407 protein-coding genes, 1 tRNA gene, 6 rRNA genes, 1 pseudogene and 3 riboswitches (1 of these 418 cut by a window edge) are annotated in these 455,144 nt (G+C 63.8%); of the genes and pseudogenes, 213 read left to right on the top strand and 202 right to left on the bottom strand.

The genetic code is table 11. The annotated features are described in order from the left end of the window. The first annotated feature begins 261 nt into the window (after window positions 1-261). The 5 genes from ACPFL9_RS19815 (at window position 262) to ACPFL9_RS19795 (ending at window position 3,744) form a co-directional block, all read left to right on the top strand. Window positions 262-555 carry a hypothetical protein gene (locus ACPFL9_RS19815; RefSeq protein WP_426004735.1) on the top strand — a complete coding sequence of 98 codons (294 nt, stop codon included), beginning with the start codon at window positions 262-264 and terminating at the stop codon, window positions 553-555. A 284-nt stretch (window positions 556-839) separates the two neighbouring features. Continuing rightward, window positions 840-1,034: a hypothetical protein gene (locus ACPFL9_RS19810; RefSeq protein WP_426004733.1), complete on the top strand. Its 195-nt coding sequence runs from the start codon at window positions 840-842 to the stop codon at window positions 1,032-1,034. A 190-nt stretch (window positions 1,035-1,224) separates the two neighbouring features. After that, window positions 1,225-2,028 (top strand): DUF1206 domain-containing protein, encoded by an 804-nt coding sequence (locus ACPFL9_RS19805; RefSeq protein WP_426007618.1) that lies wholly within the window; start codon window positions 1,225-1,227, stop codon window positions 2,026-2,028. Window positions 2,029-2,158: 130 nt separating this feature from the next. Next, window positions 2,159-3,121 carry an SDR family oxidoreductase gene (locus tag ACPFL9_RS19800; protein ID WP_426004732.1) on the top strand — a complete coding sequence of 321 codons (963 nt, stop codon included), beginning with the start codon at window positions 2,159-2,161 and terminating at the stop codon, window positions 3,119-3,121. 50 nt (window positions 3,122-3,171) lie between these two features. Continuing rightward, complete coding sequence (locus tag ACPFL9_RS19795; protein ID WP_426004731.1) at window positions 3,172-3,744, top strand: cysteine hydrolase family protein; 573 nt, start codon at window positions 3,172-3,174, stop codon at window positions 3,742-3,744. Window positions 3,745-4,023: 279 nt separating this feature from the next. Here ACPFL9_RS19795 and ACPFL9_RS19790 read toward each other — a convergent pair whose 3' ends face one another. The 3 genes from ACPFL9_RS19790 to ACPFL9_RS19780 all read right to left on the bottom strand — a co-directional run bounded on the left by ACPFL9_RS19790 (window position 4,024) and on the right by ACPFL9_RS19780 (window position 5,045). Further along, window positions 4,024-4,284, bottom strand: a complete 261-nt coding sequence (locus ACPFL9_RS19790; protein ID WP_426004730.1) for a hypothetical protein — start codon at window positions 4,282-4,284, stop codon at window positions 4,024-4,026. Then, entirely contained in the window at window positions 4,277-4,549 is a 273-nt protein-coding gene (locus ACPFL9_RS19785; protein ID WP_426004729.1) for a GlsB/YeaQ/YmgE family stress response membrane protein, read from the bottom strand. Before ACPFL9_RS19785 ends, ACPFL9_RS19790 begins: the two co-directional genes overlap by 8 nt. A 307-nt stretch (window positions 4,550-4,856) precedes the next feature. Then, window positions 4,857-5,045 carry a CsbD family protein gene (locus ACPFL9_RS19780; RefSeq protein ID WP_426004728.1) on the bottom strand — a complete coding sequence of 63 codons (189 nt, stop codon included), beginning with the start codon at window positions 5,043-5,045 and terminating at the stop codon, window positions 4,857-4,859. Between the two features lie 186 nt (window positions 5,046-5,231). On the opposite strand from ACPFL9_RS19780, the gene ACPFL9_RS19775 reads away from it, so the two are divergent. Further along, window positions 5,232-5,654: a hypothetical protein gene (locus tag ACPFL9_RS19775; protein ID WP_426004727.1), complete on the top strand. Its 423-nt coding sequence runs from the start codon at window positions 5,232-5,234 to the stop codon at window positions 5,652-5,654. A gap of 115 nt (window positions 5,655-5,769) precedes the next feature. On the opposite strand, the gene ACPFL9_RS19770 is transcribed toward ACPFL9_RS19775, so the two are convergent. Beyond that, window positions 5,770-6,474: an alpha/beta fold hydrolase gene (locus ACPFL9_RS19770; RefSeq protein ID WP_426004726.1), complete on the bottom strand. Its 705-nt coding sequence runs from the start codon at window positions 6,472-6,474 to the stop codon at window positions 5,770-5,772. Window positions 6,475-6,667: 193 nt separating this feature from the next. Here ACPFL9_RS19770 and ACPFL9_RS19765 point away from each other — a divergent pair, with 193 nt between their 5' ends. The 7 genes from ACPFL9_RS19765 (at window position 6,668) to ACPFL9_RS19735 (ending at window position 14,055) form a co-directional block, all read left to right on the top strand. Beyond that, window positions 6,668-8,164: a fumarylacetoacetate hydrolase family protein gene (locus tag ACPFL9_RS19765; RefSeq protein WP_426004725.1), complete on the top strand. Its 1,497-nt coding sequence runs from the start codon at window positions 6,668-6,670 to the stop codon at window positions 8,162-8,164. Beyond that, a complete protein-coding gene (locus ACPFL9_RS19760) occupies window positions 8,157-8,819 on the top strand; it encodes a GntR family transcriptional regulator (protein WP_426004724.1) in 663 nt (220 codons plus the stop codon). Before ACPFL9_RS19765 ends, ACPFL9_RS19760 begins: the two co-directional genes overlap by 8 nt. 28 nt (window positions 8,820-8,847) lie before the next feature. Next, window positions 8,848-10,359: a 5-carboxymethyl-2-hydroxymuconate semialdehyde dehydrogenase gene (hpaE, locus tag ACPFL9_RS19755; RefSeq protein WP_426004723.1), complete on the top strand. Its 1,512-nt coding sequence runs from the start codon at window positions 8,848-8,850 to the stop codon at window positions 10,357-10,359. 104 nt (window positions 10,360-10,463) lie between these two features. Beyond that, on the top strand, window positions 10,464-11,552 hold the full coding sequence (gene hpaD, locus ACPFL9_RS19750; RefSeq protein WP_426004722.1) for a 3,4-dihydroxyphenylacetate 2,3-dioxygenase: 1,089 nt from the start codon (window positions 10,464-10,466) through the stop codon (window positions 11,550-11,552). Between the two features lie 3 nt (window positions 11,553-11,555). Continuing rightward, window positions 11,556-12,341, top strand: coding sequence for a 2-oxo-hept-4-ene-1,7-dioate hydratase (gene hpaH / locus ACPFL9_RS19745; protein WP_426004721.1), 786 nt, complete (start codon window positions 11,556-11,558; stop codon window positions 12,339-12,341). Further along, on the top strand, window positions 12,326-13,129 hold the full coding sequence (locus ACPFL9_RS19740; protein ID WP_426004719.1) for an HpcH/HpaI aldolase family protein: 804 nt from the start codon (window positions 12,326-12,328) through the stop codon (window positions 13,127-13,129). Before hpaH ends, ACPFL9_RS19740 begins: the two co-directional genes overlap by 16 nt. 86 nt (window positions 13,130-13,215) lie before the next feature. Beyond that, window positions 13,216-14,055 (top strand): HpcH/HpaI aldolase family protein, encoded by an 840-nt coding sequence (locus ACPFL9_RS19735; RefSeq protein ID WP_426004717.1) that lies wholly within the window; start codon window positions 13,216-13,218, stop codon window positions 14,053-14,055. 95 nt (window positions 14,056-14,150) lie between these two features. On the opposite strand, the gene ACPFL9_RS19730 is transcribed toward ACPFL9_RS19735, so the two are convergent. Continuing rightward, window positions 14,151-14,528, bottom strand: a complete 378-nt coding sequence (locus tag ACPFL9_RS19730) for a nuclear transport factor 2 family protein (protein ID WP_426004715.1) — start codon at window positions 14,526-14,528, stop codon at window positions 14,151-14,153. Between the two features lie 41 nt (window positions 14,529-14,569). After that, window positions 14,570-15,190: a hypothetical protein gene (locus ACPFL9_RS19725; RefSeq protein WP_426004714.1), complete on the bottom strand. Its 621-nt coding sequence runs from the start codon at window positions 15,188-15,190 to the stop codon at window positions 14,570-14,572. Between the two features lie 259 nt (window positions 15,191-15,449). Here ACPFL9_RS19725 and ACPFL9_RS19720 point away from each other — a divergent pair, with 259 nt between their 5' ends. Together ACPFL9_RS19720 and ACPFL9_RS19715 are read left to right on the top strand one after the other, a co-directional pair. Continuing rightward, the gene (locus ACPFL9_RS19720) at window positions 15,450-16,658 is read left to right on the top strand and encodes an aspartate transaminase (RefSeq protein WP_426004713.1); all 1,209 of its coding nucleotides are present in this window, start codon (window positions 15,450-15,452) and stop codon (window positions 16,656-16,658) included. Between the two features lie 13 nt (window positions 16,659-16,671). Beyond that, the gene (locus ACPFL9_RS19715) at window positions 16,672-17,346 is read left to right on the top strand and encodes a 4-carboxy-4-hydroxy-2-oxoadipate aldolase/oxaloacetate decarboxylase (protein WP_426004712.1); all 675 of its coding nucleotides are present in this window, start codon (window positions 16,672-16,674) and stop codon (window positions 17,344-17,346) included. A gap of 524 nt (window positions 17,347-17,870) precedes the next feature. On the opposite strand, the gene ACPFL9_RS19710 is transcribed toward ACPFL9_RS19715, so the two are convergent. After that, entirely contained in the window at window positions 17,871-18,824 is a 954-nt protein-coding gene (locus ACPFL9_RS19710; RefSeq protein WP_426004711.1) for a LysR substrate-binding domain-containing protein, read from the bottom strand. A gap of 279 nt (window positions 18,825-19,103) precedes the next feature. On the opposite strand from ACPFL9_RS19710, the gene ACPFL9_RS19705 reads away from it, so the two are divergent. From ACPFL9_RS19705 to ACPFL9_RS19685, 5 genes are all read left to right on the top strand, one after another. Beyond that, entirely contained in the window at window positions 19,104-19,892 is a 789-nt protein-coding gene (locus ACPFL9_RS19705) for a LamB/YcsF family protein (RefSeq protein ID WP_426004710.1), read from the top strand. Between the two features lies 1 nt (window position 19,893). Beyond that, window positions 19,894-20,622, top strand: a complete 729-nt coding sequence (locus tag ACPFL9_RS19700) for a 5-oxoprolinase subunit B family protein (RefSeq protein WP_426004708.1) — start codon at window positions 19,894-19,896, stop codon at window positions 20,620-20,622. Continuing rightward, window positions 20,619-21,632, top strand: coding sequence for a biotin-dependent carboxyltransferase family protein (locus ACPFL9_RS19695; protein WP_426004707.1), 1,014 nt, complete (start codon window positions 20,619-20,621; stop codon window positions 21,630-21,632). The genes ACPFL9_RS19700 and ACPFL9_RS19695 overlap by 4 nt, the downstream gene beginning before the upstream one ends. Window positions 21,633-21,689: 57 nt before the next feature. Continuing rightward, the gene (locus tag ACPFL9_RS19690) at window positions 21,690-23,030 is read left to right on the top strand and encodes an MFS transporter (RefSeq protein WP_426004705.1); all 1,341 of its coding nucleotides are present in this window, start codon (window positions 21,690-21,692) and stop codon (window positions 23,028-23,030) included. Between the two features lie 62 nt (window positions 23,031-23,092). Further along, a complete protein-coding gene (locus tag ACPFL9_RS19685; RefSeq protein WP_426004704.1) occupies window positions 23,093-23,842 on the top strand; it encodes an SDR family oxidoreductase in 750 nt (249 codons plus the stop codon). A gap of 154 nt (window positions 23,843-23,996) precedes the next feature. Here ACPFL9_RS19685 and ACPFL9_RS19680 read toward each other — a convergent pair whose 3' ends face one another. The 4 genes from ACPFL9_RS19680 to purB form a co-directional block, all read right to left on the bottom strand. Next, a complete protein-coding gene (locus ACPFL9_RS19680) occupies window positions 23,997-24,431 on the bottom strand; it encodes an acyl-CoA thioesterase (protein ID WP_426004703.1) in 435 nt (144 codons plus the stop codon). 33 nt (window positions 24,432-24,464) lie between these two features. Beyond that, window positions 24,465-24,968, bottom strand: coding sequence for a GNAT family N-acetyltransferase (locus tag ACPFL9_RS19675; RefSeq protein ID WP_426004701.1), 504 nt, complete (start codon window positions 24,966-24,968; stop codon window positions 24,465-24,467). Between the two features lie 154 nt (window positions 24,969-25,122). Continuing rightward, window positions 25,123-25,779 (bottom strand): histidine phosphatase family protein, encoded by a 657-nt coding sequence (locus ACPFL9_RS19670; RefSeq protein WP_426004699.1) that lies wholly within the window; start codon window positions 25,777-25,779, stop codon window positions 25,123-25,125. 506 nt (window positions 25,780-26,285) lie between these two features. After that, window positions 26,286-27,692, bottom strand: a complete 1,407-nt coding sequence (gene purB / locus ACPFL9_RS19665) for an adenylosuccinate lyase (RefSeq protein WP_426004697.1) — start codon at window positions 27,690-27,692, stop codon at window positions 26,286-26,288. Window positions 27,693-27,859: 167 nt separating this feature from the next. Between purB and ACPFL9_RS19660 the strand changes: the two genes are divergently transcribed. Beyond that, entirely contained in the window at window positions 27,860-28,177 is a 318-nt protein-coding gene (locus ACPFL9_RS19660) for a hypothetical protein (protein WP_426004696.1), read from the top strand. Continuing rightward, window positions 28,170-29,510, top strand: coding sequence for a hypothetical protein (locus ACPFL9_RS19655; protein WP_426004694.1), 1,341 nt, complete (start codon window positions 28,170-28,172; stop codon window positions 29,508-29,510). Before ACPFL9_RS19660 ends, ACPFL9_RS19655 begins: the two co-directional genes overlap by 8 nt. Before the next feature lie 140 nt (window positions 29,511-29,650). On the opposite strand, the gene ACPFL9_RS19650 is transcribed toward ACPFL9_RS19655, so the two are convergent. Further along, complete coding sequence (locus ACPFL9_RS19650; protein WP_426004692.1) at window positions 29,651-30,079, bottom strand: phage holin family protein; 429 nt, start codon at window positions 30,077-30,079, stop codon at window positions 29,651-29,653. A gap of 72 nt (window positions 30,080-30,151) precedes the next feature. Between ACPFL9_RS19650 and ACPFL9_RS19645 the strand changes: the two genes are divergently transcribed. The 5 genes from ACPFL9_RS19645 (at window position 30,152) to ACPFL9_RS19625 (ending at window position 35,957) form a co-directional block, all read left to right on the top strand. Further along, window positions 30,152-31,270 (top strand): histidinol-phosphate transaminase, encoded by a 1,119-nt coding sequence (locus ACPFL9_RS19645; RefSeq protein ID WP_426004690.1) that lies wholly within the window; start codon window positions 30,152-30,154, stop codon window positions 31,268-31,270. A 150-nt stretch (window positions 31,271-31,420) separates the two neighbouring features. Further along, window positions 31,421-32,608, top strand: a complete 1,188-nt coding sequence (gene pdhA, locus ACPFL9_RS19640; RefSeq protein WP_426004689.1) for a pyruvate dehydrogenase (acetyl-transferring) E1 component subunit alpha — start codon at window positions 31,421-31,423, stop codon at window positions 32,606-32,608. Then, window positions 32,608-33,588, top strand: a complete 981-nt coding sequence (locus ACPFL9_RS19635; protein ID WP_426004687.1) for an alpha-ketoacid dehydrogenase subunit beta — start codon at window positions 32,608-32,610, stop codon at window positions 33,586-33,588. The genes pdhA and ACPFL9_RS19635 overlap by 1 nt, the downstream gene beginning before the upstream one ends. A gap of 52 nt (window positions 33,589-33,640) precedes the next feature. Continuing rightward, on the top strand, window positions 33,641-35,320 hold the full coding sequence (locus ACPFL9_RS19630) for a 2-oxo acid dehydrogenase subunit E2 (protein ID WP_426004686.1): 1,680 nt from the start codon (window positions 33,641-33,643) through the stop codon (window positions 35,318-35,320). Between the two features lie 22 nt (window positions 35,321-35,342). Continuing rightward, window positions 35,343-35,957, top strand: coding sequence for a phosphatase PAP2 family protein (locus tag ACPFL9_RS19625; RefSeq protein ID WP_426007617.1), 615 nt, complete (start codon window positions 35,343-35,345; stop codon window positions 35,955-35,957). A gap of 43 nt (window positions 35,958-36,000) precedes the next feature. On the opposite strand, the gene ACPFL9_RS19620 is transcribed toward ACPFL9_RS19625, so the two are convergent. From ACPFL9_RS19620 to ACPFL9_RS19610, 3 genes are all read right to left on the bottom strand, one after another. Next, window positions 36,001-36,339: a hypothetical protein gene (locus ACPFL9_RS19620; RefSeq protein WP_426004685.1), complete on the bottom strand. Its 339-nt coding sequence runs from the start codon at window positions 36,337-36,339 to the stop codon at window positions 36,001-36,003. 147 nt (window positions 36,340-36,486) lie between these two features. Continuing rightward, window positions 36,487-36,915 carry a universal stress protein gene (locus ACPFL9_RS19615; RefSeq protein WP_426004684.1) on the bottom strand — a complete coding sequence of 143 codons (429 nt, stop codon included), beginning with the start codon at window positions 36,913-36,915 and terminating at the stop codon, window positions 36,487-36,489. Next, the gene (locus tag ACPFL9_RS19610; RefSeq protein ID WP_426004683.1) at window positions 36,912-38,219 is read right to left on the bottom strand and encodes a PLP-dependent aminotransferase family protein; all 1,308 of its coding nucleotides are present in this window, start codon (window positions 38,217-38,219) and stop codon (window positions 36,912-36,914) included. The genes ACPFL9_RS19615 and ACPFL9_RS19610 overlap by 4 nt, the downstream gene beginning before the upstream one ends. A 96-nt stretch (window positions 38,220-38,315) precedes the next feature. On the opposite strand from ACPFL9_RS19610, the gene ACPFL9_RS19605 reads away from it, so the two are divergent. The 3 genes from ACPFL9_RS19605 to ACPFL9_RS19595 all read left to right on the top strand — a co-directional run bounded on the left by ACPFL9_RS19605 (window position 38,316) and on the right by ACPFL9_RS19595 (window position 40,921). Next, on the top strand, window positions 38,316-39,164 hold the full coding sequence (locus ACPFL9_RS19605; RefSeq protein ID WP_426004681.1) for an isocitrate lyase/PEP mutase family protein: 849 nt from the start codon (window positions 38,316-38,318) through the stop codon (window positions 39,162-39,164). 145 nt (window positions 39,165-39,309) lie between these two features. Further along, complete coding sequence (locus ACPFL9_RS19600; protein WP_426004680.1) at window positions 39,310-40,401, top strand: hypothetical protein; 1,092 nt, start codon at window positions 39,310-39,312, stop codon at window positions 40,399-40,401. Further along, window positions 40,382-40,921 (top strand): hypothetical protein, encoded by a 540-nt coding sequence (locus ACPFL9_RS19595; protein WP_426004678.1) that lies wholly within the window; start codon window positions 40,382-40,384, stop codon window positions 40,919-40,921. The genes ACPFL9_RS19600 and ACPFL9_RS19595 overlap by 20 nt, the downstream gene beginning before the upstream one ends. 17 nt (window positions 40,922-40,938) lie before the next feature. Here the strand turns inward: ACPFL9_RS19595 and ACPFL9_RS19590 are convergent, their stop codons facing one another. After that, entirely contained in the window at window positions 40,939-41,841 is a 903-nt protein-coding gene (locus ACPFL9_RS19590) for a GerMN domain-containing protein (RefSeq protein WP_426004677.1), read from the bottom strand. A 179-nt stretch (window positions 41,842-42,020) separates the two neighbouring features. Next, entirely contained in the window at window positions 42,021-42,584 is a 564-nt protein-coding gene (locus ACPFL9_RS19585; RefSeq protein WP_426004675.1) for an NAD(P)H-dependent oxidoreductase, read from the bottom strand. An 84-nt stretch (window positions 42,585-42,668) separates the two neighbouring features. Between ACPFL9_RS19585 and ACPFL9_RS19580 the strand changes: the two genes are divergently transcribed. The 6 genes from ACPFL9_RS19580 (at window position 42,669) to ACPFL9_RS19555 (ending at window position 50,867) form a co-directional block, all read left to right on the top strand. Then, window positions 42,669-43,277, top strand: a complete 609-nt coding sequence (locus tag ACPFL9_RS19580) for a TetR/AcrR family transcriptional regulator (RefSeq protein ID WP_426004674.1) — start codon at window positions 42,669-42,671, stop codon at window positions 43,275-43,277. A 303-nt stretch (window positions 43,278-43,580) separates the two neighbouring features. Beyond that, on the top strand, window positions 43,581-44,564 hold the full coding sequence (locus ACPFL9_RS19575; RefSeq protein ID WP_426004673.1) for an ABC transporter permease: 984 nt from the start codon (window positions 43,581-43,583) through the stop codon (window positions 44,562-44,564). After that, entirely contained in the window at window positions 44,564-45,526 is a 963-nt protein-coding gene (locus ACPFL9_RS19570) for an ABC transporter permease (protein ID WP_426004672.1), read from the top strand. Before ACPFL9_RS19575 ends, ACPFL9_RS19570 begins: the two co-directional genes overlap by 1 nt. Then, window positions 45,523-47,706, top strand: coding sequence for a dipeptide ABC transporter ATP-binding protein (locus ACPFL9_RS19565; protein ID WP_426004670.1), 2,184 nt, complete (start codon window positions 45,523-45,525; stop codon window positions 47,704-47,706). The genes ACPFL9_RS19570 and ACPFL9_RS19565 overlap by 4 nt, the downstream gene beginning before the upstream one ends. A 69-nt stretch (window positions 47,707-47,775) precedes the next feature. Beyond that, on the top strand, window positions 47,776-49,503 hold the full coding sequence (locus ACPFL9_RS19560) for an ABC transporter substrate-binding protein (protein WP_426004668.1): 1,728 nt from the start codon (window positions 47,776-47,778) through the stop codon (window positions 49,501-49,503). Window positions 49,504-49,808: 305 nt separating this feature from the next. Continuing rightward, window positions 49,809-50,867 carry a Gfo/Idh/MocA family protein gene (locus ACPFL9_RS19555; RefSeq protein ID WP_426004667.1) on the top strand — a complete coding sequence of 353 codons (1,059 nt, stop codon included), beginning with the start codon at window positions 49,809-49,811 and terminating at the stop codon, window positions 50,865-50,867. On the opposite strand, the gene ACPFL9_RS19550 is transcribed toward ACPFL9_RS19555, so the two are convergent. Further along, on the bottom strand, window positions 50,856-51,371 hold the full coding sequence (locus ACPFL9_RS19550; protein ID WP_426004666.1) for a hypothetical protein: 516 nt from the start codon (window positions 51,369-51,371) through the stop codon (window positions 50,856-50,858). The two genes, ACPFL9_RS19555 and ACPFL9_RS19550, sit on opposite strands and share 12 nt — an antisense overlap. A 44-nt stretch (window positions 51,372-51,415) precedes the next feature. Then, the gene (locus tag ACPFL9_RS19545) at window positions 51,416-52,603 is read right to left on the bottom strand and encodes a hypothetical protein (protein ID WP_426004665.1); all 1,188 of its coding nucleotides are present in this window, start codon (window positions 52,601-52,603) and stop codon (window positions 51,416-51,418) included. Window positions 52,604-52,872: 269 nt separating this feature from the next. Between ACPFL9_RS19545 and ACPFL9_RS19540 the strand changes: the two genes are divergently transcribed. The 3 genes from ACPFL9_RS19540 to ACPFL9_RS19530 all read left to right on the top strand — a co-directional run bounded on the left by ACPFL9_RS19540 (window position 52,873) and on the right by ACPFL9_RS19530 (window position 54,998). Next, window positions 52,873-53,511 carry a hypothetical protein gene (locus ACPFL9_RS19540; protein WP_426004664.1) on the top strand — a complete coding sequence of 213 codons (639 nt, stop codon included), beginning with the start codon at window positions 52,873-52,875 and terminating at the stop codon, window positions 53,509-53,511. 144 nt (window positions 53,512-53,655) lie between these two features. Further along, entirely contained in the window at window positions 53,656-54,198 is a 543-nt protein-coding gene (locus ACPFL9_RS19535; RefSeq protein ID WP_426004663.1) for an RNA polymerase sigma factor, read from the top strand. Beyond that, window positions 54,195-54,998 (top strand): hypothetical protein, encoded by an 804-nt coding sequence (locus ACPFL9_RS19530; RefSeq protein WP_426004662.1) that lies wholly within the window; start codon window positions 54,195-54,197, stop codon window positions 54,996-54,998. Before ACPFL9_RS19535 ends, ACPFL9_RS19530 begins: the two co-directional genes overlap by 4 nt. Window positions 54,999-55,122: 124 nt before the next feature. Here ACPFL9_RS19530 and ACPFL9_RS19525 read toward each other — a convergent pair whose 3' ends face one another. Together ACPFL9_RS19525 and ald are read right to left on the bottom strand one after the other, a co-directional pair. After that, window positions 55,123-56,100 carry an IS481 family transposase gene (locus tag ACPFL9_RS19525; protein WP_426004661.1) on the bottom strand — a complete coding sequence of 326 codons (978 nt, stop codon included), beginning with the start codon at window positions 56,098-56,100 and terminating at the stop codon, window positions 55,123-55,125. A 106-nt stretch (window positions 56,101-56,206) separates the two neighbouring features. Beyond that, the gene (gene ald, locus ACPFL9_RS19520; RefSeq protein ID WP_426004659.1) at window positions 56,207-57,325 is read right to left on the bottom strand and encodes an alanine dehydrogenase; all 1,119 of its coding nucleotides are present in this window, start codon (window positions 57,323-57,325) and stop codon (window positions 56,207-56,209) included. 208 nt (window positions 57,326-57,533) lie between these two features. Between ald and ACPFL9_RS19515 the strand changes: the two genes are divergently transcribed. After that, complete coding sequence (locus ACPFL9_RS19515; protein WP_426004658.1) at window positions 57,534-58,748, top strand: PucR family transcriptional regulator; 1,215 nt, start codon at window positions 57,534-57,536, stop codon at window positions 58,746-58,748. Here the strand turns inward: ACPFL9_RS19515 and ACPFL9_RS19510 are convergent. From ACPFL9_RS19510 to ACPFL9_RS19495, 4 genes are read right to left on the bottom strand one after another with little or no spacing between them, the layout of a single operon-like run. Beyond that, window positions 58,745-59,149 carry a universal stress protein gene (locus ACPFL9_RS19510; protein WP_426004657.1) on the bottom strand — a complete coding sequence of 135 codons (405 nt, stop codon included), beginning with the start codon at window positions 59,147-59,149 and terminating at the stop codon, window positions 58,745-58,747. The genes ACPFL9_RS19515 and ACPFL9_RS19510 overlap by 4 nt on opposite strands. Continuing rightward, a complete protein-coding gene (locus ACPFL9_RS19505) occupies window positions 59,146-60,699 on the bottom strand; it encodes a tripartite tricarboxylate transporter permease (RefSeq protein WP_426004656.1) in 1,554 nt (517 codons plus the stop codon). Before ACPFL9_RS19505 ends, ACPFL9_RS19510 begins: the two co-directional genes overlap by 4 nt. 9 nt (window positions 60,700-60,708) lie before the next feature. After that, window positions 60,709-61,269 (bottom strand): tripartite tricarboxylate transporter TctB family protein, encoded by a 561-nt coding sequence (locus ACPFL9_RS19500; RefSeq protein ID WP_426004655.1) that lies wholly within the window; start codon window positions 61,267-61,269, stop codon window positions 60,709-60,711. A 5-nt stretch (window positions 61,270-61,274) separates the two neighbouring features. Further along, window positions 61,275-62,279 carry a tripartite tricarboxylate transporter substrate binding protein gene (locus ACPFL9_RS19495; protein ID WP_426004653.1) on the bottom strand — a complete coding sequence of 335 codons (1,005 nt, stop codon included), beginning with the start codon at window positions 62,277-62,279 and terminating at the stop codon, window positions 61,275-61,277. Window positions 62,280-62,431: 152 nt separating this feature from the next. Between ACPFL9_RS19495 and ACPFL9_RS19490 the strand changes: the two genes are divergently transcribed. The 6 genes from ACPFL9_RS19490 (at window position 62,432) to ACPFL9_RS19465 (ending at window position 69,896) form a co-directional block, all read left to right on the top strand. Beyond that, window positions 62,432-63,316, top strand: coding sequence for a LysR family transcriptional regulator (locus ACPFL9_RS19490; RefSeq protein WP_426004652.1), 885 nt, complete (start codon window positions 62,432-62,434; stop codon window positions 63,314-63,316). 144 nt (window positions 63,317-63,460) lie between these two features. Next, entirely contained in the window at window positions 63,461-64,375 is a 915-nt protein-coding gene (gene kdgD / locus ACPFL9_RS19485; protein WP_426004650.1) for a 5-dehydro-4-deoxyglucarate dehydratase, read from the top strand. Window positions 64,376-64,405: 30 nt separating this feature from the next. Then, the gene (locus tag ACPFL9_RS19480) at window positions 64,406-66,019 is read left to right on the top strand and encodes an aldehyde dehydrogenase (NADP(+)) (protein ID WP_426004649.1); all 1,614 of its coding nucleotides are present in this window, start codon (window positions 64,406-64,408) and stop codon (window positions 66,017-66,019) included. Continuing rightward, a complete protein-coding gene (locus tag ACPFL9_RS19475) occupies window positions 66,016-67,344 on the top strand; it encodes an enolase C-terminal domain-like protein (protein ID WP_426004648.1) in 1,329 nt (442 codons plus the stop codon). Before ACPFL9_RS19480 ends, ACPFL9_RS19475 begins: the two co-directional genes overlap by 4 nt. 79 nt (window positions 67,345-67,423) lie before the next feature. Then, window positions 67,424-68,344: an AEC family transporter gene (locus ACPFL9_RS19470; protein WP_426004647.1), complete on the top strand. Its 921-nt coding sequence runs from the start codon at window positions 67,424-67,426 to the stop codon at window positions 68,342-68,344. 190 nt (window positions 68,345-68,534) lie between these two features. Continuing rightward, window positions 68,535-69,896, top strand: coding sequence for an MFS transporter (locus ACPFL9_RS19465; protein WP_426004645.1), 1,362 nt, complete (start codon window positions 68,535-68,537; stop codon window positions 69,894-69,896). A 192-nt stretch (window positions 69,897-70,088) separates the two neighbouring features. Here the strand turns inward: ACPFL9_RS19465 and ACPFL9_RS19460 are convergent, their stop codons facing one another. Next, window positions 70,089-71,534 carry a hypothetical protein gene (locus tag ACPFL9_RS19460; protein WP_426004643.1) on the bottom strand — a complete coding sequence of 482 codons (1,446 nt, stop codon included), beginning with the start codon at window positions 71,532-71,534 and terminating at the stop codon, window positions 70,089-70,091. A gap of 2 nt (window positions 71,535-71,536) precedes the next feature. Further along, a riboswitch (cyclic di-AMP (ydaO/yuaA leader) is annotated at window positions 71,537-71,686 on the bottom strand. 229 nt (window positions 71,687-71,915) lie between these two features. Here ACPFL9_RS19460 and ACPFL9_RS19455 point away from each other — a divergent pair. After that, the gene (locus tag ACPFL9_RS19455; RefSeq protein WP_426004642.1) at window positions 71,916-72,983 is read left to right on the top strand and encodes an ATP-dependent DNA ligase; all 1,068 of its coding nucleotides are present in this window, start codon (window positions 71,916-71,918) and stop codon (window positions 72,981-72,983) included. 2 nt (window positions 72,984-72,985) lie between these two features. Here the strand turns inward: ACPFL9_RS19455 and ACPFL9_RS19450 are convergent, their stop codons facing one another. The 5 genes from ACPFL9_RS19450 to ACPFL9_RS19430 form a co-directional block, all read right to left on the bottom strand. Further along, window positions 72,986-73,228, bottom strand: coding sequence for a DUF6480 family protein (locus tag ACPFL9_RS19450; RefSeq protein ID WP_426004641.1), 243 nt, complete (start codon window positions 73,226-73,228; stop codon window positions 72,986-72,988). A gap of 113 nt (window positions 73,229-73,341) precedes the next feature. Further along, window positions 73,342-74,142, bottom strand: coding sequence for an alpha/beta fold hydrolase (locus ACPFL9_RS19445; RefSeq protein WP_426007616.1), 801 nt, complete (start codon window positions 74,140-74,142; stop codon window positions 73,342-73,344). A 61-nt stretch (window positions 74,143-74,203) separates the two neighbouring features. After that, entirely contained in the window at window positions 74,204-74,842 is a 639-nt protein-coding gene (locus tag ACPFL9_RS19440; protein WP_426004639.1) for a maleylpyruvate isomerase family mycothiol-dependent enzyme, read from the bottom strand. A gap of 35 nt (window positions 74,843-74,877) precedes the next feature. Continuing rightward, window positions 74,878-75,096 (bottom strand): hypothetical protein, encoded by a 219-nt coding sequence (locus ACPFL9_RS19435; RefSeq protein WP_426007615.1) that lies wholly within the window; start codon window positions 75,094-75,096, stop codon window positions 74,878-74,880. A gap of 122 nt (window positions 75,097-75,218) precedes the next feature. Further along, window positions 75,219-75,641 carry a helix-turn-helix domain-containing protein gene (locus ACPFL9_RS19430; protein WP_426004637.1) on the bottom strand — a complete coding sequence of 141 codons (423 nt, stop codon included), beginning with the start codon at window positions 75,639-75,641 and terminating at the stop codon, window positions 75,219-75,221. A 197-nt stretch (window positions 75,642-75,838) separates the two neighbouring features. On the opposite strand from ACPFL9_RS19430, the gene ACPFL9_RS19425 reads away from it, so the two are divergent. From ACPFL9_RS19425 to ACPFL9_RS19390, 8 genes are all read left to right on the top strand, one after another. Continuing rightward, a complete protein-coding gene (locus ACPFL9_RS19425; RefSeq protein ID WP_426004635.1) occupies window positions 75,839-76,912 on the top strand; it encodes a LacI family DNA-binding transcriptional regulator in 1,074 nt (357 codons plus the stop codon). A gap of 80 nt (window positions 76,913-76,992) precedes the next feature. Further along, entirely contained in the window at window positions 76,993-78,663 is a 1,671-nt protein-coding gene (locus tag ACPFL9_RS19420) for an ABC transporter substrate-binding protein (RefSeq protein WP_426004633.1), read from the top strand. A gap of 103 nt (window positions 78,664-78,766) precedes the next feature. Next, window positions 78,767-79,744 carry an ABC transporter permease gene (locus ACPFL9_RS19415; protein WP_426004632.1) on the top strand — a complete coding sequence of 326 codons (978 nt, stop codon included), beginning with the start codon at window positions 78,767-78,769 and terminating at the stop codon, window positions 79,742-79,744. 11 nt (window positions 79,745-79,755) lie between these two features. Further along, window positions 79,756-80,712, top strand: coding sequence for an ABC transporter permease (locus tag ACPFL9_RS19410; protein ID WP_426004631.1), 957 nt, complete (start codon window positions 79,756-79,758; stop codon window positions 80,710-80,712). After that, window positions 80,709-81,671, top strand: coding sequence for an ABC transporter ATP-binding protein (locus ACPFL9_RS19405; RefSeq protein ID WP_426004630.1), 963 nt, complete (start codon window positions 80,709-80,711; stop codon window positions 81,669-81,671). Before ACPFL9_RS19410 ends, ACPFL9_RS19405 begins: the two co-directional genes overlap by 4 nt. Further along, entirely contained in the window at window positions 81,668-82,798 is a 1,131-nt protein-coding gene (locus ACPFL9_RS19400) for an ATP-binding cassette domain-containing protein (protein ID WP_426004629.1), read from the top strand. The genes ACPFL9_RS19405 and ACPFL9_RS19400 overlap by 4 nt, the downstream gene beginning before the upstream one ends. Next, a complete protein-coding gene (locus ACPFL9_RS19395) occupies window positions 82,795-84,417 on the top strand; it encodes a glycoside hydrolase family 32 protein (protein WP_426004627.1) in 1,623 nt (540 codons plus the stop codon). The genes ACPFL9_RS19400 and ACPFL9_RS19395 overlap by 4 nt, the downstream gene beginning before the upstream one ends. Before the next feature lie 104 nt (window positions 84,418-84,521). Then, a complete protein-coding gene (locus ACPFL9_RS19390; RefSeq protein WP_426004626.1) occupies window positions 84,522-88,184 on the top strand; it encodes a GH32 C-terminal domain-containing protein in 3,663 nt (1,220 codons plus the stop codon). A 27-nt stretch (window positions 88,185-88,211) separates the two neighbouring features. Here ACPFL9_RS19390 and ACPFL9_RS19385 read toward each other — a convergent pair whose 3' ends face one another. Both ACPFL9_RS19385 and ptsP read right to left on the bottom strand, forming a co-directional pair. After that, complete coding sequence (locus ACPFL9_RS19385; protein WP_426004625.1) at window positions 88,212-88,490, bottom strand: HPr family phosphocarrier protein; 279 nt, start codon at window positions 88,488-88,490, stop codon at window positions 88,212-88,214. 45 nt (window positions 88,491-88,535) lie between these two features. Continuing rightward, on the bottom strand, window positions 88,536-90,236 hold the full coding sequence (gene ptsP / locus ACPFL9_RS19380; protein ID WP_426004624.1) for a phosphoenolpyruvate--protein phosphotransferase: 1,701 nt from the start codon (window positions 90,234-90,236) through the stop codon (window positions 88,536-88,538). A gap of 130 nt (window positions 90,237-90,366) precedes the next feature. Between ptsP and ACPFL9_RS19375 the strand changes: the two genes are divergently transcribed. From ACPFL9_RS19375 to ACPFL9_RS19345, 7 genes are all read left to right on the top strand, one after another. Next, window positions 90,367-91,089, top strand: a complete 723-nt coding sequence (locus tag ACPFL9_RS19375; protein WP_426004623.1) for a TetR/AcrR family transcriptional regulator — start codon at window positions 90,367-90,369, stop codon at window positions 91,087-91,089. A 64-nt stretch (window positions 91,090-91,153) separates the two neighbouring features. Beyond that, on the top strand, window positions 91,154-93,214 hold the full coding sequence (locus ACPFL9_RS19370; RefSeq protein ID WP_426004622.1) for a PTS mannitol transporter subunit IICBA: 2,061 nt from the start codon (window positions 91,154-91,156) through the stop codon (window positions 93,212-93,214). After that, window positions 93,214-94,362: a mannitol-1-phosphate 5-dehydrogenase gene (locus tag ACPFL9_RS19365; protein ID WP_426004621.1), complete on the top strand. Its 1,149-nt coding sequence runs from the start codon at window positions 93,214-93,216 to the stop codon at window positions 94,360-94,362. Before ACPFL9_RS19370 ends, ACPFL9_RS19365 begins: the two co-directional genes overlap by 1 nt. Before the next feature lie 421 nt (window positions 94,363-94,783). Beyond that, the gene (locus tag ACPFL9_RS19360; RefSeq protein ID WP_426004620.1) at window positions 94,784-95,734 is read left to right on the top strand and encodes a siderophore ABC transporter substrate-binding protein; all 951 of its coding nucleotides are present in this window, start codon (window positions 94,784-94,786) and stop codon (window positions 95,732-95,734) included. 11 nt (window positions 95,735-95,745) lie between these two features. Continuing rightward, window positions 95,746-96,753 carry an ABC transporter permease gene (locus ACPFL9_RS19355; protein ID WP_426004618.1) on the top strand — a complete coding sequence of 336 codons (1,008 nt, stop codon included), beginning with the start codon at window positions 95,746-95,748 and terminating at the stop codon, window positions 96,751-96,753. Further along, window positions 96,746-97,774: an iron chelate uptake ABC transporter family permease subunit gene (locus ACPFL9_RS19350; RefSeq protein WP_426004617.1), complete on the top strand. Its 1,029-nt coding sequence runs from the start codon at window positions 96,746-96,748 to the stop codon at window positions 97,772-97,774. The genes ACPFL9_RS19355 and ACPFL9_RS19350 overlap by 8 nt, the downstream gene beginning before the upstream one ends. A 13-nt stretch (window positions 97,775-97,787) precedes the next feature. Then, a complete protein-coding gene (locus ACPFL9_RS19345; RefSeq protein WP_426004616.1) occupies window positions 97,788-98,546 on the top strand; it encodes an ABC transporter ATP-binding protein in 759 nt (252 codons plus the stop codon). 184 nt (window positions 98,547-98,730) lie between these two features. On the opposite strand, the gene cycA is transcribed toward ACPFL9_RS19345, so the two are convergent. The 5 genes from cycA to ACPFL9_RS19320 form a co-directional block, all read right to left on the bottom strand. Then, a complete protein-coding gene (gene cycA / locus ACPFL9_RS19340) occupies window positions 98,731-100,191 on the bottom strand; it encodes a D-serine/D-alanine/glycine transporter (protein WP_426004615.1) in 1,461 nt (486 codons plus the stop codon). Window positions 100,192-100,340: 149 nt separating this feature from the next. Further along, complete coding sequence (locus ACPFL9_RS19335) at window positions 100,341-101,102, bottom strand: ABC transporter permease (protein ID WP_426004614.1); 762 nt, start codon at window positions 101,100-101,102, stop codon at window positions 100,341-100,343. Next, the gene (locus ACPFL9_RS19330) at window positions 101,099-101,872 is read right to left on the bottom strand and encodes an ABC transporter ATP-binding protein (protein ID WP_426004612.1); all 774 of its coding nucleotides are present in this window, start codon (window positions 101,870-101,872) and stop codon (window positions 101,099-101,101) included. Before ACPFL9_RS19330 ends, ACPFL9_RS19335 begins: the two co-directional genes overlap by 4 nt. Next, window positions 101,869-102,240, bottom strand: a complete 372-nt coding sequence (locus tag ACPFL9_RS19325; RefSeq protein ID WP_426004611.1) for a DUF1048 domain-containing protein — start codon at window positions 102,238-102,240, stop codon at window positions 101,869-101,871. The genes ACPFL9_RS19330 and ACPFL9_RS19325 overlap by 4 nt, the downstream gene beginning before the upstream one ends. A gap of 2 nt (window positions 102,241-102,242) precedes the next feature. Further along, window positions 102,243-102,572 (bottom strand): PadR family transcriptional regulator, encoded by a 330-nt coding sequence (locus tag ACPFL9_RS19320; RefSeq protein ID WP_426004609.1) that lies wholly within the window; start codon window positions 102,570-102,572, stop codon window positions 102,243-102,245. A 105-nt stretch (window positions 102,573-102,677) separates the two neighbouring features. Between ACPFL9_RS19320 and ACPFL9_RS19315 the strand changes: the two genes are divergently transcribed. Then, window positions 102,678-103,181, top strand: coding sequence for a GNAT family N-acetyltransferase (locus ACPFL9_RS19315; RefSeq protein ID WP_426004608.1), 504 nt, complete (start codon window positions 102,678-102,680; stop codon window positions 103,179-103,181). Between the two features lie 36 nt (window positions 103,182-103,217). Here the strand turns inward: ACPFL9_RS19315 and ACPFL9_RS19310 are convergent, their stop codons facing one another. After that, window positions 103,218-104,456, bottom strand: a complete 1,239-nt coding sequence (locus ACPFL9_RS19310) for an IS110 family transposase (protein WP_426004607.1) — start codon at window positions 104,454-104,456, stop codon at window positions 103,218-103,220. A 387-nt stretch (window positions 104,457-104,843) separates the two neighbouring features. Here ACPFL9_RS19310 and ACPFL9_RS19305 point away from each other — a divergent pair, with 387 nt between their 5' ends. Further along, the gene (locus ACPFL9_RS19305; protein ID WP_426004606.1) at window positions 104,844-105,284 is read left to right on the top strand and encodes a MarR family winged helix-turn-helix transcriptional regulator; all 441 of its coding nucleotides are present in this window, start codon (window positions 104,844-104,846) and stop codon (window positions 105,282-105,284) included. A gap of 23 nt (window positions 105,285-105,307) precedes the next feature. Next, entirely contained in the window at window positions 105,308-106,534 is a 1,227-nt protein-coding gene (locus ACPFL9_RS19300; RefSeq protein ID WP_426004604.1) for an MFS transporter, read from the top strand. Between the two features lie 58 nt (window positions 106,535-106,592). Here the strand turns inward: ACPFL9_RS19300 and ACPFL9_RS19295 are convergent, their stop codons facing one another. The 3 genes from ACPFL9_RS19295 to rraA form a co-directional block, all read right to left on the bottom strand. After that, entirely contained in the window at window positions 106,593-108,062 is a 1,470-nt protein-coding gene (locus ACPFL9_RS19295) for a sugar porter family MFS transporter (RefSeq protein WP_426004603.1), read from the bottom strand. A 358-nt stretch (window positions 108,063-108,420) separates the two neighbouring features. Beyond that, entirely contained in the window at window positions 108,421-110,073 is a 1,653-nt protein-coding gene (locus tag ACPFL9_RS19290) for an MDR family MFS transporter (RefSeq protein WP_426004602.1), read from the bottom strand. Window positions 110,074-110,193: 120 nt separating this feature from the next. After that, window positions 110,194-110,667 carry a ribonuclease E activity regulator RraA gene (rraA, locus tag ACPFL9_RS19285; protein ID WP_426004601.1) on the bottom strand — a complete coding sequence of 158 codons (474 nt, stop codon included), beginning with the start codon at window positions 110,665-110,667 and terminating at the stop codon, window positions 110,194-110,196. A gap of 155 nt (window positions 110,668-110,822) precedes the next feature. Between rraA and ACPFL9_RS19280 the strand changes: the two genes are divergently transcribed. Further along, window positions 110,823-112,127 carry an MFS transporter gene (locus ACPFL9_RS19280; protein ID WP_426004600.1) on the top strand — a complete coding sequence of 435 codons (1,305 nt, stop codon included), beginning with the start codon at window positions 110,823-110,825 and terminating at the stop codon, window positions 112,125-112,127. Window positions 112,128-112,132: 5 nt separating this feature from the next. Here ACPFL9_RS19280 and ACPFL9_RS19275 read toward each other — a convergent pair whose 3' ends face one another. From ACPFL9_RS19275 to ACPFL9_RS19250, 6 genes are all read right to left on the bottom strand, one after another. Further along, complete coding sequence (locus ACPFL9_RS19275; RefSeq protein ID WP_426004599.1) at window positions 112,133-113,977, bottom strand: FG-GAP repeat domain-containing protein; 1,845 nt, start codon at window positions 113,975-113,977, stop codon at window positions 112,133-112,135. Between the two features lie 41 nt (window positions 113,978-114,018). Further along, a complete protein-coding gene (locus ACPFL9_RS19270) occupies window positions 114,019-115,254 on the bottom strand; it encodes an FG-GAP-like repeat-containing protein (RefSeq protein WP_426004598.1) in 1,236 nt (411 codons plus the stop codon). Between the two features lie 53 nt (window positions 115,255-115,307). Further along, the gene (locus ACPFL9_RS19265; protein ID WP_426004597.1) at window positions 115,308-116,591 is read right to left on the bottom strand and encodes an FG-GAP repeat domain-containing protein; all 1,284 of its coding nucleotides are present in this window, start codon (window positions 116,589-116,591) and stop codon (window positions 115,308-115,310) included. A gap of 142 nt (window positions 116,592-116,733) precedes the next feature. After that, entirely contained in the window at window positions 116,734-118,494 is a 1,761-nt protein-coding gene (locus tag ACPFL9_RS19260; protein ID WP_426004596.1) for an FG-GAP-like repeat-containing protein, read from the bottom strand. A gap of 86 nt (window positions 118,495-118,580) precedes the next feature. Further along, window positions 118,581-119,723, bottom strand: a complete 1,143-nt coding sequence (locus ACPFL9_RS19255; RefSeq protein ID WP_426004595.1) for an FG-GAP repeat domain-containing protein — start codon at window positions 119,721-119,723, stop codon at window positions 118,581-118,583. 49 nt (window positions 119,724-119,772) lie between these two features. After that, window positions 119,773-120,900, bottom strand: a complete 1,128-nt coding sequence (locus ACPFL9_RS19250; RefSeq protein WP_426004593.1) for an FG-GAP repeat domain-containing protein — start codon at window positions 120,898-120,900, stop codon at window positions 119,773-119,775. 231 nt (window positions 120,901-121,131) lie between these two features. On the opposite strand from ACPFL9_RS19250, the gene ACPFL9_RS19245 reads away from it, so the two are divergent. The 3 genes from ACPFL9_RS19245 (at window position 121,132) to ACPFL9_RS19235 (ending at window position 123,818) form a co-directional block, all read left to right on the top strand. After that, entirely contained in the window at window positions 121,132-121,740 is a 609-nt protein-coding gene (locus ACPFL9_RS19245; RefSeq protein WP_426004591.1) for a TetR/AcrR family transcriptional regulator, read from the top strand. Window positions 121,741-122,009: 269 nt separating this feature from the next. Next, the gene (locus ACPFL9_RS19240) at window positions 122,010-123,203 is read left to right on the top strand and encodes an NAD(P)-dependent malic enzyme (RefSeq protein ID WP_426004589.1); all 1,194 of its coding nucleotides are present in this window, start codon (window positions 122,010-122,012) and stop codon (window positions 123,201-123,203) included. Window positions 123,204-123,314: 111 nt separating this feature from the next. Beyond that, window positions 123,315-123,818 (top strand): DUF456 domain-containing protein, encoded by a 504-nt coding sequence (locus tag ACPFL9_RS19235; protein ID WP_426004588.1) that lies wholly within the window; start codon window positions 123,315-123,317, stop codon window positions 123,816-123,818. A 106-nt stretch (window positions 123,819-123,924) separates the two neighbouring features. On the opposite strand, the gene purU is transcribed toward ACPFL9_RS19235, so the two are convergent. The 7 genes from purU to glyA are packed head-to-tail and all read right to left on the bottom strand — an operon-like array spanning window position 123,925 to window position 132,744. Beyond that, window positions 123,925-124,824: a formyltetrahydrofolate deformylase gene (gene purU, locus ACPFL9_RS19230; RefSeq protein ID WP_426004586.1), complete on the bottom strand. Its 900-nt coding sequence runs from the start codon at window positions 124,822-124,824 to the stop codon at window positions 123,925-123,927. Window positions 124,825-124,826: 2 nt separating this feature from the next. After that, on the bottom strand, window positions 124,827-126,206 hold the full coding sequence (locus ACPFL9_RS19225) for an L-serine ammonia-lyase (RefSeq protein WP_426004585.1): 1,380 nt from the start codon (window positions 126,204-126,206) through the stop codon (window positions 124,827-124,829). After that, window positions 126,206-126,850 (bottom strand): sarcosine oxidase subunit gamma, encoded by a 645-nt coding sequence (locus ACPFL9_RS19220; protein WP_426004584.1) that lies wholly within the window; start codon window positions 126,848-126,850, stop codon window positions 126,206-126,208. Before ACPFL9_RS19220 ends, ACPFL9_RS19225 begins: the two co-directional genes overlap by 1 nt. Continuing rightward, window positions 126,843-129,788, bottom strand: a complete 2,946-nt coding sequence (locus ACPFL9_RS19215; protein ID WP_426004583.1) for a 2Fe-2S iron-sulfur cluster-binding protein — start codon at window positions 129,786-129,788, stop codon at window positions 126,843-126,845. Before ACPFL9_RS19215 ends, ACPFL9_RS19220 begins: the two co-directional genes overlap by 8 nt. Beyond that, window positions 129,785-130,156 carry a sarcosine oxidase subunit delta gene (locus ACPFL9_RS19210; RefSeq protein ID WP_426004582.1) on the bottom strand — a complete coding sequence of 124 codons (372 nt, stop codon included), beginning with the start codon at window positions 130,154-130,156 and terminating at the stop codon, window positions 129,785-129,787. Before ACPFL9_RS19210 ends, ACPFL9_RS19215 begins: the two co-directional genes overlap by 4 nt. A gap of 21 nt (window positions 130,157-130,177) precedes the next feature. Continuing rightward, window positions 130,178-131,398 carry a sarcosine oxidase subunit beta family protein gene (locus ACPFL9_RS19205; protein ID WP_426004580.1) on the bottom strand — a complete coding sequence of 407 codons (1,221 nt, stop codon included), beginning with the start codon at window positions 131,396-131,398 and terminating at the stop codon, window positions 130,178-130,180. Next, window positions 131,395-132,744, bottom strand: a complete 1,350-nt coding sequence (gene glyA, locus ACPFL9_RS19200; RefSeq protein ID WP_426004579.1) for a serine hydroxymethyltransferase — start codon at window positions 132,742-132,744, stop codon at window positions 131,395-131,397. The genes ACPFL9_RS19205 and glyA overlap by 4 nt, the downstream gene beginning before the upstream one ends. A 150-nt stretch (window positions 132,745-132,894) precedes the next feature. On the opposite strand from glyA, the gene ACPFL9_RS19195 reads away from it, so the two are divergent. The 5 genes from ACPFL9_RS19195 (at window position 132,895) to ACPFL9_RS19175 (ending at window position 139,938) form a co-directional block, all read left to right on the top strand. Then, on the top strand, window positions 132,895-133,566 hold the full coding sequence (locus ACPFL9_RS19195; RefSeq protein ID WP_426004578.1) for a GntR family transcriptional regulator: 672 nt from the start codon (window positions 132,895-132,897) through the stop codon (window positions 133,564-133,566). Between the two features lie 593 nt (window positions 133,567-134,159). Beyond that, window positions 134,160-135,488 (top strand): MFS transporter, encoded by a 1,329-nt coding sequence (locus tag ACPFL9_RS19190; protein WP_426004576.1) that lies wholly within the window; start codon window positions 134,160-134,162, stop codon window positions 135,486-135,488. Window positions 135,489-135,519: 31 nt separating this feature from the next. Next, window positions 135,520-136,776 (top strand): aminopeptidase P family protein, encoded by a 1,257-nt coding sequence (locus ACPFL9_RS19185; RefSeq protein WP_426004575.1) that lies wholly within the window; start codon window positions 135,520-135,522, stop codon window positions 136,774-136,776. 115 nt (window positions 136,777-136,891) lie between these two features. Then, on the top strand, window positions 136,892-137,695 hold the full coding sequence (locus tag ACPFL9_RS19180) for an IclR family transcriptional regulator (protein ID WP_426004574.1): 804 nt from the start codon (window positions 136,892-136,894) through the stop codon (window positions 137,693-137,695). A 206-nt stretch (window positions 137,696-137,901) separates the two neighbouring features. Then, complete coding sequence (locus ACPFL9_RS19175) at window positions 137,902-139,938, top strand: glycosyl hydrolase family 28 protein (protein WP_426004572.1); 2,037 nt, start codon at window positions 137,902-137,904, stop codon at window positions 139,936-139,938. 136 nt (window positions 139,939-140,074) lie between these two features. Here ACPFL9_RS19175 and ACPFL9_RS19170 read toward each other — a convergent pair whose 3' ends face one another. After that, window positions 140,075-140,551 (bottom strand): DUF4383 domain-containing protein, encoded by a 477-nt coding sequence (locus ACPFL9_RS19170; protein WP_426004570.1) that lies wholly within the window; start codon window positions 140,549-140,551, stop codon window positions 140,075-140,077. A 143-nt stretch (window positions 140,552-140,694) separates the two neighbouring features. Here ACPFL9_RS19170 and ACPFL9_RS19165 point away from each other — a divergent pair, with 143 nt between their 5' ends. Then, the gene (locus ACPFL9_RS19165) at window positions 140,695-141,666 is read left to right on the top strand and encodes a tetratricopeptide repeat protein (protein ID WP_426004568.1); all 972 of its coding nucleotides are present in this window, start codon (window positions 140,695-140,697) and stop codon (window positions 141,664-141,666) included. A gap of 2 nt (window positions 141,667-141,668) precedes the next feature. On the opposite strand, the gene ACPFL9_RS19160 is transcribed toward ACPFL9_RS19165, so the two are convergent. Further along, entirely contained in the window at window positions 141,669-142,304 is a 636-nt protein-coding gene (locus tag ACPFL9_RS19160; protein WP_426004567.1) for a LysE family translocator, read from the bottom strand. Between the two features lie 103 nt (window positions 142,305-142,407). On the opposite strand from ACPFL9_RS19160, the gene ACPFL9_RS19155 reads away from it, so the two are divergent. Continuing rightward, entirely contained in the window at window positions 142,408-142,863 is a 456-nt protein-coding gene (locus ACPFL9_RS19155; protein ID WP_426004565.1) for an Lrp/AsnC family transcriptional regulator, read from the top strand. On the opposite strand, the gene ACPFL9_RS19150 is transcribed toward ACPFL9_RS19155, so the two are convergent. Continuing rightward, window positions 142,860-143,324: an Lrp/AsnC family transcriptional regulator gene (locus tag ACPFL9_RS19150; protein ID WP_426007614.1), complete on the bottom strand. Its 465-nt coding sequence runs from the start codon at window positions 143,322-143,324 to the stop codon at window positions 142,860-142,862. The two genes, ACPFL9_RS19155 and ACPFL9_RS19150, sit on opposite strands and share 4 nt — an antisense overlap. A 335-nt stretch (window positions 143,325-143,659) precedes the next feature. Between ACPFL9_RS19150 and gluQRS the strand changes: the two genes are divergently transcribed. Next, window positions 143,660-144,550 carry a tRNA glutamyl-Q(34) synthetase GluQRS gene (gluQRS, locus tag ACPFL9_RS19145; RefSeq protein WP_426004564.1) on the top strand — a complete coding sequence of 297 codons (891 nt, stop codon included), beginning with the start codon at window positions 143,660-143,662 and terminating at the stop codon, window positions 144,548-144,550. Between the two features lie 42 nt (window positions 144,551-144,592). Here the strand turns inward: gluQRS and ACPFL9_RS19140 are convergent, their stop codons facing one another. Both ACPFL9_RS19140 and ACPFL9_RS19135 read right to left on the bottom strand, forming a co-directional pair. Further along, window positions 144,593-145,798, bottom strand: coding sequence for a type II toxin-antitoxin system HipA family toxin (locus ACPFL9_RS19140; protein ID WP_426004562.1), 1,206 nt, complete (start codon window positions 145,796-145,798; stop codon window positions 144,593-144,595). Beyond that, a complete protein-coding gene (locus ACPFL9_RS19135; RefSeq protein WP_426004561.1) occupies window positions 145,795-146,034 on the bottom strand; it encodes a type II toxin-antitoxin system Y4mF family antitoxin in 240 nt (79 codons plus the stop codon). Before ACPFL9_RS19135 ends, ACPFL9_RS19140 begins: the two co-directional genes overlap by 4 nt. A gap of 184 nt (window positions 146,035-146,218) precedes the next feature. Here ACPFL9_RS19135 and ACPFL9_RS19130 point away from each other — a divergent pair, with 184 nt between their 5' ends. Next, window positions 146,219-146,896 (top strand): hypothetical protein, encoded by a 678-nt coding sequence (locus ACPFL9_RS19130; protein WP_426004560.1) that lies wholly within the window; start codon window positions 146,219-146,221, stop codon window positions 146,894-146,896. Between the two features lie 683 nt (window positions 146,897-147,579). Here the strand turns inward: ACPFL9_RS19130 and ACPFL9_RS19125 are convergent. The 5 genes from ACPFL9_RS19125 to ACPFL9_RS19105 form a co-directional block, all read right to left on the bottom strand. Continuing rightward, the gene (locus tag ACPFL9_RS19125; protein WP_426004559.1) at window positions 147,580-148,080 is read right to left on the bottom strand and encodes an Imm26 family immunity protein; all 501 of its coding nucleotides are present in this window, start codon (window positions 148,078-148,080) and stop codon (window positions 147,580-147,582) included. Window positions 148,081-148,384: 304 nt separating this feature from the next. Then, window positions 148,385-148,615: a hypothetical protein gene (locus ACPFL9_RS19120; protein ID WP_426004558.1), complete on the bottom strand. Its 231-nt coding sequence runs from the start codon at window positions 148,613-148,615 to the stop codon at window positions 148,385-148,387. Between the two features lie 123 nt (window positions 148,616-148,738). After that, window positions 148,739-154,981, bottom strand: coding sequence for a hypothetical protein (locus ACPFL9_RS19115; protein WP_426004557.1), 6,243 nt, complete (start codon window positions 154,979-154,981; stop codon window positions 148,739-148,741). After that, window positions 154,978-157,959 carry a LamG-like jellyroll fold domain-containing protein gene (locus tag ACPFL9_RS19110; protein ID WP_426004555.1) on the bottom strand — a complete coding sequence of 994 codons (2,982 nt, stop codon included), beginning with the start codon at window positions 157,957-157,959 and terminating at the stop codon, window positions 154,978-154,980. The genes ACPFL9_RS19115 and ACPFL9_RS19110 overlap by 4 nt, the downstream gene beginning before the upstream one ends. Window positions 157,960-158,397: 438 nt before the next feature. Beyond that, the gene (locus ACPFL9_RS19105) at window positions 158,398-159,159 is read right to left on the bottom strand and encodes a hypothetical protein (RefSeq protein ID WP_426004554.1); all 762 of its coding nucleotides are present in this window, start codon (window positions 159,157-159,159) and stop codon (window positions 158,398-158,400) included. Between the two features lie 191 nt (window positions 159,160-159,350). On the opposite strand from ACPFL9_RS19105, the gene ACPFL9_RS19100 reads away from it, so the two are divergent. Beyond that, entirely contained in the window at window positions 159,351-159,884 is a 534-nt protein-coding gene (locus ACPFL9_RS19100; RefSeq protein WP_426004553.1) for a hypothetical protein, read from the top strand. A 115-nt stretch (window positions 159,885-159,999) separates the two neighbouring features. On the opposite strand, the gene ACPFL9_RS19095 is transcribed toward ACPFL9_RS19100, so the two are convergent. Next, complete coding sequence (locus tag ACPFL9_RS19095; RefSeq protein WP_426004551.1) at window positions 160,000-160,554, bottom strand: hypothetical protein; 555 nt, start codon at window positions 160,552-160,554, stop codon at window positions 160,000-160,002. A gap of 319 nt (window positions 160,555-160,873) precedes the next feature. Here ACPFL9_RS19095 and ACPFL9_RS19090 point away from each other — a divergent pair, with 319 nt between their 5' ends. Continuing rightward, window positions 160,874-161,176, top strand: coding sequence for a hypothetical protein (locus ACPFL9_RS19090; RefSeq protein WP_426004550.1), 303 nt, complete (start codon window positions 160,874-160,876; stop codon window positions 161,174-161,176). A 111-nt stretch (window positions 161,177-161,287) separates the two neighbouring features. Further along, on the top strand, window positions 161,288-161,695 hold the full coding sequence (locus ACPFL9_RS19085) for a hypothetical protein (RefSeq protein WP_426004549.1): 408 nt from the start codon (window positions 161,288-161,290) through the stop codon (window positions 161,693-161,695). 24 nt (window positions 161,696-161,719) lie between these two features. On the opposite strand, the gene ACPFL9_RS19080 is transcribed toward ACPFL9_RS19085, so the two are convergent. Next, on the bottom strand, window positions 161,720-162,175 hold the full coding sequence (locus ACPFL9_RS19080) for a GNAT family N-acetyltransferase (RefSeq protein WP_426004548.1): 456 nt from the start codon (window positions 162,173-162,175) through the stop codon (window positions 161,720-161,722). 186 nt (window positions 162,176-162,361) lie between these two features. On the opposite strand from ACPFL9_RS19080, the gene ACPFL9_RS19075 reads away from it, so the two are divergent. Further along, window positions 162,362-162,946 (top strand): recombinase family protein, encoded by a 585-nt coding sequence (locus ACPFL9_RS19075; RefSeq protein WP_426004547.1) that lies wholly within the window; start codon window positions 162,362-162,364, stop codon window positions 162,944-162,946. 424 nt (window positions 162,947-163,370) lie between these two features. On the opposite strand, the gene ACPFL9_RS19070 is transcribed toward ACPFL9_RS19075, so the two are convergent. The 4 genes from ACPFL9_RS19070 to ACPFL9_RS19055 all read right to left on the bottom strand — a co-directional run bounded on the left by ACPFL9_RS19070 (window position 163,371) and on the right by ACPFL9_RS19055 (window position 167,848). Next, entirely contained in the window at window positions 163,371-164,615 is a 1,245-nt protein-coding gene (locus tag ACPFL9_RS19070; protein WP_426004545.1) for a low temperature requirement protein A, read from the bottom strand. Between the two features lie 127 nt (window positions 164,616-164,742). Beyond that, window positions 164,743-166,062 carry an ATP-binding protein gene (locus ACPFL9_RS19065; RefSeq protein ID WP_426004543.1) on the bottom strand — a complete coding sequence of 440 codons (1,320 nt, stop codon included), beginning with the start codon at window positions 166,060-166,062 and terminating at the stop codon, window positions 164,743-164,745. Window positions 166,063-166,171: 109 nt separating this feature from the next. After that, window positions 166,172-166,933 (bottom strand): SDR family NAD(P)-dependent oxidoreductase, encoded by a 762-nt coding sequence (locus tag ACPFL9_RS19060; protein ID WP_426004542.1) that lies wholly within the window; start codon window positions 166,931-166,933, stop codon window positions 166,172-166,174. Window positions 166,934-166,936: 3 nt separating this feature from the next. Then, window positions 166,937-167,848, bottom strand: coding sequence for a fumarylacetoacetate hydrolase family protein (locus tag ACPFL9_RS19055; protein ID WP_426004540.1), 912 nt, complete (start codon window positions 167,846-167,848; stop codon window positions 166,937-166,939). Between the two features lie 146 nt (window positions 167,849-167,994). Here ACPFL9_RS19055 and ACPFL9_RS19050 point away from each other — a divergent pair, with 146 nt between their 5' ends. From ACPFL9_RS19050 to ACPFL9_RS19030, 5 genes are read left to right on the top strand one after another with little or no spacing between them, the layout of a single operon-like run. Beyond that, window positions 167,995-169,299 (top strand): L-fuconate dehydratase, encoded by a 1,305-nt coding sequence (locus tag ACPFL9_RS19050; protein ID WP_426004539.1) that lies wholly within the window; start codon window positions 167,995-167,997, stop codon window positions 169,297-169,299. Continuing rightward, window positions 169,296-170,582: an alpha-L-fucosidase gene (locus ACPFL9_RS19045; protein WP_426004538.1), complete on the top strand. Its 1,287-nt coding sequence runs from the start codon at window positions 169,296-169,298 to the stop codon at window positions 170,580-170,582. Before ACPFL9_RS19050 ends, ACPFL9_RS19045 begins: the two co-directional genes overlap by 4 nt. Beyond that, on the top strand, window positions 170,575-170,889 hold the full coding sequence (locus tag ACPFL9_RS19040; protein ID WP_426004536.1) for an L-rhamnose mutarotase: 315 nt from the start codon (window positions 170,575-170,577) through the stop codon (window positions 170,887-170,889). Before ACPFL9_RS19045 ends, ACPFL9_RS19040 begins: the two co-directional genes overlap by 8 nt. Beyond that, on the top strand, window positions 170,886-171,851 hold the full coding sequence (locus ACPFL9_RS19035; RefSeq protein ID WP_426004535.1) for an aldo/keto reductase: 966 nt from the start codon (window positions 170,886-170,888) through the stop codon (window positions 171,849-171,851). The genes ACPFL9_RS19040 and ACPFL9_RS19035 overlap by 4 nt, the downstream gene beginning before the upstream one ends. Then, window positions 171,844-172,701, top strand: coding sequence for an amidohydrolase family protein (locus tag ACPFL9_RS19030; RefSeq protein ID WP_426004534.1), 858 nt, complete (start codon window positions 171,844-171,846; stop codon window positions 172,699-172,701). Before ACPFL9_RS19035 ends, ACPFL9_RS19030 begins: the two co-directional genes overlap by 8 nt. On the opposite strand, the gene ACPFL9_RS19025 is transcribed toward ACPFL9_RS19030, so the two are convergent. The 6 genes from ACPFL9_RS19025 to ACPFL9_RS19000 form a co-directional block, all read right to left on the bottom strand. Beyond that, on the bottom strand, window positions 172,698-173,369 hold the full coding sequence (locus tag ACPFL9_RS19025; RefSeq protein ID WP_426004533.1) for a FadR/GntR family transcriptional regulator: 672 nt from the start codon (window positions 173,367-173,369) through the stop codon (window positions 172,698-172,700). The two genes, ACPFL9_RS19030 and ACPFL9_RS19025, sit on opposite strands and share 4 nt — an antisense overlap. Window positions 173,370-173,565: 196 nt before the next feature. Then, the gene (locus ACPFL9_RS19020) at window positions 173,566-175,077 is read right to left on the bottom strand and encodes an amino acid permease (protein WP_426004532.1); all 1,512 of its coding nucleotides are present in this window, start codon (window positions 175,075-175,077) and stop codon (window positions 173,566-173,568) included. Window positions 175,078-175,219: 142 nt separating this feature from the next. Then, window positions 175,220-176,635, bottom strand: coding sequence for an aspartate ammonia-lyase (aspA, locus tag ACPFL9_RS19015; protein ID WP_426004531.1), 1,416 nt, complete (start codon window positions 176,633-176,635; stop codon window positions 175,220-175,222). Window positions 176,636-176,644: 9 nt separating this feature from the next. After that, window positions 176,645-177,673, bottom strand: a complete 1,029-nt coding sequence (locus ACPFL9_RS19010) for an asparaginase (protein ID WP_426004529.1) — start codon at window positions 177,671-177,673, stop codon at window positions 176,645-176,647. Between the two features lie 17 nt (window positions 177,674-177,690). Then, the gene (locus tag ACPFL9_RS19005; protein WP_426004527.1) at window positions 177,691-178,419 is read right to left on the bottom strand and encodes a FadR/GntR family transcriptional regulator; all 729 of its coding nucleotides are present in this window, start codon (window positions 178,417-178,419) and stop codon (window positions 177,691-177,693) included. A gap of 123 nt (window positions 178,420-178,542) precedes the next feature. Next, window positions 178,543-178,767, bottom strand: coding sequence for a helix-turn-helix domain-containing protein (locus tag ACPFL9_RS19000; protein WP_426004526.1), 225 nt, complete (start codon window positions 178,765-178,767; stop codon window positions 178,543-178,545). Window positions 178,768-178,914: 147 nt separating this feature from the next. On the opposite strand from ACPFL9_RS19000, the gene ACPFL9_RS18995 reads away from it, so the two are divergent. Continuing rightward, on the top strand, window positions 178,915-179,523 hold the full coding sequence (locus ACPFL9_RS18995) for a hypothetical protein (protein WP_426004525.1): 609 nt from the start codon (window positions 178,915-178,917) through the stop codon (window positions 179,521-179,523). Window positions 179,524-179,584: 61 nt separating this feature from the next. Next, window positions 179,585-180,046: a DUF3817 domain-containing protein gene (locus ACPFL9_RS18990; protein WP_426007613.1), complete on the top strand. Its 462-nt coding sequence runs from the start codon at window positions 179,585-179,587 to the stop codon at window positions 180,044-180,046. Window positions 180,047-180,315: 269 nt separating this feature from the next. Here the strand turns inward: ACPFL9_RS18990 and ACPFL9_RS18985 are convergent, their stop codons facing one another. From ACPFL9_RS18985 to ACPFL9_RS18965, 5 genes are all read right to left on the bottom strand, one after another. Further along, a complete protein-coding gene (locus ACPFL9_RS18985) occupies window positions 180,316-181,209 on the bottom strand; it encodes a hypothetical protein (RefSeq protein WP_426004523.1) in 894 nt (297 codons plus the stop codon). A 49-nt stretch (window positions 181,210-181,258) separates the two neighbouring features. Next, window positions 181,259-181,915 (bottom strand): DUF6318 family protein, encoded by a 657-nt coding sequence (locus tag ACPFL9_RS18980; RefSeq protein ID WP_426004522.1) that lies wholly within the window; start codon window positions 181,913-181,915, stop codon window positions 181,259-181,261. Window positions 181,916-182,016: 101 nt separating this feature from the next. After that, the gene (locus ACPFL9_RS18975) at window positions 182,017-182,382 is read right to left on the bottom strand and encodes an RNA-binding S4 domain-containing protein (RefSeq protein WP_426004520.1); all 366 of its coding nucleotides are present in this window, start codon (window positions 182,380-182,382) and stop codon (window positions 182,017-182,019) included. 26 nt (window positions 182,383-182,408) lie between these two features. Beyond that, window positions 182,409-183,512, bottom strand: coding sequence for a sulfite oxidase (locus ACPFL9_RS18970; RefSeq protein ID WP_426004519.1), 1,104 nt, complete (start codon window positions 183,510-183,512; stop codon window positions 182,409-182,411). 108 nt (window positions 183,513-183,620) lie between these two features. Beyond that, the gene (locus ACPFL9_RS18965) at window positions 183,621-184,655 is read right to left on the bottom strand and encodes an aldo/keto reductase (protein WP_426004517.1); all 1,035 of its coding nucleotides are present in this window, start codon (window positions 184,653-184,655) and stop codon (window positions 183,621-183,623) included. Between the two features lie 243 nt (window positions 184,656-184,898). Between ACPFL9_RS18965 and ACPFL9_RS18960 the strand changes: the two genes are divergently transcribed. Next, on the top strand, window positions 184,899-185,390 hold the full coding sequence (locus ACPFL9_RS18960; protein WP_426004515.1) for a flavin reductase family protein: 492 nt from the start codon (window positions 184,899-184,901) through the stop codon (window positions 185,388-185,390). 20 nt (window positions 185,391-185,410) lie between these two features. Here the strand turns inward: ACPFL9_RS18960 and ACPFL9_RS18955 are convergent, their stop codons facing one another. Next, entirely contained in the window at window positions 185,411-186,502 is a 1,092-nt protein-coding gene (locus tag ACPFL9_RS18955; RefSeq protein ID WP_426004514.1) for a hypothetical protein, read from the bottom strand. Between the two features lie 186 nt (window positions 186,503-186,688). Between ACPFL9_RS18955 and ACPFL9_RS18950 the strand changes: the two genes are divergently transcribed. Beyond that, window positions 186,689-187,093 (top strand): YchJ family protein, encoded by a 405-nt coding sequence (locus ACPFL9_RS18950; RefSeq protein ID WP_426004513.1) that lies wholly within the window; start codon window positions 186,689-186,691, stop codon window positions 187,091-187,093. Between the two features lie 17 nt (window positions 187,094-187,110). Here ACPFL9_RS18950 and ACPFL9_RS18945 read toward each other — a convergent pair whose 3' ends face one another. Both ACPFL9_RS18945 and ACPFL9_RS18940 read right to left on the bottom strand, forming a co-directional pair. Then, a complete protein-coding gene (locus ACPFL9_RS18945) occupies window positions 187,111-189,075 on the bottom strand; it encodes an acyl-CoA dehydrogenase family protein (protein ID WP_426004512.1) in 1,965 nt (654 codons plus the stop codon). Window positions 189,076-189,136: 61 nt separating this feature from the next. Continuing rightward, on the bottom strand, window positions 189,137-189,439 hold the full coding sequence (locus ACPFL9_RS18940; protein WP_426004510.1) for a hypothetical protein: 303 nt from the start codon (window positions 189,437-189,439) through the stop codon (window positions 189,137-189,139). A 335-nt stretch (window positions 189,440-189,774) separates the two neighbouring features. Between ACPFL9_RS18940 and ACPFL9_RS18935 the strand changes: the two genes are divergently transcribed. The 3 genes from ACPFL9_RS18935 to ACPFL9_RS18925 are packed head-to-tail and all read left to right on the top strand — an operon-like array spanning window position 189,775 to window position 195,504. Beyond that, a complete protein-coding gene (locus ACPFL9_RS18935; RefSeq protein ID WP_426004509.1) occupies window positions 189,775-191,232 on the top strand; it encodes a DUF3375 family protein in 1,458 nt (485 codons plus the stop codon). After that, on the top strand, window positions 191,225-192,061 hold the full coding sequence (locus ACPFL9_RS18930) for a DUF4194 domain-containing protein (RefSeq protein ID WP_426004508.1): 837 nt from the start codon (window positions 191,225-191,227) through the stop codon (window positions 192,059-192,061). The genes ACPFL9_RS18935 and ACPFL9_RS18930 overlap by 8 nt, the downstream gene beginning before the upstream one ends. Beyond that, complete coding sequence (locus ACPFL9_RS18925) at window positions 192,058-195,504, top strand: ATP-binding protein (RefSeq protein ID WP_426004507.1); 3,447 nt, start codon at window positions 192,058-192,060, stop codon at window positions 195,502-195,504. Before ACPFL9_RS18930 ends, ACPFL9_RS18925 begins: the two co-directional genes overlap by 4 nt. Before the next feature lie 79 nt (window positions 195,505-195,583). On the opposite strand, the gene ACPFL9_RS18920 is transcribed toward ACPFL9_RS18925, so the two are convergent. Continuing rightward, entirely contained in the window at window positions 195,584-196,087 is a 504-nt protein-coding gene (locus ACPFL9_RS18920; protein WP_426004505.1) for an FBP domain-containing protein, read from the bottom strand. 482 nt (window positions 196,088-196,569) lie between these two features. Here ACPFL9_RS18920 and ACPFL9_RS18915 point away from each other — a divergent pair, with 482 nt between their 5' ends. From ACPFL9_RS18915 to ACPFL9_RS18885, 7 genes are all read left to right on the top strand, one after another. Further along, window positions 196,570-197,643, top strand: coding sequence for an iron-siderophore ABC transporter substrate-binding protein (locus ACPFL9_RS18915; RefSeq protein ID WP_426004504.1), 1,074 nt, complete (start codon window positions 196,570-196,572; stop codon window positions 197,641-197,643). A 5-nt stretch (window positions 197,644-197,648) separates the two neighbouring features. Next, complete coding sequence (locus ACPFL9_RS18910) at window positions 197,649-198,764, top strand: FecCD family ABC transporter permease (protein ID WP_426004503.1); 1,116 nt, start codon at window positions 197,649-197,651, stop codon at window positions 198,762-198,764. Between the two features lie 65 nt (window positions 198,765-198,829). Next, window positions 198,830-199,870, top strand: coding sequence for a FecCD family ABC transporter permease (locus ACPFL9_RS18905; RefSeq protein ID WP_426004502.1), 1,041 nt, complete (start codon window positions 198,830-198,832; stop codon window positions 199,868-199,870). Between the two features lies 1 nt (window position 199,871). Next, window positions 199,872-200,720: an ABC transporter ATP-binding protein gene (locus ACPFL9_RS18900; RefSeq protein ID WP_426004501.1), complete on the top strand. Its 849-nt coding sequence runs from the start codon at window positions 199,872-199,874 to the stop codon at window positions 200,718-200,720. Beyond that, a complete protein-coding gene (locus ACPFL9_RS18895; protein WP_426004500.1) occupies window positions 200,717-201,772 on the top strand; it encodes a siderophore-interacting protein in 1,056 nt (351 codons plus the stop codon). The genes ACPFL9_RS18900 and ACPFL9_RS18895 overlap by 4 nt, the downstream gene beginning before the upstream one ends. A 169-nt stretch (window positions 201,773-201,941) precedes the next feature. Next, window positions 201,942-202,772 (top strand): SGNH/GDSL hydrolase family protein, encoded by an 831-nt coding sequence (locus tag ACPFL9_RS18890; protein WP_426004499.1) that lies wholly within the window; start codon window positions 201,942-201,944, stop codon window positions 202,770-202,772. Then, window positions 202,769-203,593: an SGNH/GDSL hydrolase family protein gene (locus ACPFL9_RS18885; protein WP_426004498.1), complete on the top strand. Its 825-nt coding sequence runs from the start codon at window positions 202,769-202,771 to the stop codon at window positions 203,591-203,593. The genes ACPFL9_RS18890 and ACPFL9_RS18885 overlap by 4 nt, the downstream gene beginning before the upstream one ends. On the opposite strand, the gene ACPFL9_RS18880 is transcribed toward ACPFL9_RS18885, so the two are convergent. Beyond that, window positions 203,569-203,856 (bottom strand): YciI family protein, encoded by a 288-nt coding sequence (locus tag ACPFL9_RS18880; protein WP_426004497.1) that lies wholly within the window; start codon window positions 203,854-203,856, stop codon window positions 203,569-203,571. The genes ACPFL9_RS18885 and ACPFL9_RS18880 overlap by 25 nt on opposite strands. Window positions 203,857-203,929: 73 nt before the next feature. On the opposite strand from ACPFL9_RS18880, the gene ACPFL9_RS18875 reads away from it, so the two are divergent. The 8 genes from ACPFL9_RS18875 to rrf (ACPFL9_RS18840) all read left to right on the top strand — a co-directional run bounded on the left by ACPFL9_RS18875 (window position 203,930) and on the right by rrf (ACPFL9_RS18840) (window position 212,446). Then, complete coding sequence (locus tag ACPFL9_RS18875) at window positions 203,930-204,409, top strand: MarR family winged helix-turn-helix transcriptional regulator (protein ID WP_426004496.1); 480 nt, start codon at window positions 203,930-203,932, stop codon at window positions 204,407-204,409. Window positions 204,410-204,460: 51 nt separating this feature from the next. Continuing rightward, complete coding sequence (locus ACPFL9_RS18870) at window positions 204,461-205,225, top strand: SGNH/GDSL hydrolase family protein (protein WP_426004495.1); 765 nt, start codon at window positions 204,461-204,463, stop codon at window positions 205,223-205,225. A 365-nt stretch (window positions 205,226-205,590) separates the two neighbouring features. Beyond that, window positions 205,591-205,827 carry a 50S ribosomal protein L28 gene (gene rpmB / locus ACPFL9_RS18865; RefSeq protein ID WP_021474712.1) on the top strand — a complete coding sequence of 79 codons (237 nt, stop codon included), beginning with the start codon at window positions 205,591-205,593 and terminating at the stop codon, window positions 205,825-205,827. Next, window positions 205,827-205,994, top strand: coding sequence for a 50S ribosomal protein L33 (gene rpmG, locus ACPFL9_RS18860; RefSeq protein WP_003798558.1), 168 nt, complete (start codon window positions 205,827-205,829; stop codon window positions 205,992-205,994). The genes rpmB and rpmG overlap by 1 nt, the downstream gene beginning before the upstream one ends. Before the next feature lie 4 nt (window positions 205,995-205,998). Next, a complete protein-coding gene (gene rpsN / locus ACPFL9_RS18855; RefSeq protein WP_021474711.1) occupies window positions 205,999-206,304 on the top strand; it encodes a 30S ribosomal protein S14 in 306 nt (101 codons plus the stop codon). A 625-nt stretch (window positions 206,305-206,929) separates the two neighbouring features. Beyond that, window positions 206,930-208,455: ribosomal RNA gene (locus tag ACPFL9_RS18850) — 16S ribosomal RNA — on the top strand. A 586-nt stretch (window positions 208,456-209,041) separates the two neighbouring features. Next, window positions 209,042-212,190 (top strand): 23S ribosomal RNA (locus tag ACPFL9_RS18845). Between the two features lie 139 nt (window positions 212,191-212,329). Beyond that, a 5S ribosomal RNA gene (gene rrf, locus ACPFL9_RS18840) occupies window positions 212,330-212,446 on the top strand. The 16S, 23S and 5S rRNA genes sit together here, the layout of an rRNA operon. 544 nt (window positions 212,447-212,990) lie before the next feature. Here rrf (ACPFL9_RS18840) and istB read toward each other — a convergent pair. Then, on the bottom strand, window positions 212,991-213,779 hold the full coding sequence (gene istB / locus ACPFL9_RS18835; protein ID WP_426004494.1) for an IS21-like element helper ATPase IstB: 789 nt from the start codon (window positions 213,777-213,779) through the stop codon (window positions 212,991-212,993). Next, a complete protein-coding gene (gene istA / locus ACPFL9_RS18830) occupies window positions 213,776-215,305 on the bottom strand; it encodes an IS21 family transposase (protein ID WP_426004493.1) in 1,530 nt (509 codons plus the stop codon). The genes istB and istA overlap by 4 nt, the downstream gene beginning before the upstream one ends. 1,617 nt (window positions 215,306-216,922) lie before the next feature. Between istA and ACPFL9_RS18825 the strand changes: the two genes are divergently transcribed. From ACPFL9_RS18825 to ACPFL9_RS18795, 7 genes are all read left to right on the top strand, one after another. Further along, a 16S ribosomal RNA gene (locus tag ACPFL9_RS18825) occupies window positions 216,923-218,448 on the top strand. Window positions 218,449-219,036: 588 nt separating this feature from the next. Further along, window positions 219,037-222,185, top strand: a 23S ribosomal RNA gene (locus tag ACPFL9_RS18820). A 139-nt stretch (window positions 222,186-222,324) separates the two neighbouring features. After that, a 5S ribosomal RNA gene (gene rrf / locus ACPFL9_RS18815) occupies window positions 222,325-222,441 on the top strand. A 137-nt stretch (window positions 222,442-222,578) separates the two neighbouring features. Continuing rightward, window positions 222,579-223,082, top strand: a complete 504-nt coding sequence (locus tag ACPFL9_RS18810) for a GNAT family N-acetyltransferase (protein WP_426004492.1) — start codon at window positions 222,579-222,581, stop codon at window positions 223,080-223,082. Window positions 223,083-223,288: 206 nt separating this feature from the next. Then, window positions 223,289-223,576, top strand: coding sequence for an HU family DNA-binding protein (locus tag ACPFL9_RS18805; RefSeq protein ID WP_011776355.1), 288 nt, complete (start codon window positions 223,289-223,291; stop codon window positions 223,574-223,576). A gap of 227 nt (window positions 223,577-223,803) precedes the next feature. Next, complete coding sequence (locus ACPFL9_RS18800; protein ID WP_426004491.1) at window positions 223,804-226,038, top strand: cytochrome c oxidase assembly protein; 2,235 nt, start codon at window positions 223,804-223,806, stop codon at window positions 226,036-226,038. After that, the gene (locus ACPFL9_RS18795) at window positions 226,038-228,011 is read left to right on the top strand and encodes an NHL domain-containing thioredoxin family protein (RefSeq protein ID WP_426004490.1); all 1,974 of its coding nucleotides are present in this window, start codon (window positions 226,038-226,040) and stop codon (window positions 228,009-228,011) included. The genes ACPFL9_RS18800 and ACPFL9_RS18795 overlap by 1 nt, the downstream gene beginning before the upstream one ends. A gap of 110 nt (window positions 228,012-228,121) precedes the next feature. Here ACPFL9_RS18795 and ACPFL9_RS18790 read toward each other — a convergent pair whose 3' ends face one another. The 4 genes from ACPFL9_RS18790 to ACPFL9_RS18775 all read right to left on the bottom strand — a co-directional run bounded on the left by ACPFL9_RS18790 (window position 228,122) and on the right by ACPFL9_RS18775 (window position 233,523). Then, window positions 228,122-229,120: a hypothetical protein gene (locus ACPFL9_RS18790; RefSeq protein ID WP_426004489.1), complete on the bottom strand. Its 999-nt coding sequence runs from the start codon at window positions 229,118-229,120 to the stop codon at window positions 228,122-228,124. Window positions 229,121-229,303: 183 nt separating this feature from the next. Next, window positions 229,304-230,992: a helicase HerA-like domain-containing protein gene (locus ACPFL9_RS18785; protein ID WP_426004488.1), complete on the bottom strand. Its 1,689-nt coding sequence runs from the start codon at window positions 230,990-230,992 to the stop codon at window positions 229,304-229,306. Window positions 230,993-231,001: 9 nt separating this feature from the next. Further along, window positions 231,002-231,520 (bottom strand): GNAT family N-acetyltransferase, encoded by a 519-nt coding sequence (locus tag ACPFL9_RS18780; RefSeq protein ID WP_426004487.1) that lies wholly within the window; start codon window positions 231,518-231,520, stop codon window positions 231,002-231,004. A gap of 80 nt (window positions 231,521-231,600) precedes the next feature. Next, the gene (locus tag ACPFL9_RS18775) at window positions 231,601-233,523 is read right to left on the bottom strand and encodes an FAD/NAD(P)-binding protein (RefSeq protein ID WP_426004486.1); all 1,923 of its coding nucleotides are present in this window, start codon (window positions 233,521-233,523) and stop codon (window positions 231,601-231,603) included. Between the two features lie 291 nt (window positions 233,524-233,814). Between ACPFL9_RS18775 and ACPFL9_RS18770 the strand changes: the two genes are divergently transcribed. The 7 genes from ACPFL9_RS18770 to ACPFL9_RS18740 are packed head-to-tail and all read left to right on the top strand — an operon-like array spanning window position 233,815 to window position 241,117. Then, window positions 233,815-234,780: an amino acid ABC transporter permease gene (locus ACPFL9_RS18770; protein ID WP_426004485.1), complete on the top strand. Its 966-nt coding sequence runs from the start codon at window positions 233,815-233,817 to the stop codon at window positions 234,778-234,780. Then, entirely contained in the window at window positions 234,777-235,718 is a 942-nt protein-coding gene (locus ACPFL9_RS18765; RefSeq protein WP_426004484.1) for an amino acid ABC transporter ATP-binding protein, read from the top strand. The genes ACPFL9_RS18770 and ACPFL9_RS18765 overlap by 4 nt, the downstream gene beginning before the upstream one ends. 11 nt (window positions 235,719-235,729) lie before the next feature. After that, window positions 235,730-236,749, top strand: a complete 1,020-nt coding sequence (locus ACPFL9_RS18760) for an ABC transporter substrate-binding protein (protein WP_426004482.1) — start codon at window positions 235,730-235,732, stop codon at window positions 236,747-236,749. Then, window positions 236,746-237,912, top strand: a complete 1,167-nt coding sequence (locus tag ACPFL9_RS18755; protein WP_426004480.1) for an LLM class flavin-dependent oxidoreductase — start codon at window positions 236,746-236,748, stop codon at window positions 237,910-237,912. The genes ACPFL9_RS18760 and ACPFL9_RS18755 overlap by 4 nt, the downstream gene beginning before the upstream one ends. Beyond that, complete coding sequence (locus tag ACPFL9_RS18750; protein ID WP_426004479.1) at window positions 237,896-238,717, top strand: DUF1684 domain-containing protein; 822 nt, start codon at window positions 237,896-237,898, stop codon at window positions 238,715-238,717. Before ACPFL9_RS18755 ends, ACPFL9_RS18750 begins: the two co-directional genes overlap by 17 nt. After that, window positions 238,714-239,763: an LLM class flavin-dependent oxidoreductase gene (locus ACPFL9_RS18745; protein ID WP_426004477.1), complete on the top strand. Its 1,050-nt coding sequence runs from the start codon at window positions 238,714-238,716 to the stop codon at window positions 239,761-239,763. Before ACPFL9_RS18750 ends, ACPFL9_RS18745 begins: the two co-directional genes overlap by 4 nt. Before the next feature lie 10 nt (window positions 239,764-239,773). Beyond that, the gene (locus ACPFL9_RS18740; protein ID WP_426004475.1) at window positions 239,774-241,117 is read left to right on the top strand and encodes an NtaA/DmoA family FMN-dependent monooxygenase; all 1,344 of its coding nucleotides are present in this window, start codon (window positions 239,774-239,776) and stop codon (window positions 241,115-241,117) included. Between the two features lie 143 nt (window positions 241,118-241,260). On the opposite strand, the gene ACPFL9_RS18735 is transcribed toward ACPFL9_RS18740, so the two are convergent. Both ACPFL9_RS18735 and ACPFL9_RS18730 read right to left on the bottom strand, forming a co-directional pair. Beyond that, the gene (locus tag ACPFL9_RS18735) at window positions 241,261-242,463 is read right to left on the bottom strand and encodes an FG-GAP repeat domain-containing protein (RefSeq protein ID WP_426004474.1); all 1,203 of its coding nucleotides are present in this window, start codon (window positions 242,461-242,463) and stop codon (window positions 241,261-241,263) included. A gap of 106 nt (window positions 242,464-242,569) precedes the next feature. Further along, a complete protein-coding gene (locus tag ACPFL9_RS18730; protein ID WP_426004473.1) occupies window positions 242,570-243,472 on the bottom strand; it encodes a helix-turn-helix transcriptional regulator in 903 nt (300 codons plus the stop codon). A gap of 87 nt (window positions 243,473-243,559) precedes the next feature. Here ACPFL9_RS18730 and ACPFL9_RS18725 point away from each other — a divergent pair, with 87 nt between their 5' ends. Both ACPFL9_RS18725 and ACPFL9_RS18720 read left to right on the top strand, forming a co-directional pair. Continuing rightward, on the top strand, window positions 243,560-244,447 hold the full coding sequence (locus tag ACPFL9_RS18725) for an aldo/keto reductase (protein ID WP_426004471.1): 888 nt from the start codon (window positions 243,560-243,562) through the stop codon (window positions 244,445-244,447). A 100-nt stretch (window positions 244,448-244,547) separates the two neighbouring features. Beyond that, a complete protein-coding gene (locus ACPFL9_RS18720; RefSeq protein ID WP_426004470.1) occupies window positions 244,548-245,477 on the top strand; it encodes a threonine/serine dehydratase in 930 nt (309 codons plus the stop codon). Window positions 245,478-245,647: 170 nt separating this feature from the next. Here the strand turns inward: ACPFL9_RS18720 and ACPFL9_RS18715 are convergent, their stop codons facing one another. Further along, a complete protein-coding gene (locus tag ACPFL9_RS18715) occupies window positions 245,648-246,643 on the bottom strand; it encodes an ABC transporter substrate-binding protein (RefSeq protein WP_426004469.1) in 996 nt (331 codons plus the stop codon). Between the two features lie 274 nt (window positions 246,644-246,917). Between ACPFL9_RS18715 and ACPFL9_RS18710 the strand changes: the two genes are divergently transcribed. Together ACPFL9_RS18710 and ACPFL9_RS18705 are read left to right on the top strand one after the other, a co-directional pair. Beyond that, the gene (locus tag ACPFL9_RS18710; protein ID WP_426004468.1) at window positions 246,918-247,907 is read left to right on the top strand and encodes an LLM class flavin-dependent oxidoreductase; all 990 of its coding nucleotides are present in this window, start codon (window positions 246,918-246,920) and stop codon (window positions 247,905-247,907) included. Window positions 247,908-248,048: 141 nt separating this feature from the next. Beyond that, window positions 248,049-250,685: a trehalase-like domain-containing protein gene (locus ACPFL9_RS18705; protein ID WP_426004467.1), complete on the top strand. Its 2,637-nt coding sequence runs from the start codon at window positions 248,049-248,051 to the stop codon at window positions 250,683-250,685. Between the two features lie 79 nt (window positions 250,686-250,764). Here ACPFL9_RS18705 and ACPFL9_RS18700 read toward each other — a convergent pair whose 3' ends face one another. Continuing rightward, entirely contained in the window at window positions 250,765-251,691 is a 927-nt protein-coding gene (locus ACPFL9_RS18700; protein ID WP_426004466.1) for an AEC family transporter, read from the bottom strand. 164 nt (window positions 251,692-251,855) lie between these two features. Continuing rightward, window positions 251,856-252,287 (bottom strand): aspartate 1-decarboxylase, encoded by a 432-nt coding sequence (gene panD / locus ACPFL9_RS18695; RefSeq protein WP_426004465.1) that lies wholly within the window; start codon window positions 252,285-252,287, stop codon window positions 251,856-251,858. Window positions 252,288-252,413: 126 nt separating this feature from the next. Here panD and ACPFL9_RS18690 point away from each other — a divergent pair, with 126 nt between their 5' ends. Together ACPFL9_RS18690 and ACPFL9_RS18685 are read left to right on the top strand one after the other, a co-directional pair. Continuing rightward, complete coding sequence (locus tag ACPFL9_RS18690) at window positions 252,414-253,337, top strand: AEC family transporter (RefSeq protein WP_426004464.1); 924 nt, start codon at window positions 252,414-252,416, stop codon at window positions 253,335-253,337. A gap of 102 nt (window positions 253,338-253,439) precedes the next feature. Next, window positions 253,440-253,718, top strand: coding sequence for a putative quinol monooxygenase (locus ACPFL9_RS18685; protein ID WP_426004463.1), 279 nt, complete (start codon window positions 253,440-253,442; stop codon window positions 253,716-253,718). On the opposite strand, the gene ACPFL9_RS18680 is transcribed toward ACPFL9_RS18685, so the two are convergent. From ACPFL9_RS18680 to ACPFL9_RS18665, 4 genes are read right to left on the bottom strand one after another with little or no spacing between them, the layout of a single operon-like run. Beyond that, entirely contained in the window at window positions 253,697-255,202 is a 1,506-nt protein-coding gene (locus tag ACPFL9_RS18680; RefSeq protein ID WP_426004461.1) for a rhamnulokinase, read from the bottom strand. The two genes, ACPFL9_RS18685 and ACPFL9_RS18680, sit on opposite strands and share 22 nt — an antisense overlap. An 8-nt stretch (window positions 255,203-255,210) precedes the next feature. Next, on the bottom strand, window positions 255,211-257,247 hold the full coding sequence (locus tag ACPFL9_RS18675; RefSeq protein ID WP_426004459.1) for a bifunctional aldolase/short-chain dehydrogenase: 2,037 nt from the start codon (window positions 257,245-257,247) through the stop codon (window positions 255,211-255,213). A 4-nt stretch (window positions 257,248-257,251) separates the two neighbouring features. Then, window positions 257,252-258,418 carry an L-rhamnose isomerase gene (gene rhaI, locus ACPFL9_RS18670; protein WP_426004458.1) on the bottom strand — a complete coding sequence of 389 codons (1,167 nt, stop codon included), beginning with the start codon at window positions 258,416-258,418 and terminating at the stop codon, window positions 257,252-257,254. Beyond that, entirely contained in the window at window positions 258,415-258,789 is a 375-nt protein-coding gene (locus ACPFL9_RS18665) for an L-rhamnose mutarotase (protein ID WP_426004457.1), read from the bottom strand. The genes rhaI and ACPFL9_RS18665 overlap by 4 nt, the downstream gene beginning before the upstream one ends. 127 nt (window positions 258,790-258,916) lie before the next feature. On the opposite strand from ACPFL9_RS18665, the gene ACPFL9_RS18660 reads away from it, so the two are divergent. After that, entirely contained in the window at window positions 258,917-259,933 is a 1,017-nt protein-coding gene (locus ACPFL9_RS18660) for a LacI family DNA-binding transcriptional regulator (RefSeq protein WP_426004456.1), read from the top strand. Window positions 259,934-259,995: 62 nt separating this feature from the next. Here the strand turns inward: ACPFL9_RS18660 and ACPFL9_RS18655 are convergent, their stop codons facing one another. Both ACPFL9_RS18655 and ACPFL9_RS18650 read right to left on the bottom strand, forming a co-directional pair. After that, the gene (locus ACPFL9_RS18655) at window positions 259,996-260,961 is read right to left on the bottom strand and encodes a LysR family transcriptional regulator (RefSeq protein ID WP_426004455.1); all 966 of its coding nucleotides are present in this window, start codon (window positions 260,959-260,961) and stop codon (window positions 259,996-259,998) included. Window positions 260,962-260,986: 25 nt separating this feature from the next. Next, window positions 260,987-262,267: an amidohydrolase gene (locus tag ACPFL9_RS18650; RefSeq protein WP_426004454.1), complete on the bottom strand. Its 1,281-nt coding sequence runs from the start codon at window positions 262,265-262,267 to the stop codon at window positions 260,987-260,989. Between the two features lie 130 nt (window positions 262,268-262,397). Here ACPFL9_RS18650 and ACPFL9_RS18645 point away from each other — a divergent pair, with 130 nt between their 5' ends. The 7 genes from ACPFL9_RS18645 (at window position 262,398) to ACPFL9_RS18615 (ending at window position 267,691) form a co-directional block, all read left to right on the top strand. Then, window positions 262,398-263,315, top strand: coding sequence for a LysR family transcriptional regulator (locus ACPFL9_RS18645; protein ID WP_426004453.1), 918 nt, complete (start codon window positions 262,398-262,400; stop codon window positions 263,313-263,315). 150 nt (window positions 263,316-263,465) lie between these two features. Further along, window positions 263,466-263,960 (top strand): RidA family protein, encoded by a 495-nt coding sequence (locus tag ACPFL9_RS18640; RefSeq protein ID WP_426004452.1) that lies wholly within the window; start codon window positions 263,466-263,468, stop codon window positions 263,958-263,960. Continuing rightward, on the top strand, window positions 263,953-264,738 hold the full coding sequence (locus ACPFL9_RS18635; protein WP_426004451.1) for a hypothetical protein: 786 nt from the start codon (window positions 263,953-263,955) through the stop codon (window positions 264,736-264,738). The genes ACPFL9_RS18640 and ACPFL9_RS18635 overlap by 8 nt, the downstream gene beginning before the upstream one ends. A 23-nt stretch (window positions 264,739-264,761) precedes the next feature. Beyond that, on the top strand, window positions 264,762-265,532 hold the full coding sequence (locus tag ACPFL9_RS18630; RefSeq protein WP_426004450.1) for an amino acid ABC transporter ATP-binding protein: 771 nt from the start codon (window positions 264,762-264,764) through the stop codon (window positions 265,530-265,532). A 1-nt stretch (window position 265,533) separates the two neighbouring features. After that, window positions 265,534-266,172, top strand: coding sequence for an amino acid ABC transporter permease (locus ACPFL9_RS18625; protein ID WP_426004449.1), 639 nt, complete (start codon window positions 265,534-265,536; stop codon window positions 266,170-266,172). Then, complete coding sequence (locus ACPFL9_RS18620) at window positions 266,169-266,822, top strand: amino acid ABC transporter permease (protein WP_426004448.1); 654 nt, start codon at window positions 266,169-266,171, stop codon at window positions 266,820-266,822. Before ACPFL9_RS18625 ends, ACPFL9_RS18620 begins: the two co-directional genes overlap by 4 nt. A gap of 26 nt (window positions 266,823-266,848) precedes the next feature. Further along, window positions 266,849-267,691 (top strand): substrate-binding periplasmic protein, encoded by an 843-nt coding sequence (locus ACPFL9_RS18615; protein WP_426004446.1) that lies wholly within the window; start codon window positions 266,849-266,851, stop codon window positions 267,689-267,691. A 72-nt stretch (window positions 267,692-267,763) separates the two neighbouring features. Here ACPFL9_RS18615 and ACPFL9_RS18610 read toward each other — a convergent pair whose 3' ends face one another. The 7 genes from ACPFL9_RS18610 to xylA form a co-directional block, all read right to left on the bottom strand. Continuing rightward, window positions 267,764-268,660 carry an aldose 1-epimerase family protein gene (locus tag ACPFL9_RS18610; protein WP_426004445.1) on the bottom strand — a complete coding sequence of 299 codons (897 nt, stop codon included), beginning with the start codon at window positions 268,658-268,660 and terminating at the stop codon, window positions 267,764-267,766. Then, window positions 268,657-270,186: an L-arabinose isomerase gene (gene araA, locus ACPFL9_RS18605; RefSeq protein ID WP_426004444.1), complete on the bottom strand. Its 1,530-nt coding sequence runs from the start codon at window positions 270,184-270,186 to the stop codon at window positions 268,657-268,659. Before araA ends, ACPFL9_RS18610 begins: the two co-directional genes overlap by 4 nt. Window positions 270,187-270,261: 75 nt before the next feature. After that, complete coding sequence (locus ACPFL9_RS18600; RefSeq protein ID WP_426004442.1) at window positions 270,262-270,969, bottom strand: L-ribulose-5-phosphate 4-epimerase; 708 nt, start codon at window positions 270,967-270,969, stop codon at window positions 270,262-270,264. Next, window positions 270,966-272,744, bottom strand: a complete 1,779-nt coding sequence (araB, locus tag ACPFL9_RS18595; protein ID WP_426004441.1) for a ribulokinase — start codon at window positions 272,742-272,744, stop codon at window positions 270,966-270,968. The genes ACPFL9_RS18600 and araB overlap by 4 nt, the downstream gene beginning before the upstream one ends. 198 nt (window positions 272,745-272,942) lie before the next feature. Then, window positions 272,943-273,926 carry a LacI family DNA-binding transcriptional regulator gene (locus tag ACPFL9_RS18590; RefSeq protein WP_426007612.1) on the bottom strand — a complete coding sequence of 328 codons (984 nt, stop codon included), beginning with the start codon at window positions 273,924-273,926 and terminating at the stop codon, window positions 272,943-272,945. Window positions 273,927-273,995: 69 nt separating this feature from the next. Further along, window positions 273,996-275,426 carry a xylulokinase gene (xylB, locus tag ACPFL9_RS18585; protein ID WP_426004440.1) on the bottom strand — a complete coding sequence of 477 codons (1,431 nt, stop codon included), beginning with the start codon at window positions 275,424-275,426 and terminating at the stop codon, window positions 273,996-273,998. A 72-nt stretch (window positions 275,427-275,498) separates the two neighbouring features. After that, entirely contained in the window at window positions 275,499-276,686 is a 1,188-nt protein-coding gene (gene xylA, locus ACPFL9_RS18580) for a xylose isomerase (protein ID WP_426004438.1), read from the bottom strand. A 135-nt stretch (window positions 276,687-276,821) separates the two neighbouring features. Here xylA and ACPFL9_RS18575 point away from each other — a divergent pair, with 135 nt between their 5' ends. Both ACPFL9_RS18575 and ACPFL9_RS18570 read left to right on the top strand, forming a co-directional pair. Beyond that, window positions 276,822-278,027: an ROK family transcriptional regulator gene (locus ACPFL9_RS18575; RefSeq protein ID WP_426004437.1), complete on the top strand. Its 1,206-nt coding sequence runs from the start codon at window positions 276,822-276,824 to the stop codon at window positions 278,025-278,027. Window positions 278,028-278,161: 134 nt separating this feature from the next. After that, window positions 278,162-279,244, top strand: coding sequence for a YihY/virulence factor BrkB family protein (locus ACPFL9_RS18570; RefSeq protein ID WP_426004436.1), 1,083 nt, complete (start codon window positions 278,162-278,164; stop codon window positions 279,242-279,244). Between the two features lie 101 nt (window positions 279,245-279,345). On the opposite strand, the gene ACPFL9_RS18565 is transcribed toward ACPFL9_RS18570, so the two are convergent. From ACPFL9_RS18565 to ACPFL9_RS18555, 3 genes are read right to left on the bottom strand one after another with little or no spacing between them, the layout of a single operon-like run. Further along, window positions 279,346-280,185, bottom strand: a complete 840-nt coding sequence (locus tag ACPFL9_RS18565) for a sugar phosphate isomerase/epimerase family protein (protein ID WP_426004435.1) — start codon at window positions 280,183-280,185, stop codon at window positions 279,346-279,348. Beyond that, complete coding sequence (locus ACPFL9_RS18560) at window positions 280,182-281,396, bottom strand: dihydrodipicolinate synthase family protein (protein ID WP_426004434.1); 1,215 nt, start codon at window positions 281,394-281,396, stop codon at window positions 280,182-280,184. The genes ACPFL9_RS18565 and ACPFL9_RS18560 overlap by 4 nt, the downstream gene beginning before the upstream one ends. Then, window positions 281,396-282,565, bottom strand: a complete 1,170-nt coding sequence (locus tag ACPFL9_RS18555) for a Gfo/Idh/MocA family protein (protein ID WP_426004432.1) — start codon at window positions 282,563-282,565, stop codon at window positions 281,396-281,398. Before ACPFL9_RS18555 ends, ACPFL9_RS18560 begins: the two co-directional genes overlap by 1 nt. Window positions 282,566-282,762: 197 nt before the next feature. On the opposite strand from ACPFL9_RS18555, the gene ACPFL9_RS18550 reads away from it, so the two are divergent. Beyond that, on the top strand, window positions 282,763-283,800 hold the full coding sequence (locus ACPFL9_RS18550; protein WP_426004431.1) for a LacI family DNA-binding transcriptional regulator: 1,038 nt from the start codon (window positions 282,763-282,765) through the stop codon (window positions 283,798-283,800). Between the two features lie 192 nt (window positions 283,801-283,992). Here the strand turns inward: ACPFL9_RS18550 and ACPFL9_RS18545 are convergent, their stop codons facing one another. From ACPFL9_RS18545 to ACPFL9_RS18530, 4 genes are all read right to left on the bottom strand, one after another. After that, window positions 283,993-284,313, bottom strand: a complete 321-nt coding sequence (locus tag ACPFL9_RS18545) for a hypothetical protein (protein ID WP_426004430.1) — start codon at window positions 284,311-284,313, stop codon at window positions 283,993-283,995. 87 nt (window positions 284,314-284,400) lie between these two features. Then, complete coding sequence (locus ACPFL9_RS18540) at window positions 284,401-285,204, bottom strand: cyclase family protein (RefSeq protein WP_426004429.1); 804 nt, start codon at window positions 285,202-285,204, stop codon at window positions 284,401-284,403. 51 nt (window positions 285,205-285,255) lie between these two features. Continuing rightward, window positions 285,256-286,902 (bottom strand): thiamine pyrophosphate-binding protein, encoded by a 1,647-nt coding sequence (locus ACPFL9_RS18535; RefSeq protein ID WP_426004428.1) that lies wholly within the window; start codon window positions 286,900-286,902, stop codon window positions 285,256-285,258. Between the two features lie 132 nt (window positions 286,903-287,034). Next, complete coding sequence (locus ACPFL9_RS18530) at window positions 287,035-287,976, bottom strand: LysR substrate-binding domain-containing protein (protein WP_426004426.1); 942 nt, start codon at window positions 287,974-287,976, stop codon at window positions 287,035-287,037. 121 nt (window positions 287,977-288,097) lie between these two features. Here ACPFL9_RS18530 and ACPFL9_RS18525 point away from each other — a divergent pair, with 121 nt between their 5' ends. The 13 genes from ACPFL9_RS18525 to ACPFL9_RS18465 all read left to right on the top strand — a co-directional run bounded on the left by ACPFL9_RS18525 (window position 288,098) and on the right by ACPFL9_RS18465 (window position 300,008). Next, on the top strand, window positions 288,098-289,576 hold the full coding sequence (locus ACPFL9_RS18525) for a 2-hydroxymuconic semialdehyde dehydrogenase (RefSeq protein ID WP_426004424.1): 1,479 nt from the start codon (window positions 288,098-288,100) through the stop codon (window positions 289,574-289,576). Next, the gene (locus ACPFL9_RS18520; protein ID WP_426004423.1) at window positions 289,573-290,361 is read left to right on the top strand and encodes a 2-keto-4-pentenoate hydratase; all 789 of its coding nucleotides are present in this window, start codon (window positions 289,573-289,575) and stop codon (window positions 290,359-290,361) included. The genes ACPFL9_RS18525 and ACPFL9_RS18520 overlap by 4 nt, the downstream gene beginning before the upstream one ends. Further along, the gene (locus ACPFL9_RS18515) at window positions 290,358-290,819 is read left to right on the top strand and encodes a RidA family protein (RefSeq protein ID WP_426004422.1); all 462 of its coding nucleotides are present in this window, start codon (window positions 290,358-290,360) and stop codon (window positions 290,817-290,819) included. Before ACPFL9_RS18520 ends, ACPFL9_RS18515 begins: the two co-directional genes overlap by 4 nt. Further along, entirely contained in the window at window positions 290,816-291,361 is a 546-nt protein-coding gene (locus tag ACPFL9_RS18510; protein ID WP_426004421.1) for a 3-hydroxyanthranilate 3,4-dioxygenase, read from the top strand. The genes ACPFL9_RS18515 and ACPFL9_RS18510 overlap by 4 nt, the downstream gene beginning before the upstream one ends. Before the next feature lie 39 nt (window positions 291,362-291,400). Continuing rightward, a complete protein-coding gene (locus tag ACPFL9_RS18505; protein WP_426004420.1) occupies window positions 291,401-292,456 on the top strand; it encodes an amidohydrolase family protein in 1,056 nt (351 codons plus the stop codon). A 73-nt stretch (window positions 292,457-292,529) separates the two neighbouring features. Next, window positions 292,530-293,879, top strand: a complete 1,350-nt coding sequence (locus ACPFL9_RS18500) for an MFS transporter (protein ID WP_426004419.1) — start codon at window positions 292,530-292,532, stop codon at window positions 293,877-293,879. A gap of 48 nt (window positions 293,880-293,927) precedes the next feature. Continuing rightward, window positions 293,928-295,070: a thiolase family protein gene (locus ACPFL9_RS18495; RefSeq protein ID WP_426004418.1), complete on the top strand. Its 1,143-nt coding sequence runs from the start codon at window positions 293,928-293,930 to the stop codon at window positions 295,068-295,070. Then, the gene (locus ACPFL9_RS18490; protein WP_426004417.1) at window positions 295,067-295,372 is read left to right on the top strand and encodes a hypothetical protein; all 306 of its coding nucleotides are present in this window, start codon (window positions 295,067-295,069) and stop codon (window positions 295,370-295,372) included. Before ACPFL9_RS18495 ends, ACPFL9_RS18490 begins: the two co-directional genes overlap by 4 nt. Before the next feature lie 7 nt (window positions 295,373-295,379). Further along, window positions 295,380-296,996 (top strand): ATP-dependent acyl-CoA ligase, encoded by a 1,617-nt coding sequence (locus tag ACPFL9_RS18485; RefSeq protein WP_426004416.1) that lies wholly within the window; start codon window positions 295,380-295,382, stop codon window positions 296,994-296,996. A gap of 33 nt (window positions 296,997-297,029) precedes the next feature. Continuing rightward, complete coding sequence (locus tag ACPFL9_RS18480) at window positions 297,030-297,836, top strand: 2-keto-4-pentenoate hydratase (protein WP_426004415.1); 807 nt, start codon at window positions 297,030-297,032, stop codon at window positions 297,834-297,836. A gap of 39 nt (window positions 297,837-297,875) precedes the next feature. Then, the gene (locus tag ACPFL9_RS18475; RefSeq protein WP_426004413.1) at window positions 297,876-298,832 is read left to right on the top strand and encodes an acetaldehyde dehydrogenase (acetylating); all 957 of its coding nucleotides are present in this window, start codon (window positions 297,876-297,878) and stop codon (window positions 298,830-298,832) included. Beyond that, window positions 298,829-299,863, top strand: coding sequence for a 4-hydroxy-2-oxovalerate aldolase (gene dmpG / locus ACPFL9_RS18470; RefSeq protein WP_426004412.1), 1,035 nt, complete (start codon window positions 298,829-298,831; stop codon window positions 299,861-299,863). Before ACPFL9_RS18475 ends, dmpG begins: the two co-directional genes overlap by 4 nt. 19 nt (window positions 299,864-299,882) lie before the next feature. Further along, complete coding sequence (locus tag ACPFL9_RS18465; protein WP_426004411.1) at window positions 299,883-300,008, top strand: hypothetical protein; 126 nt, start codon at window positions 299,883-299,885, stop codon at window positions 300,006-300,008. Here the strand turns inward: ACPFL9_RS18465 and ACPFL9_RS18460 are convergent. Both ACPFL9_RS18460 and ACPFL9_RS18455 read right to left on the bottom strand, forming a co-directional pair. Continuing rightward, on the bottom strand, window positions 300,005-300,778 hold the full coding sequence (locus ACPFL9_RS18460; protein WP_426004409.1) for a sugar phosphate isomerase/epimerase family protein: 774 nt from the start codon (window positions 300,776-300,778) through the stop codon (window positions 300,005-300,007). The genes ACPFL9_RS18465 and ACPFL9_RS18460 overlap by 4 nt on opposite strands. Window positions 300,779-300,848: 70 nt before the next feature. Further along, window positions 300,849-301,703, bottom strand: a complete 855-nt coding sequence (locus ACPFL9_RS18455; RefSeq protein ID WP_426004408.1) for a LysR substrate-binding domain-containing protein — start codon at window positions 301,701-301,703, stop codon at window positions 300,849-300,851. Window positions 301,704-301,873: 170 nt separating this feature from the next. On the opposite strand from ACPFL9_RS18455, the gene ACPFL9_RS18450 reads away from it, so the two are divergent. Further along, complete coding sequence (locus tag ACPFL9_RS18450; protein WP_426004407.1) at window positions 301,874-303,295, top strand: MFS transporter; 1,422 nt, start codon at window positions 301,874-301,876, stop codon at window positions 303,293-303,295. Window positions 303,296-303,373: 78 nt separating this feature from the next. Here the strand turns inward: ACPFL9_RS18450 and ACPFL9_RS18445 are convergent. Together ACPFL9_RS18445 and ACPFL9_RS18440 are read right to left on the bottom strand one after the other, a co-directional pair. Further along, window positions 303,374-303,444 (bottom strand) — tRNA-Gly (locus ACPFL9_RS18445). 70 nt (window positions 303,445-303,514) lie between these two features. Beyond that, window positions 303,515-305,014: a M15 family metallopeptidase gene (locus ACPFL9_RS18440; protein WP_426004406.1), complete on the bottom strand. Its 1,500-nt coding sequence runs from the start codon at window positions 305,012-305,014 to the stop codon at window positions 303,515-303,517. Window positions 305,015-305,232: 218 nt separating this feature from the next. On the opposite strand from ACPFL9_RS18440, the gene ACPFL9_RS18435 reads away from it, so the two are divergent. Beyond that, window positions 305,233-305,676 carry an SRPBCC family protein gene (locus ACPFL9_RS18435; RefSeq protein ID WP_426004405.1) on the top strand — a complete coding sequence of 148 codons (444 nt, stop codon included), beginning with the start codon at window positions 305,233-305,235 and terminating at the stop codon, window positions 305,674-305,676. Window positions 305,677-305,769: 93 nt separating this feature from the next. Here ACPFL9_RS18435 and ACPFL9_RS18430 read toward each other — a convergent pair whose 3' ends face one another. After that, window positions 305,770-307,797: a CAP domain-containing protein gene (locus tag ACPFL9_RS18430; RefSeq protein WP_426004404.1), complete on the bottom strand. Its 2,028-nt coding sequence runs from the start codon at window positions 307,795-307,797 to the stop codon at window positions 305,770-305,772. Between the two features lie 110 nt (window positions 307,798-307,907). Here ACPFL9_RS18430 and dcd point away from each other — a divergent pair, with 110 nt between their 5' ends. Next, complete coding sequence (dcd, locus tag ACPFL9_RS18425; RefSeq protein ID WP_426004403.1) at window positions 307,908-308,483, top strand: dCTP deaminase; 576 nt, start codon at window positions 307,908-307,910, stop codon at window positions 308,481-308,483. 141 nt (window positions 308,484-308,624) lie between these two features. Here the strand turns inward: dcd and ACPFL9_RS18420 are convergent, their stop codons facing one another. The 3 genes from ACPFL9_RS18420 to ACPFL9_RS18410 form a co-directional block, all read right to left on the bottom strand. Further along, a complete protein-coding gene (locus ACPFL9_RS18420) occupies window positions 308,625-309,824 on the bottom strand; it encodes a cation:proton antiporter (RefSeq protein WP_426004402.1) in 1,200 nt (399 codons plus the stop codon). A gap of 8 nt (window positions 309,825-309,832) precedes the next feature. Next, window positions 309,833-310,315: a cation:proton antiporter regulatory subunit gene (locus ACPFL9_RS18415; protein WP_426004401.1), complete on the bottom strand. Its 483-nt coding sequence runs from the start codon at window positions 310,313-310,315 to the stop codon at window positions 309,833-309,835. A 122-nt stretch (window positions 310,316-310,437) separates the two neighbouring features. Beyond that, window positions 310,438-311,841, bottom strand: coding sequence for an MFS transporter (locus ACPFL9_RS18410; RefSeq protein ID WP_426004400.1), 1,404 nt, complete (start codon window positions 311,839-311,841; stop codon window positions 310,438-310,440). A gap of 196 nt (window positions 311,842-312,037) precedes the next feature. Here ACPFL9_RS18410 and ACPFL9_RS18405 point away from each other — a divergent pair, with 196 nt between their 5' ends. Genes ACPFL9_RS18405 through mnhG form a run of 6 tightly spaced genes read left to right on the top strand, consistent with a single transcriptional unit; the run spans window position 312,038 to window position 318,331 of the window. Continuing rightward, window positions 312,038-315,040, top strand: a complete 3,003-nt coding sequence (locus ACPFL9_RS18405) for a Na+/H+ antiporter subunit A (RefSeq protein ID WP_426004399.1) — start codon at window positions 312,038-312,040, stop codon at window positions 315,038-315,040. After that, window positions 315,037-315,537 (top strand): Na(+)/H(+) antiporter subunit C, encoded by a 501-nt coding sequence (locus ACPFL9_RS18400; protein WP_426004398.1) that lies wholly within the window; start codon window positions 315,037-315,039, stop codon window positions 315,535-315,537. Before ACPFL9_RS18405 ends, ACPFL9_RS18400 begins: the two co-directional genes overlap by 4 nt. Further along, entirely contained in the window at window positions 315,534-317,099 is a 1,566-nt protein-coding gene (locus ACPFL9_RS18395; protein ID WP_426004396.1) for a Na+/H+ antiporter subunit D, read from the top strand. The genes ACPFL9_RS18400 and ACPFL9_RS18395 overlap by 4 nt, the downstream gene beginning before the upstream one ends. Then, the gene (locus ACPFL9_RS18390; protein WP_426004394.1) at window positions 317,096-317,662 is read left to right on the top strand and encodes a Na+/H+ antiporter subunit E; all 567 of its coding nucleotides are present in this window, start codon (window positions 317,096-317,098) and stop codon (window positions 317,660-317,662) included. Before ACPFL9_RS18395 ends, ACPFL9_RS18390 begins: the two co-directional genes overlap by 4 nt. After that, a complete protein-coding gene (locus tag ACPFL9_RS18385) occupies window positions 317,659-317,937 on the top strand; it encodes a monovalent cation/H+ antiporter complex subunit F (protein ID WP_426004393.1) in 279 nt (92 codons plus the stop codon). Before ACPFL9_RS18390 ends, ACPFL9_RS18385 begins: the two co-directional genes overlap by 4 nt. After that, on the top strand, window positions 317,927-318,331 hold the full coding sequence (gene mnhG, locus ACPFL9_RS18380; protein WP_426004392.1) for a monovalent cation/H(+) antiporter subunit G: 405 nt from the start codon (window positions 317,927-317,929) through the stop codon (window positions 318,329-318,331). The genes ACPFL9_RS18385 and mnhG overlap by 11 nt, the downstream gene beginning before the upstream one ends. An 87-nt stretch (window positions 318,332-318,418) precedes the next feature. On the opposite strand, the gene ACPFL9_RS18375 is transcribed toward mnhG, so the two are convergent. Both ACPFL9_RS18375 and ACPFL9_RS18370 read right to left on the bottom strand, forming a co-directional pair. After that, on the bottom strand, window positions 318,419-318,679 hold the full coding sequence (locus tag ACPFL9_RS18375; RefSeq protein ID WP_426004391.1) for a DUF4235 domain-containing protein: 261 nt from the start codon (window positions 318,677-318,679) through the stop codon (window positions 318,419-318,421). Window positions 318,680-318,741: 62 nt separating this feature from the next. After that, complete coding sequence (locus ACPFL9_RS18370; protein WP_426004389.1) at window positions 318,742-319,419, bottom strand: NUDIX hydrolase; 678 nt, start codon at window positions 319,417-319,419, stop codon at window positions 318,742-318,744. 135 nt (window positions 319,420-319,554) lie between these two features. Then, a riboswitch (TPP riboswitch) is annotated at window positions 319,555-319,691 on the top strand. Between the two features lie 78 nt (window positions 319,692-319,769). Here ACPFL9_RS18370 and ACPFL9_RS18365 point away from each other — a divergent pair. Genes ACPFL9_RS18365 through ACPFL9_RS18355 form a run of 3 tightly spaced genes read left to right on the top strand, consistent with a single transcriptional unit; the run spans window position 319,770 to window position 322,725 of the window. Continuing rightward, complete coding sequence (locus ACPFL9_RS18365; RefSeq protein WP_426004387.1) at window positions 319,770-320,390, top strand: ECF transporter S component; 621 nt, start codon at window positions 319,770-319,772, stop codon at window positions 320,388-320,390. After that, window positions 320,390-321,934: an ABC transporter ATP-binding protein gene (locus ACPFL9_RS18360; RefSeq protein ID WP_426004386.1), complete on the top strand. Its 1,545-nt coding sequence runs from the start codon at window positions 320,390-320,392 to the stop codon at window positions 321,932-321,934. Before ACPFL9_RS18365 ends, ACPFL9_RS18360 begins: the two co-directional genes overlap by 1 nt. Further along, a complete protein-coding gene (locus ACPFL9_RS18355) occupies window positions 321,931-322,725 on the top strand; it encodes an energy-coupling factor transporter transmembrane component T family protein (protein WP_426004384.1) in 795 nt (264 codons plus the stop codon). Before ACPFL9_RS18360 ends, ACPFL9_RS18355 begins: the two co-directional genes overlap by 4 nt. Before the next feature lie 18 nt (window positions 322,726-322,743). Here ACPFL9_RS18355 and ACPFL9_RS18350 read toward each other — a convergent pair whose 3' ends face one another. Both ACPFL9_RS18350 and ACPFL9_RS18345 read right to left on the bottom strand, forming a co-directional pair. Then, on the bottom strand, window positions 322,744-323,346 hold the full coding sequence (locus ACPFL9_RS18350) for a GNAT family N-acetyltransferase (RefSeq protein WP_426004383.1): 603 nt from the start codon (window positions 323,344-323,346) through the stop codon (window positions 322,744-322,746). A 38-nt stretch (window positions 323,347-323,384) separates the two neighbouring features. Next, window positions 323,385-325,502, bottom strand: a complete 2,118-nt coding sequence (locus tag ACPFL9_RS18345; RefSeq protein ID WP_426004382.1) for a penicillin acylase family protein — start codon at window positions 325,500-325,502, stop codon at window positions 323,385-323,387. Window positions 325,503-325,604: 102 nt separating this feature from the next. On the opposite strand from ACPFL9_RS18345, the gene ACPFL9_RS18340 reads away from it, so the two are divergent. Further along, complete coding sequence (locus tag ACPFL9_RS18340) at window positions 325,605-326,339, top strand: siderophore-interacting protein (protein ID WP_426004381.1); 735 nt, start codon at window positions 325,605-325,607, stop codon at window positions 326,337-326,339. On the opposite strand, the gene ACPFL9_RS18335 is transcribed toward ACPFL9_RS18340, so the two are convergent. Continuing rightward, window positions 326,340-326,825: a hypothetical protein gene (locus ACPFL9_RS18335; RefSeq protein ID WP_426004380.1), complete on the bottom strand. Its 486-nt coding sequence runs from the start codon at window positions 326,823-326,825 to the stop codon at window positions 326,340-326,342. Then, entirely contained in the window at window positions 326,822-327,769 is a 948-nt protein-coding gene (locus ACPFL9_RS18330; protein ID WP_426004379.1) for a DUF6973 domain-containing protein, read from the bottom strand. Before ACPFL9_RS18330 ends, ACPFL9_RS18335 begins: the two co-directional genes overlap by 4 nt. 224 nt (window positions 327,770-327,993) lie before the next feature. Between ACPFL9_RS18330 and ACPFL9_RS18325 the strand changes: the two genes are divergently transcribed. Together ACPFL9_RS18325 and ACPFL9_RS18320 are read left to right on the top strand one after the other, a co-directional pair. Then, entirely contained in the window at window positions 327,994-329,517 is a 1,524-nt protein-coding gene (locus tag ACPFL9_RS18325) for a UDP-N-acetylglucosamine 1-carboxyvinyltransferase (RefSeq protein ID WP_426004378.1), read from the top strand. Window positions 329,518-329,651: 134 nt separating this feature from the next. Beyond that, window positions 329,652-330,845: a glutamate--cysteine ligase 2 gene (locus ACPFL9_RS18320; RefSeq protein ID WP_426004377.1), complete on the top strand. Its 1,194-nt coding sequence runs from the start codon at window positions 329,652-329,654 to the stop codon at window positions 330,843-330,845. Between the two features lie 31 nt (window positions 330,846-330,876). On the opposite strand, the gene ACPFL9_RS18315 is transcribed toward ACPFL9_RS18320, so the two are convergent. From ACPFL9_RS18315 to ACPFL9_RS18295, 5 genes are all read right to left on the bottom strand, one after another. Beyond that, window positions 330,877-331,059 (bottom strand): hypothetical protein, encoded by a 183-nt coding sequence (locus tag ACPFL9_RS18315; RefSeq protein WP_426004376.1) that lies wholly within the window; start codon window positions 331,057-331,059, stop codon window positions 330,877-330,879. Window positions 331,060-331,069: 10 nt separating this feature from the next. Further along, window positions 331,070-332,278 carry an O-succinylhomoserine sulfhydrylase gene (locus tag ACPFL9_RS18310; protein WP_426004375.1) on the bottom strand — a complete coding sequence of 403 codons (1,209 nt, stop codon included), beginning with the start codon at window positions 332,276-332,278 and terminating at the stop codon, window positions 331,070-331,072. Between the two features lie 2 nt (window positions 332,279-332,280). Further along, window positions 332,281-332,691, bottom strand: coding sequence for a rhodanese-like domain-containing protein (locus tag ACPFL9_RS18305; protein WP_426004374.1), 411 nt, complete (start codon window positions 332,689-332,691; stop codon window positions 332,281-332,283). Further along, on the bottom strand, window positions 332,688-332,954 hold the full coding sequence (locus ACPFL9_RS18300) for a DUF1737 domain-containing protein (RefSeq protein WP_426004373.1): 267 nt from the start codon (window positions 332,952-332,954) through the stop codon (window positions 332,688-332,690). Before ACPFL9_RS18300 ends, ACPFL9_RS18305 begins: the two co-directional genes overlap by 4 nt. A 13-nt stretch (window positions 332,955-332,967) precedes the next feature. Then, window positions 332,968-333,080, bottom strand: a riboswitch (SAM riboswitch). A 78-nt stretch (window positions 333,081-333,158) separates the two neighbouring features. Next, window positions 333,159-334,862, bottom strand: a complete 1,704-nt coding sequence (locus ACPFL9_RS18295) for a SulP family inorganic anion transporter (RefSeq protein WP_426004371.1) — start codon at window positions 334,860-334,862, stop codon at window positions 333,159-333,161. Between the two features lie 129 nt (window positions 334,863-334,991). On the opposite strand from ACPFL9_RS18295, the gene ACPFL9_RS18290 reads away from it, so the two are divergent. The 4 genes from ACPFL9_RS18290 to ACPFL9_RS18275 all read left to right on the top strand — a co-directional run bounded on the left by ACPFL9_RS18290 (window position 334,992) and on the right by ACPFL9_RS18275 (window position 339,454). Continuing rightward, window positions 334,992-336,320 carry an NtaA/DmoA family FMN-dependent monooxygenase gene (locus ACPFL9_RS18290; RefSeq protein WP_426004370.1) on the top strand — a complete coding sequence of 443 codons (1,329 nt, stop codon included), beginning with the start codon at window positions 334,992-334,994 and terminating at the stop codon, window positions 336,318-336,320. A 2-nt stretch (window positions 336,321-336,322) separates the two neighbouring features. Next, window positions 336,323-337,864: an aromatic amino acid ammonia-lyase gene (locus tag ACPFL9_RS18285; protein ID WP_426004369.1), complete on the top strand. Its 1,542-nt coding sequence runs from the start codon at window positions 336,323-336,325 to the stop codon at window positions 337,862-337,864. Continuing rightward, window positions 337,861-338,904 carry a PLP-dependent cysteine synthase family protein gene (locus ACPFL9_RS18280; protein WP_426004368.1) on the top strand — a complete coding sequence of 348 codons (1,044 nt, stop codon included), beginning with the start codon at window positions 337,861-337,863 and terminating at the stop codon, window positions 338,902-338,904. The genes ACPFL9_RS18285 and ACPFL9_RS18280 overlap by 4 nt, the downstream gene beginning before the upstream one ends. Before the next feature lie 67 nt (window positions 338,905-338,971). Then, entirely contained in the window at window positions 338,972-339,454 is a 483-nt protein-coding gene (locus ACPFL9_RS18275; RefSeq protein ID WP_426004367.1) for a carboxymuconolactone decarboxylase family protein, read from the top strand. Between the two features lie 121 nt (window positions 339,455-339,575). On the opposite strand, the gene ACPFL9_RS18270 is transcribed toward ACPFL9_RS18275, so the two are convergent. Both ACPFL9_RS18270 and ACPFL9_RS18265 read right to left on the bottom strand, forming a co-directional pair. After that, on the bottom strand, window positions 339,576-341,039 hold the full coding sequence (locus ACPFL9_RS18270; protein WP_426004366.1) for an amino acid permease: 1,464 nt from the start codon (window positions 341,037-341,039) through the stop codon (window positions 339,576-339,578). 235 nt (window positions 341,040-341,274) lie between these two features. Further along, window positions 341,275-342,216, bottom strand: coding sequence for an aminodeoxychorismate lyase (locus ACPFL9_RS18265; protein WP_426004364.1), 942 nt, complete (start codon window positions 342,214-342,216; stop codon window positions 341,275-341,277). Window positions 342,217-342,301: 85 nt separating this feature from the next. Between ACPFL9_RS18265 and cls the strand changes: the two genes are divergently transcribed. Continuing rightward, window positions 342,302-343,774, top strand: a complete 1,473-nt coding sequence (cls, locus tag ACPFL9_RS18260) for a cardiolipin synthase (RefSeq protein ID WP_426004363.1) — start codon at window positions 342,302-342,304, stop codon at window positions 343,772-343,774. 3 nt (window positions 343,775-343,777) lie between these two features. Here the strand turns inward: cls and ACPFL9_RS18255 are convergent, their stop codons facing one another. The 3 genes from ACPFL9_RS18255 to ACPFL9_RS18245 form a co-directional block, all read right to left on the bottom strand. Next, on the bottom strand, window positions 343,778-345,883 hold the full coding sequence (locus ACPFL9_RS18255; protein WP_426004362.1) for a chorismate-binding protein: 2,106 nt from the start codon (window positions 345,881-345,883) through the stop codon (window positions 343,778-343,780). Then, on the bottom strand, window positions 345,880-346,428 hold the full coding sequence (locus ACPFL9_RS18250; protein WP_426004361.1) for a low molecular weight protein-tyrosine-phosphatase: 549 nt from the start codon (window positions 346,426-346,428) through the stop codon (window positions 345,880-345,882). The genes ACPFL9_RS18255 and ACPFL9_RS18250 overlap by 4 nt, the downstream gene beginning before the upstream one ends. A gap of 98 nt (window positions 346,429-346,526) precedes the next feature. Further along, on the bottom strand, window positions 346,527-347,165 hold the full coding sequence (locus ACPFL9_RS18245) for a TetR/AcrR family transcriptional regulator (protein WP_426004360.1): 639 nt from the start codon (window positions 347,163-347,165) through the stop codon (window positions 346,527-346,529). A gap of 99 nt (window positions 347,166-347,264) precedes the next feature. On the opposite strand from ACPFL9_RS18245, the gene ACPFL9_RS18240 reads away from it, so the two are divergent. Continuing rightward, window positions 347,265-347,594 (top strand): hypothetical protein, encoded by a 330-nt coding sequence (locus ACPFL9_RS18240; protein ID WP_426004359.1) that lies wholly within the window; start codon window positions 347,265-347,267, stop codon window positions 347,592-347,594. A gap of 78 nt (window positions 347,595-347,672) precedes the next feature. Here the strand turns inward: ACPFL9_RS18240 and ACPFL9_RS18235 are convergent, their stop codons facing one another. From ACPFL9_RS18235 to ACPFL9_RS18225, 3 genes are read right to left on the bottom strand one after another with little or no spacing between them, the layout of a single operon-like run. After that, complete coding sequence (locus tag ACPFL9_RS18235) at window positions 347,673-348,614, bottom strand: ribokinase (RefSeq protein WP_426004358.1); 942 nt, start codon at window positions 348,612-348,614, stop codon at window positions 347,673-347,675. Further along, a complete protein-coding gene (locus tag ACPFL9_RS18230) occupies window positions 348,611-350,044 on the bottom strand; it encodes an MFS transporter (protein WP_426004356.1) in 1,434 nt (477 codons plus the stop codon). Before ACPFL9_RS18230 ends, ACPFL9_RS18235 begins: the two co-directional genes overlap by 4 nt. Continuing rightward, on the bottom strand, window positions 350,044-351,069 hold the full coding sequence (locus ACPFL9_RS18225) for a nucleoside hydrolase (protein ID WP_426007610.1): 1,026 nt from the start codon (window positions 351,067-351,069) through the stop codon (window positions 350,044-350,046). The genes ACPFL9_RS18230 and ACPFL9_RS18225 overlap by 1 nt, the downstream gene beginning before the upstream one ends. A gap of 235 nt (window positions 351,070-351,304) precedes the next feature. Between ACPFL9_RS18225 and ACPFL9_RS18220 the strand changes: the two genes are divergently transcribed. Further along, window positions 351,305-352,288: a LacI family DNA-binding transcriptional regulator gene (locus ACPFL9_RS18220; protein ID WP_426007609.1), complete on the top strand. Its 984-nt coding sequence runs from the start codon at window positions 351,305-351,307 to the stop codon at window positions 352,286-352,288. 6 nt (window positions 352,289-352,294) lie between these two features. Here ACPFL9_RS18220 and ACPFL9_RS18215 read toward each other — a convergent pair whose 3' ends face one another. The 3 genes from ACPFL9_RS18215 to ACPFL9_RS18205 form a co-directional block, all read right to left on the bottom strand. Continuing rightward, the gene (locus tag ACPFL9_RS18215; protein WP_426004355.1) at window positions 352,295-352,921 is read right to left on the bottom strand and encodes a LysE family transporter; all 627 of its coding nucleotides are present in this window, start codon (window positions 352,919-352,921) and stop codon (window positions 352,295-352,297) included. A 236-nt stretch (window positions 352,922-353,157) separates the two neighbouring features. Further along, window positions 353,158-354,981 carry a hypothetical protein gene (locus tag ACPFL9_RS18210; RefSeq protein ID WP_426004354.1) on the bottom strand — a complete coding sequence of 608 codons (1,824 nt, stop codon included), beginning with the start codon at window positions 354,979-354,981 and terminating at the stop codon, window positions 353,158-353,160. A gap of 589 nt (window positions 354,982-355,570) precedes the next feature. Then, complete coding sequence (locus ACPFL9_RS18205) at window positions 355,571-355,714, bottom strand: hypothetical protein (RefSeq protein WP_426004352.1); 144 nt, start codon at window positions 355,712-355,714, stop codon at window positions 355,571-355,573. A gap of 232 nt (window positions 355,715-355,946) precedes the next feature. Between ACPFL9_RS18205 and ACPFL9_RS18200 the strand changes: the two genes are divergently transcribed. Further along, the gene (locus ACPFL9_RS18200; RefSeq protein ID WP_426004350.1) at window positions 355,947-357,020 is read left to right on the top strand and encodes a DNA polymerase IV; all 1,074 of its coding nucleotides are present in this window, start codon (window positions 355,947-355,949) and stop codon (window positions 357,018-357,020) included. A 51-nt stretch (window positions 357,021-357,071) separates the two neighbouring features. Here ACPFL9_RS18200 and ACPFL9_RS18195 read toward each other — a convergent pair whose 3' ends face one another. The 3 genes from ACPFL9_RS18195 to ACPFL9_RS18185 form a co-directional block, all read right to left on the bottom strand. Next, window positions 357,072-358,055 (bottom strand): aldo/keto reductase, encoded by a 984-nt coding sequence (locus ACPFL9_RS18195; protein WP_426004349.1) that lies wholly within the window; start codon window positions 358,053-358,055, stop codon window positions 357,072-357,074. A 68-nt stretch (window positions 358,056-358,123) separates the two neighbouring features. Next, window positions 358,124-358,939 (bottom strand): methyltransferase domain-containing protein, encoded by an 816-nt coding sequence (locus tag ACPFL9_RS18190; RefSeq protein WP_426004347.1) that lies wholly within the window; start codon window positions 358,937-358,939, stop codon window positions 358,124-358,126. Window positions 358,940-359,008: 69 nt separating this feature from the next. Continuing rightward, entirely contained in the window at window positions 359,009-359,545 is a 537-nt protein-coding gene (locus tag ACPFL9_RS18185) for a MarR family winged helix-turn-helix transcriptional regulator (protein WP_426004346.1), read from the bottom strand. 157 nt (window positions 359,546-359,702) lie between these two features. Here ACPFL9_RS18185 and ACPFL9_RS18180 point away from each other — a divergent pair, with 157 nt between their 5' ends. After that, window positions 359,703-361,868 (top strand): MMPL family transporter, encoded by a 2,166-nt coding sequence (locus ACPFL9_RS18180; protein WP_426004344.1) that lies wholly within the window; start codon window positions 359,703-359,705, stop codon window positions 361,866-361,868. 64 nt (window positions 361,869-361,932) lie between these two features. Beyond that, window positions 361,933-362,910, top strand: a complete 978-nt coding sequence (gene trxB / locus ACPFL9_RS18175) for a thioredoxin-disulfide reductase (RefSeq protein WP_426004343.1) — start codon at window positions 361,933-361,935, stop codon at window positions 362,908-362,910. Window positions 362,911-362,933: 23 nt separating this feature from the next. On the opposite strand, the gene ACPFL9_RS18170 is transcribed toward trxB, so the two are convergent. Together ACPFL9_RS18170 and ACPFL9_RS18165 are read right to left on the bottom strand one after the other, a co-directional pair. Further along, window positions 362,934-363,881 carry a prephenate dehydratase gene (locus tag ACPFL9_RS18170; RefSeq protein ID WP_426007608.1) on the bottom strand — a complete coding sequence of 316 codons (948 nt, stop codon included), beginning with the start codon at window positions 363,879-363,881 and terminating at the stop codon, window positions 362,934-362,936. Window positions 363,882-364,025: 144 nt separating this feature from the next. Further along, window positions 364,026-365,438, bottom strand: coding sequence for an aldehyde dehydrogenase family protein (locus ACPFL9_RS18165; RefSeq protein WP_426004342.1), 1,413 nt, complete (start codon window positions 365,436-365,438; stop codon window positions 364,026-364,028). A 178-nt stretch (window positions 365,439-365,616) separates the two neighbouring features. On the opposite strand from ACPFL9_RS18165, the gene ACPFL9_RS18160 reads away from it, so the two are divergent. Then, a complete protein-coding gene (locus tag ACPFL9_RS18160; protein ID WP_426004341.1) occupies window positions 365,617-366,258 on the top strand; it encodes a LysE family translocator in 642 nt (213 codons plus the stop codon). Between the two features lie 3 nt (window positions 366,259-366,261). On the opposite strand, the gene ACPFL9_RS18155 is transcribed toward ACPFL9_RS18160, so the two are convergent. The 3 genes from ACPFL9_RS18155 to ACPFL9_RS18145 all read right to left on the bottom strand — a co-directional run bounded on the left by ACPFL9_RS18155 (window position 366,262) and on the right by ACPFL9_RS18145 (window position 368,355). Continuing rightward, window positions 366,262-366,600 carry a hypothetical protein gene (locus ACPFL9_RS18155; RefSeq protein WP_426004339.1) on the bottom strand — a complete coding sequence of 113 codons (339 nt, stop codon included), beginning with the start codon at window positions 366,598-366,600 and terminating at the stop codon, window positions 366,262-366,264. Window positions 366,601-366,965: 365 nt separating this feature from the next. Then, the gene (locus ACPFL9_RS18150) at window positions 366,966-367,652 is read right to left on the bottom strand and encodes a helix-turn-helix domain-containing protein (protein ID WP_426004338.1); all 687 of its coding nucleotides are present in this window, start codon (window positions 367,650-367,652) and stop codon (window positions 366,966-366,968) included. A 112-nt stretch (window positions 367,653-367,764) separates the two neighbouring features. Continuing rightward, window positions 367,765-368,355 (bottom strand): TetR/AcrR family transcriptional regulator, encoded by a 591-nt coding sequence (locus ACPFL9_RS18145; RefSeq protein ID WP_426004336.1) that lies wholly within the window; start codon window positions 368,353-368,355, stop codon window positions 367,765-367,767. A gap of 121 nt (window positions 368,356-368,476) precedes the next feature. Between ACPFL9_RS18145 and ACPFL9_RS18140 the strand changes: the two genes are divergently transcribed. The 4 genes from ACPFL9_RS18140 to ACPFL9_RS18125 all read left to right on the top strand — a co-directional run bounded on the left by ACPFL9_RS18140 (window position 368,477) and on the right by ACPFL9_RS18125 (window position 373,119). After that, window positions 368,477-370,423, top strand: coding sequence for a primary-amine oxidase (locus ACPFL9_RS18140; protein WP_426004335.1), 1,947 nt, complete (start codon window positions 368,477-368,479; stop codon window positions 370,421-370,423). Between the two features lie 2 nt (window positions 370,424-370,425). Beyond that, entirely contained in the window at window positions 370,426-370,863 is a 438-nt protein-coding gene (locus tag ACPFL9_RS18135) for a hypothetical protein (RefSeq protein ID WP_426004334.1), read from the top strand. Between the two features lie 173 nt (window positions 370,864-371,036). Continuing rightward, window positions 371,037-372,332, top strand: a complete 1,296-nt coding sequence (locus ACPFL9_RS18130; protein ID WP_426004333.1) for an APC family permease — start codon at window positions 371,037-371,039, stop codon at window positions 372,330-372,332. Beyond that, complete coding sequence (locus ACPFL9_RS18125; RefSeq protein ID WP_426004332.1) at window positions 372,307-373,119, top strand: hypothetical protein; 813 nt, start codon at window positions 372,307-372,309, stop codon at window positions 373,117-373,119. Before ACPFL9_RS18130 ends, ACPFL9_RS18125 begins: the two co-directional genes overlap by 26 nt. A gap of 97 nt (window positions 373,120-373,216) precedes the next feature. On the opposite strand, the gene ACPFL9_RS18120 is transcribed toward ACPFL9_RS18125, so the two are convergent. The 5 genes from ACPFL9_RS18120 to ACPFL9_RS18100 all read right to left on the bottom strand — a co-directional run bounded on the left by ACPFL9_RS18120 (window position 373,217) and on the right by ACPFL9_RS18100 (window position 377,761). After that, window positions 373,217-374,101 (bottom strand): sigma-70 family RNA polymerase sigma factor, encoded by an 885-nt coding sequence (locus tag ACPFL9_RS18120; protein WP_426004331.1) that lies wholly within the window; start codon window positions 374,099-374,101, stop codon window positions 373,217-373,219. A gap of 17 nt (window positions 374,102-374,118) precedes the next feature. Then, entirely contained in the window at window positions 374,119-374,577 is a 459-nt protein-coding gene (locus tag ACPFL9_RS18115; RefSeq protein WP_426004329.1) for a carboxymuconolactone decarboxylase family protein, read from the bottom strand. A gap of 125 nt (window positions 374,578-374,702) precedes the next feature. After that, a complete protein-coding gene (locus ACPFL9_RS18110; protein ID WP_426004328.1) occupies window positions 374,703-375,938 on the bottom strand; it encodes a pyridoxal phosphate-dependent aminotransferase in 1,236 nt (411 codons plus the stop codon). A 67-nt stretch (window positions 375,939-376,005) separates the two neighbouring features. Beyond that, window positions 376,006-376,668, bottom strand: coding sequence for a hypothetical protein (locus ACPFL9_RS18105; RefSeq protein ID WP_426004327.1), 663 nt, complete (start codon window positions 376,666-376,668; stop codon window positions 376,006-376,008). 115 nt (window positions 376,669-376,783) lie between these two features. Beyond that, entirely contained in the window at window positions 376,784-377,761 is a 978-nt protein-coding gene (locus ACPFL9_RS18100) for a helix-turn-helix domain-containing protein (protein ID WP_426004326.1), read from the bottom strand. A 198-nt stretch (window positions 377,762-377,959) separates the two neighbouring features. On the opposite strand from ACPFL9_RS18100, the gene ACPFL9_RS18095 reads away from it, so the two are divergent. Then, the gene (locus tag ACPFL9_RS18095) at window positions 377,960-379,480 is read left to right on the top strand and encodes a GMC family oxidoreductase (RefSeq protein ID WP_426004324.1); all 1,521 of its coding nucleotides are present in this window, start codon (window positions 377,960-377,962) and stop codon (window positions 379,478-379,480) included. 4 nt (window positions 379,481-379,484) lie between these two features. On the opposite strand, the gene ACPFL9_RS18090 is transcribed toward ACPFL9_RS18095, so the two are convergent. Then, window positions 379,485-381,065 (bottom strand): alkaline phosphatase D family protein, encoded by a 1,581-nt coding sequence (locus tag ACPFL9_RS18090; protein WP_426004322.1) that lies wholly within the window; start codon window positions 381,063-381,065, stop codon window positions 379,485-379,487. A gap of 232 nt (window positions 381,066-381,297) precedes the next feature. Here ACPFL9_RS18090 and ACPFL9_RS18085 point away from each other — a divergent pair, with 232 nt between their 5' ends. Beyond that, the gene (locus ACPFL9_RS18085; RefSeq protein ID WP_426004321.1) at window positions 381,298-382,311 is read left to right on the top strand and encodes an Abi family protein; all 1,014 of its coding nucleotides are present in this window, start codon (window positions 381,298-381,300) and stop codon (window positions 382,309-382,311) included. 30 nt (window positions 382,312-382,341) lie between these two features. Here ACPFL9_RS18085 and ACPFL9_RS18080 read toward each other — a convergent pair whose 3' ends face one another. Continuing rightward, on the bottom strand, window positions 382,342-383,274 hold the full coding sequence (locus tag ACPFL9_RS18080) for an NAD-dependent epimerase/dehydratase family protein (protein WP_426004320.1): 933 nt from the start codon (window positions 383,272-383,274) through the stop codon (window positions 382,342-382,344). 136 nt (window positions 383,275-383,410) lie between these two features. Between ACPFL9_RS18080 and ACPFL9_RS18075 the strand changes: the two genes are divergently transcribed. The 3 genes from ACPFL9_RS18075 to ACPFL9_RS18065 are packed head-to-tail and all read left to right on the top strand — an operon-like array spanning window position 383,411 to window position 385,857. Further along, complete coding sequence (locus tag ACPFL9_RS18075; protein ID WP_426004319.1) at window positions 383,411-384,124, top strand: TetR/AcrR family transcriptional regulator; 714 nt, start codon at window positions 383,411-383,413, stop codon at window positions 384,122-384,124. Window positions 384,125-384,146: 22 nt separating this feature from the next. Then, complete coding sequence (locus ACPFL9_RS18070; RefSeq protein ID WP_426004318.1) at window positions 384,147-384,953, top strand: oxygenase MpaB family protein; 807 nt, start codon at window positions 384,147-384,149, stop codon at window positions 384,951-384,953. Continuing rightward, on the top strand, window positions 384,946-385,857 hold the full coding sequence (locus tag ACPFL9_RS18065) for a DUF817 domain-containing protein (protein ID WP_426004316.1): 912 nt from the start codon (window positions 384,946-384,948) through the stop codon (window positions 385,855-385,857). Before ACPFL9_RS18070 ends, ACPFL9_RS18065 begins: the two co-directional genes overlap by 8 nt. Window positions 385,858-386,214: 357 nt before the next feature. Here the strand turns inward: ACPFL9_RS18065 and ACPFL9_RS18060 are convergent, their stop codons facing one another. Continuing rightward, window positions 386,215-386,778 (bottom strand): hypothetical protein, encoded by a 564-nt coding sequence (locus tag ACPFL9_RS18060; protein ID WP_426004315.1) that lies wholly within the window; start codon window positions 386,776-386,778, stop codon window positions 386,215-386,217. A gap of 257 nt (window positions 386,779-387,035) precedes the next feature. Here ACPFL9_RS18060 and dnaK point away from each other — a divergent pair, with 257 nt between their 5' ends. The 5 genes from dnaK (at window position 387,036) to ACPFL9_RS18035 (ending at window position 391,774) form a co-directional block, all read left to right on the top strand. Beyond that, window positions 387,036-388,904 carry a molecular chaperone DnaK gene (gene dnaK, locus ACPFL9_RS18055; RefSeq protein WP_426004314.1) on the top strand — a complete coding sequence of 623 codons (1,869 nt, stop codon included), beginning with the start codon at window positions 387,036-387,038 and terminating at the stop codon, window positions 388,902-388,904. A gap of 2 nt (window positions 388,905-388,906) precedes the next feature. Beyond that, complete coding sequence (locus tag ACPFL9_RS18050) at window positions 388,907-389,566, top strand: nucleotide exchange factor GrpE (RefSeq protein WP_426004313.1); 660 nt, start codon at window positions 388,907-388,909, stop codon at window positions 389,564-389,566. A gap of 87 nt (window positions 389,567-389,653) precedes the next feature. Then, window positions 389,654-390,625 carry a DnaJ C-terminal domain-containing protein gene (locus ACPFL9_RS18045; RefSeq protein WP_426004312.1) on the top strand — a complete coding sequence of 324 codons (972 nt, stop codon included), beginning with the start codon at window positions 389,654-389,656 and terminating at the stop codon, window positions 390,623-390,625. A gap of 10 nt (window positions 390,626-390,635) precedes the next feature. Further along, window positions 390,636-391,067, top strand: a complete 432-nt coding sequence (locus ACPFL9_RS18040) for a heat shock protein transcriptional repressor HspR (protein WP_426004311.1) — start codon at window positions 390,636-390,638, stop codon at window positions 391,065-391,067. A gap of 14 nt (window positions 391,068-391,081) precedes the next feature. Then, window positions 391,082-391,774 carry an HAD family hydrolase gene (locus ACPFL9_RS18035; protein WP_426004310.1) on the top strand — a complete coding sequence of 231 codons (693 nt, stop codon included), beginning with the start codon at window positions 391,082-391,084 and terminating at the stop codon, window positions 391,772-391,774. Between the two features lie 12 nt (window positions 391,775-391,786). Here the strand turns inward: ACPFL9_RS18035 and ACPFL9_RS18030 are convergent, their stop codons facing one another. The 13 genes from ACPFL9_RS18030 to ACPFL9_RS17970 are packed head-to-tail and all read right to left on the bottom strand — an operon-like array spanning window position 391,787 to window position 404,358. After that, window positions 391,787-392,692, bottom strand: coding sequence for a MurR/RpiR family transcriptional regulator (locus ACPFL9_RS18030; RefSeq protein ID WP_426004309.1), 906 nt, complete (start codon window positions 392,690-392,692; stop codon window positions 391,787-391,789). 15 nt (window positions 392,693-392,707) lie between these two features. Continuing rightward, window positions 392,708-393,664 (bottom strand): phosphoglycerate dehydrogenase, encoded by a 957-nt coding sequence (locus ACPFL9_RS18025; protein WP_426004307.1) that lies wholly within the window; start codon window positions 393,662-393,664, stop codon window positions 392,708-392,710. A 5-nt stretch (window positions 393,665-393,669) separates the two neighbouring features. Continuing rightward, entirely contained in the window at window positions 393,670-394,278 is a 609-nt protein-coding gene (locus ACPFL9_RS18020; RefSeq protein ID WP_426004306.1) for a glucose-6-phosphate isomerase, read from the bottom strand. Further along, on the bottom strand, window positions 394,275-395,234 hold the full coding sequence (locus ACPFL9_RS18015; RefSeq protein WP_426004304.1) for a shikimate dehydrogenase family protein: 960 nt from the start codon (window positions 395,232-395,234) through the stop codon (window positions 394,275-394,277). Before ACPFL9_RS18015 ends, ACPFL9_RS18020 begins: the two co-directional genes overlap by 4 nt. A 35-nt stretch (window positions 395,235-395,269) precedes the next feature. Next, window positions 395,270-396,769, bottom strand: a complete 1,500-nt coding sequence (gene glpK, locus ACPFL9_RS18010; RefSeq protein WP_426004303.1) for a glycerol kinase GlpK — start codon at window positions 396,767-396,769, stop codon at window positions 395,270-395,272. 43 nt (window positions 396,770-396,812) lie between these two features. After that, window positions 396,813-397,862: a zinc-dependent dehydrogenase gene (locus ACPFL9_RS18005; protein ID WP_426004302.1), complete on the bottom strand. Its 1,050-nt coding sequence runs from the start codon at window positions 397,860-397,862 to the stop codon at window positions 396,813-396,815. After that, a complete protein-coding gene (locus tag ACPFL9_RS18000; RefSeq protein WP_426004301.1) occupies window positions 397,859-398,926 on the bottom strand; it encodes a galactitol-1-phosphate 5-dehydrogenase in 1,068 nt (355 codons plus the stop codon). The genes ACPFL9_RS18005 and ACPFL9_RS18000 overlap by 4 nt, the downstream gene beginning before the upstream one ends. A 6-nt stretch (window positions 398,927-398,932) precedes the next feature. Continuing rightward, complete coding sequence (locus ACPFL9_RS17995; RefSeq protein WP_426004300.1) at window positions 398,933-399,772, bottom strand: SDR family oxidoreductase; 840 nt, start codon at window positions 399,770-399,772, stop codon at window positions 398,933-398,935. A gap of 45 nt (window positions 399,773-399,817) precedes the next feature. After that, a complete protein-coding gene (gene eda, locus ACPFL9_RS17990) occupies window positions 399,818-400,459 on the bottom strand; it encodes a bifunctional 4-hydroxy-2-oxoglutarate aldolase/2-dehydro-3-deoxy-phosphogluconate aldolase (protein ID WP_426004299.1) in 642 nt (213 codons plus the stop codon). Between the two features lies 1 nt (window position 400,460). Further along, entirely contained in the window at window positions 400,461-401,357 is an 897-nt protein-coding gene (locus ACPFL9_RS17985; RefSeq protein ID WP_426004297.1) for an MBL fold metallo-hydrolase, read from the bottom strand. Continuing rightward, complete coding sequence (locus tag ACPFL9_RS17980) at window positions 401,354-402,181, bottom strand: ATP-binding cassette domain-containing protein (RefSeq protein WP_426004296.1); 828 nt, start codon at window positions 402,179-402,181, stop codon at window positions 401,354-401,356. The genes ACPFL9_RS17985 and ACPFL9_RS17980 overlap by 4 nt, the downstream gene beginning before the upstream one ends. Continuing rightward, the gene (locus ACPFL9_RS17975) at window positions 402,178-403,257 is read right to left on the bottom strand and encodes an ABC transporter permease (protein WP_281449793.1); all 1,080 of its coding nucleotides are present in this window, start codon (window positions 403,255-403,257) and stop codon (window positions 402,178-402,180) included. Before ACPFL9_RS17975 ends, ACPFL9_RS17980 begins: the two co-directional genes overlap by 4 nt. A 48-nt stretch (window positions 403,258-403,305) precedes the next feature. Continuing rightward, window positions 403,306-404,358 (bottom strand): substrate-binding domain-containing protein, encoded by a 1,053-nt coding sequence (locus tag ACPFL9_RS17970; RefSeq protein ID WP_426004295.1) that lies wholly within the window; start codon window positions 404,356-404,358, stop codon window positions 403,306-403,308. A 134-nt stretch (window positions 404,359-404,492) separates the two neighbouring features. Between ACPFL9_RS17970 and glmS the strand changes: the two genes are divergently transcribed. After that, window positions 404,493-406,403: a glutamine--fructose-6-phosphate transaminase (isomerizing) gene (gene glmS / locus ACPFL9_RS17965; protein ID WP_426004294.1), complete on the top strand. Its 1,911-nt coding sequence runs from the start codon at window positions 404,493-404,495 to the stop codon at window positions 406,401-406,403. Window positions 406,404-406,440: 37 nt separating this feature from the next. Here the strand turns inward: glmS and ACPFL9_RS17960 are convergent, their stop codons facing one another. Continuing rightward, window positions 406,441-407,217, bottom strand: a complete 777-nt coding sequence (locus ACPFL9_RS17960) for an SDR family oxidoreductase (protein WP_426004293.1) — start codon at window positions 407,215-407,217, stop codon at window positions 406,441-406,443. Between the two features lie 249 nt (window positions 407,218-407,466). On the opposite strand from ACPFL9_RS17960, the gene ACPFL9_RS17955 reads away from it, so the two are divergent. Both ACPFL9_RS17955 and ACPFL9_RS17950 read left to right on the top strand, forming a co-directional pair. Further along, window positions 407,467-408,423 (top strand): MFS transporter, encoded by a 957-nt coding sequence (locus ACPFL9_RS17955; RefSeq protein WP_426004292.1) that lies wholly within the window; start codon window positions 407,467-407,469, stop codon window positions 408,421-408,423. Next, window positions 408,420-409,424 carry an alcohol dehydrogenase catalytic domain-containing protein gene (locus ACPFL9_RS17950; RefSeq protein ID WP_426004291.1) on the top strand — a complete coding sequence of 335 codons (1,005 nt, stop codon included), beginning with the start codon at window positions 408,420-408,422 and terminating at the stop codon, window positions 409,422-409,424. The genes ACPFL9_RS17955 and ACPFL9_RS17950 overlap by 4 nt, the downstream gene beginning before the upstream one ends. An 80-nt stretch (window positions 409,425-409,504) precedes the next feature. On the opposite strand, the gene ACPFL9_RS17945 is transcribed toward ACPFL9_RS17950, so the two are convergent. The 5 genes from ACPFL9_RS17945 to ACPFL9_RS17925 form a co-directional block, all read right to left on the bottom strand. After that, on the bottom strand, window positions 409,505-410,269 hold the full coding sequence (locus ACPFL9_RS17945; protein ID WP_426004290.1) for an SDR family NAD(P)-dependent oxidoreductase: 765 nt from the start codon (window positions 410,267-410,269) through the stop codon (window positions 409,505-409,507). A gap of 30 nt (window positions 410,270-410,299) precedes the next feature. Further along, window positions 410,300-411,388, bottom strand: a complete 1,089-nt coding sequence (locus tag ACPFL9_RS17940; protein WP_426004288.1) for a 1-phosphofructokinase family hexose kinase — start codon at window positions 411,386-411,388, stop codon at window positions 410,300-410,302. A gap of 17 nt (window positions 411,389-411,405) precedes the next feature. Beyond that, window positions 411,406-412,338, bottom strand: a complete 933-nt coding sequence (locus tag ACPFL9_RS17935) for a transketolase family protein (RefSeq protein WP_426004287.1) — start codon at window positions 412,336-412,338, stop codon at window positions 411,406-411,408. Then, the gene (locus tag ACPFL9_RS17930) at window positions 412,335-413,228 is read right to left on the bottom strand and encodes a transketolase (RefSeq protein WP_426004286.1); all 894 of its coding nucleotides are present in this window, start codon (window positions 413,226-413,228) and stop codon (window positions 412,335-412,337) included. The genes ACPFL9_RS17935 and ACPFL9_RS17930 overlap by 4 nt, the downstream gene beginning before the upstream one ends. An 82-nt stretch (window positions 413,229-413,310) precedes the next feature. Continuing rightward, the gene (locus ACPFL9_RS17925) at window positions 413,311-414,342 is read right to left on the bottom strand and encodes a zinc-dependent alcohol dehydrogenase (protein ID WP_426004285.1); all 1,032 of its coding nucleotides are present in this window, start codon (window positions 414,340-414,342) and stop codon (window positions 413,311-413,313) included. 169 nt (window positions 414,343-414,511) lie between these two features. Here ACPFL9_RS17925 and ACPFL9_RS17920 point away from each other — a divergent pair, with 169 nt between their 5' ends. Together ACPFL9_RS17920 and ACPFL9_RS17915 are read left to right on the top strand one after the other, a co-directional pair. Next, the gene (locus ACPFL9_RS17920; protein ID WP_426004284.1) at window positions 414,512-415,321 is read left to right on the top strand and encodes an IclR family transcriptional regulator; all 810 of its coding nucleotides are present in this window, start codon (window positions 414,512-414,514) and stop codon (window positions 415,319-415,321) included. Between the two features lie 23 nt (window positions 415,322-415,344). Continuing rightward, on the top strand, window positions 415,345-416,061 hold the full coding sequence (locus ACPFL9_RS17915; RefSeq protein ID WP_426004282.1) for an IclR family transcriptional regulator: 717 nt from the start codon (window positions 415,345-415,347) through the stop codon (window positions 416,059-416,061). Here ACPFL9_RS17915 and ACPFL9_RS17910 read toward each other — a convergent pair. Next, a complete protein-coding gene (locus ACPFL9_RS17910; RefSeq protein WP_426004281.1) occupies window positions 416,058-416,516 on the bottom strand; it encodes a hypothetical protein in 459 nt (152 codons plus the stop codon). The genes ACPFL9_RS17915 and ACPFL9_RS17910 overlap by 4 nt on opposite strands. Window positions 416,517-416,752: 236 nt before the next feature. Here ACPFL9_RS17910 and ACPFL9_RS17905 point away from each other — a divergent pair, with 236 nt between their 5' ends. Beyond that, window positions 416,753-417,082 carry a DUF3040 domain-containing protein gene (locus tag ACPFL9_RS17905; RefSeq protein ID WP_426004280.1) on the top strand — a complete coding sequence of 110 codons (330 nt, stop codon included), beginning with the start codon at window positions 416,753-416,755 and terminating at the stop codon, window positions 417,080-417,082. A gap of 6 nt (window positions 417,083-417,088) precedes the next feature. Here ACPFL9_RS17905 and ACPFL9_RS17900 read toward each other — a convergent pair whose 3' ends face one another. Both ACPFL9_RS17900 and ACPFL9_RS17895 read right to left on the bottom strand, forming a co-directional pair. Then, entirely contained in the window at window positions 417,089-417,562 is a 474-nt protein-coding gene (locus ACPFL9_RS17900; protein ID WP_426004279.1) for a hypothetical protein, read from the bottom strand. A gap of 75 nt (window positions 417,563-417,637) precedes the next feature. After that, window positions 417,638-418,294, bottom strand: a complete 657-nt coding sequence (locus ACPFL9_RS17895) for a CG0192-related protein (RefSeq protein WP_426004278.1) — start codon at window positions 418,292-418,294, stop codon at window positions 417,638-417,640. A gap of 104 nt (window positions 418,295-418,398) precedes the next feature. Here ACPFL9_RS17895 and ACPFL9_RS17890 point away from each other — a divergent pair, with 104 nt between their 5' ends. Beyond that, a complete protein-coding gene (locus ACPFL9_RS17890) occupies window positions 418,399-418,743 on the top strand; it encodes a hypothetical protein (protein ID WP_426004276.1) in 345 nt (114 codons plus the stop codon). A gap of 103 nt (window positions 418,744-418,846) precedes the next feature. Here the strand turns inward: ACPFL9_RS17890 and ACPFL9_RS17885 are convergent, their stop codons facing one another. From ACPFL9_RS17885 to ACPFL9_RS17860, 6 genes are all read right to left on the bottom strand, one after another. Then, window positions 418,847-420,580, bottom strand: a complete 1,734-nt coding sequence (locus tag ACPFL9_RS17885) for a glycoside hydrolase family 35 protein (RefSeq protein ID WP_426004275.1) — start codon at window positions 420,578-420,580, stop codon at window positions 418,847-418,849. Window positions 420,581-420,596: 16 nt separating this feature from the next. Then, the gene (locus ACPFL9_RS17880; protein WP_426004274.1) at window positions 420,597-421,295 is read right to left on the bottom strand and encodes a DUF624 domain-containing protein; all 699 of its coding nucleotides are present in this window, start codon (window positions 421,293-421,295) and stop codon (window positions 420,597-420,599) included. Beyond that, complete coding sequence (locus ACPFL9_RS17875) at window positions 421,292-422,227, bottom strand: carbohydrate ABC transporter permease (RefSeq protein WP_426004273.1); 936 nt, start codon at window positions 422,225-422,227, stop codon at window positions 421,292-421,294. The genes ACPFL9_RS17880 and ACPFL9_RS17875 overlap by 4 nt, the downstream gene beginning before the upstream one ends. Further along, entirely contained in the window at window positions 422,227-423,156 is a 930-nt protein-coding gene (locus ACPFL9_RS17870) for a carbohydrate ABC transporter permease (RefSeq protein WP_426004272.1), read from the bottom strand. Before ACPFL9_RS17870 ends, ACPFL9_RS17875 begins: the two co-directional genes overlap by 1 nt. Before the next feature lie 8 nt (window positions 423,157-423,164). Beyond that, entirely contained in the window at window positions 423,165-424,448 is a 1,284-nt protein-coding gene (locus ACPFL9_RS17865) for an ABC transporter substrate-binding protein (RefSeq protein WP_426004271.1), read from the bottom strand. A 63-nt stretch (window positions 424,449-424,511) separates the two neighbouring features. Continuing rightward, window positions 424,512-425,525: a hydroxyacid dehydrogenase gene (locus ACPFL9_RS17860; protein WP_426004270.1), complete on the bottom strand. Its 1,014-nt coding sequence runs from the start codon at window positions 425,523-425,525 to the stop codon at window positions 424,512-424,514. 163 nt (window positions 425,526-425,688) lie between these two features. On the opposite strand from ACPFL9_RS17860, the gene ACPFL9_RS17855 reads away from it, so the two are divergent. From ACPFL9_RS17855 to ACPFL9_RS17845, 3 genes are read left to right on the top strand one after another with little or no spacing between them, the layout of a single operon-like run. Continuing rightward, window positions 425,689-427,647: a heparinase gene (locus ACPFL9_RS17855; RefSeq protein ID WP_426004269.1), complete on the top strand. Its 1,959-nt coding sequence runs from the start codon at window positions 425,689-425,691 to the stop codon at window positions 427,645-427,647. Continuing rightward, the gene (locus ACPFL9_RS17850) at window positions 427,637-428,773 is read left to right on the top strand and encodes a LacI family DNA-binding transcriptional regulator (RefSeq protein WP_426004268.1); all 1,137 of its coding nucleotides are present in this window, start codon (window positions 427,637-427,639) and stop codon (window positions 428,771-428,773) included. Before ACPFL9_RS17855 ends, ACPFL9_RS17850 begins: the two co-directional genes overlap by 11 nt. After that, window positions 428,773-430,668, top strand: a complete 1,896-nt coding sequence (locus tag ACPFL9_RS17845) for a DUF2264 domain-containing protein (RefSeq protein ID WP_426004267.1) — start codon at window positions 428,773-428,775, stop codon at window positions 430,666-430,668. The genes ACPFL9_RS17850 and ACPFL9_RS17845 overlap by 1 nt, the downstream gene beginning before the upstream one ends. Before the next feature lie 300 nt (window positions 430,669-430,968). Here ACPFL9_RS17845 and ACPFL9_RS17840 read toward each other — a convergent pair whose 3' ends face one another. Next, a complete protein-coding gene (locus ACPFL9_RS17840; protein ID WP_426004265.1) occupies window positions 430,969-434,475 on the bottom strand; it encodes a discoidin domain-containing protein in 3,507 nt (1,168 codons plus the stop codon). A gap of 268 nt (window positions 434,476-434,743) precedes the next feature. Between ACPFL9_RS17840 and ACPFL9_RS17835 the strand changes: the two genes are divergently transcribed. Next, window positions 434,744-435,409, top strand: coding sequence for a GntR family transcriptional regulator (locus ACPFL9_RS17835; protein WP_426004264.1), 666 nt, complete (start codon window positions 434,744-434,746; stop codon window positions 435,407-435,409). Further along, window positions 435,406-436,584, top strand: a complete 1,179-nt coding sequence (locus tag ACPFL9_RS17830; protein WP_426004263.1) for an MFS transporter — start codon at window positions 435,406-435,408, stop codon at window positions 436,582-436,584. The genes ACPFL9_RS17835 and ACPFL9_RS17830 overlap by 4 nt, the downstream gene beginning before the upstream one ends. 74 nt (window positions 436,585-436,658) lie before the next feature. Here ACPFL9_RS17830 and ACPFL9_RS17825 read toward each other — a convergent pair whose 3' ends face one another. Next, on the bottom strand, window positions 436,659-440,072 hold the full coding sequence (locus tag ACPFL9_RS17825) for an SNF2-related protein (RefSeq protein ID WP_426004261.1): 3,414 nt from the start codon (window positions 440,070-440,072) through the stop codon (window positions 436,659-436,661). A 165-nt stretch (window positions 440,073-440,237) separates the two neighbouring features. On the opposite strand from ACPFL9_RS17825, the gene ACPFL9_RS17820 reads away from it, so the two are divergent. Further along, window positions 440,238-441,086, top strand: coding sequence for a DMP19 family protein (locus ACPFL9_RS17820; RefSeq protein WP_426004260.1), 849 nt, complete (start codon window positions 440,238-440,240; stop codon window positions 441,084-441,086). A 261-nt stretch (window positions 441,087-441,347) separates the two neighbouring features. Beyond that, window positions 441,348-442,293, top strand: a pseudogene (locus ACPFL9_RS17815) (type IV toxin-antitoxin system AbiEi family antitoxin domain-containing protein). A 129-nt stretch (window positions 442,294-442,422) separates the two neighbouring features. On the opposite strand, the gene ACPFL9_RS17810 reads toward ACPFL9_RS17815, so the two are convergent. After that, a complete protein-coding gene (locus ACPFL9_RS17810) occupies window positions 442,423-442,929 on the bottom strand; it encodes a COG4315 family predicted lipoprotein (protein WP_426004259.1) in 507 nt (168 codons plus the stop codon). Between the two features lie 139 nt (window positions 442,930-443,068). On the opposite strand from ACPFL9_RS17810, the gene ACPFL9_RS17805 reads away from it, so the two are divergent. Both ACPFL9_RS17805 and ACPFL9_RS17800 read left to right on the top strand, forming a co-directional pair. After that, the gene (locus tag ACPFL9_RS17805) at window positions 443,069-443,566 is read left to right on the top strand and encodes a sigma-70 family RNA polymerase sigma factor (protein WP_426004258.1); all 498 of its coding nucleotides are present in this window, start codon (window positions 443,069-443,071) and stop codon (window positions 443,564-443,566) included. Further along, the gene (locus ACPFL9_RS17800) at window positions 443,563-444,231 is read left to right on the top strand and encodes a zf-HC2 domain-containing protein (RefSeq protein WP_426004257.1); all 669 of its coding nucleotides are present in this window, start codon (window positions 443,563-443,565) and stop codon (window positions 444,229-444,231) included. Before ACPFL9_RS17805 ends, ACPFL9_RS17800 begins: the two co-directional genes overlap by 4 nt. Here ACPFL9_RS17800 and ACPFL9_RS17795 read toward each other — a convergent pair. Genes ACPFL9_RS17795 through trmB form a run of 3 tightly spaced genes read right to left on the bottom strand, consistent with a single transcriptional unit; the run spans window position 444,220 to window position 446,023 of the window. Continuing rightward, window positions 444,220-444,702, bottom strand: coding sequence for an SRPBCC family protein (locus ACPFL9_RS17795; RefSeq protein WP_426004256.1), 483 nt, complete (start codon window positions 444,700-444,702; stop codon window positions 444,220-444,222). The two genes, ACPFL9_RS17800 and ACPFL9_RS17795, sit on opposite strands and share 12 nt — an antisense overlap. A 1-nt stretch (window position 444,703) precedes the next feature. Further along, on the bottom strand, window positions 444,704-445,096 hold the full coding sequence (locus tag ACPFL9_RS17790; RefSeq protein ID WP_426004255.1) for a hypothetical protein: 393 nt from the start codon (window positions 445,094-445,096) through the stop codon (window positions 444,704-444,706). A 21-nt stretch (window positions 445,097-445,117) separates the two neighbouring features. Then, window positions 445,118-446,023 (bottom strand): tRNA (guanosine(46)-N7)-methyltransferase TrmB, encoded by a 906-nt coding sequence (gene trmB / locus ACPFL9_RS17785; RefSeq protein ID WP_426004253.1) that lies wholly within the window; start codon window positions 446,021-446,023, stop codon window positions 445,118-445,120. A 98-nt stretch (window positions 446,024-446,121) separates the two neighbouring features. On the opposite strand from trmB, the gene ACPFL9_RS17780 reads away from it, so the two are divergent. After that, window positions 446,122-447,423, top strand: a complete 1,302-nt coding sequence (locus ACPFL9_RS17780; RefSeq protein ID WP_426004252.1) for a CynX/NimT family MFS transporter — start codon at window positions 446,122-446,124, stop codon at window positions 447,421-447,423. A gap of 80 nt (window positions 447,424-447,503) precedes the next feature. On the opposite strand, the gene ACPFL9_RS17775 is transcribed toward ACPFL9_RS17780, so the two are convergent. Both ACPFL9_RS17775 and ACPFL9_RS17770 read right to left on the bottom strand, forming a co-directional pair. Beyond that, on the bottom strand, window positions 447,504-448,796 hold the full coding sequence (locus ACPFL9_RS17775) for an MFS transporter (RefSeq protein ID WP_426004250.1): 1,293 nt from the start codon (window positions 448,794-448,796) through the stop codon (window positions 447,504-447,506). 30 nt (window positions 448,797-448,826) lie between these two features. Then, window positions 448,827-450,047: a M20 metallopeptidase family protein gene (locus tag ACPFL9_RS17770; protein WP_426004249.1), complete on the bottom strand. Its 1,221-nt coding sequence runs from the start codon at window positions 450,045-450,047 to the stop codon at window positions 448,827-448,829. Between the two features lie 139 nt (window positions 450,048-450,186). On the opposite strand from ACPFL9_RS17770, the gene ACPFL9_RS17765 reads away from it, so the two are divergent. After that, window positions 450,187-451,224: an Lrp/AsnC family transcriptional regulator gene (locus ACPFL9_RS17765; protein WP_426004248.1), complete on the top strand. Its 1,038-nt coding sequence runs from the start codon at window positions 450,187-450,189 to the stop codon at window positions 451,222-451,224. Window positions 451,225-451,280: 56 nt separating this feature from the next. Here the strand turns inward: ACPFL9_RS17765 and ACPFL9_RS17760 are convergent, their stop codons facing one another. Then, window positions 451,281-452,009, bottom strand: a complete 729-nt coding sequence (locus tag ACPFL9_RS17760; protein WP_426004247.1) for an SAM-dependent methyltransferase — start codon at window positions 452,007-452,009, stop codon at window positions 451,281-451,283. Window positions 452,010-452,124: 115 nt separating this feature from the next. After that, on the bottom strand, window positions 452,125-452,655 hold the full coding sequence (soxR, locus tag ACPFL9_RS17755) for a redox-sensitive transcriptional activator SoxR (protein ID WP_426004246.1): 531 nt from the start codon (window positions 452,653-452,655) through the stop codon (window positions 452,125-452,127). Here soxR and ACPFL9_RS17750 point away from each other — a divergent pair. Continuing rightward, on the top strand, window positions 452,654-454,066 hold the full coding sequence (locus ACPFL9_RS17750; protein ID WP_426004244.1) for an MFS transporter: 1,413 nt from the start codon (window positions 452,654-452,656) through the stop codon (window positions 454,064-454,066). The two genes, soxR and ACPFL9_RS17750, sit on opposite strands and share 2 nt — an antisense overlap. 327 nt (window positions 454,067-454,393) lie before the next feature. Further along, on the top strand, window positions 454,394-455,144 hold the start of the coding sequence (locus tag ACPFL9_RS17745; RefSeq protein ID WP_426007607.1) for a DEAD/DEAH box helicase. The gene runs 983 nt beyond the window's last position; 751 of the gene's 1,734 nt are visible here — the first part of the coding sequence; the start codon lies at window positions 454,394-454,396; its stop codon lies off the right edge, out of view.

The raw sequence follows: 455,144 nt of genomic DNA, 5'->3' as shown, positions 1-455,144 counted from the left end.
CCCGCCTTCCGGTCCACTGTCGGTCCCCGCTGCGGAGATGTCGACGGCGGTGCGCGGGGCCGAGGTGCCGACGCGGTGCGCGGGGGTGGGGATGCGTCGCTACCGCTGGGGGATGCACGGCTGCCGCTGCGGGCATCCCGACGGCGGTGCGCGCGGCGCGAATCCGGGGCCGCATCCTTCTCCATGGCTTTCTCGGGAATTTTAGTTAGAATTCCGTATAACTAGCTAAACAAGCTAGATGTCACCATAAGAGGAGTGATCATGACAGCAGTACTGAGTGGAGAAGCGCTACAGCAGTCAGAAACCGGCTCCTTGGTTGAAACCCGGACCCCGGACCACCGGCCCGTGGTGCTTCCGGGACTGGGAAGATCCGAACTGCTGGGCGCGGTCTGGACCGCATCGGCCCGGCTCGAGAGCCTTCAATGGGAGGTCGATGCAGCACAGAACGACATGAACCAGGCGCTTACTGCAGCAGCAGCCGCGGGGGCTCAACTGCCGGACCTCGCTGTCGCCTCAGGGATGAGTTTCGCGGACATCGAGCAACTGCTGGCCTGAACCAAACCCCTGCCGGTCATTGGGCCCCAGGCGCGACCCCCGGACAGTCCAGAAGCGTGGCTGTGGGCCGGGGCGCCTTCAACGAGGAACACGGGACCGGCATTACCTGGCGCGCATGCTGCACCAGGCCTCCCCTTCAACCTTCCCGAAGCGCACTACGATCAGGCGGGGCTGGAATCTTGAGCCAATCTTGAGATGACCCGGCGTGCTTCTTGAGGACCCCCACCCATGGTTGAACTAACAGCCAACCGTGCTGATGGGAAGCTCCGGGAAGGACCGCCGAAATGCCCGACCAGATCACTGACATGTCCGCCACGGGCGCAGCCCGCATGGCTCCCGAATCGTTCGGTGCCGACAAGGCCCTCAGGGCCGGCGAGCCGTCTGCCCAGTCGCGCCCCGGGACGTCCATCCGCGAGCAGTTCAACCCGCTGGGCGGTGGACTCGGCAGCATCTGGCCCCAGTCGGTCTGCGGGTACTAGTCCGCGGACATTAGTTCGCGGGGTAGTTGCCCGTAGGTACAGACCCGTCGGTACTGACCCGTCGGTACTGACCCGTCGGCAGCGCCGACCGCCGCACCTTTTGCAACACCCTGCGTGGCCTTCCCCTGTTCCAAAGTGGCACCATGGATCGCAGCCACAAACTGTCAGGAGGCTTGCCATTAAGGAAGAGATCAAGAAGGCCGCCGATGTGGCCGAAGAAGCCTCAAACTCGAAGATCCTGGAGATCGCGGCGCGCGCCGGCTATGCCGTCAGCGGCATCCTTCACGCGTTGATTGGCGGCATTGCCCTTCAACTGGCCTTCGGGAACAGCGGAGAAGCCGATGTCAGCGGAGCTGTCGCCCAACTCGCCCTGCAGCCTCTGGGTCCCTTGTTGCTGTGGGCCTGCTTCGGAGCCTGTGCTGCGTTGGCCCTCTGGCAACTGGGGAACGCCGTCCTAGGCCACCGCAGGGAATCCGACAACAAACCCGGGAAGCGATTTTCCGCGGCCGGGCAGGGGGTCCTCTTCGCGGCGCTCGCAGCCACCATCATGTCCTTCGTCGTCGGGCAGGGAAGCAGCAGCCGTGAGTCGACCAGTGACTTTACGCTGGCGCTCATCAAGAACCCCTTCGGAGTGGCACTCCTCCTTGGCATCGGTGTCGGAGTCATGGTGACAGGTGTGGTTTTCGCCGTCCGCGGTTTCAGGCGGACTTTCACCAAGGATCTCGTCTTGTCCTCCCACAAACCTGTTAGAAAGTTCCAGGTGGTGGTAGGGGTCGTGGGATACGTGGCCAAAGGCTTGGCGCTGCTCTTGGTGGGCTTGTTGGTTTTCGTCGCCACGATCCGCGCCGAGCCTGAGCAATCCACAGGCCTGGACGGAAGCCTGCGTGCCCTCAAGGACCAGCCGTATGGGCCCTACCTCCTTGCCGCAGTGGCCGTGGGACTGATCGCCTACGGTTTGTTCCTCATGGTGAAGGCGAAAACGCTCCGGACCTAGCGGGAACGGGTTTGGGAGGAACCCCCGCGGGGTACAGCTTGTGACGAGACGACCTTGCACGCCGTTGCGGCTGTGCGCGGCAGTAAGTGGGCAGGGTCGCGGCAACCAGACTTCCGGGAAGGGCAGAACCGTGAATCAAGCCAAGCCAAACAAGCCTGGGCAGCAGACCAATCCTGGCCGGCACTCCGGTGCCGAACAGTCCGGCCAGCGCCTTGATGCCCCACCTGCGGATCCCCGCACCGGGTACCATTCGGATGAATTCCCCCAACAGGAACAGGAACAGCCCGGCCTGACCAAGCCCCTCGAACCCCAGCCGGACCACGGCGAAGCCAGCTACGTGGGCCATGGGCGGCTTCAAGGCAAGACGGCACTTATCACCGGCGGTGACTCCGGGATTGGTGCCGCCGTGGCTATCGCCTACGCCCGTGAAGGCGCCAACGTGGCCATCAGCTATCTTCCGGAAGAGGAAGAAGATGCACAATCGACGGCGGAGTGGGTCCGCGAGTGCGGCGCCCAGGCTCTGTTGCTTCCCGGTGATGCCAGGGATCAAGGTTTCGCTGCCGACATCGTGGAACGAACGGTCCGGGAGCTCGGCGGGCTGAACATCGTGGTCCTGAACGCGGCCTACCAAAAGAACCGCGAAGGCCTGGAAACCATCCCCACGGACGAGTTCGACCGGGTCTTCAAAACCAATCTCTATTCCCTCATCTGGACGGCCCAGGCGGCCATACCCCATCTCCGCCCGGGTGCCTCGATCATCGTCACCGCCTCCATCCAGGCCTTCAATCCCTCGCCGCAGCTCGTGGATTACGCGATGACCAAGGCCGCCCAGGTCGCCTTCACCAAGGCCATGGCCCAGGAACTGGGGCCGAAGGGAATCCGGGTGAACGCAGTGGCCCCGGGACCTGTTTGGACCCCGCTCATTCCCGCTACCGAATGGCCGGACAAGCTCCCCACCTTCGGGCAGGACACGCCCTTGGGCCGTGCAGGCCAGCCCGCCGAGCTGGCTCCCGCCTACGTGCTCCTGGCATCCGATGAAAGCTCGTACATTTCCGGAGCCGTCCTTCCCGTCACGGGCGGTAAGGGCCTCTAGGGCCTCCTTCACCAGAATCCGACGCCGAACCCAAGGAAGTTGCCCAGCTTATGATCGCGGTACTCGTCATCGACATGCAGAATGCCTTCTTCGAGGAGCCGGTGCTGCAGCGGCGCCAGGAAGAAGTGGTAGCGGCCTGCAATTCCCTTACCAGCGCAGCCCGGGAGGCCGGGGCGAAGGTCCTGCTGGTGGGAACTGAGCATGAGCGCGACAAATCCACGTGGAGCCTGAACATGCTGGACGATGACCAGGGGTTCATCTTCCGGGGGAGCGATCAGGCCAGGTTCGTCCCGGGCTTGGTGACAGCCGACATACCCCAGATGGTCAAGACCAGGGACAGCGCGTTCATGGGCACCGACCTGGGGATGCGGTTGCGGAACTGGGAGGTGGAAACCGTCATCCTGGCGGGCGTCTCGGCGCACAACTGCATTGCCCAGACTGCGGCGGACGCCTTCGCCCATAACCTCCGCGTCATCTACGCTGCAGAGGCCATCGCGACGGAGAACCCGGAGGCTGCCGAGGCTGTCCTCCGGGTTCTGACCCGCGAGTACCGGCAACGGGTTTTGCCGCTGGACGAGATCAAGGCACTGTTCGGCTCCGGCCCTGCCGGCGCGGGCGCGTAAGCCCGCCAGCGGTCAGCGCCTGAGCCTGCGGCGGTCAGCGCCTGAGCCTGCGGCGGTCAGCGCCTGAGCCTGCGGCGGTCAGCGCCTGAGCCTGCGGCGGTCAGCGCCTAAGCCTTCCGGCGCCAGTACAACCCCGGGCGTCAGCCCTGACAAAAAGTCCTGCGCCTTGTGCCCAATAAGGAGCCGGGGCCGGACGCCGGAAACCCGGAGCTGCAATGTGCGGCTCCGGGTTCCTGGTTTTTCACTTGTTCGAAGGTCCTGGTTCAGGACTCCCGCATCTCACGGGCCGCTTGAACCGGATGCCTCCTCATCGGGCTCGGACGAGAAGGGCCTGTCCTCCGGGGTATCTTCGGTGTTGCGCTCATCGAGTTCTGCGTCCGCTGAGGGGACCGTCTTCTCGGCGTAGTCGCCTGCCGTGTAATCCCCGCCGGCGTCGTCCTTCAGCGCTTCAGGTGACACACCCGCGTCTCCGTAATCGCCGTTGTCGTACTGGCCTTCGCGTTCGCTCTTCGTGGGGTCGGGAACTCCGTGGTCAGCCATGGTGTGTCCGGCGGCGACCGGTGACCATGCCCCAGATCAGCAGCACGAGGATGGAGCCGCCGATTGCGAGGAGCCACGTCCTGATGGCAAAGAACTCGGTCAAACCTTCACCAAAGATGAGACCGCCGATCCAACCACCCAGCAAGGCGCCGACGACGCCGAGAAGGAGGGTGACCAGCCAACCGCCACCCTGGCGGCCGGGAAGAATAAGCTTTGCGATGGCTCCAGCCAAAAGGCCGAGCAGAAGAAAACCAAAGAAACCCATTTTTGCTCCTACTTTCTTGTTGATGGAAATTCCATGAACTCGGTGAAGCGGTTCAGCTCATCGGGTGTCCGCTACATGGGTAGGGTCACTCACGCCGGGCCGAATTCGGCTCGGCTGCACAATTGGGGATTTAGAACGGATAAACAATCCCGATGAATTTTTCATTAATGCAGCGAAGCATTGCTGCCGGCCTGTTCCGACCGCAGTGCTACATCAGTAACGCTAGCCGGTCCCCGGGCCAACAGCAAGTAACCTGACTATTTTTTGGTCACAGGCGTGCCGACCCGTTCCCGGGCGCTCCGCTCCGCTACTTGTTGCCGAAGACATCCTTTGCGGCGTCTTTGACCTTCTCGCCGGCCTGCTTGGTGTTTGCCGAGGCCTGATCGCCTACGCCCTCTGCCTGGAGATCCCTGTCTCCGGTAGCCTCGCCGGTCTTTTCCTTCGCCTTGCCGCCAAGGTTTTCAGCGGCATTCTTGATCTTGTCATCCAGTCCCATGGTTTTCACTCCTCGGGTAGCGATGTAGTTGTTGCCTGCGGGTTTCCGCTGGTTGGCAATAAAGTTTAGTCCAATATTTCAATTGAGCAAATTCAGATTAACCGGATGCTCATTACGGACAGCGTGACACCGTGTTCCAGCGGGACTAGTGTCGTAGGTAAATACACCTCGAAAGGAGTTGGTCCTGTGAAAGGGAAAGCATTCTTCGCTGTTGGCGTCGCTGTGGGATACGTATGGGGTTCCAAGTCCTGGCCGCAGGTGTACAGGCGGATCCGCGGAGGCGCGGAGAAGGTCTGGAAGACCCCTGAGGTCCAGGAAAACGTGCACCAGGCGGCGGGGACCGTGCAGGAGTCCGTGCCGGACATCCTGGACAACCTTTACGCTGCCGGCAAGAAGCTGCTGGAAAAGGTCGAGACCGCCCTGCCGGGCGTCCTTGATTCCAAGAGCGGGCAGAAGGCCGAGTCGGGGGACAAGCGGCCTACGGTGTCGACGGTCAAGGGTGATGTGGTGTCTGATCCAGCTCTTGACGTCACCACGGGAAGCGACTGGACGGACGAAGGCGGTGCTGCGCCCGAGGGGCCGGCCACCAATACCAAGCCACGGCCCTGAGCTTGTCCGGCCCCGGACTCGGGGCGTTACTTCCCCGATGGTGGTTGGACCAGCACGACGCCGGGTGGCCCGCGGAACCGGGCCACCCGGCGTCGTACTTTTACCGGTTATCCACTCAGGCTTGTTGGTCCACTGCGGCGAGCAGCGCCTGGCCCAATTCGGCGGGCTTGGTGAACTGCGGCCAGTGTCCGGTGGGCAGGTCCACGAGTTCGACATTGCGGATCCTGGCCAACTCCTCGGTGAAGGGGTGGCCGGCGTCCATCATCTGGTTGAGCATGGACGTTGGGAACTCGCAGGCGATGATTGTGGCCGGAACGTCGTAGCGCCGGACGTCGTGGAGGTGCTGTTGCTCGTAGGCAACACCCTTGGGCTGGGGAATCGCCCGGGCGCGGAACTTTTCCCGCAGCTCCTCCGTCAGGTCCACGAGGTCCGCCTCCTCGAAACCGTCCCAAGGTGGCAGGGGGATGTCATCGCCTTCGTGCGGCAGCTCGTCGTTAATGACACCGCCTTCGCCCAGCGGTCCACTGTCCACGTAGATCGCGCGGGCAATCCGGTCGGGCCGGGCGTCTGCGACGCCGTGGATGATGGCACCGCCGCCCGAGTGTCCTACCAGGACCACCTTGCCCTCCAGTGAGTCCACCTTGTTGATCACGGCGTCGATGTGCGTCCGCAGGCCGATGCCGGCGCGGGGCGTGTCTGCTGATTCCAGTCCCGGCAAGGTCAGCGGATGAACCGTGTGCCCGGCCGCCACGAGCGCCGGTGTTACCTCCTCCCAGGATGAAGCGTCCAACCAGAATCCAGGTACCAGGATGATGTCCATGCCCCGACCCTACGGGAGCCCCCTGACAAGATGTAAGGCCCAACTGGCTGGTCCGGGCGCACATAACAACCGCTACTGACAGTGAGTTGGAAAAGGGGGTTGACGCAGGCCACATTCTGGATCATAGTTTTCGTATACGATTTCGTACTTGATAGCTGAGTCGATCAGATAACCAATGCAGGAGGAAGCGGTCGTGACAGTGGAGTTCCGGACGCAGGACTTGGGCCAGGATGTGCTGGACCGGACGCGCAAGGTGATTGCGGTCCACATCAATTACCCCAGCCGCGCTGCCCAACGTGGGCGTACTCCGGCCCAGCCGTCGTACTTCCTGAAGCCCTCGTCCTCGTTGGCGCTGGGTTCCGCGGATGCCCCGGGCACGGTGGAGCGTCCGGCCGGTTGCGAGCTGCTCGGGTACGAGGGCGAGATCGCTTTGGTCATTGGCAAGGCTGCCCGCCGGGTTGGTTTGGAGGATGCGTGGAGCCACGTTGAATGGGTCACCGCGTCCAATGATCTTGGTGTGTACGACCTCCGTTACGCGGACAAGGGCTCGAACGTCCGGTCCAAGGGCGGCGACGGATTCACCCCGGTGGGCCCGGCACTGATCCCGGCCGACGCCGTCGACCCCGCCGCCTTGCGGATCCGGACCTGGCACAACGGCGAACTCGTCCAGGACGACACCACCGAGGACCTGCTCTTCCCGTTCGCGCAGCTCGTCGCGGACCTCTCCCAGCTCCTGACGCTGGAGGAGGGCGACATCATCCTGACCGGCACCCCGGCCGGCGCCTCGGTCGCGAAGCCCGGTGACGTCGTCGAAATCGAGGTCACCGGCGGTGATTTCAGCACCGGCCGCCTCACCACCAAAGTGACGGAAGGTACGACGCCGTTCGCGGACTTTGGTGCCTTGCCCAAGACTGATGACACGCAGCGGGAAGAGGCGTACGGTTCACGGGAAGCTGCCGGTCTGGCGCCGGTTTCGGCGGGATTGTCGCCGGAGCTGAAGGCCAAGCTTGAATCCGTCGCGACCGCTACCCTTTCATCGCAACTGCGCAAGCGCGGGTTGAACAACGTCAGCATCGACGGCTTGCAGGCCACCCGTCCGGACCGCAAGGTGGTGGGCCTGGCCCGGACCCTGCGCTACGTTCCCAACCGTGAGGACCTCTTCAAGGCCCACGGCGGCGGCTTCAACGCCCAAAAACGAGCCATCGATTCGGTCAACGAAGGCGAAATCCTGGTCATGGAAGCCCGCGGCGAGAAGGGCACCGGCACAGTGGGGGACATCCTGGCCCTCCGCGCCCAAGTGCGCGGTGCCGCGGCGATCATCACCGACGGCGGCGTCCGGGACTTCTCGGCCGTGGCGGATCTGGAAATGCCCACGTACTTCGCCAACCCGCACCCGGCAGTGCTCGGCCGCCGGCACATCCCGTGGGACACGGACATCACCATCGCCTGCGGCGGAGCGACCGTGCAACCGGGAGACATCATCGTGGCCGACTCCGACGGCATCCTGGTGATCCCGCCGGCCATCGCCGAGGAACTCGTGGACGACTGCATCACCCAGGAAAAGGAAGAGATGTTCATCTTCCAGATGGTCCAGGAAGGCAACAGCGTTGACGGTCTCTACCCGATGAACACCGAATGGCAGGCCCGCTACAAGAAATGGGAAGCCACGGAAGGAGCCCACGGTGACTGAAACCGCCGTCGGAAGCAAGTCCCAGCAAGCCTATGACGCCGTCAAGGCGAGGATTGTCGAGGGCACCTACACGCCGGGATACCGGCTGGTGCTCGCGAAGATCGCCGAGGACCTGGGCTTCAGCGTGGTCCCCGTCCGGGAGGCGATCCGCCGCCTCGAGGCCGAGGGCCTGGTGAAGTTCGAACGCAACGTCGGTGCCACGGTTTCCGGGATCGACCCCACCGAGTACCTGTACACCATGCAGACCCTGAGCATCGTGGAGGGGGCGGCAACCGCGTTGTCCGCCCCGCTGATTGATGCCCGTGCCATAGAACGCGCGCGTGCAGTCAACGCAGAGATGCGCGAATGCCTGGAACACTTCGATCCCGTACGTTTCACCGCGTTGAACCAGGACTTCCACAGCGTCCTGTTTGAACACTGCCCCAACCCGCACATCCTTGACCTCGTCCATCGCGGCTGGAACCGGCTGGCGTCCCTGCGTTCGTCCACGTTCCGCTTCGTTCCCGGCCGCGCCCAGGAATCCGTGCGCGAACACGAAGCCCTGCTCCAGCTCATCGAGTCTGGAGCAGACGCCGACACCATCGAAAAAGCAGCCCGCCAACACCGCGCCGCCACCCTGGACGCCTACCTCGCCACAGCCAACAACCAGGCCTAAAGCCGCCTCACCAGTTAGGACTTCAACGATGACGACCTCCGTAGAAACCGCCAAGCATTACGTCCCCGAGGATCTGCCCACGCACATCCAGCACTACATCAACGGCGAGTTCGTTGACTCGGTTTCGGGCAAGACGTTCGACGTCCTGGACCCGGTCTCCAACCAGAACTACGCCACCGCCGCCGCCGGGCAGAAGGAAGACATCGACCTCGCTGTCGCTGCAGCACGCGAAGCGTTCGTGAACGGTCCTTGGCCGAAGATGAAGCCCCGCGAGCGTGCCCGGGTGCTGAACAAGATCGCCGACGCCGTCGAGGCGCAGGAAGCCCGCCTGGCCGAACTCGAGACGTTCGATACCGGCCTGCCGATCACCCAGGCCAAGGGCCAGGCCCTCCGCGCTGCCGAGAACTTCCGCTTCTTCGCGGACCTGATCGTCGCCCAGTTCGACGACGCCATGAAGGTCCCGGGCTCGCAGATCAACTACGTCAACCGGAAGCCGATCGGCGTCGCAGGGTTGATTACCCCGTGGAACACCCCGTTCATGCTCGAGTCCTGGAAGCTGGCCCCGGCCCTGGCCACCGGTAACACCGTGGTCCTTAAGCCGGCCGAGTTCACGCCGCTCTCCGCTTCGCTCTGGGCCACGATCTTCAAGGACGCAGGGCTGCCCGATGGCGTGTTCAACCTGGTCAACGGCTTGGGCGAAGAGGCCGGCGATGCGCTGGTGAAGCACCCTGATGTTCCGCTGATTTCCTTTACCGGCGAGACCACCACGGGCCAGACGATTTTCCGCAACGCAGCCGCCAACCTCAAGGGCCTCTCCATGGAGCTCGGAGGCAAGTCCCCGTGCGTCGTGTTCGCCGACGCCGACCTGGACGCCGCCGTGGATTCGGCCCTGTTCGGTGTCTTCTCCCTCAATGGCGAACGCTGCACGGCAGGTTCCCGCATCCTCGTGGAACGCGCGATCTACGACGAATTCTGCGAAAAGTACGCCGCCCGGGCAAAGAACATCGTGGTGGGCGACCCCCACGATCCCAAGACCCAGGTTGGGGCACTGGTCCATCCCGAGCACTACGCCAAAGTCGCTTCCTACGTGGAGATCGGCAAGTCCGAAGGCAAGCTCCTGGCCGGCGGTGGCCGACCCGACCACCTCCCCGAAGGCAACTACATCGCACCCACGGTGTTTGCCGACGTCGCACCTGACGCGCGGATCTTCCAGGAGGAAATCTTCGGTCCCGTCGTGGCCATCACCCCGTTCGAGAACGACGACGAAGCCCTCGCCTTGGCGAACAACACCAAGTACGGCCTGGCGGCCTACATCTGGACGCAGAACCTGACCCGGGCCCACAACTTCTCCCAGAACGTCGAGGCCGGGATGGTGTGGCTCAACAGCCACAACGTCCGCGACCTCCGCACCCCGTTCGGTGGTGTCAAGGCTTCCGGGCTGGGTCACGAGGGCGGCTACCGCTCCATCGACTTCTACACCGACCAGCAGGCCGTCCACATCACCCTCGGCTCAGTCCACACCCCCAAATTCGGCGCCTAGCACCCAACTAGGTCGCATTAGTGCGCGTTTTGAGCCCTCAAAACGGCATCAGCTGCGACCCAGTTGGGTTCCCACAAGAACCCTTTCAACGAAGAGAGACCATCATGAGTAACTTCACCGGCCCTATCCCGACCCCGTCTGTTCCTGCTCCGGACATTGTCCGTTGTGCGTACATGGACATCGTGGTCACCGACTTGGCCAAGTCCCGCGAGTTCTACGTCGATGTCCTCGGGCTGCACGTCACCGAAGAGGACGAGAACGCGATCTACCTGCGCTCCCTGGAGGAGTTCATCCACCACAACCTCGTCCTGCGCAAGGGCCCGGTAGCCGCCGTCGCCGCGTTCGCGTACCGGGTGAAGTCCCCGGCCGAGGTGGACGCCGCCGAGGCCTACTACCGTGAACTCGGTTGCCGGGTGGAGCGCCGCAAGGAAGGCTTCACCAAGGGCGTGGGCGATTCCGTCAGGGTAGAGGACCCGCTGGGCTTCCCGTACGAGTTCTTCTACGATGTGGAGCACGTCGAACGCTTCACCCAGCGCTATGACCTCTACTCCGCCGGTGAACTGGTCCGCCTGGACCACTTCAACCAGGTCACCCCGGACGTCCCGCGCGGCCGGAAGTACCTGGAGGACCTCGGCTTCCGCGTCTCCGAGGACATCAAGGACTCCGACGGCGTCACGTACGCGGCGTGGATGCACCGTAAGCAGACCGTGCACGACACCGCCCTGACCGGCGGCAACGGACCCCGCATGCACCACGTCGCGTTCGCCACGCACGAGAAGCACAACATCATCCAGATCTGCGACAAGATGGGCGCCCTGCGCATCAGCGACAGGATCGAACGCGGACCCGGACGCCACGGTGTGTCCAACGCGTTCTACCTCTACATCCTGGACCCGGACGGGCACCGCATCGAGATCTACACCCAGGACTACTACACCGGTGACCCGGACAACCCCACCATCACCTGGGACGTGCACGACAACCAGCGCCGCGACTGGTGGGGCAACCCCGTGGTCCCGTCCTGGTACACCGAGGCCTCCCTCGTCCTGGACCTGGACGGCAACCCCCAGCCGGTGATCGAACGGGAAGAGAAGTCCGAAATGGCCGTCACCATCGGCGCAGACGGCTTCTCCTACACCAAGCCGACCGAAGACACGGCCGCTGAAGGATTCAAGCTGGGAGCGCAGGTCTAAGCCATGCTGGACGCGAAGACGATCGAAGCCATTGCCGACGAGCTCGTTGAGGCCGGCCGAAACCGCAAGCCGGTGCCGCGCCTGACTGCCCGCTACCCGGAGATGACGGTGGAGGACTCCTACGCCGTGCAGCAGTTGTGGCGGCAACGCAACGAGGAAGCCGGGCGCACGCTGGTGGGGCGGAAGATCGGACTCACGTCCAAGGCCATGCAGGCCGCCACGGGCATCACCGAGCCGGACTACGGGGCCATCTTCGATGACATGGTCTTCGAAACCGGCTGCTCCGTCGATTGGGACAAGTACACCCACCCGCGGGTCGAGGTGGAGCTGGCCTTCGTCCTGAAGGAAGGACTGAAGGGCCCTGGCTGCACCATTTTCGATGTCCTCAACGCCACCGACTACGTGGTTCCGGCCCTCGAGATCCTGGACTCCAGGATCGAAATGGAGGGCCGGACCATCGTGGACACCATCTCGGACAACGCCGCGATGGGTGCCATGGTGATCGGAGGCCGGCCCGTGAAACCCGACGCCGTGGACCTCCGCTGGGTCTCGGCCATCCTGTACAAGAACCAGACCGTCGAGGAAACCGGAGTCGCCGCAGGGGTCCTGGACCACCCCGCCAACGGCGTGCACTGGCTGGCCAACAAAATCGCCGCGCACGGGGACTCGATGAAAGCCGGCGACATCATCCTGGCAGGCTCTTTCACCCGGCCCCTCTGGGTCTACAAGGGCGATACCGTCCACGCCGACTACGGATCGTTGGGAGTCGTGACATGCCACTTCAACTAGGCCCCACGTTCTACCAGTCACTGGACCAAACGGGCAGGCCTCTGGCCGGCATGTGGGTGTGTTCCGGCAGCCCCCTCGTGGCAGAAATCTGCGCCGGGGCTGGCCTCGACTGGATCCTGGTCGACGCCGAACACAGCCCCAATGGCCTCGAATCGATCCTCGCCCAACTCCAGGCCATCCACGGCTACCCCGTCCAGGTCATGGTCCGGCCCCCGGTCAACGACACCGTGGTCATCAAGCAATACCTCGATCTCGGAGTGCAGAACCTGCTCATCCCCATGGTCAACTCAGGCACCGAAGCGGCCGCGGCTGTGGCTGCCGTGAGGTATCCGCCCCACGGCGTGCGCGGGGTCGGGTCCGCGCTGGCCCGCGCCTCGCGCTGGAACCGGGTACCGGACTACCTCGCCGAAGCAACCGGCACCGTGAGCGTCACCGTCCAGATCGAATCCACCGCAGCAGTGGACGCCGTCGAGGAGATCCTGGCCGTCGACGGCGTGGACGGCATCTTCCTCGGCCCCTCCGACCTCGCCGCATCCATGGGCCTGCTGGGACAGCAGGAACACCCGCAAGTGCGTGACGCCGTCGGACACTGCATCAAGGCCGCCACCGCGGCAGGCAAGCCAGCCGGCGTCAACGCCTTCAACCCCGACACCGCCCGCGCATACCTCGACGCCGGAACCTCCTTCGTGCTCGTCGGCGCCGATGTGGCGATGCTCGCGCGGGGGTCTGAAGCCCTTGCATCGCAGTTCGTCCGGCCGTCGGAAGGTGCGGTAAAAGCCAGCTACTGATCTGCGAAAAAGGGACTGTTTTGTCCGCCGCCAAAGGGGTACAACAGTGGTATCAACCTGCGGATTCGGACCCTTTGGGAGCTGTGATGTCGATCCGTCCAGTGCCTCACCCCACGTTTTATGCCGTGCTGGAAAACGAGGCCCGACCCCTGGTGGGCATGTGGGTTTGTTCAGGAAGTCCGCTGGTGGCGGAAATCTGTGCCGGGTCAGGGCTGGACTGGTTGCTGATCGACGCCGAGCACAGTCCCAACGGCATTGAGTCCATCCTGGGGCAGTTGCACAGCGTCAGCGGCTACCCCGTGCAGGTCATGGTCCGGCCGCCGGTCAACGATCCCGTGGTCATCAAGCAGTACCTGGACCTTGGCGTGCAGAACCTGCTGGTGCCCATGGTGAACTCGGCACTGGAGGCAGAAGAAGCGGTGGCCGCCGTCCGGTACCCGCCGCTGGGAATCAGGGGGGTGGGTTCGGCCTTGGCCCGGGCGTCGCGCTGGAACCGCATCCCGGACTACCTTGCCCAGGCCGGTGACACCGTCAGCGTCACGGTCCAGGTGGAGTCCGAGGCCTCGGCAGCCGTGGTGGAGGACATCCTGGCAGTGGATGGCGTGGACGGCATCTTCCTGGGTCCGTCGGACCTGGCCGCTTCCATGGGTCTGCTGGGACAGCAGGAACACGCTTTGGTGCGTGCCGTCGTCGAGCATTGCCTGGCCGCCGCCCAGATGGCCGGCAAGCCTGCCGGCGTGAACGCCTTCAACGAGGACATCGCGCGGGCCTATCTCGACGCCGGTGCCTCCTTTGCGCTGGTGGGTGCGGACGTTGCGGTGCTGGCCAGGGCCTCGGACGCGTTTGCCGAGCGGTACATCCACTCCAAGCGACCTGTGCGTTCGGCCGACGAACCGGTGGCCGAAACCCTGGACCGCGCCGGCTGACCTGGCCCGCGCCGGCTGACCTGGACCGCGCCGGCGCCCCCAACTAGGTCGCAGTTGTGCGCGTTTTCACGGCTCTAAACGTGCACAAATGCGACCTAGTTGGGTGTTGCGGGAGTGTCCTTCCGGGCCATGTACCACTCCGTGAATTCGCGGGCACGGCCGTCCTCGGCGAACCGGATGACCCACAGATTGTCATAGGTGGGCTGGCCATTGAGGTAGGTGGTGAGTCCCTGCACGAAAGCGGTGTCCCCGTCCCGGCCCAGGAGCGTCCATTCAAACGTCCAGTCCCCGGATGCGTCCGAGGAATCGCCGGACCACTCCTTCACGATTGCCTCGTGTCCGTGCCAGGCCTCCTGGTCATGGGGCCGGGTGTTGTAGACGGCGTCCTCGGTGAAGAGGGCCTTGATGTCGCCGGGCTGGTTTGAGTTCCACGCCCGCACGTACTGGTTCATCCACGAATTCACATCGCTCATCACTCTGTTCTACCGGTGAACCCGCCAGGGGACAACGGTTGTCAGGCGGATCGGGTCAACCCCCGGATGGAGCGGCGGATGTGGTCCGGGGTCAGGCCGGTGAGGGACGCGAGTTCCAGATCGTCGCAGGTTTGTGCCCTCGCCGCCGCAACGATCAGCGCCTCCCGGCGTTCCGTTACCTGCCCGCGGTGACTTTCGGCGGCCTTCAACTCATCGCTCTTGGCCTTCAGCGCTTCCAGCAGGGCCTGGCGGGGGAGGCCACTGACCTGCAGGTCGTCATAAGCCAAAGCGATGGTCCGGACGGTGCGGAGGTTCTCGCCGGTCACGGCTGCGATGGTGGCCACGGTGAGCCCGTCTTCCACGGCTTGGGCGATCAAGTCATTTCTGGCAGCCGTCAAGGTCCTGATGGAGCTGGCTGCGTGGGAGAGGAGTTGCCGGTGCACACCCAAGGCGTGGGCCAGTTTCGCGTGCTCGGCGTCCGCGGTCGAGGAAGTGCGCGCAGGAGCGCCGGCGCGGTAGGTGTAGCGCCCAGTGGCGGACCGGCCTTGGGCGGTAGCTGGAGCCAAAGCTGGCATGAAATCCCTTTCGAACGCTCGACGGCGGTGGGCCGGGACAGCCGTCAACGTCGCCGCCGCGGCGCTGTAGTCAGCTGTTCCAACCACTCGAATCTAGGCAGCGTTCACCCGCCCGTGGAAATACCAATACCGCGTGAACCCATAAGCAAAGTGCATGGATACGGCCTGATTCAGGCGCAGAGCTCCGTGTCTAAGCATGAAGCGCTCCGAAAGCAACCGGCGTCATAAGCGTCCCTTATGAATCCACGCACATTAGGTCTTATCCAGAGCCCTCCGCCAGTACCTAGTCTCGAACAAAGGGATCCGCGAATCCGCGCGTCCCGAGTTCCACATCCCTGGAGGAGACATGTCCGAGTTCCTGCCGGCGTCGAGGGTTACCCGCATCAAGGCCTCAGCCAGCGTCGCCGCGGCCGCCCGCGTGCGCGAACTGAAAGCCGAAGGCATTCCGATCATCGACCTGACTGTCGGCGAGCCGGACTTCGACACCCCGGACCACATCAAAGAAGCAGCATTCGCTGCGATCAGAGACGGTGAGACCAAGTACACCTCGGTCACCGGAACTCCTGAACTGCAAAGCGCGATCCTCAACAAGGTCGAGCGGGACACCGGACACGGTTACGGAGCCAACCAGCTGACCATCGGCGGCGGCGCCAAGCAGGTCCTGTATGTGGCGCTCATGGCCTCGCTCAACGAAGGCGACGAAGTGATTGTCCCGGCGCCCTACTGGGTGTCCTACCCGGACATGGTCCTGGCCAACGACGGCACCCCGGTGATCGTCCCCTGCGGTGAGGAAACCGGCTTCAAGCTCACTCCTGAGGCCCTCAAGCAAGCCATCACCCCCAAAACCAAGTGGCTGATCCTCAACGCGCCGTCCAACCCGACCGGTGCCGTGTACTCCCGCGAGGAACTTCAGGCCCTCGGCGAGGTGCTGGAGGAAAACCCGCACGTCTTCGTCCTCACCGATGAGATTTACGACGAGGTGTACTTCGGCGAAGGCCGCGTCACCAGCCTGGTCACCGCCGCCCCGGCGTTGAAGGACCGGATCCTGCTGGTCAACGGTGTCTCCAAGGCCTACGCCATGACCGGTTGGCGCCTCGGATACGGCGTCGGACCGGCTCCGTTGATCGCAGCCATGAACAAGCTGCAGTCGCAGACCTCGTCCTGCCCATCGTCGATCAGCCAGGCTGCCGCGGCAGCCGCACTGAACGGTGACCAGTCCTTCGTCCGCGACAGCGTGGAGGTGTACCGCAAGCGCCGCGATGCCGCCGTCGAGGGTTTGAATGCCATCAGCGGCCTGTCCGTCGCGCCCGCAGAGGGCGCGTTCTACGCCTACGTGAACTGCTCCGGCGTGATCGGCAAGACCGCGCCGGACGGCCGGGTGATCGAGAACGACCAGGACTTCACCCTTTACCTCCTCGACGCCGCGCGCGTCGCTGTCATCCAGGGTTCGGCCTACGGCCTGGGCCCCTACTTCCGGATCTCCTTCGCCACCTCGCTGGAGACCATCAACGCCGGCGTGGACGCTGTCCGCGATGCCGTCAACGCACTCAACTAGAAGGAACCCGAAAATGATCCATGTCAAGACCAAATTCGAGCGCCCGGACGCCGACGTCGTCGCACGCCTCGCCAAGTTCTCCTCGGCCACGATCCACGAAGCACAAGGCCGCCGCGGCGCTCTGAGCTCCAAAATCAAGCCGATCGACCGCTCCATGTCCTTCTGTGGTCCGGCTGTCACCGTGGCTTGCGCTCCGCAGGACAACCTCATGCTCCAGGTCGCCATCCACTATGCACAGGCCGGCGACGTGGTCCTGGTCGGTGCGCAGGAAATGGCCGAGGCCGGAACGTTCGGCGACGTCCTGGGCAACGCCATGAAGGCCAAGGGCATCGCGGCCATGGTCACCGATTCCGGCGTCCGCGACACCCAGGACCTGATCGAACTCGGGCTGCCCGTCTTCTCCGGCAGCGTCAGCATCAAGGGCACGGTCAAGGAAACGCTCGGCCCGATCAACCATCCGATCGTTTTCGGCGACGAGATCATCTACCCGGGCGACATCCTGCGCGGCGACGCTGACGGCGTCGTAGTGGTCCGCCGCGAAGAAGCCGAGGAAGTCATCGCGCTCTCCCAGGCCCGCGACGACCACGAGCGCGAGCTCATCAAGCTCTACCACGACGGCGGCAACACCATCGAGCTGTGCGGCCTCACGGAGAAGCTCAAGCAGAAGGGCCTCCTTGTGGAGGACTAGTCTTTCCGCTGAGGGGCCGGCCACTGTTGTGGCCGGCCCTTTGGCGTGGGTCTCAGGGAGTCCGGGGCACAAGAAAGGCGCCGTGCCCGAGTCTTGGGGGCAGGGCGCCTTCAGCGCGGTGCAGCTGTGGTTGGCGTACGACGGCGGGTGGCTGGCGTCTGTGCCTGGCGTACTGGTCAGTCGAGGCCGGAATGGCCGGGCCGGGTGTCCACCAGGTGCCATTCGATGCTGTTCCCGGCGTGAGCCGGCATGAGGCTTCCTTCAAAGACGAACAACGGCTCGCCGATACCGCCAATGGGCCGCCAGAACCCATTCTTTGGGCAGTGAAATCCGGTTCGTGCTGTGACAGTTCCGCGGGTTGGATTCGAAACCCATCCGGAGGTGCTGATCTTTTTCACCGTTTTGTCCTTTGAACAGGCCCGCAGTCTTCCGTGGGCTGTATTTCGAATTTCTTCTTAATTCGATAATAGGAAACTAAAACGGCTTTGAATAAGACCAAAGCTGTCTGTCCGGATAAGACTTTGTTATGGATGTGCGGGCAGCTGCACGGGGTCTGTTCCGTACTTGGAGATCAGCTGCTGGTGGAGCATCTCCTTGACCACCAGAAGGACGGCGGAGGCTGCCTCGGACAGGGGCTCGTGGTCCGGTGTGCAGAGGGCGATCTTGCTTTGCAGGGCAGGCTCCACGATCCGCAGTACCTTGAATTCCTGGTCCGGGAAGAGGGCGTCCGCTGCCGACTTGGGCAGTACCGTCCCGCCAAGGTTCGCCCGGATCAGCCTGGTCAGGGAGGGGACAGATTCCACTTCACCCACGAGCTTGAGCGGCAGGTCCTGGTCGTCCAAGCCCTTCTCGATCAGTTGCCGGAGTGTGTGGTTCTTCTCCGGGAGGAACAGGCCCACGGTGCTCGCTTCGGCCAAGGTAATGGTGTCCCTGCCGGGGCTGAGGCGGGCCACCTCAGCTTCCGGGTGAACCACCAGGTGCAGATCTTCGACGATCATGGTGGTGAACTGCACGCCCCGGATTTTGCCGGGTTCATAGATCAATGCCATGTCCAGGCGCCCATTCTTGATGGCTTCGCTGAGGACACCGCCGAAAATCTCGGTCAGATGGACCACGATGTCCGGGTAGCGCCTGCCCACTTCGCTGATGATCCTGGGGGTCAGGCTGGAAGCCATGCTGTAAGGGGCGATCGCGATGGATACCCGTCCTGACGGTGCAGCCCCGGAGGTTGCCACGTCCTGCCGGGCCTGTTCAACCAGGCGGAGGATCGACTGGGCGTGGCGGTACAGCGTGTGTCCGGCTGCGGTGGGTTCAACCCCCTGCTTGCTGCGGATCAGCAACCGCTGCTTGAGGTCGTTTTCCAGGGCGGACACCTGCTGGCTCAGGGCCGGCTGTGCAACGTGAAGGGCTGCAGCGGCCTTGGTGATGCTTCCTGAGTCGACGATTTGGACGAAGTAGGAGAGCTTTCGTGTGTCCATGGATCTACCTTTCTGGTTGTTCAAATATAGACGCACCCGCACTCGCTGGGAGCCGCGCCACAGCACCGGGTGGCGCAGGTCATAACGGAGAGCTATCACGGGATAGCGATTAGGTCTTTGTGCAAGGCAGTTGGCGGGTGCGAGACTTCTGGAAGAACCTTAGGCGAAGTTTTGAAGCATCAGGACAGCAGCCACTTTCCGGGAATTCCCATCATCAACCCTGATGGTCTGCGGCATTTTTCGGAATTTCATAAGAATTACCCACGGAAAGAGAACCACGTGAACCCGATGATTGATCTTGTAGCGGATCTCGGAGAGGGATTTGGCGCCTACACCATTGGTGACGATTCCGAACTCCTGGAGATCGTCTCAAGCGCCAATATCGCGTGCGGGTTCCACGCCGGTGACCCGGACATCATGGCAAACACTGTTGCTGAATGCGCCCGCCGCGGTGTGGGCATTGGAGCCCACCCAAGTTTCCCGGACCTCCGTGGCTTCGGACGCAGGGACATGGGTTTGAGCGCCGGCGAAGTCCAGAACGATGTCCTCTACCAGTTGGGCGCCTTGAACAGCTTCGCTGCCTTCCACGGCACCAAGGTCACGCACCTCGCACCCCATGGCCGGCTCGGTAACCTCGTGGCCGTTCGCGCCGACTACGCCAAGGCTGTGGCCGAGGCGGCAGCCCGCGTGGACAACGAACTCATCGTGGTGGCCCAGGAAGGCGAACTGGCTGCGGCCGCACGCACCGCAGGGCTGGACGTGGCCATCGTGGGGATTGTGGACCGCGCCTACCAGGAAGACGGCACGCTGGTTCCCCGCAGCCAGCCCGGCGCTGTCCTGCACGATCCTGCCGAGATCGTCGAGCGGACCCTTCGCATGGTGGTCGAGGGCAAGCTTCGCTGCGCCAACGGCGTGGACATTGTTATCGACGTTGACACGGTCCTCCTGCACGGAGACAACCCGGGCGCTGTCGAACTGGCCCGCCTGATCCGGTCCGAGCTGATCGCAGCCGGTGTCCGCATTGCACCCCTGGCCGAGGTCATGGACGCCAAGAGGAAGGCGGCCTGACATGACCGTCCTGACAGTGGCTCCCACCGAGATCTACGAATCGGGTGATTCGGCGCTCCGGGTGGTCGCAATCTCGGAAACCAGCGAAGACAACTGGCTGACCGTCCACCGCCTGGCCGGCTGGCTCGAAGAGTGCGGTGCCGAGGGCCTCCACGCCGCGGTTCCCACTTACGATTCCGTGCTCGTGGAGTTCGACCCCGTGATGGTTACCGCGGGCCAGATGCGCGCGTTCGTGAAACTTGGCTTGGGCGAGCTCGGCCGTTCGGCCGGAAGCAGCTCAGCACCCCGTGAGTTCGACGTTCCCGTGGTCTACGGGGGCGAGTATGGGCCGGACCTGGAAAAGGTTGCCGCATTCCAGGGAATCTCCATGGAGGATGTGATCCGCCTCCACACGGAGAAGACCTACACCATCCGTTGCCTTGGCGCACCCGCGGGTTCCCCCATGATGGACGGTCCTGCATTTCCCAAGCCTGTACCGCGGTTGAAGGACCCCCGGCTGAGCGTACCGGCAGGTGCGGTATCCGTAGCTGGCCGCCAGGCTGTCATCGCTCCGGCCAAGGCTCCCGGTGGTTGGTGCGTCATCGGCCAGACTCCTCTGTCCGTCCTCAACATCCGCCGCGAACCGCTGGTCCCCTATCAGCCTGGAGATATCGTGCGCTTCCGGCAGATCGGCGCCGCCGACTTCCACACGTTGGCTGGACTGGAACTGGAAGCGCAGGCGCAGTCATGAACGGCCGGATCCTGATCCATCAGCCGGGAAACTCTGTCGTCACCGACCTGGGGCGCTTCCGGGGACCCCGGTTCGGGCTCCCCGTGAACGGCGCCCTGGACCAATACTCAGCCAGGGCAGCCAACATCCTTGCCGGAAACCTGGACAACGAACCCCTGATCGAAATCACTGCCCTGGACTTCCGCATGACGGCTACCCAGGACATCCTGATCGCGGTGACGGGCGCTCCCTTGACCCTCACGGTCGGTGGACGAACCGTCAGCCAATGGGAACCGGTATCGGTCCGGGCCGGCGAATCCGTTTCCCTCCGGGGCATCCACCGCGGACTGCGGGCCTACCTCGCCATCCACGGATCCGTGGAGGCGGATACGCTCCTGGACAGCGTTGCTCCGGACACCGTGGTCGGATTCGGACTGCAGCTCAAGGAAGGAACCACGCTCACCACCCGTCGCAGCGTGGGTCCCGTGCGGCAGCCGTACTTCGACCTTCCACTTTTCCGGCTGGGCCTCGAACGCCCCAGCATGGGTTCAGACCTGTCGGTCGACGTGACCGACGGACCGGACGTCGCTGAGTTTGGCGCATCCGGTGAATTGCTCTTCACCTCGGAGTACACCGTCAGCGGCCGCAGCAACCACATTGGCCTGCGGCTCGGCGGTGAACTTCCGGAAAGAACCTCAAGCAGTGAGGTCCTTTCCCGCGGAGTACCAGTGGGCGCCGTCGAGGTTCCCTCCAGGGAAGAGTTGCTGGTACTGCACCGGGGACGCGGCGTCACCGCCGGGTATCCCGTGCTGGCAGTGGTCACCAGCACCGGACTGGATGTCCTGGCCCAGGCGCGGCCAGGGGACAAAGTCCGTTTTCGGAAAACCACAGTGGCAGAAGCAACTGCCGCCCACCGGCGCTCGCGGGCCCAACTTGAAACACTCCGCGAATCCGTCAACACCGTCTTCGGACTCCTCGGCATCGGATGCCGTCCCCAGTGGCAGGACCTACCAGTTGCGGCATGCAGCTAAAAAACCTGTCGTCATACCTAGTAGGCGTTGCTACGCTCATTTCAGTAAGGAAAAGTCATGACCGCAAGCACCAATGCTGCCCCGGAGCAGCATGAGCGGCTCACGAGCCGCCAAACCCGCAAGGTTGTCACCGCAGGTTGTGTTGGCATCTTCGTGGAGCTGTACGACAACGGCATCTTCGCCTTCATGGCGGGAACACTGGCCCTCGTCTTCCTGGCCCCCGGCAACCCGGACAACGCGCTCCTCTTTGTGTTCGCCGGTTACGCGGTCTCGTTCTTTGTCCGTCCCCTCGGCGCGATCGTCTGCGGTTACCTCGGCGATAAGATAGGCAGGCAAAAGCTACTGGTCTTCGTGATCATGCTGATCAGCGTCGCCACCGCCGGTATCGGCCTGCTTCCTCCATATGCGGCCATTGGCATCGCCGCGCCGATCCTGCTGGTGCTCCTCCGCCTGGTCCAGGGCTTCTCCGTGGGCGGCGAAGCTGCCGGCGCCATGACCTTCTTGGCCGAACACGCCCCTGAGGGCAAGCGTGGCGTCATCACCTCTTTCGCGCAGATCGCGTCCTTCGCCGCACTCCTCACCGGTACCCTGGTTGCCTTCGCAATGTCGCCATGGCTCACCCAGGCTGCCATCGACGGCGGCGGTTTCGGTTCCTTCGCCTGGCGCATCCCGTTCCTCGTGGCCATCCCCATGGGCATCATCGGCTGGTACATCCGCAAAGCCATCAGCGACACCCCCAATTTCGAAAAGCTCAAGGAAGAGGGCGGACTCTCCAAGAACCCGCTCAAGGAAGCCCTCGCCAGCCCGGTCCACCGCCGCGCCATGCTGCTGGCCCTCTTCATCCCGCTGATGAACGGCTCCGGCTACTACGTCCTCTTCTCCTACATGCCCACGTTCCTCAAGGGCAAGCAGCTGAACTTCACCATCGGCGAGGCACTGCTGGTCACCGCCTGCAGCCTGGTGGTCATCTGCATCGCCATCCCATTCATGGGTGCACTCTCCGACCGCCTGGGCCGCAAGAAGGTGATCGCCGGATCAGCAATCGGAATGGCCGTCCTGGGCATCCCGTCCTACGCACTGATCGCTACCGGTGACATGGGCCTGGCCATCCTGGGTGCCTGCATCATGGCCGTGATCTTCGCCGGACACACCGCCGTCATCCACATCCTGCTCGTGGAACTGTTCCCCACCCGGGTCCGCTACTCCGCCTACGGCGTCGGCTACAACATCTCCTCGGCACTGTTTGGCGGCACCGCCCCGCTGCTCATGACCTGGCTCATCAGCAGCACCGGCAACATCTACATGCCGGCGTTCTACGCAGTCGTCACGGCCTTGGGCACCCTCATCGCCGTCAGCACCGTCAAGGACCGCGCCCACGAACCACTGCGCGACGCCTAGCAATAACCATCCGGCGGGCGCCGTCATCGATGGCGCCCGCCCCTCCCACTTTTGGAGAACCAATGTCCTTTTCTGACTACACCACCGCCCTGGTCACCGGAGCTTCCACCGGTATGGGAGCGGCAATCGCCGAACGCCTCGCCAAGCGCGGGTTGACCGTTCACGCTGTGGCCCGCAACGGCGAGCGCCTGGCCGAACTGGCCGACCGCACCGGAGCAGTCCCGCACGTGGTGGACCTGACCGACACGGCCGCACTGGCCGGCGTCGTGGGTGACCTCAAGGTGGACGTCCTGGTGAACTGTGCCGGTGTCTCGCGGCCAGGCAACATCCTGGACTCTTCGGAGCAGGACATCGACGAACTGGTGGACGTGAACCTCCGCGGCCTGCTGCAGCTGACGCGTCTGGTGCTGCCCGGCATGGTGGAACGCGACCTCGGGCACGTCATCAACATCAGTTCGATCGCCGGCGTGTACAACTTCTACGGGCACACGGTTTACCACGCCACCAAGGCCGCCGTGCACCAGATCTCCCGCCAGTTGCGCAACGACACCGTGGGCAAGCGGATCCGCGTTACCGAAATCTGCCCCGGCCGCGTGGAGACTGAGATCTTCGGCCGTAACATGGGCGGCACGCCGGAAGCCATGGAAGAAGCGTGGAAGACCTACTACGAAGGCTACGAGTCCCTCACCACTGATGACATCGTCAACGCCCTCGATTACGCCATTGAAACCCCGCGCCACGTCAACGTGGGCATGCTCGAACTGATGCCGACCTTCCAGGTTCCCGGCGGACTGACGTTCGACCGGCGCTGACGCCCTTCCGGTTCAGCGCCCCACAGGTTCCGGCGGCACTCACTCCCGCTGCCGGAAAACATAGGCCGGCGGCCGCGGTTTCCGCGGCCGCCGGCACCCGTTTAAGCATGATTGCAAGTGCTGCAGTTGCCGGAAACCCACGACGGCGGGTGGTTTAGTCGTCGTCGCGGGTTTTGGTCAGGTGGTGGGTGGGGATGCGGTCCCGGTCATACGTGATTTCTGTGTAGCCGTGGGGCTGCGGGCGCCCGTCGGGGCCCAGGTTCACGAACACGATCTCCTCAATCGTGAGGATGCTTTGGCGTGTGATCATGTTGCGGACTTCGGCCCGCATGGTCAGCGATGTGCGCCCGAACTTCTTGGCGGTCAGGCCCATCTCGATCAAGTCGCCTTGCACAGCCGAGCTCACAAAGTTGATTTCGGAGATGTACTTGGTCACGGCGCGGCCATTGCCCAACTGCAGGATGGCGTAGATCGCGGCTTCCTCGTCAATCCACTTCAGCAGGCTGCCACCGAAGAGCGTGCCGTTGGCGTTGAGGTCTTCGGGCCGCACCCATTTGCGGGTGCGGAAGGTGATGTCTGCTTTTTCCATGATCCGAGATTATCGAACCGTCCCCCGTGCCGCCTAAGCCATGGCGGTATGCGAAGCACTGTGCGAGTCGATGCGCTTGGAGTAGCAGTACGAGCCGCTGGCGCCAACGTAAGGGCCAAAGTTGGGAATCTCGGAGAACCCGGCGCTGACGTAGAAACTCCGGCCGTCGGACTGGGCCGACCCGGCTTCTGCCGCAATCACGCTGAATCCCCGTGAATGAGCCTGCGCCTCGAGTGCAGCCAGGATGGAGCTGGCCACTCCCGACCCGCGGGCGTAGGGGACCACATAGAGGCGCTTGACCTCTGCGGTGTTCTCGTCGAGCATCCTCAGTCCACCGCACCCCAGAGGTTGTCCCGAGCACTTTTCGTAGGCCACGACGAACACTGCCGTGTCCGCTTCAGACGGCGGCGGACCGGCTTCGTGGTCGGTGGTGCCGAAACGCGAGTCCAGTTCCGCCTGCTGTGCGGCCCGAAGATCTGCGCCAACCGGGTTCGCCCAGGTGACCTGCCGGATATTGAGCCGTGGGTTGGTCTGCATCAATGCCTCGTTTCGCTTCCGTACCGCTGAGGTGTTTATGCCTCTTAAGCCTAGGAAACGGCGGTTACCGTGGTGTTTCCTGCTCGTAAGCGTCCGGAGAAATGCTGGCTACTGCCGTGTCTGCTGCATGTCTGCAGGGCTTGATGGCCCACACCTACAGGGCGTCGCCGGTCGGGTCCTCGGCCGTGCGGTCTGCAAGGGCCGGGCCACCCACGGGAACCTGGTCCCAGTGCACTACGTGCCAGCCGAAGGCAGGATCGCCTTCCAGGGCAACAACGCCCGTGTTGGGCAGCATGTGTGATTCCGCGAAACCGGTGCCGATGTCCGTTGCGCGCAGCCCGGCCCAGCACCGGATAGCGGCACCATGGCTCACTATTGCCGCAGTTGCATGTCCGGCGGCGGCTACCTTTTCCACAGAGGCATCGAACCGGGCAAAGAAGTCATGCCCGGTGAACCCGCCCGGCATCCGGGCTTCAAGGTCGCCTGCGGTCCAGGAGAACACGGTGTGCATGTAGCGGAGGTGTGATTCGTGGTCGGTCTTCTTCTCAAGAGTTCCGGCTTCGATCTCGTGGACACCATCCAGGATGACCGGTTCCAGCCCGGTGGCCTTTGCCAGCGGCAGGGCCGTGCGCTGGGTCCGCACCAGCGTGGACGCGTACAGCGCCTCGATGGTTTCTCCGGCCAACGCGCGGGGGAGGGCGTCAGCCTGGCGCTCACCGAGCTCCGTCAGTCCGGGGCCGGGGAATGCCGTATCCAGTTGGCCTGCGACGTTGCCCGGTGTTTGTCCATGCCTGATCAACAGGAGCCTCATAAACGCTCCGCTCCTTCTCTGGTAGCTGACGTGTTTCCAGAAACCGCGCCTGGCCTTAGGGCGGTTCCTTGGTTCTTTGGTTCCTTGGTCCAGCCTAGACGCAGCGACTGGGAATCTTCGCCAGAGCGCAGCCCTGGGCAGCAATGACGCGGTGGAGACGGGCGGGTGTTGGCTCCGGGGCGCGGGGCTGTGGCGCGGCTGTGTGGTGCGGCTGTGTGGTGCGGATGGCTAGCGCGGCTTGGTGGCGCGGCTGGGTAGCGCGGCTTGGTGGCGCGGCTGGATTGACAGACAACGACGGCGGGCCGTGTGGCGCGGCTGTGTGGCGCGGCTGGATTGATAGACAACGACGGCGGGCCGTGTGGCGGGGCTGTGTGGCGCGGCTGGATTGACAGACAACGACGGCGGGCCGTGTGGCGGGGCTGTGGCGCGGCTCCGTGGTCGGACAACGACGGCGGGCTGGGTTTGCCCCGCCCGCCGCCGTGTGCGTTTGTGCTGCAGCTCTGGAATTACTGAAGGTGGTCTACGAGCTTTTCCGCAATGCCCGTGTACTTCCCGGGGGTGAGTGCCAGGAGGCGTGCTTCAGCTTCGGGGGACAGACCCAGGCCTTGGACGAATTCCTGCATACGCGCGGCGTCTACGCGCTGTCCGCGGGTGAGGTCCTTCAGGCGTTCGTAGGGGTTCTCCATGCCTTCCACTCCGGCAATGGCCTCTGCCCGCATCACCATTTGGATGGCTTCACCCAGAACCTCCCAGTTTGTGTCCAGGTCGCCGGCCAGGACGTCCTCGGCAACGTCCAGAGCCTTCAGGCCCTTGGCGACGTTGGAGATGGCCAGCAGGGAGTGCCCGAAAGCCACGCCGATGTTGCGCTGCGATGAAGAGTCCGTGAGGTCGCGCTGCCAACGGGAAGTAACCAGAGTGGCGGCGAGCGTGTCCAGTAGGCCGTTGGAGATTTCGAGGTTGGCTTCGGCGTTCTCGAAGCGGATGGGGTTGACCTTGTGAGGCATGGTGGACGAACCGGTAGCGCCGGCCACAGGGATCTGCCGGAAGTAGCCAATCGAGATGTAGCTCCAGATGTCCGTGCAGACGTTGTGCAGGATGCGGTTGAAACGGGCGATGTCCGCGTAGAGCTCCGCCTGCCAGTCGTGGCTTTCGATCTGGGTGGTGAGCGGGTTCCAGGTAAGTCCGAGTCCCTCCACGAAGGACTTGGCCACGGACTCCCAATCCGCGCCGGGTACCGCTGCCACGTGGGCGGCGTAGGTTCCGGTGGCGCCGTTGATCTTGCCGAGGTACTCGGTCTTGGCGATGCGGACCAGCTGGCGGTTCAGGCGGTGCGCGATGACCGCCAGTTCCTTGCCGAGCGTGGTGGGCGTAGCGGGCTGGCCGTGGGTGCGGGACAGCATGGGGACGGAACGGTTGGCCTCGGCCATCGCCTGGATCTGCTGGACCAATGCGGTGGCATTGGGAAGCCACACGTCCTCCACCGCGCCCTTGATGCCGACTGCGTAGGAAAGGTTGTTGATGTCCTCGGACGTGCAACCGAAGTGGACCATGGCCGTCAGGTTTTCGATGCCGATGGCCGGCAGTCGACGCCCGATGTAGTACTCCACGGCCTTGACGTCGTGGACGGTGACGGCCTCGATCTCGGCGAGCTCATTGACGGAAGCGGCGTCGAAGCCTGTGACGATGGCGCGCAGTTTGGCGACTTGGTCGTCGGTGAGGGGACCGGCGCCCGGAAGCACTGAGTGGCTGGTCAGGTGGATCAGCCACTCGACCTCGACATGAACACGATCGCGGTTAAGGGCAGCCTCGGACAAGTAGTCGACGAGGGGCGCGACGGCGGCACGGTAGCGGCCGTCGAGGGCGCCAAGGGCGAGAGGTTCAGAAGCGAGGGAAACGCGGGGGGATTCAGCCATGGTGCCTATTCTTTCATGTTCCAAGCGAGGCCCTGAGTCGGTGACAAGCCGTATGTGGAAACCCCTCCGCGTTTTCCACATAGGCGACGCGCTCGCTTCCACCCCGCTCCGCGGCTCCGTACCGTCGAACTCACCGATCCGAATAACAAACCACGGAGTACACAGACATGAGCGTCGGCTTGATGCCCGCAGCCAACCCGCCCACCTTCGACCCCCTTGAGTGCGCGTCCCGCAGCCACGAAGTCCAACGACTGGCCTGGCGCATCAAGCGCTGCGTGGATCAGACGGACCAAGTGCTTGCAACCCTGCGGCGGACGCAATTGGAAAGTTGGCAGTCCCCGGCCGGGCGCGCGTACCGGACCACCATTGCATTGCACGCTTCGGCGGTGATGCGCACCCGGGAGTCCTTGGACACGGCTGCAGGATTGATCCTCCGGCACTCGCACAATGTAGCTGTCTCGGGGCAAAAGGTGAGTAATGGCTGATTCGGCACCGGTGGGGGCCGGCTCCCCGCCCCTTCCCTCTCCGCCCCTTCCAGATGGTTCCTTGACGATCCGCGGAGGGCTCGGCGGGATTTCCTTCCAGTTCGAGGAACTGTTGCGTGGCGTAGCCCAGCTGGATGACCTGGTCCAGCAACTCAAAGGCGTAGAGGACGAAGCTCGTCGCGTCCAGGACGAACTGGCCGGGTCCCTTTATGAGTCTTATGCAACGGGGTGTGACGCTATCAATGCGGTAGCCGAAAGCGGAAAGGAAGCCGGCCGCGTCCGCAGGGAACTGGAAGCTGTAGCCGAGGGTGTAAGGCAGGGACACCGCGACTACGAGCGTGCCGAGGCCCGCAACGCAGCCCTGGGGGATTTCGGCCCGGAACAGTTCGGGCTGTCCGTGACGGCCCGGACCCTGAGCCGGGACATGACGGAGAACGTCATAGGAAGTGCTCTTCCGTCCGGCATGGGTGCCGGGGATATCTTGCGGAGTCTCGTGGGTTCGCCGTTCATGAAGGGAGTCCAACCGCGCCCAGTGCACGCTGAAAGCTTGGGCGAATCGGTGGAGCCGGTGGACCCGTCCATGGCTGCGAGCATGCGCCGGCTTCAATCCCTGCACGCCCGGGGTGACGGCGAAATCGAGGTCATTCAGTTCGATAACAATGGAACTGCAGCCTGGATGGTCCTCATTCCAGGCACGCAGCCCGATTCACCCAGCAGCAACCCGTTCGATATTGCCGGCATTGGAGAAGCTCTCGGTTACGACTCCGAGCAGGTAGTTCCCGCTGTTGCCCAGGCCCTGCGGCAGGCAGGGGCTGAAGCCGGTGATCCAGTGGTGGCAGTGGGCCATAGCCAGGGTGGAGCACATGCGATGAACCTCAGCCAGAACAAGGCCTTCCTCAGCGAGTTCGACCTCAAGTATGTACTGACTGCGGGAGCCCCGACAGGAGGCATCACACCGGGGCAAGGAATCAGCAGCATGCACCTGGAGCATGTCCAGGACTGGGTGCCAGGCAGCGATGGGCGTATCCCCGCGGATACCAAGGACAGGGTGACGGTCACGCTGACGAATCCTGTGCAGACACCCAAGGGGGAGGACCCGGGGTTGGGGCCAGGTCATGACCTTGAAAACTATGCTGAAGGCGCCGAATTGATCGCTGCCAGCCACGACCCATCGCTCGCGGCGTCCAGCGCTGCCTTCACTGCCGCTGTCGGATCCGGGGGTACCGCCAAGGTGACCCGCTTCAAGCTGGAGCGGGAACCATTGCGGGATCCCCGGGCGGCGCTGCGCGATCCGCACCTGCCGGATTCCAAGCCGGCCATCGGTGAACGATGAACCAGGTGAGTCCCTGCTCGGCAGCGGTCGTTCCCCCGGCGCGGGATTCCTTTCTTGCCCTCGGGAGTTTGCCTGTGTTGATATCGCGCGGGCTCGGCATCCACTCCACCCACGGACCCTACCCCCGGGCGAGCAGGTTATCAGCGTTTGCGGGCACCCGGGATCAGTCCGGCCACCAAGCTGATGATGCTGATGATGATCGAGGCAAGAATGGCAGTCCAGAAGAACGAGTCGATAGTCAGATGCACCGGGGTGAAACTGCTCAACCATGCCGTCAGGTACAGCATTCCGGCATTGATGACGATCGTGAAAAGACCCAGTGTCAGAATCGTCACGGGAAGGGACAGGAACTTCACCAATGGGCGGACGAAAGCGTTGACCACACCAAAAATCAAGCCGATGAAGAGGTATGCCAGCACAATGCCTGCGGTGTCAGCGCTTTCCGTCAGGCCGGCATTGGCAGCTACCTGCTCCGTGGCGGACGTTGTGATCTCCAGTCCATCCAGCAGCCAACTGGCAACCCACAGGGCCAGACCGTTGATGAGGACGCGAATGATGAATGAACCCATGGGCCAATGCTGTCATATGGACCTGTTAAACAGCCCGGGAACAACCCGATGCGGGCAAGTAGTCTTGAACCCATGACTACTACTGACAACGCACCGGAGGGCGTACTCCCTCGGCCGGTCGTGGACAGGCTCCCCAAGTATGCTGCCGGCAAACCTCCGGCAGCAATTGAGGGCCTCACCAGCTACAAACTGTCGTCGAATGAAAACCCCCTGCCGCCGATTCCTGCAGTGTTGCAGGCCATCGCCGACCAGTCGGACGTCAACCGCTACCCCGACCCCCTGGCTACCAAGCTGCGCACTGCTCTGGCAGAATTCCTGGATGTTCCCGCTGACGATGTCGTCACCGGTGCCGGAAGCCTGGGCGCGCTTAACCAAATCCTCGCAACATTCGCCGGGCAGAATGACGACGGCAAGCAGGACGAGGTGATTTATGCCTGGCGTTCCTTCGAGGCCTATCCGATCTGCGTCGGACTTGCAGGGGCCGCGAGTGTGCAGGTCCCACTGCTCCCGGACGGGCGCCATGACCTGGAGGCCATGGCCGCTTCAGTGACGGCGCGTACCAAGGTCATCCTCCTGTGCACGCCGAACAACCCCACCGGCCCCATCCTCACTGCAGAGGAAACAGAACGTTTCATCCAGTCGGTGCCGCCCAATGTCGTGGTGGTGATCGACGAGGCCTACCAGGAATTCGTTCGTGACCAAGCTGCCGTGGACGGCATCAAGCTTTACCGCAAATACCCCAACGTGGTGGTGCTCAGGACCTTCTCCAAGGCCCACGGTTTGGCCGGACTCCGGGTCGGCTACAGTGTTTCGGGCCCGTTGCTCACCCAGCACCTTCGGGTAACCGCCACGCCTTTTGCTGTTTCCCAAATCGCGGAACGCGCCGCAATTACGTCTCTGGAGAATTTCGATCAAGTTGTCGAAAGGGTACAAAGCCTGGTTGACGAGCGGGACCGTGTGACTGCGGGCCTGCGAGGCCTCGGATGGTTCGTGCCGGAGGCGCAAGGGAACTTCGTCTGGTTGAATCTGGGCGAGAACAGTGGCGAATTCGCGGCCCTCGCGGCGGAACAGGCCTTGTCAGTCAGGGCCTTCGGGAATGAGGGTGTCCGGGTCAGCATCGGCGAGGTCGAAGCCAACACCCGGTTCCTCAAGTTATGTGCGGGTTATACAAAGGCACCCGCGGGTTCCTAGCGGTTAACAAATGCGCCTACGGTACTTACTACGGATAAAGTAAGGACCGAAAGCCAATGTATATGCCCATTCAGGAATGCATTCCTGAATGGGCATATATCCCAGCGACAGACATTGCACGGCATCCGCCGCGGCAAGCAAGGAGACGGAATGGGCTCGACACAACTGCCCCCTGGGGCCTATGACACTCTGGCGGCTACCTCAGCAGCGGTAGCTGCGTCCGGGGAATCCGTGGAGATGGTCCAGTTGCTCGGCCCCGACGGGACGCTGGGCAGCGACCCCGTGTTCTCCGACTACGCCAAGCGGATCGACCCTGAGAAGCTGCGGACCTTCTACGCTGACATGGCGCGGATCCGTCGCTTCGACCAGGAAGCCACTGCCCTGCAGCGGCAGGGTGAGCTGGCGCTCTGGGTACCCCTGACCGGCCAGGAAGCCGCACAGATTGGTTCCGGGCACGCGAGCCAGGCGCAGGACTACATCTTCCCCACCTACCGAGAGCACGGCGTCGCGTTGGTACGGAACGTGGACCTCGCGGAACTGCTGCGCCAGTTCCGGGGCATCTCCAACGGCGGATGGGATCCCCGCCAGAACAACTTCCACCTGTACACGCTGGTGCTTGCGGCCCAGACACTCCACGCGGTCGGGTACGCCATGGGGATCCAGCGTGACCAGAAAATGGCCCGGGACTCCACCGATCCCAAGGCGGCTGTCATCGCCTACTTCGGTGACGGCGCCAGTTCGGAGGGCGATGTCCATGAGTCCATGGTCTTCGCAGCCTCCTACGACGCCCCGGTGGTGTTCTTCTGCCAGAACAACCACTGGGCCATCTCTGTGCCCACTGAAGTACAGACGAAGGTGCCGCTGGCCAATCGTGCCAAAGGCTACGGTTTCCCCGGAATCCGGGTGGACGGCAACGATGTCATCGCCGTCCACGGCGTTACCGAGTGGGCGCTGGAGCATGCCCGCGAGGGTCGGGGCCCGGTCCTCATCGAGGCTTACACTTACCGGCTCGGGGCGCATACCACCGCCGACGACCCCACCAAGTACCGCGAATCGGCCGAGGAAGCCGCATGGCGTGCAAAGGACCCCCTGGATCGCCTTGAGAAGTACCTCCGGTCCGAGGGCCTCGCGGACGAGGCGTTCTTCGAGCAGGTCAAGGTGGACGGCGACGAGCTCGCGAAGTACGTCCGCGAAACCACGCATGGCCTCGAAGTGCCGGACATCCGGGACGCATTTGCCAATGTCTACGCCGAGCAGCACCCCCTGATCGCCGAAGAACTAGCGTGGTTCGAGGAATATTCCGCAGGATTTGAAGGCGAAGAGGAGGCATCCAACTGATGGCAACCATGACCATAGCCAAGGCCATCAACGAGGGCCTTCGCGCGTCACTGAAGAACAACCCCAAGTCGCTGCTCATGGGTGAGGACATCGGCCACCTTGGAGGTGTTTACCGGGTTACTGACGGCCTCATCAAGGAGTTCGGCGAAGACCGCGTGGTGGACAGCCCCCTGGCTGAGTCCGGCATTGTCGGTACCGCCATTGGCCTGGCCTTGCGGGGCTACTCGCCCGTCTGCGAGATCCAGTTCGACGGATTCGTGTTCCCGTCGTTCAACCAAATCACCACACAGCTCGCCAAGATCCATGCCCGCAGCCACGGCCAACTGACGGTACCCGTGGTCATCCGTATCCCGTACGGCGGCGGCATCGGTTCCGTGGAGCACCACTCGGAGTCGCCGGAAGCATTGTTCGCCCACACGGCCGGCCTCCGTATCATTTCGCCTTCCAATGCCCACGATGCCTACTGGATGATCCAGAAAGCCGTCGAGTGCACGGACCCGGTGATCTTCTTCGAACCCAAGCGCAGGTACTGGCTCAAGGGTGAGGTGGATGTGGAGAACGCGGGACTCTCCGAAGATCCTTTCAAGGCCCACGTGATCCGTCAGGGGACAGATGCAACCATCGTGGCCTACGGCCCGCTGGTTCCCGTCGCACTGGCTGCGGCCAACGCCGCCGCTGAAGACGGACGAAGCATCGAGGTCATTGACCTCCGTTCGATTTCGCCGCTGGACTTCGACACCGTGGAAGCCTCCGTCAAAAAGACCGGACGGCTGATCGTCGCCCATGAGGCTCCCACGTTCGGTGGTATCGGCGGCGAGATCGCTGCCCGTATCGGTGAGAGGGCCTTCCTGCACCTGGAAGCCCCGGTGATCCGCGTCGGTGGCTTCCATATGCCATACCCCGTGGCGAAGGTCGAGGAAGATTACTTGCCGGACATCGACAAGATCCTCGAAGCCCTCGACCGCTCCCTGGCCTACTAACCCGCCCTGATCCAGCCCGCTACTGCAGGGCGCACGGAAACCGAGGACCACTGTGACTGTAAAGAAATTCAACCTTCCGGACGTTGGCGAAGGCCTGACCGAAGCCGAGGTCGTGGCTTGGAAGGTCAAGCCCGGCGACACGGTCGCGATCAATGATGTCCTGTGCGAGATTGAGACGGCCAAGTCCCTCGTCGAGCTGCCTTCTCCGTTTGCGGGCACGGTAACCGAGTTGCTGGTTGAAGAAGGCATCACTGTGGAAGTGGGCACGCCCATCGTGGCGGTCTCCGATAACCAGCCAGGTGACTCCCCGGCGGTCGCCCCGGACAACACGGCCCAGCAGGCGCCAGCTGCCGACGCCGAGGAAAGCTTCACGCCGATCCACGGCACTTTGTCCGCTGACGACTCCGCGGCGCCGACCTACGGCAAGCTTCCCGCCGACTCAGGGGATGCCCTCGCCGGCGGACCCTTGGTGGGCTCCGGTCCAAAGGCCGACGCCGTGAAGCGCCGCCCGCGCAAACGTCCGGTTGCGTCGCCGGTCGCCCCGGTTCATGTCGACGAAAACGCTGAAGGGACAGTCCAGGACAACCAGGCTGTCCTCGAAGCCGAAGCAGCCCGGACGCCGGCGCCTCACCGACCGCACGGAACTCCCGCCGTCGTCCGTCCTGCGGCCCCGGCCGCTGCGACCCCCGCCGGTGCGACGGCCCCGGAAGGTGCGGCCACGGGGACAGCCCCGGCCAGGGTGACGGCCCCGGAAGGTGCCGCCACGGTAACCGCTCCCGTTCCCCCCGCCTCCAGGGGCGCTGCCATCAGCGGCACCATCAGCGGGCTGGTCAACAAGGTCCTGGCCAAGCCCCCGGTACGCAAGTTTGCCCGGGACCTGGGAATCGACCTGGCAGACGTCGTGGCTACCGGTGAACGTGGGGAAGTGACCCGCGAGGACCTGGTCAGCTACCAGGCGCAGCGCGACGCCGAACTGGACAAGGCAGACACCTTCTGGGGAGCTTCCAAGAAGCCGCAGGAGCAACGGATCGAGCGTGTGCCGGTCAAGGGCGTGCGGAAGGCGACGGCCAAAGCCATGGTCGATTCGGCGTTCACTGCACCGCACGTGAGCATCTTCGTGGACGTCGATGCCAGCCGCACCATGGAGTTCGTCAAGCGCCTCAAGGCCTCCCGTGATTTCGAAGGCATCAAGGTCTCCCCGCTGCTCATTCTGGCCAAAGCCGTGATTTGGGCGGCCGCCCGCAACCCCAGCGTCAACGCAACCTGGGTAGAGGACGCGGACGGCAAGGGTGGCGCAGAGATCCAGATCAAGCACTTCATGAACCTTGGGATAGCGGCCGCTACCCCGCGCGGGCTCATGGTTCCCAACATCAAGGACGCGCAGGACCTCTCGCTCAAAGAGCTGGCACTTGCCCTGAATGAGCTGGCTACCAAGGCCAGGGCCGGCAAAACCCAGCCGGCGGAGATGCAGGGCGGGAGCCTGACCATCACCAACATCGGTGCCCTGGGCATCGATACCGGGACGCCGATCATCAACCCGGGCGAGGTGGCCATCATTGCGTTTGGCACCATCAAGCAGAAGCCCTGGGTCCTGGACGGAGAGGTCATTCCGCGGTGGATCACCACGCTGGGCGGCTCCTTTGACCACCGGGTAGTGGACGGGGACCTGTCAGCCCGCTTCATGGCGGATGTCGCCGCGATTCTCGAAGAACCGGCGCTGTTGCTTGATTGATCCGCAGACGGCACCCCGGCCCCTGGCCGCACCACAGCTTCTCACCGGGCCGTGGCGCACCTTCGCCCGCGGGCTGACGGAGGTTTTCCAGCCTCCGGTGGTGGTGACGCTGCTGCTGCTGATCAGCCCCGCCATCGAGCCGGGTTTCCCGGGAACCGCCTGGTTCGGGGCGTTGGCTGCCTTCTTTACCTGCGTGCTGCCCTTGGGTTATGTGCTGGTGCTGGTCAAGCTGGGTCGGATTACTGACCACCATGTCAGCGACAGGCGCCAACGGACGCCGTTGCTCCTCTTGTCCCTGGTCTCTGTTCTGGCCGGACTGGCCGTGCTCCAGTGGCTGCACGGACCCGCCAGTGTATCGGTCATGATCATTGCCTTGATCGGCGGAATAGCGGTCCTGGCAGTCGTCAGCGCCTTTTGGAAGATGAGCGGCCACGGGTCTGCCATCTCCGCCGCTGCCGTCATTGTGGTCCTGATGTTCGGACCGGCGTGGAGTCCGGTGCTGCTGCTCATCCCGGCCGTTGGCTGGTCCCGCGTGGTGTTGCGGGCCCATACCCTGGGGCAGGTCATCGCGGGATCGCTGTTCGGTGGGGGCGTCATCGCCGGGCTGTGGTGGCTGCTGCGCGGCTGGATGGTGTGATCGTGCGGGCTACTGGAAAGCCAGGCTGCGGCTGCCAGCCCGCCTAGAAGGCCGGGTAGTTGACCAGCAGCGCCTGGAGTTCCGACGTGGACATGTGGTTGGCCATCTCCACGCTGATGCCCATGGCCACGGCAGCCACGGTGAGCATGCCCACCAAGGCTACGGAGAGGAAACGCCAGTCCTTGCGGAAGATGCTGCCCATGGTTTCGGGCATTTCCAGGCTGGGGGAGATCGTGTTGGGGGCGCTGTCCCAGGAGCCGTCATCCAGCAATGCGATCACACGGTCGTTGCCGCGATCCAAACGCATGGTGCTGATGTTGTTGCCGTGGCGGGCAAGCAGGATGTCGTGTCCGACGCGCTGGCGCGGCTGCAGAGTAAGCAAGAAAGATCCCCTGGAAGTTGAGGTGGGTGGAGGTGGCTCACGCCGTTGGGGGCATCTCAATTTTATAACGGTTCAGTTTCTCCACTTGCTCTGAAGACGCAAAAAGCCGGGTGAGTCTCCCCACCCGGCTGCGTGATTCAGCTCGCTTTACGGCTGATCGGTCTTGGCGATGTACACGTCGCAAGGAGCAGTATGGGCCACGGTATTGGCGACGCTGCCAAGGACCCTGCCCAGACCCTGCATGCGGCGGTTTCCCACCACAATGAGTTTCGCGTCCAGCATCTCCGCTTCCTTGACCAACGCCTCACCGGGCTTTCCGCGTGCGGCAGAGAAGGTGACGTTCAGGCGCTCGTCGGTCAGTTGTTCGGCGACAGCCTTTGCCACGGCCTCAGCCTCCGCGGCATCGGAGACGATCCATTTGTCCGTGCCGATTTCCACGACTTCGGTCCGGTTGCTGTCGAAGGCGCTGACCACGCGCAAGGTGGCGCCAAGTCCGATGGCCAGTTGCTGGGCTGCCCTCGCAGCCCTGAGTGCCGTTTCGCTGCCGTCTACTCCTACGATCACGACGTCGGTCATGATGCTGCTCCTTTGGTGGTGGCTTGGATGGCCTCTGCCAAAACAGGGGCCAGGCGGCGGACGCCTTCGGCAATCGTATCCGGAGGCACGGCGCTGAAGGCCAGCCTGAGCTTGTTGGACGGGCCGTCCGCGGGCGTGAACGCCGCCCCGGGGATGAAGACCACGCCGTCGTCGATGGCTTTGCCCAGCAACGGGTACGTATCCACCCCCTGCGGAAGGGTGACCCACACGAAGAAGCCCCCGTCGGGCCGGGTCCAGGTGACCCCGTCGGGCATGTATTCGTCGAGGGCCTTCAGCAACGCCCGGCACCGTTCTGCGTACAGTCCGCGGTAGGTTTCGATCTGGCCTTGCCAGTCGTAATCGCGGAGGTATGCCGAGATGAGCATCTGGTTCAGTGGCGGCGGACACAGCGTCACCGATTCGGAGGCCAGGTAGAACCGGCGCTGCAGATGTGCGGGAACCAGCGCCCAACCAATCCTCAGGCCCGGTGCGAAAATCTTGGAGAAGGAGCCAAGGTAGATGACGTCGTCAGGGTTGGCAGCGCGCATGGGGGCGATGGGATGGCCGTCGAACCTCAAGAGCCCGTAGGGATTGTCTTCGAGGACCAGAATATTCGCAGTGCGGCATATATCGACGATCTGCTGACGGCGTTCCTGCGCCAGCGTGATGCCTGACGGGTTGTTGAAATTGGGGATCGTGTAAAGGAACTTGATGCTTTTGCCTGCTGCCTGGAGCGCCGCGATCCTGGCCTCAAGGACCTCAGGTACCAGACCGTCGTCGTCCATATCGATTGGCTCCACCTCCACCTGGTAGGCCTCGAACGTGTTCAAGGCACCCACGTAAGTGGGGTTTTCCACCAGGACGACGTCCCCCGGGTTGCAGAAGACTTTGGTGGCGACATCCTGTGCTGACTGCGAACCGGCCGTGACCACGATGTTCTCCGGCGTCGCGTCGTTGATGCCTTCGGCGGCCATGATCCGGCAGATCTGCCGGCGCAACTCCTCGGTGCCCTGTCCGCCGCCGTACTGAAGCGCGGTCATGCCTTCTTCGGAGATGATCCGGGCGGCAGTCTGTCCCAGTTTCTCCAGAGGCAGGGACTGCAGGTAGGGATTTCCGCCGGCAAGGGACACGAGTCCGGGCTGCATGGAGATGTCAAAGACATCGCGTACCGCGGATTGTTTGATGTTCGCGGCCCGCGCTGAAAACAGTTCTTCATGCGGGTGCGCGGCTGTGGCGGCACGTTCGATGGCGTCGATGGCTTCAGCGGGCAGCGTGGTGCCGGCATCCAGTGCTTCGTGGGTCACAGTGACAGGATACCCCCGCTGGTTGCCAATAAGGCAACATCTGTTTCCAGACATTGGTGACTTTACGCCGATTGCGCCACGGGCTGGAATGTACCTATGACACCGCACAGAGCATTAGCAGCCAAAGCCGAACTGTTCACCAAGCTCCACGACGCGGGGCCCACGCCGCTGGTGCTCGTGAATGTTTGGGACGCGGCCTCCGCGCGAGTGGTCCAGGAGGCGGGGGCGACGGCGATCGCGACCTCAAGCTCGGCGGTTTCCTGGAGCCTGGGCTTCCGGGACGGAGACCATGTTCCCTGGGGTTTGGCCATGGCTGCGTTGGGCCGGATCGTCGGTGCCACCAAGCTCCCGGTTACCGCGGACATCGAGACCGGTTACGGCCGTACCGACGACGAACTGCGGGCTACGGTCCATGCGGTCCTGGACGCAGGGGCCGTGGGAATCAACATTGAGGACTCCGCCGAGGAGCCACTGACGGACGTGGCCGAACAATCACGCCGCATCGCCCTGATCCGGGCCGCGGCCGACGAACGCGGCGTCCCACTCTTCATCAATGCCAGGACGGACACATACCTCTCCGGCCACTACCCCGAAACAGCCTACGAGGAGACGCTGCTCCGCGCAGGGTCGTACCTCACCGCTGGTGCCAGCGGCATTTTCGTCCCCGGCGTCGTGGACCTGCACGTCCTCCACGAGCTGTGCAGCCACATCCAGGCTCCCGTGAACGCCCTGGCGGGAGTGGGGGCGCCGTCGCCCCTGGAACTGCACGACGCCGGAGTCCGCAGGGTCAGTATCGGTGGCAACACGGCGAAGGCTGCTTACGCCAAGGTCGCGAAGGTGGCCCACGAGATTCTGGGGGACGGCAACTGGTCCGGCCTTGCCGGAACACGCAGCCACGACGAGATGGACGCCTTGTTCGCGCACGGTCCCAAGTACTCGCTGTAACTGCCGCCACGCAAAGTACGACGGCGGCACCTGGCTTTATTGTCGGACCCCGCCGATAGCTTGGGATCAATCAGGCAGAAGGCCCGCAGGCCGGAGTCCCGCAGGCGCGGGAAGGCGACGGAACAGGGCAAGGAAGGGTGGCAGTATGGCCAGGCGCAGCGTCCAGTTCTGGCGCATCGACCAGCTCAACGGCTTCCCCCTCACCCGGCCGTTTCCTGCCCGCCGTGTGGCAGAGGTCCTGGCGAACGCCCGGCAGGCCGGAACGGACAGGCACTTCACCTGCGCTGACGGAACGGTCCTGCTGGCCCAGACTGCAGCCATGTCTCCGGCTCCGGTGCTTGTGCTGGACCGGGTCCGGTATTCCAACCTGCCCAGCGTCGGTGATGCCCTGGGCAGGCGGAAACCCTTGCCATTGGCGCCGGGGGACCACCTGCTGGAAACCACGTACTTCGCCTTCCTGAAGCGCAATGTCATGGCGGTGCTGACCAGCGGCAACGGCCCCAGGCCACCGCGGCTCGCTGAATACCTGGACGGAATGCTGGGACTGGACTTCGGCTTGCTTCCGGTGGTCAGGGAGGATGTGGAGGAGATCCTGGCCCGGCTCGAGGTGAGCCGCTTCGAGTTCGCCCTGCCCGCCGAGCGGCTGACGGGGAAGCTGATGGAGGGTGAGTGGGCCGATGTCCTCGACAGCGCATCACGCCTAATGACGGAAGGGACCTTCCGGCTTTCCCTCAGTGTGGGCCGCTCAGGCACCACGGAGGACAAGCAACGCATCCGGGAACGGATCCAGCGGCTGATCGACCTGTTCCGCAGGTCCGGCTCCGTGGAGCACTTCGATTACGTGGTTGCCGAGGGCAGGGACTCCGTCAATGGAGACCGTGAAATCGTTGATCTCCTCAAGGAGCGGTTTGTCTCGCACGTGGAGGTCGAGTCCGATGTCCTCAACGATCCCGCCAAGTCCACTGCCCAGGCCATCGCCATCCTCAATCGTCAGGCCAAGGACAACGAGGCCTTCTTGGCCAGGACGCTCCCGGAGGTCAGGGGCTCGGCGGAACCGGGGCTCGTCCCGGACCTGGTAGCCGGCGGAATGGCCGCTGCCCGGGAGCTGGCGGCGCGGGAGGAACAGGCGGCGCGGGAGGTGGCCGCGCGGGAGGAGCAGCCCGGAACGCCGGTCTCCGTCGGAGCTGATTCTGCGGGAACACAAGGTGGTGCGGGTCATGAGCTTGTACGAGGTTGATATCCAACGCAGCGGCCGCCGCCGAACACTCTGGCGGTGGTTCCTGTTGCATCCCAAAGCGGACTATGTCTGGGCGCTTCTGCTGGTCCTGGTGTGGTTGGGCCTGGCGGTGCTTGCACAGCGTCCTTTGATGCTGGAGAACGTCGGTACGGACGCCCGGCGCACCCTCTTCCAGACGCTCGCCACGCTGGCAGGTGCTACTGCGGGCCTGACCCTCACGAGCGTGTCCATGCTGATCAACGTTCTGGGCAAGAAAGCCGCTCCCGGACAGCAGGAACTTCCGCTGGAAAGGCTGACCGCCACGCATCGCCGGCAGATAGGCGAGGTCTTTCTGTTCGCCATTCCCGGGTTGGGGCTTCTTCTGGTTGCCGCCCTCACCACCGTGGTTCTGGAAGGTGACCACGCCACCGGCCTGTGGATTCCGGAAGCAGTGGTTTTCGTCATGGCTTTCGCGTCTGCTTTTGCTGTCCTTCGTATCGCCTGGGCATTGCGCCGTGTTCTGGCCATCGCCACTGCCTGATCACGGGGAGGCGGACCTCACCCCACACCAAGCACATCCGCCAGCGTCCGGCCGTTGATGTAGATCTCTGCCCTGGACGCGCCGCTCGCCGACACCACGGTGTGCGTCAGTTGGGCTTCGATCCGCGGAATGTCGCACACACCGCCGGGTTGCAGCGAGCCGCCAAGATTGACCACTACCGTTGACCCGCTGACGTAGCCGGAGAGGAAACGCAGCGACGATCCGGCCAGGGAGTCGTAGAGTCCGGCATCGCTGTCCACGGGCATGCCGGCGTCCAGCAGGCGGCTGAGGGCTACGGTCAGGGGGTCGCCGGGGATCGCCGCGCCGCGCACAGGCACGAGGCTGTCATTGCAACCGAACCGGACGCCCCGGGCGCCGCCGTCGTCCACCGCCACGTAGTAGACAGCCGGTCCCAGGTCGATCGCGTCGGGTGGCAGGGCCGCAGCCCTGGCGGCTGCTGCAGCATCGGACGGCGAAAGTGCTGTGGCGGTTGGCTTCGGTGAAGGCACGACGCCGGTACCTGGCGCCGGCGGGCTGGCCGCCCCGGGCGGGCTGGCCGACCCGGGCGGACTTGTGGGTTCGGACGAACCCGCGGAACCGGATGATCCGGCAGAACCTGAAGAGCCTGAACCCGTCGCAGGTGTATCAGTGGACGGGCTTCCGGGCGCCGGGGGCGCGGTGGTGGGAGATCCACCGGCAGCAGTGGGAGGCAACACCGGACCGTCATCAACGGAAGTGTCGCTGGATGGGGCTGCGCCCGACGCGCCGGGTGGCGTAGCCACTGCTGCGGAGGCCGGAGTGCCGGAAGCGGCCGGGCTCATCGAACCTTCGGGGGCCGTGCAGCCAGCCACCCACAAAGCCACCATGAGGCAGGCAGCCGCGATCGCCGTCGTACTTTCCGATCCCCGCCCGGCACGCATGACAGCCCCACGCTCCTGTCCGTCCACCCGTAGTTCAACGTTAGGCCGATGCCGGCGGCAGGAACATGCCGCTTCGGTGACGGTTAGGACAAGACTTGGTCACGCCGCGAGCGGACACGGCAGCGCCCCCGATCCGCAAGGGGCAAGCAAGCAGAACGGGGGCGCTGGGGGTGCAACGGCTAGGCTGCGGCTTCTTCCTGAACGGCCGTCAGGGGCTCGAAGATGCCCTTGATCTGCTCAACGACCTCTGCGTCGTCCTTCGGGTGCAGTTCAGCGAAGCGGACCATGGAACCGGGAACGGCCAGCTTGACGTCCTCCAGGACCTTGGCGCCGGCAATGCCAACGGCCTTGCGGGCTTCGTCCTGCGCCCAGACTCCGCCGTACTGGCCAAAGGCGGTTCCGACGACGGCGGTCGGCTTGCCTGCCAGGGCGCCGGCGCCGAAGGGGCGGGACAGCCAGTCGATGGCGTTCTTCAGGGAGGCGGGCACGGTGCCGTTGTGCTCGGGGGTGACCAGGAGGATGGTGTCTGCCTTGGAAGCGGCGTCGCGGAGGGCTGCGGCCTCGGCGGGGATCTGGCCCTCCACGTCGATGTCCTCGTTGTAGAACGGGATGTTGCCCAGGGACTCGTGGATCTGGACTTCGACGCCTTCAGGGGCGTTGAGCTGGATGGCTTCAGCCAGCTTCTTGTTGTGGGAATCGGCGCGGAGGCTGCCGACGAGGGTGAGGACGGTGCTGCTGGACATGATGTCTCCTTTGGAAGTTGGGGCCTTCACCGATACTAAACGGACTGCGGTCCGCTTTCTATTCCCGGGTCTAGAATATTTCTTGTGAGCTCGATCCCACTCCAGCCGGAAGTGCCCTTCGGGCCGCCGCACGAGCGCAGTGATGCTGCCCGGAACCGTGAGCGGCTGCTATGTGCTGCCCGGGAGCTGGTGGAGGAGTTCGGCGCAGAAGCACTCACCATGGATGCGCTGGCCTGCAAGGCCAAGGTGGGCAAGGGGACCGTGTTCCGGCGTTTCGGCAGCCGTGCGGGGCTGATGATGACACTGCTGAGCGACTCCGAATCCGAGTTCCAGCGTGGCTTCATGTTTGGGCCGCCGCCCCTGGGCCCCGGTGCGCCTCCGGCGGACCGGTTGGTGGCCTTCGGGGAAGGCCGGATCTACTTCGTCCTGGAGTACGGCGACCTGTGGAAGGCGGCGGGCGCTTCTACGCGGAACCGTTTTGAGGTGCCGGCCACGCTTCTGGCGCATCGACATATCGAGGTCCTGCTGCGCGAAGCCGGCATCGCGGATCCTTGGGTGATGGCGATGACGCTGATTTCCGCACTGGACCCCGAACGGATCGTGAACGACGTCCGGGTGCACGGCGTCTCACCCACGCGGCTTACTGATTCCTGGCGCGACCTCGTCAGCAGGCTGTTGGGCAGCGTCCGCTAGCTTGCCCGGTTGTTGCGGCGGTGACCTGCGCGCCTAAGTAGCTCCGACGTCGTAAATATGACGCAGTCTGCACATAACAATCTGGCTGCAGGCGTGAAACTGGACTCGTTGAAGCAAAACGTGAAGCAGTTATTGTGGTAGTTTCCTCTTGAATGTGACCCATGCCATACCAGGCCGGTGATCACTGAAGGGGTTTGGGGGTACAAGTTCCCCTGCGCCAATTCGTTGCTGACACCGGCCACAGCCGGGAACCGCGGAAGGACGACCATTGAGCTTTGCCAAGATCGAGGGCAGCCGCCCGACATGCTGAAATACCTTGCAAAGCGATCGGGCATCTACCTGATCATGATCTTCCTGACCACCAGTGCGGGCTACTTCCTGGCCGTAACTTCCCTCAAGCCGGCATTGCTGGAGCAGGAAAAGATTCCCCGGCCAACACCGGAACAGGTGGCAGCGTCCTTCCGGGGACTCGGACTGGACCCTGAAAAGAATGCCTGGGAGCGGTACGTCGAATGGCTCGGCGGCATCATCACCCGCTGGGACTGGGGCCGCAGCCCCAACGGCGCGTACGTCAACGCCGAATTCGCCGACCGCGTGATGGTCTCAACGCGGCTGTTCATAGCCTCGATCATCCTGACCCTGATCATCGGCGTGGCCTTGGGCGTGTACTCAGCTGCGCGCCAGTACAAGTACCAGGACCGTGTCATCACGTCCTACAGCTACCTGGTCCACATCCTTCCCGCCCCCATCGCCTACTTCCTGGTTCAGTTGGGCGCCATCAGCATCAATGAGACGGTCGGCGAACGGATCTTCTTCGTCACCGGAATTTCGACGCCGGGAATCGACCCGGGCTGGCCGGCTTTCGTCGACCTTGTGGCCCACTACGCCGTGCCCACCTTCGCGATGACCATCTTCGGTTGGGCGGGCTACCAGATCGCCCAACGGCAATACCTCCTGGACAACGTGAACGCGGACTTCGTCCGCACAGCCCGCGCCAAGGGCCTGACGCGCAACCAGGCCATCCGGCGCCACGCACTCAGGGTCTCCTTCATCCCCGTTGCGCAGAGCATAGCCTTCACCATTCCAGCGATCTTCACGGGCGGCTTCTTCGCCGAAGCGATTTTCGCCTGGCCCGGCATCGGGCTGTGGAGCATCCAGGCAATCGGGCTCCAGGACGTCAACGTCGCCACAGCCACGCTGGCCTATGGTTCGGTGATCTTCGCCATCGGTGCCATCCTGGCCGACTTCGCCACCACGCTGGTTGATCCGCGAGTGAGGGTCCAGTAATGACCAACATCATCGATCCCATCGCCGAAATCGACGAGTCACGCGTCTCGGACCAGGACGTCGTGATCGGGAAGTCCCGCATCATCTTCCGGCGCTTCATGCGCAACAAGACCGCCGTCGCCGGACTCATCATCTTCCTGGCGCTGTTTCTCTTCTCCCTCTTCGGCGGCTTCCTGACGCCGTGGGACAAAGACACCATCGACCCCCTCAACATCGGCATGGGACCGTCCCTCGAGCATTTCTTTGGCACCACGCAGGCCGGGATCGACCTCTTCTCGCTGATCGTCGAGGGCACCCGCATTTCGATCTTCATCGGCCTGATCGTGGGTGGCATTTCGGTCCTCATCTCCGCCGTGTACGGCTGCACCATGGCGTTCTTCGGCGGCAAGGTGGATGCCACCATGCTGTTCATCCTCGAGGCCCTCATCATGATGCCGGCCATCCTGGTGGTGGCCGTGGCAACCAGCGGCGGCGGGGGACTCAAGGACCTGCCCAGCTGGCTTCTGCTGATCATCGTGCTGCTGTTCTTCAGCTGGATGGGCACGGCCCGCCTGGTGCGCTCGCTGTCCATGTCCCTCATGCAGCGCGACTACGTCAAAGCCGCAAAGTACATGGGCGTCCCGTCCCGCAGGATCGTGTGGCGGCACCTCGTACCGAACATCGGTTCCTTGCTGGTCCTCGACTTCACGCGCGGCATCACCGGCGCGGTCCTGGCCGAGGTGGCATTCTCCTTCATCGGCATAGGCATCAAGCTCCCCGACGTGAGCCTGGGTGTCCTGATCGGCCAGGCCACCGGCCAGGTGTCCTCGTTCCCGTGGATGTTCTGGGTTCCGCTGATTGTCATGTTCCTCCTGACCGGCTCACTGGCCATGATGAACGACGGCCTCCGTGACGCCTTCGACCCCAGCTCCAGTTCCATTGGCCGCGCAAAGTCAAAGACCGCAAAGAAGACCAGCAAATGAGTACCAACATCTCCCAGTCGGCCAGCTCCCCGGCACCAGCCGAGCGACTCCGCGACGCCGGGCTCTACGCCCCGGGCGACGCCGTCCTGAGCGTCCGCGACCTCAACGTCCGTTTCAACTCCGAAAACGGCGTGGTCCACGCTGTCCGCGGCGTCAATTTCGACCTCATGCCCGGAAAAACCCTGGGCATCGTCGGTGAATCCGGTTCCGGCAAGTCCGTCACGTCCATGGCCATCATGGGCCTGCTCCCGGAAACCGCAGACATCACCGGCTCGGTGCGCTTCAAAGGCAAGGAACTCCTGGGCCTCAGTGACAAAGCCATGTGCAAGCACCGCGGCAACGATATCGCGATGGTGTTCCAGGACCCGCTGTCCTCCCTGACCCCCGTGTACACCATCGGGAACCAGATCACGGAGGCGCTCACGGTGCACAACCCCACCATGAGCAAACAAGCCAAAGAAGCCCGCGCCGTCGAACTTTTGCGGATGGTTGGCATCCCGAGCCCGAAGGACCGGCTCAAGGCCTTCCCGCACGAATTTTCCGGCGGCATGCGCCAGCGCGTCATGATCGCCATTGCGATCGCCAACGATCCGCGGGTGCTGATCGCCGATGAACCCACGACGGCGTTGGACGTCACCATCCAGGCGCAGGTGCTGGAAGTCCTGCACACGGCGCAGGAGGAAACCGGTGCTGCGGTAGTCATGATTACGCACGACCTCGGCGTCGTGGCGGGCATGGCCGACGACATCATGGTCATGTACGCGGGCAAGCCTGTGGAAACCGGGACTGTGGAGGACATCTATTACAGCCCCCGCATGCCGTACACGCTGGGACTGTTGGGAGCGGTTCCCCGGGTGGATACGTCCACCAAGCAGTCGCTGGTTCCGATCGAGGGAACGCCGCCCAACCTCACCCTGCCGGTGACCGGCTGCTCCTTTGCGCCGCGGTGTCCGTTGGCCAGCCAGGAGTGCCTCGATGGTGAGCCCACACTGTGGCCGGTTACCGCTCCGGACGGCTCCGCCGTCGCCGGTCATCACGCCGCATGCATTAAGTCGGACAAACTGTCCGGCGACGCTGACGCGCACGAGATCTTCCACGCGCCGCCCCAGCCGGTGTCAAAGTTCGACGGCGTCACCCGCCTCGAGCGCCGGAAGGTCCTGGAGCTCAAGGACGTCAAGAAGCACTTCCCGCTCCTCAAGGGGGCCCTCATCAAGCGGCGGATCGGCACGGTCAAGGCCGTGGACGGGCTGAGCTTCGACATCCGCGAGGGCGAGTGCCTGTCGATCGTGGGCGAGTCCGGTTGCGGCAAGACCACCACCCTGCTGGAAATCATGGAGTTCCACCCGGACCAGGTGGGTGAAGTGGTGATCGGCGGGGTCAGCAACAAAGCTGCCACGGACAACAAGACAAAGCTGGCCATGCGCAAGGAAATGCAGATGGTCTTCCAGGACCCAACGGGTGCCCTGGACCCGCGGTTCACGGTGTACGAGGTCCTTGCCGAGCCGCTGGAGAACCTGGGCATGCCCAAGGCGGCCATCCGGAAGCGCATCATGGAGCTTATGCGGCTGGTGGGCCTTCAGCCTGACCACGTCAACCGCTTCCCCAACCAGTTCTCCGGCGGCCAGCGGCAACGCATCGGCATCGCCCGGGCGCTTGCCGTCAACCCCAAGCTCGTAGTGCTGGACGAACCCGTTTCCGCCTTGGACGTCTCCGTCCAGGCAGGAGTCATCAACCTCCTGGACCAGCTCCGCGCCGAACTCGGGCTGAGCTACCTGATGGTGGCCCACGACCTCTCCGTGGTCCGTCATATTTCCGACCGTGTAGCGGTCATGTACCTGGGCAAGATCGTGGAAACCGGACATGTCGACGACGTGTTCGATAACCCCCGCCACCCCTACACCAGGGCGCTGCTGTCCGCGATCCCCGTGCCGGATCCCCGCCTTGAGCGAACGCGGGAACGCATCATCCTTCAGGGAGACCTTCCGAGCCCGTTGGATGCTCCCAAAGGCTGTAACTTCGCGACTCGTTGCCCTGTCTTCGCCGCGCTTCCCCCTGCCAAGCAGGAGAAGTGCCTTAATCTGGAGCCGCCCCTGGCTTCGGAAGCGGATCAGCGTCAGGAATTTGCATGCTTCTTCCCTGACGGAGAGATTGATGCCGACATGCTGGTGGTGCATGCCTGACGACACATGACTCAACTGAACCCTGTATTCAACTCGCAAAATCCTGTCGTAAAAAATGAAGGGTAAACCATGAAGAAGTACACGACGATTGGCGGCGTAGCAGTTGCAGCTGCACTGATGCTGACCGCTTGCGGCGGGGGAACGCCGTCGGGTCCTGCCTCCCAGAAGGCAGAAGAAAGTGGCGGCGACATCAGCAAGCTGATCAGCGTCAACGCCAAGGAAGCAAAAGACTTGGAGCAGGGCGGCACTGTCACCCTGGCTGTGGGCAGCATCGGCCCGGACTTCAATGGTTTCTCCAATGTGGGCAACAGCGCCGACACCTCGGCCCTGATGACCCCGGTAAACGTCGCCTCCATCAACAGTGGCGGAATCGGCGGCTGCTGGAAGCTCGACTTCGACGGCAAGGCCGAGCCGAACAAGGACTTCTGCGAAGAGGTCAAGAGCGAAGTCAAGGATGGCAAGCAGACCATCACCATCAAGGTGAACGACAAGGCGACCTGGAACGACGGAACGCCGATCGACGTCAAGACGTTCGAGAACACCTGGAACATGCTCAAGGGCGAGGATACGTCCATCGATATCGTTTCCGCGGGTGCTTACGCGTTCGTTGATTCGGTCAAGGCCGGCGCCAATGACAAGGAAGTCATCGTCACCACCACCCAGCCGGTCTTCCCGCTGGAAGGCCTGTTCTTTGGCCTGATCCACCCCGCAGTGAACACCCCGGATATCTTCAACAAGGGCTTCGCGGGTGACATGCACCCCGAATGGATGGCTGGTCCGTTCAAGATCGACAACTACGACACCACCGCCAAGACGGTCACCATGGTTCCCAACGACAAGTGGTGGGGCCAGAAGCCGGTTCTGGAAAAGATCGTGTGGCGGCAGATGGAGCCCAGCGCAACGATCGCCGCGTTCAAGAACGGCGAAATTGATGCAGCCAACGGCCGCACCCTGGGCCGCTACAAGCAGCTCGAAGGCACCAAGGACGCCGACATCCGGCGTGGCCAGCGCCTGTTCGCCGGTGGCCTGAACCTGAACGCCAAGCGCCCGGCCCTGACCGACGTCGCCGTGCGCAAGGCGATCTTCACCGCCGTCGACCGCAAAGCCATCCGCGATGTCCGCTTCAACGGTCTGAACTGGTCCGAAGAGAGCTCGGGCTCGATGATGCTCATGCCGTTCTCCGAGTACTACCAGGACAACTACCCCGTCAAGGAATCGGGCGCCGAGGCAGCCAAGAAGGTCCTGACCGACGCCGGCTACACCGCCAATGACAAGGGCATCATGGCCAAGGACGGCGTTCCGGTTGCCTTCAAGATCACCAACTTCGGTGACGATCCCACCACGGCTGCCACCTCCCAGACCCTGCAGAAGCAGCTCCAGGCCGCCGGCATGGACGTGTCCATCGACCAGCGCGGTGACGCCGACTTCGGCAAGGTTGTTGGTACCCGCGACTTCGATGTGACCATTTCCGGCTACACCGTGGGTCCGGACGCCACGGACGCGGTCAAGCAGTACTACGACTCCGCAACCAACGAGAACGGCCTGGGTGACGCTGAGCTCGACGCCGAAATCAAGCGCCTGGCGACCATCGCCGATGACGCCGAGCGCAACAAGGCCGCCATGGAGGTCGAGAAGAAGCACATGGAGAAGTACTTCTCCATGGGTACCGTCCTGAACGGTCCGGAAATCCAGTTCGTCCGGACCGGCCTGGCCAACTACGGGCCGTCGCTGTTCAAGAGCCTGTCCAACGTTCCTGACTGGACCACCATCGGTTGGGAAAAGGGCGCCAAGAAGTAACGCCCGCAGCCTGATTCAAAGAAGGCCGGGACTCCCCGCGACCCATGGTTGATGCCAAGGTCCGCGGAAGGAGCCCCGGCCTTCCCCTTCCCGATCCTCTCTCACCAAAACATCCCTTTCGCCCGATCCTCTATCACCAAAACATCCCTTTCGCCCGATCCTCTATCACCAAAACATCCCTTTCGCCCGATCCTCTATCGCTTTCTTCAGGGGAGTGAGAGAGCATCGGTGTATTCCGGGGGATAGGTGAGAGAGCATCGGGGCAGAAGGGGCGTTAGGTGAGAGAGCATCGGTAGCCTAGGCACATGACTTCATCGAGGATCCGTACTGCCGTTGCGGGCTTTGGTCTGTCCGGCAGCGTCTTCCATGCGCCGTTCATCGCCGTCAACCCTGCCTATGACCTGCCCATCATCGCCACGTCGGACCCCGACCGGCAGGCCAAGGCCGCGGCCACCTACCCCCAGGCAACGATCGTCAACACCCCGCAGGACATCCTGGCCCACGCGGACCAGCTTGACCTGGTGGTCCTTGGCACACCGCCCGCAACCCACTACCCGCTTGCGAAAGCGGCGCTGGAAGCCGGGCTCGACGTCGTCGTCGATAAGCCTTTCGTGGTCCACAGCGCGGACGGCGGGGAACTGATCGAACTCGCCGCGCGGCTTGGCCGCGTGCTCACCGTGTACCAAAACCGCCGCTGGGACGGTGACGCCCTCACCGTGAAGAAATTGCTCGACGCCGGGGCACTGGGTACCGTGACCCGGTTCGAGTCCGGCATGGAACGGTGGGCGCCGGACATCGCCAAAGCATGGAAAGCCGGTGCCGCGGTGGACGACGGCGGTGGCGTCCTTTTCGATCTGGGCTCGCATGTGCTGGACCTTGCCCTCCGGTTCTTCGGGCCGGCGCAGGTCACGTACGCAGAGATCACTGCCCGCCGACCCCAGGAGCGCGCTGATGACGATGTCTTCATCGCCCTCAGCCATGACTCCGGCGTGGTGAGCCACGTGCGCCTGAACCTCACCAGCCATCTCCACGGACCCCGGTTCCGGGTGCTGGGCACCCACGGCGGCTTCGTGAAGTACGGTGTGGACCCGCAGGAGCCGTTTGTCCTGGGAGGTGGGCTGCCCACGGATCCGCAGTACGGCGTCGAGCCTTCCGAAAACCATGGCACTCTGGAAGCCGACGGGCGCCGCAGAACTGTTCCCACAGAACGCGGCGCCTACCCGGAGTTCTACCGTCTCCTCGCGGAAAAAATCAACGACGGCGGTACAGCCTCCGCGCTTCCGGCACCGGTGGATCCGGCGGACTCAGTGGCGGTGCTCCGGCTCATCGAGGAGGCAAGGGCCAAGGCTTCGTCAGCGGGCTGAGGGCCTGTGCCCCACCGCTGTTTGCGAGGGTGCGGCGCTAACCTCTGCGCTGGCCACCAACGAATAGATGGCCTTTTTGTGGTCGTCTTCCTGGAGGCGGCAGCTACCCGTGAGTTGAACGACGTCGGCGGCAACGCCTTGGTCCACCACTGTGACCGCTGTGAACTGCGTCAGGGATCCGGCCTCCGGATGTGTGTACCGGGCTTCCCGCACATGCCACTGACGGCCATTGATCACGGCTGGTTCAGTACCGAGCAGAACAGCATCCGGCAAGGTGGCCATGAAGGCATCCACGGAGGCAGCAATGTCCTGCAGCTGATAGCCGGGGGTGCGCCGGGACACGGAGATCACCACGTTCGCCGTGTATTCGCCGTCGATGACCGGGCCCTTCAGCGCACCGAGGGCATCCGGGACCACATCCGGCGTCCACTCTGCAGGGGGAGTGAGAGAGATGGCGGGGTAGGCAGGGAACGTAGCGGACGGAAACACTTGCTGCGAGGTCATGGGGCCCTTTCGGCAGATTTTCGTGGAATGTGTGGCCGGTATGTCTACTTGGTGATGAAGTCCGCGAAGCCGCTCACGGATTCCATGAATCCCGAGGGGCTGATGGTGATTTCGGCGCCGGCGCCCAGGCCGATTTCAGCCGTGATCTTGGCCCCGACTCCGAGGGTGAAACCGTCCTCGTCCAAGGATGCAGTGAAGTTGTAGCCCTCACCCGCGCCCACAGCCGCAGTGGCAGACGTGGCGAGGCGCTGGCCCAGGACTTCAACATACTGGGATTGCGTCAGCTCGGCTCCGGCCCCCGCACTGGATGCTCCGCCCGTGACCTTGTCCGACTTGTCCACGCTCAGTTCGCCTTGTCCGGCACTGGCCCACGCGCCGCCGCGGAGCTCGGTGCCCTGGCCGGTGGTGAACAGGCCGCCGGCGAACTCGGTCTCTTGGGTGAGCGTGACCTTCTGGCCCGCGAAGGCCTCGCCGCCGGGGGAGAAGAGGAAGCCGCTGCCCACAGCGTGTGCTTCTGCCTCGGCACCGGTCATGAAACGGGCGGTGCTGGTGCTGTTGACCCAGCCATCGAAGAACTCGCTCTTGGCCGTGGTGATGTTCTCGACGCCGACAAAGGCTTCGCCAGTGGCTTGGAACTCCGGCAAACCAAATCCGAAGGGGACGCTGGCATCTAGTCCGCCGTCGGCCCGTGCACCAATGAAGGTCTCGTTGGTGATGGACGAGCTGACCGGACCGTTTTCGCTGGTTGCGGTGAAGACTGCCCGCCCCCCGGCTGACACCTCGCCCGTCGCCTCAACGTCTATGCCATGCGGACCCACGGAGCCGTTGACCTGCCCGGTGCCTTCCACGCCCACCGAGCCGTAACCCTCCACCGTGACCGGCCCGTAGGTCCGGGGGCCGATGGTGAATCCGGGGAGCTCGCCGGAGCCGGACCCGCCCGCGCCGCCAGGACCCGCAGATCCCACCGATGCCTGCTCCTGCTGGTCAGCATTGAGCCGCAGAGTACGGGCATTCGTCTTCAGACACAGCGCGGCAGCCGCGAGGCGCGCGTGGAGGTCGCTGCGCCAGAGGCTGCGGAAGCGCTCGGCGTCGTTGCCCTTCCAATAGTGTCCGTTGTCGATCAGCGAGCCCAGTTGGCGCTGGAGCGTGGTGATCTTCTCCGCCTCGGAGTCCATCAGCTTGGACAACCGCCGCAGATCCGCGACGTCGGCGCCGACCAATCCCTGCCCCATGACGCATCCCCCTGCGCTAGTCGTGTCATGCCTGGCCGCAAGATGCTGCCTGGCTAAAAGTATGACCTGAGCTTAGCCGTCGGCGCGGCACAGCGGCGATGGGCAGAACTTCCCTTGTGGATGCAGGCGCGGAAAAAGTTTCAGCCCATGCGTAACCTCTGCACGGAAAGAAACGATGTAAGGGGAGTACGGGCCACGTCCGCACACTGATCATCCGGCAGCTGCACCATGGTTGCCGGGGCAATCCCCAATGTTTGACGGAGGAATCCATGTCCTTGTTCACTGTCCTTGCCACCAGCAAAGTCGCCGCGGGCGTCCTGGCCGCCGGAGCTGTTGCGGCCGGCGGAACCGGCGTAGCCGCCTTCAACGGCGCCCTCCCCGCTGGACTTCAGCAGGCAGCCCACGATGCCGTTGGCGCCCCGGCTCCCGTGGCAGAGCAGGCAAACACTACAGCAGCCGAAGCCGTGGCGGCGGGCGGGGACAAGGCCGCTGACGCCGTCGGGACCGCCGCTGACGCCGTTGAAGACGCCACGTCCCCCGAGGCGTTCGGCCTGTGCACCGCGCTGCTGGGCGGCGGGCTCGCCGCGGACGCCAAAGTGCCCGGTTACGAGTCCCTGGTGATCGAAGCCGGCGGCGACGCCAACGTTGAAGCCCACTGCGCCGCAGTGGTCGAAGCCGGCAAGGCAGCCGGCCTGAAGGCCGACGGTGCAGCAGGAGCAAAGGTCGACGGCGGTGCCTCCGTCGCGGCGACGGTACCTGCTGTTCCGGCCACCCCGGCTGTCCCCGGTGCCCCTGACGCGCCGGCCGTGCCCGCGACCCCCGCTGTTCCGGCTGCTCCGGAACTGCCCACGCAGGTTCCCACCGACATTCCTTCGGCTCCCGGCGCGCCGCTGGATTCTGTCCGCTAAACCACCAGCGGCTACGGTTAACAGCGGGGCTCCCCGAAATCGATCTGATGTCGATCACCGGGAGCCCCGCTACGTAACGGACGGCAGCGCAGTGGTTTACACGCCCGGGACGTCGCTGCGCTGCGTGGATGGAGGCATCCGCGGGTGCTTGGGCCTTTAACTGACGAATATCTGCAGACGGACAATGATGATCCCGCTCTGCTCTTCACGGCTGCCTACAACAACTTCGCCGGGCAGGTGTGCGGGTACCTGCGTGCCCGCGGTGTGGACGATCCCGAGGCCGTCACCCAGGACGTCTTCCTTGCCTTCCATCCGAAGCTCCAGGGCCTGCACGGAGGACTCCAGGGAGCCCGCACCCTGCTGTTCACCATCGCCCATGCGCGCATGGTGGACCATTACCGCAGGAAGGAGCGGATGCCGGAGGCAGCCCCCTACCAGCCCGAGCTGGATGGCCGGCGGGCGCCATCGGCTGAAGAGCAGGCGGTAGGAGCCCTGGGCGTGACCGGGCTCCTGGAGGAATTGGCCACCGAGCATCGTGAGGTCCTCGCGTTGCGGGTGGTGGCAGACCTTTCCGTGGAAGAAACAGCGGCCATCATGGGCAAGTCCCAAGGTGCCGTGAAGCAGTTGCAACGCAGGGCGCTGGGTGCACTGAGGAAGCGTGTACTGAAAAGGAACGGCACATCATGAGCGAACAGACCAAGGCACGCGCAGTCGAACAGCTGCTGGCCGACGCCGGAATCGATGCTGCCCGTGACGGCTCCGGCGTCCGCGACGAACTGCTCCGCCTGCGCTCGCTGGCTGACACGGCGCCGTTGCCGTCGGAGGCCGTGCGCGCCTTGATGGCAGGGCAGGCGGGCGACGCCGCCACTGCGTTGGTGCCTGTCGTTGAGGAAAACCCGACGGCGGTCCTTCCGTCCGTTGGCGGGTCCACCGCCCAGCCTCCGTGCCACGACGAACTCGCGGCCCGCCGTCGTAAGCGCCGGGCAGCCATTGCCGGATTGGCCCTGGCAGCCACACTGGCAGGTGGTGCCTCGGCGGCGGCCGCGCAGGAAGGCGGGATCCCGGGGACGTTCCAGCATCTCGGCGCGGCCATCGGCTCCGTGGTGTCGCAGCTTGCCCCGGGACCGGCGAAGGCTCCGCAGCCGGAGCGGCCGGCCGGGCCCGCTGAAGAACTCCCCACAAACGGCGTCCACCCGGCACCGACCGCCCCCAATCCAACGGACAGTGCCGGCGGAGCCACAGGATCCGGGCCTTCGACGGGCACGGACCACGGCAACTCCGCCAAGCACCAAGGCGGCGGAGTGTCCCAGGCACCCAAGGCCCCGGGGAACGCGGGCAATGTGCCCACTCCCGAACCCGGGATCACGCCGCCGTCCATCGGAACACCGGATCTTCCACCGAGCCTGGGTCCGTCCACCCTGCCGGTTCCTGTTCCCACGCAGGTGATCCCGGAGGTTCCCAAGGCCCCAGGCAACCCCGCGAAGTGACACTTAATGCCAATGTTTGCCGCGAACATTGGCATTAAGTGCCATCTCGGCGGGCAAGAGACAAACGACGGCGGGGTGCGGCCTCCGTGGAAGCCGCACCCCGCCGTCGTGCTCGCCTGGAAGCCTAGGTGTAATTCCCACTGAGGTTGTGAACGCGGCTGATGGGGGTTTTGCCTCCGATGCCGGTATGGGTTCGGTGATGATTGTAATGGTGGAGCCATGCCGGGTAGGTGGCGGCGCGCTCGGTTTCTGAGGTGTAGGGCCGGGCGTAGGCCCATTCGGTGGCGAGGGTGCGGTTGAAGCGTTCCACCTTGCCGTTGGTTTGGGGTCGGTAGGGGCGGGTGCGCCGGTGTTTGAGGTGCGGTCCCAGGGCTGCTGCGAAGGTCCGGGAGCGGTAGCAGGACCCGTTGTCCGTGAGCACCGCTTTGACGGTGATGCCGTGGGCGGCGAAGAATGCGGCGGCTCGCAGCCAGAAGGCGGCGGCCGTTTCCTTCTTTTCGTCGTTGAGGATTTCGGAGTACGCGAGCCGGGTGTGGTCATCGACGGCATGATGCAGGTGGGCATAACCGGTCCCGGCACGGCGGTTCCGCTGCCCCTTGGCGCGTCCGAGGGCGCGGTGTCCGCCGCCGTCGGGGATGCGCCCAAGCTTCTTGATGTCCACGTGGATCAGGTCTCCGGGGTTCTCGTGCTCGTAGCGCTGCGGTGCAGGTGTGCGAACGGGCAGACCGGTGCCCTGATCCAGGCAGGCCAGCCGGGGCATCCGGTACCGGGTCAGGACCTTGCCGACGGTGGAGCGGGCCAAGCCCAGGTGGGCCGCTATCCGGTGCGGTCCCCACCGCCGATTGAACCTCAACCCCACAATGCGGCGTTCGGTGCGTACGGGGGTGCGTTTCGGGCTCCGCCGCGGGCGGGAGGACGCGTCAGCCATGCCGTCCTCACCACGGACCCTGTAGCGGTCCACCCACTTCTTGGCCGTCGCTGGTGAGCATTGAAAACGTTCCGCGGCCCGGCGCAACGTCCAGCCCTCCTCAACGACCAAACGGGCCAGCTTCGCCCTGGCCTTAGGTGTCAGATCGGCGTTGGCATGGGTAACGTAGGACAACGAGAGCCTCCTGGCGTCGAGATGAGTGTGGTAACCCAAATCGATACCGGAGGCTTTCGCCTTTTACATCACGCCACGCTGTTCACAACCTCCATGGGAACTACACCTAGGCAGTGACCAGGCTGTGCCAGTCCTCAACCAGGGGCAGGTTGTGCGCCTCGGAGACGGAGTGGTGTGCCACCTGGCCGCCGGCGATGTTGAGGCCGGCTGCCAGTGCCGGATCGCGGTCGAAGGCGGCCTTGACGCCGAGGTTGGCCAGGGCGACGGCGTAGCGCAGGGTGACGTTGGTCAGTGCGTACGTGGAGGTGTTCGGAACAGCGCCGGGCATGTTGGCAACGCAGTAGAAGATCGAGTTGTGGACCTTGTACGTCGGTTCCTGGTGGGTGGTGGGGTGCGTGTCCTCGAAGCAGCCGCCCTGGTCCACGGCGATGTCCACCAGCACCGAGCCCGGCTTCATCCGGGACACGAGTTCGTTGGTGACCAGCTTCGGGGCCTTGGCGCCCGGGATCAGGACGGAACCGATCACGAGATCTGCGTCGACAACTGACTTCTCGATCTCGTAGGCGTTGGAGGCGACGGTCTTCAGGCGGCCCTGGTAAAGGGCATCGAGTTCGCGCAGCCGGTTGATGTTGATGTCCATGATGGTGACATCAGCACCGAGGCCCAGCGCCATGGCAGCGGCGTTGGTTCCCGCAACGCCGGCTCCGAGGACAACAACTTTGGCCGGGCGCACGCCCGGAACGCCGCCCAGCAGGATGCCCTTGCCGCCGGCGGGTGCCATGAGGGAGGACGCGCCGACCACCACGGAGAGCCGGCCCGCGACCTCGGACATGGGGGCGAGCAGCGGGAGGGCGCGGCCTTCCTGCACGGTTTCGTAGGCGATGGCCGTGACGCCGGAGTTGATGAGCTCGGTGGTGAGCTCGGGCTCGGCGGCCAGGTGCAGGTAGGTGAAGAGGATCAGGCCCTTGCGGAAGCGGTGGTATTCGGCCTTGATGGGTTCCTTGACCTTCATGACCATGTCGGCACGGGCCCAGACGTCGTCGGCTTCGTTGACGATTTCGGCGCCCGCGATCGAGTATTCCTCGTCGGTGATACCCGAGCCGAGGCCGGCACCGCGTTCAACGAGGACAGTGTGTCCGTGGGTGCGGAACTCGTGCACGCCGGCGGCCGTGATGGCTACGCGGAACTCGTTGTTCTTGATTTCCTTGGGGACACCGATGATCATCTGGGGCTCCATCGTTTGCGGCTTTTTTCGGCCGGATTTTGCTGCGGGCTGTGGTTCCAGAATAGATCCGGCTGTGAGGCAGGCGACACGATTACCTCAGCGCTTGAGGGGGAAGAACCGCGGAAAATCAGGGTTTTTGGAATATCTAGCTCGACATTTGTCGAGCCTTGGAACGTCAGGTGTCGCCTGATGTTGGTACGCTGTCCCCGTGCAGCAGGACGTCGAACAGATTGTTGAGAGGGTCGCTTCGAAACTCGGGCGGGGCCTGTCTTTGGAAGACCTCGACGGTGTCCTCCTGGCCTACAGCTCCAACCAGTCCCATGCGGACCGCGTGCGCGTGAATTTCCTCCTGAGCAAGAAGGTCCCCGGCGACGTCAGCGCGTGGCAGCTTTCGCATGGAATTTCGACGGCGGTCCGTCCCGTTGTGGTGCCCGCCAACGATGATCTGGGCATGCTTGGCCGGGTCTGCGTGCCGTTGCTGGTGCGCGGTTTCCGGGTGGGATACCTCTGGGTGCAACAGGATCTTGAGGAGCAGACCGCGACGGCGATCCTCGCCCAGTTGCCCGGCGTGCGGGACGAACTGGATCTGTTGGCAGGGGTGTTGCTGGATTCCAATACTGCCGAGTCGGAGTTCCGGAGGCGGCGGGAGCAGGAATTCATGGCTGCCTGCGGAGGCGAGTCGAATGCTGTGTCGGCTGTTGCCGGGTGGAAGGAAATCCAAGGCCGCGGACCATGGCAGGTGGTGACGGTGCTGGACGCCGGTGGTGCGGGATCCGCCGTCGATCCCATTGCCGCGACGCTGACGCACCGTTCCGCCGCACTGCAGTCCACCATTGGGGTGGACGCTGCCCTGTTCAGTGCCGGAACGGAAACCCATGCGGTGATGCTGTTCCGGGCTTCCGGCGGCCGGGCGGAGCATGCCCAGGTGCTGGTGCACTACCAGCTGGAACTGGCCAAGCGGGCCGGGCGGACCGTGGACCGCGTGATCCTGGGTATCAGCGAGCCCTTCCAGGTGATCCGCCAGTTGGCAGCGGCCTACCGGGAATCCAGGGTTGCCGCCCAGGCGGCTGCGGTGGACCCGCCGCTGGGAGAGTTGGTGGACGGACGCGCCGTGGGGATTTACCAGTTGTTCGACCGTCTGCAGGCCCCCGGGGGTTGGGACGACGCGGGGTCGGTCCACTTCAGGGCGCTGGAAGGCCACGACCGCAACGGCGAGCTGCTGCCGGTGCTGGAGTTGCTGTACGACAACGACGGATCGGTCCAGGATGTTGCCCGGAAGCTCCACCTGCACCGCAGCAGTATCTACAACCGGCTCGGCCGGATCCGCCAACTCATCGGAGCTGATCCGCTGAGCGGCGCGATCCGGCTCGAACTGCATGCGGCGCTGAAGGCCCGTCGTTGGGCGGGGAGGCCCAGGATTTAGAAAGCCGACGTTCCGGCCTTAACGGCCAGCACTGGGCGGTCGGCCTGCATGAGGATCCGTTGCGCGTGGCTGCCCATAATGAACTTGCCCACCTGGGTCCGGTGGCGGAGCCCGATGACGATCAGCGAAGCATCGATGTCCCGCGCGACGTCGAGGAATTCGTCGGCGAGGTCGTCCTTGTAGGGCGGCTGGATGACAGTGGCGTTCACGCCGGCTTCCGTTGCCCGCCGGAGCGCTTCTTCAAGGACGGAGGCTGGAGCGACCGACTTGTCCACTAGCGCGCCTTCCCGGGCGGAGTTCACAATCACCAGGTCCTGCCGGCGAAGTTGTGCCTCCGAGATCCCCGCGGCCAGGGCCGCTTCTCCTGCCGGGGTGGGAACGAAGCCGACGATGATTTTCATACCTTTTCCTTGATGTCGTTGGTGCCCTGGATAGTTGAACCGGAGTTGCGTGCCGCCTGGGAAGACCTGGACCGCCGGGCCAGGAGCGTGCGGAGCGCGGGCAGCAAGGCCACGAGCACGAAGACCAGAAGCAGGGTGGCCGAGATGGGCTGCGAGAAGAAGCCCATGGGATCGCCGCCGAACACCAGCAGTGAGCGGCGGAGGGAGCTTTCCAGGAGCGATCCCAGGACGAAGGCAAGCACCAGCGGGCCGGGCTCGAAGCCAAACTTCTTCATCAGGTAACCCACCACGCCGAAGACCACCACCAGCGTCACATCGAACATGCTGTTGTTGATGGTGTAGGCGCCCAGGAGGGTAATGAGTGCGGTGATCGGCGCCAGGATGGCGGCGCGTACGCGCAGGATCTTCACAAAGATTCCCACCAGCGGCAGGCTCATGATCAGCAGCAGGATGTTGCCGATGTACATCGAGTTCACCACGCCCCAGAACAGCTCCGGATCCTGGTCCACCAGCTGCGGGCCGGGGGTGACGCCCTGAATCAGCAACGCTCCGAACATGAGAGCCATGGTGGCGTTGGCAGGGATGCCGAGCGTGAGGAGCGGGATGAAGGAGGACGTGGCTGCGGCGTTGTTGGCTGTCTCGGGTCCGGCCACACCTTCCGGTGCGCCTTTGCCGAACCGCTCGGGCTGCTTGGCCCGCTTCTTTTCCATGGCATAGGACGCCATGGAGGCGATCGTGGCACCACCACCGGGCAAAATGCCCAGGAAGAATCCCAGGATGGAGCCGCGGCCGATTGCGCCCGACGCCTGCTTCAGGTCCTTCCGGGATGGCCAGACATTCGCGACGGCGGATGGTGCCTTCGCGGCGCGGTGGCGCTCCTCGAGGTTGTACAGGATTTCGCCGAGTCCGAAGATGCCCATGGCGATGGGGACGAAGTCGATGCCGTCTGCGAGTTCGAGGCTGCCAAAGGTGAATCGGTTCTCACCGGTGAAGACGTCCCGGCCTACGGTGGCCAGCAAAAGTCCAATGGCGGCGGCGATGAGCGCCTTGGCCTGCGCTCCGCTGCTGATGGTTGCCACCAGAAGGATGCCCAGGAGGGCCAATGCGGAGTATTCGGCGGGACCGAAGTCCAGTGCAAAGCTGGCCACCAGGGGTGCCAGGAAAGTCAGGCCGATGATGGCCGCCGTCCCGCCGGTGAACGAGCCAATGGCAGCGAGACCGAGGGCTGTTCCGGCTTTCCCTTGCTTGGCCAGTTGGTAACCGTCGAAGACCGTGACCACTGACGATGCTTCGCCGGGCAACCGGAGCAGCACGGAGGTGATGGTTCCACCGTACTGGGCACCGTAGAAGATTCCGGCCAGCATGATGATGGCCGTGACCGGTTCCACGCTGTAGGTCAGCGGGAGCAGGATCGCGATGGTCGCCGCCGGCCCCAATCCGGGCAGCACACCGATCAGCATGCCGATGAGGACACCGATCAGGCAGTAGAGCAGGTTCATGGGTTCCAGGACGACGCCGAAACCGTCGATCACGGGATTCAGGAAATCCACGGGTGTCTCCTAGAAAAGGTGGGGGATGGACGTATTGAGCGCCAGAACGAAGATGCCGTAGAAGGCGACGATCACCAACGCGCTGACCAGCAGCGTGGACCGCCAGGTTTCACTGCCCAGGAACTTCATCCAGATGATGCAGAGCACCAGCCCGGGAATTTCGAATCCGATCAGGGGCATGAGCGCCACCATGGCGGCCAGGGAGACGAACCCGGTCACGGGTGCCAGGGAGAGCCGGGTGAATTTTTCCGCATCCAGGTTCCTCCGGCCGATGATCAGCTGGAAGAGGCCAAGGGCCACCATGACGCAGCTGATCATGAACGGCCACAGACCGGGTTCGGGTGCCGCCAGAGTCCCCAAGCCCATGGCCACGGACAGCGCAACGGCACCCGCTCCAACCCCGATCACCACCAGCGATGACGCCACGTTGGCCAGCGGGCCGGCGGCAGGGGGCTTTTCTTCCTCCCACTGGGCGGCCAGTTGTTCAGGGGTCAGTTCGTCGGGGCTCCCGACGGCGGCAGCTGCGTTTGCGCTGCTGCCTCCGCCGGGTGCCGGGTTGCCGGTGCTCACGGGAATCACTTGGTTCCGCTGAGGCTGATGTCGTACTTCTCTACCAGGGACTTGTATTTGGCTGCGTAGTCCTTCCATTCCTTGACTACTTCTTCGCCGGAGATCTCCTTGGGTGTGAGCATGTTTTTCTTATTGAACTCTTTGTAGGCGTCCGTCTTGAAGGTCTCCTGAAGCGCGGAGTAGAGCTTGTCCTTCACATCCTGCGGGGTCCCCTTGGGTGCGGCAAGTGCGCGGTACTGTGCCACGGGAACGTCGTAGCCGGCCTCCTTCGCGGACGGGACGTCCGGCAGGAAGGAGTTGCGCTCATTGGAGAACACCAGCAGCGGTGTCACTTTGCCGGCCTCGATTTGGGGCATGGCTTCGCCGAGCTGGATGGTGGCGAGTTCAACCTGGTTGCCCAGGACCGCCGTCAAGGCCGGTTTGCCGCTGTCGAAGGGGACATCGGTTCCCTGGACTCCGGCCTGCTTGAAGAGGACGGTTTGGGCGAGCTGGCTGCCGGTGCCCACGCCGGTGGTTCCAAAGGTGACGTTGCGCTTGGCGTCCGTGACGTCTTTGAAAGAGGAAAAGCCGGACTGCTTGCTGGCAACCAGCACGTAGTCGTCCTGGGAGAGTCCTGCGATGATGTCGAGATCGTCGATGTTCATGGCCTCGTCGGCGGATACTGCCAACGGGGTGATAGTGATGAGGGACGCCGTGAGGAGCACCAGGTTCTGGCCATCCGCGGGCTTGCCGGCCACTTCCTTGGTGGCCAAGGCGCCGTTGGCTCCGGGCTTGTTAACAACCGGCATGGGCGAGCCGAGGGTTTTGCCTGCGCCCTCGGCCACGGCCCTGGCGATGAGGTCGGTGCTGCCGCCTGCTGCCTGTCCTACGGTGAGGTTGACGGGCCCGTTCGGGTATTTGGCGTTGGTAGAGGAACTGCCTCCGGCGACGTTGCCGCAAGCTGTGAGGGCCAAAAGGGTGAGTGCTGAAGCCGCTCCGAGGACAGCGCGGCGGTTGGGGAAGTGCGTCATTGGGACTCCTGGTTGGCACGGGTGGTTCATGCGGAGGGTGAGTCCTCCAGCATGTGAACCGGGTCACGCCCGGTGCGCTCTGTCGAGTGTAGGGACCCGTTATGATGCATGTCTAAGCCCAAAAATGCATCATTTGATACCGGGAAGGCATCATGTTTACTTTCGATCAGTTGGCCGGATTTATAGCCGTTGCCGAGGAGCTCCACTTCGGCAGGGCTGCGGAGCGGCTGAACATGACCCAGCCGCCGCTGAGCCGCCAGATCCAGCGGCTGGAAAAGATCGTGGGTGCGGAACTGCTGGAGCGGGACAATCGCAAGGTGGAACTGACGCACGCCGGGCAGGCGTTCCTTGAGGAGGCCCGCCGGCTGATGGCACTGGCCGAACGCGCACCCGTGGCGGCCCGGCGCATCGCTTCAGGGCGCTCCGGCCTGCTGCGCATCGGCTTCACGGCGGCCAGCGGCTTTAGTATCCTCGGGCCGTTGCTGGAGGAAGTGGCCGGCATCATTCCGGACGTGGATGTTGACCTCCAAGAGTTGGTGACCGGCGAGCAGATCAACGGGCTGCTCACAGGCCAGTTGGACCTGGGTTTGGCCCGCCCGCCGTTCGACAAGGAGGCGTTCGATTCCCACCTCTTGTACAGGGAGTCCATCCTGCTTGCCGTTCCCGCGGGGCATCGGCTGGGCGGCCTCGGCAGGGACGTCACCCACCAGGATCTTATTGACGAGCCCCTGATCATGCACTCAGCCTCGGATGCCCGGTATTTCTATGACTTGGTGGTCCGCCTGATACCCATCCGCCATGAAAACGTGGTCCATACGGTCAGCCAGATTCTCACCATGGTTTCCCTGGTGGCTGCCAAGCGCGGGGTTGCTTTCGTGCCACACTCGGCCAAGGTGCTGGGTCTGCAGGGAGTGGAGTTCCTCAACCTGGCCGGCGGCGAGGCCGAGCCCGTGGAACTTCACGCAATCTGGCGCCGCAAGGTTGAGAACCCTGCCCTGCGACGCCTGTTGAAGGAACTGTCTTTCGGGCTTGAGTAGCCCCTGCCCAGACTCCATGATTGATGCAGCGAGGGTATCAATGAATACAAAAGAACACTTAGACAGGCATTAGTACCCCACCTAGTCTGGAAAGGAACCAACACACCCGCGCCAACGATGCGCATGCTTCCCGTAAGGACCACCGTGGCAACGTACTCACCCCAGGAACTGGCAAACGTCCTCAAGGACGGGCTCCTTTCCTTCCCCGTCACCTCTTTCGATGCCCAGCTTCAGTTCGATGAGGAGAACTACCGCAAGCACCTCGCCTGGCAGGCCAGCTTCCCGGTTGCCGGACTTTTCGCCGCGGGAGGCACAGGTGAAGGCTTCTCCCTCACTCCCGCGGAATCCGAGCGCGTGGTGCGTACCGCCGTCGAGGAAGTCGGATCCACTGTTCCGGTGCTCGCCTCCGCCGGCGGTTCCACCGCACAGGCTGTCGAGAACGCAAAGGCAGCTGAGGCGGCGGGCGCCGAAGGCCTCCTTCTCCTGCCGCCCTACCTCACCGAAGCGGACCAGGGTGGTCTGATCGAACACGTTAGCGCCGTGTGCAGCGCCACCAACCTGGGCGTCATCATCTACAACCGTGCCAACGCCATCTACAAGGACTCCACCGTGGCAACCCTGGCCGACCGCCACGCCAACCTGATCGGGTTCAAGGACGGTGTTGGCGACCTGGAGCACGATGCCCGGGTCTACGCCAAGCTCGGCGACCGGCTCTTCTACCTTGGCGGCCTGCCCACCGCCGAGACGTTCGCACTTCCGCTCCTGCAACTCGGCATGAGCACCTACTCCAGCGCCATGTACAACTTCGTTCCCCAATTCGCCCTGGACTTCTACGCGGATGTCCGTAACAACGACCGTGAGGCTGTGAACAAGAAGCTCAACGATTTCGTGATCCCGTACCTGGACATCCGCGACCGCGTGAAGGGCTACGCCGTGTCCATCGTCAAGGGCGGACTGGACGCGATCGGCCGCTCCGCAGGCGGCGTGCGCCCCCCGCTGCAGAACCTTGCAGAGCAGGACCTGGCAGACCTCAAAGCACTGATCGCCCGCGTTTCCTGACCGACTCTCTCCCCAGACCCAGGAGGAACCATGACCCTCACCGGACATTCCCTCATTGCCGGACAGGCCGTTGTTGGTGGCGGCAAGACCACCTGCGGCTTCAATCCCGCAACCAATGAAGCCCTGGAACCGGCCTACTCGCTGCTCACGGAAGAGCAGCTGAAGGCCGCTACCGCTGCCGCGAAGGAGGCCTATGCTTCCTTCAGCACGCTGGACCCCGAAACCCACGCTGCGTTCCTGGACGCCATTGCGGACAACATTGAGGCCATTGGCGACGAACTCATTGTCCGCGCCGGTCAGGAAACGGGACTCCCGGCTGCCCGGCTGCAGGGGGAACGCGCCCGCACCACCGGACAACTGCGCTTGTTCGCAAACGTTGTCCGCCAGGGCGACTTCCGCGGCGTGCGGATCGATCCCGCGATTCCGGACCGCGCACCCCTGCCGCGTGCGGACATCCGCCAGCGCCAGATCCCGCTTGGGCCCGTGGCCGTCTTTGGTGCCAGCAACTTCCCGCTGGCCTTCTCGACGGCGGGTGGAGACACCGCTTCAGCACTGGCCGCGGGTTGCCCAGTGGTTTTCAAGGCCCACAACGCCCACCCCGGCACCAGTGAACTGGTGGGGCAGGCAATCGCCAAGGCTGTCAAGGACACCGGACTCCACCCGGGCGTGTTTTCGCTCATTTACGGTCCCGGAGCCAGCATCGGCCAGGCCCTCGTGTCCGATCCCGCGATCAAGGCAGTGGGTTTCACCGGTTCCCAGAGTGCCGGTGTTGCTTTGATGCGTACCGCCGCAGCCCGCAGGGAACCCATCCCCGTCTACGCCGAAATGTCCTCCCTGAACCCGGTGTTCGTTTTCGAGGGCGCCCTCGCCGGCGACGCCGGTGAGATCGATGCGTTGGCCCGGCAGTACGTCGCGTCGGTGACGGGCAGTTCCGGGCAGCTGTGCACCTCACCCGGTCTGCTGTTTGCTCCGGAATGTGAGGCAGGAGACCGGCTGGCTGCCGCCGTCGGACGCGCTGTTGCCGCTTGCAGCGGACAGACGATGCTGACCGAAGGCATTGCCGGTTCCTGGAATGCCGGTACGGAGGCACTCGGCAGGGCCGACGGTGTTGAGGTGATCGGCCAGGGCACTAAAGGTGCCACGGAGAACGCCCCGGCACCCACCATTTTCGGGACCGGTGTCCAGCAGTTCGTGGAAAACCACGTCCTCCACGAGGAAATCTTCGGCGCAGCATCCCTGGTGATCCGTTACTCCTCTGTGGATGACCTCCTCCAAGCCGCCTCGCGGATCGAAGGGCAACTCACCGCATCGCTGCAGCTCACCGAAGGGGACTACCCGACGGCGGCACGCCTCCTGCCGGTACTGGAGCAGAAAGTGGGCCGCATCATCGTCAACGGCTGGCCTACCGGGGTGGAAGTCGGCCATGCCATGGTTCACGGTGGACCGTTCCCCGCCACCTCGGACACGCGCACCACTTCCGTGGGCACCCTGGCCATCAACCGTTTCCTCCGCCCGGTGGCCTACCAGAACCTGCCCCAGGAACTCCTCCCGGCATCATTGCAGGACGCCAACCCATGGCACCTTAACCGTCGTATCGACGGAGAGATGGTGCCTGCGAACGAGAAAGCAGAGGTCGGCGCATGAGCACCCAACCCACCATTTCCCGGGTAGAGGTTGTGCCCGTTGCCGGCTACGACAGCATGCTGATGAACCTCAGCGGTGCCCACGGGCCGTTCTTCACACGCAACGTGGTGATCATTACGGACTCCGAAGGCCGCACAGGCTTGGGTGAGGTCCCCGGTGGCGAGAAGATCAAGAGCACCATTGAGGAAGCCGGCGCCCTGATCAACGGAAAGCCTGTGGCCCGCTACCGTTCGCTCCTGCGCGAAGTTGCTGCAGCGTTTGCGGACCGTGATGCCGGGGGACGCGGCCCGCAGACCTTCGATCTCCGCACTACCGTCCACGCCGTCACTGCCATCGAGTCAGCCCTGCTGGACCTGCACGGCCAGTTCCTGGGCGTCCCCGTGGCCGAGTTGCTAGGCGATGGCCAGCAGCGCACCTCCGTCCCCATGCTCGGGTACCTGTTCTTCGTGGGCGACCACAAGCGCACGGATCTTCCATACCTGGTGGAAGAGTCGCCGTCGGACCGCTGGGAAGAACTGCGCCGCCAGGAAGCCATGACCCCGGAAGCCGTGGTCGCACTGGCCGAAGCTGCGCAGGAGCGCTACGGCTTCAGCGACTTCAAGCTCAAGGGCGGCGTGCTGTCCGGCGACGCGGAAGTAAACGTTGTCACCGCACTGGCCAAGCGCTTCCCGGAAGCCCGCGTCACCCTGGACCCCAACGGCGGCTGGCTCCTGGAAGAAGCCATCCGCCTGGGCAAGCGCATGCAAGGAGCAGTGGCCTACGCAGAGGACCCCTGTGGCGCCGAGGGACGTTTCTCCGGCCGGGAAGTCATGGCCGAATTCCGCCGGGCCACAGGGCTGAAGACGGCTACCAACATGATTGCCACGGACTGGCGGGAGATGTCCCATGCCGTGCGCAGCAACGCTGTGGACATTCCTCTGGCAGACCCGCATTTCTGGACGATGCACGGTTCCGTCCGCGTCGCCCAGCTCTGCCACGAGTTCGGACTCACGTGGGGCTCGCACTCCAACAACCACTTTGATATCTCGCTGGCCATGTTCACGCACACCGGAGCAGCAGCCCCGGGTGAGATCACTGCACTGGACACACATTGGATCTGGCAGGACGGCCAAGGCCTGACCAAGGCACCGCTGCAGATCAAGGGCGGCGCAATCGAGGTTCCTGATGCGCCGGGCCTGGGCATCGACCTTGACCGGGACGCCCTGGACAAGGCGCACCAGCTGTACCTGGAGCACGGTCTGGATGCCCGTGATGACAGCATCGGCATGCAGTACTACATCGATGGCTGGCAGTTTGATCCCAAGCGCCCCTGCCTGGTCAGGTAGGCACTGACTTCCGCACGGCCGCTGCAGTCCTCGCAACAGGAAGCGGCCGTGCGGACACCAACTTCATGAAGGGAGCAGGGTGGGCGGCGTCGTTTCCGGCATCCTCATCATCAGCGCGGTCATCGCCGTGGGTTTCTGCGCGTCCAGGTTCAAACTCCTGGCTCCCGACGTCCAGGGTGCACTGACCAGGACTGCCTTCTACATCACCAATCCTGCACTCTTGTTCACCGTGGTTGCCTCAAGCGACATCCGGGCGGCCCTCGGCGTCGATGCCCCGCTTGCCCTGCTCTCGGCAGCGGCTGTGGGGCTGCTCTATTGCCTGCTCAGCGTCCTGTTCTTCCGGCGGCCCGTTGCCGAGACGGCCGTGGGTGCCATGGCCAGCAGCTACGCCAACGCCAACAACATCGGCATCCCGGTTTCCCTCTATGCCGTGGGAACCGCCCAGCACGTTGCGCCGGTGCTCCTGGTCCAACTGCTGGTCCTTGCCCCGTTCTATGTCACCGTCTTGGGGCTGGCCGGTGGTGCCAAAGTTTCGTGGAAGCGGGTGCTTCTCCAGCCGTTGGCCAACCCGATGATCATCGCTTCGGGCTTGGGCGTGCTGATGGCGCTGACCGGGTGGAAGGCGCCCGAACTGGTACAGAAACCCATCGACATGCTGGCCGGGGCCGCCGTTCCCATGGTGCTCCTGGCCTTTGGCATGTCCCTGTCAGGCAAGGCACCCCTGCAGAAGGGCGATGGCCGCGTTGAAACCGTGGTGGCAACCCTCCTCAAGGTTGCCGCAATGCCGGTGATCGTCTGGGCGCTGGGCAGGTTCGTCTTCGGGCTTGAAGGCCAGCACCTTCTGGCGAGCGTCATCATGGCAGCCCTTCCCACAGCCCAGAACGTGTTTCTTTTCGCCTCCCCATATGACCGGGGGACCGTGGTTGCCCGTGACGTCATTCTTTGCACCACTGTTTTGTGCGTCGGGGCGCTGCTGGTGGTCGCTGCCTTGCTCGGCTGACCGGCTGTAATGCTTTGAAGGTATTCATTGATGCAATTTCTGTGTTGGACGCGCATCACACCGAACCTCTAAAGTTGATGCAGGTCATATGACAGGCGCCACAAGTGCCATGCCCCAGCAGTGATCCAGGCCCGGTCCCAGTGCGCCTGCGGTCGCGAAAAGCTTTACCTAGTCAAAGAGGATTTACCCCATGCAATCTGTTGACGCTGCCGTCACGGATGTCGCCCACGCCACCAAGAAGTTTTTCAAGCGTGTGCTGCCCATCATGCTGGTCATGCTCGTCTGCAACCAGCTCAACCGGTCCAATATCGGCTATGCCCACGAACACCTTGAAGCCGACGTAGGAATCGGCGCCGCCGCCTACGGGTTCGGTGCCGGGCTGTTCTTTGTTGCCTACGCGATCTTCGAGCTTCCCAGCAACGTACTGATGGAAAAGTACGGCGCCAAGGTGTGGCTGACCCGCATCATGATCAGCTGGGGCCTGGTGTCCTTCCTCATGGCCTTCGTCCAGAACGAAATGATGTTCTACGTGCTGCGCTTCCTTCTGGGCGCCGCCGAGGCAGGCTTCTTCCCCGCCGTGATCTTCTACTTCGCCCGCTGGGTGCCCGCTGGACAACGCGGCAAAGCCACTGCAATCTTCATTGCCGGGTCCTCCGTCGCAGCAGCCCTCTCCGGCCCCATCGCGGGCCTGCTCCTCAGCCTCCACGATCTTCTGGGGATCCGCGGCTGGCAGTGGCTCTTCGGCTTTGAGGGCTTGCTCTCCGTGGCCGTTGGCTGCATTGTGTTCTTCCTGCTGGATGCCAAAATCGAGGATGCCAAATGGCTGACTCCCTCGGAAAAGTCGGCACTGACACAGGCAATCGCCGATGAAGACGCCCATCACACCAAGGGTTCCAAGGGCAAGGTCAATCGCTGGAAGATGCTCCTCAACCCGCAGATCCTCCTGCTCTGTGCCATCTATTTCTCCGTGCAGTTGTCCATCTACGCCAACACGTTCTGGCTGCCCACCATCGTCAAGCAGATTCCCGGCACCACCGACCTCAGCGTCGGATTCCTCTCCGCCATTCCGTGGGTCTGCGCAGTCTTCGCCATGTACTTCGCCGCCAAGCTGCAGGACAAAGCCAAGTCCAAGCGGCCGCTGCTGGTGGTCGCCCTGCTGGTTGCCGCCGTCGGGACCTTTGCGGCAGCCGTGGCCACACCCGTCCTGGCGCTGGTCTTCCTGGCTGTTGCTGCCATGGGCTTCAAGAGCGCGTCGCCGCTCTTCTGGACCATCCCGCAATCCGGGCTGCACCCGGCAGTCCTTGCCCCGGCCATCGCCATCATCAACTCGCTGGGAAACCTCGGCGGTTTCGTTGCGCCGTTCGGTTTCGGCATCATCAAGGAGCAGACAGGCAGCGTGGTTCCGGGCCTCTACGCCCTCGCCGCAGCGTCACTGCTCGCCGCGGGGCTGGTCTACTTCCTGCGCGAACGCAAGAAGGACATCACACCTCGCCCGGAATCCGGCACGGCCGAGAAGGTTAGGTCGGCTGACACGCTGCATACGGCAGTCTGATTTCATCAAAGAAGACAGAGGGCAGGCACCCGCAACGGGAGCCTGCCCTCTGTCTTTAGCGAAGCTATCTTGATCGCCGGAGCCGCTGGCAGCTCCAGCGGCCCATCCGCCGCCGGAACGTTGCCGTACGGCTGCTGCTGCAGTAACGGCCGTGCCAGCCGATGTGCGTGGTGGTCCGGGGCATGCGGGTGCTCACTTAAGCGCCTCCTTGGCGAGGTCCAGCAGCCCGTCCACGCTCAGGGACGGGTCATTGGTGGCCGGGGCGCTGCCCGCTTTTGGGTCGTTGCTGGGCCTCGGCTTCTGGGTCTGGGTCGGCGTGGGCGTTGGCGTCTGCGTGGGAGTAGGCGTGACGGTGGGTGCCGGCGTCTGTGTGGGGGTGGGGGTCGGCGCAGTGACCGCATCCGACGGCGGCGCGGGCTGGCCCGGAGCCGGAGTGGTCACTCCTGGCACCGGCACCACGGCCGACGGGGTTGTGGACGGTACCCATTTCGGCGCCGCCAGTGATACCGACGGAACGGGAACGGACGACGGCGACACTGCGGCAGGTGCCTCCGGTGCCGACTGCGTGGGGTCGGCCGGCGCCTGATCCGCGGCGGTTGCCGTCTGGGATGCTGCCGACGCCGTGGAGTACGACGGGCTCGGCGCGGGGGAAGCGGTGCCGGTATGGCGTCCATTGCCGTTGCCGGATGCAGTACCGTCAGCCTCCTGCGCGGGTGTTTCCTGACCGATCAGCGGCAGCTCCCAGGCCTGGCTCACCGTGCCGACCGTCAGCACAAGCCCCAGGGCACCGGCAACCACCGCCATGCGCTGGCCCATGGTTTTCACGGAGGCGGCCTTGGTCAGGGCGTTGTGGGGCTCCCGGGTGAATGGTGACGCGCCCAGGGATCCAAAGGCGGATGCGCCGGCCGAGTGGGTGCTTTCGCTTCGAGCTTGTGCGTGGCCTGCCGCTTCGGCGCGGGCAGCGCTGCGGCTGGACAGGCCGGCCGCGGCCGTAGCTGCTGCTGCGGCTGTTTTTGCCGTGCCTACTGTTTTTGCCGTGCCTGCCGCTTTGGGCTGGGCGGGGACAGGTTCGACACCGGGCTCGGCGCCGGGTGCGGCAATGACCGGGATCGCCGCGGTAGCGGGTTCGGGGACAGGTTCGACGCCGGGCTCGGCGCCGGGTGCGGCAATGACCGGGATCGCCGCGGTAGCGGGTTCGGGGGCAGGTCCCGGCTCGACGGGTGCGGCAATGACCGGGATCGCCGCGGTAGCGGGTTCGGGGGCAGGTCCCGGCTCGACGGGTGCGGCGATGACCGGGATCGCCGATGTTGGCGGTCCGGGTGTGGTGGATTCGGCGCGGGTGGGCACAGGGACGGCAGGGATGGCGGCAGTCCGGGGCTCTGCTTCCGCAGCAGCGGGACCGCTGGCGGGGGCGCCGGCAGTTTCCGCAGCCAGAACCGCCTGTGCTGCGCGCTCGGCCGCGCGGGCCGCCGCGCGCGTCATGGGCGCCTGGGTAGGAGTGGCCGCGGTGGCGGGTGCCGCCGTCGTGGTTTCTTCACCGGTGACCTGTCCGCTGGGTTGGGCCCGACGGCGTCCGGTTGGCTTGGTGCGCTCGGCGGCCCCTGGGGCACGGCGCGGCTGATCCATGGTTGGGGACATGGTGTTTGCCTCTCAACGCCTGCGAGGTTAGCTGTCGGGTTCGGACGAGGCCGTCCGGCCGCGCATGGCGGCTTCACCCCAAGGGCCTGCGGAGAACAGGCCCGGGAACTCTGGGTCCCCCGTCTCTGCCGCGGATCTGGCGGATTCCGGGATGCGGCAGAGCTCGGCGTCAGCCCGGAAGCGGCCCAGCGGAGATTCGGGTCGCCCTTCGAAGGTACAGGAGCACGGAAGTAAAGTCACATTAATGTAACGGACGGAACGCCTAAGGGTGGTACGGGTCCGCGGCGCCTACCCTTCGGGGTCCGCCCGGGAGTGCCCTGTTTATGCACATAGGGGATTGCACCCTAGCTTTGGGCAGGTGCGGGCCGGTAGACATGAGCTATGGATCTTCCCGTGATGCCGCCCATTTCGCCCATGCTCGCCAAGTCCGTCCCGAACATCCCGGATGTCGGGCACTATGAACCCAAATGGGACGGGTTCCGGACCATCGTGTTCAAGGACGGGGATGACATCATCCTGGGCAGCCGCAACGAGAAACCCATGACCCGCTACTTCCCTGAACTCGTGGAGGCGCTGAAGAAAAACCTGCCGGAGAAGTGCGTGGTGGATGGCGAGATCATTCTCATCTCCGGCAACCGGCTGGACTTTGAGGGCCTGCAGCAGCGCATCCACCCAGCCGACAGCCGGGTCCGGATGCTCGCAGAGAAAACGCCGTCCTCCTTCGTGGGGTTCGACCTCCTTGCCCTCGGTGACGAAGACTTCACCGGCAAACCGTTCAGTGAGCGCCGCTCGGCGTTGGAAGACGCGCTTGCCGCGGCCGAACCGCCGGTCTATGTGACGCCTGCGGTCACCGACTTGGAGCGGGCTCAGGAATGGTTCGTGCAGCTTGAGGGAGCAGGGCTCGACGGCGTGTTGTCCAAGCCGCTCCACGGCACCTACCAGCCGAACAAGCGGGTGATGTTCAAGACCAAGCATGAACGGACAGCGGACTGCGTGGTGGCCGGGTTCCGGTGGCACAAAACGGCGGACGTTGTCGGGTCCATGCTGTTGGGCCTCCATGACGATTCCGGCAAGCTCCATCATGTGGGAGTGGTGGCGTCCTTCCCCATGGCAAAACGGAAGGCGCTCGTGGAGGAGTTGGAGCCTTACAAAGTGGACATCGGCGACCACCCGTGGGGCGAGTGGGCCAGCCAGGAAGCGGGGGCCGCGGTCAATTCGAGGATGCCGGGCGCCCAAAGCCGGTGGAGTGCGGGCAAGGACTTCTCGTTCGTACCGCTGCGGCCCGAGCTCGTGATCGAAGTGGCCTACGACTACATGGAGGGCGACCGGTTCCGGCACACCACCCAGTTCCGCAGGTGGCGGCCGGACCGGACGCCTGCCAGCTGTACGTACTCACAGCTGGAAGAGCCCGCAGATTATGACCTCGGGGAGATCCTGCGGTTGTCTTAGCGCTACTCCTCGTGCCCCTGGTCCATGCTCATGCTGTCCTCGGCCGGTGGGGTTTCTCCGGGAGGAACTCCGCCGCCCGGCTCAAGGCCGGTCACGTTACCGTTCTCCGGGTCAGGGTTGGCTGAGGCTGCGGGATCGCTGTCTTCGTCCTGGCGCAGGTCCGGGTCTTCGTGGATGCTGTCGGGTTCGGCTGCTCCACTTGCGCCGAAGGTCTGAGGGTCGTCTTCCGGGTCATAGCTGGTCATCGTCAAGCCTTCCTAAGCAACCTTATGATCATGCTTGCACCGCCAGCCTAGCCGGGTGGTCCGGCAGGCAACAAGGGGCGCCGCTGCCGCCTGCCGTCGTCGTACTCCCGATCCTAGGTGTGCGGAGATGTTGCCGACACGAAGCTGCGGATGGCGTCCGCAACCGCCTTCGGGCGCATGTGCTGGGCCACGTGTCCCACCCCCGGAATCTCCACCAGCCGCCCGTGCGGGACCGCCCGCGAGAGGCGCAGCGACCATTCAGGTCCGGCCACGTGGTCGCGGCTTCCACGAAGAACCAGCACCGGCACATTGACGTGCGACAGGCGCTGTTCAGTGGGGTAGTCCATCATGACCGGCAGTTCGGTGAGGTACCAGCGCGGACCGCAGCGGAGGTAGTCGGACACCACGATCCAGTTGGACGTCGGGCTTTCCCTGAGGAGGCCGTCCAGGAAGAGCGCCAGCGATTGGCGTCGCAGGTTCTTATGCCGGGAATCGACCACGGGCCCCATGAGGATCAGGTGGCGGATGCGGTCGGGCTCGTACAGGGCGGCCTCGATGGCGAACTGCACGCCCATCGAGTGCCCCACCAGGACGTAGGACTCGATTCCGCTGGATTTGAGGGCCTCGGCGATGTACCGCCCATAGTCCTCCACGGAGAGTTGGTGGTCGGGCTTGGGGGTGCCGGCGAATCCGGGCAGGTCCAGCGAGTACGTGGTGGCACCCTCGGCCAGGACCGCGTGGAGCCGGGCGAGGTAGCGGTGGGAGACTCCAATGCCGTGGATCAAAATGTACGCAGGCCCGGCTGGCCGCGGCGCTCCAGGTGCCATGGCAGGGGGCGGTTGGGTTCCCTCCGTCCAGAGGATACGGCCGGTCAGCCCGGAAACTTCGACGTCGGCAGACAGCAATGTTGTCAGCTTCCCCTTGCGCCCGGCCTGGCTTGCCAATCGATCATCCTCGCTGTCTGTGGTGGTGTGTTCAGGACCGTTGCAGGAACACTGCGGCTCCGGGTCCGCTGAGTTCATTGTCCGCTACCGGCCGTCCTGAGACGGCCAGAAGCAGGGAGATGGCAGGCCCCTGCACTTCAGGACCGTGCCCGTGCCTGAAATCGGTATCCGTGGCCACCAGCGTCCATCCGGTGGCGAACTCCTTGCCGCCTCCCATTGCGGTGGTCGTCCGCGCCTGGTATCCGAGGGCGGTGGCTACCGGCGCAGGCGGGTAGCTGCGGGACAAACCCAGCGGACGACGGATGTCCTCGCCGTGGACGAATGCTTCCACCAGCCGCGTTTGCGGCGCTGCCGGCGGTCCGGACGTCCGGCTGGCTGCAGCGCCAAAGGCCCGCAGCGTGCCCTGCGGGTCGTGGGTGCGCTCGCGGGCAACACCCTCGGCATTGTCCCGATCGAAGTCGAAGCGCGCGGTGATCATGCGGCGGATGAAGCCCCAGCGGGTGGTCTTCGCCGTATCCACGAGGTGGGCCACGACATCGTGGACATCCCAGCCTGGACACAATGATGGTGTCCTCCAGAGGTGGTCGGGCAGCGACTGGAGGTCGTCAATAAGGGCGCGGCGTTCCTGGTGCACTGTGGGCCAGATGCTGGAGCGGGGACTCAACGCCATACAGCCATTGAACCCCATCCTGTGACGCGGGGTGGTTACTCCCGTGCCGCGTCGTCCGATTCCGCGGCATCGTTGGCGTTGTGCGGCCGTGTTCCCGGCGCCTGCGGTGCGTTTGCAGCGTCAGCAGCGTCCCGGCGTCGGGCGATCTTTGATTCGGTCCACATGGCCACCGCGACGAAGACCACGCACGCGAACATGAAGGTGGCCACGAAGTTCAATCCCAAGGCCGATCCCAGGGGTGCGGCAAGGGCCATGGCGGCCAAGCCGGCCACTATATGCCACCCTTTGAAATTGCCCACCAAACAAGCGTAACCCCGGCCTTTATGGGTGCTGGCCCGTTGGCTGGGATCGTTGCTTGATCCTTATCACTCCGACGTCATCCCGACGCCTGTTGCGTGCCGTCCGACGGGGTCTTGGAACCGGCCTCTTCCTGCTTCCGTTTCTGGGTTTCCAGCCAGGTCATGATCGCGGCCTGGCGGATGCGGCGGTGCGTGCCGCGATATTCCACGGGGATCTCGCCCCGATCGGTCATATTGCGCAGGTAGGTGTGCGAGATTCCCGCCAGCTCCGCTGCCTGGGACGTCGTGAGCATTTCTTCCACGCTGCCCACGGTGACCGCTTCGCCCCGGCTGAGGCGTGCGAGAAGATCCACGACGGCGTCCCTCGCCTGGTCGGGGAGGCGATGGACCGTGCCGTCCACAAACACAGTGATGTCGTTGCTGTCCTGCAGGGAGCGCGCGAGTTTCCGGGCGTCCTCGGCCGGGAGCCCGGGCGTGACGCGGGGAGCTATCAATGCCATGGCAGAAGCCTAGCGCGCCACTTTGCCCGCCATGACGCCGTTCCGCTGCAAGCACTGGCCGTGCGCAGTGCAGGGTATCCGGCCGCGCCATGAAAACGTGTCAGGAGGACCCGTTGACAGTCAGGAGGTAACGCGCGTAACCTGAATCACACGTTCGAAGTAACGCGCGTTACCTCATCAGGATCCCGGAGCATTCAATGGCGAAAAGCACCACACCCAAGCAAGCTGCTGCCGTGCGGCAAAAGGGCGTCACCATGAATGACGTCGCCAAGCACGCAGGCGTCTCCAGGACCGCAGTCTCGTTCGTGCTGAGCAACCGCGAGAATGCCAGCATCTCCGAGGAAACGCGCACCCGCATCAACCAGGCCGTGCAGGATCTGGGCTACCGCCCCAATGCCGGAGCCCGGGCGCTGGCATCCCAACGCAGCGACTGGTACGGGATCGTCACCGAGATCGTCACGGCACCGTTCGCCGTGGACATCATCAAGGGAGCCCAGGACCAGGCGTGGCTTGACCGGCGGTTTCTGCTGATCGCGCCCTCCGACCAGGCCGACGCAGCAGGACCCAACCAGGGCATGGAAGATGCAGCCATCGAAAAGCTGCTGGAACAACGAGTGGAAGGACTCCTTTACGCGGCCACGTATCATCGTGGCGTTCACGTCCCGCAGAGCGCCAGCGAGGTACCCACCGTACTGATCAACTGCTTCGACGCCGACGGAAAGCTGCCCTCGATCGTCCCCGACGAACGCGCCGGGGGACGGGTCGCCGTCGAGCGTTTGCTCCAAGCCGGCCACCGCAGGATCGGCGTTATCAACCTGGACCCGGACATCCCCGCAGCAGTGGGCCGGCTGGAGGGTGCCCGCGAAGCACTCGCCAACGCCGGGCTGGAGCTGGACCCTGACCTGGTGGTTTCCGGGAACGCGACCGCGGACGGCGGCTATGAGGCAGCCGGCCGCATCCTGGACCACTATCCGGTGGGTGCAGGCAGGCCGACCGCCCTGTTCTGCCTCAACGACCGCATGGCGATGGGCGCCTACGACGCCATCAAGGAACGGGGCCTGACCATCCCCGGAGATATCGCCGTGATCGGCTTCGACAACCAGGAACTGATCGCGGCCTACCTCAGGCCAAAACTGACCACGGTTGCGTTGCCGTTCGAACAAATGGGCGCCCTGGGAGTCAGGACGCTCGCCGCTCTCACAGCAGGACAGCCGATCACTGCCGACCAGCAATTGGTCGACTGTCCGCTGCTAGAACGCTCCTCGGTCTGACCGCGAAATCACTTCCGAAGAGCAAACCCCTCACCCATTCCTTCACCTCGGACGATGAAGACAGGAAAGAGATACCCATCATGACACAACCCCGATTCCTCAGGGCTGCCCGGATCACGGCGGCCGGCCTGGCGGTGGGCGCCATGCTGCTGACCGGCTGCGCCGCCACGGGCGGAAACAAGAACAACGACGCCGGAGCGAACGCGAGCGCGCTCCTCACCATTCCGCGCGAGGACATGGGCACGTTCGTCCAGAACTTCAACCCGTTCGCTCCCACGGTGAACCCGATGGTCCAGCAGTCCATCTACGAATCCCTGCTGATCTTCAACCCGGCCAAGGGCGACACAGTGCCGTGGCTGGCAACGGAGTGGAAGGCGGCCGAGGACGGCAAGTCCATCACCTTCACCCTGCGCGATGGTGTGAAGTGGTCGGACGGCCAGCCGCTGACAGGCGATGACGTGGCCTACACCTTTGAACTCCAGAAGAAGCTCAAGGGCGGTTTCGAATACCTGGACACCGTGACGGCAGAAGGCAACAAGGTCACTTTCGCCTTCAACAAGCCGTGGTCTCCGGCCTTGTACGACGTCGGCCAGCTCACCATCCTGCCCAAGCACATCTGGTCAGCCCTGGCGGACCCGGAAAAGGACCCGAACGCCAAGCCTGTGGGCACCGGACCCTACACGGAGGTGGACAGCTTCCAGGCCCAGTCCTTCGTTCTGAAGAAGAACCCCAACTACTGGCAGCCGGAAAAGCAAAAGATCGCCGGCATCAAGATGCTCGCCTTCGCGGGCAACGACGGCGCCAACCTCGCCGCTGCGAACGGCGACGTGGACTGGGCCCCGCAGTACATCCCGAACATCGAAAAGACGTTCGTTTCCAAGGACAAGGAACACCGTCAGTACTGGTTCCCTCCCACGGGCGCCATGATCAACTGGCAGCTCAACACCACCAAGGCGCCGTTCAACGACGTTGATGTCCGCAAGGCGCTCAGCATGGCCGTGGACCGCGACCAGGTGACCAAGATCGGCATGAGCGGTTACGCCAAGCCGGCAGACTGCACGGGCCTCTCCGGCAACTACGAGACCTGGAAAAACAGCAAGGTCAAGGACAACTGCACCTGGACCAACCACGATGTCCAGAAAGCCAACGAACTCCTGGACAAAGCCGGCTACTCGAAGGGCGCGGACGGCAAGCGCACGCTGAAGGACGGCACGCCGTTCGAGTTCAAGATCTCCGTGGGCGCTTCCTCCTCCGACTGGCTGTCCGTGGCCAACGTGATCGCTCAAAACCTCGCTGAAATCGGCGTGACCGCCAAGGTCGATTCCCCGGACTGGGCTGCCGTGGTGGCCGGGTACGAGACCGGCGACTTCGATTCCGGCATCGTGTGGTCCGCGAACGATCCCAGCCCGTACAAGTACTTCAACACCTCCATGGGTTCGGCGACCGTGAAGCCGGTGGGCACCAAGACCTTCGACAACTACCACCGCTTCGGCGACCCCAAGGCTGATGCCCTGCTGGCCGAGTTCGCTGCAGAGTCCGATGAGCCCAGGCAGAAGGACATCGCCAACAAGCTCCAGGAAGAGTACAACGACGTGGCACCCCTGGTGCCGCTCTTCTCCGGCCCCGAGTGGGGCGCGTTCAACGACACCCGCTTCACCGGCTGGCCCACCCAGGACAACCCGTACGCCACCCTGTCCGTCCGGGCTCCCACCACGGTGCTCGTCCTGACCACGCTGGAACCGCGCAAGTAGCGTAGCCGGCTATCCACCGCACGCCCGGCGGCCTCGTCGCCGAAGGACAGCCCGCCGGGCGTGCCCCCAAACGTCTCCGCAATTCCCGAATTGGAGGGAAACCGTGCGCTTCATCCTGCGCCGACTGGGTTTCTACCTGATCGCCTTCTGGGCATCCATCACCTTGAATTTCCTGCTCCCGCGCTTCATGCCCGGCGACCCCGTGTCCCGCATGTTTGCCCGCTCCCAGGACAGAATGCAGCCCGAACAGATCGAGGCCCTGCGCAAACTGCTGGGCGTTGACGACCGCCCCATCTGGGAGCAGTACGTCGACTACCTGCACAACGTCTTCACCGGCCGGATGGGCGTCTCCATTTCCCGGTTCCCCACCCCGGTGACGGAGGTCATCTCCTCCCAGATCGGCTGGACCCTCCTGCTGGGCGGGACCGCGCTGGTGATTGCCGCCGTCGTGGGCAACCTGCTGGGGATCGTGGCAGCCTGGCGGCGCGGCGGGGCGATCGACTCCGCACTCCCGCCGGTGCTGGTGTTCATCGGTTCCTTTCCGTACTTCTGGCTGGCCATGGGGGCGCTGTACCTGTTCGGCGTGGTGCTGGGCTGGTTCCCGATCCGCCACGCGTTCTCCGACGGTTTGGAGCCCGGGTTTACGTGGGAGTTCATCGGCGACGTCGGTGCGCACCTGGTGCTGCCCGCGTTGACGATCGTGCTGGTCTCGATCGGCGGCTGGATGTTGGGGATGCGCAACACCATGATCGCCACGAACTCCGAGGACTACATCCTGATGGCCGAGGCCAAGGGGCTTCGCCCGGGACGCATCATGCTCCGCTACGCCGCCCGCAACGCCATGCTGCCGTCGGTGACGAGCTTTGGGATGGGCCTGGGGTTTGTGGTGGGAGGTGCGCTCCTCACCGAGGTGGTGTTCGCCTACCCCGGCGTCGGCTACCAGCTCCTCAACGCCGTGCAGGGCCTGGACTATCCGCTCATGCAAGGGCTGTTCCTGACCATCACCGCCGCCGTGCTGCTGGCCAACTTCCTGGTGGACATCCTCTACGTCCGCCTCGACCCCCGCGTGCGCAGCAACTAGGAGGACACATCATGGCAACCGCAATCCTGCAGCAGCCCACCAAGGCCGCTGCCAAACCCAAAACCAACCGCAGTTTCCTCCGCGGGCTGCTCGGCAACAAGAAGGCCTTGTCCGGCATGGCCGTGATGGTCGTGTTCATTGTGCTGGCGCTCCTTGCCCCCGTCCTGTTCCCGGGCGATCCTTCCCGGATCACCGCGATGGCTTCCATGGAGCCCGACGCCGAACACCTGCTGGGCACCACCGCCAAAGGACAGGACGTGCTGGCCCTGACCATCCACGGAGCCCGCAGCTCCCTGCTGGTGGGACTGACGGTCGGCTTCGCTTCCACCTTCATCGGGATACTCGTAGGGCTGGCCTCGGCGTACTTCGGCAAGTTCATCGACGATGCCCTGTCGCTGGTAACCAACGTCTTCCTCCTGCTCCCCGGCCTGCCGCTGCTGGTCATCCTGGCAGCATTCCTCCCACCGGGGCTTGGCACCGTGATCCTGGTGCTGATCGTCACCGGGTGGGCCGGCTCCGCCCGGGTGTTGCGCTCGCAGGCCCTGTCCATCCGCTCCAAGGACTTCGTGGCAGCCGCCGTGGTCTCCGGGGAACGGGCAGGCCGCATCATGTTCCGCGAAATCCTGCCGAACATGGCATCGATCGTCATGGGCACGCTCCTGGCCTGCGTCATCTACGGAATCGGTGCCCAGGCGGGCCTGGAGTTCCTGGGCCTGGGCGATGTCAGCACGGTCTCCTGGGGCAACAACCTGTTCTGGGCCGGCAACGAGGGCGCACTGCTCACAGGAAGCTGGTGGGTCTTCGTGCCATCCGGGGTGTGCATCGCGCTCGTCGCTTTCGCCCTGGCCCTCATCAACTACGCCGTGGACGAGATCACCAACCCCCGTCTCCGCAAGATCCGGAAGCCAACCGCCGTGGCCACGACCCGCGGAGCCCACGCCACCGCAGAAAGGAGCGCGGCACTGTGACTGTTTCACAGGTTTCCTTCGGCTCCCACGAGCCCGTCCTCGAGGTCAGGAACCTCACTGTCCAGTACGTCGGCGACACCCGCTCCACCACCGCCGTGGACCGCGTCTCCTTCAGTATCGGCACGGGCGAGGTGTTCGGTCTGGCGGGTGAGTCCGGGTGTGGAAAGTCAACCATCGCCAACTCGATCATGCGCCTGCTCAAGGACCCGGCAAAGATCGCAGGCGGCAGCATCTCCTTCGGCGGGAAGGATGTCCTGGCCATGGGCCCGGAGGAACTGCGGAGGTTCCGGTGGCAGGACGTCGCCATGGTCTTCCAGTCCGCCATGAACTCCCTCAACCCGGTCCTGACCATCGGTGAACAGATCGTGGACATCTTCACCACCCATGCCGGCTACTCGCGCAAGGAGTCGCTGCGACGGGCCGGCGAACTGCTGGAACTGGTCCGGATCGACCGCTCCCGCCTCAAGTCCTACCCGCACCAGCTCTCCGGCGGCATGCGCCAACGGGCCGTGATCGCCATGGCCGTGGCCCTCAAGCCCTCCCTGCTGATTCTCGACGAACCCACCACCGCCCTGGATGTGGTGGTGCAGCAGGAGATCATGGCCCAAATTAAGGACCTGCAGCGCGAACTGGGCTTCTCCGTCCTCTTTATCACCCACGACATGTCCCTCATGGTGGAACTGTCCCACCGCATGGCCGTGATGTACGGCGGGCGCATCGTGGAAACCGCCAAAGCGCAGGACGTCTACAGGGACCCCCGCCACCCCTACACGCAGGCCCTCATGGGAGCGTTCCCGCCCCTCACCGGTCCCCGGCTTCCGTTGGCGGGATTGCCCGACGGCGTGAAGTTCCGGAACATCCCCGACCTCGCCGAAGCAGCACCCGGCCATTTCGTGGCCCCCTTCAATGCCGACGTCACCACTTCCGATCCGCTCTCCCTGGAAGGAGCTGTCCGATGAGCCACGCGGCCGTCCAGGCAAGCACACCCACGGCACCTGCCGGCCAGGCGCCAGCCCTTGAAGTCCGCGGACTGGGCAAGTCGTTCCCTGTCGGTGGCCTGTTCTCCCGCCAGTCCGTCCGTGCGCTCCACGGAGTGGACCTGTCAATCGGCCGCAGCGAGATCGTTGCCCTGGTGGGGGAGTCCGGTTCCGGCAAAAGCACCCTGGCCCGGTGCGTGGCACGGCTGGAGAAGCCGAGCGAAGGCGCCATCCTGGTGGACGGCGTGGATGTCCTCAAGCGCGACCGTTTCCAGGCCTCACGGGCGTTCCGATCCCAGCTGCAAATGGTGTTCCAGGATCCCTTCGGCTCCCTGAACCCGGCCCACAGGATCGAACATTTCCTGCGGCGCTCGCTGGCCATCCACGGCAAGGGCGGTACCGGCACAGGCGGTACCGGCACAGGAATCCAGGAGCGGCTGGAGGAGCTCATGACCACCGTGGGCCTGCAGGCGGACATGCTGAACTCCTACCCGCACGAGCTCTCCGGCGGGCAGCGGCAGCGCGTGGCCATTGCCCGCGCGCTGGCGGTGGAGCCCGCGGTGATCCTTGCCGATGAGCCCACCTCCATGCTGGATGTTTCCGTCCGGATCGGCGTGCTGAACCTGATGCGGAAGCTGCGGGACGAGCAAGGCATCTCCATGCTGTACATCACCCACGACCTCGCCTCCGCCCGATACCTGGCCGACCGCACGGCCGTGATGTTCGCCGGGGAACTGGTGGAGGAAGGGGAGTCCCTGGACCTGCTGGCCAACCCTGCCCATCCGTACACGCAGCTCCTGGTGTCAGCGGTTCCGGACCCGTCGCGCGCCGGGTCCTACGACCCCGTCCGCCGCGCCGAACTGCGGCAGGCCGTCATGGCCTCCATGCACTGCCCGTACGACGGCGACCCGGACCAGCCGTGCTCGGCCCACCAACCGGTCCGCCACCGGATCGGCGACCCTGCCGGCAGGCACTGGGTCCGCTGCCACCTCTACCGGCCCAGCTCAGGCGCGGGCGGTCACGCGCTCGCCAGTGAACCGGCAACCGGGCAGCCCGCTGGACCCGGCCACCCGGCGTCGAACCTTAACGAAAAGAAGGCTTCCGCATGACTGAACTGACCCACCCGCTCGCCACGGTTCCCCGCGACGAGCTGGTTGCCCGTGCCGAAGCCGACCCGTTGCGGCCGCGTTTCCATTTCGTTGCACCGGCCGGCTGGCTCAACGACCCCAACGGCGTCTGCCAGTGGGACGGCACCTACCACCTCTTCTACCAGTACAACCCCGAGGGCGCCTTCCACCACCGCATCCAGTGGGGCCACGCCACCAGCACCGACCTGGTCACCTGGACCGACCAGCCGGTGGCGCTGGAACCGTCGGCGGGTCCGGATGCGGACGGCTGCTGGTCCGGCGTGTTGGTGAACGACGGCGGCACGCCCACGATCGTCTACTCCGGCCGCCTCGGCGAGCGCGAACTGCCGTGCGTCGCCGTGGGGTCGCCCGATCTGGCCACGTGGACCAAGATTCCGCAGAACCCCGTCATCGCCGCCCCGCCAGCCGGCGTGGACATCACCGCCTACCGGGACCACTGCGTGTGGCGCGAGGGCACCGTGTGGCGGCAGCTGGTGGGTTCGGGCATCCGCGGGCGGGGCGGGACGGCGTTCCTCTACGAGTCCGCAGACCTCCGGACCTGGGACTACGTGGGTCCGCTGGTGATCGGGGATGCCTCGCAGGGCGACCCTGCCGGCAACCACTGGACCGGCACCATGTGGGAATGCGTGGACCTGTTCCGTGCCGGGACTGGTTCCCTGGGGTCGGTGCCGGAGGATGGCTCACCCGATGTGCTGGTCTTCTCGGCATGGAACGACGGCGACACCCGCCACCCGCTGTACTGGACCGGCAGGTACGCGGGGGACTCGTTCGAACCCGCTGCCCTGCACCGCCTGGACTACGGTGGCCGGTTCTTCTATGCGCCCCAGTCTTTCCTGGACGAATCCGGGCGCCGGATCATGTTCGGCTGGATGCAGGAAGGGCGGTCCGACGCAGCCATGGTGGAGGCCGGCTGGTCCGGTGTGATGAGCCTGCCGCGCGTGGTGTCGCTGGCGGACGACGGCACCCTCAAGTTTGCCCCGGTGCCTGGGATCACCGCGCTGCGCCAGGAGCAGGTGAGCCTGCCGGGCCGGGTGCTGGTGGGCGCCGGGACGTCCGTGGATACCGGAGTCCGCGGCAGGCAGCTTGACCTGGAACTTGAGGTGCAGCTGTCGCCGGGGGCGGTGTTCCGGTTGGCCGTGCTCACGTCCGATGACGGTGCCGAGACCACGGTGGTGGAGCTGTCGCGGCCTGTGGATCCAACGCAGCCGGACGGCGTCCTGCGCCTGGACCGCACCCGGAGCAGCCTCGCCCCGGCTGCTGGGGCGGCGGCCCCGGCACTGGATGAGGTGGATGTGGAGGAGAAGTCCGGACCCGTTCCCTTGGTCGACGGGCACGTGCGCCTGCGCGTCCTGGTGGACCGGTCCGCCGTCGAGATCTTCGCCAACGGCAAGCCGCTCACGGCCCGGGTGTATCCCACGCTCGGCGGCGGGAACGTCACCGTGTCAGCGGCGGCCGGAACCGTGCGCCTGCTCAGCTTCGACGCCTGGACGATGGCCGATATCTGGACCGCCCCCACAGCCCAAGCCGCCCAACCCCAAGCCGCCCAACCCCAAGGAGGTACCCGCACCCTCTTCCCGTAGCACCAACGCTCTATCACCTAATCGACGTTTTCCCCGGACCCTCTCTCACTAAAACGCAGGTTCCGGGGAACGCTCTCTCACTTCGAGATCAAAGGCGATCTGTTATGCACAAGAGAATAGTTGCGGGCCTCACAGCAGCGGTCCTCGGTGTCGGCTTCGCGGGGACGGGAGTCACTGCCCCGGCAGTGGCGCTCAACCCCGCGCCCGTCACCCTCAACAGCACCACCAGTCCCATCCCCGACGTCGCCGGCACCAGCGGCACGTGGACCCGGACAGCGCAGGGCGGGTACACCGCCGTCGCGCCTTCCGGGCAGAACGCGGCGGCAACCAGCGAGCAGGTGATTGCCGGCACCGCCCGCTACACAGCCTCCGTGAAGGTCGACGGCGGCAGCCCTTACGGTGTGGGGGCGCTGGTTTTCCGGGCGACTCCCGACGCCGGCGCAGGCTACGCGGCCACGATCGACCCCAACCTGGACCGGGTGAGGTTGTTCGATCTCGCGAACGGCCAGGACATTGTGGCACCCGTACCACTGCCGCTGAACACCGGGCAGTCCTACAGCGTGGATGTCCACGTGGACGGGCCGCGGATCTATGTTGCAGTGGACGGAGTCTCCCGCATTGACGCCACGGACCACCGCTATGAATCCGGCCGGGTGGGACTCCACGCGTTCAACGGGACTGTGGCCTTCGGGACACCGGGCGTCCGGACCATCGATGCGAATGTCCACGGGTGGGGCCTCACCGGGGGCGGATGGTCGGCCACGGCTACCGGCTTCCGCGGCGCCGCTCCGGCGAACACCAACATCCGCGCCATCGCCACCGGCCAGTCGCCCACGGACGTGGACTTTGCCACGGACATCCAGGTGACGTCCCAGTACGGCGTGGGCACGGTGTTGTTCCGGACCAACGCGTCGGGTACCAACGGGTATGCGGCAGAGGTCGATCCCAACGCAGGAAGGCTGCGCCTCTACCGGGTTTCCGACAACGCCACGCTGGGAACCTACACAACGGCCATCGCCCTGGACAAGGTTTACCGGCTCCGGGTCACAGCCCTGGGCAGCAACTTGGCAGTCCACTGGCAGACCGACTTCCTGGACCCCAACGGTGCCACCCCCTCGATCACGGCCACGGATTCCACGCACGCTTCCGGGCACGTGGGCGTCGGCTCCTACAACGGGACTGCGGTCTTCCAGAGCATGACATTGCGCGGGCTCGAGACCTCCTTGCAGGGGTGGCGTACTCCTGCCGGTTCGTGGGAGCCGGATGCGGCAGGGCTTCGCGCCTCTGCGGCGAGCGGCACCGCGGTGCGGTTTATCCCGGCGGTAGCGTCCGACGTCGTTGCCTCCTTGGACCTGACCGTCACCTCGCCCTCGACCGCCTCAGTGGTGGTCCGCAGCGGTGCCGACGGTGCGGGCGGGCTGGAACTCAGGGTGGACCCGGCGACGGGAACCGCCAAACTGTACAACCGGGCCAGTTCCGCGCTGCTGCTCTCCGGCGCCCTGCCGGGCCACAGCTTCAAAGCGGGGCAGCTCAACCGCGTCCACTTGACGGCCCGCGGTACGGAAGCCTCGGTACTCATCAATGGCACCCCCGTACTGAATGGCCAGGTTCCAGCCGCTGCAGGCACGGGCTTTGCGTTGCTGGCCACCGGCACGGCCTGGTTCCAGAGCGTCCGCGCGGACAACGTGGACCAGTACATGAACGGCCTCTACCAACCCGGCTACCACTACACCCAGAACTCCGGAAACAGCTCCGACCCCAACGGCCTGGTCTACCTGGACGGTGAGTACCATCTCTTCCACCAGGACCGTGGACGCTGGGCCCACGCGGTGAGCTCCGATCTCCTGCACTGGAAGCAACTGCCCATCGCGTTGCCGCACATGGCGGCGGGGGAGTCGTGGTCAGGGTCGGCCGTGGTGGACGCTTCGAACGCGAGCGGGCTGTTTCCGGGTGGGTCCGGACTTATCGCCTACTACACGAGCTTCAACCATGATGCTCCCAACGGAAACCAGTCGGTCCGTGCGGCGTACAGCACGGACAAGGGCCGCAGTTGGCAGACCGTCCAGGCCGCACCCGTGGTGGAAAACCCGGGCGGCCCCAATGGCGGCTGGGACTTCCGGGACCCCAAGGTCGCCTGGGACGCGACCTCCGGCAGGTGGGTCATGGTGGTGGCCGGCGGAGACCACATCCGCTTCTATTCCTCCACAGACCTGCTCCACTGGACGTTCAAGAGCACCTTCGGCTACGGCGACTGGGTGCGGGGCGGGGTCTGGGAGTGCCCGGACTTCTTCGAACTCCCTGTGGAGGGACAGCCCGGCGTGAAGAGGTGGGTCCTGTGGTGGAGTACAGGGGCAGTACGCGCCACCAACGGTTCAGCCGCGCAGTATGTCACCGGAAGCTGGAACGGTACGTCCTTCACCCCGGACACCCCTGCCTCGACCGTGCTGCAAGCCGACCATGGCCGGGACTACTACGCCGCCATGAGCTTCTTCGGTGCCCCTGACAACCGGCGGATCATGATCGGCTGGATGTCCAACTGGGACTACGCCTTCAGCCCGCCCACGGGCCGGTGGAACGGGCAACTGTCCGTGCCGCGCGAGGTCAAACTGGTGGACGTACCCGGTGCCGGGCTTCGGCTGACGCAGGCTCCCGTGGTGGAGGAACAGTCGCTGCGCAGTTCCACCTGGCAGGTTTCGGATGTCCCGGTAACGCCGGCCTCGGCGAACCCGTTGGCCGGAGCCTCCGGGCGTTCGTTCGAGCTGGAGGCCGAGGTCGGAATCCCATCGTCCGGCGGCGCTTCCTCCTTCGCCTTCGGGCTCCGCAAGGGGAACGGCTCCACCGGTGCGCAGGAGACCAGCGTGAAGTACGACGCCGGAGCTGCCGCCCTGACCGTGGACCGCGGAACCTCCGGGCGGGAGGACTTCACCCGGTACTTCGCCGGCTCGGCGCAGGACAATTCCACGGCGCCATGGGCTTCCACCACGGTGGGGTCTGAACGGCGGATCAAGCTGCGGGTCCTGGTGGATGCTTCCTCGGTGGAGGTCTTCGGAGGTAACGGCACGGCAGCCATCACATCGCTGATCTTCCCGGACCCGTCCTCCACAGGGCTGTCCTTCTCGGCCACCGGAGGGAATGCCCGGCTGGTGTCCGTCAAAGTACACCAGCTCAGCGACACTGCCCGCCTGACCAGTGCGCCGCCGTCGGGCATCCTGCCTCCCGCCACCGGATCAGCCCGCCACAACCTGGGCGCGTATGCGGTGGTGCCCGGCGGGACATGGGAAGCCACGGGCGCAGGGTTGGCCGGAACGTTCGACAAGGACTCCACAGCCCTGAGCCAATCCACCTATGCCAACGTGCGCGTCCAGGCCACAGTGCGGTTCGGCGGCGAGGCCTTCGCCGGTGAACTCCTGAACCGCGACCTGGCTCCGGAGAAAGGCTACGGCGGTGCGGGTTCCATGCTGCTTCGGTCCTCTGCGGACGGATCCAGTGCCTACTACGTGAACCTGGACCCCAACCTCCGCGTAGTGCGGGTGTTCAAGCTGGTCAACGGCGTGTTCACGGTCCTCGCGAGCGTGCCTTCCGCCGTGGGCCATGGGGTGGGCTACTCCGTGGATGCCGCTGTCACCGGCAGCAGGATCACGGTGTCGGTGGACGGTGCGCAACTGATCGACGTCACGGACACGGCCCTGTCCTCGGGCAGGGTGGGCGTGAACGTCTTTGACGGCCGGGCCGCCTACCAGGACGTGCTGGTGACGGCCTTGCCGTAGCCCGCGAAACGGACCTGGGCAGTACAGCTAGACGGCGTCCAGGTCCGTTTCCAGCAGCTTCACCAACGCATCCAGCGCAGCGTCGGCACCCTCACCCTCTGCCCGCAGCACCACGACGTCGCCCTTGGCAGCCCCGAGCGTCATCAGGGACAGGATGCTGGCGGCGTCCATGGCTTCGTCAGCGGGTTCGCCCTGCATGGCGATCGTGACATCCACGGGCTGCTCGCCTGCTGCCTCCGCGAAGAGGGCGGCAGGACGGGCATGGAGGCCGGAGCTGCTGGCGATGGTTGCTGTGCGTTCGGGCATGGGTTTCTCCTTGCGGTTGGTCGTGGCTGAACTGGTCGTGCGGGACTAGAGGCCGAGCTCTTCGAGCACGGGGAGCTTGGCGCGGACCCACTCGCGGGCCTCGGTGGCGCTGGGCGCTGAGAGGGCCAGCCGCGCCAGTTCCTGTGCCTGTTCCAGGGTGACCGTCTTCAGGACGGTTCCGACGGCGGCCAGCGAGCGGGCGGTCATGGACAGGGTGGAGACACCCAGTCCGGCGAGGACGACGGCGAGGGCCGGGTCCGCGGCAGCCTCACCGCAGACGCCGATCGGCTTGCTGTCCCCTTCGCGGCCGGACGCTTCCAGCGCCGAGCCTTCCACGGTGAGCTGGACCAGCCGGAGGACCGCCGGCTGCCACGGAGTGTTCAATTCCGCGAGCGGGCCGAGCTGCCGGTCCGCAGCCATGGCGTACTGGGTGAGGTCGTTGGTGCCCAGCGATGCGAATCCCACTTCCCGGAGCACGGACGCCGCAGTCAACGCTGCCGAGGGCACTTCCACCATGACGCCGGGGGTCTTGAGGCCGGCCGCGGCACACAGGGACGCGAACCGCCCTGCTTCGGCTGCCGTGGAAATCATCGGTGCCATGACCCAGACATCGGCTTCGGATTCCGAGGCAGCCTGGGCGATCGCGGAGAGTTGCCGTTCCAACACGCCCGGCGTGGTGAAGTCGGTGCGGTAGCCGCGGACACCCAGCGCAGGGTTGGGCTCGGTGGCATCCGTGAGGAAGGGCAGCGGCTTGTCGGCGCCGGCGTCCAGCGTGCGGAGGACCACTTTCTTGCCGGGGAAGGCATCGAACACGGCCTTGTAGGCCGTGGCTTGCTCATCCACGGAGGGCTCGGTGTCACGTTCCAGGAAGCAGAATTCCGTGCGGAACAGGCCAACACCCTGTGCGCCCAGGCCTGCAGCGGCCACGGCGTCCTTGGCACCTCCGACGTTGGCCAGCAGCGGCACCAGGTGGCCGTCCGCCGTCGTGCCGTTTCCGTCGAAGGAGGCAAGCGTGGCGGAGGTTTCGGCCCAGGCGGCGGCGGAAGCGCGCTGTTCCCCCGAAGGAGAGGCTGCGACAAAGCCGGCGGCGCCGTCCACATAGATTTCGGTGCCGTCGGCGATCCCGTCCACACCGTGCGCCGCCACCACGGCAGGGAGCCCCAGGGAGCGGGCGATGATGGCGGTGTGGGACTGCGGGCCGCCGCCGGAGGTAACCAGCGCCTGGACGACGTCGGGATTCAGTGTTGCGGTGTCGGCGGGAGCGAGGTCTTCAGCCACGAGGATGAACGGCGTTGTGGAGGCGGGGATGCCGGGAGCAGGGACGCCGCGGAGTTCGGCCACAATGCGGGCACGGACATCCAGGACATCGGTGGCGCGCTCGGCCATGTAGCCGCCGAGGTTGTGCAGCATTTCGGAGACGGATGCACCGGCTTCCCAGATGGCGCGCTCGGCCGAGGTCCCGCCGTTGATGAGCTTGGTGGCCGACTTCAGCAGCATGGTGTCCTTGGCCATGAGTGCGGTGGCTTCGAGGACCGCCTTGCCATCACCGGAGGCGGATTCGGCGCGGTTCTTCAGTTCGTCATGGACGGATTGCGCTGCTGCCTTCAAGCGCGCGACGGCGTCTTCCGGACTTGCGTCCGCTGCGAGCCGTTCGCCTGACGGTGGTTCGCTGACTGGCTTGGGCATCTGGCGGACCGACCCGATGATGCGGCCCGGGCTTACCCCTACTCCCTGGAAATTCTGCACTGAATCCTCTGTTCCTGCTGGTTGGTCAAGACCCCCCGGCGTCGGCACCGAGAGCCTGCGAAACTTAGCTTACAAAATTCCCTTGTGAGCTACTTCATATAGCAATGCTATAGGTGCTAGGGTAGCGGTTATGAGTTTCGATGACCAGCTTCCGCCCAAAATTCGGTTGCTTCGCGCAGCTGCCGAATTGCTGGCGGTTTCTGAAGGGTCAGCGGTCTCAACGCGCCAGATCACCAAGCTTGCCGGGGTCACGGCGCCAACGCTTTACCACCACTTCGGCGACAAAGAGGGCCTGTTCGACGCCGTTGTTTCGGCCGGTTTCGAAGAGTATGTGGCCGGAGAGCGCGATTTTGCACCGTCCGGGGAGCCCCTGGAGGATGTCCGGCGGATGTGGGACAACCACGTCCAGTTCGGCCTCACCCAGCCCCACCTGTACTTGGTGATGTTCGGCAACATCCGTCCGGAAAGCCGCCCGTCCATCGTGGCCGACGCGGAAGCCCTCCTGGAGGAAATGCTGAACAAGGCCGCCATCGCCGGTCAGCTCAACGTGCCGCCCCGCGAAGCTGCACGCAGCATCCTCGCGGCCAACGTGGGCGTCACGCTCATGCTGATCGCAGAACCGGTGGAAGAGAGGAACCTGGAGCTTTCCACCATGACCCGGGATTCCATGATTTTTGCCGTCTCCACGGACACCGCCCGTGGCGCCGCAGCGGAGGATTCCGGCAAATCCTCCGTGGTTGTTGCGGCAATCGCCCTGAATGCGGCACTGCAGGCCTCGCATTCGGACCAACTGTCCAGCTCTGAACTGAAGCTCTTCCTGGAATGGCTTCACCGCATTTCCAGCAGCTCCTAAGGCTGCTCTCTCGATCTATATCGACTGACCCCGCGCCGCCGCGGGACACACGTTAGGAATTCACATGGCAACAGAGACCGTTGCGAAGCCCCGCACCAGCCTGCGCGTTGGCGTCCAAAAGTTCGGAACCTTCCTGTCCGGCATGATCATGCCCAACATCGGCGCTTTCATCGCGTGGGGCCTGATCACAGCACTCTTCATCGAGAAGGGCTGGATCCCCGTTCCTGCCCTCGGTGGCTTCGGCACGAATGCCGAGGGAGTTCCCAACGTGGGCCTGGTTGGCCCCATGATTACCTACCTCCTTCCGCTGTTGATCGGTTACACCGGCGGCAAGATGGTCTACGACGTCCGTGGTGGCGTGGTGGGTGCCATCGGAACCATGGGTGTCATTGTCGGCGCCGGTATCCCCATGTTCATCGGCGCCATGATCATGGGCCCGCTGGGTGGCTGGACCATGAAGCAGCTCGACCGCATCTGGGACGGCAAGATCCGCCCCGGCTTCGAGATGCTGGTCAACAACTTCTCTGCCGGTATCTGGGGAGCCATCCTCGCGCTCCTCGGGTTCTACGGCATCTCCCCGGCCGTCACGGTGTTCAGCCAAGGCGCCGGAAACGTGGTGCAGTTCCTGGTCAACAACGGCCTCCTGCCGCTGACCAGCATCTTCATCGAGCCGGCCAAGGTCCTGTTCCTCAACAACGCCATCAACCACGGAGTCCTGACCCCGCTTGGCATCCAGCAGTCGCTGGAGCAGGGCAAGTCCATCCTGTTCCTGCTCGAAGCCAACCCCGGCCCGGGCCTGGGCATCCTGCTCGCGTACATGTTCTTCGGCCGCGGTGCAGCCAAGGCGTCGGCGCCGGGCGCTGCGATCATCCACTTCCTCGGCGGCATCCACGAGATCTACTTCCCGTACGTCCTGATGAAGCCGATCCTTATCCTCGCTGCCATCGGCGGCGGCATGACCGGCATCGCCACCCTGGCCATCACCAACTCCGGCCTTGTTGCTCCCGCTGCACCTGGATCCATCATCGCGGTGATTGCACAGACCTCGCGCGACAGCTACATCGGCGTGATCCTCTCGGTTGTCCTGGCCACCGCCGTCTCCTTCCTGATCGCGTCCCTGATCCTGCGCACGTCCAAGAACAAGGGCGAGGACGACCTCAGCGAGGCAACGTCCCGCATGGAAGCCATGAAGGGCAAGAAGAGCTCCGTTTCCTCCGCTTTGGTCGGTGAAGGCGCTGCGGCCACCCGCGGCGAGGGCACTGTCCTGACCCGCCCGGTCCGGAACATCGTGTTCGCTTGCGACGCCGGCATGGGTTCCAGCGCCATGGGAGCCTCGGTACTGCGCAACAAGATCAAGGCGGCCGGGTTCCCGGACGTCAAGGTCACCAACTCGGCCATCGCCAACCTGAGTGACACGTACGACGTGGTGGTGACCCATGAGGACCTCACCGAACGCGCCCAGCCGCGCACCACAAGCGCCGTGCACTACTCGGTGGACAACTTCATGAACAGCCCCAAGTACGACGACATCGTCGAGTTGGTCCGCTCCAGCAACAGCGGTGACGCAGTCACGACGGCGGAAACCACCGCCGGTGCGCCCGCCGCCGCAGCTGCGGGTACCGGAGCTGCCGGTACCGCGCCGGGGACGAGCCATGGTGCCCATGCCGCTGAGCCGGCTGCCGCCGTCGGGGGCAAGGGAGTGCTGCTCCGCGACAGTGTGGTCCTGAACGGCAAGGCCGGCGACCGCGATTCCGCGATTGACGAGGCCGGGCAGCTCCTGCTGGACCGTGGTGCCGTGGACGTGAGCTACGTGCACGCCATGCACGAGCGCGAGGAATCCGTCTCCACGTACATGGGCAGCTTCCTGGCGATCCCGCACGGCACCAATGACGCCAAGGACCACATCAAGCATTCGGCAGTGTCAATCGTCCGTTACCCGGAGGGAATCGACTGGGGCGGCAAGCAGGTCAAGTTCGTGGTCGGCGTGGCCGGCCTGAACAATGAGCACCTCCACATCCTGTCCACCATTGCCAAGATCTTCACCAACAAGGCCCAGGTGGCCCAGTTGGAGGAGGCAACCACGGCGGATGAGGTCCTGGAGCTGTTCGGAAAGGTCAACGCATAGTGAAGGCAGTCCATTTTGGGGCGGGCAACATCGGACGCGGATTCGTGGGGCTCCTGCTGCACGAGGCCGGCTATGAAGTGGTATTCGCGGATGTCGCGGATGCGCTGATCAGCCAGCTTGCATCCGCTGACAGCTACGACGTGCACGAGGTCGGCGAGAACGCCGCGGTCAAGACCGTGGACGGTTTCCGGGCGCTTAACTCGGGCACGCAGGAAGCCGCGGTTGTGGAGGAAATCTCGACGGCGGACGTGGTCACCACTGCGGTGGGGCCGCACATCCTGAAGTTCGTGGCGCCGGTGATTGCCCGGGGACTGGCCGCCAGGTCCGCTGACCTGGCGCCGCTGCAGGTGATGGCCTGCGAGAACGCCATCAACGCCACAGACCTCCTGCACCAGGAAGTCCTGGCTGCCTGGGACGAGTCGGCCGGGGACCTCGATTCCCTGGCTGTCTTCGCCAATACCGCGGTGGACCGCATTGTCCCCAACCAGGCGCCGGGCCAAGGCCTCGACGTCACCGTGGAGACCTTTTACGAGTGGGTGATCGACCGGACTCCGTTTGGCGGGAACGTCCCGGTCATTCCGGGTGCAACATTTGTGGATGAGCTGGGGCCGTACATCGAGCGCAAGCTGTTCACGGTGAATACCGGGCACGCATCGGCGGCGTATTTCGGGTACCAGGCGGGGCTGGAGAAGATCTCCGACGCCATGGCTGACCCTTCAGTGGCAGCGAAGGTCCGTGCTGTCCTGGAAGAAACCAAGGAACTCCTGGTCGGCAAGCACGGCTTCGAGGAAGCTGCGCAGGAAGCGTATGTGCAGAAGATCCTGTCGCGCTTCACCAATCCGCACTTGCCGGACACCGTTGTTCGTGTGGGCCGTGCGCCGCTGCGGAAGCTGGGCCGGCACGAGCGTTTCATCGGCCCCGCGGCTGAGCTCGCCGAGCGTGGCTCAACTCCGGTAGCCCTGCTCGAGGCCATGTCAGCGGCCCTTCGTTTCGACGATGGCTCCGATGACGAGGCCGTAGAGCTTTCCACCATGCTCGCCGAGCTTCCTGCTGCCGAACTGGTGGAGCGCGTCACGGAACTGACCCCGACGCATCCGCTGTTCCCCGCCCTGGAGAAGCTCGTGGTGGACCGCCAGGCCGAATCCTGATCCTCTCTCACCAAAGGCCCCCTTAGGGCCGATCCTCTCTCACCAAACACCCCCTTAGGGCCGACCCTCTCTCACCAAAGACCCCCTTAGGGCCGACCCTCTCTCACCAAAGACCCCCTTAGGGCGGACCCTCTCTCACCAAACACCCCCTTAGGGCCGGCCCTCTCTCACGTCCTTCCGGAACGCTGGATTCACGTGAGAGAGCATCGCCGGAAAGGGGGTGTTTGGTGAGAGAGCATCACCGGAAAGGGGGTGTTTGGTGAGAGAGCGTTTGGGTCTACGAGGGGAGAAAAAACGTGACTTTGGCCACAATCGCCCCGGGGAGAGGCTTTCGTTTTTGAAGTTAGCCTCACCTTACTAATAGAGTCACAGGAGCAATTAGGCAACGTAACTGTGACGTATTAGTGAGCGGAGTACCGGCGTGAAAAAGAGGCTGTCAAGCTACATCGGGGCAATGGCTGCAGGGGCGGCCTTGCTGGCCGTGACTGCGTGCGGAGGCGGGGCCACTGCGTCCTCGCAGGCCGGGGAAGCCACGACCATCACCATCGAGCACGCCCAGGGCTCCACCGCCAACGTTCCCGTGAACCCGCAGAAGGTGGTCACGTTCGACCTCGGCGTCCTGGACACCATGGACGCTCTCGGTGTCGACCCCACCGGTGTACCCGAGGCCAGCTACCCGGACGCCCTCAAGAAGTACTCCGACGCCAAGTACTCCAAGGTTGGCTCCCTCAAGGAACCCGACTTCGAAGCGGTCAGCTCCTCAGCCCCGGACCTGATCATCATTTCCGGCCGCACTGCCGGCGCCTACGGTGAATTGAGCAAGATCGCCCCCACCATCGACCTCTCAATCGATGCGGCCAAGCCCATGAAGAGCTTCAAGGAGCAGACCGAAAAGCTTGGCAGGATCTTCCAGAAGGAAGACGACGTGGCCGCCAAGCTCGCCGAGGTGGACAAGACCGTTGCCGACACCAAGACCAAGGCTGCTACCGTCGGCAAGGGCCTGATCGTCCTCACCTCGGGCGGCGAAGTCACCGCATATGGCGCCGGCTCGCGCTTCGGCATCATCCACGACGTCCTGGGCGTCCCCACGGCCGCCGACGTCAAGTCCGAGGGCTCCCACGGTGAGGCCGTTTCCTTCGAGTACATCAAGGAAACCAACCCGGACATCCTCTACGTGATCAACCGCGACACCGCCATTGGAACCGGCGGGTCCGCTGCCAATCCGATCCTGGACAACGAACTCGTAAAGTCCACCAACGCAGCCAAGAACAACAAAATCGTCAACCTCGATCCCGCCGGCTGGTACATCGTGGGCTACGGACTGAACAACGTCCAGGCCATGGTCACCGCAGTGGCCGACTCGGTCGCCTGACTCTTCCTGAGGTGACAACTACAGCCGTGCGCGCCACGGCACCAGCACGCCGCAACCGGACGGGCCAAACAGCCCGCCTGGTTGCGGCCGCTGCCGTTGTGCTGGTGATCGCGGTTGGCAGCATCTTCGTTGGCGTCAGCGACGTCTCGCTCCAGTCGTTGTTGGCGAACGACGCCGGAACCTGGGAAATCTTCTGGGTCTCGCGGGTGCCGCGCACCTTGGCTGTGGTCCTGGCCGGGATGGCGGTGGCTGTCGCTGGATTGATCATGCAACTCATGGCGCGGAACCGGTTCGTGGAGCCCTCCACGGTGGGGACCGTGGAATCCGCGACGCTGGGAATTTTGGTGGTGACCGTGCTTGCCCCGGAGTCTCCGATCCTTACCAAAATGATCGTCGCCAGCGTCTTCGCGATCCTTGGCACGGCCCTGTTCCTGGCGATCCTCCGCCGGCTCCCGGCCCGCAACACCCTGCTCATTCCTTTGGTGGGCATCATGCTGGGCGGCGTCATCGCGGCTGTCACCACCTTCTTTGCCTACCGCTTCGACCTCCTCCAAACGCTCAGCAACTGGATGATTGGCGACTTCTCCGGTGTGCTGCGTGGCCGTTACGAGTTGTTGTGGATTGTGGCCGTCCTGGTTTTGGTGGGCCTCTTTGCCGCGGACCGGTTCACTGTGGCCGGCATGGGCCAGGACTTCACCACCAACCTTGGCCTCAACTACGCGCGCACCATGCGGCTCGGCCTGATGATCGTGTCGCTGATCTCAGCCGTAGTTGTGACAACCGTTGGCGCCGTTCCGTTCCTGGGGCTCGTGGTCCCCAACATCGTGTCCTTGCTCTTTGGTGACAACCTGCGCCGCGCTGTTCCGTGGACCGCCTTGTTCGGTGCCGCGTTCGTGCTGGTCTGCGACATCATTGGCCGCACCATCAGGTTTCCGTACGAGGTTCCGGTGGGCATGGTCATGTCGGTGCTGGGTGCCGTGATGTTCCTTTTCCTGCTGTTGAGGAAGCGAAATGCCTGAAACCTCGCTCATGCCGCCGGTTTCCCCGGCATCACTGTCCGTACGGACCCGCCTGCGCGAGGCCGCCCGAAGCACCCCGCCGGGACTGGTGGTCACTGTGCTGGCGATTGCCGCCGTCGTGCTTGTTGCCGTTTTCCTGATGATCGACCTCAAGGGAAACGTGGCTTATGTCCTGCCGCGACGCGGGATCAAGGTGTCCGCCATGCTGCTGGTGGCCGTGGCGGTGGGTGTTTCCACGCTGCTGTTCCAGACCGTAACGGCCAACCGCATCCTGACCCCGTCCATCATGGGTTTCGATTCGCTGTACATCCTGGTGCAGACCGCCCTGGCGTTCGTGGCCGGAGCAGCGACGTTGGCAGCCGCGCCGTCCACGGCAACTTTCGGTCTGGAAATTCTGCTGATGGTGGGTTTCAGCGCATTCCTGTACCGGTGGATGTTTACGGGGGCTACGAGGTCGTTGCATCTGCTGCTGCTGGTGGGCGTGGTGTTGGGCACGCTGTTCCGGGGTATGTCCTCGCTGCTGCAGCGGCTCATGGAACCGAGCGAGTTCATCATCCTGCAGGACTTGTTCTTTGCGAGCTTCAACAATGTGGACCCGGGCCTGCTGGGCGTTTCTGCGCTGCTGGTAGCGGCCGTCTGCGCGGGAGTCTGGCGCATGCGGCACACGCTCGATGTCCTGGCATTGGGCCGCGACGTGGCGATCAATGTGGGCGTGGACCACAAACGTGTGGTGATGCGGGTGCTCCTGATGTGCTCGCTGCTCGTGGCGGTTTCCACTGCCCTGGTGGGGCCGGTGACGTTCTTCGGGTTGCTCGTGGTCAGCCTTGCCTACCAGGTTTGCCGCGGATTCCGGCATACCTGGTTGCTCCCGATCGTGGTGCTGCTCGGCGCGATCGCGCTGGTGGGCGGGCAGCTCGTCCTGGAACGGGTTTTCGGTTTTGCAACGGCGCTGAGCGTGATCATAGAATTCGCCGGCGGCATCCTTTTCCTCTACCTCCTGCTGAAAGGCTCGCTGAAATGACCGGGGTCCGCCCATGATCACCGTCCGCAACGTCACCAAGCGCTACGGTGGCCAGACCGTCCTGGACGATGTCAGCTGCGACATTCCGCGCGGGGGCATCACCTCCATCATTGGCCCGAACGGTGCCGGGAAGTCCACGCTGCTGTCGCTGATCAGCCGGCTCCAGCCGATGGACGCCGGAGGAGTCTCGGTGGCCGGCCTGGCCGTCACGGCCACGCCCAGCAAGGAATTGGCCAGGACCATGGCCATCCTGCGGCAGGAAAACCACCTGACCATGCGCCTTACCGTGCGGGACCTGGTGGCGTTCGGGCGTTTCCCGCACAGTGGCGGCAGGCCTACGGTTGAGGACCTGGCCCACGTGGACGAGGCCATCCGGCACCTGGACCTGGAGTCCATGGCGGACAAGTTCGTGGATGAACTCTCGGGCGGGCAGCGCCAGCGGGCCTACATTGCCATGGTGCTGGCGCAGGACACCGAGTATTTGCTGCTCGACGAGCCGCTGAACAACCTGGACATGAAGCACTCCGTGGAGATGATGCGCCTGTTGCGGCGGTTGGCGGACGAGCTCGGGAAGACCATCGTCCTGGTGGTCCACGACATCAACTTCGCCTCCTGCTACTCGGACACCATCCTGGCCATGAAGGACGGCCGGATGATTCACCAAGGCGCGCCTGCGGACATCATGCACCCGGGGATGCTGCAGGATGTCTACGACATCGATATCCGGATCGAGGAGATCGACGGGAACCGCATCGGCGTGTACTTCGCCTGAACAGTGACAGAGGGTTGCGCCAAAGGGGCGGTTAGGTGAGAGAGCGTCGCGCTAAAGGGGCGGTTAGGTGAGAGAGCGTCGCGCTAAAGGGGCGGTTAGGTGAGAGAGCGTCGCAAACGGGCGCAGAAAGCCCGACGCCGGCACTCAAGCTGAGTGCCGGCGTCGGGCTTTCATGGTTGGCGGCTTAGCGCGCTGCCGCGGTTTCGCGCTCGGCCATTGCCTTCCACTCCGCAACGCGGGCCTGGTGCAACGGGGACTTGCGGACCACGGCGTAGGCCACGCCGAGGACTGCAAACCAGATGGGCGTGACCAGCAGCGCAGTCAGCGTGTCCGGCTGCGTGGTCAGGGCCCACACCAGGAAGGCGAAGAAGGCGAACACCACCCAGACCATCGGGACCCCGCCGGGCATCTTGAAGGGCGACGCGGCGTGCTGCTCCGGACGACGCTTGCGGTACACAAGGTAGCTGGCCAGGATGATCGACCAGACGAACATGAAGCAGACGGCGGACACGGTGGTCACCATGTCGAACGCAGCACCAACGTCTTTGCCCGCGTACAGCAGGACGACGCCGGCCAGCAGTAGGATGCAGGACAGGAACAGGGCGTTCTGGGGTACTTTGCGGCGGGAGAGGCGGCTGAAGACCTTGGGGGCGTCGCCGTCGTTGGCCAGGCCGAACACCATGCGCGAGGTGGAGTAGATGCCCGAGTTGGCTGAGGACATGGCCGACGTGAGGACCACCAAGTTCACGACGGTCGCTGCCATGCCGAGGCCGGCCAGGGAGAACATGGCGATGAACGGGCTGTGGCCGGCCTTGAACTCGGTCCACGGGGTGACGGACATCAGGATGATGAGGGCGCCTACGTAGAAGAGCATGACGCGCAACGGGATGGCGTTGATGGCGCGGGGGAGGTTGTGCTCGGGGTTCTTGGTCTCAGCCGCGGCCGTTCCAACGAGTTCGATGCCAACAAAGGCGAAAACAGCAATCTGGAAGCCGGCTACGAAGCCCATGAATTCCTTGGGGAAGAAGCCGCCGTGGCTCCACAGGTTACTGAAGCTCGCGGTGCCGGCGTTGGACTGGAAGCCGGTGAAGATCATGACCAGGCCCACCACGATCAGCGCCACAATGGCGACGATCTTGATGAGGGCGAACCAGAACTCGGTCTCGCCGAACGCCTTGACCGTGGGGAGGTTCAGGAGCAGGAGGATGAGGATGGTGGCCAGGCCCGGGACCCACAGGGGAATGCCCGGCCAGAGCTCGTTGGCGTAGCCGGCAATCGCGATGACGTCGGCAACGCCCGTGACCACCCAGCAGAACCAGTAGGTCCAACCCGTGAAGAATCCGGCCCAGGGGCCCAGGAGGTCGCCGGCAAAGTCGCTGAATGACTTGTAGTTCAGGTTGGACAGCAGGAGCTGGCCCATGGCCCGCATGACGAAGAACAGCATGAAGCCGATGATCATGTAGACGAAGATCACGGAGGGTCCGGCCACGGAGATGGTCTTGCCCGAACCCATGAACAGGCCCGTGCCGATCGCGCCGCCGATGGCCAGGAGCTGGATGTGCCGGTTGCTGAGCGAGCGTGACAGGTGGGGCTCGCTGCCCCTGCTGGAGGCATGGAGCTGCCCCTGTGTTGTCTGGTCAGACATTGATAGAACCCTTCGGAAGGCCCGTCACAAAAGTGACGACCGTTACAAATCTGGTGTCACCAAGCTATAGGGAATGCCCTCCGGTTAGCCAATCGGCCCATATGGCGAAAGCTCCCGCCGGATGGTGGGAGCTTCGCCTGCCGGTTTTCCTACGCTGTCCGCCTCCGGTACACAGCCATGGCTCCGGCGTAGGCGACGACCAGGATCCCCACGCACCAGGCCAACGCGATCCAGATGTCACCGCCCGCCGGCCGCTGTGCGAGCAGGTCCTGGATGGTGTTGACGATGGACGTGACAGGCTGGTTTTCAGCAAACCACCGCACCGGGCCTGGCATGGTTTCCGTGGGTACGAAAGCCGAGCTGATGAAGGGCAGGAAAATCAGCGGGTAGGAGAACCCGCCGGCTCCGTCCACTGACTTGGCAGAGAGCCCGGCGATGATGGCAAGCCACGTCAGGGCCAGCGTGAAGAGCGCCAGGATTCCAGCCACCGCCAGCCACTCCAGCAGGCCTGCAGAGGTGCGGAATCCCATCAGGAGCGCCACGGCCACAATGACCATCAAGGTCAGCCCGTTTGCTGCCAGGGAGGTGAGCACATGGGCCCACAGGACGGAAGAGCGCGCGATCGGCATCGACTGGAACCGTTCAAAGATGCCGCCCTGCAGGTCGGTGAACAGCCTGACCGCCGTATAGGCGATACCGGATGCGATGGCGATCAGCATGATGCCAGGCAGGAGGTAGTTGATGTAGTTGACCGTGCCGGTACGGATCGCTCCGCCGAACACATAGACGAACAACAGCATCAGGGCGACGGGGGTGATGGCCGTGGTGATGATGGTGTCCGGGCTCCGGAAGATGTGGCGCATGGAGCGGCCGGTCAGGAGTGACGTGTCCGCCAGGAAGTGGGTGCTCATGACCTGTCCTTTGCTGGTGCTGTGCTGCCCACCAATGCCAGGAAGATTTCCTCCAGCGTGGGCTGTTTTTCCACATATTCCACGGTGGCCGGCGGCAGGAGTTGTTTCAGTTCCTGGAGCGTGCCGTTGGCAATGATGCGGCCCTCATGCAGGATGGCGATCCTGTCCGCGAGTTGCTCGGCTTCGTCCAGGTACTGCGTGGTGAGCAGGACCGTTGTTCCTTGTCCGGCCAGTTCCTTGACGACCTCCCACACTTCGAGCCGCGCCTCGGGGTCGAGGCCGGTGGTGGGTTCATCCAGGAAGATCACATGGGGATCGCCGATCAGGCTCATGGCGATGTCCAGCCTGCGGCGCATGCCACCGGAGTAGGTGTCTGCCCTGCGGCTGCCCGCTTCCGTGAGGCTGAAGCGGGACAGCAACTGGTCGGCAATTGCTCCGGGGTCCTTTTGGTGCCGGAGCCTGGCCAGAAGCACCAGGTTTTCCCGGCCGGTCAGCATTCCGTCCACGGCGGCGAACTGTCCGGTGAGGCTGATGGCTTCGCGGACCTGCTGCGGTTGGGCCGCCACATCAAAACCGTCGACGGCGGCCGCGCCGGCATCCGCTGTGAGCAGGGTGGAGAGAATCCTGACCATGGTGGTTTTTCCGGCGCCGTTGGAGCCGAGGAGGGCGAAGATGCTGCCCGGCGCCACGTCGAAGTCCACGCCGCGGAGAACCTGGAGGTCCTTGTACGACTTCTCGATCCCCCTCACTGCTATGGCTGGCGCGGTCATGACTCTGCCTCCTTGGTTTTTGCGTGGTCCACGGCTTCGATCAGGCGTGTGCGTTCCTTGTCGATCCAGCGCTTTCCGCCGTAGGCCTGGGCGAAAGTTTCGGCGAACCCGACCGGGTCGTCACCCACGATCCCGCTGACCGGCGTGCCGTCAACGGCTGCGCGTTCCCACAGGTCTGCGAGGTCGATGAACATCTGTACGATCGTGTCGCCTTCGGTAACCCCGCCGTAGTACGTGAGGTACCGGTTGTAGGCGTTGGCGACTGACCGGTAGGGCTCGGGGAGTGCGTCGAGCCGGGCCTTGGCCTGCTTGTACTGCTTCTTCTGTTCGAGTGATCCGGTGACCAGTTCGATCCATTTGGCTGCCATGGTTATTTCCCTTCTTTACGGAGCTGTTCCAGCCGTTCGGACAGGAAGCTCCAGGTGTTCCAGAATTCGTCCAGTTCCTTCTTGCCTTGGGTGTTGAGCGTGTAAACCTTGCGGGGCGGTCCCTTTTCGGAGGGGCGCTTTTCCACGTCCACCAGGCCCTTTTGCTCGATCCTGACCAGCAGCGCGTACACGGTGCCCTCGGCAATGTCGGTAAAGCCCTTGGCCCGGAGAAGCGTGGTGATTTCGTAGCCGTAAGCCGGGTTTCCCGTGAGGAGGGCCAGTACGATGCCCTCCAGCGTCCCCTTGAGCATTTCGGTCATTTGCTTGCCCATCCAGGACACCTCCTTCAGTACTCAGTATTGCTAGCTACCACTACATAGTAGAACTAGGTACCGGTACTTAGCAATACTTACTTGCGCGGAAAATGCGATGCTTTGATGATGACCGCCAAACCTGCCGTGCCCCCTCTGATGACTGCCGCCGTCGAACCTGGAACCTTTACCCTGAGGCGTGCGGCAAGAGCGGATCTGCCGCAGATTCTTCAATTACTCGCCGATGATCAACTGGGTGCGGGGCGGGAAAGTGCCGACGAGCTGGCGCCCTACGAGGCGGCTTTTGACGCGATCGACGCCGATCCGGCCCACCTTCTGGTGGTGGGTGAGTTGGGCGGCGAGGTAGTGGCGACGTGCCAGCTCAGCTTCATCCCCGACCTCTCCCGAAAGGGTTCCTGGCGTGCCCAGATTGAGGCTGTCCGTGTGTCCAGTGGGCTTCGCGGACATGGTGCAGGTGCGCTGATGATCCAGTGGGCCATTGATCAGGCTCGTGAACGTGGCTGCGCGCTGGTCCAGCTCACCACGGACAAGTCCCGCGTGGGTGCCCATCGTTTCTACGAACGACTTGGGTTCGTCGCCAGCCACGAGGGCATGAAGCTCACCCTCTAGCCCCCCATACCCAACTAGTACGAAAGTAGTGGTGGGTTAGGCTGCGGTGACCGGGGTGATGGTGACGTTGTAGCCGAGGTTGTTGAGTTGTTTGATGGCGTTGTTCTTGGCTCTGGTTGGGTTGATCCTGTTGAAGTGGTCGGCGCCGGGGTCGGTGTAGCACTCGCCGTTGCGGAGCATGTGCCAGGCCGCTGTGAGGATGGAGTGTTCGATGGCGACGAGGGCTTTGTTGGTTCCGGAGCGGGCGGTGATGCGGCGGTATCTCGCGGCGAGGTAGGTGTTTTTGGATCGGGTCGCGGACATGGCCGCGGTGCCGAGTGCTGCTTTGAGGTATTTGTTGCCGGGCATGATGTGGCTGGATTTGATCCTGCCGGCGGATTCGTTGGCGCTGGGGCAGACCCCGGCCCAGGACGCGAGCCGGCCCGGGGTTTCGAACACGCTCATGTCCGCTCCGGTTTCGGCGATGATCACTTCGGCGACTCGTTGGGATACTCCGGGGATGGTGGCCAGGGCTTCCCTGGCCTCACGAAAGGGTTCCATCGCCTCCTCAATGCGTGCGGTGAGGGTATCGATGGTGCGGGTGTGGGCGTCGATCTGGTCCAGGTGCAGTCGTGCCATGAATGCGTGGTGGGGTTTGAACCTGCCGGTGAGGGCGTCGACCAGTGCCGGGATTTTCGAGCGCAGCATTCCACGGGCCATCCCGGCCAGCACCTCGGGGTTCCGTTCGCCGTTGATGAGGGCTTCGAGCATGTCCCGGGAAGAGACCCCGGTCAGGTCTGAAACCACGGAAGAGAGTTTGATCCCGGAGCTTTCCAGGAACTTCTCCAGCCTTTGGATTTCCCGGGCCCGGTCGCGGGTGGCGATGGCGCGGGCCCGGGTGAGGTCCCGCAGTTCGCGGATGGGTTCGGGCGGCACGAATGATGCCCGCAGCAGCCCGTGCGCGGCCAGTTGGGCCAGCCACGCGGCGTCGGAGACATCGGTTTTGCGTCCCGGGATGTTCCGGGCGGCTTTGGCGTTGACCAGCATCACCGGCAGGGTTTCTTCGAACAGGTAGAAGAACGGTTTCCAGTAATCGCTGGTCGCTTCCATCACCACAACAGTGACGTGTTCGCGTTCGAGGAACTCCCGAAGTTCCAGGATCGCGTGCGTGGTCGCGCCCCAGGTTGTGACCTTTGAGGTGTAGGTCCCTGCCCGTTCTCCGGGGACCCGCACGCAGACCTTCGCGTCGCGTTTGGAAATATCCATTCCCGCGGCCCGTTCATGAACAATGTCCATTCCAGCTTCCCTTCAATACATCCAGTTACCGGCGTCGTCTCGGGGAGGACAGGGAGAATATTCAGGAATCTAGTACCCGTGCTTGAAAGCAACAATCCACGGTTCCCGTGGAAGTCCTCCACGCCACGCTGGGTCACGGACTCAAGGCACCAAGTTGGGCCAGCGTTCACCGAGACGAACAATCCCATGATCAACCCGTATGGGCAGAGCCCACCAGAGCCCAGGCGAGCCAACCGCATACTTTCCCGGATCACGGCGCGCCGAAGGCACTCACACGCTGGGTCGCACTTGTGCGCGTTTTGAGCCGGCATAACGCGCACAACTGCGACCTACTTGGGTTCCGTTCAGATTGACTATTAGGTGTCCTAACTATTAGGGTACCTAAATATGAGCGAAGACCATGACAGCCTCCTCGACCTCGCCCAGGAATTCCGTGAATCCCTCCGCCTTGGCGTGTACATGTTCCGCCGATTGGACCCGGAAGGTGAACTCACCGCCGCCCAGCTCAGCCTGCTGTCCATGATTTCCGACGGCGGGCTCCGCGTCGGTGACATCGCGCGGAACCTGGGGATCAAGGTGCCAAGCGCCACAGAGCAGATCATCAAGCTCGAACGCGCGGGCCTTGTCCGTCGCCAGGCCGACCCCGACGATTCCCGCGCCGTCCAGGTGGCTGTCACACAGGCGGGGGTGGCCGCCGTCGAATCCGCCAACCTGCGCCGGAACTCCATGGTGGCAGCCCTTCTCCAGGAGCTCAGCCGGGAGGAAAGAGAGCATCTGGCTGCTGCCCTGCCCGTCATCACCAAGCTCAACAACGCCTTCCAGAACTGAACCGCACCGTAAGGAGCCATTGAATGTCACGCCAGCTGGCTGACGCTTCAGCAAGCGCCGAAACAACACTCGAAGCCGAAAAAACCTCACTGCTCAAGCAACCCAAGGCTGTGTGGGCAACGGCCCTGGCCGCCGTCTTCGCTTTCATGGGAATCGGGCTGGTGGACCCCATCCTCCCCGCGATTGCCAAGAATCTGGAAGCCTCCACCAGCGAAGTGTCCCTGCTCTTCACCAGCTACTTCCTGGTGACCGCGGTGGCGATGCTGATCAGCGGATTCGTGTCTTCGCGCATAGGCGGCAAGCGGACCCTGCTGATCGGGCTTGCCGTCATTGTGGTGTTTGCATCCCTGTCCGGCCTGTCCGGAAGCGTTGAACAACTGGTGGGCTTCCGTGCAGGCTGGGGTCTGGGCAACGCCTTGTTCGTGGCCACCGCGCTGGCGGTGATCGTTGGCGTGGCCAGCGGAGGAACCGGAACCGCGATCATCCTCTACGAAGCCGCCCTTGGCCTGGGAATCTCACTGGGGCCGCTCCTGGGTGCGTTGCTGGGTGGTTGGCAATGGCGAGCACCGTTCTTCGGCACCGCGGTGCTCATGGCTGCGGCATTCCTGGCGCTGTTGGCCCTCCTGCCCAAGACCCCGGCGCCGGCAAAGAAATCGCGGTTCCGGGATCCCCTGCTCGCCCTGGGGCACCGGGGCCTGAGCACCACCGCCGCCAGCGCGCTCTTCTACAACTACGGCTTCTTCACCATCCTCGCCTTCACCCCGTTCATCCTGGGCATGGACGCCTACGGGATCGGGGGAGTGTTCTTCGGCTGGGGTGTTGCGGTGGCTGTGTTCTCGGTCTTCGTGGCACCGGTCCTGCAGAACCGCTTCGGTGCCGTAAAGGTCCTGGGCGGCACGCTCTTTTTGCTCCTGCTCGACTTGGTCGGGCTGGGACTGGCGGCCGGGCACTCGGTGATTGCCGTCGTCGTGCTTGTCATCGTGGCGGGGGCGCTGCTGGGAGTCAACAACACGATCTATACCGAGCTGGCCATGGGTGTTTCAGACTCGCCGCGGCCGGTGGCGTCGGCCGGCTACAACTTTGTCCGTTGGATGGGCGGTGCGCTTGCACCGTTCGCCGCGGCCCAGCTCGGTGAGCACTTTGGCCCGCAGGTTCCGTTCTTTGCCGGGGCTATGGCCATGGCGGTGGCGATCCTGGTGGTGTTCGGTGGGCGCAAGTACCTGACGTCGCACGAGCCCCACCTCGTATAACCCCAACTGGGTAGCAGAAGAGCGCGTTATGAGCAGTCATAACGCGCTCTTCTGCTACTTACTTGGGTTCGTTGGCCACCGGCAGCGGCGACACCGGTGCGCCCTTGGGAACGAACAGCGTTTCCGCCTGCTCCAGGGACATGCCGTTGGTTTCGGGCACCTTGAACATCACAAAGAAGAACGACGCCGCAGCGAACGTCGCGTACATGGCGTACGTCAGCGGCAGCGAACCTGCCGCCATGATGGGGAAGCTGAGCGTGATGGCAAAGTTGGCGATCCACTGGGCCGCCGCTGCCAGCCCCAAAGCGCGGGCACGGATGCGTGACGGGAAAATCTCGCCCAGCAAGACCCACACCAGCGGCCCCCAGGAGGCGCCGAAGCTGATCACGAAGACGTTGGCGGCGATCAAAGCCACAGGTCCCCAACCGCCGGGAAGGGTGATGTCGGTCCCGGTGCCCGTTGCGGACGAGAACGCCACGGCCATGACGCCCAGCGAAACGGCCATGCCGATGGAGCCGGTCAGGAGGATGGGCCGGCGTCCCACCCGGTCCACCAACGCGATGGCCACCAGCGTGACCAGGATGTTGGTGATGGACGTGGCCACGGAGATCGTGAGCGAGTCCTTCTCCTGGAAGCCCACGGCCTTCCACAGCGTGGTGGAGTAGTAGAAGATCACGTTGATGCCCACGAACTGCTGAAGCACGGACAGGATGATGCCGATCCACACCACGGCCTGCAGCCCGAAGGTGTTGCCACGCAGGGAGCCCTTTTTGCTGGAGAGCTGGTCCTGCTGGATGGAATCGCGGATGTCCCGGATGTGCCGCTCGGTGTCGTCCACCGGGATGATCGTGTGGAAGATTTTCCGGGCCTGGTCTTCCTTGCCGTTGAGCACCAGGAAATGCGGGGATTCGGGGAGGCGGAAAGCGATCCAGCCGTAGACGGCCGCGGGAACTGCGCAGGCGATGAACATCCAGCGCCACGCCTCAATGCCCAGCCAGAGCGTGTTGGCGGCGCCGCCGGCCGAGTTGGCCAGGACGGCGTCGGACAGGAGTGCCGCGAAGATGCCGGTGGTGATTGCCAGCTGTTGCAGCGATGCCAGCCGTCCGCGGACGTGGCGCGGGGAGATCTCGGAGATGTAGGCCGGCGCGATCACGGAGGCGAGCCCGATGCCGAGTCCTCCCACCAGGCGCCAGAAGACGAGGTCCCAGACGCCGAAGGCGAGTCCTGTGCCCACGGCGCTCACCAGGAACAGCAGCGCCCCGATCTTCATGGCGGGAATGCGCCCGTAGCGATCGGCCACCTTGCCGGCGAAGTAGGCACCCAGCGCACACCCCAACAGGGCAACGGCCACGGCGAAGCCGGTGATGGCCTCACTCATCATGAACTCGTCCTTCATGGCATCCACGGCGCCATTGACCACGGACGAATCGAACCCGAACAGGAACCCGCCCACAGCTCCAGCGACGGCCAGGCCGATGACTTTCCGGGAAACTGGCGGCGCGCCTTCTTTGGTGCTGGGACTGGACATGGGTCTCCCTTGGGGCAGGTGGTGTGGGATCGCGGTGCGGGACGTCGTCGGCTATCCGACGGGGACGTCGGTGCACTCGCGCTACACAGTGTGGCATGTCATATCAGCCAAGTTCCAGTCACAGTGATGGACATGACATGCATTTACCTTATGAACGCATAGACCTCTCGCTGAAGGCTGAAAGTCCGCTGGGAGGAGGCAATGAGGCGCAAATGGTGCCTGACCGGGCCTTTGGCTCAACTTTATGAACGCAAAGCACGACGGCGGCAGGTGCCGTCCGTAGCGAGGCCGGGCTGCAGGGAAATGAAAGTACGGCGGCAGTCCATGGACCGCCGCCGTACTTTTGTGGGTCGCGGCCCTAGTGCGCCGGGACGGACTCCTTGGCTGCTGCCTTGGGGTCGGTGAGCTTCTTGTTCGGCAGGGCGAAGCTGATGAGGAACGCCACCAGCATCAATCCGGCAGCGGTGAGCATGACGACGTCGATCGCTTGGGCGAAGCCCTCGGTAATGGGCCGGGTCAAGGTGCTGTTGGCGGAGTGGAGCCAGCTGGTGTCATTCAGGGAGTCGTTGTTGGCGCCATTCTTGAAGAAATCGAAGAGCTTGGCGTTGGCGGGATCGGAAGCCACCGCCGGGTCCTGCATGACAGCCTGGTAGTCCGGATTGGAAGCGGCATCCTTCATGGCGTCGGCAATCTTGTCCGCTGCCAGGCTGAAAAGCATCGAAATGAAGACCGCCGTACCCACGGCTCCGCCCATGGACCGGAAGAAGGCAGCGGTGGATGTCCCGACGCCCATGTCCTTGGGCGGCACGGATACCTGCATGGCGAGCGTCAGCGGCTGCATGCAGAAGCCCAGCCCAACTCCGAAGAAGACAGCAATGAGCCCCGGTACCCAGAGGCCCGTGTCAACGCCCAAGGACAGCCCCATTACGACTGCTGCGCCGGCAAGGACGGCGGTTCCGAGGATCGGGAAGATCCGGTAGACACCGGAGGATGAGATGGTGCGCCCTGCCGTGATGGAACCGAAGAGGATGCCGACGGTGAAGGTGATCATCATCAGGCCTGCCTCAGTGGGGGTAAGCCCCTTGACCAACTGCAGGTACATCGGGAGCATCGCGATGGCGCCGAACATGCCGATGCCGATGATGAAGTTCAAAAGTGAGGAGAGCCCGAACGTCGCGTTCCCGAACAAACGCAGCGGGATCAGGGCGTAGTCTCCCGCCCTCTTCTCAGCCAAAAGGAAGGCCACGATCCCGATGGCACCCAACGCGTAGCAGAGCAGGGAAGCGCCTGAAGCCCAGCCCCAGACCCGGCCCTGCTCCGCCACGAGCAACAGCGGGACGATGGCCAGCGTAATGGCCGCGGCGCCCCAGTAGTCGATCTTCTGCTTGACGTGCCGTGCGGGGAGATGGAGATACATGAAGACCACCACCAGTGCCGCCAGGCCGATGGGAAGGTTGATGAAGAAGACCCAGCGCCAGCCGTCGAAGCCAAGGATGTTGGACGTGCCCGCAAAGGCTCCGCCAATCACGGGACCCAGCACGGACGAGATGCCGAAGACGGACATGAAATAGCCCTGGTACTTGGCCCGGTCCTTCAACGCCACGATGTCGCCGATGGTGGTCAGGGCGAGTGCCAGCAGGCCGCCGGCGCCCAGGCCCTGCACACCACGGGCCAGCGCAAGTTCCGTCATGGAGTGCACCGAACCGGCATACAGCGAGCCGGCCAAGAAGATCACAATGGCCACGAGGTACAGCGGGCGCCGGCCGAAGATGTCGCTGAGTTTTCCGTATAACGGTGTGCTGACCGTCGACGTGATCAGGTACGCCGTGGTGGCCCATGCCTGGAGCGACAAGCCATCGAGGTCGTTGGCAATGGTGTAGATGGACGTGGACACAATGGTCTGGTCCAGCGAGGACAGGAACATGCCGAGCATGAGTCCCACCATGACGGTGAGGGTCTGACGATGGGTCAGGACCTCGCCGGCAGCCCGGACGGGCGTGGTTTTGGACATATCTTCTCCAAGGGATGGCAGATCAGGAATTAAGCAGGATAGTTGCTTTCAGTAACTATCCTAATGCCTCATTGATTCCCGGTCCGATGAAGTTTCGCTGGACAGCAGCCGCCGGATAGGTCACTTCTCCACAAGGATGCCGTCCGGGTCGCAATAGATCATGGCGCCTGGCCGGATGCGCACACCATCCAGTGTCACGTCGACGTCCGTCTCACCCGCCCCGTTTTTGGCGCTTTTCCGCGGATTGCTTCCCAGGGCTTTGATGCCCAAGGGCAACTGCGCCAGAGCCTCACGGTCCCGGATGGCGCCGTTGATCACCACGCCTGCCCAGCCGTTGGCAACCGCGCTGTCGGCAATCATGTCCCCCATCAAGGCTGTTCCCAACGAGCCGTCGCCGTCGACCACCAGCACGCAGCCATTGCCGGGTGTAGCAAGCGTGGACTTCACCAAGGCGTTGTCCTGGAAACAGCGGATGGTCCGGACGGGCCCGCTGAAATGGGTGCGTCCGCCCAGGTCCTGGAACTGCACCGAAATCGAGTTGAGTTCCTCTCCACGCTGGTCGTAGAGGTCGGCGGTGTTTACCTGATCGTTCATGGGATTCTCCTTCGGGGTTTGAGCCCACACTACGTTCGGATCGGTGGTGCGGCACGGCATGTCCACGCCTATGTGGATAACGCCGCCACAAAGGGCTCCACGCCTGTCTGCCGCGCTAGGCTGAATCCAAGCATCGAAAGTAGGGGGAACCTGCCATGAGTCTGTCCGATCTGCCGGGGCCGGTCCCGGATCCCCTCGTCGTTCGCGGCAGCACGGCCACGGCACTCGCCGAGCCGGTGGACCGGGTCCGCGGGCTTTGGGTGACCGGCGTCGTCCTGGTCAACCTGGGTATCAACGCAGCATTCTTTGGCCCACTCCAGGTTTTGCTGGGCCAACAGGCCGCCCACTTTGACGAAGGCGGAAAGGAAGCCATCCTGGCGTTGGTGACAGGGTGCGGAGCGGCCGTTTCCATGGTGGCGAACCCCTTGTTCGGTGCGCTGAGCGATCGTACGGTCTCCCGGTATGGCCGTCGCGTTCCCTGGGTGGTTATCGGTGCGATCCTCGGCGCCGTCGCCCTGGTGGCCCTGGCCGGCGCCCCCGATGTAGCGGTCATGACTCTGTTGTGGTGCGTGGTGCAGGCCGGAGCCAATGCCATGTACGCGGCAATTACGGCTGCCGTTCCCGATCGTGTTCCTGTTGTCCAGCGCGGGACCGTGGGTGGCCTCGCCGCCATGGGGCAAACAGTCGGCATCCTCCTGGGAGCGGTAATCGCCGCCGTTGTGGCCGGCGACTTCGCCGTGGGCTACTGGCTGTGCGCCGCGGCGCTGCTGGCCGGCGTCGTGCTGTACCTGGTCAAGAGCGACGACCAGCCGCTGCCCCAGGAAGCCCGGCCGCAGTTCCGGCTGCTGGAGTTCATCAAGGGCTTTTGGGTGTCGCCAAGGCGCAACCCGGACTTCGCGTGGGCCTGGCTCACCCGCCTCCTGGTGAGCACCGGCAACCATATGGTCACCCTGTATCTGCTCTACTTCCTCAGCGACGCGGTGCACCTTGAGGAAACCGAAGGCATCAAACCCGAGTTCGGTGTGCTCATCCTGACGGGCCTGTACGCGGTTACCGTGATCATCACCAGTGTGCTCGGCGGGCGGCTGAGCGACCTGATGGGCAAACGGAAGCCCCTGGTCATAGCCTCGTCCGTCATCATCGCCGTGGCGTCCCTGATCCTGGCTTTTGCGCCCACATGGATCGGCGCCCTGTTGGGTGCAATAGTGCTGGGAATCGGCTTCGGCGCCTACCTGGCCGTCGACTTTGCGCTCATTACGCAGGTCCTTCCCACAGCGCTGGACCGCGGGAAGGACCTCGGAGTCATCAACATCGCGAATTCGCTGCCCCAAGTGATCGCACCCGGAATCGCGTTCCCGTTCGTGACGTACTGGGGCGGCTATATCTCGCTGTACGTGGCTGCTGCCGTGATCGGCCTGCTGGGTGCAGTGTTCGTGGTGAAGATCAAGAGCGTGGCATAGCCGCCTTAGAAGACGGCGGTGAAGCCGCCCCAGCCCCAGCCGACCACTCCGGAACCCTTCCAGCCGCCTGCTCCGTTGCCGTAGTACATATGCATTCGGCCCGAGTAGTCGATACCGTAAACGTCCTGATGGCCATCCGCGTTAAAGTCCCCGGCGGCGCCTACCCTTGCCATAACGTTCCATCCCACGCCGATGACGTCGCGCTTGTCGATCTTGGAACCATCTACTTGATAGCTATAGAGAAGCCCGGACGGGGTCCGGCCCATAAGGTCTTCCACGCCGTCACCGTTGAAGTCCCCGGCCGGGAACACGGTGTTAAACATGTTCCACCCAGTTCCCACCGGATGTCCGGCGTAGCCCAGGCCACCGTCGTAGCCGGTTCCGTAGTACCAAAGAGTTCCATTGGCATCGCGGCCGTAGATACCGCTGTGCCCGCCTTGGTGTGCGCTCGTCATTGCGAAGATGGAGTTGAAGACATTCCATCCGGTGCCGAGCTGTTGCCGCTGCAACCAGCCGCCTTGGCCGTCACCGGGATACAAGTAGAGCCGGCCAAGGCTGTCGCGAGCCACAACGTCATTCTTAGTGTCGCGATTCAGGTCGCCGACCTTGAAGATAGAGGTCATCTCCGACCATCCTTGGCCAATCACGCGCGGAGTTTGCCACCCTCCTTGCGTCGAGGTGGGGTACATGCTGAGAACACCTGAGCGATCGCGGACAAGGACATCCGGAGTTCCGTCTCCGTTGAAGCCGCTGGACCAGTGGGAGTCCCTGATGTTTTCCCGCCATTCGCTGTCAACAACCCGAAGATTGTCCCAGCCCACTGACACGGTGACCTCTGCAGCAATGTAATTCTGGTAGTAGCCATGATGCTGGTCCTGAAGTGTAGGCCGATACGTTGGACCTGTCGGGCGCTCTACCCAGGGCGGTCCTACCCAGCGATGCTTAACCACGGCGGTGGATCCTGAAGGAAGAAGCACTTCTGACAAACTGAAGTCGGTCCGAAGGATGGAACCAACCGATGCTTCGCCCAGTACCTTTGGGTGCCGAGGCTGAACAACGGGTCCTGCCGGCTTTGATTCGGTCATCGTTGGAAGATACCCAGGAGCGTAAATCTTTGCTCTGAACGAAACGGATGCACCAAGGTCGAAGGACGTCAGGTAGTAGTCGTAGGACTTGTATTCCAGATCGACGCCGTTGCGCATCCACTGGTAGTCCACCTCAGAGACGCCGCCCTGCCAGGTGCCAACATTGGCTTTTGCCCAGATACCCGTCTCGGCTCGCCCTTCAACGTAAGCCGGGCTGATATTCACATTTGGTTGAAGAATTACCCCTGGGTTGTTGACGCTGAATACCGCCTGTGGAAAGTCATCTGTGACTGAAGAGTCTCCACTGTACTTTCTTGGGTTTATCGTCGCCAACGAGCCGTCAGCAAATTTGACCCTGGCTTGTCTTAGGGAGTATTTTCCCGTTGCATCATTGGTCTTGACGGTACGGACCGCAAAGCCGCTTTGCTGCGGCGGCACACCCGCGGGAGGTCGCCAGGACATGTAGCTCTCCGTGACTCCCGACTCGTCCTGCATCACAAAGCTGACTTCGATAGCCGGTTGCGCCACCGTGAAGTTCAGCCGTAACTCACCACCCACTGGAACACTTGCCGTGCTAGCGGCCGCGATGCTCAAGAACGCGGGATCGGGCGGCCAGACGTACGAGTCCACGCCTAACGAATCCTCATGGCTGGGTGCTGCAACAGCGCCGGGCACGAATAACGAGAGGCTGCCCAACGCTGTCGAAATGGCGAGGACCACAAGATAGCAGCAGAGCCTCGTGGTACGGGGCGTGATGAACTTCATGTCTGGCTCTCCCTGCTCGTTATTCCTGGGAATGGTATCGACTAGAAGACGGCGGTGAAGCCGCCCCAGCCCCAGCCGACGGCAGGGGAGCCTTTCCACCTGAACCCAGTGATTCCAAAGTGCCCGTAGCCGCCAGGGTCGCCGAGGTACATGGTCATGCGACCGGCGTTGTCGATTCCGTAAACATCGGGATAGCCGTCGCCGTTGAAATCACCGGCCATGCCGATGCGAGCTACCGATTCCCATCCCCATCCAATGGATCCGCCGAAGCCGCCCGGCAATCCAAATTCCTCAAACCACCCATTCCGATTGGTGGTTCGTACTTCAAGCGTTCCCCAGAACGGCCGTGTAAGTACAACCAAGTCCGGGGTGTCCAGGAAGTGGCCTGCACCCACGGCATAGTAGCCATCCCACCCTGGACCGATTCTGTAGGGGGCGAGCCAGCCACCTCGACCGTTGCCCGGGTACATGAAGAGGTTGCCAGCCGGGTCCTTCGCGAGGATGTCGTTGGTGCCATCGCCGTTGAAGTCGCCAGGTGCTACGAGGTCTTTGAAGCCTTGCCAGCCCTGACCGATCTGGAACGCCTTCTTCCAGCCTCCCGAGCCATTACCTTGGTACAGGAAGAGGCGGCCTTGGCCGTCGCGGGCAAGGACATCGACCGTGCCGTCCCCGTCGAAGTCCCCAGGAGAGAGCAACAGATTGAAGTTGTTCCAACCCCATCCAATGACTTGGGTTGGCTGCCAGTTTCCGCGTCCGTCCGTGGGGTACAACAACAGTCGGCCTGCGGAATCACGCGCAAACATGTCAAGAGTTCCGTCGCCATTGAAACCTCGGGCGCGGGGTGCCGCCGCAACGCGGAGTGGGTGGGAAGCTTGGACGGTCAGCGTCGAGTCGGCATCGTACGTAACCGTCAGATGAGCGGCCACCACCCGCCCCAAGTCAGCCGGGGTAGCACGGTAAGTGGTGCCATTGGCACCGGGGATGACCACGCCGTCCCTGGTCCAGAAGTAGGAGATGGCCGGAACGCCGCCTTCGGGTGAGACGTGCGCATAAGTCGACGAAACGTCCACCTTCAGCAGCCCACCTACCGTCGGGTCCCCGACCAGTCGGGGCGTGCTGGAGACGTAGACGTAGCGCAGCGGAGCGACAACTGTCGGTGCTGCAGCCTGGGCCGGGACGGGCAGGCCGGCAGCGAGGAGTCCGCAGGTCAGAACGGAGGCAGCCACCAGACGGGCGAGACGACGCCAACGGTGTGGTGTGACGTTATTGAGTTTCAAGAATCCTCATAAAAAGTTGCACGAAAGCGGTTGGACCCGGGTGGTGGGACCCGCTAGAAAACTGCGTTGAAGTCGCCCCAGCCCCAGCCGACTACCCCGGAACCCTTCCATCCGCCGGAGCCGTTGCCGTAGTACATGCGCATCTGGCCGGCGGTGTCGATTCCCCAGACGTCGTTGGCGCGGTCGCCGTCGAAGTCGCCGACGCCGCCCAGCTTGGTGATGGCGTTCCAGCCTTGGCCAATCACGCGGCTGGTGGTCCATCCTCCGCGCCCGTTGCCGCCGTAGAAGACCAAGTTGCCGGCGCTGTCGCGGGCCAGGACGTCGGGCTTGCGGTCACCGTCGAAATCTCCCGGGGAGAAGATCGAGGTCATGCCGTTCCAGCCCCATCCCACGGTGGACGCGGACAGGAAGCCGCCGTGCCCGTTCCCTGGATACAGGACCAGCTCTCCGTTGGTTTTGCGGGCCAGGAGGTCGTTGTTGCCGTCGCCGTTGAAGTCACCGGCGGCGAAGACGGAACTGAAGACATGCCAGCCCCACCCGATTTGCTGGCGCGGGAACCATCCACCGTGCCAGTCGGCGGGGTAGAGATAAAGGGCACCGGAACCGTCACGGGCAATGACGTCGTTCTCGCCGTCGTTGTTGAAGTCGCCGGCGGCGAGCATGAGGTTGAAGATGTTCCAGCCGGAACCGACCTCGTAGGCCTGCTTCCACGTTCCGTTTCCTCCGGTGGGGAACAGGCCGAGCCGGCCCCAGGAGTCCCGGATCAGCAGGCTCATGGTGTAGTTGTCCCAGTACGCATCGCGGTAGAACCCGCTGGTGTGGGGTCGGTCGATGCTCACGGAAGTGACGTAATTGAAGTCCAGGGCCTCCAAGGTCACCGCCGCAGTACCCGAGGCTGGAAGGTTCCCGGAATTGTGGACTATGGATCCGTCCCGCCAGTAAGCAACCACGTTGCCCACCTCGGTCCGTGCTTCGACATACTGGGCGCGGTAGGAACCCGCAGGGGTGCCTTGGCCGAAGAACACTTCAAAGGTGTAGGTAAAATCGGCCGCACTGTAGGAGCCTTGGGTCAGTTCCTTGTGGACTTCGCCCGTGGCCGTGTTCCGGAAGGCGACATACACGTCGTTCAGCGGGCCGGAAGCCTGGAACGTGATCCGCGAGGTCGCATGACCGCCGGAGGCCACGTTTACGGGCGTCGTGGAGACCGCCACGGGAACGGGTGCGAAAGTGTCATCAGCCTGCGCCGCTGGTGCCACACCAAGTCCACCGGCCACCATGATGCTGCCAACGATTGCGGCCAGCCAATTGCGCACACGGCGCCGAGGAGTGCTCCCCATGATTCCCCCAATTCGGGCCGGCCACAGACAACCGGCAGGTATAAGTGAGTTGAGAGTACATGCTGGAAACCGCAGCCTGGGAATTTGCTGGCAAAAATTCACACAGAAGACAAGTCAAGCTTCAAAAGCAACCGAAATCGGCTTAGAAAACCGCCGTGAAGCTGTCCCAGCCCCAGCCGACAGCCGCGGGACCTTTCCAGTTGCCGTTGCCCGCGCCGTAGTACATCACCAGTTGGCCGGAGGAATCGATGGCCCAGACGTCATTAAAGCCGTCGCCGTTGAAATCACCCGCGCCACCGATCCGTGACATGACGTTCCATCCGGTCCCGACGGCCCGCGCCGTGGTCCACCCTCCGCTGCCGTTGCCACCATACAGCCGCAGGTTCCCGGCGGAGTCGCGCCCCATGACGTCGGGGTGGCCGTCGCCGTCGAAGTCGCCGGGGGAGAAGACGTGGCTGAGGACTTCCCAGCCCTGGCCCACTGCGCCGGGTGCCCGGAACCCGCCGCTTCCGTTGCCCGGATACAGCACCAACGCGCCAGTGGGCGTGCGGGCCATGAGGTCGTTGTTGCCGTCGCCGGAGAAGTCGCCCACGGGGAAGACCGCGTCAAAGATGTTCCAGCCCCACCCGATTTCCTTGCGCGCCAGCCAGCCGCCAAGGCCGTTGCCCGGGTACAGGAAGAGCGTGCCGTTCCGGTCCCGGCCAATGACGTCGTTGAACCCGTCGCCGTTGAAGTCACCGGCGTTGAAGACGGTGTCGAAGACATCCCAGCCGTAACCGATGGTCCTCCGGGCCTGCCAGCGGCCGGCTCCGTCCGTGGGGTACAGCAGCAGGTTCGCGGCAGCGTTCCGGGCGAACATGTCCAAGGAGGTACCGGCGTCGAACCCTTCTGCGGGCGGCTTGTTCCGCACCACGGTGCGGCCGTACACCGTGAACGGCCTGGTCATCCCGGCAGGATCACCGGCCTGGACTACTGCCCGGAAACCCACGACGGCGCCACGGTCGGCAGCGGTCAGGGTGTAGGTACTGCTGGTCGCACCGCTGATCGGGGTTCCGTTCCGCACCCATTCATACCTGACGCTGAGGGGACCGCCGGCTGTTCCGGTGGAGACGGTGGCCTCGTTGAAGACGCCGGTGAGCTTTGATCCGACGGTCAACTTGCCCTGGAGTGTGGGAGGTGTGGCCGTCATGGGGGAAGTGGGCGTCAGGGGAAGCGACGACGCGGACACTGCGCGGTACCCGGACCGGGTTGCCGTCACGCGGACGGACAGGGTCTGGTCAAGGTCCGCCTCGACCACCCGGTAGCTGTTGACCGTCGCACCGGCGATCGGCTGCCCGTTCCGCAGCCACTGGTAGATGTAGCCGGTGGGCGGATGGGTCCAGGCGCCGTTGTCCGTGCTGAGGACCTGGTCGTAGCGCGCCGTCCCGGAGACTACCGGCGGCTTGGTGTTCGGGTTGTCCACCAGGGGGAGGGCAGGGTTGTCGACCGAGAAGTCGATCCTGTCCAGGGCGCCAGGGCGCTGGGTCGGCGCTTCCAGGCCCTGGGTGAGGAAGATGATGTTGCCATCACGTCCGTACCGCACGGCACCCTGCTCTGCGGGCAGGGTGATATTAACGCTGACCAGCCTGTAGCGGCCGGTTCGTTTGAAGGAGCTGCCCGTCACAGGAACCTTCGCCTGTGCGCTGTACGGTCCAGCGGCTGAACTGGTGGGGCCCAGGAGGGTCGCTTGTTCCAGGGTGTCCTGGTTGACGTAGGTGAATCCGACTTCCTTGGCAGGACCGTTCAGGGTGAAGGACACTGCAATGGTGTCGCCGGGCCCCGCAGTGGGCGGCGATGTCAGCGTGGCAACGGTGGGCAGCGGGACGCCCGGCCCGGCAGCGCCGGCCGGAACGGGTACGGCCATGACCAATCCTGCGACGAGGAACACCGCCAGGAGAACCCTTAAAAGAGGGCGGACGGAAAAGAACACTGCCATGACTCCCCCAGCCCTTAGAAGACGGCGTTGAAGCCGCCCCAGCCCCAGCCGATCACGCCGGAACCGTTCCAGCCGCCGTCGCCGTCACCGTAGTAGGCGATGAGGCGGCCGGACCCGTCCACGGCATGGACGTCAACGTTGCCGTTGCCGTCAATATCGCCGGCGGACGCAATGGTTGCCATGCCGCCCCAGCCCCAGCCGATGGTGGAGGACCCGCGCCAGCCGCCGCTTCCGTTGCCGGTGTACAGGCGAAGGTTTCCAGCGGTGTCCCGGGCCAGGACATCGACGTCGTTGTCCCCGTTAAAGTCACCCGGGGTGATGATCTGGTTGACCACGTTCCAGCCGGTGCCGGCTACCGACCTGCCCAGCCAGCCGCCGTTGCCGTTGCCGGGGTAGAGGAAGAGCGTGCCGGCGGAGTCCCGTGCCAGGACGTCGTTGTTGCCGTCTCCGTTGAAGTCGCCGGGGGAGACAATCGCAGTGAATCCGTTCCAGCCGCTGCCGATCTGCCGGCCGGCGAAGAAGCCGCCGTCGCCCGTGCCTGCGTAGAGGAACAAGCGGCCGGAAGAGTCGCGGGCCAGGATGTCGTTGACGCCGTCGCCGTTGAAGTCACCCGGCGAGAGGACGGAGGTGAACCCGTTCCATCCAGGTCCCACGGTACGGGGTGCTTCCCAGGCGTTGCCGGAGCGCGGATAAAGGACGAGGTTGCCGTCCGTCCGCCGGGCCAGAACCTCGAAGATGCCGCGGCCGGTGAATCCGTTGGCGCGGTGGGAAGCGGAGATCGCTGCGGTTTCCTGGCTGGATACCTCCACGGGGTCACAGCCGTTCTGGCTGGCTACCAGGTGTGCGGCGATTGTTGCTCCCCGGTCTTCCTCCGTGACGATGTAGTTCGGCCACTGTCTGGAAGAGAGGACGCCGTCGCGGGTCCAATAGATGCTGTAGTCCGGACCGGCAGCAGCTCCGCAACCGCTGAACGAACCCTGTTCGATCTCCACGGTGAGCGTCGAGCCAACGAACGGAGCGCCGTGGATGACAGGTTGGTCGGGATCCATGGTTGCCTGGGCCGGGGCCGGTGCCAGCATGAATGCCGCTGCAATTGCGGCCGCGATTCCGGCTACGGCCCGGCGCACGCCAAACACAGGGCACGGTAAAGCGTTCATTGTGTCCTCCCCAGACTTATGCGCCAATAATATCGCGGCTGGGTTTCAGCTAAAAGATTGCTGTGAACCCGCTCCAACCATTACCTGCCGGCTCGGACTTGCGCCACCCGGTCCGTCCATCGCTGTAATACATGACCAGCCGGCCCTGTTGGTCCACGCCGTAGACATCGGGAAAGCCGTCCCGGTCAAAGTCGCCCGCAGCGCCGACAGACTTGAGGGCACTCCAACCCACCCCGATCAGCCACGACCGCGTCCACCCGCCGGCGCCGTTGCCGCCATAGAAGTAGAGGTAGCCGCTGCGGTCCCGCGCCAGGACGTCGACCTTGCCGTCGCCGTTGAAGTCTCCGGGAGTCACCAGTGCGTCCATCACCTGCCAGCCCTGCCCGACGGCGGTCCTCGCCAACCAGCCTCCGGAACCGTTGCCGGGGTAGAGGTACAGGGCGCCACCTGGCTCCCTGGCCAGGATGTCGCTGTGGCCGTCACCGTTGAAGTCGCCCGGGCTGACAATCTGGTCAAAAATGTTCCAGCCCCTGCCGATCACCTGGGCAGGCTTCCAGCCGCCGGTTCCGTCGCCCGCATAGAGGTAGAGGGTTCCGGCGGCGTCCCGTGCCAGAACGTCGCCTTTGCCGTCACCGTTGAAATCCCCTGGGGCAAGCAGAGCATTGAAGCCGCTCCAGCCCCACCCCACGGCACGCGTGGTGTCCCAGGCTGTTCCCTTGCGCCCGTACAGCATAAGGGTGCCGTCGTTGGTGCGGGCCAGGAGTTCGAAGCTGCGACCGGTGAAGCCGCTGGCGCGGTTGGCCGCTGCCACGGGCCCGGTCTCGTTGCTGTGCAGCGTTTCTCCCGAACACGCGGTCTTGCTTGCTGTCAGGTGGGCGGACATCCGGGCTCCGGTGTCATCGGGCTGAAGGACGTAGGTACGGGCGGTTTCACCTGCTACGAGGAAGCCGTCACGGGTCCAGTAAACCGTGAAGTCAGGCCCCTTTCCGCCGCCGCAGCCGTAGAAGGTGTAGGGCCCGATCTCCGTGGCAAGTGTCTTGCCCACCACAGCCTCTCCCTGGACCACCGGGTCGGGCCCGCTGCCGGGGGCTGCCGACGCCGGCAGGGCGCCAAGTGCCATGACCGCCGCAGTGGCCGTTGCAAGCGCCGCTGCCATCCGGCGTCGTAATGTCCCCATGCTGTTCCTCCCGCGCCTGTGCCCCCAACCGGGTCGGAGTTGGGGGTGAAAACCTTCCTGAAGTTTAGGGTCGCGGGCAGCGGAATCCGGGGAGCGGCATGCGGCCGGCCTGATCCTGGCACTCTCAGGAAACAGTCAAGAAGCTCCCGTATCATTGATGCGATCGGCCAGCCGCGGGTCCTCGATTCCGGCCGGCCGCTGCCTTGCCAGCTTCCCAAGAGATCGCCGGAGATGTCTGCAGCAAATTCACTGGAACCGTACTCACTGGATCTGACCACGGGGTTGCCCCGCATGGCTGCCGCGCCCACCACGCCGCGGCAGTTGCTGCGCTATGCCCGGATCCTGAAGACGGCCGCCGGTTTTGCGCAGCGCCAGTTCGACACCCTGAGCCTTTCCGATGTTGCCGCCCGGGCCGATGTTCCGCTGGGAACCCTGTACCGCTACTTCCCGTCCACCGCGCATCTCATGCTCGCGGTCTACCGGCAGCAGTTGCGTGAGCTGAAGGACGGGCTGCGGCAGCGCGACGGCAAGGGCCATGTGCTCTCCGGGCTGATGATGGAGATCTTCCACCTGCGGGTCATGCAGCCGGGCGTTGAACATTGCCTGATCCGGCCTGCGGGCAAGGACACTGACACGGCGCAGCTGCTGCGGGAGATCGACGTCCTGTCCGAGGAAGTGGTGGGTTCTTTGACGGACCGCGGCAGCAAGGACCCGGCCAGGGCACGTATCCTCCTGCATCTGGTCAGCGGGCTGGTCCAGGCGGTCCGGTGCCGCCGGCTGTCCCTTTTTGAAGCGGAGAAGGACCTTAAGAGGGCCTGCAGCCTGCTCACCGGTGACTGACTGGTCTAGACCGGAGGCCTGCTGGAATGCGGTTTTTCCCGTGACGTGAGTCACATTCTTTGCTGGATAAACGTTTTACTCTTGAATCGTCTCTCTTGGTATTGAATCTTGTACCTTCCGGGCTTGCCTACGCTGGAAAGACCGAAGCGGCTAGCAGCCCATCTCTGCAGAAGCACCTTCCAGGCCAGCCACCTTTTGGCCTGAACAGCAGTTCTGTTCCTGCCCGAATCATTGCCGTGGGTCCACGGCTAGCCTGAGGAGACAACGACGTGTCCACCGAGACAATCGCTACTGAAACCACTGACAACCTGATCCTCACCGAAGAGGAAATCTTCACCGCCCACGAGGGCGGCAAGCTCACCGTCACGAGCACTGTTCCGCTGAACGACAAGCGCGACCTCTCCATCGCCTACACCCCCGGCGTCGCACAGGTCAGCCGCGCCATCCATGCCGACCCCAAGCTGGCCCGCACCCACACCTGGGCAGAGCGCCTGGTGGTAGTGGTCAGCGACGGCACCGCCGTCCTCGGCCTGGGCAACATCGGCCCCAGCGCTTCCCTCCCTGTGATGGAGGGCAAATCGGCGCTGTTCAAGACCTTCGGCGACCTCGACTCCATCCCGCTGGTCCTCAACACCACCGACGTGGACGAGATCATCGAAACCCTGGTCCGCCTCCGCCCGAGCTTCGGCGCAGTGAACCTCGAAGACATTTCGGCGCCGCGATGCTTCGAACTCGAAGAGCGGCTCATCGAGGCCCTGGATGTCCCGGTCATGCACGATGACCAGCACGGCACCGCCGTCGTGGTCCTCGCAGCGCTGACCAACGCCGCCAAGGTGACCAACCGCGCCATCGAAGGCCTTAAGGTAGTTGTCTCGGGCGCAGGAGCCGCCGGCATCGCCATCGCCGAGATCCTCCTGGCCGTGGGCATCAAGGATGTCATCCTGCTCGACTCCAAGGGTGTCATCAACGCTGACCGTGCAGACCTCGTGGCCGATTCCGGCAGCGTCAAGGCCCGCTTCGCCCAGCGCACCAACCCCCGCGGGGTCAGCGGCGGCCCGGCAGAGGCCCTGACCGGCGCCGATGTCTTTGTGGGTGTCTCCTCCTCCAAGCTGGATGAAGAACACCTCAAGCTCATGAACAACCAGTCGATCGTGTTCGCGCTGTCCAACCCGGACCCCGAGGTCCTGCCGGAGGTGGCCCGCAAGCACGCCGCTGTTGTTGCTACCGGCCGGAGCGACTTCCCGAACCAGATCAACAACGTCCTGGCCTTCCCGGGCATCTTCCGCGGGGCCCTGGACGCAGGTGCCCGCCGCATCACGTCCGAGATGAAGATCGCGGCGGCCCTCGCCATCGCTGAACTTGCCGAGGAAGACCTCTCCGCCGACTACATCGTGCCGAGCCCGCTGGATGCCCGCGTGGCACCTGCGGTCACCGCGGCAGTCGCTGCCGCAGTCACCAAGTAGCGGTCACCACCGCTTCCACAACGACGGCGACCCTCCCCACCGCGGGGAGGGTCGCCGTCGTCGTAGGCGTCAGAAGACCGGACCGAAGCTCAGCCACCTAGACTTGGGGCCATGAACGCCGAACTTATCGTGACCATCCTGTGCGGCCTGGCCATTGCGGTAGGGATAGCCGGGACCATCATTCCGGTGCTGCCCGGAAGCATCCTGATCGGCGCAAGCTTGCTGGCCTGGGCCATCTGGGGAGGAGCCGGAACGCTGGGTTGGGTGGTCTTCGGTGTGGGCCTGGTGTTCGTGATCGCGGGCATGGCGGCGAGCGCGGTCCTGACCGGGCGGAAACTCAAGGAACATGGCATCCCCAACAGGTCCGTGGTGATCGGACTCGTGCTGGGCGTCGTGGCCATGTTCCTCATACCCGTGGTGGGGCTCCTGGTGGGGTTCGCCGTCGGCCTTCTGCTCAGCGAGGTCCAGCGGACCCGCAACTTCCGCACCGCCGTCCGGTCCAGCCTGGCTGCCATCAAGGCCACGGGCATCGGCATTCTGGTGGAGTTCGGGCTGGCGTGCGCCGCCGGGAGCACGTGGATCATCGGGGTGTGGATCAACGCCGTGACCCCTTAACCACGCGCCGAGATGGCACTTGATGACAATGCTGGGCGGCAACATTGTGATCTTTTGCCATCTCGGCGGCGGCTTAGAAGCCCGCAGGCAGGCAGGAAGCAAGGCCCTACTTCAACACGATCGTCCTGTTCCCATTCAGGATGATCCGCCCTTCGCAGTGCCAACGAACGGCGTTGCTGAGGGCCTTGCATTCCGTGTCCCGACCGGCGGCTACGAGATCGTCCGGTCCGAACGTGTGGTCCACCTCCACTACCTGCTGCGAGATGATCGGTCCTTCGTCGAGTTCACCGTTGACGTAGTGCGCGGTAGCGCCCACGGTCTTGACGCCTCGTGCGTAAGCCTGGTGGTACGGCTTGGCGCCCTTGAAGCTCGGAAGGAACGAGTGGTGGATGTTGATGGCCCGGCCGTCAAGCTTCCGGGCAAGGTCGTCACTGAGGACCTGCATGTAGCGCGCCAGGACCACGAGTTCCACGTCGAGCTCGTCGATGATCTCCAGCAGGCGTGCCTCGGCAGCGGGCTTGGTTGCGGCGGTGACAGGGACGTGGAAGTACGGGATTCCGTGCCACTCGGCCAAACCCTTGTGGTCAAGGTGGTTGGACACCACTCCCACCACGTCGATGGGAAGCTCGCCGATGCGCGCCCGGAACAGGAGGTCGTTCAGGCAGTGGCCGAACTTGGACACCATGATCAACACTTTGCGCTTGTAGCCCTGGCGCTCCAGCTGCCAGTTCATCCCGTACTTTTCGCCCACAGGGGCAAAAGAAGAACGCAGCGCCTCAACCGTGGACTCGTCTCCCTCGGATGCGAAGTGCACCCGCATGAAGAAGTGACCCTCGGCGCGATCGCCGAACTGCTTGTTGTCGATGATGTCGCAGCCGTGCTCCAGCAGGAACCCGGAGACCGCGTGCACAATGCCGGGACCTTCGGGGCAGTCCAGGGTGAGCACGTGCTCCACGGTGGTCCCTTCACCGGAAGGAACGGAAGTTTCGGTTTGGATGGCAGTCATTGCTAGCACTCCACTACGTTGACGGCGAGGCCTCCACGGGAGGTCTCTTTGTACTTGGATTTCATGTCGGCGCCGGTCTCGCGCATGGTCTTGATGGCCTTGTCCAGGGAGACTTTATGGCTGCCGTCGCCGTGCAGGGCAAGGCGGGCAGCGTTGATCGCCTTGACGCTGGCAATGGCGTTCCGCTCGATGCACGGGATCTGTACCAGCCCGCCCACGGGATCGCAGGTGAGGCCAAGGTTGTGCTCGATCCCGACTTCCGCTGCATTTTCAACCTGCCTCGGAGTTCCGCCGAGCACCTCGCAGAGCCCTGCGGCCGCCATGGAGCAGGCCGAACCCACCTCGCCTTGGCAGCCGACTTCGGCGCCGGAGATCGAGGCGTTGATCTTGAACAGGATCCCGACGGCGGCCGCGGCCAGCAGGAACCGCACGACGCCGTCGTCGTTGGCTCCTGGAACAAACTTGGTGTAGTAGTGCAGCACCGCCGGCACAATGCCGGCCGCGCCGTTGGTGGGTGCCGTAACGATCCGGCCGCCGGCCGCGTTCTCCTCGTTCACCGCCAGGGCAAACAGGTTCACCCATTCCATGGCGAGCAGGGGATCGCTGCTGTTGGACGCGTCGGCTTCAGCCAGCTTCTTGAACAACGACGGCGCCCGTCGCTTGACGCTCAAGCCTCCCGGCAGGATTCCCTCGGCAGAGCAGCCGTTGTCCACGCACTCCCGCATGACGGCCCAGATGCCCAGCAGCCGTTCGCGGAGCTCCTCCTCGGAACGCCAGACGAGCTCGTTGGCCAGCATGATGTCGGAGATGGATTTGCCTTCGCGTTCGCAGATGGCCAGGAGTTCGTCGCCGGTCGTGAAAGGGTAGGGCTGGACCGTGGTGTCCGGCACCACCTTCTCCGTGCCGGTGACGTCGCCATCCACCACGAAGCCGCCGCCGATCGAGTAATAGCTGCGCTCCCGCAATACCGCGCCGGTGTGATCCAGGGCGCGGAAGGTCATCCCGTTGGGGTGGGCAGGGAGGGATTTGCGGCGGTGCAGGACCACGTCCTCTTCCCAGTTGAAGTCCACCCGGTGGGTTCCGCCCAAGCGCAGCTCTGCATCCAGCGCAGCAGCCGCCACCTGGTCATCCGCCGTGCGGGTGTCCACTGTTTCGGGGGAGTGGCCCTGCAAACCCAGGACCACGGCTTTGTCCGAGCCGTGGCCCCGGCCGGTGGCGCCCAGGGAGCCAAAAAGCTCAGCCTGGACGCGCACCGTGGCCGGGAGTTGGCCGGACGAAACAAGTCCGTCCGTGAACTGCTTTGCCGCCCGCATCGGGCCGACCGTGTGTGAAGACGACGGCCCGATGCCAACGGAAAACAGGTCGAGCACACTCAGTGCCATTACGGAACCTCAGGCGACGCGTACTCCCGCATGGAATCCAGGAGCCAACGACCCAGGTAATCGGCAAAGGAAGCGCGCGGGAAGATCTTGAACGTCTCCTCGTCGACCTTCCAGAGGACCACCGGGATGTGTCCGATTTCCGTGGACAGGGCGGTGCCTGCCTTCAGGACGCGGGGGTGGAGGTCCAGTGCGCAGCTCTTCTCCAAGACTGCGCGGGCGCGGCTGCCCGAGAGCTCGAACGTGGTGCGGTTGGCGGAGAGGTCCACCACCTGGCCGGAGTCGCTGCCCAGAGCGGCCGTCAGGTCGCCGACAAGGGAGCCGCCGAGGGAATCGTGGGATCCCTCCGGTGCCACCACCAGGAACTCGGTGGGGCCGAGCCACACGGTGCTGGCGGAATCCGAGGACACTACCTCGCCGCACGCGGCAGGCAAGCCGCCGGTGACGGACGCAACCCGGGTACCGGCGTCGGACGTCCTGTCCACCCGGACACCCACCTGGGTCTGGTAGGGGATTTCCTTGAGCGTAACCGCCCCGGGCACTGAGCCGGCGGCGAAGGCGTCGGCAAGGTGCTCGGCCGGGCTGCGGCGCGCGGCGCGAACGCGGTCAACATTCACGGTTTCTGCGGGAGTTGCTGTCTCAGCCATCTTTGCGGGTCCCTTCAGCATCAAAAAGTACGGTTTCGCCAACAACCACGTCCACCAGCTGGTCTCCCACGGAAGCCACGAGGGTTTCGCCAATGCGGTTGCGGCCGTTCTGGATCAGGGCCAAGCCAAAGGAACGGCCCAGGGCGGCGCTGTGGTAGCTCGAGGTCACGAAGCCTTCCATGGGAACGGGACCGTTGGCCGGGTTGACCGCGATGCCCTTCTCCACGAGCTGGGTGCCTTCGGGCAGCTTCAAGGAGTGGTTCACGGGCAGGACGCTCACCAGGTGCTTGCGGTCCTCGCGCTTGGAATCCTCGCGGAGGTAGGAACGCTTGCCGATGAAGTCCTTGGCCTTGGACACAATCCATTCCATGCCGGCATCCTGCGGGGTGACCGTGCCATCGGTGTCCTGGCCCACGATCGGGTAGCCCTTTTCGGCGCGGAGGACGTGCATGGTTTCGGTGCCGTACGGGGTGATGTTGAACTCGGCACCGGCTGCGGCAACGGCCTCCCAGGTGTTGAGTCCGTACCAGGACGGAACGTTGATTTCGTAGGCCAGTTCACCGGAGAAGGAGATCCGGCAGACACGGGCCTGAACGCCCGAGGCCAGCGTGGTCTCGCGGAAGGTCATGAACGGGAAGTTCTCGGCTTCCAGTCCACCGTTTTCGGCCAGCTGCGGGGCCACCTTGGCGATCACCGCACGGGACTTGGGACCGACGACGGCGATCGTGCTCCACTGTTCCGTGACGGAGGTGAAGACCACATCCAGTTCCGGCCACTCCGTCTGGTGCCACTCTTCGAGCCAGTCCAGCACCTTGGCTGCGCCGCTGGTGGTGGTGGTCATGAAGTAGGTGTCCTCGTCCAGGCGCAGGGTCACGCCGTCGTCGAAGATCATGCCGTCCAACGTGCACATAACGCCGTAGCGGGCCGAGCCGGGAGCGAGCTTCTTGAACGCGTTGGTGTACACACGGTTCAGGAACTCGCCGGAGTCCTTGCCACGGATTTCGATCTTGCCGAGGGTTGTGGCGTCCATGAAGCCCACGGAGTCGCGGACTGCGGCGCACTCGCGGAGTACCGCGGTGTCCATGTCCTCGCCGGCCTGCGGGTAGTACCAAGGACGCTTCCACTGTCCGACGTCTTCGAACAGTGCGCCCTGGGCAACGTGCCACGGGTGGATGGAGGTGACGCGGGCCGGGTCGAACAGCTCGCCGCGCTGGCGTCCGGCCAGGGCTGCGAAGGCCACCGGGGTGAACGGGGCGCGGTACGCGGTGGTGCCGATCTCGCCGATGCCCGGAACAGCGTCCGCGCCGCCGAACTTGAGCGCTGCGGCAATGACGCCGATTGCGTTGACGCCGGAGGTCTTGCCCTGGTCATTGGCGGTGCTGATGGAGGTGTACCGCTTGACGTGTTCCACGGACCGCATGCCCGCACCCGTGGAGCGGAGGACGTCGGCCACGGACTGGTCGCGCTGGAAGTCCACGAAGTGGTTGTGCCACTCACCCGGTTCACCGGTCTGGCCGGGAACCAGCCACAGCTGGCGGGTGGGTGCGCTGGCTACCGGAGCGTTGACCTCGGAAGGAGTCACTGCGGACTCGAAGCCTGCAGCGATGGATGCGGCTGCACCGGCGGAGATACCCTCTGCCAGGCAGTCCTGCAGTTCGTAGCTGCCACGGCCTGCGCCCACAACCTGCTGGTCGCGGACCACGGTGGAGGGGACGAACGCTGCGAGTTCATCGTCCCAACGCAGTTTGCCCTGGCGCTGGCTGTGGAGGTGGACCACAGGGCTCCAGCCACCGGACACGGCGAGGACATCGGCGGCGATCTGCTCGACGCCCGAGGTGAGTTCGCCGTCGTCGTTGATGCTGCGGACGGTGACGCCGCTGAGGCGGCCCTTGTCATCTGCGCTGGTATCGGCAACGGCGCTGCCGATCAGGACGCGCAGGCCGGATTCGACGGCGGCTGCGGCCTTTTCGCTGATCTGCGGACGGGCATCGACGACGGCGGCAACCGGCACGCCTGCTGCCTTCAGGTCCGCGGCGAGCAGGTAGGCGGAGTCGTTGGTGGTGCTGATGACGACGCGCGAACCGACGGCGACGGCGTAGCGGTTGAGGTAGGTGCGGACGGCCGAGGCGAGCATGATGCCCGGGCGGTCGTTGTTCTCGAAGACCAGCGGACGCTCGTGGGCGCCCGGTGCCAGGACTACCTGTGCAGCACGGATGTGCCAAATACGGGTACGGGAGACGCCGGGAGCTGCAGGAACGCTCAGGTGGTCCGTGCGGTTCTGGGCTGCAATCAGGTAGTTGGAGTCGTAGGAGCCGAAAGCCGTGGTGCGGTGCAGGACCGTGCATTCCTCGGCAGAAACGAGTTCGGCTTCAACGTCGGCAACCCACTCCAGGGCGGGCTTGCCTTCGATCTCTTCCGCGAGTCCCTCCGCGGTGGAACCGGAAAGCAGCGAACCGCCGAGTTCGGGCTGGTCGTCGATCAGGATGACGCGGGCGCCGGTGCGGACTGCTTCACGGGCAGCTGCCAGGCCGGCAACGCCGCCGCCGACCACCAGGACGTCGGTGTGGACGTACTTCTTGTCGTACTCTGCCTTGTCTTCGGCCGGGTCAAGCTTGCCCAAGCCGGACAGGAGCTCGATGCTCTGTCCGTCCACCAGCGAAACAGCCGTGGCGGGGAGCATGGACTCGGCAACGTGGCCGGGGAAGCGGGGCGCGATCTTGACCAGTGCGTTCGGCTCTTCGACCCCTGCGGCGACAATACCGCGGGGGCGGTCCTCGTAGAGGGAGTTGCCTGCGTTGATGTGGCCGTTGGCAAGGAGGGCCGAAGCGATGGTGTCACCGGGGTGGCCGACGAATTCCTGGCCATCCACGGTGAACCGCCAGGTGATGCTGCGGTCAATGCGGCCGCCGGTGGCAAGGCGGGCGTTCTGGCTGCTCACTTCTGGGCTCCTTCCGGGGAGGTGGTTGTGGTGGGGGCTGCCGGTGCGAGTCCGGGGGTGCCGGCTTGACCTGCTGCTCCCTGGTCTGTCGCTGCGAGGTCCGGCCGCGGTGAGCCCATCGCGTAGATCGAGTGGATGTCGTAGCTCACGGTGTCCCGGAGCATGTTGAACCACTGGCGGCAACCGGTGCTGTGAACCCAGCGTTCGGCGTAGGTGCCCTTGGTGTTCTCGCGGTAGAAGAGGTACTCAGCCCACTCCCGGTCCGTGAGGTCGTTCGGGTTTTCCGGGTAGGGGACGTGGGCCTGTCCGCCGTAGTGGAATTCGGTTTCGTCGCGTGGCCCGCAGTTGGGGCATGAAATGAGGAGCATGTCTTTTCCTGTCCTGTGCGGCTAGTGGGCCACGGCTGCGGCGCCGTGTTCGTCGATCAAGGCACCGGTCTCGAAGCGTTCCAGTGCGAAGGGAGCGTTTAGCTTGTGCGGTGCGCCCGTGGCGATCGTGTGGGCGAAGGTGAGGCCCGCTGCCGGGGTTCCCTTGAAGCCACCGGTTCCCCAGCCACAGTTGACGAACATGTTTTCCACCGGGGTCACGCCGACGATCGGCGAAGCGTCCAGCGTGGTGTCCACGATGCCGCCCCAGGTACGGAGCACGTGGGCCCGGGCGAAGATCGGGAAGAGTTCCACGGCTGCTGCCATCTGCTCCTCGATCACGTGGAAGGAGCCGCGCTGGCCGTAGCCGTTGTAGGAGTCGACGCCCGCACCCATGACCAGTTCACCCTTGTGCGCCTGGGAGACGTACACGTGGACGTGGTTGGACATGACCACCGTCGGGTGGACGGGCTCGTGCAGTTCGGAGACCAAAGCCTGCAGCGGGTGGGACTGGATCGGCAGGCGGAACCCGGCCATCTCGGCCAGGACCGAGCTGTGGCCGGCGGCTGCCAGGCCTACCTTCTCAGTGTGGATGGTTCCGCGCGTGGTCTTGACGCCGGTGACGCGGTTGCCGTCCTTGATGAAGCCGGTGACTTCGCAGTTCTGGATGATGTCCACGCCCAGCTCGTCGCACTTGCGGGCGAAGGCCCACGCAACGTGGTCGTGCTTGGCGATGCCAGCGCGTGGCTGGTAGGTGGCACCCATGACGGGGTAGCGGATGTTGTCGCTCGTGTTCAGGATGGGACAGAGTTCCTTGACCTGGTCCGGCTCCAGCCATTCTGCGTCCACACCGTTGAGGCGGTTGGCGCCGACGCGCCGCATGCTTTCGCGGACATCGCCCAAGGTGTGGGCGAGGTTCATGACACCGCGCTGGCTGAACAGGAAGTCGTACTCGAGTTCCTCGGGAAGGATTTCCCACAGCTTGAGGGCGTGCTCGTAGATGGCCGCGCTCTCGTCCCAGAGGTAGTTGGAGCGGATGATGGTGGTGCTGCGGGCCATGTTGCCACCGGCCAGCCAGCCCTTTTCGAGGATGGCGATGTTGGTCATGCCATGGTTCTTGGCCAGGTAGTAGGCCGTGGCCAGGCCGTGCCCGCCACCACCGACGATTACTGCGTCATAGGACTGCTTGGGTTCGGGGTTGCGCCAGAGGAAGTCAGGGTGTTCGGGGAGGTGGTCGACACTCACTGGGCTGCTCCAATCATTTCTGCTTCGAGTACGGATTCGGCACCATTGCCGTTGTTGGAAAGGTGGGGGTACAGCGGGAACTTGTCCGCCAGCACGGTCACGCGGTTGCGGAGTTCGACGGCGGTCGCGTCGTCCAGGGTGCCGGTGGCTGCCGAGGCGATCAACGCCGTCGCAATGATGTCTGCTACTTCAGTGAATTCCTCGGCGCCGAAGCCGCGGGCGGCAAGTGCCGGGGTGCCGACGCGGAGTCCGGAGGAGACCATCGGCGGGCGGGGGTCGAAGGGGACGGCGTTGCGGTTGACGGTGATGCCGATGTGGTGCAGGGCGTCCTCGCCCTGCTGGCCGTTCAGTTCGGAGTTGCGCAGGTCGACGAGTACCAGGTGAACGTCGGTGCCACCGCTGACGACGGAGATTCCGGCCTGGGCAACATCATCCTGCAGGAAGCGCTCGGCCAGAATCTTGGAGCCTTCCAGCACGCGGACCTGGCGTTCCTTGAACTCAGGCTCGGAGGCGAACTTGAAAGCCACGGCCTTGGCGGCAATGACGTGCTCCAGCGGTCCACCCTGCTGTCCGGGGAACACTGCGGAGTTGACCTTCTTGGCGATGTCGGCGTCGTTGGTCAGGATCACGCCGCCGCGCGGGCCGCCGAGGGTCTTGTGCGTGGTGCTGGTGACGATGTGGGCGTGGGGGACAGGGCTCGGGTGCAGGCCTGCTGCCACCAGTCCGGCGAAGTGTGCCATGTCCACCATGAGGTAGGCGCCCACCGAATCGGCGATCCGGCGGAATTCGGCGAAGTCCAGCTGGCGGGAGTAAGCGGACCAGCCGGCAACGATCAGCTGCGGCTTGTTCTCGACGGCGAGGCGCTCCACCTCGGCCATATCGATGGTGTGCGTGTCTTCGCGGACGCTGTACGGGACCACGTTGTAGAGCTTGCCGGAGAAGTTGATCCGCATGCCGTGGGTGAGGTGTCCGCCGTGGGCGAGGTTGAGGCCCATGATGGTGTCGCCGGGGGTGATCAGCGCGTGCATGGCAGCTGCGTTGGCCTGGGCGCCGGAGTGGGGTTGGACGTTGGCGTATTCGGCGCCGAACAGGGACTTCAGACGGTCGATGGCCAGCTGTTCGATCACATCAACGTGTTCGCAACCGCCGTAGTACCGCTTGCCCGGGTAGCCTTCAGCGTACTTGTTGGTCAGCACTGAGCCCTGGGCTTCCATGACTGCGGTGGGAGCAAAATTCTCCGAGGCAATCATCTCCAGCGTGGACTGCTGGCGGATAAGCTCCTGGGCGATCGCCTGATCAACCTCCGGGTCCGCCTGTGCGAGCGGGCGGATCAGCGGTTCAACCATGGTGTTCTCCTTTGACGTGCTTCTAGCGGCCGACTGTTAGGCAACTGATATATTAGAACTATTGCCATAGTATGTTGAACGTCACATAGTCGTCAACGGGTCGGTCAAAACTCGTCCGGCAGACCGCTTTACGGCCACGGGAAGAGAGTCATGAGCACAGCACTGGAAGCGTTGGAATCGGCACCGCAGGGCAGCTCCCTGGCGGAAAATGCCTACCTGCTGTTGCGCGACCGGCTCATCATGCTGGATATCAAGCCCGGCGACCCCATCAATGACGGTCAGATCGCGGCCGAGCTCGGCATTGGACGCACGCCTGTCCGCGAGGCCATCAAGCGGCTGGAGAGTGACCACCTCGTGGTGTCCTACCCTCGCCGCGGCACCTTCGCGACCGGGGTGGACATCACCCAGCTCGCGGAGGTCTCCGAAATTCGTGAACTGCTGGAACCCCTTGCCTCGCGTAAGGCCGCCCGAATGGCCAGCCCTGCCATGCGTTCCGAGCTTCGTGATGTTGCCGCGGCCATCCGTGAGCTTGAAGGCCAGGATGCTTCCTCCAAGGAGCTCATGCGCTATGACATCCAGGTGCACCGGCTCATCTACAAGGCCTCGGCCAACGCCCACCTTGAGGACGTCCTGATCCGCTACGACAACCTGGCCACCCGCATTTGGTGCCACATGCTGGAAAAGATGCCCTCCGTTTCCGGGCACATCTCCGAGCACGCCGAACTCCTGACGGCCATTGCCGACGGCGATGAAGAGCTGGCCGCCAAGTTGGCCACGCACCACGTAGTGAGCTTCGAAGAGACCATCCGCAAGGTCCTCTAACCCCTCTCTCACCTTTTTCCCGTTTTTTGGGGACGCTCTCTCACCTTTTTCCCGTTTCTTAGGGACGCTCTCTCACCTTTCGTGTCGTTTTTGGGGACGCTCTCTCACTGTCCGTGCGCGGGTTGGTCGGCCCATGCTCGACGGCGGCACTCGCTTGGTCGCAGCAGGTACCTCAGCTGCCGGGCTGGTGAGAGAGCGTTGCGCCGGGGTGGGGTTTTGGTGGCAGAGCGTTGCGCCGGGGTGGGGTTTTGGTGAGAGAGCGTTGCGCCGGGGTGGGGTTTTGGTGGCAGAGCGTTGCGCCGGGGTGGGGTTTTGGTGAGAGAGCGTTGCGCCGGGGTGGGGTTTTGGTGGCAGAGCGTTGCGCCCGAGTGGGGTTTTGGTGAGAGAACGTTGCGTTTCAGGCTCACATGGCGCAACAGGGTCTCACGTATGACAACTCGCCGCTCGGCTTAGCTGCTCCGGCTGTTGTGTTGCCCTAGATCGGTTTCGTCGCAATATTCTGTTCCAGGTAAACCTTGACCGTGCCGCAGGTCACACATACTCTGGTGCAACAGTGTTGCGTTGAATGCAACCCCAAAGATTTTGGTGGATCCATGACTAACGAAACATCCTCAGTGGCAACCGCTGCTTCCAATCCGAAAAGCCGAGTCAGCAGGGACACGCGACGACGCGTCGTCACCGCCAGCTTCATCGGCAACTTTGTCGAATGGTTCGACTACGCCGTCTACGGCTACCTCGCAGGCATCATCTCGACCGTCTTCTTCCCTGAGTCCGATCGGCAGACCGCACTCCTGGCAACGTTCGGCGTCTTTGCGATCTCCTTCTTTGTGCGGCCAATCGGTGGTTTCATCTGGGGCCATATCGGCGACAGGATCGGACGCAAGCAGGCGCTGAGCCTCTCCATTCTGATGATGTCGGTCGCTACGTTCTGCATCGCCCTGATCCCCGGCTACGCCACGATCGGCGTCATGGCTCCGATCCTGCTTTTGCTGGTCAGGGTGGTCCAGGGATTCTCCGCGGCAGGTGAGTATGCCGGGGCTTCCGCCTTCCTGGTGGAATACGCGCCGGCCGGTCGGCGCGGACTGTATGCCGCCGTCGTGCCTGCCAGTACCGCAGCGGGACTGCTGCTGGGATCGTTGCTTGCCGCCCTCCTCAGTTCGCTGATGACCGCTGAGCAGCTCAACGAGTGGGGTTGGCGCCTTCCGTTCCTCCTGGCCGCGCCGATGGGCCTGATCGGCCGTTACATCCGGACCAAACTGGAGGACACGCCGGCGTTCCGGGAACTGGCCGAGAAGGACCATGCGGTGAAGGCGCCCGCGTTCGCGATGTTCCGCCGCTACAAGAAGCAGTTGATCATCGCCACCGGCGCGGTGCTGCTGAATGCCGTCGGCTTCTACGTGATCCTCAGCTACATGCCGACGTACCTCTCGGAAGAACTGGGCTTCGGCGCCACGGAGTCGTTCCTGGCTACCACCATTGCCTTGGCCAGCTACATCGGCTTCATCTTCCTGACCGGCATCGCGTCGGACAAGTTTGGCCGGAAGCGGATGCTGCTCACAGCGTCCATCCTGTTCGCGCTGCTGACTGTGCCGGCGTTCATGCTCCTGGACACGCGGAACTTCCTGGTGATTGTGCTGGTGCAGATCCTCCTCGGCGGAATGCTCACCCTGAACGACGGGACGCTCCCCAGCTTCCTCGCGGAACTTTTCCCCACCAAGGTCCGCTACACCGGCTTTGCTGTCAGCTTCAACCTCTCCAACGCCTTGTTCGGCGGCACCGCCCCGTTCATGGCCACCCTCCTGATCGGCATGACCCACAACCAGTTGGCACCCGGCTGGTACCTGGTGGCTGCCTCCCTCGTTTCCCTCATCGCAGTCCTCTTCGCAGCAGAAACGTCAAAGAAGCCGCTGCAGCAGGACTGACAAACAACCACACCCATTGAAAGGAACACCCATGACCATCACCCAAGACCAGGCTGTCAACGACGTCGCCAAGCTTGAGCGCCTCAAGGTCCTCAACAACGGCGAAAAGGTCTCGCTGACGTTCTCCGATGCCGAGTTCGAGCGCCGTCTCGCCGGCCTCCGCCGCATCATGGCCGAGAAGGACCTCGACGCCGTGGTCCTCACCAGCTACCACTCCATCAAGTACTACTCCGACTTCCTCTTCACGTACTTCGGCCGTTCGTACGGGATGGTGGTCACCAAGGATGACACGGTCACCATCACGGCAAATATCGATGCCGGAATGCCTTGGCGCCGCAGCTACGGTGAGAACCTCGTGTACACGGACTGGCGGCGTGACAACTACATCCATGCCATCCAGGAAGTCCTGCGCACGCGCGGCATCATGCCGCGCCGCATCGGCGTCGAAGATGACTCGCTGCCGCTGGACAACCGCAACAAGATCCAGGCCGCGTTCGCCGACGCGACGCTCGTTGACGTGGCCCTAGCCGCGATGCGCCAGCGCATGATCAAATCGGCTGAGGAAATCGAGGTCATCAAGCACGGTGCCCGCATCGGTGACCTTGGCGGCGAGGCAATCCGCAACGCCATCAAGGCCGGAATCACCGAATACGAGGTAGCGCTGATCGGTACCGAAGCCATGGTCCACGAGATCGCGCGCACCTTCCCGAACTCGGAAATCCGTGACACATGGGTGTGGTTCCAGTCGGGCATCAACACTGACGGCGCGCACAACTGGGCAACTACGCGAAAGATCCAGGAACACGACATCCTGTCCCTGAACTGCTTCCCGATGACCAGCGGCTACTACACGGCACTTGAACGGACCCTGTTCTATGGCGAACCCGATGCCCGCTCGCTGGAACTGTGGAACATCAACGTCGAGGTACACAAACGAGGCCTGGAGCTCATCAAGCCCGGTGCCGTCTGCAAGGACATTGCCGCCGAGCTCAACGAGATCTATGTCAACCATGGTCTTCTCGCCAACCGCACCTTCGGCTACGGCCACTCGTTCGGCGTGCTCAGCCACTACTACGGCCGCGAAGCCGGACTGGAACTGCGTGAGGACATCGAGACGGTGCTGGAACCGGGCATGGTGGTGTCCATGGAACCGATGATCACTGTCCTGGATGGGCAGCCGGGTGCCGGCGGCTACCGCGAGCACGACATTCTGGTGGTTGGCGAGGACGGTGCGGAGAACATCACCAAGTTCCCGTTCGGCCCCGAGCACAACATCATCGGAGCGTAAGTGATGGGACCGGTGGTCACGGTGCACGGTGGCCACCGGCCCGATCGCGCCGCCGTCCGGTTCGTGCCCGCGAGACGGTTCCGGTGCGGGCGACCCGGCGAAATATAGTGAATCCATGACTCCCGCGGAATCCAACGATGCTCCCAGCAACGGCGAAGGCAAAGGCGCCTCAGTAATCGTCAACGCCATCGCAGTGCTGAAGAGCTTCAGTGCCGAAGAACCTCTGCTCGGGGTCACCGAAATAGCCGGCCGCATCGGCATGCACAAGAGCACGGTGTCGCGCATCCTTGCCACTTTGGAGCAAGAGGGTTTGGTAGAGCGCGACGTCGATTCGCGCAGGTTCCGCTTGGGGCTGGGAATGATCGCCATGGCTGGCCCCCTCTTGGCGGAACTTGAAGAGCGCCGCGTCGCGTATCCGGTCCTCCGGGAGTTGACCGAACGCACCGGTGAGACCAGTGCGCTCATGGTGTGGAACGGCGTCGAATCCATGTGCGTTGAGCAGATCCCCAGCCGGCATCAGGTGAAGCACCTTGCTCCACTCGGCGCGCGCTACAACGAAGCTCTCAGTTCGTCAGTGCAGGTGTTTCTCGCTGGGGAGAATCCCGATCGCGTCCGGAGCCTGCTGCGCAGCGGCTCGGTCACGTTGCCCGGACTGGATGACGACGCCGTTGAGGCGTACGTCGGGCGGTTGGCGGAAGCGTCCAAGCGCGGATGGGCCGTCAATTTCGGAGAAACGTCCATTGAGGAAGTGGGCGTGGCCTCGCCCGTCTACGACCATCGCGGCGACATCGTGGCGTCCGTGCTGATCCCCGCACCCAAATTCAGGGTCTCCGAAGACATCCTGAACAGCCTTGGCGAAGCGTGCGCCGCCGCAGCAGCAAAGGTCACCACGCGCTTGGGCGGGCGCCCTCTGGCCTAGCGGCCCTACGGATCCCCTCGAGGTGGCAGTTAATGACAATCCCGTGCCGCAGCATTGTCATTAACTGCCAGCTCGGGGTTGACCTGACTCTCCTTCCTTCCTAGGGTGTTCTGAGAAAACGTTTTCTTGCCCCTGATTGTCCGTGCCGGAGTGCCGTGGGCGCTCCAGGACTGGGTCACATCGTTGTGCCCGGGAAGGAATCATCCATGCGAACAGCCCGTACGAAACGCGCGCGCCTTGGAACGGCCGTTTTGACAGTTGGCCTTGCGTCGCTCACGGCTATTGGAACGCCGGCTGCCGCGGCACCGGCCAAAAAGCCCGGCGGGACGGACAGCCCCGTATGCTCCAGCAGCAGCGTCATGCTGACCGCAGGCACTGGCAACGCACCGCAGAACCTCTGCGTTCCTGCCCAAGCCACGGACCACAGCAGCACGCTCTTGGTGTGGAATAAGCCGGCGGACTACGCCGATGTGGTGGACTACCGCGTCTATATGAATGGGCGGCCGCTGGGAACAGCTGAGGAAAATGCCAAAATCCACTCGCCGGCCCAGGAATACATAGAAGCGTTCAGGGCCGCTGACCGGGACGGTTTCCACGTGAGGACCGTGGCGCACAACTTCACCGTGACCGGGTTGGCCCCCACAACGGCCTACCAATTCAGCGTCTCGGCGGTGAGGGAAGATGGAACGGAATCGATTGTGAGTGGCCCCATCACTGTGACCACAACCCCGAGAGCACATAGAGTCAGCATCACAGATCCGGCCTATAAAGCCGTTGGCGACGGGCAAACCCTCAACACCGCGGCAATTCAGAAAGCGATCGATACCTGCCGTACCCCCGGCTGCACCGTGGTGGTTCCTGCGGGCACCTTCACAACGGGGGCTCTGTTCCTTCATTCGGACATGACGCTGCATCTGGAAGAAGGCGCCCGGCTCCTCGGATCGGATCGGCCTGAGGACTATCCGCTGGAGAAGGGCTACTACCTCTATCCCGTCCCGGACCCCCTGCCCACCGAAACGGAGTACCGGAACTTCCGGAGGCCGCCGTCGTTGATTAACATCCTGCCGACAGACAACGGACGCTCGGCCGAAAGCCGCGAGCCGGGAGCCGTCGCGAAGAAGGTCCGCATCACCGGTAAGGGTGTGGTGGACGGTAACGGCTGGAAGCGGACCGCAGAAGGTTCCATCACGGACGAAGCCGGAAATGTGCTTCCGCAGTATGTCGCCAGCTCGGCCGGCAAGGTGCTGGATGACGGCCTCCTTGCCGCGGCCCAATTCCGCAGCGCGAAGGAGTACCCGGAGTTCCTGACGGGAGTGGTCAATAAGCCGGAAACGCTGGAGGATTCCGTGCTGTACGGCCAGTATCGCTCCAGCCTGATGACCTTCGTGGGTGTGGAAAACCTGTACCTGGAGGGAATCACAGCCGACAATCCTGCCTTCCACGGCGTCATGATCCTGGACAGTGAAAACACCACCGTGAACGGCATGCGCCACACGACATACAACACCAACAACGGTGACGGCTTGGAATTCGGGGGCACCAGCAATGGCATGGTGCTCAACAACTTCTTCGACACCGGGGACGACCAGGTCAATTTCGCTGCCGGACAGGGCAAGTACGGAGCACAAGGACGGCCGAGCGAGGATGTGTGGATCTTCAACAACTACATGCGTATGGGCCACGGCGGAGTTGCTGTAGGTTCCAATACGGCGGCGTGGGTCCAGCGCGTCCTTGCCGAGGACAACGTGATGTACAAGGTCGAAACCGGCGGACTCCGGATGAAGAGCACCTCTGATATGGCAGGCGGCGGACGGGATTTCCTGTTCCGTGATACCGCCATGGCCTGCGTGGGCAGCAGCGCGTTCATCATGACGCTCAGCTATAACCAGTCGCCGTCGGGGTATGTTGCCGCGGACTCCGCGACCTTCAAGAACGTCGCCGTCAGGAATGTTTCTGTGGATGGCAATAACTCGCCCACATGCGGCATGGCTGTCTCTGACAGCAAGCCGGTGATCGACATCCAAGCCGGCCCATCCCTGGGCGAAGGGACGGCCACCCTGGGCGCCTTCACGTTCCAGGATGTGGTGTTCCGAAATGTGAATCCCACCAACATCAAGGGGCTCACGGACTCAACTTTCGACGGCGTGACCTTTGAGAGCGTCCGGAACAACGCCAATCCCTGGCGCTTGGACGAGTACTCCACCGGAAACACCTTCACGGAGGTAAGCCCGGCGCCGCAGTAACCCCGAGATGGCAGTTAATGACAATCCGACGCGCAAACACTGCCATTAACTGCCACCTCGGCGGGTGAGACCAACAGAACGGCGGCCGTCCCGCGAAAGTGGACGGCCGCCGTCGTTGTTATCAACGTGGGAAAGGCTACCTGGCCCTTCTTGCCGTTGTTGTCTCGTCCATGGCATCCCTGCCGAGCCACGCACCCAGGCCGATCATGGCCACGCCCAAGATCAAGTGCAGCCAGTTATCAGCGGTGTTGAACGGAACAAAGTTGGCGCCGGTTTCCTGGTTGATGACCAAGCCGTAGATCCAAAGAACTACGTAAACGGCGCCGCCACCCAGGAGGAACAGGCGTGCCATGCGAGCGTTCCTAGCCATGGCCAAACCTGCTACGCCGAACAGAAGGTGGACAATGTTATGGAGTATCGACACTTGGAAAACTCCAAGCAGCATGGCGCCGGATTCATGTCCCGCGAAGGTCATGGCGCCGTAATTGGTGGTGATTCCGGGGATGAATCCCAAGATGCCTACCAGCAGAAATACAATGCCAACGCCCATGGCGGTGTTGTGGAGCGTTAAGCCCATCGCGTGGTGATGGGCGGGGTGCGAAGCGGTGGTCATAAGTCCTCCCTTTCACGCTGGTTTCCGGCTCTTCTCGTGGAGAGCCGGCCTGCGGCAAGGGTGTCGGAAAACCTTGCCGACGCCGCCATAATACTCCTGAAATGCCGCAGATAGCAGGGGAAACAGCCGGATAGCATGGGTTCATGAGCCATGGTTCAAATGGGGAATTCAGGTCGTTCTATTACGACACCCGTGATCTCACGCCGTTCCTGGAAGGGTACGTCCGCACTCCCGTCCGCGGCCTGACTGACGGTTTGGGTGACGCGTTTTCCGGCGTCCTGAACGGTCGCAATTCCGCCAAGCTGTCCGTCGCGGGTCCGGTACCGCGGCTGAAGATGCTCTCCGGCAAGCCGGCCAAGGCCATGCACGACGCCGTTTTCACCTCCACGGAGCCGGAATCGTTGCTTGCCCTGGCCCGCGCCTACCCGGGATGGGCGGGCCTTTGCCACGTCATGGCCGGACTTCTGGCGTACAAGCATGGCAGCTATCTCAGGGCGTCGGAACTGTTGCGGCGCGGCTTGTCCACCAGGATCGACGACGACGCCAGCCAGTTCTCGGCAATGTACCTGGGGCGTGTGGTCACCCGGGTTGAGGTTGCGGAGCGCATCGAGGTGCCGGTCCTGTTCAGTGAGGAATCCGTGTTCCTTGCCTTGGCCCATTGCCTTCGCGAGATGGGCCTGACCGACTCGGCGCTGCAGGCCGTGGTGGGGCTGCCGCCGTCGTTGCCTTCGGCTTTGGCGCGCTGTTCGGCAGCGCATGCACTGGGACGCCACCGCGAAGTAGTGGCCTGGACTGAGGGGCTCCTCAACACCGATGACCTGTCTGCTGCGCTGTTGCTCGTTCGCGCCAGGTCCCAGCGGGCGCGGGGTGACTATGACTCAGCGCAGCAAGCGTTGCGGGAGGTCCTCCGACGGCGGAAGACCAACCTGGCGCTGAAAAATGACGCACTGACCGACCGTGCCCTGCTTGCCCTGGACCTGGGTCGCCGTTCCCTCACGCCCCGCTCCATGAGGCCCTCCCCGGCGGCGGACCTGGAACCCGTGGAGTTCATCCGCAAAGACGAGGAAATGCGCAGGCTCTGGGAGAACGACTTCAAGAACCTCGGGGGCGAGTAGGCCTAGGCAAAAACCGGCAGGAGTTGCTCGGCCAGCAGCACCGCGCCCAGCCCCACCATGATGATCCCGCTCGCCAGGGTCACCGCCCGTGCCGCACCTGGTCGTGAAGCCAGCAGTTTCCGCGACGCCAAGGCGACGCCCGTGTAGACAAGCCCGGCCAGGGCCACGAACGTCAAGCCCAGCAGCCCTGACTGGACGGGCACGGGAAGGGTGGCGTCGGAGCTTACGAATTGCGGAACCAGCGCCACGAAGAACAGTAGGCCTTTGGGGTTGATGCCGCTGGTGCCAACGCCCTGCAGATAGGTGCGGAGGCGGCTGCCGGAAGGTACGACGGCGGCTTCCGCGCTGAAGCTCGCCCCGCGCCACGAGCGGAGGGTCACGACGCCGAGACACAGCAGGTAGGCAGCGCCCGCGACGGTCAGCCAACCCAGCAGGCCCGGAACTCCTGCCAGGAGTGCCGCCAGGCCCAGCACCATGAGCGCGGTGTGAAGCACGTACCCGCTGCAAAGCCCGGCCACGGCAGGCACGAAGCTGGTGTGGCGTAGACCGGCGGAGATGGAGTAGGCCCAGTCGACGCCGGGCGTGCAGGCCAGGGTGGCTGACACGACGAGGAAGGCCAGAAACAGCTGCGGGTCCACGGTTCTCTCCAGGGTTTGTTGGTAGGAAAACTCTAGGGAAAACGGGGCGAAAAGTGCTCTCATTTTTTACTGCCCAGACTGCGGATTGCAGTAGTATTCTTGCGTGATTGATGGAATCGACAGAAGTATTTTGCGTCACCTTCAAGAAGACGGGCGGATTACTGCTACCGCCCTCGCGTCGAAGGTGGGTCTGACGGTGGCGCCCTGCCATCGACGTCTCCGCGATCTTGAGCAGTCCGGCGTTATCCGTGGGTATCGTGCGGACATTGACCCGGCCGCCGTCGGGCTTGGATTTGAGGCGATTGTCTTCGTCACGCTGCGCCAGGCGGACAAGGCCACCATGGCCGCCTTCGAAGAGAAGGTCGCCGCGAGCACCAACATTGTGGAGGCCCAGCGGCTCTTCGGTTCGCCGGATTACCTCCTGAAGGTCATCGCGGCCGACCTGCCCGCATACCAGCGCTTTTACGACGACGAGTTGGCGGCGTTGCCCGCAGTTGAGCGGTTGAATTCAACGCTGGTGATGAAAAACCTGAAGACCAACACCGGCCCGCCGGTCTAACCCTTTTCCTGCAGGAGTCCGGTGGTCCGGTACGGGATGACTTCGCGGAGGAACATGCTGGTGGACGTGCGGACAATGCCTGGGCACAGCCGGATCTCCTCGGACACCCGGTAGAGGTCGTCGGGGCTCCTGGCCACTACCCGGATGATGAGGTCGGTATCGCCGGCGGGGGCGTGGCACTCCAGAACTTCGGGTATCTCGCGCAGTGCGGCTATGGCTTCATTGAGGTGGCTTTGGTCCAGTTCGGCGCTGACCGCAGCGGCCACGCCCCGGCCAAGCGCGGAAGGAAGGACCCGGCTGCTGTTGGCGCGCAATGCCCCCGAGGCGGTCATACGCTCCAACCGTGACTGGACGGTCCCGCGGGCCAGCTTGAGTTTCTGCGCCAGCACCATGATGGGGACACGTGGATCCTCGTCCAGTGCGGCCATGATGCGGCGGTCTGTGGCGTCGAGTTCCTGCAAAGTGACCACTTCCTGTCGATGAACCGTGCCGGGACTGGTCAGATTGACTACTCAAGCCAGTTCCTGTTGCACCTACTGTATGCCCCCTGCTGAAATAGTGGCAACGAGGCAGGGTGAAGCTACCGCTGGAATCCTGCCGGCACCAGGCAGCTGGAACACCACCCGGCGTCCTGCGACGTTTCCCGCAAGGAAACCGCCGCTGATTGACTCTTGTTCACGCATTGTCATTCTGCACTCGCCCGGAAACGGGCAGCACAGTAAGAGCCCCTGAGCCACCGAACCGTTGCGGTAGCTGAGGGGCTCTTGTGCTGCCGCCCGGCACATAGGCTGGGACCATGACTTCCGCAGGCCGTTTTGCCCCCAGTCCCTCCGGCGAACTCCACGTGGGCAACCTGCGCACTGCCATTCTCGCCTGGCTTTTTGCGCGCTCCACGGGGAGAAACTTCCTGCTGCGCGTCGAAGACCTTGACCGCGCGCGGTCCGGCGCCGAAGCCCGGCAGCTCCGCGACCTGGAGGCCGTCGGCGTCGGGTGGGATGCCGCCGTCGTACGTCAGACGGAGCGCGGTGCGTTGTATGCAGAGGCGATTGACCGCCTGGCCGGGCAAGGCCTCACTTACGAATGCTTTTGCACCCGCAAGGAGATCCAGGAGGCCCCGTCAGCGCCGCACGCACCGCAGGGTGCCTATCCGGGGACGTGCCGGAAGCTGTCGCACGCTGAACGGGAGATCCGGCGCGCTTCGCGCCCCGCCTCGATCCGCTTGAGGTCCGACGTCACGGAGTGGGCTGTTGAGGACCGGTTGCGCGGCCGCTATGTGGGCGTGGTGGATGACTTGGTGCTCCGCCGGAACGACGGTGTGACTGCCTACAACCTGGCGGTGGTTGTGGACGATGCCGCCCAGGGAATTGACCAGGTGGTGCGGGGCGACGACCTGCTCCCGTCCACACCGCGGCAGGCTTACCTCGCCTCGCTGCTGGGGCTGCCGGTCCCCGAATACGCCCATGTTCCGTTGGTGGTGAACCACGACGGCGTGCGGCTGGCAAAGCGCGACGGTGCCGTGACGCTGGGCGACCTCGCCGCCGTCGGAATCCCGGCTGACCAGGTGCGGGACCTGCTCCTGGGGTCGCTCGGGCTGCCACCCGGATCTTTGGAATCTTCTGTGTCACGGTTCCGTCCGGAGGAGCTTCCACGGGAACCGTGGGTGTGGAGCGTTCCCCGCGGCGCTTAGCTGTTGGCCTCGGCCGCCCGTCGCAGCGGGGACCAGCTGTCCTCACCCCTCAACGAGACGGCGCCGATGTTTGAGTTCCTTGATCCAATCTCTCGTTTGCATGGCGCCAAAGGGTGAGGCGCCGCCGTCGAGGTCGCCGATCAAGGGGCCGCCGGCTTTGAGTGCAGCCTCCAAGGAATGCTGCGCGGCCCGGTCCGTGAGCCCGAGCTTCACTGCCCAACCCAGGAAGTGCTTCCGGCTGATTCCGGTCTTCTTGCCTCCGATGGCCAGAGCCAGCGTCTTGTCGCCGTAAACCACTGTGGAGGGGATGTCGTAGACCGGAGCGATGGTGAACTCGCGCCGACCCTGCACGCCGGGTGTTTCGACCACCGAAACGTTCTTGGCGTGGAGATCGCCGTTGCCGGTCAGCCAGGCGAAGGCCACCTGGATCACCAGGCTCCTGAGGGCAGGCAGTGGTGCAGGGCAGTGTGCGGCCAGCGCCATGCACACGTCGCTGAAGGGAATGCTGTACTTGTCGGCCGGATAGAGGCCCAGGATTTGTGCTCCGTCCTCCACCGCTAACCGCTGCGGTGAGCCGTCGGCTGCGGTGATGCGATCGAAACGCTCCACCAAAAGCCCTGCCCGCCCGCCGACGTCGTGCACCAATTGGACATGGCTTACCGGAATCCGCAGCCGACGCGCGTAACGGAACATAAGAAACTCGTTTTCCACGACGAACGGAAACTCCGGCGCGTTGAGCTTCAGGATGTAGCGCTTCCCGGCCTGTGCCACGGGCAGGGAGATCATCCCCGCCGACAACTTGTCCTGCACACCCGCCAGAGCCACGGGGTCGATCAAACCGGAGTCGCCAAGCAGGGCGTCGAAGTCAAGCGGCAGTTTGGGATCAAGCACGACGGCGGAGCCGCCTTCTGCCGGCGGCTCGCCGTGGGGGACCGTTTGGACATCGCCCACCGCGTCTCCGCCGGCTGCCATCAGGAGCGCGAGTTCGTCGTCGGCGCTGGCCTTGACATGGCGGCGAAGTGCATTGAGGCGTCGCCCTTCCGGCAGCAGCCCTGTGAAGTAGGGAGGAACAGCGCCGCTTGGCGTGACTACCGGTTCATTGCTGACGGGCAGGGTGGTTGCGACCGCTGGGAGGTCCTTGTTCAGATAGCCAGGCAGGTAGCTGAACTTGGTGCCCCCTTGATGGCGCTCAAGACGGGCTGCGTGGATGCCTTGCTTGTAGACGTCTGCGATGCGGTGGTACGTCATGGGGTTGCCGTGCTGGCTGGACTGGCGGCGTGGACGACCGAAAGTTCCAACCCGAGGGTGGACAGGAGGGCCAAAAGTGGCTCAAGTTGAATGGTGGGCTTGCCGCTTTCCACGAAGCGCACGAAGCGTTCGGAGACTCCTGCGAGGTCGGCCACGTCCTGCTGACTGAGGCTGAGGGACGTGCGGCGGGCGCGCACTTCCGCGCCGAGGGTTGAGCTGAAACTGCTGCCTGTCATCCTGGCCTCCTGAATCGGTTGGAGCGGCACGAACGTGCCGGTCTCAACATTGTGGGCGCTTTTGTGCGTCGCTTCAAGGGGCGTGCGGGCGATTTCGGCACGTTCGTACCGGAGGTATACGTTGCGGCACCTTAGAGGACGTGGGGGACATGTCAGGATGTGAAGCACACATTTGCATAGGGCCATGGGAGGTTCCCCTAACGGCGGCAACTACACGGTACGTTCATGGGTGGTGCGGTTCATCCTTGCAATCATGATTCCGGCCGCGATCGGCAGCTTCATCATGCTTAGCGCGGCCATCGTCAGTCTGAACTGGATCGTGCTGATCTCCGGCTTGGTCTGGACCCCGCTATTCGCTTCCGCTCCATCTGTAGGCTTCAAAGCAGCCAGGGATGGGCGGGAAGCTCGGAAGGCGCGCAAGCTAAACGGTCTACCGAAACCTCAGACATCCGTGGACGACGAAGCAGCCAGGCGCTACTTCACGAAACATAAGGAAGCCGGGCTAGAGATCACCCCAGGGAACTTCCCTGACCGCCAAATGGTGAACACGTTGACCGGGAACTGTGGCGGCGGGGTGTTCCAGTTCCAAGGAAGTGGACTGGTTAACCGTGTAGCGTTTAGGGAACCTTCACCGGGCATTTTTGGGGGCGGGTCTTACGGGAATGCCGTAACACTGGAACGGCGTGGTCGTCGATTGCACGTCAGATACGGCCGGTGGGGGACCGGCTTACGGGCACGCTTTTCGATTATGAGACGCCGTGAGAGAGGGCGTCATTTTCGGGCAGAACCGACCACGTCGCGGTTCCAGACTAAAGAGGAAGAACGACCCGCTGCGCAGCTCGATACCGCACTCAATGAATAACGGAAAGATGCTCGCTCGCCTGTAGTCTGAAACCTCGCGCTCAAGCCGCTCAAGGTGTTTCTGAAAATTGAGGTTCGAAGATGGTCCATCCTGTCGCGCAAAGGACAGCAGCCAGCCTCCCCAAGGTGCTCCGAACATCAAGTTACCTCTGGCTTTCGGCCGCCATCCTAGCTTGCATTCAGCCAGTCATCTTGATGTTCACTTGGGACGCAAGCGATATTGTCACGCTCGTCGGCGGTCTATTCCTGCTTCTATTTACGGTTATTCAGGTCCGGGCAGCCTTGGGACTCCTCAGAGGTCGACGCTGGGCGAGGATAGTCCTTTCCGTCCTGGCTGTTTTGGCTCTCGGAGGCATTTTCAATCTTGTCCTTACGCCTATCACAGTAGGGGTCTTCATCTTAACCGCTGCCGGTTCTGTGCTGATGTGGATGCCTGCATCCAGCCGATATATCCGACAAGGTGCCCCCTCCGCCGACCAAGCGCCAGCTCGCGAGTCCCAGCTCTAGAACTCGTAGTAAAGCAGTGTCTTCGTTCTTCCGGTGGCCGCAATGTCCCGTAAAGGATCCTCTACCGGATATTGAAGCGTCCGCTGCCCCCAATCGAAAGCCACGCCCCGCCGGCCGCTCCACGTAAAGTTCGGTGCATGAAGCTAAGGCCGAGATGCAGGCAAGCCGCAGCGGTCTTCATAAACCGGACGGGAGGTTAGTTTGGGAAAGCTGGAATACGGTCCCGGGGCGCTTTTTGCGGTGCCCCTGAATGTTGGTGGCTGCGATGGTCTCGAAATATCCACGAGTCCAGGGCAGGCGGTTGGTCATCAAGGGAGGAAGCAACAGTTTCTTGGACCGCAGCTCCGTTCTAAGGGGCAATTCCTTGGATTGGGACCGGTAGCTGAACACGTAGATCAGCTGAGCACCTGGCCCCATCCCTGCATTCACATCGGTGCTAACGAGCCGGCCAAAGGAAAAGAGTCCGTCAGGCATCTGCAGCGTGAACACGCTACCTGCTCTGTTCTTTATACGTGAGGGGTTGAGTACCCGCATGTTTGTCTGCACCGGACTCATCATATTCCGTCGGGTCAGGCCGCCCTTTCGCCCCGGCCAGGGGCTTTTGTACGCCCGTAAGCCGATCGGCTTGCGGACGCCCTCCTCCTTCGATCCACCAGTGGCGTTGGTGTTGGCCGGCACTCCTCGCCTCCTTGGGGTGTAGGCCTCTCCATGATGCGCGAGCCCCGGGACGAGCCCTCGCCCATCACCAGAGCTTTCAACAAAATTGTCACCGAGTCTACAAGCCGAATTGCTTGAACATGCTCCTCACGACCGGACTCAGCATCTCTCCGTCCTCAAAACACGGCGATGGTCTCGCATCGAACTCTCCGCGAGACCACACCAGGCGGTTGTCATCAAAGGGGGCAGCAGTGTCTCGGACGGCAGCTGGGACCTAGGGGTAAGTACTTGGATGAAGGGCCTTTCACGGGCACATAATTGCAGGCTACCAGCCCATATTCCCCCCGATACTTTCCCGCGCTGCATCAATTTCAGCTTGGGTGACTTCCGGGACGGACGTGTCCGTCTCAATACAAGTAAGTAGATCCGCTAGAGCCTGCTTTTCCGCTGGATGAAAAGTCGGGACCGCATCCAAATCAACGTTCATCAGCCAGTCAAACAGGACAACTGCGTCGGCACGCAGGAGCTCGAGGTTTACCGTTGGTTCTGAACTCATTTCACAATTCTCCCAAAGAGCAGAGGCGACTGCCGAACAGCACTGATCTGAGCAAAGCTACACGGAAAGTGCCCCAGTCGTCTGGACCCACAACTGGAGCACTGTCCGATTGTTGTCTACTGGTCAAGGACCCATCTCAATGTGCCAAAGTGGGTCACTCTTCTTGAGAGTCTGCCCTGTGAACGGGTTCACAGTCTGTTTCCCGCTCAGATAACTTACATATCCATTCGGATAGGTGTATTTACCTTCAAGAATGGGATCCATGACACGAATGTGGGTAACTCGATCACTCAGCGCTCCGGAGGGCTGAAGAGGATAAATGTAACCCTTGTCGGATCTTGCTAGCGTGCTGCCAGCTGCACCAGCAGGAACACCCGGTAGGACTCGACCGTCCGGCAGGGTTATCTCAGCCGGTCGGGCGAGGCGGCCGGCAGCGGCCTCCATAGAGTCCGGGATGAGCTTTCCGCCAGCTGAGCACAGAAGCTTGATCTTGCATATGGGTATGAGCCCAGTCGCGAATTCTGTGCCCCCGTGGGTCACAAGTTCTTGAGCTGAATACTGTCCATCCTTGTCTATGGCCCAACCAGCAGTTGATCCTGCCGCGGCAAGCGCAGCCCCACCCACCAAACATCCAAGGCCACCGGTAAAGATGCATAGGCCCGCGCCAGCAGCGATTCCCAACCCAAGCCCCACGCCTTCGGCGGTGAGCTTGAAGCCTGTGGCTTCGGCTTGTTGGATGCTGGGGAACCCGCCGATGGCTCCCATGTCGGCGTCGTCCCAGATGCTGGAAGTGTTCCCGGGGGCCGGCGACTTTCGTCCGGTTGTCAGGTGCAGCCAGGCTGGTGCAGTTTGTCGCAGGTAGTCGTTCTGGAGTTGCTGTGCCGATCCTGGAACGGTTCCTGACGATCCGTCCGCTTCGCAGTCACAGGAGGGCCTGAGTCCTGTGGGGTCGGAGGTGTTGATGACGTTGCCAAAGGCATAGGTGTAGGGAGTGAATCCGCGGTGATCCTCGGTGCTGAGGATCGGGTCGGGTGATGTGAAGATGCCAAGGACCGCATCCAGTTCCCGCGCCCCGAGGTGGGTAAGGGAGCTGGCAGTGTCATCGAGTCCGGCGATGTAGCCGTTGACGGCACCGAAGCCTGACGCGTTGGATGCGTTGCTGCCGGTTCCGGCAGTAGTACTGGCCGCCGCCGTGAATGATGCATTGCCGGATGCTGTGCCGTTGGAGCCGCGGGCGAGGCCCATGGGATCGGTTCGTCGCACCAGCGTGGTGATGTTGGTGGTGCTTGCCGTGGTGTTGGGCAGCGTCATGGTTTGAGCGGTGTTGACGCTGTCACCGATGATGAAGGCCAGTTTCGTGGTGCCGGCGCCTGCGGTTGTGCGTTGGCCCACGACTTTCCCGGCAAAGGTGTAGGTCTTGGTGGCGGTCTTGGCGCCTGTTGCTTTGTTGTGGTGGGCGGTGATGCTGCCCAGGGTGATCGTGGTTCCGGTTCCGTCCGTGATGCCGACGAGGTTTCCGACGGCGTCGTAGTACCTGGCGCCCATGTCATCGGCGATGCTGGTTCCCGCTGTAGGGGGTGTCCCTGCGGTGGCGTTCGGATTCGGGTTGCTGGGGATCGTGCTGATGCCCGTAGTGGTGTCCAGTCGGCCGTCCAAGGTGTAGGTCAGGGTCTGTCCTGCACGATTGGTCAGGCGGCCGGCCGCATCCCACGTCAAGGACCGCGTGGTGGCGGTGCCTCCGGCGGGAGTCGAGACAACAGACTGGGGCCGGTGTGCTCCTGACGTTCCTGGTGTGGGGTAGGTGTAGTCCTCGGTCACCGACAGGGCGCCGTTGGAGGCGAAGCGCTTGACCTGGGACCGGTCGCCGGCAGCGGTGTAGGTGTAGGTCTGCGCATACGGGGCAGGCCCGCCAAGCCCTGACACTGTGGTGGCCGTTGATGCCGGCGGGGCGCCGCATGTACTGTTCGCCGGCGTCCACACGGCCTTGATGCGGTCGGCGTGGTCGTAGCTGTAGCACTGGGAATCTGCCGGTGATGAGGGCCTGGAGGTGTAGGCCTGTTCACGTTCGGTGATTCTGCCTACCGGGTCGTAGGTGTAGCGGGTGGTGCCCAGGTCCGTGTCCACGAGAGAGCCAATGAGCTTGTTGCTTGCGACCGTGTCGGAGAGGCGGCCGGTGGCGGCATCCCAGTTGTAGGTGACCTTGTTGGTGCCTGTGGTGTTGGCGCCGCTGTTGAAGTTGCTGTCGTACTGGGAGTAGGACGCAATCTGGTTCAACCGGTTGTAAGTTCCGCCGCCGACGATGTAGTTCGATCCTGAACGGACTTCGTAGGGGTTGTCGTAGGTGTTGTAGACGTTGGTGACCGATTCGGCAGGTAGCCCGGCTATGGCCGGGGTGCCTGAGACGTTCGTCTTGCCGGTCAGGGTGGTCGTGTTCGTGAAGGTGTACGAGGTCGACCCGAACCCTGTCAGCCCGGCAGGCAAAGTCGTCACAGTGGTTCCCGGCGTGTAGGCCAGGTCGAAGCCGCTGAATGCGGTGGTTACGGGCTGGTCAAACGCGGCACCGTTGTTCCTTGTCGAGCTGGCCAGCACACCCAAGGGGTTGCCTGCACCGTCATAGGTGTTGCTGATCAGGGTCTTCTCGGTGCCACCGGCAGCGGTAACGGTCTGCTTGGTGATGCGGTCAAGCACGTCATAGCTGTACTTGGTGACAGTGTTGAGCTCATCAGTCCGGGATGCTACCCGTCCTGCGGCATCGTAGGCCGTGGAACTTGTCCCGGTGTCAGGGTCTTCGCTGCTGACCAACCGGCCGGCTGGATCGTAGGCCCAGGTCCAGAGGTTGTAGCCATCCCCCATGCGTGTCAGCTGGCCCAGCGCGTCGTACACGTAGGAGCTGACGTCGGCGGTGCCCGTGGCGGTGGTCCCGTAATAGGTCTTGCGGGTCTGGAGTTTGCCGTCGGTGTTGACCAGCGTGGTGACCGGCGATTTGGTGAATCCGCTGTCGTTGGTCACAGAGGCAGTTGTGGTGTCGAGGCCAGCGTAGGTGTACTGGGTCTTCCACAGCTCGTCGTTGTCCCATGCCATGGCGCGTTCGGCTGTGACGCGGCCGTAGGCGTCGTAGTCGAAGATTGTGGATGACGGAACGGCAAGGGTTGGAGTGACCAGCACGCCGTCCGGTGTGGATGCGACGAAGTACGGGTTGCGTACCAGGTCTTTGTTGCCGGCTGAGTTGTAGGTGATGTCGGTGACGATTGAGCCGCTTCCCGGGGACTGCGATTGTGTTTGCCGGGGACGTCCCATGCCGTCGTAGATCGTGAAGCTCTTGGTTGTTTGGCCGTAGCCGTTGATGACTGTCTTCTGTACCCATGACGGGCTTGTTTGCGAAACGCTGTAGTCCGTCGTGATGGATGGCGTGGTCGCGTTGCTGCTTTGCGGGCGGCGCACGTCCCAGGATTTGATTTCACGACCGGACGGGTCGTACTTCGCGCTCGTCTCGTGGCCGTTCTGATCGACCGTCTTCAGGGTGTTGCCACGGATGGCGTCCAATGTGGTGACGGTTTGCCACTGGGCGGCATTTGTTGTCGTGACCTGGGTGACTGGCCCCGTGGCAGGCGAGTACGCGGTCTTCGTGACACGGGTGGTTCCGGTGCTGGTGTCTGTGGACTGGGTTGGCCGGCCCAGAGCGTCGTAGGCCGTTGTCGGTCCGTTCTGCCAGGCGGTCGCGGTTCCGCCGGACACGGCGGTTGCTGTATCGATGCGGGTCTTGTCGGCCTTCGTTGGAGCAACGTACCCGGAGGTGCCGGGGACAGCGGACGTGGAGGCGTCGTAAAGCGTCCTGGTGGACTTCAACAACGTGACACCCGGGGTGTTGCAAACAGATGAATAGGTAGAGGTGACAGCGGGCAGCGAAAGGATGTTCACAGCCGGGTTGTCGGCGTAGCTGGTGGTGGTGCAGTTGTCGTCAGCCAGGGTTCCAAGTTCACCGTCATCACTGACAGCAACAACCCGTCCGAGCGTGTCATAGGTGTTGGACGTTTTGGTCTTCCGCCACCCGTTTCCTTGGCCCGAGGCCATCTGGGTTTGAGTCCACGCGGTGCCCGTGAAGTACGCCTTCACCGAGCCCAAAGCAGTCGTTGACGTCGCAGTAGGCGCGGTTGAATTCCACGGATAGGAAATCGTGCCGGTCATATAGGTTCCGCCGGTTCCCCGGTAGCTGCGCTTTTCGAAAACCCTGCCAGCGAACCACGGTGAGTCGCGAACGCTGGCCGTCACACCGTCCGAGGATGTGAGCGTGACCGAACGCATGGCCCCCGATGAGTTGGCTGGTGTGCCGTCATTGCCGCGGAAGTATGTGGTCAGCGTGTAAGGGTTGTTGGTCTGGACAGGGTCGTTGCCGGTGATGGTCTTGACCTGGGACCAGCCCCCGAACACCGACCAGGTCTTTTTGGAACCGCCCGTGCTGGTGTCGATCTTCGGGCCCGCGTACTTCCACACGGGGGTGCCTTCGTAGGTGTAACGGACCATGACAGGGGTGCTGCCGTCAACGCCCATGCTCGGGGTCGTGGTCACCTGCTCGACAGGGTAGACGTTGAAGTATGACATCATCGCGGGCTGAACGATGGGCTCCGTTGGCACCCACCATTGCGGGAAGCACCTCTTGGTGTTATTCTCCGGAACGATGTCGCCGGTACCGTTTTGGTTAACGTCTTCCTCGGTGCAATCGGGCTGCTTGTATTCAACCGTGGTGGTGGCGCCGGTGCTGTTCCGGATCCAGTCCAGACGGATGCGGTTCATCGTTGCCTGGCCGGAGCGGACATCCCAGACCCGGTTCTTCTTGCCGTGGCCGTCGAATTCGGTTGGCGGGTCTGTGACCCAGGAGGTGATACCGGTTGACGTGGTGTCGGCGCCGGAGTGGGTGATCGACTTGAACCACAGCGCCGGGCGGGCACCAACCGCGTCATAAGGATCCGGCATGCTGTGCTGCAGGTACCAGTAGTCCGTGTTTCCGTAGCTGGTGCCGTTTACGAGCGTTTGCGACAACACCGTCCAGAGCCGGTAGTGCGTGTAGAACGTCGGGGCCTGCACCGTGCAGCCGGACGCGGTGGAGCAGTTGAATTCCTCGTACGGCACGTCATTGCCCGCCGAGCAGTCACTGCCCTGTTCGCAGCGACCGGTGTATCCGAAGTTCACGATCATCGGAGCTTTGGAGGTGAGCTCGGCACCTGCGCGCATGCCGTAATCCACCCGGACAAGCCTGCTGGCCCGCACATAGATATGAGTAGGACCTGTACCGGCGGCCGTGGAGTAATAGTTCATGTCCTGCGTGTAGTAAAACGCTTGGGAGTTCCCGTGCACGTCGACAACGTAGTCCAGGTTCCACGCATAGGCCTGCTGACACATCGCCGGTGCGATGTCCCAGCAGGCCTGCTGGGAGTTCGCTGCCCGGACAGGAACGTAGTCGGTGGAATTGGTGTTCTGGGTTGCGCTGCTCCACCCGGGAAGATGGTTTACACCGAAGTAGAACTGGGTTCCTTCGGGGTCGGTCAGACGCCAGTAATCTCCAGCACGTGTGCCGTTTGAGGCACCCGTAAGGTATTCCAGGCGGCTGCCGTCGTCGTTTTGCAAACGATATTTGAGCTTGGGATCGGTCTGCGTTGCGTCTTCAACGATCAGCCCAGAACGGCTGCCAAAGGAGATAGTGAACTGTCTGCCGTCTGCGTTTCCGCACAAGTCCCAGGTCTTGGTGCCGGCCGGGAGCTGGTCCCGGCAGGAACCAAACTTCTGCCGGATCGATCCCGTGCCGGACAACTGCCATCCATCACCGACGACGGAAGCCTGGGTGTTGGTCGAACTGGTCAACCCATCCAAGGTCGTCGAATCATACGAGAGCCCCAGTGATGGGGTCTTGCCGGCGGGGGCTTTGCGGATCGGGAAGGGGTAATTCCACGTGAATCCGCCCGTCTGGCCCGTCGTTCCCCACGAACCGGACCCAATCCCGGGCACGGCCGTGAAGTTTGATGTGCCGTTGCCACTCGATGGAACCGTCGCCATCATCGGAACACGCGCAGGTTGTTTGCCCTGCAGCGCCACGGTGTTGGCGGTCGGGCTCCCGCCGATGACCGTGTCGACGGGAGCAGGGGCGGCAGTTGCGTCCACGCCCGATGGGACAGGCGCCGGTGGTGGCTGTTCGGTCCACCTTTCAACAGGGACCGGGTCCACGTCCCGGGCTGCGTTCTCTGCCTTTGGTGTAGCTGTTGGCGGCAGTTCGGGCAGCACGCTGAACGCGCTGCCGCTGAGTATCAAGGCACCCGAGAGTGCCCCGGTGAGAAGTGCCTTCAGCGGCATGGGCAGGTATTTGGGGGTTCTCATTGGAGCAGGCCCTCTTTATCGTTGGTGCCGCCGGTGTTCACGAAGGCCTTTTGAATGGTGGAGAACTGGGTGTCAGTCAGGATTTCCTGGGTGAGGACCGGCCGGTAGATCTTGCCGTTGAACTGCTGGGCCCCACCGATGCTCTGGCCAACGATGACCTTCTGCGTCGAGGCCGCCGGGAGGATGTTCTGCTGGGAAGCTGCAATCACCCAGTCGGAAATCGAACCGCCCACCTGCGAGCTCAGTCGGAGCTGCCGGTTGATCTTGTCGTACACGGCTGTGACATAAGACCACTGACCAACCGGAAGAGTGCCGCTGTCTTCGTTGACGATGTGGCTCGAATTGGCCCCGGTCCACGCCTGGAGCCTCACGGATCCCCACTCACCAATCTCCAGAGCAGCGCCGGGAGTGGAGCCCGCGAGCTGAGTGATCAGGGAACGGATCGATTGAACTGTTCCCCCTCCGACACTCGTGGGGCAAACCCACGCGGCGACGCTGAAGTCCCCCGATGTGTCCACAGCCCGGGCCGCGGTTTCGGCCTTCCCGGCGCCGGGATTGAACTGCAACGCCCTGGCGTTCCTGGAAGCCAAAGGTACGGCTTCCTCCACGCAGGAGCCTTGCGGTACCCGCTGTACCGCCAGGTTGTCCCCGTCAGCGTGGATGTCAACCCACTTAGCGTTACCGGTTGGGGTCAAGCCCACGACCGTCTTGGTCAGGACAGGCTCCGAGACGGTCAGTGTCGCGGTCTTGGCGGCACCACTCTGATAGTCCTGGTCATTCGGATCGGTCCCGGCGACGTTGCCCGCTGCGTCGAAAGCCCACACCGATAGAACTGTCGTCTGGTTGACCGCACCGATATTTATCACCATGCTGTCACCGTCGGGACAGACGATCACAAATTCCTGGGTTGGTGGTGTGAGACAGTCCACATTAGTCGGGGGCGTGACAGCTGCTTCCTTGCTGACGGCATAAATAAACCCATCAGCACGAAGCACCCTGCCATCGACATAGCTATTGCTGATTTTGAACGGATACACCGCATCACCGGGGCGGTGGTTGTTGTCGCTGTAACTCGTGACGCCGGTGGTTTGATTCGTGGTCACCGTGTACGCGGCCCCGGCCACTGGTTCAATCTTGGGCGTTGTAGGGGCTGTCAGATCGACAGAGAACGGGAAATTCATCAGCGGTGATATCCCGCCCCAGTCGTCATAGCTCCTGGCCTCGAAGACGTAATCGCCCTCGGTCAATGCGGCCCAGGATCCCCAGTCCATGGTTTCCGCGTGCCACTGGGGCGATGTGTTCTCGACAACTCCGCTGAAAATGCTCCCACCGCCAGATGCCCGGCGGACGCTATAAACCACTTTGATTTCGCCGCCGTCCAGATCGATGTCACCGACCATGGCGGTCAGTTTCGGCTTCGTGACGCGGGTGACGTACTTGGACGTCGCTGCCCACGGGGTACCAGTCCATCGGCCGGACTGGATCGAATGGATCGCCGGACCTGTTGGGTTGCGGTTATAGTCGACCCGGATGGCACCGGAATTCGCGAACCGCTTCCACGCCAATCCGCTCGTATCCAGTTCATTGTCCGCGGCGAGCATGATCGTCCACTTCGAGGAATTCAGCAGAATGCTCTCGGCAGCGAGAAGATCGAACCCGACCATTCCTGCCGGGCATGCCGAGCTGTAACCCTTGGCGACATTGCCGCGGTCAGTACGCACCTTCAACTGGGGCTGGTTGTTCCACGTCGTGCCGGTACCGACTTCACCGGTAATCCAAGACGCAACACCGGTCGGGGTGCAGGACGATGACCAGGTCTCCAGGACTTCAAAACGGGCATTAATCAAGTTCGCCGTCGCGTCGAACGTTTTGCCTTCGAACTGGAAGTACGAACGTGCCAGGTGGGTGACTCCATCCGGCGCCCAGTAGTTCGGCAGATACCCCACGTTCATGGTCTGGTCCGTGAACTGGCCATTCCAGTACGAGGTGTTCGGGTAGGCGGTGTCCACAAAGACATACGAGGTCCGGGGCGTGTTCCATGGCGGATCCACATAGATCGGGTACTGCAAGTCAGGTGTGTTCAGGATCTCGTCCATCCCAAACACTTGGGTCTGCTTGCCGGCTTCCTGACCGAGGCTGAACGTGAATGGCCGGGTCAGGCCCGGCGCTCCAGGATCCAGCGCGGATGCCCCGGGTTGGGAGGAATCCCACCACTGCCCACCGCTCATATGCAGCTCCACCTGCCCCGTGTCGCTGCCCGTGGCCGTGAGCGTACCCTCCTCAGTCTCGGAAACAGTCGCGTTTCCCGCGTCCAAGTACAAACGCATCTGCACAACACGAGGATCCCTGGCAGCCTCGGCCGACTCGATCTTCAACACCTGCGACACACCGGTCTGGTGGGCGATCTGGACCAGGTCCACCCCGGGCAGTACCTGACGGTACGTCGCAACATTAGCCTCAATGACCGGCTCCGGAAGCGTACCGAACGGCCAGGACTGGGCGATCGAGTGGCCCTCGTTATCGTCGATCGTTGCCATCTCACTTGAACCACCAGCACCCAGAGTCACATCGACAGGAATCTGTTCGGGCTTAATAACGGCCTTGCCGTCTTCGACGGTCCTGACCAGATCTGTTGAGATATCCACCCAGCCCTCACTGGTCTCCATGCGCACCGGGGCCGTGTTCAAGGTCCGGGTGAACGTGCCGTCCGGATTGGCAACGGTGAGATCCGTCGGGGTCGTGGCGTCAGCAACAACGACCTTCTCCCCCGATGCCTTGGCCTCAGCCTGGGCAGCACGCTCAGAACCGGGCTCCGGGGACGTTGAAGGGGCCGGAGTCGGCTCAACTGACGGCAAGGTCTCGGCAGGCTGATTCCCGGGAACGGCAAGAACAGCGGGCGCCGAAAGGCCCGCAAGGAGCAACGAGAGCGCAAGCGCAGGTGCGCAGGCACGACGAAGGAACGCAGCAGGAGAAGCCACAGCATCACTTTCCGGAGCAAAGTCACTCGACAGAGGGATGCGTCAGTTGCCGTCGGAAACCCCCAAATTCGACTAGCGAGAGCAGACTAAACCGCCATTAAGGGTTTTACCAAAGAGAATCCAGTCAACACACAGGAAGGCCCCTTATCATTAGCGCTTCAACCCGGCCATCTCGCTCGAATGCAACCCACAAAGGTTGTCCAGCCACTAAAACGTTAATCTCGCGGCCCGCGCTCATGCGTCATATTCACGTAACAAATCCACCAGGCATATCCTCATCCAAGCGAAGAAGCACTCCACAAGACTGCCCCGCCCAGTGATGAGCCAACTTTCGTCGATCCTAAGATCTGCACGCCACGCAGTGCACGGTAAGGGATCGTCTTGCGGGCGGGTCGGCCGAGAAGAATCAGCGGCCCGGATAGACCGATTGCGAGGACATCACCATATGTCCCAGAGCACTGAGCAAAACCAGTCTGCTGTATCTGAGAGCATGTCATCATCGCCCACGGGATCAACCAGGCACAGCACAGCCCGGGCGAACTTTGTGTCCGGTTTATCCAGGTGCTCTTCGATAGGGAACTTCTTCAAGTACTCCCAACACTGGCGCTTTGCTTCCAACAAGGTTTCGGGACTACCAGTGCCCTGCGTCCAGTATCGGCCGACTGTCTCGAGGATGGCTTTTAGCTTGTCGGGTGCCGATAGGGCTTCGACGTAGTGGAGTTGGACCAGCATGAGGCCCTTCCAGGGATCAGTGCCTTCGGCTTTGGCTAGCATCCGTGCTGCGGCTTGGAGTTCAAGGCTAGGTAATGGGCCGCTGAGATCAGGCAGGTCGGGTCCCACGTGCCTGCCGAGCATCTTTGACAGCTCAGCATGGACGATGTGAGCTGCGGCAGCGTCCCCGTCGTAGTAGTCCTCCCAGAAACCAGGTCTGAGCCAGGACGCAGGTGCGAGCTGCAGTGTTCCACCATCACGGATGCGGGTTACCCATGTGTCGGGAATCGCTTCGTCTGTGGTTGAGAACGCTGATGAATCGAACAACCCAAGACTCCCAGCATCGTCTACCAGTTGCAGTTTTGTCCGTCCTTCGGGATGCGCAAGTATGGAGACGACGTGATACTCAGCTCCGATGGTTAGCCACGGACTCCTATCGAGAGTTTCCTGCCGATCGTGAGACAGCAGCTTCTGGCAAATTACCTTCATGGACTGAATCATTCCTCAGCTCAACCGCCAAGAGCGACCCATGACGGACTCGCGCCGCGCCCGGTGAGGGATCGGCTTACGGGCGTTGACTTAAGACGATGACCGTAGTTCGTCAAGAGGCGCACCTGGTTCATATTTCGTTGCTGGCCCGGCTTAGCCGTGGCGTCCTCACGTAGTGGACAATGTCGATCATGGGTGTTCTTTTTGACTACTTCTCTGCTGCATCCGATGAGGAAGCAGCCTCGGTGATCGATCGTGTCGGCGGTCCCGGATCCCAAGGGACGATCGCTCCGCCGGCCGAACCCAGGCGAGGCATCTTCGGCCGTAAACGCCCACCGGCGGCCGTGACCTACCAGGAGGCTGCCGTATTCGACACGGTATCCGGTAACGGTATTGATCCCGTTGTGCAGCTGGGAACACTGGAAGAGCTGCTCACCGGACGGTCCTTCGACGATGTCATGGACGATCCACGGAGCGGGCAAGCCCTCGCGGATCGGGATGGTGGGGAGCGTCTTGTACTGACCCTGACGGAGCCCCTTTCCACCGCGCTGTCCACCGCTTCCGACGACGCCCTCGAGCAGGTGGCGATCCCCTGGTCGGAGACTGAAGAGTTCTGGAACGCAGCTGATCCGGCGCTACTTGCCGACTTCCTAAAAGATTTGGCCGGACTAGCCCGACGATCCAAAGCTTCCGGGCAAGGGCTCTACTGCTGGGTGAGCATGTAAAAGCGCCGCCTAGCGTCCGCGTAAGGATCCCTCAGCGGACACGCAATCCAGCACGCTTTTGCTTCCAACGCCGGCCCGTGGCTCATCGCGAAGAAATGTCTGGACCGCGCCTGAATCAAACCCGAGCCTGGTCCAAGGCGCCCATAAGCCCGTCAACATCATCGACGTCAAAGAAGGTAACCGTCTGTCCCATACCAAGGCCGAAGAAGTCCATTCCGGTGTTCTGGTACATGCCCAGAAGCCCAGCTAGGCCTTGGTATCCGAAGCTGACACTTACATGCCGGCCGTCCCTTGACCTGTCCACTTTGGTGGGTGCACCGACGATGGGAGAGTCAGCAATTGACCTTTCTCCCGAGTAGACAATAGCCCGCGAGTTGGTTACCGCATAGATGGTTGCGAGCTTTCGTCTTTTCTTAAAGATGAAACGACCGAAGATAAAGTAGAGCCCTACCAGCACGAACGGTATGCCCCAGATAATGAACAATGGCTGCCTAACACTCGTAATAGCGATGGCTTCCCAAACGATCGCGAATCCGCCCCAAAGCACACTGAATGGCACGAGAAACGCATCAGCCCGGGTGAAGCGAACCCTGGGGTCGGGTTGTCCCACCCACAGCAGCCTCTCATCTCGACGCAGTATTGGAAGAAGGCGGTTTCGTGGGTCGTTCATGACCGAATTCTTGCACAGCACCTCCTGACAGAACGGGTAGCACTGCTGAACCTCCAGAAGCGAAACCATTTACGCGCCCCGGCCGTAAGCCGGCGCGCAGCGGCACCCCTTGTATTCTCAGGACATCCTTCTGGCGTGACACGATGAGAATCAGAGACCGCGCAGGGGTAAGCGATACCTAAACTGACGTACCGATTCGCACATATGGAAAGTTGAGACGGTGGCCCCTTCCGAAACCGCCCTGATAAAGGGGCCCACAGCGTTCGCTCTCTGGAGATGGCGGATCCGTTTTACCTCAATAGCAATTGGGGTGCTCACGGTGCTCTTCATACTGAACAACGGGGGAGTTCCTCAGTCGTGGTTCATCGACGTTCTGGGCATACTCATGCTGGTTTCGATCGCACCTGTAGTCGTGCTGATCGGCTGGTGCGCATCCAGAGAGCGTGCGGAACGACGGGCCGGGTACACCACTCTTCGTCTCGGTGACAGGAAGCTTGCTCAAAGGGAGCCCTACATGGGCCGCATCATCCGACTGGCCGGCACGGACTACCTCGACCGTCGACACTTCGCTGAGATCCTGGATGCAACGAGAGCCCAAGCGGGCAAGCAGAAAACCTCCTAAATCGGTGCCCTAAGCCGATCCCTCACCGGGTTACCGCATCGCCTCCGACGACTTTAGGGACATGGCACGATGAGAGCTGGGGAGTGCTTGCGCAAAGAATGGAGCTGAGACTTGGTAAAAACAGGATCCCATAGTGGTTTGATTACTGGCAGAACTGCCTTTCAAGTGACACGGTGGCGCCACCGTGTCACGGGGTTTATTGCGCTGGATGGACTGTTAGGCCTCTATCTAAACAACTCTGGTGTCCCTCAGTCTTTTTTTACCGATCTGGTGTTAGGCCTACTACTCGTTTCAGCGCTCCTTCTGATCGTCCTCATCAACTGGGCAGGCTTCAGGGAAGATGCTGAAAGGAAGGCTGGCTACACAACCATCCGCCTTGGCAACAGGAAGTTGATGCAGCGAGATCCATACATGGGGCGCATCATCCGGCTAGCTGGCGCGGACTATCTCGACCGCCAGCACTTCGCCGAGATCTTGGAAAGAACCAAAGTCGAAGCGCAGAAGCAGCAGGCCCTTTAGGACAGCGCCCCGTAAGCTGATCCCTTACCGGGAGGCCTCGAAAAGGATGAGCTCTGACTGACCGTCGTCACCGGTTACTCCTCGAATCTCCGAGAATCGGGCGACCGGCCAGAAGTTGAGCGCCTCATGCATCCTGATGGATGCCGTGTTGTGTTCGTTCGTGAAGTAGTACGCAGTCGAATCCCGGGACCAGATCCATTCCAATCTCGCCCGGGTTAGTGCAGAACCGATTCCTTGCCGGCGGAACCCCGGAGCGACTTCCACGCCGCCGAGATAGTGGCCCGCTGGAGCTTTGTCTTCGGGATTCGGGTGCAGATGTGTCTTGGCCACGCCGACTACTTCATCCCGCGTGACAGCCACGAGAACAATGCGGTCGCTCCTTGCAGCGATCATCTCGCTGGTCCAGCGTGTTCGTCCACTGGCATCACAGACCGCATTCACTTGTCCCAGGTCATCCATGGTGGCGTCACGAACCTGCATAGGCACAGCGTACCGGGAGAGTGGAACCGCTCCGTCGTTCCCGTCCGTAAGCCGGTCCCCCACCGGCCGCCAGTCCGTCCCGAACAGCGCCCACCAATTTCGCGGCATTCCCCAGAACGAGGATTGCCGTAAGACCCGCCCGCAGAACTGCCCGATAAGAGTGCACCAAACGCTACACTCAGCGTCATGCTTATTGGCTACGCCCGCGTCTCCACCAACACCCAAGATCTGACCGCCCAGCGCGATGCTCTCACGGCCGCTGGGGTGGAGCCCGAGGCGATCTACGTCGATCAAGGATTCACTGGAACCCAGCGCGAACGGCCCGGCCTTGGCAAAGCCCTGGCCGCATGCCGCAACGGAGACACTCTCGTGGTAACCAAGCTCGATCGCCTCGCCCGGTCATTGCCCGACGCCAGGGACATCGCGGACGAGCTCACGCGCAAAGGAGTTGTCCTCAATCTTGGTGGCAGCGTATACGACCCGCACGATCCAGTGGGCAAGCTGCTCTTCAACGTCTTGGGTATGGTGGCCGAATTCGAAGCCGACCTCATCCGTGCCAGAACCCGGGAAGGAATGGCAGTAGCCAGGTCGAAAGGCCGGCTCAGAGGGAAGCAACCGAAGTTATCCAAAGCCCAAGAGGCGCACCTAGCCAGTCTCCACCAAGGCGGTGAGCACACCACCACTGAGATTGCCGAATTATTCGGCGTCGCTCGCTCTACGGTCTACCGCGCCATTCAAAGAGCAACACCGACGGATTCTCAGAATCATTGACATTGGTCCTTTGACAAGGGGGAGAAGACCAAGGACCAGCGGGACGTCTTTGTAACGGCTGGCTTTTCAACGTTCATAGCAGCCATTGTCTCTACTGACGCCTGCGCCGAGTCGCACGGCGTTCGTGTGCGCGAAGCCCTGAGGTCAGTTCGCGCCGAAGTAGGCCACCCTGGGAGCGGCAGCCAGATCACTACCGGCACCTGCGTCTACGAGGATGTCAGCGGCCGTGGCGGTTATGACCATCGCGGCAATCTATGGGCTTCCAACTCCGGATCAATGTTCGGGGGCTCGCCCCACCCATCGTGGTGTCATCGTTGTTGGGGGCGTAGCTGCCAGCCAAGAAGCCAGTGGCGTGTGACCGATCCGGTGACCTACGACGACGGCACCACCCCGGCGCGGACACTGTCCTTCTGAGGGTGGTGGTTTAGCCCGCCGCGGCCTCCAGCCGCCGGAGTGCTGCCGCTCGGCCTTTGTGGCCCGACCGTTCGTCCAGGGCAATGGAGACACCCAAGGCGGCGACCATGACCAGCATGCACACCGGAACCGAGGCTCCCGAGGCAGCCAAGCCAACGCTTCCCGCGAGTACCGCCACCACCATGACGGAGCTCCAGAGCACGTGCTTGTCCGCGCCGAGCATGGCCGTGTAGATCAAGGTCAGTGAGATCTTGAAGATTGCTATGGGGGCCGCAATCCAGGCGATGGCCGTGGCCGCGCTGATGTGTGCTTCGTGGTCGATGAAGTAGGCCGCCACGTGGAGCCCTGCACCCGTGGCGGCGATCGCGGCGAAGACCATCATGTGGCCGTAACCAAAGAGGAACGAGCGGTGCCGCTGGAGATGCAGGGACTTGCCCGAGGGAAGGATGAAATAGATCCACCACATACCGAAAGCCAGGCCTGTACCGCCGATTCCCACCACGGCTGCCTCGAGGGACCAGCCGTGCAGGGCAACAATTGCACGGAGGGTTTCGATGGCCCCGATAAGGCATTCGCCGAGCGCGATGATGGCCAGCAGTCCATAGCGCTCCGCAATGTGGTGCGCGTGCCATGGCGTACGCATTTTCCGTTCCGCGAGGCTCGGCACAGACATTTCCAGGACAAACAGGGGTGCCGCCAGGAGGAAGGTGGTGAGGACGTCGGTCTCGATCACCAAAGCAGCCACCCAGCCCAGCTGCACCAGAGCAAGATATTTGGCGTACCTCAAGCAGGTCTCGCGCCGTGCGGGATCCTGTTTGGCGGCCCGGAGCCACTGGAACACCAAGGCGAGGCGCATCACGATGTACCCGATGAGGATGGCCACGTTGTTCACATGGTCGCCCTCAAGGATCGAATGGAACATTGGCTCGATGCCCATCGCGAGGATGAGCACACCCAGCATCTGGATCATGGTGACTACTCTGAACACCCAGTCGTCGGTGTCGTATGCGCTGGCAAACCACGTGAAGTTCACCCACGCCCAGATGACGGCGAACATGGCGTAACAGAAGCCAAGAAGACCTGCCCCGAAGTGCGCTTCGGCAACATTGTGGGCCAATTGGTTGGCGGCCACACTGAAGGCAATGACAAAAGTCAGGTCGAAGAACAGTTCAAGGGGCGTGGCGGTGCGATGCTTCTCATGTGGATCGCGACCGCCCATCCGTGCCAAGGCATGACGAAGGGGGTTCGTGGACATAGCTCACAGATTACCCACTGCCGCGCAGCTCCGCCGAGATCGCGGGAATGCTGCGAAATAGACGTGCTTTAGCGCACGAAATCGCAGGTTTCCCACGAAGTCGGCGCGGAGCCCGCATGGACGAGCCCTACACCCGCCCCGAGACATCGATGTCTTCGAGGAATTCCTGGTACACCTCGTCGCTGACGGTGGTACGGGTTTCTGAGATCGCATCCAGGTAGTCCTGGGTAACCGGGCCCTTCCGTCCGTTGGAGCCGTTGGCGCCGTTCGGTGCGGAGCCGGCGGCAGCACCGTCGTCGTACACGGCCTTTTCCAGGGCACGCTGTGAGGCGCTGCGCGCGGCGAACTCGATGTCTGCCGGCGAGAAGCCTTCCGTGCGGGAAACCAGCAGGGACACGTCTACGGTGTCTACCACGGTTGCCGGAATGAATCGCTGCCACATCGCTTCGCGTGCGTGGACGTCCGGCAGGCCGATGGGGATCACGTAATCAAACCGGCCGTGGCGCAGGAACGCAGTGTCCAGGGCGCGGATGAAGTTGGTGGCGCACACCAGCAGACGCCCGGGCTGTTCGCGGAAGGCCGGGATGATCTTGAGGAGTTCGTTCGTGACACCCTGCAGTGGTGAAGGCGGATCGCCAGCGCGTTGCGAGGCAATTTCCTCCACCTCGTCGATGAAGACCACAGCATGTTCCAGCTCGGCGACTTCCAGGAACGTCTCACGGAGGGCACCGGCCAAGCCCTTGGGATCGGAGGCCAGCCGGGAGGGGAAGACTTCCACGAACGGCCATTCCAGCCGGGACGCAATGGCTTTGGCGAACGTGGTCTTGCCCGTGCCGGGAGGGCCAAACAGCACCACAGCACGCGGCGGGACCACGCCATATTCGTCGGCGAGGTCGGCTTCAGCCAGGGGCAGCACGAGGCGCCGTTCCAGGAGTTCCTTCTCGCGCTTCATGCCGGCGACGTTTTCCCACAGGTCCCGGGCCAGGATGCGTCCGCCGAGCAGGCTGAGCGGTTCGAGTTCCTGGCGTTGGACGGGGATGGTCCGTTCAAAGTAGCGCAGGTTCTTCTTGACCACGAACCCGCGCCCCAGGAAGGCTTCCACCCGGGTTTCGGTTTCCGGCATGAGCGCGGAGAGTTTGTTCAGGCCGTGCGGGGCCATGCGGTTTTCGACGGCGGACAGCAGCGAGGTGCCGATCCCTCGCCCGCGGAACTCGGTCAGCGTGGCCAGGAAGACTACCCAGCCCTGATCGTGCGCGGCGCGTCCGACGGCGGCTCCGACCACTTGGTCGCCCTGGACCGCCACCACGGCGTGGTCCTTCTCGCAGGAAGCCAACACCTCGGACAGGGCGTACACCGGCTCCACGCCATCGGCCTTGAGCGACTCCCACAGGTGCAGGATGCCGTCCAGATCGGACGAGTGGAAGTCCCTGATACGCCAATTCGTCATGGCTGTGTCTCCTGGGTCTGCTAGGTGAATCGCCGTTGATGCCTTGGAGTTGAGCATAGGCGAACCCCGGCGAACAGGAGGTTGCGGGACCGTTGCGTTACGTGGGTCCCTACTGAACCGGACGCAGCCGCAGACCCTGCATGCCGCCGTCGACCGCCAGCGAGGTTCCCGACGTCGAGCCTGACAGCGGGCTCGCGAGGTAGGCGACCGCGCCTGCAACCTCCGCTGGATCCACCAGGCGACCATGCGGCTGGCGCGCGTTGAGGGCTGCGCGCTCGGCAGCCGGATCGACGGCGGCGTCCAGCAGCCGGCCGACCCAAGGCGTGTCCACGGTTCCGGGGTTTACGCAATTGACGCGGATGCCCTCGCGGACATGGTCCGCCGCCATGGCGAGCGTCAGCGACAGGACAGCGCCCTTCGACGCCGAATACAGCGCACGCTGCGGCAGCCCCGCAGTCGCAGCGATTGAGCAGGTGTTGACGATCGCTGCGGCGGGTGACTCACGGAGGTAGGGCAGGGCCGCGCGGCTGACGCGCGCGATGCCCACCACATTGACGTTGAGGACACGCAGCCACTCGTCGTCGTCGTTTGCGGCGATGTCGCCCTGGGCGCCGATGCCGGCGTTGTTGACCACGACGTCCAGGCGGCCGAACTCTTGCGCCACGCGTTCGACGGCGGCGCGCACCGAGGCGTCGTCGCCCACGTTGCATTCAACGCCGTAGTGGGGACTGCCTGCCGGGGAGAGGTCCAGGACGGCCACTTGGGCTCCTCCGGCGGCGAGGCGGTCCGCAATGGCCGCCCCGATCCCGGAGGCACCCCCGGTGACGAGTGCTGCAAGGCCTTCGAAGTCGTTGCCCACCGTGGTCCCCATGTCTCAGGCGTGGGTGCTGGCGAACGTAGCCGGGCGGGCTGATCCGGCCGCCGCGCGGTAGTACTCCTGACGTTGGCGTCCGAGTCCCTCGATCTCCAGTTCCACCACATCGCCGGGTTGGATGAACGGGAAGCGTCCGGACAGTGCGACGCCTTCCGGAGTGCCCGTGATGATCACGTCTCCCGGTTCAAGGACCATGTATTGGCTGAGGTGGTGCACGATCGTGGCCGGATCGAAGATCATGTCCGACGTGCTGGAGTCCTGACGGGATTCACCGTTGACGGTGGTGCGCAGGCGCAGATTTCCGGCGTCGATGTCGCTCGCCGGAACCAGCCACGGACCCAGGGGAGTGGAACCCGGCAGGGATTTGCCCTTGGTCCACTGTCCGGCCGCGCCCGGAATCTGGTAATCGCGCTCGGAGAGGTCGTTGGCCACGGCGTAGCCGGCGATGCACGCTTCCGCTTCAGGGACAGAGGAAAGGTATGACGCTTCCTTGCCGATCACGATCGCAAGTTCCACTTCCCAGTCGTACTTCTCCGACGACGGCGGGATGGGCGCGGCGTCGAACGGGCCACTGATGGTGTTGCCCGGCTTGAGGAACACCACGGGAACCTCGGGCGGCGTGGCACCGGACTCGGCAGCGTGGGCTGTGTAGTTGAGCCCGATCGCAATGACGTTGCCGGGGCGCGCGACGGGTGCTCCGATGCGGACGCCGTCCACGGAAATTTCCTTGAGTTCGCCGGACTCCAGAGCTTCACGGGTGCGGGCGATGCCGTCCGCGGCAAGGAAGGCGCCGTCGATGTCTTTGGTCAGAGACGAGAGACTGTAGTACTTCTCGGTGCCGCTGGCGTCCTTGGAAATGACGGCCGGTTGTTCGTTTCCGGCCGTACCCAGCCTGGCGAATTTCAAGGTCATGGCTTCCTCCGTGCGTTCGGGACTAACATCCGAGCTCTAGTGTGCTGTTTTCCTCCACAATACAGAAATGTGACCCGTTGACAAGGCAGACATCGGATGTTTAGGCTCGTGGCAATTCGTGAAGCCCGTCGACGCGCAGGAGCCGCATGAGCACCGTTACCGCTGTGGATACTTTCGATATCCGCTTTCCCACCTCCCTTGAACTCGACGGCTCGGATGCCATGAACCCGGACCCCGACTATTCGGCCGCCTACCTGGTCATCCGCACCGACGCCGGCGACGGCTTTGAGGGTCACGGTTTCGTGTTCACCATCGGCCGCGGCAACGACGTCGAGACTGCAGCGATCGGCGCCCTAAAAGACCATTTGCTGGGCCGCAACGTTGAGGAACTCCTCGGCGACATGGGTGCTGCCTGGAAACTGCTGGCCCACGATTCCCAGTTGCGCTGGCTGGGGCCCGAGAAGGGCGTCATGCACATGGCGATCGGTGCCGTGGTCAACGCCCTCTGGGATCTGAAGGCCAAACGGGCAGGTCTTCCGCTGTGGGAATTGTTGAGCGGGATGAGTCCGGAAGAGCTCGTTTCCCTCGTGGACTTCCGGTACCTCACCGATGCCCTCACTCCGGACGAGGCACTCACCTTGCTCCGTGCCGCCGAACCCGGGAGGGAAGCGCGCAAAGCCGCACTTCGCGCCGAGGGTTACCCCGCGTACACCACGACGCCGGGCTGGCTGGGATACAGCGACCAGAAACTTTCGCGGCTGGCCAAGGAAGCCGTGGCCGACGGATTCACCCAAATCAAGCTGAAGGTCGGGGCTTCCCTGGAGGACGACATCCGGCGGGTGCGGGCAGCCCGGGCTGCGGTGGGGCCGGACATCCGGATCGCCGTGGACGCCAACCAGCGTTGGGACGTGCAGCAGGCCATTGACTGGATGGCACATCTGGCCCCGTATGACATCGCGTGGATCGAGGAACCCACCAGCCCGGACGACATCCTGGGGCATGCCGCCATCGCCCGCGGGGTAGCGCCCATCCCCGTGGCCACGGGAGAACACGTCCAGAACCGGGTGGTCTTCAAGCAGATGCTCCAAGCACGTGCCTTGGATGTGCTGCAGATTGACGCTGCCCGCGTGGCCGGAGTCAACGAGAACATCGCCATCCTGCTGCTCGCGGCCAAGTTCGGCGTCCGGGTGTGCCCGCACGCCGGTGGAGTCGGTCTCTGCGAGGCTGTGCAGCACCTGTCCATGTTCGACTACGTCGCCGTGTCCGGAAGCAAGGAAGACCGGATGATCGAGTTCGTCGACCATCTGCACCAACATTTCGTTGATCCGGTGGACGTGCATGCAGGTGTTTACTGGCCGCCGTCGTCGCCTGGAGCCGGCACCGAAATGCTTCGTGAAACACTGGCTGAGTACAGCTTCCCCGACGGTCCCGTCTGGAAGGACAAGCATTGATCAAGCACGCACCCTGGTTCGAAGAAGCCCGTTTCGGCATGTTTGTGCACTGGGGCCTATACGCGCTCCCCGCCCGCCACGAGTGGGTGATGAATCGGGAAGAGATCACTGTGAAGGACTACGAACAGTACTTCCGCCGCTTCGATCCCGACCTCTACGACCCCCGGGACTGGGCACGCACCGCCCGCAACGCCGGGATGAAGTACGTGGTCCTCACCACCAAGCACCACGACGGCTTCTGCCTCTGGGACTCGGCCTTGACTGACTACAAAGCCACCAACACTCCCGCGGGCCGGGACCTGATCGGGCCCTATGTCGAGGCGCTACGGGCGGAGGGGCTCAAAGTGGGCTTTTACCATTCGCTGATCGACTGGCACCATCCGGATTTCACCATCGACGGCGTCCACCCGCAACGCAACGCCGCCGACGTCGAACGCCTCAACAGCGGCCGCGACATGGCCCGCTACCGCGAGTACCTGCACGGCCAAGTGCGTGAGCTCCTGAGCAACTACGGCACCATCGACTACCTGTTCTTCGACTTCTCTTACGCCGACCACGGCGATTTCCGGGACGGCAAGGGCCGGAAAGACTGGGACTCGGAGGCGCTGCTGGCCATGGTCCGGGAACTTCAGCCGGGGATTGTGGTCAATGACCGGTTGGATATCCCGGGTGACTTTGTCACGCCGGAACAGTACCAGCCGGCCGCTCCCATGATGCTCGACGGCGTGCCGGTCACCTGGGAAGCCTGCCAGACCCTGAACGGCAGTTGGGGCTATGACAGGGACAATCTGGACTACAAGTCCGTCGACCTGCTCATCCGCATGCTTGTGGACGGAGTGTCCAAGGGCGGGAACCTGCTGCTCAACGTCGGGCCCACGGGACGGGGAAACATTGATCCTCGCGCGCTCGCATCCTTGGAGGGGATCGGGGAGTGGACGAGGCTGCATGCCCGCTCCATCTACGGCGCCGGTCCATCCCGGTTTACGGCGCCACCTGATGCCCGCTACACCCAGTGCGGAGACCGGCTGTATGTTCACCTCTTTGCGTGGCCTTTCGAGTACGTTCACCTTCCGGAGCTGGCCGGCAAAGTGGAATACGCCCAACTCCTCAACGATGCCTCGGAGGTCTTCCTTCGCGAAGTGGATCCGGGACAGCAGGCCATGAACATGACACCCGGCGGCCAGCCTCCGGGAACCCTGACCATCAAGCTTCCCTTGCAGCGACCCAACGTCGCCGTGCCGGTGCTGGAACTTTTCCTGAAACCGGAGGCCGCACATGGCTGAGTCGATCGCACTCCACACCCGGCTCAAGCCAGGCGTCGAGGCTGCCTACGCGGAGGCGCATGCGAACATCCCGCCGGAACTGGTGGCCGCCCTGAAGGAAGCCGGCGTTCGTAACTGGCGGATTTGGCGCAGCGGCCAGGACCTCTTCCACGTGGTGGACGTGGACGACTACCAGGCCATGCGCCGGGCGCTCGCCGACCATCCGGCCAACGTGCCCTGGCAAGCACGGATGGCCGAACTACTTGAGGTCCAGGACGATTACTCCGGCAACGATTCGGGTATCCAAAAGGTATGGGAATTGCCATGACTTCACCTGATCGGGGCAAGGCGTGGGGACCGGGCAAACTTGGCAAGCTTGGCTTCGGCGGGGCCGGTATCGGAAACCTGTACCGGGCCATGCCGGACGGGGAGGCGCTTGCCACGGTCCTCGCTGCATGGGACGCGGGCATCCGCTACTTCGATACGGCACCGCATTACGGCCTGGGCCTGTCTGAACAACGCCTTGGTGCAGTACTCCGCGACAAGCCCCGCGACGACTTCGTCATTTCCACCAAAGTGGGCCGCATCCTGGAACCGTCCTCGCGCGGTGGCCGGGACCCCGAGGGCTTCGACGTTCCCGCGGACAAGGAACGCGTTTGGGATTTTTCGGAGGCCGGCATCCGGCGGAGCCTGGAAGACTCCCTGGAGCGGCTGGGCCTTGACCACGTAGACATCGCCTATCTCCACGACGCCGACGTCCATGACCTCCAGGCGGGCATCTCGCAGGGACTACCGGCCCTGGAGAAGCTGCGCGCCGAGGGCATTGTCAAAGCCATTGGCGTAGGCCTTAACTCGGCCGAAGCCGCCCTCGAATGCGTCGAAGCCGCCGATCTCGACCTCGTCATGCTCGCCGGACGGTACACCCTGCTGGAGCAGCCCAGCGTCCCCTTGCTCGAACGATGTCTGGAGCGCCGCACCGGCGTCGTAAATGTTGGCGTCTATAACTCCGGGCTGCTGGCCCGGCCGGACGTCCCGGACGACGCTCACTACAACTATGAACAAGCCCCGCGGGCCGTCGTCGAACGCGCAAGGGCGCTCGCGGCCGTCTGCCGGGACTTTGGCGTGGAACTTCCGACGGCGGCCCTCCAGTTTCCGTTGCGGCACCCCGCCGTGGTCAACGTGACTGTCGGCGCCAGTGCTCCTGAACAAGTAGCCGCCAATGCGGCCCGCATGGCGGAGTCCGTGCCGGAGGAGCTGTGGGCCGCGCTGGAGGCCGCCGGGCGTGATTGACGCGCATCTGCATTTGTGGAGCCTGGAAACCTTCGTGACCGGCGGTGTCCGTCCCTACGCGTGGCTTGGCCCGCAGCACGGTCGGTTGTTCCGTAGCTTCCAGGAGGAGGAGGCGCGGGAAGTCCTTGAGGCTGCCGGGATGCGCGGCGCGGTGCTGGTCCAGGCTGACGACACCATGGCCGACACAGAGAGCATGCTTGCCGTGGCCGCGCGGCAACCGTGGGTGCTGGGAGTGGTGGGCTGGTTGCGGCTTGATGCGCCGTTTGAGGCCGCCGGCCAGCTGGACAGGTTCGCCGCGAACCCGCTGTTCCGTGGCGTGAGGCATCTGGTCCACGATGACCCGCGGGATGATTTCCTGGAGCTGCCCGCTGTCCGGGAATCCTTGGCGCTCGTGGCGCGCCGCGGGCTGGTGTTCGACGTTCCCGACGCCTTTCCGCGGCATCTGGGCGCCACCATCCGGCTTGCCCGCGAACTGCCCGAGCTGACCGTTGTCCTGGACCACCTGGGCAAGCCGCCGCTCGCTGATCCTTCGGGGATGGACGTGTGGCGGGCCGGCATCGCGTCTTTGGCCCGGCAGGAGAATGCCGTGGCCAAACTGTCCGGACTGCACGTCTCCGGGGTTGACTACTCGGCGGATTCGTTGCGGGAGGTGTTTTCCCTCGCGGTCGATGCCTTTGGGCCGGAGCGCCTCATGCTGGGAAGCGACTGGCCGGTGAGCACCCTCGGGGCACCGTACGGGCGGACCGTGGATGTGTTGCTGGAACTCGTTGCCACGCTCAGCCCCGCCGAGCAGGACGCCGTGCTGGAAGGAACAGCGACCCGCGTGTACGGGTTGACCGCAAAGGGCTAGAGGGCCTGCCGAAGCCAGCTCTCCACGCCGCTGATGTGCACGGTCACCAAGGCTCTGACGAGCTCCGCATCTCCCCGTTCCAGGGCGTCGGCGATGGCGCGGTGCTCGGACAGTGTGTGCGCCACGGCCTTTTCCTGCGTGAGGCCGCGCCAGATCCTTGCCCGCACGGTGCTGCTGGACAGGGCTTCCAGCAGGCTTCCCAGGTAGTCGTTTCCCGCGGCGTCGGTGATGATGCTGTGGAACTCGAGGTCGTGTGCCACGAGCTCTTCCACGGGGGTGTTCTCGTCAATGCCGTCCATCGTGCCCCGCAGTTTGTCGATGGCTTCAGGCGTGATCTTGCCGGCGGCCAGATGGGCGGTGGCCGGTTCCAGGATTCGTCGGACCTCAAAGAGTTCAAGGATGGACCGGTCCTGGTGCAGGTCGACTACGAACGCCACGGCCTCGTTCAGCAGCTTGGCATCGAGGCTGGTCACATACGTGCCATCGCCGCGCCGGACATCCAGGACACGGATGAGTTCCAGTGCTTTGACGGCTTCCCGGAGCGAACTGCGGGACAGCCCGAGCCGTTCGCTCAGCTCCTTCTCCGGCGGGAGCCTGTCGCCGGCTTTCAGTTCCCCGCGGATCAGCATGTCCTTGATCTTGCCGATCGCCTCATCTGTGACAGCCATGGACCAATACTAATCACCAATGATCGGATGTCTGGGTTCGCCGCGTCCTCACCCAACTGGGTCGCATTAGTGCGCGTTATGAGCCGTCAAAACGCGCACAAATGCGACCCAGTTGGGGGCGTTAACCAACGACGGCGGCACTCGCGTTCCGCTGGTACGGAACCCGGGTGCCGCCGTCGGGCGCTAACGGGTAGTGCTACGAGTCGCCGCCGCGCAGGGGGCGGTTGGCAACCACGGGCGCACTACCGGTGTAGCCGTCACGGGCTGCAGCAATCTCGTGGATCTGCTTGCGGCACATGAACCAGCCAACCACCATCAGCACGCACGCAATGGCGGTAACCAGCATGGTCAGCGGGGAGTCAATGAAGACCATCACCAGCACGCCCACCAGGAACAGCAGGGAGAGATAGCCCGTGTAAGGGGCGCCGAACATCCGGAACGACGGCCGCTTCAGCCAGCCCTTGTCCGCCCAGCGCTTCAACTGCATCTGGCACAGGACGATCGTGGCCCACGTGACGATGATGCCCACGGAAGCGACGTTCAGCACGATCTCGAAAGCCTGGGCGGGGACGAGGTAGTTCAGCGGGACACCCAGAAGGGAGACTCCTGCCGTGATGGCGATACCACCATAGGGAACACCGGCCTTGTTCATGCGCTGGGCGAACTTGGGAGCGGAACCGGCCACGGACATGGAGCGGAGGATGCGGCCGGTGGAGTACAGGCCGGCGTTCAGGGAGGACAGTGCGGCGGTGAGGACCACCAGGTTCATGATGACGTCCACGCCCTGGACGCCGATGGAACCGAAGAAGGTCACGAACGGGCTGACGCCCTTTTCGTAGGAGGTGTACGGCAGGAGCAAGGCCAGCAGGATGACGGAGCCAACGTAGAAGACCGCGATACGGAAGACCACGGAGTTGATGGCCTTGGGCATGATCTTCTCCGGGTTCGCGGTCTCGCCGGCGGCGGTACCCACGAGCTCGATCGAGGCGTAGGCGAACAACACACCCTGCATCAGGATGATCATGGGCAGCAGGCCGTTCGGGAAGATGCCGCCGTTGTCGGTGATCAGGCTGAAGCCGACTTCCTGGCCGTCCACGGGGGTGCCGAAGATGACGAAGTAGGTGCCCACCAGCAGGAACGCCACCAGGGCGGCGACCTTGATCAGGGCGAACCAGAACTCGAGTTCACCGAAGACCTTCACCGAAACGAGGTTCAGGCTCAGGACCACCACCAGGGCGATCAGCGCCCAGGCCCACTGCGGGACCGCGCCCATCCAAGGGACATACTTGCCGAAAAAGTTCATGTAGAGGGCAGCCGCCGTGATATCCACGATCGTTGTGGTGGCCCAGTTGATCCAGTAGAACCAGCCGGACACGAATGCTGCCTTCTCGCCGAAGAACTCACGGGCGTAGGAGACAAAAGAACCCGACGACGGGCGGTGCAGTACCAGCTCGCCCAGCGCACGCAGGATCAGGAACGCGAAGAAGCCGCAAACGGCGTAGGCGATGACCAGCGAAGGGCCCGCCGCGTTGAGCCGGCCGCCGGCGCCAAGGAACAAGCCCGTGCCGATGGCGCCGCCGATGGCGATCATCTGGATCTGACGGGGTTTCAGGTCCTTGTGGTAGCCCTTGTCCTCCGTGTGGAGGGCTTTCTCGCTGGCGTGCGCTTGGGCCGGAACCGTGTGGTCCGTGATGGGTTGGTTGGTCATGGGAATCCTTAGGGGTGTCCTGTTGGGGTGTCCTGTGTGCCGGCGGTCGGGGTCCGGGCACGCAGGACAGGGCCTCTTTGGGTGTTTGCCTTGCAGGCGACACGGCTCACACGAGCCGCGCTGGGAATCTGGCCTTGGCGGCCTACTTGCTGAGGTTTGCCAGACGTTCCGGGCTGAGCAGTTCTTCCAGCTGGGCTGCGGTCAACAGACCGTGCTCCAGGACGAGTTCCGCAACACCCTTGCCGCTGGCCAGCGCTTCCTGGGCGATGGCAGTGGCTGAGGCATAACCGATATGGGGGTTCAATGCCGTGACGAGACCGATCGACTGCTCCACGGTAAGCCGTAGCCGCTCGGTATTAGCTGTGATTCCCCGGACGCAGCGTGCCGTAAGGGTTCGGCACGCCGCTTCCAGGTGGGAGATGCTCTTGTGCAGGCTGTGCACAATGATCGGTTCGAAGGCATTGAGCTGAAGCTGGCCTGCCTCCGCGGCCATGGTGACGGTGACATCGTTGCCGATGACTTCATAAGCCACCTGGCTGACCACTTCCGGGATCACCGGATTGATCTTGCCGGGCATGATCGACGAGCCGGACTGTACTGCCGGCAGGTTGATCTCACCCAATCCCGCGCGCGGCCCGGAGGACAGCAGGCGGAGGTCGTTGCAAATCTTGGAAAGCTTCACGGCCACGCGCTTCAGGACACCGGACAGGTGCACGAACGCCCCAACGTCCTGGGTGGCCTCAATCAGGTCGGCAGCCGTGATAAGCGGAAGACCCGTGACGTCGGCCAAGTGGCGGCATGCGGCCTCCGCATAGCCTGACGGCGCATTCAGACCGGTGCCGATCGCGGTGGCTCCGAGGTTGATCTCGTGGATGAGCATGTGCGATTCGTCCAGACGAGCCCGGTCCTCGCCGATGGTGACGGCGTAGCCACCGAATTCCTGGCCAAGGGTCATGGGGACGGCGTCCTGGAGTTGGGTGCGGCCCATCTTCACTACGGTGCGGAACTCGCGGCCCTTCTCAGCGAAGGCTACTTCGAGTTCTTCCAGGGCTTCAAGGAGTTCCTTGACGGAGAAGATCGTGGCCAGGTTCACCGCTGTCGGGTAGACGTCGTTGGTGGACTGGCTCAGGTTGACGTGGTCGTTCGGGTGCAGCTTGGAGTAGTCGCCCTTAGGGTGGCCAAGGATTTCCAGCGCGCGGTTGGCGATGACCTCGTTGGCGTTCATGTTGGAGCTGGTGCCCGCGCCGCCCTGGATTACATCCACCATGAACTGGTCCTGGAGTTTGCCGTCCAGGATGTCCTGGCAGGCCCGCTCAATGGCATCGGCCCGTTCCGCGTCCAGGAGTCCGAGCTCATGATTGGTGCGTGCGGCTGCCTGCTTCACCGCTGCCAGGCCCCTCACCAGGTGCTTGTTGGTGGAAAGAGGCTGCCCAGTAATGGGGAAGTTTTCGATGGCCCTGAGCGTATGAACACCCCAATACGCGTCTGCGGGAACATCGCGGTCTCCCAGGAGGTCGTGTTCTGAACGGACGGGGATCGCCTGATCGACGGTGGTCATAGCTGTCCTTTAGTTCGTGGTGAAAATCCGGGCCGCACGCAGTTCGCCGACCGGAAGGCCGCCGCCCAGCACGGGTGGGCTCTGAAGCGGGTCCAAAGTGCCGCCGTCGAACCCCAACCGGCGAAGCACCTCAACGGTGACCGGCATGCGCGCGCGGTCCCCGCCGTCGGAAATTTTGACGGCAACGCCACGGCCGTCCGGCAGGCCCACCAGCTGGAGGCCCTCGAAGCCGTCCTTCGCCAGCAGCCCCGGGACGGCCCGCATGAGAGCGGTGACATCGCGGCCCTCGCCGGCCACCATCTCCGGGTAGCGGCGCATGGCGTGGGCAACCTTGCCCTCGGTGGTGCTTTCATCCGCCGCAGCCAGCCGGCCATACGCCCGGGCCATGCCGTGCAGCGAGTGCGCGAAAAGCGGCGTGCCGCAACCATCCGTGCTGACCGCGGCGGCTTCCTCGCCGGTCAGGTCCGTGATGGTGTCCCGGACCAGGACCTGGAGCGGGTGCTCCGGGTGGAGGTAGCTGTCAACCGGCCAGCCGTTGATGACACACACGGCGGTCATGGAGGCGTGCTTGCCGGAGCAGTTCTGTGCCAGCTGCGTGGGACCGTTGCCGTCGCGGAGCCATTCTTCCCGCTCTTTCACGCCGTACGGGAGGTCCGTGCTGTTGCCTAGATTCGCTGGTGTCAGGCCGTATAGGCGAAGGATTTCAGCGGCTCCATCGCGGTGCATCCTGCCGCCCGAATGGCTGGCCGCGGTCAGGGCCAGCAGTTCTTCCGGGATGTCCAGGCCTGCCTTCAGGAGCGCCACGGCCTGCAGCGGCTTGAGGCTCGACCGTGGGTACATCGGCGCTTCCGGCTGTCCGGCAGCCAGGGCTGTGCTGCCGTCTGCGTTCAGTGCGATCAGGGAGCCGTAATGGATGCTTTCCACCAGACCGTCGCGGGTCTGCTCCACCAGAGGGACGTGGTTGGGCGTTGACGCAGGTGTGTGCTGGTGATGGGGCGCTTGCTGGGCCGTTGCTTGGTGGGCCGTTGCTGCGGGCATGCTGTCCTTTGGGTGGTTCATTTGCTGAGGATCGTGTCCAGTGCCACGCTGACGGCCCGGAGGTGGTCGGCCATCGCTTTGCTGGCGGCGTCGGCATCTCCGGCTTCGATCGCCTCGAGCACTGCGACGTGTTCCTCGTCCGAGCGGTGCTGGCGGTCGGCCACCAGGTTGAGGGTCTCGGACTGGTGGGCCAAGGCATCGCGGATGTCCTGCACGACGCTCGCGAAGACGCGGTTGCCGCTGGCGCGCGCGACGGCGGAATGGAAGCTTGCGTCCAGGTTCACCCAGGCTTCGGGGTCGGTTTCGTTGAGCATCTCCTGGACGATCTCTTTGAGGTGCTCCAGCTCTTCTTCGGTTCGCCGCTGGGCGGCGAGGCCGGCGGCGGGGATCTCGATATGGGGTCGGGCTTCGTTAAGATCGCGGGCGCTGTACTGGCCCAAGGTAAGGTCATTAGCGACCTTGTTTGCCACGACGAAGGTGCCCTTGCCCGTTTTTGTGGTGGTGAGTCCCAGCGTGTTGCAGGACCGGAGGGCTTCCCTGATGACGGATCGGCTCACGCCGTACTGCGCCGCGAGCGTGGCTTCGGAGCTGAGCTTGGTGCCGATGTCGAACTGGCCACCCTCGATTGCCCTCCTCAGCGCTGCGAAGACCGCCTCAGCTGCGGAGATGCGCGAGATGGGGGTAGGCGTCGCTCGGCTCTGATCCGCGCCTTGCTGTCCGGCTGTCCGGCTGTCTGACAGGTTCACGCTACGAATATGGCACGGGTCACAAGACCCTGTCAACGCTGAAAGGACTGCTTCACGGTTTGGGGGTTAGCGGCTGTGAATCAGCTCGTGTCCAGACGGTCAGCAGGCCGCGATAGGGCGGGCTCACCACCGGACGTTGCCGGTACCGACGTCGCGTATGGCAATTTCGAATCCCAGAGCCTGGAACAGATCCATGAATTTCGATGCCTCCACGGTTGCCTTGCCGGCCTCGGCGTCGATCACGAAACTTCGTGAGACAGACGCGCGGCGGGCCAACTCTGCTTGGGTCCAGCCCTGCTCCTCGCGAAGCTCCCTGATCAGTGGCCCAGCCTCGCGGACTGTTCTCAAGAGAAACTCCTGTTGTGATCGGATGGTTGTTTTGTCGTCGTACGGCGACTTTTGCATTTGTCGCCGTACGACGACAATCGAATGAGCCTGCCAGTTCCCCGCCAACACGCATTCACGCACCCCTGCAGCCCGGCGCATAATGCAACCATGACAGGTCATGACCCGGTCGAAGGTACGGCTCACGCGTCCCGGATCACGGTGGAGGTGCCGGTTCTGCGTGTGGGAAGCGGGACGGAGGACTTCGAAAGGCTCGGAATGTACGTCGAATCGCTTCGGAAACCGGCAGGCCTCCACATGACGCTGCTCCATGTAGGGATACTGGACGATCTGGTAGGCGACATCGTTTCCTGGACCAGCGGCAGGGCGAAGGCCGAAGAGGTCAGGGCGGAAATCGTGGCGTGGCTTCATGCGCTGCCGGTTCTGGAAGGGTTCCTTGGCAAGTCGAGCATGCTCGTCTCTCTTGGCGGCGGACGCGTGGCTGCCTTGGAAGTGGGAGTGCCCCAGGCCGTCCACGATTATCAGTCCCTTCTGGTTCAAGGCCTCCATGTGCTGCTGGACCAACTTGGCTTGGACAACATCGACGACTTCATCCTCAGCTCCCGGGCCTTGGGTTACCGTTCGCCGCGTTGGATTCCCCATGTGGCCATCGGCAAAACGCGGACCCGCCACGAACCGTCCGTGGAAATCGCTCCCTTGCCCCTCGAATTTGGTGATTCACGCATCAGGAACGCCCAGTCGCTGCCCACCGTTAAATGAGCGACCCTTCACGTCCACGGTAACTTTGGACGTGACAATCAATTCCCAGACGAGGATTTCCATGCAGCCGCGCGCCCTGTTCCGTACCGTAGCCTTCGCCGAAGCCGTGACCTGGACGTTGCTGCTGATCGGGCTGTTCCTTAAGTACGTCACCAGGACCACCGATATCGGTGTCAGCATTGCCGGCGGCATTCATGGCTTCGTCTTCCTGTGCTACGCCGCCACGGCCGTCTTCACCTGGATCAACCAAAAATGGTCTGCCCCGGTTGGTGTCCTCGCGGTTGTGTCCGCGGTTATTCCGTACGCAACCATTCCGGTCGAGAAGTCACTGGACCGCCGTGGAATGCTCGACGGCGGGTGGCGGCTCGCTGCTGGTGGCGAAAAGCCCCAGGGAGCCCTGGAAAAGGCGCAGGCCTGGGTGCTCGGTAATCCGATTCTTGCTGTGGTTGTTGTGCTGGCCGGCGTCGCTGCCGTCTTCAGTTTCCTGCTGTTCATGGGCCCGCCGGACACCTGGTTCTCCTAAATCACTGTTTTCCGGGCCGAAGCGCGGATCTTGTCTTGTTAGTGTCGCCCTGTTGAGGTTCCTGACGGAAAACTTGCTCAGGGGGAGAAACCACGTCCAGAGAATCTGCCGAAGCTGCTGACACGCCACTCTGCCCGATGGTCTGATGCGTCCTTTTGACGGAGGGAGGTATCACAGAACCACAGTATGTGCGGTCATTCGTCCGTTGAACCGATCAGTAGGTTTATGTGGAAAACCAGTGCTCTGCTGCGCCCGTGTTTAGCGGTCGTCTATCGGTTTTGTGGGCAGCCCCATGAGGTGGGGTTTTCTTCGCAGGTGTCGGCGACGAGGGCTCGTTCTGTTTTCCAGGCGTGGATGGTTTTGGGTGGGGTGGTGAGGTTGAGGGTGCCGTTGATGGGCAGGGGTGGGCCGTTGTTGACGGAGTAGGTTCCGGTGAAGGTGGTGGTCACGGTGATGGGGTAGTTCCCGGTGGTGGTGTAGGTGTGGCTGGTGCGGGTTTTGTCCTGGAGCCAGTGTTTTTCGGGCAGTGGGGCGCCGTGGTCGGGGGTGGGTCCGAGGGTGGTGCCGTCGCCGTAGGTGTAGGTGTGGCTGGTGGGGGTGGCGGTCAGGTGGACGTTTTGGCCGAGGATGGTGGTGTTGAAGGTCTGGGTTGTGGCGGTGGTGTAGGTGTTGGTGGGTGCGCCGATGAGGGTGTGGGGGAAGGGTTGGATTTCCACGGTGCCGGGGTTGATGGGCAGGTGTTGGAAGTCGGTGAGGATCCGTGCGGCGATCTCGGCCAGGACGTCTGCGGGTTCTTCGGTGTAGAGGCAGGTTGGGCCGCTGACGGGGATCCAGTCGGTCCAGCCGGGATTGGTGATGGCTTTGGGTGCTTGTTTCCAGATCACCGGGGTGCCTTCCGCGCCTCCGGTGGCCGGGGGTGGGCAGGACAGGGCCAAACAGCCCGGGTCCACGGTGTCCGGACCATCAGCCCGGCAATGAGTATCGGCCATGTACTGATTCGGATCCTCGGTGGTGGCTGTTCCGGGTCCTCCAAGGACGGACTTCGAGGCGCCGGTGACAGGATCTACCCTGTAGATCGCCCCGAAGTCGACGTTGCCTGTCGACTGGTTGAGGCTGCCCCAAGTTTCGTGATTGTCTCCCGCGACTGCTGTGGCCGGAAACACCAGTAGCAAGATAACCAGCCCGGCAATGCTGGTAAGAAGGCGATACCGCTCAACGTAGGACACCGGACTGCGTCACCTTCCACTCCCCTTCGAAAGCTGCGATCACCAGGAAAACGTCATTGGTCGCCGCGTCTGAAGGCCGTCCTTCACTTCCATTTGCGTTGTAGTAGTGAATTTCGTCCTGCATCACTTGAATTCGGGCGTGAGAATGGGGGACGAGGGATTCGCCTTCGATCAGAAATGCGCCGGTACTTAACTTGCCGCCGGATATCCAACGCCCCGACTCGTAGCTCTCAAGGGTTAGCTCGACCATATGAGTGCAGACACCGCACTCTGATGTGTGCAGACTCCTGAGAGTCTGCACGTCTCCCGTCTCGTTCGCGTAGCTCTTCACCGCGTACCAATACCGAATAAACGCCTCCAGCCCCTCCTTCGTGTTCTCCCGCGCCGCCGCCGGCATCACCGGCACCGGCACATTCTCGGCCCGGCCCTTTGCATCCGCAGGCTTGTACGCGCCCGTGGTCGAGCCGACAGGCGATGGGCTTTCCGAAGGACTGGCCGGCGCACTCACGGTGGGGGTCGCCGTCGTCGTGGTTGTGCCGGAGGGAGCGCCGCCGGATGAGCAGCCGGCCAGAAGCAGAGCTCCCGCCACGGCGGCAGCCAGGAGGTAGGAAGGCACGGAAAAGGAAGGAAAACGGCGTGGCATGACAGACTCCCCAAGGACTGCTGAGACGTGATGTCCGCCAGTCTAGGCAGGGGGAATCACAAGAATCACGCGGGAACCGGCCCCATGTGGATAACCGGGCGCTACCCCCGCAGCTTCTCCATGTCCCGCCGGTCCTTCTTGGTGGGCCGGCCAGCACCGCGGTCCCGCTGGGGGAGGCCAAGCTGGGGCATCACGGGCCGCGGGGGAGTGTGGTCGGTGAAGCAGTGGGAGGCGGCCTCGGCACCGACGCGTTTCGCGATCAGCTGCCTGACCTCGTAGATGCGTTCCCAGCCGGATTCGCGGATGCGAACAGTGTCGCCGATGATCACTGTTTGCGAGGCCTTCACAGGGTTCCCATTGATGCGGATGTGCCCGGCACGGCACGCGGCAGTGGCGAGGGACCTGGTTTTGTAGGCCCGGACAGCCCACAACCAGGCGTCGATGCGGACGCTTGAAGAACTACTCATGATTCAGATGAGTCTAGCCGTGGCTTTTACCGCACCGTCACCTCAACCCGCTGCGCCATGTTGTTCCCAATGCCCTGGTAGTTCCACACCTGCTCAGTGGACTGCAGCGCGCCCGACGAATCCATGGCCCTGCACCGCACTACGTGATCGCCTGGCGTGGCCACCCACACCACGGACCAGGACCGCCAGGCGAAGTCGCCCAAGGGGTCGTCAAGTTGGGCGGGCATCCACTCGCCGTCGATCCCCACCTCGACCCGCTCGATTTCGCCGTGGCCGGACCACGCCTTGCCGTGCAGCATGACGGGACCGGCTTCAACCACACGCCGGCGGGTGAAGAAGTCCGGGATTCCCGGGGGCACCATGAGCGACCGGACGCGGATGTGCGATACGGGCAGGCCAGGTCCATCCGGACCTTGCAGGTAGTGATACGCCACCGCCTGTTGGAATCCCATGAACCGCGAGGTCACGGCCTCGATGGACGTCAACCACTTCACGCTGGCCATGCCGTACCACCCCGGCACCAGCAACCGCAGTGGAAAACCATGCTGCGGGGGCAGCGGTTGCCCGTTCATGGCATACACCAGCATGACCTCGGGGTGCATGGCTTCGTCGATGCTCAGGCTTCGCGCGTACGGCTCTTCGGCGCCGCCCTGGATGCCGCTGTCGGCACCGGTGAAAACAAGTTCGACGGCGTCACTCGCCAATCCGGCTTCCTCGAGCAGGGGTGCCAGCGGCGTTCCGGTCCATTCCGCCGTGCCCACGGCGCCCTGAAGCCAAGGCTGGCTGAGCGGACGGGGCTGCAGAAGTGCCCGGCCGTTTCCGGCGCACTCCAGGGTGACGGGCATGGTCACGGACGGGCGTGCCTTGATGTCTTCGAGGCTCAACTCAAGAGAATGGGAAACTGCCCCGCCCAGGCGCAACCGCCACTGGTCAACAGGTACCTGCGGGATGTCGAAGTGGATCAGCAGGTAGTGGAGTCCCGCGGGTGTGATGTCGTGCGCCAGGGCTTCCAGCGGCATCGAGTGGTTTCTGCCGGCCAGGAGGAGTTCTTCCTGGGTCAGCGGACCATCCGTGGGCTGACCGGCGGCGGGTTCTTTGGCGGTGCTCTGTGAAACACGTGGCTTGACCATGGCGGCGGCGTTCTACTTGACCTGAAGCTGCGGTGTCCCTGCAGCTGTTAGGTCAAGGATCACGCCGGGGTCCGTGGTCGTCAATACCTCATTGCGGCGGCCAGGCGACTACCGGCGTCGAAGCTCCGGGTACTCCAGGTGCGGGGCCACGGTACCGGCGTCGCGCTCAAGGAAGTTGATGGCCGGCGCCACGATGTCGTCGATCTCATCCAGGACAGCATCGCTCAGCGCTACGTCCGCGGCCTTGAGATAGTCGGTCAGGTGGTCTTCGGTCCGCGGGCCAATGATCACACTGGTGACGGCCGGGTGGTTCATGGCAAACGCCACCGCCAACTGAATGAGCGTGAGGCCGTGGCGGGACGCGAGCTGCGCGAGTGCGTCAGCCGCGTGCAGCTTGGCCTGGTTGAAGGGCGCCGTGACATCGAACCGCCCCGGAACAGCTGCCGCACGGGAGCTTTCGGGCTGACCCGCACCCAGGCGGTAACCGCCGGCGAGCCAGCCGCCGTCGAGCGGTCCGTAGCTCAAAACCCCGACGCCGTATTGCTGGGTGATGGGGAAAACGTCACGTTCGTTGGCGCGCACCAGCAGGGAGTAGGGAACCTGGTCAACCACAGGCGGTGTGAGGTGGTTGGTGTTGGCGATCCACTGCGCCTCCACCAGCTGGGCCGGGCTGAAGACGGAGGTGCCGTAATAGAGGATCTTGCCTTGGCGGATCAGGTCGTTCAGGGCCGTGATGGTTTCGAGGAGGTCGGTGTTGTAATCGGGCCGGTGCGCTTGGTACAAGTCGATCCGGTCCGTGTTCAGTCGACGCAGGCTGTCCTCCACGGCGCGGACGATCCAGCGTCGTGAATTTCCTGCATGCGCGGGGTTGGAACCCATCTGGCCGTGGAACTTGGTGGCCAGGAAGACGTCGTCGCGCCTGCTGTGGATTGCTTGTCCCACCACGGTTTCTGCTTCGCCCTGTGAGTAGATGTCCGCGGTGTCGACGCTGGTGATCCCCGCGTCGAGGGCGGCCTTGATGATGCGGATACTTTCGGCCGGTCCCGTGGGAGCTGTCCCGGTGCCGAAGTTCAGCGTGCCCAGGGTAAGCGGGCTGATCAGGGCGCCAGTGCGTCCAAGCGTTCGTAGCTCGTTGAGGCTCATGTCGGCTTCCTGTGGTGGGGCTGGATGTCCAACCGAGGCTACACAGGACCGTGGCGGGCAGAAACGCAAGCGGTAGAACTTCTTCGCTTTTCGTCTTGCGGAGTAACGCAAGGCGCCTTAGTTCGCGATATTTCTTGACATGCGGCAACACAAATGTCTTCCGGATCAACAAATATTGAGCTTCCCCGGAACGCGTGAATCATGGGAAAGAAGTTCACAGACACGCACAAAGGGGACACCGGAATGACACAGACTGCAGCGGAAGAAACAGCGGCGATCAAGACTGCCTTTGCCCAGTTCCCGTCCGGAGTGGCTGCCTTCAGTACAATGGTGGATTTCACGCCGGAGGCCCTGGTGGCGTCATCCTTTACCGTCGGCGTTTCACTGGAGCCGCCGCTGGTGATGTTCGCCGTCCAGAATTCCTCCACAACATGGCCCAAGCTGCGGCAGGCCAACCGCCTGGGTGTATCCGTGCTCGCCGAGGGCCAGGAGGCAGCGTGCCTTCAGTTGTCGTCGAAGAACCGCGACCGCTTTGCCGGGATCGCAACGAGCGTCAGCGACTCAGGTGCAGTGCTGATCGACGGCGCAGTGCTGGGTTTCGAATGCGAGATCGTGTCCGAGACGCCCGCCGGGGACCACGCGATTGTGGTCCTCGAGGTCAAGGCCACCACCATCAACCGCGAGTCCAACCCTTTGATCTACCACGGGGCGTCCTTCCGGCAGCTGGCCGCTTAGGGGTTACCCGCCCCATCCAGCTAGTTGTTGCGGCTGGCGCCGCTGAGGGAACCTTTTCGAATCGGGCTCGGTGTCTTTCCATTCCTGGAAGGCGCCGGGCCCGGTTTCTTTGCGCCCTGGGCGCCGGTGCTTGCGCCCTGGGTGCCGGTGCTTGCGCCCTGGGTGCCGGTGCTCTGTCCGGCCCCTTGGGTGCCGGCGCCCTGTCCGGTTGCGGGCGCAGCAGGTTCGCGGGCCGGCTTGGGCTCCCCGGCCGGCTTGGAGGTGTTGCCTTGGGAGGCGCCGGCGGGCTGCTTGGCTCCGCTTGGCTTTTTCGCCGGGGTACCCGTGCCGGCAGCTGTGCCCTGCTTTCCGTTGCCGCCGGGCTTGGCGCTGTTGGAAGACGGAGTGTCAGGGGCCTTGGGGCCGGACGGAGTGCCGTTGGTGGAACCGGGCTCGTCGAAATCGCGGACAGTGACCTTTATCGCCGGGGGCTGCTCCGCTTTGGCCCGTGCGGCTGCGCGTTCATCCGCCCGGGCAACGGCGTCGGCCCAATCCTTGGAGAGCACAGGAGGCTCCTTGCTGGCCGCAACAATCAAGGGGTGGTGTTGGGTTTGGGTCTCCACCACAGTCTTGGAGGTGTTGGTGGCCCAGTCTTTGACCTGCGCCGGCTTGGGAAGGTTGCGGGGGTCCACCTTGGCTTTCCACCCGCCGCCCTTGATGGCCGCAGACGCCCCGGAGAGCCGGCGTCGAACATCCCCCAGGAGGTCCCGCTTTGGCGGGGCAACGGCTGCCGGGACGGTTTCAGGGGCAGGGGAGGGGGCGGGTGTGGAGCCGGCGGGTTCGTAGGCCAGGTCTTCCAGCGGGGACTCAACGGTTTGTTCGGAGTCCACAACGCCGGCACCCGCCGGAGCGGGAACGTGCTGTGGGCGCGGGGGCAAGTGGACGATCGCAACGGTGTCCTTTTTGGGGAAGATGCCCACCATGGCCAGGAGTACCACTGACAACAGTCGCCCGATTCCGGCTATCACCAGAGTGATGATGATGATCAACCCGAGACCCAGGAACATGAGGACGGCCATCCCCAGTGTGCCCAAGTACGTCAGGTTGATGGCGAGTGTTGTCGGATCCTCCACGTAGCCTCCCCTGGCCGTCGTTTTGTGATGCGCGCATTGCCCACCCAGCTTGCATCTCTAGCCTACGGGCCAGCACCGACGGAATCACGCGCGTCCCCACCCTCAGGCGGGGTTGTTTCGAAGCTGTTATAACGCGTGGGAAAATATGTTGCCCAGCTCTCATTTACCGCCCCGGAAAGGTATACATTGACGCCTGACCTCAGCCGACTCCGCAACGGCGCCTGCCCTTGTCTTTCCGGCGAGCAGTACGACCACTGCTGCGGCCGCTTCCACCGTGGCCAGGCCGACGCCCCCACCGCCGGGCAACTCATGCGTTCCCGGTACTCAGCCTTTGTGGTCCTGGATCCGGAGTACCTCCTCCGGACCTGGCACGCCAGCACCCGCCCGGCCGCGATGGACCTGGATGCGCAGATGGAGTGGCGTCGCCTGGACGTTGTGTCCACGCAGGGCGGCGGACCCCTCGACGCAACGGGAACGGTGGAGTTCGCTGCGCACTACCGGGTGGACGGGGAGCGCGGCGTGCAGCGCGAACTGAGCCGGTTCGTGCGGGAGAACAAACGGTGGTTCTATGTGGATGGCGATGTCCGCTGACTTTCCCCGGCTACGGCCTACCGGTATTTCCGGTGCAGTGTCTCCTTGGTGGACGGGCCATGCGACGCGTCGCTGATCCACGGCCCGGTTCCTTCGGACTGGTCCAGCACCCCAGCCTCAAGCCAGGCGTAATCCCCGGCGAGGACTTTGCGCGAAAGGTGCCGGTCGGCGTCGTCGGTATTGCGCCATAGCTGGTCGAAGTATTCGTCCACCCGGACGCGGGCCTGTTCACAGTACGCCTCGGCCAACTCGAACGCAGCGGCGCCGTTCGCGGGCTGCGTGCGGAGGATGTGTTCTGCCCGCGTGCAGCAGGCCGCCATGGCAAACAGCTCAGCGCCGATGTCCACGATCCTGCCCAGGAATGCCTGCTTGTGCTCCAGTTTGGCCTGCCACCGGCCCATGGCGTAGAAGGTCTGGCGGGCCAGGCGGCGCGAGGACCTCTCCACGAACCTCAACTGCTTGCCCAACCGTCCGAAGTCCGCGTAGGAACGCGGGTCCATCCCCGCGCCGGCAACCAGTTTCGGCAGCCAGCGGGCATAGAAGCCGGAGGCCCCGACGGCGGCCCTCGCCTTGTCCTGCAGGCTCGCTTCGGCTGAGGCCAGGTCGCCCGCGGCTGCAAGGTGCGCGTCCACGGCCTCGCGGGCAATGAGGAGCTTCATGATTTCGCTGGAGCCCTCGAAAATCCGGTTGATGCGGAGATCGCGGAGAAGTTGCTCGGCAGCAACAGCACGCTCGCCCCTGGCCTCCAGGGAGTCAGCGGTCTCAAACCCGCGCCCGCCCCGGATCTGCACCAGCTCGTCGGCGATCCGGCAACTCAGCTCAGTGGACCACAGCTTGGCCAGGGCAGCTTCAATACGGATGTCCTTGGCTCCGGCGTCCGCCATCTCGGCGGACAACTCAAAGACCGCCTCCAAAGCGAAAGCAGTGGCCGCGATGAAAGCGATCTTCTTGCCCACGGCTTCGTGCTGGCCAACGGGCCTGCCCCACTGTGTCCGTGCATTCGACCATTCGCGGGCGATCTTCAGGCTCCACTTGCCGGCGGCAACACAAAGCCCGGGGATGGAGAGCCGGCCGGTGTTGAGGGTGGTCAACGCGATCTTGAGCCCCTGGCCTTCACGTCCCAGGCGGTTGGCAACGGGCACCCGCACCTGATGGAAACGTGTCACGCCGTTCTCAATGCCGCGAAGGCCCATGAACGTATTCCTGTTTTCCACGGTCACACCCGGGGAGTCCATTTCCACGACGAAGGCGGTAATGCCTCCCTTGTGCTCCGTGCCGTCCGGGTCTGTAGAGGCGGGAACCCGCGCCATCACCACCACGAGTTCCGCAATGACACCGTTGGTGGTCCAAAGCTTCACGCCGTCCAAAAGGTAAGACCCGCCGTCGTCCGACAGTACGGCAGTGGCGCCCATCCGCGCGGGGTCGCTGCCGACGTCGGGCTCCGTCAGGAGGAACGCCGTCACGGCACCGGCGGCGCAACGCGGCAGGTACGCCTGTTTCTGCTCCGGCGTGCCGAACACCTTGACGGGCTCGGGGACGCCGATGGACTGGTGCGCCGAGATCAGGGCACCGAGGCTCGGGTGCACCGAACCCAGCAGCGCGAGGGCGCGGCCGTAGTACACCAGGGACAGGCCCAAACCGCCGTACTCGCGCGGAATCTTCATGCCGAACACGCCAAGATCGGCCAGGCCGGCCATGTACTCGTCCGGCACTTTGGCATCGCGCTCAATCACGCGGCCGGACATGGTCCTGCAGTAGGCCTCGAGCTTGGCCATGAAGTCCTCGCCGCGCTGGACGTCCTCGGCTTTGGCCTGGGGCCATGGGTGGATCAGGCCGATGTCGAAGCTGCCCAGGTACAGGCCTTTGGCAAAACTGGGCCGGTTCCATTCGGTCTCCCGGGCGGCTTCGGCGACTGCCCGGGCTTCCTCTGCTGTGGCGTTGACGCTTGCGGCGGTGAGGCTGCTGTCTGTAGCGGACGTCATTTCATAACTCCTCTAGCCGGGATACCGGATGGAGCCAGGGTCCGCCTTGGGTGGGAACCCTTCAGCTGTCCCTCAATGCTACCCGCGGGTAGCTACCGGTGCCAGAGGATACCTGGGGCTGGAATTCGGCGGGAATTTCCACCTGGCCGGCGTGGTGGACCACCCGGTCCCAAGCGAAGTTAATGCCGTCCACCATGGCACCCAGGACAGCTTTGGCGGCGTACCAAAACAGTCCGAAGACTCCAATGAGGACAATCGTTGCCATTGCTGCTGCTGCTATAAAGGCCACCAAAAGTGCAGCGAAGACCAGCGTTCCAATGAATACGTAGGTGGCAGTTTCCAGCGCCGTGAGATCGAAATTCATGGTTCCCCCTGAGCGACAATGCATGGGTGAACGCGGCGTCGCCGCGTCGATGATCTGACATTAGGGGTGGCAGCGCTTCCCGGCCAGCATGGAATGGCCTTGCAGGGGCGTTGATATGGGATCGAAACCATACTCGGGGGTAGGTAACGGAACGGGCACAGCGGTGGGTGGTTGCGTGGGGTGCCCGGCCTGCCCAACTGGGTCGCAGTTGTGCGCGTTTTGAGCCGTGTAAACGCGCACAACTGCGACTTAGTTGGGTTCCGGCGCTCTGCGTTAACCTTGTACGGGGCAGTTTTCGCTGCCGGCAGGGTTTCGCAGCAGCTGAAGGAGAGTAATTGTCCCGTTCAGCCATGTCCTCCGCCGATGCCATCAGCGCCAGGTTGCGGGACCTCGAACACCTCACCAAGGGCCCCGCCTGGGCGTTGACCCGCTCGGCCCCCTGGGTCATCGCGGTCCTCCAGGCCTCCTTCACCCGCACCCGTCCGCAGCTTCCGCTCGAAGAGTTCCATGCCGACGTCGACGCTTTCCTTGAGCAGCTCCGTCGCCAGGAGCCCGGGCTCGGTGGCCAACTGAATGGCAAGGGCTTCGGCGACGAATGGACGCGCAAGCAATTCCTGACCCGGCGTAACCAGTCCGGGCAGATCGTTTACGAAGTCACCGAACCCGCGGCCCGTGTCCTCGCGTTCCTGGACAGTCTCTCCAGCGAGCGGTCCACCCTCAACGGTTCCCGGCTGGGCACGCTCCTGGGCGACGTGGAAAAACTCGCCAACGAGACCAACCCGGACCAGAGCGCCCGGCTCGAAGCCCTGGAGGAAGAAATCCAGGAACGCCGGCAATTGGTACAGGACATCAGCTCGGGCGATTTCGACGGGCTCCTCGATGACGAAGAAGCCGTGGAAGCGGCCGGCAACATCCTCGACCTCGCCGCCAGCCTTCCGGCCGACTACAAGAAAATGCGTGACCGGATCGAAGAACTGGTGGGCGAACTGCGCAACCAGATCATCGAGGAATCGCTCAGCAAGGGGGCCACCATGGCCCAGGTGCTGGAAGCGGACAAACGGCTGCGGCAGAGCCCGGAAGGCCGGACGTTCCGTTCCTTCACCGCTTTCCTCGAAGACCCGCAGCAGCAGCTGCGCTTCCGCTCGGCGATCGGGGAGGTCCTGAGCCGGCAATTCGCCGACGACCTCTCCCACGAAGACCGGGAAACCCTCAAGAACCTCGTCGCGGAACTGCGCTCGCAGCACAGCCAGATCCAGCGGATCTACGGCAAGCTCTCCGAGAGCCTCAACACGTACATCCAAAGCGACGATGTCCGGCAGTCGGTCAGCCTCCGCAAGGTCCTGGCCGAGGCCGAGCAGGCGATCCGTTCCCTGCCGTACGAACGCGACCGCCCGGGCCTGGTTCCGGGGCCTGCCCTGTACAACGCGGGATTCGAGTCGCTGTCCATGGTCAAGCTTTTCGATCCTGACGAATTCGCTGCCCCGCCGCGCCTGGCCGACCCCATCGCCTTCAGCGACTCGGACCGGGTCAAGTCCGCCCGCACCGGCAAGGCGAGGCCCGACGTCGTCCGCGCAGCCATGGCGGGCTCCGCCACCCTGGGCGAGGCATGGGACAACCTGCCCGAAGGGGAGCGGCACATCAACACCGTCCGCTCCCTCCTTTCCATGGCACTGCAAACCGGCGCGGCCTTTGACCGCGCAGCCTGGGAACACATCGACTTCGAACAAATCGACGGCAGCATCCGCACCGCGTACCTGCCGGTCGTCTCGCTGAGCAAGGATTCTGATGACTGAGGAAATCACGACGACGGACCCCACCTCTGAGGAGGATGTCGCCGTCGCAACAGGTCACGTTGGTACAGGGCCGGCCGAGCACCCGGCGGACCCGTTCCGGGTAACTCCGCGCGATACGTTCGTGGACGGCGCGGCGTTATTCCCCGGTGACACGGGCGTGCTCCCCATGAAGGTCCGCCATGCGCTCGTGAAGCTTCTTAAGGGCCCCTACATTGATGGCGGCAGGGACGAGAAACTCTGGACCACGCTCCTGGACAACCAGCTGATTCTCCGCAGCCGCCTCTCCGAGCTGTTCCTCGCCTTGCAGCTGGACCACGACCGGAAGATTGCGGTCCTCAGGCCAGTCGACCCGGACATCATCGGCGCCAGCGCACGGTCAAGCATCCTCCGCCAGCAGCGCGCCCTCAGCCGGGTGGAGACCATTGTCCTGCTGCGCCTCCGCCTCCTCCTGGACCGCCACGTCACAGCCCAGACGGACCCGACCATCACCCGCGAGGAAATCTCGGATCTGGTGGCCAACTACACACCGGCCGGCCAGCAGGATGCGTTGCGCGACTCGGACGTGGTCACCCGCACCATCACCAAACTCCTGGCCCGCCAACTCCTCCTCCCCACCCCGCTGGAGGACACCTACACCATCAGCAACGCACTCCCGCTTGCTCTCCCCTTTGAGAACATCGGCGACATCCCGGCCCACATCGAGGCACTCGTAGCGGCTGCGGCGGACGAATCGGGAACGGAGCCTCTCTTGGAGGTCACCGATAACGATGCGGGTGGGAGCGACGACGCCGAGGGTGGCGTTGACGCAACCGAAGGAGCAGCCAAATGACGATTGCCAGCATGCTCCCGCTCGGAGAACTCACCAACCCGGGCCAGATGCGTCTGGCCCTGGTGCAGGTCGTCAACTGGGGTACGTTCCATGGCGCCCACACCATGCACGTGGACCGCAACGGCACTCTTTTGACAGGCAACTCAGGGGTTGGCAAGTCGACGCTCTTTGACGCGATGCTCCGTGTTTTCGATGCCCGTCCACGCTCGAATGAAGCTGCTGCCCAACGCGCCGGCGGGGCTGTGGAGGACAAGAGGACCACGTTCACCTACATGCGCGGCAAAGTTGGTGATAAGGCCGTTGGTGACAGCTCGGCCAGTGCCTTCCAGCGCCCCGGGGCGACCTGGTCCGCCGTCGCCCTGACGTTTGACAACGCTGCCGGGACCAAGGTGACGGTTTCGGCCCTCTTCGACCTGCCCAAGAACGGCACGGAATCCAGTGTTGGCCGGTTCTACGTGATCGACAGCAAGCCGTTGGACCTGGAAGCAATTGAGGGGATCGCGCAGAAGCGGTTCACCAAAGGGGCTTTGGAGGGGATCTTCCCCGAGGGGCAGGTCTTTGACGTCCACAAAGCGTTCGCCGAGCGTTTCCGCCGGCTCCTGGGCATCAATTCCGACCAGGCGCTCCCACTGCTTCGCGTGATTCAGGCCGGCAAGGGCCTGGGCGGCAGTGTCAACACGTTCTTCCGCGACCAGGTCCTTGATGCCCCGGCCACGTTGGCTGCCGCCGATGACGTGGTGGAAGAGTTCAGCAACCTCATGTCCATCCGGCAGCGCCTGGAGGATGTGCGTCAGCAACGGGACCAGTTGGCCCCCGTTCCCGGGCTGAACAAGGAGTACGCCCAGGCTCTCCTGGATGCGAACCGGCTCCGGGAACTTGCCGGTGAGGAGTTCGAGGCCTACAAGCAGCAACTGGCCGTGTCGGTCCATGCCAGGACCTTGGCCCGCTTCAAGGAGTTGGCCCAGACCAAGGCCCAGGAACTGGCTGCCGAGCGCACCGTTCGCGATGCCCTGGCCAAGGAGTTGCGCGGGCTGGAGTCGGATTACAACAACCGCGGCGGCAACGCGATTTCCGCGATCGAGCAGTCGCTGGAGAATGCCCGGGTCAGCCTTAAGCTGCGCCAGCAGGTGGAGGAATCAGCCCGGCAGGCATTGACGGATGCAGGGCTGAACCTCGAATGGTCCGCGGAGGGGTGGGATCAGGCCCACGAACAGGCCGCTGCCCGGTCCGCAGAGTTGAAAGACGATTCCGAGGCCCTCAAGGAACTCCGTTTTGAGGCTTTCGATGCCCACGCCACCATGAAGCGTGAACTGGCCGCTGCTGAGCAGGAACTGCTCTCGCTGCGGTCGCGCAAGTCCCTGTTGCCGCCGTCGAGCATTGACAACAGGGCAGCCATTGCCGCTGCGACGGGCGTGCCCGAGGAACGGATGCCGTTCGGTGGCGAGCTGATCGACCTGGCCGAAGGGCAGGAGCAGTGGCGCCCCGCCGCGGAACGCGCCTTGCGGAGCCTTGCCACCACCTTGCTGGTCCCCGGCGAGCACTTCGCCGCCGTGACGCGCTACCTCAATGACAACACGGTCAGGGGTGCCCTGCGGGCAGTGGACGTCTCCAAGCCCCTGGCCGGTGGAGCGCTGGCTGTGGAGGACGTGTCCGACGGCGAGCTGTTGACCAAGTTGAGCATCCTCACCATGGGAGCCAATGCGGAGGCGGGCGAATGGATCCGTGAGCGGATAGCACTCGACTTTGCGTACCCGTGCGTGGAGGATCCAGACGAGTTGGCCTCGCTGGAGAAAGGCCTCAGCCTGGGCGGCGTGGTCAAGCGCAACCGGCACACCGTGGAGAAGGACGACCGCTTCACCAGCCGGCAGGATTACGTGCTGGGCTTCGACAACGCCTCAAAACTCGAACTGGTTGCGGCGAGGGTCGGCGAGCTTCAAAACGGGCTGGCCAAGGCCGCGGAACTCGCCCAAAGCCGCGAGGATTCGCACCAGGGCATGGCCCGGCAATTGGAAGCCCTGCGCAGGGTTGCCGAGGACGAGCGCTCCTGGGAACAGGTCTCCGCATCGGTCGCGGCCGAGGAATTGACCCGGATCGAGCAGCGCCTGGCAGATGCCCTGGCGGCGCAGGCGGACCTCGAACCGCTGCGCACCACCATCGAGGCGGTGCGCGAAAAGCACCAGTCCTCCACAGGAGCGGCGGCTGTCCTGCAGAGCGAATACAAGGCGCTCGACCAGCAGATGACCACAGCTGACGGCCTGCTCGATGCCGCGAGGCTCAAGCTCGAGCAAGCACCGCCGTCGAGCTCCACCGTGGCGGCACTGGAGCCGTACTTTGCCGGCGCCTCCGACGTTGCCGAGTTGTACCAGCTGGACAACCTCGCCAACGGCGTCCGCAACAAGCTGCTGGACGAGCTGCACGCAGCGGAATCGCGCGGCCAGGCCACCGCCGAGCGCCTGACCCGGATCTTCGAGGCGTTCGTGCGCGAGTGGGGCAGCGCCATCAGCGCCGACCATGGCACATCGATCGGTGCCGCCGGTGATTTCGAGTCCCGGTACCACGCAATCGTGAGCGACGGGTTGCCCGCGCAGGAAGCGGAGTTCCGGCTGTTCTTCAACCAGCGCACGCATGAATCGTTCAGCACCCTTCTGCACCTGCTGGACGAGGAACGGCGCAGCATTACCAGCCGGATCCTCCCGCTGAACGGCATCTTGTCCGAAGTGAACTTCCACGAGGGAAGCTACCTGGAACTGGACATCAAGCAGACGCTCCCTGCTACGGCAAAGCAGTTCAAGGACGCGATCCAGAGCGCACTGAAGGCCAAACACACGCGACCCTCCAGGGGAGCCGCCGCTGCGGTTGAGGCGGATGAGGACGCTGAGCTCACGGCCCGTTACAAGTCCCTGGAAACCTTGGTCAAGAGGCTCGGTTCGCAGACGCCCGAGGACCGGCGCTGGCGTGCAGAGGTCCTGGATGTCCGTGGGCACCTGTTCATCCAGTGCAAGGAACACCGTGAGGTGACCGGAAAATCAGGCCGGAAGAAGACCGAAGTCTTCATGCACGCCGACACCGGTTCCATGTCCGGCGGCGAGCGTCAGCGTTTCACCGCCTTCATCATGGCCGCGGCGCTGAGCTACCAGCTGGGTATCGCAGAGCAGGGCTTCACCACCTACGGCACCGTGATGATGGATGAGGCTTTCGTGCTTGCCTCCGAGGAATTCGCCGGGGCGGGCATCAAGGCGCTCCATGAGTTCGGCTTCCAGCTGCTCCTGGCGGCCCCGGAGAACGTGATCGACCTTTCACGGCACCTTGGTTCGGTCACGGAAATCCTCCGCGACAAGCGCACCAACCGTTCGGGCGTGCTCACGGCTCCGGTCATCTCGGGCCAGGCCGAGCCGGGAGCGTGGCGTTCGGAAGCCAACCCGGTGGACATCGTGCTCCGCTGACCCCCCGTGCTTACCCAACTGGGTCGCAGTTAAGCGCGTTTAGAGCCGTCTAAACGCGCTTAACTGCTACTTACTTGGGTCAGCGCGTGGAGCCTTGGCGCACCCTGTCCACGAACCGGGCTGTCCGGAACTCCAGGCCGGCGATCTGTTTCCGGACCACGGCCGCGGGATCCGGGTTGATCTCGTTGACCGGAGGTTCTTTGCGGACGTTGTCGCTGCAGTCAAACCCGGCGCAAATCAACGTTCCTACGGTGTTGCCGTCCTTGCCGGACTGCCCGGCCCGCTTCGCGACCCACAGATAAACGTCGGCCTTGGAGAACACGTCCCGGCACAGCTCACAGAGGACTGCGCGGTTCTTGGCCGAGCCACCCTCTGGTGCACGGAGCATTATGCCTGTCAGTTTCCCGTCAATCGGGAGTACGAGGTACCCGCGCTGCGGCATTTTCTCGTCCCGCCAGCCCAGGAACTCCAGCGAATCCCAGTCGATGGACTCGAAATTCCGGGGCAGGTTGAGCTTGGCGGCTTCTGAACGGCTTGCGTTGATGAAGGACGACCGGATTTGTTGGGCAGTAACTTTCTGCATGGCAAAGCTGCTTTCGGAAGATAACGACGGCGGCAGCGCACCTCGCGCTGCTTAATGGCACTGAGGCGTCGGTCACCTGAAGGCACTTGCGCACGCGCAAGAACCAACGGTGCGTTGGTTCTTTGCTGCCTATGGTGCTACTTGGAGGATCCCGACGCGAAGGGGTGTGCCAAGCAGGCCAAAGCGGCCACCTCGCCAACCATGGCTGCAGCAACTGGAACAGTGCGCACGCTCATCTCCTTCGTCATTTCCTGAACCGGACCTAAATGGGAGCCCGCTGCCAATCCTGCCAAAGCTTCGCCGACGGTGTCCACCGGAAGGTGGGCGAGGAAGTGGGCGGATGGGGGTGCTTTGCGAGTGAGAAAGCGGCTATTTTTCGTCAAACTCGCGTCATGCAAGGATTACGTGATGCAAACGTTTCGTAATTGACCGGAGGGTAGGCTAGCCTTACTTAGGTTCGCATCACTTACTTAAGGAGTCCCGTGGCTACCCTTCTCCCACGCCGCGCCCTGCTGAAGACCGCAGGAACCGCGACGGCCGCTTTGGCCGCCGTCGCCCTTACCCTCACTGGCTGCTCCACCGGCCCCGCAGCCTCCACCTCGGCCACGTCCGAGGCCACCTCCTCCGCTTTCCCGGTCACCATCAAGCACGCCTTTGGTGAGACCACCATCAAGGAACAGCCCAAGCGCGTCGTCACCATTTCGTGGGTCAACGATGACATCGCGATCGCACTCGGTGTGGTTCCGGTAGGCGTTCCCAAGAACGAGTGGGGCAACAACGACAAGGGCTCCACCCCCTGGAAAGACGCTGCACTGGAGAAGCTGGGCGCCGGCTTCGGCACCGACAAGGCTCCGGTCCAGTTCTCCGAGGCAGACGGCATCAACTTCACCGAGATCGCCAAGCTCAGCCCGGACGTCATCCTCGGCGCGTACTCCGGCCTTGAGGAAGCGGACTACAAGAAGCTGTCCGAAATCGCCCCCGTGGTCGCCTACCCGGAGCTCGCGTACGGTACGCCGTGGCAGGAAAGCACCGAAATGATCGGCAAGGCGCTGGGCAAGGAAGCCGAAGCCAAGAAGCTGGTCGAGGACACCGAGGCCACCATCAATGACAAGGTCTCCAAGTTCCCGCAGATCAAGGACAAGACCTTCATCTACGGCAACCTCGAGCCCGCCAAGGGTGACGGCGTGAACGTCTACACCGCTATCGACAACCGCCCCCGTTTCCTCTCCGACATTGGAATGAAGCTCGCCCCGGTTGTCTCGGAAAACACCAAGACCGACCAGGAGTTCTTCATTCCCTGGTCCGCTGAAAAGGCCAACGAGCTCGCTTCCGACGTCTTCGTGACCTGGGTTCCCGACGCCACCACGGCCGAGGCCATCAAGGCTGATCCGCTGCTGAGCCAGATCCCGGCCATCAAGAGCGGGGCCCTGGTTGCCGACTCGGACAACACCCTGACGTTGTCCATCTCCGCGTCCTCGCCGCTGAGCCTGCCGTGGGCGCTTGACACCTTCCTCCCGCAGCTGGGTGCCGCGGCCGAAAAGGTAGCGGGCAAGTAACCGCAATGAAGCAGGGTACGACGACGGCACTTCAGGGACGGGGCCACAGCACCAATGTGCTGGCGGGCCCGGGGGGCATATCTCCTGAGGCTGCGGGAACCGGAGGGGGAACCGGTTCCCGCAGGTCGGCAGGCAAGCGATCAGCCTGGTTGCTGGCCGCCGTCGTCGTACTCGGCATTGCGTGCGTGGCATCCCTGGCTATCGGCGCGCGCGGGCTTCCCCTCCAGACGGTCTGGGAAGCCCTCACCAACTTCAATGCCCAGGACGGCAACCACGCCGTGGTCATTGCGCGTATCCCGCGGACCATCCTTGGCCTCCTGGCCGGCGCCGCCCTCGGCCTGGCCGGTGCGGCCATGCAGGGGGTAGCCCGCAACCCGTTGGCGGACCCGGGCATCCTGGGCCTCAACGCCGGCGCTGCACTCGCCGTTGTCACAGGCATCTACGTCTTTGGCGTCAGCTCCCTGACCGGCTACATCTGGTTCGCTTTCGTCGGGGCCGCAGCGGCCGCCGTCGTGGTTTATGCCATCGCTTCCCGGGGCCGCGACGGTGCGACCCCCGTCAAACTGGCCCTCGCAGGCGCGGCCCTGAGCGCCGGCCTTTTCTCCCTGATGAACGTCATCCTGGTATCGAGCCAGGACACGCTGGACCGGTTCCGGTTCTGGCAGGTAGGCAGCATCGGTGGCCGTGACTGGTCCGTGTTGCTTACGGCACTGCCGTTCCTTGCGATCGGCGCAGTGATTGTCCTTGCCGGCGGCCGCATTCTCAACAGTCTTGCCCTGGGTGACGACATCGCCCGTGGCCTGGGCCAGAACGTTGGACTGTCCCGGGCAGTGATCGGCATGGGCATCGTGCTGCTGTGCGGGTCCGCCACGGCACTGGCCGGGCCCATCGGCTTCCTTGGGCTGGTCATCCCGCACGCGATCCGGTCCCTGACAGGTCCGGACTACCGGTGGATCCTGCCGTTCTCAGCAGTGGCGGCGCCTGTGCTGTTGATCTTTGCCGATGTTGCTGGCCGCGTGATCCTGCTCCCCGGAGAAGTCCCGGCCGGCATCATGACGGCCATGGTTGGCGCGCCGGTCTTTGTCTGGCTCATCCGCCGCGGAAAGAAGGCCGGACTGTGAGCACCCTCAAGCCCACCCCCGAGTTGGCACTTAATGACAATGTTGACCCCAAACACTCTCATCAAATGCCATCTCGCCGCGCGTTCAGCCCCACGATCTTCCTTGCAGCGGCACTCGTGGTGATGTTCGCCGTGTACGTCCTCCTGGGCAGCTACACCGTGACCATCCCCGATTTCTTCACCATTGTCATCAACCACCTGACCGGCGGCGAGAAGATTCCAGGCGCCAGCTTCATCGTCATGGAGCACAAGCTGCCCCGGGCCGTGGTGGGAACCTTGATCGGGTTGGCTTTCGGCTTGGCAGGTGCCCTTTTCCAGACCATGCTCCGGAACCCGTTGGCCAGCCCGGACATCATCGGCATCAGCTACGGCGCAAGTGCCGCTGCCGTCACGGCGATCGTAGTCTTCGGCGCTTCCGGTGCGGTGGTGTCGGGATCCGCGCTGGCCGGCGCCCTGGGCGTCGCAGCGATCATCTATGCCATCTCCCGCGGCACCGGATCCGGTGCGGGTGGCGGAAGCCGCGGCAATGCTGCCGGAAGCCGCCTGATCCTGGCCGGCGTCGGCATCGCTGCGGCCCTTCACGCCGTGGTGAACTTCCTGATGACCCGTGCCGATATCCGCACCGCAGCCGACGCCCTGGTGTGGCTCAACGGCTCCCTCAATGCCGCCACCTGGGAGCGCGCAGGAGTACTGTCCGTATCCTTGGTGGTCCTGGTTCCCGCTGTCATAGCACTCGCCGGTCCGTTGCGGATCCTCGAATTGGGTGATGACGCCGCCGCCGGGCTTGGCATCAAGGTCAACGGCGTCCGGCTGGGACTTGTGCTGACCGCCGTCGGACTCGCCGCCGTCGCCACCGCCGCAGCCGGTCCCGTGGCGTTCGTTGCTTTCCTGGCCGGGCCGATCGCCCGCCGCATCGTCCGCAAACCAAGCCTCCCGGCGTCGGCCCTTACCGGTGGGTTGATCGTCCTGGCTGCCGACTTCTTCGCCTCCAACCTCGCTCCCGTCATCCTGGACGGAACCGTCCTTCCGGTCGGCGTCATCACCGGCGCTCTCGGTGCACCCTTCCTGTTGTGGCTCCTGCTCACGTCAAACCGAAAGGAGGCCTGACATGGCCATCCTTAATGCCAAAGACCTGACGCTCCAATATGAGCAGCGCAAAGTGGTGGAAGGGCTGTCCACCCAGATCCCCGAGGGCAAGGTGACCATGATCGTGGGGGCCAATGCCTGCGGCAAGTCCACTCTGCTCCGGGGGCTGTCCCGGTTGTTGAAACCCGCCGGCGGTGCGGTCACGCTCGATGGCAAGGACATCCACTCCCGGCCCGCCCGTGAACTTGCGCGGACCCTCGGCCTGCTCCCGCAGCACCCCACCGCGCCGGACGGCATTACCGTGCGCGACCTCGTGGGCCGCGGCCGGTACCCGCACCAGGGTTTCTTCCGCAGTTGGAGCGCCAACGACGACGCCGCGGTGCAGCGTGCGCTCGACGCCACGGGAACGCTGGAACTGGCGGAGCGGAGCATCGACGAGCTGTCCGGCGGACAGCGCCAGCGCGTCTGGATCGCCATGGCCCTTGCCCAGGAAACCGAAGTCCTCCTCCTGGACGAGCCCACCACGTACCTTGACCTCGCCCATCAGGTGGAAGTCCTGGACCTGGTCACCGACCTGAACCGCACCCGCGGAACCACCGTTGCGATCGTGTTGCACGACCTCAACCTCGCTGCACGCTATGCGGACCACGTGATCGCCATGAAGGGCGGATGCATCGTGGCCGAAGGGCCTGCACCCGTGGTGGTCACTGAGGAACTGGTCCACACCGTTTTCGGCCTGGAATCCCGGGTTGTTCCGGATCCCATTTCCGGGACGCCGCTGATCGTTCCCATCGGACGCCACCACGCCGTGGCCCCGCAACCCACTGAACACCACGCCCGCCACGCCAACGAACTGGAGATTGCCTCATGAGCACACAACCCGCCCGTACCCAGGCTGGTGCAGCAGTGGAACCCATGACCCTGGCGTTCGATGTCACGGTGACCGCGGTCCAGGAACTGAGCCCCAACTTCCGGCGCATCACGTTCGGCGGCTACTCCCTGCGTGACTTCGGCGTGGCCGGCGACACCTTGGACCTGCGCGTGAAGCTCATGATCCCCTCCTTCGATGAGGAGGGCCGCATCGTCCCGTTGCCGGAATTCAAGATGGAGGAGGCCGGCTGGTACCAGGAGTGGCTCGCCATGGATCCCTCAGTCCGTGGGGCAATGCGGACCTATACCGTCCGGTCCGAGCGCCTGGACGCCGTGTACCCGGAGATCGACATCGACTTCGTGATGCACTTTGACGACGAAGGCCACGGCGGTCCGGCGGCCAACTGGGCTGTCGCCGCCAAGCCGGGCGACTCGCTCACCATCATCGGACCCAACAACCGTGCCGCCCAGTGCGCCACCGCCGGGGCCTACGGCGGCATCGAATGGCGTCCGGGCCTGGCGCAGCGCGTTCTCCTCGCCGGCGACGAAACGGCTGTACCCGCCATCAGCGCCATCCTCGAAAGCCTCCCCGCCGACATCACCGGCCACGCCTTCCTGGAAGTTCCCGAGGCCGGCGACTTCCAGGACATCACCACGGCAGCCGACGTCGAAATCACATGGCTTGCCCGCGGCGCGGCGATCGGCCGCTCCCGCCCCCACGGCGAGCTCCTGAAAGAAGCCGTGGCCAAGGCCGTGCCGGTTCCCGGCTGGGTTGGCTTGAAGGGCTCCGATACGGCGGCCGGCCCCGAGCCGGAAGACGTCAACGTGGACCAGGACATCCTGTGGGAAACCCCGCAGCGCATGGATGCCGCGGCCATCGAAGCCACCAAGAACCCCACCCTTCCTTCCGGGGCATTGCCGTTCTACGCCTGGATCGCCGGCGAAGCCTTTGTCATCAAGGAAATGCGCCGCTACCTGGTGCGGGATGTTGGCATCGACCGGAAGCAGGTTGCCTTCATGGGCTACTGGCGCCGGGGCAAAGCAGAAGGCTGATCTTCCTCCCAGCGGACGCTCTCTCACTTAAACCCCCTTTCGGGCAAACGCTCTCTCACTCCTTTCGGGGAAGTGAGAGAGCGTTTCCGTAAAGGGGGTGTTTTGTGAGCGAGGGTTGGTTTACCTGCGGTTGGTCCGGGCTTAACCACGGGCGGGTAGCTTCGGTGGGGTGCGGGAGGAATTCAGGCGCGGGAACAACGCTCGACGGCGGTATGTCGCCTTGGGAGACTCCTTCACCGAGGGCGTGGGGGACACCAGCACGGTCCTGCCGAACGGTGTCCGCGGATGGGCGGACCGCGTGGCCGAGAAACTGGCCAAAGCCGAACCGGGCTGGGAGTACGCCAACCTCGCCGTGCGAAGCAAGCGTCTGCGCCAGATCATCGACGAGCAACTGGAACCGGCATTGGCCATGGAACCAACCCTGGTCACGCTTTATGCGGGTGGGAACGACATCCTCGATTTCGGCACCGACATGGAAGCCCTGCTCAACGACTATGAACTCCTTGTCGCCCGGCTGGCCGGGACCGGAGCCACGGTGGTCCTGTTCACCGGGTTCGACGTCAAAGTGTCAGCCGTCCTTGAACCGTTCCGCAAACGCAACACCCTCTATAACCAGCGCGTCCGTGGCATCGCTGCCAAGTACGGCGCAGTGCTGGTGGACTACTGGTGTTTCGAGGCATACCACGACCCCCGGATGTGGTCCTCGGACCGGCTCCACATGTCCAAAGCCGGCCACAAGTACCTTGCTGCACAGGTCCTGGACCATCTGGGTGTTCCGCACAAGGTCTCTCCCAAGGAGTGGGACCCTCCCGCCAGGGTGGGTATCAGGGAGTGGGAACGACGCCAGCGGCGCTGGGTAAACGACTGGGTGTTGCCGCTGTTCGGACGGAAACTCCGCGGCGTCACCTTGGGCGATACCCTGAGTGCCCGCTGGCCTGAACCCGTAAAGGTGCCGCGCAAAGGCGGGCTTAAAAAGCTCATGGAAGAGGCAACCAGATGACCGGGCCCATCCGATACGTGGCACTTGGTGATTCCTTCACGGAAGGCGTTGGCGACCACGACCTGCGTCTGCCCAACAACTGCCGCGGCTGGGCAGACCGGGTGGCCGAAGAACTCGCCCGCCAGGACCCGTCAACTACCTACGCCAACCTCGCCATCCGCGGCAGGCGCCTGCAACGGATCCTCGACGAACAAATCGAACCAGCCCTGGCCATGAAGCCCACCCTGGTCAGCTTCTACGCCGGCGGCAATGACCTCCTGATGGCACGGCTCAACATGGCCGCACTCATCAGGAACTACGAGAAAGCAGTCCGACGGCTCAAGGACAGCGGAGCGACCGTACTGCTCTTCACGGGCTACAACGTTCCATTGTCACCACTGCTGGAGCCGCTCAAACTCCGGACCGCGGTCTACAACCGGCACATCAGGCGCATCGCGGCGGAGCAGAACACCCTCCTGGTGGACTACTGGTGTTTCGAAAAGTTCCAGGATCCGCGCATGTGGTCGCCGGACCGCTTGCACATGTCGACCCCCGGGCACAGCTATATGGCCAAGAAGGTGCTGGAAGTACTCGGGGCGCGGCACACCCTGGCGTCGCCGGTGTTCGCGCCGCCGCGTCCGCGGACCCTCACCGAAAACATCGTCGACGACGTCAGCTGGCTCAGGCGCGATGTTGGACCTTGGTTCCTGCGCCGGCTCCGCGGTGTCTCCAGCGGCGACCGGCTCGGTGCACGGTGGCCGGAGCCCATGCCTGTAGTTCTTCCGGAGCGGCTGGGCACTGCGAAAGCACGGCAGGCTCAGGTGTCCAGCAGGTTTTCGTAGCCCTCTGCGACGCTCGTAGCCGTGAACTCGATGACCTCGAATTCAGCGACACCGTTGATGTAGAACGGGTCCTTGGCCAGGGACGCGTCCAGCGTGGCCCGGTCGGCCTTGGACAGCAGCACGCCTCCCACCGCTGGGACGCGACGTCCGGACGCAAGGAACACGCCGGCGTCGAACGCGTCCTTAAGCCAGGCCATGTGGCCGGCGCGGTGGAAGTCCACGGTTTCGTCGGGCACTTTGTAGGTCAGGGAGACAACGAACATGCGGCCAGCCTACCGTTTGGGCGGCATGGGCGGCATGGGCGGGCCAAACCCGGGATTCTCCTAAGATGGAGCCATGACTGAACCCCGCTGGCTTAATGCCGAGGAACGCCGTGCCTGGCTTGCCCTGCTGAGCATCAACACCCTGCTTCCTTCGGCATTGGATACGCAGCTTCAGTCCGCGGGAAAGCTCTCCCTATTCGACTACAACGTCCTGGCCATGCTGTCCGAAACCGACGGCCGCTACCTGCCCATGAGCGAACTTGCCGCCCGGACCAGCGCCTCGCTCTCCCGCCTGTCCCATGTGGTCACCAAACTGCAAAAGCGCGGGTGGGTGGAGCGGCAGGCACACCCCGGTGACGCCAGGGTCACGGTAGCCCACCTCACCGACGCCGGCATGGCCACCATCGTGTCACTGGCTCCCGGGCACGTGGAATCGGTGCGGACCCTCATGCTCGACTCATTGACTCCCGACGACGTGGCGGACCTTGCCCGCATCGGCGAGAAGATCGTCGCCCGCTTGGACAACAACCACTGGATCCTCCGCGATTCCTGACCGGCAGCGCCTGCTTTGTGGCCCTGAGCACCCAGATGGCAGACTGGCGGCATGGATTTTTCTGCCCGATACGTTGCCTTGGGGGATTCGTTCACGGAGGGTGTCGGTGACGCCGACCCCACCCGCCCCAACGGCGTCAGGGGTTGGGCGGACATCGTGGCGCAGCAGCTGGCGCGCAGCAACGACGGTTTCGGCTACGCCAATCTCGCCATCCGCGGCCGAAAGCTCCGCCGGATCATGGCAGAACAGGTGGCTGCCGCCGTCGAACTTAAACCCACGTTGGTGACGCTGTACGCCGGGGCCAACGACATTCTCCGCCCGAAAGTCAGCATTGACTCGCTTTTGGAGGATTACGACGCCGGCATCGCCCGGTTAAGCGCCACCGGCGCCACCGTGGTGCTCTTCACGGGCTTCGACGCCAAGGGTTCGAAGGTATTCAGCACCATGCGGGGACGGACGGCGATCTACAACGAACTTGTCCGCGAAATCGCGGAGAACCACGGCGCCCTGCTGGTGGATTACTGGCGGTTCGACGAATACGACGACTGGCGCATGTGGGATACCGACCGGATGCACATGTCGTCGGCCGGTCACTTGAACATGGCCAAGCGCGTGCTGGACGTCCTGGAGCATGAGCACGTCATCGACGTTCCGGAACTGGCGCCCCTCAAACTCCTGAGCAGGGCCGAAACCCTGCGGGCCAATGCCCAATGGGTCCGGGAGTTCGCTGCGCCATGGGTGGTCCGCAGGGTGCGCGGCACATCGTCCGGTGACGGCCTCAGTCCCAAGTACCCGCAGCTCATCCAGCCTCGCTAGGCGCGTCGGCTTTGTGCCGGGTGATCCCGGCCTATCATGCCTGATTGGTCTTAATTTGGCGCGCCCCGTAGAATAGTGAGGCGCCAGGTAGTGCGGAGCGTGTGCAATTGCTCCGGTTGTCGGTGAATGTCGGTCTGACCGACGTCCCGGGGGCCGGTAGTTAGGGGCTCAAGTTGCGTGCATTCCTGTATTCGCCCGGTATCCCAGGATCTGATCCAGTGTCTTCCACTGCCCGGTTCTGAGGCCAGCCTTCTTCGCCGCGTTTCCCGCGGATTCGGGGAACGCACCGGATGCGGACACCGCCTGTCGCACGGTATCGCAGGAACATCTGCACGCCGTTTTCATTCAAACTTTGGAGGAGAGTCATGGCAGCACACTGCCAGGTGACCGGAGCCGAGCCGGGCTTTGGACACAGCATTTCGCACTCGCACCGCCGCAACAAGCGCCGGTTCGACCCCAACATCCAGAAGAAGCGCTACTGGGTTCCGTCCCTGCGCCGCAACGTCACCCTGACGCTGTCGGCCAAGGGCATCAAGGTAATTGACGCACGTGGCATCGACGCGGTCGTCGCCGACATCCTGGCACGAGGAGTGAAGCTCTAATGGCAAAGGACAAGGACGTACGTCCGATCATCAAGCTGAAGTCCACCGCGGGCACGGGCTACACCTACGTTACGCGCAAGAACCGCCGTAACGACCCCGACCGCCTGGTCCTCAAGAAGTACGACCCCAAGATCCGCCAGCACGTCGAATTCCGAGAGGAGCGCTAAACACATGGCAAAGAAGTCCAAGATTGCTCGCAACGAGCAGCGCAAGGTCATTGTTGAGCGCTACGCTGCCAAGCGCCTCGAGCTGAAGAAGACCCTGGTTGACCCCAACGCGTCTGACGAAGCCCGTGAAGCTGCACGCCTCGGCCTGCAGAAGCTGCCCCGCAACGCCTCCCCGATCCGTCTGCGTAACCGCGACCAGATCGACGGCCGTCCCCGCGGCACCTTCCAGAAGTTCGGTATCTCCCGCGTTCGCTTCCGCGACATGGCTCACAAGGGTGAGCTGCCGGGTATCACCAAGTCTTCCTGGTAAGCACCAAGCTCTGAAAGGGCCGGTAACCGTTATGGTTGCCGGCCTTTTCGGCGTTTAAGCCACCCCCGCGGACGCTCTCTCACCTATCGCTCGTGTTGGTCGGACGCTCTCTCATCTATCGCCCGTGTTGGGCCGTCGCTCTCTCACTTTCCGGCGCGTTGTGTGGGGTGTTTTGGGGTGTGATGGGGTTCACGGGTTGTGGATTTGTTTGTGGTGTTGGGGGTGTGTAAAGTTATTCGAGTTGCCGCCGCTGATGCGGGTTTGAAGGCGACGAACTCCCTTTTGAATGGCCGGTTTCCGGTGGTGCTTTGGTGTGCTGTCGGGGTTGGTGGGGGCTTGGGCTGGTTTGCTTTGTGGGGCTGGTTCGGGTAACTTTGAAAAGTTGCTCCGGAGCGATCTGCTGGCCTGTGTGGTTGGTGGTGGTGCTGGTTTGTGACCTGTTGTTTGAGAACTCAATAGTGTGCCAAGTTTGTTGATACCGATTGTTTTTTGATTGGTTGGATTTTGCCGGGCCGCCGTGCACCCCCGTGTGTGGTGGTTTGGTTTTCAGCTGGTTTCAGATTTTTGCATGGCTTCTCCTGTCTTTTTCCGGTGGGGGTTGTTGTGTTTTCGTTTTTGTTTTACTTTGACGGAGAGTTTGATCCTGGCTCAGGATGAACGCTGGCGGCGTGCTTAACACATGCAAGTCGAACGATGATCTCCAGCTTGCTGGGGGGATTAGTGGCGAACGGGTGAGTAACACGTGAGTAACCTGCCCTTGACTCTGGGATAAGCCTGGGAAACTGGGTCTAATACCGGATATGACCATCTGGCGCATGTCATGGTGGTGGAAAGCTTTTGTGGTTTTGGATGGACTCGCGGCCTATCAGCTTGTTGGTGGGGTAATGGCCTACCAAGGCGACGACGGGTAGCCGGCCTGAGAGGGTGACCGGCCACACTGGGACTGAGACACGGCCCAGACTCCTACGGGAGGCAGCAGTGGGGAATATTGCACAATGGGCGCAAGCCTGATGCAGCGACGCCGCGTGAGGGATGACGGCCTTCGGGTTGTAAACCTCTTTCAGTAGGGAAGAAGCCTTTCGGGGTGACGGTACTTGCAGAAGAAGCGCCGGCTAACTACGTGCCAGCAGCCGCGGTAATACGTAGGGCGCAAGCGTTATCCGGAATTATTGGGCGTAAAGAGCTCGTAGGCGGTTTGTCGCGTCTGCTGTGAAAGACCGGGGCTCAACTCCGGTTCTGCAGTGGGTACGGGCAGACTAGAGTGCAGTAGGGGAGACTGGAATTCCTGGTGTAGCGGTGAAATGCGCAGATATCAGGAGGAACACCGATGGCGAAGGCAGGTCTCTGGGCTGTAACTGACGCTGAGGAGCGAAAGCATGGGGAGCGAACAGGATTAGATACCCTGGTAGTCCATGCCGTAAACGTTGGGCACTAGGTGTGGGGGACATTCCACGTTTTCCGCGCCGTAGCTAACGCATTAAGTGCCCCGCCTGGGGAGTACGGCCGCAAGGCTAAAACTCAAAGGAATTGACGGGGGCCCGCACAAGCGGCGGAGCATGCGGATTAATTCGATGCAACGCGAAGAACCTTACCAAGGCTTGACATGGACCGGAAAGACCTGGAGACAGGTGCCCCGCTTGCGGCCGGTTTACAGGTGGTGCATGGTTGTCGTCAGCTCGTGTCGTGAGATGTTGGGTTAAGTCCCGCAACGAGCGCAACCCTCGTTCTATGTTGCCAGCGGTTCGGCCGGGGACTCATAGGAGACTGCCGGGGTCAACTCGGAGGAAGGTGGGGACGACGTCAAATCATCATGCCCCTTATGTCTTGGGCTTCACGCATGCTACAATGGCCGGTACAAAGGGTTGCGATACTGTGAGGTGGAGCTAATCCCAAAAAGCCGGTCTCAGTTCGGATTGGGGTCTGCAACTCGACCCCATGAAGTCGGAGTCGCTAGTAATCGCAGATCAGCAACGCTGCGGTGAATACGTTCCCGGGCCTTGTACACACCGCCCGTCAAGTCACGAAAGTTGGTAACACCCGAAGCCGGTGGCCTAACCCTTGTGGGGGGAGCCGTCGAAGGTGGGACCGGCGATTGGGACTAAGTCGTAACAAGGTAGCCGTACCGGAAGGTGCGGCTGGATCACCTCCTTTCTAAGGAGCTGCTAACAGCTGTCGGTGCCCCTGTAGGGGGTGTTGGTGGTTGTCAGTGTTGCCCATTGCGCAGGCGGATGTTCTGCGGTGGGTGCTCATGGGTGGAATATCAACGAATCATTTTTTGTGGTGGCATGGTTTTTGCTGCTGGTGTTCTGGTGTTAGTACGGCGGTCCTGTCCTTTTGTGGTGGGGTTGTTTGGAAGGTGCCGGGGTGTTGGTGGTGGGGGTTGTGTTTGGCGCACTGTTGGGTCCTGAGGCAACAGGACCTTCACGCAGCTTTTTGCGGGGAGACACGTTTCTGGTGTTTCTTTGTTTTCCTGCGGCCGTTTCCTTGTCACACGGGTACCCCTGTTTTTTGTGGGGGTTGTGTGGTGGGGGTGGTTGTTGGGGTTGTTGTTTGAGAACTACATAGTGGACGCGAGCATCTGGACGCATGCACCTGTTGGGTGTGTGTGTTCGTAGCAATTTCTTTGATTTAGAACCTGGGACTGCTGCCTGCCTGTTGGGTGGGTGGTGGTTTTCCTGTGGTTCTCTCGAATGGATTCAAGCATCAGCCAGGCCCCTTGAGGGGGTTTGGTGTGTGTGGTCTAGTTTTTAAGGGCGCACGGTGGATGCCTTGGCATCAGGAGCCGAAGAAGGACGTAGGAATCTGCGATAAGCCTGGGGGAGTTGATAACCGAGCGGTGATCCCAGGATGTCCGAATGGGGAAACCCCGCACAACGCTGTGAGGTGATTGTGTGACCCGTACCTGAACTCATAGGGTGCGTGGGGGGAACGCGGGGAAGTGAAACATCTCAGTACCCGTAGGAAGAGAAAACAAGAGTGATTCCGTTAGTAGTGGCGAGCGAACGCGGATGAGGCTAAACCGACCCATGTGTGATAGCCGGCGGGCGTTGCGTGGGCGGGGTTGTGGGACTTGCTGTACTGGTTCTGCCGGACCGGTGGGGTGAGAGTGCAGGTATAGGTGAACGGTCTTGAAAGGCCGGCCAGAGAGGGTGTGAGTCCCGTAACCGTAATGTTGTGCACCGCCTTTGGTGAGGATCCCAAGTAGCACGGGGCCCGAGAAATCCCGTGTGAATCTGTCAGGACCACCTGATAAGCCTAAATACTTCCTGATGACCGATAGCGGACCAGTACCGTGAGGGAAAGGTGAAAAGTACCCCGGGAGGGGAGTGAAACAGTACCTGAAACCGTGTGCTTACAATCCGTCAGAGCAGCCTTGTTGTTGTGATGGCGTGCCTTTTGAAGAATGAGCCTGCGAGTTAGTGTTACGTCGCGAGGTTAACCCGTGTGGGGCAGCCGTAGCGAAAGCGAGTCTGAACAGGGCGTTTGAGTGGCGTGATCTAGACCCGAAGCGGAGTGATCTACCCATGGCCAGGTTGAAGCGACGGTAAGACGTCGTGGAGGACCGAACCCACTTCAGTTGAAAATGGAGGGGATGAGCTGTGGGTAGGGGTGAAAGGCCAATCAAACTCCGTGATAGCTGGTTCTCCCCGAAATGCATTTAGGTGCAGCGTTGCGTGTTTCTTGCCGGAGGTAGAGCTACTGGATGGCCGATGGGCCCTACAAGGTTACTGACGTCAGCCAAACTCCGAATGCCGGTAAGTCAGAGCGCAGCAGTGAGACTGTGGGGGATAAGCTTCATAGTCGAGAGGGAAACAGCCCAGACCACCAACTAAGGCCCCTAAGCGTGTGCTAAGTGGGAAAGGATGTGGAGTTGCTTAGACAACCAGGAGGTTGGCTTAGAAGCAGCCATCCTTGAAAGAGTGCGTAATAGCTCACTGGTCAAGTGATTCCGCGCCGACAATGTAGCGGGGCTCAAGTACACCGCCGAAGTTGTGGCATTCACACATATACCTCAGCCCTTTGTGGTTCAGGGGTGTGGATGGGTAGGGGAGCGTCGTGTGGGCGGTGAAGTCGCGGTGGAAACCAGCGGTGGAGCCTACACGAGTGAGAATGCAGGCATGAGTAGCGAAAGACGGGTGGGAAACCCGTCCGCCGAATGATCAAGGGTTCCAGGGTCAAGCTAATCTGCCCTGGGTAAGTCGGGACCTAAGGCGAGGCCGACAGGCGTAGTCGATGGACAACGGGTTGATATTCCCGTACCGGCGAAAAACCGCCAATACTGAGCGGGGGATACTAACCACCCCCCACCCTGCCCGGATCACCACTTGTGGTGTGATGGTTGTGGTGGTGGCTGGGACCTGATCCCGGGAGGTAAGCGTATTAACAGGTGTGACGCAGGAAGGTAGCCGGGCCGGGCGATGGTAGCCCCGGTCCAAGGATGTAGGGTCAGGGATAGGCAAATCCGTTCCTGTGTGCTTCGAGCACGCTCCTGAGATCTGATGGGACCCCCGTTCGGGGGGATCCGGTGATCCTATGCTGCCTAGAAAAGCATCGACGCGAGGTTTTAGCTGCCCGTACCCCAAACCGACACAGGTGATCAGGTAGAGAATACCAAGGCGATCGAGAGAATTATGGTTAAGGAACTCGGCAAAATGCCCCCGTAACTTCGGGAGAAGGGGGGCCTGCCCCGTGAAACGACCTTGCGTTGTGGAGCGGGTGTGGGCCGCAGAGACCAGGGGGAAGCGACTGTTTACTAAAAACACAGGTCCGTGCGAAGTCGCAAGACGATGTATACGGACTGACTCCTGCCCGGTGCTGGAAGGTTAAGAGGACCGGTTAGCCACCTCGCGTGGCGAAGCTGAGAATTTAAGCCCCAGTAAACGGCGGTGGTAACTATAACCATCCTAAGGTAGCGAAATTCCTTGTCGGGTAAGTTCCGACCTGCACGAATGGAGTAACGACTTCCCCGCTGTCTCAACCATAAACTCGGCGAAATTGCAGTACGAGTAAAGATGCTCGTTACGCGCAGCAGGACGGAAAGACCCCGAGACCTTTACTATAGTTTGGTATTGGTGTTCGGAGTGGCTTGTGTAGGATAGGTGGGAGACGTTGAAGCCCGGACGCCAGTTCGGGTGGAGTCATCGTTGAAATACCACTCTGGTCACTTTGGACATCTAACTTCGGCCCGTGATCCGGGTCAGGGACAGTGCCTGATGGGTAGTTTAACTGGGGCGGTTGCCTCCTAAAGAGTAACGGAGGCGCCCAAAGGTTCCCTCAGCCTGGTTGGCAATCAGGTGTCGAGTGTAAGTGCACAAGGGAGCTTGACTGTGAGAGAGACATCTCAAGCAGGGACGAAAGTCGGGACTAGTGATCCGGCGGTACATTGTGGAATGGCCGTCGCTCAACGGATAAAAGGTACCTCGGGGATAACAGGCTGATCTTGCCCAAGAGTCCATATCGACGGCATGGTTTGGCACCTCGATGTCGGCTCGTCGCATCCTGGGGCTGGAGTAGGTCCCAAGGGTTGGGCTGTTCGCCCATTAAAGCGGTACGCGAGCTGGGTTTAGAACGTCGTGAGACAGTTCGGTCCCTATCCGCTGCGCGCGCAGGAAATTTGAGAAGGGCTGTCCTTAGTACGAGAGGACCGGGACGGACGAACCTCTGGTGTGTCAGTTGTACTGCCAAGTGCACCGCTGATTAGCTACGTTCGGATGGGATAACCGCTGAAAGCATCTAAGCGGGAAGCTCGCTTCAAGATGAGATTTCCACACACCTAGCGTGTGAGAGGCCCCCAGCCAGACCACTGGGTTGATAGGCCGGACGTGGAAGCGAGGACCAAAGACTCGTGAAGCTGACCGGTACTAATAGGCCAACAACTAACACCACACACACTTGCATGCACGCGTCCACTATGTGGTTCCCGAACAACAACCGTTCAGGAAAACCAACCACAACCAAATAACAACACCACAGTTGTAACCAAAAACTTCCCACCCCCACCAACACGGGGGACGGGTAACAAGGTTACGGCGGTCATAGCGTGGGGGAAACGCCCGGTCCCATTCCGAACCCGGAAGCTAAGACCCACAGCGCCGATGGTACTGCACCCGGGAGGGTGTGGGAGAGTAGGACACCGCCGGACAACCATTCAGGTCGAGACCCCCCAACCACGTTGGGGGGTCTCCCACATTAACCACCCAAACACCCACACAAAAACCCCGACCACGGACGGTCGGGGCTAAACCCACTTAACCCCAAACCAGGTCGTTCCCAGCGCCCGGAACGCGCACAAACGCGACCTGGACGGGTAGCCGCTACCCCGAGAAGAACACCGACAACTCAGAGATCAACTTGTCCGGTGCTCTATTAGGGCTAGCGTTGCTGCAGCAGTTCGTGCAGGACATCTGAACAGCGCTGGAGTCCCCGGCAGGTCAGTAGCCGCCGGCGTGCCGTTGTCCCTGGAGAACTACCCGTAATACGTTGTCCCAGGACCGTCCATCAAGCCCTCTACGGGCCGGGAAGATCGGACCTGGCCGTGGATCCTGCCGCTTCTGTGTCAATGGCCATGAGTTTCTGCCCACCGGCGGCCAGCTGATGTGCCCGCTGGTGGCCAGCAAAACTGCCCGGTGATGGCCAACAGATCTGCCCACTTATTGGTTCGGCGGGATTGGCCATCACGAGTCTTGTTAGTTCAGTTGGGTGACTCCTTTTCCGGCGAGGGCTTGGGTGAGGCGGATTGAATCGCCGCTGGTTTGGCAGACGTGGGCGTGGTGCAGGAGCCGGTCCACGGTTGCCGTTGCGAGGGTTTTGGGCATGAGCTCATCGAAACCCGCTGGGTGCAGGTTCGATGAGATCGCGACGGAGCGTTTTTCGTAGGCTGCGTCCACGACCCGGTAGAGGCCTTCCGCGGCGTCGGTCGCGACCGGTAAGAGGCCGATGTCGTCAATGACGACGAGGTCGGCGCGCAGGATTCTGGCGACGGCTCGGGTGACGCTGTCATCGGTGCGGTGGGCCCGGATCAAGGCGCCGAGGTCCTCAAGCCGGAACCAAGCCACGCGCATTCCGGCTTCGACGGCTTGTTGGCCGAGCGCTTCGAGGAAGAACGTTTTCCCGGTTCCGGAAGGGCCGCAGACGACGAGGTTTTCCCGCCGGCTGATCCATTCCAGGGTGCGGAGTGCCTGCTGGGTCGGGCCCGGGATGGACGAGACGGCGGGGTCCCAGACGTCGAAGGTTTTACCGGTCGGGAACCCTGCTGCCTTGCGCCGGGTGGCCAGCATCGACCGGGCCCGGCCGGCTGTTTCCTCGACGAAGAGTGCCTTGATGATCTCCGCCGGTTCCCATCGCTGGGCCCGGGCGGTCGCGATCAGTTCCGGGGCGAGGGCTCGGGCGTGGGGCATCTTCAGTTGCCGCATCAACGCTTCCAGCTCTGCCGGCAGTGCCGGGGCGGTGGTGTTGGGCGTGGCGACGGGGCTCATCGGTTCTGCTCCTTCTGCGTGGTGGAGACGGTGACGCCCAAACCTGCCCAGGCGCTGGTGCCCTGGGTCAGGGATCGGGTTTCGTCCGCGGAGTGGGTGGTAGTGCGGGACTTTCCGGCGTTCAGGATCGAAGCCAGATCCCCGTGCGCGAACCGGCCGTGGAAGGCTGCGTTGCCGAGGGCTTTATCGACTTCGGCGAAGCCGGCGATCTTCGCCAGGGTCACGGCTTCAGCCATTTTCACGTTCATACGGGCCGTGCCGGCCGCGGCGGCTTCGACCAGCCAGGTCCTGGCGCCCTCGCCGATGGCCAGGAACTCGGCCTCGTCCGCGCTGCGTGCCTTCACTGGGTAGTCGCCCGGGATCCTGGTCCTGGTCCCGGGGAAGTGCTCATCGTTGATGGCGGGGCTACCGGGCCGGGCCCGGTGATGGCGGGCGACCTCGACCGGACCCGTCGGGCCGTGGTGGACGATGATGACGTGTTCGTCTGGTCCGGTGCCGTGGGCGCGGACGAACACCCTCGCCCCGAGCAGCTGCGCAGGGACCGAATACTGGGCGTTCTCGAACGTGACCATCGGGGTGTTCTCCGCGACGGTGCGGGAGAGCCCGAACACGACCGTGTGCGCGGTCTCGGGGACCCGGTGCAAACGCGGGGCCTCCTCGGCCAGGACCGCGGCGGGTTTACGCCGGATAGTGCGGTGTTCCCGGCTGTTGACATCGTCCATGAACGCCTCGCAGGCGGCCTCAAGCTCGGCGAAGGAGCCGTAGTCCGTGCGCAGGTTGGTGTCCTTGAGAACGAGGTCTGCCTTGGCCAGCTTCACCGAGGCTTCGACTCCGCCTTTCGTGGCCGGGTCCGCGGGCTGGCAGGTCAGCACGGTGACACCGTAGTGACGGGCGAAGTCCAGGGTCTGTTGGTTCCGGACCGGCACCCCGGCAACATGGGCCGTGGTCACCGTTTTCTCGTTGTCGGTCAGGACATAGGTCGGTGCGCCTCCCAGGATCCGGAAGCACCGGTCCAGTGCGGCGAACACGCTCGGCGCGGTCCGGTCCCGCAAAGGGATTACGATCCGGAACCTCGAGAACGCCAGCCACGCCACGAACAAGACGGTCTTTACCCCGCCGATGCGCGGTCCGTCGCCGAAGTCGTACTGCAGCCACATCCCCGGCTCCGCGATCCACGGCCGGTGGACCCGCACGTGACCCAGCCGCCACGCGGCCTTGACCTGCGCAACCGCCCGGCGGGTGGACCGTTCGGAACCCGCATAGCCCAGAGCGAGCAGCTTCTCGTGGGCTTTATCGGCGCGGATCCGGCCCTTGGACGCCTCGACCCATTCCTCAATCTTGGGCAGGAACGGGTCGGTCACCCGGTCCCGCGCGGCGGGTTCTCCGATCGGCCGGCCCGCGTCCCGGGCCGCGATATGCCTGGCAACAGTGTGATGCGAGCAGCCCGTGAGTTCGGCCGTGGCGCGTAACGATCCGGTCAGATCGTAGGCAGCAAGAATTTCCATGATTTCTCCGTCATGCTTCATACAGGGCCTCTTCCCGAGTGACTTGGTGCGTCTAGACACCGTCATCAAATCCCGGGGAGAGGACCCCGCCGCTTAAGACGCGGCAGGTCAGTAAGGAAGTGGGCAGATCTCATGGCCACCAATGGGCAGTTTTACTGGCCGTCAGTGGGCATTTCCGTGGCCGCCAATGGGCAGTTTTTCATGGCCGCTAACACTTCTGTTCGCACCGGATGGGCCGGTCGCCGGCGGCGTCGTCGGAAGGAAAATCGATGCAGGCCCTTCGGGCATGGTCATGATTCGAGACCGGCCTTGCAGAAGCGATTGGCAGTTTGGTGTCGGGGGCTAAGGAAGGGACTTAGTCACTGGAAAGAGGGCGCTCCGTCATCGGGACTCTGGTTCAACCCTCATACTCCTGGCGGGTGTAACCGCCGAGCTGAGATCTGCGCGATCGACTGGCCGAAGCACTTACACCTCTCCCAGCCCACCTGGATCGCTCGCCGTCCTGGGAGCAAGGCATTGAGTCGGCCTGCCACCACGAGTTCACGTGGCAAACACCCACGCCTGTGTACTCCTGCGACTTTGCGAGTCCATGGCAACCCGGATCGAACGAAACACTAATGGTTAGCTGCGGCCATACGTTCCGAAAGGAACAGATCAGGGCGTCCACACTCACGAACACTTGGCTGTGTTCGCAGTCGAGCTCAATCAGCGACCACGTGAGATTCCCAGAGGCAGAGCCCCTTCCCAGCGCCTTACTGGACTGCTCTCACCTTCGACCGAGCCATAAATTGTTGCGACGACCGCTGAATTCCGCCGCCCTCACAATGGCTAACGCGTCGGCCGTCGCCGACAGCCGGGCCGGCAGAGGTTTCAGTCTGGCTGGTCGCGATTTTCCGCTGTGAGGCGGTTGAGTGCTGCATCAGGAGATCCCGGCCGCGAGACGGTTTCGACAGAGCTGTGATTTGCCCGGCCACCTGATCCACCAGGCCTACGCCGCTTTTCCGGGTCCGGGAGACCAACCGCTGCCGCAGGCGACTTCTGGTCAACGACTTCGCCCAGCCGGGTGAACCCACCGCTCTGGCGTGACTACACGCACGCGCCTCTCCCTTGGTGAAGCTCCTCTGGATCACCGGATCCCACACCTCCAGCCAGCTCCTCCCTTCCCGGGGATGTGGTGGGGTTCACGTTAATTGTTGTGAAGCCGTTGGGTTGAGGGCCGCTGGCCGGTGTTGGTTTTGGTGCGTGTTTTAGGGGTTTTGGGGTGGTTGCCGGGTGGATTTGCGTTGGGGGTTGGGGGCGTGTATTGTTTTCTGAGTCGCCGGGAGCGGAACGGAAAGCCGGAAGGTGTGTACGGGCCGGGAGGCGGCGGATAAATAACTCTTCTTTTCCAATGGCCCTTGGTGGGTGTGCTGCTTTGTGTGGTGCGCTTCGGGGTTATGTTTTGGAGGGTCTGTTGTTTGAGAACTCAATAGTGTGCCAAGTTTGTTGATACCGATTGTTTTTTGATTGGTTGGATTTTGCCGGGCCGCCGTGCACCCCCGTGTGTGGTGGTTTGGTTTTCAGCTGGTTTCAGATTTTTGCATGGCTTCTCCTGTCTTTTTCCGGTGGGGGTTGTTGTGTTTTCGTTTTTGTTTTACTTTGACGGAGAGTTTGATCCTGGCTCAGGATGAACGCTGGCGGCGTGCTTAACACATGCAAGTCGAACGATGATCTCCAGCTTGCTGGGGGGATTAGTGGCGAACGGGTGAGTAACACGTGAGTAACCTGCCCTTGACTCTGGGATAAGCCTGGGAAACTGGGTCTAATACCGGATATGACCATCTGGCGCATGTCATGGTGGTGGAAAGCTTTTGTGGTTTTGGATGGACTCGCGGCCTATCAGCTTGTTGGTGGGGTAATGGCCTACCAAGGCGACGACGGGTAGCCGGCCTGAGAGGGTGACCGGCCACACTGGGACTGAGACACGGCCCAGACTCCTACGGGAGGCAGCAGTGGGGAATATTGCACAATGGGCGCAAGCCTGATGCAGCGACGCCGCGTGAGGGATGACGGCCTTCGGGTTGTAAACCTCTTTCAGTAGGGAAGAAGCCTTTCGGGGTGACGGTACTTGCAGAAGAAGCGCCGGCTAACTACGTGCCAGCAGCCGCGGTAATACGTAGGGCGCAAGCGTTATCCGGAATTATTGGGCGTAAAGAGCTCGTAGGCGGTTTGTCGCGTCTGCTGTGAAAGACCGGGGCTCAACTCCGGTTCTGCAGTGGGTACGGGCAGACTAGAGTGCAGTAGGGGAGACTGGAATTCCTGGTGTAGCGGTGAAATGCGCAGATATCAGGAGGAACACCGATGGCGAAGGCAGGTCTCTGGGCTGTAACTGACGCTGAGGAGCGAAAGCATGGGGAGCGAACAGGATTAGATACCCTGGTAGTCCATGCCGTAAACGTTGGGCACTAGGTGTGGGGGACATTCCACGTTTTCCGCGCCGTAGCTAACGCATTAAGTGCCCCGCCTGGGGAGTACGGCCGCAAGGCTAAAACTCAAAGGAATTGACGGGGGCCCGCACAAGCGGCGGAGCATGCGGATTAATTCGATGCAACGCGAAGAACCTTACCAAGGCTTGACATGGACCGGAAAGACCTGGAGACAGGTGCCCCGCTTGCGGCCGGTTTACAGGTGGTGCATGGTTGTCGTCAGCTCGTGTCGTGAGATGTTGGGTTAAGTCCCGCAACGAGCGCAACCCTCGTTCTATGTTGCCAGCGGTTCGGCCGGGGACTCATAGGAGACTGCCGGGGTCAACTCGGAGGAAGGTGGGGACGACGTCAAATCATCATGCCCCTTATGTCTTGGGCTTCACGCATGCTACAATGGCCGGTACAAAGGGTTGCGATACTGTGAGGTGGAGCTAATCCCAAAAAGCCGGTCTCAGTTCGGATTGGGGTCTGCAACTCGACCCCATGAAGTCGGAGTCGCTAGTAATCGCAGATCAGCAACGCTGCGGTGAATACGTTCCCGGGCCTTGTACACACCGCCCGTCAAGTCACGAAAGTTGGTAACACCCGAAGCCGGTGGCCTAACCCTTGTGGGGGGAGCCGTCGAAGGTGGGACCGGCGATTGGGACTAAGTCGTAACAAGGTAGCCGTACCGGAAGGTGCGGCTGGATCACCTCCTTTCTAAGGAGCTGCTAACAGCTGTCGGTGCCCCTGTAGGGGGTGTTGGTGGTTGTCAGTGTTGCCCATTGCGCAGGCGGATGTTCTGCGGTGGGTGCTCATGGGTGGAATATCAACGAATCATTTTTTGTGGTGGCATGGTTTTTGCTGCTGGTGTTCTGGTGTTAGTACGGCGGTCCTGTCCTTTTGTGGTGGGGTTGTTTGGAAGGTGCCGGGGTGTTGGTGGTGGGGGTTGTGTTTGGCGCACTGTTGGGTCCTGAGGCAACAGGACCTTCACGCAGCTTTTTGCGGGGAGACACGTTTCTGGTGTTTCTTTGTTTTCCTGCGGCCGTTTCCTTGTCACACGGGTACCCCTGTTTTGTTTGTGGGGGTTGTGTGGTGGGGGTGGTTGTTGGGGTTGTTGTTTGAGAACTACATAGTGGACGCGAGCATCTGGACGCATGCACCTGTTGGGTGTGTGTGTTCGTAGCAATTTCTTTGATTTAGAACCTGGGACTGCTGCCTGCCTGTTGGGTGGGTGGTGGTTTTCCTGTGGTTCTCTCGAATGGATTCAAGCATCAGCCAGGCCCCTTGAGGGGGTTTGGTGTGTGTGGTCTAGTTTTTAAGGGCGCACGGTGGATGCCTTGGCATCAGGAGCCGAAGAAGGACGTAGGAATCTGCGATAAGCCTGGGGGAGTTGATAACCGAGCGGTGATCCCAGGATGTCCGAATGGGGAAACCCCGCACAACGCTGTGAGGTGATTGTGTGACCCGTACCTGAACTCATAGGGTGCGTGGGGGGAACGCGGGGAAGTGAAACATCTCAGTACCCGTAGGAAGAGAAAACAAGAGTGATTCCGTTAGTAGTGGCGAGCGAACGCGGATGAGGCTAAACCGACCCATGTGTGATAGCCGGCGGGCGTTGCGTGGGCGGGGTTGTGGGACTTGCTGTACTGGTTCTGCCGGACCGGTGGGGTGAGAGTGCAGGTATAGGTGAACGGTCTTGAAAGGCCGGCCAGAGAGGGTGTGAGTCCCGTAACCGTAATGTTGTGCACCGCCTTTGGTGAGGATCCCAAGTAGCACGGGGCCCGAGAAATCCCGTGTGAATCTGTCAGGACCACCTGATAAGCCTAAATACTTCCTGATGACCGATAGCGGACCAGTACCGTGAGGGAAAGGTGAAAAGTACCCCGGGAGGGGAGTGAAACAGTACCTGAAACCGTGTGCTTACAATCCGTCAGAGCAGCCTTGTTGTTGTGATGGCGTGCCTTTTGAAGAATGAGCCTGCGAGTTAGTGTTACGTCGCGAGGTTAACCCGTGTGGGGCAGCCGTAGCGAAAGCGAGTCTGAACAGGGCGTTTGAGTGGCGTGATCTAGACCCGAAGCGGAGTGATCTACCCATGGCCAGGTTGAAGCGACGGTAAGACGTCGTGGAGGACCGAACCCACTTCAGTTGAAAATGGAGGGGATGAGCTGTGGGTAGGGGTGAAAGGCCAATCAAACTCCGTGATAGCTGGTTCTCCCCGAAATGCATTTAGGTGCAGCGTTGCGTGTTTCTTGCCGGAGGTAGAGCTACTGGATGGCCGATGGGCCCTACAAGGTTACTGACGTCAGCCAAACTCCGAATGCCGGTAAGTCAGAGCGCAGCAGTGAGACTGTGGGGGATAAGCTTCATAGTCGAGAGGGAAACAGCCCAGACCACCAACTAAGGCCCCTAAGCGTGTGCTAAGTGGGAAAGGATGTGGAGTTGCTTAGACAACCAGGAGGTTGGCTTAGAAGCAGCCATCCTTGAAAGAGTGCGTAATAGCTCACTGGTCAAGTGATTCCGCGCCGACAATGTAGCGGGGCTCAAGTACACCGCCGAAGTTGTGGCATTCACACATATACCTCAGCCCTTTGTGGTTCAGGGGTGTGGATGGGTAGGGGAGCGTCGTGTGGGCGGTGAAGTCGCGGTGGAAACCAGCGGTGGAGCCTACACGAGTGAGAATGCAGGCATGAGTAGCGAAAGACGGGTGGGAAACCCGTCCGCCGAATGATCAAGGGTTCCAGGGTCAAGCTAATCTGCCCTGGGTAAGTCGGGACCTAAGGCGAGGCCGACAGGCGTAGTCGATGGACAACGGGTTGATATTCCCGTACCGGCGAAAAACCGCCAATACTGAGCGGGGGATACTAACCACCCCCCACCCTGCCCGGATCACCACTTGTGGTGTGATGGTTGTGGTGGTGGCTGGGACCTGATCCCGGGAGGTAAGCGTATTAACAGGTGTGACGCAGGAAGGTAGCCGGGCCGGGCGATGGTAGCCCCGGTCCAAGGATGTAGGGTCAGGGATAGGCAAATCCGTTCCTGTGTGCTTCGAGCACGCTCCTGAGATCTGATGGGACCCCCGTTCGGGGGGATCCGGTGATCCTATGCTGCCTAGAAAAGCATCGACGCGAGGTTTTAGCTGCCCGTACCCCAAACCGACACAGGTGATCAGGTAGAGAATACCAAGGCGATCGAGAGAATTATGGTTAAGGAACTCGGCAAAATGCCCCCGTAACTTCGGGAGAAGGGGGGCCTGCCCCGTGAAACGACCTTGCGTTGTGGAGCGGGTGTGGGCCGCAGAGACCAGGGGGAAGCGACTGTTTACTAAAAACACAGGTCCGTGCGAAGTCGCAAGACGATGTATACGGACTGACTCCTGCCCGGTGCTGGAAGGTTAAGAGGACCGGTTAGCCACCTCGCGTGGCGAAGCTGAGAATTTAAGCCCCAGTAAACGGCGGTGGTAACTATAACCATCCTAAGGTAGCGAAATTCCTTGTCGGGTAAGTTCCGACCTGCACGAATGGAGTAACGACTTCCCCGCTGTCTCAACCATAAACTCGGCGAAATTGCAGTACGAGTAAAGATGCTCGTTACGCGCAGCAGGACGGAAAGACCCCGAGACCTTTACTATAGTTTGGTATTGGTGTTCGGAGTGGCTTGTGTAGGATAGGTGGGAGACGTTGAAGCCCGGACGCCAGTTCGGGTGGAGTCATCGTTGAAATACCACTCTGGTCACTTTGGACATCTAACTTCGGCCCGTGATCCGGGTCAGGGACAGTGCCTGATGGGTAGTTTAACTGGGGCGGTTGCCTCCTAAAGAGTAACGGAGGCGCCCAAAGGTTCCCTCAGCCTGGTTGGCAATCAGGTGTCGAGTGTAAGTGCACAAGGGAGCTTGACTGTGAGAGAGACATCTCAAGCAGGGACGAAAGTCGGGACTAGTGATCCGGCGGTACATTGTGGAATGGCCGTCGCTCAACGGATAAAAGGTACCTCGGGGATAACAGGCTGATCTTGCCCAAGAGTCCATATCGACGGCATGGTTTGGCACCTCGATGTCGGCTCGTCGCATCCTGGGGCTGGAGTAGGTCCCAAGGGTTGGGCTGTTCGCCCATTAAAGCGGTACGCGAGCTGGGTTTAGAACGTCGTGAGACAGTTCGGTCCCTATCCGCTGCGCGCGCAGGAAATTTGAGAAGGGCTGTCCTTAGTACGAGAGGACCGGGACGGACGAACCTCTGGTGTGTCAGTTGTACTGCCAAGTGCACCGCTGATTAGCTACGTTCGGATGGGATAACCGCTGAAAGCATCTAAGCGGGAAGCTCGCTTCAAGATGAGATTTCCACACACCTAGCGTGTGAGAGGCCCCCAGCCAGACCACTGGGTTGATAGGCCGGACGTGGAAGCGAGGACCAAAGACTCGTGAAGCTGACCGGTACTAATAGGCCAACAACTAACACCACACACACTTGCATGCACGCGTCCACTATGTGGTTCCCGAACAACAACCGTTCAGGAAAACCAACCACAACCAAATAACAACACCACAGTTGTAACCAAAAACTTCCCACCCCCACCAACACGGGGGACGGGTAACAAGGTTACGGCGGTCATAGCGTGGGGGAAACGCCCGGTCCCATTCCGAACCCGGAAGCTAAGACCCACAGCGCCGATGGTACTGCACCCGGGAGGGTGTGGGAGAGTAGGACACCGCCGGACAACCATTCAGGTCGAGACCCCCCAACCACGTTGGGGGGTCTCCCACATTAACCACCTGCTGAGGGTAGGCTCTCGGAGTGGATCTTTCCAGAGAGTTGAACTTGTTGGATGGCGGAGGCCATCCGGGGGCTTTTCATATGAGGCCAGTCCTCTTGGAGGATGCGCATGCCCTCGCAGACCTGTACACCAGGAATGCCGCACACCTGTCGCCTTGGGAACCGCGGAGGGATGCCAGCTTCTATAGCTTGACCGGACAGAAAGCTGTCCTCGCATCCAAGCTGGAACAGTTCGAGGCCGGTTCCGAGGTGCCTTGGGTGATCACACTGCAGGATAAGCCAATAGGCATGGCTACCTTGACCGGGATAGTCAGAGGCCCCTTCCTCAGCGCGAACCTCGGCTACTGGGTGGACTACGCCCAGACCGGCAACGGTGTAGCTTCGGCTGCTGTTTCATCGGTCGCGGCGATGGCCCGTGATGAGTTGGGTCTTCACCGTGTGCAGGCCGGCACCTTGCTCCATAATGTTGCCTCACAAAGAGTCCTGAAGCGCAACGGTTTCGACCGGATAGGAGTGGCTTCTGCCTATCTCTGTATAGCCGGGACGTGGCAGGATCACGTGCTGTACCAGCGCATCCTCTTCTGACCTTGCGGGCAGTCGAAGGCCCGTAGGGTACGCGATAGCCGTCCAAGCCGCGAAAAACCCCGGAAATCCGGTGATTTTGGTCAAAAAAGCGCGGAAACACGCGGAATTTGCTGGCCATGCACGCCCAAGCTGGTAAGTTTTCGAGCAGTGGCTTGCTCGCACTCCGCGTGAAAGCTCAAAAAACGTATGAGTCCAGGAGGACGTAAATGGCTAAGAACCGCAGTGAACTCGTTGCAGAGGTAGCAGGCAAGGCTGGCACCAGCCAGGCTGCTGTCAACTCCGTGCTCGATGCTCTGTTCGAAGTTTTCGAGACTTCTGTTGCCGCTGGCGAAAAGATCACCATCCCGGGCTGGCTCGCAGTTGAGCGCACGGACCGCGCAGCACGCACCGGCCGCAACCCCCAGACCGGCGAGACCATCCAGATCGCAGCAGGCCACAGCGTAAAGCTGACCGCAGGCTCCAAGCTGAAGGCAGCTGTCGCCAAGAAGAAGTAGAACTTCTTCGGCGCACACGCCTCAAAGGGACGGCAACCGTTGGGTTGCCGTCCCTTTGCTTTTGCCGACGCCCCCAGGCAGCCAGCCCACAGGCCGACGCCCCCAGGCAGCCAGCCCACAGGCCGACGCCTGCAGGCAGCCATCTCACGGGCAGACAGGACCTTGACTGTTCCTCCCCAACTGTCCGCCGATTCGCAGCCCGGCGGCTGGTAACGGACAATGGATAGGTGCCATCAGCAAGAAACTCCGCAACTGCCCCTTCGCCCCTTTCCAAGCCGGGAGCGCGGAGAGGCGATGCCGGCACGGGGATTTCCCTTCCCTGGCAGTTGGCAGGGCTCGCGCTGCTGATGGTGTCATTGGTGGCAGCGCTCCTGTTCTCCGGGGCTGCGGCCGCCCGGCAGGTAGCCGATCCCGGCGCCCTGGTCCGCTGGGGCCTGCCTGTGGCCAAAGCCCTGCACAACGTCTCTGTTGCTACCGTCATCGGCGGCCTGATCTTTGCCGTTGGAATCCTCCCTAAGAACCTGCGTGTTTCCCGCTCCCGGGAAAAGGACGAGGAAGCTCCGGAACACCCTGCTTTCGCCCGGGCACTGGCAGTGGCTGCAGCCGCGGGCGCTGTCTGGACGCTGTCAGCTGTGGCGGTCCTCGTGCTCACCTACGCTGACGTAGCGGGACAGGGATTGTCCGGAGACGCTGAGTTCACGCGGTCGTTGGTCTACTTCATGACTGACATTGAGACCGGTAAAGCCTGGCTGGCGGTCACCATTATCGCTGCCGTGGTCACAACAGCCCTCTTCGGCGTCAGGTCCCTGACCGGCCTCGCGTTCACTTTGCTCCTGGGACTGATCGGCCTGGTACCGACTGCGCTGATCGGCCACTCTTCCAGCTCCAGCGACCACGAAGGCGCGATCAACTCCCTCGGCCTGCATTTGGCAGGTGTTTCCACATGGGTCGGCGGCATCATCATGCTGGCCGTCCTCTCAGGAATTCTGACGGGCTCCCGCACCTCAGGAACCGGTGACATCACAGAGCCCACGCTCAGGCGCTTCTCGTCCCTGGCAGGCTTCGCGTTTGTCCTGGTTTTCGCGTCCGGTGTCATCAACGCCGCAATCCGGGTCACCAGCCCCGCCGACCTCTTCGGTTCGCCCTATGGTCAGCTGATCCTGGCGAAGTCCCTCGCCACGCTGGTCCTTGGCGGGATCGGCTTCATGCACCGTCAGTGGGTCATTCCGCAGCTCGGCAGGAGTGCGTCAATGTCAGCGTGCCGTGTGCTCTGGCAGCTGGTCCTGGTGGAGCTGCTGGTCATGGGAGCCACCTCCGGCCTGGCGGTGGCCCTTGGCCGGTCCGCCCCGCCGCAGCCCTCGGAGTACGCACCTGACGCTTCGCCGGCGTTCATCCTGTCAGGATATGAGGTTCCTCCCGAACTCACAGCCCAGCGCTGGCTGACCGAATGGCGCTTTGACTGGCTGTGGGTCGGCGTGGCCTTGTTCGGCGCGGTCACCTACATCCTGGGAATCATCAAGATCCGCAAGCGCGGCGATTCCTGGTCCTGGTTCCGGACGGTTACCTGGATGGTCGGCCTGCTGGTCCTGACCTACATCACCTCGGGACCCCCGGCTGTCTATGGCCGGGTGCTCTTTTCAGCCCACATGGTGGACCACATGGCCCTCACCATGGTGGCGCCAATCTTCCTTGTACTGGGCGCGCCTGTGACCCTTGCCTTGCGGGCGCTGCCGTCCCGGGGTGAAGGGGCGCACGGCTCGAGGGGCTTGCGTGAGTGGTTGTTGCTGTTCGTGCATTCGAAGTTCTCCCAGGTGGTCACGCATCCGCTGTTTGCGGCCGCCAACTTTGCTGGTTCCATTGTGTTGTTCTACTACTCGGACCTCTTCGGCCTGGCGATGCGTGAGCACGTGGGCCACGAGCTGATGAACCTGCACTTCCTCCTGACGGGTTACATCTTTGTGCTCGGCATGATCGGCAGTGATCCGCTGCCGCGCCGGGCTCCCTATCCGATGCGTCTCCTGCTCCTGCTCGCCACCATGGGCTTCCACGCTTTCTTCGGTGTCGCGATCATGGGCGGGACCGGTCTGCTCGCCGCGGACTACTTCGGGAACCTTGGCCGGACCTGGGGTCCTTCGGCCATCGCCGACCAGCAGCTCGGTGGTGCCATTGCCTGGGGCATCGGTGAGGTCCCCACGCTGTTGGTGGCGATCGGGGTGGCGATCATGTGGTCGCGCTCGGATGAACGGGAGACGCGCCGCGTTGACCGCGCGGCTGACAGGAATAATGACGCCGAGCTGAGCGCTTACAACGATATGTTTGCCCGGCTCGCCGACCGCGACGCCAAGCAAGCCGGGACTACTGGCAAGGTTCCCCGCCCCGCACCCCAGGGAGCACCGGCCGAGGAGCACGGGGACAATGACGCCGAGCAGATCGAACGCAACACCAAGCTGGAAGGACGCTGATGAGCGAAACCGTACGCACCCAACTCCGGGTCAGGGCATCCGAACTTGAGGGCCGCGGCTGGCTCAATACCGGCGGCAAATCACTGGATCTGGAAGCCCTGCGCGGCAAGATCGTGCTGCTGGATTTCTGGACGTTCTGCTGCATCAATTGCCTGCACGTCCTGGACGAACTTCGTCCCCTCGAGGAGAAGTACTCAGACGTCCTGGTGACGGTCGGCGTCCATTCGCCCAAGTTCGAGCACGAGGCTGATCCGGAGGCCTTGGCTGCGGCCGTCGAGCGTTACGAGATCCACCACCCTGTGCTGGACGATCCCGAGCTCGCAACGTGGAAGGCCTACACCGCCCGGGCCTGGCCAACGTTGGTGGTGGTGGACCCCGAGGGCTACATCGTCGCCCACCTCTCAGGTGAGGGCCATGCGGATGGCCTTGCTGTTCTCCTGGAGGAACTTGTCGCAGAGCATGACGCCAAGGGCACGCTCCACCGTGGCAACGGCCCGTACGTGGCACCGGAGCCGACGTCGGGCACCCTCCGGTTCCCGGGCAAGGCAACCCAGCTGGCCAACGGCAACTACCTCGTGGTCGACTCCGGCCACCACCGGGTGGTGGAACTTCGCCCCGACCTGGAGACTGTGGAACGCGTCATCGGTTCCGGCACCAAGGGCTACCAGGACGGCGACGCTGAAACCGCCCGGTTCAACGAACCCCAAGGTGTGGCGCTGCTGCCTGCTGAACTCGCTGCCCGGCTTGGATACGACGCCGTGGTTGCCGATACGGTGAACCACCGGCTGCGTGGCGTGGCCCTTGCGTCCGGTGAGGTCCGCACTGTAGCCGGCAACGGCGTGCAGCGGCTCCTCGATGCGGGCCCTGCCCGGGTCACGGACTCCGGTGCCGGCACGTGGTCTGAACATCACGACGGCGGTCCGGCCGACTTCGCTGCCGACGCCCTCGACGTCGGGGTTCTTGGGTTGGGAACAAGGGTTTCCCTGTCCTCGCCGTGGGATGTTGTGTGGAGCGAAAAGCTGCAGCGTGTGGTGATCGCGATGGCCGGAACACACCAGATCTTTGCCTTCGACCCCGTGGCAGGCGAGGTTTCCATCCTTGCTGGCTCCGGACTTGAGGGACTGTTGGATGGCGTGGCCGAGGAAGCGTGGTTCGCGCAGTCGTCAGGGCTTGCCATTGACGCCGATGACAACATTTGGGTAGCTGACTCCGAGACGTCGTCATTGCGGCGCTTGGTGGTCGGTGATTCCGGGGTCACGGTGGAGACGGCCGTGGGCAAGGGCCTGTTTGACTTCGGATTCCGGGACGGCGATGCCTCCGAGGCCCGGCTGCAGCACCCCTTGGGGGTCACTGTGCTGCCGGATGGTTCCGTTGCGGTCGCTGATACGTACAACGGTGCTGTGCGCCGCTACGACCCCGCGACCAAGACCGTGTCCACGCTGGCCCGCGGTCTGGCCGAGCCCAGCGATGTTGTTGTGGTCAATCACGACAACACGGATCCGCTGCTGGTGGTGGTCGAATCGAACAAGCACCAGCTGGTCCTCGTACCGATTCCCAAGGAAGCCCAGCAGGTGGACGAGGGCGCGTCCCAAACCCACCGGCCCAAGAGCCCTGTCACGCCCGGCACGCTCGAACTGGCCGTGCGTTTCAAGGCCCCCACGGGCCAGAAGCTTGATGACCGCTGGGGAGATCCTACCCAGCTCAAGATTTCGTCCACTCCTCCGGAACTTCTGGTCTCCGGTGGCGGGACTTCGGTTGGACTGTTGCGGACCTTGGAGCTGTCCCCTGATGTCCCCGAAGGCATCCTCCACATCACCGCGCGGGCTGCGGCCTGTGATGGCCCCGAAACGGAGGACGGCGAAATTCCGGACCACGCAGCCTGCCACTTATACCAGCAGGACTGGGGCATCCCCGTGGTCCTGCAGGCCGATGGGGATTCGGAGCTGGTACTCGACCTGCGCGGCATGGACTGAGAATTCCACAGTTGACGGCCCGGTTCTCCCAGCGAGATCCGGGCCGTGCCCGTTAAAGCCGTGCCCGCTAAAGCCGTGCCCGCTAAAGCCGTGCCCATTAAAGCAGAAACCTAGAACGTCAGCAGCGGCGTGACGGTGACCGTGTTGTTGTCGGTGTCCAGTTGCGTGGTGAAGCTGAAGTCGTGTTCCACATTGAGGTCCCGGCCGTAACCGGTGAACAGGTTGATCTCGCGGGCCGTCAGCCGGGCCTTGCCGTTCAAGGGTGCCACCACCCACTTGCCGCCAAAGGGTTCGATGGTGATCTTGGGGTACTCCGTGATCTCCCATTTGATGGTGCCGTCCACTACCCGGGTGTTGCTGGCGTGGTAGAACGGGCAGTCAGGTTGCAGCCGCTGCTGCTCGGTGGCTTGGGCGGCGCAGGTGTCCAAGAACTCCCGCACCTTCCCGGCGACGGCCTCGTTCATGGCCTTGGTGGACCGGGTCTGCAGGTTCAGGGGAGCGGAGCCGCCGTCGCGCGTGGAGACCAGGACGGAAGTGGCTGGGGCTTCGAAGAAGGTGCCGTTGAGGCTGGCCTCGTACTTGCCGGGGTAGAAAACGGCGAAGGTGTTGTGGCCGTTGGGCATGTTCACTGGAACACCGTTCAGGGCCACCTCACTGGCGTTGACCACGGTGACTTCAATGGTGGGCAGTGTGGTGGGAACGAAGGCCCATTTCCCGAAGAACATCCACTGTGTCCCGGTTCGCTCCATCAGGAACTCGGTGCGCAGGCGGCTGCCGTCCAGCGTGTATTCCACGGGAACGGCCATGCGGTTGCTGCCCCTGGATTCAGGATTGCCGATTTTGACGTCGGACATCCTGGCTGCCGCGGTTTGCAGCGCTGTGCCGTCCAGCATGGCGGCATTGGCGGAGGGTACCTTGGCACGCAGAAGCCCCAGGGCTTCCTCGCCTTCACCCTTTTGCAGGGCCTCGAGGTATTCGCGCACAGGCTGCTGTGGACTCGCGACCGAGGAGCTCACCAGGTTGATGCAGACGATGGCTCCGGCAGCAGCAAGCATCAGACCGAGCAGCCACCCGGCTGCGGTCTTGACGAAGGCTTGACTTAACTGCACGACCCTTACGTTACCTGCCGTGGGTGCCGTAGCAGTGCATGAAGACGCGCAGGTGACCTTGGGGCAACGCGCAAGGAAAGCCCGACGGCGGGTGGCGGCAAGCGTAAGCCGCGTCCCGGCGTCGTGGGTTACACAGCTGCCGGGGACCGCGTAAGCGGTCCGGCATCCCCGGGATGGCCGGTGTCAGCGGCGGCGCCTGGAGGATGTACCAAAGACGCCCCGGAGGAGTTCGCGGCCCAATTGCGTGCCCATGGAACGGGCCATGCTCTTGAGGCCGCCGCCCAGGGCGCCGCCAAGGACTCCGGCGAGGTCGCCCAACACTCCGGGCTCTTGTTGCGGAGGGAGGGGCGGGGCGGGTACGGGCTCGGGGTACGCCGTGGGCGCTGGCCGGGAACTTGGACGACCGAGGATCTCCTCCTCGATGCGGCGTGCTTCGGCGTCGATGTCGCTTTGAGTATTGCCGGTGATTGTTCCCGGAACCGGAGGCAGTCCGGGGGCGGGGTCGCCTGTGGATACGGCAGCGGAGTCATTGAGTTTCTCGTAGGCGGAGACGTTGTCAACGGCGGTACCGTACTTGACCAGGAGCGAGGACGCGGCCACGGAGCTGCGGATGAGCTCGTCCGTGCTGGGACCCATCACGGATTCGGGGGCGCGAAGGCGGGTCAGTGCCACGGGCGTGGGGGCTCCCTTCTCGTTCATGACGGTGATGACGGCCTCGCCGATCCCCGCGGAGGTCAGGGTTTCCTCGAGGTCGTAGTCGCTTACCGGGAACGTGGACACGGTGGCCTTGAGGGCTTTTGCATCTTCCGGAGTGAAGGCGCGAAGCGCGTGCTGGACGCGGTTGGCCAGCTGGCCCAGTACATCCGCCGGCACGTCCTTGGGGGTTTGGGTGACGAAGAAGATGCCCACGCCCTTGGAGCGGATCAGCCGGACCGTGGTGGTGATGGCTTCCAGGAACGCTTTGGAGGCGCCGTTGAAGAGCAGGTGTGCCTCATCCAGGAAGAACACGAGCTTGGGCTTGTCCAGGTCGCCGGCCTCCGGGAGGTCCTCGAACAGGTCGGCGAGCAGCCACATCAGGAAGGTGGAGAACAGCAGTGGCTTGGTCTGCAGGGTAGGCAGTTCGAGGCAGCTGATGACGCCCCGGCCATCGGGGGCGGTGCGGAGGAGTTCGGCGGTGTCGAATTCGGGTTCGCCGAAGAACTTTTCCATGCCCTGAGCTTCAAGGGCCACCAGTTCGCGCAGGATCACCCCCGCCGTAGCTTTGGACAGCCCGCCAAGGTCTGCGAGCTCGGCCTTGCCCTCGTCCGAGGTGAGGAACTGGATGACGGCCCGCAGGTCCTTGAGGTCGATGAGTTCCAGGTTGTTCTTGTCCGCGAAGTGGAAGATCAGCTGGAGGCTGGATTCCTGGGTGTCGTTGAGGTCCATGATGCGGGAGAGCAGGATGGGCCCGAACGAGGTGATGGTGGCGCGGACAGGGATGCCGTTGCCGTCCCCGCCGAGGCAGAGGAACTCCACGGGAAAGTTCTTGCCGGACCACTCCTGGCCAAGCGCAGAAGTGCGCGCCGTCAACTTCTCGCTGGCCGTGGCTGGGGTAGCCAGCCCGGACAGGTCACCCTTGATGTCGGCCAGGAACACGGGAACGCCGGCCGTGGAGAGCTGCTCGGCGATCATGTGCAGCGTGACGGTCTTGCCCGTACCTGTCGCACCGGCCACCAGGCCGTGCCTGTTCATCATGGCAAGCGGGAGCCGGACCTGGGCTTCCTTGTGGACTTCGCCGTCCACAATCGCGGCGCCAAGCTCAATGGTGGCACCTTGCAGGGTGTACCCCTGCTGGATGGTGGCAAGTTTTTCAGCAGTGGTTTTCTTGGCCATGCGCATAGCTTAGCTGTGCGGGGAAAGATCCTTGCTGAAGGCCAGGTGCTTGATGTCTTCGGGATCTGCAGCGAGGTCGAACAACGCCTTGTAGCCTGTGGCGAGGTACAGGTTCTTGGCTTCCGGCTGCCGCGGTCCGGTGGTCAAGTACAGCTTGCGGTAGCCCCGCCGTCGGGCTTCTGCCTCAAGTTCGGCCAGCACACGGCGGGCCAAACCGCGGCGGCGATGGGCCGAGTGGGTCCAGATCCGCTTGAGCTCGGCGGTGTGTTGGTCGTAGCGGCGGAAAGCGCCGCCTGCCACGGATTCGCCGTTTTCCTGGAGGATGATCAGTGCCCCGTGCGGTGCCGCGAATTCTTCCGCGGGGTAGCGATTGAGCTCCTCGGCGGCACCTTCGCTGCTGAACAGGTCGCCGTAGCGGGTGTTGTACTCGACCGCGAGTTCGTCCAGGAGCGGGCGGACGCGGGGGTCGCGCATGGGCAGGCTCAGGACCGTCAGGCCCGACGGTGGGAGGGTGGGCGTTGCGGTCATGTCTTGCCTTTCGTAGGTGGGAACCCAACTGGGTGACAGTTGTGCGCGTTATGAGGGCTCAAAACGCGCACAAATGCGACCTAGTTGGGCTGGGGTGCTGGGACCGAAGCCGCGACGGTTTCCAGGATCCGCCGGGCCAGGGCGTCGTTTTCGCGGAACGGTGCCGCGTTGGTGTTGGGCCGGGCAAACGCTCCCGCTCCCCATCCCGACGTCCAAGGACCTACCGCAAACAACCCCTTCTGTGCTGTTCCAACAGGTGAGAGGACCTCGTGATTCCCGGAGACCAGGAGTTTTCCGGTGGAGTGGGCGCCCTCAGTGGTGAGCAGCCGCTGTTCGGTGCCCAACCCGGCGTCGTGCAGGTCCAGCAAGGCGGGATTCGCGGACCGCTCCACCGAAGCAGCAGGCAACCGCGCCTCAATGTAGGCCGAAGCGTCCACCACCACAGGTGACTGGAACGAGCCCGCCACAAAACGACCGCTCGACTCATCGGTACGGACCCACATTCCCGGTCCCAGGAACTTCAGGCGCCCAGCGCGGTGCAGCGCAAGCATCTCGCGGAGGCGGTGCGCGGGCGGGCCGGAATCCACGAAGCTGAAGAAGCCATGCCACCAGCCGTGGATGGCCTGCTGGGACCTGGCGTTGAGCCGCTCCTGCGGGACCAGCCGGCCGAGGTCCATGTAGACGAACAGCAGCGCCATGAACAGGGCAAGGGTCTCGGAGTGGTCGGGGCTGGTGCGGAGGTCGAGGTCGCGCTGGATGTACGCGGTGACGGATCGCTGCACGGCGTCATGGGAGTCGAACGCGCAACCACTCAACGGGTGGTCCACGGCTTCGAGGTCCAGGCGAAGGGAGCGGTCCGGCACAGCGAAGGCTGCCAGTTCTTCGCGCTCGCTGCTGTACCAATCCAGGGCGTCGAAGCGCGCCTGGAAACTTGCCCACGTCCCCAGCACCCGCTCCGGGTAGCCGGTGAACAGTTCGCGGTAATAGGCGTATCCGGCGTCCTTGGCGATCAACGGCCAGAGGTGGGCGCGGAAGTCGAGTTCCTGATGCTCGGCGAGCAAGGCGTCGATCGCGTCGGCAGTAAAGTACCGGGGACGGTCCACAGGGGTGCGCAGCGAGGAGGAGATTTTGGAGTGGTACGGAACCCCACGGCGTGAGCCTGCCCAGACGCGCGGCTCGGCGCCGGAGGGCACGTAGTCCAGTTCGCCGTCGGGCCTTTCCTCAAAGTGGCCGCCCCGGCCCTCGAACAGCAGCACCAACAGGTCCACGAACGCCAGGCCCATACCGGACACAATGACGTCCTGCCCGGCTTTGACTCCGGAGTAGTCAACATCCGTGGTGTACGACGGCGGCGCATGGAACCCGCCGTGCCTGGCGGCAAAGGCGCTCAGCCGCGCGGACTCCGGTTCCACTTGCGAGTCGGTGTGGCCCAGGGCGTAAACCACGACGTCGGCAGCCACCTCGGTGCCCGAAGCCAACTGAACGCGGTGGGTACCGCCGTCGTGGTCGCCGGAAGCCGGTTGGACAGATGTGGCAAGGTCCCGGTGCACGGTGACGGAGATGTCCGGCCCGAGGGACGTCACGGCGCGGCGGAAGAACCACTCCAGGTACTTGCTCTGGAGCTGCCGGGAAGGGAAGGACGCAGGGCCCAGGGACCGGAGCTGTTCCAGGATGTGCGGCTCAAAGACGGGCACATCGCGGATGCTGCCATCGAGCACCCCTGCGGCCCAGGTAGCCAGTGCCGGACCATCCAGGGCCGGGCCGTCGCAGGTGACGGATGAATCGGTGAACATTGTGACGTCCGCAGCCGTGGAGTTCATGAGCAGGCCGGGACCTTGGTCGTAACGCCAGATCCTGCCCGAACCAGGTTGGTGCGGCTCTATGACGTGGATCTGCAGCGGGCCTTCGAAGAGGGCGGGACGGTTCGCCGCCAGCCTCTCCAGGACGCCGGCCGTGCGCGGACCGCCGCCGATAAAGGCAAGGGCGGGAATTCGTGACGGCATAGGGATCTCCTGTAAAGCAGCGGTTGGTATGCCCAATGTAGGGACCCGCCGGCCAGCGGGTCGAGACGCCGGTAACCGCCGTTCACCACACGTCATTCGGAGTTAAACGACGACAAGGAAGCGACGCATATGGCGTTATGTGAAATGCCTTTATGACGCTGCACGAACGATTTTGAAGCTGCGCTAAGCCCGGTGAAGAAGTGCAAATTCCCGCCTTGCTGGCCGTTCCGGCCCCCCCCTAGATTTGCAGAAATCCGATAGACAACATCCCCAACTGAAATGAGGTGGCGCATGAGTGCAACAGCACCGCCTGCCACGGCGGAAACCGCACCGCCCACCCCGGACTACTCCACCTACAAACTGGTTCCGGCCAGGCACCCGTGGCGCTGGGTAGGAACGGTCATTGTTGCCGCGGGCGTCGCCGCAGTGGTGTGGTCCCTGCTGACCAACCCCCGGTGGGAATGGGATGTGGTGGCCGAATGGTTCACCGCCCAGTCGGTGGTCACAGGCCTGGTGGAGACCCTCAAGCTGACCGCGATCTCCGGCGTCCTCGGATTCGTGCTCGGGTTCATCCTTGCCCTCATGCGCCTGTCGGCCTCGCCGCTGCTGGTTTCGGTGTCCTGGACGTTCTCCTGGATCTTCCGGTCCACGCCGCTGCTGGTCCAGCTCCTCCTTTGGTACAACCTCGGTTACCTCTACGAGAAGATCAGCCTGGGCATCCCGTTCACCGATGTCCGCTTCTTCGAGGCACAGACCACCACCTTGATCAGCCAGTTCGCGGCGGCAGTGCTGGGCCTGACCCTCAACCAGGCCGCGTACTCAGCAGAGATCATCCGCGGCGGCATCCTCTCCGTGGACCAGGGCCAGCTGGAAGCCGCCGCAGCCCTGGGCATCCCGGCCTGGAAGCGCAACACCAGGATCGTCCTGCCGCAGGCCATGCGCGCCATCCTGCCCAACGCCTTCAACGAGATCATCGGACTGGTCAAAGGCACCTCGATTGTCTATGTCCTTGCCTACTCCGAGCTCTTCTACACGGTCCAGGTCATCTACAACCGCACCCAGCAGGTCCTGCCGCTGCTGTTGGTGGCGACGCTCTGGTATGTGGTGATCACCTCAGTGCTCAGCGTCTTCCAGTACTACATCGAACGCCACTTCTCCAAGGGTGCCGTGCGGAACCTGCCGCTGACGCCACTTCAGAAAGCGCGCAGGTTCTTCGCGACCCACGCACCCCTCAAGCCTGGGAAGGAATCCCGATGAGCACCGTCTTCTCCTCCTCCGAAGCCGCTGCTGCCGCGCACCTCGCCGAGACGGAACTCGCCACCGTGCCGGGCCAGGACAAGGAACGTACGACGGCGGCACGGGCTGCCGCTGCTGTTCCGGCTGCCGCCGTGGTTTCCCCGGGAGCGGGCGCCGCGACCCGGGGCCAGGTGGACATCGTGAACGTCCGCAAGTCCTTCGGCGCGACCGAAGTCCTCAAGGGTGTTTCCCTGTCCGTCCCTCCCGGCGGCGTGGCCGTGATCGTGGGCCCTTCCGGCTCCGGAAAGTCCACCCTGCTGCGGACCATCAACCACCTGGAGAAGGTGGACGGCGGCTCCATCACCATTGACGGCGAGCTGGTGGGGTACCAGGTCCGGGGCAACAAGCTCCACGAACTGCGGGAGAAGGACATCCTTAAGCAGCGCACCAACATTGGCATGGTGTTCCAGAGCTTCAACCTGTTCCCGCACCTCACCGCACTGGAAAACGTGATCGAAGCTCCCATCGTGGCCCAAAAGCGATCCAAGGCCGAGGCCCGCAAGCGAGGGCTGGAGCTGCTGGACCGGGTGGGACTCAAGGACCGCGCCGATGCCTACCCCCGGCAGCTGTCGGGTGGACAGCAGCAGCGCGTGGCCATTGCCCGGGCGCTCGCCCTGGACCCCAAGATCCTGCTCTTCGACGAGCCGACATCCGCGTTGGACCCCGAACTCGTCAACGAAGTGCTGGACGTCATCAGGGAACTTGCAAAGTCCGGTACCACGCTGGTGATCGTGACCCACGAGATGGGCTTCGCCCGCGACGTCGCAGACACTGTGGTGTTCATGGACCAGGGGCAGATCGTCGAGTCCGGTCCGCCCCAGGACATTTTCGGCAATCCCCGTGAGGAACGCACCCGCAGCTTCTTCTCCAAAGTCATCGAACCAGCCTTCAATATCTAGGAACCTCCTCCATGCTTCGCATCTCCCGTCCCACCACTGCACACCATCCCAAGCCCCGCCAGGCCAAAGGCAGGATTTTGGCACTCGCGGTGCTTCCCGCCGTCGTGCTTCCCGTCCTGGCCGGTTGCGCCGACCCTGGTGCCTCCGCTGCCAAACCGGAGTCCGCGGCGGCCAAGAACGGCGTGGTCTACAACACCTCCGTTGACCAGAACCGCATCAGGGCTGAGAAGGACGCCACCGCTGCAACCGCCGTTCCGGCCGCCATCGCCAAGGACGGCAAGCTGACAGTGGCCACCACGGCCGGTGCCATCCCGCTGTCCTTCCACGCCACGGACGACAAGACCCCGATCGGCGTCGAAATCGACATTGCGCAGTTGGTCGCAGACAAGCTTGGCCTGGAGCTGGACCTGCAGGTGACCTCGTGGGAGAACTGGCCGCTGAAGACCCAGTCCGGTGACTTCGAGGCCGTGTTCTCCAACGTCGGCATCAACGCCGCCCGCGTGAAGCTGTTCGACTTCTCCACGTACCGCGCGGCCTACATGGGTTTTGAGGCAAAGAAGAGCTCCACGTACGACATCAAGGGTTCGGACGACATCTCCGGCCTCAAGATCTCGGTAGGTTCGGGCACCAACCAGGAAAAGATCCTGCTCGCCTGGAACAAGGAACTCGAAGACAAGGGCAAGGCCCCGGCCACGCTGCAGTACTACTCCTCCGACGCCGACACGATCCTGGCGTTGTCCTCGGGCCGCACCGACCTGAACCTGGCTCCGTACCCGTCCGTGACCTACCGTGAGAACACCCGCGACGACCTCAAGGTGGTTGGCAAGGTCAACGCCGGCTGGCCGTCCGAGACCCTGGTCGCAGCCACCACGCTCAAGGGCAACGGACTGGCACCGGCCGTCACCGAAGCGCTGAACTCCACTATCAAGGACGGCTCCTACGCCAAAGTCCTGGAGCGCTGGGGTCTCTCCGAGGAAGCCGTGCCCGAATCCAAGACCGTCACCGAAGCCACCTTTGGGACGGGCAAGTGAAATTCCAGGTCCTGGACATCATCCCCCACCTGAAGAACCCGGTGACGGGGGAGATCGTCTCCACCGCTGACCGGCTCAACCAGGTGGTGGAGACCGCCCGCCGGGCTGAGGCGCTCGGCTTCGACAGCTTTTCTGTGGGGGAGCGGCACGCCGGTGAGTTCGTCAGCTCATCCCCGACGACGGTCCTCGCCGCGATCGCGGCCGTCACCACGCGGATCCGCCTCCAGACCGGGGTCACGGTGCTCTCCGTCCTGGACCCGGTGCGCGTGGCCGAGGACTACGCGACCATCGACCAACTCAGCCGTGGCCGCTTGGAACTGGTGATCGGCAAGGGCAACGAGGTGCTGCAGTACCCGCTCTTCGGCCTGTCCCTTGAGGACCAGTGGGATCTCCTGGCCGAGAAGTACGCCCTGCTGCGTTCGCTGTGGCGCAAGGAAAGCGTTACGTGGTCCGGCCGGTTCCGCCCCGCACTCACCGAACCAACGACGACGACGCCACGCCCGTTTGCGGGTTCGCCCCGGATTTGGCACGGCTCGGCTACAACCCTGACGTCCGCTGCGCTGGCGGCCAAGTGGGGCGATCCGCTGTTCACGGCCAACGCCATCCAGCCCCGGGAAAACTACAAGGTCCTGATTGACCACTACCGCGAAGAATACGAACGCCACGGCCACGATCCCCGGCACCAGTACATCGGTTCGGGCAGCGGCGCCGGAGGGGTGTTCATTGCGGACACCACCCAGGAAGCCATCCGCCAGTACGGTCCCGTGTATGAGGGCTTGACCGCCGGCCGCAACGTCCCCGGCAACAACTCGCCCTTCCGGGACATCGAACACGCGGTGGCAGAGGGACCTGCCTTGGTGGGCAGTCCGGAGCAGGTCATCGACAAGATCCTCAGCTACCACTCGCTGTATGGCCACGACCTGCAGTCAATCTCGCTGCCCACCACCCTGCCGTTTGAGCAGCAGCTGGAGATCCTGGAGCGCTTCGCCCTGGAGGTTATCCCGGCCGTCCGGGCGTCCGCGCCTACCACCCTGTGGGAAGCCGGGGACCCGTTCGCTGGCCGGCCGGAGTTTGCCGGGGCCACCGAACCGGATGCCGCAGCAACCGTCACCGCAGACCACGCCTTCAACAGGACGGATAACGCTAATGTCTACGCACACTGAAACAGCACTCGAAGCTTTTGAAGACGAGTGGCAGCAGTGGCACGCCGCCCACGAACGCCACCGCGCCCACCCGCACGGATTCCTTGCCGTCACCCACCTCCACTGGCTCACCGCTGAACCGACCCCGTTGGACGGTGCGCCGGGAACCTGGAGTGCGGAAGCCGACGTCGTACGCGTTGTCCTGGAACCGGGCGAAAGCCTGCTCCAGGACGGCGTGGAGCTAAGCGGCAGCGTTGAGCTGGGACCGATCGAGGAGCGCGGCGGCATCAACCTGGTCTCCGGCGACACCGTGATCGAGGTGGCAAAGCGCGGCGGCGAGTACATCGTGCGTCCCCGAAACCCGGAGAATCCCTTGCTGCAGGAGTACCAGGGCACACCGGCGTACACCCCGAATGCGGCATTTGCCGTCGCCGGAACCTTTGTTCCGTTCGAGACCCCGCGTGAGACCACTGTTGGCGCCGCCGTCGAGGGCATCCAGCACGTCTACCAAGCCCCGGGCGAGATCCGTTTCAAACTGGCTGGGCAGGAGCTCGCGCTGACCGCGTTCAACGGTTACGCGCCGGGTTCCCTTTCGGTGTTGTTCACCGACCAGACCTCGGGCAGGACCACCTACGCAGCCAACCGTTCCCTGTCGGTGACACTTGCTTCCGACGGCAGCGTACAGCTCGACTTCAACCGTGCCGTCAACCTGCCGTGCGCCTACACCGACCTCGCCACGTGCCCGCTTCCGCCCGCCGAAAACCGGCTGCCTGTGGCAATCGAAGCCGGCGAAAAGATTCCCCACGAACGTCAGGACCAAAAGTGAGCTCCAACAACAAGGCCGGATTCCTGGCCATCGAACTTGACGGTGCTGGTTGGGACGGCGGTGCCTTCCGCAGTCTTTCCGAGGCCGTCCTCGCCGCCGAGTCCGCCGGATTCCACGTGGCAACCTTCGCTGATTCACCGGATGCCGGCCGCGCCAACGCACTCCAGCGGGCAGCTTACGCCGGCCCGGTGACCCGGACGATCGCCCTGGTCCCGGAAGTGGATACGGTTTACACCGAGCCCTTCCACATTTCCACGCAGCTCGCGAGCCTGGACTACGTCTCAGGCGGCCGTGCCGGGTGGATCGCCACCGCAGCCGAATCGCCCGAGGCCGCTGCCGCCGTCGGACGTTCCTTCGTGACCGGAGACGCACTGGGGCAGGAAGCCGCCGCGTCGATCGAGGTTGGCCGCCGCCTGTGGGACTCCTGGGAGGATGACGCCGTGATCCGCGACGTCGCCACCGGCCGGTACATCGACGTGGACAAGCTGCACTATGTGCACTTCGAAACTCCCGCCGACTTCGCGGGAACGGCGTACTCCGTGAAGGGGCCGTCCATCATCCCCAGGCCGCTCCAGGGACAGTTGCCGGTGCTGGCGTCTGCTTCGCTGGTGGGTGATGGCGCCGTTCCCGTTGAGGCCGTTGACGCGGTGCTGGTCACTGCGCCGACGCCCGAACTGCTGGTTGCCGAAGTGCGCGACGTACGTGCCCGCCTGGGTGCCTCGGTCGCGGTGGTGGGGGAGCTCGACGTCGTCCTCGACTCCCGTGGCGAGGCCGCCGAGGTGCGGGCGGGATCCTCTGGTGGGCGCGCACGGTTTGTCGGCACGGCTGCCGGGCTCACTGAGCGTCTGGACGCGTTGTTGCAGGAGGCCGACGGCGTTCGGCTGCACCCGGCTTCTTTGGCGCTGGAACTGGACGAGCTGTCGCGGCTCGTGTTGCCGGAACTGCGTCGCCGAGGTTCGCTGCGGCCGCCGGTCCACGACGGAACGTTCCGTGACCTGCTCGGCCTGGAACGGGCCGAAAACCGCTATGCGAGCTCCGGTAAGTAAGGAAAGAACCATGACACGCGATATTTTCCAGCCGAGCGGACAGATCCAGTTCGGTATCTTCTTCCAAGGCGTCAACTCCGGCACCATCTGGAAGGCAGCCGAGTCCGGCTCGCAGACCGACTTCGAGTCCTTCCGCCGCATTGTCCAGACGGCAGAGCGCGGTAAGTTCGCTGCGTTCTTCCTGGGTGAAGGCCTGCGGCTGCGTGAGCACCTCGGACGCCCGCACGCCCTTGACGTGGTTGGCCGTCCGGACGCCCAGACCATGCTCGCCGCCCTGGCGTCGGTGACGAAGAACATCGGCCTCGTGGCAACACAGAACACCACCTACAACGACCCCGCGGACCTCGCGCACCGATTGTCCTCGCTGGACCTGATCTCCGGTGGCCGTGCGGCGTGGAACATCGTGACCACGGACAACGCGTGGACTGGCGCCAACTTCCGCCGCGGCGGCTACCTCGACCACGCTGACCGGTACAAGCACGCTGAGGCTTTCGTCGAGACTGCCAAGCGCATCTGGGACTCCTGGGAAACTGCGTCCGGACCCGCCCGCCGCGTGCTGCACGAGGGCCAGCACTACACGGTGGACGTGACGCCCCGACTCCCGCGCAGCGCACAGTACCGTCCCGTGCTGTTCCAGGCCGGTGACTCACCTGACGGCCGTGACTTTGCCGCCCGCCAGGCAGATGTGATCTTCTCCGCCCACCCCAAGTTCGACGACGCCGTGGAATTCCGCCGCGACATCGTTGCCCGTTCGGTTGCTGCCGGGCGCGGGGCCAACGCGGTGCAGATCATGCCGGCCAGCGAGTTCATCCTTGCCGCCACCGAGCAGGAAGCCCAGGAGAAGAAGGCCTGGGTCCGCAGCCTGCAGATCGGTCCGCAGCAGGCCATCGCCTACCTGGAACAGTTCTGGGGACGCGAGCTCTCGTCCTATGACCCGGATGGTCCCCTGCCGGAGATCGACCCGGTGGTCGAAGAGACCTCCGAAACACGCGGCAGCGGATTCCACGGCGCCAAGGCCCGCCAGTTGGCGGACCAGTGGCGCGCAGAAGCCAAGGACAAGGGACTGTCCATCCGCCAGTTCGTCACGTCCAAGACAGCGCGCATCGATGCGACCTTTACCGGCTCCTACAACGCCGTGGCAGACCACCTGGCCGAGTACGCCCGCGTAGGCGCAGTGGATGGCTTCAACATCTCGCCGTGGCTCATCCCCACCGGCCTGGACGACATCGTGAACCACCTGGTTCCCGAGCTCCAGGAACGCGGCGTGTACCCCACGGAGTACCGCGGCACCACGCTGCGGGAGAACCTGGGACTGGAGACCCCGGTGCGTTCAAGCGAGTCCGTGGGCGTCTGATGGGGAAGCTGCTCGATCTTGCTGGATCACTCTTCCGTCTGGTTGGAGTGGTCCAGCAGGATCCTGAACCTGCCCATGAACCGCGGGGGACCATTGCCCTCCAGTTCGCTGTATGGGAGCAGCAGCTCTAGCCTCTTGGGACACTAGAGCAGCTCGCGGAACACATTCCACCCTGCGCCGACGGGACCATAGGGACCCCACAACACTGCCGTGGAGGCGCCGGTTGAGTAGGTCACCAGGTTTCCGTTCCCGTTGACGGCGAACAGGTTGTTGTACTTCTGGTGGCCGAAGCTGCCAAGGCCCGCGATCTCCGTGAAGGTGCCCCAGCCTCCGCTGATGACTGCAGAGGAGTCCCAGCCGCCTTTGCCATCGGCCCGGTAGATCGAGATATTGCCGTTGCCGTCCCGGCCGAACACCTCCACGGGGCCATCACCGTTCATGTCGCCGCCGGTGATGATTTTGTTCATCACCTGCCAACCCTGGCCCACCTTGGACCGTGGAAGCCACCCGCCGTCTCCGTCGCCCGGGTACAGGTACAGATCGCCGGCGGCATCACGGGCCAGGACATCGTTGGTGCCGTCCCCGTTGAAATCGCCGGGGCCGACGATCGCGTCGAAGATGTTCCAGCCCTGGCCGGCTTTGCGCCGGTCCAGCCAGTTGCCCTCGCCGTCGCCGGGGTACAGGTACAGATCTCCCGCGGCGTCGGTGGCCAGCAGGTCGTTGTAACCGTCACCGTCGAAGTCCCCGGGCGAGAAAACGATGCCCATCGCATCCCATCCCTGGCCGACTTGCCGGGGTTCGTCCCACTCACCGTCATACCTCGGGCACGGGCCCTCGCAACTGCCTGGCTCGTACGTGTAGGTACGCGGGTAGAGAATCAGCCTGCCGTCCTGCGTGCGGCCCAAGGCTTCAAAGTTGCCACGGTTGGTCCAGCCCATGGCCCTGGAGGAAGCCTTCACCGGCGCCGTGTCGGGGCTGACCCGGGTAGCGTCCGGGCAGTTGGGTTCTTCCGGTGTGGAGGGATGGACCCTGAGTGCCAACCGGTGGCCAACATCTGCGGGGAGCACCTTCAGCACCTCACCCTGGCGTTCCGGCGGCAACGGCACGCCGTCGCGCACCCATTCGGCTGTGTAACCGTTGGGGGTGGTCCCGTCCGGATTCAAGCACCCGGCATAGTCGTAGTCGTACTGCTTACGGAGTTCGGCACCTACATAGGGGACACCATCTATGGTGGCTGTTGGTCCCACGGACGGGGCAGCTGAAGCCGGCGCCACGCTGATCAAAGAAGCTCCCGCCACCGCCGTTGCTGCTGCGAAGAGTGCCGTGCACGTGCGAAATATCCCCATTGTTCCCCCCCGGAAGCCAGCATCGATAGTGCGTGGGTCTTTGCTGAGCGTACCCCAGCAGCCGGGGTATGGGCAGTAGGTCCCGGGATCCTCCGGAATCAGTCCATCAGCCCTTCCCCTGAACCGGCTTGTCCCGGACCGGGTTGTTATGAACCGGGGCCTCTTTGTGCGTGGCCACCCAACTTGCCAGTACCTTGAGCGCATCCTCCGAGGGCGTGGCCGGGTCAGCCGTGTACACGTTGATCCGCAATCCCGGATCTGCCGGGAGCTCAAGCGCTTCGAAGCTCAGGTCCAGGTCACCGACAATCGGGTGATGGAGCCGCTTGCGTCCCGTCCGGTGGTACTTCACATCGTGCCGCGCCCATCGGGTCCTGAACTCTTCGCTCCTGGTGGAGAGTTCACCGATCAGGTCCGTCAGGTCCTTGTCGTAGGGGTTTTTCCCGGCGGTGGAACGCAGTACGGCCACGATGTCGTCCGCGCTGCGTTCCCAATCGGCAAAGAACTCCCGCGCTTTGGGGTTCAGGAAGGTAAACCGGGCGCTGTTTGGCGGAGCTGTTTCCTCGGCCATCAAGTCCATATACAGCGCTGCGCCGAGCTCATTGGAAGCCAGGACATCGCCGCGGTCATTACGGACCCAGGCCGGCGCCGTCGTGATCGCATCAATGACGCGTTGGACGCTGGGGCGGACTGTCCGCGGGCTCCTTTTGCGGCGTATCCGCGGTGCTGCGGAAGCAGCCCGGGCCAGATCGAAAAGGTGGGCCGTCTCGGCGTCGTCAAGCTGTAAAGCGCGGCCGAGCGCCTCCAGGACGCTGTCCGAAGCGCCCGAGAGGTTTCCGCGCTCGAGCCGGATGTAGTAGTCGATGCTCATGCCTGCGAGCATTGCCACTTCCTCGCGGCGAAGTCCGGTCACACGCCGGTTCCCACCGTAGGCAGGCAGCCCCGCGGCCTCCGGCGTGATGCGCGCACGCCGCGAGGTCAGGAACTTCCGCACGTCGTCACTGTGAGTCATGACTGCAACGCTACGCTGCGCCGCATGATGGAGGGAGGTAATGGCGTGCACTCCCTGCCGCCGGTTGGCCGCCATAGCGTTGGATGCATGACCAACGAACTAATCCTCAACAACGGAATCACCATGCCTGCCCTCGGCTTGGGCGTCTTCCAAAGCGCTCCGGAAGAAACGACGGCGGCCGTCGAGGCAGCGCTCGCGGCCGGTTACCGGCACATCGACACAGCGGCGGCCTACGGCAACGAACGGGAAGTGGGCGAAGGCATCCGGGCGTCGGGTCTGGGCCGCGCGGAGGTCTTCATCGAAACCAAGGTCTGGGTCAGTGACTACGGCTACAACGAGACACTGCACGCCTGGGACAAAGCCGTGGGCAAGCTCGATGTGGAGTACCTGGACCTGTTCATCCTGCACCAACCTGCCCCGGACCGTTTCGAGAAAACGATCTCGGCCTACAAAGCGCTGGAGCGGCTGCTGTTCGAGGGGCGGGTCCGTGCCATTGGTGTCAGCAACTTTATGCCACATCATCTGAAGGAGTTGCTCGCCTCCACAGAGATCGTTCCCGCAGTGAACCAGATCGAACTGCACCCCTACTTCACCCAGCCGGAAGTCCAGGCGGCGGACACTGAGCACGGCATTCTCACCCAGGCCTGGTCGCCGATCGGCGGCATCACCTTCTACCCGGGCTGGGGAGAAGAACGCCGGAACGTGATGGAGGATCCCGTGGTCGCGGCGATCGCCCGGGAGCACGGCAAGACGCCGGCGCAGGTCATGATCCGCTGGCACTTGCAGCAAGGCCGCTCGGCCATTCCGAAATCCACCAATCCTGGGCGCATTGCAGGAAACTTTGATGTTTTCGACTTCCAACTCGCCGCGGGGGAACTCGCTGCCATCGACGCCCTCGACCGCGGCGTACGGAACGGTCCCGACCCGGACGTAGCCCGGCCGGAGCGCTTTGCGATGGTGATTCCCGAAGCCTGATCCTGCCTATGACCTGGTCCCTCCGCCCTGGTGATGCGTGCCTCCGGACCTCATGAAGCGATGCTGACCGTAGGATGAAACGGACGAAAGGGGCCCGCTCATGGTCACGCGCGAAGAGGTGGAAGCCGCATACTCGAGGACGTCGGGGTGGGTGCGCCATACGCCGGTTGCAGAAAGCGGCAACCAGGAGCCCTACCACCTGTGGTTCAAGCTCGAGTACATGCAGCACACAGGCTCGTTCAAGGCCCGGGGTGCTTTCAACCGGCTCCTCACGGCACGGGAAAACGGGCAGCTGAATCCGGAGATCGGGGTGGTGGTTGCTTCCGGCGGCAACGCAGGCCTGGCCAACGCATACGCCGCAGCCAAACTGGGTGTTCCGGCCACCGTCTTTGTTCCCACATCCGCTCCGGCCAACAAGGTGCACAAGCTATACGCAATCGGAGCCCGGGTAGTCCAAGGTGGCGCCGAGTACGCCGAGGCCTATGCTGCGGCCGTCGCTTTCGCCGAGGAGAAGGGCGCCATCTACTGCCACGCCTATGACCAGCCGGAGATCGTGGCGGGCGCCGGCGGCGTGGGGCTTGAGCTTTTGGATGAACTGCCCGACGTCGACACGGTCCTCGTTGCTGTTGGCGGCGGCGGATTGATGGGCGGCATTGCGGCAGCTGTCGAAGGCAGGGCGACAGTGGTGGGCGTCGAACCGGAGACAGTACCGACGCTGCATACTGCCCTTGCACAGGGAGAACCCGTGGACGTTCCGGTTTCGGGTATTGCCGCCGATTCGCTGGGAGCCCGGAGGATCGGCGAGATCGGTTTCGGCGTGGCCAAAAGAACCGGCGTTCACAGCTTGCTGGTCAGCGACGAAGCCATTGTCCAAGCCCGCCGCAAGCTGTGGGAAGACCGCCGGATCGTGGTGGAACACGGCGCGGCAACTGCGTATGCCGCGCTGCTTACGGGCGACTACGCTCCGCACCAAGGTGAGACGGTCGCCGTCGTACTTTGCGGCGCGAACACAGACCCCGCCCACCTCTAAGCACCCAACTGGGTCGCAGTTAAGCGCGTTTTGAGCGCCCAAAACGCGCTTAACTGCGACCCACTTGGGTAGGGGGACGCGACACGGTGGGCCGGGCACAAAGAATCCCCGCCAGGTGGTGTCCGGCGGGGATTCCACGTCGGCAGGTCTGCCCTGCCCGGTTACGGCGCCTACTTCTTGGGCAGGCCTGCCGGGTTCAATTCGGACGTGGGAATGGCCTCGGAGGAGAGGCCCCAGCGGTCCAGGATCTGGGCGTAGCTGCCATCCTTGATGAGCTTGTTCAGTGCCGTCTGGGCTGCCACTGCCAGACCGTTGCCCTTCTTGGTGGTGAAGGCGATTTCGGCCTTCAGCGGCCAGCCGCCCTCCAGGGTGCCCACCTGCTTGGTTTTTCCGTCCTTCGCGGCCTTGTAGGCAGCAGAAGCGTTCGGGCCGAAGGTGAGGTCCGCGCGACCGGACTGGAGTGCCAGGCTGGAGGCGGAATCGTCGTCGTAGTACTGGAACTCAACCGGCTTCAGGCCGTTCTTCTTGTTTGCCTCATCCCAGCGGACCAGGATTGCTTCCTGGTTGGTGCCGGAACCGACGATGATGCGCTTCCCCGCTACGTCCTTGGCTTCCTTGATCTCGCCGATGTCAGAGTCGCTCTTGGCGTAGAAGCCCAGGAGGTCGTTGCGGTAGGTGGCAAAGTCGAACTTTTCCTTGCGGGCCTCCGTCACGGTGACGTTGGACAGGACGGCCTCGTACTTGGCTGACTCGATCCCCAACGGCCAGTCGGCCCATGCGACGGGCAGGACCTCCACCTGAAGGCCGAGGGTCTCGCCGACGGCGTAGGCGATGTCCACTTCGCTGCCGATCAAGGTCTTGTTGTCCGTTGCGAAGAGGCTCAACGGGGCGGCACCGCCCGTGGTGACCACCGTCAACTTGCCGTCGGCCTTGATGGCTTCCGGGACTTGGGCAGCCGCTGCGGAATCAACACTGACCTTGACCCGGTTCTGCTCCGGAGTGAGGTTGAATTCCTTGGTGGTCGAGCTCGAAGCGGCGTTCGCGCTTGCCGATCCCTGCGGGGCGGTTGCCGCCGTTGCGCCCGGGTCGGAGCAGGCCGCGAGGCCTAAGAGAGCGGTTGCGGCCAGCGCCGCAGTGACGCCGGTTTTGGCTGCAAAACGTGCCATGGTTTCCCCTTTTGGTTTGCCTTCTTGAAAGTCCGATGCGTACTTGTGGCTGCAACTATCCGGCAGGGCCGCGAAGCCGGTCAAAGCGTCCTGACACGCTGGGATACAGGGGTTCACAACGGTTCATCGGACGTCGAAATGGGTCATATACCTCTACCCTTGGCGGAGCGCGACGCAACTCACAGAAATAAGCCGGGGGTCGCCGTCGTTGTCGCTTAAGCGCCGCTGAACAACCCGGGCAGGCGCAAAACCTCACCGAAAGGCCGGCATCCACGTGACTGTTCCTCTTTCCATCCTCGACCTGGCAACCATCGGAAAAGGCCAGACAGTGGCGGAAAGCCTCGCAGGCAGTGTGGCCATGGCCCGGAAAGCGGAGGAGCTGGGCTACCGGCGGGTCTGGTACGCCGAGCACCACAACATGTCCGCGATCGCTTCTTCTGCGACCAGCGTCCTGATCGCCCACGTCGCTGCGCACACCAACAGCATCCGGCTCGGCGCGGGAGGCATCATGCTGCCGAACCACTCGCCGCTGACCATCGCCGAGCAGTTCGGCACGCTGGAAACCCTGCATCCGGGCCGCATCGACCTGGGTCTGGGACGCGCTCCCGGCAGTGACCAGAACACCATGCGGGCACTGCGCCGCGACCACACCTCCTCGGACAGCTTCCCGCAGGACGTCCTCGAACTCCAGGGCTACCTCACCGGTCCCACGCGCATCCAGGGCGTGGAGGCGACGCCGGGCAAGGGCACCAACGTGCCGCTCTACATCCTGGGTTCCTCCCTTTTCGGCGCACAGCTCGCTGCCCAGTTGGGGCTTCCGTACGCCTTCGCCTCACACTTCGCGCCCGCTGCCCTGCGTGACGCCGTGGCCATCTACCGCCGGGATTTCAAGCCATCCGAGCAGTTGTCGGAACCGTACGTTATTGCCGGCGTGAACGTCACCGCCGCAGACAGCAACGCTGAGGCGCAGGCCATCCACCTGGCCGTGAAGCGTGCCCGGGTGTCCCTGTTCTTCGGGGGTGGCCGGGAGTTCACGGACGACGAAGCGGATATGGTGCTGGATTCCCCGCAGGGCCAGCACATCGCCCAGATGATGAAGTTCTCGGCCGTCGGGACGCCGGACGTGGTGCAGGACTACCTGGAGGAATTCGCCCGGCACGCCGACGCCGATGAACTCATTGTTGCGCACCAGAGCACGGGGACCGAAGAACGGTTGCGGTCCGTTGAGCTGGTGGCGGAGGTTGCGGGGCTGGTTCCGGCGTAGGGGCGGGGCCCCCGGGGCGCCGGGGCCGCTGGCCGCGGCCGAGGCGGGGCTGAGAAAGATTTAACGCCCCTGCAATTACGAGGTATACGAGCGAAACATTTCGGGCGGAAACTATATCTATCCGCTTCGGAAGGATCCGCCATGCCTACTCCGTTGAACCAGTCAGTCGCCGATTCCGCGCTGCTGATGAACTCGCTGCCGCTTGGCCTGCTGCGGACCTTCGTGCGTCCGCACGAGGACCACGGCATTACCCCGGAACTGATGGCCGACCTGAGAATCCTGTCCAGGGTTCCCGGCCTGTTGGTTGCCTGCAACTATGGAGGCACGCTGTGCGCGGCGGAGGGTGTTTCCACGGAGACGCTTCCGCTGGACAGTGCCGCAGTGGCCCTCCGGGCGCTCGCAGCGTTGCCCAACACGCATGCCGCCATCATTTCGGGGCGCTCGCTCCGTGACCTTGCGGCGGTGTCGCGGCTTCCGGCCGAGGTGCACCTGGTGGGCTCGCACGGTGTCGAGTTCGACATGGGTTACGCCTATAACCTCTCCCTTGCGACCGAGACGCTGCTCCAGCAGGTGGCCACTGCCCTCACGGAAGCGGTGGCGTACGAGAAGGGCGTCAGCATCGTCCGCAAGCCGGTTGGGGTTGCTGTACACACGCGTCCGGCGACACCCGAAGTCGTGGAGCGTGTCATCTTCAAGTCCCGGCAGATCGCCGTCGAGTACGGGCTGTACTTCATCATCGATGGCACCGTCCTGGACCTCACAGTGGAGGAGCCGGCCAAGGGCCAGGCCCTTGATGCGCTGCGCCAGCGGCTTGGTGTCAGCGCCGCCCTCTTTGCAGGCGATGCCGAAAGCGATGAAAAAGCTCTCGCCACTCTGCGCGGCCCCGACCTTGGCCTGCATGTTGGTTCGGGAATGACGACGGCGGGACACACCATCCCGGACCCGGAAGCGTTCGCGAGGGTGCTGGCTTTGCTCTTCGAACTGCGGCGGTCGTGGCTCTTCGGTGAAGATGCCGTAGGTCTGGAGCGGCACTCGATGATTGCCAACGGAACGTCGACGGCGCTGCTCACCCCGGACGCGAAGGTCTGCTGGATGAGTCATCCACTGCCTGATTCGGGATCGTTGTTCGCCCACATCCTGGGTGGCGACCCGGCGGGGCATTTCAGCATCGAACCCGTCAAGCCTTCGCCGGTGCTTGCCCAGCGCTATCTGGACAACACCATGGTTGTGGAAACCCGCTGGGCCGATGTCACGGTGACTGATTATCTTGAACCGGCGCCCGAAGGCATCACCAGCCTGGTCCGTGTGCTCTCGGGAACAGGCACGGCACGAGTGACATTCGCGCCGCGGCCGGACTACGCCACCGCTCCCTTCAACATGGAGATCCGGGATCACGAGGTCCACGTGGTGGGAACATCCGATCCGATCATCCTCGTCGCACCGGGTGTGGACTTCACCATCACCAACGACAGCCGCCACGCCACGGCCACCGCTGAGGTCCAGCTCCAGTCCGGTCCGGTCGTGCTCAACCTGCGCTGCGGGGATACTGAGTCCTTGCCCACGGACCTGGACGGGGAGCCTGGGCGGCGTGCCGCCGTCGTGCAGTCCTCCCGGGAGTGGGTCACCTCGCTGCAGCTGCCCACCATCAAGACCTCATTGGTGCGGCGTTCGGCGCTGGTGCTGAAGTCCCTCGTCCATGAGCCGACCGGCGCCGTCCTTGCCGCGCCCACCACATCCTTGCCGGAGGGGATTGGCGGCACGCGCAACTGGGATTACCGGTATTGCTGGCTGCGGGACGGTGCCATGACCGTGAACGCGCTGGTATCCCTGGGATCAACCGCTGAAGCCGACGGTTTCCTGCGTTGGCTGGGAGGCATCCTGGAGAACGCTCCGGGTCCGGAGTGGCTGCACCCGCTGTACTCCGTGACGGGGGCGCCGTTGTCCACCGAGGCCATTGTGGAGAGCCTGCCGGGTTACGCGGGGTCGCGCCCGGTCCGCATTGGCAATGCTGCGGATCACCAGGTGCAGCTGGACGTGTTCGGTCCCATCGCCGAACTTATCCACGACCTCGGTGAACGCCGTGGCTACCTGCCGGATGGGCATTGGTACCTGATGGAGCAGATGGCCCATGCAGTGATCGCGCGCTGGCACGAGCCGGACCATGGGATCTGGGAAGCCCGCCGGCCGCCGCGGCACCACGTGTACAGCAAGGTGATGTGCTGGGTGACCCTGGACAGGGCGCTGCGTGCGGCAGTCCTGCACGGGCGGGCCGCTCATGCCGACTGGTCCTCCACAGCCGAAACCATTCGTGCCGAGGTCCTGCGGGAGGGCTGGGATTCTTCCGCTGCGTCGTACACCGTGGCCTACGACAGCCCCGACCTTGATGCCGCGGTGCTGCACATTGGCTTGTCCGGGCTTCTGGAGGTGAACGACCAGCGCTTCCTGGATACCGTGGCTGCCGTGGAGCGTGAGTTGCGCGTCGGGCCCACGGTGTTCCGTTACAGGTACGACGACGGCCTGCCGGGCCTGGAGGGTGGCTTCCACATCTGCACCACGTGGCTGATCGAAGCGTACTTGGCGGTGGGGCGGCTGGACGATGCCTTGGAGTTGTTCAACCAACTCGTGGCGTTGTTCGGGCCGACGGGGTTGCTTCCTGAGGAATACGATCCGGGCACGGAAACGCACCTCGGCAACCATCCGCAGGCGTACTCGCACCTGGGCTTCATTCGCTGCGCGCAACTGCTGGACCGCTATCTGGCGAGTGCCGACGTCGAATAACCCAAGTGGGTCGCATTTGTGCGCGTTTTGAGCCGTCAAAACGCGCACAAATGCGACCTACTTGGGTGAGGGGGGGCGGTTAGGTGAGCAGCAGAGCTACGGCGATCATCGCGGGGACGGCAACGATGGTCGTTATGAGCACCGTGTCCTTGGCCACCGTGATGCCCGCCTGATACCGGTTGGCCGCGACGAACACGTTCTGGGCGGTGGGCAGCGCGGAGGTCACCACCACCGCGAACAAGGCATGACCGTCCATGTTCAACGCGAAGCGGGCAAACAGGTAGGCGATCAAGGGGTGCACGATCAGCTTGAAGCCGCTCGCCAGGAGGGTGTCCAGCCTTCTGCCTTCAGACTTCTGCAGGGGCCGTGAACCATTGAGGCTCATACCAAACGCCATCAGCATGGCCGGAATCGCTGCGCCACCGATGAGGTGGATCGGTTCCAGGATCAGGGTCGGCACCTGGAACCCCGTGCCGGCCACGATCAGACCCAAAGCCGAGCCCACAATCATCGGGTTCTTCACGATCATCAGCAGGAAGCGCAGGGGAGTGGTCCGGTGCGTGCTGGTGCTCGCATCCAGGGCCATCAGGTAGAGCGGGGTAAAAAAGGCCAGCTGGAAAATGAGCAGCGGGGCAACGTAACTCGCATCTCCCAGGACAAACACCGCAATGGGGATGCCGAGATTCGCGGAGTTGGCCAGCGACGAACTCATGGAGGACATGAGCGACTCCGGCAGGCTCCGCTTCAACCAGAACTTTGCGATGAGGAAGAACAATAGCCCGGTGATGGTCGCCCCGACGGCCGTGACCAGCAGGGGCGCCGCAAACACATCGTGCAGCTTGGCCTTGCTCAGCGTCTCGAACAACAGTGCGGGGCTGGCGACGAAAAACGTCAACGAGCTGAGGACCGACCTCGCGTTCTCACCGAGAATGTTGCGGCGGCCAACGAACATGCCCACCAGAATGATGGCCCACACCACGAAGAACCCGGACAGGACACCGATCATGGCGGCGTGCTGGCAGGGAAGCGGTGGGTCACCGTCCCAGCCTAATCAGATTTATTGGGTCAGTAAGCGTTTTCGGGTACAGGGTCCGTTATCCGGACACCGCGTTAAAGCACGACGGCGGCACCTGCGTGAGTGCCGCCGTCGTGGTTATGCGTGTGGCTGGGTCAGCTGAGGTGCGCCGCGTTGCTCAAGGCGTGCGGCGGCCGCATCAGGCCCGGAGTGTGCGCCTCGGCAGGATCGTTGCCGAGTTGCAGGATCTGGTTGTCCGCACCTACATGGACCACTCTGGGCTCGTAGGACTTGGCCTCTTCCGTGGTCATCTGCGCGTACGTGATCAGGATGACGAGGTCGCCCACATGGACCTGGTGCGCAGCGGCGCCGTTGATGCCGATCACGCCCGAACCGCGCTCGCCGGCAATGGTGTATGTCTCCAGTCGGGCCCCGTTGGTGATGTCCACAATGGAGACGAGTTCGCCGGGGAGGATGTCGGCAGCGTCCAGCAGGTCCAGGTCAACAGTGACCGAACCGACGTAGTGGAGGTCGGCGTGAGTCACCGTAGCGCGGTGAATCTTGGACTTGAACATTGTGCGGATCATAATGCGATCAGTTTAGCGTGGGACCCTTCACGGGCGCTGTGACGTAGCAGACGTTCGGGCCCTGGGCGGCGTGAAAACGGTTACCATCGCTGGGGGCCACCATCGCCGAATCAAAGGACAAGAAGCTTGGACGGAGTACTGAAAGGCTTCTTTGTGGTGGGCGTGGTCCTGTTGGTTGGTTACGTCCTGGGCAAGACCAACGCCTTGGGGCCGCAGGGCAGCAAGGTGCTCTCGACGCTCACATTCATGGTGGGCTTGCCGAGCCTGATGTTCTCCACTATTGCGTCCAGGCACATCAACGAGGTGCTGAGTCCCACTGGCCTGATTTCGGTGGTCACGGCCTCGGCGGTCATGGTGGTGTTTGCGTTGGCGGGGGCAATCTTTCGCTGGGGTGTCAGGCGAACCACGATCGGCGCGTTGGCCACGGGCATTGTGAACTCGACCAACCTTGGCGTCCCGCTGTCCCAATACATCCTGGGCAGCACCACCTACGTGGTGCCGATCATGTTGTTCCAGCTGGCCGTGGTGACACCGATCGCCCTGACCATCCTTGACCTCACGAACCCGACTGCCACCAAAATTTCCGTGTGGCGGATCCTGGCCACGCCTTTCAGGAACCCCGTGACCGTGGCGGCGATCCTCGGTGTCATTGTGAGCGCTTTGGGCATCGAGTTACCGTCGTGGACGCTCGATCCCCTCAGGCTTGTGGCCCAACTCGCGGTGCCGCTCATGCTGATCATTTTTGGCATGTCGTTGCATGGATTGTCCGCCGGGCAGGGGATCGGGGAGAGGGCTCCCACGGCGCTGGCCATCGCCTTGAAATCCGTGATCCAGCCGGCAATGGCGTGGGTGCTGGCGGTCTTTGTTTTCCGCCTCGATTCCTTCAGCACCTTTGTTGTCACGGCCTGCGCAATCCTCCCCACCGGGCAGAACGTGGTGCTCTATGCACTCAGGTATGGGGTGGGCCAGAAGATCGCACAATCAACCGCCGTGACCACGTCAATCCTTGCAGTGCCGCTGCTGCTGGGGGCGGCGTGGGTGATGGGGTAGCGCGTGGCCGCGCCGGGCCGGAATCGTGAAGTCGCGGCAAACACGCCAGGACCCCTGGAAAGTTCCGGCGACCACGCACGTTTCCCGCGAACAGGAGGAACCATGACCGAAGTACGTCTTACTGGGCAACTCGTCTGCCAGGACCTGGATGAGGCGGCGATCGTCGTCGAGCATCTGGCCCGCCACGTCGAATTGACGCTCGCCGAACCCGGCTGCGTCTCCTTCCAAGTGAACGCAACCGAGGACCCCTGCGTGTGGCAGGTCGATGAATTGTTCGACGACGCCGCATCATTCAGGGCACACCAAGACCGCGTCGCTGCCAGCGAATGGGGCCGGGCCACGGCCGGCATCCAGCGCCGCTATACGGTGACGGGACTCTGACGACCAATCTCGTAGCGCACCAGTTCCGTACCTGAGGCGACAAGCGAGCGCAGTTCAGCCAAACCTCCGGTCACCACTCCGGCAGCCCGCGCCTGCACCAGCACATTGCCCAGCGCAGTCGCCTCCACTGGGCCGGCTACCACGGGCTTACCCGTTGCATCGGCAGTCAGTTGGCAGAGGAGTCGGTTCTGCGAACCGCCGCCCACTATGTGCACCGCGGACGTATTACGGCCGGTGAGGCGTTCGGCGTCGGCCAGGGTGCGGGCGTAACCTGCCGCGAGGCTGTCCATGATGCAACGCACGACGGCGGCAGGCCGGTCCCCGAGCACGTCGCCGTTGTGCCGCACGGCTGCGCGGATGCGTTCGGGCATGTTGTCCGGGGCCGTGAACGCGGGATCGTCAGCGTTGATCTGCGGCCCACCCGGCGGCAAAGCCGCGGCAGCGTCGAGCAGGGCAGGCAGTGATTGGCTGAAGCCCTGGGCTGCCCAGGTGCGTTGGCATTCGCTGAGCAACCACAGCCCGCCGACGTTACGGAGGTAGCGGATGGTTCCGTCCACGCCGCGCTCGTTGGTGAAGTTCGCTGTCCGGCTGGCTTCAGTGAGCACCGGTGCATCCAGCTCCACGCCCACCAGGGACCACGTGCCGGAGGAAATGTAGGCGAAATCCTGGTCCAGAGCGGGGACGGCTGCGACGGCCGAAGCGGTGTCGTGGGAACCCACGGCAACAACGACGGTGTCCTCGGGAAGCCCGGTCTGCTCGCGGATCGCAGGCAGGAGGGCTCCCAAGGTCTCCCCGGGCTGGATCAGCGGCGGGAAGATGTCCCGCGGTAGTCCCAAGGCCTCGAGGAACTCCGTGGCCCACTGGCCGGAAACAGCGTCAAACAACCCGGTGGTGGACGCGTTGGTAGCCTCCGTCCGACGGACACCCGTGAGGAGGAAGGCGATCAGGTCAGGAATGAGGAGTGCCTGCACACCTTCAAGCGAACGTTCGGCAGCCAACTGGTACACGGTGTTGAACTGCAGGAACTGCAATCCCGTGGTCGCGTAGAGCTTCTCCGGGGGGACGGCCGCGTGGACCGGTGAGACGGCGGAACTGCTCCGCTCGTCGCGGTAACTGAAGGGCACTGAGACTAATTTCCCCGAAGAATTGACCAGGCCGTAGTCCACCGCCCACGTATCGATCCCAATGCTGGCGATCCGTTCCCCCTTCGCCGCTGCTACCGAAGCAGCGGCCGCCAGGCCCTTGAGTACCTCGGCGAAGAGGGCGTCGAAGTCCCAGTGGAGTCCGCCGTCGAGCTCCACGACCCCGTTGGGAAAACGGTGGACGGTCTCCAGAGTGGCGCCTGTGGAGGGGCAGACGCGGCCGAGCATGACGCGACCGGAGGACGCGCCGATGTCGATGGCGGCGAAGACTTGTTTGGCATGGGGAGCGGGCACCGCCCCGGCGTTGGCCGGGGCGGTGCTCGTCGTTGCAGCGTTGTTCACGATGTGACCTATCGGAGGAACGCTGCCGCGACGCCGGCGTCCACGGGGATGTGGAGGCCGGTGGTGTGGGAGAGTTCGTTGCTGGTGAGCACGGCCGCGGCGTTGGCTACGTGTTCGGGGAGGACTTCGCGTTTGAGGAGGGTGCGTTGGGCGTAGTACTTGCCCAGTTCTTGTTCGTCCACGCCGTAGACGGCTGCGCGTTTGGCGCCCCAGCCGCCGGCGAAGATGCCGGAGCCGCGGACCACGCCGTCGGGGTTGATGCCGTTGACGCGGATGCCGTGATCGCCGAGTTCCGCGGCGAGCAGGCGGACCTGGTGGGCTTGGTCGGCTTTGGTGGCGGAGTAGGCGATGTTGTTGGGACCGGCGAACACGGAGTTCTTGGAGGAGATATAGATGATGTCTCCGCCCAGGCCCTGGTCGATCATGACCTTCGCCGCGGCCTTGGACACCAGGAACGAGCCCTTGGCCATGACGTTGTGCTGCAGGTCCCAGTCCTTCTCGGTGGTTTCCAGCAACGGCTTGGAGATGGAGAGGCCTGCGTTGTTGACCACCAGGTCCAGGCCGCCAAACGCGAGCACGGCCTCTTGGATGGCGGCGGCGATTTGGGCTTCGTTGGTCACGTCGGCCTGGACGCCGATGGCGACGTCGGGCCCGCCCAGTTCCGCGGCGACGGCTTGGGCGTTCTCAAGGTTCAGGTCGGCAATGACGACGCACGCGCCGTCGGACGCCAGCCGGGTGGCGATCGCCTTGCCGATGCCCGACGCCGCTCCGGTCACCAAAGCGATGCGGGTCGCGTGGGACTTGGGTTTGGGCATGCGGGCAAGCTTGGCCTCTTCCAGGGCCCAGTATTCGATGCGGAACTTCTCGGATTCCTCGATCGGGGCGTACGTGGAGATCGCCTCGGCCCCGCGCATCACATTGATGGCGTTGATATAGAACTCGCCGGCCACCCGTGCGGTCTGCTTGTCCTTGCCGTAGGAGAACATACCCACCCCCGGGACCAGCACGATCGCCGGGTCCGCGCCGCGCAGCGCGGGTGAATCAGCGTCCGCGTGGCGGTCGTAGTAGGCCTGGTAGTCCTGCCGGTATTCGGCGTGCAGCTCCTTCAGGCGGGCCACGGAGTCTTCAATGGAGGCGTCCGCGGGCAGGTCCAGGATGAGGGGCTTGACCTTGGTGCGGAGGAAGTGGTCCGGGCAGGAGGTGCCGAGCGCGCCGAGGCGCGGGTGCTCGGTGGCAGCGAGGAAGTCAAGCACGACGGCGTCATCGCTGAAGTGCCCCAGCTGCGGTTTGTCCGTGGAGGCCAGGCCGCGGATCACCGGAGCCAACGCTGCTGCTTTCGCGCGGCGCGCGGTCTCGGGGAGCGCGGCGTAGCCCGGCAGCGCGGGACCGAAGGGCTCGGCTTTGCCGTTCTCAGCGATGTACTTCTCGGCGGTGTCGATGATCCAGAGGGAGTTGGCCTCTGCTTCTTCGGACGTGGCGCCCCAGGCGGTGATGCCGTGCCCGCCCAGGATGGTGCCGATGGCCTGCGGGTTGGCTTCCTTGATCGCTGCGATATCCAGGCCCAGCTGGAACCCGGGACGGCGCCAGGGAACCCACACCACCTTGTCACCGAAAATCTTGGAGGTCAGCGCTTCGCCGTCCACCGCCGTCGCGATCGCGATGCCCGAGTCGGGGTGCAGGTGGTCCACGTGCGCGGCGTCCACGAGTCCGTGCATGGCGGTATCGATCGACGGGGCCGCGCCGCCCTTGCCGTGCAGGCAGTAATCGAACGCGGCCACCATTTCGTCTTCACGCTCGACGCCGGGGTAAACGGACTTCAGCGCCTGGAGCCGGTCCAGCCGGAGGACAGCAAGGTTCTCGGCCTTCAGGGTGCCGAGGTCACCGCCGGAGCCCTTGACCCAGAGGAGTTCGACGTCCTGGCCGGTGACCGGGTCCTTTTCGGTGCCTTTCGCGGAGGTGTTGCCGCCGGCGAAGTTGGTGTTCCGCTTGTCCGCGCCGAGGCGGTTGGAGCGGGTAATCAGGTCTTCAACAGTCTTGTTGCTCATAGGATTAGGCGCCCCATCCGGCTTGCTGGCCGCCTGCGCGGTCCTCGTTGATCTTCTTCTGGTAGCCGCTGGCCTTGTAGGCAGCGATCGGGTCGGCGGGCAGGCCGCGGGATTCGCGCCATTCGGCCAGTACCGGGCGGACATCGGTGTAGAAGGCATCGTTGAAAATGCCGTTCGCTGCCAGGACATCCCCGGCACGCTGGGCCTCGTTCAATGCAGCCGTGTCCACCAACAGGGCACGCGCGGTCATTTCCTGGACGTTGAGCACCGAGCGGATCTGGCCCGGGATCTTCTCTTCCAGGTTGTGGCACTGGTCCAGCATCAACGCGACACCGGAGTCTTTACCGAAGCCGCCACCGCGGATGACCTCGTGCATGATGCGGAACAACTGGAACGGGTCAGCCGCGCCCACGATCAGGTCGTCATCGGCGTAGAAGCGGGAGTTGAAGTCGAACGACCCCAGCTTGCCCAGCCGCAGGAGCTGCATCACGATGAACTCGATGTTGGTCCCCGGGGCGTGGTGGCCGGTGTCCAGGCACACGAAGGCCTTCTCGCCCAAGGCAAGGGTCTGCGCATAAGACGTTCCCCAGTCCGGAACATCGGTGTGATAGAAAGCCGGCTCGAAGAACTTGTACTCCAACACCAGCCGCTGCTCATCGCCCAAGGCCGCGTAGATTTCCTGGAGCGACTCGGCCAAGCGATCCTGGCGGCCGCGCATGTCGTCCTGGCCCGGGTAATTTGTGCCGTCGGCCAGCCAGATCTTCAAATCCCGGGAACCTGTGGCGTGCATAATCCCGATGCAGTCCAAGTGATGCTCAATCGCCCGGCGGCGGACCGATTCGTTGGACGAAGTCAGCGAACCGAACTTGTACTCATCATCCTGGAACGTGTTCGAGTTGATCGTGCCCAAACCAACGCCGAGCCCTTCCGCATACTCCCGGAGCTCCGAGTAGTCCTCCACCTTGTCCCACGGGATATGCAGCGCCACAGTAGGTGCGAGCCCCGTGAGCTCGTGAACCTTCGCGGCGTCGGCGATCTTCTCCTGGACGGTGCGAGGCGTACCCGGAGTGCCGAAGACCTTGAACCGGGTCCCCGAATTCCCATAAGCCCAGGACGGCACTTCAATGGCCAATTCTCCCAAGCGGCCCAGGGCCGATTCTGTGGTGTTCATGCTTGTTCCTTCTGATGGGTAGGGGCGTTGCCGGCTTCGGAAGCCGAAGCCAGTTGGTCTTCCAGGTTGAAAACTTCCTCGATGATTTCGAAGCCCTCGTCCGGAGGGGCGTCGCTGTTGGCAAAGAGGGTGGCCATTTCGGCCTGCCATCGTGCGTTGACCTCCGTGAGGGCCATTCGGGCTTGTGCCGCCTGGTAGTCCTCACATTCCAAGTAGCCGATCAACTGTCCGTCTGACGCCAGAAAGAGCGAGTAGTTGTTCCAGCCCGCATCTTTGAGCGCACGGAGCATTTCCGGCCATACGGCGGCGTGGCGGCGCTTGTACTCGTCCATCAACTCTGGCTGGACGGAGGAGCGGAAACATACCCTCATCTGCGGTTCTCCGGGGTTACTCGTCTTTGAATCGTTTCATTTGTTACGATTCAAACTACCCCGCACAAAGGGGGGTGTCAAGGCATTGCCTGTACTTGAGAATTCGAGCCCGGGGAGATCGGAAAGCATGTCCCAAACAGCGAGCATCAAAGACGTCGCCACCCATGCCAAGGTTGCCGTGGGTACCGTGTCCAATGTGCTGAATTACCCGGACAGGGTGTCGCAGCGGACCAAGGAGCGCGTCCTCAAGTCCATCGCTGAACTGGGGTTCGTCCGCAACGACGCTGCCCGGCAACTCCGCGCAGGCCAGAGCCGCACCATCGGTTTGGTGGTCCTCGACGTCGGAAACCCCTTCTTTTCGTCTGTCGCCCGGGCGGCCGAGGACGCCGCAACGGCGATGGGGAGTGTAGTCCTCGTGGGGGACAGTGGCCAGGATGCTGCCCGCGAAGCGCATTACATGGACCTGTTCCAGGAGCAGCGTGTCCAGGGCCTGCTCATCTCACCCGTGGGCGATGTTTCTGAAAGGATCGATACCCTGCGCGAGCGCGGGGTGCCCACAGTGTTGGTGGACCAGCTCGCTGATGAAGGCCGCTGCAGCTCGGTCTCCGTTGATGACGAAGAAGGTGGCTATCTGGCTGCCCGGCACCTGCTGGACATCGGCCGCCGTCGTTTGGCTTTTGTGGGCAGCCCCTCCATCCGCCAGGTGGCGCACCGCCTTAAAGGTGCGCAACGTGCTGTTTCCGAGGTGGAAGGTGCATCCATTGAGGTCCTCGACTCTGCAGGCCAGACCGTCCTGGCGGGGCGGCAGGTAGGCAACAAGCTGGTGGAGCGGGAACCGGGAGAGCGCCCCGAAGCCGTCTTCTGTTCCAACGACCTCCTGGCGCTCGGCGTCATGCAGTCACTCACCATGCTGCGGACTGTTCGCATTCCGGAGGACGTGGCGCTGATTGGCTACGACGACATCGATTTCGCCATCTCCGCAGTCGTCCCGTTGTCCTCCATCCGCCAGCCCACCGAGGCGCTGGGGCGGACCGCCGTCGAGCTTCTCGCCGAGGAGCAGGAGAGCGGCGGGACCAAGCACCGCGCCGTCGTGTTCACTCCCGAACTGGTGGTCCGCCAAAGCACCGCCGGCGCACCCAAGTAGGTCGCATTTGTGCGCGTTTTGAGCGTTCAAAACGCGCACAAATGCGACCCAGTTGGGTGAGATTACGACGCGCGGAGGCTCGTCAGGTAGCCGAGCGGCACCACAGCATCGGGCTGCTTCGTCTGACGGGAGATGCCGGGCGCTGAGGCGGCAAGGCGGTCCGCCGAGCGGCCGAGGCATTGCAGGATGCTGGTGATGGAAACGCCGGTCTCCGACTTCTGGTGAAGGGCGGAGATATGCCGCCGGGCGACGCAGCCGCTGATGGTCCTGGCCACGATCTTGTCCGTAGCAACATGGTCGAGCGCTGGCACGAGCGCAATGCCCACCCCGGACCGCACCATGCCGCGGATGGCGTCGTAGTTGTTGCTCCGCACACTGATGCGCGGCGCGAACCCTCCACTCGCGCACAGGTGCCTGAGGCATGCGTCACCGGAGGAGTCCTCCTTGGTGGACACCCATCCCTCCTTTGCCAGATCCTGGAGAGTGATGGAGTCGGCCCCGGCAAGCCTGTGGTTCTCCGGCAGCAGGAGCATGAGTTCCTCGGCCAGCAACGGAACGGCCGCAACATTGGAGGGCCATTGCTGCGGGACTAGGTCGTAGTGGAACACCACCGCGACATCCAGGGCCGCATCCCGGACCATGCCTGCCAGCTCGGCAGGGCAGTCCTCTTCAAGTTCCACGGTGGAGTTGGGGTGCCGGCGGAGGTAGGACGCCAGTCCCGAGGGCAGCAGCCGTTGGCTGGCGGTACTGAAGCTCCCCAGTCGCATCAGGCCGTAGTTGCCTTTGCTGAACCCCTTGATCTCGTCCTCCAGCGTGACGAGTGCGTTGATGATGTCGCTTGCCCGGGCAGCCAGGAACTTCGCCGCCTCCGTGGGGCGGATGCTCTGCGCGTCGCGTTCCACCAGCGGCGCCTGCACGGCCCGTTCGAGAGCGGCAACCTGTTGGGATACCGCTGATCCTGTGTATCCAATCTCGCGGGCAGCGTCTGCGAAGGAGCCCGTCCGGAGGACCACTGACAGCGTGCGCAAATGGACTGGATTTAACACGGCATTGCTACTTTCCAGAAGGTGGTGTGAGGAGTTGCGCCACGTTCACCGCTCCACCTGCGGCCTCGAAATCCAACTGCGCCTGCTCGCGGAGCCGCTCATCTGCCAGATAGTCGGCCATGGTCAAGGCCAAGCCGATGGCGCCGTCCACTACGGCTTGGTCGCCTGACGGGCTGATGGCGTGCTGGCCGAACTCCACCGTGTGCATGGGCGTGGCTTCGCGGGAGATGCTGATCGTCGGATGGATGGACGGAATCCGCAGGCTGAGGTTCCCCAGGTCGGTCGACCAGCCGCCACCCACCAGTTCCGTTTCCAAGGTGATGCTGCGCCCGCGCTCGGAGATATGCCGGTGGTATCTGGCCGCCAGGGCCTGGTTGCTGCGGACCGGCAAGTACGCGGGGAACGGATCCCACGTAGTCTCCAGCCGGGTTCCCGTCATGAGCGCCGCCCCCTCCAGGATGTTCTGCACCTTCTCCGACAGCTCAACCAGTCCGTCCGGGTCAAGGGAACGGATTTCGACGACGGCGCTCGCCAGGTGGGGGACGACGTTCACCGCTGACCCGCCCTCGACAATGAGGCAGTGGAGCCGATCCGTGGCGGAGATGTGCTGGCGGAGCGCCGCTATTCCCTGGTAGGCCGCGACCACGGCGTCGAGGGCATTTCGGCCCAGCTGTGGCGCCGACGATGCATGCGCGGCGACGCCGTGGAAGGTTACATCCACATCCCGGACTGCCAGGGATGCGAAGGACGCAACCTCGTATTCACCCGTGAACGGATGCAGCATGACGACTGCGTCGACGTCGTCGAACGCGCCGGCCCGGGCCATGAGTTCTTTGCCGTTGCCGTTCTCTTCGGCGGGGGTTCCCATCAGGACAACCGAGCCGCCGAGGTGTTCAATCTGCGAAGCGAGCCCAATAAAAGCTCCGACGGCCGCTGCGCAGATGACGTTGTGTCCGCAGCCGTGGCCTACGCCGGGCAAGGCATCGTATTCGGCCAGGACTGCAATCCTGGGTGAACCCGAGCCCACCTCTGCGCGCAGGGAGGTTCGCAGGCCGTACCGTCCCGCCTGAACCTTGAAGCCCCGGTAGCGGAGGAAGTCGGCTACGAAGGCGGCTGACAGTCGCTCCTCAAAGCCAACTTCGGCGATGCCGTGGATGCCATGGCTGAGTTCGCGAAGATCAGGTGCGAGGTCCTCGATGGTGCTCGCGATGGTCCGCGCGAGGGAGTCAGTGGCTCCGAGGATGCCAGTGAGGGCAGGGCTGGACGGGTGGGTTCCCACGGTGTTCACGTGGCGTCCTTTCGGGGGAAGTTCTTGGGTGGCTTGCTGCCGGGCATCATTGCCCGGTAGCAAGCTCGTTGTTTAACTTAAGATACATCCGGATCTGACTTAAGAACAGCTAACCATGCAAGAATGTTCCATGACCGAAAAGCCGCTCCCGGATGTCTCCCGTCTTCGCCTCCTCAACGAGGTAGCGCGGCAAGGATCGCTGGCTGGCGCAGCCCGGGTCCTCGGCATCACGTCATCGGCGGTTTCGCAGCAAATCAGCATCCTGGAGCGGGAAGCCGGAGTGCAGCTCCTGGACCGCTCATCCCGCGGTGCCGGCCTGACCGGAGCCGGCGAGATCCTGGTGGAACGGGCGCGGGCGGTGATCCGGCTCCTCGAAGAAACTCGCGCCGAGATGGACCAGCTCAGTGGCGATCTCGCAGGCAGGGTGCGGATCGGCTCCATTCCCTCCCTTGCCCGGAATGTCCTCCTGCCGGTCGCGGAAAAGCTTGAGGTGACTGCGCCCGACGTCGAACTTACCGTCAACGTGGTGGAACCGGTGGACAGCATCGAGCAATTGCTGAACGGAGCCTTGGACGTTGCGATCGTAGACCTCTACGACAACGTGCCCGTGGCATTCCCTGACTACCTGGTGACCCGCGAGGTCATGAACGAACCCCTGGTGCTGGTGACGGCCCCTGACTACAAGGTGCCGCCGCGGCTGAAGCTGACCGACCTCAAAGACGCCGACTGGGTTCTCACTCCTGAAGCCGGGGCCTGCGGGCAGGCCGTGCGCTTTGCCTGCCGGACCGAGGGGTTCGAGCCCAGGGGCAGTTGGGTGGTGGACGATCTGCTCCTGCTGGTTGAAGCCATTTCCCGCGGAAGGGGCATCTCGCTGCTGCCCCCGTTGTCCGTGGATGACACGGTGGCGCCCGTCGGGATCCATGCCTTCGACAAACCGGGGATCCGGCGCCGCGTCCTGACGGTCACCCGCAGCAGCGACGCCCGGCGCCCCATCGTCAAGGCCGTCCTGGACGAAATCCACACCCTCCTTGGTGCCGCGGCCGCCTGAGCCGGGCTCCGCCGTCGAACCTTAAACAGCAGCCCAAGAAAGTCTTGCGGCAGCCCCAGCAAACCTCGTTCTGTTGCCCGGTTGAAGGCCTGTTTTTCGTTCCATGCTTGAAGTGATCAGTGACGATCACCACAAAGGAGAACGAAAGACATGACCATCCTCGAACGCCGTTTCGCAGAACTTCCCGGCCACTGGCAGGTGCCTGGCCACTTCAAGATCAACCACAGCCACGGCATCCGCGTGGGGGACATGATCTACGTCGGTGGCCAGGAGGATCTCGACGAACAGGGCAACGTCCGCAACCCCGGCGACATCGTGGCCCAGTGCAAATCCGTCATGGAGTCGCTGAAGCGGGTCATCGAGGAACTCGGCGGAACCATGGGCGACGTCGTCCAGTTCAACACCTTCTACGCCGGTGAACTCAGCTACGAGGAATGGCAGCGTACCTACGACATCCGCTTCAGCTACTTCCCGGCCCCCGGCCCCACGGCCACCGGCATCCTGATCGGCGAGGAACTGAACCTGCCGGGCATCAGGGTGGAGGTCAACGCGGTTGCGATCGTTGGCAGCGCGGCCACCCGCGTGGAAGCGTTCGACGGCGGCACTCCGGCGCTGCTCGACGTTCCGGGCGAGCGCAATGACTAGCATCAAGCCCCAGCTCGGCGTCATCCTCTGCGACCTCGACTCGTATCCCGTGGACTATGTGGAGTGCCTTACCCCGGATGCGCCCGGCATCAGCGGCAACCCCGTGGGCTTCTTCGAAAACCCGGCCAGTTGGCAGGGACTTCCCGTTGCCTACGCCGTGGCCCGCGGCGCCCGCGTCGAGCCCCTGGTCAACGGTGAACCTGAAGCCATCGAAGCCTTCTGGGCGGCGAGCGAAAAGCTCGCCCACTGCCCCCTGGTCATCACCGACTGCGGCTTCTTTTTCTACGCACGCAAGGACATGCGCCAAACCGCCAACGTCATCACCAGCGGCCTCGACCTGTTGCCGATTGCCTCGGTACTGACCAGCAAGGACATCGGCATCCTTACGGTCTCGGAGCCCCTTGCCACCAAGCTCCTTGGCGACCACGTGTTGTCCTCCCGCATTGTCATTGCCGGAATGGAAAGCGAGGCCGGTTGGGCCACCATGCTCACCAACGACCACGCCCTCGGCAACGGCTGGGACCAGGCGTTGCTGAAGGAAGGCGTGGCCGCCGTGGCCAAGCGGGAGTTCGGCCCGGGCGGGCGCTTGGAAAACATCGGCGTCCTGGTCCTCGAATGCACGCTCCTGCCTGAATTCCGCCAGGAGATCCGCAAGTACACCAACGTGCCGATTCTCGACGTCGCCTCCTTCGCGCTGAACGCGCTGGGCAAAGGGTTCGACGCCGGTGCTGCCGCCGGCACCCTGCCACCCTCCCCACAGTTCGCGCCAGAGCAATGACCCAAGTCAGGAACGAATCAACCATGCAAGAAGACACCGAACAGCATCGGACGGCCATATTGCTGGAATCCGTGGTGAAACGGTTCGGGGAGCACACGGTGATCAACGATGTCTCGTTGTCCGTCCGCGAGGGCGAAGTAGTCGCCATCATTGGGCCGAGCGGCGCCGGCAAGAGCACCTTGCTCAGGTGCATCAACCTGTTGGAAGTCCCGGACAGCGGTCGCATCACGGTCGAAGGCAACCACGTAGACGCCGGAACCGACATCAGCCATAAGGACCTGGTCCGTTTGCGCCGCAACGTGGGCATGGTGTTCCAGTCCTTCAACCTCTTCCCGCACATGACAGTCCTCCGGAACATTTCCCTGCCCCAGGAACGTGTGCTGGGCAGGACCCGGGCCGAAGCCGACGCCCGTTCCTTGACGTTGCTCGAGCGGGTGGGCCTGACGGACAAGGCGCAGCAATACCCGGGCCGTTGTTCCGGGGGCCAGCAGCAACGCATCGCGATTGCCCGGGCGCTGGCACTCGATCCGCAGGTCATGCTGTTCGATGAGCCAACGTCGGCCCTTGACCCCGAGGTAGGCCTGGAAGTCCTTGCCGTCATGCGGGAACTGGCCGCAGAGGGCATGACCATGGTGGTGGTGACCCACGAGATGCAGTTCGCCAGGGACGTCTCGGATCGCGTGGTGGTGATGGCCGACGGCGCCATTTTGGAGCAAGGTGACCCGGCCGACGTCTTTACCTCCCCCAGCATGGACCGCACGCGGAAGTTCCTGCGGGCCGTATTGGAGCGCTGACATGGAACATCTTGGCGTAGTGGCCCAAGGCGTCACCATGACGCTGCTGCTGACACTGTCCTCCCTGCTTTTCGGTGCCCTTGGGGGAGTGCCCTTGGTTTTGGCGCGGCGCTCGCGGTTTGCAACTGTGCGGTTCGTTGCCAGAAGCTTCATCGAATTACTCCGGGGCATTCCACCGCTCGCGTGGCTGTTCATCATCTACTTCGGTATTGGGACCGGGGTGATCGAGCTGAGTTCCTTTGCAGCGGCAGTGATCGGATTCGGGCTGGTGTCTTCTGCCTACATGGCGGAGATCTACCGGGGCGGTTTGACCGCTATCCATGAGGGCCAGTGGGAAGCGAGCGATGCCCTGGGACTGTCCCGGGCGGCGACGCTGGCTACGATCATCGGTCCGCAAGTGCTTCGGGTGTCCATACCCGCGGCCGCCACCTTCGCCATAGGACTCCTGAAGGATTCCTCCGTGGCTTCCGTGATCGGCGTACAGGACACCATCTATTGGGCCGGCCACGAATCCACAGTGACTGGCGACGCCATAGTGCCGTTCCTCTGGGCGGCGGGACTCTACGTTGCCATGACGATTCCCTGTGCGTGGGCAACGCGGTTGCTGGATGCCAGGCTCCGAAAGAGGGTTGCGCGATGACATTCTTCAACGACTGGGTGGAGTACTTCCCGGATCTGCTGGGCGGACTGGGAGTGAGTCTCCAGCTGACTTTCGTCACCTTGCTGATCGGGCTTCCGGCGGGCCTCGTCCTGGCTTTGGGCGCAGGTTCCGGGAACCGCGCCGTACGGGTTGTGTCCATTGGCGTGATCGAGATCGGCCGCGGCACCCCGGCCCTGGTCGTCCTGCAGCTGTTCTACTTTGGACTTCCGACGGCTGGCATGACGCTGACGTCCTTCGTCGCGGCATCGCTGGCGCTCGCCTTCACCACCGCGGCTTACACCAGCGAGATCATCCGTGGCGGTCTGCAGGCAGTGCCTGGCGGTGAGGTGGAAGCGGGGCATGCCCTGGGCATGGCCCGCCGCGACATCCTTCGCTTTGTTGTGATTCCCCAAGGGATCAGAATCGCCATCCCGCCGCTCATGGGATTCGCGATCATGGTGTTCCAGGCTACCTCCCTGGCCTACACCATTGCCATGCCGGAACTGATGAGCCAGGCCTACTCCATCGGCTCCATCACTTTCCGCTACCTGAGCATCCTCACCCTCGCGGGCCTGATGTACGCATTGATCACCATCCCTGCGAGTTCCCTCAGCAACTTCGTCGAGCATCGATTGGCACGTCACCGTTGACACGCCATCCAGGCAAAGGAACCACCATGAAACTACGAATGATTGCGTCGGCAGTGGCTGCCGTGACGCTTGCTGCGGCCCTCAGCGGTTGTGGCGGTGGCACTCAAGCCGCCGGCTCCAGTACCCCGGCCGACTGCAAACCTGCGTCTGAATTCAGCACCATGAAGAAGGGCGCCCTGACGGTGGCGGTGTATGAAGCGCCTCCGTATGTCACGTTCAAGGGCAACGAACTCGGGGGAGTCGACGGCGACATCCTCATGGGCTTCGCTGCCAAGGAATGCCTCACCATCACCACGGTCTCCGCAGCCGCAGCAGCGGTGATCCCCACAGTCCAAGGCGGCCGCGCAGATGTGGCCACGGGCGGCTGGTGGCGCTCCAAGGCACGCGCCGAAATCCTGTCCTTGACCGATCCGATCTACACCGACCAGATGGTGCTGATCTCCAAGGACGGCCTGAACAAGGTCACCGATCTCAAGGGCAAGAAGGTTGGCACCGTCAACGGAAACGTCTGGGTGGATGACGCCAAGAGCTACCTCGGCGGAGAACTCCAGCTGTACAAGGCTCCGGTGGACCTGTTCCAGGATCTGAAGTCCGGTCGTCTTGACGTTGGTATCGATGGCTTCGGCGAGGCACACAACAACAGCAACGGACTCAGGGTGGAAGTGCTGGAGCCGGACAATGCCATCAAGGCTTCGCTCGAACCGCCGCAGACGTGTCTCCCGGTCACCAAGGACAACGCCGGACTTCTCAAGGCCCTGAACGATTACGTGGACGGCCTGCGCAAGGATGGCACGCTGGAGAATATCGTGGTGAAGAACGGCTTCCCAGCCTCCGCAATCAACACCGGCGACGCCCGCCTGATCGGCTAACCCCACCCAACTAAGTAGCAGCAGAGCGCGTTTTGAACCCTCAAAACGCGCTCTGCTGCGACCCAGTTGGGCTTAGAGGGAGTAGATGGACCAGGACGCCGTGTGCGTTGCCCCGGGTTCCAGGCGGATCAGGTCCCTGCCGCTGTTGAAGGCGTCCGGGGGACACGTCATCGGCTCCACGGCCAGTCCAATCCGGCTCGGGATGGGGGCGGGCTTGTCTGCCGTATGGATCTGCAGCCAGCGGCAGCTTTCGTCCCATGACATTCCGACGCCGGTGCCCGCCGGGTCCCGCAGCGACAGCCGCGCCAGCCCGCCGTCGAAGGTGACGTCCGTAAACGCGTGGTCGATTTCGGTGGTGCCGATGGCCCGTGCGGCGCGGAAATCGAATTCGTGGCCGTCCACCGAGGCCAGTGAAACAGGCAGCAGCCGGTCCGGCGTGACTTCCAGGAAAGCTCCCACCGGCGCTTCCAGAATCCACTCGTCCAAGGGCGAGGAGCCCGCCACCAGGTACGGATGCGGGCAGACGCCGTAGGGCGCTGCGACGTCTGCGGCGTTGTGTGCAGTAACAGCGCAATGCAGGCCACTGTCGGACAGGGCGTAGTGCGCGGTCAGCTCCACCACGAACGGATAGCCCTCCGTGGGCCCCACCGTGCACGTCAAGGTGACTGAACCGGCGTCGTGCTCCTTCAGGGCCCAGTCGAGGGGGTAGGCGAGGCCATGCAACGCGGTTCCACGCTCCGGTTCGCTGACGGCCAGTTGGTGGGTGACGCCGTCGGACGTGTACCGGCCGTCCTCGATCCGGTTGGGCCACGGCGCGGCGATGATGCCGCGGTAATCCGGGATCGGGCCGCCTTCGGGGAAGGGGACCACCAGGTCCCTGCCGTTGAAGCGGAGGACGCGAAGCGCTGCGGCACGTTCCGTGACAACCGCCTCGTAGCCGCCGGCTTTCAGGCTGTATTCAGCGCTCACAGGCCGCCGGCCAACTTGTAGTAGGCCGCGTTCCAGGCGAGTTCCTTTTTGAACTGTTTGATGGTGGTGCTTTCGTCGATGGTGAGCAGTTCCGTGCGGGCGATCTCGGCGAAGTCTTCGAACACCTCGAGTCCCACTTGCGTGGACAGTACCGTGTGGTGGGCGGCGCCGGCGGTGAGCCACGCTGCGGCGGAGGTTGCGAAGTCGGGCTTGGGTTCCCACAGCGCGCGTGCCACCGGCAGGTTGGGAAGGGGCTGGTCGAGGTCGACGACGTCCACGGCGTTGGCGACCAGGCGGAACCGGTCGCGCATGTCGGACAGCGCGACGACGACTCCCGGGCCGGCGTCGGTGTCAAAGACCATCCGGACGGGGTCTTCCTTGCCGCCAATACCCAGGGGATGGATCTCCACGCGCGGTTTCTTCGCCGTGAGGGACGGGCAGACCTCCAACATGTGGGCGCCGAGGATCTTTTCGCTGCCCGGTTCCAGGTGGTAGGTGTAGTCCTCCATGAGGCTCGCACCGCCTGGCAGGCCGCCGCCCATGACTTTCGCGGCGCGAACCAGGATTGCGGTTTTCCAGTCACCTTCGGCGCCGAAGCCGTAGCCGTCGGCCATGAGGCGCTGCACGGCCATGCCCGGGAGTTGGCGAAGTTCGCCCAGGTCCTCGAACGAGGTAGTAAACGCCGCGGATCCGTTGGTTTCCAGGAAGCTGCGCAGGCCGAGTTCGATCCGGGCGCTGTAACGCAACGATTCGTGCCGGTCGCCGCCGGCCTTCAACTCGTCAGCCACGTCGTAGAGCCGCTCGTACTCGGCAACCAGGGCGTCGACGTCGGACTCTGCTGCGGTGTGGACTGCCTCGGCGAGTTCGTTCACGGACCAGGTGTTGACCGAGACGCCGAAGCGCAGCTCGGCTTCGGTCTTGTCGCCTTCGGTGACGGCGACGTTGCGCATGTTGTCACCGAAGCGGGTCAGCTTCAGGTTCCGGACCGCTGCCCAGCCGGCGGAGGCACGCTGCCAGGCGCCTATCTGGCGGGCGACCTCCGGGTTGGAGACATGGCCGACGACAGTCTTCCGCGGCACACCGAGGCGCGCCTGGATGTAGCCGAATTCGCGGTCGCCGTGGGCCGCCTGGTTCAGGTTCATGAAGTCGAAGTCGATGTCCGCCCAGGGGAGGTCCCGGTTGGCCTGCGTGTGCAGGTGGAGCAGCGGCTTACGGAGGGCGTCGAGGCCCTGGATCCACATCTTGGCCGGGCTGAAGGTGTGCATCCACGCGGTCACGCCGATCACGGAATCGTCGGAGTTGGCTTCGAGAGCGGTGCGGCGGATGGCGTCGGAGTCGGTCAGGACGGGCTTCCAGACGAGTTTGACGGGGACATCTGCGTTGTCGTTGAGCGTTTCGGCGATTTCCCGGGACTGGGCTGCGACCTGCTTGAGGACATCCTCGCCATAGAGATGCTGGCTGCCGGTGAGGAACCAGACCTCGTAGTGATCCAGGGTGGTTGAGTTTGCGGACGTGCTGTTGGGCATGGGGTTCTCCAGAAAGTTGGGTGGGGCCGGGTGTCGACGGGTGGGGCCGGGCGTCGGCGGGTGGGGCCGGCCGGTTCAGCGGCCGTACACGTTTTGGTAGCGGTCGTAAAGCGAGGCGATCTTGGCCTCATCGATGGGCAGCGGTTCGCCGAGTTGCCGTGAGACGTGGACGGTCTTGGCTACTTCCTCGCACATCACGGCCGCTTTGACTGCTGCGCGGGCGTCCTTGCCGATGGTGAACGGCCCGTGGTTTTGCATGAGCACGGCCGGGGAATTGGAGTTCTTCAGCGTCTCCACGATCCCGTGGCCGATCGAGTCATCGCCGATCAGCGCGAACGGACCAACGGGAATGGGCCCGCCGAATTCGTCGCTCATCATGGTCAACACGCACGGGATCTCCTCGCCCCGGGCCGCCCAGGCCGTGGCGTAGGTGGAATGCGTGTGCACCACTCCGCCGACCTCGGGCATGTTCCGGTACACGTAGGCGTGCGCTGCGGTGTCCGAGGACGGCGAAAGGTCCGGGTTGCCCCAGTCCACGGTGCCGCCGCTGCCGGTGTTGATGCCCCGGACGGGTACGCCATGAAGATCGGTTACGACCATCAGCTCCGGGGTCAGCTCGTCATAGGAGACACCGGAGGGCTTGATCACCATCAGTTCGTGTCCCGGAATGCGCCCGGACACGTTGCCTGCCGTCCAGACGACAAGTCCGTACCGGGTAAGTTCAGCATGCAGTTCGCAGACTTCCGTGCGGACCTTCGCGATAGTATCCAGCAGCGCGGTCATGCGGGGGCTCCTTCCATGCTGGCTGCGGTGATGTCCGACGGCGGTGCTGCCGCCAGCGGTGCCGCGGCAGTCGCCGTCGTGGTTTCGCGTATGGTCCCTTCACGCGCGGTCCGCTGGATGGCCTTCAGGCGGTGCATGACGTTGTTGGTTCCGCGGCCGAAGTAGTCGTGGAGGGTGCGGTATTCGCGGAACAGTTCCTCGTAGGCGGCGACGTTCTCCGGGATGGGTGTGTAGACGGCGCCGGGGTCCGCTGCCATCGCTGCGGCCGCTTCACGGATGTCCTTGTACTTACCGGCAGCAACGGCGGCGTGGATCGCCGAACCCAAGGCCGGTCCCTGTTCAGATCCGATCGTGGAGAGCTGCAGTCCGGTGGCATCGGCGTAGATCTGCATCAGGAACTTGTTCTTCAGCAGACCGCCCGCCACGATGAATTCCTTCACCGGAACACCCGAATCACGGAATGCCTCCACGATGGTCCGGGTACCGAAGGCCGTCGCCTCGAGCAAGGCCCGGTAGATGTCCTCGGGTTTGGTGGCCAACGTCTGGCCCACCACAACGCCGGACAGTTCGTGGTCCACCAGCACCGAGCGGTTTCCCGAATGCCAATCGAGGGCGATCAGGCCGTGCTCACCAATTTCCTGCTCCGCCGCGAGCCCGGTCAGGTACTCGTGGATACTGACGCCCTGTGCCGAGGCAGCCTCGTGGTATTCCGGCGGGACACCGTTCCTGGTGAACCAGCCGAAGATGTCGCCCACCCCGGACTGCCCTGCTTCATAGCCCCACAAGCCCTCCACGATCCCACCGTCCACCACGCCGCACATGCCAGGGACCTCGCGCAGGACATCGGCGGTCATGACGTGGCACGTGGACGTACCCATGATCGCGACGAGCTGCCCGGGTTCCACCGCGTTCGCAGCAGGAGCGCTGACGTGTGCGTCTACGTTGCCCACGGCCACCGCGATCCCGGCAGGCAGCCCGGTCCAAGCAGCGGCTTCTTCAGTGAGGTAGCCGGCGGCATCGCCCAACCGGCCGATGGTGTGTTCCAGCTTTTCGGAGACAAAGTCCTTGAAACCAGGATTCAGTGCAGCCAGGAAATCCTCCGAGGGGTACTTGCCGTCCTGGTAGATGCCCTTATACCCGGCCGTGCAGGCGTTGCGTACGTAGCTTCCGCAGAGCTGCCACACGATCCAGTCGGCCGCTTCAACCCAGTGCTCCATGGCTGCGTAGACTTCGGGGTCTTCTTCGAGGAGCTGCAGCCCCTTGGCGAACTCCCACTCCGAGGAGATCAGGCCGCCATACCGGGGAAGCCAGGCTTCGTCCCGCGCCTCGGCGAGCTCGTTGATGCGGTCCGCCTGCGGCTGCGCAGCGTGGTGCCGCCAGAGCTTCACGTAGGCGTGGGGACGGTCAGCGAAGCGGTCCAGTTCGTTCAGCGGCGTGCCGTCCGCTGTCGTCGGAACCATGGTGCACGCGGTGAAGTCAGTCGCGATACCCACCACGTTCTTCGGGTCTATACCGGCATCGGCGACGGCGGCCGGTACCGCGTGGCGCAGGACGTCGCGGTAATCGTTGGGCACCTGAAGCGCCCAGTCCGCCGGAAGCCGCCGGCCGGAGCCCGGGAGGCTGTCCGAGACAACCGCGTGCGGGTACTCGAACACTCCACTGCCAAGTTCCTTGCCATCCGAAACGCGCACCACGACGGCGCGTCCGGACAGGGTGCCGTAGTCGACCCCGATGACGTATTGCTCGTCGGGCGGGAAGTTTTCAAAGGTAGTCATGGTGGTCTCCATCCGGCTGGCCAAGGCCTCATTGCCGGGGTCGGGTGAAGGGGGTTCTTGAGGGTCTGTTGCAATTGTTAGCGCTAACAACATGGAAGTCAAGAACCCCGCCCCAACTAGGTCGCATTAGTGCGCGTTATGAACGCTCAAAACGCGCACAAATGCGACCCAGTTGGGTGCTCGGGCGGGGGTGTCACTTCAGCTGCCGGCTGCCGCCGTCGTGGATCTGACCACCAACCGCGGGGCCACCGTGACCGGTGCGCCGGGCTTGCCCGACTCCAACCGGTCCAGGAGCAGTCCGATGCAGCGCCGGCCCAGTTCCTCGAAGTCCTGCGCAACCGTGGTGAGCGGCGGGATGAAGTAGGCGGCTTCAGGTTGGTCGTCAAAGCCGACAACGCTGATGTCCTGAGGAACGCACACTCCGGCCTCGTGGAAGGCCCGGAGGACGCCCAAAGCCATCTGGTCGTTGGCGACGAAGAGCGCGGTGATGGAGCGGTCCCGGGCGATTTTCAAACCCTCGCGGTACCCGCATTCGGCACTCCAGTCTCCTTCGATCAGGACCGGTGCCTCCAACCCCGCGTCAGTAATGGCCTCCTGCCAGCCTTCGATGCGCGCGGCGGCGTCGATCCAGTCGGCTGGTCCGGACAGGTGGCCGATGCGTTGGTGACCCAGTGACACGAGGTGTTCCACCACCAGTCGGGCACCTTCGCGTTGGTCTACCGTGGCACCGCTAAGATGCTCATCGCCGCTCGCGCCGACGGCCACCAGGGGCACCTGCGTGGTGATGTCCTTAAGGACGTCGAAGGTTCCCGGGTGGGGGACCGTCACCACGATCCCGTCCACCCCCTGGTCCATGAAGTGTGCAATCGCATCTTTGATCGTGTCGGGTGTGACGTCCCGCAGGCCGGCCACGCTGACGAAGTACCCGGCATCGCGCGCTGCCTGCTGGACCCCAAGAAGCGTGTGAGACGGTCCATACTGGGCAAGTTCGCTCCCAAGCACCCCGATGGTTTGCGAACGCCTCGTCACCAGGCTCCGCGCGGCGGTGTTGCGTCGGTAACCAAGTTCGGTGATGGCCTGTTCCACACGTTCGCGGGTCTTCTTGCTCACGTTCGGATGGTTGTTTAACACCCGGGACACTGTTTGGTGGGACACGCCTGCCACGCGTGCCACGTCTTCCATGACGGGAGGCCGATTCGGGGCGGATTGTTCGGTGCTCACCCTGTCACGATAGAGCACCGAACCATTGGATCAGCCGAGGGCCGCCTTCGCGGCGTGACGCCGGTACCTGGACAGGAATTCCGGAGCCCTGCCCTGCTGGCGGGCTTCGATGCTGGTTCCCTCCAGGGGCCACTCGGGGAGCGTGCCGGTCAGGACACCCGCTGCTTGGCGGGCGGCGCCGTCGGCCACATACTCCCCGGGCTCGGGGACAAAGACAGGGAGGCCGAAGACGGCCGCAGCCACCTGCTGCACCGCGGGGGATTGCGCTCCGCCGCCCACCAGGATGATCCTCCGGGCGGAAACGCCTTGTGCCTGCAGCGCGGCAAGGCCGTCGGCCAGCGAGCACAGGACACCCTCGACGGCGGCGCGCGCCAGGTTTGCGGGCGTGTAGTTGGACACCGTGAGCCCGTGGAGGGAGCCTGTGGCATCGGGAAGGTTGGGTGTCCGTTCCCCCTCAAAATATGGCACCAAGGTGAGGCCGTCGGCGCCTTCAGGAGCCGACAGCGCCAACTCGCCGAACTCCTTCAGGTTGACGCCAAGCAGGGATGCGGTGGCATCGAAGATCCGGGTGGCGTTCAGCGTGCAGGCAAGCGGCAGGTAATGCCCGGTGGCGTCGGCAAACCCTGCCACCAGTCCGCTGGCATCCCTGGCCGGTACGTCGGACACGGCAAAGACCGTCCCGGACGTCCCGATCGACACCACGACGTCCCCCACCGAGGCGCTGACACCCAGTCCCGCGGCTGCGTTGTCACCGGCGCCGGGCCCGATCAGGGCACCCGCCGGGGTCTTGCCTGCGGCTTCGAGAGGCCCGACGACGGCGGGCAGCACCGGAACGTGGCCGAGCGTGCTGTTGAGGACCTCGGGCAGGTACTCTCCCTTTTCTGCGGAGAAGTATCCCGTGCCCGAGGCATCGGAGCGGTCGGTGCGGAGCAGCTCAAGGGAAGCCGGGCCGGACCCCGGACCGTGGCCTGCCAGTCGCCAGGACAGCCAATCGTGGGGCAGGCAAACGGCGGCGGTCCGGCGGGCGTTGCCGGGTTCGTTGCGCCCGAGCCAACGGAGCTTGGTGGCGGTCAGCGAGGCAACAGGTACCGTTCCGGTCAGGGCTGCCCAGTGCACGCCGCCGGCTTCAGGGTCCCCGGCGCCGGCCTCCCGTGTCAGTTCCTCGGCATCCGGGGCAGACCGCGTGTCGTTCCAGAGGAGCGCCGGCCGCACTACGTCGCCGGATTCGTCCAGGCACACCATGCCGTGCTGCTGGCCGCCGACGGACACAGCGTCCACATCGTCGAGTCCACCCGCCTGGGCAATGGCTTCCTGAAGTGCTGTCCACCAGTGGTCCGGGTGCACCTCGGTGCCCTCCGGGTGTGAAGCGCGGCCCTGGCGGACCAAAGCGCCGGTGGCTGTGTCCCGGATGACTACCTTGCAGGACTGGGTGGAGCTGTCGATCCCTGCGACAAGCGGCATGGGTTTTCCTTCGTGATGCAGTTGCCGGGCCTGGATAAACGGTATCCGGACCCGGCCATGGATTGCTGTGGTTTAGCGGGCGCCGAGCAGGTGCTCGATGGCCAGCTGGTTGAGCCGGATGAAGGCGAAGGAGCGTTCGGCAGCCTTGTCTGCGTCGAACGACTCAAAAGCGGCAGCATCGGCCAGCAGGTCCGCGGTGGTCTCACCCGCGGCAAGCGTGGATTCTCCGAGCTCGAAGACGCCGGACGTTGCCAGGGCTGCCTGTACTTCGGGATCCGCGCGGAAAGCGAGGGCGCGTTCCTTGAGGAGCAGGTACATGGCCATGTTGGACTTGGCGGACTCCCACACGCCGTCGTATCCGTCGGTGCGGGACGGCTTGTAGTCGAAGTGGCGCGGCCCTTCGTAGCGCGGTCCACCGTTCGGGAAGCCGTTCTCCAACAGGTCCACGGTGAAGAAGGCGCTGGTGAGGTCGCCATGGCCGAAGACCAGGTCTTGGTCGTACTTAATACCGCGCTGGCCGTTGAGGTCGATGTGGAAGAGCTTGCCGGCCCACAGCGCCTGGGCAATACCGTGCGTGAAGTTCAACCCGGCCATCTGCTCGTGACCCGTCTCCGGGTTGAGGCCAACGATGTCTCCGTGCTCGAGCTGTGCGATGAAGGCCAGGCCGTGGCCGACCGTCGGCAGGAAGATGTCACCGCGGGGTTCGTTCGGCTTGGGTTCCAAGGCGATGCGAAGGCCGTAGCCCTTTTCCTTGATGTAGCCGGCGGCGGTGTCCACACCTTCCTTCATGCGGTCCAGTGCGGCGGAGAGATCCTTGGAACCGTCGTACTCGCTGCCTTCGCGCCCACCCCACATGACGAAGGTTTCCGCGCCGAGCTCGGCTGCGAGGTCGATGTTGCGCAGGACCTTGCTCAGGGCGAACCGCCGGATGGAGCGATCGTTCGAGGTGAAGCCGCCATCCTTGAAAACCGGGTGGCTGAACAGGTTGGTGGTGACCATGGGCACCTTGAGGCCGGTCTCGGCAAGGGCCGCCTTGAAGTTCTTCAGGATGAGGTCACGCTCCGAACCGGAGGCGTCAAAGGGAACCAGGTCATTGTCATGGAAGGTGATGCCGTAGGCGCCGAGTTCGCTCAGCTTGTGGACCGCCTCAACTGGATCCAGGGCTTGCCGCGTGGCTACGCCAAAGGGATCGGCGCCGGTCCAGCCGACGGTCCAGAGGCCGAAAGTGAAGCGGTCCTGGGGAGTGGGCTGCGGGGTCATTCTTGCTCCTTTGCAAAGCGGGCGAGGGGAATTGGAAGGTGGATTCCAATTAGTTTTCAATCTGAACTATATGGGCGATGATGGATCATGGTCAATGGAACCAAGCAAGAAACTTTCGTGAGGAGTCCTGTGCCAGTGAACGAGCAAGCCGCCCCCGGCCGCGTCGGCGATGTCCGGCGTCGTAATCTTTCGCTCGTCCTGGATTTGATCGCCCGGACCGGAGACGCCAAACCCAGTCGGGCGCAACTGGCAGCCGGGACGGGCCTCACCAAGGCGGCAGTCTCCAGCCTGGTCGCGGACCTCGTCGAATCGGGCTTGGTGACCGAAGTCGGCTTGTACCGCGATGGCGAGCGGGGCCGGCCCGGGCAGGGCCTGGAGCTGAGTCCGCGGCGCGGGGTGGTCGGCATGGAGATCAATGTCGATTACCTTGCCGTGGGCCTGGTGGACCTCAGTGGGAAGCTTCGGTTCAGCTCTACGGAGGAGTCCCCCAATCGCGAGATGCGGCCCTCCGAGGTGATGGACCGCCTTCGTGTCCTTGCCGGTCAGGCCGAGGCGGCGGCTGCCAAAGAGCGCATGGCAATCCTTGGCGGGGGCCTGGCCGTTCCGGGCCTGGTGGATGAGCAGCGCAGCCTGGTGCTGTCCGCGCCGAACCTCCACTGGGAGCGGGAGGCGCTGTCCCCGGACCGCCTGCTCGGCAACACCCCGCTGGGCGTTACGCTCTCCAATGAGGCCAACAGTGCCGCGCTCGGTGAGCTCTGGTACGGCTCGGGCCGCCCGGACTTTCTCTATGTGTCCGGTGAGGTTGGCGTCGGTGGTGGCGTCATCATCGATTCGGAGCTCTATAAGGGTCCCGGCGGATCGGCGGGCGAACTCGGCCACATCGTGGTGCATCCGGAAGGCCCGTCCTGCTCCTGTGGCGGGGCGGGATGCCTGGAAACCTTCGCCGGCCAGGAGGCAATCTTCGCGGCGGCGGGCATCCCTGCAGGGCCGCTGGCTGCCCGCACAGCCGAGCTTCTGGCTGCCCTTGGGGCCGGTCAGTCGCGTGTCGCTGAGGCAGTGCACGACGCCGGAAGGTACCTTGGCGTCGCGCTGGCCTCTTCGGCGCGGCTGCTGGACCTTGAAGCGGTGGTCCTGGGTGGACATTTCGCCGTGCTTGCCGAGTGGCTTAGGCCTGCGTTGCTTGCCAGCCTTGAGCGCCACGCCCCGGGATTGCTGGCCCAAGAGGACCTGGTTGTTTCGACCCTGGAGCATTCAGGTACCTTGTTGGGGGCCGCGGGCCAGGTGATCCGGTCCGTCATCGAGTCGCCTTCGGAGCTGATGCTGGCGGGCAAGCCGGCTTAGCGGCAGGCCGTCCCGGCGGCCATCAGGCAAGGATCTGTGCCTCGTTCGGCGCGGGTGCTTCCGAAGCATTCATCAGCATGCTTACTATTGATGGGTCAGTTGTTCGCGAAATCTACCCCACGGACGAGTGCCTCATGACTACACAAGATTCATCACACACCAGTACAGCCAAAGCGGGCGAAGCGCCGGCCCCGGAAGACTCCCGGAAGCCGGACAGCCCCAACGACCTCGTCAAGCCCACCTGGATGTACATCGCCAAGAGGACGCTGAAGGAGTTCAGTAAGGACCAGTGTCCGGACGCCGCAGCAGGGCTTACCTACTACGCGGTGCTTTCCCTCTTCCCGGCGCTCCTCGCGCTTGTATCCCTGATCGGGCTTTTTGGAGATGCCGGAAAGACGACGTCCGCGCTGTTGGACATCGTCCAGCAGTTCGCTCCCGGCCCAGGCGTTGACGCCATGCGGCAGCCCATCGAGGAGTTGACGCGTTCGAACACCGCCGGCTTCGCATTGGTCTTCGGTATCCTCGTGGCCTTGTGGTCAGCCTCCGGCTACACCACGGCGTTCAGCCGGGCCATGAACCGCGTGTACGAGGTGGACGAGGGCCGCGGCTTCGTGAAGCTGCGCGGCACCATGCTGGCCGTCACCGTCGTCGCAGTTGTCGGTGCGGCACTGGTAGCCGGCATGCTGGTGCTCAGCGGCCCGGTCGCCGAAGCGGTCGGCGGCGCGATCGGCATGTCCGAGACCTTCCTGACCGTGTGGAACATTGCCAAGTGGCCGGTCCTGATCCTCCTGACCGTCGTTGTCATTGCAGTGCTCTACTACTTCACGCCAAACGTCAAACAGCCCAAGTTCCGCTGGATGAGCATGGGTTCCTTAATCGCCCTGGTGGTCTTCGGCCTGGCCTCGCTGGGCTTCGGGTTCTACGTCGCCAACTTCAGCAACTACAACAAGACGTATGGTGCGCTGGCCGGCGTCATCATCATGCTGCTGTGGCTTTGGATCCTGAACATGTCCCTCCTGTTCGGCGCCGAGTTCGACGCAGAAATGGAACGTGGACGCCAGTTGCAGGGCGGCATCGAAGCCGAAGAAAGCATCCAGCTCCCGCCCCGCGACACCAAACGCAGCGAGAAGCAGCAGAAACAAGAGGATGAAGTGATCCGTCGCGGTCAGGAGATCCGTGAGGAACATGGAAAACCGGAGCCTGACCGCAAGTCGTAAACAACCCTATGAAAGCGGGCCCCTGCCGTGACCTTGGCAGGGACCCGCTGGTGGCGCGATCCTCCCGCGGAACTTAGGGCATCTGCGGGAGGACCAGTCTTTTAGGCGTACGGGAGGACGAGCTCCGCGTAGCGCTGTTTCATGGTTTCCAGGACCGAGTCGCCGTCGGCGTCCCAGATTTCCTGGTTGAAGATTTCAACCTCGATATCGCCCGTGTATCCGGCATCCCTGACCCAGGTGCCGATGGTCGCGAAGTCGATGACGCCGTCGCCCATCATGCCGCGCGACAGGAGCGCGTCCGCAGCGATCGGCACATTGAAGTCGCACACCTGGTAGGAAGCAATGCGGTTTTCGCGCCCGGCGCGTTCGATCTGCGCCTTCAGGTCCGGATCCCACCAGACGTGGAAGGTGTCGACGGCGACGCCCACAGCCTTCGCGTCGTACGGCGCGGCGAGATCCAAGGCCTGGCCGAGGGTGGAGATGAGTGCCCGGTCCGCGGCGTACATCGGGTGCAGCGGCTCAAGGACCAGCCGGACGCCGTTCTCCGAAGCGAACGGGACCAGTTCCTCGAGGCGGTCCGCCACGCGCTGGCGGGCAGCGACGACGTCCTTTTCGCCGGGAGCAAGCCCACCGACCACCAGGAACAGTTCCTGGGTGTCCAGCGCCACCGCTTCACGGACGGCGTCGAAGTTGTCGGCCAGGGCAGCAGCTTGTCCCTCGGCATCGGCTGCCGTCAGGAACCCTCCGCGGCACAGGGACGAGACGCGGAGTCCGGCATCCTTGATCAGCTTGGCGGCCTTGTCCAGGCCGGCTTCGGCCACCCGGTCGCGCCACGGGCCGATGGCAGGGATGCCGGCGCGGGCACAGCCGTCCACAGCCTCGGCCAGCGTCCATTTCTTGGTGGTGGCGCTGTTGAGGGACAGTCGCGTGAAGTCGCTCATGCACCCACCCCGTTGATCCGCAGGAAGTCGGACATCCGGAAGGCTGCCAGCGACGGATCCCTGAGGAGGCCCGCCTGGTCTGCCAGCTCGAAGGTCCGCGCCAGGTGCAGGACCGAACGGCCGGAGTGCAGGCCGCCCACCATCTGGAACCCGGGCTGCTTGCCGTTGAGCCAGGACAGGAAGGCAATGCCGGTCTTGTAGTAGAAGGTCGGTGCACTGAAGATGTGCTTTCCGAGCTCACGGGTGGAGTCCAGGATGGCGCGCCCTTCCGCACCGTTGCCGGCGTCGTACTTCTGCAGGGCGACCGAAGCGGCAGGGTAGATCGCCGCAAAGATGCCCAACAGGGCGTCCGAATGGTGGGTTTGGTCGCCGTCGATCAGTTCCGGGTAGTTGAAGTCGTCGCCGGTGTAGAGGCGGACGCCTTCCGGGAGGTTCGCGCGGAGGGCGACCTCGTGCGAGGCGTCCAGCAGTGAAACCTTGACGCCGTCCACCTTGTCCGCGTGTTCCCGGATGAGGCTGAGGAAGGTCTCGGTGGCGACGGAAACATCGTCCGAGCCCCAGTATCCGGCCAGCGCGGGATCGAACATGGTGCCGAGCCAGTGCAGGATGACGGGCTGGTCCACTTCCTGCAGGAGCGTGGAGTAGACATGGAGGTAGTCGTCGGCGCCGTTCGCAACCTTGGCCAGGGCACGGGACGCCATCAGGATCACCTTGGGGCCGGCTTCGCTGACGACGGCGATCTGCTCCCGGTAGGCCTCGATCACCGCCTGGATGCCGGCGGCGCCGTCGGGAAGGGCAGCGATGTCCAGCTGGTCGGTTCCGGCCCCGCAGGACACAAGGTCGCGGACGGACTTGCCTGTGATTGCCGCGTTTCCGGCTGAAACAATCGAGGCAGCCTCGGCTCCGGTGCGCTTGATGAGCTGTTGGGTCGCTGCCCAGTCCAGGCCCATGCCGCGCTGGGCGGTGTCCATGGCATCGGCAACGCCCAGGCCGTAGGACCAGAGCTCGTGGCGGTAGGCCAACGTCGCGTCCCAGTCGAGCTGTGCCGGGGCGCCGGGGGTGTTGTCCGCAGCGACCTCGGGGATGACGTGCGCTGCGGCGTAAGCGCGGCGGGCCGTCAGGGGAGCGGCCGGCTTGGCCCACGAGGTGGCGGGCTGGAGGCGGTACTCGCGTGTCCCGCCGTCGTTGGTGGGAAGAATCAGTGAGGTCATTAGAGGGTGATCTCCGGGATGTCGATGGTGCGGCGCTCAGCCGAGGACTGCAGGCCGAGTTCGGCCAGCTGGACGCCGCGGGCGGCGGAGAGCAGGCCAAAGCGGTGCTCGCGGCCGGCGACGACGTCGCGCAGGAACTCTTCCCACTGCAGCTTGAAGCCGTTGTCCAGTTCAGCGTTGGCGGGGACTTCCTGCCACTGGCTGCGGAAGGACTCGGTGACGGGAAGGTCCGGGTTCCAGACGGGCTTGGGGGTGTGGGCGCGCTGCTGCGCAACGCACTTGTTCAAACCGGCGACGGCGGAACCGTGCGTGCCGTCGATCTGGAACTCCACCAGTTCATCGCGGTAGACGCGAACGGCCCAGGAGGAATTGATCTGGCCGATGACGTCGTCGCCGCCCGGGGTTTCGAGTTCGAAGATGCCGTAGGACGCGTCGTCCGCGGTGGCCTTGTATTCCTTGCCGGCCTCGTCCCAGCGTGCCGGGATGTGCGTGGCGGTCTTGGCGTTGACGCTCTTGACCTTGCCGATGATGCCTTCGAGCACGTAGTTCCAGTGGCAGAACATGTCCGTGGTCATTCCGCCGCCGTCTTCCTTGCGGTAGTTCCAGGACGGACGCTGTGCAGCCTGCACGTCGCCTTCGAAGACCCAGTAGCCGAACTCGCCACGGATGGAGAGAATGCGGCCGAAGAAGCCTTCGTCCACCAGGCGGCGGAGCTTGACCAGGCCGGGGAGGTACAGCTTGTCATGGACCACGCCTGCGGTGACGCCGGCTTCCTTGCCGATCTGCGCGAGCTCGATCGCTTCCTCAAGCGTTTCTGCGGTGGGCTTCTCGGTGAAGATGTGCTTGCCCGCACGCATGGCCTTCTTCAAGGTGGCGGCGCGGAGGCTGGTCATGGAAGCGTCGAAGATGATGTCCACGGTGGGATCGTTGATGACGGCGTCCAGGTCGGTGGTCCATTCGGAGACCTTGTGGAGCTCGGCGAGCTCGCGGATCTTGGCTTCGTTCCGGCCGACCAGGATCGGTTCGACCTGGACCTTGGTGCCGTCTTCCAGCGTGAAGCCGCCGGCGTCGCGGATCGGAAGGATGGACCGCAGCAGGTGCTGGCGGTAACCCATCCGGCCGGTGATGCCGTTCATGGCGATGCGGATCGTCTTTGTTTCGAAGCCCATGTTTTCTCCAGTGCCTTGGTGTGCTTGCTCGCTGCGGTGCGGCCAGCTGGTGCGAATACTCGGTGGGAAAGCGCATTCCCATTGCTTCGATAATGCCTCACTGCCCCTGCAATTGGCAAGCGCTTTCCCAAAACTGCCGGAAGACTGCCATAATTTCCTTAGCGCCAGCCCCGACGCCTGCAGAGAAGGAGGGCCCCGTGGCCGCCAGCACACTGAGTGAAGTAGCCCGCCTGGCAGGAGTATCCCTGGCCACGGCATCCCGGGTGCTCAACGGGTCTTCACGCAAGCCCGCCGAGGAAATCGCCGAGCGCGTCCGCGAAGCCGCAGACAAGCTCGGCTACATTCCCAACGCCCAGGCGCAGGCGCTCGCCAAGTCCAGTTCGGGTCTCATCGGCTTGATCGTGCATGACATTGCCGATCCCTACTTCGCCGCCATCGCCCGCGGGGTACAGGACGCCGCCCGCCAGCAGAACCGCATGGTGCTGCTGGCCAGTACATCCGGGGCTCCGCTCGATGAGAAGGAAGCCGTAGCCGCCTTCGCCGCGCGCCGCGCCGACTCGATCGTCATTGCAGGTTCCCGCTCCGTGCGCCCCGGGGACAAAGACGGGAACGCCCAACTCGCGGCCGAACTGGACCGCTATTGCCGCAACGGAGGGCAAGTCGGCGTTGTTGGCCATCCGGTGGCTGGATCTTCAGTCACCGAGGGGTACCACGTGGTGGAGGTACCCAACCAGGAGCTTGCGGCTTCCCTGGCCCTCGAGTTGGCGGGTACCCACCACGGCGACTTCCTGGTGGTGGCCGGTCCTGAGGGGCTGCTCACGTCCGACGACCGTGTCCGCGGCTTCCAGAGCGGGCTCAAGAAGGCTGGCCGTCCCGAAGCAGAGGTGATCCGCACCGGCTTTAACCGCGACGGAGGCTACGACGCCGGCCCCGGCCTGGCTGCCCGCATCAAGGCATCAGCGGAGCGGCTTTGCATCTTTGCCGTGAACGACGTCATGGCCATCGGGATCACTGCCGCGCTGCGGTCCGAAGGGGTATGGATTCCGCGGGACGCCACCATTGCGGGCTTCGACGACATCGAGACCCTCCGCGACTTCCGGCCTGCGCTTTCCACCGTCTACTTGCCCCTTGAGGAAATCGGCAGGCTCGCTGCCGGCGCAGCAGAAGGCGGCTCGGTCAGCGGTTCCGTCAAGCTTCGCCGGAGCACCGAAGTTCCGGCTGACAACCCCGCCTGACGCGCCGGCGGACCGGGCAATTCCCGACGGCGGCATGTGGCTTGCGCGTCGGGCGCACCAGCGCTCGAGTGGCCTCACGCGGTGACGGTGATTCCCGCCGTCGGGCATGACGCGGGCGGGGAAGGCAGCCTGTCACTTCGTGTTCGGGTCTTTGACAGTGATGAGCCCGGACCGTGATGGTCGCACCTGATCTCACCCACCCACTTGGTAATCCGGTACGGTGTTCGTGAAACGCCTCTGCGGCCGGTCTCTCGATCTGGATGGGTAAAGATGATCATCGGTCATTCGGTATCGAAGCTCGCCGTCGAGGAGCCCCGGTTCCAGCCAGACCTCGTAGTTGTCCGCTGCCAGGAACATCTCGCGCTCGTATGCCCCGTCCGCAGCTATCCAGATCATGCTTGCGTCGGGCATTACGGCGGCCACCGTTCCCGTGCGTACCACCGCGCCCAAGTGCCTTATCTCTACAGGAACGCCGTCCAAGCGGTGCCACTCGGATGCGGGATACAGCATCATCGATCTGCCCTTGGCTTGAAGCCTTCCGGCCCGTCGGCATGGACCAAGAGATAGCTCTCCTTCGATAGGGCTGCCTGGGCAGCTGCCCTAGACCTGGGGTTCTTCGACAAAAGCCAGAACACGGGCCGGGCTCGCAGTTCCGCCCACTATGGGCAAGGGCGTGACCACAATGAAGGCGCCAGTGGCCGGCAACTGCTGAAGGTTCTTCAGGGAGGTGACCCCATACTTGTCGTTTCCCAACAGAAAATGATGCATGGGGAAAGGTGGCTCCAAGCTGAAGCCTGCACCGGCGTCGATCCCTACCGTCTCCACACCAAAGCCAGCAATATCGGTCTCCTCAGCAAGCCATCGCGCGCACTCTGCCGAGACGCCGGGCGTGTGCGGCCCCGTTTCATCGGCATTGAGGAACAGGGATTCGTTGTCTCCAAAAGCGTCCCACCCAGTACGGTAAAGCAACCATGCACCCTTGGGCAGCTTGCCGTTGCTGGCTTCCCATGCCTCGATGTGGTGGACCTCAAGCAGAAAGTCGGGGTCCGCCGCGGCCTCTGAGGATGCATCAATCACGACGGCGGGGCCGACGAGTTTTTCGGGCGGCAGCTGGGAAATGTCCCGCCCTTCCCTCCCGCTGACCCAGTGGATGGGCGCGTCGACGTGGGTGCCAAAATGCTCGCCCACGTGGATGTTGTTGTGCGCCCACATGGGTCCACGCTCGTCGTAAGCCGCTACTTCTTCGAGGCTGAGATCGATGACGTTGGAAAGAGGTGCCGGCAAGCGCAGGGCGGGAGTATTGGGCGTCAAGGGAGTTGTCAGGTCGATGACGCGAATGCACCCCTGGGCAAGTCCTTCAACCAAGTTGGCCAGCAGCTGCGGCTTGGACGTTGTGTTGGTCATGACAGTGGTACCTGTGCGGTCAATTTTTTTGCCTCGTTCCTGTTGATGGCCTTAGTGGCCTTTGAATGCTTCCTCGAGCCACCAAGACGCAAAGCTGACGGTCTTTGCGTCGATAAGCAGCGGCTTGTCCCGGTCCCCTTCGAGCCATTCACGCACTGGTTCCAGATCTTCCGGCTTACGTACGGTTGCAGCTGCAAAGCCGTAACCGCGTGCGATGGCTGCGAAATCAGTGTCAGGAAAAGTAATAAGCCCCAGAGCGTCATCGTCCTCACCGAAGTGGTGGACTTCCGCTCCGTAAGCAGAGTCGTTGTAGACGATAACCACCAGCGGGATACCCAGCCTCACAACGGACTCCATCTCCGCTGAAGCCATCAGGGCGCCGCCGTCTCCGGTGCCGAGGACCGGGAGCCTGTCCGGCTGTGCGTATGCTGCCCCGATTGCACTGGCCAGACCCAGCCCCACACATTGGAAGGCCTGGCTGAAGACGAGCCCGTTCTCGTCAGGAATATCAAGGAAGGCGCTGGGATATCCGAGGAAGTTGCCCGAATCGACGGCCACCACCCTTTCCTTGTCGAGCATCCCGTCCAAAGCGATGGTGAGGGTCCGGGGATCGATGCGCTCTCCATCGCCCAAGTCCTCGTAAGGGACGTCCTGCCATCGGCCTTCGGATTTGATGGCTTGTGCGATCTCTTCGGTTCGGTAGCCAACACGGGAGAAACCGCGGCTGCGGAGCTCGCTGGCTGTTGCTGCTGCCGTAAGCCCTGCGTCGCCCAAGACGCCGAAATCCACGGGCCGGTGCTTGCCGGGTGCCAGCGGATCAACGTCCACCTGCACAACCGTGGTGGCCGGGCCAATGAGCTCGCCGTGCCGCATGGTCCACATGTTCAATGCAGAACCAAAGGAGATGATGAGGTCGGAGTCCTGGATGGTGCGAGCCGCCAGCGGCGTACTGAAACCACCGGAAATGTCCAGATAGAACGGATCGTCATTGAACAGCCCGCGTGCGACCGCCGAGGTTGCCAAAAGAGCTCCCGAAACCTCCGCAAGATCGCGGAGCTGAGGTCCGGCACCGCGCCCACCGCGGCCGGCGATGATGACGGGACGATTCGACCGCTCGATAAGGTCGGCCAGGTGGCTGATGTCTTCGGCAACTGGTGCGGCCACCGTTGAAAGGGAGGCCCCGCTGGCAACTGAGGCAGCATACTCTTCGGTGGTTTCGGAGTTTTGGATGTCCAAAGGGAGATTGATCAGCACAGGAATGCGGCGCGTTACTGCCGTCCTGTAGGCAAGGGCAACGTCCCGGGCGGCAGTCTCCCCGGAGATACGGAAGCTGGCGGCTCCAACGGATTCAACCAGATGGCTCTGCTCGATGCGGAAATTGGAATGAATAGCCGACGACGCAACTTCGGCGGCGAGAATCAGCATTGGTGTGCCGGATTTCGCGGCTTCCGCGATGCCGGTAATGGCATTTGTCAGCCCGCATCCCTGGTGCAAGGAGATTACAGGGACTGAGCTGCCTACTCGTCCAAAGGCGTCCGCCATAGACGCGGCTCCGCCCTCGTGACGGGCCGCCACATACGTGGCCCCGCCGGCAATGAGAGCCTTGGTCACGTCATAGTTGCCGCTGCCGACAACACCAAAAACCTGGCGGACGCCAAGCCCTATCAGCGTTTCAGCCACTTTCTCAAAAACACGCATCTGATTCGTACCTCGGGTTCTGGTTGCTGGAAGCTCTACACGAAGATGCTCCCCTTGGCTGGCTCGAATGGCTAATGCCTATTTCACTCACCAATCCTGAATAGGGCATAGCTGTGGATCAGGGGCATCACATCAGGAGGCCGAAATCGTCTTGCGGATTCCCACGGCTACTTGTTCAAAGCAACGCAGCATCAACACCACCGCAGGGCTCGGCAGCCTGTCCTGCAAAGTGGTCACGCCAACCGTCTGACTGATGCCTTTGATTCTCGCTCCAACAATGCGAAGGAGCGGATCAGCGGCCCCAATAGTGCGGGGCTGGAGCGCAAGAAAGTCAGTTTCTGCAACGATGGCACGAAGGGTCATGGGGGAGGAGCAATCCACCTGTTGCTCCGGCAGCTCCAGACGCTCACGGGCAAAGGCGCTTTCAAGCTCGCCGCGCAGTGCTGTCTGCGCCACCGGCATGACCCACGGGTAGTTTCGCAATTGATCCAAGGTGGTTTCACCGCGCTCAAAGACAGGGTGCCCATCTCTTGCAACAACTTCGAATGGCTCGTGGTAAAGCGCCGCTTGCTGTAAGTCAGGAACGCCATGCTGCGGGGTGAGGCGCCCTACGACAATGTCGATTTCACCTGCGACGAGTCCATTGGTCAGCCGGTCGGGAGTCGCCTCGTGGACATGGACGCTTACGTGCGGCCGTTGTTGCTTCAACAGCGCTATCGCCTTGGGCAGCAGCAGGTTGCCTCCTGCCACGTACGTGCCGATGGTGACAGACCCTGCGGTGGCATCCGCCAGCTCTGCTATGTGCTGGGTCGCTTGCTGCAGGTGGCCCACCACGGCCCGCGCGTGACTGATGAAGACCTCCGCAAAGGGCGTGGGGCGGACCCCGCGGGCGCCCCTTTCGAAAAGAGGCGCCCCAAGGGCATCCTCGACCTCTCGCAAACCCCTGCTGACCGCGGGCTGGGTGATGTACAGGTGCCTGGCCGCACTCACGATGGTGCCGTGATCAGCGATCGCCAGAACGAGGACGAGATGACGGATCTTCAGGGGGCCATTCAAGAGGGATCTGATATCCATGTCGACGATGATATGCCCATATGGACATGGCTGGTACGGGAAAAGGCATTCGACGGACATGGGTTGCCCGCAGCACACTGGTGATACAACCCACACCGACGACCCGGGAGAAGCACCCATCATGGCGATTCCTACTCTGCGTAACTTCGTTGGCGGAGCCTTCCTTGACGCCGCCGACAAGACATTTGAAAAGATCAGCCCTGTCGATGGCAGCGTGATCGCCTACGTTGCCGAGGCCGATCGGGGCACTATCGACATGGCGGTGAAGGCCGGACGCAGCGCACTCCAAGGACGTTGGGGGAATTCCACAGTCAACGAACGGGCAGCGCTGCTGCGTCGTATCGCCGATCGCATCGAGGCGCGTTTCGATGACCTGCTCGCTGCCGAAATCGCGGACACGGGCAAGCCGGAACAACTTGCGAGGGACCTCGACGTAGCCCGCGCAGCAGCAAATTTCCGCGCATTTGCCGACATCATTGCCGCCGAAGGCCTGGACTCCTTCCTCACCGAGCTTCCCGACGGTCGGCGGGCCCTGAATTACGCTTTGCGCCGGCCCCTGGGAGTTGTTGCCGTAGTAGTGCCGTGGAACCTCCCCCTGTTGCTGCTGACCTGGAAAGTGGCTCCGGCAATCGCCTGCGGCAACGTGGTGATCGTCAAGCCCTCGGAGGAAACGCCGTCGTCTGCGACGTTGCTGGCTGAGATCATGGCCGAGGCGGGCGTGCCCGACGGGGTGTTCAACCTGGTCCATGGTTTCGGCCCCGGTTCGGCCGGCGAATTCCTGACCACGCATGAAGGCATCGACGGAATCACCTTCACGGGGGAATCCTCCACCGGTTCAGCCATCATGCACGCTGCAGCGGCCCACGTTCGCCCGGTTTCCTTTGAGCTCGGTGGAAAGAATGCCGCCCTCGTTTTCGCAGACGCCGATGTAGAGGCTGCGGTGGACGGCCTCACGAAATCCATCTTCACCAACACCGGGCAAGTCTGCCTCTGCACCGAGCGTGTCTACATCCAGCGTCCCATCTTTGACGATGTCGTAGCTGGACTTTCTGAGCGCGCCAGAGGCCTGACGCTCGGTCAGCCCATGGATCCCCGGACCACCACCGGACCACTGATCTCCCTTACTCACAGGCAAAAAGTTCTCTCATACCTCGAACGCGCTAAGCAGCTAGGCGGTGAGGCGATTGTGGGCGGTGGGATCCCCAATCTGGGCCACGAACTCAGTGGTGGCGCTTGGATTGAACCCACGCTATGGACCGGGCTCAGTCACGACGCACCCGTGATGCGCGAAGAAGTCTTCGGCCCCGTCGCGGGCCTGATTCCCTTCGACAACGAAGAAGAAGCCGTACGACTGGCCAATGACACCAAATACGGCCTTGCCGCCGCTGTTTGGACCACCAACCTGGAGAGGGGACACCGGGTCGCCGGTCGCATGAATACAGGCATCACCTGGGTCAATACATGGTTCCTGCGCGATTTGCGCTCGCCTTTCGGCGGAGCCGGGCTCTCCGGCATCGGCCGCGAAGGGGGAACCCATTCCCTGCACTTCTACACCGAGCCCACGAACGTGTGCGTAAACCTGAGCGAGGCAACACGATGACCACAACCCACCCGGACCAAATAATCAACGACATCGCACGCAAACTCGACCAGGCTCAACGCGAGGGTGTGGCCATCAATCAGTTTGGCGACCTGCTCTCGCTTGAAAGTGCCTACAAAGTGCAGTCGGAATTGCTTAGCCTTCGCCTGGCCCGCGGCGAGCAACTTTCAGGTGCGAAGCTCGGGTTCACCAGTCAGGCGAAAATGGCGCAGATGGGCGTGAAGGAAGTGATCGTCGGCTTCCTGACCTCCAGCATGCAAGTGAACGAGGGCGAACAGCTGCCGTTGACCGGGTCCGTCCACCCACGGGTCGAACCTGAAATCGCGTTCCGCTTCGGCCAACCCGTCCCACCGGACGCGTCAGAGGAGCAGATCCTTGCAAGCGTGGACGCAGTCGCACCTGCGCTGGAAATCATCGACTCGCGCTATCTCAACTTCTCCTTCAGCCTCGCCGACGTCGTTGCCGACAATACGTCCGCCAGTCGCTACGTCCTCGGCGAGTGGACTTCGTTTACGGACGATCTTGCCGGCAGGACCGTAACACTGCTCGTGGACGGATCCATCACCGAAACCGGAACCACCTCAGCAATCCTCGGCGACCCCATGAACGCGCTTCGGGCGTTTGCACGGATGTATCCGCGCCACGGAACCGGCCTTCCTGCCGGTGCGGTACTTCTGGCAGGTGCGGCCACCGCTGCGGTTCCCCTCCCGCCAGGATCCACCATCACGGCCATTGTGGCCGGCATCGGCGGCGTTGAACTGGAGACGGCGGGAGCCGACTCATGAGCGGGGCCAAACTCATCGGGGAGATGGCAGGGCCCCGAGGCCGTTTCCCACACGTCAAGACTGCCGGTGATTTGATCTACGTTTCCGGAACGAGCAGCAGGCGACCGGACAACACTTTCGTTGGTGTCGACGTCGATGAACTGGGCACCACAAACCTGGACATCCGCGCACAGACCCAGTCCGTCATCGAGAACATCGGACGCATCCTGCAGAACGTTGGCGCCTCCCTGGACGACGTCGTGCAGATCACTACTTTCCTGGTCAACATGAATGACTTTGGAGGCTACAACGAAGTATATGGACAGTATTTCGACGAGGAAGGGCCCGCCCGCACCACAGTCGCAGTCCATCAACTTCCCCATCCACACCTTCTCATCGAAATCCAGGCGATAGCCCACAGGCGGCAACCGCCGGCAACACCAACACAACACCCGGAAGAACAAGGAGCAGGACAATGACCAAGAGCACCAACAAGACGAGCATCCTTCCCGTCTTCAACTTCCAGCAGTGGCTGGCCGAAAACGAGGCTTCGTTGAAGCCACCGGTGAATAACAAAGCAATGTGGACCAAGGTTGATGACTTCATCGTCCAAGTGGTCGGGGGCCCGAATCAGCGCACCGATTTCCACGTTGATCCCTACGAAGAGTGGTTCTACCAGGTAAAGGGCAACATGCACGTCAACGTCGTTACCGACGAAGGCGTCAAGCGGGTTGACGTAAAGGAGGGCGAGATGTGGCTGCTCTCGGGCAACATTCCCCACTCGCCCCAGCGACCGGAAGCCGGCTCCATCGGCATTGTCATCGAACGCATCCGGGAGGAAGGGACCACGGAGAAGTTCCAGTGGTACTGCCTCGAATGCTCCGACCTCATCCACGAGGTCGAACTCCAGGTCCGGGACATCGTCGAAGACCTGCCGCCCGTGTTCGAACAGTTCTACGCCAGCGACGCTTCGGCGCGCACGTGCAAGAACTGCGGGGCCGTCCACCCCGGCCGGGGCTAAGCAACCCCTCCGGAAAACGCACCAAAGGAAAAGATCCCAGTGACCAACCTTTCACCCACCATCGACGTCCACACCCACTACGTGCCGAACGGGTGGCCTGACCTCGGGCAGGAAACAGGCGGAAACGGCCCCTGGCCGTGGCTGCGCAGCGACTCGGAACGGGAAGCGATGCTCATGCTGGGCTCCGCTGAATTCCGCCCCCTTCGCTCGAACGCCTGGGCGGCCGAAGAGCGCCTCGCGGCGATGGACGCCGATGGTGTGGACGTACAGGTTGTCTCACCTACACCGCTGTTCTTCTCCTACGCCCGCGACCCTCAAGAAGCAGTGAAGGTCAGTCGGATCTTCAATGATTTGGCGTTGGAGGTCTGTGATCCAGCACCACAGCGCCTGATCCCGTTCTGCCAGGTACCCCTGCAGGACACGGACGCCGCGTGCCGGGAACTTGACCGATCGCTGGAGAACGGCCATGTCGGCGTCGAGATCGGCAACCACGTCGGCGACCGCGACCTGGACGATGAAGGCATCATCACGTTTCTCCAGCACTGTGCGGACCGCAACGCAGCTGTTTTCATACACCCCTGGGACATGCCCACTTCACCTCGACTCGAACGATGGATGGCACGCTGGTTGGTGGGCATGCCCGGGGAAACACACTTGTCCATACTTTCGCTCATCCTCGGTGGGGGCTTCGACAGGCTACCCGAGCACCTGCGCCTCTGCTTTGCCCACGGAGGTGGATCCTTTCCTTACTGGGTAGGCCGCATGGACAACGCCTGGCACCAGCGCCCGGACCTTATCGCGACATCCGAGTTCCCCCCATCGCATTACCTGAACCGGTTCAGCGTGGACTCCGTGGTTTTCAATGACGCCTCTTTGCGGCTCCTCATTGACGTCATGGGAAGCGAACACGTCATGCTCGGCTCCGATTTCCCGTACCCCTTGGGTGAAAGGCCCGCGGGAAACCTGATCAGGCAGGCTCCCTTCCTGACCCACCAGCAACAAAGTCAACTCCTGAGCAAGAACGCTCAAAAGTTTCTCGGAATGGACGTCGACGCTGACGTCCGGATCTTCACCGGAACACAGGCCAGTGCTTGATGGCTGACCAGCAGGATCCCCGCCGTCGTGGATCCTTGCCCCACCACACCCCCCTTTCCACCAGGAGACGCTCATGTCACAAAAAGCCCTAGGCGCGTCCGGCGCCAAAAGCCCCGGAATCAAGCGCTATGTCATCGCATCGCTCGTTGGGAATTCGCTCGAATGGTACGACTTTTTCCTTTATGCGACGGCGGCCGCCATCGTCTTTGGAAAGCTCTTCTTCCCGTCAGGCACCGATCCGCTGGTGGGCACCTTGGGAGCCTTCGTCGGCTTCGCCGTGGGATTCGCCGCCCGTCCGTTTGGTGGCATACTTTTCGGCCACATCGGCGACCGTATCAGCAGGAAAACTGCCCTGGTCATGACACTGAGCATCATGGGCATCGCCACTTTCCTGATGGGCCTCCTGCCCACGTATCAGCAGGTAGGCATCTGGGCTCCCATCATGCTTGTGGTGCTTCGCGTCCTTCAAGGAATAGCTGCCGGCGGCGAGTGGGGAGGAGGCGTTTTGATCATCAGCGAAAACTCCTCGGAAGAACGCCGCGGACTGTTTTCGGCGTTCAGCCAAGGGGGAGTCACCCTCGGGTTCGTCCTCGCCTCTGCCGCCTTCTACCTCGCACAATTGCTCCCGGAGGAGCAGTTTATGGCTTGGGGCTGGCGCCTGCCGTTCCTCCTGAGCATCCTGTTGTTCGGCGTCGGCATGTACATCCGTTTCCGGCTTCCGGAGACGAAAGAATTTGAGCAGGTCAAGTCCGACGGCGACAGGGCCGCCTTGCCGGTCTGGACCGCGCTGCGTACCCACCCGAAGGAAATCCTGGTGGCCATGGGTCTCCGGGTTGCCGAAAACGGTGGCTCGTACCTGCTGCTGTCATTCTCCTTGGTCTACGGCGTGCATGTGGGAGTCGAACGGGGAACGCTGCTGTTGGGCGTCATGCTCTCGATGCTGTTTGCGTTCTGCACCATCATTTTCTTTGGGCATCTATCCGACAAGATCGGCCGCCGAAAAGTCTACGCAATTGGGGCCACCGCACTGGCACTCATGGCCTTCCCCTTCTTCTGGCTCATCGACTCGAACTCGCCAGGCCTTATTGTTCTCGCCTACTTCATCGGAAACGGAATTTGCCACGCCGCAATGATCGGGGCCCAGCCCGCCTTCTTCCACGAACTGTTCAGCCCCGAAGTCCGCTATTCAGGAATGGCACTGGGCCACGAAGTAGCAGCTGTTTTTGCCGGCGGACTGGCACCATTCATCGCTACCGCACTCCTGCTGACCTACAACAGCTCAACGCCGGTTGCCCTGTACGCCCTCGGCCTGGCGGCCATCACCCTGATTGCGCTGGCCTTCTCCAAGAACGTGGGCCAAAACCGTACACCTGCTCCTGATGCCCACGTGGACGTGCACGAAGTCAACGTCGCACCCCGATAGCCGTCAGCCCCGGCCGACTCCACCCCACTGAACAGGAAAGAACCAACCATGGCAGTATCCATCATTGCTACCGGCGAGTCCCCGTATACGCGGCATCCCCAACCCGGGACCACTACATCGGGCACCATTGCCGATGCAGTGGGCCGTGCACTCAAAGACGCCGGACTTTCTCCCAGCGATGTAGACGGCTTTGGAGTATCCAGCTTCACGCTGGATCCGGACCACGCCATCGACCTCGCGTGGAGGATGGGTTTGAAGCTGACCTGGCTCATGCAAGACACCAACGGTGGCGCCAGCGCCGGTAACATGCTGCAGCACGCCGTCCACGCCATCGAAGCGGGCGATGCCTCGGTAGTTGTACTCGCAGCCGGCGACCTTATGGACGGTGACGCCTTCGCCAACCTTGTTGCCAAGTACAACAGGGCAACGGCTGACCACTTGACCCCCTTGCCCATGTCAGGCCCGAACGCACTCTTTGCCATGCTGACAACCCGCCAGATGGAGAAGCTTGGCTTGGCCCGGGAGGACTATGGCCGCATTGCAGTGGCCCAGCGGGAATGGGCGGGCCTGAACCCAGGGGCCGTGTACCGCACACCTTTGACGCTTGAGGAGTACCTTGCCGCTCCTTTGGTTGCCGAACCCTTGGGCCGCTTTGACTGTGTTCCGCCTGTCACAGGTGCCGACGCCGTTGTGGTCGTTGCGGATGAGAGGGCAAACGGACAGCGAAGGGCGAAGATTCTTTCGACCACCGCTTCCTACAATCAGGACAACCAAGCGGGCGATGGTCTGGTCACCGGTTTGCGGTATTGCGCACCTTTGGCATGGGAGAGGGCGGGGGTCTCTCCAGAGGATATGGACGTCCTCAGTGTCTACGACGACTATCCGGCCATGGTGGTCGCCCAGCTCGTAGACATGGGAGCGGTGGCAGAGAACGCGGACATCCCGGAATTCATCCGGGCACGCATTCTCTCCAGGGAGCTGGCCCTTAACACCTCAGGAGGGCAACTCTCCGCAGGCCAGGCAGGATCTGCCGGCGGTATGCATGGCTTGGTGGAGGCCACGCGGCAGTTGCTGGGACAAGGAGGAGATCGGCAGGTGCAAGCGAGACTGGCTGCAGTCAGCGGATATGGGATGGTGCTGTACCGCTACGGTGCGTGCGCAAACCTGGCAGTGTTGGAGGCTTCGGAATGAGTGCTGTTTTTCAAAGATGCGTCAATTGCCGCAAGGCCTACTTCCCGTTCCGGCTCATCTGCTCCAGATGTTCCAACACTTCCTTTGTTGAAGACGACGTCGACTCCGGAGTGGTCGAAGCGGTCACCTTGCTCTCGAGCGGGCAGCAGACAGCTACCGTCGTCTGCCCGGAAGACGTTCAATTCATTGCCCGGATTCTGGGTGGGACCGTCAAAGCAGGCGACAGTATCGACCTCACCAACACTGCCAGCGAAGAAACTGCCCTGGTTGGCTACGTACCTTTTCAGAGAAATAAAGCCTAGGAGAACCATGTCCGAAGATACCTACACCGCAGGTTCGGTTGCCGCCTCGATGACGGTCCCTGGCCTGTTGATGAACCGGGCAGAGAAGCTCCCGAACGCGCCGCTTATGCGCTGCGGTTCAGTCCGACGGGATGGCCGGCAAATGCTGGAAGCCGTCGCCCTCGCGGGAGGAGTGCTGCTGAATCATGGCATTCGTCCGGGTGACCGGGTTGCTCTGATGTCCAGCAACCGCATCGAACTTCTTGATCTCATCCTGGGGTGCGCATGGGTGGGAGCAATTGCTGTTCCCATCAATACGGCCGCACGAGGAGAACAGCTCCATCACATCCTTGCCAATTCCGAGTCATCACTCCTTGTTACGGAGTCGACGCTGCTTGAACATGTGGACAGGCTTTCGGACCTTCCTGCATTGCGGCAGATCTGGCTGTTTGACGAAGCAGCTTCAGCCCTTGACAGTCGCTACCCTTTCACGGGCTTGCCCAAGGCAACTTCCCCTGTTGAGCCTGCGCCCGTACTACCCGGGGACACGGCAGCGATCCTTTACACTTCCGGTACCACCGGAGTGTCCAAAGGTGTTCAATGCCCGCATGGGCAGTTTTACTGGTGGGGCGTAAATGTCTCTCGTCAGCTTGAAATCACAGAGGCAGACGTTCTGTACACCTGTTTGCCGCTTTTCCATACAAACGCCCTGAACGCGTTCAGCCAGGCATTGGTCAGCGGTGCCGAATACGTCCTGGGACCCCGATTCTCGGCCTCGCGGTTCTGGTCGGATGTTCACAGCGCAGGCGCGACATTCACGTATCTGCTCGGTGCCATGGTGAGCATCCTCGCCAGCAAACCACCTACTCCACTGGACCGGGCGCACGGAGTGGTCGCCGCGCTCGCGCCGGCAACACCTGCCGGGTTGTTGGCCTCTTTCCGCGAACGGTTCGGGATCACCCTCATGGACGGCTACGGCTCAACCGAAACCAACTCCATCGTGGCCTCCAGCCGGAGCGAACAAAGGCCCGGTTACATGGGGAAGGTACAGCCGGGATTCAGTGCGCGCATCGTGGACGAGTACGGGCTGGAGGTCCCGGCCGGGGAGCCGGGCGAGCTGTTGCTGCGCAGCGACCAGCCCCATGCGTTCGCAACCGGCTATTACCGGATGCCCGAGGCCACGGTCACGGCTTGGCGGGACCTTTGGTTCCACACCGGAGACCGCGTCGTGGTGGAACCAGACGGATGGGTGCGGTTCGTCGACAGGATCAAGGACGTTATCCGTCGCAGGGGCGAGAACATATCTTCAGCCGAAGTCGAACAGGCACTCCTCGAACATCCCCTGATCAGTGAAGCGGCGGTCTATGCCGTGGATTCTGAACTGGGCGAAGACGAAGTCATGGCGGCGATCATCACCAAGGGCCCTGTTGATTTCGGCGAGATCTCGGCTTTTTGCGAACCCCGGCTGGCCAAGTACGCGATCCCGCGGTTCATGCGTGTGGTCCCGGACCTGCCAAAGACCGAGAACGGAAAAGTGCGGAAGGCCGTGCTGAGGGAGGAAGGTACTGCGGCGGCCCAATGGGACAGGGAACTGCTGCAGCACCACCAGCCCACCCCGGTACTGAACTCCGTGGGACATGGATAGGCCAGGAACGATCACGCGCTGATAGGAACAACAATGCATACAACCGCCAACGCCACGGAACGCGAAGAAGTCCTGCACGGTTTTGCCCAGGAGCTGCTCACCGCCACAGTTACCCGAGCCCCGGTGCCACCCCTGCGTGACCGGATCGCGTCCATGACCATCCAGGATGCGTACGAGGTGCAGGCCGACCAATTGAAGCAACACCGGGCAGCCGGTCGGGTTCTCGCCGGGAGGAAAGTCGGCTTGACCTCCCAAGCCATGCAAGCACAACTTGGCGTCGACTCGCCCGACTTCGGTTTCTTCTTCGAAGACATGGTCCATCACGACGGAGCACAAATCCCCAGCGACAGTTTCATCTCTCCAAAAGTTGAGCCAGAGTTTGGTTTCCTGCTCAAAGAGGCACTCCAAGGCCCCGGTGTCACCTACCAGCAAGCAGTTGATGCCGTGGAAGCCGTCTACCCTGCGATCGAAATCATCGATTCACGCATCGCTGACTGGAATATCCGATTGGTGGACACCGTGGCGGATAACGCTTCCTGCGGCGCCATCGCAGTTGGCCGGACGCCGCTGGATATCCGCGTCGACGAACTCAAACAGGTTGAATGCACCCTGCGCATTGACGACCATCCGGTGGAAACCGGTACTGGCCAGGCTGTTATGGGTGACCCCATCCTGGCGCTGGTTTGGTTGGCCAACATTTTGGGAGAACAAGGCGTTGCCTTGGAAGCCGGACACCTTGTTCTCCCGGGATCATTCACCAAGGCCCTTCCGGTGGTTGCTGACAGCAGCGCGACCGCCGACTTCGGCGACCTTGGATCCCTGACAATCCACTTCACCTAGCCCATGCATAACAACGGCTACCAATCAAAGGAAACCCACATGGCCAAGAAAACCGCAGCAATCGTCGGTTCAGGCAACATCGGGACCGACTTGATGTTCAAGATCATGCGACGCTCGAAAAACGTCGAAGTCAAATACATGATCGGCATCGACCCCAACTCTGACGGCCTTGCCCGCGCAGCCCGCCTCGGCGTGACAGTCTCTTCAGAAGGAGTCGAGTGGCTGCTGGCGCAGGAGGACAAACCGGACTTCGTGTTCGAATGCACGTCCGCAAAAGCCCATGCGGCGAATGCCCCCAAGTACCGCGAGGCGGGCATCCGGGCCATCGACCTGACTCCCGCAGCGGTGGGCCCCTACGTCGCTCCCGTGGTCAACCTGGAATTGATCGACGACGCCATGAACGTGAACATGATTACCTGCGCCGGCCAGGCCACGACGCCGATCGTTGCGGCGATTTCTTCGGTGGTTCCGGTGGATTACGCAGAAATCGTGGCATCCATAGCGTCGAAGTCGGCTGGTCCGGGTACACGGGCCAACGTTGATGAGTTCACCGAAACCACCGCAGAAGCACTCCAAGTTGTCGGTGGTGCCAAGCGGGGCAAAGCCATCATCATCATCAACCCCGTGGAACCGCCCATGATCATGCGGAACACCATTTACTGCGCAATACCGGCAGTGGCTGCCGAACCGGGAGAGACCCAGGAACGGATCCGGGCCGCCATCAACGAGGCCGTTGAGAAGACGCGGGAATACGTTCCCGGATACGAACTGCGGGTCGAACCGCAATTCGATACCGCCCGGGACGATTGGAAGGGTGCCGGAAGGGTTGGCGTCTGGGTGCAGGTAAAAGGTGCCGCAGACTACCTTCCCGAGTACGCCGGCAACTTGGACATCATCACCGCTGCCGCCACCCGAACCGCAGACCTGCTTGCCGAAAAGATGGACGAGCAGGAGCTTGTTGCTGCTTCCACCCAGAACACCAGGAGCCAGTCATGACCCTTCCGGAAAAAAATGGTTACGCCGTCCGCCTGACGGATACCACTTTGCGCGACGGTTCCCACGCCATGAGCCACCGGTTTACGGAAGCGCATGTGCGAAGCGTCGTCAGGGCGCTCGACGATGCCCGCGTGGACGTCATCGAAGTGACCCATGGAGACGGCCTGGGCGGTTCGTCCTTCAACTACGGGTTCTCACTGACCCCGGAACTGGACCTCATCAAGGCCGCCGTGCATGAAGCCAAGCGGGCCCGGATCGCGGTGCTCATGCTTCCCGGCCTCGGCACCATCCACGACCTCAACAAGGCACACGACGCCGGCGCTTCAGTAGCGCGGATCGCGACGCACTGCACGGAGGCAGATATCTCTACCCAGCACTTCTCCCGTGCGCGGAAGCTGGGCATGGAGACCGTGGGTTTCCTCATGCTGTCGCATCGGGCGAGCCCGGAGGAGCTGGCCAAGCAGGGCCGCATCATGGCCGACTCGGGATGCCAGTGCGTTTACGTAGTCGACTCTGCCGGTGCCCTGATCCTGGAAGGTGTTGCCGAGAGGGTCGCCGCCCTGGTGGCAGAACTGGGCGACGACGCGCAGGTGGGGTTCCATGGCCACCAAAACCTGAGCTTCGGCGTCGCCAATTCAGTCTTTGCCGTGCGCGCCGGTGCACGGCAAATCGATGGCACGCTTGTGGCTCTCGGGGCCGGAGCAGGCAATTCCCCAACCGAAGTGCTCGCTGCAGCATTCGATCGGCTCGATATAACCACTGGTGTCGACACCCAAGGCCTGATGGCTGCCGCTGAAGACATCGTCAAGCCCATCATCACCCGCATGCCCGTCATGGACCGTGCATCCATCATGCAAGGCTACGCAGGCGTCTACTCCTCGTTCCTCATCCATGCAGAGCGGGCAGCGGAACGCTACGGAGTGCCGGCCTGGCAGATCCTTCAGGAAGTCGGTAATGCCGGCTACGTGGGGGGACAGGAAGACATGATCGTCGATGTGGCGTTGAATCTACAGGCAGCCGAAACCAACTGAGAAGCCCTGTCATTCCCGGGTGGGTAGCCCACATCGTGCCAATGCCTCCCTCGCGGCACGTGGTGCTGCCGCTCCTTACGGGAAGTACGTGCCGGTTGTTGCCGTCATGGTTCCGGCCTTGGTGGACCCGACAGGGCCGGACTAGTCCTCGCCCAAGGTGATGCCGTGCAGGAAGGCGGCGTCGTGAAGGACATTCTCCGGGAGGTCGTCCTCCACGAATTCCATCATGATGTCCAGGTCCTGGCCGTTCCCGCGCAGCACGTCGGATACGGTCTGCCACAACAGTTTCCGCGCCCGCAGCGGATGGCGTTCCGCCTTGGGCCCCCACGAAAAGCAATGCACACCCACCACGTGCGGCAGGACGTGGTGAAGCGAGTCGAGCGCCTGCTGGTCGGAAAGCCCGACGGCGGGCTGCCAGTAGGTGCCGATGTTGGCGTGGTCCACGCGGCGCAGCAACTCCAGGGTGGTTTCCGGTGTATCAGTGAGGGTATTGCCGTGGTACTCGAAGGCGATGGTGATGCCATGTTCTTCCGCCAGGCCCGCAATCCGCTGGGAGTCGCTGACTACCGATTCCCAGTGTTCGTCGGTGGCCTCATGGCTGCCGACGTCGCCGGCCCAGACACGGATCCTCGGTGCGCCCAGGGTCGTGGCCAGATCGAGGAGGTGGTCGAAGCCGGCGAAGGATCCTGCCCGGTAGTAGGAGCCCAGAGACAGGACGCGAAGCCCTGCCTCTTCACCCGCCTTCCTGGCGTGTTCGGCGGAGTCCGTGTCCTTGATGTGCACGTCCGTGCCCCACTCAATGCCGGCCAGGCCCGCTTCGGCGGCTATACGGACCACCTCGTCGATCCCTTTGTCCCTGAGGGTGACGGAGCAAATGCCCGGCGTGAGGTCTGGCAGCGTTGTGAGGTCGATCATTGGTTCAGGATAGCTGGAATGCGCTTACCCGCGAAGAGCGAGGAGTCTGTCCGGACAAAAGCGAACACGGTCAGGAGGACTTGTTCAACGTCCGGCCCATGATGGCCTGGGTCAGGGCATCGATGACCTCGGCGTTGGCCAGGGGGTTCCTGATGAGCGTGAAATCGACATCTCCCACCGGCGGCAGGTCGAAGCGCTGGGTGATCACTTTGAGATCCTCCGGAACCAGCGAGGCCGGCATGACGGCTACCCCGATGCCCGCGCGGACGGCGGCCAGTACGCCACTGATCTGCTTGGTGCTGCAGGTGATCCGCCAGGTCCTTCCGGCTGCCTCCAAGGCGTCGATGGCCAGCTTCCGGCTCAGGCTGGGAGCCGGGTACGCGATCAGCGGCACGGGAGCGCCGGGTTCGAGTACGGTCTGTTCCAGACCCACCCAGGCGAAATTGTCATGCCGCACCACGGTCCCTTCCTTGGCTCCCGCCACCCACTTCACAAAGACCAGATCCAGTTGACCGGCATTGAGCCTCTTGTAGAGCTGGTCGCTCTGGCTCACGGTCAGCTCGAGGTTGATCTGCGGGTACAGCTGCCTGAACTCACGCAGGATCCGGGGCAGGCCTGTAATGGCGAGGTCGTCGGCGGTGCCGAAACGGAGTCGTCCGCGCATCGCCGAACCCGAGAAATATCGCGACGCAGAGTCGTGGGCCGCCAGGATGCTCCGGGCGAAGCCGGCCATGGCGTCGCCATTGTCCGTCAGCCGGACCTCGCGGGTGTCCCTGGCTACGAGGACCCTCTTCGCTGCCGCCTCGAGCTTGCGCACGTGCTGGCTGACAGTGGGTTGGGCCAGGCCAAGGCGGTCCGCTGCCTTGGTGAAGCTCAGCGTTTCAGCGACGGCCAGGAATGAGCGCAGCTGGACGGGTTCGAACACGCAAAACTCCTTTGAGTGCTTGCCGCGACAGGGGCCAAAGTGCTGCTCCAGCGCTGGACGATCATTGCATTCCGCAATGCTACTTATAGGCCCAATAGGCTTCCACAATTGCTGCAGGCAACCATAGCGTTAAAGCCATCCCACCGAAACTCCTAATCCGAGGACTAACTTTGGCACCCCCACCGCCTTCAGCGGCACATGTCAGCCAGCCCGTCATCGATTCCCTGTCCGCTGGTCCCTTGCAGGACACTAACCCCTTGCAGGACACAAACCAGACGGACCCCGTCACCCAGCCACTCGCCGTCGTGAGTGAAAAGCTGCCCTGGCGGCACACGTTCATTTCCTTGAAGGTCCCCAACTTCAGGATCTTCGCCCTTGGCCACTTTATTGCCGTGATCGCCATCTGGATGCAGCGAATCGCCCAGGACTGGATGGTGCTGGAGCTGTCCGGTTCCGTCACCGCTGTGGGAATCACCGTGGCGCTGCAGTTCATGCCGTCACTGTTCCTTGGTCCTTGGGGCGGCATGATGGCGGACCGCTTCGCCAAGCGGAAGATCCTCATCATCTGCCAGTCGGCGGCCGCAGTCCTGGCTGCCGCGCTGGCGATCCTGTCCCTGACCCACGTAGTGCAGGTGTGGCACGTGTACATCATTGCCGTGCTCCTGGGGTTCGTGACTGTGCTGGACCAGCCGGCCCGGCAGGTATTCGTCAACGAACTCGTCGGCCCCAAATACCTGCGCAACGCCATCAGCGTGAACTCCACAACTTTCCAGCTGGGCGGCCTGATCGGGCCCGCGCTCGCCGGCTGGCTGCTCACCGCCGTGGGCGCCGGCTGGGCTTTTGCCGGCAACGCCGCGGCCTGCTGCTCCACAGTGGCCATGCTGATGATCCTTCGCAAGGACCAGCTCCACCTGAGCCAACCCACCCCGCGCCGGAAGGGCATGCTGCGCGAGGGTCTTCGCTACGCGCTCGCCAAGCCCACCATCTACTGGCCGTGGCTGATGGCAGGCTTCGTGGCAGTTTTCGCGATGAGTCTCCCCGTGCTGCTGGCCGCCTTCGCGGACCATGTGTACGACGCCGGCGCCGGAGGCTACGGCCTGCTGAACGCCATGGTTGCACTCGGGGCACTGACGGGAGCGGTTGCCTCCACACGGCGCCGGCAACTGCGGTTGCGCTCCGTGGTGGCCTCGGCTGGGCTGTACGGTCTGATGCTCTGCCTGTCTGCTGCCATGCCGTCCATGGTCTGGTTCAGTGCAGCGATGGTCCTGGCCGGGTTCTGGTGCCTGATGTTCCTTACTGCGGCCAACCAGATGGTGCAGACCAGCTCCAACATGGGCATCCGTGGCCGTGTCATGAGCCTTTACCTGGTGGTGCTGATCGGTGGCCAGGCGATCGGCGGTCCCATGATGGGATGGCTGGCCGAGCACTTGGGCCCGCACCTTGCCATCCTGGTATCGGGCGGTGTTCCGGCACTCGCAGCAGGCGTGGTGGCTGTGGTGCTTGCGCGGCGCTCCTCGCTGCAGCTCAAGGTCAACCTGCGTGACCGCCGCCGGGTGCTCAGGATCGTGGAGACATCCGCAGCCTCGGCCTAGCGGGATTTGTGGCCCTTAAAGCCGGCGCGTAGCGGCTTTGAGGGCCACGAACCAGGTCAGCGGGGGTGGGACGAAGAGAGCGGGCGACGGGAATCGAACCCGCGTATCGAGCTTGGGAAGCTAGCGCTCTACCATTGAGCTACGCCCGCGTTGCCCCGACTGCACGCCGGAGCGAATCCCAGCTTAGCGCAGATCAGGGGCTGCCGATGACAGGCGCGCCTACTTGAACAGCTGCAGGCCGTTCCAGCCGGAGCCCACTTGGCCGTACGTGGTCCACTGACCCCGGCCCAGTCCGTAGTTGTAAAGGTTGCCTTCCATGGTCCGCGCCGTGATTCCGCGTGTACCTGCACCGGTCAGCCCAAAGCTGGGAACCAAGGCCCGGATGTACTGCCAGCCTGTACCGACGGTGGTCGCCGGTCCGTAGAAACCTGCCCAGCCGTCCCCGCGGTAGTTGATGAGCGCGCCCGAGGCTGTCCGGGCAAGGATGTCGTTGGCGCCATCGCCTTCCCAGTCGACCATGGTCAGTTCCATGCCGTTCCAGCCCTTGCCGATGATCTGCGGCCCGCTCAACGCCCCACCAAACGTGTTGGGGTAGTAGCGCAGGACGCCGTCAGGGAAGTACCCCACCACACTGGGGCGGGGATGGCTGTGGGACCACTTGCCCACGGTGATGGTCATCTGCTCCCAGCCGCCGCTGCCCACCACTACCTGGCCGGCAAAACCTCCACCCGGGAGGCCGCGATAAACGCCCAGGACACCGTTGTTCCACTGGGCCAGGATGTCGTACACCCCGTCGATGTCCCAGTCCACCACGAAGCCCTGCTTCAATCCGGTCCAGCCCGAACCGATCTGGACAGGCGCCATGTAGCCGCCTGCCGCCGTCGCGGGGTAGCGCAACAGCCTGCCGGAAGAATCGGCTGCCACAAGGTCGGCGCCGGACTTGATGCTCGCGGAGCGGGCGGTGTTGCCTGCGAAGTAGTGCTCCAACGTCGGGAAGCCGCGGCGCTGCATGTCAGTAGCCAGAGCGACACCTACATAGCGCAGGTGCCAGGGTTCGTAGCTGTAACCCGTGGTCCCTGTGTAGCCATTGGGATACCGGACGATGAACCCGTATTTGTGGGCGTTTGCCGCCACCCACTTGCCTGCGGCGGTGTCGCCGAAGCAGGTGCTGAGACCACAGGAGCCGCCAGCGTTGCCGATGTCCATGGCAAGGCCGGTCTGGTGCTCGCTGTAGCCCGGTTTGGCGGAGATGGTGTCGGCGTAGGCTTGGCCGTACTGGTTCACATAGCCCCAATAGACCTGCTGCTGCGTGGCATAAGACCGGTACCCGCTGATGATGGACAGGCCACCCGTTCCGGCATCGGCCGCGCCCTGGAACAGCCCGTTCAACCATGCGGCGGCTTCAGCGCGCATGTACTGGCCTGAACCGCGGGCGTTGATGAGGTCATGCGGGACATAGCTGAGGGGGTTCAACGGGCGGGACTTGTTGACCAGCACGGAAAAGCTGGACGGATCCCCGATAGGATCGACGCTCGGCAGCGGGTTCGCCGTGGTGGGTACGGCAGCCTTCGCAGCACTGGAGACGGCCGGTGCAGGAGCAGCAGGCGCAGGAGCCGCGGACACAACACCGCCAGCCACAGCGACAGCCAGGAATGCCGCACACGCGGCCACCCGCCGTCGCGCTTTTCCAACAAAAGTGCGGTGGTCCAAACGTCGCATTACGCCCCCAATTTGATTAATACCGGCCCGGAGGAACTCTACCCGGACAGGCGGGATGTGTCAGCAGCATGACGACACCCGGCCGGGAGGTAACCATTCGGTCAAGGCTCGTCAGCAATGTGTCCTGCGTGAGCGGCGCTGTCTATTCTGAAGGTGTTAGCTGCAGTGTATGGGGAACCGGGCTACGACACCGTGAACGTACGCCGAAAGAGGTCTCCGTGGCATTTGCAGCCCATGAAGTGGTGATCGACAGGGATGCCATGACCGTCTATGGCTTCCTGATGGACGGAATGAACAACGCCCTCTGGCGCTCGGGCGTCCGGAGCATCTCCCTGAAGGCCGGTGTCCAGGGCGAGAACGGCGCGGTGTACCAGCAGACCCTCAACGGACCCGGAGGCCGGCCCATTGCCGCGGACTTCCAGATCACCGAATCGCGCCCCGGCGCCGAGGTGCGGTTTGCCGTGGTGGCAGGACCCGCCCGGCCCACCGGGGGCTACTACCTCAGCACCGAGGGCAAGACCACGCGGTTGCGGTTCGCGCTGGAGCTCCACCCCAAAGGCCTGCAGAAACTCATGGGCGGCATGATCCAGAAGACCATGGAGGCCGAGGTCGCGCAGCTGGAACAACTCAAGACGGTGATTGAGTCACGCCCGGCGGCGTGACGGTCCCGTGTTGGGTACGACGCTTTAGGTAGGACGCTTTAAGTACGACGCCGGAACCTGGCTTGGGTGCCGGCACCGCACCGGGCAGCGCGTCTACTGCGCGAGCTTGAAGCCGGACCATCCGCCGCCCACCGCCACCGGTGTGGTGAGCTTTCCGGACGTCAAGTCCCAGTACTCCAGCACCCCATTGGTTCCCAGGCCGGCAACGCCGGTGGTGTCAGGGCCGTTGACGCCCTGCAGCGCCCGGATGCCCGAGTAATCAGTCCACGCGGCGCCCACGATCGGCCTGGACTCCTGCTTGGGAGTGGCCAATCCCGAACCCCTGTACAGGCGGAGGTAGCCATTCGGTTCCACTGCCAGGAGGTCCTGGAATCCGTCAGCGTTGTAATCGACCATGCTGAGCCTGACAGATCTGTTGCCAGTACCGATCGCCGCCTGGGTGCGGATGTATGACAGGCCCGAGTTCTTGTAGAACCACAAGCCTCCGGACGCGTCCATGGCCACGATCTGGGGCAGGCGGTTATTGGCGCACCAGGTGCCGATGGCGAGGTTCAATGACTGCCAGCCATGCCCCAGGACACCCGGCGATCCGAACCCGCCCGACTGCCTTCCCGGATACACCAGCAGGGCACCATCGGTGCGTTGGGCAATCAGGTCGAACACGCCGTCGCGGTCCCAGTCGGTGACGAAGAGATCCTTAAGCCCGGTGAAACCGACACCGATCTTGCGGGCTGGCTCGTATTTCGCGTTGCCCAGGGACGGGTAGGAATAGACCGTTCCGTCCGGTCCAATGGACACCAGGTCCGCGGCGCTGCGGATCGAAGCTGTACGCAGGTCGACTGTCGGTGGCTGGTACTTGTCTCCCGGCTGGCATACGCCCACCGGATCAGCGGGCGGGGTGACCGTTCCGCCCGGCCGCGTGGTGGTTCCCGCCGGCAAGGTGGTGTAGCCGAAGAAGTTCACCACGCCCCACAGCGTGTAGCGGTTGGGGGTGGTCTGCCAGTTGCCGTCCGTGTACGTGATGCCAATGCCCATCACGTTGAAGCGCGGATCGCGCAGGAGGGCATCATGCCCCGGGGATCCCTTCCACCACTCCACAAGCTGGGCCGCATCCCGGTCCCACCGGACGGCAATGACCTCACCGGCACCGTTGTTCGGGTTGAGGGCCCGGGGGTCGGTCCAGAAGTTGGGCCGGTGCTGGATTACTTCCCGGCTGGCGATGCTGTTGGACCACTCCTGCGCCAGGCCGGCCACGGTGGCGTGGTACTTGATCGGGGCAAGGCCCAGTGACGCCCGGTAGCTGTTGATGGCGTTGAAGACGGTCAGGATCGCGGCGGTGTTGTCGTCGGGAAGCAGGGCCAAGGCGCCGTTGCCGGGGTCGGCTTCGGCGCTGGGGGTCTTGCCCGGGAACGGGGTGGACGTGGGGCCCGGGGTCTGCGTCGCTTCTGATGAGGGCACGAGCGACGGCGAGGGGGTGGATGTGCCCTGTGGTGTGGCGCTCGCCGTGGGGGTCGGGGTGGGGCTCAGGGTGTGGCTCGCTGAAGGCGAGGGCGTGGGTGTGGGCTCCGCGGACGGGGCCCGGGTTGTGGGGCTTGCCGGAGGCGTGTTGCTCGCCGTGGGCGAGGGGGTGGGCTCCGCTGAAGGAGACGGGCCCGCTGCCGGTGCGGAAGGAGTAGGCTCGGCGGTCAGCGTGGGAGCCGCCGAAGGTGACGGGCCGGCAGGAGCGGAGGGCGCCGGACCGGACGGAGCCTCGGGCGCGGGCCCGCCTGGACCCCATGACGGTCCGAAGGATGGCAGCGGCGGCGGAGACTCCACTACAGGGTCGACGGCGATCGGTCGCGTGGGTGCCCCGCCCGGCATTCCAGGTACTGCCGCCGGATCAGGAGTGGGGGTGGCGGGTTCCTCCGGGACGCCACCGGTTGCGACGGGCGCAGCGGAAGGTGAGGGCTCCGCCGTCGTACCCGCCTCCGGGGCGGTTAAAGCGGAAGGTGTGCCGGCAGAGGGCGTGGTGCCTGAGCCCGGGACGGCTTCGGTAGCCGGCAGCAGTTGGCTGGACGCCGCCACCATGACTGCAAGTGCGCCGGCCACGGCGACTGCCGCAGGCGCTGCCCATTTCCCCACAATTACCCCGCGAATGCTCGTTGCCCCCAAACTCCGGGCGCGGCTTAACCTGTCCGGGAACTATAGTCGCACGGGACGGCAGGGACAATGCATGCGGTATTTTTGATGCTGTGCTGATCTCTGACCGCGATATTCGTGCCGAAATTGACTCCCAACGGATTGTCCTTGACCCGTACGACCCCGCGATGGTTCAGCCTTCATCCGTGGACGTCCGGATTGACAGGTTCTTCCGCCTGTTCGACAACCACAAATACGCGCACATCGACCCTGCCGAAGAGCAGCCGGAACTCACGCGCCTGGTCGAAGTGGAGGGCGACGAGCCCTTCATCCTCCACCCCGGCGAGTTCGTCCTTGGCTCCACTTTCGAGACCGTCAGCCTCCCGGACGATATCGCTGCCCGGCTGGAAGGCAAGTCCTCCCTGGGACGCCTTGGCCTGCTGACCCACTCGACAGCCGGATTCATTGATCCCGGCTTCTCCGGCCACGTCACCCTTGAGCTGTCCAACGTGGCAACGCTGCCCATCAAGCTGTGGCCCGGCATGAAGATCGGCCAGTTGTGCTTCTTCCGGCTGACGTCCTCAGCCGAGCACCCCTACGGATCCGGTGAATACGGCAACCGCTACCAGGGCCAGCGCGGTCCGACCGCCAGCCGCAGCCACCTGAACTTCCACAAGACCGCCATCTAAGGCCTTCTCTGCGCGGGGTCGCGCGGCAGGAGGCTCTGCTCCAACGGGCGGAGCATCCCAACGAGAGCGTTCCCGGCGGGAGCGTCCCAAGGGGTGAGCGTCCCCAATGCGAGCGTCCCCGGCGGGAGTCCGGGGTAGGCCTTAGGCGGGAGTCCGCTCCGGCGTCCGTGGCGGCGACCCCGGTGTCTTGCGCAGGGCCTTGACCACCGGCTCCACGAAGCGGGCTGCCAGCGGGCCGAGGATGGCCATGATGAGTACGTACGCAGTTGCCAGTGCGGCTAGTTGGCCCGGTACTGCTCCCGAAGCCACCGCCAACCCGGCGATGACGATCGAGAATTCGCCGCGGGCAATCAACGCCGCACCCGCACGGAACCGGCCGGGAACAGCGATTCCCGCCCGCTTGGCCGCCCACATGCCGGTGAGCATCTTGGTCAGCGCGGTGAGCAGCGCCAGGGCCAGGGCCCATCCAAGAACTGGCGGGATGGACCGCGGATCGGTGTTCAGCCCGAAGGCCACGAAGAAAATCGCCGCAAAGAGGTCCCTCAGGGGCTCGAGGATCCGGGTGGCGTTGTGGGCTGTGGCGCCGGATATGGCGATGCCCAACATGAATGCCCCCACAGCCGCCGACACCTGCAGGGCCGAAGCGATGCCGGCTACCAGGAGCGCCAGGCCCAGCACGTTCAGGAGGAAGACTTCGGAGTTCTCGCTGTGGACTGCCTTGGATACCCGGTGGCCGTGCCGCAGCGCGATCAGCAGGACCACCGTGACAACCGCCAGGGCAATGCCTACGGTCTGCAAACCGCCCAGGAACCCGACGCCCGCCAGAATCGCGGTAAGGATGGGCAGGTAGACGGCCATGGCGAGGTCTTCGAAGACCAGGATGGAAAGCACCACGGGAGTTTCACGGTTGCCGATCCGCCCCAGGTCGGTGATCACCTTCGCGGCAATCCCCGATGACGAAATGTAGGTAACGCCGCCCATCACTATGGCGCCCACCACGCCCCACCCCAGCAGCACCGCAATGGCAGCGCCGGGGATGAAGTTCAACACGAAATCCATCACGCCCGCCCTCCACGAGCGCTTCAGCCCGGTGACAAGCTCCGCCGCCGTATATTCAAGGCCGAGCATCAACAACAGCAGGATGACCCCGATTTCACCCGACAAGTGGGCGAACTCGTGCATTCCGTCCAGCTTGACGAATCCGCCCGCTCCGAACGCGAGCCCTCCCACGAGGTACAGCGGAATGGGGGACATGCCGATCCTGCCCGCAAGCCGAGCAAGGAGACCGAGGCAAAAGACGACGGCCCCCAGTTCAACGAGGGCTAGGGCGAGTGGATCCATAACGGGGTTCAGCCGTTACGGAGAATGTCAGCGGCAGAGTCGAGGCCCTCCTGCGTGCCAACTGCCACCAGCAGGTCCCCGGCGTGAAGAACGATGTCCGGTGCCGGCGACGGAACGACCTCGCCTTCGCGCATGATCGCCACAATGGAGACGCCGCTGCGGGTACGTATTTGTGCCTTTCCCATGGGCTGGTTGATGAAGGGGGAATCCGGGGCTATGGAGAACTGGCGCGTGACGATGCCCGGCACCTCGCGGTGTGCCTCCGCGAGCCGCATGGCAATGTGCTGGCCGCCCAGGAGGTTGCCCAGCGTGGCGGCTTCATCGGCCGTCAGGGGAATGGACGCCTGGCAGGTATCGGGATCGTCCCAGGTGGACACGAAGAGCTCGGTTTCACCTTCCCGAAGTTCCACGACACCGATCCGGCGGCCCGAGGCCGTGACGAAATCCTTGCGGACCCCGAGGCCCGGAAGTTCAGTCTCATCCACGTTCATGACTCCACCTTAACTCTCTTGAATGCACGCTGGTACGGCGTTCGCGCCGGGCTGCAGCGTGAGTGCCGCGGCTTGCCGCCGATGTCGCTGTCCGTGGGGCGGCAGGCCCTGTATCTTGCCGGTCAGTTCTGCGGTACGACGGCAATGCGCGTCCTGCTGGGCGGCTTGACGGGCAGCAGCACCAACAGACCCGCGAGCAGCACCACCATGATGCCCAGGATGCCCCAGCGTTGGGCTTCGCCTTCTTCAACCAAGGGGGCCGCGATAGTGATGCACACCGTGAAGAGCGTTGGTGCCAGGAAGCTGACGGCGCGTCCAGTGGTGGCGTAAAGGCCGAAGAGCTCCCCGGATTCGCCTTCAGGTGCAAGCCTGGCGAGGTAGGCGCGGGAGGACGACTGTGCAGGCCCGACGAACAGGCACAGCAGCAGGCCGAAGATCCAAAAAGTGTTGGCGCCCGGCCACTCGTTGCCGAAGAAAACGTACGTGCCGTTGCCGAGGACCAGGATGAAGGTGCCCGCGATGAGCAGGCCGACCAACGACAGCATGATCACGGCCTTCGGTCCGATCCTGTCGTCCAGGAAGCCGCCGATGATGGCACCGACAGCCGCTACGACGTTTCCGAAGATCGCGAAGAAGATGACGTCTTTGAGCTCGAACCCAAACGTTCCGGCTGCGATGACACCACCGAAAGTGAAGACCGCAGCCAATCCGTCGCGGAAGATGGCGCTGGACAGGAGGAAATAGATAGTGTGCGGGCTCGTCTTGTAAATGGCTGCGATGCGCCGGAAGAGGAGCTTGTAGGAGGCAAGGAACCCCAGGGAAGCTGTGTCCCTCTTTGCAGGAACCTCGGGCACGGCGAACAATACGGGGAGCGCGAACACAAAGAACCACAGCGCCGAGAAGACCGCCACGAGCCGGATGTTGAGGGAGTCTTCGGTGGAGGCACCGAACCACTGGAACGACGGTTGCACGAAGAGCTGCAGCACCAGGAGCAGTGCCACGATCCCGCCCAGGTAGCCCATGCCCCACCCGAAGCCGCTGACCTTGCCGATGTTCCTGGGCGTGGAGATCTGGGCAAGCATGGCGTTGTAGTTGACGCCGGCAAACTCAAAGAAAATGTTCCCCAGCGCAATCAGGCAGACGCCCAGCAGGAGGAACTCGGGCCGGGGAAAGACGAAGAAACACAGGGCGGTCAGGACTGCGGTGGCCGCTGTGTTCACTCCCAGCCACAACTTGCGGCGTCCCCCGGCGTCGGAGCGCTGACCGGTGACGGGCGCCAGGACAGCGATGGCAAGGCCGGCGATGGCCAGGGCAGTTCCCAAGGCAGCGGATGCCGTGTCCTCCCCACCGAAGGCGTTGGAGGTCAGGTACACCGTGAACACGAAGGTGGTCATGATGGCGTTGAAGGCAGCCGAGCCCCAGTCCCAGGAAGCCCACGCGAGGATCTGGCCCTTCTTGGAGGCGGCGGGCCCCGAGGCGAGCTCGGAGGCCGGCTGGGAAGCATGGGGGAGCGCGGCCGGGTTCATAAGGTGCATGCTATCGGGACTCGACCGGGTGCCTGCACCCGACAGACCGCTATGTGGATAAAGGGGGCAAGATACTCCTCCGGACGTCATCGTGCAAAAAAGTGGCTGTTCACCTTGATAAACTGGATCTTCCGAACCCAACGTATGACCGCCTGCTCCAACTTTGACAACTCGTTCCTGACTTTGCGGAGAAAAAGTGATCACAGTCCTTGCCATCATCTTTGCAGCGGCAACTGTGGCGCCCTTCATCTTTAAGAAACTTGGTCGGAACGCCTTCCACGTCCTGGCAGCTGTGCCTGCCGGTGCCTTTGTGTGGCTGCTTTTCCAGTACGGCGCGGTCTACCCCGCAGAGGGGCGCACGGGTGGAACCCTGGAGGAAGTCCTCCCGTGGATCCCGGACCTCAAGCTTGAGTTTGCCTTCAGGATGGATGTCCTGGCGTGGGTCATGTCCCTGTTGGTCCTGGGCGTCGGTTCCCTGGTGTTGGTGTACTGCGCCCGGTATTTCAAGACCAAGGACCCGGGGCTGGGTGGCTTCGGCGCGCAGTTACTGGCTTTCGCCGGCGCGATGTTCGGTCTTGTGACCTCAGATGATTTGTTGATGCTCTTCATCTTCTGGGAGCTCACCACCATCCTTTCCTACCTGCTGATCGGGTATGCCCGGACCCGCCTGGCAGCCCGCCGCTCGGCCCTCCAGGCACTCATGGTCACCACTGCAGGCGGCCTTGCGATGCTGGTGGGATTGATCATCCTCGGGCAGGCAGCCGGCACGTACCGCATCTCCGGCGTCCTCGAACAAGCAGGGTCCCTGATGACCGGTCCCATGCAGGGCGCGGTGAGTGCCGCCGTCGTACTGGTCCTGGTAGGTGCCGTGACCAAATCGGCGCTGGTCCCCTTCCACTTCTGGTTGCCCGGGGCCATGGCGGCGCCGACGCCGGTGAGTGCCTATCTGCACGCCGCTGCCATGGTCAAGGCCGGTATCTATATCGTTGCCAGGCTGGCCCCGGGATTTGCCGCGTCGGAGTTCTGGTTGCCGCTGACGCTGGGACTGGGCCTTGCCACCATGCTGGTGGGCGGTTACCGGGCCCTCCGCCAAACGGACATCAAACTGATCCTCGCGTACGGCACGGTGAGCCAACTCGGCTTCCTCACCATGGTGGTGGGGCTTGGCCGCCCGGACGCCGCCCTGGCAGGCCTGGCCCTTCTGCTGGCCCACGGCCTGTTCAAGGCCGCGTTGTTCCTGGTGGTGGGCATCATCGACCACCAGTCGGGGACCCGTGACATCCGCAAACTGTCCGGCGTCTTCAGGTCCTCCCGCGCCCTCGGAATCGTGGCCGCAGTTGCCGCGGCCTCCATGGCAGGCGTTCCGCCGCTGGCCGGATTCGTGGCCAAGGAATCGGTGTTCGAGGCCTTCGTCCACTACGGCACGGGGCACGATGCTCCTGCCTGGGGAATCTGGATCCTGGCCGGCCTGGTGGCTGGGTCCATCCTGACCTTCGCATACAGCGCACGCTTCATGTGGGGTGCGTTTGCCACCAAGCCGGGCGTGGAACCCACGCCGTTCAAGGCGATCAAGCCTTCGTTCCTGGCGGCGCCGGCGATCCTGAGTTTCCTGACGGTTGTCTATGGCCTGTGGCCGGTCCCGGTGGACACGTGGATACAGCCTTATGCCGCCCTGTTTGCCTCCCCCGGTGAAACCGCCGACGCCGGCCACCTGGCTTTGTGGCATGGCCTCACCCCCGCGCTGGGGCTGACGGCCATCACGTTCGTAGCCGGAGCGGCGATGTTCTACGGACGCAATGTGGTGGCCCGGGCACAGGGCCTGGTGCCCGACTGGGTTGACGGGGACCGGGCGTACCAGCACACCATCGGCGCCTTGGATGACATCGCGGTCTGGGTCACCGGCCGTACCCAGCGTGGTTCGCTGTACTTCTACCTGACGGTGATCCTGTCGGTTGCCTTCGCGGTGCCTCTGGCCGCACTGTTGCTGGCCAACAGGCCGCTGCCGGAGGGCATGTACTGGATCGACCCCAACTCCCCGCTGCAGATGATCGCCGGCGTGGGCATCATTGCCGGGGCCTTGGCTGCGGTGCGGGCCAACAAACGGTTCCTTGCTGTGCTCATGGTGTCCGTCACGGGGTACGGCATCGCGCTGATGTTCGCGCTGCAGGGTGCGCCGGACCTCGCCCTGACCCAGATGCTGGTGGAAACAATCGTGCTGGTGGCGTTCGTCCTGGCCATGCGAAGCCTTCCCGCCGAGCTCAGGGACCGGACCGGAGGACGGCTCCGGGTGATCCGTGTGATCATCGGGGCAGCTTTTGGCATCACCATGATCTTCGTAGCCATCTTTGCCATGGGTGCGCGTGTAGCTACTCCGGTGTCGCTTGAATTCCCGCGGCTGGCCTATGAAGGCGGAGGTGGCCTGAACGTCGTCAACGTGACCCTGGTGGACATCCGCGCCTGGGACACGTTCGGTGAGATCTCCGTGCTGGCCGTGGCCGCCACCGGTGTGGCCAGCCTGATCTTCGTGCGGAGCCGGGGAGACCGCATCAGAACCGCAGCCTCGGTGCCGGAGGGCAGCGTGGGGCGCCGCACCGGCGTCGACCGTGACTCCCGCGACGGCGTCACGCTGGCCGTGGCGCGCAAGTTCAGCGATGTAGCGCGTGACGCCTGGCTGGTTGCCGGCCGCACGCTGGCACCGGAGCGCAGGTCCATCATCTTCGAGGTGGTCACCCGGCTGATCTTCCACTCGATGATCGTGTTCTCCATCTACCTGCTCCTGGCTGGACACAACCTCCCCGGCGGCGGATTCGCCGGCGGCCTGACGGCCGGCCTGGCCCTGACCATCCGATACCTTGCCGGTGGCCGGTTCGAGCTCAGTGAAGCAGCGACAGTCAGCGCCGGAACACTGCTGGGAACGGGACTTGCGACGGCTGCCGCCTCCGGTTTCGTGCCGCTCCTCCTGGGTGGGCAGGTGTTCCAGAGCGCCATTATCGAGTTCTGGTTGCCGGTGTTCGGGGACGTCAAGTTCGTCACCTCCACCATCTTCGATATCGGCGTGTACATCGTGGTGGTCGGTCTGGCCCTGGATGTACTCCGCAGCCTGGGCGCCGAGATCGATGAACACTTCGAAGGCAAGCGCGTACCGCTCGCGGAAGCCGACGCCGCCGAGCAGGCCGTTTCAGGGAAGGGCAACTCATGACCATCAACCTGACCCTGCTGGTTGTCATGGGCGTCCTGTACGCCTGCGGCATCTACCTGATCCTGGAACGGAGCCTCACCCGGGTGCTGCTGGGCCTGATGCTGCTGGCAAACGCGACCAACCTGCTGATTCTCTGCACCGGTGGATACGCCGGACTGGCCCCCCTGTTCAACAAGGACACCGATCCCGGCAGCTATAACGATCCTTTGCCGCAGGCCTTGATCCTCACCTCGATCGTGATCTCGTTTGCAGTCACGGCCTTCATGCTCGGCATCATCTACCGCACGTGGGCCCTGGCCCGCCAGGACGACATCCAGGACGATATCGAAGACCACCGCGTGGCCAATACGCCGAGCTTCGATGCCGAGGACGACGCGATCGTTCCGCTGGAAACGTCCGAGTTCGCAGTAACCCCCTCGTCTACGGAAGACCTTTCCCCGGCCGAGGCGACCGAAACCCCCAACACGGTGAAGAACCAGGAAGGAGGCAGTGCGTGAACCTCGCCAACCTGTCCCCGCTCGCTGTCCTCCTGCCGATCCTGGGCGCCGCCCTTGCCTTCGTGCTGATCCGTCACACGGCGGCGCAGCGCATGGTCAGCATCGGCATCCTCAGCGCCACGTTGCTCCTCGAGTGCCTGCTCCTCTTCTCCGTGTGGGACGGCGGAACGACGTCGGTCACGCTGGGTGGCTGGCTTCCACCCTGGGGCGTGGTGCTGGTGGTGGACCAGTTCTCCTCGCTGATGCTCGTGGTTTCCACGGTGGTGAGCCTTGCTGTCCTCATCTACGCCACGGGCCAGGGCATGGCCGACGGAGACCAGGAAGCTCCCGTCTCGATCTTCCACCCGACCTACCTGATCCTGGTGGCCGGCGTCTCCAACGCCTTCCTCACCGGCGACCTCTTCAACCTCTACGTGGGCTTTGAAATCCTCCTGACCGCCAGCTATGTGCTGATGACGCTGGGTGGGACGGGGCCGCGCATCCGGGCCGGTGTCACCTACGTGGTGGTCTCGGTGGTGTCGTCGGTGCTGTTCCTCATCGCCATTGCCATGATCTACGGAGCCACCGGCACCATCACCATGGCCGACCTCGCCATCAAGCTGGCGGAACTGGATCAAGGCACCCAGAACCTGCTGCACGTGATGCTCCTGGTGGCCTTCGGGATCAAAGCGGCCGTCTTCCCGTTGTCGTTCTGGCTCCCTGACTCCTACCCGACAGCCCCCGCCCCGGTCACTGCCGTGTTCGCCGGTCTGTTGACCAAAGTGGGTGTCTACGCCATGGTCCGGACAGAGACACTCCTGTTTCCCGGCGATACGCTCAACGTCCCGCTGATGGTGGTTGCGTTGCTGACCATGGTGGTGGGGATCCTTGGTGCCCTGGCGCAGAGCGACATCAAGCGTCTGCTCTCCTTCACCCTGGTCAGCCACATCGGGTACATGGTGTTCGGGCTGGCCATGTCCTCCGTGACAGGACTTGGCGCCGCGGTCTTCTACGTTGCGCACCACATCACCGTGCAAACAAGCCTGTTCCTGGTCACAGGGCTCATCGAACGGCGCGGTGGGTCGTCCTCCATCGACCGGCTGGGTGGGCTCGCCAAGCTGTCCCCGCTCCTGGCCCTGCTGTTCTTTGTCCCAGCCATGAACCTCGCCGGCATTCCGCCGTTCTCCGGATTCCTCGGGAAGCTGGGCCTGCTGCAGGCCGGGGTCGAGCTGGGGACGCCGTTGGCGATCGTCCTGGTGGTGGGCGGCGTGGTCACCAGCCTCCTGACCCTGCTGGCCATAGCCAGGGTGTGGAACAGGGCGTTCTGGCGGAAACCCGAAGACGCGGACTTCCCCGATCCCGTCCTGCAGACACCCGGCAACGTGGGCGTCCTCCCGCGGACCATGGTGGGTTCCACAGCCGGCCTGGTGGTGTTCGGGGTTGCCCTGACCGTCTTTGCCGGCCCGCTCTTTCAACTGGCAGGAGGCTCCGCGGAAATCATGCTTGACCGTTCGGCGTACATCCATTCAGTCCTGGGAGATGCCGCCCCAGTTCCGCCGCTGGCCCAGGGCGGTGCCAAATGAGCCGCAAGCCGATCTCCTTCCGCACCGAACTCCCGCTGCTCATCTGGCTGGTCATCGTGTGGGGTGCCTTGTGGCAGGACTTTAGCCCGGGCAACCTGCTGTTCGGCGCACTGATCGCCATTGTGGTGGCCAAGCTGTTCTACCTGCCGCCGGTGGAACTCAGCGGCCGGTTCAATGTGCTGCGGGCCGTTCCCTTTGCCCTGTTGTTCCTCGGCAAAGTGGTGGCGGCGAGCTTCCTGGTGCTGTACCTGGCCGTGGTGAAGGGACCCAAGGTGCGCAGCGCCGTCGTCGAGGTTCCGTTGCGGAGCCATTCGGACCTTATGGTGACGGCCACCGGCCACGTCATTTCCCTGATTCCCGGGTCGCTGGTGGTGGAGGTGGACCGGTCGACGTCCACGCTGTACCTGCACGCGCTGAACATCTACAACCAGGCTGACATCGACAAAATCCGCCGGGAGGTACAGAACATCGAGGCCGGATTGATCAGGATCATGGGCACACGCGAAGAAGTAGAGGCGCTCCGAAGCGAAACGCGTCCGGGCATGGAAGGTGCGGCGCTGTGAAGGAACTTGTCCTGGTGGTCACTGCCGTGATCCTTAGCCTGGCAGGGGCCGGTGCCATCATCCGCATTGCGATCGGGCCTTCCCTGCTGGACCGTGTGCTGGCATCCGACGTGCTGCTGGCCATCGTGGGCGCGGCCCTGGCAATCGACATGGCCATCAACCGGCACCTCAACAACCTGATGCTGCTGGTGGCCCTGGCCGTGATCGGCTTTATCGGTTCCGTGACGGTGGCCAGGTTCGTGGCCGAAAGGCGGGAACAGAGCAATGACTCCTGACGCTACGGGCGTAGACGCCGTGATCGATGTTCTGACGGCCGTTTTCCTGGTGGTCGGCGCCCTCATGTCCTTGGGCGCGGCGATCGGCCTGCTGCGGTTCCCGGACCTCATGAGCCGCATGCACGCCGCGACCAAGCCGCAGGTCCTGGGCCTCTTCCTGATGCTGGCTTCCATCGGCCTGCAGATGCGGACGTGGTGGGTGTGGCCGGTCCTGCTGGTGGCCTGGATATTCCAGTTGCTGACCGCGCCCGTGTCCGCGCACATGGTGGGCCGTTCCGCTTACCGGACCAAGCACGGCCACCGCGAGCTCCTCACCAAGGACGAACTTGAGGCCGTGGTCCAGCGGGCTGCCGGTGAACATCCGGGGGACGGAACGCACGACGCCGGCCGCTGAGTCCGGCGGTCAGGGCACCTTGGAAATGGGTCGCCCAAGGGTGCGCCGCCGGTGGTGGGGTGCCTTGGCTTGTCCCCGGGCAGCGGGTCAGACGATGTCGTGCGTCTTGGCGAAGCGGGCGATCGCGCGCTGCGTGCCGCGGCTGGTTAGGACCTGGATGAGGGTGCTCACGAAGGCCGAAACCAGCGCGAATGTCAGTGCTGAGCGCAGGCTGGTTTCGAGGTCGTCATGACCTGCGGGCGGCTTGTTGCCGGTGGCCTTCTCCCAAGCCAGGTTGACCAGTTTGGTGCCGACGAATCCTGCTCCGAGGCTCACTCCGGTCCCCAGCAGCTTGAAGAAGAAGTTCATGTCCCAAGCCTAACCTCACCTACAGCGTGCACCAGGCACCGTTCCCGGGCGCAAGGGGAGCGTTATCGGCGGTTTTCCCTGTCTTTCAGGAAGGCCGCCATGGAACCCCGGGGTGCCAGGACGGGAACTACGGGGTGCCGGGCGCCCCACACAGCATCCACGGTGCCCAGGCTCGCAAGTTCCTTGAGCAGGTAGTAGGTGGGTGGCATGAGGTGGAGCGTGCCTTCGGCTTCAGCGGAGAGGACGCCGGCCACGGGCATCCAGAGCGACTGCCAGGCTTCCGTTGTTTGGTGTTGGGGCGCTGCCCCGTCACGGGCCTTAGCGACGTAGAAGTAGGTGTCAAAGCGCTTGGGCATGTCCACCGGGGTCACCCAGTTGGCCCACGGACGCAGATCTGCAGGCTCAAGCGTGAGTCCGGCTTCCTCCTGCACCTCGCGGAGGGCGGCAGTCAGCACGGTGCCCGCTTCCCGGATGGCTTGGTCCGGGTTGGCGGCGATGGATGCTTCCGACCACGCATCGGCGTGCCCTGCCAGCAACTCCTGCGGGTAGTCCCACCCTTCACTGTCCGCGGCATCCACGCGGCCTCCGGGAAAGACCACCATGCCCGCGGCGAAGTCCATGGTGGACACACGGTGCTGGACGAAGACCTCGAGCCCGTCGGCGGCGTCCCTGAGCAGGATCACGCTGGCAGCGAGCCGTGGTTCGGGTGCAGGCTGGCCTAAGCCGGGATGATCCGTCATGAAGTCATTCTCTCAGGTGTGCATGAGAGAGGAAGCCGCCAAACGGGCCGGGAGAAACCGCAACCCATTATGACTGCCACCGAGGGCCAACGCACGGACCCGGGTGTAAACTGGACCTCGCCCATCAGGGCAGATTGATAACGACAGGGGAGCGCCGCCGTCGAACCCTGCAGGGATGCAGGTGACGCGAGGGCGCTGAGAGTGCGGACAGCCGCAGACCCTCGAACCTGATCCGGTTAGTACCGGCGCAAGGGAGTCGAGCTTCTCAGAGTGTCCGGAACACCGGTGGCGCATGCCTGCCGGGAATCCGGGGAGCACTTTCCCCTCCTGTAACCTCAGGAGGCAAAGAAATGACCACGGCAAGCGTGAAGAAGACCAGTTACAACTGGCGTGTAGTAGACATCGTGGTGGCAGCTTTGATCGCCATCGCCGGCGGCGTGATCTTCTGGGCATGGTCCCAGGGCGCCGCGATCGTATCCATTCCCATGAACGCGGCCTACCCGCCCTTGACAGGCCTGATCGCCGGCGGCTGGATGATCCCCGCAGTCCTGGGCATGCTGATCATCCGCAAACCCGGCGCCGCGCTGTTCTGCGAGGCTGTGGCCGCGACGGGTGAGCTGATCATGGGTTCCCAGTACGGCACCACCGTGCTGATTTCCGGCGTCCTGCAGGGCCTGGGTGCCGAGCTGGTGTTTGCTGCGTTCCGCTACAAGAAGTTCAACCTCCCCACGGCGCTGCTGGCCGGTGCCGGTGCGGGCCTCTTCTGCGGCCTCAACGACTCCTTCATGCCGTGGGGCTGGAACATCGCCTACGAGGCCGTGGACAAGCTGGCCTACATCGCGTTCTGCACGTTGTCCGGCGCCATCATTGCCGGTGCCCTGTCCTGGGTCGCCACCCGCGGCCTGGCCAAAACCGGCGTGTTGAGCGCCTTCGCATCGCGCAAGGCCGCCTCGGAGCCCGTCTTCAACTGATGGCCGCAACGAGCACCGGCAGGCCTGCCGCCATCTCCGCCGAGGGCTGGGGTTGGCGGCACGCCGGCCGGACCACACCTGCCATCCAGGGCCTTGACCTCCGCATCGATCCGGGCGAGCGGGTGTTGCTGTTGGGTCCCTCCGGTGCGGGCAAGTCGACCTTGCTGCACGCGCTGGCCGGGGTCCTGGGCGAGGAAGAGGATGATTCGGACGAGACCGGTTCACTCCTGCTGGACGGTGCTTCGCCGCGGGAACAACGCGGCCGCGCCGGATTGATGCAGCAGGATCCCGAAACGCAGGTGGTCTTGTCCCGGATTGGCGACGACGTCGCCTTCGGAGCCGAAAACCTTGCCGTGCCCCGTGACCGGATCTGGACCCGGGTTCATGAAGCGCTCGATGACGTGGGGTTGCGTACCGCTGATGGCGGCGGTTTGGCATTGGATCACCCGACGGCGGCACTCTCCGGCGGCCAAAAGCAGCGGCTTGCGCTGGCGGGTATTTTGGCGATGAGGCCGGGACTGATCCTGTTGGACGAACCCACGGCCAACCTGGACCCTGCCGGTGTGCTGGAAGTCCGTGATGCCGTGCGCCGATGCCTGGACAAGACAGGCGCCACCTTGGTTGTGGTGGAACACAGGGTGTCCGTCTGGAAGGACCTGGTGGACAGGATCGTGGTCCTGCAGCCCGGTTCGGCTGGCGGTGGGGTGCTCCTGGATGGGCCGCCGGACCAGGTTCTGGCCGAAGCGCATAGCTTGCTCAAGGCCGCCGGCGTGTGGGTCCCCGGGTACGTTCCCGAAACCCGCCGCAGGGAACGCGGCAACCAATCCGCGCAACTGCTGGTGGCGGCCCAGGACCTGGCAGTTTCCCGCGCCAAGCCACGCAGGAAGGGTTTCAGGTCCATCCCGCCGCAGCCGGTGCAGCACGGCATCAGTGCCCAGGTCCGGGCAGGGCAGGCGCTCACCATCACCGGACCCAACGGCGCCGGAAAATCCACGTTCGCCTTGACGCTGGCAGGACTTTTGGCGCCGGTGGCAGGGAAGGTCTCTGCCGCCGTCGAGCTTTCCGAAGGCGCCGGAATCGATCCCTTCCGGTGGAAAGCGGACCAACTGATTTCCCGGATCGGCACGGTGTTCCAGGAACCGGAGCACCAGTTCGTCACCGGCAAGGTGCTGGATGAGCTGATGTTCGGTCCCAGGCATGTGGGCCGTGGCGAGGAGCGGGTCGACGAACTGCTGGAGCGGCTCCGGCTGACGCACTTGGTGGACGCGAATCCCTACACCCTGTCCGGCGGCGAGAAGCGCCGGCTGTCCGTAGCGACCGTGCTCGCCGCACACCCCAAAGTGCTGGTCCTGGACGAGCCGACCTTCGGCCAGGACGCGAACACGTGGGCCGAACTGGCGTCGTTCCTGTCGGAACTGCTGGACCAAGGCACCGCCGTGGTCTCGGTGACGCACGACGAGGAGTTCAGTGCCGTGCTGGGCGGCGCGGAACTCAGGTTGGCCCCGGCGGAGCGGTCCCGGAAAATGGAAGCGGGTGCGGCATGAGGGACACCTTGAGCCTGAGCGGCAACCATGCCTTGTTGACGCGGGCCAACCCCTTGGCGAAGTTCGTCGCCGTTTTCCTGATTTCGCTGGTCCTGGCACTGTCCATCGACTGGGTCTCCGCGTCCGTGGCCCTGGTTGCCGAGCTTGCGCTCTTCCCCCTTGCCGGGCTCACGCTCGGGCTTCTCTGGTCAAGGGCCTGGCCGCTGATTATCGCCGCGGCCGTTGGCGGCTGGAGCACAGCGATCGTCGCCGCTGACAGCGGCGCTGTATTGCTCGACGTCGGGCTCTGGTCCATCAGCGAAGGCTCGCTGGAGCTGGGACTCGGGTTCATGCTTCGAGGGCTGGCCATCGCGCTTCCGGCGATCCTGCTGATGACCTGCACGGACCCGACCGACCTCGCCGATGCTTTGGCCCAGAAGGCCAGGCTCCCGCACCGCTTTGTGCTGGGCTCCCTGGCCGCGATGCGCTTGGTGGGTTTGCTGGCCGAGGAATGGCAGACAATAGGCATGGCCAGGCGCGCCCGTGGCGTGGGTTCGCAGGGCAGCCCCCTGCAACGGCTGAAGGCGACCCTGGGACAGAGCTTCGGCCTGTTGGTCCAGGCTGTCCGGCGGGCTTCCCGGCTGGCAGTGACCATGGAAGCCCGCGGTTTTGGTGGCGGCCGGCGCACATGGGCGCGTGAGTCCACCTATTCCCTGCTGGACGCCTGGGTTCTCCTGGGCGGCGTCCTCATTGCCGGAACCGCGGTGGTGGCAGCCGTAGGAGCAGGCACCTGGAGCTTTGTCTGGCGCTAGAGGAGGCGCCACGCGGGCTTAGCTGGCCGGAACTTCCTGGGCCCGGATTTCCTCGAACCCGGCCCGTGTAAGGAACCCCAACTGTGCTTCCTTCTCCTCCAGTTGGACGATCGGGCCCAGTTCAAAGCAGGTGGCTTCAAGCCGTCGCAGGGCCTTGGCGTTCCGGGCGTCAGGCTCCACCACGATCCGGTCTTTGCCCGGCAGCGAGAACATGTACTTGATGAGCGAGGTGGCCAGGCGCGGCGTGAAGTGGGGGATCGGCCGGGTGGCCGGGGCCAGCAGCAGGTGCATGCCGATGTCTTCTTCCCGTGCCGGGTAGGCCTCGCTCACGGGATCGTGCAGGGGCTCATAGGTTTGGAACAACGCCAGGGGCTGGCCGTCCAGCTCCACCAGGAAGGCGTGGTGCGTGTCCAGTGAGTCCAGGAACTCATAGATCTCCAGGACTTCCTCCCGGCTTTTCTCCAGCATGCCCCAGAACCTGGCCCTCGGCTGGCCGACCCATTCATGGATGAGGTCGATGTCTTCGGCGGGAACCAACGGAACAATCCGCAGGGCTCCCCAGCCGTCGAGTTCTTCGGCGTAAACGGTGGTTCGAGTGGCAAAGTCCTGGGCAGCGGTCATGTTTTCCTCGGGGGGCTTGGTGGCGGATGGGGAGAGTCTTAGCGGGGGTCTTTGGTCAGTTGGTCCCAGGACGTTGCCGCGGGGACGAGTTCCCCAACAGTCCACAGGGGCAGCTGGTCTGCGAAGTGCGGGTCAGCCGGAGAACCGGAAGCTCCGAACGGAACGATCCAGCGGCTGTTGTCCCGGTCCTGGAGATCCCAGACGTAGCGGGCCACGGGCCCACGGAAGCTGCGGTCTTCCACGCCCGGCAGGCTTTCCGTGCAGAGGACGCACCCTGTATCCCCGCTGAGCGGTGAATCCGGCGCCGAACCGGCCAAGGAGCCCGGGAGCACATGGACGGGGAGGATCCGGTGGCGGTCGCCCCACACAGCGGAGCCCTCCGTGGTGGTGCCGGCCTCTTCCAACGCGGCGGCCGCTTCGAGGGGTACGGCTATTCCGAGCTCGCCTCCCCGGACCAGGAGGGTCTCCAAGGCGAAGCCTACGCGGGAGCCCACTGAGAGCCAGGGACCGAACAGCGCAGGGAAGCCGGTGGCCTCGTGAAGCCGGGCCAGTGCAGGATGCCTCACGATCCGCTGGACCAGCGCACCGCGCCAGGACGCGAACGCTGCTGCCTGCCGGCTCCCGCTGACCATGCGGCCGTCCCACTCCAGAAGGTGGAGGCGAAGGGCATGGGCATCGGGGGAAAGCCCTGCCATGGGCAGATCCTCCAGCAGGCTGCGGAAAAGCGGCCAGGGGCCCAACAACGTGTCCGTGTGGATGGCCTGCATGTCTTCAACGGACAGCGGGCCAGCGGCCTCCAGCAGCTCCGTGATTCTCCGCGCCCGGTGGGCTGGAGCGAATTCCATGGCCACGGGGTCACCTCCGCCTGCAGCCCGGTCGTTGGCGGAAACAACGAACTTCTTCACTTCGGTGCGCGGTAGGGGAACGTACTGGCGCTCCCACGCATGCCGCGCCGAGAGCCCCGGGACCGGGAAGCGGCGGTTGTCCGGGTGGCGCTGTGGAACGAGGCCGGCAACAAAATGCCGAACGTCCCCGGCTGCGTCGGCGGTGACCACGCTGTTGACGGGCTCCACCCAGGCATCGAATGCGGCTTCGACGTCAGCGACGGTCCGGCTTCGCAGGAGCGGCAGGAGGGCCTCGAAACCCAACCGCCCCTCAACCCGGGCGGGAAACCTCAACGCCAGCGCGCCGCCGTCGGGCGTTTCCGAAATGACCGGGCCCCGGGAAGTTTCGATCACCTCCACCGTCTCAACACTGCCGCCGCGCACGTGGATGCTTTCCGTGGTGACGACGGCGGTTTCCCACCCTTCCGGGCTGCGCGCCAGAACGCGGGCGCCACCGGTTTTGCGGGAAGGAACCCGGCGGAGCTGCTCCTCGAACAGGTCCTGGTAGTCGGCCATGGCATTGGTGATGGCCCAGGCTGTGTGCCCCGTGTGGGCGAAGTGGGGCAGTCCGGGAACGCCGGGAAATGCAAAGCCCAGGGCGTCGAACTCGGGGCATGCCAAGCGGATCTGCTGGTAGACGCCGGGCAGTTCCATGAGCCGGTGCGGGTCGCCGGCGATCAGCGGGAGGCCGCTGGACGTGCTGGAACCATGCGCTGCCCAGGCGTTGCTGCCGGACCAGACAGGCGCCTCGATACTGAAGAGGTCCACTGCGTCCGGTCCGAGCGTGCGGGCCGCATGGGCGCGGAACAACTTGTTGGGAAACGTTGAAAACAGAATGTGGTGGACCAGGAAGACCCCCAAGGGCGTCCAGGGATTCCATGGTTCGGGTGTGCACCCGGCCTGGTCGAATTCGGGAGTGGAGCGCACATCGTCGGCCAGCGCCTGGTTGATCCCGGCCACGTACTGCGTGCACCATCGCCGGGTGTCCGGATCGAGGCGGTCAAAGCAACGCCTGGCTGTGTCATCGAGCCTGGCTTGCCGCGCGAAGCGGTCCCACGCCACTGCGTCAGGGCCGAGGACCTCCGCGGTGCGCCCTTCCGAGCGCCACCGTTCCAGCTCGATCTGCCAGGAACGGTCGGTTGCCGCGTTCACGCCCTGCAGGTAGGCCAGCTCGTCGGCGGACCCGGCCCAAAGGTGCGGGATTCCCCAGGAGTCCCGGTAGATGCCCGGACCGCCTGCCGGGGCGGTGTGGTGCGTCGGGGCAGGCGTCATAATCACAGGTTGCTTTCGAGCTTAGGTTAGGCTTACTTAAGTTCAAGATAGGTGGGGTTGGTCCGGTTCGCAAAATCGGCGCCCTTCGTGAAGGAGTATTGCTTGAAACGCAGTTGGGAAGGCGTCGTCCTGAAGGTAATGGGCGCCAAGGACTTCACGCTCCATGTCACCGGGCGGCAGGAGATCACGCCGGATTTCCTGCGCATCCACGTCCGCGACGGAGGGCTCCTGTCCAGTGTTGGCCTGCACCCCACGCTGTGGATCCGCCTGTGGTTCGACGACGCCGGCAAAGGGCACCAGCGCGCCTACACCGTGGTCAATGCCGACCCCGTGGCGGGAACCTTCAGCATGGACTTTGCCATGCACGACGGACTGGCTGCCGACTGGGCACGCTCCGTGCCGCCCGGGACCACGATCGAGGCCACTGTCCAGGGCAGCGCCTTCGCGTTTCCGGACACCGCGCCGCGCCGCATCTGGGTAGTGGGCGACCCTGCTTCCCTTCCCGCCATCAACTCCCTGCTGGACGAGCGGAATGCCGTCTTGGGGACTGCCGCTCCCGTGACGGCGTGGCTTGAGTACCAGCACGACGCCGACCCCTCGATTGAGGTGCGCGCGTCAACGTCCGACGTCGTCACCTGGGTTCCGCGCAAACGCGACGGTGACGCTCTGGTTGAGGAAGTTGTCCTTGCCCTGACCGCCGATACTGTGTCCGCCGTCGACGACTTCTTCTGGATTGCCTGCGAAGCGTCCAGCACCCGGGCCATCGTCAAGCACCTGCGGAAGGTACTGGGCGTGGACAAGCACAGGATTGATGCGCTGGGGTATTGGCGGGCGTAGCTACTCCCGCCAGTTCAAGAAGCCTTTTCCGCCATCCGGGGGCGTGAGGATTACCTCGCGGCCATACTTCTTTTTCGCATCCTCGCCGAAAAACGCATCCGGAATGATGCGCACGGCCTTCGTGACTTTCCCGTCCTTCAGGAAGACGAACAGTGCCGGCGAGGCCGTGTAGCGGTTCTCCTTGGTCAGGGGTTCGCCGAACGCGGCTTCGATGTCCTTGGCGGGGGTGCCCTCCATGACGAAACCGGCCTCGTCCCAGTCAAAGTCGGTGGCGTCTGCCAGCTTGAGGGCGGTTCCGTTGGTGGCGGACTCCAGGACCTGGCTGTTGAGCTTTTCGTTGGATTCGGGCATGACGGAACCTCCCAGTGAACAGGCGCCCAGGGCGCAGGTCAAAACAACTAAGAGCAGCCCGGCGAGGGCTGCCATGGCGGTGGTGGCCGGCGACCGGCGTCGTAGTCCTGCTGCCGGTCCCATCAGAAGCCTCACGACGTGGTCCTCGACTCGTCGTTGAACTCGGGATCCTCGCCCGGAGCCGGCTGTGCGTTGCCGGCGTCGCCTGTCTGCTCCATGGGGACCTCGTTGGAAGGGTGCGGCAGGAGGTCCTGTCCCACAACCACCGTGTCGCCGTTGCGGACGGCTTCCTCCACAAGGTCGGCCAGCTCCTCCGCGCCGGCGTCCGGGTGGGCGATGGCGATGTTCCGGCCTACCTCGTTGTTGTACAGGTCCATGGCCTCACGGGGTGCCGGGTTGCCGGGAAGTTGCTCATGGGCCGTCGCGTAGTCCTCGGCCCAGGCGGCCCCGAACTCCTGCACCATCAGGGCATTCCAGTAGGCGTGGCGGAAGGCGTCGTTCTGGTCATCGTTCCGATCCCCGCTGGGGAAACGCTCGTCCGCAACGCTGAAGGCGTCGTCGTGGATGCCTTTGAACGCGTTCATCTCCAAGGGTCCCAGGCCATTGAGCAGTTCGGCCTCTTTTCTGGTGACTTCGCGCTGGTCCACCACCAGGCGCAGCGGGTCCCAGTCCCCTGGCCAGCGGGTGGTCTCGGCGTCGCTGACCTGGTAATTCTCAAGGATCTCTTCAGGGGTGGGCATTCCTGGGTTGGCCGGAGAAGCTGCCGTGGAGATGCTGCCACTGCCTTGGCTTGCGGCGGGTATACCGCTATTGCCTGTCGACGCCGTGGACTGTTCTTCCGCGTTGGTGAGCACCGCTGTGGATGCCGCCTGAATGCCGAGGGAGGTCTTGACCAGCAAGGGGCGGAGGCTCGACTGCCATTCCCCGGCAAACCGCTTGGCATCCTGGCCCTGCCAGTGGCCGCCCTGCCCGATGACCGAATCCAGCTCCCGGGCCTTCGAAGCCAGGAGATCGGCTCCCTTTGCCAGAGCCTTGGACAGTGTCTTGAGCTGATTGATGTCTGCGCCGTAAAAAGGCATGTTCCCCCCTTGAACCGTGCTGTCCATGCTGGTCCAGTGCCTGGCCGGAACGCAATGGGGAGTTCTTCCCGCAACCAAGCCACCCGCCCCGGCTACCGTGGCTGACTAACGGGAAGCGCCGCCGTCGTGCTTGACATATCGCACCGTTCGGGTATGGCGTGACCTTAACCGCAAGAATCGCGGAATGTCCACTACTTCTAACTCATTTGTGATATTTCTTGAGTATGACGCAACCTACCGCCGAACACGTAGGCCTCCTGCTCCGCAACGCGCGCAGCGACAAAGGCTGGACGCAGGGGCAACTGGCCTCGGAGCTGGGAACCAGCCAGAGTGCCATCGCCCGGATGGAACAGGGCAAACAGAACCTCAGCCTCCGCATGATCGAACGAATCGAGGCTATTTTTGGACGACCGATCGTGAAAGTCGGAAAGCCCCAGATGACCCACCTCCGGGTGGAAGGCGGCCGCACGCTCTCCGGGGACGTGGATGTCAACAGCAGCAAGAACGCCGGTGTGGCACTCCTGTGCGCAAGCCTGATCAACCGTGGCACCACCACCTTGCGGCGCCTGGCCCGGATCGAGGAAGTCAACCGGATCGTGGAAGTGCTCACGTCGATCGGCGTCGAATGCACCTGGCTCAACGGCAGCGACCTCCGCATCCGCCGCCCCGAGAACCTGAACCTGGACCTCATGGACGTTGACGCTGCCCGCCGTACCCGCAGCGTCATCATGCTGCTGGGCCCTTTGCTCGACCAGACCAACGACTACCTCCTGCCGTACGCCGGAGGCTGCGACCTCGGCACACGCACCGTGGAACCGCACATGCAGGCCCTGCGTGAGTTCGGCCTGTCCGTCGAGGCGAAATCCGGCTTCTACTCCGTGGCTGCGCCGCCGGCCGATGGGCAGGACCGCTCCTTCGTCCTGACCGAACGCGGCGACACCGTCACTGAGAACGCCATCATGGCCGCGGCCCACCGCGAGGGCACCACCGTCATCCGCAACGCCAGCCCCAACTACATGGTCCAGGACCTCTGCTTCTACCTGCAGGGCCTGGGGGTGGAAATCCAGGGCATCGGAACCACCACCCTGCGCATCACCGGCCGTTCCAGCATCGATGTGGACATTGAATACTTCCCGTCAGAAGACCCCATCGAGGCCATGAGCCTCATCACCGCGGGCATTGTGACCAATTCCGAAGTCACCATCCGCCGGGTACCCATCGAGTTCATGGAGATCGAGCTCGCGACCCTCCAGCAGATGGGCCAGGAGCTGGTGGTGTCCGGCGAATACATGGCACGCAACGGCAGGACCCGGTTGGTGGATGTCACCACCAAACCGTCTGTTCTGCGCGCTCCGCAGGACAAGATCCACCCCATGCCGTTCCCGGGCCTGAACATCGACAACCTGCCCTTCTTCGCCGTGATCGCCGGTAACGCGGAAGGCCAGACCATGATCCATGACTGGGTCTACGAGAACCGCGCCATCTACCTGACCGAGCTCAACAAACTCGGCGCCCAGGTGCAGCTCCTTGACCCGCACCGGATCTACGTGAACGGCCCCACCAAGTGGCGTGCCGCTGAGGTCGGCTGCCCGCCGGCCCTGCGCCCGGCTGCGTGCCTGTTGCTGGCCATGCTCGCCGCGCGCGGAACCTCCGAGCTGCGCAACATCTACGTCATCGAACGTGGTTACGAGGACCTGGCCGAGCGGCTCAACACCATCGGCGCCAAAGTGGAGTACTTCCAGGACTAAGGCAGCGCACCCGTTTCCGCCATTCGCGCCCCACGTACGCCTGGGCGCACCCGTTTCCGCCATCCGCGCCCGGTCCATTGGGGGCGGACGGCGGCAGGGGGTGCGCACCAGGATAGCTAAGGGCAGAATGAAGCATGCGGACTTTCGGGGTTGAGGAAGAGTTGCTCATCGTCGATCCTGTGACGGGAGCGCCGCTGGCCCTCGCGGACGCACTGCTGGCGGGAACTGATCCCGTGGAGCCGGGCCTGGGCCTGAGCCACGAGTTCAAGCTCGAACAGATCGAAACGCAAACCCGGCCATGCCACACCTACGCCGAGCTTCTTCCCCAGATCCGGCGTGGGCGCAACATGGCCAACCAGGCCGCCAGGAAACACGACGCCCGTATTGCCGCCCTGGCCACCTCGCCCCTGGAGTCCGGGACACACACCACGCCCGATCCCCGGTTCGCCGAGATGCTGGAACGCTTTGGCCTCACGGCCCATGAGCAACTGACCTGCGGTTTCCACGTGCACACCTCCGTGGAGTCGCCGGAAGAGGGCGTGGTGGTCCTGGACCATATCCGGGACAAACTGGCCGTGCTGACGGCGATCAGCGCCAATTCCCCGTATTGGCGCGGCCAGCACAGCGGCTTCGACAGCTTCCGGACCCAGGCCTGGAACCGCTGGCCGACGTCCGGTCCGTCAGCGGTGTTCGGTTCGCTGACGGCCTACCGGCGGATGGTCAACCGGTTGCTGGAAACCGGCGTCATCTTGGATGAGGGCATGATCTACTTTGATGCCCGCATCTCCCGCAACCATCCCACCGTGGAGATCCGGGTCGCCGACGTGTGCCTCCGCGCCGAAGACGCGGCGCTCATTGCCGTGTTGGTGCGCGCCTTGGTGGAGACGGCAACCTTGGAAATGCTCGACGGCGTGGAACCCGCCTCGGTGCCCACGGCCCTGCTCAGGATGGCCAGCTGGCAAGCGAGCAACACCGGCCTCCGCGGGGACCTCCTGGACTTCGGTGACTTCCGTCCCCAGCCTGCCGCGGACGTTGTGTGGGCTCTGGTGGACTACCTCAGCCCGGTCCTGGACGACCAAGGGGAACTGGAACTGGTCAAGGCAGGCATTGCCGACATCCTTGAGCGGGGCAACGGTGCTCAGGAACAGCGCGCAGCAGCGGACCGGTTCAGCACCCGTTCCGCCGGTGCCGGCTCTCCGGGAACCCCGCCCACCACGGAAGTCCTGACCGCCGTCGTCGGGCATGCCGTGAAAGTCACCACCCGCGGCACCTCAACCGACGCGCACAAGGAACCGGCGCCGCTGTTGACCAGGGTCCGGAGAGCTTAGGGGCGCTCTTCGGCCGGTTCTTCCCACGTCATCAGGTACGCTCCGGCCACCCCCCGGTGATCCAACGGCCTTCTTCCGCCAGCAGCATGCGAAGCCGCTCCGCAGCATCGGTGGTGAGGTACACCCGCTGGACCGGGGAGATCCCCAGGAACCAAACCGCCGTACCGGAAACAATGACTGCTCCGGCACGGCGATAAGGGCGGTTCCCGCTCATGGCATGAAGGTTAGACCTGCTTGAGCGCCTTTTCCAGATCGAGGATCAGGTCGTCCACGTCTTCCAATCCAACGGACAACCGGACCACGCCGTCGGACAGTCCAATGGCGGCCCGTCCCTCCGGTCCCATGGCCCGGTGGGTGGTGGTGGCAGGGTGCGTGATGAGGGACTTGGCGTCGCCCAGGTTGTTGGAAATGTCGATGACCCGCAGGCCGTCCAGCAACGCAAAGGCGGCTTCCTTGGCGCTCCGCCCGGAGGACGGTGACAGTTCGAACGTCAGTACGGTGCCGCCGGCCTTCATCTGCTTGGTGGCGAGCTCGTACTGCGGGTGGGACTTAAGCAACGGGTACTTGACCCAGTTGATGGCCGGCTGCTGCTCGAGCCATTCGGCGATTTTCAAAGCCGATGCGGAGCTGTGGTTCACGCGCAGCCCGATGGTTTCAAGGCCCTTGGTGAGGACCCAGGCGTTGAAGGCGGACAGCGAGGGACCGGTGTGCCGCATGAGCTGCTTGACCGGGCCGTCAATGAACTCCTTGGTGCCCAGGATCGCTCCACCCATGACGCGTCCCTGGCCGTCGATGTGCTTGGTTCCGGAGTAGACGATCACGTCGGCGCCCAGGTCGCCGCAGCGTTGCAGCAGGGGAGTGGCAAAGACATTGTCGACGACCACGGTCGCCCCGGCGGCATGTGCCAGTTCGCTGACGGCAGCGATGTCCACGATTTCCTGCATCGGGTTGGACGGTGACTCGAAGAAGACGGCTGTGGTCGGCTCGGAAAGAGCTGCACGCCACTGGTCCAGGTCCGGGCCGTCGACGAACACTGTTTCCACGCCCCAACGCGGCAGGATTTCGTTCAGGATCACAAAGCAGGAACCGAAGAGTGAACGGGCGGCAACCACGCGGTCGCCGGCTGCCAGCAGTGCGCCCAGTGCGGTGAAGACTGCAGACATGCCGGACGCCGTGGCAAAGCAGGCCTCGGTTCCTTCAAGGAGCCGCAGCCGTTCCTGGAACGTGGCCACGGACGGGTTGCCGTAGCGCGAGTAGACAAAGCGTTCGTCTTCGCCGGTGAACGCCCGTTCTGCTGCTGCAGCGGATTCGTAGACGAAGCCGGAATTGAGGAACACCGGCTCGGCGGTTTCCTGGAAGTTGGTACGGTCGAGTCCACCGCGGACGGCCTGGGTGTCAGCGCTCCAGCCGGCGGCGTCAGGATTGAAAGTCACTTTTAGTCGGTCCCCAGGTTGGTGGGCAGGCCACGGTTCTTCCAGCCGTTGACGGTGCGTTCCCCGTAACGGTCAGGTTCGCCCTCGAAGCCTTCCAGGACGTTGTAGGACGTGAATCCGGCCTGCGTTGCGGCGATGGCGGCGGAGATGGAGCGCTGGCCCGAACGGCAGATGAACAGCAGTTCAACGCCGTCAGCCTCGGGAGCCTGCTGCTTCAGGTCGTCGATGAAGGTCGGATTCGGGATGCCGCCGGCGAGGTTCCACTGGATGAACAGGGGATCATTCTCCGTGGCCTTGGTGTCAGGGATGCCGATGTGGGCCCATTCTCCCTCGGTCCGGACATCAACCAGGATGGCGCCGTCCTTAAGCTTGGCCCACGCGTCCTGCGGGGTCAGGTCACCTGCGTAGCTCATGCGTGTCCCTCGAATGCTTCTTCGTCTTCGTCGTTTTCCAGTTGGTCCACGGCGTTCGCGACGGCGGCATCCGCACTTGCGATCGCGGCGGGCAGGACGATGGCTTGCGCCACAATCACGTCCGTGCCGTTGAAGGTTGCGGACGGGCTGCCGTGCAGCACATAGCCTTCGGCGAGGGCGTTGCTGATGCGCTCGCAGAATTCGCGGGTATCCGGGCCCGTGATCAGGCGGTAGGCGAGTTTGTCGTCAGTGGGTTCTGGCATTCGTGGTGCTCCTCAGTCACGCTTGCAGTTCGAAGTGTCGATACGCCGAGTAGTCACCTGAGGCACCCCGCCGCGGGAGAGGGTTGCCGACCAGCAAGTCAGGGCTTAACGCTGGTGCTCATTACTCAAGAAAAACGTAACATCCGTGGACGTTCACCTGCATTTGTTGCGGGCATGACAGCCGTCATGTTGCGTAACCGGTGCCTACTTGTGGTCCTGTCCGGCCAGTTCTCGGACCGCCGCACCAACTGTCGAATAGAAGTGGTCAGGAGTGAAGCGGGCCGCCGTGCCCAGCTGGACCAGCTTGTCCTTGACCGGGCCCTTCAGCTCGGCGAACACGAGGTCCACGCCCCGTTGGGCCAACCATTCGTCCAGCGTGACAAGGTCGTCCAGGGCCGTGGTGTCGATCCCGGTGATGGGCTCGGCAGCGAGGATGACGTGCGTGATGTGGTCCTCGGCCTCGTCCAGTTCTTCCCGGACGAAAGTGGCCAGGACCTGCCCGTTCCCGAAGAAGAGGGGTGCATCGAACCGGAGGATCAGGAGCCCGGGGATCCTGTCGCCTTCCGGGTGGCGTGCGAGGTCGTGGTATCCGGGGCGGCCCTCCTGGGCGCCGAGCTCCGTACGGTAGGGATTCCATGCCCGCCGCACAAAATCAAGGAGGGCCAGGGCGATGGCCACGAGGATTCCCTGCAGCACGCCGACCAGGAGCACTCCAAGGAACGCCGCCAGCATGACCACGGATTCGCTGCGGCTCATGCGCAGCAGGCGCCGCACTCCCGCGGGATCGGCCAGGGCGACCGCGGCGGCGATCACCACGGCAGCCAAGGTGGCCGACGGCAGGAATTCGGTGACTCCGGGCGCCAGGAGCATGAAGGCGAGCACCAAGGCCGCTCCCACGGCACCCGTGAGTTGGGACTTTGCCCCGGCATCCACCGCAACAGGTGTCCGGGAACTGCTGCCGCAAATGGGAAAGCCACCCAGGACACCTGTTGCTGCGTTGGCTGCACCCAAGGCAGCCATCTCCCTGTTGCCGGAGATCCTCTTCCCTTCTTTCGCTGCCAGGGACTGGGACAGTACTCCGGTGTCAGCGAACGCCATGAGGGCGATGCCGGCCGCCGCCGGGACCAGGGAAAGGGCGTCGCCCCACGTGATGCCACCAAGCGCTGGAGCCGGCAGGCCCTGGGGGAGCGCCCCTGTTACTTTGACGGTATCGCCCAGGTCCAGGAAAGCCGTGGCCAGGCAGGAAGCGACCACGGCCAGCAGGACTCCGGGAACCTTCCATTTCAGGCGGCGCGGAATCCAGATCAGTGCCAGCGAGCCCAGTCCGAGGGCGACGGCGGCAAGGTTGGTGCCTCCGTCCATGACCTGGGTGTAGGTGCCGGCCAATTTCTCCCAGATCGAGTCGCCTTCTGCCTCAATCCCCAGGAAGGCGGGAACCTGGGACAACCCCACGTACAGGGCAAGCCCGTTGAGGTAGCCCAAACGGATGGGTTTTGAGAGCAGGCCGGTGATGGTCCCCAAGCGGAGGACTGAGCCCAGGAGCATGATGCCGCCGACGAGCAAGGCCAGCAGGCCCGCAAGTGCCACGGATTTCTCGCTGCTGCCCATGGCCAAAGGCATGATGGCTGCCGCGATCAAGGGTGCCAGGGCAGAATCAGGGCCCAGCACCAGGATCCTGGAAGGACCCACGATTGCGTATACCAGCAGGGGGACGACCGTTGCGTAAAGACCGGTGACAGGCGGGAGTCCTGCCGCCTGCGCGTAAGCCATGCCCGCAGGGACCAAGAGGGCAAACAGTGCTGCGCCGGCAATCAGGTCATGCCGCAGCCATTCCCGCTTGTAGCCCTTCAGTGCCCAGGCGCCCAACAACCGGTCCCTCACAGATCGGGCTGACGTGGGCGCACTCATACAGAGATCATTCCGGACCCTGCCGTTTTCCGGAAGCCGGGCCTTGCTGCAGGCACTTCACATGTGACGCCACGGGAGCATAATTGACGCAGTACGACCCCCGGTAACTTCGCATGAAATCAGGTCGCGGTGAACGGACACAGCAGTTCTACACTCAAGCCCATGCTTCATTTTGGTTGGTTCGTGGGACACGGCTTCGGAGTCCAGGGGTGGGGAACTCCGGGCTACAGCCTGGGTTACGACTGGAAGAAACCCGCGTTGTACCAGGAGGCCGTGCGTGCCTTCGAGAGATCCGGCCTGGACCTGTTCATCATCGAGGATTCCCTCACAGTCCCGGATACGTACGGCGGCACCGCGGAAGTATCCCTTGCCCATGCCTCCTTCGCGCCCAAACATGATCCGCTTGCCCTGGTCCCGTACCTGCTCTCCGCCACGGAGCACCTAGGGATTGTCCCGACGGTCAGCGCGTCCTTCTACCCGCCCTTCACCGCGGCGCGGCTGCTGGCCACACTCCAGCATTTCTCCGAGGGCCAACTGGGATGGAACGTGGTCACCTCCGGCAGCGACCTCGCCGCGCGGAACTATGGCCTTGACCAGCAGATTGAACATGACCTCCGGTACGAAAAAGCGGAGGAATTCGTCGACGTCGTCAGGCGGCTGTGGCGGAGCTGGGAACCGGACGCCGTGCTGGAGGACGTTGAGGCCGGTCGGTTTGCCGACCACACCAAAGTGCACCCGATCAACCACGACGGCGAATTCTTCAAGGTCCGCGGTCCGCTCAACACAGCGCCGCTGCCGGAAGAGCCGGTGCTGGTGCAGGCGGGCGCCTCGCCCCGGGGCAAGGCCTTCGCCGGAGGCCACGCCGATGTGGCGATCGCCCTGGCCCGCGGCGTGGACGGCATGAAGGCCTACCGGGACTCCATCCGGGCTGAGGCCGTCAAGGCGGGCCGGAACCCCGACCATGTCAAGGTACTTTTCGTCCTCAAGCCCACCGTGGTGGGATCCACGGCAGAGGCCGAGGACCTGCGCGCCCAACGCAGGGAGCTGACGCAGCGCGACATCGACAGCCAGCTCAACTCGATTTCCTACCTTTCCGTCATTGATTTCAAGCAGTTCGACCTCGACGCACCCTTGCCCGAGCTCACCACCAACAGCAACCAAGGCACCCTGGAGCACTTCTCCAAGGCAGCACCCCCAGGCTCCACGCTGCGCCAGATCCTCCAGGCCCGAAGCGGCGGCGCCGGGGACTCCATCATCGGTACAGCCGGGGAAATCGCGGACTATCTGCAGGAAACCGGCGAGGCAGTGGGCGGTGATGGCTTCCTGTTTTCCGGCTTCGTGGATCCCGTGACCGTGCATGGCGTCCTGGACAAGCTCACTCCCGAGCTGCGCCGCCGCGGTGTCTTGAGGACCAGTTACGGAAGCGGTGGCTTCCGGCAAAACCTCCTGGACTTCTGACGATGCCCGGGCCTGGGAAGACACTGGTCATCGGCACCTCCGCCGTGAGCGCTCCCGAGGTGGCGGAGGCAGCGGCCGATCCGACGTTTCACGTGGAACTCAACCGTGAAGCGTTGACCTTGATTCAGCAATCCAGGGACGTGGTGGAGAAAGCCGCCGCATCGGGACAGCGTGTCTACGGACTCAACACCCTGCTGGGCTCGGGGCGCGACACGGCTGTGGAGGAAAAGTCCATCCTGGCGTACCAGGTCCAAGTGGTCCGCTACCACAACAGCGGGGTCGGCGCCTACCTGGACCGGGCCGCCGCCCGTGCTGTGATCCTTGCCCGGCTCATCGGATTCAGCCGCGGCGGCTCGGGCGTCCGCCCCGAAACAGCCCGGTTCTACGCCGACCTGCTCAACAGCGGCATCCATCCCGCCATTCCGCGCGAAGGATCGGTGGGGTCATCCGACCTCACCCAGCTTGCCGCCGTCGCCGCCGTCGCAATCGGCGAGGGGGAAGCCCTCGACCCCTCGGGCGCCGTGGTTCCGGGCGCCAAGGCGCTCGCCGACGCCGCACTCCAACCGCTGGTCCTCGCTCCCGGCGAGGCCCTGGCGCTGGTCAGTGCCAACTCCTACTCCGTGGGCGCCGGAACCCTCGCCCTGGTGAGGCTGCAACGCCTGGCCGGGCTGGCCGACGTCGCGCTTTCCCTCTCGCTGGAGTCCATTGCAAGGTACGACGGCGGCGGGAACCTCAGCCCTTTTTCGCCGCCGATCCAGGCGGCCAAGGCGGTAGACGGCCAGCGGCTGTCCGCGGAGGCTGTCCGGCGCCTGTTGAGCGGTGGTTGGTTGGAGCGCGCCCGCCCCGAGGTGTCCGTACAGGATGCCTTGTCCTTCCGTGCGGCACCGCAAACCCATGGAGCTTTCCGCGATCTGGTCCAACAGTTCGAGCGGGCGCTGGAGGTGGAACTCAACGGCCGGAGCGACAACCCACTGGCTGACGTCGGGTCCGGACTCATGGTCTCGGGTGGCAACTTCCAACCGATGCAACTGGCGCTCTCCTTTGAATCGCTCAGGCTGGCCCTGGCACATGTGGGCATTTCCAGTGAGCGCCGGATCGCCAAACTGTACCCGCCGCAACGCACCATCCGGGCCAGGCATTTGGCTGCCGCGTCGGGCGGATCGGGCTTGGCGCAGGAGGAACTGCCCGGACTGCTGTGGTACTCGGCCGCCGGCTTGCTCGCCGAACTCAAGTTCCTTGCAGCCCCGGCAACCCTGGGCGCTCCAACCCTTTCCGCCGATATCGAGGACCACTCCACGCTGGCTCCCTTGGCGCTGCAGCAGTTGGAAAAATCTCTGGAAGCGGCCGAAAAACTCCTGGCGATCGAAGCACTCACCGGCTCCTACCTGCTGCTCGAAGCGGATGCCGCGCAGCCGCTCGGAAAGGGGACTGCCGCCGTCGTGGGCTGCCTGGCCGACATCCTGGCAGACCGGCCGCCCGCTTCCGAGCTGGTGGAAAGGGCGCGGCATGCCCTGCTGGTCCGGGAGGAGGGGGAGACACAGTGACCACGGAAGCGGCCGGGCCGGCCCATACCGACGGGCTCGAGGCCTCCATCCTGGACAAAGTGGGCCACACGCCGCTGGTGGCCTTGGAGTCACTGGGCAGGGGTCTGGGCAGCAGCATCCACGTCAAACTCGAATCCGAAAACCCCGGCGGCTCCATCAAGGACCGGACCGCTTTGAGCATGGTCCGTGCCGCCGAGGAATCCGGGGAGCTGCAGCCCGGGGCGACGATTGTTGAGAGCACCTCGGGAAACACGGGGATCGGGCTTGCCCTGATCGGCCAGCTGACCGGGCACCCGGTGGTGGTAGTCACCGGCGACTCCATCTCGCAGGAGAAACTCGACGCCCTGCACAGCTACGGGGCGCGCGTGGTGATCACCGATTGGAACGCGCCGTCCGAGTCGCCGGAGAACGCCCGGGCGGTAGCGGCGCGCATCACTGCAGAGACCCCCGGGGCCTGGCGTCCAATGCAGTTCGACAATCCCGCCAACCCCTTGGCCCATTACCGCACCACCGGGCCCGAAATCTGGGAACAGACGGGCGGGCTCGTGACTCACTTTGTGGCCGGAATTGGTACCGGCGGGACCATCAGCGGCAACGGCCGGTACCTGAAGGAACGCGTGGCTGCCGAACGGCCGGGTGGCCACGTGGAAGTGGTCGCGGCAGATCCCCACGGCTCGGCCTACAGCGGCGGGCATCCCGGTAACATCCTGGTGGACGGCGTCGGCAACTCTTGGCCTGAAGCGGAATGGCCCAAGATTTTCGACCGGTCGATCGTGGACCGGTTCCTGCGGATCCCCAATGATGAGGTGTACACCACCGTCCACCGGCTCCTGGATGAAGAGGGGCTTGCGCTGGGTCCGTCGTCGGGGCTCATTGTGGCCGCAGCCCTCCGTGTCGCGCGGGCCGCACCAAGGGGGTCGGTGGTGGTGGCGATTGCTCCCGACGCCGGAACCAACTACCTCAGCAAAGCCTTCAACCCTGTCTGGCTGGCAGAGAACGGCATTCGCCTCACGGCGGACATCCCCGCCCCCGGCGAGTGATCCTCTCTCATATACCGTCGGGTTTCCCGCGGTCCTTCCGCGCAGGCCGGTGCGTTAAGCTCCACGTATGCCCGAACAGGAAACAACGCACCGCCTTGCCGGTTATCTGGACAAACAACAGCCCGAACTGTACTCAACGCTGAGCCACTACTCCCAGCAACTGGTGGACGAGGCGGACAGGCTTGGGGTCCCCCGCCGGACCCTGGAGCTCATCAATTATCTGTGCTCGCAAATCAACGGCTGTGCCTTTTGCCTGGACCTGCATCACCGCCGGGCGCTGAAATACGGCGAGACCGAGCAGCGTCTGTCCTTGGTGCCCGTCTACCGTGAAGTCCAACTGTTCGAGCCCCACGAAGTCGCCGCCATGGAGATCGCAGAGCAGATCACCCGCATGAGCACGTCGCGGCCCACCTTTGAACTCTTCGAGAAAGCCCGGCTGCATTACACGGATGCCCAGATCAGCGTGATCTGCATGGCGGCGATCGGCATCAACGCCTTCAACCGCCTCTCCATCCTGAGTGAGCACCCCGTCCGGGCGGCCAGGAAGTAGTCCAAGCACGCCTGGGGCTTGCCGCCACCACCTTCTTTGGGCCCACAGCCAGCTCGAGGCCAGGATTTTCCCGGCGTGTTGGGTGTCCGTCGGCTCAAAGTTGGTGGTGGCGGCACACCCCCTAGGGTGAAACCTTTTCCGTGGCAGGCGAGGCAAGCTTCCGCCGTCGTCCGTACTTGAAGTGGAAGAACGCATAGCAGGCGCCCACGAACGGAATGCCGAACAACAACGCAGCCACCTGGTTGGGATCGAAGGCGATACCTATGAGGGACACCACGCAGAGCGCGAACGCAAGGATCGGAACCAGCGGGAACAGCGGCGCCCGGTAGGGGAGCGATGCAAGATCACCGCCGTTGCGGACAAAGGTTCGCCGGTACACGAAGTGCGAGGCCACGATGGACATCCACACACCCACCGTGGCGAAACCGGCTATGGAGACCAGCACCAGGTAAACGGTGGCGGGTGCCACGATGCTGCTGACCAGGGAGGCAAGGCCACCGAGCATGCTCACACAGAGCGCCACGAGAGGGATTCCGCGCTTGGTGAGCTTCTTGAAGGCCTTGGGGGCGTGGCCTTCGTCGGCCAGCGAGAACAGCATGCGCGCGCAGGAGAACAGGCCGCAGTTACCGGCTGACAGCAGCGCGGTGATGATCACGAAGTTCATGATGTCCGCCGCGAAGGGGATGCCCAGCATGGAGAAGACCGTGACGAACGGGCTCTCGTCCACGCTCACTTTCTCGTAGGGGATGGTGGCGGCGATAACCGTGATCGCCCCGACGAAGAAGATCATGAGCCGGATGACAGTAGTCCGCATGGCCTTGGGGATGTTCGCGCCCGGGTTGGCTGTTTCGCCGGCGGCGACGCCGATCAGCTCCGAGCCGGAGAACGCGTAGAAGACCGCCAGGCAGGTCACGAAGACACCCGTGAAGCCGTTGGGGAACAGCCCTGCATCCGTGGAGAAGTTCTCGGTCAGCGACGGGTAGCCGCCCTCGGCGAGGGGGTGGAAGCCCAGCAGGGCAGCGCCGCCCAGGATGATCAGGCCGACGACGGCGGCGACCTTGATCAGTGCGAACCAGAATTCCGATTCACCGAAGACACGCGACGAGATGGCATTGAGGGTGAACAGGACCGTGGCGAAGACGAAGCACCAGATCCAGACGTCAACGCCCGGGAACCACCGCTGCATGAGCAGGCCGGCCGCTGTGAACTCCGACCCCAGGGCCACCGCCCAGCAGAGCCAGTACAACCAAGCCGTGGCAAAGCCGGTGGCCGGCCCGATGGTGCGGGCAGCATAGATGTGGAATGCGCCTGAAACGGGGAATGCGACGGCGAGTTCCCCCAGGCACGCCATCACCAGATAGACCACCACGGCGCCGATCAGGAATGCGATGACTGCGCCGAGCGGGCCGGCGGTGGCGATGGTGTACCCCGAGCTGACGAACAGGCCTGAACCAATGACGCCTCCCATGGCGATCATGACCAGGTGCCGGGCCTCCATGGACCGGCGGAGGCCTGATGAGGCGCCCTCTTCAGGCTGCGCCTCAGGTGCCGATACCTCGGCTTTGAGTGGGGAGCTGTGTCCCATGTTCCCTCCGGGAAGTAGACAGCAAAGTCTTGGAAGTGCCGTGCCGTTGGAGTGATCCAACTAACACGAAGACAAGATTCATCACACGACAAACACCCATTTCAAGGAGGATAAGAAACCCCTCGCATAGACGGGCGGGCACCCTGAGCGAGACCAAGATTTCCTTATCAGTAAGTCATGCGAGCAATTACTCTGCTTTCGACCTGCTAAGTTCCAAGCGGAGCTTCTGCAAGGATTACTCGATGCCGGCGAACAACTCGTTGAGTTCAGCCGTGAGCTGCTTGCGGACGGCTGGTGATCCGATCTCGTGGCCGTTGATGTGGTTCACCGGTGCGATCAGGCGAATGCTCGAAATCAGCCACACGGCGTCGGCGTCAAAAAGGTCCTGCGGAACCAGCGGGCCGTAGCCAAGCTCCCAGCCGGCAGCTTTGGCGGCCGCGAAAAGCGCGCCTTGCGACGTGCCCGGAAGGATGCCGCTGTCCAGTTGGGGAGTGATCAGGCGACGCACCGTGCGGACTGAACCTTCGCCGTCGTCGACTGTTTCCAGGTGGGCCAACAGCACAGTGGACGTCGGCCCCTCCAGGACGCGCCCGTCTGTGGAGGTGAAGATGGCGTCATCGGCACCCTGCTTGTGCGCATAGCGCAGCGCAGCCATGTTCACCGCATAGGAGAGCGTCTTGGCGCCCAGCAGCAGCCAGGGTGCGCGCTCGCCGGCTTCGGTGTCGAAGCCCCGGTCCAGAAGTACGACGTCGATACCCGTCTCCCGCTGCCGGCGGCTGCCCGCGGGTGAAGGCGAAGCCTGGACCCAGCACGTGGGGCTGGCTGCACCTTCCACGCCCCGGGTCACCAGGAGCTTGACGACGACTTCGTCTTCTTCGGGAGTAGGCGCGGGGTGGGCGGAACGGAACTCGGTGATGGCAGTGTCGATGGCCCTGCGCCAGGCATCCTGCTCCGGAACGGCGAGGTCCAACGCCGCGGCCGAGCTGCCCAGCCGGTTCAGGTGCGCCTGCACTTTGCGCGGCTTGCCCTCGACGGCCAGTAGCGACTCGAACACGCCATCACCACGGGTGGCACCGAGGTCCGTGGCCATGAGCTGGGGCTGGCTGGAGTCGGCAACGCGGCCGTTGGGGAAGGCCGGATCCAGGAAAACAAGGACCGTAGGGGCAGGTGAAGTCATGTTCCAAGCTTAGTGGCGCCCTCCACCACGGGCGGGCGGATAGGCTGAGGTCACTGTTTGTATTCGGACCGTGGGGGTTTGTCGAGTGCTTTTTCCGTTTCCGTTTGGCCCCGAGTGGACGTGGCTCGTGGGTGTCTGGGCCATCGCGGAAGTCATCATGCGGATCGTGCTGCTGGGCATCATCCCCGGCAACCGCCGCCCCACCACTGCCATGGCCTGGCTCCTGGCCATCTTCCTGATCCCGTCCCTTGGCTTCGTGCTTTTCCTGCTGTTCGGAAATTTCAAGCTTTCCAAGCGGCGGAGGGAGCAGCAGGAAGCGGTGAACCACCGGGTCCGTTCCGTCACTTCCGAGCTGGCGGATCCGGCCAGCGAATATTCCGGTCCCGAATGGGTGCGCTCGGCAGGCGAACTCAACCACCAGCTGGGCTCGCTTCCCATGGTGGACGGTAACAAAGTGGAACTGATTCCGGGCTATGACGAGTCCCTCAAGGCCATGGCGGAAGCCGTCCGCGGTGCCAAGGAGTACGTCAATGCCGAGTTCTACATCATGAGCAGCGATTTCATGACCGACGAACTGCTCACGGAACTGGAGAGGGCCGCAGAACGCGGTGTCACGGTACGGCTGCTCTTCGACCACATCGGCACCCTCCGCATCAAGGGCTACCGGCGCTTGGTGCGCAGGCTCAAGGCGAGCAAGATCCAGTGGAAGCCGATGCTTCCGCTGCTGCCCATCCACGGACAGTGGCGGCGCCCGGACCTGAGGAACCACCGCAAGATCCTGGTGATCGATGGTGTCCTGGCGTTCACTGGCTCCCAGAACCTGATCGAGCCCTCCTACAACAACCCCAAGCACCGCAAGGTTGGCCGGAAATGGGTGGAGCTCATGGCACGGCTGGAAGGTCCCATTGTGCCCACGCTCAACGTGGTGTTCGCCACCGACTGGCTGAGCGAAACGGACGAGTCGCTGGAAGGGCAGCTGCGGTTGCCCACCGGGCCGAACCCCGGGCACGTCACCGCGCAAGTGGTCCCGAGCGGTCCCGGGTTCTCCACGGAAAACAACCTGCGCCTGTTCAACACCCTGATCTACTCCGCCCAACACAGGATTTCCATCTGCAGCCCATACTTCGTGCCGGACGATTCGCTGCTGTACGCCATCACCACGGCAGCCCAGCGCGGGGTGGACGTGGAACTGTTCGTCTCGGAGAAGGGCGACCAGTTCCTGGTGCACCACGCCCAGCGCTCCTACTACGAGGCCCTGCTGGAGGCCGGCGTCCGGATCTACCTCTACAAGGCCCCGTACGTCCTCCACGCCAAGCACTTCACGATCGACGACGAAGTAGCCGTCCTGGGCTCCAGCAACATGGACATGCGGTCCTTCTCCCTGAACATGGAGGTTTCGGTGATGTTGCTGGGCGCTGAGACGGTCAACCTCATGCGGGCCGTGGAATCGACCTACCGTGAGGTCTCCACGGAATTGACCCTGGACGACTGGATGCACCGGCCACCACTGGCCAAGTATGTGGACAACGTGGCGCGCCTGACTGCCACCCTGCAGTAACCCTCAGGAGGGGAAGTCCGCCCCCAGCGTAGAGAGCACCCCGTACGCCTTGGTCCGGATTTCCTCGTATTCTTCATCCGCCACCGAGTCTGCAGTGATGGCTCCCCCCACGCCCAGCGTGAGGGTCCGCCCCTCGGGCGCTTCAGGGTTCACCACCAGCGTGCGGATCACTACGGCAAGGTCCGTCGCGGCGTTCATGGAGAAATACCCCACGGCGCCCGAATACATTCCGCGGGGCCCGGACTCAAGACGGTCCAGGATGTCCATGGTGCTGATCTTGGGCGCGCCGGTCATGGAACCGGCAGGAAACGCGGCGGCGACGGCTTCAGCCCTGGGAGCCCCCGGCCGAAGCTGTGCATCCACGGTGCTGACCATCTGGTGGACCGTGGCATAACTTTCAATCGCACAGAGGCGGCTCACGGTGACGGATCCCGGCACGGCGTAGTGACTCAGGTCGTTGCGGAGGAGGTCCACGATCATGATGTTCTCCGCACGGTCCTTGAGTGACTCCTCGAGCTCATGCCGCAAGCGGATGTCTTCGGCGTCATCCTTGGACCGGCGGCGGGTGCCCTTGATCGGCTCGGCCCGCATGCCGCCGTCGGACAGGATCCTGAGGAAGCGCTCCGGTGAGGTGCTGGCCGCCACGAGCCCGCCGAACTTCAGGTAACTTGCGAACGGCGCGGGGTTCCGGCGACGCAGCGCCAGGTAGGTTTGCCACGGATCGAGGCCCGGGTCACCGGCTTCAAGGGTGGTGGTAAGGCAGACTTCGTAGGAGTTGCCTTCGCTGATTTCGTGCTGGGCGTCGGCGATCTTCCGCTTGTAGTCGGTAGCGGAGTCGCGGCAGGTGAACCCGGGGATGGAACCAACGAGGGCGGATGGGGCACCGGCGGTGACCGGCCGGCCGGCGGCGCGGCGGCCGGAGGCGGGGTGGGTTGTGGCCGGGTGCACACCGGCACTTTCGCTGCTCGAAGCAGCCGCGACAGAGGCGCGTGCCGCGCTGAACCATTGATCGGCGTCGGGGGCGTCCAGGGCCAGCAGCCACACGGCGCGGTCGCGGTGGTCCAGCACCACGGCGCGCCCCGCGAAGAGGAGGGCCGCATCCGGAGTGAGGGAGCGGACATCGTTGCCGCCGGTCTCGCGCTTCAGCTCATAACCCAGGTATCCAAGCCAGCCCAGGGTGAACTGGCCGTCGTAGCCCTCGGGAGCGCGGACTGCCTTGCGCCCCCACACGGAGTCGAGCCAGCGGAAAAACGGCCCCGACGTTTGGGCCGTAGCGGATCCGGCAGTCACCAAAGTAGTCCCGGACCGGTGCTCTACAGACTGTCCGAACGCGCCGCCGTCGTCGGCCAGGATGCTGAAGCGGCTCCGGGCAGCCGCCTGGGTTCCACCGGTGATCGCGGTGGCGTAGTTGGACGAATCCAACCACACCGCGTTGGCGGAGCGGCCGTACAGTGAGCCGAACAGCACGGCGGCGTCCGGGGCGGCATCGATCCGTTCGGACCTGAGCCGGAGGCCGCGGCGGGCGCTGAGTTCGGGAGCCAGGACGGCCGAAAGTGCGGGCAAGTACGGCATGGCGTTGAGGACGTCGGTCGGCGCGCTGCCGTCCGCGCGGTTCAGGACCCGGATGTCCGCATGGTCACCCACGGGGTCCGTGGCCAGCCAGTCATCCTCCTGGGCAGCCCAGGTGTCCCAGTAGGGCTCGTAGGTGCTTCCGTCCCGCTCCAAAGCACGACGGCGGCGCTCCTCGCCTGTCGCTTCGACCCACACGACGACGTCCAGCATGGGCCGTGCGGCGGCAGAAGCGGCCCCGACACCTTCCACGATCACGATCTCGGCGGGCTGGGTGACCTGGTGGTGCCCATCGCCGTGGCGCTCCCAGTCCCAACTGGTCCATTCGGCGGCCAGGTTCCGGCTTAAGGGTGTGAGGACGGTGGCAACGTAGCGTTCGATGCCCGGGGCAAGGCCGTTCCAGCCGGGGTAGATGTCCTCAAGATGGAACATGGACACCTTGTGGTGCTCCCGCAACCGGGCCGCCAACTCGACGGCCAGCGTGGTCTTGCCTGCTCCGGAACGCCCGTCGACAGCAATGATCACGGGTGCAGGGGTCATGACATAGAGGTTACCTGCTGGGGCTGGTTGGCTTGTCCGGCGATTGCTTCCTTGACGTGCCGCACAATTCCCGGGATGGCCGCGTGGATGAGCGTCCAGGTGTTTTCGAAGTCCGTGTGTCCGCCGTACCAGGGGTCTTCGATGCCCAGGTCAAGGGTGCTTTTGCCAGTCATCCGGGGGTCGAAGCTGCGGAGCATCCGGACCTTGCCCAACGATTCGTCGTCCGGCGCGCCTTCCTGCAGCCACCCGAAGTGGTCCACGTCCAGGGCAAGGATAAGGTCGCGTTCGGCGAACCATTCCCGCCGCCATTCCCGGGCGAGGTGGTCTTCGGAAGCGATGTGCTGGGTGGTCAGGATGCGGGCTGCGCGGGGGTCGATTCCGTGCCCGACTTCGTAAGCCGTGGTTCCTGCGGAATCGACGTCCACAAGGTCGGCGAGCCCTTCCGCGGCGAAGGCTTCGGTCAGCATGAGGGCCGCCATGGGGGAGCGGCAGATGTTTCCTGTGCAGACCGTAATGATGCGGTATGGGCTCGTCTTTGAGTACATTCTGCAAGCATGGTTGATGGCACCCCTCTTTGGCTAGGGCGCCACTCCACAGGAATGTCATTTTCGGTGTCGAATCTGTCACATTCGACGTTTGGGCGTTAGAGGCTGTGCGCGGGTTCGGCTCCGGCTTCCGCAGCATCGGCTGCTTCCGCCGCTTCGGCGGCCAGCGCTGCGGCCGCCAGGTAGACGGTACGCACGACGGCGGCGCGTCGCCTTCCGATACGCCCGGGGTCATTGCCCGCCATAAGGCCGTCCAGTGCAGGCAGGACAGGGGCCGAATCGCAGAGGCTCACGATGGTGATCAGCAGATCGCCGGCATCTTCCCGCGAAACGCCGGGGAGGGCTGCGATGGTGCTGTTGACCTTGGAGGCACAGTTGGCCATGCGCTTGGGCAGTCCGACCACTTCGGTGCCCCGTTCCAGGCCTTCCCAGAACAGGAGCCGCGGAGCCGTCGCGTCCTGTTGGTGGTGGTCAAAAAGCCGGCCTGCATAGTCCGCCATGGCTTCCGGGCCGTGGCCTTCGATGGGAACCTCATCCATCAGCGTGCTGAGTGCGGTGACGATCACGGCGTCGAAAAGTGCGTTCTTATTGCCGAAGTACTGGTAAATCCGCTCTTTGTTGACGCCGGCCTCGGACGCAATACGGTCGATGCGTGCACCGGCAAGTCCGCGGGCGCAGAACTCCGCCGTTGCAGCTTTCAGCAACAGCCCTTTGGTTCTTTCTGTGTCCCACGCCATAGGGTCATATTACCAGTTTCCAACTAAGTGGTTGTAATTGGATCGCGGTCCGGTTAGGGTGGTGCCAAGCCAATTGCAACTATCTGGTTGGAGAATCCGATGACCGCCCCTGCCGCTTCCAAAACGACCGCCGAGTCCGCCGCCGCACCGCCTTCTGCTGCTGCTCCTGCACGCCCGCACATCCCTTCCGTGCACATGCGTGCGCTGATCACGTGGCTCGCCATTTTCCCGCTGGTGTCCATTGGCATGCTTGCCCTCGGACCGTTGATGGAACCGTGGCACCCGGTGCTGCGCGCGCTCCTCTTGACGGCATTGGTGGTCCCGCTCGCCGTGTACATCGTGGTTCCCCGGCTCATGGCCGGCCACGGAGTACTGACCCGCAAGGCCGTGGAACGCGCAGCCCAACGAGCCGCCCGCCGCTCCGTTTAGCCCAACTGGGTCGCATTTGTGCGCGTTTTGAGGGCTCAAAACGCGCACAAATGCGACCCAGTTGGGTGCCGGGGCGGGTTAGGCGTCGCGGGCTGCTGTGACTTCCTCGAGGGTTGCGTAAGCGGCCTGGGTTCCCTTCTTGGTCGCAGCCAACGCGGCCGCAACAGAAGCGAATGACGCGGCGTCCACCAGCGAGTCACCCGCGGCCAAACGCGCAGCCACAGCTCCTGTAAACGCATCGCCGGCACCCGTGGTGTCCACCGCATTGACGCGCGTCGGAGCGATCCGGGTGAGCTGCTCCCCCCGTGCCAGCGAGTCCAGCACCACCGAACCCTGCGAGCCGAGTGTCACGAGAACCCGTTGCAGGCCCCGGTCGGCGAACTGGCTGCGGACGGGCTCCCACGCTTCGGCGTTCGCATCGGCGGAAGGAATGTTCGCCTCGGAACCAAGGAACAGTGCGGCCTCGTGCGCGTTGACCAGCAGCACGTCGCTCAAGCCGGCCAACAACTCCGGCACATCGGCGTACGGCGAGAGGTTCAGCAGGACGGTAGCCCCGGCGTCGTGCCCGGCCTGGGCGGCGGCCACGACGGTATCGATGCCGACCTCCAGGCAGAGGCACACGACGGCGGCGTCCCGGAAGGCGGCGAAGTCGACGTCGGCGGGGGAAAGGGTGCCGTTGGCGCCGGCAGAGATGATGATGCTGTTCTCGCCGCGCGCATCCACCGAGATCACAGCGACGCCGGTTGCGGTGTCCGAGCGTCGGACGCGCGAGACGTCCACTCCGGCGCTGGCTGTCGAGTCCAGGAGCATGATGCCGTTGGGGTCCTCGCCCACTGCACCGATCAGGCTGACCCGGCCGCCGAGCTTGCTGGCTGCCACCGCCTGGTTGGCGCTCTTGCCGCCCGGGTTCACCGCGAAGCCGTTGCCGTGCACCGTTTCACCCGGCTGGGGAAGGCGTTCTGTGTAGATGGTCAGGTCGGCGTTGAGCGAACCCACCACTACGATTCCGGGTGTGCTCACGCAGCCACCTCTTCGTCCTCGTGGACCTCGGCGTCAACCGGCTTGGGAATCAGCAGCGAGGCCGCGAACGCGGCGAACGTGATGGCAAAACCAACGACGACGACGGTCAAGTAGGAAGCTTTCGCGTCACCCATCGCTGAGGTAGCCACCAGAACGGCGGGCAGGACCAGGAAGCTCAGGCCGGCACCGAGGTTGAAGGCGCCGGCGTTCATGCCGGGGAGGAAGCCGGGGTTGCCCTTGGGCGAGAGCACCACGCCGAGTCCGTTCAGCATGATGTTGACGGTACCGGCGTACATGATGCCCAACAAGGCCGTGCCGGCAATCATCATCGGAAGGCTGTTGAGGCCGAAGAGGGCAATGATCGCCAATGCGACGAGGCTGCCGACCATACCGATGCGCAGCACCTTGGTGTAGCCGAGGACCGGGGCCAGCCGGCCGCTGATCGGGCCGAAGAGCCAACCCAGAAGGGCGTACGGAGTGAGGATGATGAGGGACATCTCGGTTGGTCCCACGCCGAATCCCGGATTTGCAGCCTGGACGAAGGCCGGGACGATGCCGTTGATCACCGCGAAGATACCGGTCATGGTGAGCGTAGTGGTCAGCAGGGGCGCCCACGTGGAGCGCTGGCGCAGGTGGACGATCTCGACCATCGGCTGCTGGGCGCGCTTCTCCACGGCCCAGAAGGCGGCGAATGCGACGACGGCAATGACCGTGAGTCCGACGGCGAGGGCCAGCGTACCGCCGTCGAATGCCGACGCGAGCTTGGCGCCCTCGTTCAGGGCAGTGAGCAGGGCGCCCACGGCGATGACGATGAAGAACACGCCGAGCCAGTCCATGGTGGTGCCCGCGGCGGGCTTGCTTTCGCCGGCCAGGAATGCGATCAGTGCTGTCGCGACGACAGCCAGTGCAACCATGAGCCAGAAGATGCTGCGGAAACCGAAGTTCTCAGCGAAGTAGCCACCCACGAACGAGTCGACGCCGGCCACGCCGCCGTTGACTGCCGTAATGAGGCCCATGAGCGCGCCGTACTTGCGCGGGTTGCTGACTGCCGAGCGGAGCATGATCAGGCAGAGCGGAACCGTGGGGCCGCTGACGCCCTGGATGATGCGGCCCACAAACAGCCACGTCACGTCCGGAGCCAAGGCGGCGATGACCGAGCCGATCGCCATGAGGACCATCATGCCCACGAGGATCTTCTTACGGCCGACGATGTCGCTCAGGCGGGGAAGGAACAGGGAGAACAGTGCTGCGGCCGTGAAGAACCAGGTCTGCGAGAGACCGATGGTGGCTTGGTCGGTCTGGAGTTCGTTGCCCATGGTGACCAGGGCCGGGCTGAGCATGGAAGCGTTGAGCTGGAACGCCACGCACGCTGCCAGCAGGGCGACCATGAGGGCTGTGACGTTGCCTCTGGTTGTTGCGGGGACGGACATTACTTGGCCTCTCCTGCCAGAACCGTTTCCGCGACGTGCGCGCCTGAGGAAGTGCCGCCGTCGGGCTCGCCGATCCGCTCGATCGCATCGGTGACCAGGTCCCAGAACTTCTTGTGGTCCAAATCCACGGCGACGGAGGTGTGGCAGTCCTCCGGTGCGGGTGCCCGGAAGTCGGCCACGGTCATGCCGAGGGTGAGCTTGCCCTGCAGTTCGATGTCCACGGGGACCTTGCGGGTGGTCATGACGGTGGGGTCGATGACGTAGGCGACGGCGCAGGGATCGTGGACCGGCGGGAAGTCGAAGCCCTGGGCGTCCTTGTAGGTCTTCTTGAAGAACTCCATGAGCTCCAGGACGAACTTGGCGGGCTTGGTTCCGATTTTGGCAATGTTGTTGACCACCTCGTCCGTGGCCAGCGCTTGGTGCGTGAGGTCCAGGCCAACCATCACCACGGGCCACTTCTCGTTGAACACGATGTGTGCGGCCTCGGGGTCGATGATGATGTTGAACTCGGCAACGGCGCTCCAGTTGCCCACGTGGTAGCCGCCGCCCATGAGGACAACTTCCTTGACGCGTTCCACGATGCGGGGCTCCTTGCGGGCCGCCATCGCAATGTTGGTGAGGCCGGCGGTGGGAACCAGTGTGACGGTGCCAGGCTCATGTGCCATGACGGTTTCGATGATGAGGTCGACGGCGTGGCGCGGGTCAAGCTCGATGGCGGACTCGGGCTGCTCCGGGCCATCCATGCCGGAGTCTCCGTGGATGCTGGGGGCCGTTTCGATGGTCCGCACCAGGGGTCGGTCGCAACCGGCGGCGAACGGAACGCCGGTGATGCCCGCGATGGTCGCCACTGAAAGGGCGTTGCGCGTGACCTTCTCGAGGGTCTGGTTGCCTACCACCGTGGTCACGGCCAGCAGTTCGATGTCCGGGTTGCCGTGTGCCAGCAGCAATGCCACTGCGTCGTCATGGCCAGGATCGCAATCAAGAATGATCTTTTTGCGGGTGTTGGTTTCCACGTTTCTCTCCACGTCATTGGGGCCTGTCCGGAGTTCTTGGCTTTCTGGGGTGGTGCCGGCGCCGGACAGGGCGCTAAGCATTCAGGGGAATCATGGCACTTCGCTTGGGGTTACGTCAAACGCTTAACGTGGGGTACGTCAAGCGCTTGATGCATTGTGCTGCCTGTCGGTTGCGTAACAACGCTAGGATCGATGCATGGAAACCCCCGCCCACCTCGGCAAACGCGCGCCCCGGGTCACGGCCGCCATGGTTGCAGCGAAGGCGGGCGTTTCGACGGCGACAGTCTCCCTGGTTGCCAACGGCAAGACGCAGGGGCGCGTCTCGGAAGACAACATCTCCCGGGTCCGGACCGCCATCGCCGAGCTTGGTTACGTGGTGGACAGCATCGGGAGTTCCTTGGCCCGCGGGGTCAGCTCGATCGTCATCCTGGTAACCCCGGACGTGTCCAACCCGTTCTTTGCCAACGTCATTGCCGGGGTCCGTGAGTCGTTGGGCGCTGACTACCAACTGCTGCTCTCCGTGACCGACGCCGGCGAATCGCCGCAGGCAGACGACGTCCGGAAACTCCTGTCCCTGCGACCGGCGGGGCTGCTGGTGGGCGCGCCGAGCGCGGAGTTTCTGAAGGATCTGTCCGCCAGCGGCCCGTTGGTGCTGCTGGATGCTCCGGGGCTGGAGACCTTCGCTCCGTCGGTAAACCTGGATGTTGCGCAGGGGGCACGCGAACTTGCCCGACACTTGGCTTCCGCCGGGCACACCCGGGCCGCCTATGTGGACGGTATTACGGGCACGGCCACGTTCCAGCTACGGCGTCAGGCGTTCCTCGAGGAGGCTGCATCGTGCGGCCTGCTCGTCTCGGAGGACCACGTCATCAGCACCTCGATCGATGTTGGAGAGGCCGCGGCTGCCTTCGCCTCCGCCTGGCCTTCGTGGAAAGCGGCAGGCGTGACCGCCGTCGTCTGCGGTACCGATACACACGCCTATGGCGTACTGCAGGAAGCACGGGTGGAGGGCGTCCGGATCCCCGATGAGCTTGCTGTAGCGGGTTTCGACGACCTGCCTTATTCCGCAACCAGCAACCCCAGTCTGACTACTGTTCACCTGCCCGCGACACCGCTGGGCCGCAAGGCGGGGGAACAGTTGCGGGGGCTGATCGAGGGGGTTCCCCTGGCCGAGCCGCACGTGACGCTGGAGAGTTCGCTGGTGGTCCGTGGCTCGACGGCGCAGGGCTGACCAGCGTTAGTGGATGACCGCCAGCAGGATGCCCACCAGGACGAACAGGCACCCGAAGATGCGGTTCAGGATCTTCTGGCCGTGGGCGTTGTGGGTGAAACGCTGGAAGGACCGTGCCGCGAGGGCGAAGAAGAGCCACATGACCAGGATGTCGATCGCCAGAACGGTCGCCGTCAGCACCAGGTACTGCGGAACAAGGGGCTGGTCCGGCTTGATGAACTGCGGCATGAACGCCAGGAAGAACACGATCGCCTTGGGGTTCAGCAGGTTGACCCAGATGCCGCGCTGGAACATCGACAGGGCGGGCTCGTTCTTCTTGTCCTCCACCTCTTCTTTGTCCAGGTCTGGCTTGTGCAGGAACTGCCGGATGCCCAGGTACACGAGGTAGGCCGCGCCGGCGTAGCGAATGATGTTGAAGATCAGCGGCGAATTGGAAACCAGCACGCCAACGCCCAGGGCGACGATCACGATGTGGATCACCAGTGCAACCTGTTGGCCGAGAATTCCCCAAATGGAGCGGCGGAAGCCCGAATTGAGCGAGTTGCTCATGGTGAAGATGGCCCCGGCGCCGGGCGTGAAACTGATCAGGGTGCCGGCACCAACCAAGGCCAGCCAAAGGGAAAATTGCACCATCTCAGCTTAATGCCGGTGAAGAGGGTAGCCGGGACAGAGTGGCACGGGGCGCCGGGTGGCTCCGGCGCTTCGGCGGCGCCGGCGTTCTCGGCACACGCCCCGTGCCTCCACCACCCACTTTGCCGCCGCCCGCCGTCGAACTCGCCCAAAACAGCTTGATTTCGGCGCCCGGGCAGCTCAAAAGGTGGCGAAGGCACAGCCCAGCCATACCAACAACAAATGTAGTTTGAGCGACCCTACGGGACGACCGCTGAAGTCGAAGCTGATGCAACAGTTGCCGTGACGTATCCGGTCTTGGTGCCGGTGACTTTGACGGTGAGGGTTTTTCCGGTGTCTGTGCCGGTGAGTTTGTAGGTTGGGGCTGTGGCGCCCGGGATTGCGATGCCGGTCCGGTACCACTGGTAGGTGAGCGTTACGGGTGCTGGTCCCCAGGTGCCCGGGTTGGCTGTCAGGACGTAGCCCGCCTTCGGCGTGCCGGTTATGGTCGGGGCTGCTGACGTGAGGACACCGGCAGCGATTGTTGTGGTTGGGGCCGATGTAGTGCTTGCCGTGACGTATCCGGTCTTGGTGCCGGTGACTTTGACGGTGAGGGTTTTTCCGGTGTCTGTGCCGGTGAGTTTGTAGGTTGGGGCTGTGGCGCCTGGGATTGCGATGCCGGTCCGGTACCACTGGTAGGTGAGCGTTACGGGTGCTGGTCCCCAGGTGCCCGGGTTGGCTGTCAGGACGTAGCCCGCCTTCGGCGTGCCGGTTATGGTCGGGGCTGCTGACGTGAGGACACCGGCAGCGATTGTTGTGGTTGGGGCCGATGTAGTGCTTGCCGTGACGTATCCGGTCTTGGTGCCGGTGACTTTGACGGTGAGGGTTTTTCCGGTGTCTGTGCCGGTGAGTTTGTAGGTTGGGGCTGTGGCGCCTGGGATTGCGATGCCGGTCCGGTACCACTGGTAGGTGAGCGTTACGGGTGCTGGTCCCCAGGTGCCCGGGTTGGCTGTCAGGACGTAGCCAGCCTTCGGCGTGCCGGTTATGGTCGGTGTACGGCTGGTCAGTGCGCTATTCACGCTAATTGTGCTGAGGGTTTGGAATGATCCGGAGTTTCCGAGGCTGTCTCGGAGTGGGAAGAGTGTGACGTTCCATTGTCCGAGGGCTGAGCCTTGGGGGATGGTCATGGTTCGTTCCCAGGTTCCGTCTTTGGTGGTGCCTGAGATGAGTGTTGCGGTCCCGAAACCGTGGCTTTGGCTGGTTGTTGTGTGGCCGAGGGACAGGGTTGGTGCCGTGGTTCCGGTCGTGTCGGTTATGCGGAGGGTGACCTTGACCGTTGCAGGTCCGGTGCTGAGGTTGAAGGTCTTGGGCGTGACAGTGGAGCTCACAAGCACCGGGGCGGATGTGTCGGTTGGTGTTCCGCTGAGGGTGATTGTGCTGAGGGTTTGGAATGATCCGGAGTTTCCGAGGCTGTCTCGGAGTGGGAAGAGTGTGACGTTCCATTGTCCGAGGGCTGAGCCTTGGGGGATGGTCATGGTTCGTTCCCAGGTTCCGTCTTTGGTGGTACCTGAGATGAGTGTTGCGGTCCCGAAACCGTGGCTTTGGCTGGTTGTTGTGTGGCCGAGGGACAGGGTTGGTGCCGTGGTTCCGATCGTGTCGGTTATGCGGAGGGTGACCTTGACCGTTGCAGGTCCGGTGCTGAGGTTGAAGGTCTTGGGCGTGACAGTGGAGCTCACAAGCACCGGGGCGGATGTGTCGGTTGGTGTTCCGCTGAGGGTGATTGTGCTGAGGGTTTGGAATGATCCGGAGTTTCCGAGGCTGTCTCGGAGTGGGAAGAGTGTGACGTTCCATTGTCCGAGGGCTGAGCCTTGGGGGATGGTCATGGTTCGTTCCCAGGTTCCGTCTTTGGTGGTGCCTGAGATGAGTGTTGCGGTCCCGAAACCGTGGCTTTGGCTGGTTGTTGTGTGGCCGAGGGACAGGGTTGGTGCCGTGGTTCCGGTCGTGTCGGTTATGCGGACGGTGACCTTGACCGTTGCAGGTCCGGTGCTGAGGTTGAAGGTCTTGGGCGTGACAGTGGAGCTCACAAGCACCGGGGCCGAGACGTCAGACGCGGCAGTCGCAGCAGTCAGCGGCGAAAACGCGAAAGATAGACAGACAGCCAGTAGTAACCCGAGCATTCTCATTGGCCCGGTAGATTTGGTCAACGACACGCGTTATTCCCCATAATTCTCCGCCCCCATGGCGGTCAGCTATTGCCTGCAGGAGCGCGGGCAGAGTAACTCTAATGTCATTGACTTTCTCAAGATTTCACGTGACGGATTATGACCTGCCATTCGGCACCTAAACCACTCGCTGGCTATCTCAACAGCATTTGCCCAGCGGTGAGTGGCTCCAATGGACCTGGGTTTCCGGCAGGAGGTTGTAGTAGGTGTCGAAGTACGAATGAGGACCAGAGCACGTGTAGCCAATTTCGTCTATGCCGAAATGACAGATCATCTGCAAGTCAAGCTCGGCTTCAGCCAGTGCTTTGAGTATCGCTGCTTCGGCTAGGACTGGCTCAGAGCCATCACAATTCTCCGACCAGCGCCCGGAGTGCGCGATTGCGAAATACTTGGTGTCTTGGTGCCGTAACGCATCAAGAATTTCTTTAAAGTACGGCGTTAGGCATCCTGCTTAGTCATCCGTGATGACGGTGACGATATCCAAGCACATGTCGGCGTCCAGCCCAATGAGCACAATCCGCGGAAGTACGGTTCGGCCGTGAAGGATGTACGGACACGCGAGTATTTCAAAGTCGAAGCCAGCTTGAATGATCATGCCTCGACGCTATTGACCTAAAAGGATTCTTCGAAGTCCGCAAATAACCTGTGTGTACAGCCGAACCGGCGTGGCGTGGCCGTACTCGCTCATGCCCCGTACCGCCACCACCCACTTTGCCGCCGCCCGCCGTCGAACTCGCCCAAAATCAGATGGATTTTCGACGACGGGGAGCCCAAAGTCGGTGGCGAAGGTACAGACAGCGCCGCCCAAGACCGGGCAGACTGGTCCCGTGAGCGGAATCCCGTGGGTCCTGCACGTAGATCTCGACCAGTTCATCGCTGCCGTCGAGATCTTGCGGCGGCCTGAACTCGCTGGGAAGCCCCTCATTGTGGGCGGCCGAGGCGATCCCACGGAACGGGCGGTAGTGTCCACGGCGTCCTATGAGGCGAGGGCCTTCGGCGTTGGCTCAGGGATGCCCCTCCGCATTGCCGCACGGAAAGTGCCCGAGGCCATCATCCTCCCCGTCGACCAGGAGGCGTACCTCGCGGCCTCGGAGGTTGTGATGACCACCCTCAGGGAACAGCCCGGAGCCACGGTGCAGGTCCTTGGCTGGGACGAGGCCTTTGTTGGCGTCACAACGGATGACCCCGAGGCCTACGCCAAGCAGATCCAGGCTGCCGTGCTGGAAAACACGCGGTTGCACTGCAGCGTGGGCATCGGCGACAACCTGGTTCGTGCCAAGAACGCGACCGACTTCGGCAAGCCAGCGGGCATCTTCCGGCTCACCCAGGAGAACTGGCTCGACGTCATGGGTGCACGGCCCACGAAGGACCTTTGGGGTGTTGGTCCCAAGATCTCCAAAAGACTCGCGGCCCACGGCATCACCACAGTCAATGAACTCGCAGCCATTGACCCAAACAGCCTGGTCCAGGAGTTCGGCCCCAAGATGGGTCCTTGGTACGCCCAGCTCGGTCGCGGCGAAGGAGCCACGGAAGTAGACGATACGCCCTGGGTAGCCCGGGCCCACGGCCGCGAGACCACCTTCCAGCAGGACCTCACGGAGGCCGAGCAAATCGAGGACGCCATCAAGGAACTCACCGCCCGGGTCCTTGAGGACGTCACCGCCGAGGGCCGCCCCGTTGTTGGGCTGACGCTGAAGGTCCGCTACAAACCGTTCTTCACCAAGACCTACGCCCGGAAGATCCCGGAGACCTTCGACCGCAGCGAAGTCCTGGCCCAAGCCCTGGACCTTACCTCAAAAATGGAGCCCGACCGCCCGATCCGCCTGTTGGGACTCCGCGCCGAAATGGCCATGCCCGACGACGCACGCAAGGGCCACACGCCAACCCGCAGCGGCTGGTAAAGCGACCGGACAGCACGACGCCGGCCTCCCGCCTCAGGTGCTTGGCGCCGCCTACCAGCGCGGGTGGATCGCCTCGCGGAAGTAACGGTCGTAAATGTCCCGGACGCCGGCAGCCAGCCCGGTTCCAACATCCTCCAAACCGCCAGCTTCGGCATTCGCCCGTGCCTGCGCAGCAGATCGGGCACCTGGAATGACCGAGGTGACGCCGTCTTGGGCGATGACCCAGGCGAGGGCCGCTTGCGGGGTGGTGACGCCGTCGGGAACCAGCCCGCTGAACTCCTGCGCGGCCTTGACGCCTGTGGCGAAGTCGACGCCGGAGAAGGTCTCCCCGACGTCGAAGGCGGTGCCGGAACGGTTGTAATTCCTGTGGTCATTCTCGGCGAAGGTCGTCTCGGTGGTGTATTTGCCGGACAGCAAGCCAGACGCCAAGGGAACCCGGGCGATGATGCCTACCCCGGCTTCCCTGGCTGCGGGCAGTACTTCATCGAGCGGCTTGAGGCGGAAGGCGTTGAGGATGATCTGGACGGTTGCCGTGTTGCCGCGCTTGATGGCCTCGAGGGCTTCATCGGTCCGTTCGACGCTGACGCCGTAGTTCCGGATGGCCCCTTCGCCGACGAGGGTGTCCAGGGCGTCGTAGACCTCGGTAGTGCTGTAGACCGAGGTAGGCGGGCAGTGGAGCTGTACCAGGTCCAGGGTGTCCTGCTGGAGGTTCCGCCGTGAACGGTCGGTCCACTCGCGGAAATTTTTGAGCGTGTAGTGCTCCGGGAGTTGGTCTACGCGGCGCCCCATCTTGGTGGCCACCGTGACGTCCAGTTCCGGGTGTTTCCTCAGGAAGCGCCCGATGATCTGCTCGCTGCGGCCATCACCATAAACGTCGGCGGTGTCGAAGAAGTTGACGCCGGCTTCCACCGAGGCTTCCAGGACGGCTGACGCGTCGGCTTCACTCACGGCGCCCCAGTCGGCGCCAAGCTGCCAGGTGCCCAATCCTACGACCGACACCAAGCGGCCGGTCCTGCCAAGTAAGCGCTGTTCCATGGGTTCGACTATATGCCGCTTGTGAGCGCTATCACCAAGGACGTCCGGATTAAAAGACGGGACAGCGCTTATGCGCGGGCAATGACTTCGCCGTTGGGAATGAGGAAGTATCCGTCCTCCGTGGCGCCCCAGCGATGCCAGCCGGCAGCGATCCGGGCAAGGTCGGCCTCCTTGGCGAAGCCGTACTCGAGGGCTTGCTCCGCAAAGGCAGAGTGCAGGACGCGTTCGCTCCAGACCCGCGACTGCCAGGCCCGCTGCTGTGCCGTGGCGTACAGCCAGTTGCTGCTGCTCGGTGCTACCTGTGCAAAACCTGCCTTTTGCGCCCATGACACCAGGCGGCGGCCCGCATCGGGCTCTGCCCCGTTGCGCCGGGCGATCTTTTGGTACAGCTGCATCCAGTCGTCCAGCTCCGGAACCTCCGGGTACCAGCTCATGCCATGGAAGTCGGCATCCCGGACTGCCACAATCGCCCCGGGCTTGGCGACCCGGCGCATCTCGCGCAGAGCTGCCACCGGGTCCGTGAGGTGCTGAAGGACCTGGTGGGCGTGGACGAGGTCGAAGGTCTCGTCGTCGAACTCAAGGTCGTAGATGTTGCCGGTGCGGAACTCCACGTTCTCCACGCCCCTGTCCTTGGCCAGTTCGGTGGCCTGGGCGATGATGTCAGGGGCGCGGTCCAGCCCTACGACGTGGCCGGGCGCAACCAGCCCCGCGAAGTCGCACGTGATGCTGCCCGGTCCGCAGCCGACGTCGAGCACTGACGTCCCGGGGGTGAGATGGGGGAGGACGAACGCCGCCGAATTCTCGGCTGTCCGTGAGGCGTGGGCCCGGACAACCGACTCGTGGTGCCCGTGGGTGTAGACATCTTCAGGTTGCTCCGCGTTCATAGGGAAACGCTACCCAACTGGGTCGCATTTGTGCGCGTTTTGAGTGCTCAAAACGCGCACAAATGCGACCTAGTTGGGTTTGGGTTGGGAGGCTTCCTGGCGGGCAGCAACAGTGGCGTCCACCATGTCCGACATGAATCGGCGCACGACCTCAAGCTCAGTGTCGCTGTAGGAGCTCATCGCTTGACCCATGCGCAGGGCGAGCGGCATGAACATGGCGCTGCCGTCGCTGTAGGCCTTGGGTGTCATGTGGAGCTGGACCTGCCGGCGGTCTGTCCCCAGACGTTCCCTGGTGACATGTCCCGACGCGTGCAGCCGGTCCACGAGTGCTGTGGTGGCCGGGGAGCTCAGGCGGAGTTCGCTGCGCAGGACTCCGGGCGTGACCACCCGCCCTGCTGCTGTATGCCGCATGATGACGGCGAGGGCGTTGAGGTCCGTCCGGTGCATATCGTTCTTGCCGCCCGCGGCGTCAACATAGTGGTTCGCTTCCAGGGTGAAGTCCTGGAGCAAGCGGATCAGGTCCTGCGGAGCGTCGGCCGGAGGTCCGCCAGGCACGCCGGCCGGAGGTCCGCCAGGCACGCCGGGTGCGTCCGCCGTTGAAGCCATCTCACCCTCCCGCACTGTCTCCGTGAATGCTGCCTTCCGGATATTACTCCCAGCGGCGGGGGAACCCGGCATTGGGAAACTCTTGGAATAGTTCCATGATAGAGATAATCTATGGTGGAAACAATCGCTCCGCCCCAAAACCCTGGAAGAAGGACCCATGAAATCCCAGAAGGTACCGTTCTGGCTCAGATGGCTGGTGCCCGTGGTGCTGATCATCGTCTGGTTCGGAATCGCCGGCATCGGCGGCCCCACGTTCGGCAGGCTGGAGGAGGTCTCATCCAACGACCAGGCCTCCTTCCTGCCTGCCGGTGCTGAAGCGACGGAAGCCGGTGACTGGCAGGCCAAGTTCCGCGACTCCGAAGAGATCCCGGCCGTCGTGGTGATCGAGGGAGATGCCGCCTTCACGCCCGCCCAATTGGGCGAAGCAGGCCAGATCAAAGCGGACATTGAGGCACTCAAGCTGGGTAGCGCCGTCGTCGGACCCATTCCCTCGGAAGACGCCAAAGCGGTCCAGTACATTGTCCCGATCGCCGAATCGGACGAACTGCGCGACGTCGTCAAGGAACTGCGGGATACCGTCCAACCCGGCGCACCGGACGGCATGCGCGCCTACGTGACGGGACCGGCGGGACTCACCGCAGACCTCGTCAACGCTTTTGGCGGGATCGACGGCATCCTGCTGCTTGTGGCGCTCGGTGCCGTGTTCATCATCCTGTTGTTGGTGTACCGCTCGCTCGTGCTGCCGATTGCCGTGCTCCTGACGTCTGTGTTCGCTCTCTGCGCCGCGATCCTCCTGGTCTTCGGCATGGCAAAGCTCGGCTGGATCCAGTTGAACGGCCAAAGCCAGGGCATCCTCTCCATCCTGGTCATCGGTGCCGCTACCGACTACGCCTTGCTCTACGTGGCAAGGTTCCGTGAGGCGCTGACACACACTGCCAACCGCACCGAGGCCGTCCTCACCGCGTGGAAAGCATCATTCGAGCCGATCCTCGCCTCCGGTGCGACAGTCATCATCGCGTTGCTCTGCCTGCTCTTCTCCGACCTGAACTCCAACAAAGCGCTCGGCCCCGTGGCTGCGGCCGGTATCGTCTGCTCACTGTTCGCAGCGCTCACCCTGCTGCCGGCCTTCATGGGTCTGCTGGGCCGCGCAGCTTTCTGGCCCTTCCGCCCCAAGCTGGTGCCCGACGGCGAACGCGAACCTGAGTTGGTCACCGGCCTTGAGGGGCAAAAGGGCTTGTGGCGCGCCACCGGACGGCTGGTTTCCCGTCGGCCGCGGACAGTGTGGGTGGCCTCCGTGCTGCTCCTGCTCGTGGCGTCCACGGGCATCCTTCAACTCAAGGCAAACGGCGTCCCGCAGACCGATGTCATCCTGTCCCAGTCGGACGCCGTTGACGGCCAGGCCGCGCTGGCGCGCCATTTCGACGCCGGCAGCGGCAGCCCCGCCGTCGTGGTCGCCTCAGAGGACGCTGCAGAAAAGGTGCTGGATACCGTGAAAGCAGCCGACGGAGTGGGCGATGCGTACCTGCTGGCCGAAGGCAACGTCCCCATCACGGGTGCCCCCGGGGCTCCGGCTGATCCCGCGGTGCGTGACGGCAAGGTGCTCATCAACGCGACGTTGAACTCCGCGGCGGACTCGATCGAAGCTGAAGAAGCGGTGAAATCACTGCGGACAGCCGTGAAGGACGTGGACGCTGAAGCCCTGGTTGGTGGGGTGACCGCAACAGCCCTGGATACCAACACCACTGCGCAGCGGGACCTGGTGGTCATCATCCCGATTGTGCTGGTAGTCATTCTGTTCATCCTGATGCTTTTGCTCCGCTCCGTGGTGGCGCCGGTCCTGCTGATCCTGTCCGTGGTGCTGTCCTATGGGGCCGCGATGGGAGTCTCGGCGTGGGTGTTCAACGGGATCTTTGCCTTTTCAGGAGCCGACGCGACTGTTCCGCTGTTCGGGTTCGTGTTCCTGGTGGCGTTGGGCGTGGACTACAACATCTTCCTCATGAGCCGCGTCCGCGAAGAATCAATCAAGCACGGAACACGTCCGGGAATCCTGCGGGGGCTGGGCGTGACCGGTGGCGTGATCACCTCGGCCGGTATTGTCCTTGCCGCTACGTTTGCGGCCCTGGGTGTCATTCCCATCATGTTCCTGGTGCAGCTGGCGTTCATTGTGGCGTTCGGGGTGTTGCTTGATACCGTCCTGGTCCGGTCACTCCTGGTGCCCGCGCTGGCCTACGACATCGGAGACAAGATCTGGTGGCCCGGCAAGCTGGCACGCCGCAGGCAGAAGGGTCAGGTGCAGGAGCGGGAGGCATCAGTTGTGCCTTAGCCCTTGATTGCCCGGCGGGTACTTGTTGCACTTGATGGGTACCCGCCGAGCCAAGGGAGATGCTGTGAGCCAGGAACAACTGATCATCATCGGGTCCGGTCCGGCCGGGTATACGGCCGCGATTTACGCCGCCCGGGCCGGCCTCAGCCCACTGGTCCTGGCAGGTTCGGTCACTGCAGGCGGGGCGCTGATGAACACCACTGAGGTGGAGAACTTCCCTGGCTTTCCAGAGGGCATCCAAGGCCCCGAGCTCATGGATGGACTGCAGGCGCAAGCGGAAAAATTCAGCGCCCGGATAGTGTTCGACGACGTCACGTCAGTTTCGTTGGCGGGTCACGTTAAGTCCGTGGTCACCGGGGCGGGGGACACCCACCAGGCTACGGCCGTTATCCTCGCGACCGGCTCGGCGTACAAGGAGCTCGGGTTGCCGGAGGAGAAGAAGCTCAGCGGCCATGGAGTCTCCTGGTGCGCCACGTGCGACGGTTTCTTCTTCCGCGAGCAGGACATCATCGTGGTGGGTGGCGGTGACTCCGCCATGGAGGAAGCGACCTTCCTGACGCGATTCGGAAAGTCCGTGACCGTCGTCGTCCGCAAGGGCGAACTGCGCGCCTCACGCATCATGGCCCAGCGCGCCAAGGACAACCCCAAGATCAGCTTTGCGTGGAACTCCGCCGTGACTGCCATCCATGGCGACACTAAAGTCACCGGTGTGACGCTCACTGACACCCGCACTGGTGAAACCCGCGAGCAGGCAGCCACGGGCATTTTTGTGGCCATTGGACACCTGCCGCGGACGGAGTTGGTGGCCGGGCAAGTGGACCTCGACGCGGAGGGCTACATCAAGGTGGACTCACCCACCACGTGTACCAACCTGTCCGGCGTCTTCGCCTGCGGGGATGCCGTGGACCACCGTTACCGCCAGGCCATCACAGCCGCAGGCACCGGGTGTGCTGCCGCCTTGGATGCCGAGCGCTACCTTGCAGCTTTGGAAGACGCTGACAGTATCGCAACGGCGTTGGTAGAGGAGCCGACGCACTTCTAAGGTGGACGAGTTGGACCGCGTGTTCAGAGCGGGGGAAGGCCGAACTCTCGCCGGAGGTCATCGCCGTTGACCGTGTTGCCTTCATCGATGTCCCTTTGGGCCTGTTCGAGGTCGTTTTTGAGTTCCTCGGCATGTTCCCGGTAGCCGTCGGCCGCGTACACGCCGAGGACGCGTACCTCGGTGGTGAAGAACTCCAGTTCCTCCAAAGCCCTGCGGAGGCGTGCGTCTTCGGGGTGGCCTTCGACGTCGGAAATGAACATGGTGGCGGCAAACTCGTTGCCCACCATGTAGCTTTCCAAACGGGTCATGTTCAGGCCGTTCGTCGCGAAACCGCCCAGGGCCTTGTAAAGGGCCGAGGGTACGTTGCGGACCCGGAACACGAACGTGGTGATGGCCGGGCCGGGTAACTCTTCTTTGGTTGGGAGTGTCCGTTCCCGCGCCAGGACCACGAAGCGCGTGGTGTTGGTGGGATCGTCTTCGACGCCGGACGCCAGCACCTCGAGTCCGTACAGTCCCGCTGCCAACGGGGGAGCCAGGGAGAGTTTCCGGGGATCGTTCCAGTCCCGGACCTCGCGGGCCGAGCCGGCAGTGTCCCCGGCGATGACGGGCTTCAATCCGGCGTCGCGGATGATGCGCCGGCACTGGCCAAGGGCGTGGATGTGGCTGTGGACTTCCGTGGCACCCTCGATGGTGCTGCCCGGAATGCCCAGCAGGTCAAAGCGGATCGGCAGGAAGTATTCGCCAACGATCTGCAGGTTCGACTGCGGGAGCAGGACGTGGATGTCCGCCACACGGCCTGCGATGGAGTTCTCGATGGGGATCATCGCAAGGTCAACAGCCCCGGTGGAGACGAGTTCAAAGGCGTCCTCGAAGCTGGCGCAGGGCACGCTTTCGAGCTCCGGGAACATTTCCTTGCATGCGAGGTCCGAGTTGGCTCCGGGCTCGCCTTGGTACGCGATCTTTTGGGACATGCTGCTCATGGTTTCACGACAGGCATATGGCCGCGCAAAAGCGTCCACCGTATGGCCAGCGCGACCCAACTGGGTCGCAGTTGTGCGCGTTTAGAGCCGTGAAAACGCGCACAAATGCGACCCAGTTGGGCCCGCACGCGGAGCTTAGCCGTTGATGATCTGCGGGACGCCGAGGTGCTTGAGGCCTTCGGCGCCGAACTCCAGGCCGTAGCCGGACTGCTTCGCGCCACCGAAGGGGACGCGGGGGTCCACGGCGCCGTGCTTGTTGATCCAGACCGTTCCGGCCTGGATGCGGGCGGCGACTTCGCGGGCGGCGGCCGGGTCGGAGGACCAGACCGAGGCGCCGAGTCCGACGTCGAGGGCGTTCGCTTTGGCGACGGCCTCATCAACGGTGCTGTACTTGATGATCGGAAGGGCCGGGCCGAACTGTTCTTCGGCGACGAGCGGGTTGTCGTTGTCGATGTCGGCCACGAGGGTGGTGGGGTAGAAGTTGCCGGGCTGGTCGGCATCGGGGTTGCCGCCGAGCAGGATGCGGGCGCCGGAGTCGCGGGCCGCGTCCACCAGGCGGGCGACGATGTCGTACTGCTGGCGGTTCTGCAGCGGCCCCAGGACGTTGTTCTCATCGAGTCCGTTACCCATGGGCATTGCCGCCGCCACAGCGGCCAGTTCGGTGCAGACGGCCTCGTACTGGGATTCGTGGACGTACAGGCGCTTCAGGGCGGCGCACGTCTGGCCGGTGTTGATGAACGCGCCCCAGAACAGGCCCTCGGCGATGGCCTTCGGGTCGGAATCGGGCAGGACGATGCCGGCGTCGTTGCCGCCGAGTTCCAAGGTGAGGCGCTTGACCGTGTCCGCGGAGGAACGGATGATCGCCTTGCCCGTGGCGGTGGAGCCGGTGAACATGACCTTGCCGATCGCCTCGTGTTCTGCCAGCCGGGCGCCGACGTCGCGTCCGCCGGAGACTACGGATACCAGGCCCTCGGGCAGTTCCTGGTTGATGATCGAGATCAGGGCCAGCACGGAGAGCGGCGTGTATTCGGAGGGCTTGACCACCACGGAGTTGCCCATGCGCAGGGCGGGGGCGATCTGCCAGACGGTGATCATCATGGGCCAGTTCCACGGGCCGATCGCGCCGACGACGCCGATGGGCCGGTAGTGCAGCTCGGCGCGGGTTTCGCCGTCGTCCACCACGACTTCGGGTTCCAGCGGGGTGCCGGCGGTGGCGCGGAGCCAGGCGGCGCAGGCGCCGACTTCGAAGCGGGCGTTCGGGCCGTTCAGCGGCTTGCCCTGCTCGCGGGAAAGAAGCTGGGCGAGTTCCTCGGCGGAGCGTTCGACGGCGTCGGCTGCTTTCAGGAGCGCGGCGGACCTGGCGTCGTGGCCCAGCGCAGCCCACGCCGGTTGCGCTGCAGCGGCAGCAGCGATGGCGGCTTCGAGGTCCTCGACGGTGTGGACCGGTGCCTCGCCAACGGTTTCGCCCGTGGCCGGATCGAAGATGGTGCGGCTGTTCTGGCCTGGTGCTGCGGTGATCGAGGCCAGCAGGGCGTCGTAAGTCTCCATTGGTACTCCGCTCAGGTAGTAAGTCGTGGCGGCCGGTAAGGGCGCGTTGCAATGTCTCCAGTGTGGTTGGCGTCACGTCCCGGTACCTTGTCTATGCACGAACGGCCCTTGACGGGAAGCGAACGCTTTAGGCTCACGTGGCTTTCGCTACCTGTCGGTATGCTCCACAATCGACTGTGTGACTCTCGCTTCCCTGGCTGCTTTCGCCGGTCTTTGCCTTGTCCTGTCCGTGACTCCCGGCCCCGACACGTTCCTGGTGCTGCGCATTGCGTTGAACAGGCCTTCAGCTGGAATTGCTGCCGCGGCGGGTTCGGCGGGTGCAGCGATTGTCTGGGCGGCGCTGGTGGGCGTAGGCCTCGCCGCGATCCTGGAGCAATCCGCCGAGCTCTTCCGGTGGATCAAAATTGCCGGTGGCTTGTACCTGCTGTACCTGGGCATCTCGTCGTTCATCAAATCACGCCGCGCTGCGAAGGCGGGCGCTGACGGGTCAGCCGCGGAAGCGGCACTGCCCTACAGCAGGCTTTCTGCGCTGGGTGCCGGCGCGCTCTCCACGCTGCTCAACCCCAAGGTGGGCCTCTTCTACCTTGCCGTGGTCCCGCAGTTCATCCCTCACGGCGGCGACACCATGGGCACGTCCCTGGTCCTGGGTGTCGTGGTGGCCGTCATCGCCTTCGCGTACCTTTCGATGATCGCCGTGGTGGCGTTCAAAGCGATGCGGTGGCTCAAGAAGCCCAAGGTGAGCACCGTCGTCGAACGTACATCCAGCGGAATTATCGCTGGGCTCGGTGTCGGCGTGGTGGCGTCGGGAGCGACGAGCTAGCCGCTAGTTCAGCGAGATACGCAGACGTTCCACGCCCTCGGCACCCTCCGGCACTTGGTCCATCAGCGATGGTTCCTTGGCCAGGCGACCAAGCATGTTTGCCAAATGGTCCCGTTCGGCAGGCTTGTAAGTGACACCGCGAAGGTCCGAAGCCCGGACGACAGAGGCCAAGGTGAGGAAGTCGTCGATGTGTCGTCTACCCAAGGGATCGTTGATGATGGTCAGCGCTCCTGCTTTGCCGATGAGGCTGCCAAGTATCGTGGGTCGGATTACGCGGCCGGAGGCTGACCCGGCTTGAACGGCAACGGTCTCCGAACGGTCGAGCGCTTGCTGGTGCAGCAATTGTGGTTCCACCCGTAACGCCGCGTCGCTTCTCGGCGCGTTCTCCCAGATGGCGCGGGATCATGACGTCTATCACGGCTTCTCCGCGTGTCCATCTATGTTGATAGCCCTCCAGCGATTCCCCTGCTGACTCGAATCCGAGCCGCACGAGGAGTTCGGTGAAGTCGTGGAGCATCGTGGGGAACGCCCGGATATCGAGGGCCATATCCGCGTCCTTCGTTGCCCGCACGCTCGGAGCTCCACGTTCAACGGCGTGCAGGAAGACGGCTTGGCCTCCGACCAGAACCCAACCCTGCGGCATCGCTCTATGGATTTCGAAGACCGCCTGCCATGCTTCCTGCTGTTCGGAGAGCATCGCGGGAAGTTCAATCGGCACGGACGCTCCTGACGATTTCGCGAGCGGCTTGCTGTTCCCGGACGCCGGGCCTTTCGGCCAAGTCTGCTGCGACGACCAGTGGTGGAAGGTCGTTTGGGACCTGCTCGGCGGCCCGCAGGACGACATTGGGCCTCTTTCCGGGCTGGGGCTCAACCAGGAACCAGTCCCTGACGACGTCCTTGAGTTCGTCGCGTCGCACGTAAGCCTCCACTTCTGAGTTGGCCAGTAGTCCGGACCGTGGGTGAGAGACTCCGGAGAGATGGAGGCGTTTGTCTTGGCGAAGTTCCGCTATATCTGCAGGGCTGGAAGAGAACTCGAACCTTTCGGCGCGGTTGGCCAGCCAGGCTGCAAGAAGCTCCAGCGAGCCGGGGGAGTCCTCCAAGCGGCTGATGCGTGCCTTGAGGCGATGTCTCTCGACGGGCGACGGTTCCAAGTACCCAGGGCGGGATTGCCGCGGACTGTCGTCCCAGAAGGATGACATAAGCTGCCAGGCGCTTCGTTCGGAAAGCGGACGGCCGGCAGGCTTGCCGGGGCGATATTGGGCGGCGTCGGCTTCCTCAACGATCCAGCGTCCACCGATCCGCTGTCCGCGTATGCGACCGGAGTGGACGAGATGCCGTGCCCGGCTCTCGTTGACATGGAGGCGATTCGCCAACTCGGGGATACTCAGCGCCATTTCATAATCCTAGCGGTGTCGCCACGAATATGTAATGCCTCAACCTTTTTGGTTTATTACACATTCGTGGCGATTCCGCTATGAATGTGTAATCGAAGGGAGCCGCAGCTGCCTAGGCAGCCAGTAGCGCCAGGTAGTTGTCCAACTGCCCCGCGAGGTCGATCGAGAAATGCTCGGCTGGCGACAGCGCTGCCACAATTTGGGCGCCCAGCATCATGTTGAGCAAGTGATCGGCGACGGCGGCATCCGCGATGGGGGTGGCGATCTCACCTGCTTCCCGGGCTGCGGCCGTGTGGGCTGTGATGGTGGCGTGCCACTGGTTCATCGAGTCGCTGTGCAGGGCCGCCATGTCCGGGTCGTTGAGTGCCTTCTGCCAGAAGGGTATGACGATCCGGGCTTCATTCACCCGCTCCTCGTCCAAGGGGAGCACCTCGGCACAGAAGGCCCGGAGTGCGGGCAGTCCTGACAGCCCTTCGGTGACCAAAGCGATCCGCTGGTTGGTCCGGTTGAACACGTGTCCGAATGCGGACGTAAGCAGCAGGTCCTTGGTAGGGAAGTAGGGCTTCAAGGCCCCGTTGGCGAAGCCTGCCTCTTCGGCGATTTCCCGCATGGTGGCGCCTTCAATGCCCAGTCTGGCGATGATCCGCCAGGTGGCATCAACGAGTTCAAGGCGTCGTTGATCGTGGTCAACAATCTTTGGCACTGAGGGGGCTCCCGGGAAATTTTTAGCGGAAAGGTCTTGTGACCCATCTTACGTTTTGGTTATTCTCTACAACTATAGAAAATAAATCCCGACCTTCCAGAGTCCCGGACCAGAGGCAGCCATGACGCCCACAGCAACTGAAACTTCCACCCAATACGGCCTGGCCACCGGTGAAGAGATCACCACGGTGCGGGGCATCCTGCAGGCTGCCGGGCACCTGGGCGACGGTCACCGGATCGCCTATCTGGGGCTCGTGGATCCCTCGCGCGATGCTTCCCCGGAGGTGGACCGCCGGTTCCGCGTCTTCATCCACGACATCTCCGGCGGCGCTCCCACGGATGTTCTCGTTTCCGCCACCCGCGGAGAGATCCTGTCCGCCGTCGAGCTTGATACCAAAGTCTCCGGCGAACTTCCGGTCCTTGAAGAGGAGTTCGAGGTTGTCGAGACGCTCCTGGCCACCGATGAGCGTTGGCTCGCCGCGCTCGCAGCCCGCGACCTGGACGTGGAAAAGGTCCGCGTGGCTCCGCTGTCCGCCGGTGTCTTCGAATACGAAGAGGAGCGTGGCCGGCGCATCCTCCGCGGGCTGGCATTCGTCCAGGACTTCCCCGAGGACAGTGCCTGGGCACACCCCGTCGACGGCCTGGTTGCCTACGTGGACGTGGTCAACAAGGAGGTCACCCAGGTGATCGACCTTGGCGTTATGCCGATCCCCGCTGAGCACGGAAACTACACCGACCCCGAACTGACCGGGCCGCTCCGCGAGACGCAGAAGCCCATCAGCATCACCCAGCCGGAGGGCCCCAGCTTCACGGTCACGGGTGGCAACCACGTGGAGTGGGAAAAGTGGAGCGTGGACGTCGGTTTCGATGTCCGCGAAGGAGTTGTCCTCCACAACCTTGCCTTCCAGGACGGGGACCGCAAACGGCAAATCATCAACCGCGCCTCGATCGCCGAAATGGTTGTCCCTTACGGTGATCCTTCGCCCATCCGGTCCTGGCAGAACTACTTCGACACCGGCGAATACCTCGTGGGCCAGTACGCCAATTCCCTGGAACTGGGCTGCGACTGCCTGGGGGACATCACCTACCTAAGCCCCGTGATCAGCGACGCCTTCGGCAACCCCCGCGAGATCCGCAACGGCATCTGCATGCACGAGGAAGACTGGGGCATCCTCTCCAAGCACTCGGACCTGTGGACTGGCATCAACTACACCCGTCGCAACCGCCGCCTGGTGATCTCCTTCTTCACCACCATCGGCAACTACGACTACGGCTTCTACTGGTACCTCTACCTGGACGGCACCATCGAGTTCGAAGCAAAGGCCACCGGAATCGTGTTCACGTCTGCCTTCCCGGAGGGCGGCTCGGACAACATCTCCCAGCTCGCACCGGGCTTGGGAGCGCCGTTCCACCAGCACCTCTTCAGCGCCCGCCTGGACATGGCCATCGACGGTTTCACCAACAGGGTTGAAGAAGAAGACGTCGTCCGCCAGGCCATGGGCGAGGGGAACGAGCGCGGCAACGCGTTCTCCCGCAAGCGGGTTCTCCTGGCCAAGGAGTCCGAGGGCGTCCGCGAAGCCGATGCCCGGGCCGGAAGGACCTGGATCATCTCCAACCCTGAATCGAAGAACCGCCTGGGCGAACCCGTCGGCTACAAGCTCCACGCCGAGAACCAGCCCACGCTTCTGGCAGATCCGGGTTCCTCCATTGCCCGCCGCGCAGCCTTCGCCACCAAGGACCTCTGGGTCACCCGCTACGCCGACGAGGAACGCTACCCCACAGGCGACTTCGTGAACCAGCACTCCGGCGGGGCCGGCCTGCCGGCCTATGTTGCCCAGGATCGCGACATCGACGGGCAGGACATCGTTCTCTGGCACACCTTCGGCCTGACCCACTTCCCGCGGGTTGAGGACTGGCCGATCATGCCCGTGGACACCGTCGGCTTCAAGCTGCGCCCCGAGGGCTTCTTCGATCGCAGCCCGGTGCTCGACGTGCCGGCGAACACCTCCGGATCGAGCTGCCACGCCGCCGCCTCGGAAGCCGGTTCTGACGCCGGGCACTGCCACTAGCCATGACCATCTTTGCAGGGCGGGTCCGCGCGGGCGGGCCCGTCCTTCACCCCCGGATCTGTGCGGCACTAACGGCTATCTCCTGCGCCGTGCACCTCTGGCTCGCGGCCTCCGGGCACCATGAGGCGTGGGTCGGCGTCCTCATGATCGCCCTGGCAGCCGTGTGCGTTCCGTGCACCATTCACATCTGGCGCCACAGCCGCGTCGGAGCGCTCCGCCAGGTCATCGGCTCTGCCCTGGCCATGGTTGCCCTGCACGCTGTGCTGCTGCTCGGCGCTGGCGGTGCCGGCCACGCACATGGCGGCAGGCCGTCGTCGGGCGCTATCGATACGAACGGGGCGGCGCAACTCTTGCTGGTGATCGGACTGGAAATCACGACGGCGTTGCTCGCCGCGACGCTGGTAGCCCGGCTACGGCGTCGGGCAGCTGTGCGGTATTGACCCACTTTGCCGCCGGAAGGGCATGAAGACACCCGAAATTGGTTGCAGAAACAGCCCGGGCGGTCGAAAGAAGGTCGTGGAGGTACGCCCACCCGGAAGTTCGGCAGGATATTGCTCCTGGCAGGCAGTTTCCCCGCTTGTTGGACACACCCCGAAGAGTGTTCAGTGGTTGGGTGAATAAAGCTGTCAGTAGTTCGGGCCTCGGCCTGTTCCGGGCAACCGGAATCTATGTAGGTGCCATCCTCGGCTCGGGTGTGCTGGTCCTTCCCGCTATCGCCGCCCAGGTGGCAGGTCCGGCGTCGTTGCTGGCGTGGGCGCTTTTGCTGGTTTTCTGCACGCCGGTAGCGTTCAGCTTCGCCGAAATGTCCAGGCAGCAGCCCGACGCCGGCGGGATCGCGACGTTCGTGACCCGCGCTTTCGGGCGGCGCGCCTCCGTGGTGGCCGGCTACCTCTTCTACTTCGCCATCCCGTTCGGCGCGCCTGCCACGGCGGTGATCGGAGGCGACTACATCGCGCATGCCGTGGGCGGCGGGAGGGAGACGGCCTTGATTGCCGCCGGCGTCATCCTCGCGGCCGGTTTCCTGAGCAACGCCGTGGGCATCCGGGTCTCAAGCAAGTTGCAACTTGGGTTGATGGCCTTGCTGGTGGCGCTCCTTGCCTTGGCCGTCGGGGTTGCGGCGCCCTATGTCAAGGCGGAGAACTTCGTGCCCTTCGCCCCGCACGGCTATTGGGCCGTGGGTGGTGCGGCAAGCCTGCTGTTTTTCTGCTTCGCGGGGTGGGAAGCAGTGACGCATTTGGCGGGCGAATTCCGCAACCCGGAGCGCGACCTGAAACGGGCAACCTGGCTGACCCTCGTCGTCGTGGGCGTAATCTACATCGGCCTGGTGGCGGCGTGCGTCGCTGTCCTTGGTTCGGGTCTGGGAGGCAGCAGCGTCCCTGTTGCGGAACTGCTCGCCAAAGGACTGGGGCCTGCCGCTGCCCCTGTAACTGCTGTGGCCGCCGCGGTGCTGACGTTCGGGCCGCTCAACACTTTTGTTGCCGGCGCCAGCAAACTGGGCGCCCGCCTGGCGTCCGACGGCGTGCTGCCGCGGGCATTGGCGCGTGGCGCTGGGCCGGGTGAGGTCCCCACGGCGAGCCTCGGCGCGCTCGCTGTCATGGCATCTATCTCCTTTGCGCTCGCCGCCGCCGGGTTGTTGAGCATGGAATTCCAGATCGGCGCTGCCTCGGCCTGTTTCACCGCGGTGACGGCGTTTGGATTGGCCGCCGGTGTGGTCCTCCTGCGCCGGGGAACCGCAGCTTGGTACGGGGTAATCGTTGCTGCCGTGGTGATGCTTGTGGTGCTGGTGTTCAGCGGGTGGGCACTCCTGGTCCCGGCCGGGCTGGGGGTGGCGGCGTTGCTCGCTGGGCGCTTGTATTTGAAACCCCCGGTGCCACAATTGACGCATGGCCGCAGCGTGGTCAATTCGTGAAGGGTTCCGCAGCGGGCCGGATCCCGATGCCCTGCGTCGTCCCTTCTTCGTAGCGGCCGTCGCCGTCTTCGCCCTGGTAGTCCTGGCCGAGGTGGGCATGTCGCTGCTCCTGGGCCAGACCGCCGTCGAGCCTGTGTCCGCCGGAGATGCCAACAAACTGGGCGTTCCGCTTGACGTATTCCTCAAGACGCAGAAAGCCGATGCCGATCCTCCGGGTGCGGGCATCGGCTTTCTGGCGTTCCTGGATGGATTGTTGCTGTTCACGGTGGTGATGCTGGGTCTCAGCCTCATGATGGACCTGCGGACGTACGGGCGGGTGCAAGGGATTGCGACGCTGATCGTGACCCTGTTGTGGGTGATCGCGGCGTTCCTGACGGCGATGCTCGCGTTGGCCAAACTCTTCCTGATGATCGGACTGTTCGTGGCCACGCCGTTCGGGACCATTGCGTATCTGGCTCTCTGGGGGAGCTTTCCGAAAGGGCAGGCTGCGGCGATCCTGGGGCTGTTGCTGCTGCTGAAAATCGTGTTCGCCGTGCTGTTGGTGTTGAGCCAGCCGAAGTTCCTGAAGGTCACGGGCTTGGTGGTGCTGCTGGTGATCTCAGTGCTTTTGCAGGTGATCCTCGGGCTGATTCAGGGGTTCCTGCCTGGTCCACTGGTGTCCATAGGGGACCAGTTTTGGGCGTTGGTGACCGTGGTGGTGGCGCTGGTGTGGGCTCTAATCATGCTGATCGGGTCCATTCCCGCGATCATCAATGCGCTGCGGGTCAGTGGGTCTGCGGGGGACTGATCTCCGGGGATTCGCGCGCCGGGTTCGCGGGAAGCCTGCCGGTTCGTGCGGAAGTTTCCTCACGAATGCGCAGCTTTCCCGCGGTTTCGCGGCAGAGCTAGAGCGAAACCCGGGTCAGCTTGTCCGGATTCGAGACCTGCCGCAACCCGCAGATGCTGCCGTCAGGGCCGTCGTCGAGCACTAAAACGTCGGCACGCCCCTGGTGCCTGAGCACCAGCGCCGGTTCGCCGTTGATGTCGATGACGTCCGCGGAAACCGGCCGCAAGGGGTCGACGGCGGCTGCCTTGCCTAGGATTCCGACGAAGAACCGTGCGATCCTTGCTGCACCAAACAGCGGGTTCATGGCACTCTTGACCTTGCCTCCGCCGTCTGCCCACAGCACAGCATCCCGGTCCAGCATGGCCACGACCGTTTCGATCTCGCCGTTCTCAATGGCAAGCACCAACTTCTCCAAGGCGGCGCGGTCCTTGGTCCTGGGGGCAGGCGCGTCGGGGTCGATGTCCAGGCGGCGTTCGGAGCGCGAAATCATCTGGCGCACCGCGGCTGGGGTCTTCTGGAGGATCTCCCCGATTTCCGGGGCGGACATCCCGAAAGCGCGGTGCAGCACCAGGGCCGCCCGCGCCTCGGGCGCTAATTGCTCGGCAAGGTGTAGCAAGGTCAAGGACAACAGCTCACGGTTGGCCAGTGCTTCCTCCGGAAGCGCCGCCGTGTCAACCGGTTCGGGCAGCCAGGGCCCGGTGTAGTCCTCCCGGATGGCAGCAAGTTGCCGCACCCGGTCCACGGAGCGCCGAACGCACACCGTGGTCAGCCAGGCCGGCCAGGAGTCAACGCTGGAACGCCGTTCCTGCCGGACAGCGTCCATCGCGACTTCCGACACCACATCTTCGGCATGCCCGAAATCGCCCAGCATCCGGTAAGCGATGCCCAGGAGGCGGTTCCGTTCGCTTTGCCACGCCGCCGTGGCCGAGACTGCAAGCGTCATGCTGCCCACGTTACCGTTCAGACCAGCGGGTTCTTCTCGTCCAGTGGTGGCTCCATCTGCGTGCTGATGGCGATCCGGTTCCACACATTGATGGTGGAGATGGCCAGGATCAGGGCGCCCATCTGGCCGTCGTCGAAGTGCGTGGCTGCGGCGTTCCAGATCTCGTCGGTGACGGTATCCGGACCGAGCTGGGTGACGGCGTCCGTGAGAGCCAGCACGGCTTGTTCCCGCGCGTCGAAGAACACTTTGGAGTGCTGCCAGGCTGCGACGGCATGCAGCTTCCGGGATGGGATTCCGCGTTTCCGGCCGTCCGTGGCGTGCATGTCCACGCAGAAACCGCAGCCGTTCAGGATGGACGCGCGGAGCTTGATGAGCTCGTACAGTTCGGGGTCAACCGACTTGCGGGCGTAGCCTTCCAGCCCAATGACGGCTGCGTAGCCGAGCTTGTTGCTGCGGCCCATGTTGATGCGTGGCATCGTGTCTCCTCTTCCGATGGTTCCTTACATCAGGGATGTCGGAACGGACGCGGGAAGTGTGACAGCCGCCCAACTGGGTCGCAGTTAAGCGCGTTTTGAGGCCTGAAAACGCGCACAAATGCGACCTAGTTGGGCAGGTCAGTGGGGCGGTTCCGGTATGCCGCCAGGAAGTGCGAGATACGGCGCACGGCTTCCTCGATGTCCCGGACATTCGGCAGGATCACAAAGCGGAAATGGTCCGGGGTGGGCCAGTTGAAGGCCGTGCCGTGGGAGATAAGGATCTTCTGTTCCTGTAGGAGTTGGAGGACGAACTTCTCATCCGACTCGATGGGGTAGATCTCCGGGTCAAGCCGCGGAAAGAGGTACATAGCTCCGGCAGCCGGCACGCAGGACACCCCGGGAATCGCCGTGAGGAGCTTCCAGGCCAGATCCCGTTGCTCCCGCAAACGCCCGCCCGGGGCAATCAGTGCCTCGATGCTCTGGTAGCCACCCAGGCAAGTCTGGATCGCGTGCTGTGCCGGGACGTTGGAACACAGGCGCAGCGATGCCAGGAGCTCCAGTGATTCCCGGTATTCCGCAGTGGCAGCCAGCGGACCGGTCACGGCAACCCAGCCTGCACGGTAGCCGGGCATGCGGTAGGCCTTGGACAGCCCGCTGAAAGTCAACACGCAGATATCGTCCGCAACGGAGGCGGTGTGGATGTGCGGGGCGTCCACGTAGCGGATCTTCTCGTAGATCTCGTCGGAGAACAGCACGAGGTCGTGCTTGCGGGCGAGGTCGGCGAACTGCTCCAGGACGTGGCGCGGGTACACGGCACCGGTGGGATTGTTGGGGTTGATGATGACGATGCCGCGGGTACGTGGAGTGATTCTCGCTTCAACGTCGGCCATGTTCGGCCACCAGTTCTCGTCCTCGTCGCAGAGGTAGTGCACGGCCTTGCCACCGGTCAGGGTGACGGCTGCGGTCCAGAGCGGATAATCCGGGGCGGGGACCAGGATCTCGTCGCCGTTCTCCATGAAGGCCTGCAAGGTCATGGAGATGAGCTCGCTGACGCCGTTCCCGATGAAAACGTCCTCGACGCCGATGTTCATGAGTCCGCGCGTCTGGTAGTACTGCGAAATGGCGGTCCGTGCCGAGAAGATCCCCTTGGAATCGCTGTACCCCTGTGCGCCGCGGATGTGGTGGATCATGTCCACAACCACGGACTCCGGCGCCTCCAGTCCGAACGGGGCGGTGTCCCCGAGGTTCATCTTGAGGATCCTATGCCCCTCGGCTTCCATGGCCTTGGCGGCCTGGAGGATGGGGCCACGGAGTTCGTAGCGGACGTTCTGGAGCTTGCTGGAGGACTGCATCGGACGCATGGTTGATCTTTTCATGAGTGATGCCGCTGCGGACACTGCCGGACGCAGTGCTACGCCGATTGGGAGGCTAGGTCCAGCGGATGATGACCGGCAAACTGCTGGTGCTGGCGGAAACTTCGCGCTCTGTTCCGCGCACAGCTACAGCGAAATGCTGGAGTTCATCAGGGGATGCCATCACCTCAAAGTGCCCTGTTGCGTCGCTCCGCACGGCCGTGGCCGAGGAGTGCGCGTGGATGTAGGCGTCCGGAATTCCCTTGTTGTGGCTGTCCACCAAGCGGCCGTGGATGCGGCGTGCGGCGCCATTGCTCGCCACCAGTGTCTCCAACGCCGGAGGACCGGACGGCTCGTCGAAGTGCAGGGACACCGGGATTCTCACCAGGAATCCCAGTCCGTCGCGGATGCTTTTCTCGTACTCACCCGGCCGGTATTCACCGCTGGACACGATCGAGTACTGGCTGTGCCGCTCCACAGACAGGAGGAGTTGCTCCATGTTGTCCAGTTGTTCGGGACCGTGGCATTCCACAGCCACCCGGAGTTCCAGGTCAAGGACGGGACCGTCCAACCGGGACCTTCCCACCCGGCTGAGCGTTACCGCGTGCACGGTGACCGGCGCCTCCGGTGGAGGAACGACGGCGGTGGGGGACCCGTCGTCGAACCTGACCCGCTGGGGAGCCACGGCGTCGGAAAGTATCCCCAAAAGGTCGGTCAACGACGAACGGACGAAGCTCACGGCAGAACCCCAGCTGGACAAAATCCACACTTGCAACTGGAAACAGACTACTCCCGGTTGTGCCGGTAGTCACTGGAAAACGTGGGTAACTCCAGTCGTTGGGATGACCACTGGCCTATCCTGGCCGGTACGAGTAACGGTACTCGGACGGTGAGTATCCGAACGCTGATTTGAAGGCCCGGGAGAAGCTCGAGGCATCGGTGAAACCCCAGTGCATGCCCACGACGGACACCGGCCTGGTCTGCAATCGTGGATCCAGCAGGTCCGTGCGGCATTTCTCCAGGCGTTGGCGACGCAGCCATGCGCTGACAGTGTCGTCCCGCTCTTCGAAAAGTTTCTGGAGGTACCGGACCGAGACGTTGTGCGCGGCCGCGATGTCGCTGACGGACAGCTCCGGGTCGCTGAGCCGGGAGGCGACGAATGCTTCGATCCGCTCCATCAGCGCGAGCCGCTCGTGCGACAACGGCGACGACGGCGGCACGCGCTCAGCGAAGACCGCCGAGATGAGGTTCAACAAGGCATCCGAAACCGAGGCCGCGTCAGTCACGGAACCCTCATGGAGTTGCTTGGCCACTGCGCCCAGGAGCGCCGAAGTCAACGAACCAAGGCCTTGGCGTCCCGAGACGCGGGATGCGGTCAGCGTTGCGATGCTCTTGCGGTTCAGGTGCAGAGCCTCAGGCGGAAACATCACCACCATCATGCGGAAAGCGTCGTCAAAGTAGAGGTCGTAAGGACGGGTGGTGTCGTAAATTGCGAAATCGCCGGGCGTCAGGGCAGCTTCGCGGCCATCCTGCGCCACCACCGAGTAGCCCCGCAGTTGGAGGCCGAGCTTCACCAGGCCGGGATCATTGGCGCTGATTTCGCGGGGTCCCCGGCTGACGTGGCTTGCCGTTCCGGATACTGCGCTGAGGAAGACCGGTCCGACTGTTTGGTTGATGAGGCCGCCGTCGAATTCCTTCACGTCTGCGGCGGCCACTGAAAGCGGGACGAATGCGTCATTGACGGCTTGGTTCCATGCCTCAAAGCGATCGGTCCTGGCGAGGGCCTTGGTGCTGAACTCTTCGCGGGTTTGTTTGGCGATGGCTCCGGACACGTCGAGTCTCCTTCGAATGACGCACGGGGGGTCAAAACCAGTCTCGCACGGAATCGCCGGTAGGCGTGATCGGCATCACAAGTGTGCAGATGGTGTGCAGGGCTGTGCGTTCCCGGCCAAGGTCTTCCCGGGACGACAGCGAAAGACTCGTGGAGACGAACTCCCCTTCGCAAGCCAACCCTGTTCAAGGAGGAACCCATGGCTGAAACCCAAACCCACGACTATGTGGTGGTCGGCGCAGGCTCGGCCGGCAGCGTGATTGTCCGCCGTTTGCTGGACGCAGGACACAGCGTGCACGTTGTGGAAGCAGGATCAACCGATACCGACCCCAACATCCACAGCCCCCAGGGTTGGCCGGCTTTGCTCACCGGCGCCAATGACTGGGCCGTCATTACCACCCCGCAGAAGCATGCCAACAACCGCAGCCTGTACTGGCCCCGCGGCAGGGTCCTGGGCGGCAGCAGCTCGCTCAACGGCATGATCTATATTCGCGGACACAAGAGCGATTACGACTCCTGGGCGGCCAACGGCGCCGAAGGCTGGTCCTGGAATGACGTCCTTCCGCTGTTCAAGAAGTCCGAGGACCACGCCGACGGTGCCAGTGAGTTCCATGGCAAGGGCGGGCCGCTGCACGTGGAACGGATTGCTGAACGCCACCCCGCCGCCCAGGCCTTCGTGGAGGCCGCGAAGGCTGTTGGCCATACGGAAACCGACGACTTCAACGGTATGCAGATGACCGGAGTCGGGTTCAACCACACCACCACCAAGGAAGGCAAACGTGCCAGCGCCTGGCAGAGTTTCGTCGCTCCGGTACTGGACCACCCGAACCTCAAGGTCACCACGGACGCCCTGGTCACCCGGGTGACGGTCGACGGCGGACGCGCGACCGGCGTCGAATACCGGCTTGGTGATGAGGTGCTTCGTGCTGAGGCCGGCGCGGAAGTGATCATCAGCGCAGGAGCCATCGGTTCGCCAAAGATCCTCCTGCTGTCCGGGATCGGGCCGTCCGCCCACCTGCGCGAGGTGGGCCTTGACGCCGTCGTGGATCTGCCCGGCGTTGGCGAAAACCTGCACGACCACCTGCTGGCGGGCAACATCTACGAGGCGAACGGTCCACTGGTGGCCGGCCGGCACAACCTTCTGGAGAGCCAGCTGTACGCCCACAGTGACCAGACCGACGAGGAAGCGCCGGATCTTCAGCCGCTCTTCCTGCACTTGCCGTATCCCACCGATGGAGGGCCGGCACCCGAACATGGCTACACGATTGCGCCGGGCATCGTGCGCCCAAGGTCGCGGGGAACCCTGCGCCTCGCCTCAGCCGATCCTGCCGCCGCACCCTTGGTGGATCCCAATATCCTGGCCGAGGAGTACGACCTCGAAGCCCTCGTTGACGCCATCATCCTGTGCCGGGAAATCGGGCAGCAGGACGCTTTTGAGCCATTCCGCAAACGCGAGTTCACGCCGTCGGACGCTCTAGTTTCCCGGGATCAGGTGCGCGGGTTCGCCCGGCAGGCCGCCGGGACTTATCACCACCAGGTGGGCACCTGCAAAATGGGCATCGATGATCTGTCCGTCGTTGATCCGCAGCTGCGCGTCCGGGGTGTCGAGGGCTTGCGGGTGGCGGACGCGTCCATCATTCCGTTCGTTCCGAGCGGCAATACGAACGCGCCCGCCATCATGATCGGCGAAAAGGCAGCGGAGTTGATTTTGGGCTTCTGATGACTCAGGCCAGGCCGGGCACGCCGTCGTTGATGGTGAAGGACTGCTTCGTGGAAACCGGGGCGCCCGGCCTGGTCACGTAGTCCAGAACACGGAAGTCCGCAGTCAGCTGGTCTTTGGTGATGCGGGTGTTCACGTACCCGCGGTTGTCGTTGTAGAACTTCAGGTGCGGGTTCCAGGCCATGACGGGATCCGTGGTGGAGCCCGAGCCGTCACCGTTGGACGTGATGGACGAGCACACCAGTTCCGAACCCACCACGGGAGAGGACGGGTCCTTGTAGTCCACCTTCAGGTCGGTGGCCCAGTGGCGGTGCACGTCGCCGGTCAGTACGACGGCGTTGCGCACCTTCGCGTCGATCCAGCCTTGGGTGATGCGGCGGCGGGAAGCGGCATAACCGTCCCAGCCGTCCATGGAGACGTCGTCGATCTCGGGCGCCTTGTCGCGGTCCCGCTCCGCGAAGAACACCTGCTGGCCAAGGATGTCCCAGCGCTGGGTGGAGTTCCGGAAACCATCCAGGAGCCACTTTTCCTGTTCGGCGCCGGTGATGGTGCGGTTCTCGTCCAGGCGTCCGGCCACGTTCTTCCGCCAGCCGTCTCCGGCGAGCTGGTCGTCGCGGTACTGCCGGGTGTCCATCATGTGGAAGTTGGCCAGCTGACCCCACTGGATGGTGCGGTAGATCTTCATGTCGAAGCCGGCCGGGAGGGACGATGGGCGCAGCGGCATGTTCTCGTAGTAGGCCTGGAAGGCCGCGGCGCGACGCTTCCGGAAGCGTTCGGTGGTGTCATTGAGCTGACCCGGGTCGTTGTTTTCCGGGACGTCGTCCGCCCAGTTGTTGTCCACCTCGTGGTCGTCCCAGACCACCAACCAGGGCGCTACTGCGTGGGCGGCCTGCAGGTCGGTATCGGCTTTGTACTGAGCATGACGCTGGCGGTACCCCGCCAGGTTGGTGGTCTCTGGACCTTCGTGGTCGCGGGGATTGCCGCCGCCGATCACATAGCTGTCCTTCTTGTACTCATAGACGTAGTCGCCCAAGTGGAGCACCAGGTCGGGGTGGTCCTCGGCAAGCCGTGAATACGCGGTGAAGTAGCCGTGTTCGTATTGGGCGCAGCTGGCGAAGGCCATGGCCAGAGCGGCGGGCGTTTCACCGGGGGCGGGGCTGGTGAGCGTACGGCCTACCGCACTGAAATGGCGGCCCGTGCGGAAGCGGTAGAAGTACTCGCGTCCGGGCTTGAGACCCTTGAGCTCCACGTGCACTGAGTGGGCGGATTCGATCCGGGCCGTCTCGACGCCGCGGGCTACTACCCGGCGCATGGCCTGGTCTTCGGCTACCTCCCAGGCGACGGCGACGTTGCGGGAGGGCATGCCGCCCAGACCATCTTCCGCCACTGGGTTCAGGGCCAAACGGGTCCAGATCACGAAGCCGTCGGGCCACGGCTCGCCGGAGGCGACACCGAGCGTGAAGGGATCGGTGCGGAGACCGGCGTCGTCCGCTGTTGAAACGGCCACGGCGCTGACGGGGACAGCGGCAACCAAACCGGCGCCGAGGCCAGCTGAGATGAGGGATCTGCGGGTGATGTTTTCCATGGAGCTGACGCTAAGGAACCTGTCTTGACACGGCGCGAGGGAGGTGTGAATGCTGGGTGAACTGTGTGACACAGGTTGTTAACTCGTGCCCGCACGGCAGGAGAATGTTGCCGCGCGCTGGCGGGTTACCCTACGTGCGGGCAAATGTGTTAGCTTCAAACCATCAGACATTGCCCCCCTCTGAGCCGCGGCTCAAGGGGGCAATTTTCGTTGTCAAGGACTTGTGGTGGGTTTGGAGTACACGAAGGAATTCAAAGAGCGCGAAGATCTACTTCAGCAGCTTGAAGACCGTGGTCTTGCGGTTCCTGATCGAGCGGCCGCGCTTACTTTCCTCACTCGTGTTGGCTACTTTCGCTCCGGCGCGTACCGGTATGTCTTCCGAGAGTTCCTGCCACCACAGGAGGTCGATTCGAAGCTGCACCAGTACCGCTCGGATGACTATGTGAGTGGTGCGGGCATTGGTGATGTCATGGCTCTGGAGGCGTTCGACTCCCGGCTGATACGGGTCTGTCAGGACGGCCTTTTGGACTTCGAAGTCCGTCTGCGGGCGGCGATCGCCCATACTCTTGCTGCGAAGGATATCGCCGCCCATGCGTCGAGAGAGTTCTTGGACGAACATAGCTGCGATCAACCAAGAGGGCAGCACACGAAGTTCGATGCATGGACCATGACGTGGCAGGATGCGGTGCGGGCGGCTGCGGAAGACGAGGATTTCATCAAGCACCATGTGTTGAAGTACCCGCGTCAGCCTGTGCCGATCTGGGCCGTCACTGAGGTACTAAGCTTCGGAAGCTTGCCCTATCTTTTCGAGTTGATGCAGACGCCGGACGCCCGTGCCGTGGCTCGCATGTTTGGGTTTGCCCACCCCCGGCGGTTCGGAGCGGTGATCCGCACGATGGTCGATTTCCGAAACGTTTGTGCGCATGGTGCCAGGTTATTCAACCGTTCCTTCAAGAGAGCAATCTCCATCAGCGCTCACGACACTGACGGAGTCCTCTTGGCGCATCTCAATGAGCCGGGCTTTACGACTACACCCAAAGGGCACCAGAGACTCTATATCTACGCAGCCGTCCCGGCGTTCATGCTCCGATCCCACACAGCTGGGACCAATTGGCATCTAAGCTTCAAGACGCAAGTCAAGAAGTTCGATACCACCGTCCGAGCTCCGGGTGGCTCCGCGCTCCTCTCTCCGGAGGCAAGCATGGGATTCCCTGGGGATTGGCTGAAGCTGGACCTATGGCAATAGTTGCATGGCGTGTGGCGGTCAGTATGTAATTCACGCCACGGTCGGGCGGGTGGAGCCCCACCACGCCATCGTTGCTTCGGCCGCCTCCGGAAGTGGCGTCGGTTTCAGGCCCAGCAACCGCTGGCTTTCCGATGAATCCATGACGAATGGCTTCTCGAACTGGTACAGCATTTCCGCGAGCTCACGCATGGCGGTGGAGAACAGTCCGGCGGACCGCAGGATCCACCCCGGCACTGCGCCCACTTTTGGTGCCTTCACGCCCGCCGCCGCGGCAAAAGCTGCTGCCAGTTCACGCTGGGTCAGGGCAGGTCCAGTGGGCGCGTGAAGCACGCGGTTCCACAGTCCAGGGTTTTGCGCCGCGGCGATCATGGCATCGGCCAGGTCGGGAACATAAGTGAAGGAGTGGAGCTGCCCTGCGCTCCCGATCACTTGGAGGGGCTTTCCTTCAAGAATGGGCGTTACCACCCGTTCACCGCCGTGGGCCATCTTTACCCGTGGCCCGAAGAAGTCGCCGGCAACCACGCTCACGGTGTCAGCCGGGTGCGCCTCACGGGCCTTGAGCAGTTGGGTCCGGACGCCGCGCTTGCCGCCCGTCGCCTCCCGGGGCCCGGCCTCGGTCATGGTGCGATCGGGCTCGCTGTACGAGTACAGGCTTTCAGGAAATACGACGACGGCGCCCGCGACCGCCGCTGCGTCCATCACCACTTGCTCGGCCTGGGGGAGTTCGGCCTGCCACTCCTTTGCCCGATATTTGGACCCGTGGATGCAGTGGAAGACTGCCTCGGCACCGCGCACTGCCTGGCGCAGTTGGGCCGAGTCGGAGGCGTCTGCCCGCATCCGCTCAACCCGCGGGTGCTCCGGTCCGCTGCCCGACCTCGTCAACACGCGAACCTCTCTGCCTTGCGCGGCGAGCTTCTCGGCAATGGTCCAGCCAACGGGTCCTGCTCCTGTGACGACGTACATAGGGTGCTCATTTCGTTTCCGGGAAGATATTCGAGAGCGGTGCTCTCTCAAATCCAGAATGACCCTCGAGTAACGCAAAGTCAAGAGCACTGCTCTCTTTTGTTGCTGTTGCTCTCAAATGTGGCAAGCTGTTCGTATGCCAGACAATCCCAAGCCGCAGACTCCCCGGGAGCGCGCCCGCGCCCGGACCATCGCCGACATTGTGCGGTTGGGTCGTGAGCACTTGGCGATCCACGGAGCGGCAGCGCTCTCGCTCAGGGCCGTGGCGCGGGATCTCGGCGTCGTCTCCTCCGCCGTATACCGGTACGTCGAGAACCGCGATGAGCTCCTGACCCTCCTCCTTATCGACGCCTACAACGAGTTGGGGGACGAGGTGGATGAGGCGGTCGATGCCGTTGCGCCAAGCGACTTCGCAGCCCGGTTCCACGCCCTCGGCACGGCCGTCCGCTCCTGGGCTCTCCGCGAGCCGGCGAGTTACGCATTGCTTTTCGGCAGTCCCGTGCCCGGCTACCAGGCGCCAGGGGAGCGGACCACCATTCCCGGCACGCGCGTCATCGTCCGCCTCGTCGGGATTTTCGATGCCGCCTACCGTGCCGGTGCCCTGACCGCGGAGGTGGGTCCCGCCGTCGTGATTCCACCGGCGCTGGCAAAAGACCTGGCGGGTATACGCGCAGAGATGGGGCTTGCAGCACCCGATGCGTCGCTCGCGCGGGGCGTGCTGGCCTGGACCTCGCTGTTCGGGGCCGTGAGCTTCGAGGTGTTTGGGCAATACGGCCCGGACACCTTTGCCGCCCGCGATGACCTCTTTGCGCATCAGATGTCTGTGCTGCAGGCAGTCGCGGGCTTGTAAGGGGCGGAAGTAAAGTATTCGGATGGCTCGTGGACTGGCTGACATTGGCGCGGAGGGCGTTTTGCTCGCCGGAGCCGGACGCGCCATCCTCCTGCAAATCGCCGATCCCCGGGTGGGTCACGGGGTGGCCGAGCACAGTGACTTTGCTAAACGTCCACAAGACCGGTTGCGGGCCACTCTGACGTATGTCTACGCGATCGTGTACGGCACCGAGGAACAGATCGCGGCTGTCCGCCGCGCAGTCAACCGGGCGCACGCCCCGGTGCGCAGGACCGCCGGGGCAGGGTCAAGGGGATACAACGCTTTCGACGCCGGGTCGCAGCTTTGGGTGGTGGCCACCCTGTACGACACGGCCGTCACCGTTTGCGAACAAGTCCTGGGCCCGCTCGACGACGACACTGCCGAGCGTATGTACCAGGACTATGCGCGGATCGGGACTGCCCTCCAGCTACCGCCGGACATGTGGCCCGAGAACCGCGCTGCTTTTGCCGAATACTGGAACACGCAGCTGGGGTCCCTGCGGCCGGACGACCAGGCCCGCAAGGTGGCCCGCGACCTGCTGTACCCCGCCGGAGGGCCGGCTCTCATGCGCCTCCTGATGCCCCTGGCCCGGTTCCTCACAGCCGGGCTCTTGCCGGACCATCTGCGTGAGGGATTCGGACTCGAGTGGGGGCCGGCGCATTCGCGCCGTTACGCACGGACCATGCAACTGCTTGGACGCCTGTACCCGCGTCTCCCTCGAAAGATAAGGCATTGGCCGAAAGACTATTGCCTCAGCACCCTCGCGGGGGTGCCTGTCCGGGCCCGGAGTGAGGTCCACCATGCGTAATTCGACATCGGTGGAAGAGTCCATTGACCGGCTGGCCCACCGTTTCCTGGACCGTTCGCCCGGCGGCCGCCTGCGGGGCCGGCTTACGGAATTTCTCGTCTTTGGACTCAAGCAGGCCTGGGCGTGTGTTTTCGGCGCACTGTTGCTGGCCGTCATCATGGGAGCGCGGCTTTGGTACCCCTCGGACGCGGGGCTGGCCCGGAACGATTTCCTGACCCTCGCCGCCGTCCTGATCCAGGTACTCATGGTGGTGTTCCGGCTGGAAACCCTGAGGGAGCTCCGGGTGATCGTGCTGTTCCACGTGGTGGGTACGGTGATGGAACTGTTCAAGACGGACGTCGGTTCGTGGGCCTATGAAGCTGAGGGAGTTCTCCGGATCGGGGCGGTTCCGCTGTTCAGCGGTTTCATGTATGCGGCCGTGGGGTCTTACATGGTGCGCGTGTTCCGCCTGTTCGACCTCCGTTTCAACAGGTACCCGCGGCGCTGGGTCACCGCCCTGGTCGCTGCCGCGATCTACGTCAATTTCTTCTCGCACCACTACATCCTCGACTTCCGCTGGGTGCTGCTTGCCGCCGTCGTGATCGTGTACGGACGGTGCGTGATGCATTACCGCGTATTCCGCAAGCGGTTCCGGATGCCCATCCTGGTCGCGTTTCTGTTGGTGGCGCTGTTCATCTGGTTCGCGGAGAACATTGGCACCTGGTCCCGCGCATGGCTGTACCCGAATCAGCTGGATGGCTGGCAAGCGGTCTCGATCGACAAGCTGCTGGCGTGGTTCCTGCTGATGATCATTTCCGTGGTGCTCGTTGCGTGGGTGTACAAGCCGGAGGGGCCCGAAGACGAGGCGCAAGGCCGCCCCGGCCGCGCTGATCTGACCACCGTTAGTCCGTCCGAGGGGTCGTAAGCCGTTTCCGCAACGTCACGACGGTCACGCCAGCGACGAGCCCGGCCAGTGGGAAGGTTCCCAGGACTATCTGCGGATATCTGGGATGGAATGAGCGTTGGCTTGATCCGTCGATCATGGTGAAAGAGCAGTCCAGGCCCAAAGGGAAGAAGCTGTAATCGCCGGCAGGATTGGAACTCCCTACGTCGTGGATGGTCCCCTTCGGCAGGTATTCAGTATGGCAGGGCATCGAAATGGATGATCGCCAGACCAGCAATCCCCGATCAGCGGCCCCAACGAGGAAGTACCATGCGGCGGCCAAGGCCACCGCAACTACGACGAATGGATGCTGCGACAGCAAGCCTTGCCGCCCTCGGCTCACGTCCCGCCCCGGATGGCTCGGAGGGCTGCCCCGCGGGCTTGAAGCAGGGGCTCGACGTCGGGCACCCGCCTCAGGCGGATGCCATCAGGTCCCGGACGCCCTCCTTGGCAGAGGATAACGACGCCGGGCTTGGTGAGCGCCGACCACGCGACCCAAAACGTCGGCCCTTCCCAGACGTTGAAATTCGTGGGAACGCCATCGACGGTCGCGTCGTACTGCCGCGGATTAAGCGAATCGGACCTCTCGAATGGCCTCGCCGCCCACGACGGTGGTGGCCCGCTGACTTCCCGCCACTTGTGGAGGGCCGTCTCGGAGGCGGGCCGGGTCGTGGTGATCACCTCAAGGTGAAACGGGGCTTCACCTTCCTTGAGCGGGGGCCGGTGCCCGTGCAGCACGCTGCCTTCGCTCGCGTCCATTTGCCACGAGCCCAGCATGAGAGGCCCCTTCCAGTCCTCGACTTGGTAGAGCGGAAGGCTCGCTGCGCGCTTCCGTGCTTCCTGGTCGTGCCGGCTTTGCATGGCCCAGAACTCGTCCGGTGGCATGAATCCAGTGAAGTCCATCGCGTCAGTCTGCCAGTTCACGCTGAGCGAAACCAGCCCCGGATCCCGCGCCATTCCGCGTCGCAGACCGCAAAAGAAAGCAAACTTGAGCGTACTTGACTCAACTTTGGATTGACATCTTTCCGAGGCTGAGTACAGTTGAGTGCAGAACGCTCAACTAGCCGATTGTTGAGTGGGCTCCCGACCAGCAGGACCGCTCCGGCGGAGAGTGTTGCCGGGTGCAATCTTCAACATCGGCCATTGAAAGGAAACAAGATATGTCACGTGCAGTAGGTATCGACCTCGGAACCACCAACTCCGTGGTCTCTGTTCTTGAAGGTGGCGAGCCCACCGTCATCGCCAACGCAGAAGGCGGCCGCACCACGCCGTCCGTCGTCGCGTTCTCCAAGTCCGGCGAAGTCCTGGTCGGCGAGATCGCCAAGCGCCAAGCCGTCAACAACATCGACCGCACCATCGCCTCCGTCAAGCGCCACATGGGCACTGACTGGACCGTCGCCATCGATGACAAGAAGTACACGCCGCAGGAAATCTCCGCGCGTATCCTCATGAAGCTTAAGAACGACGCCGAGAGCTACTTGGGCGAAAAGGTCACCGACGCTGTGATCACCGTTCCGGCCTACTTCAACGACGCCGAGCGCCAGTCCACCAAGGAAGCCGGCGAAATCGCAGGCCTCAACGTCCTCCGCATCGTCAACGAGCCCACCGCGGCCGCTCTGGCCTACGGCTTGGACAAGGGCAAGGAAGACGAACTCATCCTGGTCTTCGACCTCGGTGGCGGTACCTTCGACGTCTCCCTCCTCGAGGTCGGCAAGGACGAAGACAACTTCTCCACCATCCAGGTCCGCGCGACCGCCGGTGATAACCGCCTGGGCGGCGACGACTGGGACAACCGCGTTGTCGAGTGGCTCCTGGGCCAGCTCAAGGTCAAGGGCATCGACCTCTCCAAGGACAAGATCGCCCTCCAGCGCCTCCGTGAAGCTGCTGAGCAGGCCAAGAAGGAACTGTCCTCCTCCACCAGCACCAACATCTCCCTCCAGTACCTGTCCGTCACCCCCGACGGCCCGGTCCACCTGGACGAGCAGTTGACCCGTGCCAAGTTCCAGGACCTCACCAAGGACCTCCTGGACCGCACCAAGAAGCCGTTCCACGACGTCATTGCTGAGGCCGGAATCAAGGTCTCCGACATCGACCACATCGTCCTCGTCGGTGGTTCCACCCGTATGCCTGCCGTCTCCGAGCTCGTCAAGGAACTCGCCGGCGGCAAGGAACCCAACAAGGGCGTCAACCCGGATGAAGTTGTGGCCGTTGGTGCCGCACTCCAGGCCGGTGTCCTGAAGGGCGAGCGCAAGGACGTCCTGCTCATCGACGTCACGCCGCTGTCCCTCGGCATCGAAACCAAGGGTGGCGTCATGACCCACCTGATCGAGCGCAACACCGCCATCCCCACCAAGCGTTCGGAAACCTTCACCACCGCTGACGACAACCAGCCGTCCGTGGCCATCCAGGTCTTCCAGGGCGAGCGTGAATTCACCCGCGACAACAAGCCGCTGGGCACGTTCGAGTTGACCGGTATTGCTCCCGCCCCGCGTGGCGTGCCGCAGATCGAGGTCACCTTCGACATCGACGCCAACGGCATCGTCCACGTATCCGCCAAGGACAAGGGCACCGGCAAGGAACAGTCCATGACCATCACCGGTGGCACGGCACTGTCCAAGGAAGACATCGACCGCATGGTCCGCGAAGCCGAAGAGCACGCCGCCGAGGACAAGGCCCGCCGCGAAGCTACGGATACCCGCAACTCCGCAGAGCAGCTCGCCTACTCGGTGGAGAAGCTGATCTCCGAGAACGAGGACAAGCTGCCGGAAGAGGTCAAGACCGAGGTGAAGGCCGACGTCGACGCCCTCAAGTCCGCCCTGGAGGGCACCGACGACGCCGCCGTGAAGACTGCGTTTGAGAAGCTGCAGGCTTCCCAGACCAAGCTCGGCGAAGCCATCTACGCCCAGGCGTCCGCTGCGGACGCTCCGGGTGCCGGTGCTGAAGGCGCTCCCGCAGGTGGCGCTGGTGACAAGGCCGACGAGGACATCGTCGACGCCGAAATCATCGACGAAGACGAAGCGAAGAAGTAGCCATGCCTCATCACGGCAACGAAGAAGAGCACTCCGAAGGCAACGAGCAGCGCAAGCCCGTCATCCGGGACAACCGCAAGGTTGACCCGGAGACCGGGGCCGCGCGGCACCCTCATGGTGAATCCGCGGATGCAGCTGAAAGCGACGCCGCTCCCACCGAGGGCGACGCCCTTTCCCAGGCTGAGGAAATCCTCAACGGGGTGGAGGTTCCGGCTGAAGAGTCGGTAGCGTCCGGTGCGGCGGCCGAGGCCCAGGCAACGGAGCTCCGCAACGACCTCCTCCGCCTGCAGGCTGAGTACGTCAACTACCGCAAGCGCGTGGAACGGGACCGTGCCGTAGCAGGAGAAATGGCCGTCATCGGCGTCCTGAACTCGCTGCTTCCGGTGCTGGACGACGTCGACGCTGCACGCCAGCACGGTGACCTCGAGGACGGACCCTTCGCCGCCATCGCCACCAAGCTGGAGAACGCGCTGAAGACGTACGGACTCGAGCGCATCTCGGAAACGGGTGTCGAATTCGACCCCACCATTCACGAGGCACTCATCCAGCAGCCCGGCGAGGACATCGAGGTAGACACCGTCAGCCAGGTGCTGCGCTCCGGATACCGCTCAGGCGAGCGTGTCCTCCGTGCAGCCCAGGTGATTGTGGCTGTACCCGCGTAACAACTCATCGAGATGGCAGTTCGTGACAGTGTTTGAAGAGAACATTGGGACGAACTGCCATCTCGTTACCAACGAAAGGAAACGCTCTTGGCCAGCCAGGACTGGGTTGAAAAGGATTTTTACGCGATCCTTGGTATCGCCAAGGACGCCTCCGACGCTGATATCAAAAAGGCTTACCGCAAGCTTGCCCGGCAGTACCACCCGGATACGAATGCCGGTGATGCTGCTGCGGAGAAGCGGTTCAAAGACATTTCCGAGGCCTACTCGGTGCTGTCGAGTCCTGAGGACCGGCAGCAGTACGACGCCATCCGCGCCATGGGTGGCGCCCGGTTCGCCCCTGGCGCGGGTGGACGCAGCGGTGCCGGGGCCAACGGAGGCTTCGAAGACCTGTTCGGTGGCTTGTTTGGCGGCGGCGCGCGCCAGCCGGCCGGCGGCGGCGGTATCCCGCCCGAGTTCGCCGACCTGTTCGGCGGTGGCTTCGGAGGAGGGCCGGCCGGGTTCCAGCGTGCACCCCAGAAGGGCTCCGATAGGACCGCCACCACCTCCATCTCGTTCGCCGGTTCCATCAAGGGCACCACGGTCAGCCTGCGCGAGAGCAACGGCAATGTCATCGACGTCAAGATTCCGGCGGGCATCAAGGACGGCCAGAAGGTCCGCCAGCGCGGCAAGGGCAACGCCGGTCCCGCCGGAAACGGCGACCTCATCATCACGGTGAGCGTGAAGCCCCATGACTTCTTCCAGCGCGAAGGCGACAACATCCGCATCCATGTGCCGGTGACGTTTGCGGAGGCGGCGCTTGGCGCCACTATCGAGGCTCCAACGCTCGACGGCGACACCGTCAAGTTGCGTGTCCCGGCGGGCACACCCGCTGGCCGCACCCTGAGGGTCAAAGGCCGTGGCGTGAAGACATCGAAGGCGACCGGTGACCTTCTCGTGACGATCGACGTCGCCGTTCCCCAGAACCTGAGCAAGGAAGCGGAAGAGGCCGTCAAGGCGTTCGCTGCCGCCACCTCGGACGCGAACCCGCGTCAGGATCTGGCCGCGAAGGCCCGGCTGTAAGGAGGCGGTCATGGCAATCGACGTCAACCAGCCGATCTTTGTCATCTCCGTCGCCGCGGAGCTTGCCGACATGCATCCGCAGACGTTGCGCCAGTACGACCGCCTGGGCATCGTCTCGCCCAGCCGCGCCCCCGGAAAGTCCCGCCGCTATTCCCAGCATGACGTGGACAAACTGCGGGAGGTCCAGCGCCTCTCGCAGTCGGGGGTGTCCCTGGAGGGCATCAAACGCATTATGGAGCTCGAGAACCAAGTGGCGGCCTTGCAGTTCAAGGTTGCCGAACTGACTGAGGAGCTTTCACGGCGCAGGACCCCCTTGGATGCACGGATCTTCGCAGCTGGTGCTGCCGGTGACGTGGTCAGCCTTGCCCGCGGGCAGCGGCCGCGCCCCCGCTCGCAGGCCGTGGTGGTGTGGCGTCCGCGGTCGGGGGAGGGCCAACGATGAATCCCTATGCCGGGATGCCAACTCACCGTGACCAATTCTTTTCCACCTTCCTTGAGACATTCGGTTCCTGGCGTCCGGATGCCGTGATCTTCGATTGCGACGGCCTCCTGATGGACACCGAATCGCTGTGGACCCGCACACAGGAAATGGTGTGTGACCAACTCGGTATTGCCTTGGACAGGGAGCTGCGCCATCAATTGGTTGGTCTCCCTGCCAGCCGCATTGGGCCCCTCATGGCCCAGCGGGCGGGTGCCGAGCCGGCCTCTGTCATCAAGCAGCTGTTGGATGTCAATGAGCTCCTGGTGCTGGAGTCGGGTCGCCCCATGCCCGGGGCCCGCGAAATCGTGGAGGCGATGGGGGCGAAGGTACCGCTGGCAGTCGCGAGCAACTCGGCCCGCCGCATCCTGGACGTGGCCATCTCCCGCAGTGGCTTCGAATCACAGTTCACGGCCACTGTTTCGGCTGAAGAGGTGGCGCAACCCAAGCCGGCCCCGGATGTCTACCTGGCCGCTGCGGAGGCGTTGGGCGCGGCCCCGGGGAAATGCGTCGCCTTCGAGGATTCCGAGGCCGGCGCCAAGGCCGCGGTGGCCGCAGGCATGAACGTCATCGCCGTCCCACACATGGCAAGCCAGGAGCCGCTGGCCCATGCCTTTTGCGGATCCCTGGAATCGCGGGATCTGCTGGCTTGGGTAGCGGCTTGGAAGTAGGTGCCGAGGGAGCTACGAACTCCGGCGCGATTGCCGGATGCTGCTCTGGTAGGTGTCCTTAAGGTTCTTGACGGTCGCGTCATAGTGCCTTGTGGCGTAGGCGGCGTAGAGGATGTCGATGACCAGCAGCTGCCCCCATTTACTGGTGACCGACTCCCCGTAGAGTTCTCCGCCGCTCGGGGCCGTAGCCGTGAACAGTGCGATATCGGCGTGCTCCAACAGGGGAGAGCCTTCGGCGCCAGTGATGGCCAGGGTTGCCGCCCCACGTTGTTGGGCCAGATGGAGCGCTTCGATGATGGGCGTGCTTTGCCCCGAATCGCTGATACCAATCAAGAGATCACCCGGGGCAAGGATGGTCGCGAGCATGACCTGGATAGTGGTGTCCCGGTAGAGCATGCATTTCTTGCCTGCGCGGGTGAAGCGCATCACGGCCTCTTCGGCGGCGATGCTGGAGGACCCCATGCAGCAGAACACCAAGGTGTTGGCGGCGTCGATCATGTCTACGGCGCGCTGGATGGCTTCCACGTCCTGGCGCTGTCCCGTACGCCTCAGTGACTGGATGCTGCTGCGTTCAACCTTGCCGACGATGTCCTCGGGGGTGTCACCGCGGTTGACGCCCTCGTACACAACGTCCGACGCCGCAGGCTGCTCCTGGGTGGCAGCCTTGGATATGAAGGCCGCTTCGGCCAAACCCAGCAGCAGGGACTTGTAACCGTCCACGCCCAGCTCGCGCACGAAGCGCGAGACGGTCGATTCGCCAACGCCGGCGGCCAGCGCCAGTTCGGTGATGGTCATGGCCTGCGCGCGTTCGGGTGATTTCAGGACAGCTTCCGCCACAAGACGGAGCGACGGCGGAAGGTAAGGCAGCCGCGCCGAAATCCGGTGCAGCAGTCCGCCGTCGGTAAAGGTCTCCGTCATGTGGCAGTCTCCGGTCTAGTGCTGGTTGGCCAGGGCCTGAAGCAGGTTGTCCACGGCAGCCCAGGTGGCCCGGTCAACGCTTTCCCCAGTGTATCCACCGATGTGCGGGGTCGCGATGACATTCGGGTGCCCCACCAGGGGAGTGCGGCCGGGAGGCTCGGTTTCGAAAACATCGGTGGCGAGGAACGCCACGGCTCCCGATTCCAGGGCGGCCAGAACTGAATCATCATCCACCAGGGAAGCCCGGGCTGTGTTGATGATCCCTGCCCCGCGTTTGAGCAAGCCGATAGTGGCCTTCCCTATAACCGGCTCCGCCGACGGCGGCATGTGGAGGGAAACTACGTCGGAGGTTCGCAGGACGTCGTCCAGCGAACCCCAGGCGAATTCCTCCGAAGGTCGGAAGGACTCCAACGGGTAGGCGTCGAAAGCCAGCACTTTCATTCCAAGCCCCAGCGCCATCAGGGCCACCCGCCGTCCGATCTGGCCGCAGCCGAGCAGGCCGAGCGTTAGCCCCGACACTTCCCGGCCAGGGCGTCGCGCCCACTGCCCGGACTTCAGTTGACCGTCATGCCACGGGATGCCTCGCACCGCAGACATCATGAGGGCGATGGTCAGTTCCGCGACACCCTGGGAATTGGCACCGGGCGCGGTGAGAACGCTGATGCCTTGCCGTTTGGCGGCGTCGACGTCGATCGAATCGATCCCCACTCCGTTGCGGGAGATTGCCTTCAGCTCAGGGAATTCGGACAGGAATGAGCCGCTCAGGCGTTCCGTCCCGGCGATATAGCCCACGCAACCGCGCAACGCGCTGCGCAGCTGCTGTTCGTTGGGGACGGCACCCGGGGCGGGATACACGACGTCGTATCCCGCCTTTTCGAGCTGCCGCAAGGCGGGGTGCCCCCCGTCCGAAATGGAACGGGGGGTCACCGCAATCCGGCGAGGGCCGCCGTCGTGCGTTACGTTCGGCGACATGGCACTTAGGCCTGCCAGCGCGGGTTGTCGATGAACTCAGGCTTGCCGTCCCGCTCGACGCACAATTTGCGGAAGCCTTTGGTCTCGATGGTCCCGTAGTCGTGGCCGGCGTGGCCCGGGAAGGCGAAGAAGGTCACCAGCGGCTCCGTGGCCGAAACGTTGATGCTCCGATGGGCGTAGCGGCGCGGAACGTAGACTGCCTGTCCTGGCGTGAATTCCGCGGCCTGCCAGTCGCCCTCGGGGTTCTCCATCAGCATGTAGCCATGGCCGCTCAGGCAGTAGTAGATCTCCGCGGTGTCCAAAACCTCGTGGAAGTGGCCCTTGGTCATGTAGTACTCATCACCCACCTTGCCCGGGTAGGTGATGCTGGTTCCGTAGGCCACGTCACCGGACGTGGACGGAACGCCCATGTCGAAGAATTCATAGACCAGGACGTCGTCCTCGGCCACCTGTGCGGCAGCGGCGGCTTGGTCCGCGTACATGTTGGCCATGGCTGAGAGCCGGCGCTGCAGCGGTGCCTTCGCGGTGGACAGCCCGGTCTTGACGTCGAAGTCTGTCAATACTGCCTGGACGGTCGTCTCAGCTGCAGTTGTCTTGGCGGCGGTGGTGCTCATGAGGAAATCTCCTTCTTGGAAACGTTCAGTGCGATGTCTGACAAGCGGTCGAAGACCGGTCCGCGGGTTGGAATGTCGATGGCGAAGACGTCGGCGATCACGCGTGTCCACCCGTGGAGGAAGTAGACCCAGCCGTCTTCTACCCGGACGTTCAGGCTGGGTTGTTGGGCGTTGGCCTGGTCCAGGAACACGAGCTCGCCCCGGTAGTTGAAGTCCCAGGCAACGGCGTCCTGGGGGAAGACCACTTTGTCCGTGAGCGGTGAGCCCGGCCGGTCTTTCCCCAAGCCAGTGGCATTGATGATCACTGAGCCGGGTGGAGCGGCGGAAACCACGGCGTCGTTCTCCGCAGCGTCTGCCACCTGGACGTAGCTGATGGGCAGGTTGCTGCCGAGCTTGGCATGCATCGACCGCATTTCCTCCAATCGGCTGGCCCGGCGGTTGGTCACCGTGATCTTGGCCGGTGCCGGGAATCCTGCGCCTGCGCGTTTGTGCAGGTAGTACGTCAGGGCCAGGGATGAACCACCGGCCCCCAGCAACACCAGCTCGGCCCCGCTGTCCTGCCAGTAGTCATCAGGAACAATCGCTTCCAGGGACAGCCCGCTGGTGACGGCGTCCATGGCGTTGCCCCACAGCTTCCCGTCCTTCTTGGAGATGCTGCTGATCTCGTGCAGCACCTGTGCATCCTCACCGAAGCCGTCGAAGTGTTCCTTTGCTGCGCTGACGATGTCCAGCTTGTGGGTGGTGACCAGCGCGCCGAGCGACAGGGGATCAGTTTTGAGGAACCGGACAACGTCCTGGTAGTCGGGCGCCGGTGCGCCCGGAGGGAGGTCGATTCCCTTCAGGACTGCGGACAGTCCCAGTTCCTCGGCCCATGCCGGGAAGACGCGCATGATGGATGATTGCTTGGTGGTGACCCCCACGAAGTACATGGTGGGTTCAGTGGCGGGCAACAACATAGTGGTGCTCTCCTCGATGTGCAGTGGTCAATGGTCTAGTGCTCTTCCCAGTCGGAGGCACGGGCTACGGCGCGCTGCCAGCCGGAGTACAACTTCTGCCGCTTCTCCTCCGCCATGTCCGGAATGAATTCCCGGTCCAGCGCAAAGGTCTCGCGGAGTTGGTCCTGGCTGTGCCATATTCCGCACGCCAACCCGGCCAGGAGGGCGGCGCCCCGCGCGGTGGATTCCACCTGCCGGGGGCGGAGCACACGGACGTTGAGCATGTCCGCCTGGAACTGCATCAGGAAGTTGTTGCGGACGGCCCCTCCGTCCACCCGGATTTCGGAGACCGGGATGCCCGCATCCGTCTCCATGCAGTTGATGACGTCCTTGATCTGGAACGCGATGGACTCCAGGGTTGCCCGGATGATGTGGTTCCGGCTGGATCCCCTCGTGAGGCCCAGGATCGCGCCGCGGGCATAGGGATCCCAATACGGCGCGGCCATTCCCGTGAACGCCGGAACAACGTAGACCCCGCCGGAGTCCTCCACGCGCATGGCGGCATACTCGCTGTCCGCCGAGTCATAGATGACGCGCAGCTCATCACGCAACCACTGGATGGAGGCAGCAGCCACAAAGATCAGGCCTTCCAGGGCGTACTCAACCTTCCCGTTCAAACCCCAGGCGATGGTGGTGAGCATCCCGTTGGTTGAGCTGACGGGCGCGTCCCCGGTGTGCATCACCAGGCTGGCTCCTGTCCCGTAGGTGGCTTTGACCATGCCACGGTCAAAGCAGGCCTGGCCGAACAGGGCTGCCTGCTGGTCCCCCACGGCCGAAGCCACGGGAATGCGGGCCCCCGCGAAGATCGCATCGCAGGTGTGGCCGTAGACTTCGCTGCTGGGCCGGACCTGGGGGAGCAGCATCCGTGGAACCCCCAGTTCGTCCAACAGTTTGTCGTCCCAGTCCAGGGTGTTGATGTTGAAGAGCATGGTCCGTGCGGCGTTGGAGTAGTCCGTCACGTGGGCCTTGCCCCCGGTGAGGTTCCAGATCAGCCAGCTGTCCACGGTGCCGAAGCACAGTTCTCCGGCCTCGGCGCGCGCCCGGGCGCCGGGAACGTTGTCCAGGATCCAGGCGATCTTGGTTCCGGAGAAGTAGGCGTCCACCACCAGGCCGGTGGTGGTCCGGACGTACTCTTCAAAGCCTTTCTCCTTCAGCTCATCGCACAGCCCAGCCGTGCGCCGGTCTTGCCACACGATGGCGTTCATGATGGGCTTGCCGGTGCTTCGGTCCCAGATCACGGTGGTTTCGCGTTGGTTGGTGACACCGATTGCGCCGATGTCCCGCGGATCGATGCCCGCTGCCTCCGTCGCCCGCCGGGCTACGGCCAATTGGGTGTTCCAGATCTCGATGGGATCGTGCTCCACCCAGCCGGGCTTGGGATAGATCTGGGTGAACTCCTGGCTGGCTTCACCCACGATTTCAAGGTCCTGGCTGTAGAGGATTGACCTGATTCCGGTGGTGCCGGAGTCCAGTGCCATGATGTACTTCGTCGTCATCAGATGTCCGTTTCTGCGTGCGCGGTAACTGTGGGCCCGCGCTTCACTTCGAGTCGAAAAGGATCATGGCTTTCATGCCCGCGCCCGATCCTGCGTAGTCCATGGCCTTCTCGATGTCATCCAGTGTGAAGGTCTCCGTGACCAGTGGCGAGAGGTTCAACCGGCCTTCTCCGACGAGCCGCAGCGAGGCGGCGTAATCGGAGTTGCTGGAGCCGGTGGTTCCCGTCAAAGTGAGGCCTTGGTAGTGGACGCGGTTGGTATCCACGGGAACCCGCTGGGCCTTGCCGAGGCCGGCGAAGAAGTTCACCCGCCCGTGCATGGCCAGCAGGTCCACCGCTTCAGCCTGGACTTCCGGTTTGGAAACGCACGTCAGTGCGACGTCCACGCCCCGGCCGGACGTTTCTTCCGCCACCACGGACGCCAGCTCGCGCTCGCCCAGGTTGACCAGGACGTCAGCCCCAACGGAGCCTGCGAAGTCGAGCCGTGCCTGGCGGTTGTTGGAGACGATGACCTTGGCGGCGCCGTAGAGCTTGGACAGCATCACGTGGCACGCCCCGATCGGCCCGGCTCCCATGACCAGCACGGTGGTTTCGGGTCCGACGTCCAGCTTGCTGATGGCGTTGTAGCAGCAGGACAGCGGTTCCACCAGGGCTGCCTCGGCATAATCCACGGTATCCGGAAGATGGAAGACGTTGCCGCGTTCAATGGCGAACCGCGGAATCAGGACGTATTCCTGGAAACCACCGTCCATGGTGATGCCGAATGCCTCGTAGGACGGGCACATGTTGTTGAGTCCCACCAGGCAGCTCGCGCAGCGTCCGCAACCTACGTTGGGGGTGACACTGACCCTGTCGCCCACGGCATAACCGGCAACTTCATCCCCGGCCGAGACGATGTCGCCGGCAAACTCGTGGCCGAGGACCCTCGGCGTTCCTTCCGGAAGCTTGAAGTGGCCGTTGGTGGCGATGCGGCGGTCCGTACCGCAAATGGATGCCGCGCGGACCTTGATGACAATGTCACCGGGTCCGGCCACCGGACGGTCAACCTCGTCCACAGTGATGGTGCCGGCGGAGTGGAGCCTTGCAGCCTTCACTGTGACCGCACCTCCTCCTGCGCTTCTTCGGAGACCGCGAACAGCACCTTGTTGTACCAAATGGAGCGGTCGGTGAGTTGCCGGAAAAGTCCCGGGGCCTCTTTCAAGGGACGGACGTGGCTGATGAGCTCCTCCACTTTCAGGTCTTTGCCCAGATGCGCGATAACCATGTCCCACTCACTGTGGCCCTTGGGGGTCACTTTGGCGTTCCACGTCCCGTAGAGGCGCAGTTCCCGGCGCAGCAGGGAGGATACCTCCGCCTTGGCCAAGTGGAGGTCCCCGCTCAAGTCACCGAGCAGCACTACCTGCCCCTGGACGGAAGCGGCGTCGATGGCCTGGACCAGTGCCTTCGGGTTCCCGGTGGCTTCCACGGTGATCTGCGGTCCCCAGCCGTCGGTGGCAGCCCGTGCGAGGTCGGCGGTGTCGCCGGTCCTCGCGTCGAGGACATCGAACCCCAGCCCGGACATGATCTCCAGTTTCCGGTCATCGATATCGGCCACAAGCACCCGTGAACACCCCAGGATCCTGAGCCACTGGGCCGCCAAGGCACCAATGGGACCTGCTCCGATCACCAAGGCCGTGGCGTGGGTAGGGATGTCCAGTTTGAGCATGGCGTGCAGGGCTACGCCTGCCGGCTCCACCATGGCTGCGTGCGTCAAGGGAGTATTTTCCGGGACACGGAAGATGCTCTTGGCCGGTACCCACATCCGTTCGGACATGGCACCGTGCCGTCGGGAGCCGAAGTAGTCGTACCCGGTGCCCAGGGCGTGTTCACCGATTTCGGACATCGGGTCCCCGTGCTGGTGCAGCAGGGGAAAGACTGCAGCGCGGTCACCGGGCCTGAGCCCGGAGTCCGTGGGGGCTTCCTCCACGATCGCGGAGAACTCGTGGCCGAGCACCAGCGGATAGTGGTACGCCTTGCCGTGGCCGTAGCGCAGCACGTCGGAACCACAAACCCCGACGGCGCCGACGCGCACCAGGACGGGGTCCTCGCCTACAGGCTCGGGCTCAGGGATGTCCTGGTACTCCAGGTCATTGAGTCCATTGAGAATGGCAGCCTTCATGACAGGCTAGACCTCCATGCCGTAGCGGTGTGCCTTGTGGGTGGGGTACAGGGCGATCTGCGGAATGGTGACGTCCGGTGTCCGGGTTGCCACGTAAAGGGTGATCTCGGCGACGTTGTCCACCTCGATGCAGCTGGCGTGGATGCCTTCCTCGATTTCCTTCTTGTCCAGCCAGCCGTCGATGTAGGCGGGAACATCGCCGTCGTAAAGGCCCTTGTCGATGATTTCGGTCATGGGGGTCTTCACATGGGACGGGTTGATGACCGTGACGCCGATCTTCTTGTCCTTGCCTTCCAGCAGGATGTTCTTGCTGAAACCCATGAGGCCGTGCTTGGACGCACGGTAGGGGCTGTGGCCCGGGCCGGAAGCGACGCGGGCCGACGAGGAACCCATGTTGATGATGCGTCCACCGTTCTCCTGCTTCTCCATGATGCGGAACGCTTCGCGGCACATCAGGAACACGGCGGTCAGGTTCGGGTTCAGGGTCTTGTTCCACTCGTCCAGGCTGACGTCCGTGACGGGCGGGGCGAGGGAGTCGCGGCCGGCGCTGTTCACCAGGAGGTCCACGCTGCCCCAGTTGGTTTTGGCCCAGGCGAAGAGGTCGATCACGGACTGCTCGTCGGTGACGTCGGCCAGGATGGAGTGGACTTCGCCGCGGCCGTAGCCGCGGATGCTGGCGGTGACCTTGTCCAGGCGTTCCTCGTCGATGTCCACCAACAGGACGTTGCTTTCGTTGGCGGCGAAGATGCGGGCCACGGCCTCGCCGATGCCGGATGCCGCGCCGCTGACGATTGCGACCTTGCCGCTCAGCGCCACGCCGTTCTGGGGGACGTATGTTTCACTCATTGTGGTTCTCCTTGTAATAGGTGGTTTTGATGGGATCGGTGGCCGTCAGGAGGACGCCACTGAAGGGGATGCCAGGCGCACGGCCTGGCTGGCTTTGCTGCGGATGTCGTCCCAGCGCCGGCCGGAGATGTCGGCCTTCGTGGCGATCCAGGAACCGCCGCAGGCGGCCACATTCGGGGCTTGCAGCCAGGCCTCCACGGTGGAGGCGGTGATGCCGCCGGTTGGCATGAACGCGACATCCGGATATGGCGCCGCAAACGCTTTGACGAGCGGCAGCCCGCCCACGGCTTCGGCAGGGAAAAGCTTGAGCAAACGGAGGCCGAGGGCCCGTGCGGCTTCAATTTCCGTGGGTGAGGTGACCCCGGGAATGATCGGCACACCTGCCGCCTGTGCCCTGCCAACCACCGCGGGATTCATCCCCGGCGAGACCAGGAAATGGGCACCGGCGTCGATGGCTGCGTCCACATCCGCTTCGGAAAGGACCGTGCCGGCACCTGCCAGCAATCCGGGCACGTCACGCACCATGCGTGCGATGGCCTCGGCCGCGGCCGGTGTCCTGAAGGTCACTTCAGCTACCGGCAGCCCGGCCTCCACCAGCGTGTGCCCCAAGGGCACAGCATCGTCGGCGTCGGCGATTTCGATGACGGGTACGATCCGAAGTCCACGGAGCGATTTTTCGAGGTCCATGTCAGCGTCCTTCCAGCTGTGCGGCGTGGTGGGCGGACTCGATGACGTGGCATAGGCCCACATCGGGGAGGGTCCATTGCAGGTCACCGGCCACCTCGCCAAGTTCGCGGGCGGCTTCCTCGCGGGACACCGTATTGAAGTCGAACAAGCCGAAGTGGTGGCCAACGACGGCGGGAATCGCCGCCTGCTTGCAGAGGGCCGCTGCTTCGTGAACTGTGAAATTGCCGGGAACGCCGTTCTGCAGCCTGTGCTTGTCGCGTCCGTTGATGGGCAGCAGGGCAAGGTCCACGGCGTGGCTACGGAGTAGTTCCGCTTGACCCTCATAAGGGACGCAGTCGCCGGAGTGGTAGATCCGCAGGCCGGCGATGTCCAGGATGTAGCCGAGGAAGACCGAATCGCCGTTGGCGTCGACTTCGAGCTCTTCATGGGCTGCCGGTACGGCCGTGACGGTCACGCCGTCGCCGAGGTCCACTACGTCCCCGGCGGTGACGGCACGCAGCCGGTCCTCGGGAACGTGCCGGGCCAAGGCCACCTCGCGCCGTGCCCTGGGCGCCACGAACACGGGGGAGTTGTGCGCCAGCAGGCCGGCGACCGTGTCCGGGTCCAAATGGTCCGTGTGGGCGTGGCTGTGCAGCACGGCTTCCACACCGCGCACCTCCGCCGGGTCCACGGGCACTGGCTGGAGCCGCGTGTGCGGGAACAGGGTTCCGGCGTACTTCTTTGCAAGGCTGTCCGAAAGGTACGGGTCCAGCAGGATTCGCCGCCCGGCATATTCAAAGGCGAAGCCTGCCTGGCCAAGCCACCAGAAGCGGAGGCGTCCGTCGTCGCCGGCTGCTTGGGTGAGATGCCCGACGTCGGGCCCGTCACTTTCGGCACGAACAGTGAAGTAAGCGTTCATCGGACGGCCAGCCGGGCTGGGAGTGCTTCGGGATCGTGCCCCTCGGGCGGTGTTTGCGCACCGGTCATCAGCGACACAGCGTCGTTCATGGTGATGTCCGTTTTCTGGACGCAGGCGATGCGGCGGCCCAGCCGTTGGACATGGATCCTGTCCGCTACTTCGAAGACGTGGGGCATGTCGTGGCTGATAAGGATGACGGGGATGCCGCGGTCCCGGATGCCCGCGATCAGGTCCAGAACTTTGCCTGATTCCTTGACGCCCAAGGCGGCTGTGGGCTCGTCCATAATGATCACGCGGCTGCCGAATGCTGCCGCGCGGGCAACGGCCACCCCTTGGCGTTGGCCTCCGGAGAGCGTCTCGACCGCTTGGCCGATGTTCTGGATGGTCAGCAGCCCCAGGTCGCCCATGATCCGGGCGGTTTCACTGCGCATTTTCTTGTGGTCCAGCATCCGCAGTCCCCATCCCAGCGGGCCGGGCTTCCGGATTTCGCGGCCAAGGAAGAGGTTCGCGGCGATGTCACGTGCCGGGGCCAGGGCGAGGTGTTGATAGACCGTTTCGATGCCAGCGCTGCGGGCGTCCAAGGGCGAACGGAACTTCTGCGTGGTGCCATCAACCTGGATTTCGCCTTCGTCCGGGATCAGCGCACCGGAGAGCGCCTTGATGAGGGAGGATTTACCGGCACCGTTATCGCCGATCACTGCCAGGACTTCGCCGGGGTAGAGGGTCAGGTCGGCGCCTGCCAGGGCGGTGACGTGACCGTACCGCTTCACGAGGTTCCGTGCCTGGAGGATAGGCTGCGTGGTGAGGGTTGGGTTCGAAGTCATCCTGCGACCTTTCGGGTCCACTGGTCCAGCCCGACGGCGACGATGACCAGCACTCCTGTAGTGAATACCTGCCAAAGGACGTCGACGCCTGCCAGGGTCAGGCCGTTACTGAAGACCCCGATGATGAGGGCGCCCAGGAGGGTGCCAAGGACGTTCCCGCGGCCACCGAAGAGGCTGGTTCCTCCGATGACCACAGCAGTGATGCTGGCGAGGTTGACGCCTTCTCCTGAGAAGGGGCTGACGGATCCGACGCGGCCGATGAGCAACCAGCCTGCAATGGCGCAAATGATCCCCGCCACGACGTAGACGCTGAGCAGTACGCGAGTGGTGCGTATGCCGCTGAGCCGGGCTCCTTCGGCGTTGTCGCCTACTGCGTAGATGTGCTCGCCCCACGCGGTGCGCTTGAGGATGAACGCAACAGCGACGAAGCTCAGCAACACCAGGATGGACCCGTATGTGACCGGTGCTCCGAGGACCCGGAACGTTTCGCCCGGCCACAGCAGCAAGTCCGGCAGGACGTTGGCCTTGATGGTCTGGCTGCCTGAAGCCAGCAGGTTCAAGGCCGTGAAGATGCTGAGCGTTCCCAAGGTGGAGATGAACGGCGGGACACGGAAACGCGTCACCAGGATGCCGTTGAGGAAACCGCAGGCAGCACCCGTCGCCAACGCAATAACCAGCGCGACGACGGCGGGAAGCCCGGCTTCGGCGGCCAGCTTGCCGGAGATGACGGTGGTGAAGACCATAACGGCGGCGACGGAAAGGTCGATGCCGGCTGTCAGGATGATGAGCGTTTGTGCGATGCCCACCATGCCGATGATCTGGACCTGCTGGAGGATGAGCGAGACGTTGAGGGGATCGATGAACCGTGGGCCCACCATCGCGGTGAAGACGACGCAAGCGAGGATCAGGACGGCCGTCGGCCCCAGGAGGGGGTGGGCGTGCAGTTGGCGCTGGATCTTCCCGAGCAACGGGACGGGTGGCTGGTCATCAAGGCGCTCGCCGACCCTGCGTTGGGCCGGTGCCTCGGCGTTCTTGACAGGCGCCGGGCTGCCGGGGGTCGCGGATACTGACTTCATTGTTGTACCTTCGCTGTTCAATGAACGGTGTGGTCTGGCTGCCTGGCTTTAGCCCCAGCAGTTCTCCAGGCCCCAGGAAGTGGGTTCGGAAGTGACACCGGGTGCGGCTTTGTCCGTGATGAGCGTGACGCCCGTGTTGGTGAAATCGAGGCCATCCGTGGTGGCGGGCTTGGTGCCGTCCTCCAGGTAACCGCTGATGGCTTGGAGCGCGTCGCTGGCCATCTTGATGGGGAACTGCATGGACGTGGCGCCGATTGCCCCGGCCTTGACGTCATTGACGCCCGGGCAGCCGCCGTCGATGGAAACCACCGTGACCTGCCCTTCCAAGCCGGCGGCCTTGATGGAGGAGTAGGCGCCTGCCGCGGCAGGCTCGTTGATGGTGTAGACGAGGTTGATGGTGCGGTCCCTTTGGAGGAGCTTCTCCATGGCAGCCCGGCCGCCGGCCTCGTTTGCGTTGGTGACTTCATGCCCCACGATCCGGGGGTCCTTTTCGTCGCCTATCTTGTTCTTGTCCGCGACATCCACGCCGAACCCCTGCAGGAATCCCTGGTTTCGCTGGACATCCACGGCAACCTGCGCCGGGCTGAGGTCCAGCATGGCGATCCTTGCGGGTTTGTTGGCAAACTGCGCTGCGGCCCATTGCCCGATCAATACGCCGGCCTGGAAATTGTCGGTCGCGAACGTCGCGTCGGCAGCATCTGTCGGGTTGGTGGGGGAGTCGAGGACTGCCACGAAGACTCCTGCGTCCCGGGCCTTCTTGATGGCGGGGAGGATCGCTTCAGAGTCTGAGGGGGCAATCATGATGCCCTTGGCGCCACGGGCTACAAGATTCTCGATCGCCTTGACCTGCGAGTCGTTGTCGCTCTGGCCCTGGCCGGAGAGGGACTGAAGGTCGAAGCCCAATTCCGCTGCCTTCTTCTCGGCACCCTCACGCATCTTCACGTAGTAGGGGTTGTCATCGGTCTTGGTGATGAGCCCTACGAGTGGCTTGGACTCGGCTGCGGAGGAGGAGCAAGCGGCCAGGCTTGCCGTGAGGCCGGCCGCGGCGATGAAGGCGGCTGCCTTGGCTGTCATTCCACGCCGTTGTGTACGAGCGGTCATTTCGAGGCCTTTCTGTCGAGAGAACTCTCTGCTGGGTGTTGGGGAGGGGGTGGTGTTGATCACAACCTTAGCAGGAATTTTCTACCAATCAATATAGCTTGGAAGAAATTTCCAAGCTCGGCTAGGCTGGGCCCATGTGTGGAATCGTTGGTTACGTCGGCAGGTCCGACTCAGTTCAAGCTCACCGGCAACGTGCCCTGGATGTGGTCATGGGCGGCTTGCGCCGCCTTGAGTACAGGGGGTACGACTCGTCGGGCATCGCCGTTCAATCGGCAGGCGGGGTCCATATCCGCAAGAAGGCCGGGAAGATCGGCAACCTCGCTGCGTTAATCGATGAATCGCCGGTTCCGGGCGGTGAGGTTGCAATTGGGCACACCCGTTGGGCGACCCATGGCGCCCCGACGGACGCCAATGCCCACCCCCACCTTGCTGATCGGGGACGGCTGGCAGTGATTCACAACGGGATCATCGAGAACGCTGCAGCCTTGAGGCTGTCGCTCTCCGGCGAGGGGCATGTCTTTTCCTCTGAGACGGATACCGAGGTGGCTGCCGCCCTGCTCGCGCAGGCGTACCGGTCCGCAGTCGATGACCGCGGGCCGGTCGCCGTCGATGACAGTGATGACCTGCTCGTTGGCGCCATGCGCAGCGCGTGCCGGCAGTTGGAAGGTTCCTTCACGCTCCTGGCAGTCCATGCGGGGCATCCCGGGCTGGTGGTGGCCGCACGGCGCAACTCGCCGCTCGTCGTCGGAATTGGGGACGGCGAAAACTTCCTGGGCTCCGACGTCGCGGCCTTTGGTGAATTTACCAGGCGTGCCGTTGAGCTGGGCCAGGACCAGGTTGTCGCCGTCACCGCGGACACCGTGGCGGCGACCGACTTCGACGGCGTACCGGTGCAGGTCACCGAAGTGGCAGTGGACTGGGACCCCGTGGCAGCATCCAAGGGCGGCCATGCTTCCTTTATGGCCAAGGAAATGCTGGAGCAGCCCGAAGCTGTCCGCCGGACCATCCAGGACCGCATCGGCATTGACGGATCTGTCCGACTGGATGGGTTGGGCATCGAGGAGTCCACGTTCGCCGGGATCAACAGGGTGGTGGTGGTTGCCTGCGGTACGGCATCCTACGGCGGGCAGATCGCCAAATACGCAATCGAGCGCTGGTGCCGGATACCGGTCGAAGTCGATCTCGCCCACGAATTCCGATACCGCACGCCCATGCTCGATGCGCGGACGCTGGTGGTGGCCATATCGCAGTCCGGAGAAACCATGGACACCTTGATGGCGGTCCGTTACGCCCGGGAGCAGGGCGCCGTGGTGCTGTCCATCTGCAACACGCAAGGATCGACGATTGCCCGTGAATCGAACGGCGTCCTCCATACGCTCGCCGGACCCGAAATTGCCGTTGCTTCCACCAAGGCCTTCCTTGCCCAGGTCACCGCCAACCTCCTCCTGGCGCTGTACCTGGCCCAACTTCGGGGCGGCGCATTGCGGGAGGAAACCTTTGCCGTGGCCAAGGAGTTGCGGAGAATCCCGGACCTGATCCAGCGCACGCTCGACCGTGCGGGCCGGATCAATGCCTTGGCCGCAGACTTGCGGGAGGCAACATCCGTACTCTTCATTGGGCGGCATGTTGGATTCCCGGTGGCTTTGGAGGGCGCCCTCAAGCTCAAGGAGCTCGCGTACATCCATGCCGAGGGGTTCGCGGCGGGCGAGCTGAAGCACGGCGCGATCGCCCTGATCGATGAGGGTCAGCCGGTCATTGTCGTCGTTCCGTCGCTCAGGCACAGCAGACTCCTGCACGCGAAGGTGATGTCCACCATCCAGGAGATCAAAGCACGCGGTGGATGGGTGATTGCCGTGGCGGAGGAAGAGGACGGGGTTGTTGCGGAATGGGCGGACGAGGTAATTGCTGTGCCGGAGTCCTCGCCACTTTTGGCGCCCTTGCTGACCACGGTTCCGCTTCAGCTCTTTGCTGCAGGCCTTGCCGCTGAAAAGGGACTCGACGTTGACCAGCCACGCAATCTTGCAAAGTCTGTCACGGTGGAGTAGTAAAGGGCCGCCCGCTGAGGTGGGCGGCCCTTTTGCCTTAGCTCCGCATGGAGGCCGGAAGTTCAGGGGTGGCCGCCTGTGTGTTGCTCAGGGACTGCAGCCGGGTGGCCACAACGCTGATTTCGGCGATGTTGGTCCGGGGTGGCAGGCTCACGGCGCAGTGGACGGCCTCGGCGATGTCGTCCGGGTGGATGGCCCAGTCCCGGACTTCCCGCGGCGGCGGGCTCGGACGGAGGTCAAGGATGGGGGTGTCCACGATGCCCGGCAGTATGCTGCACACGCGGATGCCATTGCCGTGTTCGTCCCTGGAAGCTCCTCGTGCCAGGCCCAGCAGCGCGGCTTTGGACGCGCCGTAAGCGGCGCCGCTGTGGTCCGGCCAGCTCGCGGCGATGCTGGAAATGATGACCACGTCCCCTTGACGTTCGCGCAACTGGTCAAGCGTTGCCGAGAGCAGCGTGAAGACACCGTAGACGTTGGTTTTCATGATCTGGTCGAAGCTCTCATCCGTGAGCTCTGCTACCCGCCGGCGCGGAACGTTGGTCCCTGCGGCGCAGACAAGGATGTCGATGGGGTCGGATTCCGCCAGATGTGCTGCGAGGCTCCGGGCGCCAGCAGTGTCGGAGACGTCCAAGGCGTGTGCCACAAAGCGGCCGTCGGCGAGGTGTCCAGGACTGACTTCGTTGAGGGCTTCCTGTCGACGTGCCACCCCGTGCACCCGGGCGCCGGCCGTGAGGAGCCGGCGGACCACGCTGGCGCCGATACCGCTGCTTGCTCCGGTAACAAGGGCTACTCTGCCCTCAAGATTCGTGTCCATGGGTCCTCCTTGCGCCTGGTTTGGCGTTTTCTTGTTCGGGAATTGGGCTGGGAGGCGGGGCCTTCCTGCCATTTTTCTAAATTATCACTTGACAGACATTTTGTCCGCATGGTGATGTTGATTGCAGAAAGTGAGCCTTCCGGCCCACATCCCGGCCGATTCTGCCTCGCCCAGAGGGGCAGCACATCGTGGCCGGGTCACTACCGAGTCCAAGCCACCTAACGTGGCTTCCCAACGCGGGAGCATTCAATGACGATTGTTGAGCAGAACGCAGCCCAGCAGGGGATCAGCCCCGAGCGGCTGCGTCTACAGCGCAAATCCTTGCTCGCCACCGGAGTAGGCAACCTGCTGGAATGGTTCGACTGGACCATCTACACCGTTGCCTCGGTCTACATCGCCGGCAGCCTCTTCGACTCCGGAAATCCCATGTCGGCGCTGCTGAGCACCCTGGCCGTTTTCGCCGTCGGCTTCCTCATGCGGCCCATTGGCGGGCTGGTCTTCGGCCCGTTGGCCGACAAATTGGGCAGGCGCAAGGTCCTGCTGACCACCATGTTCCTGATGGCAGGGGCCAGTCTCGGCATCGCCCTGATCCCGTCCTACGCCGCGATCGGGAGCTGGGCATCCCTGCTCCTTTTGCTGGCCCGTCTTATCCAAGGCTTTGCCCACGGTGGCGAGTCGACGACGTCCTATGCCTACATCGCGGAGATCGCGCCGCCGAAGCGGCGCGGCCTGTGGTCGAGCTCGGTCTTTATCGCCGTGGGGTCGGGTTCCCTGCTCGCCACCTTCTTCATGGCCATGCTGACGGGTGTGTTCAGCAAGCCGGAGATGATGGAGTGGGGATGGAGAATTCCGTTCGCAGCAGGCGCCCTGTTGGCTGTCGCAGCGCTATGGCTGCGCCGGGGCATGATGGAAAGCGAACACGTAGCGGGTGCTCCCGAAGCCGATGCAGCGCCAGCGTGGAGCAAGAAGCAAGTGGTTGCCGCCGGCGTTAAGCTGTTCCTGTATGAGGCCGGGGCAACCTTGACCTACTACACCTGGGTTACCTCGGCAGCCATTTACGCAATCGGAGTCAAGGGCATGGACCCAGGCCAGCCTCCGGCAAGCCCTTGGACCAGATCCAATAACTCCGCTCATCAGATACACGGACAGTTCCCGGCGGTGCCCCAGGCCCCCGGGAACTGCCGCATTCCGGAAGGAAAACAGTGAACTTACCGGCATCAGCGCCTGCCGCCGTCCGATCATCGACAGCCCCTCACAGCGTCACCGTTGGCATGAAGGACCTGCTCGCGCCCGGTGCGGGCGAGGTTCTTGTCCGCACCCAATACTGCGGATTGTGCGGGTCCGATCTTCACATCTGGAATGGCGACGACGGCTATGACTGGGTGCCCTGCGGCACCACTTTGGGCCACGAGATTGTGGGAACCGTGGTCCGCGATGGGCAAGGTTTTGCGGCGGGGGACAGGGTCACCGCGATCGCCCAGTCGGGGTGTGGGGACTGCCCTTCGTGCTTGGAGGACTACGCGAACGGCTGCGACGGAAAGGTCACCTTGGGCTTAACGCGCGACGGCGGTGCCGCGGCCTACGTCCGGATCCCGGCTTCCCAGTTGCTGGCCGTGCCCCCAGGAGTCCCGTCCAAAACGGCAGTTCTCACCGAGCCACTGTCCGTTGCCGCTCGCGCCGTCGCCAGCAGAGGCAGGATCACCTCAGAAGACGCCGTGGTGGTCAGCGGGCCAGGAACGATCGGCATTCTGGCAGCTCTGGTGTGCGGATATCTTGGGGCCCGCGTCCTCCTGAAGGGTACGGCGCGTGACGTCGCTGATCGTGCGCGCCTCGCGGCCCGGCTCGGGTTGGACTTGGTGGAATCAGTGCCCGGAAGTTTCAGGCCCACGGTCTGGATTGAGGCCGCCGGCGCGTCTGCCGCCCTGGATGATGCCGTAAGGGAACTGCCTGTGCGAGGCCGCTTGGTGATGGTGGCCCTCTATGGAGAGCCGCCCGTGCTCGCAGCCAACGATGCCGTGCGGAAGGAACTGGACATCATCACGAGCTACAGCTCACACCGGCCTGACTATGAACTGGCGCTGGCAGTTCTGCAAGCGCACCCGGACTTAGGGGAGCTGATGGTTGAGACCGTCCCGCTCGCCGATATTGCTGGTGCCTTCGAAAAGGTGGGCAGGGGCGCCTCCCCCAAGGTCGCCGTCGTGCCTTGAAGTAGTCTGGACCGCGCCGCAAACGTAAAAGGCCGCAGCTCCCGGGAAGCCCGGTGGCTGCGGCCCTCTTGTATGGTCAGTCAGTCGAATGTCCCGTCGATGGTAAGCCCGCCGTCTACCTTGACCACTTCGCCGTGAATGAACGATGCGTCCGGGGACAGCAGGAAAGCAATCACGGAGGCGATTTCCGATGGTTCCGCCAACCGGCCCAGCGGCGTGCGTCCCAGGAGGGTCTGCTCGCTGAGTGTGCCGTTCCGTAAGCCGCTGCGGACCATTTCGGTGTTCACATAGCCTGGAGCCACCGCATTGACGCGGATTCCATGCTTACCCCATTCAACGGCGAGGGTCCGGGTCAGGCCCAGCATTCCGGTCTTCGCCGTGGAATAGGCAGAGCGGCCCGGGAGCCCGAACGAGGAGCCCACTGAGGCGATGTTCACGATCGAACCGCGGCTGGCTTTCAGCAGTGTAAAGCCGGTCTTCGCCATCAGCATGGAACCCGTCAGATGGATGTCCAAAAGACGCCGCCACTGGGCGATGTCCAGCTCTTCAGCGGGTTGCCGGAGGATGTTGCCGGCGCAGTTGACCAGGCCGTCCAAACCGGCGGTCTCCTGGGCCACAGAGGCAAAGAGGCCTTCCACGCTGGTCTCGTCCGCTACATCCACGCCGAAACCGAGATGGGGTGCGTACGTTGGTGCTATGCGGTTGAGTTCCTCGGCGAGATCTTTGGCGGCCCCCTCGTTGAGGTCGGCTAACAGTACGCGCCAGCCCCTTTCGGCCAGGGTATGCGCTGCACGGGCGCCTATTCCTTGGGCGCCACCGGTGATCAGGGCAGTACGTGGTTTCATAATGTGCTCCTTTGTGACATCGGTTGCGCCTTAGGCCACGCCAAGGCGGAAGTCTTCTTCAGGGTCTTGGACTGGCACCGCCGGCGCGCCGGAGAGGCTGCCGAGTGCCGTCGTTGTACGTGCCACGGCCAGGGCGCCCCAGGCAGCGGACCTGGCCAGCGCTTTCGAGAAAGACCACGCACGGTTGCGCGGCCCGTTCGGGCCTTCGGGTTCCGAGCAGGCCTCGCTCAGGAATCCGGCCAGGGCGGCGTCTCCGGCGCCTGTTGTATTGACCACCGGGGTCCTTGGCGCCCGGGCCCAGAGAACACCGTCGGGTCCAGATCCAATGAGCCCGTCCGCCCCCATGCTGGCCAGGACCGCCCCGACGCCGGCCCGCCGGAGCGCTTCGGCCGCACGGACTACGTCGCCGACTGTTGTCAGTTTCCTTCCGGAAAACGCTTCAAGCTCGGGAACGTTGGGTTTGACCAGATCAACGAGGCCTGTGGCGGCCCAGCGGCTCAGATCGGGGCCGTTGACGTCCAAACAAATCTTGGTGCCGACAGCCCGCGCCTCACGAAGGAGCCAATCAAGATCGGCCGGTTGGCCGTCCTCCGTGACCGGCAGGGCACCTGCAACCACAAGCCAGTCGGCTTCCAATGCCAGGACCTCCCGCAGCGTCGCTTCGCAGATGGACCGCCATTCCCCCAGGGGCAGCATTCCGGGGCGCTGGTTCGCATTGGTTGTGGTGCCTCGGGAGTCCACCAGCACCGTGTTGACCCGGAAGGACGTGGAAACGGGAACGGTTGAAACCGGCGCCGACACCGACTGCAGAAGTGCAGCCTTGGTCCTGTCCGCTTCGCTGGCAGGGATCACGGCTATGGTGGGGTTGCCTGCCAGATTGAGGGTGCGCGCAACGTTGATGCCGTTGCCGCCCAAGCCCTCCTCGACGGCGGTCGCACGGTTGACCTTACCGGGAACCAGGTCCCTGAAAAAGTACACGCGGTCAACAACGGGCGACGGCGTCAGCGTCACCACCCGCTGCTGGCGCAACCTGGGTGGGGCGGTCGTGACGGGGTGGTCGCCACCACGGGACCGGTAGACCAGACCGCCGCGGGTGGTTCTGTGCGTGAGGCTGCTCATGCTGTTTGCACCTGCGGCTAGTCGTCAGCCAAGGCGTGCCGGACCTGCTCGGCCACCCTCTGGGCTGATAGGCCGTACTTGTCCAGCAGGTAGGCATTGGGGGCCGACTCGGACCAGGAATCCGCCAAACCCAATCGGGTGACGGTTTTTCCCAAGGTGGTGCTGGTTACCAACTCGCTTACCAAGCCACCAAGGCCTCCTATGATGCTGTGCTCTTCGATCGTGAAGATCGGTGCCGGTCCGGAGAGTGCGGACAGGAGAGCGGCTTCGTCGACGGGTTTTAGACAGGGAACGTGGACGACGCGGACTTCGAGTCCTTGTTCGGTCAAGAGCCCTGCGGCATCCATCACCCGCGAAGTCTGAACACCCGTGGACACCAGAATGGCGTCGCTTCCTTCGCGCAGTACATGAACTTCTCCGGGGGTAAAGGCGTGGCCGGGATCGAAGACGTCGGCCACCGCGTCGCGGGCGAGACGGAGATAGACCGGACCGTCGTAGTCCGCCGCCCACCGGATCGCTGCCTCCGCTTCCGCCGGGTCGGCAGGGGCGATGACCGTCATGCCGGGCATGGCTCGCATGATCGCGAGATCTTCGATGTCTTGGTGCGTTTTGCCGCTGCTGCCGTTGAGGAGGCCCGCATAGGAAGCCGCAATCTTCACGGGTGCACCGGTTTGGGACACGAGCATACGGATAGGGTCCAGGGCACGGTGGGTCAGGAAGACTCCGAAAGTGGACAGCCAGGGCCTGTAACCAAGCGTTGATAGGCCAAAGGCCACACCTACCATGTTCTGCTCAGCGATGCCGATCTCAAAAAAGCGGTCCGGGAATGCGTCTGCGAACAGGTCGGCCTTGGTGGAGGTGGCCAGGTCGCCGTCAACCAGGGCCACCCGGTTGTCGCTGCGGGCAAGGTCCACCAGGGTCTGGCCCCAGACATCGCGTTGTGCTTTCACTTTGCTTCTCCTTCGAATGACTGGCCGAGTTCTGCAGCGGCAATGGCCAGCTGTTCCGGGGTGGCAACCCCGTTGTGCCACTTGTAGGTTCCCTCCGTAAAGGAGATGCCCTTGCCCTTGATGGTCTTTGCAAGGATCACGGTCGGCTTGCCCGAACCACGGGCCGCGCGGACCTGGTCGAAGGCTCCCTGGATCTCATTGAAATCGTGTCCGTTGATGCTGACCACATTCCACCCGAAACCATTGAAGACGCCCTCAAGGTCCACCCCTGCCCACGGGTTTGAGCGGTCGAAGCGGTCGCCGTCTTCGGTCACCGGCCACCCGTATTGTTGGAGGCCGTTCAAGTCGATGATTGCGGTGAGGTTATCCAGCTTGAAGCGCCGGGCTGTGTGGACTGCCTCCCATACCATTCCCTCTTCCAGCTCTCCGTCGCCCAGCATCACCCAAGTGTGGAATCCGGCCCCGAGCTGCTTGGCCGCCATAGCCATCCCTGCCCCCGCCGAAAGGCCCTGGCCCAGCGACCCGCTGGACGAGTCGACCCCCGGTGTGAGTTTCATGTCCGGGTGCCCTTGGAGTCGGGAACCGCCCTGATCGAATGTAGCCAGTTCCTCGAGGGGAAAGTAGCCGCGGAGTGCCAGCACGGCGTAGAGCCCGATCGCGCAGTGACCTTTGGACAGGATGAAACGGTCCCTCGTTGGATCGTCTGGTTGTTGGGGGTCGATGGCGAGCTCATTGAAGTAGAGCGACACCAGCAGGTCCATGGCCGAGAGCGGGCCGCCGATGTGACCCGCCTTGGCTTTGGCGACGGTTTCGACAACGTGCCAGCGGCCGGCGGCCGCCAGTTGCTGGAGTTCGGCCGTGCTGGTCCGGGTTGCGTTCGTATTCGACATGACTTGTCCTCGTTGATCGTGTCAGCAGTCTGTACGCAATTATTATCGTAGAACGGACTGTAAGTCCATCCTACGATAAAAGCTAATTGCTCCTGATGAGGACTTTGACGGCACCAGTGCCGGAACGAGCCTCCGCGAAAGCTTTCGCTACGTCGGCAAGCGCATACTCCGAGACGGGAATGTCGGCCAAGGGCAGGACGCCGCGGCTGATCAGCTGGACGGCTCCGGCGAAATCGTCGGGCTCATAGACGCGCACCCCGATGATTTCCTGCTCGGCGAAAGCCAGTTCCCGGAGGTCCACCCCCGTCGGGCCGTGATGGACGGCCACAATGACTATCCGACCCCGGACGGGTGCCACTTCGGTGAGGCGCGGGGTGACGCTGTGGTGGCCCGCGCAGTCAAAAACGACGTCGGCGCTTCCGTCGTGATGCAGGCGGGCCACGGGCGCTTGGTCGGGGGTGAGGGCGGTGAGCCCGAGAGACTCGACCACCTGCCGGCGTCGTTCGCTCGGTTCGACTATGCCAACCACCACGGCGCCCGCGTGCCGCGCGACCAGCGCGACCAGAATCCCGATCGGTCCCGCGCCGAAGATGAGTACGCGATCCTGGGTGGCAACCCGTGCCCGATGCACGGCGTGCACGGCCACCGCGAGCGGCTCCGCGAGGGCGGCCTCCCCGGCGGGAACCGGGCCCGCAAAGGGGGTAATGTTCGAGATCGGCACTGCCATGAGTTCTGTCATCGATCCCGGAGCGTCAATGCCGAGTAGCCTCAGGTTTCGGCATACGTGGGGAAGTTCCATTGCGCAGGCTCCGCAGTTGCCGCATGGCAGGAGGGGGTTGACTGCCACCATGGTGCCTGTCGGCAGGCCGCTACGGCCCGGCCGCTCGATGATCCCGGTCATCTCGTGTCCCATGACCAAGGGAAGTACAGCGCGGGGGTGCGCGCCATCGACAATGGGAAAGTCCGATCCGCAGATGCCTGTGTAGGTGATGCGGATCAAGGCCTCATCGGGTCCTGGTTCAGGTGGCGATACAGGCTGAATGGCAAACTGACCCGGTCCTGTGAGAACTGCCGCGCGGCTCTTTGTGGCTGCGGGACTGGTGATGGTGGACATTGCGACTCCTTTTGCTTCGGGTGTTTAGGGCGGTTGATGACTAAAATTATCAATGAGCAGACATTTGGTCCACAATGCGAGAAGATGAGCAGGTCGCCATGCTTGCGTCTCGGGGCGCGCCTTCCGTATCGTGAGTCATGGTCTTTGTCCGCTACGTGAGAGGTTTCCAATGTCGGAAGCAACAGACCCAACCGGCGGAATGAACCTCGTCACCAAGTCGGCCGCTGTGCTCCAAGCAGTCGCCGACGCCGGTGAACTTACGGTGGGCGAGTTAGCGGAACGCACCGGCGAACCGGCGAGTTCGTTGTACAGGCTGCTATCGACGCTCCAAGGAATCGGTTGGGTGGAGGATGGTTCGCGTCGCGGAAAAACGCGGCTGGGCATCGATTTCATTCGCCTGGGGGCCAAACTCGAAGCCCAACTGGATTTGCGGGAGTTGGCACGTCCCGAGCTGGAAAGGCTGCACACGGCGACGGGCCAGACGGCATTCCTCTGCATACGCCGGGATCTTCGGGCAGTGTGCATCGACAGGATCGACGGCCTTGACGTGCAGATTCACAATCTCAGGTTGGGTGAGTCCATGCCCCTGGGGCAGGGCGCCGCGCCCAGGGCCATCTTGGCGTTTGAATCGGATGAAGTCGTGGAGCGTTACCTGCATGAGCTTCCCGAAGACGAATTCTTCGGACCCGTGGCGAAGAACGCCGATGATCTCCGCCGTCGTCTTAAAGAAACAGCGGCCGACGGCGTCGCCGTTGCCCACAGCGACTGGGGCCAGGGAATCGGCGGCGTTGGAGCTCCGATCTTCAACCACGCCGATGTGGTTGTCGGGGCCTTATCCATCAGCGGCCAGACCCACAGGCTCTTTCACAGCGGATATGACCCGGTGGAAATGGTCATGTCAGCCGCCGCGGCGGTCAGCCGCGCACTGGGAGCTACGAGCACGGCACTCGTCCCCGCCAAAGAAAGCGTGCGCCTCTGATGTCTCCCAAGCCTATTAAAGTCATGGCCAACAGTGCCGATCTGCTGAACGCACTGGCAGATCAAGGACCCCTGGGCGTCGCGGACATTGCCGATGCCATCTCCATGCCGCGGCCCAGCGTCTACCGTCTGCTGGACGCGCTGGCCCACGTAGGCCTGGTCACGGTGCGGGAAGACGGGCGCGCCCAGCTTGGCACCGGGATCCTTCACCTCGCCTCTGCGGCCCTCAACGGAATTCCGGAGGTCGGGGCGGCGCGCACCGTGATGCAACGGCTCAACGACCTGACCGGCCAAACCGTTTACCTCTGTGCCCTCCGGGACAGGCGAATAGTCTGCCTGGACTGGGTCGAGGGCACCAAGGTCACGCTGATGTTGCTCAAACCTGGAGGAAGCCTCCCGCCCCACGCCGGCGCGACTTCCAGGGTGATTTTGGCTTACGACGATTCCTTGAGGAGCCAGGTCCTGGACACGGTGCCCCTTCAGGAGTTCACGCCCCTAACGCTCACCAGCGCCGAACAGTTGGAGGCCGATGCTGCCCTGATCCGCGAACGTGGCTACAGTCTGTCTGACGAAGACGTAACCATTGGTGTTGCGGCGCTTGGGGTTCCGTTGTTCGACTCCAAAGGCCTCCTGCGGGGAGCCCTTTCCGTCGCTGGGCTGCGGGACGACGTCCTGCCGCACCAGGCGGAGTACGCGGACGTGCTGCGCAAAGCTGCCGACGAAGTCGCGCCAAAGCTCTAGGCGCCTGTGTTTCTGGCCCAGCTGACCGCGACCTTGGCCGCCCCCTCTTCCGTCCGTTCAACGTCCACCACGATCTCGGACTCGGCAGCCCCCATATCCCGGATCTGCTGCTTGTAGTCCTCGATATGGGCTTGCAGCGACTCTTCGGTCCATTCACCCGGACGCATCCTCGTGGAGATTTCCACTGGCTCGGCCTGGGGCACAAGAAGCTCTTCGGGCTGTTCGGCTGTGGTTCCTGTACTTTCCGGTGCGTGTGCCGTTGATCCGTGGGGCGCACGGCGTTTTAGAGCCTCAGGGTCTCCGCCGGGGGCCATCATGCGCCATGCGAAAAAACCGCCGGCAACCCCGGCGAGCAATCCGGTGGTGATCAACCACAGGGCGCGGCTGGTGCGTCGGCGGGGTCCAGAAACAAAAGTGCCGGGTTGGTTGGAATCGGTACTGAATCGTCGTGTCACGGTACCCAGCTTTCGGTTGGCGAGGTCACTGTCCTTTCGCTAAGCATACTTAGGGTGAGCTGTCGCCCAAACCCCCGCCGCCTTCGCACCGCGACCACAAGTTCCTTCAGGACCTGTGGATAGTGTCCGGAATTCGACCGATAATGAAGTCAAGGCACGGCAAGCAGCCGCACGTGCCGATGGCTGGAGCGTTGGCGCCGCAGGCGTGGAGTGCTCGTGTAGTGAGGATGATTCCGATGTCGTTATCGGATGAGGAGCGCAGGAGGCTGGAAGCGCTTGAGCGGGATCTCGCTGCAACGGATCCCGATCTGGACCTCCAACTGAAATCCGGTCGTCTCCGGGGGACAGCCGTCCGCAACGCCCTGGGCGCGGGGTCGATGCTGGCCGGCTTTGCCTTGGTCATCACCGGAATCATTACCCAACTGGTCATTGTGGGAGTGGTCGGTTTCCTGCTGGCCGGCACCGGCGCCTATGTGATTCTCAGCCGCCTCGTGTTCCGGCGGAGAGTCCGCATGAGCGATGAGGGCCAAAGCGAGCAAGGCCTCAATGGCAGGTCCGGCCAGTAAAGTCCTTCAGTACGTCTCGGGTGGGACCTCGCCACCCGACGCCTGCTCGGTGGGCTTCACCGGGGCAGGTTCCCCCGGCGGCATCAACATCCGCCAGAAAACCACCGCAGCCGCACCGATACCTGCGGCTGAAAGGAAGATCAGCCAGCGCGCAGGCCGCGACGGGCGGGCCGGCGCAGCGCCAAACCGGGCTGCGCTTCTGCTCAATGCCTGTGTCCTCCCGGCCTGCGAGCGCAGCGCCCGGCTTGCCTTGACCACGGCCTTCGCAGCAGTTCGTCGGGCTTTCCTGGCGGATTTGCGGTTACCGGTGAGCGTAAGCACCACACCATGGACCACGCCGGGAACGTCGGCATGGTTGATGCGGCCCAAGGCCCACCTCACCACGGCATCTGTTTGTGATGACGTTCCCTCCGCCGCGTGCCTTACCCACTCGCCTGCAACGTCCTGGACTGCGGGAATGATGTCTTGAGCTTTATACACGTGAACCCCTCACGTCGGTTGATGGCCCCGTTGCCAGCCTACGCTGCCCTTTCGGCGGCGAACAGGCGGCGTTCCTCAGTTGCGGACTACGGCGGCCAGTTCGACTGGTCCTTCCAGGCCTTCCCACCTGCCCTGCAGCGTGAGCTCGTGGTGGAGTTCAGGTGCTGCCACGGAGGCGGAAGACAGCTCAGCGGGGACGTCCACTACCCGGGCGATCTTCAGTCGGAGTCCTCCTGCATCGATGACGGTCACTCCGCTGCCTGAAACCGGCGCCGAGGCGCTGACGGTGGGGACACCGCCGTCGAGCGTGCCGCTGCCTTTCACCGAAACCGTGCTGGGCCGCGGTTCCAAGGTGCCGTTGTTGTCCACGAATTGCTCCGCCTGTTCCTGGCCGGTGAGGATGGCTGTTGCCAGGGCTTTGACGTAAACGGGGTCGGCACAGGCGTCGTACACCCAGCGTTTGCCCAGCACGGAGTGCTCCATGGTTCCGACGAGCCATTCCTCGGCGCCGGCCAGTTCGTAGCCCCGGTAGCTGAGAGGGATCTGGTAGATGCGGTCGCCTGCGGCAACCACATGCGTCTCAAGTCCTACCTCCCCGGCGGGATCGTCAAAGCGGTACGCACCCACGAGTTCCGGGGTGCCGTCCTGGATGAACCACGGCTGCTTGGGCAGGTAGCCTGCGATGAGTTCGAGCTTGGTGGGGGACAGGGTTGCTTTGTGAAGGATCGCCATGGCACCCAGCCTAGGGCAGCCCGGCGGGGCATCCGAAGTCAAAGCGGCACACGCGGCTCAACACTCTGACTACAATCAAAGGGACGTCGACCACTGAGGGAAACATGAAGAAACTCACCACTGTCCTGATCGCTGCCGGGCTGCTTGCCACGGCCTCCGCCTGCTCTTCGCCGCAGCTGACCACCGCTGAAACCTGTGACCGGGTGGGTGTCGCCGTCGCCAGCCTCCCGAGCAACGCCAGCAAGACCGCAACCATCCGTGTTGCCAATGCAATCCGTCCCATCGAGCCCGTAGCCTCCGAGGACATGAAGCCCGTGGTCAAGGCAATCCTTGAATACTCGGACGAGATGGTGAAGGACGAGGACCACCGCGACGAAGCGAAGATGGGCGAACTGTCCGCTGCCTACCAGGAAGCCGGCACCAAGTACGGCGAACTCTGCCGCGGCTAGCACCACCCACAACGCTCTCTCACATCACCACCCTTAAACCCGAACGCTCTCTCATCCGGTGAGAGAGCGATCGTCAACAGGGGACGTTATGTGAGAAAGCGTTTTACTTTTCGTCGGGGCCCAGGTCAGGCGCGACGGCGAAACGCACCTCGCGCGTCGCGCTTCCGTGCAGTTCCAGGACAGCGAGCTCGTTGGTGCCTTTGCGGATCAGCGGCCCGGGTACGTAGAGGGTGCGTTGTGGTCCGCGGCTCCAGTAGCGGCCCAGATTGAAACCGTTGATGAACGCGTTGCCCTTGGTCCAGCCGTCGAGCCGGAGGAAGCGGTCACCCGGTCCGTCCGCCTCAAAGGTGCCGAAGGCCATGGACGGGCCCGCAACCGCCGGCCCGTCCAAGGGTTCAGCGGCAGTACGGAACCCATCCAAGTTCGCCAGGTCAACAGCGCCGAGCTCCCAATCCAGCACCTCGGAACCGTCCAGCAACGCCGGCCCGATCAGGCCCTTCGCCTCGCCGATTCGCTGACCATAATTGACGCGTCCCTGGTCCTCCAACAGGACACGAAGCCGGCCGCCGCCGGGAATCACCAGGGAGCGCTCGCCCAGTTCGCGGCTCAATACACCAATGGGGACGTTATTGAGGAAGAACTGCGCACGGTCACGCACTTCGGTGAATGACAAAACTCCGCCGCGGTTCAGGGATGTCTCGTAGAGATGGAATCCGCGGTACTGGCCGGTGACTTCGACCGGCGGAACGGGGCCTGCCACAGGAGCCAAAGGGACAAAGGACAACGGTGCCGCACGGTCCACCGTCACCACGCCTGCAGCGGCCGGGGTACGCCCGGCAGGTACTTCCGCCGGCACCGGGAAATGCTTCGCAATGACATCCCGGAACGCAAAATACTTCTCCGTCGTATGACCGTCTTCGGACAGCGGAGCATCGTAATCGTACGACGTGATGGTCGGCTCGTAGATGCCCTTGTCATTGGCTCCGTTGGTGAAACCGAAGTTGGTGCCACCGTGGAACATGTAGATATTCACCGAAGCTCCCGCAGACAGCAGCGCGTCCAGTTCGGCGGCGGCAGCACCGGCGTCGGTGGTGTGGTGGTGCGTTCCCCAGTTGTCGAACCAGCCGTTCCAGAACTCGGCACACATCAGGGGCCCAGTGGGTTGGCGTTCCCGCAGGATGGCGAGCCGCTCCTCTGCACGCGAACCGAACGTTCCTGTCTTGTGCAGCTCCGGCAGTGATCCGTCCTCGATCATGGTCCCAACCGGCTGATCACAGGTGAACAGCGGAACGTCCACGCCCGAACGCTCCGCCACATCAACCAAGTGCTGGAGGTAGGCCTTGTCCGTCCCGTAGGCTCCGTACTCGTTCTCGATCTGGAGGAGGATCACTGGTCCGCCGTGGGAGATCTGCCGAGGCACCACCAGTTCCAGCACGGACTCCATGTACGCAGTGACCGCGGCGAGGTAGGCCGGCTCGCTGCTCCGGACGCCCACGGAAGGATCGGTAAAGAGCCACGCAGGCAAGCCTCCGTTGTCCCACTCGGCGCAGATGTACGGACCCGGACGCACGATCGCCCGCATCCCCTCAGCCGCCACCAGGTCGAGGAACCGGCCCAGGTCCAGCCCGCCGTGGGTGCGGAAAGAACCAGGAGCCGGAGAGTGCTCGTTCCAGGGCACGTACGTCTCAATGGTGTTGAGCCCCATGAGCCGTGCTTTGTGGATGCGGTCAGCCCAAAGGTCCGGGTGGACGCGGAAGTAGTGGATGGCACCGGACAGGATGCGGAAGGGCTGATGGTTCAGGAGGAAATCCTGATCGCCGATTGCGAAGGTGTCCAAAAGAGTCCTCGGGAAGCTAGGGCGTGCGGAGCACGGCGTGGAAAGCGAACGAGGCGTTGCTCCAGATCACGAACAGCAGCGGGGCCGGTGCCAGCGCAATGCCCAGCACGGGCTGCAGTACGGCTGCGGAGATGATGATGCCCAGGAGCACCAGCATGGCCAGGCTCAGGTACCAGCGCTGCACCACCAGGTAGAGGGAGGCCTTCAGGATGCTTTTCAACCTCGCCTCGGGCAGGAGTACGACGCCGGCGATCGCCGTCACTGCCAGGCTCACCGTCATGGCGGCTGCTACGACAATGAGCGGCAGCAACAGCGAGGCACCCGGAACCGTTTGCACGGCTATCAGGTCCATGCCGAGGAACAACAACAGGGCAACCGCGCCGAGTCCCACCGGTGCGACCTTCGTGAAACTGCGCTTGTATCCGGAAAGGAACGCCGCTACCGGCTTGACCGCGCCGCCGTCGTCGTTCAGCGAGCGGAAGGCCGCGAAGAGACCGGCGAGGGAAGGGGCGATGGTGATCGAGAGGGCCAGGAAGAACGGCCACGCGGCCGCCGGGTCTGCCACCAGGGAGAGGCAGAGCACCAGCGGCGCGTTGGCGACGGCCAGCAGTACGTTGCCGGCCAGGAACGTGTAGACGAAACCGAAGATGCTGCCGAAGGCTTCGAATCCCGGCCCTGACCAGCGGCGCTTGCGGGAAGCACGCAAGGTGCTCATCCCTTCATGCCGCTCGTGGCGATGCCTTGGATGAAGTAGCGCTGGCCGATCAGGAAGATGATGAGGATCGGGATCACGGAGATCACCGAGCCGGTCATGATCATGGCGTACTCGGCGTCGAACTGGCCCACGAATGAGCGCAGGCCGAGCTGGACGGTCCAGAGGCGGTTGGATGTGAGGTAGATGAACGGGCCCATGTAGTCGTTCCAGGTGTTCACGAAGGTCAGCAGCGCCAGGCTGGCCAGGGCAGGCTTGGACAGGGGCAGGATCACGCGGGCCCAGATGCCGTACTCACTGAGTCCATCGATCCGGGCGGCTTCGCAGAGTTCGTCCGGGATGGTCATGTAGTACTGGCGCATCAGGAACACCCCGAACGCGCCGAAGGCCTGGAGCAGGATCAGGGCGTTGAAGCTGTTCGTCAAACCGAGCTGCTGCATCATGATGTACTGCGGAACCATGTAGGCCTGCCATGGAACGGCGATGGTGCCGATGTAGGCCAGGAACAGCACGTCCCTGCCGGGGAAGCGGACCTTGGAGAAACCGTAGGCGGCCAGCGAGCCCGTCAGCACCTGCAGGCAGGTGATGATCACCGACAGGTAGAGGGAGTTCTGCAGGTAGCCCATCATGGGGATGCGGGTCCAGATGTCCGTGTAGTTGCTCCACACGAATTCGGTGGGGATCCACTGGATGGGGACGGTGAGGACCTGGTTGTTCTCCTTCAGCGAGGAGGAGACCATCCAGATGAACGGCACCATGAGCGCCACCACCAGGACCACCAGCACGCCGTAGATGATGATGTTGGCGGTCCGTTTCTTCTGTTCGCGCGGGGAGCGCTTCCGGACCGTACGACGGCGGTCTTCCGCGGCGGCAGGTGGCAGGCCCGACCCGGCGAAGCGGGCCTCGGCCTTGAGGTCTTCGGCCATGTTGGTCATCAGCGTTCCCTCCGCTGTTGGATCTTGAATTGCAGGACGGTGACCGTCAGGACGATGAGGAACAGGACCAGCGAGATTGCCGAGGAGTAGCCGAACTTACCTTCGCCGATGCCCTCCTGGTAGATGAGCTGTGAAAGGACCGTGGTGGACCGGCCGGGGCCACCGTTGGTCATGACCACGATCAGATCGAAAACCTTGAAGCTGGAGACCGTCAGCATGACCACCACGAAGAACGTGGTGGGCCGCAGGGACGGGATGGTGACGTTCCAGAAGCGCTGCCAGGCGCTGGCCCCATCAACCTCGGCGGCTTCATACAGCTCGGTGGGGATGGCCTGGAGTCCGGCCAGGTACAGGACCATGTAGTAGCCCATGTCCCGCCACACGCTGGTGATGATCACTGCCGGCAGTGCCCAGTCCGAGCTGGAAGTCCAGCCCGGTGCGTTGGCTATGCCGACTGCGTGGAGGAACTGGTTGATGGGTCCGTTGTCCGGGCTGAACAGCATGTTCCACACAACAGCTACCGCAACCAGCGAGGTGATGTAAGGGAAGAAGATCGCGACACGGAAAAAGCCGATGCCCTTGAGCTTGCGGTTCAGCAGCATCGCCAGGATCAGGGCCAGGGCCATGGTCAGCGGAACGTGGCCGATGGCGTAAACCACCGTGTTGCGCAGCGCGATCCAGAAGGAGTCGGAGGCGAACATGCGTTGGAAGTTCGCCAGGCCCACCCACTTGGGGGCGCTGAAGGACGTCCACTCCATGAAAGAAAGAGCGAACGCCGCGAGGACCGGAACCAGGGTGAAAGCCAGGAAGCCAATGAAGTTCGGGAGGATGAACGTCCAGCCGATCAGGGTGTTGCGCCTGGCCTGCTTCCTGTTGCCCCGGCCGGCAACAGCCGGGGCAACGGGCTTGGAGATTGTTTCTGTACTCATAACGGGCCTTACTGGCCGAGGACTTCGCTCTTGACGCGCTTGCCCATCTCAGCGATGCCGTCGGTGACGGAGCGCTCACCCACCATGATCAGATCGTGCTCCTGGTTGAGGATCTTGTCCGTTGCTGCGGACTTGTCACTGACCGGCATTTCGAGGGCGGTGGTGTCAGGGGTGAACGCCTTCTTGGAGAGCTCATCCGTGGGCATACCGTCCAGCGCGAAGTAGGCGTCCTTCACGGCATCGTTCTGCAGGGCCGGGACAACACCGATCTTGGAGATCGCCTTGGCGCCCTCTTCACCGGCAGCCCATTCGATGAACTTCTTCGCTTCCTCGGTGTGGACCGCGTTCTTGTTCACGGCGAAGGCCGTGGGCGAACCGAACGTGGTGACCTTGCCGTCGTCGTTCTTCTGCGGCATGGGGGCCAAGCCCCAGTTGACGTTCGACTTGCCGTCCTTCTTGGCCTGCAGGATACCGGCGATGTACCAGGTGCCCATGGGCATCATGGCTGCCTGGCCGGTTTCAAACATGGTGCGGTAGCTGGTCTTCTGGCTCTTGGCAGTGCCGTAGTCCAGGGTGGCGCCGGACTTCTGCAGGTCCAGGGCAGTGTTGTACTGGTCCTCGAAGTAGCCGTAATCGCCGCTGTTCTGGTCCTGGCCGTTCTGGGCAGCGGAAATGGCTTCAACCACCGAGCGCCAGATGTGGTGGTACGTTCCGTAGACCTTCTTGCCGTCCGCGCCGGTAGTGGTGAGTTTCTTGGCCAGGGCGGTGTACTCGTCCCAGGTCAGGTCCTGGGGATCCTCCACGCCGGCGGCCTTGAGCAGGTCCTTGTTGTAGTACAGGAGCCAGAAGTCCTGGCGGTAGGGGGCTGCGTAGTATTTGCCGTTCATGTCGAAAGCATCCAGGCCAGCGAGGTTGTCCTTGCCCACCTTGTCCACCACGCTGTTGATCTCCTGCAGCTGGCCGTTGTTGGCATAGCGGGAGTAGTCGATGACGTTCTTCATGGTGAGGACGTCCGTGGTGTCCCCGCCGGCCAGCATGGTGGTGACCTTCTGCGGGTAGTCGTCAGCCAGGATGTCCACCGGTTCGATGTCGACGTTCGGGTTGGCAGCCTCATAACTGTCGAACAGCGCCTTGAACTCCGGGGTTCCTTCGTAGTTCCAGACGGACACGGTCAGCTTGGTTTTGCCGTTGGCGGCCGGCTGGTCTGCGGGGCCGGCGGCGCCTGCACAGCCGGTGAGTCCAAGTCCGGCAGTCACCGCAAGGGCGATTGCGGCGAGGGTGGTGCGCTTCATTGCGTTCTCCTTTGGTACTGGTTTTAAGTCTGCCGCACCTGCGGCGGTCTGGTTCTTGCGGACCTAGGCGCTGAGGCCCAGGTCCGCGTGTACTACTTGGGCCAGGAGGTCCTTTCCGGCGAGGTACCGTTCAAGGTCATCCAGGGCGGCATCGGACATCCGCCGGGTTTCCGTGCCGAGCGAGCCGGCGATGTGTGGCGTGATGACCACGTTGGGCAGGTCATACAGGACCGAGCCCGCCGGGAGCGGTTCCGGTTCGGTGACGTCCAGCAGGGCGGTGATGCGGCCCTTTTGGCATTCGACCTCCAGCGCTGCCGTGTCCACCAAGGAGCCGCGGGCGGTGTTGATCAGTGTTGCGTGATCCTTCATGGCCTGCAGTTCCGCGGTGCTGATCATGTTCCGGGTTTCCGGCAAGGCAGGCGCGTGGATACTGACGACGTCGGACTCCCGGAGCAGTTCCTCCAGCGTCACCAACCTGCCACCAGCGGCAGCGACCTCAACCGGGTTGGCATGGGGATCGCTGACCAGGCATGTGGCGTCCTGCAGTTGTTGGACGAGGTTCACTACGCGGCGGCCAATGCGGGAGAATCCTACGATGCCCACCACGCGACCGATGTTGCCCAGTTCGCCCCGGGCCGACACATAGTCCCAGTCATCGCGGAACGTGCGGGCGTCATTGGCCAGGACGTGTGCCTTCTTCCCGGCGAGCACGATCGAGGCGAACGTGAACTCCGCAACCGGGATGGCATTGGCGTCCGCGCCGTTGGTCACGGTGATGCCGCGGTCCCACAATTCCTCGCTGACAAAGCTGCGGACCGTTCCTGCACAGTGGAACACTGCCCTGAGCTTGGGCATGCGTTCCAGGCGTTCGGCTGTCAGCCGGGGAACTCCCCAGCTGGTGAGGAGGATTTCCACCTCTTCAAGCCGGCCCGCGAGTTCGGCTGCGTCGAGGGTATCCGTCCACGCCTGATCGCCAAGTTCCACCATTCCTGCCAGCCGCTCCAGTCGTGTGGAATCGAACTGGTCAGCAAAGGTTCCGCTATTCATGACCAGCAGTGCCTGGGGCTTGAGCGACATTCAGGGACCCTCCCTTCGGATTCTCATCCGGTCTGTTCGACCGGTTATTTATGTGTTGCATCACATCTAATACTCAGTACATACTCATGAACAAGACAGTTCATTCAACTCAATCGAGCTTGATCTAATACGTTCAGATTCGAACACATGAGAGAAGAAACCCATGGCAAAACCTCCCGGCGCCGTCACCGTCGACGCGCCGCCGCTGCGTACCGCATGGGGCCCCGAGGCGTCCGTTCCGGCTCTGGTCTCCTCGCTTCGCGGCGCCCGCTCACGGCTCACCGTGCGTCCAGCGCGCGAAGGCGGGTGGCGCCTCATCGCTCCGGATCGCATTTCGGCGCTGGCTGGGCAGGCGAAGGCCGAGAAGGGCACCCCTTGGCCACAACCGCTGGTTTCGCACTACGCGCGCTACTTCCGCGACGGAAACCGCACGGCGTATGAAGGACTCGTGGCGGCCCGGCAGCAGCGGCTGACGCGCGCCGTCGTGATGGCGGCCATCCAAGGGGCCGATTCGGGTGAGGGCTGGCTGGACGAGGTGATCGATGGCGCCTACCTCCTGTGCGAACAGAGCTCCTGGAGTTGGGCGGCGCACGACGACGTGTACACCCATACCGGCGAGGTTGTCCCGGACCGTTCCCGCCCGTACCTTGATCTGGGCGCGGGAGAAGTGGTGGCGCAGCTTGCCTGGCTGGACCACATCCTGGGCGATGATCTGGATCATCGGGCACCTGGCCTGCGGAAACGACTCCGGCTGGAAGCACACGAGCGAGTAATCCGGCCCTTCCTGGATCGCCTCGACTGGCACTGGCTTGGCCTCGACGGGGACGTCCACAACTGGAACCCCTGGATCCATTCGAACATCATCACGGCCGCGTTGCTTTTGGTTGATGACGCCGGGCTGCAGGCCACGGTCATTGCCCGCTGCATCGAGGGCCTGGACCGGTTCCTCGCTTCCATCCCGGCTGACGGGGCCATTGATGAGGGCTTCGCCTACTGGTGGAACGGGGCCGGGCGCGCCTTGGAGGGTCTTGCCCTGTTTGAGGAGGCCGCCGGGCTCGATCCTGATCTCCCGGTGGTTCGTGCGCTCGTTGCATTCCCCGGCAGCATGCACTTGGGTGATTCGTGGTTCCTTAATGTTGCCGATGGTCCTGCCCGCGCGGCCGGCTCGCTCCCGTGGGACATGCTTCACACCTGGGCCGGGCGCTTTGGGGATCCGGAAACCGTTACCCTCGCTGCCGCCTTGACCCGGGCTGAGCCGGACCCCGCTTCAGGACTGGGCCGCGTCCTCACCTCCCTCACCCAACTGGGTCGCACTTGTGCGCGTTCTGAGCCCTCAAAACGCGCACAAATGCGACCCAGTTGGGTGACGTGGCTGCCGTCCGTGCAGATCATGTTGGCCCGGCAAACTCCCGGCTCCACGAAGGGGTTCACCCTCGCGGCCAAGGGCGGGCACAACGGCGAACACCACAACCACCGCGACGTCGGTTCTGTGGTGGTTGCCATGGACGGAATTCCCTTGCTGGTCGACGCCGGCCAGCCCACGTACACTGCGCAAACGTTCGGGCCGGACCGCTACAAAATCAGGGCCATGCAGAGCGGTTGGCACAACGTCCCGGCGCCTTTCGGGCTCGAGCAGGGAACAGGCAGGGAGTTCGCCGCTTCCGTCCTCCAGGAGCCAACTCCGGGAGAACCCACGCTGGCCCTCGGGCTCGGCCTTGCCTACGGACTGGGTCACGCCGAGCAATGGATCCGCACGTCCTTGCTGAACCGCGAGGCCGGGACAGTCGTCATCGATGACCGCTGGAACCTGCCGTCGCCCCCACCTGATGGAACGCACGACGTCGACATCACCTACCTCGTAGCCGGCACCGTCCGCTTGGGCCAGGACGCGACGGCGACCATCACCCCTGAAGGCATCCCCACTGTGGCGGGTGGCCGCGGAGTCAAGCTGCGCTGGAAGCCCGCAACCGCCGTCGTACTTGTGGACGAATGGCACCTGGACGATCCGCTGCTGGGCGACATCTGGGGAGAAAAACTGACCCGGCTGCGGTTCCGCATGCCCTCCGACAACCGCGCATCGGGCGCATTCACCCTCACTTTGGAGGCAACACATGAGCACTGAATCGAGTCCGGAATCCGGCGGGAAGTCGCTGTTTTCGCTGCAGCGTCGCGAGCGGCTGATGGAGGAACTGCGCGCGCACGGGGCCATCACAGTCCGCGACATCGCCGCCAAACTGGGCGTGAGCGAGTTGACCATCCGGCGCGACGTGAACATGCTGGCTGACGAAGGGCTCGTGTCCCGCGTGCACGGCGGCGCGACGTTGCCCAGCCCGCTGGACCGATCCACTGCGGGGCGGACCACATCCCACAGCTACTCCATCGGCATGGTGGTTCCATCGTTGGACTACTACTGGCCACAGGTCATCAGCGGTGCCCGCGGCGAGGCCGAGGTTCAGAACCTCAGGATCGTGGTCCGCGGCTCGGCCTACGACGCCGCCGACAACCGCCGGCAAGTGCAGGCGTTGCTCGATACCCAGAACATCGACGGGCTGATCGTGGCTCCGGACATGGGCGGGGAACACGGCAAGGAACTGCTCCGCTGGCTCAACGCCCTGCCCATTCCGGTGATCCTTGCCGAGCGTCGGGCGCCGTTGGAGATCCCTGCGCATAAGCTCGAATGGGTGGCCACAGACCACGCGTTCGGTGCGGGCATGGCCGTGCGGCATCTGTGGCAGGAAGGGCACCGAATGATCGGATGCCTCACCGATTCCACCAGCCCCACCAGCCCGCACGTGGTCCGCGGCTGGACGCAGGCCATGAACGCTTTGAAGATTCCGTTGGAGAAGTCCATTCATGAGGACTCGGCCAAGCTTGATAATGGCGACCGCGCCAAGCACTTCGACCGCGTGCTGGAACTGTGCCGTGCATCGGGGACCACGGCCATGCTGGTGCATTCTGACACCCAGGCCGTCGCGTTTGTCCAGCACTGCGTGGACCGCGGCGTGGACGTGCCGGGTTCAATGGCAATCGTTGGTTATGACGACGAGGTCGCCTACCTCGCCGAGCCCGCTATCTCGGCAGTGCGGCCTCCCAAGAGCTACGTGGGAAAGGTCGCGGTACAGCTCATGGCAGCGCGGTTGGCTGAAGGAAGGATGCGGCCGGTGCACCGGGTCGACCTGAACCCTGAGCTGATTGTCCGGGAGTCGTCCGTCGGGGCTCCGCGCGTTGTCATGGAGGAAGCACTGTAATGGCCCTTGAACTGCCTCCTTTGGACCACCGGCTTTCCCCGTACACGGGCTTGACCCGTGCGCACTGGAATGCCTCCGCGGACTACCTTTTGCGCTCCGCCCACCGCTTCGGTTCCGACGATCACGCCAATATCTACCTGCCCGGACCGAACAGCCGGTATGGACGGGGAAGTGACTCGCTCGAAGCCTTCGCCCGGACGTTCCTCCTGGCCTCGTTCCGGATCGCCGGAGACCCCGGGAACACCGGCTGGATCGCCGAGTGGTACGCGGCCGGGCTCGATGCCGGGACCAACCCCGCAAATCCCGACCGGTGGCCTACGCCAGGCGAGTTGGGGCAGGCGAAGGTGGAGGCGGCGTCGTTGGCCGTTGGTTTGGCGCTGACCCGCGACGTGCTGTGGGACAAGCTGTCGCAGCGCGTACAGGAGCAACTCATCGCCTGGTTCGAAGCCGTGATCGGCGAGGAGTATCCGCCCATCAACTGGGTGTGGTTCCAGATTGTGGTGGAGACATTCCTGGCTTCCGTGGGCGGCCGGTACTCCGAGGAGGATATCGACGCCGGGCTCGCCATCCACGACTCCCTCTATCGCGGCGGCGGCTGGTTCGCCGACGGTCCCGAGCGCGCCTACGACCACTACGTGGGCTGGGCCTTCCAGGTGTACCCGCAGCTCTGGGCGTTGATGGCGCCCAACGATCCGCGCGTCACCGCCCGCAAGAAGCTCGACGGCGACCGGCTGGCTGATTTCCTGGACGACTTCTCCTACCTTGTGGGTTCCAACGGTGCTCCGTTGATCCAGGGCCGCAGCCTGATCTACCGGTTCGCAGCGGCGGCGTCGTTCTGGGTGGGGGAGTTGTCCGGGCACACGCGACTGGCTCCCGGCTTGGCACGGCGGGCGTCCTCGGGGATGCTCGACTACTTCGTCCGGCACGGCTCCATCACCTCCGACGGGCTGCTGTCCATCGGCTTCCACGGGGAGTTCCCGGGCATGAAGCAGGCGTACTCCGGGTTCGGATCGCCATACTGGGCAGCCAAGGGGATGCTCGGCTTGGCACTGCCCGCCGACCACCCGGCCTGGACGTCGGTGGAAGCCCCATTGCCCGTTGAAACCGGGGACACCCAGCGGATCATTGCCGCTCCCGCTTGGCAGGTGGACGGGACTGTTGCCGACGGCGTGGTGCGGATCCGGAACCATGGAACGGACCATGCCATACCCGGGGCTGCTCTGGCGGATTCTCCCCTGTATGCCCGGATTGGCTACTCGACGCACACATTTCCGGATCTCACGCCCGAGTCCGTGGACAATGCAGTGGTGTTTGTTGGGCCGGATGGCGCACTGACCCATCGGACCGGATTAGAGCACCTCGGAACTTTCTCCGCAGATGGCCTCTCCGTGGGGGCATCCCGGTTCACAGCCAACTGGATCACGCCCGATCCCGACGCCGGTCCGGATCACGGCAGCGGCGTCTCCGGCACGGCAACTGCCGGGCCTTCCGTGACGTTGGTGTCGGTGACCCGCGGTGCCGTTGAGTTGAGGCTGGTGCGGGTTTCCGGGGCTTCCGGCTCTGAGTCGCGCGCCCGGCTGCAGATCGGTGGATGGCCCGTGGATGCGGCATCGTCCGTGGTGAGCTCGGTCCAGGCTGTGTCCGGTTTCGGCAATGTCCTGGATGACTCCGGGACATTCGTCCGCTCCGGCGAACACCCGATGGGTTCGGAACTCACCATCCCCTGGGTGGGAACCGCCGGGCCCGCGTACGACGGCGACTACGCCGCCGTCGTACTTCTCGCCGGTGCGGGAGGTACTTCGGTGGACGCGGGCGTTCGGTACGAGGACGGTGATTTCGTGTTCCCCGACGGGACGCGAATCGGGCTGGAAACGCTTCGCCGATTCGATGCTTAGCTGCGTGTTGGACGTTGCCCGCCATCGAGTGTGCAGCTAGCCATCGAACCGGGCGCGGCCCTCGCTTCAGATGTCGCGACCTGCCAGCCGGCGGTTGAGGCGATCCACTTCATCCAAGACTTCCGTGGCTGCCCAAGCGCGGTTCCGTTGTGACTGGGTGATCTGGGTGAGGACCCCGGCATCTGTCCATGAGCAGGCCATGAGCCCAGGATGCACCTCAAACTGGATAACTACGATGTCCTTATTGCGCAGACGGGCCTCCCGGAACGTGTCCCGGGAGGCCCGCCGTGCAACTCGAGCCTACTTACGCGCCGCGAAGCTGCTCACGCATTGCCCCTGGTTCTTGAATACCGGAGACGGGCTCGTCTTCCATCCGTCGTCCATGCATGCTTCCTTGCCCGTGGAGATGTCTACCCGGTACTCCCTGACCGTCCCGTCGGGGGCCGTGACGGTGACTATCGCCGTCGGGCTTTCCGCAGTGGCCTGCCGAACGCTCACCTTCGCGTTCGTGTCCAGCGGGTAGCCGACGACGGCGGGAGTCGCCGAGGCGGTCAAGGCGCGGTACCCCGTGGTTCCGGGAGCGAATCCGACCACGGACGCCTGGTTGACGAGGAGCCGGCCGAGGTCGGCGAGCCCTGCATCAGCCAAGCGGGTCCCGGCGATGGCGACCTCGGCCACCTTGGTGTAGGAACCGGTGGTCACAAAGGAAACCCGGATCCCGCGGGTCGTGACGGGGTCGAAGCGAACGGTGGTCGGCTGGGTGACCGAGAGTCCGGTAATGACCCCGGCCGAGGTGTCTTTCCACGTGCCCGCAGCGTCCTGGTACTGGACCTTGAGGCTCGCGGCAGCCTTCTCGGCGGACGTCACCGTGACCGACGAAACCGTGTAATCCCGGCCGAAACCATAGGACAACGAGTCACCGGCCCGGCCCCCGCTCACCCAGTTGGACCAGCGGGTGGAGGCGTTGGTGTCGCACGTGTTCCTGGCGACGTATGAACCCTCGGTGTAGCTGGCCGTGACGGTGGTGGCGGGATCGTCCTTGCAGATGTTGCCTACCGGGACGCGGTCCACCACGATGACGGTCAGGGTGGCCTCAAGTGAGCCCGCCTTGCCTGACACCGTCAGTGTTCCTGCTTTTTCCAGGGAAGCGGTGTCCAAGGAAGACCAGTCCCACGCCACAGACAGGGGATTGCGGGCCGGTCCATCGGAAATCTGGCCGGGCACAGTGGCTGGAGCAGCCGCCTGCACTGCGGCCAAGGAAGACCCAACGCCAACCGTGACGGATGCAGGATCTGTCGCGATGTAATCGCCCACAGTCACCGTGAGGACCGCCTCAAACCTCTGACCGTACGGATCGACGCCGGCACCGTACAGCGTCACCTTTCCGGCGCTGCCCCACACAGCGGGATCGACAGGCGCCCATGTGACAGAAAGGGGCCTGCCCGGACCGGCCTCGTAGACAGGTGTGACGGTAGTTGGCAGGACAGGAGCCACGCCAACGGGTGTGCTCACGTCCAGCGGAGCAACCCCCAGCAGCTTCAGATCCGCGATGTCCGTGAAGGCCCAGGCCTGGTGCGGACTGGCCAGCGCGGTTGACGTGCTGCCCGTGGAGGAAGCCAGCGCAACTGAGGTCCCGGCCGCCGTCTGGTTCCCCGAAACCTGAAGGGAAATCGCCGCAGCAGCGTTGACCAAAGTCCACTGCTTGCCGTTTTCCGTGGTGACTATCCACTGTGCGGAAGGAGTGGATTTGGCCTGCTCAAGCGAAAGCGATGCCAAGGAAAGGGTGCCGCTCTGGGACCCATTCAGCACGCCGCCGTTCCCTGCCAGGACGCGGCCATCAGAGGAGGTGACAACCCAGCGGCGGTCGTTGGCGAACTCATCGTCCGGGTGGACAGCGTTGAACGTCCAGATCTGCGGCGCAACCCCTGCAGCGTCGGTTCCAAGGTCCTGGATGGACGCCGCTGCGGAACCAGCTGTCAGGTAGTTCCCGCTCGCCTCCCCGCTGAGGTGGTACTTGTGGCCGTCCTGCACCGGTGCGGCGTCGTCCGAAACTCCGCTGACGCCGTCGACGACGAACGTCACCACTGATGCGGCAGGAACCTCCAGCGTCGCGGACTTCGAAGCGGCGTCGACGGCGACCGGCTGGCCCTTCACCAGCGCGTTCTTCTCGATGTCATCCAAGGGCGACTTGGTGGTGACCACAGGCGTGACCTTCGCGCCGGTGGCGATGCTGCCGAAGCGGCTGAGGTCGATGGTGACCTTTTCCGGCGTCGGGGTGTCATTGAAGTGGACCAGCGTGGCGCCGCTGCCGTCCGCGCGGAGGGCGCTCGCGGTCTTGGGGTCGTTGTTCTGGATGAGGAAATCACCCGGGCGGATGTAGTGGGTGAAGTTCCGCGTGGTGTTGTACTTCTGGTTGGTCAGGACCTTGCACTTGGCGGCGTCCAGGGCGGCGCCGTCGTTGAGCCTGCGGTTGGAGTAGCCCTCACGGCCGGCGTAGTTGCAGTCGAAGTCGACGTAGATGGAACCCCAGCCCTTGTCGCCTTTCTCCTGCTTGTACGTGTCCTCTACGGGCTGCCAGAACACCCACGCGTCGGGCTCGAGCTCCCGGAGGTCGTTGACCATGCGGCTCGCGATGCCCAGGCCGTTGGTGATGTTGGAGCGGTCCCAGCCACTGGTCGAGTCGCCGAGCGCGGGATTGCCGGTCCAGAATCCGCCCACTTCGCTCATCCACAGCGGTTTGTCCGTGGAGTTGGCAAGGTCCCGGACCCGGCGACGGTCGTTGGTGCCGTACGTGTGCACGTTCAGCTGCGAGACGGCCTCCTTGGCTTCCTGGCTGTAACCGTTCCAGTTGGTCATGAACTTGGAGGGGTCGGTCTCGTCCATTGCTGAAATCACGGCATCGGTGCTGCCTTTGGCGAGTTCGGCGGCCAGGAGTTTGGTCACGCGGTCCTGGGCGGCCGGATAGATCAGGGCGCCCTCCTGCTTCTGTGTGTATGTTGTGGGCGGTTTGCCCGTGGCCGCGTTGATGTCCGTTCCCCAATAGCCGGAGTTGGGCTCGTTGAACGGATCGATGGTGTCCACCGTGATGCCGCTGCCGGCTTCCAGAAGTTCGACGGCGTGCCGCATATACGCGGCGAACTTGGCTTCCGCCTCAGGCAGCAGGTTTTCGCCCTTGCTGGTGTTGACCTGACCGGAGACGTAGCCGCTCTTGGTCATGAACCATGGAGGCGAGTTGCTGAAGGCTTCCCAGTGCGTGATCTGCTGGTCTTCGGCGAGGCGTTCCACCCACCACCGCTGGTTCTGGTCGGCGTCAGGGTTGTAGGAGGCGGGGTCGTCAGGGTTCCACGCGTTCAGGAACGCGAGCTTGTTGGCTTGTGTCTTGTCGACGCTTCCGTCAGGGTTGTAGAGGTTCGACGCCGGCTGGCCGGGTTGCGCTTCAGGCACCGGCCTCCACCATCCCTCCACAGCGCTGCCATCGTTGAGGTAGTCCGCCACATCCGAGGCGTTGCCTCCGCCGACGTTGTAGCGGGCGATGTTGAGGTTCAGCCCATCTTCTCCGAAGACCTTTTGGTAAAGCTCCTCGCGCAGTTCCGGTGAGTATCCCGCCGTCGCGTTCGCGAACCAGACCAGGCTGGTGCCCCAGCCTTCGAACGCCTCGCTGCGGCTGGCCGGGTTAGGGGTGATCGTGACAGGGGTGGCATCGACTGCCTGGGCCGCTGGGCCTATGGGCAGGAGCGCCATGCTGGTGGCTGCTGTGACGGCCGCCGCCAGGGCAGCGACCGGCCTTCGGAATCGTGGAATCGGCATAGGGGCACCTCATCATCGGGGTTTGCGAGTGGAACCGGCTGCTCTGGCGAAGCCGGTGCTGCCGAGACTATGAGGTGCCTTAGGGTGCCACAAGGGAGTCGAACAAGGTCGATCGTGCTTGGTCCGAAGTGTTCTTACTCAAAGCAACGCGGGGTCATGGAGGGCCCAAGACCGCCGCCAACCGCGGCGCGGGCCACCCCGCGTTGCTGCGGAGGGCTGGTGACCTGTATAGATGTATACAAGTACACCTCTGAACTTTGGCGGCAGCATGGCAGAATCACGACCCCGGAATACGGGCGCACACTTGGTTTACACGGAACTGAAACGGCAGATCCTGGACCTGGAACTCAAACCCGGGACGCGGATCTACGAGCCCGCGATGGCCACCTCGCTGCAGGTCAGCCGGACTCCGTTACGCGAAGCGATCAGGCGCCTGATTTCCGAGAACCTCCTGGAGCAACAACCTACCGGGGGAGTTGTTGTGCCGTTGCTCGATGAAGGGGCAGTCCGCGAGCTCTACGACGTGCGCGCAGCCTTGGAATCCCTCATGGCCCGTGAAGCGTGCGCCCGCGCACAGGATGCCGACATCGACAAGCTGCAGGGAGTCCTTGAGCGGAACGCCGCCATGGTCGGGTTCGCGGACGAGGCCATGAGGTACGGCGTCACCCTGCACGCCACCATTGCCTCGATCGCGGGCAACTCTTGGGCCCGGCGCTTTCATGAACAAATAGCCAGCCAGGTGGAGCGCTACCGGTACTTCACCAACAACTCCCGGGAGCGGCGCGAGGAAGCATTGGCGGATCACCGGCTGCTGGTGGCTGCCCTGGCCGCCAAGGATGCCGATACCGCCGCGAAGATTGCCTTCGACCACGTCATCGGAGCCCGGGACGAGACGCTGCGCATGATCTCGGACAAAGGACTCGGCGTCGAATGATCGGCGAACTCGGGCGGCGCTCCTCCACGGCGCTCCTCATCCATTCTGCATTGATCCAGGCAGTGACTTTCCTAGTCCGGCCAGCCGCCACGTACCGGGCCCTGGAACTTGATGTGCCAGCCTTCGCGCTCGGTGTTCTCGCTGCCAGTTATGCGGTCTTTCCGTTGCTGCTGGCCCTGCCCATTGGCAACCTGGTGGACCGCTTGGGTGAGCGTCGGCTCATGGCCGCAGGGTCCGCCGTCGTCCTTCTTTGCTCAACGTTCCTGCTCCTTTGGGGGACGTCCGTTGCGGCGCTGATCGCCGGAACGGCGCTTCTGGGCGCTGGACAGTTGGCCTGTGTTGTGGGGCAGCAGGCAGTGGTGGCGAACAACGCGGCGTCTTCGCGTCTCGACTCGGCTTTTGGCTACCTGACCTTTGCGGCGTCGTTGGGGCAGGCGCTGGGACCGCTCGCGATTTCGATTGTTGGCGGTGCTTCAGTCAGGCCCAATACGCAGGCGATCTTCATCCTGGCTGTTGCGATGGGGTTGGTGCTGTTCGGGACGACGTTCCTCGTATCATCGCGGGTGAGCAGCGGTCGCCGCGCCTCAAGGTCCGCCGAAGCCCCGCGGGGGAGCGCCTTCTCCTTGCTTCGGGCGCCCGGCGTGGCGCGTGCCCTTGCAACCAGTGCGACGGTTTTGGCAGTTGTGGACCTGACCGTTGTTTACCTGCCTGCTCTAGGTGCCGAGCGTGGAATCACCGCTGCAACAGTGGGCCTGATGTTGACGGTCCGGGCAGTATTTTCCATGGTGTCCAGACTCGGGTTGGGCAGCGTCTCCCGCAGGATGGGCAGGCTCAGGCTGCTGGTCCTCAGCCTGGCCGTATCCACGGGGGCACTTGCTGTGGCAGCGATTCCGATGCCCGAGTGGTTGTTGTTTGTTGTCATGGCTTTCCTCGGCCTCGGCTTGGGGATCGGGCAGCCGCTCACCATGTCCTGGCTGTCCGCGCAGGCACCTGCCGGGCAACGCGGGCGCGCCCTGGCCCTTCGCCTGGCCGGAAACCGTGTGGGCCAGGTGGTTCTACCCAGCGCCATCGGCGTGGTTGCTGTGGGCCTCGGGGCGGCGGGCGTTTTCCTGGCCTCCGCCGTTGCCGTTGGCGGGACAATGCTGATGCTGCGGGGCGTGCGGCTGGACGCCTGATCGGCCCAACTGACTGGCATTTGTGGTTGTTCCCAGCGCTGGGAACAACCACAAATGCGAGCTAGTTGGGACCCCTACTCCGCGAACAGCGCCGCCAGGTCCTCCGCCGTCAAGGAACCACCGGCCAAGGCATCGCCTTCCATCACGTCCGCGAACAGCTGCGACTTCTTGGCTTTCAACGCCATGACCTTTTCCTCGATGGTGTCCTTCGCCACCAGCCGGTACACCATGACGTTCCGCGCCTGCCCAATCCGGTGTGTGCGGTCCACGGCCTGGGCCTCGGACGCGGGGTTCCACCAGGGGTCCAGCAGGAACACGTAATCGGCCTCGGTCAGGTTCAGCCCGAAGCCACCGGCCTTCAAAGAGATGAGGAAAACCGGCGCGGTGCCGTTCTTGAATTCGCTGACTACGTCGCCACGGTTCCGGGTGCTGCCGTCGAGGTAGCAGTACTCGATCCCCTCGGCGTCCATCCGCTCGCGGACCTTGCCCAGGAACCCGGTGAACTGGCTGAAGATCAGCGTCCTGTGGCCCTCGGAGATGATGTCCTCAAGCTGCTCAAAGAGGACGTCCAGCTTGGACGAGCGCACGGCAGCAAGCGAGGAATCCACCAGCGAGACGTCCAGGCTCAGCTGCCGCAGCAACGTCAAGGACTGGAAGATCGTAAAGCGGTTTTTGTTGACGTCGTCGATCAGCCCCAGGATCTTCTGCCGCTCGCGTTGGAGATGCGTCTGATAGACCTTTTGGTGCCGCGGGTTGAGAACCACCTCGAGCACCTGTTCCTGCTTGGGTGGCAGGTCCTGGATGACCTGTTCCTTGGTGCGGCGCATCATGAGCGGACGCACACGACGCCGGAGCTTGGCCAGCTGCGCCGAGTCACCGTTCTTCTCCACCGGTTTTTGGTAGTTCTCGGCGAACCTCTTGGGGCTCGGGAACAGCCCCGGTGCCACGATCGACGTCAGCGACCAGAACTCCATGAGGTTGTTCTCCAGCGGAGTGCCGGTGATGGCCAGCTTGAAGCGGGCAGGCAGCTTGCGCGCGCACTGGTACGCCTTGGACTGGTGGTTCTTGACGAACTGCGCCTCATCCAGCATGAGCCCGGCCCACGGGAGCGAAGCGTAGGCCTCGTAGTCGATGCGGAACAGCGCATACGAGGTAATCACGACGTCGGCACCACTCAGGGCTTCCGACGGCACCAACCCGCTCTTGGCAAACGTCTCGGAGACGGTACGTACGTCAAGGCCCGGGGCAAACCTCTGCGCTTCCGAGGCCCAGTTGCTCACGACGCTCGTGGGAGCAACCACCAGGAACGGAGCCCTCTCATTCCCGCTGGAGCGGGCCAACTCCTGCGCCGCGCACATCAACGCAATGGCCTGCACGGTTTTGCCCAGGCCCATGTCGTCCGCCAGGACCCCGCCCAGGCTGTGCTTGTACAGGAAGCTCAGCCAGTTGAATCCCTCCAGCTGGTACGGACGCAGCTCAGCGTTAAGTCCGGCCGGAAGCGGCAGCCCGGTCACGCCGTCGTCGAGCAGGCCGCCTACCGACTCCCGCCACGCGGCGGCTTGCTCGTCCACGATCCCCAACTGCGCTAACTCGTCCCACAGCCCGGCCTGGAAGCGGCTGATCTGCAGGGTTCCGTCCTTGTTGTCCGGATTGTCCTGCAGCGAGCGGGCTTCATCGATGAGTGCCCGGAGTTGGTGCAGCTCGGGGAGGTCCAGGGAGAAGTGGGCGCCGCTGGGCAGGAGCATGCGGGTTTGCCCGGCGGCGAGGGCCGAGAAGACGGCGGCGAAAGATACCGGTTCGCCCTCCAGCGTGATCACGATGCCAAGATCGAACCAGTCACCGCTTGCCGTCTCCTTGGTGGAAATGGACACGACGGGCGCTTCTTCGGCTTCGCGGTAGTCGGCGATATCGCCGGACGTTTCGACCACGACGTCGGGCAAATCCCGCAAACGCGGCAGCACCTCTTCGGTGAAAGCCAGGGTGTCCAGGCCGCTCAGTTCAGCCGTGGCCGTCAGCCGGGGAGCACCCCAGCCACCGGTGGACGATTCCGCGAGGGCAGGGACGATTTCCCAAGGATGCCCGAGTGATTCAAGGATGCGGGCCTCGGCTGCGTCGTCCCGGTATCCGCGGTCTTCGGGGTGCCGCCACAGGGGCTGCGCCGTGACCAGGGTGCCCGAGGTGTAGTGCCACTCCCAGTGCAGCCGGACCTTGTGATCGTTTCCGTAGTTGGCCAGCAGTGACAGTGAAGGCACGGCCAGGGTGGGCAGTTCCACCGACTCATCCGCGGCCTGGACTGGTGTGGACTGCCGCAGCTTGGGGTAGAAGGACGTCAGGAAGCGGCCCTCGTCTTCCGCAGGAATTTGCAGCGTGGACCCGTCGGTGACAAATTCCAGCAGTTCGTCGCTGATGCTCCCCTCAATCGGGGCGAGGGTGATGAGGTTCTTCTGCTGCGTGACGCCTGGCAGCGTTTCCGGCCCGGAATGCGTGAAAAAGACGCCGTTCGCGGGCTTGCCCAGGAACCCCACGGACCCCGCATCAACCTGCTCCCCACCCACGGTCACCGACGGCGAAAGCTGCAGGCCGCCGTCGGGCTTTCCGTTGTGGCTTGCGTCAGCGCCCTGGCGCGCCAGGGTCAAACCCACGACGGCGGGTTGCGGCTCCACGCGCACTGGCTCGCTTCCAGCGGCGTGGATCAGCGGGATGCCCGCCTTCCTGGCATCCTCGAGAAGGGTCCAAAGGTTTCTGCCGGCGAAGTCGTTCAGGCTCAGCCACATGGCACCGGATGGTTGCTGCCGGCCGTTGGGGGAACCATGGGCGGCCAGGAACGTTTGCAGCCACTCAACGTGGGCCTCGTTGAACTCGCGGCGGAAGCTGATGTAACTGAGGTTGTTCCATGACACGTCGCCCCTGATCCACTTGCCTTTGGCGCCCATCATGACCGGACGGGCCTTCAGCTGCCGGACGCTACGCATGGGATCCCGACGCCCTGTGTAGGTGAAGTGGGCGGCCGGTTCCTCAACCTCGAACTGGAGGGCCAGAGGGATGCCGGCCGCGTGGGGAACCGTGCCGGGCTTGGCGATGAGCCTGTTGAGGGCAAGTTCCCAGGCCGGCCTGGACGCAGGTGGGCTGTGGGGGGCAGCGGTCTGCATGCCCGGGGCCTGGGCCAGGAGTTGGGCCCGGATGGTGGGATGGTCCTCGGCGGTGAAGAGGAGGGCGGCGACGTGCTTGCAGTCCTTCCGGACGGGGCAGCTGCAGATTCCCACGGTGCAGCTCCACCCGCTGGGTTTGCGCACCAGCTTGGCCGAGGTGGAGTAGGGCTGCGGACCGGTACCGCGGACTTTGCCGAGCAGGAGGCCCGTGCCGGAATCGAAGGTTATGCCCGTCACCCGGCTGCCCATGGCGTACGCCAAGCCTGCCGCCAACGAACGATCAGTGATGGCAGGTGTTTGTATGGCCAGTTCCCAATTGTCATCGGGGTGGGACGGCATGCAGGCGGCTACTTTCGACAGGAGGCTATCTGTTCAATCTTAGTCAGGCAGGACCTGCCCCCAAACTTCGCCCACCGTTAACCTCAACCTCGATTCCTGCGCTGATGGCGCAGCTACGTTGAAAGTGTCCGGAGCACCACCCGCTTTCAGCAGTGAGGATTTCCCATGACTACCAACGAGTACCCCGTCGTCCTGAACAAGAGCGCCGTCGAAGCCGGCAGCGCGGACGTTGTGGATTCAAACGTCAATGTGGTGAATGAGATGTACGCAGAACTCCTCAACAGCGATGAGATCGCCCCGGCCGCGCTCAACAGCTACTTTGTCGACTTCTACCTGACACAGGCCCTGGCTGGAGGCTTTGCCCAGTACGTGTTTACGGCACCCGAGCGCGAAGAAGTGGACGGGTTCGTCCGCGCAGGCCTGGAAGCCATCGGCGCCCACCGGCACGCGGACCTTTTCGACCGCACGGCCGCGGCCTTCGATGCCCTGACCGAAGATGAAGCCGAGGCCTACCTCGACGGGGAACTTGATGACACCGAGGGGGTCACCGCGCCGGTGGCATTGCTGGACGAGCTCGACGGCGAGTTCGAGGCGCTGCTCGAGGAAGAAGACCTGGTGGAGCTCAACGGAGAATACCTGCGCCGCCAGCCGGACCTGCTGGCCCTGTCCGACGAGGACCTGGAAGCCCACATCGCCGAGCGGGTTTCCCGCATCCCCGACCTTGCCGGGCGTCAGGCCGAGGCGGAGGAAGAAGCGCTGGCCAGCGCGCCCGATTTTGAGATCATCATCCGCGAATTGTGCGACGTGGCGGGCTACCAGCTGGAGAGGATCACCATGGGCGATCCCAACTACGATCACGACGGCGGGACCATCCTCGCCTGGCACTTCTCCACGGACCATGGCGACTACATCATGATCGAGGAAGAGGATGAAGCCTTCATGATCCATCCGGAGACGAAGGAGATCATCGCCGCGGTGGAGTTTGAGGAGTCCGACGAGTTCGTGGAGGCCTGAGTTTCCCTCGCCCCGGCCCCGGCCCCGGCCGCCCCGGCCCGGCCCACGCCGAGATCGCTGGAACGCTGTGGGATCGCCGGAGTTTTCCAGCGATCCCTGCAGCTTCCGGCGACCTGGACGAGCTCTTGGCATTGAGGCCGATGGGATCCACGGCAGCGTGTCGTTCGAGCCGCGCAGTGTTTCCGCTATTTCGTCCCTCGCTTTCCACATAGCAAGGCCGAGCCCTTCTGCGGCAGGAACGGGCCCGGTGATGCTGGTCCGATGGAAATATCGTCAGCGACTTCGGTCACGCCTGTCTTGGCATTACCGTCGAGCGGCTACATGTGGAGAACCGATGAACTGCTCCGCTTCGGGCTGAATGCCCGAAAAATCAAGGCGTTGGTCAACTCGGGGGAACTCCACCGCTTGAGGTACGGCTGCTACATCAGGTCCAGCAAGTGGAACGCCATGGGTCCGAGGCGGAAGGCGATGGAGCGCATCGTGGCGCACGCCCATGGCACACTGACAACCTCCTCGGGCGGTTTCGTTTATAGCCACCTTTCCGCGGCGCGGCTCCACGGATTGTTCGTGTGGGGGGGTCGATGACAAGGTCCATGTGCTTTCTCAAGTCAGGCCTTCTTCGGACCGCTGGGGCAAGGATGTCACGGGACACACGGAGAACTTCACGGAGGACGACGTCGTGATTGTGCGGGGCCTGCGGGCGACCTCGCTGGAACGCACCATGTTCGACTGCGCAAGAATGCTTAGCTATCCGAAGGCGTTGGTGATTATGGACCATGGGCTGCGATTGGGCGCTAGCATCCAGTCGCTTACCCGGATGCTGGCAGCCTCCAGCGGCAAACGGGGTATCCGCACCCTGCGCAAGGCACTGGAGAACGCAGATCCGCGCTCCGAGTCTGCTGGGGAGACGCTCACCCGGGACCTGATGCAGAGATTGCGCATCAGGCCCCCTCAGCCGCAATTCAAGGTCCAAACCCGCATAGGCCGGCATCGCATGGACTTTGCGTGGGAAGAAGAAAAGCTGGGTTTGGAGTTTGACGGGCGAACCAAGTATTTCGACTACAAACCCACGGATGAGGTCATTTTCCAGGAACGCCGGCGTGAGAAGGCGCTCATGGAAGACGGCTGGCGCTTCATCCGGATCGAATGGAAGGACTTGTTCCAGGAACGGGCCTTCAAGGAACGCATCCTTCGGGCGCTCAGGTGATGGCGGCTGTGCCCAATCCGCTGGAACCCTGCGGGCTCGCCGCAAATTTGCGGGGGTATGGGCAGGCTTCCCGCGAACTCGGCGTGGCAGGGGCGTGGCAGGGGCAGGCGCAGGCTTCCCGAACAGCCCTCAGTATCCTGACGTCGCAGCCCCCTTGACCATCTCTCCGCTCGGGCTCACCAGATACCAAACATCGTTGACGCCCTGGCCCAGCACGTCCCCGGGTTTCTTGTCCTGTGCGAAGTAGTACAAGGGCAGCCCGTTGAGTGTGACCTGCTTCTTTCCGTCAGGCGTTGCTATGGTTCCCAGGGTGCCGGTGACGCCGTCCGCGGTGGGGGTGTCCGCCGTCGTCGTGAAAACCGGCCAGGCGGCCAGGCAGGCGCCGGTGCACGCGCTGGTTCCCGAGTCCTTGCTGTCCTTGGTGAAGAAGTAGAGGCTCATGCCTTTGCTGTCCACCACGATCTGGCCGGCACTGGACGAGGCTGTCTTCAGGTCTGCGGCCACTGCAGGGCTTGAAGCCGACGCCGAGGTGGCCGTCGGTGCCGGGGTTGCCGTGGTTCCAGGGCTTCCACCACACCCTGCAAGAAGGGCGGCCAAAGCCACAACTGCCACTCCGAGGCCCACTTTTCTGTTCATGTCCAGCTCCTTCGACGGACCGGCCGGTGGGACCGGCGCCAACCCTTACGACGCTGTCCGACCCGGAACGGTTCATGACAGTGAACCTTTCCCGCCTGCCGCTCGTCGTACATGATGAACAAAGCGCAAGGAGGTGGCCATGCCGTTGGACGAAGACGTCGTCGCAGCGATCTACCGCGACCACGGTACGGCCCTGAAACGCTTCGTCCTCAGTTGCACGCCGGATGCCCATCAAGCGGACGACGTAGTCCAGGAGACCATCCTCAAGGTGTGGCAGCACGCCCCGCAGATCACCGGGAGCCTGCGCAGCTACCTGTTCAGGACGGCCCGCAACGTCATCATCGACAACTACCGGAAAGCGCAGCGGCGCCCACCGGAGGCAGGTGAACACGAACTGCCGGACCATGCGGCAACCGAACGGGTTGATGAGTTACTGAACCGGGTCCTCATGGAGGAGGCGCTCCTGAGGCTCAGCCACGAACACCGCGAGGTGGTGGTGGCCCTGCATTACCAGCGGTACACGGTCAGCGAAGCAGCCCTGCACCTGAACATCCCTGCCGGAACCGTGAAGTCCCGGGCCTTCTACGCCGTGAAGGCCCTCCGAACGATCCTTGATGAAATGGGGGTGGAACGATGAACGGCAACTCCGTCCACCACTTGCTGGGCGCATACCTGCTGGGCGGTCTGACCCCTGACGAGGCGCGCGGCTTCGAAGAACACCTCGCCCGCTGCCCCGACTGCCGCACCGAACTCGAAGCCCTGGAAAGCCTCCCGGCGTTGCTCGATGCCGTGCCCAGGTCCGACGCCGTGGCGCTGACCGTGGCTGGCACCGCTGGTTTGCCGGCTGATCCGGCCCCCGACTCGGTGCCGCAAAAGGCGCTGGTTGAGCTTTCCCACCGTCAGCGGACATCACGACGGCGGTGGGCGGCTTGTGTGGGGACGGTCGCCGCGGCTTGCCTGGCAATCGGCTTCCTGGCCGGACCACTGGTGAACCAACCACCTCAGCCGGATGCCACCTATTCCGTCCAGTCCGGCGATGGCTTGCAACTCAAGGTGGGCATGGTCAAGAAGAATTGGGGCACCGAACTGGCAGTCGAAGGCCAGAGCATGCCCAGGGAAGGCACCCTGTACCTGTGGGTGAAGGGCCGTGACGGTGCCGAGGAACGAACCTGCGGGTGGACAGCTACGTCCAGCGGCCGGATCAGGATCACGGGCGCTACACCGGTGCAGCTGGCCGGGATCGCGGGAGTGGAGCTAAGGGACGCGTCGGAGAAGACGGTGGCCTCGATTTCAGTTCCCTGAGCTTGCTTGAAGTTCAGCTACCAGTGCCGGGTCTTCGCAGGCCCGGGCAAAGGCCTCAATCCTTTTCTCGATTTCGCGGCCCAGAAGCCACCTGCCCGCCCTGTCGGCGAAGGGCTTCAACCACGCCGGGCGGCAGGAGAAGGTGTACTTCCAGACCGCGCGGGTGCCGCCGTCGTCGGGGGTGAAACGCCAGCCACCGCCAAAGTTGGCGAAGAACCACGGGCCGGCCACCATGGTCATGCCCACGTTGCGCGGCGGCGCATAGGAGACGTATTCGGTGACCATGGTCAGGCCCATCCGGGACACGGTCCTGGTTCGAACGCCCTTGGCGGCTGACGTGGCGCCGTCCACGAAGCTTTGGGCGGAAATGAATGGATCCCATCTGAGCCGGAAGGCACCGGTTGTTTGGGACAGGGCGAAAACGGTGTCCGGGTCCAGCCGGATCAGGCGCTCGGCGCGTACCTGGGGCATGTCATGCACCTCCAAGGGCGCCGAGCACCAGGAAGACCAGGAATGCCACCACAAAGATGTTCACTGCCATCAGCGCCAGGCCAATGATTCCCGTGATCCGCCCGGCGTTCATGCGACCGGCCCGGACGACCGCGATCAGCCCCGCGACGATGGCCCCCACTGACAGGGCGCCTGATGCCGCGGCCAGCAGAACGGTGCCAATCCACCAGGACTGGTTGTCCCCGCCGTAATTACCGAGTTGCGAGGCCATGGCAGCAATACCCAGCGGGATGCTCACCACTGCCGGCACGGGGGACATCACCGCACACACGATGCTGGTGATCCCGGCACCGAGGCCCCTGTTGCGGGTCACCTGGCGCGTCTTGTAGTAGTCCAGCGGCGGTTGATAGGTCATGATTCCCCCGAATCGTGCAGCTCAGATCTTCCGGTAGGTGAGGTCGAAGATCATGCGCCCGGCCTCGTGGGCTTTGTTCTCGAAACTCGTCCGGATCCGGCCCTCGAAGCGGGGAGCCCACCCACCTTGGTGGTCGATTCCCTGGTTGGGACCCGTGTGCTCCGTGCTGACCGGTGCACGGCCTTCCTTGACGGGGGCGCCCCCCACCACGGATTCGACGCCGGACTGCCACACGTGGGTGAGCGGGCTTTCCTCGCCGGCCCGCTCGCCGTCGTGCATGTTCTCAAACTCGGTGGACCCGGCCAGGACTTCCCGGACGTGGATGGCGTAGTTGGACCAGTCGGTGGCGATGCGCCAGTACCCGCCCTTTGCCAGGGCCTTGGCCGCCACGGATGCGAACGCCGGCTGGATCAGGCGGCGTTTGTGGTGCCGTGCCTTGTGCCACGGGTCCGGGAAGAAGACCCAGAGTTCGCTGACGGAACCGGCGGGCAGCATGGATTCCAGGACTTCCGGGGCGTTCGCTTCCACCACGCGAACGTTCGTGAGCCCGCGGCTGTTGATTTTCATGATGGTGTTGGCCAAACCCGGCGTGTAGACCTCCACCGCCAGGAAGTCCTTGTCCGGGTTCTGCTCTGCGGCGTGGACCACGGCATCGCCCAGCCCGGAGCCGACCTCCACGATCAAGGGAGCTTTGCGGCCAAAGACTGCCTCGGCATCGAAGACGTAGTCGGGGTGCACGGACGTGTTGGCCACGTGGCGGGGGACCTGGATGGCCCAGCGCTCGGCGTGCTCTTCCCACGCGGCCTGCCTCCTGCCCTGGAGGCGGGTGCCGCGGCGCACAAAACTGACTGGCCTGCCACCGTAGGTTCCATGGGACGCCTGGGTGCCGGGGGTGATGGGGCGCGGGGAATCTGGGGTTTCACTCATGACCCTTCCAGAATACTTCGCCCCTGCCCACGCGGCTGCCCGGGGTCACATCCCGCCCCAACGGGCCCTGGTCATACTCGACTGACAGAATAGGACGTGTGACCTCCTCCCAGAAGCCCGTTTATTCAGAGAAAGACACGGACAAGTCCGCGCGCAACCAGCCGCTGCCCGAGATCGCCGTCGACGCTGAGATCAACGAAGAACCCGCGGCCGCTCCCACCGCGCTGCGGGGTAAACGCGCCCTGGTCTACCTGGCGGTGTGCCTGATCCTCATCGGCTTGAACTTGAGGACGGTCTTCTCCAGTTTGGGTGCCGTCCTGCCGGAAATAACGTCCGACGCCGGCCTGCCGGGTTGGTCCGTTGTGGTCCTGACGACCGTGCCGGTGACGTTACTGGGGGTCTTCGCGCCCCTTGCCCCGGTCCTGGCCCGGAGGTTCGGAGCAGAACGGGTACTGCTGGGAGCCATGCTGGTCCTCACCGCGGGCCTCCTGATCCGACCCGGCGAACTCCCGGGGGCGGGGCATGTGCCTGCACTGCTCGTGGGGACAGCTGCCTGCGGTGCGGCGATAGCCCTGTGCAATGTGCTGCTTCCCGGCGTGGTCAAACGGGACTTTCCGCACCGGCTGGGGCTCATGGGCGGGCTCTACACCACGGCTATCTGTGCTTCGGCTGCCCTCGGCGCCGGGTTCACGTACCCGGTCTTTACGGCAACCGGCCACTGGACTTCGGCGCTGTGGTTCTGGGCGGTGCCTGCCGCCGTCGTGCTTTTGCTTTTCCTGCCGCTGGCCGTCAGGCAGCACCCCGTCCGTCACCAGGCCACCACCGGCGGCGTCAACGTGTGGCGCTCCGCGGTGGCGTGGCAGGTGACCGCATTCATGGTGCTGCAGTCGATGATGTCGTTCAGTGTCTTTGCCTGGTTGGCGCCGATCCTGCGGGACCGGGGAGTGGATGGCGCGACGGCGGGGCTGATCGTGTCCGTGTCGATTGTGCTGCAGATGCTCGGCTCGCTCTTTGCGCCGGCGCTCGCCACACGCTTCAAGGACCAGCGGGCGATCAATACCGTGGTGGCGCTGATGACCGGCGGCGGGTTTGCGTTGAGCATTTTTGGACCGGGTGAGCTGATCTGGGTTTGGACGGGGTTGCTTGGGCTCGGCCAGGGTTCGCTCACTGCCGTGGCCTTGACGATGATCATGGTCCGGACGCGCGACGCCCACACTGCCGCGCACCTGTCCGGGATGATGCAGGGCGTTGGCTACGGAGTGGGCTCCACCGGAACGCTTCTGGTGGGGCAGCTTCACCAGGCAACGGGTGGGTTTGCCGCCGCGGGGATCCTGTTCCTGGTGGTCGGATCCCTGGCGGCGTTCTTCGGGTACCGCGCAGGCCGCAACCGCTTCGTTTAACCCATCTGGGTCGCAGTTGTGCGCGTTTTGAGGGCTCAAAACGCGCACAAATGCGACCCAGTTGGGAGGGCGGGGCGGGGTTAGACGGTCAGGTCCTTGCCCTTTGTCTCCGGGATCGTGAACACGAAAGCGATGCTGATTACCAGCAGGATCACCGCGTACACGTTGAACAGGTAGCCCTGGCCGATCGTGCCCAGCCACGTCTGCAGATACGGGGCCGTGCCACCGAACGCTGCTACGCAGATGGAGTACGGAACACCCACGCCCACGGTACGGATGTGGGTCGGGAACAGTTCAGCGTAGACGGCGGGAACGATCGCGGCGCTGCCTGCGATGAAGAACAGCATCACGGACATGGAAACTGTGAGCTGCCACGGGGAGTCCTTCAGCAGCCAGGTCATGGGGAAGTGGAACACGGCCGCCCCCGCGGAGGACATGATCAGGACAGGCTTGCGGCCGATGCGGTCAGAGAGCCGTCCCCAGAACGGCAACGCTGCGATGAACACCACGTTGGCGATGACACCGGCCCACAGGGCGGCACCGCGGTCCATCTTCAAAGCCGTTGCAGCGTAGCTGGGAGCCACGACGCCCCAGATGTAGTAGACCACCGTCAGGCCAACCGTCAGCCCGATGACCTGCAGTGCCTGCCTGCGGTACTTCACGATCTGCGGCCACATGGGAGCCCGCTTTTCCTGCGGGGCCTCGGCCTCGAATGCCTCGGTTTCCTTCATCTTGGCCCGCATGATCAACGCGTACACACCCAGCGCGCCGCCGATCAGGAACGGAATGCGCCAACCCCAGGCGCTCATGTCGTCCTTGCTCAGGACGGCGGTCAGGATCGCACCCAGCAACGTGCCGGCCAGGATGCCCGCGGTGCCTGAGGTGTAGATCAGGGTCGCCCAGAAGCCGCGCTTTTCCTTGGGTGCCATCTCGGAAAGGTACGTTTGCGACGACGGCAGCTCACCACCGTGGGCCAGGCCCTGGATGAGCCGGGCCACCAGCAACATGACGGACGCAAAGGCGCCAACGGCAGCGAAAGTCGGTGCGATGCCGATGAGCAGGCTGCCGATTGCGCCCAAGGCCACGGCGATGGTCATGGACGTCTTGCGGCCGATACGGTCGCCGATCCAGCCGAACACGAACCCGCCGAACGGCCGGGCAACGAATCCGACGGCGAAGATCGCCAGGGTGGACAGCACGGCCGATGTGGGGTCGGATGAGCTGAACAGGGCGCTCGCGATGAACGGCGAGAACGTTGCGTAGATGGCCCAGTCGTACCATTCAACGGCGTTGCCGATGCCGGTACCCACGAGCGTGCGCATGTGGGATTTGTGGACCTTGACGTCCGGGGACGTTCCTACGGTGGCGGTCATGGGGTTCTCCAAAGTGGGGCGGGCTGGGGGCTAGTTGCTGGATGCCAGGGCGGCGATGCGGGACACGGCGAGCTCGGCATACAGCGCGGCACCGTCGGTGAGGACGCCGTCGTCGAACGTTGCGTACGGCGAGTGGTTAAAGGGCGACGTCGAGTGGTCGGCGCCGGGGGCCACGGCACTGAGTCCCACGAAGGTTCCGGGAACCTCGGCAAGGACCCGGGAGAAGTCCTCCGAGCCGCTCAGGGGAGTTGCCATCCGGGTGAGGCGGGATTCGCCGAACATGCCTGCGATGACTTTCTCGGCCGTGTTCGTCTCGTCCTCGTCGTTGATGGTGAGGGGGTATTCCTGCTGGTAGTCCACGTCCACCTCCAAACCGTGGGCCGAGGCGATTCCTTTAAGCAGTTTGGGTACTGCAACCATCATCTTCTGCCGTGACTCTTCGGAGAAGGTCCTGATGGTGGCCTCAATGCGGGCAGTTTCCGGAATGACATTGCGTTTGGTTCCTGCGTGCAGCACACCGACGGTGAGGACTACGGGGTCGAACATGTTGAACTGGCGGGTGACCATGACCTGCAGGGCCGTGACCATCTCAGCGGCGGCCGTGACGGGGTCCTTGGCGGAGTGCGGGGCTGAGCCGTGGCCACCGGCTCCCAGGACCGTCACTACCAACCCGTCGGAGGAACTGAGCATCACACCGTTCTTGGTGACGAACTGGCCGTGCGGTTCTAGCGACGAAAACACATGCATTCCATAGGCCGTGTCCACGCGGCGGCCCGCAGCATCCAGGACGCCTTCGTTGATCATGTAGCTGGCGCCGTCGAACCCTTCTTCGCCGGGCTGGAACATGAGGACCACGTCGCCGGCGAGCTGCTCACGCCGCTCGGCCAGCAAGGTGGCAGCTCCGGCGAGCATGGACGTGTGGAGGTCGTGGCCGCAGGCGTGCATCGCGCCGTCAACCCGGGAGGTGTAGTCCACGCCCGTGGTTTCCTGGACGGGGAGGCCGTCCATGTCGGCGCGCAGGAGCACCACGGGCTTCTCGGCCGAAGCGTGGGCCGCGCCGCCTCGCAAAACCGCGGTGACCGACGTCGTATCTTTCCCGAGGGTGATTTGGTACGGGAGTCCGTCCAGTGCCTTGAGTACCTTCTCCTGGGTGCGGGGGAGCTGCAGGCCGATCTCGGGTTCGCGGTGGAGGTCGTGGCGAAGGCGGACGATGTCGTCCTGCAGTTCCTTGGCGTCGGCGGCGATGGTCATTGGTTCTCCTGTGATGCTCGGCTGCGGGTTCCTTATGCCATTCTGTGGTGACCTGATTCACAATCCTGAAAACATCTGGAAAACCGCATTGTTTTGGACGGAGCGCAGGATTCATGCAGCTATGCGCGAGAATGGAGCCATGGAACTCAGTGAAGAAGATCTGCGCCTCATCAACGCACTGCAGATTTCACCGCGCATCAGTTGGTCCGACGCCGGCGATGTCCTGGGCGTCCACGCCACCACGCTGGCCGGGCGCTGGGACCGTTTGCGGGCCGCCGGTGCTGCATGGACCACCGCCCACCTCATGGGCGATCCGAAGAACATGTGCCTGGCCATGGTGGACATCGACTGTGAGATGGACCTGCGGCCAGAGGTGACAGCGGCAGTCGCCGAGCTCCCCGAGGTCATCACGGTGGAAGAGGCTGCCAGTAACCGCGACCTCACGTTGACGGTGATCACGCAGGACCTGGACCAATTCAGCACCAGCCTGTTGCCTCGCCTCAAGGAGGTCCGCGGCCTGACGAAGTACCACACCGCGCTTTGTACCCGGATCCACACCAGCGGCTACGCCTGGCGCCTCAACGTGCTGAGCAAGGCCGAACAACAGGCGCTGCGTGGGCTCGCCGGGCCCGAGTCGGCCAACCCTTCAGCGCCCGACGCAATCGTGGTTCCGCTGCCCGAAAGCCACCTTGCCCTCATTCCGTTCCTGGCCCGGGACGGACGCGCCTCCGCAGCGGAGATTGCGCGCGCCCTGGGACGCCATCCGGCAACCGTTCAGCGCCAGTTGGGACGCGTGCTCGCCAGCAGGATGCTCTCCTTCCGCTGCGAGATCGCCCAGAAGTTCTCCGGCTACCCGGTCACCGTACAGTGGTTCGCCAACGTTCCCGCCGGCCAGCACGAAGCCGCCGCCACAGAGCTCCGCGCCATCAGGAACGTCCGCTTCTCTGCCTCCACCACGGGCAGGACCAACTTCACCATGATCATGTGGCTGCGAACCCTGGCCGAGGTCATGGAGATGGAACTCGCCATCCAGCAGCGCATCCCCGGCGTGGAACTCGTGGAGAGCGTCGTCATGCTCAACACCGCCAAGCGTGTGGGCTGGATGCTCAACCCGGACTCCACGGCAACGGGCACAGTGGTGGCACCTTACGGAGAATTGCTGCCGGGTTCCGTTTAAGTACGACGGCGGGGCTTGGGTACGACGGCGGCGCTCGGCGTGGGTGCCGCGGGTGATCAGTGGCGCCGGGTCGCCCGCAGGACGGTATCCAGGATGGTCGCGGGATTGCCGTCAGGGTCATCGATGGTCCGTTGCCTGGCCTCCGCGACATCCACTGACCACGGCCCGCCCTCAAGCCCCAGGGCTTCCGCCAGCTCATCAGGGGTGAAGAACATCCCCGGCGCGTGATGGTGCCCCCACGGTGCCAGGCCATGTGGGTGATGTCCAACAATCAGGAGTGTCCCACCCGGAGCCACTGCGGCTGCGGCCTTTGCAGTCGAGTCCCGCCAGGGCAGCAAGGGGGAGTGGAGGAATTGCGCCGACACCAGGTCGAATGCAGGTTCAGGCGTCCAGTCGGCCAGATCCTGCTGCTGCCATGTGATGCTGTCCTGCTGCCCGCTCTGCGCTGCGTGGTCTGCTCCCCGCTCCAGTGCCACTGCGGAAACGTCCATGGCCGTGACGGTCCACCCTTGCCTGGCGAGCCAGATCGCGTCTCCACCCTCGCCGCAACCCAGGTCCAGTGCAGTTCCGGGTTTCAGGCCGGCCGCCTCTGCCACCAATTGGGGGTTGGGGTTGCCGCTCCAGATCTTCGGACGCTCGCGGTACATTCCGTCCCACATGTCCACGGCATTGTCTGCGTCTTCGTGGAGATTCAAGCGTCCCTGCTGGTCGCTGGCCTGGTGAGTGCCGCCGTCGTGAGTGTGCGCGTGCTGGTGAGTGCCGCCGTCGTGAGTGTGTTCAGCCATGACCCTAGCGTGCCGGGTGGCACCAAAAGGAGGCAAGCCCCGTTGCCGTTTCAGCAAACCCAACTGACTGGCAGCAGCGGTTGTTTTCAGGGCTCAGAACAACCGCTACTGCCAGTCAGTTGGGGTCGGTCCAGCGCAAAGCCCCCGCCCCGGTCGCGCCAAGTTCGTCCGACGGATTCTGCAGCGTGCAGGATTTCAGGCTCAGGCATCCGCAGCCGATGCACCCGTCCAGATCGTCACGGAGGTGTTGCAGTGCCGCGATCCGTTCGTCGAGTTCCTTCCGCCAGCGGAGGGATAGCCGTGTCCAGTCCCGCTTGGTGGGCGTTCGCCCGTTGGGCAGCGAATCCAAAGCCTCGCGGATGTCCTTCAGCGGCAGGCCCACACGCTGGGACGTCTTGATGAACGCCACGCGGCGCAGGGTCTCCCGCGCGTAGCGGCGCTGGTTTCCGGGAGTGCGTTCGGCGCTGATGAGGCCGTTGCGTTCGTAGAAGTGAAGGGCCGACGCCGACACTCCGCTTCGCTCGGACAGCTCGCCAATGCTGAGTTCGCGATGGATGGTGCCCGGAGCCTGGGGCATGGCTCGACCTCCTGTGCAGGCGTGGTGAATTGACCTCAACAATAGTTGAGGTTTTAGGGTAGCGTCCATGACCCCTGACACCTCCGCAGCCGGTATCCTGCGCCGTCCGTACCTGTTGGCCACCGTGGGTACGTGCGCACTCGTCTTCCTGAGTGCCTTTGAATCCCTCGCCGTCACCACCGTGATGCCGGTGGTGAGCAGGGACCTGAACGGCGCCAGCCTCTACGCGTTGGCCTTCGCTGGGCCGCTGGCTACGGGTGTGATGGGGATGGTGGGTGCGGGCAACTGGTCGGACAGGCGCGGTCCCAGGGCGCCTTTGTACGCGTCGGTGGCCCTGTTCGTTGTGGGTCTCCTCGTGGCCGGAACCGCATCAACCATGGAGATGCTGGTCTTTGGGCGACTGGTGCAGGGTCTCGGCGGAGGAGCCATGACCGTTGCCCTGTATGTCCTGGTGGCCCGGATCTACCCGCCAACCCTGCACGCCAGGATCTTCGCCGCGTTCGCCGCTTCGTGGGTGATTCCGTCGCTGGTTGGTCCCTTCGCAGCGGGGTTGGTGGCCCAGTTGAGCAGTTGGCACTGGGTTTTCCTGGGCGTGGTGGGACTGGTGGTTCCGGCGCTCGCCATGGTGGTTCCGGCCATGCGGGGGATGGCGCCTTCCACTCAAACCGAACCCGTCCCGTGGGCCTTCGGACGCATGGGCTGGGCTGCACTCGCAGCACTGACCGTCCTCGCCCTCAACCTGTCGGCTGAGGTGCCGTCCGTGGGCGGGGTGATTGCCGCCGTCGCGCTTGTCCTTGCGCTGATCGCCGTGCGGCCGCTGGTGCCGCGCGGAACACTCACGGCGCGTCGGGGCCTGCCGAGCGTCATCCTGTCCCGTGGTCTGGCCTCGGCCGCCTTCTTCGGTGCCGAGGTCTACCTGCCCTACCTGCTCACCGAACGCTACGCCTTCACCCCCACGTTCGCCGGGCTCACGCTGACCGGTGCTGCGCTGGCCTGGGCGGGTGCGTCCGCATTGCAGGGTCGGCTCGGCTCACGGCTGGCCGATGCGCTGGCGGTGCGTGTTGGAGCCTGCCTGGTGCTGGCGGCGATTGCGCTGGCATTCGTCACGGCAGCCCTGGGATTTCCGCCGGCCGTTGCGATCGGTGGCTGGCTCTTTGCCGGCTTTGGCATGGGCCTGATGTATCCGCGGCTGAGCGTGATGACCCTTGCGCTGTCCACACCGGAGAACCAAGGCTTCAACAGCGCGGCCATGTCCATCTCCGACTCGCTCGGCGGTGCTCTGGCGCTCGCCTCCACGGGGCTCGTCTTCGCGGCCTTCACGACGACGGACCCGTTTGCGGCGGTCTTCGCACTGACGGCGATCATCGCCGTCGTCGGGGTTGCGGTGGCGCCGCGCGTCGCGGGTCGAAAGCCCGCTACGGGTGGCGGGGCGGGGGCTTCCGACGCCCACCCCAAACTCTCCCTCCCCCAACCCAAGTAGGTCGCATTTGTGCGCGTTTTGAGAGCTCAAAACGCGCACAAATGCGACCCAGTTGGGGGCGCGGTGCAAAGGGGTGCCTCGATCGCTGCTAGAATAGGATCACTTGATGTGCGGTGACGCCCTGAAGGCTTGCTTGGAAGAGCGGGCGCAGGGCATTTTTCATGTGAGAGGCACATCCTGCGTCGATGAACGCGTTCCATTTGGTCCCGGCCAGCGCTGCTGCAGCGAACCGGTAGACCACCTGACTTTTCCTCGGCGAACCCCTGGCCCAACCGGCGTCGGGGGCCGATGTCCGCCACAGGACACCGCCCGAAAGACATGAAGTACATGACTGCTTTTGCTGCCCTTGGCACGCCCAAGGCAATTGTTGAATCCCTCGCCGCCACAGGCATCGAAGAGGCATTCCCCATCCAGGTCAAGACCCTCCCGGACACGCTGGCAGGCCGCGACGTGCTGGGCCGTGGCCGCACAGGCTCCGGCAAGACCATCGCCTTCGCCATTCCCCTTGTGGCCCGCCTGGCCGAACGTGAGGCCTCCTACTTCCGCAAGCCCGGCCGCCCCATGGGCCTGGTCCTTGCTCCGACCCGCGAGCTCGCAACCCAGATCAACGCAACCGTGGAGCCGCTGGCCAAAGCCATGGGCCTGAACACCACGGTGATCTACGGCGGCATCTCCCAGGCGCGCCAGGAGAAGGCTCTCCGCGCCGGCGTCGACATCGTCATTGCCTGCCCCGGCCGCCTCGAGGACCTGATCCGCCAGCGCATCCTGACCCTCGAGTCGGTCGAGGTGACCGTGCTGGACGAGGCCGACCACATGGCGGACCTTGGCTTCCTCCCGGTGGTCAAGAAGCTCATGGACATGACCCCCAAGCAGGGCCAGCGCCTCCTCTTCTCGGCGACACTGGACAACGGTGTTGACAAGCTGGTCAACCGTTTCCTGTCCAACCCGCTGACGCACTCCGTTGACGATCCGCAGGCTGCCGTCACCACCATGGAACACCACGTCCTGGTGGTCAACGACCAGACCGTCAAGAAGCAGCTCATCGTGGAACTGGCCTCCGGTGCCGGACGCCGGGTGC

It is taken from the genome of Paenarthrobacter sp. NyZ202, assembly GCF_049860755.1.
GTDB lineage: Bacteria > Actinomycetota > Actinomycetes > Actinomycetales > Micrococcaceae > Arthrobacter.
Note: the sequence above shows the minus strand (reverse complement) of the source record. Positions and strands in the feature narration are given on the sequence as shown.

Excerpts from the sequence above, each read along its gene's own strand:
- ACPFL9_RS19815 (WP_426004735.1), top strand. The coding sequence starts at position 262 with ATGACAGCAGTACTGAGTGGAGAAGCGCTACAGCAGTCAGAAACCGGC.
- ACPFL9_RS19810 (WP_426004733.1), top strand. The coding sequence starts at position 840 with ATGCCCGACCAGATCACTGACATGTCCGCCACGGGCGCAGCCCGCATG.
- ACPFL9_RS19795 (WP_426004731.1), top strand. The coding sequence starts at position 3,172 with ATGATCGCGGTACTCGTCATCGACATGCAGAATGCCTTCTTCGAGGAG.
- ACPFL9_RS19790 (WP_426004730.1), bottom strand. The coding sequence starts at position 4,284 with ATGGCTGACCACGGAGTTCCCGACCCCACGAAGAGCGAACGCGAAGGC.
- ACPFL9_RS19785 (WP_426004729.1), bottom strand. The coding sequence starts at position 4,549 with ATGGGTTTCTTTGGTTTTCTTCTGCTCGGCCTTTTGGCTGGAGCCATC.
- ACPFL9_RS19780 (WP_426004728.1), bottom strand. The coding sequence starts at position 5,045 with ATGGGACTGGATGACAAGATCAAGAATGCCGCTGAAAACCTTGGCGGC.
- ACPFL9_RS19770 (WP_426004726.1), bottom strand. The coding sequence starts at position 6,474 with ATGGACATCATCCTGGTACCTGGATTCTGGTTGGACGCTTCATCCTGG.
- hpaE (WP_426004723.1), top strand. The coding sequence starts at position 8,848 with ATGACGACCTCCGTAGAAACCGCCAAGCATTACGTCCCCGAGGATCTG.
- hpaD (WP_426004722.1), top strand. The coding sequence starts at position 10,464 with ATGAGTAACTTCACCGGCCCTATCCCGACCCCGTCTGTTCCTGCTCCG.
- hpaH (WP_426004721.1), top strand. The coding sequence starts at position 11,556 with ATGCTGGACGCGAAGACGATCGAAGCCATTGCCGACGAGCTCGTTGAG.
- ACPFL9_RS19740 (WP_426004719.1), top strand. The coding sequence starts at position 12,326 with ATGCCACTTCAACTAGGCCCCACGTTCTACCAGTCACTGGACCAAACG.
- ACPFL9_RS19735 (WP_426004717.1), top strand. The coding sequence starts at position 13,216 with ATGTCGATCCGTCCAGTGCCTCACCCCACGTTTTATGCCGTGCTGGAA.
- ACPFL9_RS19730 (WP_426004715.1), bottom strand. The coding sequence starts at position 14,528 with ATGAGCGATGTGAATTCGTGGATGAACCAGTACGTGCGGGCGTGGAAC.
- ACPFL9_RS19720 (WP_426004713.1), top strand. The coding sequence starts at position 15,450 with ATGTCCGAGTTCCTGCCGGCGTCGAGGGTTACCCGCATCAAGGCCTCA.
- ACPFL9_RS19715 (WP_426004712.1), top strand. The coding sequence starts at position 16,672 with ATGATCCATGTCAAGACCAAATTCGAGCGCCCGGACGCCGACGTCGTC.
- ACPFL9_RS19710 (WP_426004711.1), bottom strand. The coding sequence starts at position 18,824 with ATGGACACACGAAAGCTCTCCTACTTCGTCCAAATCGTCGACTCAGGA.
- ACPFL9_RS19700 (WP_426004708.1), top strand. The coding sequence starts at position 19,894 with ATGACCGTCCTGACAGTGGCTCCCACCGAGATCTACGAATCGGGTGAT.
- ACPFL9_RS19695 (WP_426004707.1), top strand. The coding sequence starts at position 20,619 with ATGAACGGCCGGATCCTGATCCATCAGCCGGGAAACTCTGTCGTCACC.
- ACPFL9_RS19690 (WP_426004705.1), top strand. The coding sequence starts at position 21,690 with ATGACCGCAAGCACCAATGCTGCCCCGGAGCAGCATGAGCGGCTCACG.
- ACPFL9_RS19685 (WP_426004704.1), top strand. The coding sequence starts at position 23,093 with ATGTCCTTTTCTGACTACACCACCGCCCTGGTCACCGGAGCTTCCACC.
- ACPFL9_RS19680 (WP_426004703.1), bottom strand. The coding sequence starts at position 24,431 with ATGGAAAAAGCAGACATCACCTTCCGCACCCGCAAATGGGTGCGGCCC.
- ACPFL9_RS19675 (WP_426004701.1), bottom strand. The coding sequence starts at position 24,968 with ATGCAGACCAACCCACGGCTCAATATCCGGCAGGTCACCTGGGCGAAC.
- ACPFL9_RS19670 (WP_426004699.1), bottom strand. The coding sequence starts at position 25,779 with ATGAGGCTCCTGTTGATCAGGCATGGACAAACACCGGGCAACGTCGCA.
- purB (WP_426004697.1), bottom strand. The coding sequence starts at position 27,692 with ATGGCTGAATCCCCCCGCGTTTCCCTCGCTTCTGAACCTCTCGCCCTT.
- ACPFL9_RS19660 (WP_426004696.1), top strand. The coding sequence starts at position 27,860 with ATGAGCGTCGGCTTGATGCCCGCAGCCAACCCGCCCACCTTCGACCCC.
- ACPFL9_RS19655 (WP_426004694.1), top strand. The coding sequence starts at position 28,170 with ATGGCTGATTCGGCACCGGTGGGGGCCGGCTCCCCGCCCCTTCCCTCT.
- ACPFL9_RS19650 (WP_426004692.1), bottom strand. The coding sequence starts at position 30,079 with ATGGGTTCATTCATCATTCGCGTCCTCATCAACGGTCTGGCCCTGTGG.
- ACPFL9_RS19645 (WP_426004690.1), top strand. The coding sequence starts at position 30,152 with ATGACTACTACTGACAACGCACCGGAGGGCGTACTCCCTCGGCCGGTC.
- pdhA (WP_426004689.1), top strand. The coding sequence starts at position 31,421 with ATGGGCTCGACACAACTGCCCCCTGGGGCCTATGACACTCTGGCGGCT.
- ACPFL9_RS19635 (WP_426004687.1), top strand. The coding sequence starts at position 32,608 with ATGGCAACCATGACCATAGCCAAGGCCATCAACGAGGGCCTTCGCGCG.
- ACPFL9_RS19615 (WP_426004684.1), bottom strand. The coding sequence starts at position 36,915 with ATGACCGACGTCGTGATCGTAGGAGTAGACGGCAGCGAAACGGCACTC.
- ACPFL9_RS19605 (WP_426004681.1), top strand. The coding sequence starts at position 38,316 with ATGACACCGCACAGAGCATTAGCAGCCAAAGCCGAACTGTTCACCAAG.
- ACPFL9_RS19600 (WP_426004680.1), top strand. The coding sequence starts at position 39,310 with ATGGCCAGGCGCAGCGTCCAGTTCTGGCGCATCGACCAGCTCAACGGC.
- ACPFL9_RS19595 (WP_426004678.1), top strand. The coding sequence starts at position 40,382 with ATGAGCTTGTACGAGGTTGATATCCAACGCAGCGGCCGCCGCCGAACA.
- ACPFL9_RS19590 (WP_426004677.1), bottom strand. The coding sequence starts at position 41,841 with ATGCGTGCCGGGCGGGGATCGGAAAGTACGACGGCGATCGCGGCTGCC.
- ACPFL9_RS19585 (WP_426004675.1), bottom strand. The coding sequence starts at position 42,584 with ATGTCCAGCAGCACCGTCCTCACCCTCGTCGGCAGCCTCCGCGCCGAT.
- ACPFL9_RS19575 (WP_426004673.1), top strand. The coding sequence starts at position 43,581 with ATGCTGAAATACCTTGCAAAGCGATCGGGCATCTACCTGATCATGATC.
- ACPFL9_RS19570 (WP_426004672.1), top strand. The coding sequence starts at position 44,564 with ATGACCAACATCATCGATCCCATCGCCGAAATCGACGAGTCACGCGTC.
- ACPFL9_RS19565 (WP_426004670.1), top strand. The coding sequence starts at position 45,523 with ATGAGTACCAACATCTCCCAGTCGGCCAGCTCCCCGGCACCAGCCGAG.
- ACPFL9_RS19560 (WP_426004668.1), top strand. The coding sequence starts at position 47,776 with ATGAAGAAGTACACGACGATTGGCGGCGTAGCAGTTGCAGCTGCACTG.
- ACPFL9_RS19555 (WP_426004667.1), top strand. The coding sequence starts at position 49,809 with ATGACTTCATCGAGGATCCGTACTGCCGTTGCGGGCTTTGGTCTGTCC.
- ACPFL9_RS19550 (WP_426004666.1), bottom strand. The coding sequence starts at position 51,371 with ATGACCTCGCAGCAAGTGTTTCCGTCCGCTACGTTCCCTGCCTACCCC.
- ACPFL9_RS19545 (WP_426004665.1), bottom strand. The coding sequence starts at position 52,603 with ATGGGGCAGGGATTGGTCGGCGCCGACGTCGCGGATCTGCGGCGGTTG.
- ACPFL9_RS19540 (WP_426004664.1), top strand. The coding sequence starts at position 52,873 with ATGTCCTTGTTCACTGTCCTTGCCACCAGCAAAGTCGCCGCGGGCGTC.
- ACPFL9_RS19530 (WP_426004662.1), top strand. The coding sequence starts at position 54,195 with ATGAGCGAACAGACCAAGGCACGCGCAGTCGAACAGCTGCTGGCCGAC.
- ald (WP_426004659.1), bottom strand. The coding sequence starts at position 57,325 with ATGATCATCGGTGTCCCCAAGGAAATCAAGAACAACGAGTTCCGCGTA.
- ACPFL9_RS19510 (WP_426004657.1), bottom strand. The coding sequence starts at position 59,149 with ATGAAAATCATCGTCGGCTTCGTTCCCACCCCGGCAGGAGAAGCGGCC.
- ACPFL9_RS19495 (WP_426004653.1), bottom strand. The coding sequence starts at position 62,279 with ATGACGCACTTCCCCAACCGCCGCGCTGTCCTCGGAGCGGCTTCAGCA.
- ACPFL9_RS19490 (WP_426004652.1), top strand. The coding sequence starts at position 62,432 with ATGTTTACTTTCGATCAGTTGGCCGGATTTATAGCCGTTGCCGAGGAG.
- ACPFL9_RS19480 (WP_426004649.1), top strand. The coding sequence starts at position 64,406 with ATGACCCTCACCGGACATTCCCTCATTGCCGGACAGGCCGTTGTTGGT.
- ACPFL9_RS19475 (WP_426004648.1), top strand. The coding sequence starts at position 66,016 with ATGAGCACCCAACCCACCATTTCCCGGGTAGAGGTTGTGCCCGTTGCC.
- ACPFL9_RS19465 (WP_426004645.1), top strand. The coding sequence starts at position 68,535 with ATGCAATCTGTTGACGCTGCCGTCACGGATGTCGCCCACGCCACCAAG.
- ACPFL9_RS19460 (WP_426004643.1), bottom strand. The coding sequence starts at position 71,534 with ATGTCCCCAACCATGGATCAGCCGCGCCGTGCCCCAGGGGCCGCCGAG.
- ACPFL9_RS19455 (WP_426004642.1), top strand. The coding sequence starts at position 71,916 with ATGGATCTTCCCGTGATGCCGCCCATTTCGCCCATGCTCGCCAAGTCC.
- ACPFL9_RS19450 (WP_426004641.1), bottom strand. The coding sequence starts at position 73,228 with ATGACCAGCTATGACCCGGAAGACGACCCTCAGACCTTCGGCGCAAGT.
- ACPFL9_RS19440 (WP_426004639.1), bottom strand. The coding sequence starts at position 74,842 with ATGGCGTTGAGTCCCCGCTCCAGCATCTGGCCCACAGTGCACCAGGAA.
- ACPFL9_RS19435 (WP_426007615.1), bottom strand. The coding sequence starts at position 75,096 with ATGGCCCTTGCCGCACCCCTGGGATCGGCCTTGGGATTGAACTTCGTG.
- ACPFL9_RS19430 (WP_426004637.1), bottom strand. The coding sequence starts at position 75,641 with ATGGCATTGATAGCTCCCCGCGTCACGCCCGGGCTCCCGGCCGAGGAC.
- ACPFL9_RS19425 (WP_426004635.1), top strand. The coding sequence starts at position 75,839 with ATGGCGAAAAGCACCACACCCAAGCAAGCTGCTGCCGTGCGGCAAAAG.
- ACPFL9_RS19420 (WP_426004633.1), top strand. The coding sequence starts at position 76,993 with ATGACACAACCCCGATTCCTCAGGGCTGCCCGGATCACGGCGGCCGGC.
- ACPFL9_RS19410 (WP_426004631.1), top strand. The coding sequence starts at position 79,756 with ATGGCAACCGCAATCCTGCAGCAGCCCACCAAGGCCGCTGCCAAACCC.
- ACPFL9_RS19400 (WP_426004629.1), top strand. The coding sequence starts at position 81,668 with ATGAGCCACGCGGCCGTCCAGGCAAGCACACCCACGGCACCTGCCGGC.
- ACPFL9_RS19395 (WP_426004627.1), top strand. The coding sequence starts at position 82,795 with ATGACTGAACTGACCCACCCGCTCGCCACGGTTCCCCGCGACGAGCTG.
- ACPFL9_RS19390 (WP_426004626.1), top strand. The coding sequence starts at position 84,522 with ATGCACAAGAGAATAGTTGCGGGCCTCACAGCAGCGGTCCTCGGTGTC.
- ACPFL9_RS19385 (WP_426004625.1), bottom strand. The coding sequence starts at position 88,490 with ATGCCCGAACGCACAGCAACCATCGCCAGCAGCTCCGGCCTCCATGCC.
- ACPFL9_RS19375 (WP_426004623.1), top strand. The coding sequence starts at position 90,367 with ATGAGTTTCGATGACCAGCTTCCGCCCAAAATTCGGTTGCTTCGCGCA.
- ACPFL9_RS19370 (WP_426004622.1), top strand. The coding sequence starts at position 91,154 with ATGGCAACAGAGACCGTTGCGAAGCCCCGCACCAGCCTGCGCGTTGGC.
- ACPFL9_RS19350 (WP_426004617.1), top strand. The coding sequence starts at position 96,746 with ATGCCTGAAACCTCGCTCATGCCGCCGGTTTCCCCGGCATCACTGTCC.
- ACPFL9_RS19345 (WP_426004616.1), top strand. The coding sequence starts at position 97,788 with ATGATCACCGTCCGCAACGTCACCAAGCGCTACGGTGGCCAGACCGTC.
- cycA (WP_426004615.1), bottom strand. The coding sequence starts at position 100,191 with ATGTCTGACCAGACAACACAGGGGCAGCTCCATGCCTCCAGCAGGGGC.
- ACPFL9_RS19335 (WP_426004614.1), bottom strand. The coding sequence starts at position 101,102 with ATGAGCACCCACTTCCTGGCGGACACGTCACTCCTGACCGGCCGCTCC.
- ACPFL9_RS19330 (WP_426004612.1), bottom strand. The coding sequence starts at position 101,872 with ATGACCGCGCCAGCCATAGCAGTGAGGGGGATCGAGAAGTCGTACAAG.
- ACPFL9_RS19325 (WP_426004611.1), bottom strand. The coding sequence starts at position 102,240 with ATGGCAGCCAAATGGATCGAACTGGTCACCGGATCACTCGAACAGAAG.
- ACPFL9_RS19320 (WP_426004609.1), bottom strand. The coding sequence starts at position 102,572 with ATGGGCAAGCAAATGACCGAAATGCTCAAGGGGACGCTGGAGGGCATC.
- ACPFL9_RS19315 (WP_426004608.1), top strand. The coding sequence starts at position 102,678 with ATGATGACCGCCAAACCTGCCGTGCCCCCTCTGATGACTGCCGCCGTC.
- ACPFL9_RS19310 (WP_426004607.1), bottom strand. The coding sequence starts at position 104,456 with ATGGACATTGTTCATGAACGGGCCGCGGGAATGGATATTTCCAAACGC.
- ACPFL9_RS19305 (WP_426004606.1), top strand. The coding sequence starts at position 104,844 with ATGAGCGAAGACCATGACAGCCTCCTCGACCTCGCCCAGGAATTCCGT.
- ACPFL9_RS19300 (WP_426004604.1), top strand. The coding sequence starts at position 105,308 with ATGTCACGCCAGCTGGCTGACGCTTCAGCAAGCGCCGAAACAACACTC.
- ACPFL9_RS19295 (WP_426004603.1), bottom strand. The coding sequence starts at position 108,062 with ATGTCCAGTCCCAGCACCAAAGAAGGCGCGCCGCCAGTTTCCCGGAAA.
- ACPFL9_RS19290 (WP_426004602.1), bottom strand. The coding sequence starts at position 110,073 with ATGTCCAAAACCACGCCCGTCCGGGCTGCCGGCGAGGTCCTGACCCAT.
- rraA (WP_426004601.1), bottom strand. The coding sequence starts at position 110,667 with ATGAACGATCAGGTAAACACCGCCGACCTCTACGACCAGCGTGGAGAG.
- ACPFL9_RS19280 (WP_426004600.1), top strand. The coding sequence starts at position 110,823 with ATGAGTCTGTCCGATCTGCCGGGGCCGGTCCCGGATCCCCTCGTCGTT.
- ACPFL9_RS19275 (WP_426004599.1), bottom strand. The coding sequence starts at position 113,977 with ATGAAGTTCATCACGCCCCGTACCACGAGGCTCTGCTGCTATCTTGTG.
- ACPFL9_RS19265 (WP_426004597.1), bottom strand. The coding sequence starts at position 116,591 with ATGGGGAGCACTCCTCGGCGCCGTGTGCGCAATTGGCTGGCCGCAATC.
- ACPFL9_RS19260 (WP_426004596.1), bottom strand. The coding sequence starts at position 118,494 with ATGGCCGTACCCGTTCCGGCCGGCGCTGCCGGGCCGGGCGTCCCGCTG.
- ACPFL9_RS19255 (WP_426004595.1), bottom strand. The coding sequence starts at position 119,723 with ATGAACGCTTTACCGTGCCCTGTGTTTGGCGTGCGCCGGGCCGTAGCC.
- ACPFL9_RS19250 (WP_426004593.1), bottom strand. The coding sequence starts at position 120,900 with ATGGGGACATTACGACGCCGGATGGCAGCGGCGCTTGCAACGGCCACT.
- ACPFL9_RS19245 (WP_426004591.1), top strand. The coding sequence starts at position 121,132 with ATGTCTGCAGCAAATTCACTGGAACCGTACTCACTGGATCTGACCACG.
- ACPFL9_RS19235 (WP_426004588.1), top strand. The coding sequence starts at position 123,315 with ATGAACGCCGAACTTATCGTGACCATCCTGTGCGGCCTGGCCATTGCG.
- purU (WP_426004586.1), bottom strand. The coding sequence starts at position 124,824 with ATGACTGCCATCCAAACCGAAACTTCCGTTCCTTCCGGTGAAGGGACC.
- ACPFL9_RS19225 (WP_426004585.1), bottom strand. The coding sequence starts at position 126,206 with ATGGCACTGAGTGTGCTCGACCTGTTTTCCGTTGGCATCGGGCCGTCG.
- ACPFL9_RS19220 (WP_426004584.1), bottom strand. The coding sequence starts at position 126,850 with ATGGCTGAGACAGCAACTCCCGCAGAAACCGTGAATGTTGACCGCGTT.
- ACPFL9_RS19210 (WP_426004582.1), bottom strand. The coding sequence starts at position 130,156 with ATGCTCCTCATTTCATGCCCCAACTGCGGGCCACGCGACGAAACCGAA.
- glyA (WP_426004579.1), bottom strand. The coding sequence starts at position 132,744 with ATGGTTGAACCGCTGATCCGCCCGCTCGCACAGGCGGACCCGGAGGTT.
- ACPFL9_RS19195 (WP_426004578.1), top strand. The coding sequence starts at position 132,895 with ATGAGCACAGCACTGGAAGCGTTGGAATCGGCACCGCAGGGCAGCTCC.
- ACPFL9_RS19190 (WP_426004576.1), top strand. The coding sequence starts at position 134,160 with ATGACTAACGAAACATCCTCAGTGGCAACCGCTGCTTCCAATCCGAAA.
- ACPFL9_RS19185 (WP_426004575.1), top strand. The coding sequence starts at position 135,520 with ATGACCATCACCCAAGACCAGGCTGTCAACGACGTCGCCAAGCTTGAG.
- ACPFL9_RS19180 (WP_426004574.1), top strand. The coding sequence starts at position 136,892 with ATGACTCCCGCGGAATCCAACGATGCTCCCAGCAACGGCGAAGGCAAA.
- ACPFL9_RS19175 (WP_426004572.1), top strand. The coding sequence starts at position 137,902 with ATGCGAACAGCCCGTACGAAACGCGCGCGCCTTGGAACGGCCGTTTTG.
- ACPFL9_RS19170 (WP_426004570.1), bottom strand. The coding sequence starts at position 140,551 with ATGACCACCGCTTCGCACCCCGCCCATCACCACGCGATGGGCTTAACG.
- ACPFL9_RS19165 (WP_426004568.1), top strand. The coding sequence starts at position 140,695 with ATGAGCCATGGTTCAAATGGGGAATTCAGGTCGTTCTATTACGACACC.
- gluQRS (WP_426004564.1), top strand. The coding sequence starts at position 143,660 with ATGACTTCCGCAGGCCGTTTTGCCCCCAGTCCCTCCGGCGAACTCCAC.
- ACPFL9_RS19140 (WP_426004562.1), bottom strand. The coding sequence starts at position 145,798 with ATGACGTACCACCGCATCGCAGACGTCTACAAGCAAGGCATCCACGCA.
- ACPFL9_RS19135 (WP_426004561.1), bottom strand. The coding sequence starts at position 146,034 with ATGACAGGCAGCAGTTTCAGCTCAACCCTCGGCGCGGAAGTGCGCGCC.
- ACPFL9_RS19130 (WP_426004560.1), top strand. The coding sequence starts at position 146,219 with ATGGGAGGTTCCCCTAACGGCGGCAACTACACGGTACGTTCATGGGTG.
- ACPFL9_RS19120 (WP_426004558.1), bottom strand. The coding sequence starts at position 148,615 with ATGAGTTCAGAACCAACGGTAAACCTCGAGCTCCTGCGTGCCGACGCA.
- ACPFL9_RS19115 (WP_426004557.1), bottom strand. The coding sequence starts at position 154,981 with ATGAGAACCCCCAAATACCTGCCCATGCCGCTGAAGGCACTTCTCACC.
- ACPFL9_RS19105 (WP_426004554.1), bottom strand. The coding sequence starts at position 159,159 with ATGAAGGTAATTTGCCAGAAGCTGCTGTCTCACGATCGGCAGGAAACT.
- ACPFL9_RS19100 (WP_426004553.1), top strand. The coding sequence starts at position 159,351 with ATGGGTGTTCTTTTTGACTACTTCTCTGCTGCATCCGATGAGGAAGCA.
- ACPFL9_RS19095 (WP_426004551.1), bottom strand. The coding sequence starts at position 160,554 with ATGAACGACCCACGAAACCGCCTTCTTCCAATACTGCGTCGAGATGAG.
- ACPFL9_RS19080 (WP_426004548.1), bottom strand. The coding sequence starts at position 162,175 with ATGCAGGTTCGTGACGCCACCATGGATGACCTGGGACAAGTGAATGCG.
- ACPFL9_RS19075 (WP_426004547.1), top strand. The coding sequence starts at position 162,362 with ATGCTTATTGGCTACGCCCGCGTCTCCACCAACACCCAAGATCTGACC.
- ACPFL9_RS19070 (WP_426004545.1), bottom strand. The coding sequence starts at position 164,615 with ATGTCCACGAACCCCCTTCGTCATGCCTTGGCACGGATGGGCGGTCGC.
- ACPFL9_RS19065 (WP_426004543.1), bottom strand. The coding sequence starts at position 166,062 with ATGACGAATTGGCGTATCAGGGACTTCCACTCGTCCGATCTGGACGGC.
- ACPFL9_RS19060 (WP_426004542.1), bottom strand. The coding sequence starts at position 166,933 with ATGGGGACCACGGTGGGCAACGACTTCGAAGGCCTTGCAGCACTCGTC.
- ACPFL9_RS19055 (WP_426004540.1), bottom strand. The coding sequence starts at position 167,848 with ATGACCTTGAAATTCGCCAGGCTGGGTACGGCCGGAAACGAACAACCG.
- ACPFL9_RS19050 (WP_426004539.1), top strand. The coding sequence starts at position 167,995 with ATGAGCACCGTTACCGCTGTGGATACTTTCGATATCCGCTTTCCCACC.
- ACPFL9_RS19040 (WP_426004536.1), top strand. The coding sequence starts at position 170,575 with ATGGCTGAGTCGATCGCACTCCACACCCGGCTCAAGCCAGGCGTCGAG.
- ACPFL9_RS19035 (WP_426004535.1), top strand. The coding sequence starts at position 170,886 with ATGACTTCACCTGATCGGGGCAAGGCGTGGGGACCGGGCAAACTTGGC.
- ACPFL9_RS19025 (WP_426004533.1), bottom strand. The coding sequence starts at position 173,369 with ATGGCTGTCACAGATGAGGCGATCGGCAAGATCAAGGACATGCTGATC.
- ACPFL9_RS19020 (WP_426004532.1), bottom strand. The coding sequence starts at position 175,077 with ATGACCAACCAACCCATCACGGACCACACGGTTCCGGCCCAAGCGCAC.
- aspA (WP_426004531.1), bottom strand. The coding sequence starts at position 176,635 with ATGACCACCGTCGATCAGGCGATCCCCGTCCGTTCAGAACACGACCTC.
- ACPFL9_RS19010 (WP_426004529.1), bottom strand. The coding sequence starts at position 177,673 with ATGCCCGCAGCAACGGCCCACCAAGCAACGGCCCAGCAAGCGCCCCAT.
- ACPFL9_RS18995 (WP_426004525.1), top strand. The coding sequence starts at position 178,915 with ATGACAGGTCATGACCCGGTCGAAGGTACGGCTCACGCGTCCCGGATC.
- ACPFL9_RS18990 (WP_426007613.1), top strand. The coding sequence starts at position 179,585 with ATGCAGCCGCGCGCCCTGTTCCGTACCGTAGCCTTCGCCGAAGCCGTG.
- ACPFL9_RS18980 (WP_426004522.1), bottom strand. The coding sequence starts at position 181,915 with ATGCCACGCCGTTTTCCTTCCTTTTCCGTGCCTTCCTACCTCCTGGCT.
- ACPFL9_RS18975 (WP_426004520.1), bottom strand. The coding sequence starts at position 182,382 with ATGAGTAGTTCTTCAAGCGTCCGCATCGACGCCTGGTTGTGGGCTGTC.
- ACPFL9_RS18970 (WP_426004519.1), bottom strand. The coding sequence starts at position 183,512 with ATGGTCAAGCCACGTGTTTCACAGAGCACCGCCAAAGAACCCGCCGCC.
- ACPFL9_RS18965 (WP_426004517.1), bottom strand. The coding sequence starts at position 184,655 with ATGAGCCTCAACGAGCTACGAACGCTTGGACGCACTGGCGCCCTGATC.
- ACPFL9_RS18960 (WP_426004515.1), top strand. The coding sequence starts at position 184,899 with ATGACACAGACTGCAGCGGAAGAAACAGCGGCGATCAAGACTGCCTTT.
- ACPFL9_RS18945 (WP_426004512.1), bottom strand. The coding sequence starts at position 189,075 with ATGACGTCCGCTACAGACAGCAGCCTCACCGCCGCAAGCGTCAACGCC.
- ACPFL9_RS18940 (WP_426004510.1), bottom strand. The coding sequence starts at position 189,439 with ATGAATTTCGATCTCACGGCGCTGGAAACTGCCACCTACGTATTCATT.
- ACPFL9_RS18930 (WP_426004508.1), top strand. The coding sequence starts at position 191,225 with ATGACTGAGGAAATCACGACGACGGACCCCACCTCTGAGGAGGATGTC.
- ACPFL9_RS18925 (WP_426004507.1), top strand. The coding sequence starts at position 192,058 with ATGACGATTGCCAGCATGCTCCCGCTCGGAGAACTCACCAACCCGGGC.
- ACPFL9_RS18920 (WP_426004505.1), bottom strand. The coding sequence starts at position 196,087 with ATGCAGAAAGTTACTGCCCAACAAATCCGGTCGTCCTTCATCAACGCA.
- ACPFL9_RS18910 (WP_426004503.1), top strand. The coding sequence starts at position 197,649 with ATGAAGCAGGGTACGACGACGGCACTTCAGGGACGGGGCCACAGCACC.
- ACPFL9_RS18905 (WP_426004502.1), top strand. The coding sequence starts at position 198,830 with ATGCCATCTCGCCGCGCGTTCAGCCCCACGATCTTCCTTGCAGCGGCA.
- ACPFL9_RS18900 (WP_426004501.1), top strand. The coding sequence starts at position 199,872 with ATGGCCATCCTTAATGCCAAAGACCTGACGCTCCAATATGAGCAGCGC.
- ACPFL9_RS18895 (WP_426004500.1), top strand. The coding sequence starts at position 200,717 with ATGAGCACACAACCCGCCCGTACCCAGGCTGGTGCAGCAGTGGAACCC.
- ACPFL9_RS18885 (WP_426004498.1), top strand. The coding sequence starts at position 202,769 with ATGACCGGGCCCATCCGATACGTGGCACTTGGTGATTCCTTCACGGAA.
- ACPFL9_RS18880 (WP_426004497.1), bottom strand. The coding sequence starts at position 203,856 with ATGTTCGTTGTCTCCCTGACCTACAAAGTGCCCGACGAAACCGTGGAC.
- ACPFL9_RS18875 (WP_426004496.1), top strand. The coding sequence starts at position 203,930 with ATGACTGAACCCCGCTGGCTTAATGCCGAGGAACGCCGTGCCTGGCTT.
- ACPFL9_RS18870 (WP_426004495.1), top strand. The coding sequence starts at position 204,461 with ATGGATTTTTCTGCCCGATACGTTGCCTTGGGGGATTCGTTCACGGAG.
- rpmB (WP_021474712.1), top strand. The coding sequence starts at position 205,591 with ATGGCAGCACACTGCCAGGTGACCGGAGCCGAGCCGGGCTTTGGACAC.
- rpmG (WP_003798558.1), top strand. The coding sequence starts at position 205,827 with ATGGCAAAGGACAAGGACGTACGTCCGATCATCAAGCTGAAGTCCACC.
- rpsN (WP_021474711.1), top strand. The coding sequence starts at position 205,999 with ATGGCAAAGAAGTCCAAGATTGCTCGCAACGAGCAGCGCAAGGTCATT.
- istB (WP_426004494.1), bottom strand. The coding sequence starts at position 213,779 with ATGAGCCCCGTCGCCACGCCCAACACCACCGCCCCGGCACTGCCGGCA.
- istA (WP_426004493.1), bottom strand. The coding sequence starts at position 215,305 with ATGAAGCATGACGGAGAAATCATGGAAATTCTTGCTGCCTACGATCTG.
- ACPFL9_RS18810 (WP_426004492.1), top strand. The coding sequence starts at position 222,579 with ATGAGGCCAGTCCTCTTGGAGGATGCGCATGCCCTCGCAGACCTGTAC.
- ACPFL9_RS18805 (WP_011776355.1), top strand. The coding sequence starts at position 223,289 with ATGGCTAAGAACCGCAGTGAACTCGTTGCAGAGGTAGCAGGCAAGGCT.
- ACPFL9_RS18795 (WP_426004490.1), top strand. The coding sequence starts at position 226,038 with ATGAGCGAAACCGTACGCACCCAACTCCGGGTCAGGGCATCCGAACTT.
- ACPFL9_RS18785 (WP_426004488.1), bottom strand. The coding sequence starts at position 230,992 with ATGGCCAAGAAAACCACTGCTGAAAAACTTGCCACCATCCAGCAGGGG.
- ACPFL9_RS18780 (WP_426004487.1), bottom strand. The coding sequence starts at position 231,520 with ATGACCGCAACGCCCACCCTCCCACCGTCGGGCCTGACGGTCCTGAGC.
- ACPFL9_RS18775 (WP_426004486.1), bottom strand. The coding sequence starts at position 233,523 with ATGCCGTCACGAATTCCCGCCCTTGCCTTTATCGGCGGCGGTCCGCGC.
- ACPFL9_RS18770 (WP_426004485.1), top strand. The coding sequence starts at position 233,815 with ATGAGTGCAACAGCACCGCCTGCCACGGCGGAAACCGCACCGCCCACC.
- ACPFL9_RS18765 (WP_426004484.1), top strand. The coding sequence starts at position 234,777 with ATGAGCACCGTCTTCTCCTCCTCCGAAGCCGCTGCTGCCGCGCACCTC.
- ACPFL9_RS18760 (WP_426004482.1), top strand. The coding sequence starts at position 235,730 with ATGCTTCGCATCTCCCGTCCCACCACTGCACACCATCCCAAGCCCCGC.
- ACPFL9_RS18750 (WP_426004479.1), top strand. The coding sequence starts at position 237,896 with ATGTCTACGCACACTGAAACAGCACTCGAAGCTTTTGAAGACGAGTGG.
- ACPFL9_RS18740 (WP_426004475.1), top strand. The coding sequence starts at position 239,774 with ATGACACGCGATATTTTCCAGCCGAGCGGACAGATCCAGTTCGGTATC.
- ACPFL9_RS18735 (WP_426004474.1), bottom strand. The coding sequence starts at position 242,463 with ATGGGGATATTTCGCACGTGCACGGCACTCTTCGCAGCAGCAACGGCG.
- ACPFL9_RS18730 (WP_426004473.1), bottom strand. The coding sequence starts at position 243,472 with ATGACTCACAGTGACGACGTGCGGAAGTTCCTGACCTCGCGGCGTGCG.
- ACPFL9_RS18725 (WP_426004471.1), top strand. The coding sequence starts at position 243,560 with ATGACCAACGAACTAATCCTCAACAACGGAATCACCATGCCTGCCCTC.
- ACPFL9_RS18720 (WP_426004470.1), top strand. The coding sequence starts at position 244,548 with ATGGTCACGCGCGAAGAGGTGGAAGCCGCATACTCGAGGACGTCGGGG.
- ACPFL9_RS18715 (WP_426004469.1), bottom strand. The coding sequence starts at position 246,643 with ATGGCACGTTTTGCAGCCAAAACCGGCGTCACTGCGGCGCTGGCCGCA.
- ACPFL9_RS18705 (WP_426004467.1), top strand. The coding sequence starts at position 248,049 with ATGCCTACTCCGTTGAACCAGTCAGTCGCCGATTCCGCGCTGCTGATG.
- ACPFL9_RS18700 (WP_426004466.1), bottom strand. The coding sequence starts at position 251,691 with ATGATCGGTGTCCTGTCCGGGTTCTTCGTGGTGTGGGCCATCATTCTG.
- panD (WP_426004465.1), bottom strand. The coding sequence starts at position 252,287 with ATGATCCGCACAATGTTCAAGTCCAAGATTCACCGCGCTACGGTGACT.
- ACPFL9_RS18685 (WP_426004463.1), top strand. The coding sequence starts at position 253,440 with ATGACCGAAGTACGTCTTACTGGGCAACTCGTCTGCCAGGACCTGGAT.
- ACPFL9_RS18675 (WP_426004459.1), bottom strand. The coding sequence starts at position 257,247 with ATGAGCAACAAGACTGTTGAAGACCTGATTACCCGCTCCAACCGCCTC.
- rhaI (WP_426004458.1), bottom strand. The coding sequence starts at position 258,418 with ATGAACACCACAGAATCGGCCCTGGGCCGCTTGGGAGAATTGGCCATT.
- ACPFL9_RS18665 (WP_426004457.1), bottom strand. The coding sequence starts at position 258,789 with ATGAGGGTATGTTTCCGCTCCTCCGTCCAGCCAGAGTTGATGGACGAG.
- ACPFL9_RS18660 (WP_426004456.1), top strand. The coding sequence starts at position 258,917 with ATGTCCCAAACAGCGAGCATCAAAGACGTCGCCACCCATGCCAAGGTT.
- ACPFL9_RS18645 (WP_426004453.1), top strand. The coding sequence starts at position 262,398 with ATGACCGAAAAGCCGCTCCCGGATGTCTCCCGTCTTCGCCTCCTCAAC.
- ACPFL9_RS18640 (WP_426004452.1), top strand. The coding sequence starts at position 263,466 with ATGACCATCCTCGAACGCCGTTTCGCAGAACTTCCCGGCCACTGGCAG.
- ACPFL9_RS18635 (WP_426004451.1), top strand. The coding sequence starts at position 263,953 with ATGACTAGCATCAAGCCCCAGCTCGGCGTCATCCTCTGCGACCTCGAC.
- ACPFL9_RS18630 (WP_426004450.1), top strand. The coding sequence starts at position 264,762 with ATGCAAGAAGACACCGAACAGCATCGGACGGCCATATTGCTGGAATCC.
- ACPFL9_RS18625 (WP_426004449.1), top strand. The coding sequence starts at position 265,534 with ATGGAACATCTTGGCGTAGTGGCCCAAGGCGTCACCATGACGCTGCTG.
- ACPFL9_RS18620 (WP_426004448.1), top strand. The coding sequence starts at position 266,169 with ATGACATTCTTCAACGACTGGGTGGAGTACTTCCCGGATCTGCTGGGC.
- ACPFL9_RS18615 (WP_426004446.1), top strand. The coding sequence starts at position 266,849 with ATGAAACTACGAATGATTGCGTCGGCAGTGGCTGCCGTGACGCTTGCT.
- araA (WP_426004444.1), bottom strand. The coding sequence starts at position 270,186 with ATGCCCAACAGCACGTCCGCAAACTCAACCACCCTGGATCACTACGAG.
- ACPFL9_RS18600 (WP_426004442.1), bottom strand. The coding sequence starts at position 270,969 with ATGACCGCGCTGCTGGATACTATCGCGAAGGTCCGCACGGAAGTCTGC.
- araB (WP_426004441.1), bottom strand. The coding sequence starts at position 272,744 with ATGACTACCTTTGAAAACTTCCCGCCCGACGAGCAATACGTCATCGGG.
- ACPFL9_RS18590 (WP_426007612.1), bottom strand. The coding sequence starts at position 273,926 with ATGGAAGACGTGGCACGCGTGGCAGGCGTGTCCCACCAAACAGTGTCC.
- xylB (WP_426004440.1), bottom strand. The coding sequence starts at position 275,426 with ATGCCGCTTGTCGCAGGGATCGACAGCTCCACCCAGTCCTGCAAGGTA.
- xylA (WP_426004438.1), bottom strand. The coding sequence starts at position 276,686 with ATGACCCCGCAGCCCACTCCCCAGGACCGCTTCACTTTCGGCCTCTGG.
- ACPFL9_RS18570 (WP_426004436.1), top strand. The coding sequence starts at position 278,162 with ATGACTACACAAGATTCATCACACACCAGTACAGCCAAAGCGGGCGAA.
- ACPFL9_RS18565 (WP_426004435.1), bottom strand. The coding sequence starts at position 280,185 with ATGAGCGACTTCACGCGACTGTCCCTCAACAGCGCCACCACCAAGAAA.
- ACPFL9_RS18560 (WP_426004434.1), bottom strand. The coding sequence starts at position 281,396 with ATGACCTCACTGATTCTTCCCACCAACGACGGCGGGACACGCGAGTAC.
- ACPFL9_RS18555 (WP_426004432.1), bottom strand. The coding sequence starts at position 282,565 with ATGGGCTTCGAAACAAAGACGATCCGCATCGCCATGAACGGCATCACC.
- ACPFL9_RS18545 (WP_426004430.1), bottom strand. The coding sequence starts at position 284,313 with ATGATGCTGTATCCCGCATCCGAGTGGCACCGCTTGGACGGCGTTCCT.
- ACPFL9_RS18540 (WP_426004429.1), bottom strand. The coding sequence starts at position 285,204 with ATGACCAACACAACGTCCAAGCCGCAGCTGCTGGCCAACTTGGTTGAA.
- ACPFL9_RS18535 (WP_426004428.1), bottom strand. The coding sequence starts at position 286,902 with ATGCGTGTTTTTGAGAAAGTGGCTGAAACGCTGATAGGGCTTGGCGTC.
- ACPFL9_RS18530 (WP_426004426.1), bottom strand. The coding sequence starts at position 287,976 with ATGGATATCAGATCCCTCTTGAATGGCCCCCTGAAGATCCGTCATCTC.
- ACPFL9_RS18525 (WP_426004424.1), top strand. The coding sequence starts at position 288,098 with ATGGCGATTCCTACTCTGCGTAACTTCGTTGGCGGAGCCTTCCTTGAC.
- ACPFL9_RS18520 (WP_426004423.1), top strand. The coding sequence starts at position 289,573 with ATGACCACAACCCACCCGGACCAAATAATCAACGACATCGCACGCAAA.
- ACPFL9_RS18515 (WP_426004422.1), top strand. The coding sequence starts at position 290,358 with ATGAGCGGGGCCAAACTCATCGGGGAGATGGCAGGGCCCCGAGGCCGT.
- ACPFL9_RS18510 (WP_426004421.1), top strand. The coding sequence starts at position 290,816 with ATGACCAAGAGCACCAACAAGACGAGCATCCTTCCCGTCTTCAACTTC.
- ACPFL9_RS18500 (WP_426004419.1), top strand. The coding sequence starts at position 292,530 with ATGTCACAAAAAGCCCTAGGCGCGTCCGGCGCCAAAAGCCCCGGAATC.
- ACPFL9_RS18495 (WP_426004418.1), top strand. The coding sequence starts at position 293,928 with ATGGCAGTATCCATCATTGCTACCGGCGAGTCCCCGTATACGCGGCAT.
- ACPFL9_RS18490 (WP_426004417.1), top strand. The coding sequence starts at position 295,067 with ATGAGTGCTGTTTTTCAAAGATGCGTCAATTGCCGCAAGGCCTACTTC.
- ACPFL9_RS18485 (WP_426004416.1), top strand. The coding sequence starts at position 295,380 with ATGTCCGAAGATACCTACACCGCAGGTTCGGTTGCCGCCTCGATGACG.
- ACPFL9_RS18480 (WP_426004415.1), top strand. The coding sequence starts at position 297,030 with ATGCATACAACCGCCAACGCCACGGAACGCGAAGAAGTCCTGCACGGT.
- ACPFL9_RS18475 (WP_426004413.1), top strand. The coding sequence starts at position 297,876 with ATGGCCAAGAAAACCGCAGCAATCGTCGGTTCAGGCAACATCGGGACC.
- dmpG (WP_426004412.1), top strand. The coding sequence starts at position 298,829 with ATGACCCTTCCGGAAAAAAATGGTTACGCCGTCCGCCTGACGGATACC.
- ACPFL9_RS18460 (WP_426004409.1), bottom strand. The coding sequence starts at position 300,778 with ATGATCGACCTCACAACGCTGCCAGACCTCACGCCGGGCATTTGCTCC.
- ACPFL9_RS18440 (WP_426004406.1), bottom strand. The coding sequence starts at position 305,014 with ATGCGACGTTTGGACCACCGCACTTTTGTTGGAAAAGCGCGACGGCGG.
- ACPFL9_RS18420 (WP_426004402.1), bottom strand. The coding sequence starts at position 309,824 with ATGGATCCACTCGCCCTAGCCCTCGTTGAACTGGGGGCCGTCGTCTTT.
- ACPFL9_RS18415 (WP_426004401.1), bottom strand. The coding sequence starts at position 310,315 with ATGAACGTGGATGAGACTGAACTTCCGGGCCTCGGGGTCCGCAAGGAT.
- ACPFL9_RS18410 (WP_426004400.1), bottom strand. The coding sequence starts at position 311,841 with ATGAACCCGGCCGCGCTCCCCCATGCTTCCCAGCCGGCCTCCGAGCTC.
- ACPFL9_RS18400 (WP_426004398.1), top strand. The coding sequence starts at position 315,037 with ATGACCATCAACCTGACCCTGCTGGTTGTCATGGGCGTCCTGTACGCC.
- ACPFL9_RS18390 (WP_426004394.1), top strand. The coding sequence starts at position 317,096 with ATGAGCCGCAAGCCGATCTCCTTCCGCACCGAACTCCCGCTGCTCATC.
- mnhG (WP_426004392.1), top strand. The coding sequence starts at position 317,927 with ATGACTCCTGACGCTACGGGCGTAGACGCCGTGATCGATGTTCTGACG.
- ACPFL9_RS18375 (WP_426004391.1), bottom strand. The coding sequence starts at position 318,679 with ATGAACTTCTTCTTCAAGCTGCTGGGGACCGGAGTGAGCCTCGGAGCA.
- ACPFL9_RS18370 (WP_426004389.1), bottom strand. The coding sequence starts at position 319,419 with ATGACGGATCATCCCGGCTTAGGCCAGCCTGCACCCGAACCACGGCTC.
- ACPFL9_RS18365 (WP_426004387.1), top strand. The coding sequence starts at position 319,770 with ATGACCACGGCAAGCGTGAAGAAGACCAGTTACAACTGGCGTGTAGTA.
- ACPFL9_RS18360 (WP_426004386.1), top strand. The coding sequence starts at position 320,390 with ATGGCCGCAACGAGCACCGGCAGGCCTGCCGCCATCTCCGCCGAGGGC.
- ACPFL9_RS18355 (WP_426004384.1), top strand. The coding sequence starts at position 321,931 with ATGAGGGACACCTTGAGCCTGAGCGGCAACCATGCCTTGTTGACGCGG.
- ACPFL9_RS18350 (WP_426004383.1), bottom strand. The coding sequence starts at position 323,346 with ATGACCGCTGCCCAGGACTTTGCCACTCGAACCACCGTTTACGCCGAA.
- ACPFL9_RS18345 (WP_426004382.1), bottom strand. The coding sequence starts at position 325,502 with ATGACGCCTGCCCCGACGCACCACACCGCCCCGGCAGGCGGTCCGGGC.
- ACPFL9_RS18330 (WP_426004379.1), bottom strand. The coding sequence starts at position 327,769 with ATGCCTTTTTACGGCGCAGACATCAATCAGCTCAAGACACTGTCCAAG.
- ACPFL9_RS18325 (WP_426004378.1), top strand. The coding sequence starts at position 327,994 with ATGACGCAACCTACCGCCGAACACGTAGGCCTCCTGCTCCGCAACGCG.
- ACPFL9_RS18320 (WP_426004377.1), top strand. The coding sequence starts at position 329,652 with ATGCGGACTTTCGGGGTTGAGGAAGAGTTGCTCATCGTCGATCCTGTG.
- ACPFL9_RS18315 (WP_426004376.1), bottom strand. The coding sequence starts at position 331,059 with ATGAGCGGGAACCGCCCTTATCGCCGTGCCGGAGCAGTCATTGTTTCC.
- ACPFL9_RS18305 (WP_426004374.1), bottom strand. The coding sequence starts at position 332,691 with ATGAGCTACGCAGGTGACCTGACCCCGCAGGACGCGTGGGCCAAGCTT.
- ACPFL9_RS18300 (WP_426004373.1), bottom strand. The coding sequence starts at position 332,954 with ATGCCAGAACCCACTGACGACAAACTCGCCTACCGCCTGATCACGGGC.
- ACPFL9_RS18295 (WP_426004371.1), bottom strand. The coding sequence starts at position 334,862 with ATGAGTGCGCCCACGTCAGCCCGATCTGTGAGGGACCGGTTGTTGGGC.
- ACPFL9_RS18285 (WP_426004369.1), top strand. The coding sequence starts at position 336,323 with ATGCCCGGGCCTGGGAAGACACTGGTCATCGGCACCTCCGCCGTGAGC.
- ACPFL9_RS18275 (WP_426004367.1), top strand. The coding sequence starts at position 338,972 with ATGCCCGAACAGGAAACAACGCACCGCCTTGCCGGTTATCTGGACAAA.
- ACPFL9_RS18270 (WP_426004366.1), bottom strand. The coding sequence starts at position 341,039 with ATGGGACACAGCTCCCCACTCAAAGCCGAGGTATCGGCACCTGAGGCG.
- ACPFL9_RS18265 (WP_426004364.1), bottom strand. The coding sequence starts at position 342,216 with ATGACTTCACCTGCCCCTACGGTCCTTGTTTTCCTGGATCCGGCCTTC.
- ACPFL9_RS18255 (WP_426004362.1), bottom strand. The coding sequence starts at position 345,883 with ATGACCCCTGCACCCGTGATCATTGCTGTCGACGGGCGTTCCGGAGCA.
- ACPFL9_RS18250 (WP_426004361.1), bottom strand. The coding sequence starts at position 346,428 with ATGTACTCAAAGACGAGCCCATACCGCATCATTACGGTCTGCACAGGA.
- ACPFL9_RS18245 (WP_426004360.1), bottom strand. The coding sequence starts at position 347,165 with ATGGCGTGGGACACAGAAAGAACCAAAGGGCTGTTGCTGAAAGCTGCA.
- ACPFL9_RS18240 (WP_426004359.1), top strand. The coding sequence starts at position 347,265 with ATGACCGCCCCTGCCGCTTCCAAAACGACCGCCGAGTCCGCCGCCGCA.
- ACPFL9_RS18230 (WP_426004356.1), bottom strand. The coding sequence starts at position 350,044 with ATGTCCGTCCCCGCAACAACCAGAGGCAACGTCACAGCCCTCATGGTC.
- ACPFL9_RS18220 (WP_426007609.1), top strand. The coding sequence starts at position 351,305 with ATGGTTGCAGCGAAGGCGGGCGTTTCGACGGCGACAGTCTCCCTGGTT.
- ACPFL9_RS18215 (WP_426004355.1), bottom strand. The coding sequence starts at position 352,921 with ATGGTGCAATTTTCCCTTTGGCTGGCCTTGGTTGGTGCCGGCACCCTG.
- ACPFL9_RS18205 (WP_426004352.1), bottom strand. The coding sequence starts at position 355,714 with ATGATCATTCAAGCTGGCTTCGACTTTGAAATACTCGCGTGTCCGTAC.
- ACPFL9_RS18195 (WP_426004349.1), bottom strand. The coding sequence starts at position 358,055 with ATGGAACAGCGCTTACTTGGCAGGACCGGCCGCTTGGTGTCGGTCGTA.
- ACPFL9_RS18190 (WP_426004347.1), bottom strand. The coding sequence starts at position 358,939 with ATGAACGCGGAGCAACCTGAAGATGTCTACACCCACGGGCACCACGAG.
- ACPFL9_RS18185 (WP_426004346.1), bottom strand. The coding sequence starts at position 359,545 with ATGGCTTCAACGGCGGACGCACCCGGCGTGCCTGGCGGACCTCCGGCC.
- ACPFL9_RS18180 (WP_426004344.1), top strand. The coding sequence starts at position 359,703 with ATGAAATCCCAGAAGGTACCGTTCTGGCTCAGATGGCTGGTGCCCGTG.
- ACPFL9_RS18170 (WP_426007608.1), bottom strand. The coding sequence starts at position 363,881 with ATGTCCCAAAAGATCGCGTACCAAGGCGAGCCCGGAGCCAACTCGGAC.
- ACPFL9_RS18165 (WP_426004342.1), bottom strand. The coding sequence starts at position 365,438 with ATGGAGACTTACGACGCCCTGCTGGCCTCGATCACCGCAGCACCAGGC.
- ACPFL9_RS18150 (WP_426004338.1), bottom strand. The coding sequence starts at position 367,652 with ATGGCGCTGAGTATCCCCGAGTTGGCGAATCGCCTCCATGTCAACGAG.
- ACPFL9_RS18140 (WP_426004335.1), top strand. The coding sequence starts at position 368,477 with ATGACGCCCACAGCAACTGAAACTTCCACCCAATACGGCCTGGCCACC.
- ACPFL9_RS18135 (WP_426004334.1), top strand. The coding sequence starts at position 370,426 with ATGACCATCTTTGCAGGGCGGGTCCGCGCGGGCGGGCCCGTCCTTCAC.
- ACPFL9_RS18125 (WP_426004332.1), top strand. The coding sequence starts at position 372,307 with ATGGCCGCAGCGTGGTCAATTCGTGAAGGGTTCCGCAGCGGGCCGGAT.
- ACPFL9_RS18120 (WP_426004331.1), bottom strand. The coding sequence starts at position 374,101 with ATGACGCTTGCAGTCTCGGCCACGGCGGCGTGGCAAAGCGAACGGAAC.
- ACPFL9_RS18115 (WP_426004329.1), bottom strand. The coding sequence starts at position 374,577 with ATGCCACGCATCAACATGGGCCGCAGCAACAAGCTCGGCTACGCAGCC.
- ACPFL9_RS18110 (WP_426004328.1), bottom strand. The coding sequence starts at position 375,938 with ATGCGTCCGATGCAGTCCTCCAGCAAGCTCCAGAACGTCCGCTACGAA.
- ACPFL9_RS18095 (WP_426004324.1), top strand. The coding sequence starts at position 377,960 with ATGGCTGAAACCCAAACCCACGACTATGTGGTGGTCGGCGCAGGCTCG.
- ACPFL9_RS18090 (WP_426004322.1), bottom strand. The coding sequence starts at position 381,065 with ATGGAAAACATCACCCGCAGATCCCTCATCTCAGCTGGCCTCGGCGCC.
- ACPFL9_RS18080 (WP_426004320.1), bottom strand. The coding sequence starts at position 383,274 with ATGTACGTCGTCACAGGAGCAGGACCCGTTGGCTGGACCATTGCCGAG.
- ACPFL9_RS18075 (WP_426004319.1), top strand. The coding sequence starts at position 383,411 with ATGCCAGACAATCCCAAGCCGCAGACTCCCCGGGAGCGCGCCCGCGCC.
- ACPFL9_RS18070 (WP_426004318.1), top strand. The coding sequence starts at position 384,147 with ATGGCTCGTGGACTGGCTGACATTGGCGCGGAGGGCGTTTTGCTCGCC.
- ACPFL9_RS18065 (WP_426004316.1), top strand. The coding sequence starts at position 384,946 with ATGCGTAATTCGACATCGGTGGAAGAGTCCATTGACCGGCTGGCCCAC.
- ACPFL9_RS18060 (WP_426004315.1), bottom strand. The coding sequence starts at position 386,778 with ATGGACTTCACTGGATTCATGCCACCGGACGAGTTCTGGGCCATGCAA.
- dnaK (WP_426004314.1), top strand. The coding sequence starts at position 387,036 with ATGTCACGTGCAGTAGGTATCGACCTCGGAACCACCAACTCCGTGGTC.
- ACPFL9_RS18050 (WP_426004313.1), top strand. The coding sequence starts at position 388,907 with ATGCCTCATCACGGCAACGAAGAAGAGCACTCCGAAGGCAACGAGCAG.
- ACPFL9_RS18040 (WP_426004311.1), top strand. The coding sequence starts at position 390,636 with ATGGCAATCGACGTCAACCAGCCGATCTTTGTCATCTCCGTCGCCGCG.
- ACPFL9_RS18035 (WP_426004310.1), top strand. The coding sequence starts at position 391,082 with ATGCCAACTCACCGTGACCAATTCTTTTCCACCTTCCTTGAGACATTC.
- ACPFL9_RS18030 (WP_426004309.1), bottom strand. The coding sequence starts at position 392,692 with ATGACGGAGACCTTTACCGACGGCGGACTGCTGCACCGGATTTCGGCG.
- ACPFL9_RS18025 (WP_426004307.1), bottom strand. The coding sequence starts at position 393,664 with ATGTCGCCGAACGTAACGCACGACGGCGGCCCTCGCCGGATTGCGGTG.
- ACPFL9_RS18020 (WP_426004306.1), bottom strand. The coding sequence starts at position 394,278 with ATGAGCACCACCGCCGCCAAGACAACTGCAGCTGAGACGACCGTCCAG.
- ACPFL9_RS18015 (WP_426004304.1), bottom strand. The coding sequence starts at position 395,234 with ATGTTGTTGCCCGCCACTGAACCCACCATGTACTTCGTGGGGGTCACC.
- glpK (WP_426004303.1), bottom strand. The coding sequence starts at position 396,769 with ATGACGACGAAGTACATCATGGCACTGGACTCCGGCACCACCGGAATC.
- ACPFL9_RS18000 (WP_426004301.1), bottom strand. The coding sequence starts at position 398,926 with ATGAAGGCTGCCATTCTCAATGGACTCAATGACCTGGAGTACCAGGAC.
- ACPFL9_RS17995 (WP_426004300.1), bottom strand. The coding sequence starts at position 399,772 with ATGAGTGAAACATACGTCCCCCAGAACGGCGTGGCGCTGAGCGGCAAG.
- eda (WP_426004299.1), bottom strand. The coding sequence starts at position 400,459 with ATGGACCTCGAAAAATCGCTCCGTGGACTTCGGATCGTACCCGTCATC.
- ACPFL9_RS17985 (WP_426004297.1), bottom strand. The coding sequence starts at position 401,357 with ATGAACGCTTACTTCACTGTTCGTGCCGAAAGTGACGGGCCCGACGTC.
- ACPFL9_RS17980 (WP_426004296.1), bottom strand. The coding sequence starts at position 402,181 with ATGACTTCGAACCCAACCCTCACCACGCAGCCTATCCTCCAGGCACGG.
- ACPFL9_RS17975 (WP_281449793.1), bottom strand. The coding sequence starts at position 403,257 with ATGAAGTCAGTATCCGCGACCCCCGGCAGCCCGGCGCCTGTCAAGAAC.
- ACPFL9_RS17970 (WP_426004295.1), bottom strand. The coding sequence starts at position 404,358 with ATGACCGCTCGTACACAACGGCGTGGAATGACAGCCAAGGCAGCCGCC.
- glmS (WP_426004294.1), top strand. The coding sequence starts at position 404,493 with ATGTGTGGAATCGTTGGTTACGTCGGCAGGTCCGACTCAGTTCAAGCT.
- ACPFL9_RS17960 (WP_426004293.1), bottom strand. The coding sequence starts at position 407,217 with ATGGACACGAATCTTGAGGGCAGAGTAGCCCTTGTTACCGGAGCAAGC.
- ACPFL9_RS17955 (WP_426004292.1), top strand. The coding sequence starts at position 407,467 with ATGACGATTGTTGAGCAGAACGCAGCCCAGCAGGGGATCAGCCCCGAG.
- ACPFL9_RS17945 (WP_426004290.1), bottom strand. The coding sequence starts at position 410,269 with ATGAAACCACGTACTGCCCTGATCACCGGTGGCGCCCAAGGAATAGGC.
- ACPFL9_RS17940 (WP_426004288.1), bottom strand. The coding sequence starts at position 411,388 with ATGAGCAGCCTCACGCACAGAACCACCCGCGGCGGTCTGGTCTACCGG.
- ACPFL9_RS17930 (WP_426004286.1), bottom strand. The coding sequence starts at position 413,228 with ATGTCGAATACGAACGCAACCCGGACCAGCACGGCCGAACTCCAGCAA.
- ACPFL9_RS17925 (WP_426004285.1), bottom strand. The coding sequence starts at position 414,342 with ATGTCCACCATCACCAGTCCCGCAGCCACAAAGAGCCGCGCGGCAGTT.
- ACPFL9_RS17920 (WP_426004284.1), top strand. The coding sequence starts at position 414,512 with ATGTCGGAAGCAACAGACCCAACCGGCGGAATGAACCTCGTCACCAAG.
- ACPFL9_RS17915 (WP_426004282.1), top strand. The coding sequence starts at position 415,345 with ATGGCCAACAGTGCCGATCTGCTGAACGCACTGGCAGATCAAGGACCC.
- ACPFL9_RS17905 (WP_426004280.1), top strand. The coding sequence starts at position 416,753 with ATGTCGTTATCGGATGAGGAGCGCAGGAGGCTGGAAGCGCTTGAGCGG.
- ACPFL9_RS17895 (WP_426004278.1), bottom strand. The coding sequence starts at position 418,294 with ATGGCGATCCTTCACAAAGCAACCCTGTCCCCCACCAAGCTCGAACTC.
- ACPFL9_RS17890 (WP_426004276.1), top strand. The coding sequence starts at position 418,399 with ATGAAGAAACTCACCACTGTCCTGATCGCTGCCGGGCTGCTTGCCACG.
- ACPFL9_RS17880 (WP_426004274.1), bottom strand. The coding sequence starts at position 421,295 with ATGAGCACCTTGCGTGCTTCCCGCAAGCGCCGCTGGTCAGGGCCGGGA.
- ACPFL9_RS17875 (WP_426004273.1), bottom strand. The coding sequence starts at position 422,227 with ATGACCAACATGGCCGAAGACCTCAAGGCCGAGGCCCGCTTCGCCGGG.
- ACPFL9_RS17870 (WP_426004272.1), bottom strand. The coding sequence starts at position 423,156 with ATGAGTACAGAAACAATCTCCAAGCCCGTTGCCCCGGCTGTTGCCGGC.
- ACPFL9_RS17865 (WP_426004271.1), bottom strand. The coding sequence starts at position 424,448 with ATGAAGCGCACCACCCTCGCCGCAATCGCCCTTGCGGTGACTGCCGGA.
- ACPFL9_RS17860 (WP_426004270.1), bottom strand. The coding sequence starts at position 425,525 with ATGTCGCTCAAGCCCCAGGCACTGCTGGTCATGAATAGCGGAACCTTT.
- ACPFL9_RS17855 (WP_426004269.1), top strand. The coding sequence starts at position 425,689 with ATGGCAAAACCTCCCGGCGCCGTCACCGTCGACGCGCCGCCGCTGCGT.
- ACPFL9_RS17850 (WP_426004268.1), top strand. The coding sequence starts at position 427,637 with ATGAGCACTGAATCGAGTCCGGAATCCGGCGGGAAGTCGCTGTTTTCG.
- ACPFL9_RS17845 (WP_426004267.1), top strand. The coding sequence starts at position 428,773 with ATGGCCCTTGAACTGCCTCCTTTGGACCACCGGCTTTCCCCGTACACG.
- ACPFL9_RS17840 (WP_426004265.1), bottom strand. The coding sequence starts at position 434,475 with ATGCCGATTCCACGATTCCGAAGGCCGGTCGCTGCCCTGGCGGCGGCC.
- ACPFL9_RS17835 (WP_426004264.1), top strand. The coding sequence starts at position 434,744 with ATGGCAGAATCACGACCCCGGAATACGGGCGCACACTTGGTTTACACG.
- ACPFL9_RS17830 (WP_426004263.1), top strand. The coding sequence starts at position 435,406 with ATGATCGGCGAACTCGGGCGGCGCTCCTCCACGGCGCTCCTCATCCAT.
- ACPFL9_RS17825 (WP_426004261.1), bottom strand. The coding sequence starts at position 440,072 with ATGCCGTCCCACCCCGATGACAATTGGGAACTGGCCATACAAACACCT.
- ACPFL9_RS17820 (WP_426004260.1), top strand. The coding sequence starts at position 440,238 with ATGACTACCAACGAGTACCCCGTCGTCCTGAACAAGAGCGCCGTCGAA.
- ACPFL9_RS17810 (WP_426004259.1), bottom strand. The coding sequence starts at position 442,929 with ATGAACAGAAAAGTGGGCCTCGGAGTGGCAGTTGTGGCTTTGGCCGCC.
- ACPFL9_RS17805 (WP_426004258.1), top strand. The coding sequence starts at position 443,069 with ATGCCGTTGGACGAAGACGTCGTCGCAGCGATCTACCGCGACCACGGT.
- ACPFL9_RS17800 (WP_426004257.1), top strand. The coding sequence starts at position 443,563 with ATGAACGGCAACTCCGTCCACCACTTGCTGGGCGCATACCTGCTGGGC.
- ACPFL9_RS17795 (WP_426004256.1), bottom strand. The coding sequence starts at position 444,702 with ATGCCCCAGGTACGCGCCGAGCGCCTGATCCGGCTGGACCCGGACACC.
- ACPFL9_RS17790 (WP_426004255.1), bottom strand. The coding sequence starts at position 445,096 with ATGACCTATCAACCGCCGCTGGACTACTACAAGACGCGCCAGGTGACC.
- trmB (WP_426004253.1), bottom strand. The coding sequence starts at position 446,023 with ATGAGTGAAACCCCAGATTCCCCGCGCCCCATCACCCCCGGCACCCAG.
- ACPFL9_RS17775 (WP_426004250.1), bottom strand. The coding sequence starts at position 448,796 with ATGACCGCCACCGTAGGAACGTCCCCGGACGTCAAGGTCCACAAATCC.
- ACPFL9_RS17770 (WP_426004249.1), bottom strand. The coding sequence starts at position 450,047 with ATGACCATCGCCGCCGACGCCAAGGAACTGCAGGACGACATCGTCCGC.
- ACPFL9_RS17765 (WP_426004248.1), top strand. The coding sequence starts at position 450,187 with ATGGAACTCAGTGAAGAAGATCTGCGCCTCATCAACGCACTGCAGATT.
- ACPFL9_RS17760 (WP_426004247.1), bottom strand. The coding sequence starts at position 452,009 with ATGGCTGAACACACTCACGACGGCGGCACTCACCAGCACGCGCACACT.
- ACPFL9_RS17750 (WP_426004244.1), top strand. The coding sequence starts at position 452,654 with ATGACCCCTGACACCTCCGCAGCCGGTATCCTGCGCCGTCCGTACCTG.
- soxR (WP_426004246.1), bottom strand. The coding sequence starts at position 452,655 with ATGGACGCTACCCTAAAACCTCAACTATTGTTGAGGTCAATTCACCAC.